The organism is Zobellia uliginosa (assembly GCF_018860745.1).
Taxonomy (GTDB): domain Bacteria; phylum Bacteroidota; class Bacteroidia; order Flavobacteriales; family Flavobacteriaceae; genus Zobellia; species Zobellia uliginosa_B.
The window spans coordinates 57,672-519,044 of record NZ_JAHKPY010000003.1; the positions used below are offsets into that span (position 1 = coordinate 57,672).

A 461,373-nucleotide genomic window follows, 5' to 3' on the forward strand; every position below is an offset into this window, starting at 1 on the left:
TGTAGATGTATTCATATCCTCTTGTGATACAAAGAAAATTGAATATGATACAGTGGGATTCTCGAATTTTACCCTAGAGTAACATTATTTTATCCGAGTTGATTTGGGGTTAGAGTTGTGTTATGTAATATAAAGCCAACACAAGGAGCCCTCCACTAAGAGCAACAACCCCGGATAGTAGACTAAAAGATTTTAATAGGCGAGATACGGATACATCGTGTACTTCTTTAAATAACCAAAAGAAACTACTGTTTACATGGATTATACCTAAAGAACCCGCTCCAATTGCCGCAGCGGTAAAGGTTGGATGTAGAGTTCCGTTTGAGACTAATGGGGCAACAATAGATGCGGTAGTGATGAGTGATACCGTAATGGAGCCAGTAACCGTAGTAAAAAGGAAGCTCAGGATAAAAGGAATAACGATACCCATAGCAGCAATATCTCCTACATCCGAAAACATGGAGCCTACTATTTCCGTGTCTTTTATTACTTGTCCAAATGCACCTCCTGTACCGGTGATTAGAATTACGATAGCCGATTTCTCGCCAGAAGTCTTGAAAAATGTATTCAATCGGGTAGAAAAGTCTTTTGTAGGTAATAATGGCAGGGCAAAAAGTACACCTATGAGCAGTGCCCATACAGGATTTTTTATAAACTCGATAAAACCATTTTCTGAAGGGAAAATAGTGCCTATGGACATTAGGAAAAGAGGAACCAACAATGCCGCAAAAGGTAAAATCTTTTTAATCCCTTTTAATTCTTCTATTTGCGATACCGTATCAATAGTAGGCTCTGGTAAATTTAAGCTGAGGTTTTTCTTATTCCATCTAATCCACAGCAAACCTCCGGCTATAGCGGCTAAAGCAACCACAATATTCACCGGAATCATACCACCTATATTAATTTCCAGAATAGCCGCTACCGCCAGAGGCCCAGGGGTAGGCGGTATGAGCGCATGAGCAACTGTAAGGCTAATAGCTAAAGAAAGCCCGAGTGTTAAAACGGAATGACCTGATTTTTTGGACAAAACGAATATAGTGGGTAGTAGCGTTAAATAAGCGACATCCATAAAAACAGGTATACCTATCAAAAAACCAATGACGGCCATACTCAACGGAAGGTATTTTGTCCCAAATAAGTTAATGATAGTATTCGCAATAACATCAGCACCTCCGGTTTGTGCAAGTATTTCACCTAATAAGGTACCGAAAAGAATAATGAGACCTATCCATTTTAAGGTATTCCCAAAACCACTTAATAAACTTTCCGTAACGAGTTCTACAGAACTGCCGGTGGTTAATCCTAAAATAAGACCGGATATTAATAGCGCGGGTATGGGGTGTATTTTAAAAACTGTTACAGCCACAATGAGCAATACAATACAGAGAAGTAAGAACAGAAGGCTGGTCACGAGATTAAATTTAGGTTAGGTCAGTGTCAGTAATGGTATCCAAACAAAAATAATAGAAATCTAGGCTCGCATAAAAGCGTACATTAACCAGTATTGGCACTATTGTAACCTTGGAGACAGTATTACAAGTAACTTGGTTGTGTAAGAGATTTTAAATTCAGGTTACACCAGCTCTTTTTTCTCATTGTATTTTTGCATGTATTCGGTTGGGGTAATATCCATAAGTGCTTTAAATTGTCTGTTGAAATTTGTAAGCGTATTAAAACCCGATTGATAGCAAACGGTTGAAATCTGCATTTCACCTTCAATTAAAAGTTTACATGCATTTCGTAAACGAATTTCATTTAAGTATTGCGTAAAAGATTTTCGCGTTTTCTTTTTAAAGTATCTACAGAAAGCATTTGGGGTCATGTGTGCAATAGAAGCAATCTGTTCTAATTCTATTTTCTTCTCAAAATTTTCAGTCAAGAAATTTATGATTTTACGCATTCTATCTTTCTCGTTACTATTATAGGTATTTGCAATTACCTCAGAACATAGTAACTCATAATTTTCACTAATAGATAAGGTATCTAAAATTTTCAAAAGCCCTACAATGCTGGAAAGGCCTTGGTCGCCAACTAGTCCGGATATAAGATTATGAACCATATACGTTGCAGATTCTGAAAATTTGATTCCTCTATCTGCCCGTTGCATAAGACTTTTTAATCTTTTTGATTCGGTAAGGTCAAGAAAGTCGCTCCCTAAAAAGTGAGGTTCAAACTTTATGACAATGAGGTTCACAGCTTCAGTTTCCTGCTGGTCGTTGTAATACTCTTTATGGTTTCTGAATAGATGGGGAATATTACTTCCAATAAGATAAAGTTCTCCAGGTTCAAAACTTCCTATAGAATTACCAACGTAGCGCGTACCACTACTCTTAATAAAATAAATAAGTTCAAGTTCTTTATGAAAATGCCAATTCTGTTCAATACATGGTAGTCTATCTTGTCTCGCTAAAAATGAATTTTCAGGGCGTTTTTCGGTTTGTTTATACGTCAGCTTCATAGTCTCTTTCAATTTTATTATCCAGATTTTCCAAGTGCACGTTTCGACTTGAAAAATTTAGATATTCGTTGTTTTGTCAAGATAAGATTCCTATAAAGATATAAAATTACCTGAAATAATATCAATTATTAATTTTTGGAGATAGAATAGTGTAGGTGTCAGCATGCTAGTTTTATCAATTAGATATGGTAAATAGTACTTGATAATCTTTGCTTAATTTTCAGCTTAGTTGCAGGAAATTTGCGCATTTTATTTTGTCATCTATTTGTTTAAAGTTTTTTATTATGAAAAAAAAGAAATTTCTAATTATTCATGCCGATGATGCTGGTCTCTGTCATTCTGAAAATAGAGCAACAATTGAGGCACTCCAAAAGGGCTTAGTGAATTCATGTAGTATAATGACAAACTGTCCTTGGTTCAATGAAATGGCAGAATTCGCTAAAGAGAATCCAATCTACGATTATGGAATTCACCTTACTCTAACTTGCGAATGGGAAAAATACAAATTTGGACCGGTCTTACCGGTTTCGGAGGTTCCAAGTTTGGTTGATGACAATGGTTATTTCTTTAGAAATAGAGATTTGTTATGTAAAAATGCTATTGTATCCGAAGTAAAAAAGGAACTGATTGCACAAATTGAAAAAGGTTTGAAACATGGTATAAACCCTAGTCATCTTGATTCTCACATGTATAGTCTAGGAGCTAGGGAGGACTTATTTGAGGTCTACAAGGATTTAGGAAAGAAGTTTAAGATACCCGTTTTGTTAAATCGAGAACTTATGGAAATGGTTGGATTAAACTATGGAGAAAATATAAATAAAGAGGACTTTATAATAGACAAAGCACATTATGGGACATTTCATTATTTTGAGAAGGGTAAGCTAGCAAATTATTACACTAGTGTTTTTGATAGTTTGGTAGAAGGTGTAAATATAATATTGATTCACCCAGCTTTTGATGATGCAGAAATGAAAGCTATAACTATTAACCATCCAAATTTTGGTTCTGAATGGAGGCAAATCGATTTTGACTATTTTACAAGTCAAGAGTGTAGGTCAATTTTGGATGAGAGGAATATTACTCTTATAAGTTGGAAAGATTTGAATAAATAAAATGGTATTTGTTTTTATACTTACAACTTTTTATATCCTCTGATTTTATGATTTTTAGCTATTTCCATGACACTCAGTTTTATAAGAGCAATTTTTCGTTTATAATCGTAATTGGGCAGTACACTACAGGATAGTAAAGAAAAAATGCTTCATTAGTTTTAGAGACTTAGAAACATGAAATAGCCTTAAGCCAATAGACGTGTTTTTAAGAAAGCCAACTCAACATGATAGGATTATCGGGTTTTTAATGAACTTCTATACTATTTAAACAAAACTAAAAATGACTATAAAATTATTGAGGATCAATCAGCTTTTTCTTCTTCTTTCTGGTGTTTTGATTTTTGCAATCTCTTGTACTTCGGATAAAAAAACAAATGAATCGGTTGAATCCGATAACCCTAAAATAACAAAGCCGAAACTCCAGTCCGGTTTTAATGCGGAACATTTGTACAGTCCGGGAGATAACGAAATGGGTTTATGGGTTGCTATGACCTTTGATAATAAAGAAAGACTTATTACTTCGGATCAATATGGTGCATTGTATCGGATGGAAGTGGCTCCAATAGACTCGGATAATCTTGTACCGGAAATGGACAAGCCTAAAATTCAATCAGGTAAGCAAATAGCTGATTCGGTAATTGAAATGGGCTAAGCTCATGGGTTATTGTACGCTTTTAAAAGCCTCTATGTTATTGTAAATCATAGAGATAGTGATGAGTAAAAAAACCGGGAGTTTGTAGCTTTAAAATTAGAGACCGCTTTGATTTGGATGTCAATGGAAGTGAGTCATATCTTGGTCTATAGAGCGGTACCTGGGAATGCTTTGGAGCCGGCAACAAATCTAGCCATAGGCTAGAAAAAAGCAAGAAAGGCCATAGTAATTCATAGTGACACGGAACTTATTGTTACATTAAAACATTTTGATATAAAAAATCTGACTAAAAATTATAAATAAACCGTATTTTAGAGCAAGTGTATTTTTTACATTTTTTAAAAATGTACTATAGTTAAAATTCGACACCTTTGATTTAAATGAACAGCAGTATGAAAGACAACACTTATCCAAAACTCCACAATGCCTCATGGCCAGGTATTGTTGGTAAAGGATTAGATTCACAGCCTCCTATTTCCTTTGATAAAATGCTTAAAATGACTGCGGATGCAGAAGTAAATGGCGTTAAGTTTGATGGAATAGATATTGGGCTGTTTGATCCACACGTTGATATTAATAGTTCTGATGATGACATAAAAAGATTGGCCGATAAGATTGCCGGGCATAATCTAAAGATAGGAACCATGGTAGCACCTATTTGGGGAGGGCCAACTTTAGGTTCTGACGAGAACCGAAAAACTTTTGTGTCAATGGTGCAACGTGCATGTCATTTCGGCAAAATATTTAGGGAACATGGGGTAAGGCAATATGGAGTCATAAGGATTGACTCCGCATCAGCACCGGAAGTATGGTACAAAGACCCGATAAATAGTACCAAAATAATAGCTAAAACCTTTCGGGAAGCAAGTGATGTAGCTGCTGATTATGACGAAAAATTGGCTGCGGAAGGTGAAATTTGTTGGGCGGGAATGCATAGCTGGAAAGCCATGGTAGAAACTTTGGAAGCTGTAGATAGACCTAATATTGGTTTTCAGGCAGATATGTCCCACACTCTATTGTATTTATTAGGGTATAACGCTCCTGAACATCGTATTTTGCCTGAGAATTTTGATTGGTCAGATCGGAAAACTTTGGAAGCTGGACTAAAAACAGTTACAGACGTCTTAAGACCATGGACAATAGATTTTCACGTTGCCCAAAATGATGGAACGGTACACGGAACGGGATCTCATGATAAGACCGGACGCCATTGCTTGGCCACGGATCCAAACGGTAAATTAGATGTTGCGAAGGATGCAGGCTATTGGTTACGAGATGGAAATGGAGAGTTGACCAAAGTTTTTCAACATATTTGTTGGGACGGGTGCATGTTTGACAATGATGTGATGTTGAAACAACAAACTTGGAACGATATTTTAGCAACCCTTATTGAGGTGCGTACATTACATGGATGGAATTAACTAACAGATAAAAAAAGAGAGATTATGTCATTTGTTACTGTTAACGGAATACAAGTATACTACGAAACTAGAGGTCCGGTTGATGGAAAACCTCTGTTGTTAATTATGGGAATTACCGCTGCTAGTGCAGTATGGGAAAAACACGTTTCGTGTTGGGAGAAAGAATATTACTGCATACTTTTTGATAACCGTGGAGTTGGTTTATCGGATAAACCGGAAGGACCTTATACAACGGCTCTGATGGCCGATGATAGTGCAGCATTGTTGGATGTATTGAATATACCTAATGCAGGAGTAGTAGGTGTTTCTATGGGAGGTGCTATAGCTTTAGAAATAGCTATAAGGCATCCGGAAAAGGTTTCCGCTATGGTGGCTATGTGTCCTTGGGCAAGTTGCGATAAAAAAGGAGAAGCTATTTTTAGACATATTACACATATTAAGGCACATCTAAGACCGGAGCAGTTTGCACATTTTATGCAATTGCTCATTTTTGACAAATCTACGTTTAATGATGATGCCGAATATGAAGAATTATTGGAAGGACAGAAAGGGGCGGCTTTAGAAGCCATTCAGCAACCTTTGCACGGATTGGAAGCTCAAGCGGAAGCATGCATCAACCATAATGTGGTAGCACAGTTGCCTGAAATTAAGTCACCTACATTAGTCATAGGGGGTAAGCAGGATATGTTCGTTCCAGAATGGATGGTTCGCCAAGTATCAGAGGGAATTTCCAATAGTGAGCTACATTTATATGATAATGCCGGTCATGCTTTCCATTGGGAAAAATTGGAAGATTTTAATCCAAGGGTATTGAATTGGTTAAAAACCAACTATTGAGCCAAGCTATTTACGCGAAACGGGTGATCTGTTTCAACTGGGAAGTTAATGACAAATCCAATCCTAATTAAAAACAAAAATAACGATGTCAAAAATAAAAATTGGTTGTGAGACCTATACTTGGGCAATGTCCGGTGAAAAATATAAAAACAAATTAGATCATATAATAGAAGTGACCTCAAAAGCAGGATTTAAAGGTATTGAGCCTGATACTGGTTTTATGAACGGGTTTACAGATCCCAAAGTTTTCAAGGAGACTTTGGATGAAAATAATATTGAATTGTCCGTCCTGTGTCATGTCGAAGATTGGAGAAATCCAAAGGAAACTGATGCGGAGAAAAGAAATGCCGATCAATGGATCGAGTTTATGAAGCATTTTCCTGAAGCAATATTATTGCTGGTGCAAATGCCAGGACAAGATCGTGAACATTTAAAGGAAAGGCAACATAATCTATTGACCTGCGTAAATGAAATTGCCACAAGGGCCGCTGGTGAAGGAGTGATATGCTCATATCACCCTAACTCTCCCATGGGTTCTATATACAGAACCGAGGAGGACTATAAAATTCTGTTGAACGGTCTGGATAGTAATGTAATTAAATACACTCCAGATGTGGGGCATATGGCCAAGGGTGGTATGGATCCATTACCTATAATAAAACAGTACCGGGAGTTGGTGAACTGCGTGCATTATAAAGATATGTACGATAACGGTAAGTGGGCGGCAATGGGAGATGGCATTATCGATTTTAAAGGAATAACATCGTATTTAAAGGAAACGGATTATGAAGGTTGGATAATTGTGGAAGATGAATGTGATGCTGCAATTACAAATCCAGACGGAATAACTATTAAAGATGGTATTTACATAGAAGAGGTTTTGAGGCCTTTGATATAAATAGATATGAACATTTGTACACCAGTAGCGGATTTCTTGAAGAGCCTGGAAACCGGAAAACCTTGTGAGCCTTCTTTTGAAAATGCTTTAATGACACAAAAAGTTTGCGAGGCGGTTATCAATTCGGCAAATAGCAAAAGCTGGAAAGATACAGGCTTGGTTTAGAGTTTATACTCCTATATTTTTTTACAATAAAAATCCCGCTAAACACAAAGTTTAGCGGGATTTTGATATATCTGTTTTTCAATGACTATACTGATTGATACCAGCTGTACATTTTTTCAATACCTTCTTGAAGGTCTATAGAGTGTTTCCATCCTAATCCATGAAGTTTAGAGACGTCTGTCAATTTTTTCATTGTGCCATCCGGTTTGTCTGCGTTGAAATTTAAATCACCTTCAAAACCAACCATATCTTTAATAGCTTCGGCTAATTCACGAATAGAAAGGTCTTTACCGGTACCAATATTGATATGGGTATTTCTGATTTCTTTCTCTCCGGAAGAATAAGTGTCTTCAAAATTTCTACTTTTCATGATGAAAATACAGGCATCGGCCATATCTTCAGACCATAGGAATTCGCGCATTGGTTTTCCACTGCCCCAAATCTCTACACTTATTTTGTCATCGGTCTTTTTAACACCATATTTTTCAAGAATCGTATAAATATCAGATTCACTGGATTTTCCATCAACACCTTCAATTGGACGTTCGTTCAAATCTTTTCGAACGTTATCCCAATCTTGAGCTTCTAATGCCCTGCCTAAGTGCATTTTTCTGATTAAGGCAGGCAACACGTGCGATTTCTCTAAATCAAAATTATCATTAGGGCCATAAAGGTTTGTAGGCATCACGGAAATAAAATTTGTTCCGTATTGTAAATTATAGCTTTCGCATAATTTAATACCCGCAATCTTCGCAATCGCATAAGGCTCATTAGTATACTCTAAGGTGTCCGTAAGAAGATAATCTTCTTTCATGGGTTGCGGACACTCTTTTGGGTAAATACATGTGCTACCTAAAAACAAAAGTTTTTTTACATTGTTCACATAACTATGGTGAACAACGTTGTTCTGAATCATAAGGTTTGCATAAATGAAATCTGCCCTGTACGTATTATTGGCCACGATACCACCCACTTTAGCCGCAGCAAGAAAAACATATTCTGGCTTTTCTTCGGCAAAGAATGAAGCAACTGCATTAGCATCAGTCAAATCCAGTTCAGAATGGGTTTTCAAGACAAAATTTGAAAACCCATCTGCTTTTAACTTCTTTAGAATGGCGCTACCAACAAGTCCTCTATGACCTGCAATATAAATTTTTGCGTCCTTGTTCATGCTATTCGAAGTAGTTCATGATTCTGTAGCCACCTTCTTTTAAATAGGTGTCTTTCTTCATCAATTTTAAATCGCTTTGCATCATATCTTCAACCAAGTCCTTCAAATCATATTTAGGAATCCATCCTAATTTATTATTTGCCTTACTTGGGTCACCAATAAGTAAATCTACTTCTGTTGGTCTAAAGTAACGTGGATCAACAGAAACAACTTCTGTTCCTATTTCTACTTGGTAATCAGGGTTGCTACAAGAAACTACGGTTCCTTTTTCGTCAACACCTTCACCTTTAAATTCTATTTCAATACCTGCGTGAGCAAAACTCATTTTTACAAAATCACGAACAGTGGTAGTCTTACCGGTGGCAATTACCCAATCTTCTGCCTCATCGGCCTGAAGAATCATCCACATCATCCTAACGTAATCTTTAGCATGGCCCCAGTCTCTTTTTGCATCAAGGTTACCTAAGTAAACCTTATCCTGAAGACCTAATGCAATTCTAGAAGCAGCTCTTGTTATCTTACGAGTTACGAACGTTTCCCCACGAATAGGAGATTCATGATTAAAAAGTATACCGTTACAAGCATACATTCCGTAAGCTTCACGGTAATTTACCGTAATCCAGTACGCGTACATTTTAGCTACAGCATAAGGGCTACGAGGGTAGAACGGAGTGGTTTCCGATTGAGGTACTTCTTGTACCTTCCCGTATAGCTCAGAAGTTGAAGCTTGGTATATTCTGGTTTTTTTCTCCAAACCTAAAAGACGTACAGCATCTAGGATACGCAAAGTACCTATTCCATCTGCATTTGCAGTATATTCTGGAGTTTCAAAAGAAACAGCAACGTGGCTCATTGCAGCCAAGTTGTATATTTCGTCTGGTTGAATTTCTTGTATAAGACGAATAAGGTTGGTACTATCCGTCATATCACCATAATGTAAATGAAGGTTTCTACCTTCCACATGTGGGTCTTGATATAAGTGGTCAATACGGTCTGTATTAAAAAGAGAAGATCTCCTTTTTAGTCCGTGAACTTGATATCCTTTTTTTAATAAGAATTCTGCCAAGTATGCTCCATCTTGACCTGTAATTCCTGTAATCAAACATTTTTTCATAATGTTGAGTTCTAATGGTTTTTATTTATTGGCGACAAAGATGTAGAATTATATCCTTACATGGGTAACATCCGCCTCAAAATTATTTAAAAATAAGAATATTATCGATGTATGGGGCTTAGTTTAAGAAAGCCTTACCGTGAACATACATTTTTAGTAAAAATTATAATGAATGAAATGTAAGTTTCTGATGGCTAACTTATAATTATTTAAACATTTTAGGATGTGGATGTTCCCAACCTTCTCTGTAACTGCGTTTTAATAATTTAGTGGCTTCGGGATCATCTACCACAATCATTTGTTTTTGGTCATAAATCAATGGTCTTTCAAGCTTCATTGCCATATTTGCCAGAATACAACTAGCTGTAGAAATATGAGCTTGCTGAATATTGGCTATAGGCTGGGTCTTGTTTTCTATGGCCGATAAGAAATTTATCATATGAGCGCGTGTAGCTGGTGCAGCGTGTAATTCAATATCTTTTTCGGTAAGGTCTTCAGGATATTTCTCCCTTTCATAAAGTACGTCGCCATGTATTTTTTTTCCATCACCATGAGGAACAAAATCATATTTTTGAACACTTCCGGATAATGTACCTTTTTCACCATATAATTTAAATGACCAGGGGTATTCAGGGTCTGCTGGTGTTCCCCAGGATCTATGGTTCCAAATACAGTCCAACTCATCAAACTCAAAGATGGCGGTCTGGGTATCTGAAATGTTGGATTTACCATCCTTTTGAACATAAATACCGCCAGTAGAACTAATTTTATTTGGCCACCCCAGGTCCAACATCCATCTAACGGTATCTAACATATGAACGCACATATCTCCCATAATTCCGTTTCCGTATTCCATAAATGTACGCCACCATCTTCTGTGGGGCAGACCATCATAGGGGCGCAGTGGAGCAGGGCCTGTCCACATATCATAATCGAAAAAATCCGGAACAGGTTGTACTTGCGGATTACCATTTGCACGCATATGATAGTAGCAACAAATTTCGGCATGGGATATCTTGCCCAATAGTCCTGCATCTACAATTTTATTTTTAGCCTCCACTAAATGCGGTGTGCTCTTTCGCTGTGTTCCTACTTGAATGACTTTTCCATATTTGTTGGCTGCGGCAACCAAAGCTTCGCCTTCCACGACATCAACACTTATGGGCTTTTGAAGGTAGAGGTGTGCTCCTGATTTCAATACGTCTATTCCTTGTAAAGCGTGCCAATGGTCTGGACTTCCTACCAAAACAATATCCAAATCCTTTTCCGCAAGCATTTTTTTATAGTTGCTATAAAGACGGGGTGTTTTTTTGGATTTTTGTCTTAAGGCTATTAAATTGCCCGCTTCAGTGAGCGAATGCTTATCTACATCACACAGGGATACCACTTCAACATCTGCTACTTGCATAAGACGAAAAAGGTCGCTTTTGCCGTACCAACCCGTTCCTATAAGCCCTACTCTTAATACTTTATCCTTTGATGTGTAATCAAAACCATAGGCCCCAATAGAAGAGATCGCGATTAAACTAGAAGTACTTTTTATGAAGTTTCTTCTACTGAAAGAACTGTTTTTTGTATGCATCGGTCTTTTGTTAGGTTCGCTTTCTAAAGATATTTAAATCATTACAATTAGCATCATATTATGGAGGTACTTTAATAAAATGGTATATTTAAAACTTGATCAAAATAATATTGTTTTTATATGAAATCTAGATTTTTAATTCTTTCTTTTTTATTGACTTTGACTTGTCAATCTACATGGGCAAAAATTGAACTCCCTAATATATTTTCCGATAATATGGTACTACAGCGAAACGAAAAAGTTTTGCTTTGGGGTTGGGCAAATACTGGAGAAAAAATTACTATTCATACCAGTTGGGATAACGAAGACTATGCTATTGAAACTACAATAAATGCAAAATGGGAAATTGAAATTGACACTCCTGAAGCCGGAGGACCTTATGAAATTGAATTTAAAGGGAGTGAAAATGAAATCACATTGGAAAATATTATGATCGGAGAGGTTTGGGTGGCTTCTGGACAGTCTAATATGGAGTGGAGTGCCACTTCCAATAAAGGAATTGATAACGGAGAAGAGGAAATTAAAAATGCCAATTACCCTAACATTCGGTTTTTTACAATTGCCAGAAGAACTTCAGATAGTCCACAAGAAAATATAATAGGTTCTTGGGAAGCCTGTACCCCTGAGACAATGAAAAAATTTAGTGCTATTGCTTACTTTTTTGCACAAAGACTACAGCGAGAACTCAATGTTCCTATTGGTCTTATAGACAATGCCTGGGGTGGTTCTCCTGCTGAGGTATGGACTGCAAAATCAGTTTTTGATGAGAATGAAGATTTAAAAATTTCCGCAGAAACTATAGAAGAAGTGCCATGGAGTCCCGTTGCTCCTTCTGTTTTATACAATGGAATGGTGCATGCGATTACCCCTTTTAAAATTGCGGGAACTATCTGGTATCAGGGGGAGTCTAATGTCAGTCGTCATGAACTTTACGGTAAGCTTTTCTCAAAAATGGTGGGTTCATGGCGAAAAGCATGGGAATATGATTTCCCGTTTTACTACGTGCAGATAGCTCCGTTTAATTACAGTGGGCCGGAGCAGGGTGTACGGATTAGAGATGTACAGAGGCGAGTAATGAAAACTATACCAAATTCTGGAATGGTAGTGGTTAGCGATATTGCCACAATCAATGATATTCACCCTACAAATAAAAAAGATGTTGGCTTGCGTTTGGCAAATTTAGCTTTAAAAGAGACCTATAATAGTTACGAAGGAGAGGTGTATGGGCCGCTTTTCAAGGAGGTGAAATTACAATGGAAAAAAATTGAAGTGGTTTTTGATCACGCTGACGGACTCACATCAAAAGATAAAAATATAACTCATTTTGAGATTGCGGGATCAGATGGAATATATCATCCCGCGAAAGCGAAAATCAAAGGGAATACCGTTATTTTAACTTCCAAAAAAGTAAAGGCCCCATTACATGTAAGGTTCGCATGGGATAATGTTGCAGAGCCAAATCTCTTTAATGCTGCAGGTTTACCGGCTTCAGCTTTTATAAGTGAGTAGACGGTAAACATTTAGTTTTTAATATAAATGTGCGGTGTTATATTAGTACCGTGCAGTAATAAGAGTATTATGACCCTAAGATTTTCAAGATTGATAACCGGTTTTTCCATGCTGGCTTTTCTTTTTATAACTTCCTGCAAAGAGCAAAAAACCAAGCAAGAAATGGAAACGCATAAATATACAAACGCTCTTGCCCAAGAGACAAGTCCTTACCTGTTGCAACATGCACATAACCCTGTAAATTGGAGGGCTTGGAGCCAAGAAGCATTGGAAGATGCTAAAAAGGAAAATAAGTTGGTATTAATAAGTATTGGATATTCTTCTTGCCATTGGTGCCATGTTATGGAAGATGAAACGTTTGAAAACGAAGAGGTCGCGAAAGTTATGAACGAGAACTTTATTAATATTAAAGTAGATCGTGAAGAACGCCCGGATGTGGATCAAGTATATATGACCGCTTTGCAACTCATCTCAGGTAATGGAGGTTGGCCTTTAAATGTCATAACCTTGCCAAACGGGAAGCCGCTTTATGGTGGTACATATCACACCAAAGAACAGTGGACAAAAGTGTTGACCAAAATAAGCGAGCTCTATAAAAACGACCCCAAAAAGGCTGAGGAATATTCAGATATGGTAGCAGCTGGTATTGCGGAGGCTAATCTCGTGGAGCCGGCAAAAGGATTTGAATCTATAACCCAGGATGCCGTAAAGACCAGTGTTCTAAATTGGAGTCAGAATTGGGATTTGGAAGAAGGCGGAGAGAAAGGTGTTCAAAAATTTATGATTCCCGAAAATCTAATTTTTTTATTGAATTATGCAGATTTAACAAAGGATGATAAAGTAAAGAAGCATGTTAAAACTACACTTGATAAAATGGCCTTTGGGGGCATTTATGATCAAATAGGCGGTGGTTTTTATAGATACAGTACAGATGCCTTTTGGAAAGTACCGCATTTTGAGAAAATGCTTTATGATAACGCTCAAGTACTTAGTCTTTATTCCAAAGCATACACCGTTTTTAAAGACGATGCATATAAAAATGTAGTATGGGAAACTGTCGATTTTCTAGATAGGGAAATGAAGGATGAAAATGGTGGGTACCATGCGGCTTTGGATGCGGATAGCGAAGGCGAAGAAGGTAAATTTTATGTGTGGAAAGAAGACGAACTGAAGTCGGTTTTAGGTGATGGTTTTGAACTTTTCGCTTCCTACTACAATGTAAATAAAGAAGCGGTTTGGGAGCATGGTAATTATGTTTTACATCGAAAGATCAATGATGCTGAATTCATAAAAGAACATCAGCTGGAACAGAGCAAGTTAAATTTCATAAAGTCCGAATGGAATAAAAAGCTTCTGGAAGCCAGAGGTAAAAGGGTACGACCACGAAGTGATGACAAAATTATAACCTCTTGGAACGCTCTGTTGATTAATGGGCTAGTGGACGCCTATAAAGCCTTTGGACAGGATGAATTTTTAGAAAGGGCCAAAAGTGTATTCTCTTTCATAAAATCCAATTCTTATCAAAACGGAAAGCTTGTACACACCTTTAAAAAAGGAAGCCAGCGTAAAGAAGGTTTTATTGAAGATTATGCGTTTATGATAGATGCTTCGCTAGAATTGTATGGGGTAACTTTAAATACAAATTATCTAAAATTTGCCAAAGAATTGAACGGTATAGTTGCGTTGGAATTTGCAGATGAAACTTCGGGCATGTACCATTATAATAAAGGTAATAATCTAATTGCAAAAATTATTAAAACAGATGATGGCGTGCTCCCTTCTCCAAATGCGGTAATGGCTCATAACCTTTTTCAATTGGGCCATTTGGAATATAATACGGAATATATGGAAAAGTCTAAGCGCATGCTTTCTACAATGGTTTCGGCCATTACGGAAAATGCACCGAGCTATTCCAAATGGAATGCACTTTTATTAAATAATACCTACCCATATTTTGAGATTGCAGTAGTTGGTAAAGACGCGGACATTTTGATACAGGCTTTAAACAAAATTCAATTACCGAATGCGTTGGTAGTAGGAAGTAAAATTAAGAGTGATGCTCCTCTTTTTAAAGATCGTTATGTTGATGAGGGCACGTTTATATACGTTTGTCAGAATACCACATGTAAGCTACCTGTAAAGACAGTAAATGAAGCACTGAATCAACTAAAAAACTTTTAGTTGCGGAAATAGTAGTAAAACCCAGTGTTAAAAAAGTGGTAGACAAACACTTTTTATTTTTAAATTGTGCAAACAAACTAACAAACAACATATGCAGATTAAAGAAAACCCCGAAGAGTATGACGTGATCATCGTTGGCTCTGGGGCAGGTGGCGGTATGGCCACCAAGCAGCTGGCGGATGCCGGATTGAAGGTGGCAGTGGTTGAGGCAGGACCATTCTTTGACCCAGCGGACCCCAAAACAATGACTCAATTAAAGAACCCTTATGATTCCCCTCGTCGTGGTGCGGGTACCACGCGTGCCTTTGGGGAGTGGGATATGTCATACGGCGATTGGAGTGTGGATGGAGAACCTTATACCGTTGAAGCGGGTACCAGTTTTAAATGGTGGCGTTCACGTATGCTTGGCGGGCGTACCAACCACTGGGGAAGGATCTCTCTCCGTTTTGGACCAAAAGATTTTAAGGGGAAGACCCGTGACGGTCATGGTGAGGATTGGCCAATAGGTTATGATGACGTAAAACCATATTATGATAAAGTAGATAAACTAATTGGAGTTTTCGGAACTAATGAAGGTTTGGAGAACGACCCGGATGGCTTTTTTCTTCCGCCACCAAAACCAAGATTACACGAACTTTTTTACATAAAAGGAGCCAAGAAATCGGGGATACCTGTAATACCGGGAAGGCTTTCCATGCTTACGAAACGAATTAATAATGAACGAGGGGTTTGTTTCTATTGTGGTCAGTGTTCCCGATCATGTTCTGTATATGCGGATTTCTCCGCAGGAAGTTGTTTGATCTTCCCGGCTCAGAAAAGCGGAGGGCAAGTCAAGTTGTATGTCAATGCCATGGTACGTGAGGTTACTACCAATGCAGAAGGTAAGGCCACTGGCGTATCTTACATTAACAAAGAGGACAGAAAAGAATATAAATTAAAGGCAAAGGTGGTAGTATTGGCAGCTTCGGCATGTAGTTCTGCACGTATCCTTTTGAATAGTAAAAGTAAGCAGCATCCTAACGGATTGGGTAACAGTAGTGATCTAGTAGGTAAATATTTGCATGATTCAACGGGTAGTAGTGGTATGGCTTTTGTTCCGGATTTAATGGATCGTGATGTTTCTTATAATGAAGATGGTGTAGGAGGTATGCATGTTTATAGTCCTTGGTGGGGAGATAATAAGAGTTTGGATTTCCCAAGGGGATATCACATTGAAGTTTGGGGAGGAATGGGGCAACCCAACTACGGTTTCGGTTTTGACCAAGACAGTTTTAATAAACTGGTGGGGCAGCCTACTGGCGGGTATGGAGATAAACTGCGCGATGATGTTAAGAGATACTACGGAGCTATTATAGGTTTTGGTGGTAGAGGAGAGGGTCTTGCGGTAAAGGAAAACTACTGCGAGATAGACCCTACTACGGTAGATGATTACGGAATACCGGTTCTAAAGTTCAATTATAAATGGTCCGATATAGAAGTGCGTCAGGCAAAACACATGCAGGATACTTTCGAGGAGATTTCGCATAATATGGGCGGAATCTATTTGAACAAACCTGGCAAGGACAAGGACTACGGCCTTCATGCGCCAGGCGAGATTATCCATGAGGTGGGAACCACCCGAATGGGTAACGACCCAAAGACTTCGGTAACTAACAAATTCAATCAACTCCATGATGTAGACAATGTTTTCATAGTTGATGCAGGACCTTTCGTTTCTCAAGCGGATAAGAACTGTACTTGGACCATATTGGCCTTGTCATGGAGAGCTTCGGATTACATTATTGAACAACTCAAACAACAAAATATCTAAAGGCAATGGACAGAAGAAAGAGTATACAGACCATGATATTGGGGGCCGGAGCAAGTGCAATCGCTTTTCATGGATGCAAGACCGAAGGCGGAGAACCTGCAGTACCGGAAACAGCCGTTACCACGGATACCAATTATTTTGGAAGGACGCCCAAAGAATTGGAGCGCATAGAGAAATTGAATGCGGAAGAATTGTTCAATGCGCATGAAATGGAAACTATTGCTGTTCTGAGTACGGTAATTCTTCCTCCTAAAGAACCACATGGAGGCCCATTGGAGGCTAATGTTCCCGAATTCATAGAATTTATAGGAAAGGATATGCCCGATATGCAGAATACATTATTGGGTGGTCTGATGTGGTTAGATCACAAGTCGAATACGGATAACGGAATAGAATTCAAAGGTGCTACTTTAGAGCAACAGAAGCAGATTCTAGACCAGATTTGCAACCAGGATTTGGAGGTGCCATTGGATAATCAACCGCTGGAAATTCAATTTTTTGCCTTGATGCGTAATTTGGTAGTTACCGGTTACTATACCTCTAAAGTGGGCTTAGCAGATTTAGGCTACAAGGGCAATTCACCAAACGTTTGGGACGGTGTTCCTGATGATGTTCTCAAGAAACACGGAGTTGCTTATGATCCAGAGTGGATAGCAAAATGTGTAGACCAAAGTAAACGTAACGACATTGCCGAATGGGATGAGAAAGGCAATTTACTAACATAAGCGAGTCTGGCTCAGAATGGCTATCGACTTTTAATTAATACATACGAAAATGAAAAAAATCAATGTTTTTATCGCAGCAGCTTTTTTTACGGTATCGCTATCGGCACAGGAAGTTGGTTTGCAACTTTACAGTTTACGTAATCAGTTTAAAACCGATGTACCAGGAACACTGGAGACCATAAAAGGTTGGGGAATTACAAAAATTGAAGGTGGGGAAACTTACGGTTTATCCTTAGAGGATTTTAAGAATCTTCTGAAAACCAATAGTCTTGATGTGGTGAGTGTTGGAGCTAAATTTGGTGATTTAGAAAACAACGCACAACAGGTTGTGGAAAATGCAAAAGCATATGGAGCAAAGTATGTAATGTGTGCATGGGTTCCTCATGACAACAATAAGTGGGATTTAGAAGAGACCAAGCATGCTTCCGTAGTATTCAATAAAGCTGGCAAACTTCTAAAAGAGAACGGTATTACATTGGCGTATCACCCTCATGGATATGAATTTCGCCCGTATGAAGATGGAACTTTGTTCGACTATATGATCAAAAATGCCACGGATTACACTTTTGAATTGGATGTGTTTTGGGCACAACACGGTGGAGCGGACCCATTGGCGTTGATGAAGAAGTACAAATCTAAATTCACTTTACTTCACTTAAAGGATATGGAAAAAGGGGTTGAAGGAAATAATACAGGTCAAGAAGACCATGAAACCAATGTGGTTTTAGGTCAGGGGCAAGTAGATATTGCCGGTATTGTTGCTGAAGCCAAAGAATTGGGTATAGAGTACATGTTTATTGAAGATGAATCTTCTAGTGTTGTAGAGCAAGTGCCTCAAAGTTTAAGTTATTTAAAGAGTTTGGAATAATATCTTATAGTAGTATTTCATAGAAGGCCCCTTACCTGAAAAGATAGGGGGCTTTGTTTTTTGAAAAAACTACAAATAATTTAAAAATCATAAAAGTTAGACTTTTTGTATTCCGGGTATTTAAGAGTGGTTTAGTTATCCATTAGTACTGAATATTACTAGAGCATTTATATAACCGATACTAAAAAATACTTACCTTATGGTCGCTTAAATCAAACAGCTACTTATGTGTTCCCACAGACCAATAAAGTTTTTTGTGCTTATCAGCGCACTTGTTTTTATGCTGAGTTCGTGTGCAAAAAAAGAAAACAACAGAAATTATCTACTTGAGGGTACCCTAAAAAAATGGCATCCAATAACCTTAACATTTGAAGGGCCGGAAGTATCGGAAACGGACTCTCTAAATCCTTTTTTAGATTATTCATTACTTGTTAATTTTTCTAATAAAGACACCACATACAATGTTCATGGTTATTTTGCTGCAGATGGAGATGCAGCAAATTCAAGTGCAACATCGGGAAATAAATGGCGAGTTAAATTTTCCCCTGGTAAAACGGGGAAATGGGATTTTAATGCTTATCTGATGGAAGGTGAAAACATAGCCGTTAAACAATTCACTTTACCTAAGAAAAATAAAAGTATTTGGAATGTAAATGGAAGTTTTGAAGTTGCGCCTATAGATTCTACCGCAAGCGGATTTTATAGCAACGGCTTGCTCGTTTACAATGGCACTCATTATCTCAAGCAAAGTGAAACGGGAAAACCTTTCTTAAAAAATGGAGTTGGTAGTCCAGAGAACTTTTTGGCCTTTTCCGAATTTGATGGTACGTATGATAATGGAGGCCCTGCAACACCAACCCTAGAGGAGGGCTTACATGAATATGCCGCCCATGTAGATGACTGGAAAGACTCAGATCCGGTTTGGGGATTTTATAATGGAAAAGGTATTATAGGTGCACTTAATTATCTATCCGGGAAAGGTATGAATAGCCTTTACTTCCTGGTCATGAACGAGAACGGAGATGGCAATGATGTCTGGCCGTGGATAGCGCACAATAAGCAAACGCGATATGATGTAAGCAAATTGGACCAATGGGAAATGGTTTTTACCCATATGGATAGGCTGGGTATGGCCATGAACGTATTTACACAAGAAACGGAAAACGATACCATACTAAACAAAGGGGAACTAGGATTGGAAAGAAAACTTTTTTATAAAGAATTAGTAGCTCGTTTTGGTCATCATTTAGGTGTAGTCTGGAATTTAGGAGAAGAAACCAACCGAAGCCCGGAACAGTTAAAGACTTATGCGGACTACATTCGTAAAATAGACCCTTATAAGCATCCAATTGCAGTTCATAATCATGTAAGGGTTACCGGAGAGCGTAGAGAAGGTAGGCCATTGGACCCCATTAAAGAAACGTTTACTCCTATGTTGGGCTATAAAACATTTGAAATTCCCTCTTTACAGATGTATGATACCACGGAGGTACATAAAGAAGTGAAAAAATGGTTGGATTTATCCGTTAAAAAGAAGAGGCCATGGGTAGTGTATTTAGATGAAATTGGCCATTGGGATATTGGTGTTACAACGGATACGGCAACGAATAATAATCATGATATGGTTATGCGCAGCAGCCTTTGGGGCAGCTTAATGTCTGGCGCGGCGGGAACTTCCTGGTATTTTGGTGGTACAGACGTTCCAAATAATGATATTTCGGCAGAGGATTTTAGGGCTCGTGATGCGTGGTGGGATATTAGTAATAATGCCAGAAAATTTTTTGAAGACCATTTGCCGTTCGAAACAATGCAAAATCATGACGAGTTGTTGAGCAATGATAAAGCATACTGTTTTGCTACAAAAGATGAGATCTACGTAGTGTATTTGCCTAAAAATGAAACTACGGATTTGGCTATAGGGGATGGCGCTTTTACTATTGCTTTTTATGACCCCAAGGCAGGAGGAATGCTCTTTGATAAACAAAACGAAGGATGGAAAATCACCAAACCCAATAGTGTAGAATTATCCGCATATAATGGGCAAAAAGAGAAAGATTGGGTAATTGTTATTGCAAGAAAGTAATAACTTGCACAAAACTTGAAAACCAGGTTGGTTTAATTTTTTTTCAGAGATAGATGTAACAATGATACACTATCGATAAACTATTTTTATGAGGAAATTTTTTAGTACCATTTTCCTATTGATGCTTTTTGTTTCGTGTGGTGAAAACCCTAAGGGTAAAAATGAAATAGAACAAAAGGAAGAAGTAGCTGTTGAGCAACAAGATACCGTTATTAAAGAGAAAAAAACACCCAAAAATATTTTTCGAACATTTGAAAAATTGAAGGATACCACATTCGTTCGCTTGGCCGATTTTAGTGATGGCTTTGCATATGAGATGAGGTATGCCACCAAGAATAATTTTCTAAAAGAACAAGTCTATGAATGTGCAGAATGCTATACCCGTGTCATAACGGCAAAGGCATTGTTGAAAGCGAATGAAGATTTCAAACAGAGCGGTGTACGAATTAAATTTTTTGACTGCTACAGACCTAATTCCGTTCAATATAAAATGTGGAAAATAGTCCCAAATCCTCAGTATGTCGCAAATCCTAAAAAAGGATCTATTCATAACAAAGGTGGCGCGGTAGACATTACTTTGGAGTCATTGGATGGAGAAGAACTAGATATGGGAACCGATTTTGATTTCTTCGGAAAACGGGCGTATCATGATAATTTTGATTTACCAAAAGAGGTGTTGGATAATAGAAAACTCTTAAAAGAAACAATGGAAAAGCATGGTTTTTGGTCTACCAGAACAGAATGGTGGCATTATAATTTAAATGGAGCGCATAAGTACCCGATTGCTAACTTTAAGTGGGATTGTAATTAACGAATATTTGCCATGAACAAATTCATATTCCTAACCGTATTCGCAATGAGTGTAAATGTATTTTCACAAGATACGATAATGCCGTTATGGCCAAAAGATAAGATACCTAATCATGTTGTTTCTGATGAAAAGGAAGTTCACGAGATAAAAGATATTTTAAGAATAAGTAAGGTTCAAGAGCCAACCATTGAAGTGTATTTACCTTCAAAAAAGAATGCCACAGGAGAAGCGATTGTTATTTTTCCCGGAGGAGGATATCGCATATTGGCATATGATTGGGAAGGCACCGATATTGCAAAGTTTTTAAACAGTAAAGGTATTGCGGGCATTGTAGTTAAGTACAGGCTACCATCGGCAATTTCTCAGACTAAACAAGAAGATGTTCCTTTAATAGATGCGCAACGTGCTTTGCGAATGGTTAGGAGCAAAGCTGAGGATTTTAATATTGATCCAAATAAAATTGGGGCTATGGGTTTTTCGGCTGGCGGACATTTAGCCTCTACCTTAGGAACTCATTTTAATGAAAATGTTTATTCACCAATTGATGAAGCGGATAATTTAAGTGCAAGGCCAGATTTCATGGTACTTTGTTATCCTGTAATTACGTTTAACGAAACATCAACTCATCAAGGTTCTCAGAACAATCTGTTGACAAAAAAACCTAAGTCGGGGGCAGTTGAACGTTTTAGCAATGAGAAACAAATAACGGCCAATACACCGCCTACCTTTTTGTTGCATGCCACTGATGATAAATCTGTTCCTGTAGAAAATAGCTTGGTTTTTTACAAAAAACTGGTAGAGAACAATGTTTCTGCAAGCCTACACATTTTTCCCAAAGGAGGCCATGGCTTTGGTTTGGGGTTAAAAGACAACTATTTGCGAACCTGGCCCGAGCTATTGTTTGGTTGGATGGAGAGTCTAGACTAGTTGGCTCTAGTATTTTTCAAAAAAGATTGCTGAATATCTACCTAACTTTTATATTTTTGCAAACCAATTTCGGGATGTAGCGCAGCCCGGTAGCGCGCTCGGCTGGGGGTCGAGAGGTCGCAAGTTCGAATCTTGTCATCCCGACAAAATCTTTAAAAACCTCGTAAATCATATGATTTACGAGGTTTTTTTTGTTCGTCACTATTGTTCAACCTCTTTATTTCAGCAAGTTTAAAACGTTTTATGGAGTACTATACTTAATCTATAGCATTATGAATTCTTAGAAGAAAAAATTCAAATGCTAAAAAGAACATAAAATTTAGGAACCTGACTCAAATCAGTTCATCAACAATTAAAACAGCATAGTTTTGATTATTGAATTTCAAAAATCATAAGTTATGAAAAGGGTATGTATTGCATTAGATTACAATCCATCGGCTGAGAAAGTAGGGGAAACCGGTTATGATTATGCCAAGGCCTTGGGTGCGGACGTTTTTTTGGTTCATGTTATTGCTGACGCCTCTTACTACGCAATGGATTATTCTCCTTTTATGGGCTACAACAGTCCGTTCATTACTGGTTCTTTGAAAGTGGTAAACGCGTTAAAAGATGGTGCTTCTAGATTTTTAGAGGATTCGGCGACCCACTTGGGAGGTGAAAATATAAAGACGGCGGTTTTAACAGGTGATGCCCACACAGCAATTTTGGACTATGTGAAAGAGAACAATATTAATTTATTGGTAGTAGGTACGCATAGCCATAGTTCATTAGAAAATGGGTTGTTGGGTAATACGGCCGTTAAAATAGTTAAGCATACTAAAATTCCATTATTGGTTGTGCCCACAAAAGGCGAAAAATAAAGACTAAAACGCAATAAGGATTTTGTCTTCTTAGTATGCAATTAATACTGGAGACATTTGGTTTTGAGTCTAGTGTTACAATTTTTATATAACAATGCGATGATCAAAAGAAGACTAGTTTTATTTTTTTCAGTTTTACTTATAGCAGTTAGTTGTAGTAGACCTTTAACCGATACAGATAATGGGTCTACAATTGAATTAACGGAAGATGATGGTTTTCAACTTGTTTTGCAAGGCGAAGGTTTTCCCGAATATAACTGGCAAATTGTATCAGCCAACAATCACATTAAACTTTCGGAACCGATAACCGCAGAATCCAATGGGTCAATTACAGATTTTGAATTTAATTTTGAAACAGTAGGAACCGGAGAAGATAAACTTAGGTTAGCATATACGAATGGGAAGGATACCAAAAAAACATTTGAGTTGACCGTAATTGTTGGGACTATGGGGCGTATAGAATCGTACTAGTTACTTATAAAATTAGGTGTAGCCATCCTATTAATTAAAAGAGAATTATTATAAACTTAAATTATTGAAAATGAAACTAATTACGATGGTACTCATGTTAAGTATAACGTTTGCGGCATCTGCCCAAACTAGGAGGGATAAAAAAATTATTAAAGATGCGGTTGAGGCGAAAAAAGAATTGGTAAAAGCAGACAATGCTATAAGTACTTTTTTTGAAAATTCAGCGGGTTATGTCATCTTTCCTAATGTTGGTGAAGGTGGTTTTGTAGTAGGGGCTGCATCTGGCAATGGAGTGCTGTATGAAAAAGGATTAGAAAAAGGAATGGTAAATCTTAAAAAAATAGATGTAGGATTTCAAGCAGGAGGTCAAGCAGTAATTGAAGTTATCTTTTTTGAGAATGAGAATGATGTGGCGGAATTTAAAGAAGATAATTTTGAATTTTCAGCTCAAATTTCTGCAGTAGCTTTAAAGTCTGGTGTAGCTGCCAATGCTAAATATAAAAATGGTGTTGCCGTTTTTACATTACCAAAATCTGGATTAATGGCAAAGGTTTCTGTAGGAGGGCAAAAATTTAAATACCATTCTTTTTAAAAAATACGGTCTATTGATTAGTGAATTATAACTCAATTTATATAAATCATGAAAGTATTTTTATTATGTATAGTGTTGTTTGTTTATGCACCAAGGGTACATGCTCAAAATCCTTATGAAATCATTGAACAAAATATGCCTTTCAACAAAATGGCAACTAGTTTCACGGCCAATATTATCGGGCAGAATGAAGCTAATGTTTACTATCAATGGCAAAAATTTATTGAGGCACATAAAGGTAAGACCTATTTGGTTTCCGCTAAGGAAGGTAATATAGAGTTTGAGAGTGAGCATGTAGAATTACCTATATTAGAAGAGAAATCTATAATGTTACACACGCGTTTTGCCCCTAATTATTCTGAAAATGGAGTTTTATTGACGCTTTGGATCGAGCTTCCTGACGGCAGCTATTACTCTTCCAAGAATCATGAAGACTCCGCCAAAAAAATAAAAGAATGGTTATTAAAGTATGACCAAAGATTAACGAATATTAAGTTTAGAGATTAAGACAAAATTATCCCTTCTTACTCTTGATTATTATTTGTAAGTTTTGTTACAAGAACCCCAGCAAGAATATATGTCCTGTTTTCAGTATATGTTTTGCTGGGTTTTTTGTGACTACTCAATTCGGGGCAACGAACTTAGTAGTTGTACAAAGTTTAGGCGTGCAAAAGTAATATGACTTTCAGTTATTTAAACTGTTTGGAGTTTTAAATAATTGAATCTCCCTCCAAATGAACTTTTTTGTTAAAACTATTTCTGATGAAGTTAACATTGAGCTTGTATTTTTGTTTTATTGATATAATAGTTGCGGTAATGTAATTGTTAATAGCTTAATTTACGACATGGATTTATTTACTATAATTAGTATACTTATGGTGTTGGTGGCGATTTTCGCTTACCTAAATTTCCGGTTCTTAAAATTACAGACGACTATAGGAACCATGATTATCTCCATCGTTTTTTCCTTAATAATACTTGGGCTGTCCAAACTATTTCCCGAGCTAATAAAATTTGAAAAAGTAATTGTCGGCTCCATCGATTTTAAAAAACTGTTGATGGATGGGTTATTGAGTTTTATGCTTTTTGCAGGAGCAGTCCATGTAAACATTAATGAACTAAAATCCCAGAAATGGAAAATTGTAGCTTTTGCCAGTCTAGGTGTCTTGATTTCCACTGCGTTTGTAGGAGGTATATTTTTTTGGGTTTTGCAGCAAATAGGTATGCCTTTGCCGCTGGTACATTGTCTTTTGTTCGGTGCTCTTATATCACCCACAGACCCTATCTCTGTATTGGGGATTTTAAAGAAAGTAGGTATTAAAAAATCAATGGAAACCACCATAGTAGGGGAGAGCTTGTTTAATGATGGCGTAGGAGTTGTAATATTCTTGACCTTATTGCAGTTTGCCAATGCCGGAAATTTGGATGGAATTGAACCGTTGGGTATCGCAGAGAATTTTTTGGTAGAAATTGGGGGAGGTCTGCTATTCGGATACGCTTTAGGACGTATTGCACATAAGGCTATTTCAAAGATTAATTCTTACGAAACAGAAGTGCTCATTACCTTAGGTATGGTAATGGGCGGTTATGCTTTGGCGGGAAAAATTGGGGTTTCAGGTCCTATCAGTATGGTGGTTGCCGGACTTTTTATTGGGAACAAAACATATCGTCAGGAGAAAAAAGAGACCACTGTAGATTATGTAGATAAATTTTGGGAGTTAATAGATATTTTGACGAACGCAGTTCTGTTTGTCCTCATAGGTTTGGAAATTGTTTTAATTCCATTTACACAACAACTAATACTGGTTGGGGTTTTAGCGGCTATTGTAGTAGTGGTGTCTCGATACTTATCTGTTAGTGCATTAATTATGCTATTAAGAAAATGGTTGTCTTTTGATTCTAAAACATCATTATTGATGACCTGGGGCGGACTTAGAGGAGGTATTTCAATAGCTATGGCATTATCCTTGCCGGCAGATGTTTCATGGTATTATATTGTGCCCGTAACTTATTTAGTGGTAATTTGTTCTATAATTGTACAGGGCTTGACCCTAGAAAAAGTAATTGTTCGTATAACAAAGTAATCCAATCTCCTTAAAGTAAATTATGTCCGCAAATTTTTTTGTTGTTCTTCCCCTTGTGCTATTAGTAGCACTACTCGTTTGGCGCATATGGTTCTACGAAAAGAAGGTTGATTTAAAGAGTTTTACTCAAAAATGGCGGGATATATTGAATAAAAAAGTATCTTTTTATGCCGATTTGTCTCCAAGGGATAAACTTCGTTTTGAGGAGGAAATATTATATTTTTTTGATGATGTCACTATTACCGGAGTGAAGATTAAAATCAGTGATACTGACCGATTATTGGTGGCGTCTAGTGCGGTTATTCCGTTGTTTGGTTTTCCGGAATTGCGCTACCGTAACATTAATGAGGTATTGCTTTACGAAGGAAGTTTTAATGAGGACAATCAGACCCAGGGTAAGGGCCGAAATATTTTAGGCAAGGTAGGGTCGGGAAATATGAATCGACTAATGATTTTGTCACTTCCCGCGCTTCATGCCGGCTTTGCAAATGAAAACTCCAAATCCAATGTTGGCATTCATGAGTTTGTTCATTTAATAGATATGGCAGATGGAGCAGTAGATGGCATTCCTGAAAGTTTTATGCAGAAACAGTATGTGGCTCCTTGGCTAAAATTAATGCACCAAGAGATTGATAATATTAGGGAAAGAGACTCAGATATCAATCCTTATGGTGCTACCAGTCAAGTAGAGTTTTTAAGTGTAGCAAGCGAGTATTTTTTCAATAAGCCAGATATTTTTCAAAGGAAGCATCCAGAACTTTATGATGTAATGAAGAAGATGTATAGGTACTCATCTTAACTTATAAACTTTATCACCATTAGAGAGTGTAGCAGTGCTCGTAATTAGGAGTCGTTACGCTTTTGCAATACGTAATTACCTATAACCAGATAATCCAGTCCTGTAGAATAGAAACACCGTAGCGCATCTTTTGGTGATTCTACAACAGGTTCTCCTTGAATATTAAAACTTGTATTTAGTACAATGGGAATTCCCGTTATTTCCCCCAATTTTTTAATGACTTCGTGATATCTTGGATGCAGTTCTTTCCTCACGGTTTGTAACCTAGCACTACCATCAACATGTGTAATGGCAGGAATAAGATGTTGTTTGTCCTCTAAAACATTGCAAACTTTCAGCATAAAAGGAGCCTCTACTTTCAAATCAAAAAAGTCTTTATATGATTCTACAAGCGCAGAGGGAGCAAAAGGCCTGTAGGCCTCTCTAAACTTCACTTCGGCATTAATTTTATCTTTCATTTGGGGAAAGGCCGGGTTTGCTAAAATACTTCGGCTGCCTAATGCTCTTGGACCAATTTCCATAGGACCTTGATACCACCCTATTATATTTCCTTTAGCTAATAAATTGGCTGCTTTCTGACAAATATCATCTATATACTCAGCTTCTAGTTTAGCGCCATCAATAATTTTTTTAATTTCTTCATTGGTATAACTTGATCCTACGTAAGGATTATCGTGTACAAAGTTTCGGGCATTGCCCATAATGCCATTGTATAAATAATAGGCGGCTCCAATGGCAGTTCCATTATCTCCTGCAGCTGGCATTACGTAGATATCCTCAAATGGACTTTCTCTGACGATTCTTCCATTTACAACGCTGTTTAAGGATACGCCGCCCGAGAGCACTAAAAATTTAGCTTTTGTTTTTTGGTAAAGGATATCACATATTTCTAGAATACGCTCTTCCAATACTTTTTGAAAAGCTGCGGCGACGTCCTTATGGTGTTGTTCAAATTCCTCCCCATGTGCGCGTGGCCTGCCAAAAGTTTTATAGAATTTATCAGAACATCTTTTGCCAACAATATGCTGATAATTAAAATAACTCAGGTCAATATTAATTTTTCCACTTTTATCTACGGTAACAAGTTTTCTTACTTCACTGATAAAAGTATCCGGGTTGCCCAAAGGAGCCAATCCCATTGTTTTTCCCTCATCGTAATTAGGTCTAAAACCACAAAATTCCGTCACAGCTTCATAAAACGAGCCCAAGGAATGCGGAAAGTAGCTCTGTTCAAAACGGATTACCGTGTTGTCTTTTCCAAAACCCAGCCAAGAGGTGGCCCATTCACCAGAGCCATCAATACCCAAAAGAGCTGCCTCCTCGTAAGGAGATACAAAAAATGAACCCGCCACGTGAGTAAGATGGTGTTCTATGAAATGTACCTTTGGACCTTTTTCCTTTGATTTAAAATGTTGTCCGTACCAAATCCAAAAACGACGTTGTTTTGCGTAGGCATTTACAAGATAATGACCTATAAAAGGCATGAAACTACTTAGGTGCTTGAAGAGAAATACTAATTTTTGTTTCCAATTGGTAGATGGTTTTATGGAAACCGCAATATGGTCAATATCTTCATATGACATATGGGCCAACTTTAAACAACGTTCAATGGCCATTACAGGAAAGGCTTGGGTGTGTTTATCTCTGTTTAATCGTTCTTCTTCAATAGCGGCTATTAATTTTCCGTCTTTTATTATACAAGCCGTTGAATCATGAAAATAATAGTTAAGACCCAATATGATCATTTGTTGTGTGGTATTGGTTGATTTAAGTTTAAAAATAAATCTTTCTTAAGAGAAATTACATGATAAAAGTCTCTTTTTAATTGCATAGAAAGATTTTTCCCCACTTGTTTTATTTTACATTATCCAATATAAAACAGCCTATGAACTATTTATAACGATTTCTTTTAATCTACGGAATTTAATACAATTTAAAACTGAAGAGAAACGACTACGGCATAGTACAGGACAGGTAAAACGGCTGGAGAAGTTATATTTGGTTGTGGAAGGTTATTTATTAAATAGTTTATTGGTTATATTCAGTGAACAATTAAAATGTAAGAAGCAATTACCACTTTTACGTCTTAAAGAGACAAGCGTTAAAATAAAATCTTAAAGATGAACAATTATATCGCATTCCTGCGGACTTTACTGTCCTTTAGTGTTGTTTTTATATTTATAATTGGATGCCAAACAAAAAATAAAAAAGCCGGAAAAGAAATTGCCGTTTCTTCAGAAACGCAATTGCCCGAGAGGCCTAATATCTTGTGGTTGGTTACAGAAGATATGGGTCCGTATATACCTTCTTTTGGAGACTCAACAATTGTAACCCCTAATCTAAGCCGTTTAGCTAAAGAAGGAGTTGTATATCCTAATATGTATTCAACTTCTGGGGTTTGTGCCCCAAGTAGAGCAGCTATTACTACAGGAATGTATCCGTCTAGTATTGGAGCTAATCATATGCGGACTACATCCTATACAGTGGAGACAGGTTTGCCATCTTACGGGGCGGCTCCTCCAGCAGAGGTTCGGATGGTTAGCGAGCTACTTCGTATAAATGGATACTACTGTACTAATAATGATAAAGAAGATTATCAGTTTACACCACCCAAAACGGCATGGGATGAAAGTAGTTCTTATGCACATTGGAGAAATAGAAACGGAAACCAACCTTTCTTTTCTGTTTTCAACTTTACGGATACACATGAGTCTGGACTCTTTGAACCTTATGGGTTTAGAAACTCGGAAACGAGACATTATCATTCAGGAGATAGAAACTATGAATGGAAAAAAGGCCGCATGACGGAAGAGGAAACACCTGTTCATCTTTTAAAAGACACCAAATTTTACATTCCTCCTTATTTGCCGGACACGCCCAAGGTGCGTCGCGATATGTGGAAGATGTACAACAACATTGCTGAAATGGATAAGCAAGTTGGTGCTGTGTTAAAACAATTGGAGGAAGATGGACTTTTAGAAAGTACCATTATCTTTTTCTATGGAGATCACGGAGGGCCATTGCCAAGGGAAAAACGGTTGATATACGATTCTGGATTAAACACACCTCTAATCATTAGGTTTCCTAATAAACAGCATGCGGGAACTATAGATAACCAACTGCTAAGTTTTGTGGATTTTGCACCTACTTTACTCTCTTTAACAGGAATTGAACTGCCAAGTTATTTACAAGGCCAGGCTTTTTTAGGAGAACATAAGGTAGAAAAAGAACGCGAATATATCCATGGTGCAGCAGACCGTTTTGATGGATTTACGGATGCAATTCGAGCTGTACGCGATGATCAATTTAAATATATTAGAAACTATAGACCTAATCAAGGTTATTATTTGCCTGTTGAATACCGGGAAAGGATTCCTACCATGCAAGAATTATTGCGACTACGGGATGAAGGAAGTCTAGATAGTATTCAAGCCCTTTGGTTTAGAGAGCAAAAGGATGCGGAAGAATTATATGATTGTAATACCGATCCGTACGAAGTGAACAATTTGGCAAAAGACCCTATTTATAAAGGTAAGCTTGAAGAATTACGAATAGAAATGGACCGATGGCTCTATGCTATAGGAGATCAACCTAACCTACCGGAAAGGGAGCTGATCACCAAATTATGGAGGGGAGAAGATAATCAACCAGTAGCTTTAGAACCGAAAATTACCATTGAAAATAATTTGATAAAACTTACTTGTTCAACGGAGGGAGCTTCTTTAGGATACAAAATTATAGACAAAGAAGGAAGTATTTCTAAATTATGGGAAGTCTATGAAGAACCTTTTGAAATACTAGAAGGTAGTAAGGTTATGGCACAAGCTTATAGAATCGGGTTTGAGCCTAGTAAAGTGGTGGAGTAGGGAGAATATGGTACTGGTAATATTTAGTCCTGAACGTATTAAGCTATCCATAACAATTTCTATCTTGCCGCTATTTTTTGTAACTAATAGTGAATCTGATTTGATAAAGCTTGAACATCAGATTCGTAATCAAGAATTTCAATTAGGGGATGTTACAGGTGTATATGCTAGAATGAAGGCCTTAAAAAATTACTGTAAATCACCTGTATTTCAATAGATGGTCAGGTTGTAATTGAAACCGCGGCCCGCAGGATTATGGATAAGAAAAAAGGGAAAGTAAAAAAAACCATTTCATTTTATAGATAGAAATTCTATTTAATGAAATGGGTCTTAGCTGCTTGAAATAAGGTATGTAGATTGATATTTACCGGTATCCTAGGTACTCTATTTTATCTAAATTTTTGTGTGTTTTCTGTTCGTAAAGCTCATAGATAAGTCCGTCTTTCAATCCTACTTTGGGCACAAGAATTTGATCGCTTGCCATCTCTTTTAATACCCTCAAATAAATTTCCGAAGCAGGAATAATAACATCCGCACGATCAGGATTCATTTTTAGAATAGACATGCGTTGTTCATAACTAAATTCGTTTACATAGGCCCTTAACGCTTTTAATTCGGCAAAGGATATGGCCATGTTCGAAGCTTTATTGGCCAATCCGTAAAGTTTATTGATATTTCCTCCGGTGCCAATACCTACAATGTTTTTTGACTTATAAAAGCTAGTAGAATGTATCCATTCTTTCATAGAAAGAAAAACTGCCGTTCGTTCTTTAGTAGACAGCTGGCGTACCGATCCTATTTTAAAGGATTTGCTTTGTAAAAGTTTCCCGTTTTCAAGTAAGTTTAGTTCGGTGCTACCGCCACCCACATCAATATGCACGTACTTTCTATCTTGCAAAGTCGGTTTTATGGCCTTATTCAGAATAGTAGCTTCCTTTTTGCCCGTAATGATATTTATCTTCATCCCAACCTCTTTCATAATATAACTACTAACTTCTTTTCCATTACTGGCCTCTCTCATGGCAGATGTAGCTACCGCATAGTAATCCTCAACCTCATATAAATCAATGAGGTGTTTAAAAGTTCTCATGAGCTTGATAAACTTCTCTTTTGTGGGTTCGGATATTTTTCCTTGAGAAAATACATCATGGCCCAAACGCAAAGGAAAACGTAATAATTGTAGGTTCTTGAAGCTAATCAAATCTGCTTCTTCATATACTTTGACTACTTGCAGTCGTATTGCGTTAGACCCAATGTCTATTGATGCTAATTTCATATAATGATATTTTTATAATCATCCCTATTAGTGAACCTTTAGGACTAAACAGCATACCACAGGATGGTCTCTTAACCGCACTTGATTAGATTAGACATAATTTAATAATTACAAATATGCAGAATCTAAAACATCCGTTTCTAAATTGTTATACACTTTTTTATAAGTAATCAAGATATTTATGAGTATAAAACGTGGATTAGCATTAAACTTTACTTAAAGCGCAGCAGTGGTTTTAATGTTCTTTTTTTTGGTTTAAATGCCGTAGGTAGAATAAGATTGAAATTGCTCTTGAGCAAGAACTCAGGTTCATGAAAAGGTTATTTAGGCGTTCAAATGCATGTAAGGCCACCAATAAAAGTAGAGTTTTGTTATATTCGATCAAGGAGATTATAGGTCGCTTATTCTATAATTGAAAATAGTTGATGAAGAAGACTTTTTAGTTAATAGGAGAAACAACTAGCTAAATTTGGCCGTCAGCTCAGAAACTACTTCGTCTATTACTTTATTTTTTTTGATTTTCTCTAAGATTTTTGGAGCTACCACTCGCTCCTTACAGTCCATTATAGAACAACGTTCGCAAGTGTTGCCAACTATTTGTGTATCTATTTTTGGGTCATCAATAAAAGCCATTTTCTTTTTTAATTGCTTATTAATAAGCAGTCCAATACTTATGCTTCTATATTGATCCTTTTTAAATGGATCTTTTGTGGCAGAGGAAAAGACCAGATAAGAGACATTATCATCAGGATATTTAGAAATTTGAATATCAAAAGAGTGGTCTTCTTTACTTTTATCTATGTCTTCTAGTACCTTTAATGAAACCCACCTCCTACAATAATGCTCATTGGTTTCGTTACTGTGAGGAGATTGTTGGTTGGGTAAATGTAATTCTTTAGTCAAGTAATAATTCTTACTTCCAACGGTATGGGTAAAACGTAAAAAGAATAGCGTCTGAATATTAAAATCTTTAGGCAAAAGGTTAGTCAAGCGCTGATAAAAAGTCTCTGGTGAGGCTGCAAAAAAGGAGAAGATCTTTATAAACGCCACCTTGTCGAAGGTGTCTTTTTTAATGAGTGTAGAAAATTCACTAACTAGGGCTGCTCTAGGCAGCAAAAGTGCGCCAGCAAAATAGGACGCGTAAAAATTATTCAAAACTTGATCAAAATTTTCAAACTTGATCCATGGAAACGTGTATAGCCGTTGCTCAAAATCCAAATAGTTGTAGCCTATTTCTTTGGCGTAGATAAAGGAGCGTTGCGCCTCATCTATATCACTTGCCAGTAATAATGTTTTAGTTTTTGGCACAAAAACGGAACGTAGGTCGTAAAGTTCTTTGTGTTTTTTTAAATCCTTGTTATTTATAGTATAGCCGTATTCCTCAACGAGAACCTCTTCTAGTTCTTTAGATGATACCGGAGACTTCAGATCAATTTGATATGCCTTACAAAACTTAACTACTTTCTGTTCCAAATCATCAAAATAATTGTAGTTGGATTGTTGGTAGGAGCGTAAAGAGGAAAGGTAAAAACTCTCCCTGTTAAAGTTGTAATGTTTTGCAACTTCAATTATTGTAGTTATAAAGGCATTGACCTTATCAGGCGCATTTGCTATAATATCAATTAAGTTACTCTCTTTTATCCCAAAAAGTTCCAACGGAATTTCTTTCAAAACTTTGGATTGTAAAATTTCACCGATTGGGGCTAGGTTTTTATCCAGTTTTAAAGAAACCAAGTCATCATAAGGAATATCTAATTTTTCTGATAGTATGATAATCTTATCGGTTTTCGGGTATTTCTTGCCTTTCTCAATTTCGTTCAGATACGATTTTGAGAGTTTGGCAAGTTTTGATAGGCCAAAAAGAGATAGATTTCTTTCGGTTCGGATTTGCTTTAATTTCAATCCAAAAATCAGCTTAACGTATTCTTCTTCCATAGTTCGGGCACAAAGATAATCAATTATGCGAACATGTTTAATTATGTTAAAATTTAATATTTAGCGAACGTTCGCTAGATTATGTGAAAACTTTATTATAATATTGTTTCATAAAACAATCGAGATATGGAAAATAGAACGACAACATTTACTAAATGGCAGTTTAATACGGAAGTGGCAAATTACTATCCTAAGGTATTAACAGAAGAAGCTATGACTTTTTTAACCGTCCTCCATGAGCGTTTTAATGATGAAAGATTAGCGCTTTTGGATAGAAGAACTGCGCAACAGGCTCATTTTGACAAAGGTGAATTCCCTGAGTTTCCTTTAGAAACAAAAAGTATCAGGGAGTCTAATTGGAAGGCTGCACCAATACCGCATGATTTACAAGATAGGCGAGTAGAAATTACGGGCCCTGTAGATCGGAAAATGGTGATTAATGCGCTTAATTCTGGTGCTAAAACCTTTATGGCAGATTTTGAGGATAGCAATTCGCCTACCTGGTCTAATTGTGTAGAGGGGCAGCAGAACTTAATTGATGCCAATAGAAAATTAATTGATTTTTACAATCGGCAAAAGGATAAGTCTTACACTTTAAATACGGAAACAGCTGTTTTATTGGTGCGCCCAAGAGGTCTCCATTTAAACGAACGTCATATTCAGATTAAGGAAGCCGAAATTTCTGCTAGTTTGTTTGATTTTGGACTTTATGTATTTCATAATACTAAAACTATGATGGCGAATAATACTGCGCCATATTTTTATCTGCCAAAATTAGAACACTATCTAGAGGCGCGCTGGTGGAACGAGGTTTTCGAATTTGCCCAAGAGTACCTTAATGTGCCAAAGGGGACTTTTAAGACTACGGTATTAGTAGAAACCATTACGGCAAGTCATCAATTAGATGAGATTATCTATGAACTTAAAGACCATATTGTAGGGTTGAACTGTGGCAGGTGGGATTATATATTTTCTTATATCAAAAAGTTTAGAAACCATTCTAACTTTTTGGTTCCCAATCGTGATCAAGTGACTATGACGTCTCCTTTTATGGATGCCTATTCAAAATTGGTGATTCAGCGTTGTCATAAAAGAGGTATTTTGGCAATAGGAGGTATGGCGGCTCAAATTCCTATAAAGAATAATCCGAAGGCTAATTCAGCTGCTTTAGAAAAAGTTCGGTTAGATAAAGAGCGAGAGGTCCAAAATGGACATGACGGTACTTGGGTAGCACATCCAGATTTAGTAGAGGTGGCTATGAGCGAGTTCAATAAGCACATGCCAATCCCAAATCAATTGCATGTTAAACGCAATGATATATCTGTTACCGCTGCAGATTTGGTAGCGCTTCCTAAAGGAACGGTAACGGAAGAAGGAGTACGCAAAAACATTAATGTTGGTACCTTGTATTTAGAGGCTTGGTTACGTGGTAACGGTGCCGTTGCATTATATAATCTGATGGAGGATGCCGCTACTGCCGAAATTTCAAGAACACAAATTTGGCATTGGTTGAATAAGGAAGTCGTTCTTGAAGATGGTAGAACCTTCAATAGTGCTCTTTTTAATTCCATTTTTGATGAGGAAATAGAAAAAATACTTACCGAAGTAGGGCCAGCTAAGATAAAAGATACGCAGTTCGAAAAAGCTTTTGATCTATTCAAAGAATTGATTTTAGCAGACGGTTTTGAGGAGTTTCTAACCATACCTGCCTATAAATATATTTAAAAAAAGAACCCTGCAGATGCGCGAACATCGAGTACAGGGTCCAATTATCAATAAATAATAATGTAAAACAAAAGTATGAAAACTTTAAAAAAATCTAAAGCTTTAGTTACCCAATGGTCAATAAGCAACACGTTGCAGTACAGCGGGTCAGGAAATAGAAATGGACATTCGTCATTAATCAATCAAAACTCTTAAAACTAGACTATTATGACAAATTATAATTCAGCTATTGACGTTGTACGTAACTTAAAGGCTAGACACGGAAATACATGGGGTGCCATAAGTCCGGAGAATACGGCTAGAATGGCTCTTCAAAACAAGTTTAAAACAGGATTGGATATTGCTAAATACACGGCATCTATCATGCGTAAAGACATGGCGGACTATGATGCTGATCCAATGAACTACACGCGATCTTTAGGTTGCTGGCATGGTTTTGTTGCACAACAAAAGATGATAGCGGTTAAGAAACACCACGGCACTACAGATAAATCATACTTGTACCTATCTGGGTGGATGGTAGCCGCTCTACGTTCCGAATTTGGACCATTACCCGATCAGTCTATGCACGAAAAAACATCGGTTCCCAAATTGATTGAAGAGATTTATCAGTTTTTAAAGCAGGCGGATGCGGTAGAATTGAATGATCTGTACCACCGTCTCGATGCGGGTGAAGATGTACAAGATGAAATCGATAATTTTCAAACGCACATTGTACCTATTATAGCAGATATCGATGCCGGTTTCGGAAATGAGGAAGCCACTTATTTATTGGCAAAGAAAATGATTGAAGCCGGTGCATGCGCACTGCAGATTGAAAATCAGGTGTCAGACGCTAAACAATGTGGTCACCAAGATGGTAAGGTTACCGTGCCTCACGAAGATTTTATAGCAAAATTAAATGCGCTGCGTTATGCGTTTTTAGAGTTGGGTGTAGAAGAAGGCGTTATCGTAGCTCGTACCGATTCTGAAGGTGCCGGTTTGACTCAAAAACTACCCGTTTCTAAAGAACAGGGAGATTTGGCGTCAAAATATATCGATTTTATAGAGGCGGAAGAAATCGCTATGGATGAGGTAAAAGAAAACGATGTATTGATTAAGAGAAACGGTAAATTGGTTCGTCCTGTTCGTATGCCTAACGGACTATATAAATTTAAGCCTAACTCTAATATAGATAGGGTTGTTCTGGATTGTATTACTAGTTTGCAGAACGGTGCGGATCTGCTTTGGATAGAAACTCCGACACCGCATGTGGGTCAAATTGCAAATATGGTAAACAGGGTAAAAGAGCAAATACCAAATGCCAAGTTGGTGTATAATAACTCACCATCTTTTAACTGGACACTTAATTTTAGGCAGCAGGCATATGACTTTATGAAGGAAGCTGGGGATAATATATTAGGATATGATAGGGCTGATCTTATGGATATTAAATATGATGAAACGGAACTATCGCAACGTGCAGACGAAATGATTAGAACGTTTCAAGAAGATGCTGCATTAAATGCAGGTGTTTTTCATCACTTAATTACTTTACCAACATATCACACAACTGCATTACATATGAACGATCTTGTGGAAGGGTATTTTGGTGAGATGGGCATGTTGGCCTACGTAGATAATGTTCAGCGCCAAGAAATACGAAAAGGAGTGTCTTGTGTTAAGCACCAACGTATGGCAGGTTCTGATTTGGGAGATGATCACAAAACCTATTTTGCAGGCGACAGAGCTTTAAAGGCAGGTGGTGAAAAGAATACTAGCAATCAGTTTTCTACCAATAAAAAGGAGAAAAAGGAAGTTGTATTATCTAGATAAATGTAAAAATGTTTAATGGTAAAGGTGATGTATCTGTACTTCACCTTTACCATTAATTTTATTTAGATGGAATACAACATTAAATCTTAACTAAAATTTAGTCTTATGTGCGTTACCGCAGACCTTTGGGATGAAAACCCTAACCTTTTTGAATGTGTAAAACCCATTTTTCAATCCTTTGGGAATAAAAAAATGTTTTTCGGAAAGATTTCTACCTTAAAGCTTTTCGAGGATAACTCTCTTGTACGCAGAAAATTGGAAACTAACGGAGACGGAAATGTACTGGTTGTAGATGGTGGAGGTTCTTTAAATTGCGCCTTGGTCGGTGATCGACTTGCAGCATTGGCTATCAAGAATAATTGGTCTGGAATTATTGTTAACGGTTGCATTCGCGATAGTGCTCTGATAAATACTATGGAAGTTGGAATAAGGGCTTTAAACTCCAGCCCCGTTAAAAGTGTTAAACGTAATGAAGGTGAACAAGATATTCCCGTAAAGTTTGGCGAGGTTACTTTCGTTCCTAATCATTATGTTTATGTGGATTTAGATGGAATACTATTGAGTAAAGAAGCTATTTCTTAATTTTTTAATCCTTTATCAACGCTACTAGAGATATGAAAAACAGGAAATTATTAATGATACCGGGCCCTATAGAGTTTGAGCCGGAAGTTTTACGTGCTATGGGTATGGCTACTACTAGTCATGTAGCTCCAAATTTTATAGAGACATTTGGAAAGAGTCTTGAAATGATGAGAGATATATGGATGGCACCAAACGGACAACCATTTATTGTAGCGGGAACTGGCACTTTAGCGATGGATATGGCGGCAGCTAATCTTATCGAAAGAGGAGATAATGCCCTTGTGATTTCTACGGGGTATTTTGGGAAAAGGTTTAAAGATATTTTGGATAGATATGGAGCCAATACAACAATCTTAGAATCTAATGTTGGTGAAATTGTTCCAATTGATGCTATTGAAAAAGAATTGAGCTCTAAACAATTTAAAGTATTAACGATTACCCATGTAGATACCTCTACGGGAGTTTTGGTAGACCCGAAGCCTATAGCGGAATTAGCAAGGAAATACAATGTTTTATGTATTCTAGACGGAGTCTGTTCCGTTGCGGGTGAAGAAATCAAACAAGAAGAATGGGGTATTGATGTGGTCTTGACCGGTTCTCAAAAGGCAATAGGCGTACCTCCTGGGCTAGCACTTTTGGTTGCCTCCCAAAAAGCAATGGAGGTTTGGGAAAATCGAAGGACACCGGTGTCTAGCTACTATTCTGACTGGAACAATTGGCTGCCAATTATGAGAGCCTATGAAGAAAGGCGCTCGTCTTATTTTGGGACACCTGCCGTAAATTTAATCGTAGCCTTGGAAACCAGTTTAAAAATAATAGGTGCAGAAAAGATTGCAAACAGGGTAGAAAAAAACAAAAAATTAGCTGAAGCTTTTAGAGCGGGAATAAAAGCCCTTAACCTAGAAATTTTACCTAAAACTGAAGAGATAGCGGCCAACACTTTATCGGCAATATATTATCCAAAAGATATTGATGGGGCTGAATTACGTTCAAGAATCGCTCATTATAATATTATTGTAGCAGGCGGATTGCTTTCGGAGATAAAAGCATCCTATTTTAGAATTGGGCATATGGGTTCTGTATCTTCCAATGATTTAATATCCGTTTTGAGTGCTCTAGAAATGGCGTTGTTGGAGTTAGGCCATTCTTTTGAATCTGGAAAAGGCCTGCAAGCTTTTCAAGATAACTTATTGGCGTCTAACGAGAAACTCTCTACAGTTTAGTTGAAGATAAAAATAAATGGAAAATTAGTTATGAAAACGATCTAAAAGGTTTTTTAAAGAAGAATATTTTAGCCCGTTCAATGTATTTAAAAATATAGTCGCAACTAAACTCCAGAAATATAATCCTCAAGATTCCTGGAACGCTCTAGTCCCATTTTTTTACGAATTCTAGAACGGGAAACATGAACACTATGAGGTTCTATGTTCAGAATTCTCGCCATTTCCTTGGTGCTAAGATTTAACTTTATAAGGGCGCAGTGCTTCTGTTCAGTACTACTGAGTTTGGGGTGGAGTTCTTTGAGTTTGTCATAAAAAGCTGAGTTTACTTGGGTAAATTGTAGATTAAATTCGTTCCAAAGGTCTTTAGACCCTTTTTTGTATTTACTGAAAAGCGATTTGTATTTAGGTGAAGCTTCCGTTTTTAGCAGCTCTAAAAGCTCATCAATAGCACTGTCTTTATCTATTAATTGAAGCGCATAAGAAGTTAATTCCCTACTTTTTAGCTCTATTTGATTTTCGCTTCGTTCTTTTATGAGTTTGGAATTTAATTCTGCTTCTTTTTTATGGAGCATTGTCTTTTTTAATTTGAGTCGCATTTGGAATATTACGGCGACCACGAGCCCCAAAAGCACCAGTAAGAATAAGATAACCTTTAGACGGAATTGAATAATATTATTCTTTTCTATAATTAAGTTTTTCTGTCCTAACTGCTCATTTTTTTCTGAAATCGACTTTAGATAAGTGTCTTTTATTTGAAAAAGTTCACTGTTTGTTCTGTTTTTTGCCTGCAGTACACGGTTGGCGGTATTTGTAGATTCCACCAGATAATTATAAGCGCGTTTTGTTTGTCCGTTTGTAGCGTACACTTCGGATATTTTGCCAAGAACTTCTGCTTCCAAATCATTCCGAAGTCCGTGTTCACGGCTCAAGACCAAACTTTCATTGTAAAAATAGAGAGCACTATCATTTTGTTTTAAGTCCTTTTTTAAATCGCCCAAATACATAGATATATTGGGTCGGTAACTTATTTCTTTATGTAAAGTATGGGTGCGGGCAAGGTGCAAGTAGGTACTAGCTTCTTTAAATTCATTCAATTCTTGCATTATTTTTCCCTTTTCTGCATCCCAAAATGGCATTTCTACACTTTTCTCAATGTGAACCGATGGGTTTACAAAGCATGAGTCTAAGTATTGGAGGGCTTTTTCATAATTTCCGGATTTACGTTGTCTCACCGCCATATACATATAACCGGAAATGAGGTTTTGCACGCGGGTAGAATCCTGAAGGTATATTTTTTTCGATATTTTTAGGGCTTCCGTTAAATGTAGTACAGATTGTTCGGTCATATTAAACTCATCGTACAAACGTGCCAAAGCAATACGGGTTTGCACTTTTTGAGTTTTGTTGGAAAAGTAATCGCCTAGATATTTTGCCTGCCAGAGATGGTCAAAGGAAGTACTGAACCTCCCTTTTTTCTTTTCAATTTCTGCCATGCCCAACAGACAATTTACTATTTTATTGGTGTCCTTTTTTCTTTCAAAAAAGGCTTTGGAACGTTCAAAAATTAGATAAGACTCATTGGGGAATTGATTAGAACCGGCCACCGCATTGCTTATTTCACTTGTATAATAGCTTGTGCTATCTTGTATATCTTTTTTACCTGATCGTGGTTGCCCAAATGACGATGAGGAACATAGTATAAGTATAATTGATATATGTAAATAATTGTAATACAGTAGTTTATTTCTTTTAGTGATTCTGTCATTCAAGATATTAAAATATAGGATGAATATAAGGCTAATGACCTAAAATTTCATGTTTGTATAATGTTTGTAAAGTGTCGTTTTGGTATTTTGTAGGTTTCAATACTTAGTTTTGAGGATGAGTGTGGTTAAAAGTCTCTCATGTAAAAATTGAGTAACTAATTATATAAATATGTTATCTAATAAAGTGTTTAAAAGTGTATTGAAAAGTATGCTTTTTATTTGGGTAGGGCTATTTGCTTTGGACGCATTTTCTCAAGAGCAAAAACCAAATGTTATTTTGATTATGACCGATGATCAAGGAATTGGCGATTTGGCATGCCATGGTAATCCATGGATTAAGACTCCTAACATAGATAAGTTCTATAAGCAAGCGGTGCGTATGACAGATTTCCATGTCAGTCCTATGTGTACACCAACACGTGCAGCTTTAATGACGGGAAGATATCCCATAAATAATGGAACTTGGGCTACATACAAAGGACGTGATGCTTTGGCTGAAGGCGCTCGTACCATGGCCGATGTTTTCAAACAAAACGGTTATAAAACTGCTATGTTCGGCAAGTGGCATTTGGGAGATAATTATCCTTCACGACCTACCGATAGTGGTTTTGATGTTGCCGTACATCATAAAGCGGGCGGTGTTGGGGAGCTATCTGATTATTGGGGAAATAGTTACAATGATGATGTATACTATGTAAACAATGAACCGAAAAAGTTTTCAGGGTATTGTACGGATGTCTGGTTTCAAGAGGCGATGCGCTTTATGGATAAGAACAAGGATGCTCCTTTCTTTTTGTATCTCCCTACAAATGCGCCTCATAGTCCGTTTATTGTTGATGAAAAGTATGCCGCTCCCTACCAACATTTGGTAGGTAATAAAATTGTGGGAGCCGAATTTTATGGAATGATTACCAATATTGATGAAAATTTCGGGAAGTTGGAGGCCTACCTTAAGGAGAAAAAATTAGCGGACAATACTATATTAATCTACATGACCGACAACGGTTCTGGCGGCGGTGTGAGTCCAGATGGTAAATTAGGTTTCAATAAAGGATTCAGAGGCAAAAAAGGGCAACGAACAGAAGGTGGTCACAGAGTACCATTTTTCATTCGATGGAAAGATGGAAAGATTAAAGGAGGAAAGGACCTGAACGAATTAACGGCACATGTAGATTTGATTCCAACGCTAGCCGGACTCTGTAATCTCAATATTCCTAAAGAGATGAAATTGGATGGAATCGATTTTTCTCCCGTGTTGAAGAAAGAAGGAAAGCTTGAAGATGATAGAACCGTTTTTGTACATAACAGACAAGATTGGCGTACACCATACGATACGGATGAAATGGCCATACTTACCGAAAAATGGAGGTTAGTAAATGGTAAAGAATTGTATGATATTGTAGTTGATAAACATCAAGATACAGATGTTGCTTCTCAAAATAAAGATGTTGTAGAAGGTCTTTTATTGAAAAACAAGATGTTTCTAGATGTGGCAAAAGCTGGTTTTGAATATCAAGAGTTTCCGGTGAGTATTGTGGGGAATGAGAACCAAAAAGAAATAAAATTAACCATCCAGCATGCTATTGGGGAAGACGGTGGTATTTGGAAACCGGAGCAAGTTGCAGCGGGTATGAAAAACAGAAATAATACACATGCTATTAAAGTTGAAACAGCGGGTAAGTATAAGATTTCATGTATGCGTTGGCCTAAAGAATGTTCCGGCCCTATTTTAGGAATTCCAGGAGAGAACCCTAAAAATCAGTATGAATATAAAACCATGCATCCCGAGAAAGTACGTATTCAGATAGCCAATCAAATTAAAGAACAAACCATTATTGGTGATATTGAAAGTGCAGATTTTATAGTGAATCTACAAAAAGGAAAGACCATGTTGGTTACTGATTTTATTGAGAAAGGAGAAGCCTTTGGCGTGTATTACACTTACATTGAATATTTAGGAAACTAGGAAAATTATAACCATAACAATTATGAGAAATATAGCAACAATAGTACTGTTACTTTTTGTGATAGGGGCGTGCAAATCGCAATCTCAAAAGGATGCAGTTTTAGAATCTAGTGAAGACCAAGGAGGTTTCCCTTTTGTTTTACCAAAGGAAAAACCAAATAGAAAGATGAGTGCAGCTATGGAACGTATCTATACGGACTATGAAGCGCCGCAACCACAGCACAATGAACTTTTTAGTCAGTTTAAATATACAGAGCTGAAGGGATTTGATTATAATGGAGGAGATGGGACAATCACTAGAAGAGATCCTTCAAAAACCATTATCCATAACGGAAAGTATTACGTATGGTACACTTATAGAAATACTTCTACACCACCAAGGGGAGCAGATAAAAGTAGTGACACGGTGCCGTCATCAGATTGGGACCTTTCTGAAATTTGGTATGCTACTTCTGTGGATGGGTTTACATGGGAAGAGCAAGGAGTTGCCATAAAAAGGCCAGAAAAACCTACGGTAGGCTGGCGGTCAGTAACTACAACAGATATTTTAGAGTGGGAGGGAAAATATTATCTCTATTACCAAGGATTTATGGAGGCAAGTGGAAAAAGAGGAGACGACTGTCCTGTAGCGGTTTCTTATGCAGAATCTCCAGAAGGTCCTTGGACGCCATATAATAAAATTGTTATTCCAAATGGTGGAGAAGGGGAGTGGGACCAATATTCCATACATGATCCGTACCCGTTAGTTCACGACGGTAAAGTTTATATTTATTATAAATCTGATTTTGGAGAAAAGCCCGATAAGGTACGTATGCAAGGGCTAGCTATTGCAGATAATCCGTTGGGCCCATTTACAAAACATCCGCTGAACCCCGTAATTACTTCTGGGCATGAAACTTCTTTATTCCCATTTCGGAAAGGAGTTGCAGCCTTGGTCTATAAAGACGGACCAGAGCATAATACAATTCAATATGCAGAAGACTGGGTTAATTTTGAGATTGCAAGCATAACAGAATTGATGCCGTATGCGGCAGCACCTCATGTGCCGGATGCTTTTACGAATACTAAAGACGGACGCGGAATTACCTGGGGACTTGCCCATTTTATCAGTTTGGGAGGGAAGGACCAATTTCACTCCAAGCTAGTACGTTTTGACTGTGATTTAAGCTTGGACCTTGACGACCCTGAAATGAAAAATCACCGTGTAAATCATAAACCTGATGTTTATTATAGCCAAGGGCTGAGCAAGAAACAAATGCAGCGTTTAGAATCTGGAAGCTTAGAAAAGTAGTTTTTTTAGAATATTGATTTGATAAAGAGCATCTTACGGTGCTCTTTTTTTATAGTATAAAATGAAAAAAGTTTTACTTGCAAGAGTAGATTTTTAATGGAGTTTAAATGGAATTAAATGACGAAAAATTCTGTAATTACCGTTCGTCTATAGGTAATTTCTTTTCAAGTGTAGATAAACGGTATTCACCGAAAAATGAAATTATTTACAAGCAAGATGAAGTAATTTTGGGATAAGGAAAAATAGTATTTGGATTAAAAAGTTAGAATTTAATTCCTCAAAATGCGGACGATTTATGTCTGATAGGCGGTTTGAAAAGGCTATTTACTGTTCTCTTGATGATAGAATGATATTAAATGTTCCCCCCTTTTATGAAAGACAGTAAGTAACCAAGATGAAAAAATCGTTCGCATTTTTTATTTCCCTCTTCAACGGTAACGTGTTAAGTTATTAAGTTATGCACCACGGTTGCTAACAATTGTTTTGATCTACATTTTTTTAAGTCCATCCTTAATGATAAATTTGTTATTGGTTTAAATCAATAATCACAGCAAATAAAATGTCATTCTATAGTAGTTTAGCAGATTTTGGTTCTCGTTTTGTGGGTAGGCATAAGATATTTAAGCATGGTTTTAATCTTTCGCCCATGTACCGGCGTAGTACCGCTAAAATAAAAAGTGTTTCCACGGACTTGAAGAAAGTTACCGTAAAACTGCCCATTAGTTATAAAAATAAGAATTACGTAAATTCTATCTTTGGTGGAAGCCTCTTTTCTGCGGTAGATCCTATACCCATGGTTCAACTTATTAATATTCTTGGTGACGATTTTGTGGTATGGGATAAATCTGCTGAAATCTCTTTCAAAAGACCTGCTAAAGAAGATGTTTATGCAGATTTTGAATACAGCTCGGAAGAAATTGAAATCATAAAATCAAGAGTACAACAGGAAGCTGAGATAGATATCGTTAAAACTACATTCTTAATGAATGCAGAAAGAAGTACTATTTTCTGTGAAGTAAAGAAAACCATCTACATAGCAGATAAGGAACATTACAAACGTAAACGCGCGTTGGCAAAGGCTAAGAAAGAAGAGAAGATATAGTTTACTTTATAGATAGAAACTTTAAAATAATTAAGCAGTTTTTTAGCTCTATTAATCTAATAGTTCAAAATGAACACTACCTTTCCAGCCTAAAGGTTCTTCAATTTGGTAATTAGTAATTGATTGCCCTTTAACAAGAGGTTTTGTGCCGTCAGCATTTTTCCAAGAAATGTCTCTAATCTGAAGATTTTTTACATCATCAACTATAATTGGGTATCTTGAATCCGTTTTATTTGTTCCAATAATCATATTATCTATAGATATACCTTCTGCATGCCGTATAAAAAACGTATGACTAGGTAAGTTACCGTATGTAATTGCGTGAGGATATCCCTTTTCGTCTTCTTCAACAGTTGTTTTAAAATCACCTCTTTTAAGACCACCTTTTGAGAAAATTTGAATATTATTTAAAGATATGTTTTTAATTGGGAAACCTTCCAAGCCTGTAATAGAAGAACCCCATGTTCCGGCATTATGTGCTATTACGTTACTAATAGATATGTTTTTTACCTCTCCAATTTGGTTGACTACCGCGCCAGGTGTATGAGGTCTGGCTCTATTTCCAAGCCGGATGTAGATTGGGGATTCAGTACCATGTATAGTTATATTATTTACCGTAAAACCTTCTAGTATACCACCATCAACTATCATAAGTGAAATTCCTGAAACGCCTATACGTGGTGTATCCCAAATGGGCTTACCTTTTTCTTTTGAGGGCTTTATTACGCAATTACTTATGGAAACATTTTTAAAGCCGCCCGTGGTTTCGGTACCAGCTTTTATGGCATTACAAAAACTACTGACTACGCAATTTGTAATAGCAATATCTTCGCAAGCAGCTGCCCCTGTACTCTTTAAAACAATACCGTCATCATCAGAATCAATAATACTATTAGAGAGAACAACTCGGCGGCATCCGTCAATATCGATACCATCATTATTTCGACTTCCATGACTGTATACGTAAATGTTAGAGATAAATAAGTCTTCACAATCAAGATAATGTTGATTCCAAATGGATGCATTGAGCATCCGTAGACCGTCTATTTTAATATTCTTGCAGGAAATTAAAAGTATATTTCTAGGTCTACCGTCAACATCACCTGCATAAGGGTTGGGCATAGGAGTATGAAGCGCGCCTTGTCCGTCAATAGTTCCGTTGCCCGTTATAGCTATATTTTCTTGGCTTTCGGCATAAATGAGTGCATTGAATCCGCCAAGTTGGTCTTTATGCGATCGATATTTTGGCATGGGTTGTAAAGGGAAATCGGTAACGTCAATACTTGAAAGTAAAACGGAGTTATGTTCAAAATGTAGTTCAACATTACTTTTTAAAATAATCGTGCCCGATTTGAAAATTCCAGAAGGTATAATCACTTTTCCTCCTCCATTTGCAACGCATGCATCAATTGCTTTTTGTATAAACTCAGTATTTAAAACTTTACCGTCACCAATCGCACCGTAGTCGGTAATATTGAAATTACCATTTTGGTGTTTACAATCTAATTTTATGGAATAAAGAATGTAACCAACAAAAACCAATAGTAAAACAAATAGACTAACCCGTATTATTTTCATTCTTTTATATAATCATCAAAGTTTATATATATTTCAATATGCTTTTGTTTTATATTCCGAGCCAAAGGTTATTGAACGGAAAATTGCAATGTTTTTTTGTTAATTGCAAATAAATGGTTGTTCAGTTTTTAATCTTATTTTTAGGTGTCGGGATAAATTACCCAATCCCATAAACTAATAATCGGAATTATTTAGTCAGTCTCATTTGATGAAGGATAAAAAAAAAAAGGGTATACTTGGTCTAATAGGTCCGGGCTTTATTACTGCAGCTTTAGTTTTGGGACCAGGTAGTTTAGCAATAGGTTCTAAAATTGGGGCTAACTATGAATTTAGGTTACTTTGGGTAGTGCCTATTTGTATTCTTTTTATGGCGGCTTTCACCATAGTTTCTACTCGAATAGGGTTAAGCTCAAAACAAACACTTATTGAACTGATACGTGAAAAATATGGTAATACAATTTGTATTGTTATTGGCGTAGGTCTTTTTATAGTAGCAGCTTCTTTTCAGGCAGGTAACTCAATAGGCGCTGGTATGGTGTTTGGTGAAATGTTTAATGTATCGCCTGTGCCATGGATAATTGCATTTTCCGTTATTGCTATTATTTTACTGTTTTTTAAATCTTTTTTTAAGATTCTAGAGAAAATTATGATTGGCATGGTTGTTTTAATGCTGGTTTCATTTGTACTAACCCTAATAATTTCAAAGCCTAATATTTCACTTTTAATACAGCAATTTGATTTTGAATTACCAAGTGGCTCGGAATTTTTAGCTCTGGCTTTAGTGGCTTCCAGTTTTTCAATTGCAGGAGCATTCTATCAGTCGTATCTCGTCCAAGAAAAAGGATGGGATAAGAGTGATTCTAAATCACATGAAAGAGAAAGTTTATCCGGCGTATTTATTCTGGGAATAATAACGGCAACAGTTATGTTAGTGGCTGCTTCAGTACTTTATCCGCAGGGAATTCAGGTTAATTCTGCTGCCGAAATGGGTAAGGCATTAGAACCTGTATTCGGTAGTTATGCCACGGTAATATTTATGTTCGGTTTGTTTGCAGCTTCTTTTTCTTCCTTAATCGGGAACGCAACTTTGGGCGGTGTTTTATTATCCGATGCTCTAAATATTGGCAGAAAGTTAGAATCCCAAAAAGTACGGTATGTGATAATGTCAGTCATATTGATCGGTGCAGCTGTTGCTATAATTTTTGGGAATTTACCCATACAGCTTATAATTATGGCTCAAGGTTTTACTATCATAGTTGTTCCTGTAATAGGGTTTATGATTTTTATGATTGCGCGGGATAGAGCGGCTAAACACCTTTTTAAATTAAGTACAACATTGAATGTTATTATGATTTTAGGATTGGCAATGCTAGTGCTTTTAGCAGGGGCGAATACCTATAATATATTTATTAAATAAACTAGAAATCTATGATAGCTACAATAGCCGAATTAGAGGAACAACTCTCTAAACCTTCCAAACGATTAATAGAAGATATCAGTAAAATTGAAGGAGACATAATGATTTTAGGTTTGGGGGGAAAGATGGGGCCTACCTTGGCAAAGCTTGCTAAAAGAGCAATTGATGCTGCAGGAAGCACTAAAAAAGTAATTGGCGCTTCTCGCTTTTCAAATCAAAATCTATTTCAAGAATTGACAGATTTTGGTATTGAATGCATCAAGGTAGATTTATTGGATGATGAAGCCTTGATGAAGCTCCCAAAGGTTAAAAACGTTATTTATATGGCGGGTAATAAATTTGGTACATCTGGTAATGAGCATTTTACATGGGCAATGAACGCTTACCTTCCTGGTAGAGTTTCGGAAAGATATAAGGAATCAAAAATAGTTGTTTTTTCTACCGGTAATATATATCCGTTTGTGCCTATTGACAGTGGAGGAGCTAAAGAAGAAGTGAAACCTTCACCAATTGGTGAATATGCCCAATCTTGTTTAGGTCGTGAACGTGTTTTTGAACATTTTTCCGTTAAAAACGGAACAGAAATGCTATTGTATCGGTTAAATTATGCACTTGATCTTAGGTACGGGGTTTTGTTAGAAGTTGCAAAGGCGGTGATTGAACAAAAAACAATAAATTTAAGTATGGGATTTGCCAATGTTATTTGGCAAGGCGATGCCAATGAGTATGCTATACGTTCCCTTTTACATTGTGAATCACCGGCTAGAAAATTAAACGTGACTGGCCCGGAAACCATATCCATACAATGGTTGGCAGAAGAATTTGGTAAATTACTCAAGATAGAACCCATTTTTGAAAATAAGCCTGCAGAGACAGCATTGCTAAATAATTCAAACGGGGCTTATAGTTTATTTGGAAAACCTAGGACCTCACTGCAAGACATGATAAAGTGGACAGCTAATTGGGTCAAAATTGGAGGGGAACAACTAGGTAAACCTACGCATTTCCAAGAACGAAAAGGAGATTTTTAAATCAAATTAGTACAAAGTTAATATGAATACTTTAGACCCCGTATTAAAAAAATTGTTGCATCAAGGTACTGTAATTCCTGCTCATCCCTTGGCATTGACAGAAGGTCGTGAGCTAGACGAGAAACGTCAACGATTGTTAACAAGATATTATATGGCTTCAGGTGCAGGAGGTATTGCAATTGGGGTACATACAACACAGTTCCAAATACGAGACCCAAAAATCAATCTATATAAAAAGGTATTACAACTGGCGATAGAGGAAATTGAAATAGCCAATTTAGACAGACCATTTATAAAAGTAGCCGGTGTTAGCGGGAATACGGAACAAGCCGTAACCGAAGCTAAAATCTGTGCAGAATTAGGTTATGATATTGTTTTGGTAAGTACAAATGGCTTAGGAGATTGGTCAGAAGAGGCACTATTGGAACGAGCAGCTAAAATTGCCCAAGTTATACCGGTATTTGGATTTTATCTGCAACCAGCTGTAGGAGGACGAGTTTTGAGTTATAATTTTTGGAAAGCTTTTGCTGAAATCAAGAATGTAGAAGCTATAAAAATGGCACCGTTTAATAGGTATCAAACTTTAGAAGTGGTACGTGCCGTTTGCGCTTCATCACGTTGTGATGAAATTGTATTATACACGGGTAATGATGACAATATAGTAGCTGACCTTTTAACGACTTATAATGTGACTATTGAAGGCAAAGTCATCAAAAAAGATATTGTAGGGGGATTACTGGGGCATTGGGCCGTTTGGACTAATAAAGCTGTTACGCTTTTGGAGGAAATTCATAAAGTAAAACAATCCGGCGGAACGATATCTAAAGAATTAATGTCATTGAATATTGCAGTAACGGACACTAATGCAGCATTTTTTGATGCGACCAATAATTTTGAAGGGTGTATAGCAGGTCTTCATGAAGTATTGAGAAGACAAGGTCTTCTAAAAGGAATTTGGTGTTTAGATGAAGCAGAAAAATTATCTACAGGTCAGAATGAAGAGATAAGTAGAGTTTATAATGATTATCCGCATTTAAATGATGATGATTTTGTTAGAGATAATATAGAAAATTGGTTGAAAGGCCTTTAAGTAAGAAAGCAGTTTCAAACAATAATTTAATATTTTTAGAATAGTAAATAAGGAAGCATATGAAAACTAATCCACGGAGAAAATTTTTAAAACAAACTTCTAAAACAGTAGCAGCCGGTATGGTGTTTAGTCATCTTCCCGTTTTTTCAAATGTTAATGTCTTGGGGCAGCAAAAAATAAAATTGGGTTTAGTGGGTTGTGGAGGTCGTGGTACTGGGGCAATATTTCAAGCTTTAACGGCGTCAAAATCTGTAGAATTAGTAGCAATGGGGGACGTTTTTCAACATGAGTTGGATAATAGTTTTGAAAGAGTTTCTATAGATTTTCCCGAACAAGTCAATGTACCGCGAGAACGTAAATTTTTGGGATTAGAAGCGTACAAAAATGTTATTGATGAGTGTGATGCGGTAATTTTGGCTACACCACCTGGTTTTAGACCTGATCATTTTGAATATGCCATAGCATCTGGCAAACATGTTTTTCTAGAAAAACCATTAGCTGTTGATGGTCCTGGATATAGAAAAGTGATAGAAACCGGAAAATTGGCAACGGAGAAGAAGTTAAACGTTGTAGTTGGGTTACAATTCCGTTATGAAATTGCACTAAATAAATTGGTGGAAAAAATTCATGCAGGTGATATTGGAGACGTTCTTTCTATGAATGTTTATTATAACGTTGGTATGGCTACCGTACATCCACGAAAACCAGGTCAAACAGAATTGGAATATCAAATTAGTAATTGGCATTATTTTAATTGGTTATGGGGCGGTCAACTTGCCGGTCAGGCCATTCACCAAATTGATGTAGTTAATTGGATTAAAAAAGATTACCCCATTAAAGCAAGTGGAATGGGAGGTAGGGCAATGCTTAAAGGGCCGGACCATGGAGAGATATTTGACCATCATTATGTAGAATATGAGTATGCCGATGGTACAAAACTACATGTACAGTGTAGACAAATGGATAATTGTGCCAATAGACTGGGCTTTAATATTCAGGGTTCTAAAGGTAAGGCAGATGAACGTTTTCAGATGGTTGATTTAGAAGGAAATTCGCTTTGGAGATATAGAGACAAAGATGATCCATCATCTTCACAGATTGAACAGGATGAATTTATAGGAGCAATTTTAGGAAACAAACCCTATGTGAACAATACTAAGTACGGAGCAGAAAGTTCAATGACGACTATCATGGGTAGAATGGCAATTGAATCTGGTAAAATTATTGATTTGGAAAAGGCGAAAGGGTCTAATTTAAGTATAGTGCCTTCCGAATTATCTTGGGATATGAAAATGCCTAATGCACCATTAGAAGATGGTAATTATGCGATTCCAAAGCCGGGAATTCCTGTATTGTAAATGAATTAATCTGAGCATGAAAAATTTAATTAATTGCGTTGTCTTTGTTTTATTGATTTCAGGTTGTTCTACGTCGGAGAAGATGCCTGTTGTTATTGTTTCTGAAACTGTGGGCTTAGACCGTCCTTTAGAATATGTAAACCCAACGATTAGTTTGGATAGTGAATTGCTGGAGAATGAGATGTTAGTAGCTATTGACCCAGAAGATGGAACTGCTATACCGGTTGATGATACAGCATTTGTTAAAAATGAAAATCGGTTTGAATATTCTATAATTTTTCCGATTACGCTTACGGCAAATCAAACCAAAAAAATCAATATCAGTATTCAAGAAAAGAGTAAGATTGGATTACCTATTCAGCAAATGCTCTCCGAAGATAATCTAGCTGTAGAGAACAAATATTACAAAGCTACTTTTAGCACGGAAGATGATAAACGCGGCGGACAAGTAAAGGGAATAGAGTTGAAAAACTTTAAAAATCAGCTGCTGAAAAGAAGCCATATTGCAATGCATTGGGCTCCCAATTTTTCTAAAAGTAATTCAGAGTTTTATTTTAATTTAGAAGATTTACGACCGGATTCCAAAAATCACATAGAAGTAGAAAAGTACCGTGTAGTCAAGGAACGTTCAGGTAGTACGGATAGCGTGCCCGAGATTCTAATTGAAGGACGTTACGAGTTTTATGATAATCTGCCTTATTTTTTGTTTGAGTCTATTATTTCGGTTCAAAAAAAGGTGGAACTAAATCTCTTGCGTAATGATGAAATGACTATGGATAGTCTTTTTACCCATCTTGCGTATGCTAAAAAAGATGGTACCATTAAACGGTTAAATTTATACTCCGATGAACTAGATTTTTTAGAAGAATGTCATATTACTGATGATGCAGCTTGGTTGGCTTTTTATAATTTAGAAAAAGGTTATGGTTTTGGTTCAATACGTCTTCAGTACGATAATGCAAATACAAAAGGCGAGCCCTCACCAACGCACAATCCATACACCAAGATTACCAAATCTTCAAATAATGGTAGATATTGGAACAGAGTTTTATCCGATACTATTCAGACCTTTCCGGTTGGAAGCCGCTACTACGAGAAAAACGCGTATCTAATTTTTTCGGTAGATATAGAAAATCCTGACAAGGAAATTAAGAATTATGCGAAGCGCTTAAAGCATCCATTATCGATAAAACTAGATTAGAATTTAGTTGTAATCAAGGTGAGATTTTTCAATAATTTTTAAATAACATAAGCGGTATATCATAGTCTTACATAATCTTTTGGGGCCATATTTCCTTTCCATCCTTTGTTGAATTGGAGCAATAATTCTTTTACAAGTTCAGGATTGTCTTTTGCAATATTTATAGTTTCTGCAGGGTCTTTAGCATGATCGTAAAGCTCAATAAAAACGGGTTCTGCATTTTTATCAGTATAGTCTTTCCAAACAATAAACCGATAATTTTTGGTACGCATAGAATAACCCATTAGTCGGTTTTCAAATAAATCACGGTCCCATTTTTCGCCCTGTTGTTTCTTTATCCGCGTTTCAACTTCTTCTATTAAAGGTCCAAAAGAAGTTTCGCGCATTCCTTTTGACAATGGATTTGCAGCCCATTCCCTAAGCGCAGGAGTAGGAAATTGAGAAAAGACCGCTGTTTTCCATTCCTGTTCGGGATTAGATAGTAGGGGAGTAAAGCTCTGACCCTCCAAAGTAGCCGGTTTGGATATACCTGCCAATTCGCACAGTGTTGGATACATATCTACTAATTCAACCAAAGCATCGGTAGATTTACCTCTGTTTTCTTTTGCCATGTTTGGAGTCCAAATAATTAAAGGAACTCGGGTAGCTATTTCATAATTGGTAGCTTTTCCCCAAATACCCATATCGCCTAAATGCCACCCGTGGTCACTCCACAAAATAACAATGGTATTATCTCTTATTCCAGCATCATCAAGAGCATTCAACATTCTACCTATTTGGGCATCAACATAACTTACACAGGCCAGATAAGCATGTTTTAGTTTTATAGCTTGTTCAGGGCTTATATCTCCTTGTTTGGGAATATCCGCTCTGGCTCGTAATTCAAAGGATGCATGTAGTCCCATAGTGGCGCCATCTTTTGGAGCTTGTTCATGCTCAGCAAGTTTAATATCCGATTCACTGTACAGGTCCCAATACTTTTTGGGTGCAATCCAATCTAGGTGTGGTTTTTTCATTCCCATACCCAAGAAAAAAGGTTTGTCAGGATTTTTCTGCAACATATCTTTCATGGTAGCGATGGCCATGTCTGTATTGAAACCGTCTTCGTAAGCATTGTCCGGAAAATCGGCAAATTCATAGGCAGGACCTTTTCCAAGTCCATTTCTCAGCGCATTTTCTCCGTATTTAGCTATCATAGCAGCGCTATTTTCCTTTTGCATTTTAATATTTTCCGGTAATTTAAAACCGAATTTTACATCCTTTTTACCCAGCTGAACAGGAGTTCTACTCCAAGAAAGTTCTGGGTCATTATATTTCCCATGGTAAATTTTACCCGTGTATACGGACTCATAGCCATTGGCTTTAAAGTGCTGTGGTAGTGTTGCTATATCGGGATTTTTATCTCTGAAATAGGTGAAGTTTTCAATTACTTGAATAGTTTCAGGTCTAGCGCCAGTCATTAGACTAGCTCTAGAAGGGCTACAAATGGCTTGTTGGCAATAAGCATTGTTAAAGCGTAAACCGTCATTCGCTAAAGCATCAATGTTTGGTGTAATCGCAATATCAGAACCGTACACACCTAACTCAGGCCTTAAATCGTCTATGGCTAAAAACAAGATATTGGGTTGCTTGGCTTTTTCTTCTACAACGGCTTTGGGTTCGTTCTTACAGCTGGCAAGTATTCCAAAAATGATAAGAGCGAAAATTCGAAGATTCATATTTTTATATTTGATGACTAATTGATGGTAAATACATCTAGTTTACAAAATAACCTTAAAATTCGGATTTTAAGTTTCTTGATTTTATCATGCGTCGGCACTATTTTAACTCTAACCATATTGTTGTGGTAGTGGATAGCTATATCATTTTTGGCTAGGCCCGTTAAAATTAAGTGTAAATAATACATCAAAAATAATTTATCGTTTAATAGAATTATTCTATATTCAAAACATGGGTAAAGTTTCTTGCTTATATTTCTATGTCGTGACGATTTTAGCTTTGGGCTTTTCGGTCGTGATTCATGCTCAAGAGAATACTAATGATTTTGAAATCACCCATTTTCAATTACCAATAGAGACCAGCACATCTCATATTCTGGAAGATCGCTATGGCTTTATTTGGATAGCTTCTACTAACGGTTTATGGCGTTTTGATGGGGGTAATTTTAAGAATTATAGTAAAAATGAGAATGAACAGACCAGTATAACAGATAATCATGTTTCATATCTCTATGAGGACAGCATGGGCACGTTATGGATTGGAACCTACGGCGGAGGGCTTCTTAAATATGACCGTGAATATGACCGCTTTCAACGATTTATTCATGATGATAACAATCCGGAAAGTCTTAGCTTTAATGAGGTACGGGTTATTTATGAAACATCAGACCACTCCTTCTATATAGGAACGGATGGCGGTGGACTCAACCTAATGGATAGAGAAACCGGTACTTTCAAAAGGTATCAGCATAAGGCGAAAGATGTTAGCAGTATCAGTCATAACAATGTACTGGATATTGAGGAAGATGATGATGGCCGACTTTTTATTGGAACTTGGATCGGTTTAAATATTTTTGATTCTGATACTGGTAGTTTTACCCGTCTTTCTCAAAATACACCTAATGCTTCTCATTCGTATCCACTATTGGAATTTTATGAAGAACTCCTGATATCAAATACCAAGTTATATACTTTAGATAAAGTGAACCGGTTTCATGACCTTGATTTTATTTTTAAAAATGCTAGCCATATAGAACCGGATTATGAGGATAATTGCTGGTTCGTAAAAAATGATGAAATAATAATAGTTGGGCGTGATTTTAAAGTAAAAAAGCACATCTCATTAAACGAGAGATTTACGGATAGGTCATTTTTTTTAAGTGATATTTTTCATAACCCTTCAAAAGAAGACTCTTGGGTATTGGACCATGGGGGTCATTTTTTTCATATTAAGAAATCCCCTAAAATATTTCGTCATTTTGTAGACAATAGAGGAGGTAGCCAAATTCTCAATACTACTACTAATTATTGGGTTTTGCGGAAGGGTACTGTAAAAATTTATTCAAAAAAGGATTTGAGTTTTGTAAACGAACTTACAGGATTCGTTAATAGAACTTATATGAGTTCCTATGGTAAGGAAATGGTGTGGGTGGCGGATACAAATACGATTAAACAATTTACCCAAGCCGGTGAACTGGTAAATATTATTCCACGAAAACGTGCAGAACTTTTTGGACTTTTAGAAACAAGTGAAGGCCTTATCTGGACCGGAGAAGTTTTGGGAGCACGGATTTATAATCCTAAAACAGGGGTAACCGTTTATTTTGACTGTGACCCGAACGACCCTAATGGTATTGGTTACTTTCATAGGGCTAACGAACTTTTTGAAGACTATAAAAATCAAATTTGGCTTGGAACCAATGGTGACGGGGTCAAGCGATATGTTCCTGAGAAGAATATATTTGTGCATTACAGGCATGAAATCGGTAACACGGCTACAGTGAACAACAATTTCATAAATGTAATTTTTGAGGATGCAGACAGGACCCTTTGGGTAGGTACCAATTCGGGACTTTGCAGTTATGATGTTGACAAAGACGCTTTTATTCAATATGATAATAGCCTGTTGAAGGATAGAATTATCAATAGAATTGAGCAAGATGCCGAGGGGAATTTGTGGTTAGGTACAAGTAACGGACTGATAAAACTTGATGTTAAGAATGATGTAGTCCGTATTTTGAATGAACAAGATGGCCTCATATCTCAAAAAATAGGTATCTCAAGTTTGGTTACAGATGAAGGCCATATGGTATTTGGTACCAATAAGGGTTTAATGACTTTTAACCCAAAAGAGGTTGTGCCAAGCACCAAGACACCATCGGTCTATATTTCAAAATTATGGGTGAATAATGAATTGGTTTCACCCAATAGTAGTTACATAAAAAAGAGTATTGAAGTAGAAGACCATTTACAGCTGTCTTACAAAGATCAAAAGATAGAACTCGGTTTTCAAGCTATTCAGTATGAGAATGCGCAGCGTTGTCAGTACGCCTATAAACTAGAAGGTTTTGAAGAGGATTGGACCATTGCTAACGGTACAAGGGCCACGTATACCAACCTGCCTTCAGGGAATTATAAATTTTTGCTAAAGGTATCCAACGAGGACGGTATTTGGACGGACAAATTGAAAAGTATAAGTATTGGCGTAACGCCTCCATTTTGGGAACGCTCATGGGTACAAATTCTTGCGGCCCTATTCGTTTTATCAATTGCATTTTGGGGTTTTAGGTTTTTCTTGTTGCGGGAAAGAACCAAAAATATGTTTGAAATCGAGAAACAACGGGTGTATCAATTTGAAGAATTGGCCCAGATGAAACTTCGGTTTTTTACCAATATATCGCATGAATTGAGAACTCCTTTAACACTAATCACTTCTCCGCTAGATAAATTTATTAGGAAAGGGGTAAGACCGGATACTAAGGTTTTACAGATGATGCATAGGAACAGTAATCGTCTGTTGGAGCTGATAAATCAGATTTTGGATTTTAGAAAACTTGAAGGGAACCAGCAATTAAGAATTAAACCACATGATGAACTTTTGGTCTGTACCAATATGAGTACGGCCTATGAATATTGGGCAAAAGAGAAAAACATAAACTTTACTTGTGAAACATCCGAGACGGATTGTACGTTGTATTTTGATGAGGATATCATTAAGAAGATTGTCTCTAATTTGGTATCTAATGCATTCAAGTTTACATCAAGAAATGGAAAAATAAGCCTAAAAGCCACTTATGATATTCTTGAAATTGATAAGGATGAAAAAGTTAAAAAAGGAAATCTTCTGATAGAAGTAATAGATAATGGTTTGGGCATCCCAAAAAAATATCAAAAGAAAGTTTTTGAGCGGTTTTATCAGATGGATGAAACCCCAAATAAGGGCTATAGTAGTGGTATTGGACTTTCCTTAACATCGGAATTGGTAAAATTGCATAAAGGTGATATACACTTAGAAAGTGAAGAAGGGAATGGTTCACATTTTATGATTACACTCCCGATAGGGTATGCTATTTATGAAACAAATATAGAGGAAACGCCAGCTCCATCCGCTGAAAGTATATCTGGAGAAACGGTTGTTTTAATAATTGAAGACAATGAAGATATTCGAAATTATTTGACATCAGAGCTATCTGATGATTATGTTATTCTACAAGCAGATAATGGTAAGGATGGTTTTCATCTGGCGTTGGAACATGTTCCTGATATTGTTATTAGTGATATAATGATGCCTATGTTTGATGGAATTCAGGTGGCCAACCAATTAAAGGCAAATGAACTTACGGCTCATATTCCATTAATGTTCCTAACTGCAAAAACCGGATTGGAAAATAAATTGAAAGGTCTGGAAACAGGTGCCGAGGATTATATTGAGAAGCCTTTTAATGTTTCGGAAATTAAGATGAAAATCCAAAACCGATTAGAAAGCAGACATCGACTTATCAAAAAATATCAGAAAGAAGAATTGTTTGAAGAACCGGTAATTACGGTAGACCAATATCTGATAAAAGTTAATGAAGTGATTGATAATAATCTTGATAACGCAGATTTTTCAATCGATTTTTTATGTGATGAATTGGCCATAGGACGTTCGCAACTGTACCGTAAAATCCAGGCACTAACCGGTAAGACGATCATAGAGTATATCAACACCTATAAACTATCTAAAGCTATGCCCATGTTGCAAGAAGGGCGTTTAAGTATAAAAGAGATTGCGTTTAGCGTGGGGTATAATGACAATAGGTATTTCAGCCGGATCTTCAAAAAGGAATTCGGACACCCACCGTCATACTATGTGCCTAATAAATAGGTTAAATGTATGTAATAGACAAAAATTACACCTCTTTGTATAATTCGTCTACACTATAAAATACTTAGTTAGGTATTTTTGAAAAGCACAAATTCTGCTGCAACTTAAATATACTTTAATGATGAACTCTAGACGAAATTTCATAAAACAATCCGCTTTTGCCGGTGCCGCATTGACTGTTCCTTCTTACAGTTTTGGAATCATAAATAAACCGAAATTATCTGAGCGAATAATTGGGCATGGTGATTTTAAATATCGTGTACATAAGGAGTGGGGTAATCTTAATCCTGCGACTACGCCCATAAAAAATTGTCATGAGATGGTAATGGATTCCAAAGGCAGATTGATTATGGTTACGGACGAAGTCAAAAATAATATCATTGTGTATGATAAATCCGGTAAGCTGTTAAAGACTTGGACGCACGATTTAAAATCTGGCCATGGTCTAACGCTTTTTAAGGAAGGCGAAGAAGATATGCTTTTCATTACCGATAATGACGGGCCTATTCTAAAAACCACTGTAGATGGTAGAGTGCTTATGCGGCTCCCAGACCCAAGAGACACGGGCGTTTATCAAAAAGACCAGAAATATAGACCTACAGAAACAGCTGTAGCGCCCAACGGAGATATTTATGTAGCTGACGGGTATGGTTCTGATTTTATTCTGCAATATAGCAAAGACGGAGAATTTATTAGAAAATTTGGAGGTCATGGACTTGAGGACCATTTGTTTTCAACCGCGCATGGTGTGACTATAGATGATAGAGATCCCAATAATATAACCTTGTTATGTACGTCTAGAAAGCATAATTCATTTAAGCGTTACACCTTGGACGGGAAGTATTTATCCACTATTTTTCTGCCGGGAGCTTTTGTTTGTAGACCTGTCATAGATGATGAAAATCTATATTCTGGAGTTTGTTGGTCCAGATTAAAATATTTAGAGCAAACTCCAAATTCCGGTTTTGTAACTATTTTGGATGCGGATAATAAAGTGCTTTCCAACCCGGGAGGTACGGCACCGGTTTATGAAAATGGTCAATTACAGCTCATGGTTCAGGACATACCGCTTTTTAATCATTGTCATGATGTGTGTATTGATGAAGATAAGAATATCTATGTCTGCCAATGGAACGCCAACAAAACATACCCTATAAAACTTGAAAGAGTATAATGATAACAAACTTTGTTTTAGGTTGATAGTAGTTTCGTAGATTCTCTTTCAATCATGGTTGTTTTAATAACCTCGGTTTTAAAAGTCTTTTCACTGCCGTTTTGCTCTATTCTTTCAACAAGTTGTTTGGCTGCTCTTTCTCCCATATAGTAACCGTGCTGGCTTATAGAGGTTAAGCTTGGTCTGACATATTTAGGAAGAATTCCGTTGGTAAAACAAATTATGGAGAGCTCCTCGGGAATTTTAATTCCTAAAGAATTTGCCGTTAATAAGGAGGTGACACCGGCTTCTTCTTCCAAGCCTAAAATTGCATCTACCTTTCCGCTAGAAAGCAATTTTTTGATTTCAACTTCCATGAGTGACTTTTCTAGCTTTTCAAAAATTAAGCTTTGTTCCAAGTCAATACCATGGTTTTTAAGACACTGACTGTATCCATTTATTCTAAGTCGAGAAATTTCAAGATCACCCAATAAAGAAACTACGGCTATACGTTTACATCCAGATTTTATAAGATGTTCGGTAGCATTATAGGCTGTTTTTGTATCGTCTATGGTTACTTTATCGCATTGTAATTTTGTGGATACGCGGTCAAACATCACTACAGGTATGCCTATATTAAAAAAGGGCTCAAAATGTTCAATTTTATCTAATCGACCCGTCTCCTCGGCAAGAGATACTAATAGTCCGGATATGGCCCCTTTACGCAGCATTTGGGTTATAGCAACTTCCTTTTTATAGGATTCATTGGAGATACAGGCTATCATATTGTAGCCGTTGTCATTCAATATTTTTTCAACACCACTAATGACTTGGGCAAAGAAATAATTAAGAATATTTGGAATAATAACACCTACGGATAGCGAAGGTTCCTTTCTAAGGTTTATAGCATTTAGATTAGGTCTGTATTTGTGCTCTTTAGCATAAGCAACGATTTTCTCCTTGGTACGGCGGCTAATTTCATGGCTGTCGTTTAGAGCCTTGGATACGGTAGATTTGGATACCTTAAAATGCTTGGCAATATCGTCTAAACTAAGTTTTCGCTTCATAACCGTTTCAAGATACTAAATATCATCAAATAGTTCTTTACCTCTTTTTTCTACCTTCTTGATCGCTAAAATAGCATTTTGGAACTAAGCTTTTTACGAAACCCATTTCGAAAAACACATAAAATTATAAATATCTGATTTTAAACAGGTTGTAGTTGTTAAATTTTGAATTTAAAAATGTTACTATTTCGTATTTTAGTTGAGAATGTAATTATCTATAGTTTGTTTTAAGTTATAGTTTAAATTTGACAAAAGGGCTTGGTTTTGAACTGAATAGGACCTGTTCTAAAGAGATTCGTTCTAACAATTAAAGCACTTACAAACATCAAGAAATATGTATAGTATAGGATATGATATAGGGAGTTCATCTATTAAAGCGGCCTTGGTTGAGGTAAGTACAGGTAGACCTGTTGCCGTAGTGAGTGAACCCAAAAAAGAAATGGATATTCTTGCCATTAATAATGGTTGGGCAGAACAGGACCCTGATACTTGGTGGAAGCATGTTTGTACCGCTACTAAAACCTTGTTGTCTGAGAACAATATTAAGCCGGAAGAAGTTACTGGAGTAGGTATATCTTACCAAATGCACGGTTTGGTAGTTGTGGATAAAGACCTTAAACCATTGCGCGATTCCATAATTTGGTGCGATAGTAGAGCGGTTGAAATTGGCCAAAAGGCATTTGATGCACTGGGCAATGACCGTTGCAGTGAGAACTTATTGAACTCGCCTTCTAACTTTACCGCCTCTAAATTAAAATGGGTAAAAGATAACGAGCCTGAGGTTTTTGAACGTATCCATAAGTTCATGCTTCCTGGCGATTATATAGCTTCAAGATTAAGCGGTATTGCAAATACAACCTTATCGGGACTATCGGAAGGTATCTTTTGGGATTTTAAGACGAATAGCCTGGCCACATGGTTGCTGGATTATTACGGGTTGAACGAATCTCACGTGCCAGAAATAGTAGATACCTTTTCTGTACAAAGTAAAGTTTCGGAACAAGGCGCAAAAGAATCAGGTTTAAATGTGGGAACTCCTATTTTATATAGAGCGGGAGACCAGCCCAATAATGCCTTGTCTTTGAATGTTTTCAACCCAGGAGAAGTTGCGGCTACAGGAGGTACATCTGGAGTAATTTATGCGGTAACCGATAATCTTTCAGTAAAGGAAAGCTCACGAGTCAACAACTTTGCACACGTAAATTATAACCAGGATAATCGTTTTGTAGGGAAGCTACTTTGTATAAATGGTGCTGGTATTCAGTACCGTTGGATGTTAAATAACTTGGACGTTGCTTCGTATGATGAGATGAACGAATTAGCCAATTCGGTCCCTCAAGGTTCCGATGGCGTTAAAATATTACCTTTTGGAAACGGTGCCGAGCGTATGCTGAACAATGTGGATTTAGGTACCAATATCTTTGGTATCAACTTAAACAATCATACCAAAGCACATTTGTGTAGAGCGTCGTTGGAAGGGATAGCTTTTTCATTTGTTTACGGAATGGAAATCCTACGGTCGGACGGAATTACCGCTACTAAAATACGGGCGGGTAACGATAACCTCTTCCGTTCGAAAATTTTCTCAAATACTATAGCGACCCTTATTGATAGGGAAATTGAAATATACAATACCACAGGTGCCATTGGAGCGGCAAGGGCCTGTATTTTAAGCAATGGTGATTTTACCGGTTTCGGTGATCAGATTATGGACAATGATTATGTGATGAGCTATAAGCCATCCGAAGAAAAAGAAGCATTGCAAACTGCATATGCGGCATGGAAAAAAGAATTGGAACACGTATTAAAAAACAAATAATATGGCATTTTTAGGAGACAAAGAGTATTTTAAAGGAATTGGCGACATTAAGTTTGAAGGGAAAGAATCAGATAACCCTTTAGCGTTTAAATATTACAATCCGGACCAGGTTGTTGCAGGTAAAACTATGAGGGAGCATTTTAAATTTGCTATCGCATACTGGCATACGTTCTGCGGACAAGGTTCTGACCCGTTTGGTCCAGGTACGCAGAGTTTTCCTTGGGATGCATCTTCAGATGCTGTTCAAGCGGCAAAGGATAAAGCGGATGCAGCCTTTGAATTTATTAGTAAAATAGGTTTTGATTATTTCTGTTTCCATGATTTTGATTTGATTCAAGAAGCTTCAACTTTCGCTGAATCAGAAAAAAGATTGGCAACCATTACCGAGTATATCAAAGAAAAGAAATCGGCTTCCGGTATTAAATTATTATGGGGTACCGCCAACTGTTTTTCTAACCCAAGATATATGAACGGTGCAGCTACGAATCCTGATTTTGACGTGGTTGCCAGAGCTGGCGGGCAAGTAAAATTGGCCTTGGACGCAACTATTGCTTTAGATGGTGAAAATTATGTTTTTTGGGGTGGTCGTGAAGGATATATGTCTCTTTTGAACACCAATATGGGTCGTGAGCTAGACCATATGGCGCAGTTCTTAACTATGGCCAGAGATTATGCTCGTAAGCAAGGTTTTAAAGGTAATTTCTTTATTGAGCCAAAACCAATGGAGCCAACTAAGCACCAGTATGATTTTGACTCGGCTACGGCAATTGGATTTTTAAGGGAGTACGGTCTAGACAAAGATTTTAAAATTAACATAGAGGTGAACCATGCTACTTTGGCTCAGCATACTTTCCAGCATGAAATGGAAGTTGCAGCTAAAGCAGGAATGTTAGGTAGTTTAGATGCTAACCGTGGTGATTACCAAAACGGTTGGGATACCGATCAGTTCCCGAATAACATTCAAGAGACTACAGAGGCTATGCTGGTCTTTTTACAAGCTGGCGGTCTACAAGGCGGTGGTGTAAATTTTGATGCCAAAATCAGAAGAAATTCAACTGACCTAGAAGATATCTTCTTAGCGCACATTGGGGGTGCGGATACCTTTGCCAGAGCGTTGATTACTGCAGATAAGATAATGACTTCTTCAGATTACACCAAGCTACGTGAAAACCGTTACAATTCTTTTGATTCTGGTAAGGGGCAGGAATTTGAATCTGGTAAATTAAGTCTTGAAAACTTATATGATTTAGCCACTAAGAACGGTGAGTTGGAACTTAGAAGCGGTAAACAAGAATTGTTCGAAAATATAATTAACCAATATATTTAGGTTAGAATAGTACTTAAGTAAATTAGTCGTTTATTGAAGTCTAAGCTTTGTTGCCGGTGGTAAAACTACCGGCAATTTAGTTTAAGCTTATTTTTTGTTTTGTACACTTGATGAAAGTAATTACCTATTTGCATGAATTGAACAATTGACCTATCTTCCAACGGCCTCAAAAATCAATTGCTTTCTATCGTAGAAAAAAATAAGTCTAAATACACCTGATTAAGTGGTGTTATATATGAAGTGGATAAAGATATTTTTGATTTCTATGTTTTGTGTGTTTTCTACACAAGGTTTTCTACATGCCCAAAATTCAAAACCTGAATACACTTTCGTAAACATTGAGCAGAACAATACGCAGAGAGCAGTTTCTACTATAATTCAAGATAGCATGGGGCTCATTTGGATGGGTACCAATGGAGTAGGGTTAAAGAAGTATAATGGTATTGATATAACTACTTACACACAGGATGTTAACGATTCAAAATCGTTAAGTAATTCAATAATATTCACTTCCTACGTTGATAGTTCAAATAGATTGTGGGTGGGTACAGAAACAGGTTTGGATTTATATGATAGAGACCTTGATATTTTCATTGCAGTGCAGTTGCAGAATAAAACCGTATTGCAGAGAGGTGTTTTAATTAATGCCATACAAGAAGGTATAAACGGAGAGCTTTTAGTAGGTTCTTACTATAATGGAGTATTTAGGGTTAATCCAAAAACCTTACAAAGTGAATCTATTCCTTTTCAATCTACACTATCAAAATCAGATATTCAAGTAACAAATATATTAAAAAGTGTTTCTGGTAAAATATTTGTAGCCACTAATCACGGTCTGTTTGAGTATGATGGTGTAAGGATTATACCCTCTCAGATTTTAAACGATCATGATAAAAAAAATATTGACCTAGACATTAGTATCCTAACAATGTTTCAAGATAAAGAAGGTGCCGTTTGGTTGGGCACTTTTTCTGATGGTTTAATTAAGATAAAACAGCAATCTTCTGGCGAGTATGAAATAAATAATTATTCTATCTCCGAACAGCGGATTTTATCAATAGCCCAAGCAAGCGATGGAAACATCCTATGTGGTACAGAAAATGATGGGCTTTACGTTTTAGATACTGATGGAACTTTAATAAAGAACTATCGCTATGATAAGTCGGATATTCATAGTATAAAATCAAATTCCATATGGTCTGTTTATGTAGATAAACAGGAACGTATTTGGATTGGGTACTACAATAAAGGAGTTGGTGTGCATGATAGGTTGTATAATAAATTCAATGATAATATAAACCTATATCAAATTAACAATGCCCTTATTTTAACATCGGTAACAGCTATTGTGAGTGATAAAAAAGACAGATTATGGTTTGGTTTAGACGGAGGAGGCGTTGATGTATATGACGCTAAAAAGAAAAAAATCATTCATTTAAAAGATGACCAAAACCCTATAGCAAAGAATCTTGATGCGGCGGCGGTTACAGCAATGTTCTTTGATAGTCAAAACAATCTATGGGTAGGTACGTGGGATTCTGGTATTTATTTTCTTCAAGAAAATACATCAGAATTTATAAACTATACATCATCAAACACAAATGGAGGGTTGACCAATAACCGTATAATGACGTTTGATGAAGATAAAAATGGAATAATTTGGATTGGTTCATATGAAGAGGGGATACATTCCTATGAGCCTAAAACTAAAAAATTCACTGCTCATAACGCTCAAATTTTTAATGATAGAATTCCTAGCCAGGGAGAAGTTCGTAAGGTTTTAGTAGATAGTAATGACTTTCTTTGGATAGGTACAACGGGAGGTCTGTATAAAATCCCTACAAATTTTTCTGCAGGGGAGAAGGTAGTTTCTTTAGTAGAATGTATGTACGCAACTAATCGTCAAAATTTAATCGTAGATAGGGTTGTATCATTATTTGAGGATAGCCGCAATATGATATGGATAGGCACAACTGGTGGTGGCCTCTGTCAATACAATCCTCAAGAGGATTCATTTACTTGGTATAGCCAAAAAGAAGGTCTAGGCCAAGAGAATATTGCTTCAATTCAGGAAGACGATAAAGGCGATATTTGGTTAAGCGGAAACAATGGTATTTCTAGACTGAATGTGGGAGAAAGTGAGTTTAAGAATTTTGATGTACATGACGGCTTGTTCGCTAATGATTTTAATTATAACTCTGCATACAAAGATGAATCTGGCACTTTATATTTTGGTAGTTACGAGGGCGTAAATTCTATAGATCCCGAAAACTTGAATTTCAACCAAAACATGCCACAAGTTTACTTTACGGACTTTAAACTTTTTAATAAGTCGGTCGTTCCAAACGTGAAAGATTCTCCTTTAAGCAAGGTAATTGGGCGTACGGAAAAGATTACGCTAAAGCATAATCAATCTGTTTTTAGTATAGACTATGCGGGAATTAACTTTACGAGACCCCAGAAGAATCAATATGCTTATTTTCTACAAGGTTTTGATAACCGTTGGAATTATGTTGGGGAAACTAGAAGCGCTACCTACACGAATCTACCTGTGGGCGATTATGTTTTTAAGGTAAAAGCAGCTAATAATGACGGTTTTTGGAGCGAGACTCCAAAAACACTACGATTAACAATTTTAGCACCTTGGTGGAGTACAAATACTGCCATTACACTATATATATTGGCAGCTTTTCTTATCTCATACTTTTTGGCCAAGTTTGCAAATCAGCGAGTTCAGGAAAAAAGAATGGTTCAATTTGAACGCGAAAAGCGGTTACAGGAAGAAGTTTTGAACGATAGAAAAATTCAATTTTTCACTAATATCTCCCATGAATTTAGGACTCCGCTTACGCTTATCTTAAATCCGTTAGAAGATATTATTAGAGATCCAGGAACTAGTTTTTCTCAAAAAATGAAAGAAAAGTTGGGGATTATCCACAAGAACACCAGCAGACTAAAACGGTTAATAGATGAGTTAATGGATTTTAGAAAGCTAGATATTAATAAGCTTAACGTAAAGGTGTCAGAATTAGAGGCGGTTTCATTTGTAAATGAAATCACAGGACATTTTGAAGAGGAAGCAATCTTAAAGGATATTCATTTTTTAATAGAATCAGAAGAAACTGCAATTACACTTTGGAGCGACCCTTCCATGTTGGAAAAAGTTATATTTAACATTCTTTCAAATGCCTTTAAAATTACACCCGATAGAGGAATCATAACGGTTTCCATTTTTAGATGTGCTAATGAAATTATATTTCCTCTGATAAATGAAACGGAATCTTTTCAAGCCTTGGAAATAAGTATTGAGGATACTGGTACCGGTATTGGAAAAAAAGATTTAGAAAAAGTTTTTGAACGCTTTTACCAAGTAGAAAAGATGAATAGCCAGTACTATGGGGGTACGGGTATTGGCTTGGAAGTGGTAAAAAGTTTTCTGGATCTTTTAAAAGGAAAAATAATTGTTGAGAGTGAAGAGGGGTTAGGTACCAAGTTTAGAATATTTTTACCGCTTGGTAATGCCCACTTTATGCCTGGTGAGCTGTTCTTAAAACCGTCGGTTGGAATCAATGAGGTATATTCCGTTGAGGCAGGTGAAGATATCGTAAATCAATTTTCGGAGAATGGAGCAGTAACGACCCTACTAATAGTAGAAGATAACGCAGAATTAAGGGCATATTTAAAAAGTGAATTAATAGGAAATTACAAGGTTGTAGAAGCAGTAAATGGTAATGAAGCATTAAAAGCTGCCGAAAAAATAATCCCAGATATAATTCTTTCTGATGTGGTTATGCCAGAAATGGATGGCTTAGAGTTTTGCAGAAATATTAGAGAAAATCTAAAGACGAGTCATATTCCTATTCTTATGTTGACCGCAAAAACAATGACGGATGATTGGGTTAAAGGAATTGATAGTGGTGCGGATATTTATTTGACCAAGCCATTTGAAATGACAGTATTAAAGGCACAATTAAAACAGATATTGAGCAGTAGGCAGGTCTTGTTCAATAAGTATTTGAATGATTCAAATAATGTAAAAGTACCGGAGAATACTTCAGAACTTGACAAAAATTTTATCGCTAAGGTGTTGAAGTACATTACTGTTAATCTCTCTGATGAAAATCTAAATGTAGAACAATTGGCAGAAGAGGTAAATCTTAGCAGAAGTCAATTATATAGAAAAATAAAGGCACTTACCGGGTATTCGGCAATTGAATTCTTAAGGAATATTAGACTTGAAAAAGCAAAGCAGATGATAGAAACGGGGAACGAGTCTATTAGTGAAGTATGTTTTAAAGTCGGTTTTTCTTCACCTTCTTACTTCACAAAGTGTTTCAAGGCTCATTTTGGTTTTCTTCCTACGGAATTAAAATAGTAACTAAGAGTTTCACACTTCATTTTTTGGTTTGAAATACAACTGTTTTTACTAGATATATATTATGAATAATATAGTACGGAGTTTGTCCTCTACAAAGGTATAAGCTTGCAATATAGGGCCTTGTTCGATTTGTTTTTTAAGCAAAAAAATTTAAATCGATTTCCAAATAGTTGAAAAAATATCATTTCGTTAATTCAGTTATTGAATAACGTTACTTATTCTATCATAGTTGAAGCTATACAAAGGCTACTAACTCCATTTGGTATTTGTACACCATCCTGTAATCAACTACAATAATAGCAGAACTCTAGATTTTAATTATAAATAACTTTATTGGTATTTATAGTTGAACGGCCCACAATAAACATAGTCGTACTTATTGTTTTATTTTGATGAGCAACATCACCATAATTTTATATAAGGTGTAAAAACTAGTCTAGTAGAAGTAAGGGAACAAACAGCTTATAATATCTGTTCAGAGTTAATTAGAAATCTGCCAATATTAAAAAAAAGAGTGTCAGATTAAATTAGGTTCTAGCCGATATGAAGCAGAAAAAAAGCCCAATATAAAATCGGGCTTTTTTTATAATTTTTAATATTTGAGGTTATACAACTTCAACTTCCGGGTTCTCTTTTCTTTTTTTCATCCAGAAATAAAGTACGGTAAAAAGGACAATTAAAATACCGGGAAAGATGGTCATTGTAAGTAAGGTAGCTTGCCCGGATACCAATTCTAATTCATCACCGGTGAAACCTTCAGCAGCAGCTATAGCTTTGTCAGAGTCAATCCATCCACCAATAATCGGTTGAAATATAGAGCTAGAGAACATACCCACAGCACCAACAATAGAAAGTCCTAGAGCACCACTTTTTGGGATTTTATCTGCAACAAAACCAATCATATTAGGCCAGAAGTAAGCAACTCCTAATGCAAAAAAGATAGCAGCAACGTAAGCCATTGTTCCAGTTTGCGTGCTGAAAAGGTATATGCCTAACGTAGCAAGAACTGCCGAGCCTAAAAGAACCCCGGTTTGGTTGAACTTAGCAACCATGTTACCTCCAAAGAATCTAGCTACTGCCATTAAACCTGCAGTTAGCGCCAAAATTATCATAGGGTTGGCTCCACTTTTAGATAAGATAAGCCCTACCCATTGGTTGGGACCAAATTCTGAAATAGCGGTCAACGCCATACAAACAAGCATGAATATAAAAAGAGGAGAAAACATTGCTTTAAAGTTTCCGCTTATAGTAGCTGCTTCTGCTTCTTTTGCTTTTGGCCATGATTGGCCAAAGAAAAGATAGGCATAAATCAATGTAGGTATAAGAATCAACCAAATTTGACTTTCCCAGCTAAAAGACATATCGGTCATAAAACCAGAAACAAGGCTTCCAATAGCAATGCCGCCAGGAAACCACATATGAAAGCGGTTCAGCATGGTACTCATTTTGTTTCCTTGATATGCATCTGCGATCATAGGATTACAGGCCGCTTCGGTACAACCGTTCCCTAAACCTATGAGAAGGGTAGAAATGAGAAGACCCACATAACTTCCTGAATAAATAGTTAATATAATACCAATGGCATGAGCAAAGAATGCAAATTGCATAATGGCTTTTCCGCCTACTTTATGATAAATTAATCCGCCTACGACCATAGACAAAGGAAATCCTAAAAACCACATAGAGTTTATGAAGCCCAGTTGCTCAGCACTTAAACTTAGTTCTTCTCCTAGTTGAGGAAGAATTCCTGCCCTGATACTAAAAGAAAATGCAGTTGTAATCAATGCAAAGCAGCTTGCATAAAAAAGTCTATTGGCGTTTGAGGCCATTCCATTTGTTGTTTCCATAAAAAATTGGTTTGTTGTTTAAGCTGAAATTCGTAAAAGTAACTTTTGATAAATATTTATTGCGAAAATCGAAACGAAAGATAAATCAAAAATATGTAATTGATAAAAAAAATCAGAATTTAACAACTATGTTTAATGCCGTCCAAGGCTTGATAATTAGTACTTAAATCCTATTTTTAAGCAAAAGATGTGTTAAATATACACTTGTTTGACCAAGGTGTACTATCTTCAAGGTGCCAGAACTCAGGGAATTATCTTTAAAAAGTGAAGAGTCTCATTTAAGGAGGTGCGTTAAACAAAGAATAGTAACCGTAAAATAAGACCCGAGGATTTAGATAGGTAAAATTAACATTATTACTATTTTTTGATAATTTGACCTTTACAAAATTGAGAAAAACGCAAGGCTAAGCTTAAAAAAATGCTGCATTATTTTTATATTCACACTTGCGCTGTAACTGGCTCACATACTACATTTAATTTAGAAAAATCGAGAAAATGAAAGAAGACAAGACCAAAACCAGTACGAACAAAAAATCTAGAAGAGATTTTGTTAAGAACACTGCTCTATTTACCGGCGGAGCTATCTTATTGCCAAACCTGCATATGAGTGGTATGGCAAATGTAGCAGGAAACAAGAAACTAAAATTAGCATTGGTAGGTTGTGGTGGCCGTGGAACGGGTGCCGCTGTACAAGCTTTGACCGCAGATGAGAATGTAGAACTTGTTGCTATGGCAGATGCTTTCGAAGATCGCTTAAAGGGTAGTTTGGCAAATATTTCTAAAGCGATGGGCGAAACCAAAAAAATCAATGTAAAAGAGAAGAATCAATTTGTTGGTTTTGATGCAGCAACCAAGGCTATGGATTTAGCCGATGTGGTCATTCTCGCAACCCCACCAGGTTTCCGTCCGCAACATTTTGAGTATGCCGTAAATAACGGTAAACATGTGTTTATGGAAAAACCGGTAGCAACAGACGTTCCAGGAGTACGTAAGGTATTAGCAGCTGCAAAAAAAGCAAAAGAAAATAAATTGAACGTAGTGGTGGGTCTTCAAAGACACTATCAAGACAGTTATCTGGCCGCTATAGACCAGATTAAAAAAGACTCCATAGGTAAGATAGTTTCTGGGCAGGTATATTGGAACAGTGGAGGAGTATGGGTTCGTGAAAGACAACCACAACAGAGTGAGCTTGAATATCAAATGAGAAATTGGTATTACTTTAATTGGCTGTGTGGAGATCATATTTTGGAACAGCACATCCATAATATAGATGTTGCCAATTGGTTTGTTGGTGAGTATCCTATTTCGGCACAAGGAATGGGGGGTAGACAAGTAAGAAAAGGTAAAGATCACGGAGAAATATTCGATCATCATTTTGTAGAGTATACGTATCCAAGTGGAGCTGTAATTGCTAGTCAATGTCGTCATCAGCCGGAAACGATGAGCAAGGTTTCGGAATTCTTCCAAGGAACAAAAGGTACTGTTTACACTAAAGGAGATAATGCAACTTTGACGGATTGGAACGGTAATTCCATATTTGAACACAGAGGAAAAGAAGATCCTAATCCCTATCAGGTAGAACATATTAAACTTTTTGAATCCATAAGAAACGGAGGCGTAATTGCCGATGCAGAAAATGGTGCTAAAAGTACTATGAGTGCTATAATCGGTAGAATGGCTACGTATTCTGGTAAGGTCATAAAATGGGATGAGGCTATGCAATCTAATATAGACTTGGCACCAGATGAATTAACGTGGGATTCTCCTGCGCCTGTACAACCCAATGCAGATGGTACATATAAAATACCAACACCGGGGGAAACAGTTGTTATTTAATTCATAAACATCAGAGAATAACAGTGTCCCCTTGCTTTTTGGGGACATTTTTTTGTTTTTTTATAAAGAAAGAGACAGCTTTTAATATAATGGTTAACCAAAAAATAGGGTTAACTTTGTTTTCCATTTTTGACATATAGTTATGTATAATACAATTAAAATTTTCGCTTCAGTTGCGGTTATTTGCTTTTTTATTAGTTGTAAGGAAGAGAAATCCCAAAAGGCAGAAGTACTAAAAACTGCCGAAAAGGTAGAAAAGTCAAAATCCATTACAGTTGATACCACGGTTGTAAAAGAAAAACCAGAAGATGTGGCAACTCCAAAAGGAATGGTTTGGATTCCGGGAACTGTTTTTTCACAGGGTGCGGTCCCACAAGATAAAGCAGCAATGGAGCATGAAAAGCCCGCGCATAAAGTTGCGATTGATGGTTTTTTTATGGATATCACGGAAGTTACTAATAACGACTTCAAAAAATTTGTAAAAGAAACAGGTTATGAAACTGTAGCAGAACGAGAAATTAATTGGGAAGAAATGAAAAAACAACTTCCTGAAGGCACCCCTAAACCCCATGATAGCATTATGCAGCCTGGTTCGCTGACTTTTAAACAAGCTAAAAGTTCGGTGCCTAATCTTTATGATTTTTCGCAATGGTGGAGTTGGACCATAGGTGCTGATTGGCAGCATCCAAATGGCCCTGGCAGTTCTATTAAAGGAAAAGGTAACTACCCGGTAGTACATATTGCTTATGAAGATGCTTTGGCGTATTGCCAATGGGCCAATAGGCGTTTGCCTACAGAAGCGGAGTGGGAACGCGCTGCCCGTGGCAACCATTTAACAACAACTTATTTCTGGGGAGATGAGGATACCAAATTATCCGAAAAAGCCAATACGTGGGAAGGGGAATTTCCTGTAACCAATGTTGAGACGGATGGTTTTGGGCTTCGAGCTCCGGTAAAGACTTATCCTGCTAATGATTTTGGGTTGTATGATATGGCAGGTAATGTTTGGGAATGGACTAATGATTGGTATAATACCAATTACTATAATGAATTGAATTCCGCATATCCAATAGCTAAAAACCCATTAGGAGCGGACCAGGCTTATAATGAAAGAGACCCTTACGCAAAGGAAAAAGTCATGAAAGGCGGGTCGTTTTTGTGTAATGCAAGTTATTGTGCCAGTTATAGAGTATCATCTCGTATGGCTACTAGTTTAGATTCATCATTAGAACATTTAGGTTTTAGGACTGTTGCTACACCAGAAATGGTGCGCAATTCAAAATAAATTATTTCTCTTATGCAGTTTTTAGAAAATTTTAAGCCAGAATTGGTTATTTCATCACCAGGTAGAATTAACTTGATCGGTGAACACACTGATTATAATATGGGATATGTGCTTCCAACGGCCATAGAAAAGAATATTACATTCGGTTTTAAGAAGAACGGTTCTGATAATCAATGTCATGTGTACAGTAAAACGTATGATACAGGTTTTGAAATCGATTTAAATAAAATAGCGGTCAGTAAAGTTGAGTGGGAGAATTATATTCTTGGTGTACTAAATGAAATTTCAAAACGAACGGATAAAGTTCGAGGTTTTGATTGTATCGTAGAAAGTAACTTGCCTACTGGTTCTGGTCTTAGCTCGTCTGCTGCTTTGGAATGTGGTTTGGCTTTTGGGTTGAACGAGATTTTTGACTTGGGGCTTTCAAAAATAGAAATTGTTCAACTTTCACAAACTGCAGAGCACACCTATGTGGGAACGCAATGCGGTATAATGGATCAATTTGCTTCGGTTATGAGTGAACCGGGAAAAGTGATTCTATTGGATTGTCGTTCATTAGATTACAAGCATATTCCTATTGATTTAAATCCATATAAAATTATCTTGTTGAATACCAAAGTATCTCACAACCTGGCTTCTAGCGAGTATAATACAAGAAAACAAGAATGCGAACAAGGTGTTGCCGTTATTCAAAAGGAATATCCAAACGTAAAATCTTTAAGGGATGTTGACAAAGAAATGCTTTTAGCATCTAAAGAAAACATGAGTCCTATAGTTTACAATAGATGTTCTTTTATAGTGAAAGAAAACGATAGAGTATTAGAAATGGTTGAGGCTCTAAAGCAAAACGATTTAAAAGCGGTAGGGCAAATTCTGTACAAGGCCCACGATGGTATTAGTAAAGAATACGAGGTTAGTTGCCCTGAATCTGATTTTTTGGTAGATTTTTCCAAGGATAATAATCGGGTTTTAGGAGCTAGACAGACCGGTGGCGGTTTTGGTGGCTGTACTTTAAATATCGTACATGAAAGTGCGGTAGGAGATTTTGTAAGTGAAGCAACAAAAGCATACAAAGATAAATTCGATATTACTTTAGAAGCGTTTGAAGTGCGGCCAAGTGGTGGTACATCTGCTATATAGTGTTAAAAGGCCAATCTTAAAATTGGCCTTTAATTTTTTAGAAAAAGCAATTATTCAGCCTGAGAGTTCATTAAGGCATCCTCCAGTGCAAGTTTCTTATGCCTACTTAGGGGAATGGCCTGTCCGCAAACTTCAACTTGTGATCCATTGAATTTATCAACTTTATCCAAGTTTATAATGTATGATTTATGAACACGTAAAAATCTGTCTTCAGGAAGCTTCTCAGCAAAAGATTTCATGGTAGAAAGGATTAGAACGTTCTTTTCATCCGTTACTATTTTAATATAGTCTCCAAGACCTTCAATCCATTTTATCTCACTAAGAGATAGCTTTACTTTTTTAAGTTTACTGTTCACATAAATATAATCTTCCTCTTTTTCCTCAGTTTCAATACTGTTCAGTAACGCCCTTTTTATAGCGATATTAAAGCGGTTTTGACCAATTGGTTTAAGTAGATAATCGGTTACATCGTAATCGAAAGCCTGCATGGCATATTCTTCCTTTGCGGAAATAAGGATAATCTGAGGCCGGTTTTTTAAAGAGTCTATAAACTGAAAACCATTGATCAGGGGCATTTCAATATCAAGAAAAACAAGATCTACATCATCTTTTTCCATATTTTTTTGCGCTTCTATTGCATTCTTGTAATCAGCAAGAAAACGAAGATTAATATGGTTTTTTATTAGTTTGGTAACCGCAGTACGTTGCGTTTTAGAGTCATCTATAACTACACACGTTAATTTTACAGAGTTCATAGTAAGAGGATTGTTTAAAAAGTATATAACTTCTTAAAGAGGTTAAATATTCATTAATTAATCACCTTCTTTTTACAGTTGTGGGGCCAGATAAAAATATAGGTCAGCTATTGCAAATATATAGTTTATAAATTTATTGATCCTTGGACAGTTTCATAATAGGTTCTGAAATCCTAATTTTTCAATCATAAGCCGAAAAACTGATGGATGTCATATTTTTACCTCTTAGAAGGTTATAGTTTTATTAAAACAAATCAAAAGTCATGCTAAAAGTACTTCTCCCGACAGATTTTTCAGAAAATTCTAGAAATGCAATAGATTATGCTCTGCATTTTTATAAGGATATAGAGTGTACTTTTTATCTTTTACATACATACACGCCAACAGCGTTACGAATTGATTATATTCTTGGTTCTCCCGCACAGGTAGGTTTAGGAGATAATTGGCAGGTGGAAACTGAGGTTCAAATTAATGAATTTCGTGATGAGTTAAATCGTACGAACCATAATTCAAAACACCAATTTATAACTCACATTGCATTAGAATCTTTATTGGAAGAAGTTCTAAAAGTAACTACCAAAGAGGGTATAGATATTATAGTTATGGGTACACAGGGTGCATCTGGCGTCAAATCCGTTTTTTTAGGCACTAAAACCATGAATATTTTAAAAATAGCGGCATGTCCTGTGCTTGTGGTACCAAATGGATGTTTATATAAAGAACCAACTAATGTGGCCTTGGCAACTAATTTTAAGCGTAATTTCTCTGCAGAGGTAATGATGCCCATAAGACGAATACTTTCTCGTTTTAAGGCAGCCATGCGTATTATGCATATAAATGAGGAAGAACGGTTAGATTCTATCCAGGAGTCCAATAGAAATACTTTGGATGCCTACTTGGGTGATTTTAACCCTACCTATCATTGGATGCCTAATTTTTCTAATAAAACTAAAAGTATTCAGGTTTTTCTAAAGGAATTGGAAATTGATATCTTGACGATGATACAATACGATCATGATTTTTTTGAAGGTTTAATGCGTGAGCCTATTATTAAAAAAGTGAGTTTCTGTATAGAAATCCCATTCTTGGTGATACCGGTAGTAGACTAGCTATAGATATTAAGAAGTTTGAATGGCGTTCATAAACGAGTCTCTTCTACTTCGGCTTAAGGTTATTCTTTTGCCTTCAACTTCAACCGTAGTATTGGTGAAATTTTCTATTCTTTTTAAGTTAATGATGTATGATTTGTGTATCCGTAGGAACTGTGAGTTCGGTAGTTTTTTTTCAAAAGCTTTCATTGAGGACAAAACAATGTGGTTAGATTTCTCAGTAACCAATTTTACATAATCTCCTAAAGCTTCTATCCATTTAATATCTCCATAGTTCACTTTCACTTTTCTAGAATTACTTTTTACGAAAAAATGCTTTTTATCCTGTGGGTCACGTAAAAGTTGTGCGTTATATACGGCTCTATTTATAGCCTTGTCAAATCTTGTAGGGGAGAGGGGCTTTAATAAATAGTCCGTTATATTATAATTAAAAGCTCTAAAGGCATTATCCGGAGTAGTACTGAGCAATATTATTTGTGGACATTCTTTAAAAGTTTCAAGTAAGTCAAAGCCATTTATAAAAGGTAGTTCTATGGTAAGGAAAAGAAGGTCTACATTTTTATTAGCTCGGTTATTTTTGGCTTCTATTCCATTCCTATATGTCTTTTCAAGTTTTAAATTGGGATGACGGTAGATTGACTGCGATAGTTTGTGGCTATGCACGGGCGAATTTTCAATGATTGTACAAGATAGTTTTAGATTGTCCATATTACTTTATTTTTTTTCAACAAGTATTTACGAGAGTGGGATGGTCAAGGTTTGGTTTTTCAACAAATTTTTGTGAACATGGGTATAAAAAATGATTAGGTTTACTCGTGAATGGTAATATTTACAGTCTACTTGAAGGTTTGTAAGAACTTGAATTGAAAACGACCAATACATAAAACTTTTAATAACTTTTATAATGGTCTTTTTACAAAAAGGCTATTTTTGTTTATTAACTATTTTAAAATGAGTATTTGATTATGTCTGAGAAAATAGAAAGGCTAAAAACGTTGATTATAGGATCGGGACCTGCGGGTTATACCGCTGCAATTTATGCGGCCCGAGCGGATTTAAAACCGGTTGTGTATACGGGAATGGAGCCCGGAGGGCAGTTGACCACTACAACTGAGGTCGATAATTTTCCTGGATATCCAGAAGGTATAGATGGCCCAAGTATGATGGTGCAATTACAGCAACAAGCAGAGCGCTTTGGAACAGAGGTCCGAATAGGAATGGCAACTGCTGTTGAGTTGAGTGATACCGTTGGTGGCATTCATAAAGTCACTATAGATGATAATAAGACAATAGAAGCGGAATCCATAATTATTTCCACAGGCGCTTCTGCAAAATATTTAAATATTCCTAGTGAACAACGTTTGCGTGGTGGTGGTGTTTCGGCATGCGCCGTCTGTGATGGATTTTTCTATAAAGGTCAAGATGTAGCCATTGTAGGCGCGGGAGATACTGCTGCCGAAGAGGCTTCTTATTTGGCTAACATCTGTAATAAGGTAACTATGTTAGTCCGGAAGGACTATATGCGTGCTTCTAAAGCTATGCAGCATCGTGTACAGAACATTAAAAATATAGAAATTCGCTACAACACAGAAGTAGACGAAGTTTTGGGAGAGCAAGTAGTTGAAGGCTTACGTATGGTCAACAACCAAACAGGAGCCAAGGAAGATATTGCTATTACAGGTCTTTTTATTGCTATTGGTCATAAACCCAGTACGGATATATTTAAAGGTCAGTTAGATATGGACGAAACAGGATATATCATTACCAAAGGAAAATCTACAAAAACTAACAAGCCTGGTGTTTTTGCAAGTGGCGATGCTCAAGATAGAGAATATCGTCAAGCAGTAACAGCGGCAGGTACAGGTTGCATGGCTGCATTGGATGCTGAGCGTTATTTAGCAACTGTGGAAACTCCTCAGGAAACGGTATAAAAGAATCGCTACATAAAACAAAAAAAGGCTGCTAATTGCAGCCTTTTTTTGTTTGTTACAATCGCATTAATCCAGACGTTTATAATTTTCCGAATTAATTTTATTTCCTTCCTCATCAGTAAAAATCTGACTGAAACTATTTTTTTCTAATTTCAGTTCCATACTCCATATCATATCAGGATTGGTAATCTTATGCATAGAGGCAGACATATACTCTAGCTTTTCAGTAAGGGTGCTGTCCGTAGTTTCATATGAACCATATCCAAACCACTCTACAGAATCGTTGGGCACATAACGCGTCCACATTACTTTGCCATTATAATACATTTTAATTTGGCGGTATCCATCGGCTACCAATAAAGTATCGGTAGGAATACCATCTTCATAATTATAATGGCTTACCAATTCCCAAGTTCCTTCTATACTTGGATGGTATGGGGCGTTAGGTGTTTCAAGGGTTGTTGCAGAAACAAGTAAAAATGAAATACAGATTACAGTAATTATTTTTTTCATGGCCAAGTGTTTTAAGGTTTATGTATAAGAGTATATAAACCAGTCTGCAAAATGTGCAGACCGTAAGGAGCCGTTTTAATCTATACGGTGATAATTTTCAGAAGCAATACGCCCACCGTCCTCGTCTAACGAAATTTGCGTGAAACTGTTATTGTCCAATAGTAGTTCCATACGCCACTGCATATCTTCGTTCGCGATTTTACGCATTGAAGCAGACATATATTCTAATTTTTCAACCAGAGTATGGTCTGTAGCTTCATAAGAGCCGTAACCGAACCATTCTACGGTTTTGTTGGGCGTATACCTTGTCCACATTACTTTACCGTTATAAAACATTTTAATTTGGTTGTAACCTTTTACAGGGGTAAGTGTGTCGGTAACGTTTTCGCCATCATAATTGTAACGGCTAACGAGTTCCCATGTGCCTTCAATAGAAGGGTGTAGTTCAGTGTCAACAGATTTTGTGCCTGTTGCCGAGATGAGCAAAAGCATTAATAAAGCCAATCCTAATAGTTTTTTCATAATAGTGTAGTTTAAATGGATAAGCGGTTTGTACCAATAAGTTACAACAAAATTTATGAATATCGTATTTTTTGAAACAAAAAAGTACGATATTCTCAGTGTAGGTAAAATCTTCAGTTTTGGTGATTTGAAATCTAAATCGATAAAAATCGACATATCTATAATTAGAGGGCTTTATTATGTTAAACTGTTATTTCGGCAGGGTTCAGCGATGTTTTTACTTTACTATTTGCTAAATTTATAATATAAACTAACTCCAAATAAATATATATGAAGAATATTACACTCGCAATGTTTGCGCTCTTGTGTTCGTACACGTCTTTTGGGCAAACAATTTCAGGAAATGTCACCGACGCAAAAAATCTTCCGCTTCCGGGCGTATCAATTGTGGTCGAAAGAACAAACAAAGGGGCCACTACGGATTTTGACGGTAATTATACCATATCAGCTTCAGAAGGTGATGTACTTAACTTTTCGTACATAGGTATGAAGAGCAAAAGTATGACCATTGGTACCGACCAAACTATAAATATAGTCCTAGAAGAAGACGCCCAACAGTTAAACGAGGTGGTCGTAACAGCATTAGGTATTAAAAAAGAAAAGCGCTCAGTGGGTTACGCTATTCAGGAAATTGGTTCGGAAGAACTTAACCGTGATAATAATGGCGATGTATTAAGTGGTATACAAGGTAAGGTAGCCGGTGTTAATATCAATTCCAGTAGTGGTGCTGCTGGAGCTGGGTCTAGCATTATAATAAGGGGTATAACTTCTTTAAATCCGTCAGCGAACAATCAGCCCCTATTTGTTGTTGATGGCATTCCTATTAGTAATGAGGCTTCAACGGGAAGTCTTTTGCCAAGTACGGGGTCTAACGCGCCATCATCTTCAGAGCAGTTTTCCTTTACCAATAGGGGAGCGGATTTAAATCCTAATGATATAGAAAGTGTTTCTATTTTAAAAGGCCCCGCGGCTACGGCACTATATGGGGTAAGAGCTGCAAATGGTGTTGTTGTAATTACAACAAAGAAAGGTAAGAACGGAGAAACAAAATTCAATCTTAAGACAAGCATAGGCTGGCAAGAGGTGAATAAAACTCCTGATGTTCAGACCAAATGGAGAGAAGGTAGAGGGGGCGAAAGTATTTCAACTTCAAATAACAACGCTCCGGATGGTTATGATTTTGCTGATGACAATAGCTTTGGGTTTTGGACATTGGGACCAGAATACGGACCTAATGATAAAAACTATGATAATTTTAAAAACTTTTTTAATAGAGCTTTTACCACCAATAACTCTTTGAACATTAGTGGTGGTGGCGAGAGCTATACTTATTTTGGTTCTATTTCCCGTTCCGATGATGAAGGCTTAGTACCTAATACGTATTTTGATAGAACCTCTCTAAAGTTATCGGGAACTATCAATATTACGGATAAGTTTACTGTTGAACCTTCTTTATCGTACATTGTTTCTGACGGAAGGTTGCCAAATGGAGGTGATAAATCCGTTATGAGTTCTCTGTCCTATTGGTCACCGACTATAGATGTAAATGATTACGTTTTACCTAATGGGGATGAGAAAAACTATACGGCCGGAATTGTGGATAACCCTCGGTATTTTGCTGAAGTAAGTTATTTGGATAGTAAGGTGAATAGAATTTTAGCGAACACCAAGTTTAATTATAAGTTTAATGATTGGGCGTCCGTTCAGTACCAATTAGGGGTGGATAATTATCATGATTCACGCCTTCGTTTTGTACCGCCGGATATTGACCCGGGTTCTGCTACTGGTGGCTTTATTGTTGATGAAGGTTTAAATTACAATGAATTAACTTCTAATCTATTTGTAACGCTTTCCAAAGACTTTAATGAGGATTTAACGGGTTCATTACTTGTAGGTAATCAAATTTCCGATACTAAAAGTAGGCGGTTAACAACCCGTGCAGAGGGTCTAGACCCAGATAATATGACAGCGTTTGGTCAGGCCAATAACTTTTTTGAGGATATAGGTGGTGCAGAGCGTAAGATTGTGGGGCTTTTTGGAGATTTTAGATTGGAGTACAAAAACACCTTGTTCTTAAATGTAACAGGAAGAAATGATTGGTCTTCTACCTTGCCCAAAGAAAATAGAAGTTTCTTTTATCCGTCTTTTAACTTAAGTTATGTTCTTTCACAAACACTACAAGATGCAGGAAGCTTACCGGATTTCTTAACATATGCCAAGTTTAGGGCGTCTTATGCGGAAGTGGGTAAGGATGCATCGGCGTATGTTGGTATCTACTATGACCAACCATCTAATTTTCCATTTGGTACCGTAGACGGTTTGTCAAGAGATACTTCTGGAGGTTCAAGCACCTTAAAACCAGAAAGAACGGCTTCTGTTGAATTTGGTGGTGAGTTTAAGTTTTTCAATAATCGCTTCGGAATAGATTTCACCTATTATAAGCAGAACAGTAAAGACCAAATTCTACCAGTTCCGGTTGCTCAATCTTCAGGATACGATACTTTCGTTTTAAATGCTGGGGAAATTGAGAATACGGGTCTTGAAGCACTGGTAAACATTGTACCGGTCAAAACGGATGATTTTAGGTGGGATGTTACCTTAAACTGGTCTAAAGTAGATGCTGAGGTTATTTCATTGCCAACTGGCGTAGATGAGATTATTTTTGCGGATAGTGGTTTTCCAGGAGTTATTTCAAAATTAGAAGTAGGTGGTGCACCTGGTGATCTTTTTGGTTATGTCTGGGCGCAGCATGAAAATGGAGGTAGATTAATTGGAGACGATGGTTTTCCTTCTATTGTAGCCAATAATCCTTCTGATAGGGTAAAAGTAGGGAGTGCTTTGCCAGACTGGTTAGGTAGTATTAGCAGTACCGTAAAATATAAAGGATTGGCACTGTCCTTTCTGTTAGAACGAAAAGAAGGTGGTGAGTTGTATGATTCTGGACAAAGAAATGGAATTAGGAACGGTGTGTTGCAGATTACGGAATTTAGGGATGCTACCACGGTTCTAGATGGTGTCTTGGCCGATGGGTCTCCAAATAATATACCTGTTTTTATAGATGAAAATTATTATAGAAGCTCTGCGGTATACAATCGTGCATCTGAAATTTTGGTACAAGACGCTTCATGGTGGCGATTACGAAATGTTACTTTGTCTTACGACCTTCCTTCCAAGCTTATAAAGAACACGCCGTTTACCACAATGGGATTCAGTTTTACGGGAACCAACCTATGGCTGGATACGCCATTTAGAGGGTATGATCCAGAAGGCAGTCAGTTTAGTGCTGGTACAAACGCTTATGGTTTTACTGGTCTTAACATACCTAATACAAAGTCGTTCATATTTGGTCTAAACCTTAATTTCTAGAAAGATGAAAGTTTTAAAATATTTATATATAATTACGGTAACGACTACCCTTTTGGTAAGTTGTGAAGATTATTTGGGCGATAACGTAGACCCAAATAAAGAGCTTCCAGAGAATGTTACGGAAGCAGATTTGTTGCCTACGGCAATTTATAGGTCTTCTTCTGCACAATATAGTATAGCTTTAAGTATCTGTCAATATTCGCAACAATTGGCTTCTTATTTTGAGCCTGGTGCAGATACTCAGGAAGAAGTTCAATTAAGTGGAGGATGGAGCAATATTTATTTGCAAGCATTAGCAGATTTAGGTCAGGTGGTTACTATTGCCGAGAATAACGGCGCCAGTAATTATATTGGTGTTGCAAAGATTTTGCAAGCGTTCAATTTAGGACTTGCCACAGACCAATGGGGAGATGTTCCTTTTTCAACCGCTTTACAAGGTGAGGCAGATTTTAGACCATCTTATGACACCCAAGAAAGTGTATATGAGCAAATTAATACATTATTGAATGAAGCTATAACCTCATTAGAAGCTGCTGATAGTTCCGGATTTACAATTGGCGAGGATGATTTAATTTATGGAGGTGATATTTCAAAATGGATTAAAACGGCCCATTTTCTAAAAGCAAAATATGCGCTGCATCTTTCTGAAGTAGACCAAAATCTTGCGATTGAAGGCGTTTTAAATAATGTAGACAATAGTTTTTCTAGCAATGAAGACGATTTTCAGTTGGTATACAATGAAAGGAATTTTAATCCATGGAATTCCGGAGTCGTATTACCGAACAACACCGGTAACTTCTCTGTATTATTATCGGACCAATTGGTTAGCCTAATGGATGGTACATCAATTCCATTTGCTATAATAGAACTGGACCCACGGTTACCTTTAATCACCACCATAGGAGAGGGCGACACGGAATACAGAGGAGCCATAAACGGTACTGCCGGAAGTCATGAACTTGCGGAAACAGAGGGAGAAGATAATATTAGTGCCAATACAGATTTGGGGGCGGATAATTTTTATTCTTCCCAGAGCGCTCCCATTATAATGGGAAGTTATTCTGAGCTAAAATTTATGGAGTCTGAAGCCTTATTTCTTCAAAACGGAGGCGATGCTACATCAGTTGGCACCTCTGCAGATGCTTATAATGCTTATTTGGAAGGAATAGAAGCAAACATGGATAAACTTGGTGTTCTACCAACAGATAAAGCGGCTTATTTAAGTGATGCTTCAATTGCTGTAGGGGAAGCTAATTTAACAATGGCCTTGATTATGAGAGAAAAGTTCATTGCTACTTTTCTAAACCCCGAGTCGTTTGTAGACTTAAGAAGATATGATTTTGATCCTGCTGTTTTCATAGGATTGGAATTACCTGTTGGGCACAACGAAATTCTTAATGGACAATGGGTTAGAAGAGCTCAATACCCAACCTCTGAGCAAACCAGAAACGGAGAGCAAGTAGAAGCAGTAACTAAAGAGATAGGAGATCCGGTCTGGTGGGATAGAGATTAGCAAACGTTAATTGATTTTAAGGAAGGATATTGATACAATGTAAAACATGTTCAATATCCTTTTTTTTATGAGATGCACTCAATACAATACGGCTCATGAGCGGAGCATTTTTATCAGGATACGGAAAACTGGTCACTATAATACGGTTTGCTTCTAGATATTCCGTCAATTGTACATCGGAAAATGTATAGGCGGGGTGGCCTTTCATAAAATGAAATGCCTTACGCTTTTTAAGCTTATTGAAGAACAAATCCATATTACGTTTCAATCGTTTCCTTTTGATTTCATAAATAGCATCGGCTTCTATAAGAGTGGCCATAGCTGCCGGTATTGCGGGGCTAGCACCACCAAAAAAAGAAGATTCGGTTAAAAGATCAATACGCTCTTTGGAGCCTAAAATGGCACCTGCCTGTATTCCAAAACCTTTTCCCAGTGAACCACAGACTATTAGTTCCTTGATTTTTAATTGGTTTAGTATAGCGTACACACCACCTCCATTTTTGCCAACAATTCCTAACCCATGAGAATCATCCACAACCAAAATTATTTCTTCCAAAGGAAGAATTTTTAAAGCTTCAAAATCGGGAAAATTACAACCGGAAAAATCAATACTATCCAAAAAAACAATAGGTGTAGATTTACTTGATTCTAAATGTTCACGTACAGCAATGTTCAACGCGGCAAAGGTGGTGTAGGGTTTTGTTTTTGTTTGATAAAGAGCAGAATGTGTATTGGGTGCATAAAAAAATTGATGAGCTTTGGTTTTCAAGGCCTGAGCTATAAACTGACCGGCAAGATAACCGGATGATAATGTGATGCATGCTTCACTGCCTGCTAAACGGGCCAAGTATATTTCAGCTTCATCAAATACAGATAACCGTATATTAGATTTTCTCGAGGCGCCGTAATTTGTACCGTATTTTTTAATATTGCTAACGAATAACTTCTGAAAATCACCATCGGTTTGGAGGCCTAAATATGAAGTGCCACCAAAATAAAGGTGTGAAACCCCGCTTAAGGTGATTTTTCTTCCAGGGAATGTATCAATATAATGGCTCATTATCTTAGCGTAACACCGGTTCCGTTCAATTTTGAAAAAATTAGTTTTCCGTCCGGTAATATTCTTACACCATCTGCAATATCGTCTTTTAGTAGTAGAGGTCCATCCATATCTACAAAATCTAGTTGTGGTACCAATTGAGCAATAGCGGAAATACCAACTGTAGATTCTGTCATACAACCTATCATCACTTTAATTCCCATTTCCTTTGCCTCGGTAATCATACGTAGAGCAGGGGTAATACCCCCACACTTGGTGAGTTTTATATTGATACCGCTATAATGCAGCGCACATTTTTGAACATCACTCTCTACAATACAACTTTCATCTGCAATTACAGGAAGCACACTATGGTGCATAACTTTTTCCATACCTTCCCAGTCATCCGCTTTTAAGGGCTGTTCCAAAAATTCAACTCCTAATTCTTTAAGCAACGGAGCATTGGTAATTGTTTCTTCTGCAGACCAAGCACAGTTAGCATCAATTCTAAAGATAGAATCTGTATGTTCGCGCAGAGCCCTTACGATAGCAACATCATCTTCGGTACCCAGCTTTATTTTATAAATGGGCCATGGCATTTCTTTCATTTTCTCTACCATTTTTTCTATGGGCGCAATGCCTATGGTATAATTTGTAATGGGGTAAATAGTATTACCGGTTCCCCATAGGTCGTAAAGAGGTTTCCCCTTTAGTCGTCCAAAAAGGTCCCATGCGGCTAGGTCTAGTGCACAGATAGAAAAATTCGATAGCTTTTTTGAAGTTAAAAAAGCATGAAAATTTTCTGGGTGGTCTAGGTTAAAAGCTTCGATTTCTGCTCTAATATTTTCTATTTCAGCCATCATACTTTCTACCGTTATGTTGTAGTATGGGTTTGATGTAGTTTCTCCATATCCGGTTTCCCCATTCAAGGAAAGACTAACAATAAGGGTGTTTTGAAAATCGTGGGATTCACGGGAAATACTGAAAGTATGCTTTAAGGCTAAAACGTATTTTTTTAAATCTAACTGCATGTTCCAATTGTTTCTACTAATATAAAAAGACAAATAGGCTTTGCGCTTATCTAATCGTATTTTTTTGGAAAGCAGAAAAGATTAACAGTAATACCTATTTAAACCAAAAACAAGCTGCCGAAAATTCGACAGCCTGCATTTAGGATTGTTCGTTTTTTGATTTTAATATTTATGCACGTTACCTGAAACGGATTTTTTAGTTTTTACGGTAGCATTTCCAGAATAGGCAACATTACCACCACTACTAGCATCTGCCTCAAGATTTTCGGAAACAAGAACTTTTACGTTCCCCCCGCTACTGGCATCTGCGGTACATGTTTTAAGAGAAAGGGTTTTAGCATTTATGTTTCCACCACTACTGGCATCTATATCACCACGGTTTGCTTTTCCGGATACATTTATGCCTGCGCCACTACTTACATCTATGTCAATTACATCTGCAACTACATCTACATTAATTTGGCCCCCGCTACTGCCATCCAATTCCAGGTCATCACTTTTAATTGTGTTTTCAACACGAACTTGTGATCCACTGGAAGCACTTAAATTGGAAATAACCGGAAGTGAAACGTAGACTGTCTTTGTAGCCCTGCCAATATTTTGCTTGGCATGAATCCGTAATTTTCCATTATTGATATCTGTAGCAATAAGGTCTATAATATTCTCATCTGCCTCAACTTTAATATCAAATTTGTTGGACTGGGTTACATAAACCGTTAATCCTTCCGAAGCTGATATGTTTGTGAATTCTTCGGTAACTTCTCTTTTGGCCGTTACTACGGTGCCATTACCTTTTTCACCGGTGCCAAAATCACCTATATTAACGTCAAATCCACAGGAAGATAAAAACAGTGTTACTAAAAATGCAATTGCAATACGAATTAAAGTTGTCATGATTGTTGTTTTAAGATTGATGTTTTATGCTTGGTGTAAAATTGAGCTATTAGTTACTTTCCTACCAGATTTTCAGACTCAAACGTCATATTTTGATACTGAATTGATTACACTGGTTACCAGTATTGAAAATTACTTTTTTTATATACTATCTTCTGGTTCTGGGCGGTTATCGTCTACATCTATATTAATACCGTTTTCATCTATATTGATTCGGTTTTTACCGTCCACACCACCGTCGTTAGAATTTATATGCACTCCGTCTTCACCTATTTTCATTTTAAAAGATTCCCCATCATCTTGAATGTCAATGTCAATACCGTCTTCATTGATTCTGATTTTGTTTCTTCCATTGTTGTCATCATCAAAATCATCCTCATCTTCATCAATTAGTTCTGGACATTCTTGACATTTAAATTCACCATCAGAACCCATTTTCCAAATATAATTACCCATCTCGCAGGCATCTAGGTTTCTATCATTTTCAATGTGAAAACGATGGCAACGATAATCACTATCAGTAGTGTATTTTACTACCGTACCTTCTGGAATATAGAGATTTACGCGCACCCCTTGGTTCATCATCTTATTTTTACGTGCGGTGGTTATAAAATCTTGGAGATAGAGTATGTTGTTATCAACCTTATAATCATAGTTTATAGCTTCTGCATATTTCTCGGCAACTTCAAAAGAAGAACCGTCAGATTCTTTTATGATTTCTATTTTGGTTAAACTATCCCTAGATTTTTCAATATATATACTTACTTCATCCATTACCATTACTTCTTCGCCAGAGGCATTTCTGGTAATTGTAAGTCCGTTGCGCATTTCTACTTTACGCTTGTTACGGAATTTACGGTCGTAAGATTCCAAATTGATTTCTAAAGTATCTGTTGCTGGCGGAAAATAAAGGTGCTCAGTACTTACAGTAGACTCAGAAAACGCCCTTGCCGAAGCTTGTTTAATTCCAAAAACAATAAGCATAATGATGGAAATCAACCAAAGACCTAATAATGAAAATTTAGCTATGCTTCCAATAGATTTGAGGTTGTTGACCAAGATTTTAAGTCCTAAATAAAGAAGGAAGAAAAACGGAATACCTATGGCAAAAAAACCAAGTAGTGAAATTACCCATATAGACATATCACTAGCATCTACTATATGATACATATTAATACCGGGTACATGAACCATATCTGCAATACCCACGGTTATCATGCCTATAAAAAGCCCAATAATAGTAGCCGCACCAATAATGACCAGAAGAACACCAATAAATTTTCCAAAGATTTTAAAGCAGAACATAATTATATCACCTAGGGTGTCAAAAAACGATTTACCTCCACTTTTAACTTTGTTCCCTACATCTTCGTAATCTACACTTTTAATTTTTTGGGCAACATCATCAAAGCCTTCCTTGACCTTACGTTCTATATTGCTGATGTTGATATCCTCCCCCCGCATATCCAATTTTTGGGAAGTAGTTACGGCTTCGGGAATCAATAACCAAAGTAGTCCATAGATCAAGATAAAACCACCGGAAGAACCAATAGTTAATAATACCCAAATAAGGCGTACCCAAAGTGGGTCTATATTAAAATAATGTGCTAAACCAGATGAAACACCGGCCACATATTTCTGATCTGTATCTCTATATAGTTTTTTGGATTTTCTTGGTTCCGCCTGTGCTTTCTGGGTATGGGGTTCATCCTCAAAAATGTCTTCATCAACCATATAATCTTCTGGCTGGCCCATAATAGCTATGACCTCGTCTACCTGTTTTTGAGTAATCACCTGGCGCTCATTGTCCAATTTCTCATGAAAAAGTTCTGCTATACGCGCCTCAATATCTGCTAGTATTTCATCACTGCCAGGTGTGTTGGCAAAGGATCGCTTTACAGACTCTAGATAGCGCTGCATTTTGTTATATGCATCCTCATCCATATGGAAGAGCATATTTGCTAGATTAATATTTATAGTTTTGTTCATTTTAGTTGTTTTAAAACTGTAAACACATACTGATTATGGAATTACAGGATAGATTTTTAGGTTTATTTATTGTTGGTTACCAAATTAGTTGCTGTTCTTAGCTCATCCCAAGTACTGTCCAGTTCTTTTAAAAACAGTTTGCCGGTTTCTGTTAGTGCATAGTATTTTCTTGGGGGGCCAGATGTTGATTCTTCCCAGCGGTAGCTGAGTAGGCCCGCATTTTTCAAACGGGTCAGTAAAGGGTAAATGGTGCCCTCTACTACAAGCATTTTCGCATCTTTTAGCGTTGCGAGAATTTCAGAGGCGTATTTGTCTTTTCCGTTTAAGATAGACAGGATACAATACTCCAAAACGCCCTTGCGCATTTGTGCTTTTGTATTTTCTACATTCATAATTTCTTTCTTCTTTTTATGCAGTTCCTTTAAATTGGGGGAACGTGTCTGTTTATAAATGGTACGCTGCATAGTGTGATTGTTCGTTTTTTTCTATTCAGAGTTTGTTTTGGTTATTGCCACGTGATTAATGAAGCCCTTATGCAAACCCGGAATAAATTGATTGATGAATAAACTCCTTTTTGACTGAGGTGTGATGAGTACCTTTTTTTATTTTAAAAATTTTATAGTAATAGGATAAGAAAATTCTTGTCCTTCATTAGTCCTAATAATCGCTAGGATGGTATAAACTACGTTTACAACAAACAAAGCTCCATGGGCCAAACCGGCAATACCAATAGGAAACAGCCATGAACTTAACCTGAAACTTTCTGCAAAATCAATATTTAAATTATTGTAATCGTTCAAATGATTTAAACCGAATAAACTACTATCTAATAAATCTGGAACGAAGCCGATAAATACAGGTATACTAACAATGCCTAAAACAATAGAGTAGAGTAGTAGGCTGATTTGAAAATTTAAAACCTGCTTTCCTGCGTTATCTACAATTGAATAATCCTTCTTATTGGCAGTCCATAAAACTAACGGAATAATAAAATTGCCGAAAGGAATAAAGAATTTTGAAAAGGAAGAAGCATGCACCATTGCAGCTAAATTTCGTTCGTGTTTTGATATTGTACTTTCCATGACTTAGTAATTTCTTATGCAAATATATGTCTAAAAAAAGGTACTATGCAAAACAAAGTACTAAAAATTAACATGAAATTAACAATTGTAAAAAGAAAAAATTTCAATACATTTAGAAAAATTATATAAGACAATGGCAGTATCTGCGGGGAAATTCAACACATTTACGTTCTTTAAATTACCATCTGCTTGGTGGAGTGGAGTACGATTACGTTCAATAGATGAAAACAGGGCAGTGGTAACGGTAAGGCATAAATGGTTTAATCAAAATCCGTTTAAAAGCATGTTTTGGGCAGTTCAAGGAATGGCAGCTGAGTTAAGTACAGGTGCAATGGTTATTGTTCAAATTAAGGACAGTGGTAAAAAAATATCTATGCTTGTAGCTAATAACACTGCCAACTTTTCTAAGAAAGCTACGGGGAAAATTACTTTTACCTGCGAAGATGGTCATTTAATAAAGGAGGCTATAGATAAAACTATTGAAACAGGTGAAGGACAAGCATTTTGGATGAAATCCACTGGTGTAAATGAGGATGGAGTAGTGGTGTCTACCTTTAATTTTGAGTGGACGGTTCGGTTAAAAAAATAATTATTTATTGGTTATTCTTGTAACATTTTAGTCCTAAGTTCCAACTAACAGGCATCAACAAAAAACAAAAAGAAATGAATGCACACGAAATAGATTATCACATTTATGGTGAAGAAATGCAATATGTAGAAATAGAACTAGACCCGCAAGAAGCTGTGGTGGCAGAAGCAGGAAGTTTTATGATGATGGAGTCCGATATTAAAATGGACACTATATTTGGTGATGGGTCTAATCAGGAAACTGGAGTTTTAGGAAAGATTTTTTCCGCAGGAAAACGCATACTTACCGGAGAAAGCCTGTTCATGACGGCTTTCCTTAATATAGGACAAGGAAAAAAGCTTGTCAGTTTTGCTTCGCCTTACCCAGGAAAAATACTTCCTATTGATTTATCTGAAAAGCAGGGTAAGTTCATATGTCAAAAAGATGCTTTCCTATGTGCGGCCCAAGGTGTATCTGTTGGAATTGAGTTTTCAAAAAAATTGGGACGTGGACTGTTTGGCGGTGAAGGTTTCATTATGCAAAAGTTGGAAGGCGACGGTATGGCCTTTGTGCATGCGGGTGGTACGTTGGCAAAGAAAGAACTTGCCGCTGGTGAGGTACTTAAAGTAGATACAGGTTGTATTGTTGGTTTCTCACAGACGGTAGATTATGATATTGAATTTGTAGGCGGAATTAAAAATACGGTTTTTGGTGGTGAAGGTCTATTCTTTGCAACACTAAGAGGTCCAGGAACAGTTTATATTCAATCATTACCATTTAGTAGACTTGCAGGAAGGGTTTTAGCTTCAATTCCCAGAGGAGGCAAGGATAAGGGAGAAGGAAGTATTCTAGGTACTTTAGGTGATATTGTAGGCGGTGATAATCGCTTTTAGAATAACATCTGTATAGAGCAATTGCCCGTATAATAGAATACACACGGATTACGATATCTAAATGGATTTCAAAAATCAGATAGAATTTTTAAAAGCACTCAATTCAAATAATTCCAAAGAGTGGATGGATACCAACCGTAAATGGTACAAAAACGTTCGTAATGATTTCATAAGATGGTTAGACCATATGAATGATACTATGGCGGCTATAGACGATACGTATTATGATACTCCCGGCAAGAAGGGAATTAACCGGATTAATAATAATCTGATGTTTCATCCCAATAAGCCGGTATACAAAGACCATTTTGGAGCCGGATTGGACAAAAGACCTTCAACCGCGGATTTTTATATTGAAATAGGGATTGAGAGGTGTATTATGGCAGGTGGCTTTTGGCGTCCGGACTCGACAAAATTAAGAAGTATTCGTGATGCTATAGATTATGACGGAGATATATTTCAGAAAATAATCAACAGAAAATCTTTCAAGACTATTTTTGGTGGACTTTATGAGGATTCTAAGCTTGTAAAAGCCCCAAAAGGATTCTCAAATACTCATGTGCATATTGAACTTTTAAAAAATAAAACGTTTGCGGTAGCACACGAATTTCCTACAAGTGAGGTATTTACGAATCATTTTGAAGAAAAAATCATCAATGTGTACAAAGAAATGCTCCCTTTCAGGAAATATCTCAATAAAGCGGTATCAGTGGCTTAAAAAGGTTAAAGTAAGATTTTTTATATAAATTTATTTTAAGTTTTGGTTATTTTTTTTGTAAATGAAAGTTTTTTCTTACTATATTTCAGGGAACTATGGAATTTGAGGACGTAACCCCCTTAACGATTTGGATTATAGATGACGATCTTGTTTCGTTGTTTGCGGCACGCTATGGTATTGAGCAATTGAACAAGCCTTATATCGTTGTTGATTTTGATAGTGCCGAAGTTGCTCTAAAAGTACTTTCCGATAGTATGGAGGGAGCGGAAGAATTACCCGATGTTATACTTTTAGATTTGGTAATGCCAAAAATGGACGGCTGGGAGTTTCTAGAAAAATTGGAAAAAATGCCTGATTACGTAAAAACCTCCGATATTTATATTCTATCTGCATTTTTAAGTACAAAAGAAAGACAGCGTGCATCTCAGCACCCCGTAGTAAAGGGTTATTTTGATAAACCTATTTCAAAACGGGCGCTTAGTCGTATTTTTGGAGAAAAAGAAGGAGCTAAATAGTTTTTTTTTGAAAACGAACAGCTTTGAATAATGTAAACCTACCAACGAACATTTTATAGTGAAGAACGGTAAAATAAAAAACATTAAAAAAGAGGTCTTATCGGATAATTGGTACACTTTAAACAAATACGTTTACGAATACCAAAAAGAAGATGGTTCATGGGAAACTCAAGAACGTGAAGCTTATGACCGTGGCAATGGTGCGGCAATCCTATTATACAATCAGAATAAGGGAACGGTAGTATTAACGCAACAATTTCGTATGCCCACTTATATAAACGGGAATGCCAATGGTATGATGATAGAAGTTTGTGCGGGTCTTTTAGATGGCGATAATCCCGAGGATTGTATTAAAAAAGAAGTGGAAGAAGAAACGGGTTATAAAATAGAAAATGTCAAAAAAGTCTTTGAATCGTATATGTCCCCTGGTTCGGTTACGGAGATACTTCACTTTTTTGTTGGGGCATACGAGGAGAAAATGAAAATTGGCGATGGAGGCGGTGCCGATGATGAAACAGAAAATATAGAGGTTCTTGAATATCCGTTTGATGTGGCCATGAGTATGATCGCTTCTGGTGAAATCAAAGATGCAAAGACCATTTTATTGTTGCAGTATGCTGCTGTCAACAATTTATTGGTTTAAATAACTCAAAATGTTATTATACCAGTATTCTTAATATAGGTCTGCTATTTGCCTCAGCACCTGTTGCATCTTCTTTTTTACTTCAGAAGTAGATTGTTGGTAATGGTTGTTCATAAAGCTGAAAACCAATATTTTCCCTGTACTTGTAATCAGATATCCGCTCAAGCAATAATTATTGCTTAAACTTCCTGATTTGGCGTACATTTTTGGGTATCCTCCGTTATAGTCCCATGATTTTAAAGTCCCTGAAACCGCATTTTCAGGAAAGATGGTGAATAAACGCTGCTTTGGTACAGTTTGGTACATCTTGTTTAACACCGCAACCATAGACTCTGGACTAAAAAGATTATAACGCGATAACCCAGAACCATCAACCCATCTAGGCGGTTGCTCAAGGTCAGCTAATTGATTCTTGAGAATATATTCTCTAGTTTTTTTACCGCTAAGGGTATCGGATAGAGTTGACGAGGATAAAATCAATAACTGCTCTGCAATGAAATTATCGCTTTCGTGCATCATTCTAATATAAAGGGAATCTGAGGGCTGTCCATAAAGTATTTGTTTATCCCCCTCTATGGGTTGTTTTGTTAGAGTTACTTCTTTGTTCAATGCAGATTCTAATAGTTTTTTGGTCAAAAGAGTATCAGTTCTGTAAGGTATTTCAATGGTGTCTTTGCGGGATTTGGAAAAATAAAATGTATTGTGATCCAATTCGCGGTTCTTCTTGTACCAAGTACGCACAACATCGTCTTTAAAAAAATCGGGCGTTACATCTAAACCGTTTGTATTGAAAATGGTAGTTACGTTTCCATAGAGGGGTAGAGGGGTCATTTCTGGTTGATAGTAATATTGATAATCATCCCAAGCCCATCCTTGTCCTAACTTTTCTCCTTCAAAATTGGTTAGGTCAAAAACTATGTTGTTAAATTTTTTTAAAAAATGAAAGGAAGTACTGTCTTGAAAATGCGGATGCAAAAAGGAAGGGTCTCCCGTTCCTTGAATATAGAGTGTATTTTTATCTACGGCATACTTTAATGCCGGAACATTTTCGGGTAATAATTGCAGTGAAGAATACAGGGTAAAAATTTTTGTGTTGCTAGCGGGAGTAAAGTATTTCTTACTTTGATGGGCATATAGGGTATCATTTGTTTCCGGGTCTAAAACCAATAGTCCCGCAAATTGATTTTTATAAAAATCGGAAATAAGAACGTTGTCCGTAGTTTTACGAATAGCCTTTTGGTATGAGCTACAGCTAGTTGCAAAAACGATAATAATAAGGACAAATAAATTTTTTTTCATTTTTTTTGGTCTGTGACCTCCCATGTCATGGATATTTAACAAGAATTTAGCTAACATTTAACTATACCAATGCAATATAGTAAATGCATTATTGTTTAACTTTATGAAGAGATAATATCTCTTGGACAACTAATAACTTAAACATTTTGAAATATGGCTAGAGCTATGCTTGAATACTCTAAAACAGTATTGAAAAAAGTTAGTTTTGACACAAGATTATTTATTAAAGAATTACAAAAAGCAGTATCAATGTTACTTCCAGAAGAAGTAGATGAATTAAAACTCTGGTTACAACAATATATTACAGATAAGCCAGAGCTAGAACAAACACTTATTTATATTAAGTCATAGTAAAAAGCCCTCCATTAGGAGGGCTTTTTTAATATTAGAACTTTATCACACACTAGTATAGCATAACCATTTATTATATAAATGGAATATATCCTTATTTATTGATAGGGCTAATAATCTGCACATCCTGAAATGCGATAGCTCCTCTAACAATGCTAGAGATTACGTCTCTTAACGCATCTGTAATTTGAATCTTCAATTCACTTTTATGGTAAATCAAGCTTATCTCACGAGCGGGTGAGGGGGCTTCAAAATACTTCAGTTTACTTTTCTTTTTCTCGTCCAATACTAAAGTGTTCAAATAGGGCAGAAGTGTCATCCCTAAATTCTCATCGGCTAAATTTATTAGGGTCTCAAAACTGCCGCTTTCCAGACGAAACTGCTTGGTATCTAAATTTCTTGGTGCTTTACAGAGATTAATTACATTATCCCTAAAGCAATGACCATCCTGTAATAGCAGTACATCGCTAATATCTAAATCTTCAGGCTTTAGTTTTTCAGCTTTACCCAGTCTATGCTCTTTAGGAACATAACCAACGAATGGTTCATAATACAAAGGTCTTTCTTTAATAAACTCAATACCTAACGGAGTAGCTGCTATTGCAGCATCTATATGTCCGTCTTGAATATTTCTAATGAGAGTCTCTGTGCTCTGCTCTTTTATAATCAAGTTTACCTTTGGATATTTATTGATAAAAGTCTTTAAAAACATAGGGAGTAAGGTAGGCATAATGGTGGGTATGATGCCTAACGTAAAATCACCTCCTATAAATCCTTTTTCCTGATCTACAACATCTTTTATTCTACTGGCTTCATTTACGATGTTCTTTGCCTGGGCTACTATTTTTTCTCCCACCTCAGTAATGGAAATAGGTTTTTTGCTTCGGTCAAAAATTAGCACATCTAACTCGTCTTCCAATTTTTGCACTTGCATACTAAGTGTAGGTTGGGTGACGAAGCTTTTTTCTGCGGCTAACGTAAAGTTTTTATACTCGGCAACGGCCAGTACGTACTGTAATTGAGTAATTGTCATTTGCTATAAGTTCGAGTGATAAAAATATAAAAACTATCAATGATATCAATCATGAAATAGGGTCTATTATGAAGTACCTTTATACCATAGTAAAAACAACAAGAACCATGAAACTAAATAGTATAGGATTAAGCGAAAAAGATTCAAAATCATTAAGTCAAGATTTAAATGAGCTTTTGGCAAATTTTCAACGTTATTATCAGAACCTAAGGGGTATTCACTGGAATATAAAAGGAAAACGTTTTTTTGAATTGCACCCTAAATTTGAAGAGTTATATACCGAAGCAAATTTAAATGTCGATGAGATTGCGGAACGTATACTTACCTTAGGTGGCGTACCATTGCATACTTTTGAAGATTACATTAAAAATGCAAAAGTGCCGGTAGGCAAGAATGTTACCAAAGATGAAGAAGCTATTCGTTTAATAGTCGATTCATTAAAAGAACTGCTGGTTATAGAAAGACGCATTTTAGATGCTTCTGATAAGTCAGGAGATGAAGGAACGAATTCTATGATGAGTGATTTCATCACTGGCCAAGAAAAAACGGTTTGGATGATGAAGGCTTGGTTGGCAGAAGAGATATAGTTTAAGTGTTTAGGAATTAAGAATCCTTGTTGGACATTGATGTCTATCAGGGATTTTTTTATTTTTTATTTTTCTTTTTGCTTTTTTTGGCTAAAGGATTGAAGTCTAAACAAAGTTGAATCCAGCCTTCAAGTTCTTCGTCCGTATCCATTCCATCGGCATACACATAAACATAGCTTTTCATCTTCCGTCCGGTTAAATCCATAGGTCCGCAATAGGGCTGTTCAAGTGCTTTTTCGTAATTATCCATTCCCACTCTTGCCATCATACGAGACTGCTCATTGTCTTTGTCTATATTAATGGCAAAACACATTTTTTCATCTACCATGAAACAAAGGCTGCCCATCATTTTTTTTTCTTCAAAGAATATATGTTTCTGCTTTAAAATCTGTCTAGACCGGTCAGCAAGGTATTCGTCGTAAGCCATTTATTTTGATGAAAGTTTTAATAGTGGAAGATTGCCCATCTTTCAAAAGTAAAGTTTTGTTGCGTGCTATTTAAAACATCTCCTAAAATGACGAGATATTTTGCCTATTTCGTCACTGAACTCTTATAGAATTACCGTTGCTTATGTTTATATTCGAACAACAAATAATCAATTGCGCAATGAAGGTTTTATTTATAGGGGGAACAGGAAATATTAGTACAGCATCTAGTCGTTTGGCAGTAGAAAGAGGAATTGATCTGTATCACCTTAATAGAGGTACGAATAAAGCGGGAATGGAAGGAGTTAATACAATTTTTGGTGATATAAACAAACCAGAAGAACTTTCTGAACTGCAAAAACATTCTTGGGACGTAGTAGTAAATTGGATTGCTTTTACACCAGAGGATATAGAACGAGATATTGCTTTATTTCAAGGAAAAACGAAGCAGTACATTTTTATCAGTTCCGCGTCATGTTACCAAACGCCATTGCAATACCCTGTTATAACGGAATCTACACCGCTTTGTAATAATTTATGGGATTATTCTCAAGAGAAAATCAAGAGCGAAGATCGTTTAATGAAAGCGTACAGAGAATCTGGCTTTCCTATAACCATCGTGCGTCCTTCATTAACGTATGACACGGTGATTCCTATTGCCATTGGGGGTTTTAGGGAGTACACCACCGCTGACCGTATTTTAAAGGGAAAAGAAATTATCGTTCATGGAGATGGTACTTCTTTATGGACCGTTACGCATGCAGATGATTTTGCCAAGGGCTTTGTTGGGTTATTGGGTCTTACTACAGCTATTGGGCATGCTTTCCATATTACTTCAGATGAAATTCTAAGCTGGAATATGATTTACACCATTCTGGCAGATGCCCTTGGGAAAGAGGCTAAAATGGTGCACATAGCTTCAGACTTTATTTGTAAAATTGAACCTTCGTTTACAGGTACATTATTAGCGGACAAAGCTGAAAGTGTAATTTTTGATAATTCAAAAATCAAAACCTTTGTACCCGGTTTTAAAGCTACGATTCCTTTTTCCGAAGGAATTAGAAGAACTTTAAAATGGTTGGATAAAAATCCGCAGTACAAGATTATCAATAGGCAAAAAGATGAGCAGATAGAGCGTATTCTAAAAGCTTATAAATCTCTATAAAATAGAACTATTCATTTTTCATGGCTTTTGCAATTTCCTTACTCATAGGGTTTTTGGTGTCTTCAAGTTCTTCAATGATTTTTGGGTGATCTTGTTCTCGATTTTGAGATAGTTTATATTTTGCCTGAATGTCAGTTATTTCAATCTGAAAACCGACGACACCTTTAATTTGCTTCAAAGTTTGAGGCGACATATCGTTCAGCGAGATAGGATTTTTGGAATTTGCTTCGTACTTATCTACCAATCGGTGCATATGTGCCATAACTTCTTCTTCGCTCAAGATTTTTAGTTTTCCATAAACGTGTACGGCAATATAGTTCCAAGTGGGTACTTCTTCCTCTTTGTACCAAGAGGAGGATATGTAGGAATGCGGACCATTAAAAATGCAAAGCACTTCTTCGTTTTGCTCAAACTCGTGCCATTGTGGGTTGGCCTTTGCAATATGAGCGGTAAGCACTTCTTTTCCTTCTTTATTAATTTCCAATTCAAGCGGAATATGTGTAGCCCAGGGTTTACCTTGGTATTGGCTTACGAGAACACCAAAGCTGTTAGCCATTATAAACTCTTTGATTTCTGATAGATTATCATTGCGTTGGTGGGCCGGAATAAACATAACTTTAAATTGGATTGATGTTTTTTAAAGTTTCTGTTTAAAGAAAAGGTAAAAAACGAGTATTGGGCAAATTTAAACTCGAATAAAGCCATAATCATTGCTGATATTCTCGTAAATTTAAATTCAATTAAAAAATAAATATATGCCATTTATAACGAACAAAAAAGGAAAAGAAACGGTAGACATTTTTTATGAAGATTATGGTTCTGGGCAGCCCGTTATACTTATACATGGGTGGCCGTTGAGCCATAAAGCATGGGAACAACAAGTCTGGAAGATAGTTGAAGAAGGTTACCGTTGCATAGCTTATGACAGAAGAGGTTTTGGAGCATCTTCTGCCCCTTGGGAGGATTATGATTATTCTGCCTTGGCAAGTGATTTAAATGCTATTATAGAAGATTTGAATTTAGAGAATGCGATAATCGTTGGTTTCTCTATGGGTGGGGGCGAGGTTGTGCGTTATCTCACGGATTATGGAGCTGATAAAATTGCGAAAGCCGTGCTCATAAGCTCTATTATTCCTTTGGTAAAAAAGAAAGAAGACAACCCGGATGGTGTACCGGAAGAAACTTTGGATTGGATTAAAGGAGCCTTGCAGAATGATAGGGTAGGCTTTTTGAAAGAAAAATTCTTAACGGGATTCTATAATTACGAGGATAATAAGGATAAGGTTAGCGAGGCGCAGCTAGACTATGATTTTAGCATCGCTTCTAACGCTTCTCCTCGCGCAACTATTCAAGCGGCATTAGCTTGGATGCATACCGATTTTAGACCCGAGTTGAAAAATGTTACCGTGCCAACATTAATTGTTCACGGCGATGCAGATGCTACGGTGCCTCAGGCTACGTCTGCAGATCAGGCAGCAAAAGGTATTGCTGACAATCAATACGAAGTTATTAAAGGTGGGCCTCATGGTTTGAACGTTACGCATGCAGATGAACTTAACGAACTTCTGATTTCGTTTTTGAAGAAGTAATAATCTAGAATTAAAGCAAAAACCCGGATCTTATGAGATTCGGGTTTTTTTATGGATGGAAAAGAATGCTTTATTTTTTGAGGGTTGCCATTATAGGAAGGTGATCAGAAATGTGTTTGTTGTTTTCCATGCGATCATCAATATGAATGTATGCTTCAACCCTAAGTCCTTCAACGAAAATATAGTCGATACGATGGTCTAAAACTCTAGAATGGTCAAAACCACTAAAGGTTCCCGTGGGTCCGTAGAATGGAGTTGTAGAGGCTTTTTGTGCGTCTATCATTTCCTTCTTTAAAAACTGAATAGGTTTTGTTTCCGGTGATAAATTAAAATCCCCCGTAAGAACAACGGGTATTGCATCTGTATTAATCTCCCTTATCTTCTCAATAATCAATGCAGCCGATTTCTTACGTGCTTCAACCCCTATGTGGTCAAAATGGGTGTTGAAGACCCAAAGCTTTTGTTTACTTTCTTTATTTTCAAATAAACCGTAGGTGCAAATACGCTCCATGGCGGCATCCCAACCTACACTGATTTTATCAGGAGAAGGAGACAGCCAAAACGTATTTGACTGCAAAATCTTAAACTTTTTGCTATTATAAAGAATAGGGGAGAACTCGCCTTTTTGCTTTCCATCGTCTCTGCCAACACCAATATACTTGTATTCTTTAAGGGCATCATCTAAGTAAGTGAGTTGGTTGTACACCACCTCTTGCATACCGATAAATTCAGGAGCATAATGCTTTACTAAGTTGACCATGGCGGCTTTGCGGTCGTTCCAATTATTGACCGTGTCGTTTACATTATCATACTTAATATTATAGCTCATGACCTTAAAATCTTGAGCATGTATGGTGTTAAACACAGATAAAATGAATGAAAAGAGTAGGGTTCTAAAAGCCATTTGATGTTCTGTATATAAGTTAGAAAGCCAATTTAAATATTTTACATTTTAGTTCTGCGGATGGAAAATTATCAAATTATTATTTTAAGTGAAATAGAGAGAAGTACATAAACAAAAACCGCAAAAAGAAAAGAAACCTATTTGTATTAGGATTCAAAATCTTCTTGCGGTTTTTTAATAGTTCAAAAACAGATTGAACAGTAATTGCTTAGTCGTCTCTTCGCGAAGGTCTATTTGAACTACCACGATTACGGTTGCTAGAACTTCTGCTATTAGAATTCCCAGATTTATTATTGTTGCGATTTCTGTTTCGGTTCCGGTTTCTATTGTTATTTCTAGAATTGTTAGAAGGTCGTCTTTGCTGAGGTTTTTGCTCTTCTTGAGCGTTCTCGCCTTCATCACCATCAACAAACTGATGTTCTGGCATGCGAGGCACCTGTTGCTTTATCAATTTTTCAATATCCTTTAAATAAGCGCGTTCTTCCTTATCACAAAAAGAAAGTGCAATACCACTGGCACTGGCACGACCTGTTCTTCCGATACGGTGTACATAGGTTTCCGGTACATTGGGCAAATCGTAATTAACAACTAACGAAAGGTCTTCTACGTCAATTCCCCTTGCGGCAATATCAGTTGCTACCAAGACACGGAGTTTTCCATCTTTAAATTCTCCTAGTGCCTTTTGTCTAGCAGTTTGGGATTTATTACCGTGTATAGCGGCAGATTTAATATCGGCCTGGGCTAATTTCTTAACTATTTTGTTCGCACCGTGTTTGGTACGTGAAAACACTAAAACAGAATCCGTAGGTCGCTCGTTGATAAGGTGAATCAACAATTTTGGCTTGTTTGGTTTACTTACAAAATACACACCTTGTTCAACTCTTTCGGCCGTTGCCTGTTGCGGTTTTATAGTTACCCTTTCAAAATCACCTAATAATGTTTTTGAAAGCTCCACAATGCTAGAAGGCATCGTAGCCGAAAAGAAAAGCGATTGTCTTTGCTTCGGTAATTTCGCAATGATTTTTTTGATATCGTGAATGAACCCCATATCAAGCATCTGGTCGGCTTCATCTAAAACCACAAACTCAATATCCCGTAAAGAGATGATATTTTGGTTCATCAAGTCTAACAACCTTCCTGGCGTGGCAATAAGTGCATCAACCCCATTGCGCAGTGCATTTACTTGTCGAGACTGTTTTACACCGCCAAAAATCACTGTATTTCTAATGCTTGTATGTTTGCTATACGCAGTAAAATTATCTGCAATTTGTATAGCAAGTTCCCTTGTGGGGGTTACAATCAGCGTTTTAATACGTCGCTTACCTCTAGTTTGCTCTTGATCGGTATGTAAATGATGTATAATAGGAATACTAAAAGCAGCCGTTTTACCGGTTCCTGTCTGGGCAACTCCTAATAAATCTTTTTTGTTAAGTAAAATCGGAATGGCTTGTTCCTGAATGGGAGTGGGATTTGTATATCCTTGTTCCTCAATAGCTTTGAGTATAGGCAAAGCAATACCTAAATCTTTAAATGTCATGTATATTTAATATGCTGTAAAGATACGGCGAATGTTTGGATAACCGCATAGTTAACGGCTATAGCCCGGCAATGGCAGCCTCGGCGCAGCGTTCACCATCCATAGCAGCGGAAACTATTCCGCCTGCATACCCGCCACCTTCTCCGCAAGGAAAAAGACCTTCAATTTCGGGGTGTTCCAATTTTTCGGTTCTGGGGATGTTTACCGGTGATGAGGTACGGGATTCAACCCCCACAATATTTGCTTCGGCCGTATAATAGCCTTTCATTTTATCACCAAAAGCTTTAAAACCTTGGCGTAACCTTCCGCCAATTAATTTTGGTAGTAAGGAGTGTAGGGGAGACGATTTTAATCCGGGTTGATAGGAAGTAGGGTTGAGGTCGGCCGAAAGTTTTCCTTCTACAAAATCGGTCAAACGTTGGGCGGGTGCGGTCTGCGTTCTTCCGCCTGCGGTAAAAGCCAACCGTTCTAAATCTTTTTGGTATTCCAATCCTTTTAAAACGCCAAAACGCTCGTATTTGTACAAATCTTCATCGGCATTGATTTCTACAACGATACCTGAATTGGCAAATTTGTTATTTCTTTTGGAAGGAGACATACCGTTTACAACCACTTCGCCAGGTGCAGTTGCTGCAGGTACGATAAAACCACCAGGACACATACAAAAAGAGTACACACCGCGATTCTTTACTTGTTCTACCAAACTATAGGCAGCGGCAGGGAGCAATTCGTTTCGCTCTCCCGAACAATGGTATTGAATGGAATCGATAATATGCTGAGGATGTTCCACCCGAACCCCCATGGCAAAAGATTTTGCTTTTAAGCTGATTTTCTTATCGTTCAGTAAATAATAAATATCACGTGCCGAATGCCCCGTAGCTAGAATAACTCGGTTTACCTTCATTTCAGTGCCGTTCTGCAATTGAAGGCTTTCAATTTTGTTGTTTTTAATTGTAAAGTTGGTCAGGCGTGTATTAAAATGGACTTCACCGCCGTGTTCAATAATCGTTTCCCGAATGTTCTGAACAATTTTAGGTAGTTTGTTCGTTCCGATATGTGGGTGCGCATCTACCAATATCTCTTCCGTTGCACCATGATGCACCAAACTTTCAAATATTCTACGAACATCTCCTCTTTTTAAGCTTCGGGTGTAAAGTTTTCCGTCGGAATAGGTTCCTGCACCGCCTTCGCCAAAACAGTAATTGGAATCTTCGTTTACGGTATGGTCTTGATTAATGGCCTTCAAATCTCGTCTTCTATTCTTTACATTGTTGCCACGCTCTAAGACAATGGGCTTGAACCCTAATTCTAAACAACGTAATGCAGCCCACATTCCCGCAGGGCCAAAACCGACGATGTGAACTTCCTTCGCTCTTGAAACATCTTGGTAATTGAAAACGTAGTCGGCTTTTTTAGAAGGTTCTTCATTAATGTAGACCTCCATCTTGTAATTAAAGTAAATAGAGGGTTTGCGTGCGTCAATAGACTTTCGCAGCACTTTAATAGTGATGTTATTCTCGTCTTCGCTCAAATATTTAGCGGTTTTTTTTAAAAGGATGTTAGGCTGACTTTCCTCTTTTAACGAAACCCGTAATTGAATTCTTCTTACCATAGTGCAAAGCTACTGCGCTTTATGGTATAAAAAAATGCATCCTACGAATTGTGGGATGCATTTTTTAAAACGGGTATGAAGTTTATTAAGCTAAAACAGCATGGTTTTGACGGCATTCTCTAGCAGCAGCTACCATTTCTATAAGTGCCTCACGAGTTTCTGGCCAATGTCTGGTCTTTAAACCACAATCAGGATTAATCCAAAGTTGATTAACTGGAATCTGTTTTGCAGCTTTTTCCATCAAAGCGACCATTTCGGCTCTTTCCGGAACTCGTGGTGAGTGAATATCATAAACACCAGGTCCAATTTCGTTGGGATATTTAAACGTCGCGAAAACGTCTAAAAGTTCCATTTGAGACCGTGAACATTCAATGGTGATGACATCGGCATCCATATCGGCTATGTTCGAGATAATATCATTGAACTCTGAGTAGCACATATGGGTATGAATCTGCGTTTCATCTTTAACCCCACTAGCTGAAATTCTAAAAGCTTTTATAGCCCAATTCAAATAGGTGTTCCACTCTTCTTTCCGTAAAGGGAGTCCTTCGCGAATAGCAGGCTCATCAATTTGAATAACCTGTAATCCGGCTGTTTCTAAGTCTACCACTTCGTCTCTTATGGCTAATGCAATCTGTGTGCAGGTTTCAGAACGTGGTTGGTCATTTCTGACATAAGACCATTGTAGAATAGTTACAGGGCCGGTAAGCATACCTTTTACGGGCTTTTTGGTCAATGATTGTGCAAAAAAAGACCATTTAACCGTCATAGGTGCCTCTCTGGAAACATCACCAAAAATAATAGGTGGCTTTACACAGCGACTACCATAACTCTGTACCCAGCCAAAACTGGTAAAAACGAATCCGTTTAATTGCTCTCCAAAGTACTCAACCATGTCATTTCTTTCGAACTCCCCATGTACAAGTACGTCAAGACCGGTGCGCTCTTGAAATTCAATAGTATCCTTGGTTTCTTTCTCTAGAAGCACATTGTAGTCGTCTGCAGATAGATTCCCTTTTTTGAAATTTGCTCTCCAACTTCTCACCTCTTTGGTCTGAGGAAAGGAGCCAATAGTGGTGGTCGGGAATAATGGAAGGTTCAATGCCTCTTTCTGAAGTTTTTGACGGGTTGCAAAAATGTGTAGTCTTTGGTCGTCTTTTGAAGTAAGTGCGTCAACACGTTCTTTTACCTTTTGATCGTGAATTAAGGTTGAGGTTACTCTATTGGTATGTGCCTCTGTATTCTTTCTGAGTTTCTCTAAATTAGTAGAAAGGTCTTCTTTGCTGGCTAATTTTTTAAGAGTAGCTACTTCGTCTAATTTTTGTTTTGCAAAGGCTAACCATTGTTTAATTTCTGAGCTCAGGTTCTCTTCGTTATTTTCTAAGCCTAAATCACATGGCGAGTGTAATAGGGAGCATGAAGGTGCAATTAAAATACGCTCAGAACCCACATAATCGATTGCTTTTTGAATCAGCTTTAAAGACTGCTCAAAGTTATTTTTCCAAATGTTACGACCATCAACTACTCCTAAAGATAAATGTATATAACTATTTAGTTTATTAGACGCTATGATGTCATCTAATTGTGAAGAGCAACGTACCAAATCTAAGTGCAACGTATGTACGGGCAGGCTTAAGGCGGTCTCAATATTATCTCCAAAACAATCAAAATAATTGGCTACCGTAATTTTTAGATTCGGAAATTTCGCAGCGAAATAGGCGTAAGTCTGGTGTATGGCACGCTGTTCTTTTTCGGTAAGGTTGAGGGCTAGATACGGCTCATCAAACTGAATGTGTTCAGCATCAATATCTACTAATTGCTGAAGGATGTTTTCGTAAGCTGGAAGCAGTCGTTCTAGCAATTCTATTCTATGGAAACCATCTTCTTTTTCTTTTCCTAATAACAGGTAAGAGACAGGGCCTATTAATACCGGTTTGGTTTTGATACCTAGCTCTAAAGCTTCTTTAAATTCATTGATGATTTTGTCAGAAAAAACAGTGAATACCTGATTTTTAGTAAATTCAGGAACTATATAATGGTAGTTGGTATCAAACCACTTGGTCATTTCCATAGCAGTAATATCTACTCCGTCTTGTTGAATACCTCTTGCCATGGCAAAATATAAATCGTGGCTTGAGAAAGATGGGTTGTTAGCTAGGGCAGCGTAACGCTCAGGAATGCATCCCAAAGTTGTAGATAAGTCTAACACTTGGTCGTAAAGGGAGAAATCATTACTTGGAATAAGGTCTATGCCTTGTTCTTTCTGTAATAGCCAATTCTCTTTACGAATTGTTTTAGCCGTATTCAATAGCGTATCTATGTCGGCTTTGCCTGACCAATATTGTTCTAAGGCTCTTTTCAATTCTCTTTTACTTCCAATTCTGGGATAGCCAAGGTTGGTAGTTTTCATACTGTAATTTTTGAATTAATATCTATGCAAAGCTATTGTAAAGGTTATTTTATCCATAATTAGAAATATAATTAAGAGTATTTAACTGTAAATAGGTATTTTTAAGGTGTAAATACAAAGTTAGTGCTTCGTGATAGGCATTTTAAAGACGATTTATCTATGGAAAATTTGGATTTGACCGATTTAGAGTTGTTAAAACAGCTTCAAAAAAACTCGAATATTACTACAAAAGAACTGGCAGCTACAGTTAATCTTTCACCAACACCGGTGTATGAACGTGTTCGGAAATTGGAGAAAGAAGGTTATATTAAGGGGTATTCCGCTCTGTTGGATGCCGAAAAAATGGGGCTTGAGCTTATTGTCTTTTGTGACATTACCTTAAAGCAGCATACAAAAGACATCGGAAACCAGTTTGTAAGAGATATTTGTGCCGTAAGAGAGGTGACGGAATGCTACAATATATCTGGAGATTATGATTTTAGGCTAAAGGTATTGGTACGCGATATGAAGCATTATCAAGATTTTGTAATCAATACATTAGGAGCAGTAAATAATATTGGCAGTGCACACAGTACTTTTGTGATCGGAACAATAAAACAGAGTTACGGTATTCCGTTTTAGTTCATGAAGAATACAGTTTGGAGTATTTTATCTACAATTGAGTCGTATTGATTTTAGAAATGAAGTGTTGTATAGCATCTTTGTGTTAATACGCGCAGTAATCCGCACATTTTAAACAGTACAAATGGAAGGTAATAAAATTTTAAAAGAGCTTTTGTGGGGCTTTATCATTGGTAACTTGGTCTTCTTTGGGTTTATTACCTATAGTTATTTTTTAGATGAGCAGCGGTTTGAATTGATTTATGAAGATATCTGGCGAGAGTATTTTACGAACATTGTGTTTTCGATTATACTGTACCTTGTTAACATGTCTTGGTTCTATTTTCTTTTGAAAAAATATGAAAGAAACATATATACGGTTAAACGTATGGCTCTTGCTGTCTTTGGCAACGTTGTGATAACTTGTATGGGTGTTTTTGTGGCGATATCTATTATTGCTACAACCCTTTATGATATACCTTTTGAAGAGGTTATGGGTGTTCATACGGTAGAGAATTACGTACGTTCGGTTTTTATTTCCCTAGGGGTTTCATTAATTTTTTATGCTATCTTTTATTATAGATATCGGCAGGAAAATAAGGTTAAAGAACAAAAAATTATAGCCAATACGGCATCAGCAAAATTCGATGCTTTAAAAAATCAATTGGATCCACATTTTCTGTTCAACAGTTTAAATGTGTTGTCTAGTCTTATTGAAGAAGACCCATATCAAGCACAGAAGTTTACTTCTTCATTATCAAAGGTTTATAGGTATGTACTTGAACAAAAAAGTAAAGATTTGGTACTTGTTGATGAAGAGCTTCAATTTGCTAAAACATATGTGCGGCTTTTAAAAATGCGCTTTGAGGATAGTATCGTTTTCGATATCATAGAAAAGAGTGCAGACCCAGAGGCTAAAATAGTTCCATTATCACTTCAATTATTAATTGAAAATGCGGTAAAACACAATGTAGTAACTTCTAGTAAACCTTTAAAACTACAGGTTTATGAACAGGGAGGTGAGTTGGTTGTGGTGAATAATCTACAGGAAAAACAAGTGGTCAAAAAAAGTAGTGGCGTAGGACTGTATAATATTCGCGAGCGCTACGCACTTCTAACCCATAGAAAAGTTCAAATAGATAAAACGGCTACTGATTTTAGTGTTCGGTTGCCTATACTTTTAAAACAAATATCAGCTATGGAAATACAACATGAATATATAGAGGACAAGCGCTATAAAAAGGCGAAAGAGAAAGTAGAAGCCATTAAAGGTTTTTATGGCAATCTATTGGCGTACTGTATTGTAATACCGTGCCTTGCTTTCTTAAATTACAGAACCACAAGTTTCCCTTGGGTGATATTTCCTATTTTAGGTTGGGGTTTTGGTATTTTGATGCACGCTATGGAGGCTTTTGGAACAAATCCGCTTTGGGGAAGACGATGGGAGGAAAAGAAGATGCAGGAATATATGGATGATGAAAATTTCTGAGTCGAATTTTTTCAAATCAATTAGTAGTTTGAATTGAGAGTTACAATTCAGTCGTAAAATAGTACAATTCAGAAAGTAACATTTAGAAAGACAATCACTTTTAGCGAAATTTGACCCTGTAGTCAATAACCAACAAAATAACAATTACTATGGAAAGAGAAAGTAAATACCTTAGAGCAAAAGAAAGAGTTGAGAACGAGAAAAAATTCTATAACGGGCTTATCGCCTATATAGTAACTATAAGTTTCTTGGCGGCTATTAATTATTACACAAATGGTTTTGCATATGCTTGGTTTCTGTGGGCAGCATTTGGTTGGGGCATAGGTGTTGTTGTTGGTGCGATAAAAACATTTGGTGTCAGTCCGTTTTTTGGTCGTGGCTGGGAAGAGCGTAAGATAAAGCAATTCATGCAGGAGGATGAGCAAAGAACCAGGTGGGAATAAGTTGATTTTAACATAAGTAATTATAAAAATATAGAAATGGAAACATCGTCATTAGATAGAAGAAGTAAGCAGTTGAGGGCTAAAAAAAGGATAGAGCGGTTAAAAGGGTTTTATATTCATTTAGCGGTTTTTGTAATAGTGAACATTATGGTCATGACGGGTGCTGTTGTAGGTAATATGAACAATGGTGAAAGTTTCACGGAGGCATTCTTTAATTTCGGCACTTTTTCAACATTTATTTTTTGGGGCATTGGTGTATTGTTTCATGGGGCTAAAGTGTTTTCTTACAGTCCTTTCTTCAGTAAAGCTTGGGAAGAGCGTCAAATTCAGAAATATATGGATTCAGACAAGACTGATATGAAAAAATACTTGTAGTTTATCAACCAACAATCCAACTATGAAGACCATTATTATAGAAGACGAGAAGCCTTCAGCAAGGCGATTAGCGCGTTTATTGTCAAATTTAGGTGTGGAAGTGTCAGAAATGCTGCATTCCGTAGAGGAGGCTGTAGCTTGGTTTTCAGGCAACCCGCACCCAGACCTTATATTTTTGGATATTCAGCTTTCAGACGGACTCTCATTTGAAATTTTTGATACCGTAGAGGTGAAAAGTGCTATCATTTTTACAACGGCTTTTGATGAATATGCATTGCAGGCGTTCAAATTGAATAGTATTGACTATTTATTAAAGCCGATTGATGACGAAGAGTTGGAAGCCGCGGTAAATAAATATCGGTCATTTAAGCCTGAGAAGCAAAACATGACGCTCAATTTTGATGACATAAAAAACCTTTTGGTGAATCCGTTGGAGCGGGAATATAAAAAACGATTTACCGCTAGAGTCGGGCAGCATCTAAAAATTATAAATGCAGATGAAGTGGAAAGTTTCTATAGTGAAAACAAGGGAACGTATGCGGCAACTTCAGACGGCAGAAATTACCTTTTGGATACCACTTTGGAAAATCTGGAAACTGACTTGGAACCGCAAACTTTCTTTAGGGTGAGTCGCAAATTTTACATCAACATCAATCATATAAAAGATATTGTTTCTTATACCAATTCTAGGCTTCAAATCAAGTTAAATCACTTTAATGAGCAAGAAATAATCGTAAGTAGAGAGCGTGTAAAAGACTTTAAGTTATGGTTAGAGTAAAATACTCTATTTAATTGATTTAAAATTTTTTAAACACTATCATAGATTTTTCTTATACTGCCTTTTTTGCAGTAAAAAGCATTATTTTTCTATTCTGTTTTCGTCAAAAGAGGATGGGAGTAATTTTGGAATCAATTTTATGAAAATAGGTAGTAAAACGGCTCCTCCTGGAAGAATAAAAATTGCCAAAGAGGGGATGCTTTTAAAAATATCTATCAGCTGATTTTGCACCTTTTTCTTTTCTTCCGGAGTAAGGTCTCTTAAGGTAGATTTGGAAATCAGATAAACTAATTCTTTGCTTTCGGCTAGTTCTTTTTGTAATCGCTTACTATTCCTTAAAATTAGTTTATTTACCATTTTGGACATGTTCTCATAAAACTGAACCGCCAGATTATTGTCTTTTAAAAATGGAATAGTACTGGAATTTTTCATGAAGAAAACCTGAACGTTTTCAAGAGAATCTTTAATGTAATCTTCCTTCAGTCCTAGGTCTTTTCCAAGGCCAAAAATGAATTCGGATTCTTGGTATTCTAAAGACTTATCTTCCCATACCGCTAGACATGCAACATCTAGAAAATATCTGTTTTCCATTTCGGACCGGTCTTCAAGCAGCTGTTGGCGATACGAACCGTCAAAATCTTGGGCATCACTTTTTATAAAGGTTAAGGAAGAGCCGAATAGTAGAGCTAAGCGTTCGTCATTCTTATTCTTTTCTTTGGAACTCAGTGCGTGGTAAGTAATGTTTATGGTTAAATATTCTAATAGTTGTGCTTGAGCTTTTATATCCTTCGGGTCGCTCAAATAACACTTAAATAACAGGACATCTATAAACAATAAGGAGTTGGTGATAACACTATTGAATGTTTTGTTAAGGAGAGTGTCACCTAATGAAACCCTGGTTTCAATTAATTTTTCTAATTGTGCGGATGTTTTGGAACCTGTGAGAATTTTGCTTAAAAGTGAGAAATGGGCTATTTCCAGAACTTTATAGAATTCAAATATCTTTTCGAGGAAAGTCTCAAATTCATTGTCGTTGGTTTCCAAGGTATATGTGCCGTACAAGGCATGAAGCAAGTTTATTTTTGCCTTCTCGTCTTCGGAGAGCTTGTATTCGGGAGAAATAAAACCAGGTATCTCCATATTCATACCATATACAAACCCCGTATTTCGTAAATCGCGGTAATGCGAAGTGAAATCGGTATAGAGGGCCTGCTCTTTTTCTACAAGCGAACCAAATTTATTAATCCAACCAGAGGCCGAAGGGTTCATGTCACTATAGTTTTGAAAGTGCCAAATTACGTTAAAATGAGCAAACGAAAACCTCATTTACAGGAGAATTCTACTATATGGCTAATTTTTATAAAAGTGAGATTTTAATCGTTTTTTATTGGTTTATACTTAATAATCAGGGTTTTAATTCTTGTATAGCTGTAATAAGGATATCTACCTGCTGTACGATTTGCCTGTTATTTCCTTTTAACATTGTTTTAACATTTAAAACCAAACCCTACCATCAATACCTCGTAAGTAGGGGTGAATTAATAATCATTTAAAACTTAAAAATGAAAAAGACAAAACTTTTATTCGGCATGGGAATCCTTGCTGTAGTTGGTGCGGTTTTAGTGGCAGCAGATCATATTGATGCGCCAGGCACTACAGGTAATACAGCGGATATTGCTGATTTTTACGGATTTGAATCGCCTTCCAATTCAGATAATACCGTGTTTATTGTAGACCTACAAACAAATGTGCTTCCAGATTTAGCTTACGGTACGTTTGATGAGAATGTATTGACCGAAATTAATATTGACACCAATAATGATTTAATTGAAGATTTGGTAATACAGGCCATTCCAAGAAAAGATACCATGTATTTCTTTGGTCCAGTAATTCCGGCAGAGACAGGTAAGATCAGTGAAGTAATGGTAGATTCTCCGTTAGGACAAGTTGCCATATCTGGGGAAAATGCTCTGACTACAACTACTGAGGATGGTATTTCTCTTTTTGCCGGGCCAAGACAAGATGCTTTCTTTTTTGATTTTGGACAGTTCAATAAGGTAATTGGTGGTACTGCACCAGAAGGCTTCTTGCCCGCAGGCGAAGCTGTAGATACTTTTGACGGAGCCAATACTATGGCGCTGGTATTAGAGATTCCCAATAGCATTTTGGGAGAAACTACTGGCACGAATGTTTTAGGTTTAAAAGTGTACAAGACTTGGGTAACTACCAATAGAAAACAATAATAATAACTAATCTTAAAAATAAAATATAATGAAATTATATACTTTAAAATATATGGCACTCTCAATTTGCGCAGCTACTATGTTTGTTGCCTGTGATGATGATGATGATGCTTTAGAAATGGTAGAAACCAGTTGTACGGATGGTATCATGAATGGTACGGAAACTGGAGTTGATTGTGGTGGTACTTCTTGCGCTCCCTGTGAAGATGGCGGTGGTGAAATGATGGTAACGCCTCTAGATTTTTCAGGTACTTACGCTCAGGTAGATTTTATGGGTAGACCAGGTATAAATACGGTATTGAGCATTCCTGACTTTAAAGATCCTTACAACCAAGCGGTGCCGTCTACTATAGCAGAATTTTATCAGAAAGATTTTGAAGATAGATTAGAAAGTTTGCATGATGTGTATGCAGAATTATTAGGTCTTAATCCAGATGACGTTAACTATCAGCCAAATATTTTAGGCGATATCCTTAACGGTCCTGAAAAGGATGGGTTTACGGACAATATTGTTAGCGCAGAGGTTTTGACTACTGTTTTAGCAAATGATGTTTTAGAAGTAGCTCCGGATTTACCCACAACCTATTTTAATCCAGGTACCGGTGCTCCTAATTTTGAAGGTGCAATAGGGCTTACAGGTAGAACCCCGCAGGATGATGTTATTGATGTTTCCTTAACCCTTCTTTTTGGAGGTGGGGACGGCACACGTTTTAACGGTCAAGAAGTTGAAGGTGTGGGTACATTCCCAAGATTGGTTTCTGATGGAGTATCTATTACTGCAGAGCCTACAAATACATTTCCATACTTGGGAGCTCCTGAGTAAGATGTAAGTCTTTGAAAAAGAAGAGGGGGGAGGATGGTGTTTCCGTCCTCTCTTTTTCTAACTCAAAACCAATTTCCAAACCTAAATAAAAGAAGATGAAATATTTTACCATTTGCATTACTTTACTTTTTCTTTTCTCATGCCAAACAGAACCTAAAAGTTCGTTAACGGATGCTCGGGATTATAATAAATACTTGGTTTCAAATCCGTCCCGGACAACTTCAAAATATTTTGAACTCTGGAATTCAAAGATTAAACCGGATAGTTCTCAATTAATGAGTTTTGGAATCGTAGGAGGGGAGTACAATCGCTATTTTCAGAATACTGGTGATATACAATATTTAAAAAAATCAGAACAGGTATTAAAGAAAGCGGTAGCTATTGCTGCTATGGATGAAGCGGGTTACTACAGGGCTTTGGCAAGAAATTATATCTCTCAACATCGTTTTAGGGAAGCTGCGCAACTTGCAGATTCTGCTCGTGCAATACGGAGTGGAATAGACCAGACTTTGGGTCTTATGTTTGATGTGAATATGGAATTGGGTAACTATGATATTGCTCAAAAGTATTTAGACAGCTTAAAGAATATGAATGATTTTGCATATTTAATTCGAGTTTCCAAATGGAATGATTATAAAGGTGATTTGGATACCACCATTCGCTTTATGGAAAAGGCAAAACTAAAGGCCGAGGATTCTAAAAATAAAGAATTAAGATTATGGGCATATACTAATCTAGCTGATTATTACGGACATGCAGGAAGAATTGAAGATTCTTATAAGCATTATCTAAAGACTTTGGAACTAGATCCTGAGAATGCCTATGCAAAAAAAGGGATTGCTTGGATAGTCTTTTCTTATGAAAAGAAAGCAGCGGAAGCTATGCGAATCCTTGATTCTGTCACTAAAAATTACAAAGCACCTGACTATTATTTATTAAAGGCTGAAATCGCTGATTTTATGGGGGATGATTTAAAAAGCCTTTCCAATTTTGACACCTATTTTGAAATGGTTCAAAATCCAGCGTATGGAGATATGTATAACGCTTATAACGTTTCACTTTATTTAGACAGAACAGACCAGTTTGATAAGGCGTTAAAATTATCTAGAAAAGAAGTGGGTAATAGGCCCACTCCAGAATCGTATAGTTTATTGGCATATAGCCACTTCAAAAAAGGAGATAAAGAGAAGGCGCTAGAAATCGTCCAAAAGTATATTGAGGGAAAAACATTTGAACCGGGTATACTACTCTATGCTGCTGAGATTTATAGCGCAAATGGTCTGTTTGAAAAGGCAAAAGAGATAAAAATAGAGCTAGCAGAGGCAATTTACGAATTAGGACCATCATCAGAAGTCGCTATTTCCAATCTGTAGTTTGAAATTTTGGTTTAAGCTCTTATGTGTAACCGTCTGATAATGATTTAGGTTGAATTTTATGTGGTTTTATTAGGGTGGCTAGACGCGAGTTTGGCTACCCTGATATTTTTAAAAAACAAATTATTTGTGTTTTTTTTAACTTTGATGTAGGAAAATACAAAAGTAATTATTATGTTTACCTTCCAAATGACACATATGCTATTCTATGGTAGTTAGATTTACTGTAGAAAAAATGAAATTTAACCTAATAGTCCCCAAACCAATTTCGTTATGGAGTACATTCTTTTCTTCGCTTGGCTTTCATTCATGTCTATTTTAGTTTACAGAGTTATTACGGCTCGTAAAGAACTCAGAAAAACGCTCAGAACTGAGGATTAGTCCGTTCAAATTTTAGGGTTTAGTGCTTGTCATCTTGCAATAGTGAAACTTATTTGTTACCTATTATAATCTTCTCATGAGATATAAGTAATATTTAAATGTGGTTCCTGTTATTTTAACCAAGCTCTTATTAGCACTGGTAATAGAAGCAGATCTAGTACTAAAGCTGTCAGGAGGGTTACACTTACTAGTAAACCTATGGTTACACTAGGGGCGTGAGCAGAGAATAATAATATCAAGAACCCGAAGAACAATGTTAGGGTAGTAATAATAAGAGCTCTGCCGGTCTCGGCAAAGGTAATTTCTAGCGCAATCTCTTTGTGCAAGCCTTTATCCCTGCACAATTTATACCTTCCCAAAAAATGAATGGTATCATCTACCGCAATACCAAAAACAATTGCGAACACAACGGAGATGGTAGATTCTAACGGAATATTCAAGTAACCTAATAAAGCTCCGGCAAATAAAAGCGGGACTAAGTTGGGAAGTAATGAGATCAGGAGTAGTTTAAAGTTTTTAAAAAGTAAAGCCATGATAAGAGCTACCATTAATAAACCTGCTAAAAGACCGGTTACAAGGCTTTCTTGAATATAAAAGGAATTTTTGTCCAGTAGTACGCCACTACCGGTTAGTTTAAATTTCACTTGTGTGGAGTCTGTTTGTGCTGCGGCAAATTTATCGAACCTTTTATATAATAAGTTTAGTGTATCTGTCCCAACATCTAACACTCGTGCTCTAATACGAGATTTTGTTTCGTTCTCATTTACGAATTTAGCGTACTGTTTACCCGCCATATTTTTAATATCGTCTTTATATTTTTCAAAGGTCTTAGCATCATTCGGAAGGGAGAAAAATTCCGTTTTATTCAGGTTATGCGCCTTGTTTAGAGCTTTGTATAAAGTAGAAACAGATTGTATATTTCGTATAGGGGACTCACTTTTGAGTTGTTGCTCCATAAGTTCTATTTGTTGTATCACATTAAAATCGGATATTCTACTATTGCCTTGCGTCATAACGGCAACTTCCAAAGGCCTAAATCCGGAATAATTCTCTTGAAAGTATTTAAAATCGGTTGCGATAGGGCTGTTTGTGGGTAGACTCTCCTTAATCTGGTAGTTAGTGTCTATTTTGGTGGTTCCGTACATACAGGCAAGGGTAAATAGCAAGCTGAAGTATAATATAGGACGATGTGTTTTTTTTGTAAAATCGTTTATTCGCGCCAGAAGCTTTGGCCATCCGGTAGTAGCTTCTTTCTTTGGTAATAAATGTTCTTTCTTAGGGAGTAATATAAGGGCACTGGTCAAGAAAACAACAGTAATGAAAGCAGTTAATACGCCCAATGCGGCATTCATGCCAAAATCACTTATACTACTTGATTTTGAAGTTAAAAGAGAGGCAAAACCAATTGCAGTAGTAGCGGAAGTCAATAAGGTAGAAGTACCTACTTCTTTTAAAGCGGACATTAGTGCATTCTCTTTTGTTAGCCCGGTCTTGAGCTTATTTAGATAGTCATCTACAATATGTATAACATCAGAGGTGCCAACAATAAGCATGAGAATGGGATAGAAAGCTGCCATTGCATTTAGTTCTATTTCCAGTACGGATAGTAATCCTAAAAATAATAGAAGAGCTATTGTAATAGAAAAAAGAGCGATTAATACTATTAGTATTCTACGGTATATTAAGAATAAAACTATAAAAATCAGAAGGATAGAGGCAATACTGCTAACTATGACCTCATGTTTTTGCATAGCTACTATCGCTTCATAGAAATAAACACGACCTAGTAGATGGTGATTTTTAAAATCATACTTTTTCAATAAGGCTCGCACTTCCGTTAATAGGATAATACTCTGCTCATAATCTAACTTATTCTCGGTCTCTAGAGCTAATACTAATGAGCTAGCCTTTTCATCTATTAACGCATTTACATATAAGTTGTCTTTTGTTATTTTGTTGAGGTCCGAAGTATATTTAGTGGTATCCTGTAAATGTATAATTGGCAATTTTGTATAGCCAAAAGATGTCTTTAAGGGGTAAAAGAGAGTCGTTAGTGATTGCGATTCGGTAACGAAAGAAAGCTTTCGGGCTTCTTTTGAAAGTGCATCAAATCGTTCAAGAAAATCTTGCTCGAAAACGGTTGGATTATTCTCTACGGCAATTAGTAGAAAATTGTCGTCTGTACCAAATTCTTCAATAAAATCATTATAAAAAACAAGGTCGGGATCTCCTTCGGGGAAAAATTGACTAAAATCAAAAGAGAACTTCAAGTCCTCCAGAGATAAGGCGGCCAATACGCTTAAGGCTCCAAAAATAAGTAGTATGGTTTTCTTTACTGCAAATAATTTATACATATGAAATATCCGTTCTTCAAGTATGCAGCTAAATTACCCCATCATAATCGATTATCAATTACTTTATTAAAACATAAAGTATCCTAAAAGAAATAATGACCCATACTTATGAAATTTAGCCATTAATAGTGCTAAGCTGTTGTATGCATTTTATCATGGCACAGAAGAAAGAAATAGCTAACCAAGACTCAATTGTTACGCATTTAAAACAAAAAAACATTCTTCTTCAGTTATAAATGGAACGGTGTTCGTATTCGTGCAGACTATGGCATCTCTAGTGAGGGCGGAAATTTTTATTTTACGATAAAAGAGACATTTTAAAAGAAGTCGCTAAAGGTCTATACAGTTATCTAAGTCAGAAGTCCGGTCATCGTTTTTATACTTTACATACATATATACTTAGAGGGTGAAAACTAAAAGAGCTTTACAGTAATGTAAAGCTCTTTCAGTTTCTACTTATTGGCATCTACGAAGATGCAACTGCACCTAAAGTATATAGTTGCTCTAAGTTGGGTCCTTCACTACCACCTGCTGGTTCTAGTGTTATACCAAAAGCTTCGGTTTCATTTGGATTATCCAAAGTGAAAATCTTGTTTTCGTCCTGGGCGAAGTCATCCAAAAGCCCCATACTTGTTGGAGTTAAAGGTTCTAGTTTAAGAGACCATACTTGGTAGACCATACCATCCGGTGGTTCTGGTAATCCTTGGGCATCTATATAAACCTTGTTTTCTTTTTTGTTCCAATACGCTTTTGCATATGAGGTAGGGGAGACTTCTTGGCCGCCTAGTGGAGTTAAGATTACATCCTTATCCCTTAAACTGTTCAGTAATTGATTAGTGTTCGCCAATGAACCGCGAGCTTCAAAAATCTGCTGTTCTAAAATTTGCTTCTCCTGCTCAACTACATTCATGTTAGACTTAAGTTGGCTATTCTCATTATAGAACCACGCGACACCAATACCCAATAAAATAGCTGCAGCCCAACCTGTATAAGTACTCCAATTAGACTTCTCTTCAGGGAACTGAACAACTTGAGGATCTTTTCTTTCTCCTATACGTACTTTGACGTCATCAAATCCTTTTCTTTTGGAAAGTTTTGGAGAAACGGATTTTGTTAATTCCAATATAGATGATTCTATAGCCAAAATCTCATCACGTATTTCTGGATACTCACGAGCATATTGAAATACTTCCACATTCTGCTCTTCCGTGAGCGATCCCGCTACGTAAAGTTCCAAAATTCCCGATGCTATGTATTTGTCTACTTCCATTCTAATGTAACATTTTCCCGTAACTGAGAAATACAACTTCTATTTCTGGTCTTAACAGTACCTAAGGGAATATCTAGTTCTTTGGACGCTTCTGTTTGGGTATACCCTTTAAAATATAGCATTTCTATAATTTCCAGACACTTTTCCTTTAAATTCAACACTAATTTTTTGAGGGCGGAGGTATCTATTTCTGCTTTACTTTCATCTGTATTATCCGCTCTGTTCAAAATACCTACGAAGTAATCTGCGGATAGGTTCTTTTTTTGGTCTTTAAAGGATTTTGAGCGCACTTTATCGATAGCGGCATTACGGGCAATGTTCAAAATCCAAGTAAAAAAGCGACCCTTGGAAGCATTGTAGCTATCTGAGTTGTTCCAGACTTTGGCAAACACATCTTGAGTGATTTCTTCGGCCAAGCCTTTATCCTTTACTATGGTATGAACAACGCCACATATATTTACCCAATACATATCGTAGAGTTTCTCAAAAGCCAGAATGTCCTTTTTTTGGAAGCGAACGACCAAAGTATCTAAATCCATATTTATTTTAATTCAGTTAAAGATAGAAAAAACCGCTTTGGAAAGCGGCTCTTAATGTTAAAGTAAATAGGAATATTTATTTGGTAATTCCTGCACAACCAACCCTAGAACCTGCATCTCCACTGGGCTGAGATGTAAAATCATCCGTTCCTTGGTGTACGATAACCGATCTCCCAACAATGTTCATGGCATCATCACCACAACCTATACACCATTGGTCTGTAGAAAAGTCTACTGTAGCGTTCCCATCCGCATCGGCTTCAAAATTACCTATATCTCCTTTATGGTATCCTTTTTCATCGCCCCATTTACCGTGGCGTTCATCTACCGGGTTCCAATGTCCACCAGCGGATTTTCCATCTTCAGAAGAGCAATCGGCATTTTCATGAAGGTGAATCGCATGTGTACCTTCTTCTAAACCCGTGAATTCTGCTTTCATAACAACTTCGTCTTCCTCTTGAGTAAAGGTTATTTCACCTTTCATTTTACTGTTGTTCTTTGCGTTCATCATTATGGTAAGCGATTCCCCCATGCCATCTTCTGTCATTTCCGGGCTTCTTGTTTCCATCTGGTTTACGCTTTTATCAAGCCCTTCACTTGACGAATCTGCTGCATTTTTCTTTGTTTCCTTACAATTTACCATTGTCATGGCCAATATGGCTATGACACTTATTTTAATATATTTCATTGCTCTGATTTTTATATTTTGATGAAATTTAAAAAGAAATCCGTCTGCTTTCAACCTCCAAAATCATATGCGGCACGATTTTTAGGTATTGAATCAATAATGATTTCGCATAAAAAAATCCGCTTATCAAATGAAATGATAAGCGGATTTACTATTTGTGATTTTCAAAGCGACTTTAACGCCTAATTGAAAGTAATTTTAGTTTTTCTGAAGCAATACTTCGGCATGAACCGCTACATCGCTCCATGTTTTACTAACACCATCAGGACCAGTATGTAGGGCTTCACACGCTTTATTAATAGAAGCAACCGCATCTAGGGCATCCCAATCTTCAAGATTCATAACACCATCAAAAGTAAGGGCGTTATCCGATACCATTTTACGGGTAAGCGCAATATTTTCTGTCTTGCCGTTTAGAGTAACATCTATAGAGCATGAGTTATCTTCCGCAACATTGAATACTCCAGAAATAAGTTCTGTATTTTCCATTACACCAAAGAAGAATTCCAAGATTTTTGGATCTCTTGTACCCGTAGCATCATTGGTAAATAAACTACTTACGGGAATACTGAATTCAGTTCCGTTTAAAGCTTCAATTGCAGAAGCCCCTTCTCCGGCTTTCGTAATATTTATGGTTTTGAACTGGCCACCAACCGGTTTTTTCTCAGTGGTCTTATATGCTGTGAAGCTAACTTTCGTAGAATCTTGTACCAAGCTATAAGCTTCTGTTGAGGCTTGCGCCTCTGTGCTTTGTTCAGTGTTTTCTTTTTTGGCGTCTTTACAGCTAAAAGCACCAACTAACAGTAGCCCAAGGGCTATAAGTTTGATTTTTTTCATATTCACTGTGAATTTTTAGGTTTGGCATCAAAGTTAAACATTCTTACATCCAAATCAAGTTTGCTGTAAGATGATTTTAACACATAAAAACCTAATTACTAAGTGATACAAATTGGAATATTGGAATTACCTAGTCAATTAATTTAGTAATTACCTGTGTTTCATTGTGTAAAGTCTTGTGAACAGGGCATTTGTCGGCAATTTGAAGAATTCGTTTTTTCTGTTTTTCATCTAAATCCGCTGAAAGCTTTATATCTCTGTCAAAAGTGTCTATTTTGGCCGCATCGGACTCACAATTCGTACAATCTACAGCATGGCTTCTACTGTACGATGTATGAACCTCTATATTATCTATTTCCCAACCCTTTCTTTTGGCATACATCTGTACGGTCATTGCCGTACATGCAGAAAGCCCTGCAGAAACCAATTCATAGGGCGAAGGCCCAAAATCATTACCACCAATAGCAGTAGGTTCGTCCGCAGTTAAAAAATGATTGCCAACTTTCATCTGTGTCGTGAATCCATCTGAGTCATCTAAGCTAGCAACTACATGGTGTTTTGTTTTTGGTTCTTTTGGTGCTTCGTTTTCAAGTGACAAATATCTTTTGGCCCAACCAGATATGATTTCGCCGGCATAATGGGAATCTCTCTTATTAGATAATAAATGATCCGCACCATCTAAAGAAACAAAACTCTTTGGGTGATGGGCCGCCACGTATATTTCTTCTGCATTCTTTATTTCTACCGTATTGTCTTGAGGGGAATGTAGAATTAATATGGGTTTACGAAGTTTACGTAATACTTGTGCAAGCGGCTTATGCTGTAAATCGTCTAAAAATTGTTTTTTAATTGTAAAATCTCTTCCACTAAGATTTATGACGGCTTTACCATTTTCCTCAATTTCATGGATTCCACTTTTTAAAAGGTGTTCTATATGTATTGGGTTGGATGGCGCACCAATGGTCGTTATGGCTTTTACAGACGAAATTTTTTCGGCGGCAAAGATAACGGCGGCGCCACCTAAAGAATGGCCAACCAATAACGTAGGAGCCTTATAGTCCTCTTTCAGATAATCTGCGGCGGCCACCAAATCTTCTACGTTTCCTGAGAAATTAGTATCTGCAAAATCCCCTTCGCTTTCACCTAAACCTGTAAAATCAAAACGTAATACTCCAAAACCATTTGCGGTCAACGCTTTACTAATGTTCCTGACCGCTGTCAAATTTTTAGTACATGTAAAGCAATGGGCGAAAATGGCAAAATTATGCGGATGTCTATTAGCAGGTAATTCTAACCTACCCACTAAATCTTGTCCGCTTTTGTTTTTGAAGCTTACTTTTTGAAGGTTCATATGTTGCTGGTTTTTGTTTCATTAAGTAAGCAGTTCTTTCTAACTACCACTATCATTCTTTTTGAATATACCTCTTAGGTCGGGATTATAGATAACACCTATCTGCAAACGGTCAAAATTTGCCGATGGAAAATGGTTTTTTAAATATCCCGCCTGTACACTTAGGTTATAGGTAACATTGGCGCCAACAGCTGCATAAAGGCGGTTTTGCCCAAAAACATCATCTTGTAAGTTCAGAAAAATCTCGTCATAAAAATTAAGGAAGAAAATATCGGTTAACGGTAACGTTACTTGTAATCTATATCTGGCCCTGTGCTGTGTATCAGTAGTTTCACCAAAATCAATAAAACGTTGTTCAAGTCTGTAGCGATGTTCAAATAAAAATTCCCATACTTTGTTTTTAAGGATGAGCTGTTCAAAAATGCGGTGTTCTCTTGAATTGGTCTCACCGGGAAATTCTTCAAAGGTACCATCTGTAGTTATGTAACCGTAGCCCATGGTGACTATAGCGTCTGGATTGATATGATAATTGAGGCCTGTACGTAGCAAAAGCTGATTAAAATTATCGGCTTGTTCATAATAACGTAGCTGACCTTCCGTATGGATACTGAATTTATCCGAAACTTTATTGGTACCAAAATACATATGCCAAGTACCAAGGCTGCTTTCGCCAGAATCTTGGGCATAGGATAAGATAGAACATAAAAATATTAGACCTAGTAGAATACGCTTCATTAAAATTTAGAGATTTAGTTTTCGTATGAAAACAAGTTGGGTTTTTCTTGAGTAAGTTCTAAATATACCAAAACTTTGAATTACAATTCATAAAAAGTTATCACGTGGCTAAAGAGAAGAACTTATGAATTAGTTTTCAATAATATAGGACATGAACTTTGCATTTATATCTCATGTATAGAAATAAAAAATCCTGCTCCCAATGACTATCAAACATTGAAAACAGGACTTTCGTAAAAAGCGGTATGCTATAAATTTATATTCACGTAGACTGATAGTCTATTACGGAGTTCTACTTTATCGCTATTTAAATTTTGACTAATCGGAAGCATTCCGGTCAAACCTAATGCGTACCTATTATAACTTGCCTCTACACTTAATTTTCCTAGGAAAATATCACCTTTGGTATCTGCTACTTCAAAACCTAATTCTTTATTGGTGCCATAAATTTCTTCCGCAATTCCAACGATAGGGGTTAATGAAACATCGCCTAAAAAATAGGTTTTAAATGCATTGATTCCCAAGTTCAATTGGTTTCCAAATTGATAATTTTTTGGATTTTTAGTTTTGATAGTATAATTTACCATAGAGCTAATCCCCCAGTTTCTATAGGTAAATCCATAATTCATGGCAAGAACATAGTCCCAACTACCATTGCCTAATTGGAAACTTGGGTTTACACTTCCTTCGTTGTTATCCTTGTCATATTTACCCGTTGGCATTTTAATTCCCCCTCCTAATTGCAGAAAATGTTGAGGTTTTATGGTTACAACGCTATCTGGTCTAGCTTTGATTAAATTATAGTAACCAAGTACACTAATATCACCAATACCATTAATGTTCTGTTCTGTATTATCCGGTAATATTCTGTTGTGAAATTGATAAGGAACTATAACATTTAGAATAACTCTTTTAGTAACAGGTATATTGGCCCAAGCCTGTACGGTATTGAAGTTTTCGGTAATCCAAGGAGAGTCTGCAAAAATTCCATCACGAGAACGATACTCTTGACCAATATAACGTACGCCTATAAAATTATTATTTAATCCGGTGCCATACCCCATGCTACCGCCACTACTTCCACAACCACACGTATCGCAAAAATCAAAATATTCACTATTGTAATACAGTAATTTTGTACAATCAATTGGGTCTGGTAAAGACGCTTTTGCTTTGTCATTTCCATAAGAAAGCGCGGTGTTGAGACTTATACCTAGTATGGCTATAAGCCTAAATAGCATTCTAATATTCTGCAAATCTTTCGTCATTTATATAAGTTTCATCTGTTAATGTGCCCAAAAAGGCCAGTAACGTAGTTTTTTCATTATCACTTAGGGAAATTCCTAATTCACCATCTTCATTTAAAATGGGGTCCAAAGTAGGGGAGTCCGTAACTGAATTGCTATAAAAATCAAGTACGGCCTCTAAAGTGCCAAACCTACCATCGTGCATGTAAGGAGCGGTAAGCTCAACATTTCTTAAACTGGGTACTTTGAACTTGTGGCGGTCAGCAGCATCTCCACTTACTTCTTCTCTACCTATATCATTAAGAGAAGGGTTTGGAGCTAGACCATTATTTCTAAAAGCGTCATCGCTAAAAAGATCTGAGGTATGACAAGAGGCGCATTTGTTTGTAAAAACAGCAAAGCCTTCTTTTTCTTCATCGGTAAATGTTCCACCTACTTCCTGACGCACGTATTTGTCATATTTAGAATCTGCGGAAACCATCATTACCATAAATTGAGCAAGGGCTTTTAAGAAATTCTCATTGTTGACTTCGCCATCTTCAAAGGCAGAAGCAAACAACTTTTGATATTCCTCATCACTTTTAATTTTAGCAAGTACACCGCTTACCGTTTCGCCCATTTCTACCTCGTTGGTAATGGGAATAATAGGAAAGAGGTCCAAATGATTTGTAGCACCATCCCACGCAAATTCTTTCATGAATGCTGCGTTCTGAATGGCAGGTGTATTTCTAACCCCTTCCAAATCATCAATACCATGGCTAAATTGGTGACCGTGATGTGTAAATGCAGTGCGTTGTTCATGACAAAAACCACAAGAAATAAATCCATTACTAGAAAGGCGACCGTCGTAAAAAAGCTTTTTACCAAGCTCAAAACCTATAGTTGTTGGCGGATTTGCCTCTAGGTTATAAACAGCATCTGGGAAATTAGAAGGCACAGAAAATTCTAAAGGTTCATTTATGGTTTCATATGTATCATCAGAAGAATTACAGGACCAAAAAACCAGCGATAGAAGTGCCGTATATAGGGTTGCTTTAAGCATTTTAATCTAATTATGACAACCGACTTTTGTGAAGCCGGTCGTCAATTATTGTAGATGTATGGCAATTGTAATTAGTGACCGTTACCATTATGAACGTGGTCTACTACAAACATCTCAGAAGTATTAACCGCAATCTGAGGAGATTTTTCGGCGTCTACCATGATTACCGACTTTTCGGTAAGTTCAATATCAGTAGTAGCTCCTGCTAATATTTTAGAAGCATCGATTTTTAAGTGAATGTTAGAATCAATACCATCTCCAACAACAACGTTTTCTGGTAATTCCAAAGTAACTTCTTTGTAATTGTCAAGACTTGACCCGTGGCTGCCCATGTGAATTTTGAACTCCGTAGCTTCCGTTATGGTTGCAGATGTAAATGTACCCTCAAAGTTTAAAAACTTGTAACCTGCTTGCCATGCCCACATCATGTTGTTTTCTTCTGCAAGCGTTAAGAAATCACCTTGGCCTTCAGCACCTTGTAGGTATTTTTCTTGATCAACACCAACTCCGAACTTTAATGTAGTATACTCACCGGCAGGAACATCTGCAAGAGCTACTTGGTCTTCCTCATTTTCTTGATTGATGATGAAATAGCTATCATCTTTAGCATAAACAAATTCTTCACCATCTTTATTAACAAGTCTAATGTTACTTATGATATAATTAAAACGGTTTATAGTTATTGTTTCACCATTGGCATTAGCTGCGTTTGCAGTTCCTAAAACCAAGTCGTTACCATTAAAGCCATTATCATAGGTTAGGGAAATTTCTCCACTTCCAGTTAGGGTTTCTTCGCTAGTTGCATCATCATCGTTTGAGCAAGAGGTCATAAAAAGTGCGAATACAGCGGAAAGAGCTAATAAAGAATTTTTCATCAGTAAATATTTTATTCTCAGATCACGAACCTAAAAGCATTTGTTTTATTGCTGTTCAGGTATACAAGATCCAATTGTTTTTTGGATATTATTTATGCGATAAGTGCTTACCTAATTAAAAGATAAGATTATCATAGTTTTTAAGGGAAATTTGCCTGTCAGGTACCATAAAAGGAACAATATAGACAAGCTAACATAGAGAAGTACTATGCTAATTCAGGCGGATGGGAAATGTCTGCTGTAAGTAGAAGCGAGGATAAGTTTTGTGGTATTTTGTAATTTCCTTTATGGACGTCAATATTTTCAACATTGAAATCTAATTGCAAAAGGGACTGGAAAAATACAGTTGTCTGCATTTCTATTTTAGAACTCTTTTCTCCAAAAGGGTTTTTACTGTTCTCCTCTGATTCTTTGGCAAGTTGCTTGGCAAGGTAGCATTTACCGTCGCAGTTAAGCATCGGTTTATCTCTATTCTCACATAATACATTTTTGATATAGGTATAGTTGGCGATATACTCCGCCACTGGCCAAAGAGGTTTGACCATCATTATAAATGCTACAAAAAGTATTACGCATTGCTTCACATCGCAAAAATACTTTCTTTTTTCTTTTGAAGAAATATATTGCGACCAAAATGATAATATTTAGTTAATAAACACCTGTGGATAAGAAACTAGAATACTTTCTATTTCTTGAGAAAAATTCCAAAAAATTCGTTGTCTTTGCGTGGTGGAATAGAATTATAGGAACTTGAAAAAGTGGTTGTACTAAAATGCGGATTTAGATAATTAAGATATAATTCCTTAGAACCTCCAAAAGGACGTTTTACCATATCATCCGTTAGTGGAATATTAAACCAAAGACCTACAAGCTTGCCGCCAGGCTTTAGTAGATTTGCCATTTGTTGGGCATATGTGCTTCGATTTTTGGCAGTGGGTACGAAAGAGCAGAAAAAGGTTTGCTCAAAAATAAGGTCGTATTGGTTATTGTGCTCAAAGAAATTTTCCTGTAATAATTGTTCTTTAGGAAAATCTGGAATTCTCTTTTGAAAGTGTTGTAATGGGATTTCTGAAATATCCATAACATGAACATTTTTAAATCCTTTGTTCCATAAATACTCTGCCTCGTAGGCGTTACCAGCACCCGGTATTAAAATAGAAATATTCTTGTCCGTAAGCTGATCTATGTATTCTTTGATTGGAGTAGAAGGGTAGCCAATATCCCAACCCGTTTTGTTTTCTTTATAACGTTCCGTCCAATATGCATGCTCGTCGTTCATCGATAATTTGTATTTGAAAGTCTTCTGAATTTTCAAGTTATGATAAATTCATGGTCAAAGTATATTAATATTTTCCCAAAATGGTATTTCTGACGCTACATTTTGGGCGATTCGATAGCTAATCATTACATTTAAAACTTGTTTTCAAACTAAACCAAATAAGTCAAGCATTTCATTTATGAAAAAAATAGTATCGATACTTGTCCTAGTATTAGGGCTGATTGTTGCCAGTTGTGGCGATAGTAATCACAAGAGAGAAGGTAAGCCTAAAGTTTTGGTTTTTTCAAAAACCGTAGGTTGGCAACACAAATCTATTCCGGCAGGTATTGCTGCCATACAGAAACTTGGCGTTGAGCAGGGCTTTGAGGTAGATAGCACAAAAAACTCCGAGCTTTTTAATGAAGAGAATCTAAAACAATATTCTGCCATCATCTTTTTGAGCACCACATTAAATGTTTTGGACGCTAAACAAGAGGCTGCTTTTGAAAGATACATTCAAGCTGGAGGGGGTTTCGTTGGCGTACACGCTGCGGCAGACACAGAATATGATTGGGGTTGGTACACAAAATTAGTGGGAGCTCAATTCAGAAGTCACCCTAAAGGTACGCCAGAAGCGGACTTTATTGTAACCGATAAAAACTTTGGTGCAACGGAATTTTTTACCGACTCTGTTTGGCATAGAAGTGATGAAATCTACAATTACAATAAGTTGAACCCAGACGTTCACGTGGTGATGACGGTAGATGAGTCTACTTATGAAGGAGGAACCAATGGAGATTACCACCCATTTGCATGGTACCATGAGTTTGATGGTGGTAGAGCATTCTATACAGGAGCTGGTCATACAGATGAAACTTTTTCAGAAGACCTTTTCTTAAAACATTTGCTAGGTGGTATTAATTATGCCATTGGTAAGAATGAGGTTTTAGATTATTCCAAAGCTACTACACAAATACCACCAGATGTTGACCGCTTTACAAAGAAGCAGTTAAGCGTAGGTGAGTTTTTTGAGCCTACGGAAATGGCCGTTTTACCTAATAATGATGTGTTAATAGCACAGCGTCGCGGTCAGATTGCCTTATATAGTGATGCTACCCAAGAGCTAAAAGAGATAGCGTCTTTAGATGTGTATTACAAAACTTTGAATACCAAGGGTGTAAATGCAGAGGAAGGTTTAATGGGCCTTCAGAAAGACCCTGATTTCGCTACCAATAACTGGATCTATCTTTATTACTCCCCTACAGGTGATAAATGGGTAAACCGTTTATCTCGTTTTCAATATAAGGATGGGGTTTTTGATTTGGCTTCTGAGCAGGTCATTTTAGATGTGGATTCACAAAGAGAAATTTGTTGTCATACTGGTGGTTCTATTGCGTTTGGGCCAGACAAGTTGTTATACCTTTCTACAGGAGATAATTCTACACCTTTCAACGAAAAAGGAGTGAAGTATGTTAGTAATGGTTTTGCGCCGTTAAACGATATTCCGGGCCATGAGCAGTATGATGTGCGTAGAGCTTCTGGAAACACCAATGATCTGAGAGGGAAAATTATCCGATTAAAAATAAATGAAGACGGTAGTTATGATATTCCAGCAGGCAATTTGTTTGCTGAAGGAACAGAAAAAACGCGTCCAGAGATTTATACTATGGGACATAGAAACCCATACCGTATTTCAGTTGATCAAAAGAACAGCGCGTTGTATTGGGGAGAAGTAGGACCAGATGCGCGCGAAGACAAGTTGGATACACGTGGACCAAGAGGTTACGATGAAATGAACCGCGCTACGGAAGCCGGTAACTTTGGTTGGCCATTATTCATTGCGGATAACAAACCGTATGTAGATTACGACTATGAAACAGGTGAAAGCGGTATTACTTTTGATCCGGAAAAGCCAATCAACGATTCTAAGAACAATACAGGACTTCGCGAGCTTCCACCTGCAAAAGGAGCTTATATCTATTATCCTTATGTAGATTCAAAAGAATTTCCAGAAGTAGGTTCAGGTGGTAGGAATGCTATGGCAGGACCAACGTATTATTCAGATTTATACCCTAATGGAGGTGGGTTGCCTTCGTATTTTGATGGTAAGACTATTATTTACGATTGGATGCGCGGATGGATGAAAGCCGTAACCTTCTTTGATGACGGTACATTCAATAAAATGGAACCTTTTGCTTCGGATATTAAAGTGAATAGTTTAATTGATATGGAAATGGGCCCGAATGGAAGAGTCTATTTATTAGAGTATGGTAGTGGTTGGTTTACCCAAAATGAGAATTCAGCTTTAAGTTATATCGAATATAATGGAGGCAATCGTCCACCGGTTATAGATGATATGATTGTAGACCATACTTCTGGTAAATTACCGCTTACGGTTAACGCTAAAGTAGATGCAAAAGACCGTGAAGATGATGCCATTTCTTATGTATGGAATTTAGGTGATGGAGAAACCAAAGAAACCTCTGAACCACAAATTAGCCATACGTTTGCTACTGCGGGTGAGTATAGAATTTCAGTTGAGGTTAAAGATGCTCAAGGTGATGCTACAATGAGTGATGTGATTTCTGTAGTTGCAGGAAACTCAAGACCAGAAGTGGCTATTAGTCTAAACGAAGGAACCGCTATTTTTGAAAAAGGAGTTCCTGTAAAGTATGAAGTAAAAGCTACTGATGCCGATGGTGATGTTATTGATCCAGAGAACATTTTTGTATCCGTAGATTATTTAGAAAGCTTTGACGAACAGAACATGTCTTTAGGTCATCAGCAGGTTTCTGCTGCCGTTATGGGCAAAGCACTAACGCAAGGCATGGATTGTAAAACTTGTCACAAAGAGGCAAGCCCATCTATAGGTCCAAATTATAAGGCTGTAGCAGATAAATACAAAAACGATAAGAAAGCTAAGTCCTACTTGCAGAAGAAGATTGTTGCCGGGGGTGGCGGTGTTTGGGGAGAGGTAGTAATGCCTGCTCATCCAAATATCACACAAGATGAAACCAGACAGGTTGTTGAGTATATTATGTCATTGGCCGATACTGGAGAGAAGGTGAAATCACTTCCCGCTTCAGGTAGTATTGTGCCTAAACCAACTAAAGATGATAAGGTGATGGTAATTACCGCAAGCTATACGGACAAAGGACAAGAAGGAACCATTCCGCTTACTGGAATGAAGACTGTTGTTCTTAAAGAAAAAGGAGCAGATAAACCTGAGTAAAACGTTTCTTTAAAATAAAAAAGCGGCCCACATGAAAATGTGGACCGCTTTTTTTATGGAGTATACTCAATTATTTCATCTGTTTGTGGTCTACATAATAATTGCGATCTACTTCTAAAGTAGAAAGGTCTCCATTTAGCTCTTGGGTTTTCCAATCTGACGTAGGGGAGAGGGTTTGTGACTTACCGTCAATTAATATTTTAAGTGGCATGTGAAAACCTTCAACAATATTTGAGTATCGGTATTTTACCTTATTTCCATCAATCTTAAATTCAAAAAGTGGAATCATTGTAGTTCGCAAATATTGGTCAAATACTTTTGAAAGATCTATTTCTGATTTTTTTGAAATATAATCTTCAATCTGTTTTGTAGTTACCGTTTGGTGATAGAACTCACTATTTAGTCCACGTAGCACTTGTCGCCATTTTTCGTCATCGTTTACCAATTGCCTTATGGTGTGGAGCATATTGGCACCTTTGTAATACATGTCTTTTGAGCCTTCGGTATTTACATTGTACGGACCAATAATAGGCTTGTCATTTTGAATGTTTGTTCGTGTGCCGATTACATAGTCTGCGGAAGCCTCTTTACCTAAATGATAGTCTAAAAATATATTCTCGGAGTAGGCGGTAAAGCTTTCGTGAATCCACATGTCCGCAATATCTTTATAGGTAATGTTGTTTGCGAACCACTCGTGACCAGATTCGTGAATGATAATAAAATCGAATTTTAAACCTAAACCAGTTCCGGATAGGTCTCTACCCAAATAACCTTTCATATATTGATTTCCGTAGGTAACGGAACTTTGGTGTTCCATGCCTAAATAAGGCACTTCTACCAGCTTAAAACTGTCTTCGTAAAAAGGGTAGGGGCCAAACCAATGTTCAAAAGCCTTCATCATTTTTGGAGCATCCTTAAAGTGCTCTTTGGCTTTTTCAAGATTATCCCTAAGCACATAGTAATCCATGTCTAAAGTACCTTTTTCACCTTCGTACTTTTCTCCAAAATGTACATAGTCACCAATATTAATATTTACGCCGTAATTGTTAATAGGGTTAGAAACAAACCAGTGGTAGGTATTAGTATCCTCGTCTACTTTTCTTAGCCTACCGTTGGAGACATCCATAAGTCCCTTTGGAGATTTTACGCTTATCAGCATACTATCTACTTCGTCATACATATGATCTTTGTTAGGCCACCAAACACTAGCACCCAGTCCTTGGTTAGAAGTCGCTACAAAGTCATTGCCATTAGGGTCTTTTTTCCATGAAAACCCACCATCCCAGGGAGCGCGAACGGCTTCTTTAGGGTGGCCAGAGTAGTATACTTTAATCTCATTAAAGTCGCCTTCTTTTTGTTTTTTCTTCAACTGAACAAAATGAGCATTTCCATTGTTTACTACTTCCAGTTTTTTACCGTCTTGCGTCACTTTTTCTATGGTCAAGGGAGGCTGAAGGTCAACCTGCATCACTTGATTTTTCTTAAGCACTTTATAGCGGATGGTATTGCTTCCAGAAATGAACTTTTTGTCTGGGTCTACTGCCACATCTAGATGGTAATAGTTTAGGTCCCACCATTCGCGTTCTGGGGTAATACTTCCACGTAGAGTATCTTGTTCCGTAAATTCTTGTGCAAAGGTTGTGGTGGCAACCATGAAGAGTACTAGTGCTATTATCCGTTTCATTGTAATTGGGTATATAAAAATGAAAATAGGCTCAATATAATGGTTTAAACTAGTTTGAGTAATCTATTTTAGAATAATTTAGGAAACAGTATGTAGGAGATGTATAGAGGATTAAATAACTATAGTATTTAACTTTATTCTGAAAAAAGTAGCACGCAGACAGGCAGTCTATTTACCACACTTCAGAGCATTTTTATTGAGAATATCCGTTTTGATATAAGTACTTTTTAAAATGGGGTTCCAATTAAAATCACTGATTTCTGTTACAATAAAGTTCTTTTTAGGGTCAGTAGAAAGTAAGGTTTCGGTGAAGTCGTCTTCCAAGTTTTTCAACTTGTCTAAATCGCATGCGGGTAATTCTCCTTTTACGGCAATAGCACCAAGTTGGTCTATTTCTTTTGGCTTTAGACCATTTTTCATTTTAACCTCCACTGTCTTTTTGGTGTCTAAGCGTTGTACCACAAACAAGCCATCTATAGCATCAGATACAAAGAATGAATTGAATTGGTACCGGCCTCCTGTGTCATAAATTGCAGCATCTGTCAAACATGGGGAAGCTTTGCTTACCACTCGTGTATTGGTACGGTCAATAAGCCCATCCGGATATAGTTGCTCCATAGCTTGTTGTAAAGCAAGGTGACCTACAACGAGCCCATCACAAAGATGACCGTGGAATTTTACTAGGTCGTCCAAATCTATAGTTTGAATATTTCCCAAACGGCCTTTTGAAAAATCGGTGTCATTAACCTTCATTCCTGTTTCCACTGGAGCTTGTTTTTTGGGTAAGTAGAGTTTAAGTGATCTGTTACCTGTTGTAATTTTATCTAGATGCCCCATAAAAGTCTGGTCATCTCTTAAGTAGTGGACGTGAATAAAGCTTTTAGAACCCGTGAATACACCTTGATGTTGTTCTGAATAAAAACCTAAGATTTCCCCTTTTTCATTTTCTAGGGTAAAATTTTGAGATTTTATGTCCGGCCTATACCCTTCTATATCTGGACTTCTAGGCGTAACAATATGTGCGGTCATTTGATCAAACTCTCCCCCAATTCTGAAAGCAAAAGGTTCTTTTAAATCATAGCCTTTATTCTTGGCTATTGCGGCTACGTTTTCCTCTATTTGCTGAACACTATTTAATGGCCCGGGTAAGTTGAATTCTTCCCAATCCTTTACATTGCTATACACAAAGAATGGAGAACGGATATCCCAACTTTGACTAACCACAGCTTTACCTTCTTCAAATGCCGAAGCAAAGAACGGTTTGCCATCAAAAACGGTAATTTCCCCTTTCATTTTATCATAAGGCCCCATTGCAAATAGATTGGATTTATCAGGGAGGGTATCTAGCCAAACCTTAATGTCATAATTAGGTCCCATATTGTTCATTGCTCCTTTGGTAAATACCTGTGGCGTGCTTTGCCCTAAAATCGCTTGTGAAAGTAGAATGCTTAATAGCGCGATTGAAATTAATTTTTTCATAGGTTGATACTAGTGGTTATAAGAGAAAGTTAAATAAATAGCCTGAAATGATGATGCAAAGCGTGACTACGGCAAAGAAGATAGCAATTAGTTTTAGGGTCATTACCTTCTTAAGTAGCATAGCTTCCGGCAAGGAAAGACCAACCACGCCCATCATAAATGCAATGGCAGTACCCAAAGGGATACCTTTTACCACCAGTACTTGAACTACAGGAAGTATGCCCGATGCATTTGAGTACATGGGAACGGCTAAAATAGTAGCGATAGGAACGGCAAAAAGATTGTCCTTGGCCATATATTGTTCAAAAAATCCTTCAGGAATATAACCGTGCATCAATCCGCCAATAGCGATACCTACTATCACATAAGGGATAATGCCTTTAAGAATTTTTAGTACTTCATCCCATATAATGGGTAATCGTTGTTGTAAAGTCTGTTTTTCCGCAATAAAGGTATCTTGGTCTCTTTGGGCAGTGGCCAAAACTTCCTTTACCCAAGGTGTCAAAAATCTTTCTAGTTTTAATTGCTGAAGAATTACACCAGATACAGTACCTAATAAAACCCCACTTATCACGTAAATAATGGTAGTTTCTATTCCGAATAAACCTACAAAAAGTCCAATAGCAACTTCATTTACAAGGGGTGAGGTAATGAGAAAAGCAAAGGTTACTCCTAAAGGTATACCACCTCTTACGAACCCAATAAATAAAGGAACGGACGAACAAGAACAAAAAGGTGTTACAACGCCAAAGAGACTTGCCATGAGGTATTCTAATCCGTATAATTTATTCCGCGATAAATAACTTTTTACCTTGTCTATAGGGAAGTAACTGTTTACGATACCCATTAAAAAGATAACGACAAAAAGGAGAATTAGAATCTTTGTAGTGTCATAAATAAAGAAGTTTAGGGCTTCAGCTAAATGTTGCCCTTTGTCTAAATTTAAGACATCATAAACGAACCAATCTGCACTGTTTTGAATCCAATCGAACATGATGACAAGTTGTTATTTGACGAGCGCCAACACTTCTTCTTTTGAAGGTACACGTCCTTTTATTGTAATTACATCATCTACAACTAATGCAGGAGTAGACATTACGTTGTACTTCATGATTTCCATAATATCCTCAACTTTTTCAATAGTGGCATCAATGTTATTTTCTGAAATAACATCCTTAACAACACCTGTCATAGATTGACATTTGGGACACCCAGTTCCTAGTATTTTAATTGTTTTAGACATAGCTATTTAATTTGTCTATCGCAAATAAGCGATAGGATTATTAAAAAATATCAACTAAAAAAATCTTGAAATAATGATTTTGCAATAGTCCAGTTTTCTTGATTGATACAGTATTTTATTTTAGGTGGTTTTAATTCTCCTTGAATAAGACCCACATTTTTTAATTCTTTTAAATGTTGTGAAACCGTTGACTGTGCCAAAGGAAAGACCTCTACCAAATCTCCAGTAAAACAGCAAGATTGTTTTTCAAGATGCTTTAAAATAGCAATACGTGTAGGATGTCCTAAGGCTTTAGCAAATTTTGCCAATGCCTCTGTATCTTTCTTGTATTCTATGTGCTCTAGATTTCGTTTCATATTAACTATCGTAAATTTACGATGGATTTTTTAGGACTAATGTGACTTAAGTCACATTAGTGGATTTTTTTATTTTTTAAGATGACATAAGAAAGCCGCTTATGGTATAGGCGGCTTTCTAAAACTAACATCAACTCAATACTATAATTTAATACCCTGGATTTTCCACAAACTTCGGGTTATCAGAAATCTTATCAAAGGTCAAAGGATAATAATAATTTTCAGGCAAGAACACTCTAGGGTTACTAAGGGCGTTTTTAACTTCGATTTTAAATTTACCCGTGTCGTGATTGTACACGAATTTAAGACCCATCATCATTTTATCGTTCAACACATCTACAGCTATTCGCCACCTGCGGATATCCCAAAAACGATGTTCCTCAAAAACAAGTTCCACAGCACGTTCATTACGTATAGTTTCTTCATCTATTACTAACTTAGGCGGCATTCCCGCACGTTGGCGAATTCTATTGACCAATGTTAGAGCCTCGTCTGTTTTACCCAAGTAAAAAGCAGCTTCCGCCATATTTAAATAGGTTTCCCCTAATCTAAAAATATGAAAATCTTCACTAGATTGATCATCATCTAATTGAGAGCCCGTGCTTTCATCTAAAAACTTACGTAGTAAAAAGCCATGACGTAACGGCTTAGGTCTAGCTTCAAACGTTCTATTTGCTACTTTTGCAGCCATCCCATCTGGCAATACGCCAGAAGTTACAACTTCGCCATTTACTAAACTGCTTTCATGAAAGTAGGCTTTTCTATCCCAGAAGTCAGTACCGTTATAAAAGAACGCGGCTTTGAATCTTGGGTCACGATTATTGAAAAGTTCGTCCATATCCCACTCCTGAGCTGCATATTGATCCCGCGGAATTGCGCCTGTAGTACCATCCTCAAATTCAAATTTCTCGGCTATATCCAGAAAAACCCTAAAATTTGAATTCCATCCTGTGGCAAATTCCGCAGGAACTGCTAGAAGAGCATGACTCTGACCAAGACCCGAACCTGCATCATAACGTTCGGTAAAAATCACTTCAGGATTATCTTCGATCTCATCTATAAAAAGCTGGTGATGGTTTGTTACAGGGTCATCAAATTTTTCGTACAAGCTCAATGGGCTGTTCTCGATTAATTCTTTAGAAGCATCATAAGATTTTTGCCAATAGGTCGTTTCTGATGCTTCGGGCATACCTACTATACCGTCTAATTGAACTGTTCCAAAACGTGCGATACTGGCCGCGAATAACATAGCTCTACTTTGCAGGGCCTTAACAGCCCACTTGTTCACACGACCGCCCTCGGTGTCTCCTTTGTTCGGTAAATCATTGAAAATGGCATTCATTTCAGCATCAACAAAATCATAGATTTCTTGCTCCGTATTTCTAGGTATAAATATGGTTTCTGGGTCATCGGTTAAGTTTTGAACACCTGTAATTAAAGGTATTCCTCCCCAACGTTTCACCATTTCAAAATATAGGTAGGCTCTTATCCATCTTGCCTCGGCAATTCTTTTTTTCTTGAAGTCTTCGTCCAATTCAGAATTTCCTACTTCTTCTATAAAGATATTAGCCTTTCTAATCACATCGTATTTCCAATAATTGAGTGGTTCATAAAGGGTCTGTGAATTCATAGGGGTTGCTATGGCAATATTCGGTTCCTGCCACGGAGCAAATTGCGTAAGCTCATCAGACATACCAGAGATTAAACCAAAACCTACATGGTTTCCGCTATTGCCGGCACTTAGTCTTTTGAAGACCACATTAGAATAAACATCGGTCAGGTAGGCATCGGTCAAGTTTTGATCTAGCCATACACTATTCTCCGGTATTCTATCCAGAGGTTCTTTATCAAGTACATCTTCGCATGATGCGAGAAGCATCAAAAACGAAATCAAAATAAAATTAAGTTTTTTCATGATTTTTTTTTAAAGTGAAATATTTACTCCTAAAGAAATTGTTTTCAGCAAAGGATATCTGGCTCCATTTTGCGTTGTAGGACCCTCTGAATCAAAAGAATCTTTATAGATCCCTAATTTGTTCCATGTCACTAAATTAGAGGCAGATACAAATAAGCGTAGCTGTTGCATTCCCATTTTATTGAGTACATCTCTTGGTATATCATAACCTATGTTTAGATTTTTTAGTCGCAGATACGTACCGTCTTGTAACCAAAAATCAGAGGTTTTATCGTTATTCTGGGTTAACCCAGAATCAGTACTTGCAGGTAATATAGCGTTTGGATTAATATTTACATCAGGATTATTGGGGTCGGGCGCCCATCTATAGTCATATTGATATTCAAAAGGAATACTATTATTGATAAGGATATTTCTTGCTCCGCCAGTGATATTAAAGTTGAACCCAGTTGCACCTTGAAAAAGTGTGGAAATAGAGAAATTGCCATAGGACATGTTCATATTTAAACCGTATACAATATCTGGTAATCCGCCTTTGCCTATTTCGTCTAAATCCCTAAAATCAATCTTGTCATCACCGTTAAGATCTACATAGCGTATATCACCAGGATTAAGTCTATCATTACCGGTACCACCGGCTAATAAGGACTGGTCTACGGTATGAGCATCTATTTCAGCCTGATTCATAAAAATACCATCCGTTCGGTAACCAATATTTCTATTTACCCAATTTCCATTTCGTTGCTGTGTTAAATTGAAACGATTAATAAACTCTGGGTCGTTCAATTCTTCTGGAGATTCAGCAAATGCCTCAATTACCTCTTCAACTGGCCAATTTTTATATTTTTCGCGAGCTAGACCAAAAGAGAAACCCATATCATATTTGAATTTCTTGCCAATGGTATTTCTGTGCGTTACTACCAAATCAAAACCACGGTTGTTAGTTGAGTTTTGGTTTACCTGGGGCAACTCAGCTCCAAAAGTACTAGGGAATTGATCTAAGGGAGTAGCAAAGATACCCTCTTGCAATCTGTAGAACACATCAAGCTCTAAGCCTAATAATCCGTTCCAAAAACTGGCGTCTAGACCTATGTTATAAGTGGTAAGATCTCTCCACGTAACAAAAGGGTTTGCCAAACCACTAGTGGCAATGGCGGTAGAAAGGCCGGTAGGTCTAAAAAGATATGAACTTAAAACCCCTGTTTGAATTTCATTAGCAGATAAATATCTAAAATAATCAGGTGTACCATCATCTTTAAAAATTCTATCATTCCCCGTTTTACTATAAGACACCCGTAACTTGAGATTATCAACAAAAGTTGCATTATCCTTTATAAAGCTCTCTTCCGAAATTCGCCATGCTGCTGAAGCACTGGGGAAGAATCCCCACCTGCTATCCGCTGCAAAATTACTGGTAGCATCATACCTGAAAGATCCTTCTAAGAAATATTTGTTCTTATACCCATAATTCAATCGACCAACAACACTAGATCTACCAAATTCTATAGCATTACCCGAGTTGGTTATTCCTAATTCTGAACCAAAATCTAAATAGGGAAGATCGGTAGTCAAAAGATTGAGACGACCCGATTCCTGGTTCAGGATTTTTTCATCAATGGTTTCTGTTCACAGTAAGCCCTTAACGGAATGATTACCATATTCACGATCAAAGTTTAAAGAGATACTAGGATAAAAACTTTTGAATTGGTAAAGCTCTTCATTTAAATCATTTGTGTTTCTTGCACCCACCGCAACAGGTTCTTGGGTTTCTCTATCATATTCATATACAATAATACGTTTGTCCAAATCTTTGGTCTGTCTAGTTTGTGAATTATAATTGATTACACCTTTAGCAGACAATCCTTTTAAGAAAGGAAATTCGTAGTTTAATTGAATTCTACCGGTGAGAACTTCATTGTTTTTATCAATAAAGCCAGATAACTCACGGGAAGCGTTACCGGTAGCAGTTCTATTATTAAACCCGCCCCCGCTATTCGCGGCCAACTCTGGATATCCTGGAATAAACGGAGGTAAAATTGGCTCAGAAACGGTAATGGAATTGTATACCGTAGCCAAATCTGCACCTGGCTCAGATGTTTTGTCCCTTCTGTAGCTGATATCAATACCAAAAGACAAGCTCTCATTAATTTTTGCATCAACGTTGGAACGGACGTTTATTCTGGAATAATTTAAATCTCCTGATTTAAATTGCCCATCTTGCTTTAAGGTTCCCAGTGAAGTAAAGAAACGCACAGCTTCGGACCCACCCCTTACACTTAAGTTGTGTTGGTTCATAGGAGCCCAAGACCTAAAAACAGCACGTTCCCAATCATAACTTTCATAGCCGGGAGCCTCTGCTTTATATAATGCAATTTCTTCTGGGGTATAACTGGCCGCACCACCTTCATTCTGCATTTCAACGAATTGACCTCCGTTTACACTGTTTCTCCAAGTAGTAGGTTGTTGAAAACTTGTGATGCCAGAGTAGGAAATAACAGGCTTGCCAACCCTTCCTCTTTTGGTAGTCACCAAGATTACACCGTTACCGGCCCTGGCACCATAGATTGCTGCTGATGCATCTTTTAGGACGTTGATTGATTCAATTTCGTTGGGGTCTATACGGTCTAAACTCATTTCCATTCCGTCTACCAGTACTAGTGGAGTACCAAAGCCACGAATATTTAAAGTGGTTGCGTCATCACCTGGCACACCGGAAGTTTGCTTTGTTATAACCCCAGCTACACGACCACCAATGAGCTCGGTTGTATTTGCTACCGAGACCTTTGTAAGGTCTTTGGCGTCAATTTTTACCACCGAACCAGTAATCGCAGATTTTTTCTGGGTACCATACCCAACCACAACTACTTCATCCAATTTGGCAGCATCTTCTTTTAAGACAACATTTAACGTAGTTTGATTGTTTACTGGTACGTCTAAAGAATTAAAACCAACATAGCTAAAGAGCAATGTTGCATTGCCTTCTACGTCGTTTAAGGTGTAAAGACCGTCAAAATCTGTCTGTGTACCGTTTGTTGTGCCTTGTACGACAATACTGGCTCCTGGCAGTGGAGCTCCTGTTTCGTCTGTGACTGTTCCTGTTACTTTTTGCTGAGCTTCCAAACTTTGAAGCCCAATAATTAAGAGAAACAGTCCGAAAAGCGGAAATTTCCTTAAAAAATAAGTTAGTTGATTTTTCATACTTGGTTTATTTAGTTGATAATTTTGAGTTGCCTATGAATATTTCAGCAGAACTTTGATACCATATGGCCGGTAAAGCATCAATGAAATAGTACGAATTATTATTCATGAGACTTTTTGAATGTAAATACAAATAGATGCTCCAAACGTTTTAAGTGTACTTTTAACACAAATAAACGAATTGATTTCTGATAATTTAACACTTTTGTAACTGTTTGGTTGACAAATATTTAATTTTGACTTTTGGAGATTCACTTCAGTTTTGACAAAAAAATATTGAAACTAGAGAGATTAAGGGAGTTGGGTAGTGCTAAAATTGTTGGAAAATTTTCACCTCTTTTTCAAGAATTTATAAACAAACTAGCTTAAAAGAAATCCTAGAAAAACATAGATTTTTTTCTACCATATAGCAAAACTAGAATTCAGTCTTAGCTAAGCCTTTTATTGTCAAAATTGCGGCAGTTCTAATATTAAAAACTAAAAGGAGTAGGGTGAAATTTAATAGTGAAACTTTTACTGCGAATTAAAATGGTTGGATTTTTCATGAGCGATTTTTGTTGAGTTGATAGTTTTGAGTACAAATTGAAAGTAGCTGTTCTTACTACTATTATAGTTGAAAAGACTAAGATGACTAGCCATTTAGAAATAATCAACTGGTGTTAAAACTCTAATACTATGGTTACTTCATATTATGCATGAAGTTTTAAAATTAGAGTATGCGTGTATGCTCTTTGATTGGGTTGGTTATAAAGTGTAAGTGTAACTGAGTAATTAATTGAATTTCGCCATTTTAAATAAGAAAATGGCAATTAAAATTTAATTTAAGTAAAATAAATGTAATTTTTGTATGTATAATATGCGAAAATTACCTTTTATTAGTAGTATGATACCCTTTTTAAGATTTCATTATACAAAATGTTGTATAGACATTGAAGATTTTAATTCGGCTTACACTTCAGTAAGATATAGTGAAATCAGTATTTATTTACTATATTTATTTTAATTGTTTGATAATTAGTTAATTAAATTGTTTTAGATGGTCGTCTATAATTTAAAGCATTATAATTATAAAGATTGTGACCACCTGGAGCATGTTATTTTGGTTAGAGCACTTAACTTCCTTCTTCAAAAAGCCTCTTCTTTAACTTAGGTATCTCAAAAACTATAAATTCTCTAGTTTGTTCTCACTATATTCTAGGACAAAGCCATTTTCAAAACCTAGAAAATATTGGAGGTCTTCTAATCGTTTTTAGTAAAATAACCTTCATTAGATACAGACGCATCACTTACTTGAATACTTCCTGTTTTAAACCAAACTTCGGCATAGTTTCCGTCTGCATATTGTTTTTGAATATCACCACCATGCGTTTCGGCACCAGAACACCAGTTCATATTCACTTCGGGAGATTTTCCATTTGTTTGGTTATAGGCACCAAGTTTAAAGAAACAACCTTCGCCAGCATATGCTTCTTTACGTTCTACACCATCTTGACCAATTGGCACAAATAATTTCTGTGTTTGCTCTGGTATGTCTGCCTTTGTTGTGAACTCTGATTCGATTAAGTTTTTTGTAAAGGTTTTGGTTTCGTGTCCGTTACTAGTAAATGTTAAGTTCATTATCCCATCCTTAACTTCTATTTCATAACTAAACTCTTCCCCTAATGCAATACCATCCTCAGGTTCTTCTGGGTAAGTGTTTGTATCACTACCAACAACAGAAAAGTCATTTCCCCAAACAGCTGAGGAATAATCCCATCTTTTAGAATTATCATCACCTGCCGTATTGATTTCATAATGCCAAAAAACAGAACCTTTGGTATGACCAGGAAATTTCTTGTAAAATATTTTAAGCGGTTCATTCTCAAATTCATCCGCACTATGGATTTGTCCTACCACTACGGCGTAAGTAGCAGCTACGCGAGCATCACCGGTAGCAGATACATTCATTACTTTAAGTGTAGCTGTTAATTTATCATTAGCGGTTTTTGGATACCATTTTTTTATTTGCGCCAATTCAGTTCTTGTATTATTTGAGGTCCCGTGGGTATTTCCTCCATTGGGAGCCTTAAATACAATCCAATCACTATTGCCATCATTTTTTGTGTAAAAGAAATCTTTGTTCTCAAAATTGTTTGCGATACCTACATTTGAGCCATCACCTAAAATCAATTTCCAATGATCAAAAAACGGAATAACGTCACTTGCGTAAACGGTTTTTACAATTTCTTTATCATCTGCATCAGTCGTTGAAGTATTTGTTTTTTTTCCGGTATCACCGCAGCTATGAAGTGCAAGGAAAATTCCAAGGGTTAATAACGTTGCTAAAGATGTGCTAATTTTTTTATTCATTTTGTTAGTGTTTGATTTTAAATACTTCTGTTTTTAAATCACTATATATCTCGTGAAATGTACTACTTTAAAATTTAGTGCTATTATGTAGAATAAGCTATTTGTCTTAATACCAAGTACTGGTTGTATTCCATTTTCTAGTCAAAAACATGCTCCTTTATTGCTTTAGAGCCATTCCAAGGTCTAAAGTATATTAAGCTATCTGTTTGCTTTATCATTGTAAATAAATCATCTATGGCTTCAGCGGTGTATTGAGATGTATGGCAACTAGATGCTTCATGTCCCAATTTTAAATCTTCTTCGCTAAAGGGTAACCTATAGGTTAGAAATCTCTTTTGAGTAGTTTTTAAATTTTCATTGAACCACTTCACCAAATCTGTTTTTAAACTTAGTTCCTTGTTTTTAGATTCGTTAGGAAAGCCATAATAAAGTAGTTGTTGCGTCTCTGATGCTTCCCTCTGAAAAACTTCTGTAACGATATTGCTGACCATACGATGGTCAGAATGACCATATTCTCCACCAGGGCCAAAGGTAATGACCACTTCAGGTTGGTGTTTTATGAATAAACTGTCAATTTTATCATCTAATGAAAATAGGTTTTCATTCAATGCTAAATCACCATCGGTATAATTTAAAAAAATAGGAGGGTTGATACCCAGTACTTTTGTAACACACAAAGCTTCTTGAGCGCGTATGCTAGCAAGTGAATCTCCAGCAGGGATATTAGCATGCGGCGTAACTCCTTTAGAGCCATCGGTAACAATTACTAAATGAATAGAAGCACCTTCCTTGGCATATTTGGAGAGGATGGGAGAAATTACAATCTCATCATCCGGATGAGCAAATATTGCCATTAAGGTCTTATCAGTATTGGTCGGTTGTTTGTTCTCCTTTTTTGTTTGCTTTTGACTGTGGCATGAAAACAACGTAAGTATGAGACAAAGGGTTGGTAGTAGTGTTTTCAAACTATTAGGTTTAGGACACTAATATATTGTTTTAAATGTGAGTTCTGGTAGATAGTTAACAAAGTTGTAGCGTCTCAGTTTATAACATATTTCTGCTAGTGGGATTCTAAGCTTATTTTCATGTGGTAATAACTAATGAAGTGAAATGCACTTCACCTTCATATTTCAATTACAACATTGCCTTTTTTGTGTCCCTGATCTACATATTTATGAGCAGTAACTATTTCTTCTAATGGATAAGTTTTGTCAATGAAAGGAATCAGTTTTCCCTCCTCAGCAAGTGTTTTGATTTTTGAAAGGTGTTCGGGTTTTTCTTTGGTCAGCATTTTTACTGAAACAAATCTTCCGCCTTTAGTCAGAACCTTTTTGGCTTTTGATTTACTTGTTTTACCAACTGCATCAAAAACAATATCGAACTTTTCTAATAGTAGTGAATAGTCTTCTTTTTTATAATCTATTAAATTGTCCGCACCCAGAGATTTGACCATTTCAAAATTTGGAGCGCTACATACTGCTGTTACGGAAGTACTGTGATACTTTACAAGTTGAACAGCATAGCTTCCTACGCTACCAGAGGCGCCATAAATCAATACATTTTGAGCCTTACTTACATTTGCTTTTTCTAATAAATACATAGCCGTCATAGCTCCAATAGGCAAGGCGGCAGCTTCATTGAAATTGAGGTTTTTCGGTTTAATATCAACCACTCCATGTTTCCACTCTTGTGGTAAACAAATATATTCCGCGTAAGAACCAGTATTAAGCATTGTTGAAGTTCCAAAAACGTGGTCACCAATAGCAAATTTGGTTACATTTTTTCCTTTGTTTTCAATTACTCCGGATAATTCATGACCCAAGATGCTCTTTTTTGGTTTAAAAAGACCGAATATTAGTCTTGCGGGTAACCAGAAAAGTGCCGGAAAATCTGAGTTTCGAAGGCGCACATCGCCAGAAGTAACGGTTGCTGCATGAATCTTGACTAGAATTTCATTGTCTTTTGGATGTGGTTTATTCACTTCTCTTAACTTAAGAACTTCTGGAGGACCATATGCAGTATAAACTATAGCTTTCATAAATAATCATGTTTATGTTTAAATGGGGAAGCTTTTGGAACTCAACAAAAGAAGGTAATTTTTAATATAATCAAGAGGAAATGTGAGGCCTCTAGATTTGGATTAGTATAAAAATACGCAAATGGATTGATTTGGTTTTTATACTTCTTTAAGTGTATCAATACGAGTAAGGGGTATAAGAATAGATGTGGTTAAACTAAATAAAAGGGATTTTAAACCGTTACATCTATTCTAAACTTTAAAAAAAAATAAATGAAACGTAAGTTTATTATCCCAAGTCTTTTATTGGCATGTAGTACCTTTTTTATTTCCTGTTCCACAGATGATGGAGAGGAAGAAGGTTCTAAAGAAGCTGAAATTAGTACAGCAGCCGTATCGGGTTTTTTAAATTCTGAAGCCTTTACACCTGCAACTACACATTTTACAAAAGGAGAAAGTTTTGGAGATGCAGGTTATGAATTCAAACTTTTTAGTGAAACGGAAGAATGTGATGAGTTTCAATCTATAGGAGATATTTCTTTTTTCGTAGCATCTGACACAGAATTAACACCTGGAGAATATGACGGAAAAGGCCCTTATTTCTTTTATAAAGATGGAGAAGATTCAGGAACGGCTTCCTTTTTTGGAGCAGAGGTAATTATTACCGAAGTTACGGAAACAAGTATTTCAGGAAGAGTAAGAGGAGGCGACTCTGAAGCAGAAAATGATATTGAAGGTGCATTTACAGCAACACTTTGTCAAAAATAAATAGTTTCTGTAGCATAGTATTAAGGTGAAGCTAAATACTTCACCTTTTTTTATACAAGATATTTCATTCCACTTTAATTTTCATCATTCTATAGTGTTCTAGCTTGTTTGTGTCTATAATCTTATTTGTGTTACCGTCTAAATTATCTATTTGAGTATTGGTGATAAAATAGATGTGACCGTCGCAAATGTCAAAGGTGGTAGGAATTCTGAAATCCTTCGTAAATGCGGTTAATTTTTTGCTCTTTAAAACTTCCGTACCAGTAGGATTCAGCTTAAATTTAAACAGTCCGTTTTGGGATTGTTCATCCCAACCGTTTACTATTCCGTATAAATTATTTTTATGATATTTTAAACCATCTATACTGGAATACTCCTCTCTAGGTTTATTCATTAGTTCTTTGGACGACAGATCAACAATAGCAATTCCATTATTTGATGCCAAGTATAGATGTTTCTCATTAGGGGAAATAGTAATCCCGTTGCAGTTTGGAATAGCTTTATTATCTAAAAAAACCGCTATGCTTTTATCAGGTCTTTTTATTTTATAGATTTTATTACTTTCAGAATCCGTTATAAAAATCTCATTAGTAGAACTAACGGCTAAATCGTTCCAATAATGAAAATCTGAATCGTTGAGAGTGTAGGAATCAATAAGTTCTCCTGTAGAAAGTTGTAAAAGCAAAAGAATAGAACTGTTTTCATCTTCTGGTAATGTATTGCCAAGAGCATATAAGGTATCTCCTTTTATTGTCATTCCAAAGCCAGACAGATAATTATATTCGTTAGTTTCTAGAAATGTCTTAGGATTACTTCCATCAATAGAGCTACTGACTATTTTGTTATTTTTAAGACTGTTCAGATATACTGTTTTAGTTCTGCTATCTAATGTAATTCCTTCGGGAAATAGATCTTGTTCAAAAGGGAGTTCAATCAATTCCATTTTTTGACCTGAACAGGAGTTTAACCAGATTAAGGCTAAAAAGAAAAAAAGTGATTTAATATTCAGCATTCTTGTTCTTGTTTGGCAAGCTGCTCGTTTGCAGTTTACTTCTGCAATATAATATTTATGTACTTAGATTCTTACAGAATAGCATAATATACATTAAAGGGTGTTGTTTGCTTATGCCATGGCCAAAGCTTGTGCCATTCTCGCTAAAGAATTCAGTTTAAATTAGAACTGCGTAGTATAAAATAATGGCTCCGAGTAAACTCTACTGTTCGTCTTCAAAAATAGTCTCGGCAAAGCCGGTGTTCATTTTTACATCCTTGAATTGGCCTCTAGAAAGTTGGAATTCCGCTCTGCGGTTTTTTTTCTTGCCTTCGGGTTGCGAGTTGTCGGCAATAGGTTTTTCTCCACCATGACCAAGAAAATCCAAACGTTCTTTGTCTGCACCCAATAGAACTAAATATTGTGTTATGGCCAATGCTCGTTTTGTAGAAAGTGATTTGTTATATTGGTCTGATCCGTCAGTATCCGTATGTGTATGAACCGTTAAGTGTAATGATGGATCATTTTTCAATTTTTCGGCCAACGTTTTAAGACTATTCTTGGCCTTCTCGTCCAAAGAATACTCGTTAGTTTTAAAAAGAACATCATTCAGCACATAGTTTGTATCTAGCTGCAAATCTCTATCAAAAGGATCATTCATAACCGGTTTAATAGATACCATGTCCAAATAATAATAGCCAGCACTTTTAATTCCTTTAGTAGTACTCTTTACCGTAGATAGGTTGTTTCTAAAGTTGCCGATCGTAAAAAAAAGTTCACCTCCCCTTGCCTTTGTTTTAAAGGATATGTACATCCATTCCTCTTTGTCCGCAAAGTATTTGGGATTTCCAATTTCTGTAAAATTGATCACTCCCGACTCTGGCTTTATATATTTTATTAAAGATTTGGAATTTGACTTGGTTAGCTCGTTCTCAGAGAATAGAACTCCTATATATTTTAGACCATATTTAGATTTTTCGGCCAGACTAATATAGAAACTGACTATATATTCAGTATCCTTTACAAGAGGTTCCATTAATTGACCCTGCGCAAATTCTCGATAATCATTGGCAGCAAACAAGTAAAAGCCCAAATATCCCACCCCGTTCTTTGGTTGTTGATTTCCATTAAAGTTATAGGGCACGCCCATGGCAACGCTACAGGTATTAAAATAGTCCGTAGTTCCGTTTGTGGGTACGGACCATCCTACTATGTTATCCTTTGCAATACCCAAATTATCAGGGCAGGCAATAAATTCCTCGAAGCTGGGGTTTACTACTAGATTTTGTGAATGGCACAATACTGTGCATGTTAGTAGAAAAATGACAACTATATTTTTGTTAGAAATGGGGAATGTGTAGTTTATTACCATATACTTGTATAGGTTTATTCTTACATAGTATTTAACGTTTAATATAGTCTATTATTGTTAAAACCAGTACTTTAGGTGATATTTCCGTTGGTTTTATATAGTAGTTTTCCGTGCTGATCTCTGCTAGTTTAACTGGCTAATCGACAAAAGGCCAACAACCTTAATTCTTCATACAATTGATGGTTTAGATGCGAAATTTTAATGCAAATTAGATATACATTTAAAGTGCTTATAACCTATAAATGTAGTTTGAATTGTTTAATCTAGGCTTTATCCTGTTTCTGGCCAAGTAGTCCAAAAAGCCCAATGGCAGGGCCTAAAGCCAATACAGTAAATAGGTAGGTGACATTAATTGTCTCCGCTAGGGCAGAAAGTAACTGTATGCTGAAGATGCTCACGGCAAAGCCAATACAGTTTACGAGCGTCAAGGCCGTACCTTTTAGTTCTGGTGGTACTGAGCCAGCTACTAAGTTTGAGAATTGTGGAGAATCTGCCGTGACCGCCATACCCCAAAATCCCCATCCTATTAAAAATAATGAAGTAGGAAGAACAAAGAGTAGGGGAGAAAGCAAGCAGAAAAGACCGGAAAGGAGTAATGATATCACCGCCACTTTACGGCTGCCATTCCTCAAGGATATTAATCCACCTAAAACACATGAGAGGCCGCCTAAGGCAATAATAATACCTGTAGATAGGGCGACGGAGAGTTCGGAACTGCTTATATCGTTATAGGTTTGTATGGCCAGTGGTGTAAAGGCCCAAAAGGCATAAAGTTCCCACATATGGCCAAAGTAACCAAAGGCAGCCTGTCTAAAACTATGGAGTTTAAAAAGCAAGGGTCCGGCACCTAGGGATAATTTAGAGCTAGGCTTCCTAAAAGGGCCGTTGGGTACAAACATCCATAATACCAAACCGCCTATTATTGCGAGTGCCGAGGTTATTTTTATGACCAAAGTAAAATCGCTTCCCAAACTAGTACCACTTACAAAATACGGAAATGCAGTTCCCAAAACTAGTGCTCCTACTAAATACCCCAAAGCTTTACCTAGTACTTTTTGATAATAATCTGCTGCTATTTTCATTCCTACGGGATAAATACCGGCAAGAAAAAAACCTGTGCCAAAACGGGCAAAGAGGAGTGTCCACTTAGATAGTACTTCGGAAAGCAATAGAAAATTGCAGAGCGCTGCTAAAACAGAGCAAATCATAAATACTCGTGAAGGTGAAAACCTATCGGCAATCATAAAAAGGCCAAAAACCAAAGTGCCAATGATAAAACCCAATTGTACGGAAGATAGTACGTAACCAATAATTTCTGGCCCTAATCCCGTTTTTAGAGTCAGCTCATCTACAATGGCATTGCCGGCAAACCATAAAGAGGTGCAGGCAAATTGCGAGAGGATGATTATGGGGAGTATATGAGCGCGTGGTTTCAATAGTTTACCGAACAAAAGTGACCTTGGCAATCTTGCCGTTTTCCACTTCATAAATGGCAACTGCCCAATGGGTTTCTCCGTTTATGGTAATCTTTTCTTTATCTATTATTTTGTTTCCAATGATAATGCGGTTCTTTATTTTACAATGTAAATCCGGAGTGGATTCAAAAAACGATTTATATCGATCTGTTAGGGCATCTTTGCCTTCATAGCTAAGCTGGTTTGGAAAATTATATACTTTTATGTCTTTTGAATATGTATTGACAAAGGCTTTTAAATTTCTGGCGTTATAGGCGTCCAACTGGTTTTGGACAATAGCTTCGGGAGTTTGCTCAACAACAAGAGCTAAGTGGCTTCCGTTAGGACTTACCGCGATACGGCTAATGTTATTCAGCCCTTTTTTATCCAGTCGTAAAAAACGTTTCCATTCTTTGCTATCTTCGGGAGCGATCTCCATTAAGGTCTTATTATCGGCAGCAATAATATGTCCGTTATGTAACCAGCACACATCGTCAGTATTTTTGAACATAGTAGTAATGGTTTTAATCTTTCCGGTTTTTGGATCCAAAGATTTTACCTCCCATGACTCATTAGTTTTACTAATAAAACTAATGAGGTTTTTTCCTGGAATTTTATGTAAAGAACGGCCTATGTTTTTATAAATAGTATCGTGACTTCCGTTTTTAATATTGGAAATTACAAGGTTAAGACCCTCGTTTCCTAAGGCGGCCGAAACAATTATTTCTTCATTAAACCAAACGTGATAGCCAATTTTCAGGTCTTTGAGAATTTCCGTTGAAGTCCCGTCCCAGACGCTATATTCATACAGTCGTTGTAGACCGGTAGTGTCTAGGCGAATTGCCGAAACTGAATTTTTGCCAGGAATTTTTAAAGGTGAATATTCACTTCCCTCAGGCGTATTGGAAACATAAGTTAGTGTGCCGGATTTAACATCGTACTTGGCAATGTCTGTCTGTCCCTTCCTAGTGGATGAGAATAAAATAGTGTTTTCATTATAGAATGAAGGTTGGTTGTCGTAACCTTCATTGTTACTTATATTTCTTGGGTTGATAATTTCGGTCTTACCGTTTACCGTCTTAATGTCCAATAAGTACACTTCTGTATTTTGTTGGGCAAAAAGGTGTGGTAAAGAAAATAGCAAAGCTAGTAATGGAACGTATTTTATTCTCATCTGGTTGGGCTGGCATTTACAGTTTAGAAAATTTCTGCAAAAGATCTCTAACTTTTAAAGTGTTCTCTACGTAATATTTGGCTGAGGTCTTTTGGCGTCCCACCTTTACGGTAACTGTACTTTCCGGTAGTTCTTGAAACATGAACTCATCCGTCCAGTCATCGCCTATCGCAAAAACAAAATCATATTGCCCTTCGCCAAGAATACGCGTAGAAGCACGCCCTTTGTTTACATTGCTACTTTTTACTTCAACAACTTTGTTCCCGTTTAGTAAGCTTAGGTCGTCCGTACCAATAAGGCTGGTAAGGGTTTCCGAAAGCTCCATAGCCCTTTTACTTCCAAAATCAGGATCGGTCTTTCTGTAGTGCCATGCTAGGCTATAGTTTTTCTCTTCTATAAAGCTTCCTGGTGTACGATCAACAAACGATTCCAATACGGGGCGCACATGCTCCATCCAATCGTTCTTTACATTTTCCAACATTCTAAAAGGTTCTCCTTCTTGAGATATCCAAACACCATGTTCAACAATCATGTTATATTTTTTAGGAAGGAACCATTTGGTGAAAGTGTCTTTGTCCCTTCCGCTTATCAAATAAAGAACTGTATTAGGTTGATTGTTCAAAACATCCAATAGTTCATAAAGTTGCTCATCAGGGCTTGCCTTTTGGGGGTCGTTATGGAAACCGGCAAGGGTGCCATCATAATCCAAGAATAACAACCTTTTGTTAGCATCTGTATATTCCTTTAAAACAGAATCTAATCTTTTGTCCGTTAATCTATGGGAAACATTAGCGGCATCGCGTTCGTTTTGAGATTTTAGTGAAGTCATAAAATCATTCGCCCACTTTTCAACATTGTAACGCGCTAATCTTTTTTGAAGGACGGTGTTTCTCATTTTTTGTTCTTCAACAGGCATGTTTATAGCCTCGTGCAAAGCATCTGCGGTCTGTTCAAAATTATTAGGGTTAATGAGCAGTGATTCATTCATTTCGTTTGCAGACCCGGCCATTTCACTTAAAATCAAAACCCCGGTCTTATCAGTTCGGGTCGCTATATATTCTTTGGCAACAAGGTTCATACCATCACGGAGTGGTGTAAGCCAGGCAATATCACTGGAAGTATATAAATCTATAAGATTTTCAAAGGGCATAGAACGATAAAAATACCAAATGGGGGTCCAGCTAACTGTTGAGAACTCACCATTTATACGACCTACCAACTCATCAATTTCTCTTTTTAATAATTGGTATTGTGGTACGTTGGAACGAGAAGGAACGGCTAAGATAATTAGTCTTACCTTTTCTTTATACTGCGGGTATTTGTTCAAGAAGTACTCAAAAGCATTTAATCTTTTGGCAATACCTTTACTATAATCTAAACGGTCAATAGAAAGGAAAAACTTGGCATCCGGGTCTGTTTTTTTATGTGTGTTCAACCGCTGCTGTAGTTCTGACTGTTCGCTTTCGGCTTTGTTATAGTGTGTTTTGGCAGCATCACTGAACTTTTTGTAATCAATTCCCATGGGGAAAGAATCTACTTTAATAAGATGGTCTCCCATGGTAATATCATTAAAGCTAACCTCTAGCCCTAATAAACGCCTTACCGAACTAAGAAAGTGTCTTTCATAATCATAAGTATGGAAACCTATAAGGTCAGAACCTAGTACACCTTCTAAAAGTTCTTCACGCCACGGAAGGGTTCTGAAAATTTCAAAAGAGGGAAAAGGGATATGTAAAAAGAACCCTATAGAGACATTGGGTCTTTCCTTGCGTACCATTTGTGGTACTAACATTAGTTGGTAATCATGAACCCATATGGTATCTCCATCCTCGGCATTTGCCAAAATAGCATCTGCGAATTTCTGATTCACCTTTTTATACGTGTTCCAATAATCTAATTGAAATTCTGAATATTCTAAAAAGTAATGAAACAAAGGCCAGATGGTTCTGTTACTAAAACCATAGTAAAAACCATCTACTTCTTCCTCGGTTAGCTTTACTTTGGAGGACCCGTGCGCGGAAAGGGCCGCATCAATTTTAGGTTCTAGTTCCTCAGGTATCTCCTCTTCGGTTAGTCCGCTCCAGCCAATCCAAAGGCTATCGCCACCCGAATGGACCGACTTCATACCTGTTGCCAAACCACCTACACTTGGTATGGCCGTTATGTCTCCGTTGCTAATTTGTAATTGAACGGGTAGTCTATTTGAGATTATGATAGTTTTGCCCATAAATTGGATATTTTGCTGTGTTTTATATTTAATTTCTCTAAATTTCGTGAAAAAGAAGGGTAATTACAATACGTTACCCCTATTGAATTAACAATTTTATTGAATGGATAATTTAGACTACGGAATAATAGGAAATTGCCGAAGCGCAGCGTTAATATCTAAAACAGGGAGCGTAGATTGGTGCTGTTTGCCAGAATTTGACTCTCCTTCTGTGTTTGCAAAACTTTTGGATGAGGAGATAGGAGGCAGTTTTGAAATATTGGTAGACGATAACTATACTATTGAACAGGCCTATGAACCCCGCACTTGTATTTTAATTACCAAGTTCAATGATGGTGATAACTGTTTTGAAATTCATGATTTTATGCCTCGGTACCATAAAGAAGATGGTACTTATGTATCACCACCTGAATTTGTAAGGTATATAAAACTTGTAGAGGGCGAGCCTAAATTCAAGGTGCTTTATAATCCAAAATTGGAATATGCGGCCGGTGAAACAAAAAGCTATATAAAAAGTGATTTTATAGCCAGTTTAACGCATGACGGTAAATTTGATACTGTTTTTCTATATACATCTTTTAATAAGGAAGCTGTTCTAGAAGGAAAAGAACTGACGCTTGCAGAAGATGGCTTTTTCTTGATGGGGTATAACGAAAAAATATTCCCAACTACTACGGCCAAGGCTTATCTTGAGTTACAAAGTACAAAGGTATATTGGTTGAACTGGTCAACTAAAACACCAACGTATAGCAAGTTCAATGAAGAAATTTCAAGAAGTGCATTAACCTTGAAACTTTTGAGTTACGACAAAACCGGTGCTGTATTGGCCGCTGCTACCACATCTTTACCAGAAACTATTGGTGAGGTAAGGAATTGGGATTATCGGTTTTGTTGGATTCGTGATGCCTCTATGGTTATAAAAGTAGTTTCAGAATTGGGTCATAAGAACGTTGCCAGGCGCTATTTAAAATTCATCATAGATTTGATTCCTGACAAGGCGGAGAAGCTACAAATTATGTACGGAATCAATAAAGAGAAAAAATTAACCGAAGAAACTCTTGAACACCTAAGTGGCTATAAAGGTTCAAAACCGGTTCGTATTGGTAATGCCGCTTATCATCAGAAACAGAATGATATCTATGGTATTTTAATGGATGTTATTTACGAACAGATGGTGAAATTTAGCGTAGATATAGAAAACGGTGAAGATTTATGGTCTATTACCAAGGGAATTGTATGGATTGTTGGCAATAATTGGCATGAAGCCGATAAAGGTATATGGGAATTCCGAACAGAGGATAGACACTTTACTTTCTCAAAAGTATTATGTTGGACGGCCTTGGATAGAGCTATCAAGGTTGCGGAAATGCTAGGAAAGACACATAAAATCAAGAAATGGGAACCACTTCGTGAGGAAATCTGGGATGATATTTATAAAAATGCGTGGAACGAAGAAGTTGGTGCTTATACCCAATCTTACGGATCTAAAGATTTAGATGCTTCCGTTTTGTTAATGGAGTCATATGGTTGCGTAAAGGCATCAGATGAGCGTTATAAAAGTACTGTACTTGCAATTGGAAAAGATTTGAGCAACGATGGGCTTCTATACCGTTATAAGAATGAAGACGATTTTGGTCTACCTTCATCTTCCTTTACGGTATGCACATTTTGGTACGTAAACAGTCTTTTTAAGATAGGAGAGCACGATAAGGCGCTCAAACAATTTGAAAAACTGTTGAGTTATAGTAACCACTTAGGTCTATTTAGTGAAGACCTTGATTTTAAAACAAAACGGTTGTTGGGTAACTTTCCGCAAGCTTATTCTCATTTAGCGTTGATTGAATGTGCTGTAAACTTCGCGAAAAAAGAAAGTACGGAAGATATTAAAGAATCTATGCGTAGCTAAATTTTAGCTCAAAATGTAATATAAAAAAGCACCCCAATGGGGTGCTTTTTATTAATAACAACAAACACTTGAGTTATATACTAATCAAAAGTATATGCATTATCAGCGGCAACTTTAGCCGCTATTTCCGTGCGTAGTGCTACTACATTAGGATTGTTCGTGTATTTGGTAAAACGTTTTAAACCCATTAACATCATACGTTGCTCGTCTCCCTCGGCAAAAGAGATAATAGCCTCTTTTCCTTTTTGGATGATGGTCTCCGTAGCATTGTATAAATACAATTTAGACATTGCAATCTGAGTTTTCTGAGAATCTTCACCAGAACGTTTGGCATTTTTCTCCGTTCTCAAAATAGTACTTTCCGCCATGTATACTTCAATAAGGATATCAGAAGCGGCAAGCATCAATTGCTGATGTTTTTCTAGTTCAGGACCATATTTCTGAACGGCGCTTCCAGCAACCATTAAGAACACTTTTTTTAATCTCTTGATCAAATCTTTTTCTTCTGCAAAAAGCTCTGAAAAGTCAGGCGTATCAAAAGAGGGAATTCCCATTAATTCTTCTCCAACGGCGGTTGCAGGACCCAAAAGGTCTACGTGTCCTTTCATTGCCTTTTTGACCAACATACCTACTGCCAGCATTCGGTTGATTTCATTGGTGCCTTCATATATTCTGGCAATACGAGCATCTCTCCATGCTTTCTCCATAGGAGCATCAGCACTAAAGCCCATTCCTCCAAATATCTGAACACCTTCATCTGTCGTGTTCTGAACATGCTCAGAAACAGCAACCTTTAAAATTGAACATTCTATGGCGTATTCTTCAACACCTTTAAGTTCCGCCTCTTGGTGTGTATTACCTTCCGCTTCGCGAATAGCAATACGGTCTTCGATATTTTTGGCAGCACGGTAACTCGCAGATTCTCCAGCATATGCATTAGTGGCCATATTAGCGATTTTCGCTTTAATAGCACCAAAATTTATAATAGGAGTCTTAAACTGAATACGCTCATTGGCATAAACCACCGCTTCTTTAATTACCCTTCTTTGTGCATCTAAACAAGCCGCCGCCAATTTTATACGGCCCACGTTTAAAGCGTTCATGGCAATTTTAAATCCGTTACCACGCTCAGAAAGCATGTTTTCAACAGGAACCTTTGTATCGCTAAAAAATACTTGACGGGTAGAGGAGGAGTGTATACCTAATTTCTTCTCTTCATCGCCAAATGAAATCCCATTGTCTGATTTGTTTTCAACAATAAAACCAGTGATGTTTTTATCATCTTCAATTCTTGCGAAAACAATAAACATGCTACAGAATCCAGCATTTGAAATCCACATTTTTTGACCTGTAATGCTATAGTGTTTTCCATCTTCGGAAAGTACCGCTTTAGTCTTACCGGAATTTGCATCCGAACCTGCTCCTGGCTCCGTTAGGCAATAGGCACCAAACCACTCACCAGAAGCTAGTTTAGGTACATATTTTTGCTTTTGTTCTTCAGTTCCGTACAATGTAATTGGCATGGTACCAATACCGGTGTGCGCACCAAATGCGGTACTGAAAGAACCGGTAGCTCCTGAAATATAATCACAAACTAGCATAGTAGAAACAAAGCCCATGCCCATTCCACCATAAGCCTCAGGAACGGCAACTCCTAAAAGTCCAAGTTCCCCCGCCTTGCGCATACACTCTTCTGTATAAGCGTAATCTTTCTTTTCAAAACGCTCCCAGTGTGCCCAAAGTTCGCGATCAACGAATTCTTTAGTACTGTCGCGCATCATCTTTTGCTCTTCACTTAAATCTTCTAAAGTGAAGATGTCTTCGCAATTGGTCTCTTTTACCAAAAACTGACCACCACGTAGAATTTCTTTGCTCATAGTTTAATACTTAATGTTAGTTGTTGTCTTGTTTAGTTTAAAAATTCAAATATACCTGCAGCACCTTGCCCTGTACCAACGCACATAGTAACCATGCCATATTTTCCCTGCATGTCTCGTTTGCGCATTTCATCAAACAACTGAACCGATAGTTTTGCTCCAGTACATCCCAGTGGGTGACCAAGAGCAATAGCTCCGCCATTTACGTTTACAATTTCCTTATTAAGGCTAAGTTCCCGGATTACCGCAAGCGATTGAGAAGCGAAAGCTTCGTTCAGCTCAATTAATTCAATATTGTTTTGTTTTAGTCCTGCTTGTTTTAGTGCTTTTGGAATAGCGGCAACAGGCCCGATACCCATAATTCTAGGAGGAACACCTGCTGCGGCATAATTTACCAAACGAGCAATAGGCTCTATGTTCAGTTCTTTTACCAAATCTTCGCTCATGATTAAAACAAAAGCGGCACCGTCACTCATCTGAGAAGAATTACCTGCGGTAACACTACCTCCTGCCGCGAAAACAGGACGAAGTTTGTTCAGTACTTCAACAGAAGTTCCTTTTCTAGGCCCTTCATCTTTAGTTACCGTATATTTTCTTTCTGCTTTTTTTCCATTAGCATCCAAATATGTTTCATCTACTTCAATAGGTGCAATTTGGCTTTGAAAACGGTCTTCAGACTGAGCCTTCAATGCTTTCATATGAGAATCGTAAGCAAATTTATCTTGATCTTCTCTGGAAATTTTGTACTCATTGGCAACGGCTTCTGCCGTATTTCCCATTCCCCAGTAGTAATCTTCATGTCCTGAATTTACTAAATCATAATTCAGTTCAGGCTTGTTTCCGGTCATAGGTACGGCACTCATACTTTCGGCACCACCAGCAATGATGCAATCGGCCATACCGGCTTGTACCTTTGCGGTTGCCATACCAATAGTTTCCAATCCTGAAGCACAAAAACGATTTACGGTCACTCCGGGTACATCAATAATATCTAGTCCCATCAATGAAATTAAACGTGCCATGTTCATGCCTTGTGCCCCTTCCGGCATGGCATTTCCAACAATAACATCGTCAATTCGCTTCTTGTCAAAATTTGGCAATTCCTTCATCATATATTCGATGGTTTCGGCTGCCAACTCATCCGTTCTTTTGAAGCGAAATACTCCTTTTGGAGCTTTTCCAACGGCGGTTCTATATCCTTTTACTATATAAGCTGTTTTCATTTTTTATGCTTTTAGCTATTAGCTTTTGGCTATTAGCATTTAATTATTGTTTTAGAGTAGACCATTAGCTAGTAGCTAAAAGCCAGTAGCTTCGTAATTTTAATTACGCAATGGTTTCCCTGTCTTCAACATATGCTGAATACGTTCTAAAGTCTTTTTCTCGGTACATAAGGAAAGAAAAGCTTCTCGTTCAATATCCAAAAGATACTGTTCGGACACTCGTGTTGGTTCTGAAAGATCGCCACCAGCCATTACGTAGGCTAATTTATTGGCAATTTTTTTGTCATGCTCGCTTATGTAATGACTTGCTTCCATAGAATCAGTTCCTACCAAGAACATTCCTAGGGCTTGTTTACCGAGAACTTTAACATCTTTTCTCCTAACAGGTTGCGTATAACCTGATTCCGCCATTAATTTTGCATGTGCTTTTGCGGTTGCAATTTGGCGGTCTTTGTTCACCACCACGATATCTTTTCCTTTTTGAAGTAAGCCTAAATCAAAGGCTTCGTAAGCAGAGGTAGATACTTTTGCCATACCTATAGTCAAGAAATATTCTTGCAATACGTTCAGTTCAACATCTCCTTTAGAGAAGGTATCTTGTGCACGTAATGCCATTTCCTTAGAACCACCGCCACCTGGAATCACGCCGACTCCAAATTCTACTAATCCCATATAGGTTTCAGCAGCGGCAACAACCTTATCTGCATGTAAGGATATTTCACAACCACCACCCAAAGCCATTCCATGAGGCGCTGAAATTGTTGGAATTGAAGAATAACGCATACGCATCATTGAGTCTTGGAACATTTTAATGGCCATGTTAAGCTCATCATACTCCTGCTCAACGGCCATCATGAATATCATACCAATGTTGGCTCCAACAGAGAAGTTGGCTGCTTGGTTACCAACCACCAAACCTTGAAAATCTTTTTCAGCTATATCAATAGCTTTATTAAGGCCGGCAAGAACATCACCACCAATAGTGTTCATTTTTGATTGGAATTCAACATTTAAAATGCCATCTCCCAAATCTTCAACTACAACGCCACTATTTTTAAACACTTCTTTGGTCTTTCTAATGTTATCTAGAATGATAAAAGAATCTTGACCAGGTATTTTTTCTGCTGATTTTTTAGGAATATCATAGAAATAAGTAGCCCCGTCTTTAACGGAGTAGAAGGTGTCATTTCCGGAGGCTTTCATGTCAGTTACCCAAGAGGCGGCTTCTAAACCTTCTGCTTTGATGAGTTCTAATCCTTTATCTAAACCTACAGCATCCCATATTTGAAAAGGACCGTGTTCCCAGCCAAAACCAGCTTTCATGGCATCATCGATTTTATAAAGCTCATCGGTTATTTCAGGAATTCTATGTGATACGTAAGCGAATAACTGACCGAAGCTCTTTCTGTAGAAATCTCCAGCTTTATCTTTTCCGCCCACTAAAACGGCAAACCTATCAACCACATTATCTATGGTTTTGGTAAGTTCTAATGTCGCAAACTTGGCACTTTTCTTTGAACGATAGTCCATTGTGTCCAAATCCAAGGTTAAGATTTCCGTTTTACCGCTTTTGTCTTTTGATTTTTTATAGAACCCTTGACCGGTCTTACTTCCCAACCATTTATTTTCCATCATGGTGTTGATGAAACCCGGTAATTTAAAAAGTTCTAATCGCTCATCGTCTTTACAATTTTCATAAATACCGTTGGCAACATGAACCAGAGTGTCCAGACCAACCACATCAACGGTTCTAAATGTGGCGGATTTAGGTCTGCCAATAACAGGTCCTGTAAGTTTGTCCACTTCTTCAACCGTCATTCCTAAATCTTTTACGGTATGAAAGAGGCTTTGAATACTGAAAATACCAATACGGTTACCTATAAATGCAGGTGTATCTTTTGCTACAACCGAGGTCTTCCCTAAGAACTGCTCTCCGTATCCATTTAAAAAACCAAGTACTTCTTCTGAAGTTTTCGGACCAGGAATGATTTCGAATAATTTTAAGTAACGTGCCGGATTAAAGAAATGCGTTCCACAGAAATGTTTTTGGAAGTCATCACTTCTTCCTTCTGACATAAATTTAATTGGAATACCAGAAGTATTGGAAGTAATCAACGTACCAGGAGTACGGTGTTTTTCGATATTTTCGAAAACCATTTTTTTGATATCGAGACGTTCAACCACAACTTCAATAATCCAGTCTACCTTACTCACTTTTGCAATATCATCTTCAAGATTTCCTGTTGAGATACGCGAAGCGAATTTTTGATGATAGATAGGTGAAGGTTTAGATTTTAAGGCCGTCGTCAATGAATCGTTTACCAACCTATTGCGTACTGCCTTATCTTCTAAGGTTAATCCTTTTGCTTTTTCTTTATCGTTCAATTCTCTTGGAACGATATCGAGCAACAACACTTCTACTCCGATATTAGCGAAATGGCATGCAATGCCGCTACCCATAATTCCGGATCCTATAACTGCTACTTTTTTAATATGTTTGTTCACGATGTAGTTATTGGGTTTTAATTAATCTATTTAGAATCAAGATTGTCTTGATTATTTTCAAGATTGTCGTTAGTGTAAATATTCTTTTCTGTAATAAGCTCGTTTATGGTCTCCATAACCTCAAAAAAGCTATTTATTTTATCTTCTGAAATGTTCTTTTTAACCGATTCGTCAAACCGCAAGACTACATTTTTTGAATCGTTTCTTTTCTCTAATCCAAATTCCGTCAGATAAATTAGAACACCGCGCCCATCATTAGGGTTTGGCTTACGTTCAATAAGACCTTGTTGTTCCATCCTTTTTAGAATACGTGATAAGCTAGTAGCTTCCATTCCCATTTTTGGCCCTAGAGCTGTAGAGGGCGTACCAGTTTTAGGATCTACACTTAACAAGGTAAAACCCACGGCCATGGTAGAATCAAATTTTTTAGCTTCTTCGTTGTACATACGAGCTACCGCTTGCCATGTGGCTCGCAAAGCATAATCTATTGTAATATCTTTCATACATAAGTTGGGTTGACGGAATCCAAATATACAAAAAATATATTATGCATGCATAATATATTTTTGAATTTTTAAACCAGAAAACCAACTTAGACAAGAATAAATTACCTTATTCGTAAGGGGTGAGAGCTTTTTTTATGAAAAGATTATTTTTATGTTAAAATGTAATTAACAAACCCTTGGTGTTATGAACGCTCATAAATGTCGTTATAGAGTGCCATATATTTTTCCTTAATTATCTTTCTGCGAAGTTTAAGAGTAGGGGTAAGGTGTCCGTCATTTATATTCCAGACATCTGGGGTTAAACGAAACTGTTTTACTTTTTCCCATTTAGCAAATTTTTCATTGGCTTCATCAACTTCTTGTTGATAACGTGCTAAAACCTGTTCGTTATGAATGATGTCCGAATTTGCTCCAACGGTTATGTTATGCATCCTTGCCCATTCATGTAAAAAGTCAAAATCTGGCTGTATCAGAGCCGCAGGCATTTTTTCGCCTTCGCCTACAACCATAATCTGTTCTATGAAACGAGATTGCTTAAATCTGTTTTCTAAAAGTTGGGGCGCTACATACTTGCCGCCTGAGGTTTTGAACATTTCTTTTTTACGATCGGTAATCCTCAAGAAACCATCGCTATCCAATTCTCCAATATCTCCTGTGTGGAAGTATCCATCTATAATTACTTCTTCAGTTTTTTTCGGGTCCTTATAGTAGCCCAACATTACTTGCGGACCTTTTATACAAATTTCCCCATCTGCTGCAATTTTAACTTCTGTTCTGTTTATGGGTTTACCAACCGTACCAATACGGAAACCTTCGTTACGCATATCATTTACGGAAATTACAGGTGATGTCTCGGATAGTCCGTAACCTTCCATAAGTCCAAATTCTGCGGCATTGAAAATACGGGCCAGTCTGTGCTGCAAAGCTGCACTTCCTGAGGCAATAATCCCAAGGTTGCCACCAAGACCCTCTTTCCATTTACTAAATATGAGTTTTCTGGCTATGGCCAATTGTTGGTCGTACCACCAGCCGTTTTTTCCATACGGTTCATATCTAAGACCTACATTAACGGCCCAGAAGAACAACATCTTTTTGATACCTGTAAGGTCAGAACCTTTGGCAATTATCTTATCGTAAACTTTTTCTAAAAGCCTAGGTACGGCAGTCATTACATGAGGCTGTATTTCTTTTAGATTTTCGCTTATGAGATCAAGAGACTCCGCATAGTAGATAGAAACACCTCTATACTGGTAGAGATATATTAACATGCGCTCATATACATGGCACAAAGGTAAAAAGCTTAATGCTTTGGCTTTTCCATCTTTTATAGGGAAACGATCGGAACTTTCAATAGCGTTACTTACTAAGTTGTCATGAGAAAGCATAACACCCTTTGGTCTTCCTGTAGTTCCTGAAGTATATATTAAGGTAGCCAAGTCATTAGGCTTAACTGAATCCTTTAATTTCTCAACTTCATCTTGGTTTGATGTATCCGCACCAATCTCCAGTACTTTTTCCCAACTATCACAGTCACTAATTTTGTCAAAAGAATAAACCTGTTCTAGACTTCCTACTTGGTCCTTAATACGGTGTACTTTTTGAAATACTTCTCCACAAGAAACAAAACAATATTTTGCTTCGGAATGGTTAAGTACATAGGCGTAATCTTCCTCGGATATCGTTGGATAAACAGGAACGTTTTGCGCACCGATTTGAAGAATACCAATATCCATGATATTCCATTCGGTACGATTGGTCATGGAAATTACAGCTATTTTGTCGTTGGGTTTTACACCCATTCGTAATAAAGCACGGCTAATTGTATTTGCCTTGTCTATATATTCTTTGGTCGACAAAGAAATCCACTTTCCATCTTTCTTTGAGATAAGTGATTTTTCTAAATTGAATTTCTCTAACTGATAGTAGGGAAAGTCAAAAAGTCGGGTAATCTTTTGCATATTTTGTATCTAAATGGTCCTTGCAAATTACGAAAGAACACGGAAGTTTAAAATGACTTTCACAAAATTAGTATCAATTTTATGAGAAATCACTATTGCACTTACTAAGAACGTGCCTCTTGACAATTAATTTTGTAGGGCAGCAATAAAAAGAAAATGAAATAGTTATATATTTTTACATGGTATTAAAGTAAGAAAAATCCTATTCACTAAAAATTATTCTTACTTATCCTAAATTTTACTTGCAATCTATGCCTTAAAACTACTTATCATGAAATTCTTTTTTAAAAAATTGACTTATCTGATATTTTTATCGGGCATAATAGGTCAGTCACAGGCTACACCTTTTGATTGTGACTTTAATGCCTATTTATTTCAATATAACGATATTTATGCGCTTGATTTAGCATCTGGAAGCTCATATTTAGTATCTGAAAATATTACCCCTGGTAATGTAAATGCGGTAGCCTATAATTCAACGGATGGTTTTATTTGGGGCTATTTATCTACTCCTTCCCAATCCATCGTACGAATAGGTAAAAACTTTGAAGTGGAACAATACACCATTCCAGAAATGACTACTGGAAATAAGTATGTTGGAGATATTTCTACAGAAGGCATCTATCATTTTAAGGCAGGTGGCGCTTCTTACTATAAGGTTGATTTAAATCCTGAATCCGAAAATTACCTAAAATATTTAGGCGAATTTACTTTAAGTCAAAGCCTTTCTATTGCAGACTGGGCCTTTAATGCTCAGGATAATAAGCTATATACCGTAGAACGTGGTTCCAATGTCCTTTACAGGATTTCTGCAGAAACCGGAGAGGTAGAACCGTTAGGGGAAGTACCCATTTTAGAAGGCTTAAACTATACTTTTGGCGCCGTTTACTTTGATGTGGATGGCAATTTTTATATCTCAGCCAATCAAACTGGTGCGGTTTACAAGGTAGACAATGTACAGGATATAAGCTTCGGAATCATGAAATCCAATATTTTTGCTTTCGGACCAGCGGCATCAAGCAATGATGGCGCCAGATGTCCTACCGCTCCGGTGCCTCAGGAAGATTGCATAAACGGTATTGATGATGATGGAGATGGCCTTGTGGATTGTGATGACCCTTCTTGTTCAGGAGTATCGTCTTGCCCAACCATTACTTTAACATCTGGAGCTAATGATGGAGGATTGGAGAGTAATGACCGCTTATCTTCACTAATTGGCCAACGTAATTATAACCGAGCAAAAAGTAATTATAAGTTTAATAAGCTAACGGCGAAGCAAGTAAAAAAAGGGGCTAGTTATGCCAAAGCAGGAAAATTTGCGGCAGATGAGATTCCTTTATCCCAATTGGTACCGCTTAATGTAGTGGGGGAATCCAACACTATTGAATCTTCTCCTGCAGATTTACTAAATCTTACCAATGCTTCGGATATCTATTCTGTAGATTATCTAAGGAAGGATGATAATATTGGTGCTTTAATGGTCATTAAAACAGAGAATAAAGTTTACGAGCATAGTAAGTTTATTTGCGATAGATTCCTTGGAGCGCAATTACTGTCTGTTTCTAACATTCAGTTAAGGGAAAAAGATTTTATAAAGTCGATTATAAAACAACCAGATGGAAGCACGGAATTCGCATTGACTTTTTCAGCCCGATTGGATACGGAAGGAGAGTTTATAATTGAATCCCATTGGAATATTGATGCATATGCCTCAGATACTGCATATTATAATTTTCAAATTTGGTCTAACACAGTAGATGATTTGCTTTTACTTGCAGATGAAATTTTAAACCTCCTAGAAGTATACACGCCAATTTCCGAATATAAGGGTTCTACACCGCCGCCGGTATTTGTAAAATCTGCCAAATATGCCAAAGGAGAGGTGATTTTGAATTTGGTAAACAATAATAAAACGGAGAAAATACAGCTAGAAGGCGGACTTAAAAAAACAGAAACCAGTTCTACGGAAAGTATGAGTTTATCTGCTCCTATTGATGGGTATTTAGATTCAGTAGCCTTAAGTACAGGAAACATTTTTGATTTCGGTTTTAGAGTGAGTCATGCCAATGGTACACCGGATGACCTTTTTGTAGCCGATGCTCCATGGGGTCTTGACGATTCTTCAGAAGGAACCACGGTAGATACGTATGAGATAATGCCAGTTCATGCTCCTTTTGCAGAAGACGGTTATCCCGTAGAACGTAATGTTGAATTAAGCGGAAAAACTTCTAATTACATTGGTGTATATCGCGCACTTAGTCCGCGGTTTACACCGGTTGATTTATTGGATTATGGTAAGCTTTCTTTTGACGCTAGCGGAACGGGAGTTTTAGAAGTAAAATTGTTAAAGGGCGATGGGGAATCATACACTGCAAAAGTGAATTTAAGTTCTGAGACAAAAGCCTTTACCTTATTAAATTCAGATTTTAAAAGCTCTACGAATACAAAAACTGATTTTGACAGCTTAAAAGTCATTAATTTTAATTTATTGGCCGAAGGTGGAAATGTAGAGGAAAAGCAAATGAGTTTGTCCAATGTTTTGTTTAATAACAATGAGGAAAACAAGGTTTTTATTTCCGAAGACACCACAGAATCAGTAGTATACCCTAACCCTATGCAATCTGCATCTAGCCTCTATTTTTACGAAGAAAGAGCAGGTACTTATATTTTTGAATTGTTTAATATGGCGGGTAAAAAAATCTCATCTCATGATATGAGCGGAGATTCCAAAGCAGGTCAAAATATGATTGTAGTGAAACGGAATAATTTAACCTCCGGACTGTATTTCTATAAAATCACTAGCAGCAACGATAAAACATGGAGTGGTAAATTGATGGTAAAATAAGTTTACAGACGCTTTATATCCGTTTAAATAAAGACTCCCAGTACTTTCAAGTGCCGGGAGTTTTTTATTGTATAAATGAATATATAGCGATTTACTTAGCTGTCAAAACCCATTTTCTAGCATTTATAAAAGCTTCTAACCATGGCGAAACAACATCATTGGCTCCTTCTGGGTAATACGCCCAGTTCCAAGGAAAAATAGAGCGTTCAATATGCGGCATGGTAACCAAGTGACGACCGGTGGCATCACATAACATGGCTGTATTAAAATCACTTCCGTTGGGGTTGGCAGGGTAGCCTTCATAACCATATTTGCCAACAATTTCATATTGGTCTTCATTGTGGGGCAGGCTAAATTTACCTTCACCGTGAGATATCCAAACACCAAGTGTACTTCCCGCCAAGCTAGAAAGCATTATGGAATTGTTCTCTTGAATTTTTACAGAAGTAAAATTACTCTCATGTTTATGGGAATCATTATATGTCAATCTACCGTGCGTTTCATGTTCTGGGTTGATAAGATCCAGTTCCATAAACAACTGACATCCATTACAGATACCGATAGAAAGGGTGTCAGGTCTTGCAAAGAAGTTTTTAAGGGCGGCGTTTGCTTTTTCGTTGTACTTAAATGCACCGGCCCAACCTTTGGCACTGCCTAGTACGTCTGAGTTAGAAAATCCACCTACGGCGCCGATAAACTGAATGTCTTCAAGCGTTTCACGACCCGAAATCAAATCGGTCATATGCACGTCTTTTACATCAAAACCGGCCAAGTACATAGCGTTTGCCATTTCCCGTTCAGAATTACTTCCTTTTTCACGCAGAATGGCAGCTTTTGGTCTGTTTCCGGTATTTGATGGAATACTGCTCAAATCAACGTTTTCAGGGAAACTGTACTGAAGCGGTTGATTTTTATAGTTATCAAAACGGTCTTTAGCCAAATTATTGGCTGTTTGTTTGTTATCTAATAAATAGGATGTTTTAAACCAAGTATCTCTTAATGAGTCTATATTGAGACCCATTTCCATTCCGCTGTTTTTGATTTTTAAAACGGTACCTGAAACCACATTTCCTATGTTCTTGAAATCAATGTTGAGGTCCGCTAATTTTTGCTCAACAGAATCATCTTTTGATTGAAAAACGATTCCCGAATTTTCAGAGAAAAGTAATTTAATGGTATCAGCTTCACCTAAATCGGACAAATCCAATTCAGCGGATAAATTGATATCGGCAAAACACATTTCTAACAAGGTAGTTATCAATCCACCGGAAGCTACATCATGTCCGGCAACGATATCACCCTCCTTTATCAAGTTTTGAATGGCGTTGAAAACATTTTTAAAATAAGCTGCATCTTTAATGCTTGGCGTTTCGCTACCAATAGTATTACGGATCTGGGCAAAGGAAGAACCACCTAATTTATGGCTATCTTTTGATAGGTTGATGTAGTAAATAGAACCTCCTTTTTTCTTAAAAACAGGTTCAACTACTTTAGTAATATCATCACAATTTCCTGCTGCGGAAATAACAACCGTACCAGGGGCGATAACATCGCCATCTTTATATTTCTGTTTCATGGAAAGGGAATCCTTTCCAGTGGGCACATTTATTCCAAGAGCAATAGAAAAGTCGGAAACAGCTTCTACCGCTTCATACAAACGGGCATCTTCTCCTTCATTTTTACAAGGCCACATCCAATTGGCAGAAAGTGAAACCGATTTTAAATTTTCTTTTAGTGGAGCCCAGATAAGGTTGGTCAAAGATTCGGCAATACTGTTCAAACTACCGGCAGCAGGGTCAATTAGCCCGGAAATAGGAGAGTGTCCAATACTGGTGGCAATACCTTCTTTTCCCTTAAAATCCAATGCCATAACACCACAATTGTTCAAAGGAAGTTGTAATGGTCCTACACATTGCTGTTTAGCGACACGTCCGCCAACACAACGGTCAACTTTATTAGTCAACCAGTCTTTGGAGCCAACGGCTTCCAGTTGAAGTAATTGCTCTAAATAATCATGGAAAAACTCTAAAGAGTACTCCGGGTTTTTATAATTTCTTTGAACCGTAGTATCGGTCATTATGGTCTTAGGAGAACTGCCGAACATATCCTCTAAATTCAAATCCATTGGTTTTTCACCAGTTGTAGCAGATTCAAATGTGAATTTATGGTCTCCGGTTACATCACCCACTTCATACATAGGAGAACGCTCACGATCGGCAATACGGTGTAACAGATCAACATCTCCTTTACCGATAACCAAGCCCATACGTTCTTGGGATTCGTTACCGATAATTTCCTTGGCCGATAGGGTAGGGTCTCCAACAGGAAGTTTATCCAAGTCTATTTTTCCACCGGTATCTTCTACCAATTCTGAAAGACAGTTCAAATGTCCGCCAGCACCATGATCGTGAATGGAGACGATCGGGTTTACATCATTTTCTACCATACCTCTGATAGCGTTTGATGCTCTTTTCTGCATTTCTGGGTTGGATCGCTGTATGGCGTTCAGCTCAATAGCAGAACTAAAAGCACCGGTGTCAGCACTAGAAACTGCTGCGCCGCCCATACCAATACGGTAGTTGTCACCACCTAGAATTACAATTTTATTACCATCCTTAGGCGTATCTTTTAAAGCTTGCTCTGCTTTTCCGTAACCGATACCACCGGCTTGCATGATCACTTTATCAAAACCTAATTTTCTTGTATTTGTATTGTCACTGTCTTTAGACTCGTCATGCTCAAATGTCAATACAGAACCTACAATAAGTGGCTGTCCGAATTTGTTCCCGAAATCAGAAGCACCATTAGATGCTTTTATGAGGATGTCCATTGGCGTTTGGTACAACCATTCTCTTTCCGGAAATGCTTTTTCCCAAGGTCTGTCTTCTTGTAAACGAGAATATGCCGTCATGTAAACAGCGGTTCCGGCCAAAGGCAATGAACCTTTTCCACCGGCTAAACGGTCACGAATTTCACCACCGGAACCTGTTGCAGCGCCATTAAAAGGTTCTACAGTTGTTGGGAAATTGTGTGTTTCCGCTTTTAAGGAAATTACCGAATTAAACTCCGTTTCTTGATAAAAATCGGGTTTATCGGCACTTTTTGGGGCAAATTGGGTCACTTTTGGTCCTTTTACGAAAGCTACATTATCTTTATATGCAGAAACGATATCGTTAGGAAACTCTTGCGATGTTCTCTTTATCAGTTTGAAGAGCGAAGACGGTTTTTCAACGCCATCAATTACAAAAGTACCGTTGAATATTTTATGGCGGCAATGTTCTGAATTCACTTGGCTAAAACCAAAAACTTCCGAATCTGTTAGTTTTCTGCCTAATTTAGTGGCAAGATTTTCTAAGTACGTTACCTCTTCATCGCTTAAGGCCAAACCTTCTTTTTGATTGTATTCGCCTATATTTTCTATGCTTTGAACAGCGACAGGCTTTACATCAATTTTAAAGATAGATTGAGTTAAACCGTTGAATTTTTCAGAAAGCATGGGGTCAAAATCGGTAAATTCTTCGCTTGATGCTTTGAACTCTTCTATTCTAATGATGCCTTCAACACCCATGTTTTGAGTAATTTCTGTGGCGTTGGTACTCCATGGTGTAATCATTGCCGCCCTAGGGCCAACAAAAAAGGCGTCTATAGACGCCGTATTTATTTTTGGTAGGTTGCCGAACAACCACGTTAATTTATTTATGTTTTCCTGCGAAAGTTCATCCACCGTTTGAACGGCATAAACTTTATTGGCTGCATCCCCGAAGAAGTGAATCATCTAGCTTGTAAATTGATAGGTTTGAGAAAGCGCAAATTTAGCCTTTAAAAGGCTCTTTTTAAAGGAGTATCGTAAATTTTTCTAACGAGAAGTTAACAGGTTGTTGATTACTTTGCAGATTGAGTTTACCCTCCTAGGAAGAAGGGTAAAATGAGTTGAAAAAAGTGTGTACATTATTTCCTCTCTAACAGGGCCATGTAAAACCCGTCAAATCCACTTTTAGATGCGTAAATCTTATTCTCTTTAACCAAACTGAAGTCTTTCCCTTCTTCTGAAGCTAAAAAAGAGACCACTTGGTCATTATTTTCCTGCGGAAGAATTGAGCAAGTCGCATAAACCATTTTTCCGCCTGGTTTCACTATTTTGCTATAACTACGAATGATATCATGCTGCGTTTTCGTAATTTTTTCAAGAAACTCGGGTTGCATTTTCCATTTGCTGTCCGGGTTTCTACGCAGAACCCCAAGACCAGTACAGGGGGCATCTATCAATACACGGTCTGCACTACCATAAAGTTTCTTAAAGACTTTCGTAGACTCAATTTCTCGAGTTTCAATATTATGGGCATTATTTCTTCTGGCTCGTCTTTTTAACTCTTTTAGTTTGCTACCATAGATGTCCATGGAAATAAGCTGACCTTTATTTTCCATAAGCGCAGCAAGGTGAAGTGATTTCCCACCGGCTCCGGCACAGGTATCCACTACACGTTGCCCTGGTTTAACGTCCAAGTATTCGGAAACTAATTGTGAAGAGGCATCTTGAACTTCAAAAAATCCTTTTTTAAATGATTCGGTCACAAAAACATTGGCACGTTCAGGTAATCTAAGCGCACTTGCGTATCCTTTGATGGGTTCAACAACAATACCTTCATCCAATAGGGCTTTCCGAAGCGTTTCTTTATTAGTTTTTAAGGTATTGGTTCTTAAAATAACTTCCGCCTGAACATTAAGCGCAGCACTTTCGGCGTTCCATAGCTTCTCTCCTAATGCTTTCAAGCATATTTCATCAATCCAATCAGGTAAGGATTCTCTATACTTTCTGATATTAGAAAGTTCGTCAAAACGTCCTTTGATACGGCGTTCCGGCGTAGGCTCAATTTGTTTCCAGTCTGGAAGCTTTATACCCTTTAAAACAGCCCAAACGGCCCACATTCTAAAAAGATCAGGTCTGCTAAATGGCGCCTTTACATCTGCGATTTCAGTATATAACCTTTTGTAACGAACCATTTCATAGGTAGTCTCTGCAATAAAACCGCGGTCACGAGATCCCCAGCGTTTATCGTATTTTAGTACTTTTTGTACCACCTTATCGGCATATTCTCCTTCGTTAAAAATCAAGTTCAAGGCATCGATTACTGCAAACACCAAGTTTCTATGTAGCTTCATTACAAAAAATTAAGGCTGCAAAGGTATTGTTTTGCCATTGGATTACCTTTATTTTTGAGAAACTTTGTACATATGCGTGTGCTATTGACTTTTTTGATTGTAGTTCTGTTTGTTTCGTGCTCGGAAAAGCATAATAATGAAGCCTTTTCTTCTGTTGAAATTAAAACCATATACGAAGATTCTGTGAGTATTAGGGCCATAGAGATTATGGGCGATAATCTTGGATATGCCGGTAGTAATGGCGTATTTGGAAGTGTGGAGCTAGCAACAGGTGAAATTATGGAAAGTATTGAGAAATATCATACCATTATTCCTGAATTTCGCGCTATTGCGCATACTACAAAGGATTTTTTTATGCTGTCAGTAGCCAATCCTGCGTTACTTTATAAAACAGGAGATAACGGACGAATGGAACTGGTCTATATGGAAGAAGATGAAAACGTTTTTTACGATGCTATGATTTTTTGGAATGACAATGAAGGTATTGCGGTTGGAGATAGTATGAATGGATGTTTAAGTATTATAATTACCAGAGATGGCGGTGTTTCTTGGAAGAAAATTTCTTGTTCTGAATTGCCTGAGGCTTTAGAAGGCGAAGGTGCTTTTGCCGCTAGTAATACAAATATTGCCAACATAAACGGCAAGACATGGATAGCTACCAATAAAAGCAGGGTTTATTTTACAGGTGATAAAGGTAAAACATGGGAAATTCAAAATACTCCGGTGTCCAGTAATGTAGAGACACAGGGCATTTTTTCAATTGATTTTTATGATGAAAATATAGGTTTTGCCATAGGGGGTGATTTTACGAAGCCCGAAGTCAATACGGCTAATAAGGCCGTAACTGTTGATGGAGGTAATACTTGGCAACTAATAGCGGATGGTCAAAATCCGCAATATAAAAGTTGTGTCCAGTTCGTGCCGGGTTCTAATGGTAATGGCCTTGTAGCTGTTGGTTTTACCGGTGTTTCTTACTCTAATGACAGGGGTGAAACCTGGAAACAATTATCTGAAGAATCATTTTACACCATTCGGTTTCAGAACGAAAAGATAGCCTATGCCTCAGGTAAGAATAGAATAGCACGACTAATTTTTAATTGAGACCTTGATTTAAGGTATGTTTTTGCCACTTTCACCACGTTTTTGGTGATATTTTTTTATAAGCTGCCTTTTAAATTCCTCTTCTGACCGTAAGAGTAAAAGTGTTTTTTTAGCGGTTATGACTTCGGCAGCTTTTTTTATAAAGTCTTTCCGTATATCTTCTTCTTCTTGCTCAAATTCTAGAAACAGTTCCACAATGGCCTTTGCTTCTTTCTCAGAAAGATTATGGGATTCTTTTACCTTGCTTCGGATTTGACTGTGTTCTTTTTCCCTAAGCGATGCACGATTACTCTCATATTCATTATAAATGGGCCAAAAATCCTGCGCTTCTTTACTGCTCAAATCCAATCGCTCCGTTATAAAAGCTATTTTAAGGGTCTTTATTTTATCGTGATCATGTGGTCTCTGTGCGTAGAATTGCACAGATGCTAGTAGAAGCACCATGGTTACGATTATTTTTTTTAATCTATTCATTGTCCTCAAGATTTAATTCGTCTAAATACTCTGTGTTCTCATTAAGATAATCTAGCACATTTTCTTCGCTAAAATTACTCTCGAACATGTCTGTCATTTCAAGCTCGCCTATAGGCATTACCTCTGCTAATTCATAGCTGGTAAGGTCTAGCTCATTTTTGTCAAAATAGTTTTCAATATCTGCTTGTGCCAAATCATCAAAGCCAATTTTCTCCGTTTTATTTAAATTTACAATTAGCGCTACAACTAGTACTGCAGCGGCGGCCGCTAAGGCATAGTAGTATTTTTTATATGATTTTAAGGGAACGACCTTGTTGGTTTGTTCCGCATTTAATTTCTCTTGCAACTTGTCATTTAAAGAATCAAAATAACCATTAGGAAGCTTAAAGCCTTCTTTTTTTGGTATAGCCAAATCTTTACTAGAGAGCTTTTTAAAAAGGTTTTCATCAAACTTTTTAAAATACCCTTCAGGGGCTTTAAACGGATTATTTTTATCGAATGGCTTCATAAGTTATGTTGCTAAAGATATTCGGTTTGTTCTTTTAAATGTGCTTCTATTTTCTTGGTTGCTATATGATAAGAGGCCTTTAGTCCTCCAATGGATGTTTCAAGAATCTCTGAAATTTCTTCGTATTTAAGCTCTTCAAAGTATTTCATATTAAAGACCAACTTTTGTTTTTCCGGAAGGGTTGCTATGGCCTGCTGTAGCTTAAGTTGTATTTCCTCACCTTCAAAATAAACGTCCGCCGTTAAGTTTTCAACTAAACGCTCTTGCAATTCGCTATCGCTAACCCCCATCATCCTAGATTTGGTTTTCAAAAAAGAAAGCGCCTCGTTAGTGGCTATCCTATATATCCAAGAATATAACTTGCTATTGCCCTTAAAATTTGAAATGTTCTTGTAAATCTTAATAAATGTATTCTGCAACACGTCATCCGCATCGTCATGATTTAACACAATTCTACGAATATGCCAGTACAGACGCTCTTTGTAGGTGTCTACCAACACTCCAAAAGCGCTGGCTTGCGTTTCTGTCTGTTGTAACTGATTTACTAAGGTTTCCTCTGCAATCAAATGAATTGGACTTAAATTCTTGTAGTTAAGACTATAAATTTAAGAAAAGGTTTAATTGCTTATCCCAAAGATTGCATTTGCACCAATTTTTTATAGGCGCCGTCCTTTGCGATGAGTTCATCGTGAGAACCTTGTTCCACTATCTCGCCTTTTTGAAGTACAACAATGGTATTGGCATTCTGAATGGTGGAAAGTCTATGGGCAATAACGATGGAAGTTCTATTGCGCATCATTTTTTCAAGAGCATCTTGCACCAAGCGCTCACTCTCCGTATCTAAAGCGGAGGTAGCTTCATCCAGTATCATGATAGGAGGATTCTTTAGTACTGCTCTTGCAATAGATAGGCGTTGTTTTTGACCGCCACTAAGTTTGTTTCCGCTATCACCAATATTGGTATCATAGCCATTTGGTAATTCTGCTATAAAGTCGTGGGCATTGGCAATTTTAGCAGCTTCTATAATTTCTTCTTTGGAGGCATTTTCTTTGCCTAAGGAAATATTATTCGCTACCGTATCATTAAATAAAATGGAATCTTGGGTTACAAGGCCTAACAGACCTCGTAATGATTTTTTTGAGATATCTTTAATGTTATGTCCATCTATTGATATTTTGCCTTCGTTTACATCGTAAAAACGAGTAACAAGGTTGGCAATAGTACTTTTACCACTACCGGACTGACCAACAAGAGCTACAGTTTCTCCTTTGGGAACTTTTAAATTGAAATTCTTAAGTACATATTCATCTTCATACTTAAAAGAGATGTCTTGTAAATCTACTCCACTATCAAAAGTATCCTTGATTAAGGCATCCGGCTTATCCACAATTGGATTTTCTGTCTCAAGAATTTCCATAACTCGTTCTGCAGCGGCATTTCCTTTTTTAACACTGTACGAGGCTTTACTAATAGCTTTTGCAGGTGTTAAAATCTGATACGAAAGTGTCATATAGGTAATAAAGAGTTCTGGTTCTAGTGTTTTTTCAACCAGTACCATTTGTCCCCCATACCAAAGTATAACACCAATAGCAGCAATACCAAAAAATTCGCTTGTTGGCGAGGCAAGGTTTTGCCTATTTAATAAACTGTTAGAGAAATTGTAGAAACGTTTTGTGGATGCTTGAAAAGTTCTACCAAATCTAGATTCCGCATTGAACGCTTTTATAACACGGAGACCCCCTAAGGTTTCTTCTAAAATGGATAAAAAATGACCTTGTTCTTTTTGAACCTTATCTGATTTGCGTTTTAAAGACTTGCCTATCAACGAAATCAAAAATCCCGAAAGAGGAAGAAATAAAAACACAAATAAAGTCAGTTTTGGACTTATAGATAACATGAATACAATCGTGAAGATTATAGTCAAAGGTTCTCTAACTATGAGCTCTAATATAGATAAAAAGGAATGTTGGATTTCCAAAACATCCGATGTAATGCGGGCTATGGTGTCACCTTTTCGCTTTTCGGAATAATAAGATATAGGTAGTTCAACTGTTTTGTTGTACAGTTCGTTACGTAAATCTTTAAGTACGCCATTTCTTAAATAGGTAATAAAATACATGGCAAGATAATTGAAGATGTTTTTCATAAAAAACATAACAATAATCAAGGCTACCATCAGCATTAAAACATCTCCTGCACCGTCCTGTTGACTTCTTTCGGTAACGAAAAAATTCAGGTATTGCATAATATAATCCTTCGCATCGGAAAGCCCCCGCCAAACAGGTTTTTTGTAAACAGCTTTGGTATTATCAAACAAAACTGATAACATCGGAAACAATGAAATCATTGCCAATGTTGAAAACAAGGCATAAAGAATGTTTGAAATAATATTTAAAATCGCAAATAATTTATACGGCTTTGCGAACCGAAGGATTTTTTTGAAATACTCCATTAACCGAGATTAAGTTCTCTAAGTATATCCTGAATTTTATTATCCAATTCTTTAGAGACTTTTTTGAAATCTTCTGCTTTATCCAATGTCGTATTTGTACTGATATAAAATTTCACCTTAGGCTCGGTTCCACTTGGCCTTGCAGCTATTCGGGTTCCATCTTCGGTTTCGTATATCAATACATTGGATTTTGGAATATCGATATTTTTTTCTTCGCCGGTAAGTACATTTTTGGCGATAGAAGTGTTGTAATCTTCAATCCATTTAACTTTTGAACCAGCAACAGAGGAAACAGGGTTCTCTTTAAAGTCCTTCAACATCTGTTTAATTTCTTCTGCACCGCTCATTCCCTTTTTAGTGATGGAAATAAGTTTTTCTTTGTAGAAGCCATAATCAACATAACAATCAATTAGTTGCTTATAAAAAGAGCTTCCGTTGGCTTTGGCTTGAGAAGCAATTTCACATGCCAATAGGGTAGAGGTAACGGCATCTTTGTCACGAACAAAATCGCCCACCATATAACCGAAGCTTTCCTCACCACCACCAATAAAGTTGGATTCAGGAAAATCTTTAATCATCTTACCGATCCATTTAAAACCGGTAAGTGCAGTTTTGAACTCAACCCCGTATGCTTTGGCCATAGCTTCCATCATAGGGGTAGAAACGATGGTAGTAGCTATAAATTCATTGCCTTTAAAGCCTTTTTGTTTTTGTTGTTCCAAAAGAAATTTGGTCATTAAAATCATGGCTTGGTTACCATTAACGATTTCCATTTCACCATCAAGATTACGAACGGCTATACCTAAACGGTCACTATCAGGATCCGTGCCAACAACCATATCAGCACCTATTTCTTCAGCTTTTGTAACAGCCATAGAAAGTGCTTCCGGCTCTTCCGGGTTTGGCGATTTTACCGTTGGAAAATCTCCGTTAGGTTTGGCCTGCTCTTCTATGATGGTAACATTTTTATAATCGGCTCTTTTTAATACTTCGGGAATTGCGGTTATGGATGTACCATGAAGTGATGTAAAAACGATTTTAAAATCATCTTTACCGGCAGCGTTGAAATTTCCTTTTGCAACAGATTCTTCAATGAAAGCTTCATCTACTTCTTTATCTATTGTTTCTATTAAACTATCGTTAGCTGTAAAATTGATATCCTCAAAAGAAAGTGAATTGATTTCTGAAATAATCTCTCCATCCTGCGGAGGAACAATTTGTCCACCATCTGTCCAATACACTTTGTAACCATTATACTCTGGTGGATTGTGAGAAGCTGTCAACACGATACCTGCATGACATTCTAGATGCCTAACGGCAAAAGAAAGTTCTGGTGTGGTACGCAATTCTGAAAATAAATAAACTTTGATTCCGTTTGCGGATAGTACTTCTGCCACCGTTCTGGCCAAAGTATCACTATTGTGGCGACAGTCAAAAGCTATGACTACCTTTAGCCCTTTTTTACCGTATGTTTTTACAAGGTAGTTGCTAAGCCCTTGCGTACTTTTACCTAACGTATATTTATTGATTCTATTAGTGCCTACTCCCATTACCCCGCGCATACCACCAGTTCCAAATTCCATTTGTTTGTAAAAACGGTCTTTTAGTTCATCTGTATCATTGTCAATTAGATGTTGAACTTCCTTTCTTACTTCTGGGTCAAAAAAATCGGTTAACCAAGATTTGGCGGTATTTAGAATGGCATCCATAATAGTGTCTTTATTATATGTGTTTATTAGCGCTTAAAATTACGAAGAATATTGCTTTGCTTTTGTGTCATCACTTATTTCTTCGGAAATAGTATAACGTGTTTCGTTTTTTCGTGATCTTATTAAAATTTCGCCTAAAAATCCAGCTAAAAATAATTGTGTACCTAAAATCATTGCAGTAAGCGCAATGAAAAATTGTGGGCGATCCGTAATTAATCTTCCGTAGGGGTTTATAAAAAGCTTGTCAATACCCAAATAAATGGCAAAACCAAAGCCTATTATGAACATGAGAACCCCTAGAGCTCCAAATAAATGCATAGGTTGCCGACCAAATTTGGATACAAACCAAATGGTAAGCAAATCTAGGAAACCATTTATAAAACGTTCCATTCCAAATTTGGTCTTCCCGTATTTACGAGCCTGATGTTTTACGATTTTTTCGCCAATATTACTGTAACCGGCGTTTTTAGCTAAAACAGGAATGTACCGGTGCATTTCACCAGAAACCTCTATACTTTTAATTACATTTTGATCAAAAGCTTTTAGACCACAGTTAAAATCATGCAGTTTTACACCGGAAGTTTGTCTGGCTGCCCAGTTGAACAGTTTAGAGGGCATGTTCTTAAAGAGAACGGAATCAAATCGTTTTTTCTTCCAGCCGGAAACCAAATCGAATTTGTCCTCCTTTATCAACCGGTATAGTTCGGGAATTTCTTCTGGGTCGTCCTGAAGGTCGGCATCCATTGTAATTACTACATTACCTTTTGCAGCTTTGAAACCTGCATGCAGGGCTTGCGATTTACCAAAGTTCTTTTTAAACCGTAAACCTTTAACGCTTGGGTTTGTTTGTGATAGCTCTGTAATTATCTTCCAAGAATCATCTGTACTGCCGTCATCTATAAAAAGAATCTCATAGCTGAAATTATTGGAACGCATAACATTTACGATCCAATCGTGAAGTTCTTTTAAAGATTCCTCTTCGTTAAGTAAGGGTATAATTATGGACAGATCCATTCACAGTTTCTATAAGTCTCACCAAAAATACAATTTTGATACTGAAGTCATTTAAACTTTTCTGCTATAACGGGTAATTCCTTATTTCTAACTACTTGTTAGTTTTTAAAGATAATTAGAAAAACAGGGTTAAAATTATGATAATCAATAAATTAAAAATTTTCACCGAAACTAAAATGGGAATATAAAAATGAGATTTAGTAGGCAGGTCTATCTTTTTTAAGAATTAAACCTGTAATAACGCCAACAACCAGCCCAATAAGAATGTTCATAATTAAAATTATAGGGTAAGACATCCAAGAGAACGACTTTTGCATTTCAATACCTTTGTCTATTTCTTCCTCTGTTAATTTAGGGTTGTCAATCAGAGCCTGTTGTTTTGCAATTTCGTATATCTTGTCCATATATTCTGGCTCTATAAAATTGGAAAATATATAAAAGTAAAGAATACCTAATATACCTGCTATAAGGGCAACTCCAGCACCAACTTTTAAGGCTTCGGAGAGGGTCATGAAATTTAAATTTGCTTTTTTAAATTGGTAAATTCCCAAAACAATACCAACAACCAAAATGAGGGTTTGCGTACCTTGAACGGCAAGGCCACGTTCATAATGCATATCCATAGTATAAAGCATAACACCAAATGCTATGCCTACAGCACCTACAATAAGGCCGTAATTAAGAGCAAACTTTCCTGTTTCAGCTTGACTGTTTTCCATCTTCTCGTTTTTTAGTGGTTGTTTTCAAAGTTAGTGGTTGTTTTTGTTTCTTTGTTACAGCTAAAATATATTTTTTTGTTTCTTTTTTAGTTTTAGATTGTAGGTTACAGAAAATTAATTAAATTTGCAGCCTTAAAATGAGTGCCTGTTGGAATGGGTGCGTAAAATTTTATTTATAATGAAGAAAGATATACACCCAGAAAATTATAGATTAGTTGCTTTTAAAGACATGTCTAACGACGAGGTTTTTTTGACTAAATCTACAGCAGTTACTAAAGAAACCATAGAAGTTGATGGCGTTGAATACCCAGTTGTAAAATTGGAAATCTCTAGAACATCTCACCCTTTCTATACTGGTAAAGCTAAATTCTTGGATACTGCCGGACGTATTGATAAGTTCAAAAGCAAATACGACAAATTCAAGAAAAAACCTGCAGCGCCAGCAGCTACAGAAGGAAAAGCTGATAAAGAAGAAAAATAGATTCTTATATAAGATTTTATAAAAGCCTCCACAATTGTCGGAGGCTTTTTTAGTTTATAACCTGGTGAACATTTCTAATGTTCACTAGATGGTTTAGATAAACAGAATACTTATTTTAGTAAAAAATAAATTGCCATGAACTATATACTTTTTGACGGTACAGTAAGAGATAACCTGCTGCCTTTTACATTTACCAGACCTGTTGCAGATATACGAGTAGGTATATTGACCATAAGGGAGAAATGGGAAAAGTATTTAGGATATACCACTACCACCATAACCGAAGAGTATCTCTCTGAGAAGTTCCCGATGGTTGAAATGGAGGAAAATGTGTTGATAAACGCTTCTTTTTTACCTAATCAGAAGTTGATAGATTTAGTTCAGGATTTAAAGGTCAATGAAGCTATCTTTCAAGGTGATGAAGTAATAGCTTTTTTTACCAATGAAAGTCAAGAGGAAGTAGATTTCTCAACATACAAGCAAATAGAGTTTGATGATGACCTAATTCAAATAGTCCATACTTGGGATATTTTTTCCAGAAACGGAGAGGCTTTGCAAGCAGACTTTGATTTTATTACTGAGGGAAGAAAAAGTGCGCCCATTCCTAAAAACAATACGTTAATTCATCCGGAGCGGATTTTTATGGAAGAAGGAGCACAGGTAGAGCATAGTATTTTGAACGCTACGGATGGTCCTATTTATCTAGGTAAGAATTCTCAAATTTGGGAAGGTAACCTTATTCGTGGTGCTTTTGCACTTTGCGAAAATGCAGTGGTGAAAATGGGAGCCAAAATTTATGGAGCTACTACCATTGGCCCTTACGGGAAGGTCTGTGGAGAAATAAGTAACTCTGTCATTTTTGGTTATTCAAGTAAAGGTCATGAAGGTTATTTAGGTAATGCGGTTTTAGGGGAGTGGTGTAATATTGGGGCAGATTCCAATAATTCTAACCTTAAGAATAATTATGCCAAAGTGCGTTTATGGAATTATGCCAGCGAGAGTTTTGAGCAGACTGGTTTGCAATTCTGTGGTCTAATGATGGGGGATCACAGTAAAACAGCAATTAACACAATGTTTAACACGGGTACGGTAATTGGGGTGAACTGTAATATTTATGTACCTGGTTTTCCACGTAATTTTGTACCAAGTTTTAGTTGGGGCGGAGCTTCGGGTTTTTCAACATATGGTACTTCAAAAGCTTTTGACGCAGCCAAAATTATGATGGCCAGAAGGGATGTTGAATTTGATGATAAGGAAGCTCGTATTTTGGAACATGTTTTTGAATTGACTAAAAGATGGCGTAATTACTAGCCTTAACAGGCTATAATTTACTTTTGGATGCAGCCAATTTTTTTAAGGTAGCAACAATTTCTTTAGCGTTTTCAGGGTCCAAAGCTTCAATTTCAATTTTATTCCCATAATTTTGGACTTGCCCGTCTTTATAAACCTTGACCAATTTTTCATCAGATTTTACTCCGATTTCTGCCCAGACCCTTTTTCCTGATACGATTATTTTACTGCTTTTTTGACTTAAATCCTTTGCGCTGAATTCATAAATATTCTCAAGGGTTCTTTTGTCGCTTAATTCCGTTTTTGTGAATCTAAAGGTGCTGGTTTCAGTTTCTAATAATTCAATTTCTTGCTCGTAACTAAGGTTGCCTTCCTGTACAGGTTTTATTTCGCTTCTAAGTTGTCTTAAGGCATCTTCTAAGCCAATTTCAAAAGATTCGTCAGTTACCTCGGTTGTCCGGTCTTTATAATGTACTATTAAAAACTGCAATGCTTCTTTGCCAACGTATGCCTCATCAAAGGAGTTAAAGTATAACAGAATTTCTTTCTCATAATTCTCGGTTTCTCCATTTAGGGAGTGACCAATATATTTTTCTCCTTTGTTTGTGCTTAGTATAAGATAAAACCTTGTTTTTTTATTTTTGAAACTAATTCCGTTTTGATTGATATCCGTTAGGTTAAAAGAATAAAGATGTTCTTCGTTTTTATCGGATATCTCTTCTTTGGTCGATAGAAAGGCTATATCTTCTTCTAATGCTAGCTTTTGCATAGTTATACGCCCATCGGATTTAACAGCATTCGTATGTGTGTTAAGATATTCTAAAGCAGTATCTAACGTGTTGATTTCTTGTTTGTAAGTCTCGAATTCGGTTTGTGCTAATGGGATTATTTCTTTAAGAACTGTATAAATATGCTTGCCGTTGGCTAATGAATTGGCGTACAAAAAAACTTTGTCTGTATACCCTTTAAATATATCATCGTTATAAAATTTTATACCTGAAACACCTTTTGCAGAGCTAACTTCAATGATAAATTCATCTCCGGAAATCTTATAATTTACGGAATTAGGATTCATTAGGGCAAGATTGAATTCAAAACGCTCGTTCTTTGAGCCAACGGTCTGGTTTAGAGTTACAAATCCGGTTTTTTCCGCATTTTTACTAAATAGTTGTGCTATTTGGTGTTTGGGTAAATCTATATCTGTTATATTTTTTTTCAACCAATTTAAATGCTCTTCATAAGAACTCAAAACAAGTGAGCTCTTGTCAACCTCAATAGCTTCGGGTATTCCATCTTCAATAGCAGATTCTAGGTCACGGCCGTTATCGGCATTTAGGCCGTACATGGTAAAGCTGGGTATATAATTTATTTTACTACCTTCATCAGTAGTTCTTCTAATAAGTTTTTGCTTTCCTTTAATAGATAGTTCAATAAGAATTACATCTTTTTTTGTAAAATACCGTACTGAGTTTTTGTCGATGTCGGCAAGAGCAAAAGTGTAGGTGGTTTCCACTTCATTTCCTTTATTATTTATTTCGGTCACGGTATAATCGTAATAGCCGGGCGAAACGGTCTTTAGTTCCTGATTAAAGGTTAATTTGTTTGCGTCTACCGATGTCAAAAGCTCTTGAATAACTTTTATTTTTTGCTTTAGAATAGCTTCTTGTGCAAGACTAATATTAAATGAAAATAGTATAAAACCAAGAAAAAAGAATGGGTGGCAAGAAGGAATGCGTTTAGAAATTAAAATCACAGAAATTAGTTTTCAGGAGTTAGTGGTATTTAAATTGTAAGTAGCTTACATGCTAGTGTTACTAATGGTCAAATATAGAATATTTGAGTAAGAGCTACAGGACAATACACGTTTTTACTCGGTTGATAAATTGATGACCTCCATATTTGTAATCTGCTTGTTACAAGTTCGTATATTTGCATTTCCTTAAAAAAAAATACAGTATCAATTGAATACGAAAGCAAAAAGAGGTAAGGGTATGAAAAAGAGAGTTGCCTTCTATACATTGGGTTGTAAACTCAATTATTCAGAAACATCTACTATAGCTAGAGGTTTTCAAGATGACGGTTTTGATCGTGTGGATTTTTCCGAACACGCAGATATGTATGTGATAAACACCTGTTCCGTAACAGAGAATGCAGATAAGAGGTTTAAAACTATAGTAAAGCAGGCCCAGAAAATTAACCCTGAGGCTTTTGTTGCGGCAATTGGATGCTATGCACAACTAAAACCAGAGGAATTGGCGGCCGTAGACGGAGTAGATTTGGTATTGGGCGCTACAGAGAAATTCAAAATTACAGATTACATAAACGACCTTACCAAGAATGATCTTGGCGAGGTGCACTCCTGTGAAATAGAAGATGCCGACTTTTACGTAGGTAGCTACGCTATTGGTGATCGGACTCGTGCGTTTTTAAAGGTCCAAGATGGATGTGATTATAAGTGCACGTATTGCACCATTCCTTTGGCAAGAGGTATTTCTAGGAGTGATACTTTACAAAATGTTCTAGATAATGCTGCGGAAATATCTGCAAAAGGTATTAAGGAAATTGTGTTGACCGGCGTAAATATTGGAGACTATGGTAAAGGCGAGTTTGGAAACAAGATCCATAAGCATACTTTTTTGGATTTAGTAAAAGCGTTGGATAGGGTAGAGGGAATTCATCGTTTAAGAATATCATCTATTGAACCAAATCTATTGAAAAATGAAACTATAGATTTCGTCTCTAAGAGTAATTCATTTGTACCACATTTTCATATACCGTTACAAAGCGGAAGCGATACTATTTTAAAGCTAATGAGACGTAGGTATATGAGTGATCTGTATATAGACCGGGTTAACAAGATAAAGGAAGTAATGCCAGATGCCTGTATCGGTGTTGATGTTATAGTAGGTTTTCCAGGTGAAACGGATGAACACTTTCTGGAGACGTATCATTTTCTGAATGAATTGGATATTTCTTACTTACATGTATTTACCTATTCCGAGCGCGATAATACGGCTGCAGCTAAAATGGATGGTGTGGTCACCAAGCAAGTACGCAATAAGAGGAGTAAGATGTTACGGGGTCTTTCGGTTAAAAAAAGGAGGGCTTTTTATGAAAGCCAATTAGGTAAAATGCATCAGGTTCTTTTTGAGGGAGAAAATAAAGAGGGCTACATTCACGGGTTTACCAGTAATTACGTTAAAGTAAAATCTCCTTGGAATCCAGAATTGGTGAATACTTTACATTCTGTAGTGCTAACAGAGATAGATGAGGATGGGCTAGTTCGTTTTGAGTTTCAAAAAACAACCATAGAAGTTTAAACATAAAAAAATCCCGCTACTTGCGGGATTCATCTTCAAAAAAACTTTGAATACGACTAGATTCTAATGCCTACTGGCAACATTTCCTTATATTGTCTGTTTTTGCGTAAAAAACCGGCAATTTGTGGACTCGTAGGGACGACTCTAAGATTTTTCTCCTGAATGTGGTGAAGAACCGATTTGATAAAATCTTCTTTGAAATCTTCTTTAGTGATTTCTTCAGGCACTACTAATTTTGTTAGAAATACTTTGCGTTCTTGCGAAGAATACTCGATCTTGGCCAATGTGCCTTCAACCGTAGTTTCGAATTGACGCAAGAAACTGTTGTCAATAATTTCTACTTCATTCATATAGTTTGATTTTAGATGACGGCAAGAGGTAAGAAAATCACGGTGTTCTCAAATCGTAATTTTGTATACTTTTGCTCAAATTTGTATAAACTATGGAATTCCCCCAAAGTCGATAACAAAAGTAGTGAAATTAATGTTAATTTCCTAACAATAACTATGTGTTGTGATAATGAGCGATTCTAAAATCCATGTATATTTTATGCCAGGTATGGCAGCCAGCCCCTCCATATTTCAACATATTGCACTACCTGAGCATAAATTTGAACAACATTTTTTAGAGTGGTTTGTACCCGAAAAAAACATGTCCTTAACATCGTATGCTAAGAAAATGAACCAAAATATTCATCATGAACAAGCGGTTTTAGTGGGTGTTTCCTTTGGAGGTATGCTAGTTCAGGAGATGGCCAGGTTCAAAGCGTTTAAAAAAGTAGTGGTTATTTCAAGTGTTAAAGATGCGGCAGAGTTACCCAAGCGAATGATATTTGCAAAATACACTAAAATTCATAAGTTATTACCTACAGGTTTAGTAAATAATATGGAGCTTTTGGCTAAGTACGCTTTTGGGGAAACAGTAAATAAACGTTTGTCGCTTTATGAAGAGTACTTATCAATTAGAGATAAATATTATATAGATTGGTCTATTGATCAAATCGTTAATTGGAAACAAATTGAGCCAATTCACGGTCTCGTTCATATTCATGGCGAAAAAGATGTAGTTTTTCCCATAGATAAAATTAAAGATTGTATCACTGTCAAAAACGGGACACACACCATGATTATTCATAGAGCTAGGTGGTTTAACGAACATCTACCCACAATTATTCTGCAATAAATGAGTTGTTATACTAGGCTCTTTTTATATCCATTATTCTAACTTTAAGAGATGGGTGTATTTCTATATAAACGTAATCGTGGTTGACTCCAAAAAATAATTGGATCAATGCTGAATATGAGTACGTTTGGGATGGAAAAATTAGAAAAGAGTTTATTAACTTTGAATAAACCGTACAATACCAAAAAATGAAGATTTTAAAGAATGTATTGATGCTTCTAGGCGTCTTTTTTGTTGTAAGCACTTTGATATTTGCCGTACAGAGCGATGCAGAACCTGCTAAAGGTGATGCAGATGTTTTGGAGAATGAAGTTGATTTAGATAAAAACGTAGCAGACGGATACCGCATTTCTGCTATTGAGATACCTGAAGATTTAAGTTTTGCAGGAGAACCAGTGCCGCAGGATGATCCTGAGGTTTTGGAGCGTATTGATCGGGAGTTTTTGGTTAATACGTATTGGCAGTCCAATGCCGTGCTTTTGATTAAAAGAGCTAATATGTACTTTCCTATTATAGAACCAATTTTAGCCAAAAATGGTATTCCGGATGATTTTAAATATTTGGCGGTTGCAGAAAGCGGTCTTCAAAACGTTAAGTCTCATGCCGGCGCAGCTGGTTTTTGGCAGATTATGAAAGCTACAGGGCAAGAGCACGGTTTAGAAGTGAATAGAAATGTAGATGAGCGTTATAATTTAGAGAAGTCAACAGAAGTAGCCTGTGAGTATTTAAACAGAAATTACAAAAAATATGGCAGTTGGACTTTAACAGCAGCCTCTTATAATGCAGGTGCTGGAGCTATTAACAAGTACTTGGGCATTCAGCAAGTTAGTGACTACTATGATCTTTTGTTAGGGCAGGAAACCGGTAGATATGTATTTCGGATCATGGCCATAAAAGAAATTTTGAGTCATCCGGAAAAATATGGTTTTGATATTGATAAGGAAGATATGTATCAGGCAGTACCGACTTTTAAAGTGGAGTTGGACGAACCTGTTCTTAGTTTTGCGGATTTTGCACAACAATACGAAATCAATTACAAAATACTAAAGAGACATAATCCATGGTTAAGGGAAGCACATTTAAACAATAGCTCTCGTAAAAAATATACCATTGAAATACCTAATAAGGGGTATTACAGAATTGGAAAGTAACAATACTAAATGCCTCAATGGATTATATTTAAAATCTATTGAGGCCTTTTTTCTCTACTTTATTTCTCATCTTTAATTGCTGCTAAATGTTCAGACTTTCCGTTAAGTCTGTTATGTGAAAGGAAAGATGGATATACTATTAAATTTATTTAACGACAATATATGGTTCATCCTTCTAACAGTTAACTATTGTCTTGTTATTATCCTTTCCTTTTTTATTCTCCTAAAGAATAAAAATCCGGTAAAGACCCTTTCATTTTTATTTGCACTTGCGGTTCTACCATTCTTGGGGCTTATCGTTTACTATCTTTTTGGTCAGGATTATAGGAAGTCTAAAATTTTTGAGAAAAAATATTTTTTGGATAATCAGAAAATAAAGGAATGGCGAAACAATTTTAAGTTGGATTGTAGTGAGCGTGAAGATTTTGAAGAAACTTATGGCGAGGATATTTTTAAAGTGTACAAGTTGCTCAAAAATAATGAAAAGGCGGTTCTTACCTTTGATAATAATGTAGGTATCCTAAGGAATGGCGAAGAAAAGTTTAAGCGGTTATTTGAAGATCTTGATAATGCGGAAATCCATATTCATATAGAATACTTTGTTTTATTTGATGACGAACTTGGTCTCAAAATAATCAACGTCTTAATGGACAAAGCCAAGGCAGGTTTAAAAGTTAGATTAATCTATGACGATGTAGGAAGTAAAATTTCTAATAGTGTAAAAAGGAAAATGACCAAAGCAGGTATTGAGCACTATGCTTTTATGCCGGTACTATTTTCAAACTCAACCGGAAAACTTAATTACAGAGATCACAGAAAGATTGTTGTTATTGATGGAAAAGTAGGTTACGTTGGAGGTATTAATATGGCTCAGCGATACGATAATTCATATGATAATGATCGTTATTGGCGAGATACCCACTTACGATTACAAGGTGGTGCAGTGGGATCACTGCAATCCTCATTTCTGCTTAATTGGAACTTTGCTTCTAACAACGAAGTAGAAATAGAACAGTCGTTTTTTCCAAAGAGCAAACCAGAATCTGAAAAACCGGTAGCCGTTCAAATCGCTGCTAGTGGTCCGGATACAGATTGGGCAAATATTATGGAGGCAGTCTTCTGTGCAATTAGTTCAGCAAAGGAACGTATTTACATTACATCGCCATATTTTATGCCAAACGATGCTATTTTGACGGCTTTAGCTACCGCTGCCAGAAGTGGAATTGACGTTAGGGTAATTGTTCCTTATGAATCAGATTCGTGGGCTGCTCAGTATGCCGGAGACTCTTATATAGAATACTGTCTGGAATCAGGTATAAAAATCTATAGATATTGTAAAGGATTTATTCATGCCAAGACTTTGGTAATAGATAGTTTGTTTTCTACAGTGGGCACTGCTAATCTAGATTATAGAAGTTTTTCCATCAACTTTGAAATCAATGCTATGATCTATAATGATGGAATCAACAGTCAGCTTGCTGAAATGTTCCTGGATGATTTAAAGGAATGTGAAGAAGTTGAATTAGAAAGGTGGAAAAATCGCGGTATCTCACGAAAGTTGAAGGAGTCTTTCAGTAGACTTTGGGCTCCACTTTTGTAATATGAGAACAAAATGCTAAGAGGTAGAATTATTTTTTCTCCTAATTCCTAACTTCTAACTCAGTTAGATTTTCTTCATCTGTTGTTGCATCATTTTAATCTGATCGGTAAGCATATTGCTTTTATCCAATTTTTTAGCTTCACGAAGAAGGGTTGTAGCTTCTCTTTTCCTCCTTTTTTGCATAGCTATTCCGGCAAGGCTTAATTTGGCCATGGCAATATCATAGTCCATAGTAAGGCCTAATTTTAAAGCTTTTTTGAAATACTTCTCAGCTTGGGTAAGATTTTTTTGCGATAAGATAATACCATGCAAATAGTTAAAGTATCCCTGTTGCTTGGTTACTAATGCTGCTTCGGGATTTTTAATTTTGTCTAGCCACTTTTGTGTGCCTTCCAGGTCTTGCTTTCGCATACGTAGAAAAGCCAATAGAATAATCTCATTTCTAAAATATAGAAATATGAAGATCAGGGATAGGAGGATTAAAAAGATTCCGTTTCCGATATTACCTTCAATAAATTGATATACGGCGCAGGCTATAATCAGTCCTGCAATGACTAGTTTAAGATTTTTGTTGAACATGTGTATTAATTATTGATCGGTTCGTTTAAATTAGGAATGAGTTCGTAAGTGATAGAAGACTGTATTGTAGTCGGTATTTCTTGGTCGCCCATTTGGGTCATGGTAGACGATCCTTTGGAAACACCTTCTACGTTCATCTCTTTTATAAAGCCGGTAATGGCGTTTGTAGTAATATCGGATTTTTGTGTTCCGGTAAGTTTCATGGTGGTTCCGGCCTCAACTACGTTCATTGTAACAGCAGCAGTTCCGGTAATGTTAGCGGAATTGGCAGTAATGGCCTTTAGCGTCCATATATTATCTGCCTGTAGCTTTCCTGAATATTGATTTTTCCATGTATTTCCTACTTGTACTTTCTTTTTAGGATAAATGAAGGTCATTTGCTTGTAACTATTGGAAAGAGCTTCTGAACCAAATTCTTTTTGCAATGATTTTTTCATCATATTCAAAGAAAATTCGTCTTCAAGACCAGAGGCTTCGGCCATTTTTACCACCAGACTATCACCTCCTTTTACTTCCAGTATATCTCCCGTTTTGTTTAAAATGATTTCCACCGGGCGGTTTAAGAGACTATTGAAAATTTTAGATTGCATATTACTTTCGTCCACCTCTTGCGCATGAATATCCATCAATTCACCTTGTATGCTAGATGTCATATTTAAATTAAGGTCCTTGAATTTTAATGCGATCATATAGGTGGTATCCCTTACTTCTAGTACTTTAAACTCTAGAACGCCATTGATTTTATTGGTCAGAATATGCGAAGCTCCATCCAATTCCTGTGTAATGATCTGTTCGGCATTTTGCTTTACGGTGAAGACGGCATTTTTCTTCAATTTGTATTCTAACTGTGTCTGTGCGAAAGAAACAGTACTTGAAAGAACAATGAAAATAACGCCCAAAAAGTTTCTCATAGATTGATTTCGTTGATAAAATCGAATTTTGGCAAAAGTAATAAAAACCTATCTTTGGGTGGTAGGCATTCAATAAAAATATTTTTCTAAATCTGTTTGGGAAAGAGAAAAGTCTTTGTATATTTGCGCCCAGTTTTAGCGAAAGGATTCGCAAACTTGTATCACACAAAGAAAAGGATAATACAATGCCCGGACAGAAAAGAACATATCAGCCTTCAAAGAGAAAGAGAAGAAATAAACATGGATTTAGGGAGCGTATGGCGTCCGTAAATGGAAGAAAAGTTTTAGCTCGTAGAAGAGCTAAAGGAAGAAAAAAACTTTCTGTATCCTCTGAACCGAGACATAAAAAATAATGATATTATTTTTTAAGAAATATATAGGTGTTACTTTTTATAAGTAGCACCTTTTTTTATGTCAGATTTGTACTGATATTTGTAACAAAAAATAGCCAAAGTTTTAAAGAATACAACGAATGCCAAAAAGAAAAGATTTAAAATCCATACTACTGATCGGCTCCGGTCCCATTGTAATAGGTCAAGCTTGTGAGTTTGATTATGCAGGTTCTCAATCCTTACGTTCATTACGTGAAGATGGTATAGAGACTATATTGATAAATAGTAATCCGGCTACTATTATGACGGATCCATCAATGGCTGATCATGTGTATTTGAAACCGTTGACTACCAAGTCAATAATCGAGATACTAAAGGAACATCCTCAAATAGATGCTGTTTTGCCTACCATGGGAGGACAGACTGCTCTTAATTTATGTATAGAAGCAGATGAGAAAGGCATATGGAAAGATTTTGGAGTTGATCTTATTGGGGTTGATATTGATGCGATAAATATTACGGAAGATCGTGAACAGTTTCGTGAATTAATGCTTAAGATAGGTGTGGGCATGGCACCGCAAGCTACAGCTACATCTTTCTTAAAAGGAAAAGAAATAGCACAGGAATTTGGCTTTCCGTTGGTAATTAGAGCATCTTATACCTTGGGAGGTGCTGGAGCGGCAATTGTTTATAAACCAGAAGATTTTGATGAATTATTGAGTCGTGGTTTGGAGATTTCTCCTATTCACGAAGTCATGATAGACAAAGCCTTAATGGGCTGGAAAGAATACGAACTAGAGTTATTACGTGATAATAACGATAATGTTGTAATTATCTGTGCCATAGAAAATATGGATCCAATGGGTATTCACACCGGAGATTCTATTACGGTGGCGCCTGCAATGACCTTGTCAGACAGAACGTATCAAAAAATGCGTGATATGGCAATCCATATGATGCGTAGCATTGGTGATTTTGCAGGTGGGTGTAACGTTCAGTTTGCAGTAAGCCCTGACGATGAAGAGGAAATTATTGCCATTGAAATTAACCCCAGAGTATCTCGTTCTTCTGCATTGGCTTCAAAAGCAACGGGGTATCCTATCGCAAAAATAGCTACAAAGTTGGCAATAGGGTATCATCTAAATGAACTCGATAATCAAATTACAAAATCAACTTCTGCGTTATTTGAGCCGACTTTGGATTATGTGATTGTTAAAATACCAAGATGGAACTTTGATAAATTTGAAGGTTCTGATCGTACCTTAGGTCTACAGATGAAATCTGTTGGAGAGGTTATGGGTATTGGACGTTCGTTCCAAGAAGCCCTTCACAAAGCAACACAATCTTTAGAGATCAAAAGAAATGGGCTAGGGGCAGATGGTAAAGGTTATAGTAACTATGACCAAATCATCAAGAAACTGACCATTCCAAGTTGGGATAGGGTTTTTGTCATATATGATGCTATCCAATTGGGTATTCCATTGAGTAGAATCCATGAGATAACCAAAATAGACATGTGGTTCTTAAAACAGTATGAAGAACTTCATTTATTAGAGAAAGAGATTTCTACGTATACGATTGCAACGCTTACCAAAGATTTGATGTTGGAAGCAAAGCAAAAAGGTTTCGCAGATAGACAGATAGCGCATATGCTAGATTGTTATGAGAGTGAAGTACATAGTAAACGTACGGATGAAATGAACATAAACAGGGTCTATAAATTAGTAGATACCTGTGCGGCCGAATTTAAGGCGATGACTCCATATTACTATTCTACTTTTGAAGCGGAAATTGAAAAACCGGATGGTACACGTTACGTTGAGAATGACAGTATTGTTACGGACCGTAAGAAAATAGTAGTTCTAGGTTCTGGTCCAAACAGGATCGGTCAAGGAATTGAGTTTGATTATTGTTGTGTACATGGTGTACTTGCAGCAGCAGAATGTGGTTATGAGACCATCATGATCAACTGTAATCCAGAAACGGTTTCAACTGATTTTGACACTGCGGATAAACTGTATTTTGAGCCGGTTTTCTGGGAGCATATCTACGATATTATTCGTCATGAGAAACCAGAAGGCGTTATTGTTCAATTAGGTGGGCAAACTGCTTTAAAATTAGCGGAAAAACTATCTAAATACGGTATCAAAATTATAGGCACTAGCTTTGAAGCATTAGATTTAGCGGAAGACAGAGGAAGTTTCTCTGAAATGCTTAAACAGAACAATATTCCTTTTCCGCAATACGGTATTGCTGAAACGGCAGATGAGGCTTTGGCCCTTGCCGATGAATTGGATTTTCCTTTGTTAGTAAGACCTTCTTATGTATTAGGTGGGCAGGGAATGAAAATAGTTATCAATAAGGAAGAACTAGAATCTCATGTAGTTGACCTTTTAAGAAAAATACCGAATAATAAATTGTTATTAGATCATTATCTAGATGGTGCTATTGAGGCTGAAGCCGATGCTATTTGCGATGGTGAAGACGTGTATATTATTGGTATAATGGAACATATTGAGCCTTGTGGAATTCACTCAGGAGATTCTAATGCAACTTTGCCACCTTTTAACCTTGGTGAGTTTGTAATGCAACAGATAAAAGATCATACTAAGAAAATTGCTTTAGCATTGAATACGGTAGGTCTTATAAATATTCAGTTTGCTATAAAAGATGATATGGTATATATCATTGAAGCCAACCCTAGGGCTTCTAGAACGGTTCCGTTTATTGCGAAGGCTTACAAAGAGCCTTATGTGAACTACGCAACTAAAGTTATGTTAGGGGATAAGAAAGTAAAGGACTTTAACTTTAAACCAGAGCTTAAAGGCTTTGCTATTAAGCAACCGGTCTTTTCTTTTAACAAATTTCCCAATGTAAATAAGAACCTAGGACCTGAAATGAAGAGTACGGGAGAGAGCATTCTTTTTATAGATAGCTTAAAAGATGATGATTTTTATAATCTTTATGCTAGAAGAAAAATGTATCTGAGCAAATAATTAGCCGTAGGTTAGTAATTTAAAAAAGCTCGTGACAATACTATTTGTCACGAGCTTTTTTTACAATAATTGCTGTTATTTGTAAAATAACCTTAATCGGTGTTTTTTGGAACGATATCATTTTCTATCATAGCCGTTATTTTTTGACCCACAACGTTTGGAAGGGTTACCTTAAAAGTAGTTCCTTTTCCTTTTCCATCAGATATTGCATTAATAGTACCATCGTGAGATTCAACAATTTGTTTGATCATATAAAGGCCTAATCCTGTACCTTTAACATCAGAATGAAACCTCTCAAAAGGAGAAAAAAGTTTTTTTAAAGATTTCTCATCCATTCCTGAACCATTATCAGAAACGAAGAATTGTATTTTTTCGCCATCTTCTTCGGCTTTGATATGAACTGTAGGTCGTTTCTGGTCTCCCATATACTTTATGGCGTTATCCAGAAGGTTACCAAAAACCTGAATAATTCTATTTCTATCACCATAGATGTTAGGTAGGTTTTCTTCCACGATCAGTTTTACCTTGGATACTTTTAATTTCCCTTTAACTAGGGTGGTGGATAATGAGACGATTTCATTAGTGTCTAGCACTTCATTTTTATTTTCGACTTTACCTATTTTTGCGATTTTAGTAATATCGGCGATAAGATTATTCATAGTATCACATGAAATATTGATCATTTCTAGATATTGCTCTAACTCGGGAAAATCCTTCATTACAAACTCCATCGGGATTAGGCTTGCAATGCCCTTAATACCGCTTAGCGGACTTTTGAGATCATGTGAAACGGCAAAAGTAAAACGTTGAATTTCTTGATTCTTTACTGTTAATTCATCCGCGGCCTTTTCTAATTCTTTCTTTTGCTGTTGCAACTGTCGCGTTCTCTCGTCTATCTTTTTTTCCAGCGTTAATTGGTATTTTTTTATATTTCTAATCCTAAGATATAGTCCTAGATAAATACAAGAAATTAACAAACCTATCATAAGTAGGAGAAACCACCAGGTTAGCCAAAAGGGTGGGGTAATGGTTATATTTAAGGTGGTTTCATTGTTGTTCCAAATGCCGTCAGAATTACTGGATTTTATTCTAAACGTATATTCCCCAGGTTCTAAATTTGTGTAATTGGCTGTTTTTTTGCTCCCAACGTAATTCCAATTTGTTTCAAAACCATCTAGGAAATAAGCATAATTTACTTTGTCTGGATGGCGAAAAGTCAACGCGTTATATTCAAAATTAATAACACTGTTATCATACGATAAGATAATAGAATCTGATTGCGAGATATGTTTTTTTAAAATTTTGGATTCATCGCCAGGATTAACGGGTTTGTTGAAAATTTTTAAACTTGTAATATTTACCCTTGGTTTATCCTCTCTTTTTATTATATCCTTCGCTTGGAAAATATTGAAACCATTGCTACCTCCAAAAATCAAATCGTAAGTTTTGGTTTTATAGAAGGAATTGGAGTTGAATTCGCTGCCTTGCAAACCATCACTAATATCATAATTTATAGAGGTTTCAGTCTTAGGGTCAAAATGAATAATTCCATCTCCTGTACTAAGCCATAACCAATGGTTGCTATCTTCTATAATTCCTTTTATCGCATCATTTTTCAATCCACTTTTATGTGTGATTGATTGGAAAGAATCGGTTTTGGAATTGTATTTGTTTAAGCCGGCTTGTGTACCAACCCACAAAACGCCTTTGCTATCTTCTACAATTGCATTAATGAAGTCATTACTTATGTTTTGTTCATTTTCTGGGCTATTATAACTTGTATACCACCATTTCTCATTTGTTTCAACAAGTTTGTAAAGTCCTGAAATCTGTGTTCCCACCCAAACATTTCCGTTTTTATCTTCCGTTACGGTAGTAATAGTAGTGACCTTAGTCTTATTGATATTGTTTTTAAGGTCTATATTTTTATGTGTTTTTGTTTTAGGGTCATATACTTGTAATCCACCGTGAAAAGTTGAAATCCATATACGCTCTTTGCTGTCCATCATTAGATTAAAGACATTATTTGACAGCAAGAATGAATTTTCTTTCGTTAAAACATCATAGTTTTTACTTTTCAGATTAAATACAGTAATACCCCCGCCCCATGAACCCAGCCACAATTGATCTTCCTTGGTTTGCAGTATGCTTAACACTACATTGGTGTTTAGTTTTTTATTATCTAAATTGTATTTTATAAAAGAATTAGAAGTTCTGTCCCAATAATTTAAACCACCACCGTCAGTTCCTATCCAGAGGTGGTCATTGGTATTATTTCTGTCTTGAATAAAACAATTTATGTTATTATTGTTTATCGACTGAGAATTAAATGGTTCGTTTTCAACATGCTTAAATTTATGATAAATAGGATCATAGAAACTTAGACCTTTTTTATAAGGCCCCAACCACATAATTCCTTTGTTGTTATAAATGAACCATATGGAGTTACTGGAAATTGATTCTATATTTTTATTGTCATACTTTAGGTTTGATAACTGTCCGGTACTTTTGGAGTATATATAAAGTCCATCATTTTCACTACCTATCCAAAAATCGCCATTAGATGCAATTGATAAGGATAAAATAGGGAAGCCATTACTTATTGTTTTTCTGTTTATGTTTAATGAATTGTCATTTTCGACTTTTAATTCAATTAATTCCCCATTATGTAAACCGATTAAAAATCTAAATTCGTTTTGTTGTAGAAAACTGCGTATTCTTTGATTTTCGTGAAGGGTTGATAAAATTTGCAATTCATTGTTCAATACCCATATATCATTATCGATTATAACCGCGGTTCTTTCGTTATTTAGTTTTGCGATTTTTACAAAAAAGTTATCTGTGGCCCCTGGATACTTGAACTCTTTGGTTTCCCCCGTGTTAATTTCGTATCGGAAGAGACTAGTAGTTGTACCTAACCAAAGAAAACCTGAGCATTTAAAAACAGAATAAAAATGCTGTAAAGCTAATTTTTTGCCTTCACCAATAAACGGGTAGGATTTTAGAACATCCATTTCCCGGTGATAAATATTTAAACCTTGAACTGTGCCAATATATAATTGTCTATTGTCATCTTCGTAAATATCTTCTATATAACCATTGGTAAGGCCTGTTTTGCTATCTAGAGTCTGTTCGTAAATTTGAAAATTTTGACCATCGTATTTATTAAGGCCATTTCTAGTCCCAATCCATAAGTAACCATAACTATCTTCAAACATAACATTGGCAGAGCTTTGAGATAAGCCACCAGGTAGGTGTTGAAACGATATGTTGTTTTGATTTTCCTGTGCAAATGAAAACCTACAACATAGCAGTAGTAATGCCGACCATAACAGTAGTGTAGCTGATTGCTTGGATGAAATCATAATAACGTTGCGCGTAAACAATAAGTAGGTTAAAACCTACAAATTATAGTTTTTATTCACACGTCGCCCATTTTTGTTGCCTGAGTGCACTATGTTGTTGTGAAAAGCTTATTTAAAGATAATCATAGCTTTAGGTCGTCATTTTTAATATATCTAATTAAACCAAACGGCATACCCCTGTCGTCTAAGCTCCAATGCCAAGGCCTCTTCCATTTTTAAGGCTTTGGCTCTAGTTGGTATTGGGGCGATATGATGAAAAAGGCTCCCGCGTAAATATAGACCGTATTTTTCAACAAGGTTAGCAGATAATTTATGTCCTTTTTTGTTGATATATCCTGTTTTGTGTTGTTCAAATCGTTCTGTTGGAGTCTTACTGGTCATGCCTACATAAAGGCACTGTAGAACACCATTAAACTGAGGGTTTGCTTCTCTAAAACGTCTATTCTCTGTAAAAACCTTTTTGGAAAGTTCTACAACATAAATATGGTAGACAGTTCTGGCCATTAGTATAGGGGTGTTGTTTAGTGCGTATTTTCAACTTCTTCTTTTGGCAAGTATTTGAAGATAGTATCTAAGAATTCTGGAAGGTTATAGGGTTTATGAATAATATCGTTCATTCCGGAATTCAATATCTCCTTCCTTCCTTCGTCCAATTCAACGGCAGTCAAGGCTATAATTGGAATTTCTTTATCGTATTCACGAATCATCCTAGTAGCCTCCATGCCATTAATATTGGGCATATTGATATCCATTAATATTAAGTCGTAATCATTGGCTCTACTCATTATAACGGCCTGTTCACCATCATCTGCCAAACTGGATTTAATATTGTATTTATCTAAGGTTTTTTGTGTTACTTTTTGATTTATCTTATTGTCATCCACTACGAGAACATGTCTAACAACACTGTTCTTAATTGAGTTAGAGATGTTGGTATTTCCATTTAACAAGGATGATTCTTTATCCTGTTTGGTCTGTTTCTTAAGCGTTAGTTGAAAACTGAATTCAGCGCCCTTATTAGGTTCACTTTTTAGATGAATCTCACTTTTGTAAAGGTCCAGAATCTTCTTAACTATAGTGAGGCCAAGACCTGTTCCGGTGTAGCTATAGTTTTTATTTTCAATCTGGGTAAATTCTTTAAAAATCTCTTCCTGCATGTTTTCAGGAATGCCCAGACCATCATCCTTTACCGTAAATTTCACCTTGCAGGTATTGCCATTAACAGGTTCAACTAAAACCAATTTTAACCAAATGTTTCCCTTCTCTGTAAATTTAATGGCGTTACCCATTAAATTTATAAGTATTTGAGAAAACCGAATGGGGTCTCCAACAAGGTTATTCGGTATGTTTTTATCTACTTGTAAGTGTAATTTATTACTATTTTCATGCAATGAAAATTCAAAAGAGCGAACAATATTCTGGATGAGTACATCTAGTTCGTAAGGAATTTTGGAAAGGGTAATGGCCTCTGCATCCATCTTGCTAAGTAATAGGACATCATTAATGAGTGCCAATAAATAATCTGCAGAGAATTTTAGAGAACTTAAATCGTCTGCATAGGCTTTCAGGTTTTTATCTTCTTTTAATAAAGTGGAAATGCCAATAACACCATAAAGAGGTGTTCGAAGTTCATGACTTACGGTGGAAAGGAACTTGGTCTTAACCTTGGAAAGCTTTTCAGCTTTTGCGTTGGCCAAGCTAAGCTGTCTATTTTTAGCCCTTAGGTTATTGATGTATGTTTTTCTTGTTTTAAAGAATACGATGATGCCAAAAAGGGCTAAAACAAGAATTACAATGGCTCCAATGAGTACTGTTGTAAGGGATTGCGATTTAGAAATAAGTTCTTCTGAATATGCATGTTCTTTTAAAGCGGTTTTTAAATCTTTTTGCGCTTGCTCCAAATCAAACTTTACCCGTGCTTTTTCAGTTTCTTCTAATTTCTTAAGAGTATATGCTTTTTGTTTAAATTGATTGTATTTATCCAGATTGGCGAAAGCCTTTTGATAGTCATCAGTTTCACTGTATAGTTTGGCTAAATCGTCATAGGCTTCTATGGCTAAATCGGTATTTTCAATTTTATCCGCTGTCTGTGCAATTTTTTCCAGTTTTAAAGCCGCCGTATTGTATTTTTTCTTTGCCAAGTAATATTTACCATATAAGAGGTCCATATATAACTTGTCTAATGAATCTACTTCTTTTGTTGATAGCGCTTCCGCTTTTTGAAGAAACGTATAGGCTTCATCAAATTGATTATTTTCCAAATAGGTCCAGATAAGGTTTACATAGGTTAAATAGACCTCGTCATAATCCTTGTTTTGTTCATTGATTTCAATACTTTCCTTAAAAAACTGAATTGCCTTTTTGTAGGTGTTTTCGTTGTCGGAATATAAAATACCTAGATTTAAAGCGCCCCATGCCACAAGACTATCCACTTGGATAGACCTTGCAAGCTCCAAAGCTTTTTCAGAATAAATCTTACCTTTTATGGTGTCTTCCGTTTCGGAATAAATTCCACCTAAAATATCGTATCCTAAAAACTCGTAATAATCGTAATTATACTCCTGACCCTTTTTTACTAGGGTAGAGGCGTATTTAATAGCTTCTTTATAATTGTATTGATCGTAGGCTTCATTTGATCTGTTCACGTAGGATTCCAAAGTATCGCGTTGCCATTCTGTTGTATTCTGAGCCAGTACATTTGTTAAATGGGAGAAGAGAAAGAAAACGAAAACGAGTGGTCTTAATATACTCATGAGAACTATGGGGGCCAGTATGTAATTTAGGGAGAATGACCGTTACGACAAGCTAATATAAGAATTTACTTCACAATTTATTGCGAAGAAATGCATTCCTCGACGAATGGCAGGTCTATTTACGGTTATATCTGCTTTTTGTTAGGGTTGCCCAACTTCTACGTCTATGCCTTCCGTTGTAAAAGAAAAGGCCTGAGCACCTAATCCACCAACCATTACAGCTTGAAATAGAGGATTGAGCGGGCGTTTGGAATACCAATCAATTATAAAGTTGGCTCCGCTACCTCCAGACGTGTCCTGTTGTTCTATAACATAGTCTATAGATTCCATAGGGCGCAGGTAAATTGCCTGGTCAATGTAGCTCCTTACCAAGTCACCACCTGTGTTGTAGTAATCTATAGTAGTAATGAATAGGCTGTCTTTTAAGCTCGTATTCCTTATACTTAAAGTGGCGGTCAATAATGTTCTTGTATCTCTGGTCTGGTTATAGATATCAGAGTAAATGGGTACATATACTTGTTTAATAAGAGGGTCAACGGTAGTACCATCAACCCTTCTATTTAATGTATGTTCATCAAGTACCTTCACCGGTTTTTCTTCGGTAGGTCGTTTGCAAGAAGCGACAATGGTAACAAGCAAAATGATGCTGGCAATAACCCGAACAGATTTCTCAATAAAAAAATTTCCTTTATCGTATGTATTCATTGCCTTTATTCTTCTGATACTATTACACAAAGGTATCGTTAAAGTAGTTGCCTATTCCCATTCTGTATGGAAAATACCTTCTTTGTCCAATCTTTCATATGTATGCGAACCAAAGAAATCACGTTGAGCCTGTATAAGGTTCAAAGGCAGCCTACTAGTGGTGTACGCATCAAAATAAGTTAGCGAATTTGAAAGTCCAGGTAAAGGAATTCCATTCGCCGCTGCATGTGCAACAAGTTTTCTTGTGGAGTCAACCGTACTTTTAATTTTATCAACAAACTGGTCGGAAAGTAAGAGGTTAGGCAAGTCTTTGTTTGCTTCAAAGGCTTCGGTAATATCGGCTAATAATCCAGCTCTAATAATACAGCCAGCACGCCAGATTTTTGCAATGATAGCAATGTCTAGATTATAGTTGTATTCTTTAGAGGCATCAGCTAATTGGTGCAACCCTTGTGCATAGGTTACTATAAAAGAGAAGTAGAGTGCTTCTTCGGCCATTTTCGCCAATTCTTCTTTATCCAATAGCTTAACATCTGGACGGTCATATAATTTATCGGCTTCAATTCTTTCTTCTTTTAAAGCAGAAATCTCGCGCATGCTTACCGCAATATCTATAGAAGGAACAGGTATACCCAAGTCCATAGCGTTTTGGCTTGTCCATTTTCCAGTACCTTTCTGTTTTGCTTTGTCCAAAATCTGATCAACTAGGTGACCTTTGCCAAGTTCGTCTTTTTGCTCTAGAATCTTAGAAGTAATTTCAACTAGAAAAGATTGCAAACGACCCTGGTTCCATTTAGAGAAGGTATCGTGTATTTCTTCATTGGAAAAATTACCTGCTTTTTTAAGTAGGTCATACACTTCAGAGGTAAGTTGCATTAGGCCGTATTCAATGCCGTTGTGCACCATTTTTACATAATTGCCAGATGATTTCGGTCCCAAATAAGCAACACAAGGTTCTCCTTTGTACTTGGCGGAAACCGCCTCAAAAATCGGTTTTATATGTTGGTATGCAGATTTAGAACCGCCGGGCATTATACTAGGGCCCAAACGAGCGCCTTTTGCACCACCGGAAACACCGGCACCAAAAAAGTTAATGGCTTTATCATGAAGGTAAGCTTCACGACGATCGGTATCCGTGAAAAATGAATTTCCCCCATCTATTAATATATCACCTTTGTCTATATGTGGTAATAGGCTTTCTATGACAGCATCCACAATTTTACCTGCAGGAACCAAAAGCATGATTTTTCTTGGTTCTTTCAGGGCATTTACAAATGTCTTTATGTTGGTAGAGGCATTTACTTTTGCCTCGTGGCCGCCTTCTTCTTTTAAAGCAGCTACTTTTTCCGCATCTAAATCATATCCGTAAGCAGAAAAACCATTATCGGCTACGTTCAATATAAAATTACGTCCCATAACACCGAGACCTATCAATCCAAAATCATATTTTTCTTCCATTTCCTAATTTTAAAATTACATGGGCGACCATAAAATCGATATTATTGGTCGATACAATCAAAATTAAACGAAATTATTGAAATGTAAGATTATCTTAGGGTAAACTCGTTGGTATTGCTGCATCTTTTCGATACTTTTAACCATTCAAATAGTATATGGATACCATCGCATTATGAATAAAACAGAAAATCAGATTCTTGTGATATTTGGCGCTTCTGGCGACTTAACAGCAAGAAAACTTGTACCAGCACTTTTTAATCTTTATCAGGCAGATCAGCTTCCAGATAATTTTGTGGTTCTAGGAACAAGTAGAAGTGATATGACAGACAGCGCTTTTAGAAATAAAGTGGTGTTAGAGAGTAAATATTTAGAAAGTAAGATAGAAGATTCATCGGAGGAATTCATAGCCAACTTTGCCAATAAGTTCTTTTACGAGGATTTGGGGGGGAGTTATGATACGGATTATGGGCGTTTACGAAAGAGGGTAGAAGACCTTAAGAACAAATACCAGACTTCCGGTAACATTATATATTATCTTTCTACGCCTCCTACTTTATATGAAACAATAGCTCATAACTTGTCTGAGGCAGGTATGAACACGCAAAACAATGGTTGGAAGCGTTTAATTGTTGAGAAACCTTTTGGTTATAGCCTAGATACGGCAAAACAACTGAACAATGGTCTGCAGAAATTTTTTAAAGAAGACCAGATTTACAGAATTGATCACTACTTGGGTAAAGAAACAGTGCAGAACCTTCTTATAACCCGTTTTGCCAACAGCATTTTTGAACCCCTTTGGAATCGTAATTATATTCATCATGTAGAAATTACCAATGCAGAAAGTGTTGGTGTGGAAAAAAGAGGTGGTTATTATGATACTTCCGGGGCGTTAAGGGATATGTTCCAAAACCATTTACTACAGATTGTTTCTTTAATTGTAATGGAACCACCTATTAGTGATGCACCGGAAGATATACGTAATGAAAAGGTAAAAGCGTTAAAATCACTTAGGGTGATGAAAACGGACAAGGAACTTTTTAATAATACGATAAGGGCACAATACACTAAATCCGTTATTGATGGGCAAGAAGTAAAAGGCTATCGAGAAGAAGATGGTGTTGATAAAAATTCAACTACTGAAACCTTTGCGGCCATCAAATTTTTTGTAGATAACTGGAGGTGGAAAGACACTCCGTTTTATGTGCGCACTGCCAAAAGAATGCCTACAAAGGCAACCGAAGTGGTAATTCATTTCAAAACACCCCATCATCAAATATTTCAAGAATCAGGATTGGATAGTAAGGACAATAAATTGGTCATTCGTATTCAACCCGATGAAGGTATACTACTTAAGTTCGGAGTGAAAGTACCAGGGCAAGGTTTTAAAGTGGAGCGTGCTAATTTGGATTTCTATTATTCTAGTTTGGCCGAAACCCATGTTATGGACGCTTATGAGCGTTTGCTATTGGATGCAATGCAGGGCGATGCTACTTTATATGCCAGAGCAGATGAAGTTGAAGCTGCATGGGAGTTTGTAGACCCAATATTAAAGTATTGGTCTAGTGGTAAGGACGTAAGAATGTACGGTTATGCTGCTGGTGTTTGGGGACCTGAAAATTCTCACGATTTAATTGAAGGTATTGGCGAATGGAGAAACCCGGGACCTAGCTTAACAGATGACCCGGGCTTCTGCGTTATTTGTTAATATTGAGTTTTTGGGGTGGTGTTTTGATACCACCTTTTTATGAATACAAATATAATTATGGAGTTAAAGATATATCAAGATAAAGACCAAGTAGCCCAAGAGTTTTCAAAATATTTTGCTGAAAAAGCAAAAGGGGAAGCATCTTTTCATGTAGCACTTTCTGGAGGAAGTACACCAAAAATTGTTTTTGATGTTCTTGCAAAGGAATTTGGAGCAAGCATAGATTGGAAATCAGTTCACTTTTACTGGGGAGACGAGCGTTGCGTTCTCCCTACCGATGATGAAAGTAACTATAAAATGACGGTAGAGCACCTATTGTCTAAAATTGATATACCAGAAGAGAATATTCATAGAATTAAAGGAGAGGAAGACCCAGAAGCGGAAGCAGTGCGCTATGCTCAAGTTCTTAAGAATGAACTTCCTTCTAAAAATGGATTTCCTCAGTTTGATTTGGTAATCCTAGGTATGGGAGATGACGGTCATACCGCCTCTATATTTCCTCATGAAATAGAATTATGGCAATCAGAGAATCTTTGTGCGGTAGCTGTACACCCGGATTCGGGTCAAAAAAGAATTACTATAACCGGTAATGTTATTAACCACTCAAAAACGGTTGCTTTTTTAGTGACAGGTGCTACTAAAGAAGAGAAAGTTGGCGAAATTATAAATTGCGATGGGGCATGTGAAACATACCCTGCCAATTTAGTAGCTCCAACCTCTGGTGATCTACTGTGGTTTTTAGATAAGGCAGCTGCCGCAAAAATTAAGGAAGGTCAAGTTTAACGTTCTCGTTGCTTAAACTTTCCAAATGCATTTCTAATTTAAATTGACTAGAATCGAACTGGGTGTCTCTGGAGAAAGCCTCTTCTTTTCGTTGCTTACTTCTGGCAAAACGCCTAACACCTTGTTCATTTTCTAAAAGTAGACCTGGAATAGGTACACCTTTCCCTTTCTCATCTTTGGCCACCATTGTAAAATAAGATGAATTACAATGGCGCTTTGTACCTGATTTAATATCTTGTGACTCTACACGTACCCCAACAACCATAGATGTTCTTCCGGTGTAATTGATAGAAGCACGTAGGGTTAATAATTCGCCCACTTCTACGGGATGTAAAAAATCTACTCGATTTACAGAGGCCGTTACGCAATACATTTGAGAATGTTTAGAGGCACAGGCAAAAGCTATCTGATCCATAAGACTAAGAATGTGGCCCCCGTGAACTTTACCGCCAAAATTAGAGTGGGAGGGTAGCATTAGTTCTGTAATCGATACCCTAGATTCGCTTGCAGTTTTATATTTTTCCATTATTTTCTGAAATGAGGTGATTCTTCTAGCTCTACTTGAGTAACAAAATATTTACTATCGCCTAACCAAAGAAAGGTGGCAAAACGTTCTACATAGTGCAATTTCACATACTGTCCTTGGTATTCTTGCAATTGCTCAATAACCTCTTTGTCCTTGTCCAAAACGGAAAAGGCAAAAATCTGAGCACCGGAAATACCTTGGCTTATTTCTCCTTCCCAAGTTTTTATCATTACTCCTTTGTGACTTATTTTAATAAGCTCCCCGGAGCGTATACCATCACTGTAGGTAACAAAGTATATAAACGCATAAACAATGCCGAATAGGGCAACAATAATCCCTAGGGTAACAAAAAGCGACTTTTTCATAATTCTAAATTTAGTTCGCTTTCAAAATCATCATCTTGAGCGCGTTTTAATATGGGTTCGGGAAGCGATTTTTTAGCTTTAGCTCCCATTTTTTTCAATTTTTCTATACTAATAACTATGTTGCCACGACCTGCAACAAGCTTGTTCATGGCTCCCTTGTATTCAGATTTGGCCTCGTCCATCTTCTTGCCCACTTTGGTGAGGTCGTTTACGAAACCTTCAAACTTATCGTAAAGCGCCCCGGCCTGTCTAGCAATTTCAATGGCATTGCGTTGTTGTTTTTCATTGTTCCACATACTATCTATCGTACGTAATGTAGCTAATAAAGTAGATGGTGTAACAATTACTATATTCTGTTCAAAGGCTTTATTGTAAAGTGTACTGTCATTATTTATGGCAATGGCAAAAGCAGGTTCTATAGGAACGAACATCAGAACAAAATCCGGACTCTCCATAACATAGAGATCTTCGTATTTCTTAGCTGATAGCTGGTCTACGTGCCTTTTTAAAGAGTTGATATGGTCTTTTAAGAATTTGTCTCGCAACCCATCCTCCGCATTTACAAAGCGCTCATAATCGGTTAGAGAGACCTTGGAATCTACCACCATTTTCTTACCATCGGGAAGATTTATGATAACATCCGGAAGCACCCGGGAACCATCCTCTCTTGTAAAACTCTGTTGTACGGTATACTCACGGTCTTTTTCCAGTCCGGATTTTTCCAGTACTCGTTCTAGTACCAATTCCCCCCAGTTTCCTTGCATTTTACTGTCACCTTTTAAGGCTTTGGTAAGGTTTTCGGCCTCTTGCGTAATCTTCAGGTTTTGGCTCTGTAGATTTATAAGTTGTTCTTTTAAAGCGGAATGTATACTGATGTTTTCCTTCTGACTTTCTTCAACTTTCTTTTCAAAAAGTTGAATTTTTTCATTTAGTGGGGATAGGATGTCCTTTATGTTCTTCTCGTTACGCTCGGTAAATTTCAGGCTTTTCTCTTCTAAAATCTTATTGGCAAGGTTTTCAAACTCTTTGGTGAATTTCTCTTGAAGCTTTTCAACTTCGTTTTTCTGCTCTCTATTCTTAAGTTGAAGGTTCTCTAAATCTGCCTGATAGCGAACAATTTGGTTACCCATATGCTCTTTTTCGTTCTGTAGATTGGCTTTATGTAATTCGCTATCTTTTAAGCGCTGCTCCAATACCCTAAGATTGGTATGTAGTTGCTGCTCCCGTTCTTCTAATGCGCCCTGGCTAGACTTTGTTTTTAAGTTTTGAATGTAGTTCCCTAGGAAGTATCCCACGGCAAGGCAAATCAATCCTATTAACAAATATATGAGGTAAATGTTCATATGTAAAGTAAAGCGTTCGGGGGTAAAGATACAAGATTGGTATGAAAACCAAACACTACTCCCACGTTACTTTTTTATTCGAAAAGAACCTGTTTTAGGGTCGAACGAGACGGTATCCGAAGGAAATAACGACTCAAAGGCTTTTTGTTCAATTAATTCACAAGGCTTACCAAAATAATTGTTTTTTCCGTCTAATAATACCATTTTATCACACAGTTGAATAGCCATTTCTATCTCATGAGAGGTAAAAAGAACGGTCTTTTTGGTAGTGTGGGCTATATTGCGAAGAAGCTTTAAAATCTGCACCTTGTGATATAGGTCTAAATGTGTGGTTGGCTCATCAAGAAGTATAATGGAAGTGTCTTGAGCCAGCGCTCTGGCGATCATAACACGCTGTAGTTGCCCATCACTGAGTTCAAAACATTTTTTATGTTGTAAATCTTCTAGCTCCAAGGAAATGATGGCCTCTTTTATTTTTTCTTTATCATTAGCAGATAAAGTGCCTAGCCAATTCGTATAGGGCTGCCTGCCTAAAGCGATTAATTCTTGAACGGATAAATTTTTAGAAGCAACGGGTTCCGTTAAGACTAGACTTATCTCTGCCGATAGTTCTAGAGGAGAATAAGATACAATTGGTTTATCCTTTACTACAAGACAACCACTTAAAACGGGTTGAGTGCTACCAAGCGTACGTAATAAGGTAGATTTTCCAATTCCGTTTATACCTACAATGGCTGCAAGTTCACCCGGTTCTATACCAAAATTGATATTTTTGGCAATCACTTTTTCTCCATACCCTATAGAAAGGTTGACCGCAGAAATGGTACTATATTTTTTATGAAGACCGACGATGAATTTTTTTAAAGTTGTTTTTTGATATTTTCAGGCAATTTACTGATGTTCTTTATTTTAATGTTTTTGTAATACACTTCACAAGCCTCAGATTGGAATTGAATTTTTCCTTTGGTCAGTGATTTGGCAATTCCCTCTTTTGTGTATTCCTTGGCATTTTCAAGTACCATAACTACTTTTTCGTTTACAATATGATAGGCTTTGTCATTAATACAGATAAGTTCCAAACGGGTCCACTTCCCATGCGCCTTTTCAAAATTAGCCATTCTTCTGCAACGACCATCACCACCTGTCTTAAAAGTTCTCATTTCTCCCTTTGGATCATAGAACCAAAATTCTTTTCCGTTCTCGTTCTTTTTAGAAGCTTTGATATCCATGCTTACACCTGCCAATGGAAAAAAGTCGCCACAGTCTGTTTCTTGAACTTGCATTTCTGGGGCACGCATCCAAACGTTCCAAAATTGTCCGTGCGGTTCTTGAGCATGATAAAGTACACCGCTATCCCTTTTGTCATTTAAACGAGGCTCGTATTTTTTGGTTCCCCATTTGATATCAAAAACCAAATGATAGTTCTCATATTCTTTTTTGGTACTTAATCCTCCATAGATTTTACCGCTAACGTTTAAAACAGTTTCACCGTTTTCTTGAGAGGTGGAGAAAACATTTAAAGGGTCGTTATTCAGACCAATTGGTGTTCCGTGCATTCCGTCTCCCTTTTCGTGACCTTCTAGGTCCAAGGAGGTGTGGGGAACACCAATAAAAATATCCCAATTGGTAAGGTCTTTGTCCAGTAAGTTTTCCCAGTCTTTGTCATTATTTTGAGCAGTACTAGCTACACAAGTGAGAAGAAGCAAAAGACAGTTTAATTTGGTTAGCATAAATGTTATTATTGGTTCTTTTGATAGTCAAAATAGAGGTTTGAGAAGCGGGAGTTTCCTGTGTATAAAACTACACTATTAGATTTTGGAAGTGTATAACATATGATTTTATATGTATAAATTAATAGCTCTTTTACGAAGATTTAATTAAAATACCATTTTCTTTTTTCTCACTAATAACCAGATGACCACAGGAGCACCTAGTATACTGGTTATGGCATTTATGGGTAGGACTTCTGCACTGTTTGGTAATTGTGCGATCGTGTCGCAAATAAGCATTAGAATAGCGCCATAGATTACCACTGCAGGAAGTAAAATACGATGCTCCGTTGTATTGAATATTTGGCGAGTAAGATGAGGAACGGCCAAACCAATAAATGCTATGGGACCGGCAAAAGCTGTAATACCACCCGCTAAAAGACCGGTTGCTATTATAATTTGATAACGGGAGTGTACTAAATTCACGCCTAAACTTTTTGCATAGTTTTCCCCTAAAAGTAGCGCGTTAAGAGGCTTTATTGAAAGAACACTTAGAACTAGGCCTATAAGGACAACAATACTCAATATTCCTAGTTGCTGCCATGATAGATTGCCAACACTGCCAAAGGACCAATATACGAACTGTTGTAGTTTTTCAGCATCACTAAAATAGGATAGGACACTAACAATGGCGGCGCTAATACTCCCGAACATAAGACCAATGATTAAAAGAGTCATAGTATCCTTTACTTTGGCCGCAATGGTTATAACTGCCAGAAGCACTAAAAAACTGCCTATACTAGAAACAATGGCGAGTGATACATCTGTTATTAAACTAAAACCGAATAGGGAAGTAAGGGTTGCAGACCCCATAATTAGAAATGCAGCACCTAAACTTGCCCCAGAGCTGATACCCAGCACAAATGGACCTGCCAGCGGGTTCCTGAACAAAGTTTGCATTAAAAGTCCGCTTAAGGCAAGACCAGAACCAACAAGAACAGCGGTAAAGGCTTTTGGAATTCTATAATTCCAAATTATATATTCCCAAGCTGTGTTTTCTAAAGTACCTCCTAAAACAGAGTGTAATATCTCTGAAAAAGGAATGGATACGGAACCCAAACAAATATTCATACCCCAAATAACTACTAAAACCAATAGTAAGATGATAAAGGAATTACGGTATGTTTTTGGCTTATCCAATTATTCTAGTGGCTTAAAGAAATAAAGTTCATGATCAGGTAACAATTCAGGATGAAAAATATGAATGAGGTCTTTTAGTACCAAATCCGGTCGCATAGGTCCCAATTCATAATATAACAATCCTCCTGTAGCTCCTTTGGTAATAGTATTAGAGAAGACAGTTTTGTTTTTGTATGCATCAAATTGGGTGTAATGTTTATTGGATTCTCCAATATCTTCATATGAAGTAAGCATAGAAGGGTTTAGCCAATAATCCGCATGTTGCGCTGTGGCAAGAACGGTCTCTAAACTTTGGCTAATACCCCCGGTTTCTTGCGTTTCTTTCCAAAGATAATCCGTTTTGGCATCTTTTAGAAATTGCGCCATCCAGCTTTTTCCTCCGGCAACATGCCACACATCTTTATATAATCCTCCGGTAAGTACCGTTGGTTTTTTGGTAACGTTCTCTACAATACTTTTTGTTTGAAAATATGATTGTTCTATCGACTTAAAAATACTATCTGCTTTAGTTTCGAGTCCGAAAAAAGGTGCGAAAAATTTAACCCACTCCGCTTTTCCTAAAGGAGATTCTTCCGTCCAATCGCCATTATATACAATAGGAATATTAGAACGTATTACAGTTTCGTATGCCTTGTTCTGGTTGTTCATTCCAAACCCAACCACAACATCTGGTCTTAGGCTAATAGCTATTTCCGTATTTAAAGTTTCATTATTGCCCAATTCTTTAATGTCCCCATTGTCAATCAGTTTACGTGCGTTTTCAGAAGAGATTAATTCAGTTTTTGGAAAGCCAACTAATTTATCAAGAACTCCCAAAGCTTCAAGAGAAGGTATGTGTGTAGTAGAAGTTACTATTAGACGCTCTATAGGTGTGGCAATAATAGCATCGTACTCATCTTTGTTGAGGGTCATTGATGCCATTTTATCTTTTGGAATCAGTGCGTACTTAAAAGAAGTATTAGCTCCTGGCCATGCAGATGAAACTTCAATTATAGTAAGTCCGTTGTTGGACTTTTCAATTGTAAAACCCTTTGCATGGCTTATTTCAATTTCCTGGGGATGATTATTTTCTGGAGGAAATCCATTTTTTTTATCCGTTTTACAAGCGATAAAGAGACAGAGTACAAATAGTAATATATTGTTTTTCAATGTGTTTTGTTCGTGTTTGTTCCAGATATAAAAAGTTCTTACGTTGCTAAAGGTAATGTGTTTATCCGCTAAGAGAAAAGACGGTAAGTAATTATTTTAAAAAGATCGGATACTTGGTTATTTTGTTAGCATAGTTCTAATTCGTTTATACCTATGTCTAGTAAAATTGTTTAAGGGCTGTCATTAGTTCATTATATTTGACGCTTAAAAATAATTATGATGAAGAAAGTTTTATTTGTTTTGGCCTTGGTTGTATTTGCTTCTTGTGGAGATGATGATGTAGATTACGCGGTTAAGAATGAACAGGATATAAAAGCATATGTTGAAGCAAACGGTTTGGATGCTACTAGAAGTGAGTCCGGTCTTTACTATGTTGTTGAGGAAGAAGGTACAGGCGAAAGACCCACTATTAACTCTAGTGTTACTGTAGCTTATAAGGGTTATTTTTTAGATGGAGATGTTTTTGATGAAAGCAGTTCAGAAGGTGCTACTTTTCCTCTTCAGAGGGTGATTGCTGGTTGGACAGAAGGTATTAGGTACTTTAAAGAAGGCGGAAACGGTATTTTACTTGTACCAGCGGCTTTGGCTTATGGTGACGCTGGTGTTTCTGGTATTCCTGGTGGTTCAGCACTTGTTTTTGAGGTTAACCTCTTGGAAGTAAATTAAATTATAATGCTTTATGATAAAAACACCCTTCATGCGAAGGGTGTTTTTTTTAGGTTGTATTTGTCAATGAATTTACTACCTTCGCCGCGAATTTTGGTTCGATTAAGTAACATATACTTTGTCGATTAAAAGGGAATCCGGTTAAAATCCGGAACTGTTCCCGCAACTGTAAGTTTACACCAAGCTATGCTTGGTGCCTCTTAGGAGGGTGTTATTTTCTTCAACACCACTGTCTAAGTAATAGATGGGAAGGTAAGATAACATTGAGCAAGTCAGGAGACCTGCCATTTTCATAACCTTAAACAAGACTTTCGGGTAAAAGGTCTTTAACGGTATGAGAGATAATAAACCATTTTTGATTATTCTTGTTTTCTTATGCACTTTGTTTGGCAATGCCCAACAGGATAGCATAACAGTTTTGGACGAAGTGATTCTTACTGATGTTCGACTTTTGCATTTTTCGAATGGAAAGGTAGACGTTCTAAAAGATTCTTTAGTTGACCGTAATGGCAGCTCTTTGACTGACCTTCTGCAATTTAACTCTAGTATTTATTTAAAGGAAAATGGATTAGGAATGCTTTCTTCTCCATCTTTCCGAGGAACTAATGCTTCACAAACAGCCGTCATCTGGAATGGCATCAATATTAATTCACAACTTACAGGTCAGGTTGATTTTAATACAATTGTGCCAAGAAATTACGGCTCTATAAGTATTAGAAGTGGGGGAGGAAGTGTGCAATTTGGTAGTGGAGCGATTGGTGGTAGTGTGCATTTGAATGACCTATTTCGATTCGGCAAACATTCAGAACATGAGTTACTCTTTAGTTATGGGAGTTTTGATACAAAGAATTTTAATTACCGTACTTCTATTGGGTCAAAGAAAACCACAGTAGGTTTAGGAATAAACTATCTTGAATCGGAAAACGACTATAAATATTTGGGAACAAACCAAAGGAATGAAAATGGCGCCTTTAATAATGTTAATGTCAATGCTAATATAGGACATGAAATAAACGATAGTCAATTACTAAAATTCTATCATAACACTTTTATTGGTGACCGTGATTTTTCAGGAACTATTACTGCACCTTCCAATTCTAATTATCGTGATTATAATTCCCGTAACCTTTTGGAATGGAGTCATTTTAATGAAAAACAAATTCATCGGGTTAAATTAGGTTACTTATACGAAAAGTACAAATACTATGATAATAAAGAGCGTGCAGATTTTTCCTTTGGAAATACAAATACATTTTTGATCAATTATGATTACAAAATTAATTTCAAGGATATTGTTCTCAATGGCATTGCCGATTACAGTTATATTGAAGCTAAAGGAACTTCTCTTGAAAATGGTACCAGAAAAACACTAGCCACAACCCTTTTATTCAAACATAATTTAAGTGAGAAGGTTACCTACGGAGCCAACCTTAGAAAAGAGTTTATAAATGATTACAAAAGCCCGTTTGTTTATTCTTTAAACGGCAGATATTCTTTTAACTCCCACCACACTATTTATTTGAATGCTTCAAAAAACTACAGGGTTCCCACGTTCAATGAAGTCTATTGGATTTTAGGTGGAGGATCAGGTGGTAACCCTGATATTAGACCTGAATCTTCACTACAGGCAGAAATAGGGCAGACCTTTAAAAAAGAGAAGTATACTTTTCAATGGGCTGCTTTTTATATTGATTCTGAGGATCTTATTCAGTGGAGGCCAAACGATATGGGAATTTGGACTCCCATCAATATTAATAACGCGTCAAATTATGGTCTTGAAGTTTCGTTAGAGTTAGCGGAAAAATGGGGAAACCATAATCTTACTTGGAAAAATAGCTATGCACTGACTAAGGCGGTAGATTCTGAAACTAATAAATCGTTAATGTATGTGCCAGAACATAAGGTAACATCTATTCTAACATATGCCTATTTAGACTGGCGATTATTTTATCAATTATTCGTTAATAGCAGCGTTTTTATCACTTCAGATAATTCTGAGTCTTTGTTGGGGTATGCCGTATCGAACTTAGGCTTGAGTAGAAGTTTTAAAATAAAGGAAAAAATGAATATTGAGACTTCGCTGCAAGTCAATAATCTATTCAATAAAAATTATCAAAATGTTGCCTTCAGGCCTATGCCAAATAGGAATGTACAATTAAAGTTAAAGTTTAAAATTTAAAAAAAGAACAAAATGAAAATGAAACAAGTATCAATTTTAGTAGCCATGGCGGCCTTATTTACAGTTAGTTGTTCAAATGATGACGATGGAGTTGTAATTGAAGAGGTGAAGGGAGATTACCAAAATGGAATTTTAATAGCAAATGAAGGTCCCTTTAACAACGGTAGCGGAACGGTAACTTATATATCTAACGATTCATTACTAGTAAAAGATGCTATTTTTAAATTAGAAAATAATGAAGATGTAGGTAACATTCTACAGTCTATCGCCTTTAATGAAGAACTGGCTTATATTGTGGTCAATAATTCACATAAAATTCATGTGGTCAATCGGTATACTTTTAAAAGCGAGGGAGTAATAGATGATGGCCTTTTAAACCCTAGATATATGACTGTTTCAAATGGGAAGGGTTATGTTACCAATTGGGGAGATACTGCAGATGAAACTGATGATTATATTGCCGTTATTGATTTAATTTCCAATACGGTTTCAGAATCTATTCCTGTTGAGTTAGGGCCGGAAGCTATCACTTCCAATGCTAATTTTGTCTATGTAGCCCATAAAGGAGCATTCGGTCAGAATAATAAGGTTTCAATAATTGATTCTTCTTCGGACTTAATTACATCTACGCTAACCGTTGGAGATTTTCCTAATTCCATGCAATGGGATACTGCCGGAAACTTATGGGTATTAAGCAGCGGTGCTCCAGAATATACTGGGGAAGAAACCAATGGAACACTTACGGAAATTAACACATCAGACAATACTATTTCACAGACTTTAGATTTTGATACTACAGAGCATCCAAGTGCTTTGAGTGTAGAAGATGATACATTTTATTATGGGATGTCTAATGCCGTTTATACATTTGAACCTGGATTGGATGCTTTGCCAACTGAAGCTTTTATAAATGATGTATCGTTTTATACTATGACTGTTAATGACGGTAAACTTTATGGAACAGATGCTAAAGATTATGTTAGTAAAGGAGATTTGTATATTTATGATTTGAATACGAAGACATTAACCAATACTATTTCTGTAGGTATTATTCCAGGAGGTATATACTTTAATTAAAACTGATGCTTAAAGCCTGTTCTTTTATGCCTGCTGTAACACAAATGCTCTATGATATGGGTTTGCAAGAACATTTGTATGGTGTTACGTTTGAATGTCCCCCACAGGCCCTGAAAGAGAAAAAACCAGTAGTGCGGTGTATCTTAGAAGGTAAGAATTATACAAGTAAACAGATAGATGTCTTTTTCTCTGAAAGTAAACAAGAAGGGAAGAAACTCTACTATGTAGATGAGGAAGCATTGGCGGAAATAGCGCCAGACATCATATTTACTCAAGATATGTGTGATGTTTGCCAGATTGATACGGAATGTACAGCAGCAGCCGTTGCAAATCTTGACAAACAGCCAGAACTCATTTCTATTAGTCCTATGGGTTTTGATGATGTTTTTCAGAATGCCGTTACCATAGCAAAAGCATTGGATAAAGAAGAGGTTGCCTATGCATATTTAATAAAGTTAAATGACCGTGTTAATCATGTAATAGATACTATAATAGCATCCAAGGCTCCTAAAAAGAAGGTGTTGTTGTTAGAATGGTTGGAACCTATTTATAATTGTGGACATTGGATTCCTCATCAGATAGATTTTGCCGGTGGTGTAGATATGTTATCTAACCCATCTGGGAATAGCGGGGTTATTTCTTGGGAAGATATTTTAGCGTACAATCCAGAAGTGATTGTGATAGCCCCATGCGGATTTAGTATGAAAAGAACATTGTCAGAAATGCACTTATTACTTTTAAAAGACGGATGGAATTCACTGGAGGCAGTACAGAAACAACAGGTATTTATAACAGATTTTGATTTGTTTACGCAATCATCTGCAGGAACGTTGGTAGATGGCATAGAATTATTGGCAGGATTGTTTCATCCGGAAGCAATTTCTATTCCTTCGCGCTTAAAAGGTAAGTATCAAAAGTTTTACGAGTATTAAAAAATTAAAAGTGTCTAGTCCTAAATATGGGAGGAGATCACTGAAAATTTGTTATTTTATTAGATTAAAAATAAATGGAATACTTGGTAAAATAATTATAATAATAAAAGGATATGTATATCCGCAAAAAATAAGCAAATTAGAAGTAATATATTCATAAAATGGGATTTTATGTTTTTTACGGTTTCTACTTTCTATTCTCAGAAATATTAAATAAATCCAAAAAGAAAAGAAAAAGAAAATATAAAACTTTAAGTAAGAAAACCCTTTTGCGCCTAATCGCTCATTAAGACCTAAGTCAAATATTTTAACAATAATTTCAGGCAATGAAAGTAATAATATAAGACTTAACCCTAAAAAGTTAATCCATCTAATAAATATCAAATAAGGACTATTCGGGGCAATCATCTTCGTTAAATTCATGGTGTTTTCCATATTCATTTTCCGTATTAAATGGTTTTGTTTCCCCATTCGATTTTTCAATTTCATTTTTTAATTTTGTCTGTGGATAGTGTCCAATAACCTTAAGGTTATCGGAACTACCTATTGAATAGTATTTCATAAAGTTAGTTTATATTCTATTAGCTGGGTTAAGAACATTTCTAAAGTAATTACGATTTGTAGTAGTTTAACAAGTTTAAACATTAAACCATAGTGCTGGTTTAATAATGGAATAAAAGATAGGATTTTTTAATCCTAAATTAGGGAAGGTCTACATTTTGAATATTAGTCTAATCAAATATTTGTTAAGGAATATTACCAGATTATAGGTGAATCGGTAACATATATATATTGTTTTTTAGAGGTGTAAACATTTTGGAGCTTGCCATAGTTTCAATAGGTAGCACTACCTTCTGCTCACCTTTAGCACAAGAACCTGTTATTAATTTTATGGCTTCCGCAAGGTAGGGTTCTTCTAAATCGCCCAAAACTCCCATTTTTGTAACGTCTTCTTGTAATGGTTCATCAGGAAAAAGCCCACTGGTGAAATTCTTAAACCCTCATATGTTATAATTCATTTTGTAATTCTGCTTTAAACTCTTTATCAAGCATAAGTACTTGTTCTAAAATATTTTTAAAATCATTATCTGATGCAGAAATTGGAAGATTGCATTTAACCAAGTCTTCAAACTTATAATTATTCAATACTGCCAAAGAATCAAATCGGGAAGCAAACGTTGCGAATTCTTCCTCTATATTTTTAATAGAATAAATACATTCTATTAAACCTTTATTAAAAGATATACTTAAATAAATAATGAGATCATTGATTATCTCTTCCATGTAAAAACACTTATCCCTGTTACTATATGACATACATGGATATAAGATATTTGATTCTCTAATAACATTAATTGACGGGGTTTTGCCATCTTTGAAATTACCAAAATTATTACATAGGGCTATGTATATATCGGAAAAGCCTATTTTACTTAAGGTGGGTATTAAAATTTCATTATCCATTAGCAAGCATAATATTTTGCTAAAAATATAATTTCTATTCTATATTCTCTCACTCTTTTTTCATACAAGGGTTACCAAATTATAGGTGGATCGGCAATGTACATATTATCTTTTAATGGCATAAACATTTTTGAGTTGGTCATAGTAGTAATTGGAAGTTCAACTTTATGTTTAGTGCCCTTGGCAGATGTACCCGTTATTAACTCTATGGCTCTTGCTAAGTACGGTTCCTCCAAATCACCTAAAATTCCTAAATTGGTAACATCTTCTTGCAAATCTATATCAGGAAAGAGACCGTCAGTGAATTCTGAAAACCCTTCTGCATTTTCATTTCTTCCCAATAAAGGCTGAATGGCCCATTTGTTGTTAGATTTAATTTTGCTTGTTCTTTCGGCACTGTAGATATATTTATTATCTCTATCATCTACCATGGTTACAGAAAATTCGTTTTTTCCTCGTGTGGTTTCTCCTATTTGAACAATATCCATATAAGGTCTTAGTCCATTTATTACCAATTCACTCGCGGAAGCTGTACCTGAAGTAGTTAAGATATAAACTTTTTTAAGATTCAAGGTATTAATAGCGGTTCCTTTTGAAGTTTTATCAGCAAAAAAACGTCTTAGTTCCGTATCGTTATCGTCTAGTATTTTTTGATATTTATCATTATAAAGCGCTTTTAAGAAGACATCTTTTGAATTGGTACCATATATCATACTAGACAAAAGAACTGCCGTATTAACAGAGCCGCCAGGGTTGTACCTTAAATCCAAAACCAACTCGTTTACACCACTTGATTTAAACCGTCCAAAAACGGAATTTAATTGTTCGTCATATTCGTTCGTAAATCCGTTATATACCAAATACCCTATTTTACTGTTTTGTATTTCTATAATTTCATCCAAGAAAATAGGGTTTTCGCTTAGTCCTACTTCTTTGGTTAGTTCTACATCTTTGTCATTCGGTTCAGCATTATCACCCACAATATCGGCCATATTAAGGGTGTAGGAATCATTGTCTCCAAATAGAAGAGATATATAATTTTGGTCCGTTAACGTTGTGCCATTTACACCGGTAAAAAGGTCTCCGCGGTTTATTTGTTTAGTTGCGGCATTGGAATTCGGTACAATGTATTGTACATAGCCATAAAGTTGGCTATTATCCTTTTGTTGGCGAACCAAGCCAAACATAAGGCCGTTGCTTTTAGAAATACCGGCCAAAGATTGTGTTAGTTCTACGTAATCATCAGAAAAAAAACTAAATCTGTCTTCTGAGAAAAGCAGTTTGTTATCAAAAAATTTTCCCGGATCGGATTCAGAAGCAAGAAATTCAGTGTAGACGGCTGATCCTTCTTTAGTGTTAGGAAATTTAGCATCGGACAAATTTTCTACGTCTAATTGCCAAAAATACCAGAAATTCATGGCTTTCCACATAAAATCTTGCACTTCTACCCCTGCGTCAGGGTCAGGGTCTACCGTATCGGGAATAGTAAAATCATCGTTTTCAGAACAAGAAAAAGTTATAAAAAGAAAAAGAAACAATCCGGTTATTGTGCTTTTGTTCATAGCCGCTTACATAAATTATAGAGATGGTAAGGGATTGCCCTACTAGAATATCACAACGTAAAAATGTTTATCTTATTTTTAATTTTCTGATTTTAACGGATTAATGAGACCGTCCATTAGCATAGTGTTAGCTCCAGGTTTAAACATTTTGGAATTTGAAATATAATTGACAGGTAAAACCGGTTCTAAACTTCTTTTTGCGGTTTGGCCGGAAATAACGGATAGTGCAAGAGCTAGTAGTGGTTCTCCAGTGTCTCCCAAAACCCCTAATGTGGCAGCATCTTCTCTAAGCTCATAGTCTGGATTTAAACCATCTGTATAATTAGAAAAACCATCGGCATTTTCATTACGACCTAATAAAGGTTGAAGCCCCCATTGATTCTCTGGGTTAATTTGGTCTTCACGGTCCGGATTATAGAAGTAATTATTGTCAGGGTCATCCACAAAAGTATTGGAGAACTCGTTTTTTCCTACAGTTGTTGTGCCTACATGAACAACTTTCACATAGGGTTCAAGTCCGTTTATTACCAATTCACTAGCAGAAGCGGTGGCTCCTGTCGCGATTACAAATAAACGTTTTAAATTCAAGGTAGTTAAAGGAGTTTCACTGTCATAAGTTTTGTCAGTGAAATTATCTTCTCCATCACCCGCATCAAAAGTTGACATAATTTTATCGTTATAACGCGCTTTAAGAAAAAGCTGATCAGTTTCTGTGCCATATACGGCGCTTGCAATTTGTATTGCTGATGTAACTCTTCCCCCACCATTATATCTAAAGTCAAGTACTAGTTCGTCAATATTTTCTGCTTTTAAATCAGCAAAAACTTGGTTTAATTCATCATCATAGCTAGCTACAAAAGAATTGTACATAATATACCCTACTTTGGTTCCATTTTCCTCAATTACTTTTGAAAGTAAAATTGGGTTTTCAGCCAGACCTTCCTCTTTTGTTAGAATTACCGTTTTGTCATTGGGGGTTATTGTTAAGTCAACAATATCGGCCATACCTAAAGTATAGCTGTCTTTGGAAAATAAATCAAAATTGTTATCGTCCTCTGAGTTATAATAAAGTTGTTCTCCATCTACGGTTGTAAAAATATCACCTCTGTTTACACCTTTACTTGCGGCATCAGAACCAGCTACAATATATTGAACATAACCAAAAACGTCATTCCCATCCCCAAAGTATGAAAGTCCAAATTCCATTCCATTACTGGTAGATACTCCTTGTTGAGAATTAACAAGATCTCTATAATCTTCTCTTAGATAACTAAATCTATCCTCTGTAAAGAGCAGGTTATCGTAAAATATGTTTGGGTCTGATTCTGAGGCTAAAAATGAAATATAATCAGGGTCAACAGTATCAGTGAATTTATTGTCTACTAAATTAGGTACATCAGCTTGCCAAAAATAGAAAGCATTCATTACCTGGTACATGAAATCTTGTGTAGGGTAATCACTGGCGGTTTTTAATTCTTCCTCAACAATTTCCTCCTGTTCTTCAGGAAATATATTATCGTCATTTTTACAACTAATAAATAAAAATCCTGCTGCAAGGAACAATAAGAGATACTTTTTCATAGTTTTTCATTAAACGGTAAAACAACCAAATCAATTACCGTTCCAAAAGAAAGAAGATAATATAACGGGGGAGTTTAAATTAAAGGTTCTAAGTTAGTATACGTATATACTTAGTAAAAGGTTGTGCTAATTACTTACACAATTGAAATATAAAAAAAAATTGTAACATAAGTAAGAGATGTTCGTCTTCCTTATGTAACACCTTCTTGAGGAGTTTAAAATAACCAGATCATTAGAATGCAACAGGCAGATTTTTTAAAGATTGTGGGACCATTTCAGGATAAGCTGTTCCGTTTGGCAAAACGGTTGTTAGTGTCCAGGGAAGAAGCTGAGGATGCTACGCAAGAGATTCTGTTAAAGCTATGGGCTAAGAATAAGAGTATAGAACAGTATAAGAGTGTAGAGGCTTTTGCAATGACCATGACCAAAAATTTTTGTTTAGACCGGTTAAAATCAAAACAAGCAGGGAATTTAAAACTTGTTCATACCAATTACGAGGAGAAAGGGAGTTTGCTACAGAAAAAAATTGAAGCAAATGATAGTGTTAAGTGGGTACAAAAAATAATGGAAGATTTACCCGAACAACAAAAAATGGTTTTGCAGTTGCGCGACGTAGAAGAATATGACTATGATGAGATTGCCAATATGTTAGAAATGAAGCCTACGGCAGTTAGGGTGGCCTTATCTCGGGCTAGAAAAACGGTGAGAGATAAATTAATAAAAAAACACAGTTATGGAATTGGATAAAATAGAAAGATTGCTTGAAAAGTACTTTGAAGCAGATACCACGGTTGCAGAAGAAAAGCTGCTGCAAAGGTATTTTTCTAAAGATGATATACCTGAAAATCTGCAACAATATGTTGCACTGTTCAAATTTATGGACAATGCCAAAGAAGAACGGTTTTCTAAGGAAGTTGTATTGGAGCCTGAAACTAGAGGCGCCGGAAATAGTTTATATAAATGGATGTCTATTGCAGCAGCAGTCATGCTAATGTTCGGAGTGTATTTAGGAAAAAATTATTATGATGAAAAGGAATTAGAGCAACAACAAGCTTTATATGCTTATAATGAAACCAAAAAGGCATTAGATATGCTTAGTCACAATATGGAAAGAGGTACAGAAAAAATAGGGTATCTAAATGAGTTTGTAGTGGCGAAAGAAAAAATATATAACAAAAAATAAAATTAAAACCCGAAAAATGAAACAGATATTAATTGTACTAATAGTAGCGGTGTTGCCAATTATGGGCTTTTCACAGTCCCTATTTGATAAATATGAAGATTTAGATGATGTTAGTGCCGTAGTAGTGAACCGCAGTATGTTCAATCTTTTGAGTAAAATAGACGTTGAGGTAGATGATCCTGAGGCCAAAGACTTTATGGATATAGCCAAGAGTTTAAATAACCTTAAAGTTTTTATAACGGAAGACAAGTCTATTTCTACGGACATGAAATTATCGGTAGAGAAGTATCTTAAATCTGCTAAGCTGGAAGAACTAATGCGTGTAAAAGATAAGGATGCAAATGTTAAGTTTTATATCCGTGCTGGTAAAGATGACGATCATGTGAGTGAGCTTTTAATGTTTGTGACAGGTATTAACAACGCAGACCTTGATGTAAACGGTAGAAAGTTTGAAACGGTACTTTTGTCGTTAACAGGAGATATAGATCTAAACAAGATAGGTTCTTTGACCAAAAAAATGAATTTGCCAGAAGAGTTGAACGAAGCTGGTAAGAATAGAAAGTAAATTAATCATCATCAATCAATAATCAAAAACAATCATTAATCTTAAAACGAACAGTCATGAAAAAATTAAGTGTATTTCTAGTAATAACGTTGTTACCCTTCCTTGGTATTTCGCAATCTATATTTGACAAGTATGATAACATGAACAATGTAGGTTCTGTTACCGTAAACAAAAGTATGATCAGACTAGCAGGTAACATAGCTGCTTTTGATGAGAGCGACCGGGATTCTCAGGATTTTGCAGAACTTGCCCAAGGCTTAGACAATATTAAGGTATTTATTACCGAAGATGCAGGAATATCCGAAGACATGGGTAAAACAGTTAAAAAATATCTGAAATCTTCTAATCTAGAAGAGTTGATGAAAGTGAAGGACAAGGATGCTACCGTAAAGTTCTATATTAAAGAAGGTAGAGATGAAGATCATGTTAGTGAGCTTTTATTATTCGTGTCGGATATTAATAGTGATGAGCTAGATATGGGCAATAGAAAATTTGAAAGTGTTTTGGTATCGCTAACAGGAGATATCGATTTAAATAAAATTGGTGCTCTGACCCGAAAAATGAATCTGCCCGAAGAATTGAATGAAGTAGGAGGAAGGTAATATCTATCAAAGCTAATTTTTAGGCATAAAAGACATCTATATGAAAAAAGCAAAAATTGTTATAGCTGCACTACTTTTAGTTATTGTAAGTGCTTGTAATTCCACCCCCAGCCTACAGGAGTATTATGTGGCAAATTCTGAGAACCCTAATTTTATGACTTTGGATTTACCTGTAGGATTATTAAATATACAGCAAGCAAAATTGTCTAAAGAAGAAAAAGAGAGTATCGGGACATTAAAGAAATTAAATGTTCTGGCTTTTAAGAAGACCGATACAAATAATGCTGATTTTCTAAAGGAACAAACCATCATTAAGTCAATTCTTAAAAACAAGGATTTTACGGAACTTATGAAAATGAATACGGATTTTGGTAAGGCCACTATTAAGTATTTAGGTAATGAAGATGCCATTGATGAGGTTGTTATTTATGGAGATAATGAAGAAAAAGGCTTTTTAGTAGTTCGAGTTTTAGGAAATAACATGAATCCTGCAAAAATGATTCAGTTTGTTCAAACTCTGGAAAAATCAGAGGTAAACGGAAGTGAACTTTCTAAGGTTCTGGACTTTATGAAGTAATCAATGCATATTGTTTCGTATTAAAAAACAAACCAAATTTATTGGTTTGTTTTTTTTTGGATAAAATTTAAAGTTTTTAGTGACCTTTTGATAAATCGGGTGTCTTACACATTGAAGCATTAATCTAAAAACGAGAAACTAGCATGGAACAAGCAGAAGTATGGATGAATAAAGGCATTGATTTTGCCGTGGAATACGGACCTAAAGTTATTGGGGCAATAATAATTTATATTATTGGTTCTTGGGTTATTAAAAAAATAGTGAACCTCGTTCGAAAAGGAATGACTAGCCAGGAATACGATGTATCACTTCAGAAATTTTTACTGAGTTTGGTAAAATGGGCTCTGACGATTTTTTTGATAATTACCGTAATTTCAACCTTAGGAGTAGACACTACTAGTTTTGCTGCTATAATTGCAGCTGCAGGTTTAGCTATTGGTCTTGCACTGCAAGGTTCCTTATCAAATTTTGCAGGCGGGGTTTTGATTATCATTTTCAAGCCTTATAAAATCGGTGACTTGGTAGAAGCCCAAGGCGCTCTAGGTGTTGTTAAGGAGATTGAAATCTTTACAACAAAACTTGTTACTCCAGATAATAAATTGGCAATTATTCCTAACGGAGCCATGTCAAATGGTAATATAGTTAATTATACTGCTGAAGGTAAAATGAGAGTAGATACCACTATAGGAGTTGGGTACGGAGAAGATATTAAAACGGCAAAGGATGTTTTATTAAACGTTCTTATGGCAGACCCAAAAGTTTTAAAAGACCCTGCTCCATCTGTAAATGTTTCTGAACTGGCAGATAGTTCTGTGAACTTTGCAGTACGTCCATTCTGTAAGCCAGAGCATTACTGGGATGTATATTTTGGAACGTTGGAAAACTGTAAGTTAGCACTTGATAAAGCTGGAATTGAAATTCCTTACCCACATCAAGTTGAGATACAAAAGAAAGGATAAGATTACCTAAACACTAACCATTATCCCCCGAAGAAGGCCGCAATTGCGGCCTTTTTTTTGTTTAGGAAATATGGTGATTTTTAGATACCAGTGTAGTTACTTGGCGTAATTACTTTTAACTCTTGTTTAATTGCATCTGAAACCTCAAGCGTATCAATAAACTCAGCAATTGAATTCTGGTTTATTTTTGTATTGGTGCGTGTAAGTCCTTTTAGAGCTTCATACGGATTAGGGTAGCCTTCTCTTCTTAATATAGTCTGAATAGCTTCGGCCACTACCGCCCAGTTATTTTCTAAGTCTTGTTCAAATTTTTCTTTATTCAATAAAAGCTTGTTCAAACCTTTTAAAGTAGATTGAAAAGCGATAATAGTATGAGCAAATGGCATACCGGCATTTCTAAGAACTGTACTGTCCGTAAGGTCTCGTTGTAATCTTGATACGGGAAGTTTTGCAGAAAGATGCTCAAACAATGCATTTGCAATACCTAAGTTTCCTTCCGAGTTTTCAAAATCTATTGGATTTACTTTATGTGGCATTGCCGAAGAACCAACTTCTCCTTTTTTAATTTTTTGCTTGAAATAATCCATGGAAACATAGGTCCAAAAATCCCTGTCCAAATCCAAAATAATTGTATTGATACGCTTAAGATTATCGAACAATGCGGCCATATGGTCATAATGTTCAATTTGCGTAGTAGGGAAGGAGTGGTGCAATCCCAGTTTTTCTTGAACGAATTTAGTTCCAAAAGCTTTCCAGTCAATAGAAGGATAGGCTACTTTATGCGCATTGTAGTTTCCTGTTGCACCACCAAATTTAGCGGCACTCGGAATATCGTTCAATAAGTTGAATTGTTCTTTTAATCGAACTACAAAAACTCCTATTTCTTTTCCAAGACGGGTAGGAGAGGCAGGCTGGCCATGTGTTCTGGCCAACATTGGAATATCTGCCCATTCAGTTGCCAATTCTTGAATTTTGTTCAATAAAGTGGTGTATTCGGGTACATATACTTCGTTAGTAGCTTCTTTGATAGATAGTGGTATTGCCGTGTTGTTTATATCCTGAGAAGTCAGTCCAAAATGAATGAATTCTTTATGAGCGGACAATCCCAACTTATCAAAAGCTGCTTTTATAAAATATTCAACCGCTTTTACATCGTGATTGGTCGTTTTCTCAATTTCCTTTATTTCTTGCGCATCTTCCGTATCAAAATTAATATAGATTTCCCGTAACGCCTTAAATTTAGATTGGTCAAAATCTGATAGCTGAGGTAGCGGAATTTCGCACAGCGCTATAAAATATTCGATTTCTACCCGAACCCTGTGTTTGATTAGGGCTTCTTCCGAGAAAAATGGTGCCAATGGTTCAGTTTTACTTCTGTAGCGCCCATCTATAGGCGAAATAGCGTTCAAAGCGTTTAGAGACATAACGTTATATAAGGTTGATTTTTGAAAAAAAGCAAAGATACCGTAAGATGGGTAGTTTTAAAAGGTTTTTAAATTTCTTGTGAAAAAAGTTGTGACTAAAAAGTTAATAACTTGGATTTTACGAGTAAAGCTTCTTTAACTTGGCAAATGCATGGCGGGCTCTCGCTTTGTATGCCGCACTACCTTCGGCATAATTCTTCTCCAAAATCATTTGTAATTCTGGGTGAACCCAATCGTATTTGTGTCCTAATTGGAACAGAGAAGTTATTGAATATGCTTTTGCTGCAACTTTATGGTCGCCAATCAACCAATCAAAACAAGCTGATGTAATTCGCTCCAATTGCTTTTCTGTCATAATATTTTTAAGTCCGATATTATTTTTGGAGAAATACGTTTCAGTCAAAAATTCACAAATTTTGGCTACGGGTCGTATTGCAGATTCAAAATGCACTCGGTGTAAATTGGTTGTAAAATTTTCCAAATGGGGATATATAAAAGATAGATTTTCTTTGGCGGTAAATTCAAGTACCCAGCATGCTCTATTGGATATGGGGTCGTCTATCGCAAAAGCTATTTCCATTAATGGAGCTACAAGTTTTGGGTTTTGAGAAATTAAGGTAGCCATTTCCGAACGCTTTTCACGAGAATGATTTACGTAATCCAATGATTTATAAAGCTCTTCCTTGGTCATAACAGCTTGTTAGTTTTCTTGAATAGTTGCAATTAACTCAGTCACCAGTTTAGGTATGCCTTGTACGGCGGTTTTAGCTATGACGGTAAGGTTATCATAATTGTTTTTGGACACGTTGGGTTTGGGGTCTATAAAATAAATGGGAATATCGCTTTGGGCATAATCAATAAGGCTGGCGGCAGGGTATACTTGCATTGATGTACCAATAATAATCACAACATCTGCATTTTGAGTAGCAATTGCCGCTTGCTCCAAAAGGGGTACAGCTTCACCAAACCAAACAATGTGCGGCCTTAATTGATGTCCTTTATTACAGCAATCACCTAAATTAAGGTCATTGGACCATGGTATCACTTCATTTTCGTATTTGGTACTCCGTACTTTTAAAAGTTCACCGTGAATATGTATTACATTAGAGCTTCCTGCCCTTTCGTGAAGGTCATCTACATTTTGGGTAACGATGGTGACTTCAAAAAAATCTTCGAGTTCTACCAAAGCTTTATGTGCTATGTTAGGAGATACCTCGTGTAATTGTTTTCTTCTTTGATTATAAAAATTAAGGACTAATTCCGGGTTTTTTGCGAAACCTTGGGGAGAGGCAACTTCCATAACATCATGCCCTTCCCATAAACCACCTGCATCCCTAAAGGTGTTTATGCCACTTTCCGCGCTTATTCCGGCTCCCGTTAATACAGTAATTTTTTTCTTCATCGTTATAAAAATAGAGTTTTTATTATATTCGGTATATGGTAGATGAGCAACTTCTTGAATATCTTGAAAATTTTATATCCGAAGAAAGAAAACAACGTTTTTTAGAAATACTGGAAGAGCGCACAAGATTGCTTACAGTAGCGATTGAAGATTTGTACCAAATGCATAACACAAGTGCTGTTATCCGCAGTTGTGAAGTATTCGGTATTCAAGACGCACATGTAATTGAATCGCGGTATGGTAAAAAATTAGATGACGAAATTGCGATGGGAGCGCAAAAATGGGTGGATACACATAGGCACAAGAGTACTACGGATTGTATTAAAGTATTAAAGAAAAGTGGGTATAAAATTATTGCAACAACCCCACATAACGATTCAACTTTTTTAGAGGATTTTGAAATTGAAGGTAAGACAGCCTTGTTATTTGGAACAGAGCGGACGGGGCTGAGTAAGGAGGCGCTAGATATGAGCGATGGGTTTCTAAAAATTCCTATGTTCGGTTTTACTGAGAGTCTAAATATCTCTGTTTCTGCCGCAATAATATTGCAAAAACTTGCGCATAAAATAAGAAATCCAGAATTGGACTGGAAATTGACTGATGAGGAAAAACTAGAAAAAAGACTGGATTGGACCAAAAAATCAGTGAGGAGTATTGATGATATACTCAAAAGATTTGATACGGATACAAAGAATAATGAAGGCTGAATTTTAGTGCTAGTTTATTCTTTTAATTCTAAAAGCGCAATATTAAAATCGTTCTCTAAGATTACTTTCCCATTTGCTACTGTAACTTCTGTTTCTGAATAAGTGTCATATAGTTTAGTTCCGTCCCCAAAAAAACCTTTTACCCAGAGAGATTTTTTGCCTTTTGGTAAATCTAGTCCTATAGCCACCTTGTCCTTATAGTTCCCCTCTACATAGGTTCTGCTAAAAACATAAGGTTTCTTGCCAAGTCTTCTGTGTTTTCCTGCTCCAACCGCCAAATGGTCTCTTCTGAATGTACCTAGTTTTTTCCAGTGTTTTAATATTTCTTGAGTGCTAGAAAGACTATCTAATTCTTTCCAATTCATAAATGAGCGTAGTGACGCATCACCTTGAACAGGATTTTGTACGCTACCTTCAATAGTTATATCCCGAGCAGTTTCATCTCCGTAATAAATTTGAGAAGCCCCTGGAGTGAGTAATAGAACGTTGGCCGCTTTAAAGGGGTCTGTCCTTTCGGCATCATAAGGATTACCATCATCATGGGAGGTTAAATAGTTTACTACGCTTTTACCGATAAGGTCCGTGTTTAAAATTTTATTGTATTTGCGAAAAATGGACTCATAGTCCTTCTTGGCATCCTCTTTAAGTTCAAAATTGATAAGACTTTTAAATCCGTTGGCAAAATAATCTACTTTTTTATCTGTAAAATCATATGTCCTTCCAGAAGAAACCCCATAATTATAAACTTCACCTACCATATAAAACGGTTGCTCATCCAAGACTTTGTCCGGATGCATTTTTTTCCAGTTTTCAAAAGCATAGGAAGCTTCTTTGTAAAGTTCGGCCCAAGTGTTTTCATTTACATGTTTTACGGTATCAACTCTAAAACCATCTACGCCCAAGTTGTTTACGTAGTCGGTTAGCCATTTAATAATGTAGAACCTAGGAGCTCTTGGATATCCTGTTCGTTCAAAAAATAGTTGAAGTTCATCAAGCTCTTGACTTAAGCGTCCTTCATCTTTCCATTTAGCCAATAAGGCATCTGGCAGTTCAACAGGCTCATTAGATTCGGTTTTAATATCGGGTAAATTATCGACTAACGTACACTCAACCGTAGTTTCGTAATTAGCAAAATCACAGGTAGGTTCTGTTCTAATCCAATCTTCGGGCCAAGCCTGGTCAATATCTGTAATTGGGCCTGTATGATTAATAACTACATCCATCAATACCCGAATACCATGCTGGTGTGCTGTTTTAACCATGGTCTCTAAATCTTTTCGGGTACCAAAATTGGGGTCAAGGTCCGTCCAATCTTTTGTCCAATAACCATGATAGCCATAAGTGTTACCTGTGCCTTCATCCGTGCTGCCGTGAATCTGTTCAACAACTGGAGTAAACCAAATAGCGTTAATTCCTAGGTCTGAAAAATAGCCTTCTTCGATTTTCTGGGTTATACCTTGAATGTCACCTCCCATGAAACTCCTTAAAGGTCCGGTTGGTTCTGTTCTTTCAAAATTTAAGTCGTTTTCTTTATTGCCATTATTGAATCTATCGGTCAATAAAAAGTAAATATTAGCTCCTTCCCATGCGAAAGGGATATCTTTTGCAGGTTTAATTGTTTTGGAAATAGTATCGGTCTTTACCGCTACTTCTTTTACAATATCTTTTTGCTCTTGTTTGCAAGCAATAAGAAGGGACAATATAATAACCGCGGAGAGCAGTCTTTTCATAAGAGTTCTATTTTCCCTAAAGCTATAAAATGCAATGGGAAATAGAAAATTTATTTTTTACGATTTAATACTTTGAAATCTTCGTAGCAACTGCTGATTGCATCTAGAATTTGTAGGTCATTGGCAGTTCTTATAAAAGATTTGGAGTAATTACAATTATTTAAAATATCTTGAATGTCCAGCTTTTCAATCTGAAGTAGTTCCATTAATACCTCACGATCAAATTTTGATGCCAAAAGATCCCTTATTTGGTCATCTTCTTTAATTTTACGCAATTTCTTCATCTGATTGGGCTGTTTTCCAAAAAGATTTCGCAGTAGATCTGCGGGATTTAATATAGCGCCCAAAACTTTTGTAACAGCACTTGGGTTTTTGTTACCTCCTTCGTAACCTACTGAAAGCCCTGATATACTGTACTGATATGCATTGTTGATAGGTGCATTTTTTACATCTATTTCAAGATATCCCGTAAGCTGATAAGGTTTGACAATTACCTCTTCTAAGGCATAAGCAAGTTCAGTTAAGGCAATTTTTGTATCCTTAAATTTGAACATGTCATTGGTAACCCTAATTTTTTGGGACTTGAACCCTAAAAAAGAAAAGTAAAGGATGTCATCTACGGATGCTAAAATTGAAAACTCGCCATCCTTCTTTGTTATGGTTCCTCTAACCTTGTCCAAGTTTATTACGTGAACATCGCCCATAAGGGCATCGGTCTGGGCGTTTACAACTATGGCTTTTATTTCTTTTTCCTCTAAAACTTCTTCTTCTTGAGCAAACGAAAAGGCAGAGATAAAAAGAAGGATAATAACGAAAATTGGTTTCATTGCTTTATGCATACGGGTTTAAAAGTACTAAACAAAACAAAAAAATACGCCGAAGCGTATTTTTTAATATACAATTAACTTTAAATGTAAGTTATAACGGACTTAAAAGAAGTCTGTTCTGCTTTTAGAGCTTCTTCTTTTACCGGAATGGCTAGATTTACCTCTTGATGAGTTTCTGTTGTTGTCTCTGTTTCTTGAACGGCCCCCACGATCGTTGTCGCGATCTCTTCTTCCGCGACCTCCACCGCTTCTTCCACGGCCACCTCCGCCGTTTCCGCCAGGGTTTTTAGAAACTTCAACGTTTATGAATCTGCCTTCTAGTTTAAAGTCGGTAAAGAAAGAAAGAATTTTATCTGTATGTTCTGCTTCAGTATTGAAGAAAGAAAATGAATCCTTTGTATCAACTTTGTAAACATCTTCTTTTCCTAGGCTTAATGTATCGCGTAGGAAGTCTTTTAATGACATCCAATCGTAACCATCTTTCTCTCCAACATTTATAAAGTAACGAACAGAACCATTAGAAGGTGCATGTGAGTTTCTCTCACCTCTGTCTCTATCACGACCACGATCGACAGAAGTGTTCATGTCTTTAGTTTTGTTGTAGTAATTAGAGAAACGAGTGAATTCTACAGATACTATTTTTTTAATAAGTTCATCACGGTCTAAACCTTCTAGAACATCATTAATGGCAGGAAGATAGTTTTCCACATCTGTATTAATTTCTGTCTCCTTGATTTTATTGGCCAAGTGATATAACTGAATCTCGCAAATTTCAATTCCTGTTGGAATTTTCTTTGATAAGAAATCCTGTTGTAGTTTTCTCTCTATAGCATGAATCTTACGCATTTCACTTCTGGTAATAATAACCATGGAAATACCTGATTTACCAGCTCTACCCGTACGGCCACTTCTGTGGGTGTATGTTTCGATTTCATCTGGTAGTTGGTAATTAATTACGTGTGTAACATCATCAACATCAATACCACGAGCCGCTACATCTGTAGCAACCAACATCTGAATTTGTTTCTTACGAAACGAGTTCATCACCAGATCGCGCTGATTTTGGCTTAAGTCGCCATGTAAAGCACCTGCGTTATACCCATCTTCGATCAGCTTTTCAGCTACACGTTGGGTATCTCTTTTAGTTCTACAGAATACTACCGAGAAAATATCAGGATTAGCATCTGCAAGTCTTTTAAGGGCAGGATATCTATCTCTTCCGCCAACTACGTAATATTCATGTTGTACGGTAGATGTTCCTGCGTTTTTAGCTCCTACTGTAATTTCAATAGGGCTATGCATGAATTTTTTAGCAATTGTAGCTACTTCTCTTGGCATAGTTGCAGAGAATAACCAGGTAGATTTGTCTTTAGGTGTATTAGAAAGAATATCCTTAATGTCTTCAAAAAAGCCCATGTTGAGCATTTCATCAGCTTCATCAAGAATACAATAATCTATTTTAGTAATATCAACAAGACCACGGCTAATCATATCTTTCATTCGGCCAGGAGTTGCTACAACTATCTGTGCTCCGCGTTTGATCTGTCTTGCTTGGTCCGTTATGCTCGCCCCACCATAAATAGCAACGGTGTTCAAACCTTTTACGAATTTAGAATAGGCTTGCATCTCTTTGGTAATCTGTAGACACAGTTCACGAGTAGGGGATAGTATTAAACCTTGAGTGGTTCTACTATTATGGTCTACTTTCTGTATTAAAGGAAAACCAAAGGCAGCCGTTTTACCGGTTCCTGTTTGTGCAAGCGCAACTAGATCCGTTTCGCTTTCCAATAAAATTGGGATTGCTTTTTCCTGTACTTCAGATGGGCTTTCAAATCCCATGTCGTTGACAGCGTCCAATATGGACTTGTCTAGCCCTAAGGCTTCAAATTTTGTCATAAAAAAGGTATACTTAATCGCTAATAGGTGCGTTGCATAGAGCGATTATCGTATATAACCTTAGTACTCAGAGCAACACCTGCCATACCGGCGGCGTTAAAATTAAGGTGCAAAGGTACGTTTTATTATTGACATAGCGGTTATTGTAAGAAATCTAATAATTTCTTCATGGCTTTGCCTCTATGACTTATCTTGTTTTTAATGGATAGCGGAAGCTCTGCAAAGGTTTCTTTGTAGCCGTTAGGTTTAAAAATCGGGTCATACCCAAAGCCTCCTTGGCCTTTTCTTTCTGCTAGGATTTCTCCTTCTACAATGCCACTAAATAAATGTTTTTCTTCATTCAGATTTAAGGCTATTACCGTTTTGAAGTATGCTGTTCGACTATTCTTGTCTTCTAATTTATGTAGAAGTTTGTTCATATTGTCATCAGAATTTTTATCAAGTCCTGCATATCTGGCGGAATATACTCCTGGTTCTCCATTTAATATATCTACTATAAGACCTGTGTCATCTGCAAAACAGGCAAGACCATAATTCTTGGTGACATAGTCTGCTTTTATTTTTGCGTTTTCCTCTAAGGTTGTTCCCGTTTCGGGTATTTCGTTAAAGCAACCAATGTTTGTTAATGAAACCAACTTAATGTGGGTAGGAACAAGTTTTTTGACTTCTTCCAGTTTGTTTTTGTTGTGTGTTGCGAAAACAAGTTTCATATAAATTGATTTAAGGTTGTTTTTGGGGCTTTTGTTTTTAATGGTTCAAAAATAGTAATTTTGAAAAGCTATAAATATTCTTATTATGGAGTTGAAAATACCTCCCGCAGTGGTTTTTCTGATTTGTGCGGGTCTAATGTATCTGCTAGCTACATTTTTACCTTTTGGTTATTTCGATTTTTACGGAAGATACTATCTTGTTTATGGATTGTTGGTTTTTGCGGGTATTATTGCTGTAATTGCTCTTTTTCAATTTATGCGTTCCAGAACTACTATTGATCCGGTTCATCCTACCAAGGCTAGTAAGTTGGTGCAAAATGGTATTTTCGCTTATTCTAGAAATCCAATGTATTTGGCTTTACTTGTTCTATTATTGGCTTTTGGTGTGTGGTTGGGTAATGCGTTCAACACTTTACTAGCGGCAGGTTTTGTTGGTTATATGAATAGGTTTCAGATCATTCCTGAAGAAACGGCTCTTTTGAAGCTCTTTGGCAAGGTTTACAAACAATATTGTGTAAACGTACGAAGGTGGTTCTAATTTATAAGCAATAGTGCTTATAATGTAAAATATTAGCGTTTTAGCTTATATTTTTATATATTAGCGTTTTAGCTTATATAATTATGGTAGCAATAATTACTGGTGATATTATAAACTCAGAGAACCACAACTCGTCTGAGTGGTTGGGTATTCTTAAGGATTATTTGTCTAAACTAGGTAAGTCACCAATAGATTGGGAGGTTTATAGAGGAGACGAGTTTCAATTAAAAATAGCAAAGGAAGATGCTTTGCAGGCGGCAATACATATTAAGGCCTTAATTAAAACGGTTAAGGGGTTAGATGTTCGTATGGGTATTGGTCTAGGTAATGAAACATTTAAAGGTGTTGGCGTAAGTGAATCTAACGGCCCTGCCTATCATAGGTCTGGTAGAACTTTTGAATCGCTTAAAGAAGATAAACTTAATTTAACGATTGCTACGGGCAATGGTTTTTTTGATGATACTCTAAATCTTATGCTAAAGCTGGCGCTTCATTTTATGGATGACTGGAGCACGGTGTCTGCAGAAATAATTGTATTGGCATTGGACAATCCCAATGCCTCACAACGAGAAATCGCCGAAAGGCTCAACATTCAACAATCAGCAGTAAGTCAACGTCAAAAAAGGGCGCGTTTAGATTTAGTTCTAGAATTACTTGATTATTATTCAAAAACTTTAAAAGAATTAAGTTAGATGATTTTATTCACAAAACTTTTGCTGGCACATTTAATAGGCGATTTTCTATTACAGCCTAGTCGCTGGGTGATTCATAAGGAGGCTAATAAGGAGAAATCAAAATATCTCTATGCTCATGTTCTGCTTCATTTTGCCTTAACAATGCTTTTGGTCTGGGATCTGAAGTATTGGAAAATAGCTCTGATTATAATGGTTTCCCATTATTTTATCGATTTGGCAAAACTGTATGTAACCCCTATGTTTAGATTAAAGAGTATTCCATTTTTTATGGATCAGGTGCTTCATATTATAGTATTGTATTGTTGTGTATATTATGGTAATCTAGGGGGGCATACCATGGCTCTTTTTCAAAATTTGGATTGGCCATTGGTAACTGCTATGGTATTCGTGAGTTCTCCGGCTGCGATTATAATGGGCAAATTATTGGAAGCCATGTCCGATAAGATTGAATTGGATCATAAATCTCTGCCCAATGCAGGTAAGTACATTGGAATAATAGAGCGGCTTTTTGTTCTTATGTTCATTATTATGGGGAGGTGGGAAGCTATAGGGTTGTTGATTGGAGCAAAGTCTGTTTTCCGCTTTAATGATTTAAAAGAAAGCAACAACCGGAAACTTACTGAATATATTTTAATAGGTACGTTACTAAGTTTTGGTCTTGCCGTAATCACAGGAATTATCTATGTCAACTTATAAAAATACAATGCACCTCCTTTTTGTAGTGGTGCTATTTGTGTCGTATTCTGCTTGGGGACAAACTGAGTTTTTTAATTCTTTTGATGATGTTAAGATTGCCTATACGGACCAAGGAAAGGGAGATGTTGTACTGTTAATTCATGGCTTCATAAACACGAAGGAATCTTGGGATAGCACAAGTCTAAAAGAAGATTTATTAAAAAAAGGATTTAGGGTTGTGGCCCTTGATTTAAGAGGTAACGGAGAGTCTGATAAGCCACAAACAGAAGAGGCTTACAGTTTTGATGCAGAAGTCATGGATATTCTATTTCTTATGCAGCATTTGCGTTTAAAGAAATATATGGCAGTGGGCTATTCTAGGGGTAGTATTGTTTTAGCCAAATTATTGCTAAAGACCAAACGCTTAAAGAGAGCGGTATTGGGTGGTATGGGAATTGATTTTACGGATTATCGCTGGCCTCGAAAAATAAAGTTCATGAATGCCTTTAATGGCAAGGTTACAGAAGAAACCAAAGAAGCGGTAGACTATGCCAAATCTGTTAATGCGGATTTTAGAAGCTTGTATTTGCAACAGCGATTTCAACCTAATACCAAGAAAAGTCACTTGGCTTATGTGCAAGCCAAGGTTTTAGTCTTAGCCGGTAGTGACGACACGGATAACGGTAGTCCGGAAAAACTTCATCAAGCAATACCTAAAAGTGAGTTTGTGATTGTTGATGGAGACCATAACGGTACGTACAAAACTAAAGCATTTTCCGAGGCAATAATTGAATTTTTAGATTAAAATAAAGGTTTTATATCTGATTAAATGTGAATTTGACGTTTATTGAAAATTAAAATCCATATCAAAAAGAACTAGATTAGTTATACGGATAACTTTTAGTAAGATTAGTCCATTTTGGAGAGAAATAATCTTTATTTTTGTTCCTTAATTTTTTAGCAAAGACATGGTGGAAACAGGTAGAAAATACGTATTCGATTTTGATAGTACTTTAACGAGAGTTGAGGCTTTGGATGTACTCGCCGAAAGGACTCTGCAAGGAAATTCTAATAAGGAAGAAATTATTAGACAAATTCAAGAGATTACCAATCTAGGTATTGATGGAGATATTTCCTTTACCGAATCGCTTGAAAGACGTATAAAACTATTACATGCCCATAAAGATGATTTGGGACCGTTGGTAGAGGAGTTACGTCAAAAGATTTCCAAGTCTATTGCTGATAACAAAGAATTTTTTGAAAAATTCTCAGACGATATTTATGTTATTTCGTGTGGGTTTAAAGAGTTTATTGATCCTATAGTAAAAGAATATAATATTCCGTCAGATAGGGTTTATGCCAATACTTTTGAATTTGATAAAGATGGCAATATAGTGGGTTTTGATTCGGAAAATGTGCTTTCTCAACACAATGGTAAAATAGAGTGCCTTAAGAACATGAATCTAGAAGGTGAGGTTCAAGTTATTGGTGACGGTTATAGCGACTATGTTATGCGCGAGGCTGGTATTGCCGATAAATTCTTTGCATATACTGAAAATGTACACCGCAAAAAAGCGGCTGAGAATGCTGATTATATAGCTCCAAGTATGGATGAATTTTTATTTGTTAACGATTTGCCACGTAATATCTCATATCCAAAGAATAGAATAAAAATACTACTTCTTGAGAATGTTCACCCTGACGCTTTTAAGAATTTGTCAGATGATGGATTCTCTGTTGAGTTGGTAAAACATAGTATTGCTGAGGATGAACTTATAGAAAAAATAAAGGGAGTTCATGTGCTGGGTATCCGTTCAAAAACCCAAGTAACTCAAAAAGTATTGGATGCTGCAGATAAACTATTGGTAGTTGGTGCGTTCTGTATTGGTACTACACAAATAGATTTACTTCATGCAAAGAGAAATGGAGTTGTAGTTTTTAATGCACCATATAGTAATACGCGCTCAGTTGTTGAATTGGCTATTGGACAGATAATTATGTTAATGAGGAGTGTGTTCTCTAGAAGTAGTGAAATACACAGTGGACAATGGCAAAAGACTGCTGAAGGGTCAAGAGAGGTTCGTGGTAAGAATCTTGGTATTGTTGGTTACGGAAATATCGGTAAACAACTTTCTATCTTGGCAGAAGCTTTGGGTATGCGTGTTTATTATTATGATGTAGATGATAAACTATCACTAGGTAATGCTATAAAATGTAATACGCTAGAAGATTTATTAAATGTTTCAGATGTAGTTACGCTACATATAGATGATAATAAAGCGAATAAGGATTTCATAGGCGAGCGAGAAATTAGCCAAATGAGAAACGGAGCTATGCTTATTAATTTATCCAGAGGTTTTGTAGTTGATATTGAAGCTTTGGCAAAAGGTTTGAAATCCGGTAAAATTGGTGGTGCAGCTATTGATGTGTATCCAGAGGAACCACGCAGCAACGGTGAATTCTACACACCACTACAAGGTTTGAACAATGTAATTCTCACACCACATGTTGGCGGTAGTACGGAAGAAGCACAGCGCGATATAGCCGATTTTGTGCCTAATAAAATTATGGATTATATCAACTCGGGTAATACTGTAGATGCTGTAAACTTCCCTAATATTCGTTTACCAAAACAACAGAATGCACACCGTTTCTTGCACATACATAAAAATGTGCCCGGAATTATGGCTAAAATTAATGAGGTATGTGCTAAATATGGCTTAAATATCTCTGGACAATTCCTGTCTACGGATAGTGAAGTTGGGTATGTAATTACGGATTTGGACAAGGAATATAATAAGGATGTTATAAAAGCCCTTAGAAAGGTAGAGAATACAATTAAGTTTAGAGTATTGTATTAGAATTTAATTAAGATTTAAATAATAAAGGTCTTCTTTAAAGAAGACCTTTATTTTCTTTTTACTGATGGTGATAAGGTTCGTTCCGTAGTATGGTAAAAGCCCTATAAACCTGCTCAACCACAAAAAGGCGAACCATTTGGTGGGAAAAGGTCATTTTTGATAAACTGATTTTACCTTGTGCTTTATTGTAAACATCCGTACTGAAACCGTATGGCCCACCAATTACAAAAACGAGTTGCTTGAGTCCTGCATTCATCTTTTTCTGCAAATAACCAGAGAAATCTACTGAGGAAAATTGCTTTCCATTCTCGTCTAAGAGTACGAGAACATCAGTGTTGCTTAGATTTTTTAAAATTAGTTCGCCTTCCTTTTCTTTTTGTTGAGCTTCAGAGAGGTTTTTGGTGTTTTTGATATCAGGTATAATTTCCAATTCAAACTTTACGTAATGCTTCAATCTTTTTTGATACTCTGCAATAAGCTGTAATAATGCCTTGCTATCCGTTTTTCCTATCGCGATGAGTTTTATAGTCATACGGCAAATATAAATTGAAATAATAAATTTCAGGTATTCGAGTTTCAGCCTATGGTAATAAATTACCCATGCGGTAAGGTCTATAAACCCCGAACAATTCACTAATTTAGCTTTAAGTAAAAACCGATACATGATTTCCAAAGAACAATTTCAGGAAGAGATAGAGTACATTATAAAAAATGCCATCCGTGAAGATGTGGGCGATGGAGACCATAGTTCGTTGGCCTGCATTCCCAGTACAGCAACAGGGAAGGCTAAATTATTAGTGAAAGATGAGGGAATAATTGCCGGAATAGAGTTTGCTAAGCAAGTTTTTAAGTATGTTGATGCCAATATGGAGGTGGAAACCCTAATAGAAGATGGTTCGCCAGTGAAACACGGTGATATTGTTTTTTATGTTTCAGGAAGTTCTCAAAGTATTTTAAAAGCAGAGCGATTGGTTTTAAACGCTATGCAGCGCATGAGTGCCATTGCTACCAAAACAAATTCGTTCGTAAAGTTGTTGGAAGGTACGGATACTAAAATTTTGGACACCCGTAAAACTACACCAGGCATACGTGCTCTAGAAAAATGGGCCGTTAAAATAGGTGGCGGGGAGAATCACAGATTCGCTTTATATGATATGATTATGCTTAAAGATAATCATATAGACTTTGCTGGTGGTATAGATAAGGCCATTCAGAAAACCAAAGATTACTTAAAGGAAACGGATCGTGATCTAAAAATCATTGTAGAGGCTCGAGATTTAAATGAGATAGAACAAATTCTTAATGCTGGCGGAGTATATCGCATTCTTATAGATAACTTTAATTATGAAGATACCCGTAAGGCCGTAAAGCTTATAGGCGATACCTGTTTGACTGAGTCCTCAGGTGGGATCAATGAGAATACGCTTCGTAAATATGCTGAGTGCGGAGTTGATTATATTTCTTCTGGTGCACTTACCCATTCGGTTTACAATATGGACTTAAGCTTAAAAGCGGTATAAATGTCGCGCGAGATAGAAGAAAAAATTGATAAAATTCCCGTAATCAATTGGCTGGCACGTCTTTTAAAAGGCGTTAAACTGCCAGCTTTTGAAGGGCTGTCTCTGTACGATTTAATGGAAATGTATATTCTCGGTATTATACAAGGTGCTATTTCAACTCGGGCCAGTTCCATTGCTTTTAGTTTGTTTTTGGCTTTGTTTCCGTTGCTCATATTTCTTATAACCTTAATACCTTTTATACTGCCCTATGTAAGTGTTGGCAATGAAAATTTTGATTCGCAGTTCCTCCTTTTTCTGGAGTCTTTTTTGCCTTCTGCTACAAGTGATTATTTTGGCGAAATTTATCAACAGATAAAAGACCAGAAGCAAGGAGGATTATTGTCTTCCGCTTTTTTCTTCTCTATTTTTTTAATGGCCAATGGGGTGAACGCCATATTTGGAGGGTTTGAAAACTCTTATCATGTAGAGCTGACCCGGCATTTTTTACGTCAATATCTATATGCCCTTATGGTGGGTTTAATATTGTCTATCTTACTTATAGTAGGGGCCGTGGCCTACGGATATTTTGAATTATATATTATTGATTATTTAAGTGTGTGGGCTGCCAAAACCAGAGGGTATGATCTTACACAGAATGATATAGTAGGGGCACAAATAGGTAAAGTACTGTTTTTTATTCTTTTGTCTTATTTTACCACTGCTATCTTGTACTATTTTGGAACAACAGAAGGCAAGCATGCCAGATTTTTTTCTGCGGGTGCTTTTATGACCACTCTATTATTTATGTTAACATCGTATCTTTTTGGTGTTTATGTAGAAAAATTTGCCAGATACAATGAATTATACGGTGCTTTGGGAGGTTTATTGATACTTATGGTCTATATCTGGTTAAATTCTAATATATTGTTGCTCGGGTTTGAGCTTAATGCCTCTTTGAACTCTTTAAGAAAAACATATACTAAGAAATGAATACAAGTGCAATTTTAAGTTTTTTTGTCTTTATCGTCATGTTGGCTCCAGTAAGTCACTCACAAGGAGTTTTTGGAAAATGGAAAACGATAGATGATCGTACGGGTAAGCCAAAAGCCATTATTGAGATATATGAAGAGGATGGAATGATGCATGGTAAGGTGATTGAAATAGTTGAAGAAGGAAAGGAAAATTTCATTTGCGATAAGTGTGAAGGAGATAGGAAAGGAAAGCCTGTTTTGGGCATGACGATAATAGAGGATGCGGAACATCATGGCAATGGCGTTTACAAAGGAGATACTCTTTTTGACCCACAGCAAGCCATGACTTTTAGATGTAAAATTTGGCTAAACCCTGATAATCCTAATGAACTTAAGGTTAGGGGCTACTTGGCCTTTATTTATCGTACTCAGACTTGGGTGCGTGTGGAAGGATAGAATTCGAACCGAAGTATGCAGTATTTTATCGATGTAATTTTACCGATTCCTTTAGAGAAACTTTTTACCTATTCCGTTTCCGAAACCGAAGCTAAATTTTTACGTCCGGGCATGCGTGTGGGCGTTCCTTTTGGGAAATCAAAAATTTATACGGGTTTGGTTCATAAAGTGCATACCAATGCGCCCGAGGTTTATGAGGCAAAGGAGATTGACCGTATTCTAGACGAGCAACCTATTGTTAATGCAATTCAGTTAAAGCATTGGCAGTGGATTGCGGATTATTATATGTGCACCGTGGGTGAGGTATTTAGAAGTGCGGTTCCCGGAGCTTTTCTGTTGGAAAGTGAAACCCTGATTTTAAGGAATGATAAAGGTGAGGTAGATGAGTCTAGCTTGGAAGATGATGAATTTTTGGTATTTGAGGCATTACAGCATCAAGCACTGTTAAAAGTTCAAGAGGTAAGTGCAATTATTGATAGGAAGAACATTTTGCCTGTTTTAAATCGTCTTATAGAAAAGAACGTAATTCTTTTGAAAGAAGAAATGTATGAGCAGTACAAGCCCAAACTGGTTCGCTATGTTAAACTTGGAAAAGAATATTTGGTTGAAGAGAAGTTAGAGGTGCTTTTAAATGATCTGTCTAGAGCGCCAAAACAAAGTCAAGTGGTACTTTCTCTTTTTCAATTACAAGCAACAAATAAAAAGCCCATAAAGATAACCGAGTTGGAGAAGACCAGTGGGGGCTCTAAAGCCGTTATTAAATCGCTTGTAAAAAAAAATATTTTAGAAGAATATTTTATAAGAACCGATCGAGTTAATTATGAAGGTGAAGAAGAAAATTTCGCACTTAAGGCTCTAAACGAATATCAGCAAAAAGCGTTTGATGATGTGTCAAAAAGTTTTGAGGAAGAAAAAGTAACGTTGTTACACGGGGTCACTTCCTCTGGCAAAACAGAAGTTTATGTAAAATTAATTGAAGAATGCTTGCAAATAGGTAAGCAAGCCTTGTATTTACTTCCTGAAATTGCATTGACCACTCAACTTATTTCTCGTTTACAAGAATATTTTGGAGAAAAGGTTTCCGTTTATCATTCCAAATATAGCGTACAGGAAAGGGTAGAGGTGTGGAATAACGTTTTAAATCAAAAAGACAAGGCCCAAATAGTCATTGGGGCTCGTTCCGCTTCATTTTTACCTTATTCAAATTTAGGTCTTATTGTAGTAGATGAGGAGCATGAAAGCTCTTTTAAACAGTTTGATCCTGCGCCAAGGTACCATGCAAGAGATGCAGCTATAGTTTTGGCCAAGTTACATGGCAGTAACATACTTTTAGGTTCGGCTACTCCTAGTGTAGAAAGTTTTTACAATGCCAAAATTGGCAAATATGGTTATGCTACTATAACGAGACGTTATGGAAATGTCCTAATGCCGGATATTGAATTGGTGGATTTAAAAGAGCAAAGTAGAAAACGCCGTATGAAAGGCCATTTTTCTGAACGCTTGTTTTTGGCTATTCAAGAAGCTTTAGAAGTGGGGGAACAAGTGATTTTGTTTCAAAATAGGCGCGGGTATGCTCCTATAGTAGAATGTACCACTTGTGGCCATTCCCCACAGTGTCCCAATTGCGACGTAAGTTTAACCTATCATCAATATAAAAAACAACTACGTTGTCATTACTGTGGTTACCATATGGCTTTGCCAGAAAGTTGCCAGGCATGTGGAAGCCCCACCTTGGACACAAAAGGATTTGGTACCGAACAAGTGGAAAAGGAGCTAGAAACATTGTTTCCGGATGCAAAGACGTGGCGAATGGATTTAGATACTACACGAGGCAAGCATGGCTATGAAAAAATAATAACGGCATTTGAACAACAAGAAATGGATATTCTTGTAGGTACTCAGATGCTTACAAAAGGATTGGATTTCAGAAATGTTAGTTTAGTGGGCATTATGAATGCAGATTCTCTTTTGAATTTTCCTGATTATAGAGCACACGAACGCTGTTTTCAATTATTGACTCAAGTGGCGGGTCGTGCCGGTAGAACAAAAAAAAGAGGAAAAGTCTTGGTACAGAGTTATAATCCCTATCATCAGATATTGCAACAGGTCTCTACTCATGATTATGATACCATGTTCAATGAACAGTTATATGAACGAGAGCAGTATCAATATCCACCTAGTAACAGGATTATCAAAATCACTTTTAAACACAAGGAGTATAATCGTCTAAATGAGGCGGCAGATTGGTTTTCAAAAGCGTTAAGAACATCTTTGGGAGGGAATGTATTGGGTCCTGAATATCCACCGGTGGCACGAGTCCGAAATCAGTTCTTGAAAAATGTGGTAGTCAAAATTCCACAAGCGCAATCTGTAGTGAAAACCAAATTGGCCATCAAGAGAATTGAAAAATCATTTAATTCTGTTTCTCAATTTAGAAGTGTAAGGGTTATATATAATGTAGATCACATTTAGAAAAAGGGTAAAAAAAATCCCGAACATAATTCTATGTTCGGGATTTATATTCTAAAGTAGAAGTGCTAGACATTGGCCAATGCTTCTGCTAACTCGGTCTTTTTATTTCTGCTGAGAGGAATAGACCTTCCGCTGACTTCAACATTTTTACTGTTGAATTTTTCTATCTTCTCTAAATTCACAATGTAGGATTTGTGAATCCGTAAGAATTTTTCTTCTGGTAATTGTTGCTCAAATGATTTCATGGTAGACAAAATAACGATATTAGCTTCGTCAGTTACCAATTTAATATAATCGCCAAGAGCTTCGATCCATTTAATATCGTTTAAGATAACTTTACGTTTCTTAAGGTTGCTCTTTACAAAGATATGTTCTTCGTCTTCTTGAACTTTGTGTATTTGCTCATATTTAGCTACAGCTCTTTTTACCGAAGCATCAAATCTAGCTAGGGTAATGGGCTTGTGCAAGTAATCGGTTACATCATAATCAAAAGCCTTGAGGGCATAATCTGGCTTACCTGTAATTAAAATTACTTGAGGACTGTTTTCTAGGGATTCGAGTAGGTCAAATCCACTAATAATAGGCATTTCAACATCAAGAAAAATAAGATCGATCTCGTTGTTCTTAATGCCGTTTTTAGCTTCGATCGCATTGCTGTATTCGGCCACCATAGCAAGGTTTGGATGACTGTTTACAAGCTTCGCGACTGCCATTCGTTGCATGGACGAATCGTCTACGATAATACTTCTTAATTTCATAAATAGGTCGATTTGTGGGGTTAAGTCATCGACAAAATACTAAAAAAAGCTGTTTAAATACAATTATTATGTAAAGTTGAGCCTCTTTTATGTGTAATTTGTAATGACATAGGTTAAGATTTGGTTATGTAAGATTTTAGGATTGTCAAAGTATAACGAAGAAAATCTCATTTTCTTGTAAAGTCTCATAAATATTCTTACTTTTGCACTCCTAAAAAATATACATTTATGAACCATTACGAAACTGTTTTCATTTTGAATCCCGTGCTTTCTGATGATCAGATAGCGGAAACAGTTAAGAAATTTGAAGATTTCTTAATTAAAAATGGCGCCAAAATGGTCTCCAAAGAAAATTGGGGGCTTAAGAAATTGGCCTATGCTATCCAGCACAAAAAGAGTGGTTTTTACCACTTGTTCGAATTTACTTCTACCGGTGAAGTTATCACTCCTTATGAGCAAGAGTTCAAAAGAGATGAGCGTATTATGCGTTTCTTGACAGTAAAATTAGACAAGCACGCTATTGAGTGGGCTGAGAAAAGAAGAACAAGATTAAAAGCTAAAGCTTAAGGAATTATGGCAACATTACAACAACAAGCAAAAGGAAAAAAAGACGGTGAAATCCGTTATTTGACTCCATTGAATATTGAAACCAATACTAAGAAGAAGTATTGTCGTTTCAAGAAGTCTGGTATTAAGTATATAGATTATAAAGATGCAGACTTTTTAATGAAGTTGGTAAACGAACAAGGTAAATTGTTACCTAGAAGACTTACAGGTACTTCTTTAAAATACCAACGAAAAGTGGCTCAAGCTGTAAAAAGAGCACGTCATTTGGCCTTGATGCCATATGTAGGCGATTTATTAAAATAAATTTTAAAGCAAGATGGAACTTATACTTAAACAAGACGTAGAGCATTTAGGCTTTAAAGATGATGTCGTTAACGTAAAGAACGGTTACGGTAGAAATTACCTTATACCTAGAAACTTAGCTGCAATGGCTACTGTTTCGGCTAAAAAGGTATTGGCAGAGAACTTAAAACAAAGAGCGCACAAAGAGAAAAAAGTGGTTGATGCTGCAGGCAAAACTGCTGAAGCTCTCAAAGCTTTGGAAATGAAAATTTCTGCTAAAACTGGTACAGCGGACAAATTGTTTGGATCTGTTACTACTATTGATCTTGCTGCCGCTCTTGAAAAGGAAGGTCATAGCATAGACAAGAAGTTTATTAGCATTCAAGGTGGTGCCGTTAAGCGTACTGGTCCTTACAATGCACAAATTAGATTACACAGGGAAGTAATAGTTGATTTTCCTTTTGAGGTTGTTGCCGATAAGAAATAATGGTTAATAACCCATAATAACTTAAAAGAGCTGTGCTTGCATAGCTCTTTTTTTTTGTTCTTTTTTGCAAGACTAACTCAAACAGATGATTATGTCTTACAAACTTCATTTTAGTCTTGTGCTATTTTTTACCTTCTTTAGCGCAATTTCACAAGTAACAACCTCCAACATGAGTGGATCGGTGGTTGATGATCAAAACTTACCACTATTAGGTGCAAATGTGGTTGCAGTTCATACGCCAACAGGTACTAAATATGGGGCAATTACCAATGAAGATGGTCTATTTAGAATACTTAACCTTAGGGTGGGTGGGCCTTATACGGTTACCGTTTCTTATGTTGGTTTTAAGGAACAGACCTTAAACGACATCTACTTGTCTTTAGGAAAGACTTTTACTTTAGATGCTGTTCTAGCAACTGAGAGCCAAGCTTTGGATGAAGTAGTGGTAATCTCAGATCGCGGAGGAACATTTGGAAGTGATCGTACTGGTTCTGAAACCAGTGTTGGAAGAAGAGAACTTACCAAACTGCCAACTATTTCTAGATCTGCGGAAGATTTCACAAGACTAGAGCCTAGTGCTTCTGGAACTCCTGGTACAGGAGGTCTTTCATTTGGTGGTCGTAATGATCAATACAACAACTTTTCTTTAGATGGTTCTTTCTTTGGAAACCCTTTTGGTTTGGATGCACCTAGTCCTGGTGGTCAAACTGGATCACAGCCAATATCTTTAGATGCTATAGATCAGATTCAGGTGTCTTTGGCTCCCTATGATGTTACACAATCAGGTTTTACTGGAGCTACTGTTAATGCTGTAACCAAGAGCGGTACAAATGAGTTTCATGGTAGTGTGTACGGTTTCTTTAGAAATGAAAGCCTTACTGGTGGTAAAATTAAAGGAGAAGATGTAGTAAAGCCAGACTTGAACCAAAATCAATATGGTGTTAGCATTGGTGGACCAATAGTAAAAAACAAACTCTTTTTCTTTGCCAATTTTGAACGTGATCAACGAGATGATTTAGGTACTAGTGGTTGGGTGCCCAATACAGGTTCTGGAGCTATTAATGAATCTAGGGTTTTAGAAAGTGATTTAATGTCTGTCCAGTCTGCACTTGCTGGTTTGGGTTATGATACGGGAAGATATGATGGTTTCACTTATGGAGCTGAATCTACCAAAGGGATTTTTAAGTTGGATTGGAATGTTAATGATGATCATCGTTTAGCTGTAATTTATAATTTCTTAAAATCATCAAGAGAACAACCAGCTCACCCTACTGCATTGGGCGTAAGAGGACCTAGCTTTCAGGTTTTACAGTTTGAGAATTCCGGATACGAAATCAATAACAATATTCAATCATTTCAGGTGGAGCTAAACTCTACTTTTGGGGACAATGCAACAAATAAATTACAAGTAGGCTATTCTCATTTTGATGATTTCAGAAATGCGCTTTCTGCACCTATGCCTGCTATTACCATACAAGATGGAGCAAATAGTAATTATATCATAGCGGGGCATGAGCCTTTTTCTATTAATAATACACTTGATCAGAAAGTATTTCAGATTACGAATAACTTCAACTATTTTATGGGTAACCATACCCTTACAGTTGGTGCGTCATTTGAAAAGTTTTCGTTCGACAACTCCTTTAACTTAGGGGCTTATGGTTACGATGAAGATGGAGATTTCAATCAAGAGGTGGGTGCTTTCGCATCGTATCCTGATTTAGCAGCTTTTCAAACAGATATTGCCGATGGTACTTTAGCGGCTGCGTTGGCCAATGCTCAAAATATTTTTACGAATAGCAATGCGGCTGGTGTTGGCAATGACGGAGGTTGGGCATTAGCGGAAACCAATGTAGGACAGTTTTCTTTTTATGTGCAAGATGACTGGGCTGTAACTTCAGATTTTAAGCTGACCTATGGTGTTCGTTTTGATAAGCCTTTATATTTTGATACGGATGAAAAAATTCAGGAAAACATTGATAGAAAGCCCTTTACTTTCGACCCAACAATTCCTTATTTTAATCCACAGACCAATCAAGAAACTACATTAGATTCAAAAACGTTACCTAGTAATAAATTCCTTATTTCTCCAAGGGTAGGATTCAATTGGGATGTTAAAGGAAATCAGACTACCCAGATACGTGGTGGTAGTGGTGTTTTTACCGGTCGTTTTCCTTTTGTGTGGTTAGGAAACCAAGTACAAGGTCTGGATTTTTTCTTTTATCAAATTGTTGATCCAGATTTCAAATGGCCACAAGTATGGCGTACCAACATTGGCGCGGATCATAGATTTGATAGCGGTGTTATTTTAACTGCTGATATTTCGTATACCAAAGACCTTAATGGAGCACATGTTCAAAACTGGGGATTGAGAAATCCTTCAGGGACTTTAAATGCTCCTGGAGATAATAGACCTGTTTATACTGATGCAGATAAAGGAAATAATGGATATGTGTTTACAAATTCTGATAAAGGTAGAATTTGGAACGCATCTTTAAAAGCTCAAAAAAGTTGGGATAATGGTCTGTTTGCTAGTGTTGCTTATAATTATTTAAATGCTCAGGATGTCAATTCTATTGAAGCGGAGATTACTGGTGACGCCTTTGATTTCAACCCGAATTTGGGTGATGCTAATCAAGATGTTTTATCCTATTCAAAGTATGGCGATACCCATAGGGTTATTGGTGCTGCAGCAAAGCAGTTTAACTATGGTAGTAATAATAAGTGGTCTACTACTATCTCTACCTTCTTTGAATATGCTCAAGGCGGAAGATTTAATTATACTTATGCTGGCAATATTAATAATGATAGTTCTTTTCAGAATAATGACCTGCTGTATATTCCAACCGCGGCAGAAGTTCAGCAAATGCAGTTTTCTGGTGCCGGCCAGGCCGATGCTTTTGAGCGGTTTATTCAGCAGGATGAGTATATGAGCGATAATAGAGGTCAGTATTTTGACCGTTACGCAGCTCTTGCACCATGGAGGGGAAAATGGGATGTGAAATTTTTACAAGACTATAGATTTAATGTATCAGAAGATAAAGTACATACAATTCAGTTTAGTATTGATATTTTAAACTTCGGTAATCTATTAAATAGTGATTGGGGTGTAATTCAGCAGCCAAATAACTTAAATCCATTATCTGTAACTGTAGATGATAGTAATGTTCCTACATATACTTTTAACGAGCAGCTAACTGAATCTTTTGGTTATGATTCAAGTTTGTTCTCAAGATGGCAAGCTCAAGTTGGTCTACGATATATTTTCTAAAAACTACATCACATTTTATCAAACAAAGGCCGTACTTATCGTACGGTCTTTTTATTTTTGCAGAATGAAATATACGAGGCTTACAAAGCAGCAATTAGAAGAGTTGCAACAAGAGTTCATCAATTTTCTGGCTACACAATCTATTACTGGAGAGGAATGGGAGGAAATTAAAAAGAACCGCCCACAGGTAGCTGAAGATGAAATAGACGTTTTTAGTGATTTGGTTTGGGAAGGTGTACTCAATAAGGTAGAATATTTGGAAAATATATCTGATAAACAGATGCACTTGTTTCATTTGGCAGAAAAAGAAATGAAATTAATTTCCGTTAAGGTTATGAATCCTGCAATTGATTTGAATACTACTGTTGGATTTTCTTGGTTCAAAAAGAACTGGCAATCAGATTTTGTTGAGTATCTAACGGCCTCTAAAGTATATACGGAAGATAAGAACCTAGACAAATTTAAGCTTATTCAGCAAGGAGCGTCTATCACTAAAGGAGAATTGTACCAGTGGTTTGAAAAAGTAATTGAAGCTTAATCATAACATGTCATTTGTTTTTAAGAAAACTTACTTTTATAGGGAAAGACGTGTGATAACCTTATAAGATAAAATCGATCTATCTAAAATTTTATATTTGCACCACAATTATATCTAATGGCAAAAAAACCAAGTATACCAAAGGGAACAAGAGATTTTACTCCTTCCGAAGTCATAAAGCGGAATTATATTTTTGACATCGTAAAAAAGCATTTTCAGACCTTTGGATTTCAACCTATTGAAACCCCTTCTTTTGAAAACTCGGATACCTTGATGGGTAAATACGGTGATGAGGGTGATCGCTTGATTTTTAAGATTTTGAATTCTGGGGATTATTTGAGTAAGGTTGATGAAGCTTTATATAGTTCAAAGGATTCAAATTCACTTACCTCTAAAATATCGGAAAAAGCTTTGCGCTATGACCTAACAGTACCTTTTGCCCGATACGTGGTAATGCACCAGAATGAAATAGATTTTCCTTTTAAACGCTATCAAATACAACCCGTATGGCGTGCGGACAGGCCTCAAAAAGGACGTTTTCGCGAGTTTTATCAGTGTGATGCGGATGTGGTAGGTTCAGATTCTTTATTGCAGGAAATAGAATTCGTGCAATTGTATGATGCGGTTTTCACTGATTTAAAGTTGGACGGAGTCAACATCAAAATGAATAACCGAAAAATTCTTTCGGGTATTGCAGAAGTTATAGGTGCACAAGACCTCCTGATAGATTTTACCGTTGCTTTGGATAAGTTGGATAAAATTGGCGAAGACGGTGTAAAGAAAGAAATGGCAGAAAGAGGTCTAACTGCGGAAGCAATTGCTAAAGTAGAGCCGCTTTTCTCACTTTCTGGAAGCAACCTAGAGCAACTTGAATCGTTAAAGGAACTTTTAAAAGATTCCGAAACAGGAAGTAAAGGAGTAGAAGAACTTACTTTCATAGTTCGTACTATTCAAGAAATGGGTCTTCAGTCCGCTAAGCTTTCTATTGATGTTACCTTGGCACGTGGTCTTAATTATTATACCGGAGCTATTTTTGAAGTGGGTGCGCCAGAAGAAGTTAAAATGGGGTCTATTGGCGGAGGAGGTCGTTATGATGACCTTACGGGTATTTTTGGCCTAAAGAATGTTAGTGGTGTAGGAATCTCTTTTGGTTTAGATCGTATTTATTTAGTTTTGGAAGAGTTGAATCTATTTCCAGAAGCAATTGACCAATCCTTACAAGTGCTTTGTGTCAATTTTGGAGAGAAAGAATCCATTGCGGCTTTAAAATTGGTAAATGAACTACGGAAAGCCGGTATTAAAGCAGACGTATATCCTTCAAGTACTAAAATGCAAAAGCAAATGAAATATGCTAACAACCGTAATGTTTCTTATGTAGTTTTAATAGGGGAGCAAGAATTGGAAAGTAATAGTTTTGTAGTTAAAAACATGACGGAAGGTTCTCAGAAAGAATATAGTTTACATACAGTTGCCGATTTTGTGGCAAGTTTGTCGTAGCTTACACAAATTCATAAAAAATAAAATATACAGCTATCGCCATAGCGTCTGGAATATCACATAAACAAACTAGGAATACCATGGAAAATAATAATAAGTTAACCGGAAAAAATGTTCTTATCACTGCTGGAGCCCAAGGAATAGGGGAGTCAATTACAAGGCATTTCGTTGATAGTGGTGCCAATGTTGCCATTCATTATTTTTCCAGTGCAGATACAGCTAACCAGTTGGTTGAATACGCAACTAGTAAAGGGCAAAAAGCAGTTGCTATAAGTGGCGATTTAACAAAGGAAGCCGATGCAAATGCAATGGTAGAAAAAACCGTTGATACGTTTGGGAGCTTAGATATTCTAATTAACAATGCGGGATCATTGGTAGCCCGTAAAATGTTGAGTGAAATGGAGGCTGATTTCTGGCATAAGGTAATGGATATTAACCTTACATCTATGATGTTCGTAACACGAGCTGCAGCACCCTTTCTGGCAAAGAAGGATAATAGTAGCATCGTTAATTTAGCCTCCCTTGCCGGTCGTAAAGGTGGGCATCCAGGATCACTCGTATACTCCACAAGTAAAGGCGCTATCTTAACATTTACCAGGGCACTTTCTACAGAACTAGGTGAGCAGGGTACGCGTGTTAATGCGGTAGCCCCTGGTCTTATTCTAGGTACTTCTTTTCATAATACACATACCACAAAAGAATCTGCTGCAGCTACAACAGCGGGTATACCAATTCAACGGGCGGGAAATGCGGCAGATGTAGCTAGGGCTGTTTTGTTTCTAGCGTCCGAGTATGATGGCTTCATAACAGGAGCTACGTTGGATATTAATGGTGGTGTTTATAATATGTAACGATTTACAGTTAATCGTTCAAATATAAATCCACTGGTGGTAAAATGCTTCTGGTGGTTTATTTCTAAAACTTGAATTATGCTAAAGACTGCAGTAATACATCCAACAATTATGGAGGCGCTTGCGCGTTCAGGTCATTTTGCTCAAGTTGTTATTGCGGATGGAAATTTACCGGTTGGGGCTATGACGGGTTCTAACTCTACTACTGTACATCTTAATTTTCGACCGGGACTTTTAGATGCACTTACAGTTTTAGAGGGTATACTGGCAGTTTGTCCTGTTCAAGGGGCAATTGTTATGGAAAAACCTGCTGAGGCAAATGCGGAAATACATGATGCATATAAAAAGTTGTTAGGTGATGTTACGTGGGATGAAATGGAACGATGGGCATTCTATGATAAAATAAGAAATCTTAATACTACATTGATTATTCAAACTGGGGAGCAGCGGCGTTTTGCAAATTTGATACTCACTGTAGGTGTGGTGAAAATGGCTGAAGAGCGCGGTTTTTAGTAGGTAATTTAAAAACCTCTAGGACTAAGAATTAGTGTAACCTACTTTTTATCGCTTTAATTATTGTTTTATAATACACCGTGCTATGAGGAACATACTTCTGTAGGTTGGCAAGACCCCAGGTTTCTTGTGAAAATTGAAGCAGTGGGACCAAAGCAAGATTTTCAACTTCACTTTCTTGTTTTTGTAATGTATGAAAAGGGACTTCTAATTTGCATAGAAAGGTGTGATGATATTCACAGTCCAAGAGTTGTTCCGAATGCTTGTGAATGGATTTAAACACTCCAATTTTCTCTAATGCTTCTGGTTTAATTGTAACTCCTATCTCTTCTTGAATTTCACGAATAGCAGATGTTTCTATATCCTCACCGCTTCCTATATGACCTGCTACTGAAACATCCCAAAGTAAGGGAAAGACATCTTTGTTCCTCGATCTCTGCTGAATTAGAATACGTCCACTCACCGTATAGAACCAAATGTGCACGGTAGGATGAAACCAACCATAGCGGTGCGCTTCAGATTTCATGGCAGTCTTGCCTGTTACGTTACCATCGGCATCTAAAATATCAATCAACTCGTCCATAGTAAAATAAAAAACCCTCCTTTTTGGGGAGGGTCAAATTTGTCTTAATCGAAATAACTAAAAGTTTCTCCGTCTTTTATGTTCAGTATGGTTTCGTAAATCAACTTGATTACATTTTCAACATCATCTCTGTGAACCGTTTCTACAGTAGTATGCATATAACGCAACGGTAAAGAGATTAATGCAGAAGCAACACCACCGTTACTATAGGCAAAAGCATCTGTATCCGTTCCGGTAGCTCTGGAAGCGGCCATACGTTGAAATGGAATCTTATGGGCTTCGGCTGTTTCAAGGATACGTTCGCGTAATTTATTTTGAACCGCTGGAGCATAACTAATTACGGGTCCGGCACCAATTTCAGTATGACCTTGAGTTTTCTGCTCTATCATAGGAGTTGTGGTATCATGGCATACATCTGTAATAATAGCAACATTTGGCTTAATGGTCTGTGTTATCATTTCCGCACCTCGCAGACCTATTTCTTCCTGCACGGAGTTGGTAATATAAAGTCCGAACGGTAATTTTTTCTTGTTCTCATGAAGCAGGCGTGCTACTTCTGCAATCATAAAACCACCAGCGCGATTATCAATTGCACGACAAACAAATTTGTCTCCGTTTAGAATTTGGAACTCATCTGGATAGGTAATGACACATCCAACATGAACGCCCATTTTCTCTACTTCGGCTTTGTCTTTTGCACCTATATCAATAAAAATGTTATCTAATTTAGGTGGTGTTTCTTTTCCCTTATCGCGCGTGTGAATGGCAGGCCAGCCAAAAACACCTTTTACTATTCCTTTTTTGGTATGAATGTTCACCCATTTAGAAGGGGCAATCTGGTGATCGCTACCACCGTTTCTAATTACGTAAAGAAGTCCGTTATCACTAACATAGTTTACGTACCAAGAAATCTCATCTGAGTGACCTTCTATAACCACTTTGAACTTAGCACCAGGATTAATTACACCAACTGCCGTTCCATAAGTATCCGTAATAAAAGTATCTACATATGGTTTTAGGTAATCCATCCATATTTTTTGACCTTCCCATTCGTAGCCTGTAGGGGCCGCGTTGTTCAAATATTTTTCAAAAAAATCAAGTGATTTTTTGGTAAGAATTTTCTTTGTAGCCATTAAGTTTATATTTAGATACGAATTTACTAATATTCACTTTTATTTAATAATAAGCAGACCTATTTATCGTTAATTTGGCAAGGCTTTTGTATAATGTCCGTTATGAAAAAAACAATTCTGTTTTTATTTTTAGTAAACCTTGCGTTTTTGGGGCGTACCCAAATAGAGGAGCAACCATTGGATTCCATTACGGAAAAGATGATTATTATAGAGGGAGACTCCATTTTCAGGAATTCAATTGACTTGGATGAAGTGTACCTCTTTGGGAAATTGAAATTTACTTCATATAAAGATAAATTGCGGTACTATGTCCTTCGCAGGAAAACGCTTAAAGTTTATCCGTATGCCAAATTGGCGGCAGAACGTCTGGAAGAGCTCAATGATAGTATTACAAAAATTAAAAGAAAAAGGCACCAAAAGAAATACACTAAAGAGATTCAGCAGTTTATAGAAGAAGAATTTTCTGAAGAACTCAAAAAGTTAACCCGAACAGAAGGCCAGATTCTTGTAAAGCTTATTTATAGACAAACAGGTGAAACCGCATTTGAACTGGTCAGGGAGCTTCGTAGCGGCTGGCGTGCGTTTTGGTATAATACAACGGCCAGTATGTTTAAAATAAGCTTAAAAGAGAAATTCCAGCCAGACAAAGTGCATGAAGATTATTTGATAGAAGATATATTACAGCGAGCTTTTTCAGACTTTAAATTGGAGCGCCAAGAATCGGTTTTAGATTACGATTATGCCCAGTTAAGTGATAAATGGGGCGATGTAGGTAAAAAACATTAGAATGATTTTTAATTCGTTTTTCTTCTTCCAAATATAGATTCCATGATGAGCCTTAGGCTGTAAAAAGCCAAAAGAATAGCGGCTATTGCAAAAATAAATCCTAAAATCAGCACGGGCCAATACAATGGATGGCCTTCATTTTTAAATGCTTGATATATAACCCCAGGGGCTAAGAACATTAAGGCAATAGTGTATGCTATATGCTTTATGCCTTTCACTAGCAGGTCTTTATCCGTTCTCTTCTGAGACATAATTGAGGAGTGCTTTTAAAAAATTAAGTTACAAAATTACTGAATTGTAATGGACTTGGTATAGGTTTGGCAAACTGCAAAATAGCCCAAAGCAAAATTTTCTTGATCTATGGATGCGGCAAGATCATCTAAATCCGAGATATCATCAATATTAGTAATATTAAGTATATTGCCCCTAACGGTGGCTGATGGGGTTTGAAAAGGCCCTTGGTCACCACCGGACTGTACTATAAGTTGGTTCATATAGTTGTAGAAAGATCGGTCTACGCCAAGAATGCTAACATCTATGCTCATGCCGTCTTTTACATTGTCATCATAAAAATAGGAAAATTCAAAAGTGCGGCCCGGGTAAAAAGTGTCTTCCGTCACCAAGTATTCATTAAAATCAAAATCAAAAAGATAAAAATCCGTTTGATTGGGTTGATCATCAAAGGCTACTATAATTTCAGTTTCCTCGCCAGAAAAAAGAGTAGCATCACCTTGCTCCAGTTTCGTGATGGGTACAGCAGGTACGTAGGTAGTTCTGGCAGCATATCTAGAACCTTCGTATTCAATATATAGAATCAATTCGCCTGTAGTCATGAAATCTACCGTAGTTTCACGTTGATAAACCCCACTGCCAATAAAAGTCTCCAAAAGCATCAAGGTTTGTTGACTTGCGAGGTTGGTAATGCTTATCTGGTCTAGCTCTACTGGTTCTATGGATTCAAAAAAGTTACTTGTAGCACTGACTTTTACTTGGGCATAAAAGTTTGAAGAAGGTTGCGTACTATCTATGCGCATTACTGCATCAACCGTTAGGCGAGGTTTATCCGTAGGCACTTCAACTTCTACAACATCTTCGCAACTGCTAAAGAAGGGGAGTAGACAAAGTATATATATGTACTTTTTCATAGCCTTAAAATTTAAAATTATAAGTTACGGCGGGCACAACACCAAAAATAGCGGTACGAACCGCTTCATTAGTTCCTGTATCCTCATTGCGACTAAAACTTATAGATGCCGCATTCCTACGGTTATAAACATTATAGATGCTAAAAACCCATTCCGTTTGCCATTTTCTTTTCTTGTTCTTTTTGGGAGTAAGTGTAGCGGAAATATCCATACGGTTATAAGAAGGCAATCGTTCCTCATTTCTTTGTCCGTAATACGGAATAGTGAGTCCCTGAAAATTGAACTGACCAATAGGATAGTTCGTGGGTTGCCCTGTTTGAAAAACAAAATTGGAATTAAAGTTCCACTTTTCATTCAGGTCATAACTAGCATATATAGAAACATCGTGTGTCTTGTCATAAGGCGTGTTGTACCATTCTCCAGAATTGATACCCGTTTCTGCAAATGAAGTTCCGTCCGGCAGGGAAATGTTTCTTCCTGGCGTTCTTTGTTCTGATTTAGAAAGCGTATACGCCAGCCAGCCTTGAAATCTGCCTTCATTCTTACGAAGCAAAAACTCCAGCCCGTAAGCCCGTGCTTCTCCTTTTAAAACCACCTGTTCAATTGCATCATTTGCTATTAGATTGGCACCATCTATATAATCAATGCGATTTTGAATGTCCTTATAAAATAATTCGGTCTCTATGGAAAAGTCACCATTTTTAAAATTCTTGAAATAACCTGCGGCATATTGATCCAACAGTTGAGGCTTTACAAAAGGTCCGCTGGGTGTCCATACATCCAAAGGAGTAGGGGAGCTTGTGTTTGAAATAAGATGAAGGTATTGGGCAAGGCGAGTGTAACTTGCTTTAATAGAGCTGTTATCATTTAACGTGTATGCCATTGAAATGCGAGGTTCCAAATTGTTGAAGGTTGATAGGCTTCCACTTTTTTTAACACTATAGGTGTCAATTGGTATACCTTCTTGGTACACATTTAAAACGGGATCAAAAATAACGGGATTATCATTAAAATAAACATTGATTTCATCCTGTCCTAAACGAAGAAAATTACTGAAACGTAATCCGTAATTAAAACTGAGATTCTTTGTGATATCATGCTCAACATCAATATAAGCGGCAAATTCATTAGCATACTTTTGAGTAAGTTGTTCTTCAACTATACCTGAATCCTCATTACTAGGTTGAATTTTACCTGGGTTAAAGCGATAATAAATATTGTTAATGCCGTAGTTGATTTGAAACTTATCATTTAAATAATGCTTTAAATCATACTTGATATTAAAGTTTTCAATTCCTGAATTCCAGTCAAAGCCCACAAAGTCTAGTTTTAGGCCATAGTAGTAGTTGGAATAAATCAAAGATAAATTGGAAAACAGTTTATCTGAAAACAAGTGATTCCACCTAAAATTTCCCACCGCATTTCCGTAGGTGTTCACAAAACTATCGCTAACGCTAAATACATCGCGGCCAAAGTACCCAGATAGAAAAATACTATTGTTATCATTTATGTTGTAGCTTAGTTTGGTATTTAAATCATAGAAATAGGCCGTGTTGTCAACATCAAAAAGAGGTAGGAAGAGATGTGCGTAGGAAGCGCGACCTCCAACAAGAAAGGCTGCCTTATCATTCTTGATTGGCCCCTCAACCAATAACCGACTTGCAACAGCGCCAATACCACCGTTAACTTTAATTTTTTTACTGTTCCCTTCTTTTTGAAAAATATCTAGAACAGAAGAGAGTCTTCCGCCATAACGTGCGGGAATACCACCTTTGTATAGTTTAATATCCTTTATGGCATCTGGATTAAAGACAGAGAAAAAACCGAATAAATGCGAAGAATTAAAGATTATGGCCTCATCCAATAAAATTAGATTTTGGTCAACTGCGCCACCGCGCACATTAAAACCAGAAGCACCTTCACCCGCATTAGTCACCCCAGGAAGTAATAAAATAGATTTTATAACATCGGCCTCGCCTAAAATAACCGGAATTTTCTTGATGGTACCCACGGACAAAGAATTAACGCTCATCTGAGGTTTGCGGACATCCATTTTCTCTACATCTTCCGTAACCACAACTTCTTGTAATTGCTCGGCAGACTCCTCTAAAGAAAAATTCATTTTTTGGTCCGCATCAAGAGTAATCGTTTTTAAAATATCCTGAAAACCCAGATAACTGACTTGCAATTGATATTCACCTTCCGGTAAGGATATGGAATAAAACCCGTATTCATTGGTAGTTACACCAGTTTGAAGTTCAGGGAATACGATAGTTACGCCAATAAGGGTTTCGTTGCTTGAGGCCTCTGAGATAGTTCCGCTTAAGGTATATCTTTGTTGAGAGAAGCTATTGAGAAAACAGAGCAGAAAGACCGAAAGAACGATCTTGGTGAATTGGTTCATCTACAGAGCAATTTTTCATAAAAGTAACCAGAAAAACACCCTTAAGGAAAACGTTAACAGTAATTTAAAAGAAAAGCCCCTATGTTGGTAGGGGCTTTTGGAACATTTTGATTTTAAATCCTTTATAAGGTATCTAAAATAGAATTAAAAGTAGAGCTAGGTCTCATAGCCTTTGAAACAAGATCTTGCTTTGGCAAGTAGTATCCGCCAATATTTTGAGACTTACCTTGTGCATTCATTAATTCATCTACAATTGTAGATTCTTTTGCTTGAATTGCTTCAAATACTTTTTTGAAAGTAGCTTGTAATTCAGCGTCTTTAGACTGTTTGGCCATGGCCTCTGCCCAATACATAGCCAAGAAGAAATGACTACCTCTAGTGTCTATTTCTTTTACCTTTCTTGAAGGTGATTTATCATTGATCAAAAATTTCTCTGTAGCGCTATCTAGAGCATCTCCTAAAATTCTAGCTTTTTCGTTTTGGTTCTTTTCGCCATAAAAATCAAGAGAAACACCCAAAGCAAGGAATTCACCCAATGAATCCCATCTCAAGTGGCCTTCCTCTAAAAATTGTTCAACGTGTTTTGGAGCAGAACCACCTGCACCAGTTTCAAAAAGACCACCACCGTTCATTAAGGGAACAATAGAGAGCATTTTTGCACTAGTACCAACCTCCAATATAGGAAAAAGGTCAGTAAGGTAATCTCTAAGTACGTTACCGGATACGGAAATAGTGTCTTTACCTTCTTTCATTCTTGCTAACGTAAATTCAGTAGCTTTCTTGGGAGAAAGAATACGGATATCCAATCCTGTTGTGTCGTAATTAGGTAAATATGCTTTTACTTTTTTAATAAGCTCCGCATCATGAGCACGATTTTCATCTAACCAGAAAATGGTTGGGTCATTAGTGGCTTTTGCTCTTGAGACCGCTAGTTTTATCCAATCTTGAATAGGAGCGTCCTTTACTTGGCACATACGCCAGATGTCGCCCACTTTTACGGTGTGTTCATCAAGAACATTACCGGAACTTAGGTCAATAACTTTTACACTACCGGCATCCTTAATTTCAAAAGTCTTGTCATGGGAACCATATTCTTCGGCTTTTTGAGCCATAAGACCAACGTTTGGTACTGTACCCATAGTAGTTGGGTCAAAAGCACCATGTTCTTTGCAGAAATCTATTGTGGCCGAGTATATCTCAGCATAACTACTATCGGGAATAACGGCAACGGTATCCTGTAGTTCTCCTTTTGAATTCCACATTTTGCCTGAGTTACGTATCATTGCTGGCATTGAAGCATCAATAATAATATCACTAGGAACATGAAGGTTGGTAATACCTTTATCGGAATTCACCATGGCCAGGTCAGGCCCTTCATTTATAGCTTTTTGAATATCATTCTCAATAGCCTCTCTTTTGCCGGCAGGAAGCTCTTGAAGTTTGGCGAACAAGTTTTCCAACCCGTCATTAGCGCTAATACCTAATTCTTTAAAGGTATCTTTATATTTACTAAAAACATCAGCAAAGAAAACTTCAACCGCATAACCAAAAATAACCGGATCGGAAACTTTCATCATAGTAGCTTTCATATGGAGGGAGAACAAAACACCTTGCTTTTTGGCATCTTTAATCTGTTCTTTTAGAAAAGCTACAAGAGCACTTTTACTCATTACGGTAGCATCGATAATCTCACCTTCTAAAAGGCTTAGTTTATCTTTAAGAACAACAGTTTCCCCGTTATCCTTTACCAATTCTATTTTTATATCTGTAGCAGATGGTAATGTCAATGATTTCTCATTGGCTTTAAAATCTCCATGGTCCATTGTAGCTACATGGGTTTTTGAATCCGAACTCCAAGCTCCCATGGTATGTGGGTTTTTTTTAGCGTAGTTTTTTACAGCTCTAGGTGCTCTACGATCAGAGTTTCCTTCACGTAACACTGGGTTTACGGCGCTACCCTTGATTTTGTCATACCTGGACTTAATTTCCTTTTCGGCCTCGTTAGATGGTTCGTCTGGATAACTAGGAAGGTTGTAACCGTTTTCCTGTAATTCTTTAATAGCTTCCTTTAATTGAGGAATGGAAGCACTAATATTGGGAAGTTTGATTATGTTGGCCTCTGGCTTTTTGGCCAAGGCGCCCAATTCTTCTAGGTCATTTGCAATTTTTTGATCTTCTTTTAGAAAATCAGGAAATACCGCAATAATTCTTCCGGCCAAAGAAATATCTTTGGTCTCTATCGTGATATTGGCCGTTTTAGTAAATGCTTTTACAATTGGCAAAAATGACTGTGTAGCTAAAGCCGGAGCTTCATCTGTTTTTGTATAAAAAATTTTGGACATGTAAAGAAAGGTTTAATTTAAAGCGGAGTAAATATACGACTTTAAGTATTCTTGCGTAGCAAAAGATAGGGGGTAGTTATCACCTGATTGGCATTAATTACTTTTTTAACAAAAACATTGAGAATAAGGAAAAAAAACAGCAAAACAAAAGCCATATCATTGTACAAGTACATTGATATGGCTTTTTAGAAACTGCTATAGTAAACTTTCTTCCCTGTTCTTCCGACAGATCGGCAACCATTGATTGCATTTACATCACAATTTCAACGTTTGAGATAAATTGTACTTAATCATCGGACCAAGTCCCAATTGTTATCTCTTTTCATTGTTTACACATTTTTGTGCATATTTCCCAGATTTGCATCTTTTGAATATTTACAACTATGTTCACAATATCATTTCTCAAAAGGCGACAGCCCTTTGTTGATACGATTGTCTTCTAAATGGCGTACTCTGAAATACATCTTTAAACATTTATAAAACATAAACAATAATATAAAGAACGCTACCTCTATAACAATTTAAGAATTTTTCTTTATCAGATACATTCCTTAATTGTTACATAAATGTAGGAAAAATAGCTCTGGCCACCAAAATATTTAACATATTAGTAATCAACATTTTATGAACTATTGTTATGAACAATTGTTCATAACGAAAAAATCCCGCTATTGCGGGATTTTGTTACTCTATATGTATTTGGCTTAAGAACGTACTTCTTTGATACGTGCTTTCTTACCCGTAAGACCTCTAAAGTAAAAGATACGAGCTCTACGAACTTTACCTCTTTTATTAACTTCAACCTTCTGTAAGGCTGGCATGTTAATTGGGAAAATACGTTCAACACCTACGGTTCCGGACATTTTACGAATTGTAAAAGTCTCAGTAGAACCAGAACCTCTTCTTTGTATAACTACACCTCTAAAAAACTGTGTACGTGTTTTTTCACCTTCCTTAATTTCGTAGTACACAGTTATAGTGTCACCAGCTGAAAATGCAGGAAATTCTTTTTTTGGAACAAACTCGTTTTCTACGAATTTCAATAATTCTTCCATGATATTTTTTTAATGATTATGTTATGGTCAACATTCACGATTTTCGTCAGAGGTTAATTTAACAGGCTGCAAAAATACTCTATAATTTAGAAATGGCAATGTATTTTGTTGATTTTTTAGATGCTATTAAATAATCTCTATTACTCAAGTAAATCCGGTCTAAGTTCTTCTGTTCTTTTTAGAGCTTGATCTTCGCGCCATTTTTCGATTTTAGGAAAGTTACCGCTTAATAATACTTCAGGAACCTTCATTCCTTTGTATTCTGAAGGTCTTGTATAAACGGGTGGGGCAAGGAGATCATCTTGAAAGGTATCCGTTAATGCAGAAGTCTCATTATTGAGAACTCCAGGAATTAATCTAATGACCGCATCACAAAGAATGGCAGCACCTAGCTCACCTCCTGAAAGAACATAATCCCCTATTGAAATTTCGCGGGTAATAAAAGCATCTCTAACCCTTTGGTCAACTCCTTTATAATGTCCGCAAAGAATAATGATATTTTTTAGTAAGGAAATGCTGTTGGCCGTTCTCTGGTTAAGAGTTTCGCCATCTGGAGTCATATAGATTATCTCATCGTATGCTCGTTCCGCTTTTAATGCAGTTATGCATTTGTCTATCGGTTCTATCATGAGCACCATTCCAGCCCCGCCACCAAATTGATAATCGTCTACTTGGTTGTAGCTTTTATCCGTGTAATCCCTGATGTTGTGCATATGCACCTCAACCAGTTCTTTTTCTATTGCCCTTTTTAGGATGGATGCACTAAACGGACTCTCAAGTAATTCGGGTAAAACGGTAATGATGTCAATGCGCATTTTAATTTGGGCTAAGAATTAGTGGGCCAAAAGTAGTGAAATCCGTGTGAATCTTTTTGCCAGCCCAATTTTTCATAGAGCTTTTGCGCAGGATTATCGATTGCTGTTTCCAGTGCTAAGCCTTTAAAACCCTTTTTCACACAAAATTCTTGAGCAGTAGTTAATAAAGCGGAACCAATTCCTTCTTTCCTGTATGTGTCATCTACATATAAATCGTTTAATATATAGTAAGGACGCATGGAGACGGAAGAGAAAGTGGTGTAAAGTTGCGTAAAACCAACCGCTTTATCACCTATAAAAACCATGAAAACTATAGATTCTGATTTTGCAAAACGTTCTTCTAAAAAGGAGCTTGCCGCACTTATGTTGGATGTTTGCTTGTAGAATATGCGGTATTTATCAAACAAAAGAGCTAGTTGCGGAATATGGGATGCATTGGCTTGGATGATATTCATAATGCTCTAAACTAAAAAAAGCTCCGTAAGGAGCTTTTTTCGTTATTTTTGTTTCTTGTATTTGTTGATCTCATCTTGCAGTTGCCTGCTGATTTTTTGCTCCCTTTCTAAAGCCCTTCTTCTGTGGTCTTCATATTCGGTCTCAAGTTCAGACAAGTTGGTCTTGGCTTCTTGTGTTAAGATATTACTGTTTCTAAATTTATAGATAAAGAATAGCAATAACGCCAAAAGCGAAAAGATAACGGTCCAAAGGATACCATTATATGTGCTTTTTGAAACCATAATCCCCAAGAAAGACATGCTATCTTTTTCTTCGGTTACGGCCGCAAGGTTATTAGTAGTTTCTTCTAGCTTTTCATTTAGCGAGCCAATGGTTGATTCATGACCTCCTATAGTAGCTTTCAATTCACTAGCCCTTTCATTAAATCCTTTTAAGGAATCTAATACATTTTGGCGAAGTTTTTCTAAGGATATCGTACGAACTACTTCATATTTCTTACCATCTGAACGGTAATTACCAGATTTAGTGAAAATAAATTCAAATTGACTATCTATAGGACCTCTGTCAAGGGATAAAACATCTTGTGTTTCTTCGTCTTGGGCAAATTGTAGGTTGTATGCTAATAAAGCCGTTATAAGTAACAGGATTCTTAAGCCTTTCATGTTGGAGTGATTCTTTGAATTAATGTTTAAGAGCCGACTAAAGTAATTCAATAATATCAATTAATAAAAAAAATCAAGGATAAGGTTGCGTTTAGATGGAAAATACCTTCAAAAAACAGCAATCTTACCCTTGGTTGCCTATTAAAAATCAATAATACGTGTAACGTCTTACTTTTGCAATGTATTTAGCTAACCGAATTACCTGATGAGAATAACCATATTCATTATCATACCAAATGTAAAGAATAATGTTTTTGCCGCTTCCATTAACTATGGTTGCATTGCTATCATAAATAGCTGGCGCGTTGGTTCCAACAATATCCGAGGATACCATTTCTTTACTTAATGAATATTTGATTTGTTCTACCAAATCTCCTTCTAGCGCGTATTTTTTGATGATGGTATTAATACCTGCAACAGAAGTCTTATTTTTTATCTCAAGATTTAAAATGGCAAGAGACCCGTTAGGAACCGGAACTCTAATAGCATTGGAGGTAAGTTTACCTTTTAATTCGGGTAGCGCTTTGGCAACCGCTGCTCCTGCACCTGTTTCTGTTATAACCATATTTAAAGCGGCAGCTCTACCACGTCTATGCTTACTGTGCATATTATCTACCAAATTCTGATCGTTGGTATAGGCATGAATGGTTTCCAAATGTCCTTTTACAATTCCTAAAGAGTCTTCAACAACACTTAAGATCGGTGTTATGGCATTGGTGGTACAAGAGGCCGCAGAGAATATTTTTATAGCGTCTGGATCATAAGTTTTGTGATTTACCCCATGAACTATATTTGGTACTTCCTTGCCAGGTGCAGTTAACAGCACATGCGATGCACCTTCGGCCTTTAAATGCCGCTCTAATTCGGCCTTGGTTCTGAATGCTCCTGTATTATCAATGACAAGCGCATCATTTATCCCGTATTGAGTGTAATCTATTTTTTCAGGTCTATCCGCACTTATCATATGAACCGTAGTGCCGTTTATGACAAGGGCATTGTTCTTAATATCCGTTTCTACGGTACCTGAAAATTTACCATGCACGGAATCTATGCGTAATAGGTTGGCTCTTTTCTCAAGAACCTCTTGACTTTCCGCATTTCTTGTAACGATAGCCCTTAGGCGTAATTGATTGCCCTGGCCGGTTTTTGCCATGAGTTCTCTAGCAAGAAGTCTTCCTATTCTTCCAAATCCGTAAAGAACAATGTCTTTGGGTTTTAAAGGAGTTGCATCATCTGCATCCTTTAGCTTATCAAAAACAAAGGCTTTAATATCCGTGTTGTGGTTGTCTTCTGAATGGTATTCGTAAGTTAGTTTGCCAATATCCAATTTTGCAGGAGGAAGCTGAATATCATTGATAGCCCTCAGGATTTCGGTTGAGTCGAAAATAGAGATCGGCTTTTGAACGAATTCACCAGCATATTCATGAAGGTTAATAATGTCACTGACATTCTTGTCTATCACCTGATTTTTGAAAAGTACAATTTCAATGGTCTTGTCATACCAAAGATCACTTACCAGTTTAATGAATTCAGTGGTAGCTTTTCTTCTATCAGCTTGGAAGGCTAATTCTTTTTCGTAAGAAGCGTTGGATTTCATTTATTTAGTCGAGTTATATTTTGGCATAAAAGTACCATTTTAGTGTTATTTGCAACTAATTTAAATGAAAAAACACCCCATTTGGGGTGTTTGTACTATTAATACTTCATGATATTACTGAAAAATAAGACGTTCTCTTTCCCCTTTTTCATTAATCATAGTTATACTCGTTTTTCCGTATTTAGAAATACTTCCAAAAAGGCTTCTTGCTTCCTCTATATCGTTTATTTCATTATCATCTACAGATAATAAAACCTTTCCTTCTAGGCCGTAACCACGATACGTTTCTGGAACTCCAACAATTTTCACTCCTTGTTTGGTCTTAAACTTCTTGTTGTCTTCTTTGCTCAAGTTCTTTACCTCTAGGCCCATTACTGGAACTATAACCGTTTGTCTTTTCTTTAACATTACAGGTACTGTAAACTCTTCTCCGTTCCTGTCTACCGTAACCTCAACAGAATCATTGGGTCTCTTTGCGGAAAGATATCCGGTAAGATCGGCAAATTTGCGAACTTTAATATTATCAACTCTTTTGATAACGTCTCCTTCTTGTAGTTCTGCTTCTTCGGCTCCCGTGCCTTCCTCAATACCGGAAATATATACACCTTCAATTTCATTCAATCCTTTTTCGATAGCGTAAGGAGTGTTGATGTTCAAAGTTTTTATACCCAATATTCCTTTTTGAACATTTCCATATTCAAGAATATCGTCTACTACTTTCTTAGCAATATTACTAGGTACGGCAAATGAATACCCTACGTAACTGCCTGTTTGAGAGGTGATCGCCGTATTTATACCCACTAAATCTCCATTAGTATTTACCAAAGCACCACCACTATTGCCAGGGTTTACAGCGGCATCAGTTTGTATAAAAGATTGATTTTTTCCTAAATCACGGGCTTTAGCGCTTACAATTCCTGCGGTTACCGTTGATGTTAGGTTAAAAGGGTTGCCCACGGCCAAGACCCATTCTCCAATTTTCATATCATCGGAATCACCAAAAGCTAAATATGGAAGATTTCCTTCGGCATCAATTTTAATAAGCGCAATATCGGAATTTGGGTCCGTACCTATAAGTTCAGCATCATAGGTCTTATTATTGTTCAGCGTTACCTGTAATTTATTGGCTTTACTGATTACATGGTTATTGGTTACAATATATCCGTCTTGAGAAATAATAACACCAGAACCGGTTCCTACTTGAGGTCTCTCGCTACCACCGCTACCGTAGAAGAAATCCATTAAATTATGTGGTGTTCTGCTAATAGTTACGTTCTTAACGTGTACAACAGCATTTACCGTATTTTCTGCTGCCACGGTAAAATCAACTTCATTGATGCCTGCTCCCTTCGCGGAAGTAGGGGTAAAACTTGTATTAAAAACCGAGTGGCCCTCATCTTGGGTTATCACTGCGTAATTATTGTTTTCAAAAAATAATTTGTAGCTGCCCAGTGTGATTGCTCCAGCAAAAAGGGCGATAAAAAAGGTACTGGCAATTTTTTTCATGTTCTTATTTTGTTTAAATTCTTTTGATATGTTAAAATTAGGCGTTTTTTAGGTGTTAGATAATTGCTTTAACTCCGCTTTAACTGCTAAATATATCTTAATCCTTGCTTTTGTAAGTGGATAGATAACTAGTAAAGGAGGTTATTCCCGATAGGTATAAAAGCCTATATTTGCGTCTTTAAATATAGTTATGACACTAAGTTTTTACAAATATCAGGGCACCGGAAACGATTTTGTTCTAATCGATAACAGGCAATTACAATTTCCCAAAAATGATACCAAACTGGTTGCATCTTTATGTGACCGAAAGTTTGGCATAGGAGCGGATGGTTTGATACTTTTGGAAAATGACGAACTGTCAGATTTTAAAATGGTCTATTACAATGCAGACGGCCGTGAAGGCAGCTTATGTGGTAATGGAGGCCGCTGTACCGTGGCTTTTGCCAACTTTTTAGGAATCGTAGATAAAGATACGGTTTTTAATGCTGCAGATGGTAAGCACCATGCTACTATCAAGGATGGAATTGTAAGCCTGCAGATGCAGGATGTTATTGAAATAAAGGAAAAACCGGAATATGTATTCTTAGATACAGGTTCTCCCCACCATGTTCAAATGGTAAATACTGTGCAGGATTTTCCGGTATTTAAGGAAGGCAAAAAATTACGTTACGGACTTTATGGACAAACCGGTAGCAACGTAAACTTCGTTGAAGTTTTGAACGATGATACCTTTGCGGTTCGTACTTATGAAAGAGGAGTAGAGGATGAAACCTTATCCTGTGGCACTGGTGTTACAGCTGTGGCCATTGCTATGCATAATGCTGGAAAAACCAATGCTAATAGGATAAAAGTCAATACTCAAGGTGGGGAATTGCAGGTTGAATTAAATAAAAAAGATGGTGTTTACAATCAAATTCATTTGATAGGTCCTGCTACACAGGTTTTTAAAGGAGAAATCGTATGCTAAGTTTAAAAGGCAAATATATTGCACTTAGAGGCTTGGAACCAACTGATCTGGATTTTCTCTACGAATTAGAGAACAATACGGAAATTTGGGAAATAAGTGGTACTACCGCGCCTTATTCCAAACATGTTTTAGAATTGTATTTGGATAATGCGCATCGGGATATATATGATGTTAAACAATTGCGCCTTTGTATCTGTAATCCAGAGGGGAGAGCAGTGGGGCTTATAGATTTATTTGATTTCGACCCTAAGAATTTTAGAGCCGGAATAGGAATTGTTATTTTGGACAAGGGAAACAGAAACCAGGGATTAGGGGCCGAGGCCATTCAATTGGTTTCCGATTATGCTTTTGAAGTTTTAAATATCCATCAACTTTACGCAAATGTAATAGAGGGTAATAGCCCAAGTATTCATTTGTTCAGAAAAATGGGTTTTGAAGAGGTTGGCTTAAAAAAAGATTGGATTTTTTCCAATGGAACGTATAAGAACGAAATTTTGTTTCAAAAAATAAATACCTAATGTATATAAAACGCATTCTACTTTTTATTGTAATTGCCGGCCTTATTGGTGGTGGAATTTTTGCTTACACAGTTTACAATGCCATTTTTGCTCCTAATACAAGTTTTGAAAACAAGGAGGCTTACCTTTTTATTCCTTCGGATGCTGATTTTGGTGAAGTACGGGAATTGGTGACTCCGTTACTAAAGGATATGGGCTCTTTTGAGAAAGTAGCAGAACGTAAAGGATATGTCTCTAATGTAAGAGGGGGTAAGTATGCTATTAAGAAAGGAGCGAACAATAATGATATTATAAACTCCTTACGTAGTCAGAATATACCTGTAAAAGTGGCTTTTAATAACCAAGAAACCATAGCGGACCTTGCCGGAAGAATAGCTATGCAGATAGAGCCGGATAGTTTAGCTTTACTCCAAGCCTTTACGGACGATGCGTTTTTAAAAGCAAACGGATTTAATGAGAATACGGAGCTCGCAATGTACATACCTAATAGCTATGAGTTTTTCTGGAATACTTCGGCTAAGGAATTTCGGGAGCGTATGTTAAAGGAGTACAAGCGTTTTTGGACAGATGCGCGTCTTGAGAAAGCAAAGGCATTAAATCTTTCCCCGGCGGAAGTAATCACTTTAGCATCTGTAGTTCATAAAGAAACGGCCAAGGTAGATGAGAGGCCAAGAGTCGCAGGTGTTTACCTAAATCGTTTGCGAAAAGGAATTCTGCTTCAGGCAGATCCAACAGTAATCTATGCTATAAAAAAGCATTCGGGTAATTTTAATACGGTTATCAAGCGGGTGCTTTATAAAGATCTGGAGCTAGATTCCCCTTACAATACTTATAAGTATGGGGGCCTTCCTCCAGGGCCTATAGCCATGCCGGATATTACAGCAATAGATGCCGTATTGAATCCGGAAAAGCATGATTACATCTATTTTGTTGCTAATGTGGAGAACTTCGGATATCATAAATTTGCTAAAACCTTAGCCCAGCACAACCGTAATAAGGAGCAGTATGTCCGGTGGATAAACGCTCAAAAAATAAATAGATAGGCATTTTATCCAGTCTTTGGTGCGCATTAACTAAAATGAAGCTTTTTTAACAAAGCCTTTTAATTTACAAGTGTAATACGCCCTTATCTTTGCCCCTCGAAATCTAAGCAGGCTAAATTTACGTAAGTCTTAGGTAAATATAACATATGAGAAAGTGGCTAGGATTATCAAGCCCCCTGATCATTACCTTTATTTTGTTGAGTTTTGGATTTGAATCCAAAGAGGTGAAAGTTCCAGAAACTCTTAAAGTAAAACAACCTACTGAAGTTTTGTTTCCCAAAAACAAAACTGTACATGCTACGATGTTAATGACTCCTCCTTTTATAGGGAGTTCGTATATCGGTTTTAAAGAAGCTCTAGCGTTTAAAGAGTCGCAGGGCAACTATTTTACGACAAATACGCTCGGGTATTTGGGAAAATACCAATTTGGTATTGGAACCTTACAGCTCATGGGTGTTTATAATGCAACACGTTTCCTTAACGATCCTGTATTACAAGAAAGAGCTTTTAATACCAACATAGCTCGTAATAAATGGATTTTACGCAGAGATATTGCCCGTTTTGTTGGAAAACGAATTGGCGGAGTTGAAATTACCGAATCCGGAATGATGGCCGCAGCCCACTTGGCTGGCGCCGGAAACGTTAAAAAGTATTTGCGTTCATGGGGAGCTTTCGATGTATCGGATAGCTACGGTACAACAATTGCAAAATACATGAAGAAGTTTTCAGGATATGATATCTCATACGTTTCGCCTAAACGAAACCCTAAAGTCTAAGTATCTTCTGTTTAAGATTTAATTTACATATGAAAGTGGACAAGCCCCAATAGAAATATTGGGGTTTGTTTTTTTATGGATTTTGGTGTGAGAATGGAGTTAGGTTGTTCAGGTATTTAAAAACAAATCGCCTTGAAATGTATAGGGGGCTTTGTACTAGGTACTATGGGTTTTGCAACAGTTACCATTATCATTATTTAAATTCTCAATAATTAAAAGCAGAGTAGAAGGCGGAATTACTACTTATAAAATCTTGTCTTAAACTTAAACAGAAATTTATAAGAGTTACTAATAGTATGAAACGTATTAATGTATTACAGTGTTTCTTCATTTATTTGCTGTATAATAATATATTATGAATTTAATTACTAACCTATTATTGGGTTTTTGCATTGCTTCCTTAGGCAGTATTACACCTAGTTTTTTAAATCTAACAGTTGTAAAGTATAGCTTAAGAAATGGTAAGAAATCAACATTTTACTTAATTGCAGGCTATGCAACTGTCTTGTTTTTTCAAGCAAGTTTAGGGGCTTATTTAGCTAATGTTTTGATGAAAAATTCAGAATACATTACCCTGATCCAAAAAATAGGAACAGGTATTCTATTTCTTTTATCAATCAATTTTTTTAGAATTTATTTTGTGTCGAAAAAGAAAATACAGGGTAAAGAAATTCCTAAATCCAAATCTTACTTCTATGGGATTTTAATGTCTTTATTAAATATGATGGCAATTCCCTTTTATTTTACATTCATTTCCCTGTTGATAGGTTTTGAATATTTTGAATACAGTTTATCCAACGCACTGTATTTTTCAATTGGTTCTACAATAGGTTCTTTTGTATTGTACACGCTTTATGCGATCGTTGCTAAAAACATAGAACATAGACTGAATTTTATAGCCGCTAAAATGGATTTTATTCTAGGGTGTTTAACAAGTGTTGTTGCTATAGGTAATTTAACTTATTTGGCAAGTAGCTTTTAAGTTTTTGAGTTGTGAAAGATTCTCTTATTTAATTCTTCAATACAATGTTCTATATTTTGTTTTAAATGGATAAGAAAAGGTATTCGAAAAAGTACCGTAATAATATTTTGGGCACGTTCAAAATAGTAGACATTTACGAATTGAACATAACAAGATAATTGCAGAAGTTTAGAGGATACATTATTTAATACGTTTGACCAAAACGAAATCTAAAGTTTAAGCACCCTCCTTAATAATAATTTATTTACATATAAGAAAGACAAGCCCTAAAAGAGATGTTAGAGATTATTTTTTGTAATTGTCCGCTTATTTATGAAATAAAATGAAAATCAGTAATCCTGTAAAGCAACTAGTAATCCATTATCCTATTCTTTTTATAAAAAGAGAAAGGAAAATGAGAAGCAAATTCTAATTCAAAAAACAGGAAAACGAGATTTTTAGTAAATAATAAGTAATGAACCTACCCGTGAATAATAAAAATAGCGGGCCTTTTATGAAGTGACTCTACTTTGGTGCGCTTCCAGTCCGAAATAGTTTTAGTTAAAATATATTCTGAGGGGAGGGTAACATCACAAGCCACACAAAGTCTTGTGTTGGGGCTTAAGGTTTTCGTAAGTTCAGCAAGAAGCTTATCGTTTCTATATGGGGTTTCAATGAACAATTGAGATTGGTCATAGTCTCGTGATAGTTTTTCCAATCTTTTAACTGCGCTTTTGCGTTCTGAAGCATCTATGGGCAAGTAACCGTTAAAAGCGAAACTCTGACCATTCATACCGCTTGCCATTAATGCCAATAGAATAGAAGAAGGACCTACAAGGGGTACGACTTGAATATTCTTATCGTGAGCGATTTTCACAACATCCGCACCTGGATCCGCAATTCCTGGGCAACCGGCTTCAGAAAGTATGCCAGTATTGAACCCGTCTAGGCATGATTGTAAAAAAGTCGGAATTTCTTCAGGTTCCGTATATTTATTTAGTACGGATAAATGAAGGCTTGGCTGTGATTTTCTTGGACTTATCTTCTTAATGAAGCGTCTTGCTGTTTTTTCGTTTTCAACGATGTAGTGGTCAATCTGCTCAATAGCCTTTTTTATTGAAATAGGTAAAACCTCTAAGGGTTCATTATCGCCTAGAGTGGTAGGTATAAGGTATAATTTTCCCTGATTTTCATTTCTGTTGGCCATAATAATCGAATTAGAGTTTTTTGGCAATTGCTGTACACGCGGTATCTATGAGTTGATATACCTTTTCAAAACCATTGTCATCGTAATAAGGGTCTGGTACTTCAATGACAGGTAAATCAACTTCCGTAAGTAGCAATTTTACTTTGTTTTCATCCTCTGGAGTCTCTGCTAATTTCAAAATATTATTGAAATTACTAAGGTCCATAGCATAAATTACATCAAATTTTTGAAAATCCGATTTTTGAAATTGACGACATTGCTGATTTTCGATGTGTAACCCATATTTGCGAGCAACGGCAATAGATCTAGGGTCTGGTGCTTTGCCAATATGGTAGCCTCCCGTTCCTGCAGAGTCTACAAAGACCTGTTCGGGATTTACTTTGCGTTGTAGAATACCTTCCGCTAATGGTGACCGACAAATATTGCCAAGGCAGACCATTAAAACATTGGTTTTCATATAGTTTTAAGAAAATTTCTTGGTAAGGTCTTCTATGTATTTTCTGAACTGCTTATCAGTTTCGGCTAAGTTATCTACCGTTTTACAGGCATGTAGCACGGTTGCATGGTCTCTTTTTCCTATTTGTGACCCAATACTTGCCAATGATGCTTTAGTGAATTTCTTGGCAAAAAACATCGCTAACTGTCTAGCTTGAACAATATGTCTTTTCCTTGTTTTGGATTGAAGTGTGGCAACATCCATTTCAAAGTAATCTGAAACCACTTTTTGTATGTAGTCTATGGAAACCTCTCTTTTGGTGTTCTTAACGAATTTCTCAACAACTTGCTGGGCAAGTTCTATGGTCACTTCTTTTTTGTTGAAAGAAGACTGCGCAATCAAGGATATAATGGCGCCTTCTAATTCTCTTATGTTACTTTTAATGTGTTTTGCCACATATTCGATAATATCATCGGGCATTTCCACACCGTCTCTATATAATTTGTTCTTGAGAATAGAGATTCGTGTTTCATAATCAGGATTTTGAAGCTCTGCTGATAATCCCCATTTAAAGCGGGACAATAAGCGTTGCTCAATATCTTGCATGTCTACAGGAGCTTTGTCCGAAGTTAAAATAACCTGTTTCCCGTTTTGATGTAAATGGTTAAAAATATGGAAGAAAACATCCTGCGTTCCAGATTTACCACTTAAGAACTGAACATCATCAATAATAAGCACATCTATCAATTGGTAGAAATGAATAAAATCGTTTCTGGTATTCTTCTTGACGGACTCTATGTATTGTTGTGTGAATTTTTCAGCCGAAATATAAAGAACGGTACGTTCAGGATATTTGTCTTTAATCTCAACACCAATGGCATGGGCTAAATGCGTTTTTCCCAAACCTACACCACCAAACACCAACAATGGGTTAAAAGAAGTTCCACCAGGTTTGTTGGCTACGGCCATACCTGCGGATCTGGCCAAACGGTTAGAATCTCCTTCTAAGAAATTATCAAAATTATAATTGGGGTTAAGCTGAGATTCAATTTTAATATTTCTGATTCCGGGAATCACAAAAGGATTCTTGAGTTCAGGATTTTTTGATTTTATGGGAACATCCATTTCTTGAGGACTCATAGTAGCTCTGTTGGAACTTGGAATCTTTTCTGTAAATGGTTCTTTGTTGCCGTACGTATTTTCCATTCGAATGATGTACACCAACTTTGCGGTTTCACCCAACTCTTTGGTGAGCGCAACTTTTAATAATTTTACGTAGTGTTCTTCTAACCACTCATAAAAGAATTTACTGGGTACTTGAATACTCAAAGCATTGTCAGATAACTTAATTGGTTTAATAGGCTCAAACCAAGTTTTGAATGCCTGCGGTTGAATATTGTCTTTGATAAAAGTTAAACAATTGCTCCATACGGAAATAGCAGTGACACCCATGTGAAAGTTTATCTTATTTTTGTTGGTTAGTGATTTCGTAAGTCGGTCGAAAGTGTCTGGTATTATACATACTTTCTCGGGAGGCAAATATGTGAACAAAAAAACTAAAAAAAAAATCAAACTCTATTGAATTTACCCTTTTTTTTTTGCATGTTGACCGAACAGAAAACGAAATCTTTTAAAGATATAATTTTTACACGATAATAAATGAGTTTTAACAATATTTCTTTTAGGGTACGATATTCCGAAACAGATCAGATGGGAGTAGTCTACCATGGTAACTACGCGCAATACTTAGAGATAGGGCGGGTTGAGTGGTTAAGGGCTAGAGGTATTTCTTACAAAGAGTTGGAAAAAAGAGGTGTTATGCTGCCAGTTATTTCCTTGTCTTTGAACTACAAGAAATCGGCCTTTTACGATGACTTGATTACGGTTAAAACGAGGCTCAAAAAGACGCCCTCCGTGAGGATAGAATTTGACTTTGTAATCTACAATGAAGAACAGGAAATTCTTGTGGAAGCAAATACAGTTTTGGTATTCATGAACATGGAAAATAAAAAACCAATACGATGTCCAAAATACCTATTGGATCTGATAGAAAAAAGTCCTGAAAAATGATTTTCGATTTAATTTTTTGAGGAAATTATAGTCAACTTTTCTAATTGTGAAATAAGTGTTGTGCCTGTCAAAAAACAGGACTAGGAAGTTAAGCCACATGCACTCCGTAAATTCCTACAAAAATGTCCTTAATTTGTGCTGCTTCACTTTTTCTTACCCCAACAATCAGTTCGCAATTCATCTCCATTTTTTGAAAAATAATCTGTAGATTTTTTTGTTTTATTATGCGCATCACTACATCTATTTGAGCGTATTCAAAGGTTATTTTAAACTGATTTTGGACTATTTTTTCAATTATTTTTGAGTTTTCTAAAGCCATTTTAGCAGCCATTTTATAGGAGGTAATTAATCCGCCTACACCCAATTTTGTGCCTCCAAAAATACGGGGAACCGCCACAAGAGTATTTGTTACATTAAAAGATTGAATCTGTCCGTAAATGGGCATTCCTGCGGAATTATTGGGTTCTCCATCATCATTTGCACGATAACTAGGTTCCTCAACACCTATTTGCCATGCATAGCAGACATGGTTGGCGCTGGAATGCTTGTTTTTTAGCGCATCAATGATGATTTTTACTTCGTCTTCAGTTTCAACGGGAAAGGCATAGCCATAAAATTTACTTTTCTTTTCTTTAAAAAGAATTTCCTCAGAAGGTTTGGCAAGTGTTCTATAGGTGTCTTTTATATTCTCCATTACCCAAAGGCTACTAGTATTATGCTGGTAACGGCCAAAGCAATACCACCCCAGTTCTTAGTGCTAATCTTTTCTTCAAACAAAAGGATTCCCAAAAGAGTGGTAAACATTACTATAGCCACATTATTTATAGTAAATACGGATGAACTGTTAAGTGTTTCGTTCTGTAAAGCTTTCAGAAGGAAAAAAATAGAAAAGTAATTTACGACTCCTAGGGTTAAACCGCCTATTAGAGTATTTAGGTTGTATGATGAGCGAAGATCACTTATTTTAAAAAGAGTAATTAAAAAGCCAATACAGGCTGCAGATGCAAAAACGGTGGCGGAGAAAATGGGATATTCTTCTTCTGCAATGTATATTTCCTGAATATATTTTAGACTGGCATCAATAATTCCCGAGCCTAAAAATACTAATGCAGGAAGTAGTAATGCAGATTTTTTAAATTTTATAGAGGATTCTTTAAGAGAGGCAAAATATACTGCTGCCAAAGCCAAGAGTATTCCAATTACTTTTACAATACTAAGTTGTTCGTTATATAGTAATAGCCCAAAAATTACAGGAATAACAAAAGACATTTTGGTAGCTACCGATGTTACTGCAACACCTACTTTTTGAGATGCTTTTGCCATAAGGTTAAATACCACTATAAAAAGGATGCCCAATAAAAATGTCCCAAAAAACCAAGGTTTTCCAGGTACTTCCGTTATACTGGTTTCACCCTGGTAACGCAAAAGTCCAACACAAGACGCCACGTAATAATTAGTGACAATAGCAAAAAGTGTATTGACTTTAAAACGGGTGTAAAGCTTAAAAATGATAAAAATTAGGCTGGAAGCCAATATACTCAATGCAAGTGAAGCCATTCTATAATTTAGATTTCAATTGAATGATGTCTTCTTTCCCCACCTGAATATTCCAACAAGTAATGCCTAGCTTTTCGGCAGCATCGGTATTTTCTTTTGTGTCATCTATAAAGAAGGTTTCTTCTGCTTTAAGTCCGTTTTCGTCCAAAACGAACTGATATATGTCTGCATTTGGTTTTCTTAGATTGATTTCATGTGAAAGGTAAAATTTCTCAAAAGGCTTTTTAAAACGAGCATAACGATCAGCACCCATTTTTTGTTCCACATGGGAAATATGCAGTTCATTAGTGTTGCTTAATAGAAAAAGACGATACTCATCTTCTTTAGCTAGATTTTCAATGAATTCTAATCGTTCTTCGGGGAAATCCAGTAACATGGAATTCCAAATACGCGCTATTTCGGTCGCATTTGCATTAGGATATTGATTTTGAAGCTGGGCAATGAAATCCTCAGAAGTCATTCCGCCTACCTCATATGTATTATTTAGCGCTACCATTTCTGGCGTTAAATCTATTGATCCACCAAATTTTTCCATTTCTCGGAAGATGATTGCCTTATCCAGATTGATGAATACATCGCCAAAATCAAAAATAATGTTCTTAATCATTTGTATATACATTTAAAGTGTCTCCACCAATGGATTTAGTTTCGTTGATTTTTCCTTTAAATTTGGGTGCGGATACTCCGTTATTAAAATAGGTGCTACCTGTGAAAACTCTAGCTTCGTCCCATAAACCGGAATCGATAAAAGTCTGTAAGGTCTTGCTGCCACCTTCCACAAAAACGCTAGTTATGTTTTTTTGATGGAGTTTACCACAGATTTGTTTAGCAAGATCTATATTAAAACTGATCACCCCGTATTCAATAGCATCTTTTTGGAGCTGTTTATTTACTGTTTCCGTTAATATCAGGGTGGGTATACTGCCATCCAGCATATGGTAATCGGTAGTGATTTTTAATTTTCTGTCCAGTATAATGCGAATAGGATTTTTTCCTGTGAATAAACGAACATCTAATTTAGGATTGTCTTCTAAAACTGTATTGGTACCCACTAAAATACTTTGTTCCTCGCTGCGCCATTTATGTACAAGCTGGCGAGAGTAAGCATTGGTAATCCAATACGGTTCCGGAATTTCTACCCGTTCATCTTTGGTTGGCGCAATAAAACCATCTGCGGTTTGTGCCCATTTTAAAATTATATAGGGTCGTTTCTTTTCCTGAAATGTCAAAAACCGCCGATGGTGGGCTTGGCATTGTGCTTCTAAAACTCCTGTCACTACTTCGCTTCCCGCATTTTTTAACTTCGCTATGCCTTTACCCGCAACTTTTGTGTGTGGGTCCATAAGTCCTATAACCACTCTTGGAATACCGTGTTTGGCAATCAAATCTGCGCAAGGTGGTGTTTTTCCGTGGTGAGAACAAGGTTCTAAAGTTACATATATAGTTGCTTTTTTAAGGAGGGCTTTATCGGTAACAGAATTTATGGCGTTGACCTCTGCATGCGAACCACCGTAGGGACTTGTAAATCCTTCGCCTATAATTTTGTTATTATAAACAATTACTGCACCTACCATTGGGTTTGGGGCAGTAGTGCCTAGACCGTTTTTTGCGATTTCCAAACAACGTAGCATGTAGCCTTCATCTTCGGATAGCATAGGTTTAGATTGAAGTTTGTTGCTGAGCATAAGCTTTGTTCGCGGTATTTTTGAAAGGTAACATACGCGTATTTCTACGTATCTTCACACCGTAAAAATATAATTTTATTTATTGGAAATGGGTGCAGTGAACATTCGTAACATAAGAAAGGAAGATAATAAGCAGGTTGCTGCATTGATTCGTAAGGTCTTAGTTGATTTGGGTGCACCTAAAGTAGGCACTGCTTATGCCGATGTTACACTTGATAACATGTTCGAGAATTATGATAAACCGCGAGCAACTTATTTAGTTTTGGAAGAGAATGACGTTATCTTGGGATGCGCGGGGGTAGCACAACTGGATAATTGCAAGGATAATATTTGCGAACTTCAGAAAATGTATTTTTTGGAGGAAGCTAGGGGGAAAGGAATGGGGTCCGAAATGTTGAAGCAATGTCTAGAATTGGCCAAAGAATTCAATTTTGATAAAATCTATTTAGAAACAATGCCGTATATGAAAGCTGCACAAAAACTATACTCCAAAATGGGTTTTATATATATAGATAAGCCTTTGGGGGACACAGGTCATTATTCTTGTCCTGTTTATATGGTTGCCCAATTGTAATGAATATTGCTTGTATACCATGATTTTAAAGGAAATAAAGAATATTTATCATAAAGAGTTGGATGCCTTGTACGCAAAGGAGGAGGTTGAAAGCTTCTTTTACTTACTTATAGACCACTACCTTCAGTTAGAACGCTTCGTTTTGGTAATACAACCTAATTTAACATTGACAAAAGAAGAGGAACAGCCGCTGTTTGAAGCCTTGTCCGAGCTTAAGTTGCAACGGCCCGTTCAATATATAATGGGCAAGACTACTTTTATGGACCTAGATTTTGAAGTTAATGAAAGCGTGCTTATTCCAAGACCTGAAACAGAGGATTTGGTTCGTTGGATTTTGGATGAAGCAGATGGCAGGTTTGCGAACAAAAAGATTAAAATCCTGGATATTGGTACAGGAAGTGGTTGTATAGCTATTTCGTTGGCCAAACATTTACAAGATGCCCAAATTTCAGCTATGGATATTTCCGAAAATGCCCTGAAAACCGCTAAGAAAAACGCAGAGTCAAATTCGGTAAAAGTTGATTTTTCAGAGGTGGATATTTTAAAAAGTGATGGATTTGTTTCAGGTTTTGACATCATTGTTTCCAACCCACCTTATGTACGAGAGCTTGAAAAGAAAGAGATGCATAAGAATGTTTTGGAGCATGAACCAGATTTGGCCCTTTTTGTTTCAGACGAAAATCCGCTTATATTTTACGATGCGATTACGAAATTCGCAAAACAAAATCTTTCAAAAAACGGAATGCTGTTTTTTGAAATCAATCAGTATTTAGCAAAAGAAACCGAAGCACTTTTGCTTCAACATCATTTTTTAGAAATTGAAGTCCGAAAAGATATGTTCGGTAACGACCGCATGACTAAGGCTCTTTTAGGTTGATTATTTATAATAAAATCTACGAAAGCACAATTAAGTTTACAGATACACTCAATTAGAAAATGCAGATAAAAGAACAAATAGAGTCCCTTCGCCAAGAATTACGTGAGCACAATCATAATTATTATGTTTTGGATAATGCCACTATATCAGATTATGAATTCGATATTAAATTAAAGGAACTGCAGGCACTTGAGGCAAAGCATCCAGAGTTTTACGATGCCAGTTCGCCAACATTACGTGTTGGAGGTACGGTTACCAAAAATTTTGATACCGTTGTTCATAATGAGCGCATGTATTCCTTGGATAATTCCTATTCAAAAGAAGATTTGGAAGATTGGGAGAAGCGTATGCAACGTATTCTAGGTGATGCCCAAGTGGAGTTTGTTTGTGAGTTAAAATATGATGGCGCTTCCATTAGTATTACCTATGAGAATGGACAACTGGTAAGAGCTGTAACTAGAGGAGATGGTTTTCAAGGTGATGATGTGACGACCAATGTAAAAACAATCAAGTCAGTGCCTCTACAATTGAAAGGTGATTACCCGCCAAAATTCGACATTCGTGGGGAAATTGTTTTGCCTTTTGAGGGTTTTGCCCAAATGAATGCAGAACGTATAGAGAATGGGGAAGACCCGTATATGAATCCGAGAAATACGGCATCTGGAAGTTTAAAGCTGCAAGATAGTGCTGCTGTTGCACAACGGCCTTTAGATTGTCTTCTGTATAGTATTGTAGGTCAGAATACTGGAATAACTTCGCAATGGCAAATGCTGGAAAAAGCCCGAGAATGGGGTTTTAAAGTGCCTGAGGTTGCCAAACTTTGCCATTCTACGGATGAAGTAATGGATTTTGTAAATCAATGGGATTCAGGACGTCATACGTTGCCGTATGAAACGGATGGGGTAGTGGTGAAAGTGAATAATATACAACATCAAGATGAGTTGGGTTTTACATCAAAATCTCCTCGTTGGGCCATGGCCTATAAGTTTAAGGCGGAGCAGGTTTCTACGCTTTTAAATGAAATCACATATCAAGTGGGGCGCACAGGGTCTATCACACCTGTGGCTAATTTAGAACCTGTGCTTTTGGCCGGAACTACCGTAAAAAGGGCATCGTTGCATAATGCCGATCAGATTGCAAAATTTGATATTCGTGAGGGCGATACTGTTTTTGTTGAAAAAGGAGGGGAAATTATACCTAAGATTGTCGGCGTGGACTTCACGAAACGCCCTCAAGATTCAAAGCCTACGGAATATATAACCCATTGCCCGGAATGTCATGAACCTTTGGTGAGAACGGAGGGTGATGCCAAACATTATTGCGTAAATTATTATGGCTGTCCCCCGCAGATTACAGGAAGAATACAGCACTTTATTTCCAGAAAAGCAATGGATATTGAAGGGTTGGGAAGCGAAACCGTAGAGCTTCTTTATAAAGAGGATTTGATACAGAATTATGCCGATTTATATACACTCACCAAAGAACAGGTGCTGCCTTTGGAGCGCATGGCAGAAAAGTCCGCCGAAAACTTGGTGAAAGGGGTTGCGGAGTCCGTGAAAATTCCTTTTGAGCGCGTGTTGTTTGCTTTGGGTATTCGTTTTGTGGGGGAAACGGTAGCTAAAAAATTAGCCAGAGCATATAAGAATATTGATGCTTTAATGATGGCAAATGAGGAAAGTCTGATTGCCGTAGATGAAATAGGTAGTCGTATTGCCAGTTCTGTGGTTGAATTTTTTAACAATGAAACCAATAAGGAAATAATTTCTAGGTTAAAGTCCTACGGATTACAGTTCACCCTTTCGGAAGAGCAATTGGAAAATCAAACGGATAAGCTAAAAGGGCTCACTATTGTAGTTTCTGGGGTATTCGAAACAGTTAGCCGTACAGAGCTAAAAAAAATAATCGAGACCAATGGAGGAAAGGTTGGTTCGAGTATATCGTCAAAAACCGCATATTTAGTGGCCGGTGATAAAATGGGACCTAGCAAACGTACCAAAGCGGAATCATTAAATATACCCATAGTTACAGAAGCCGAGTTTTTGGAAATGATTAATTAAAATCAAGTTCAGGGTTTATACTTTTGATGATTGAATAAGGTTTTGCAGGCACAATAGTGGAGGGAAAGAATAAAGCAAACACTAAAAATGTACCCTGCAAAAAAAGTGTTCTCGCCTAGTCCAAGGCTGGGATAGTAGATAAAACAGAATAGAAAACTCGCTAAAACGAAACATCCGAACAGGACTATTATTTTTGGGTACTCCAACAATCCTTGGTAGGTTGATTTCAATGATAATGGCTCTAAAAAACTTTTAAAAAGCTGCATAAATACAGGCCACAAAAAGAGAAGTGGCAAAGCGAACAACCTTGATTCCCGTGCAAATGCGGTCATGAAAACTAGAGGTGTGTTAAGGAGTGCCGTGAATAAGAAAGCATAGACAAAACTAGTTTTCCATGATTCATTTTCTTTCTGTTTCAGGTAGAAATAGGTTAAATACAGAAACGGTCCCAAAGTAATGAAAATGGATACTATGGATTCAACTAGGTTCTTTGTGCTTTCAATATTTTCTAAAAAGCAGGAGTATCTGCTGGTAATCTCTGTATGAGTGGCATGTAATAGCCTTTGGTGGTAAATGAAAAAGACGATATAACATCCATAGACCAAAATAGGGGATAGAATACAAATTCCGTTTTTTTTCAAGTTAGGTCCTAATTTTTCTCGTGGATGGTTTTGTGTTCCCGGAAGCAATAAAATAAGAGCGGGAAGTAAAAGAACACTGGTTTCGCGTGCTACCATTGCCAAAGAGAATAGAATTACGTACCAAAACCATTTTCGTTTTACAAAAGCAATAAACGCCATAAGTAACGAACAATACTGCAAAGGCTCGTCATAGGTGAATACCGGAGGAAAAAATGCGAACAAAACCGAAAATGAGGTAAAGAATACCATCATGTTAATAATGCCTTGCAGTTTGGTTGCCTTAAGTAAAAGGGATAACCAATATATTAAGACACCGCTAAAGCCTAGTAGTAAGAAGTTAACTAGAATAAACGCATAGCCCGCTTTAAACCCAAACAGTTGTTGTGAGCCTTCAATTAGTAAAGTAGTCAGAGGTCTTCTGGCAAAAGGAGCGATTTCCTTATGATAATTGATTTGAGACCTCAGGAAAACATGGGAAATCTGTGTGTTGTTTTCGTTGAGCATGCTATCTACGCTGGGCAGCATATGAATGCATAGAATGACCGTTGTGGTGAGTAGTGCCAACACATAGGGTAGCGGTCTCCAGTGGAGTAAGCTTCGTGATAGTTGAACCATAAAAGCATACGGTTAATTTCAATCGAAATTAGGTATTTTTGTATAGCTATAAACAAATGACACTACAAATTCATGGCAAAGCCAAAGAGTTACGAAGATTTTAAACAAACATTAGATAGTCCAAACCCTCCTACGGATTGGCCTGAAGCCTTAAAAGCTTTATGGTTTGCGGCTAGCGATAATTGGGAGGCATCCCATGATATTGCCCAAGATATGTTCAATACAATGGGGAGTTGGATTCATGCCTACTTACATAGGGTTGAGGGGGATAAGTTTAATGCTGGGTATTGGTACCGAAAAGCTGGAAAATCTTACCCAAGTGTTTCCTTGGAGCAAGAGCATCAGGAAATAACCGAATATGTGTTGGATAATTAGGGAGTCAGTTCTTTTTTGAAACAGACGCTATTTTCCATGCCTTTGTACTGCCCGTAATTGGGAATCACTTTATACTTGTTTTTGGTATAAAGGGCAATAGCTTCGGGTTGGCGTTTGCCTGTTTCTAAAATGCAATTTTTAAAATTTAGTTCGGAAGTCCATTTTTCCAATTCTCTTAAAAGTAGGGAAGCTATTCCTTGGCCCCGGGTTTCCGGAGAAACGTACATTCGCTTTACTTCCACGGAATTAGAATCGAATTCTTTTATAGCTCCACAGCCTACGGCAACTTCATCTAGATAAGCAATAACTACATGATTCAAGTTTTCTATGCCATTGTATTGGTGGTAGAAATCGTGCTCTTCACCATCAGTTTCACTTAAATAATCGTCTAATTTAGCAACTAAACCAGGGAAATTTTTATTTTGATATGTGGTGCGTTCAATTCGTATCATGCTTAAACATTGATTGAAATACCTGAAGCATTACTGTTCTTTGAGCCGTCAAAGTAAAAATCTATTCGCCCTAAATTAATACCAAAACAACCTACTTGGTTGACCAATACGTTACGGCCCAATTTATTTTCTACAATGGTAGGCTTGTCAAGGAAAGTATGCGTGTGGCCGCCAATGATTAAATCTGTGTATTCTAGCCTTGCGGCCATGGCAAGGTCATGGGGCTTCTGTTTGTTTTTGTATTCGTACCCTAAATGAGAAAGGCAAACGATAAGGTCGCAATTCTCTTCATTTTTTAAAGTGCGTTCCGTATCCTGTGCAATTTCAATGGGTTCTAGATACTGGGTTTCTTTGTACAGTTTTTTGGTCACCAGGCCGTTAAGTTCAATGCCAAGTCCGTAAACCCCTATTTTAATTCCATCAACGGTATACACTTTATAAGGTTTTACCTGCCCGTCCATGACGGTATTTTTAAAGTCGTAGTTGGCATTTATCATCTCAAAATCCGCATTGGGCATTTGAGCTAGTAAACCATCTATACCATTATCAAAATCATGGTTTCCAATAGTGGCCGCATCATATTTTAACTTGCTCATGAGTTTAAATTCCAACTCTCCACCATAAAAATTGAAATAGGGCGTACCCTGAAAAATATCACCGGCATCAAAAAGTAACGTATTTGGATTTTCTTTTCTGATACTTTCCACCAAGGTTGCTCTCCTAGCTAAACCGCCAAGATTGGGAAACTCTGAGTGGTCCGTTGGGAAAGGGTCTATATGACTGTGGACATCGTTGGTATGTAGAATGGTGATGTGTTTTTTTACATCGCCAAAACAAGAACTCAAGGATAGCCCGCCTAGTCCAACAAGTGCACTAGAGGCTGTGGTGTTTTTAATGAATTTTCTTCTATTCATACAACCTTTATTTTTATTTGCTGCAGTGGTCTTATGGTTACAGCGTATTTTAGAGTTATTTTAGTTTTATAAATCGATTATCAATAATGGGCCTTAATGTGTCTGTTTTCTTGAAGTAATCGATCATGGCATTTCTAATAAGGTAATCCGTATTTGTTACGGCAACAGCGTCTTTAAAAAATACCATACTATCACCTCCGTTTACGAGATAATTAGAGGTTGCTACATAATAAGTTTTGTTCTCATCCAAAGGTTGTCCTTGGATTATTAAGGACTGTATCTCATTTTTAGCATCTAAGGTGAGTTGCATTCCAGCAATAGGATGTGCCCTACCGGAATCTCTTAAGTAGGAAGCCATTTTTAAAATAGAACTTCCTTTGAGGTCTGCAACGACAATGGAGTTTTCAAAAGGCATCACTTCAAAGGCGGTTCTTGAAGAAACATTTCCTTTGGAAATCAAGGAACGAATACCTCCGTGGTTCAACAAAACCAAATCAATTGTATGTCCGGTTCTTGATTTAAAAATGGGGTTGGCTTCAGACAATACAATATCTGCCATTAAGTTGCCGGCTGTAGTATTTAGAACTCCATCTGTTTTGGAAATAGGGTAGGGGGCGTAGGTAAGTGTACTGTCCAAGATATGATTGATCCTTTCTCTGAAGGGTTTTACAAAGTCTTCAATTGCTTCTTTAGAAGCCAATGAGCTATCTATGGTAATTTGTTTTGCATCTATCTTTATTAGGTCTGGCTTTTGCTCTGCACAGGAATACAAAAAAGTAATTGTTACAAATATAACAAAGTGTTTTATTTTTAAAACCATATTTCGTTTTATCTTAGCGGCATATTATGCGTGGAGATTCTTTACATTTGTAGAACCCATTCCAAATTTTGCATACCAGAATGGTTCAAAATGTAAAAGTACATGTTTAAGGGAATAAAAGATAAGTTCAAATACAAATCGGGCGTTAAATTTTTGAAACAAGAGTTGGCTAAAGATCCGCCAATAATTGAAAGAACTAAAGGTATAACCTCTATTGGTTGTATTGTTGATTTAGATGGCTTTGATGATGCAAACCAATTTTATGGGTTTGTTGAAGATTATAATTTACGACCGAATGCGGTAAAGATTATTGGTTATAAAAGTTATTACGATAAGAATTCACCGTATTCAACTCCAGTTTTTTCAGATAAGGACCTTGGGTGGAACGGAGCAATAGAGAACAGCTATGCACTGGAGTTTTTAAGTAGGGAGTATGATTTGCTAGTGAACTACTACACCAGTGATAATTTATTACTACAGTTAATGAGCGTTAAGACTAGAGCCCGATTTCGTGTAGGTTTTAAAGATGTTGATCTCATATATAATGATTTGATAATGGATTCGCCATTAAGTGACTTTAAAATTTTTAAAGCAGAACTTAAAAAATACCTTGGCGTTTTAAACGAAATTGAGCAATGAAGCAAATTATTGGTACAGGTGTGGCGTTGGTTACCCCGTTCAAAGAGGATCTTACCATAGATGTAGATGCATTACACCGTATAGTAAACTATAATGTGGATGGCGGAATAGATTATTTGGTAGTTTTGGGTACTACCGGCGAATCCGTAACACTTACCAAAGCAGAAAAACAATTGGTTATAGATACCGTAACTATTGCTAATGCAGGCAGATTGCCTTTAGTAGTAGGTGTTGGAGGGAATAACACGGTTGCTGTAATTGATGAATTACAAAATTTGGATTTAACTAATTTTGATGCTGTTCTTTCGGTATCTCCTTATTATAACAGACCTACTCAAGAAGGTATTTATCAGCATTTTAAAGCTATTGCTAAAGTATCTGCAAAACCCATAATTCTCTACAATGTGCCGGGTAGAACAGGAAGCAATATGCTACCGGAAACAGTTATACGTTTGGCCGAGCTTGATAATATTGTAGCTATTAAGGAAGCATCGGGCAATATGGTTCAGATACAGGAATTGATAAAAGGATGCCCAAAAGACTTCCATGTCATTTCGGGCGATGACTTTACAGCTTTAGTTACGGTTCTGGCAGGAGGTTCTGGAGTTATTTCCGTATTAGGTCAAGGCCTTCCGTCTGAGTTTTCAGGTATGATCCGTTCTGGGTTAGAACGCAATGTAGATGAAGCATATAGACAACATTACGAGCTTCAGGAAGGTATGGGTCTGATTTTTGAAGAGGGCAACCCCGCCGGTATCAAAACCATTTTTGAAGTGTTAGGTATTGCCGGTGCAGCTGTAAGACTTCCACTTATAGAAGCATCCGATAGTTTAAAAAATAACATAGCCGACTTCGTAAAACCATTTAAGGTTTTTGCGTAACGGTGTTAAATCTTCCCCAAAAGCATTGGTATAAGGGTTCTAGAATACTATTTTAGCTACTTTATTTTTTGTTTTTTATATCCATTCGGAATCCGTAATTTTGCAAAATGCTTTTTAAAATGAGGTTATTAGTCCCTATCGTACTGCTTGCTTTGATGACACAATCATGTAGCGAGTATCAAAAGGTACTTAAAAATGAAGAAGTTAAGCCTAAATATGACCTAGCTCAGAAATTCTATGAGGAAGGAGATATGAAAAGGGCAAATCGTCTTTTTGAACAAATAGCGCCTAAATATGTAGGCAAACCTCAAGGTGAGCGTGTGATGTTTTTTTTGGCTGACACTTATTTTCAGAGAAAAGATTACAATATGGCAGGCTATCAGTTTGAGCGTTTTGTAAAGTCCTATCCAAAAAGTGATAAAGTGGCCGAAGCTTCTTTCTTGGGAGCAAAGAGCTACTTTAAACTTTCGCCAGCATATTCATTGGATCAAACAGATACAGATAAGGCATTGGCCAAGTTGCAGCTTTTTATCAACTCGTATCCGGATTCAGAATATTTTGCCGAAGCTAACGTTATGGCAAAAGAGTTAACGACCAAAAAAGAACATAAAGCATACGAAGTAGCAAAGCAGTTCAATAAATTAGGTCAGTTTGATTATACGTTCCTTACGCCGGCGGTAGCTGCGTTCGATAACTTTATATCGGATTTTCCTGGATCTATTTACAGAGAGGATGCGATGTATTACAGATTTGAATCGGCTTCCCGATTTGCCTTGAATAGCTTTAAAAGATTGCAAGAAGAACGTTTAAATGAAGCCATAGCTGATTATAACGCTCTAAAAAAGCAATTTCCGGAAACGAAATATGCCGGAGATGCAGATAAAATACTTGAAAAAGTAAATTTAGAATTACAGAATTTTACCCAAGAGAAAGAAGCAAAATAAATTAGTTTGACTATGAATATGAACGATCTTAAGAATTCGAATGCTGCAGTTTCTACAGTAACGATCAACAAAAATGAGTTTGATCGACCAACGGATAATATTTACGAGGCAATTTCTATTGCAGCTAAAAGAGCAGTGCAGATCAATTCTGAAATTAAAAAAGAACTTCTAGAAAAATTAGAGGAGTTTGCTACTTATAGCGACAGCCTAGAGGAAGTTTTTGAGAATAAAGAACAGATAGAAGTTTCTAAATTCTATGAAAAATTACCTAAACCACATGCTTTGGCAGTAGAAGAGTGGTTGAATGATAAAATATATCACAGAAATACGGAAAAAGACCAGTAGTATATGGTAGGCGGTAAGAATATCCTTTTAGGCATTACCGGAGGGATTGCCGCTTATAAAACTACATTTCTTGTACGTTTACTGATTAAAGCTGGCGCTAATGTCAAAGTTGTTTTGACGGATAGCGCCAGCTCTTTTGTTTCCCCACTTACCTTAGCTACACTTTCCAAAAACCCTGTAATTTCCTCTTTTGTTAATGAGGGTGAAGGCGCAACAGAATGGAACAATCATGTAGAATTGGGTTTATGGGCAGATGTGATGCTCATAGCTCCCGCTACGGCGAATACCTTGTCTAAAATGGCAAATGGTACTTGTGATAATTTATTGCTTGCCACATATTTATCTGCTAAATGTCCGGTGTTTTTTGCTCCGGCAATGGATTTGGATATGTATAAACATCCTTCGTCAAAGGCATCATTTAAAAAGCTGAAGTCGTTTGGCGATATAATGATTCCTGCCACGGCCGGAGAATTGGCTAGTGGTCTTCATGGTGAAGGGCGTATGGCGGAACCGGAGGATATTTTAGAATTCATAAAGGCTTATTTGAAAAAGGGCCTTCCGCTTAGCGGTAAGAGAGTACTGATTACCGCTGGTCCCACTTATGAGGCTATTGATCCTGTGCGTTTTATTGGTAATCATGCCTCTGGTCAAATGGGGTATGAATTGGCTAAGGTTGCGGCAAACTTGGGGGCAGAGGTTATTTTGGTTTCTGGTCCCTCTCATTTTGTGGTTTCTCATGATTCAATCGATTTGAGGAAGGTTACTTCTGCCGAAGAAATGTATAATGAAGTCCATTCGCATTATAAAAATATTGATATTGCTATTTGTGCTGCAGCGGTGGCTGATTACAGGCCTAAAACGGTTGCAAATCAAAAAATCAAGAAAAAAGAACCTGAATTTTCTATTGAATTGGTAAAGACTAGAGATATTTTACTGTCTTTGGGTGAAAAGAAAAAAGAGCAGTTTTTAGTAGGTTTTGCATTAGAGACAGAAAATGAGCTAGAGAATGCTAAAATCAAGCTTAAAAAGAAAAATTTAGATGCTATTGTTCTTAACTCTCTGAACGATAAAGGGGCTGGTTTTGGAAAACCGACCAACAAAATCACTTTTATAGATAAGAATTCTGTGATTACACCGTTTGAACTAAAGACCAAGGCAGAGGTGGCCAAGGACATTTTTGATGAAATCTTGAAAAGATACCATGCGTAACTTCATTTTTATACTTATTTGTTCATTTTTTATGTTGTCGGTTTCGGCACAAGAAATGAATTGTGTAGTTACCATAAATGCAGATCAGGTCTCTCAAACCAATCAGCAGATATTTAAAACTTTAGAACGTTCTTTAAATGATTTTATTAATAAGAACAAATGGACTAACCGTACTTACAAGGAAAACGAACGTATAAATACCCAAATGTTTATTACCATTACCAATTACGAGTCCAACCGTTTTGAGGGTAATATTCAAATACAATCATCACGCCCCGTTTTTAATACCTCTTACGAAACACCTGTCTTTAACTACAAAGACAATCAGCTTAATTTTGAGTACATAGAATTTCAACCTCTAGTCTTTAATGAAAACGTATTTGAATCTAATCTGATCAGTGTTGTCTCGTACTATGTGTACATTATATTAGGACTTGATGCAGATACATTTTCTTTGGAAGGCGGGACTGAGTATTTTAGAAAAGCACAGCAGATTACCACACAAGCACAAGGTAGCAATTACGCCGGTTGGGATCAGAACAGCGATCGCAGTCGTTTTGAGTTGGTAGATAACTTATTATCCAACACCTATCGTGAATACCGCATTGCTATGTATAATTACCACCGTAAGGGCCTTGATATTCTAGGTGATAATAATAGTACGGGCAAACAAGTTATTGCAGGAACTATGAAACTTTTTGAAACGATGATAAAACGCAGGCCTAATGCGTTTTTGATTCAGACTTTCTTTGATGCGAAGTCAGATGAGATACAAAATATCTTTTCAGACGGGCCAAAAGTAGATATTGTTCAGCTAAAAGAGACATTGAACAATATTGCTCCTTTATATTCCAGTACTTGGAACGATATTAAGTACTAGTTCTTTCGGTACGAAATTATCATTTATCTTTACGGCACAAATCGAATAGAAAACTGTGCTAGTACAACTTTCCATAAAAAATTACGCATTAATAGACAATCTAAATGTAGCGTTTACAAACGGTTTTACCTGTATTACTGGTGAGACAGGTGCTGGTAAGTCTATTTTATTGGGTGGTTTGTCCCTGGTTTTGGGAAAACGTGCCGATTTATCTTCTTTACGGGATAAAAATAAAAAATGTGTTATAGAAGCTGAATTTCAGATTGATAAGTATAACTTGAAATCCTTTTTTAAAGATGAGGATTTAGATTATGAAGAAAGGACTATAATCCGAAGGGAGATTCAACCTAGCGGCAAATCCCGAGCTTTTGTAAATGATTCTCCGGTTAGATTGGATATTCTTACCCGTTTAGGAAGTAGTCTTATAGATGTACATTCCCAACACCAGACTTTACAGCTCACAGAAAATGATTTTCAGTTGAAAGTTATAGATGCTTTGGCTGATAATAAAAAGGTGTTAACGGATTATGGTGAGAAACTTGATCAGTATAGAAAGGCTTCAAAAGAATTAGAAGACCTAATTAATTTTGAGAAAGAAGCGAATAAAGAACACGATTATAATAGTTTTCTTTTAGAGGAACTACGGGCGGCGCCCTTAAAGATAGGCATTCAAGAAGAGCTTGAAGAGCAGTATGAACAATTAGAAAATGTAGAGAATATCCTCGATTTGATTTCGTCCGGACACCAACTTTTGAATGATGAGCAGGTGGGTATTGTCAGTTTACTTACGGAGCTTAAACAAGTGGCCAATAAATTATCAGGTTTTGGAACTCAGTATGCTGATTTAAACCAGCGTGTACAATCTGTTTTTATTGAGGTAGATGATATTGCTTCTGAGCTTCAGAATTACCAGGAAGAAACAGAAGTTAATCCAGAACTATTAGAAGAAACGAACTCAAAGTTGCAGCAGCTTTATGATTTACAGAAAAAACATGGGGTTCAGGAGGTTTCCGAATTATTGAAGATCAGAGAAGAACTTTTAGAAAAAGTAAGTGTTACGGAAAATCTTGAGTCAGATATAGCAAAGAAGATAAAAGAACTGGAAAGTCAAAAAGCAGCTTTACAAAAGACGGTAGATGTGTTAACCGGAAAACGTAAAAAAGTCGTTCCCGAACTTAAAAAGCAATTAGAAAATTCGCTAAAAACATTGGGAATGCCAAGCGCAACTTTTAAAATTGAAATTTCAAAGGCCGATGATTTTAAGTCGAACGGAGCAGATGGTCTATCTTTTTTGTTTTCGGCTAACAAAGGTGGTGATTACGGCGAGTTGAAAAAAGTGGCCTCAGGAGGTGAGCTCTCTAGAATTATGCTTACCATAAAATCTATTTTAGCAAAATACGAAAATCTGCCTACCATTATGTTTGATGAAATTGATACTGGAGTCTCTGGGGAAATTTCAGGTAAAATGGGAGATATCATGCAGGCTATGAGTAAAAGTATGCAAGTATTTTCTATTACCCATTTACCTCAGGTAGCTTCAAAAGGAGACCACCACTTTAAAGTTTATAAATTAGAAGAGGGTGCTGTTACCAAAACCAACATGAAAGAATTGACCAATGAGGAAAGAGTAGTGGAGTTAGCTGAAATGTTGGGGGGTAAGGAGCTTTCTGAATCTGCTATGGCTCACGCTAGGCAGCTTTTGAACTAGAATACCTAACTGCTTGCGCTTTTATGCGCTAGATTTGGTTTTTAAGTCCATTTTTGGACTTTTAAATGTGTTTTTATTCATATGGCAACAATTTGTTGCCAACTTTTTAAATATCTTTGGCGCTTAAAGAACAACCAACAGAATCTATCACAATGTCGTATAATTTATTAAAAGGTAAGAGAGGAATAATTTTTGGAGCTTTGGATGAAAATTCAATAGCATGGAAAACAGCAGAGCGTATTCATGAAGAAGGAGGAACTTTTGTTTTGACCAATGCACCCGTAGCTATGCGTTTAGGGCAAATTAAAGATTTAGCCGAAAAAACCGGCTCTGAGGTTATTCCTGCCGATGCAACTAGTGAAGAGGATCTTGCGAACTTGGTAGCCAAGTCAGTTGAAATTCTTGGTGGAAAAATAGATTTTGTACTACACGCTATCGGTATGTCCGTGAACGTTAGAAAAGGTCGTTCTTATACAGATGAAAAATATGACTTTACTAATAAAGGATGGGATGTTTCAGCACTCTCTTTTCATAAAGTTATGCAAAGCTTGTACAAAGCAGATGCAATGGCAGAATGGGGAAGTATTGTTGCTTTGACCTATATGGCGGCACAACGTGTATTTCCAGATTACAATGATATGGCAGATAATAAAGCGTATTTAGAATCTGTAGCACGTAGTTTTGGTTACTTCTTTGGTAAGGAGAAAAACGTTCGTGTAAATACTATTTCTCAATCTCCTACACCCACTACCGCCGGACAAGGTGTAAAAGGCTTTGGAGGTTTCATTAGCTATGCTGAGAAAATGTCCCCATTAGGGAATGCTACTGCATTAGAATGTGCTGATTATACCGTTACCCTTTTCTCTGATCTTACCAGAAAAGTAACCATGCAAAATTTGTTTCATGATGGCGGCTTCTCTAACACAGGCGTTAGTCAAGAGGTGATAGAACATTTTACCGAAGAGTAGAAATATAGTAGATATCAATAGATTTAATTCTGACGAAACATTAGTTTTCGGCATATATTCGGGCATTTTACATTATCAATTTGGCAATGTAAAATGCCTTTGAAATTTCCGTATAAGAGGTTATGGATTTATATTTTTCTTTTATAGTTCCGGTTTACAATAGACCCGAAGAAATTACGGAGCTATTGGAGAGTCTTACACATCAGACCTATTCAAAGGATTTTGAAGTTTTGATTGTGGAAGATGGCTCTACATTTTCCTCTCAGGACGTAGTTGAGAAATATAAAAACAGTCTTTCTATTTCTTATTACCAGAAACCGAATTCAGGACCTGGCGACTCAAGAAACTACGGAATGACTCGCGCTAAGGGTAATTACTTTCTAATCGTAGATTCGGATTGTTTGATTCCACCGCATTACTTAGAGGCGGTTCATAGTGCTTTGGATAAAGATTTTGTTCATTGTTTTGGCGGTCCGGATGCGGCCCATGAATCCTTTGGGCTTTTGCAAAAGGCAATCAATTATGCAATGACATCGGTTTTGACTACCGGTGGGATTCGTGGTAACAAAAAGGCTTTGGATAAATTTCAGCCGCGCAGTTTTAACATGGGCATATCTAAAAAAGCATTTGAAACCGTAGGCGGATTTGGAAAAATTCATCCGGGAGAGGACCCGGATTTTACTTTTCGTATTTGGGATAAAGGATTTGACACTAAGTTGATACCAGAGGCTTTTGTATATCATAAACGTAGAATTGATTGGAACAAGTTTTTTATTCAGGTTAAGAAATTCGGTAGTGTTCGTCCTATCTTGAATAAATGGCACCCTAAAACCTCCAAAATGACGTATTGGTTTCCAACATTATTTTGTTTAGGTTTTTTAGTTTCACTTATTTTCTTCGCAGTAGGTATTAGTTTACTTCTATATTTATATCTGATTTATTTTACGCTCATTTTTATAGATTCACTTTTAAAGAATAGAAATTTGGCGGTAGCCTTACTGTCGTTGGTTGCTGTGAGCATTCAATTCATGGGATACGGATATGGTTTTTTAAAATCCACTATCTTCCTTAACTTTAGCAAAAAGCAACCGGAAACTTTGTTTCCAAACTTATTTTTCAAATAATTGGTAAACTGGATAACAGATAAGGTCAAGAAGGCTCTGAAGAAGAGAAAAGTAAAAATATTCTTAGTGTTTTTATTTTTTTCAACTTTGATATGGCTCATTAATAATCTTTCGGAAAGTTATGTGAGTACGTCCAATTTTGATTTGGAATACGTGAATGTTCCAGAAGGTTATTTGTTTAAGGGGGCTATGGATAATGAGCTCAAGGTAAAAATAAAAGCTGGTGGATTCCAGCTAATGGGGTTTAACTTTAAACATGCCAAGGTATTTATAGACTTGGCGGATGCACAGCAAAAAGATTCAATATTTTATATTCCTCAAAGCGTATATCGTAAACAGGTAGAAAGACAACTTAGCAGTTCTATGACTTTGATCGATATTGAAACCGATACTCTTTTTGTGGGGATGTTAGCCGTTGTCTCTAAAAAGGTTCCTGTAAAACCTAATGTGGAGGTTAATATGGCCAGGAATTATCTGTTAGATGGAAAAATGGAGGTTCAACCAGATTCAGTAACGATTACCGGACCTTCAGAAGAGATAGATAGTATCGGCGTAGTTCGCACAAAAAAGTTGACTCTCCCTGATTTAAATGCCGATTTCTCGGAAACGGTTCAAATAGAAAGACCTAAAGAACTTAGAAATACCAATTATTCCATCAGCAAAGTTGAACTTACCGCTAAAATTGCCCGTTTTTCAGAAAAAGTTTTCGAGGTACCTATAATAACGGTTCATTTTCCAAGCGATATAAATGTAAAAACATTTCCGGACAAGATTTCTGTTTTGTGCAAAGCGAAGTTAAAACGTTTAAAAAAATTGGAAGCATCCGATTTTGAAGTTATTGCGGATTATAATCAATTAAAAGATGGTAATACGGACGAGCTTAAACTGGAATTACGTAAAAAGCCTAGTGGGCTGCATAGTGTAAAACTAGAAAAAAACAGCGTAGAATATATACTGAATAAAAAATGACCATTGTAGGCTTAACAGGTGGCATAGGAAGTGGTAAGACCACTGTTGCAAAAATGTTTGCGGATTTGGGCGTACCTATCTACAATTCGGATGAGCGTGCCAAAACTTTAATGCAGAAATCACCAGAACTTATTTCCGCTATAAAGGTACTCCTAGGAGAAGAAGCATATCAGGATGGTAAGTTAGACCGTGGTTACGTTTCAAAACAGATTTTCAATACTAAAGAACTTCTTGAAGGACTTAATGCAATAGTACATCCCGCAGTTAGAAAAGATTTTACGCGATGGGCGGACGAGCAGACCTCGGATTATGTAATTCAGGAAGCTGCTATTATATTCGAAATTGGGTCTCAGGATTTTTATGACTTTATCATTTTGGTTACTGCTCCAAAGGAAACTAGAATCAACCGAGTTATGCTCCGAGACGAGTCCAGTACAGTAGATAGCATAAGGGCACGAATGAAAAACCAATGGGATGACGATAAGAAAATAGAGTCTTCTGACTATGTCATCCAAAACGAGAATATAGATCAAACAAAGGTTAAGGTCTTAGATGTTCATCACGATATACTTAATAAAATATAGGTCTCACGCCATTTTAACATTTTTGTTAAGGTTTGGTTAAACGTACTACCTGCTATATGTTAAATCTTTAATTTTGTTTTTAAATGAATAAGAGGTTATTTGTCCTTTTGGTGGCGTTGATGAGTCTCTCCCTGATAGGAATAATATCTGTTCAGTTCTTGTGGATAAAACAATCTGTTGAGGATAAGGAAGAACAGTTTTCTAATACAGTATCTGAAGTCTTAAATGAGGTTTCCGATAAAATAGAGGAGAGGGAAACAAAGGACTATTTTGAGCGTTACATCAATATAAAGGATAGTGTAGGTGAGCCTAAAAGCTCTCACTTAAGAAATATTTTTTTTATAGATCGTGATTTAAACTCTAATGAGATACGGTTTTATTCCCATGGTATTTTAGAGGAAGATTATAATATAGCATCTACGTTCTTTGATAATGGTAATGGTAGTGATACTACCACGATTAAGGGGTATACCAGTAAGCGTACCAAAACAATCTTTAAGGAAGATTTTGGTTTGGACGGTAAGGAGTATAAATTGAATGCCGTTCAAAAACTTGAGAAAATAGGAGGCTTATCGGCCATAGAAAAAGCTCAGTTTGAAGACGTTTTTAGTGAGTACGCAAAAAAAGTACCTATTCATAAAAGAGTTTCCAATCAGGAAATTAAGCTCCTTCTTAATCGAGAATTGAAAAATAGAAACCTGAATATTGATTATGAATATGGGGTGTACAGTAGAGGGCTTCCTACGAAAGTAAAGTCTAGGAAATTCAAATTTGAAAAGGACATGCTCTATGAAACACCTATCTTTAAGGATAGTGAAGGAGCAAGTAATTTCTCCTTATTGATTTCCTTTCCCAAGAAAAAGAAGTTTTTGATCGGTTCAATCATCAGAATGGCTCTTTTATCGCTTCTTTTTACATTGGTTATTGTAATTGCTTATTCTGGGGCTATTTATCAACTTATACGTCAAAAGCAGATATCAGAAATTAAATCTGATTTCATCAATAATATGACGCATGAATTTAAAACACCTATTGCAACAATAAACCTGGCAGTAGAAGCTATACGGAATCCTAAAATTATAGGAGACCCAGAAAAGGTAGATAGGTATTTGACCATGATTCGCGAAGAGAATAAGCGGATGCACGCACAGGTGGAAAATGTATTGCGTATATCCAAGTTGGAAAAGAATCAATTGGATATAAGTAAGGATAGGGTAGATGTACACGACATTATAGAAGATGCAATTGCTCATGTGGAGTTAATAGTTGCCGATAGAGGAGGATACATAGAAACACATTTAAATGCAGAAAGAACGGAGGTTCTGGCCAGTGAAATGCATTTTACGAATGTAATCGTAAATATTCTTGATAACGCCATTAAGTATTCAACAAAAGCACCTAGGATAGACGTCTATACAGAGGTTGCAAAGAATTATATTGTAATTGAAATAAAAGATCAAGGTGCAGGAATGAGTAAAGCCGTGGTTAAAAAAGTATTTGAAAAATTCTACCGTGAGCATACGGGAGATTTGCATAATGTTAAAGGGCATGGGCTCGGTTTGGCATATGTGAAAAAAATAGTAGACGATCACCAAGGTGAAGTTTACGCAGAAAGTGAAAAAGGAAAGGGAAGTACTTTCTATATAAAATTGCCTTTAATCTAACTCAACAAGTTATGGAAACAGTAAATAAAAAAATACTCTTAGTAGAGGATGATCCTAATTTTGGAATTGTTCTAAAAGATTATTTATCTATGAACGATTTTGATGTAACTCTGGCCAAGAATGGTATGGAGGGATTCGAAAAGTTTAAAAAGGATAATTATGACATCTGTATTTTAGATGTAATGATGCCTTACAAAGATGGTTTTACCTTGGCAAAGGAAATCCGTGAAAAGAACGAAAATGTTCCTATCGTATTTCTTACCGCAAAAACCATGAAGGAAGATGTATTAAAAGGTTATAAAGCAGGAGCGGATGATTATCTAAATAAACCATTTGATTCAGAAGTTCTTTTGATGAAACTGAGAGCTATTCTTCAAAGAAAAGCGTCTAATACATTGGCAGACAGTAAGAAATTTGAATTTAAAATCGGTAATTTTCATTTAAACTCTAAGCTTAGATTCTTGAAGTACAAAGAAGAAGAAGCTATAAAATTATCTCCTAAAGAGAATGAGTTATTGAGACTTTTGGCGCTTCATGAAAATGATTTAATGCCAAGAGAATTAGCGTTGACAAAAATATGGAGAGACGATAACTACTTTACGTCTAGAAGTATGGATGTTTATATTGCTAAACTTAGAAAGTATCTTAAATTGGACGATACGGTAGAAATCTTGAACATTCACGGAGAAGGTTTCCGTTTGGTTGTTAAAGAAGACGTATAAGACCATTAATAAATTAACGAAAAGCTCTGCTATAGAAATGGCAGAGCTTTTTGTTTTTATAGAGCTTTTAGAATATGCGCTACAATTTCATTGGGAGTTTGCATTATAGATACCGTAATAGCGTCTTCGGGTACTTCTAAGGTATTAAATTGGGATTGTAATAATTCTGGCGGCATAAAATGATTTTCACGAAGCTTAAGGCGTGCCATGATTTCGTCAAAAGTGCCTTTTAGGTAAACAAAAAATAGTTTTTGGTCAATTCCGTTTTGCAGCGTAGAACGATATTTAGTCTTAAGGGCAGAGCAGGCAATAATAGCACCGGTTTCTCGGTTTTCAATAGCTAAAAGGTTCAATCTTTCTAACCAGCCTTGGCGATCATTATCGTCTAGAGGAAACCCCTCAGCCATTTTTTTTACGTTGACTTCAGGATGGTAATCATCTCCATCGTAAAAATCCAAATCCAATTTCTCGGCTAAAAGCTTGCCGATTGTACTTTTTCCAGAGCCAGAGACACCCATTACGAATACTACGGGTCTTTTATTTTCCATTCGGTAAGATATTATTTAACCTAATTAGCAATTCTTGAAAATCTGCATCATTAGAAACCCAAATTGTTTCTTTGTTTTTTTTAAACCAAGTAAGTTGTCTTTTAGCAAATCTGCGGGTATTTTTCTTTATTTCCTCTAATGCAAAGTTTAGCTCTTTATCCGCACTGTTTACTTCTGACTTTTCATTATTTTCAAAATAAGTAAAAAGTTCCCGATAGCCAACTGTTTGTAGAGCGTTTAACTCTTTGTATCTTTCTAATAATTTAGCTTCTTCAACAAGACCTTCTTCAACCATTAAATCAACACGCTGGTTGATGCGATCATAAATGAGTGCGCGATCAGCTTCTATGCCAATGGTAATAGTCTTGAACGGTCGTTTTTTCTTGTTTTTTGATAGGAAAGAAGAGTAAGGAGCATTGGTTTCTCTACAGACTTCCAACGCTCTAATAAGTCTATGCGGATTGTTTAAGTCTACAGAGCTATAATAATCCGGATCTCTTTTTTTAAGCTCATTTTGTAAACTTTCAATGCCTTTTTCTTTAAACTCTTGATTAAGTTGTTCACGTATTTTAGGGTCTACTTTTGGAAAATCATCTAGACCTTGGGTTACGGCTTTGGTGTAAAGTCCGCTGCCACCTACCATTACCACTATATTTTTTTCTTTAAAAAGTTGGTCAAGTAAAAGAAGCGCATCGCGTTCAAAATCGCCTACGGAATAGGAATCGAATATGCCTATGTGTTGTATAAAGTGATGTTTAGCTTGTTTTAACTCTTCAGCAGTGGGCACGGCTGTACCAATTCTCATTTCTTTAAAAAACTGCCTGGAATCCGCCGAGATTATTTCGGTCTTAAAATGTTGGGCAAGAGATATGGCAAGTTTGGTTTTGCCAATTGCGGTAGGTCCTACAACGGATAAAAGTATTTTCTCCATTATAATTCGCTTCCACAATTATAGCAATGGGTGGCATCATCTCTATGACCCTCTTTTGAACAATTCCTGCAAGCTTGTGTATTGACATGAACAAAATGTTTGTCGCCAATTGATTTTTGTCCTTGTGATTTTTTCCCGAATTCTACAGTTACGATACCTGTTGGAACGGCAATTACACCATAACCTACGAGCATGATCAAGGTTGCTATGAACTGCCCTTGTGGTGTTATTGGAGCAATGTCTCCATAGCCTACCGTGGTCAAGGTTACAATAGTCCAATAGATGCTGGTAGGTATGCTGGTAAAGCCAGCTTCATCTCCTTCGATCAAATACATTAACGTACCTAGGATTACGGAAAGGATAAGAACTGCAAAAAGAAAAACGGTAATTTTTGCCCTGCTCGCCTTTAGTGCATTTTTTAGTTGAGACGCCTCCCCTAAAAATCTAACCAATTTTAATATCCGGAAAACCCTTAAGAGACGTAGGGATCTAATAGCCAATAAAACTTGAGATCCGGCAAAAATATAAGAGAGGTACAGCGGAATTGTAGAGAGTAAATCTATTACGCCATAAAAGCTAAAAATATAGTTCTTAGGCTGTTTTATGCTAACGATTCTAGCTATGTATTCAATGGTGAAAAGGATAGTAACAATCCACTCTAGAATAAAAAGTGTGTTGTGGTATTCGGCATCTATCCACTTTACACTTTCCAGCATTACCAAAAGAACGCTAATGATAATCAGAATGAACAGTAAAATATCAAACCATTTACCCAAAGGAGTATCCGCTTCATAAATTATTTCATGAACCTTGTATTTCCAGCCTTTGTCGGGTTTATGTGCTTTCAAATTTTATTGATTGCTTAATTCAAGAATCTTTAGACTGCGCTTCTTACGTATGTAGCCCTCTATGATATGTGTGGTATTTTCATTCCCTCTCATGGGTACGATAATAGATTCTAAGATATGAATATTATTGATTTGATGGTTAAGGTTATAATAGCCAGTGCCTTTAAAATCACCATTTTTAATCAATATAGCGCTGTATTCACCAATTTCTCTCCCTTTGTCTACAATTACCACATTTTTATTGTTCAAGGAGTATTTATGAACAGCTTCTGCAACTCTTTGATTATATTCTTCTGCAGGCTCCTTGGCAATACAAGCACCTAAACAATCTCCTTCGTCGTATTTTGAACAGTTCTTTTTAGCTTCTGAGATACCATTAAGCTTATCGCAAAGATTAAACTCACGTGTTAATTTAAAAATAAAATTAGAGGCACCTACTTCACTATTAAATGTCACGAAAGCGCCATTTCTTTTAGTTGCTTTTTTCACTGTTAAAGTATCATAACCAGCCTGATTTTTTTCAACATACACGGCATGGCTAAAACTAACAGCTTTTGGTCTATGGTTATACTTAGGCCGATTTCTTTTAAGCTCTTCGTTCTCTTTCAAAAGCGCTATTAATTCATTACCAGTTTTTTCAAAGGTCACCTTTTTTGTAGCTTTTTGCAATTGCCTTGCCCTGCCACCATCTTTTGTAAAATGTTGATTGACCCTTTTTTTGATATTCGTACTTTTTCCTAAATATAGTATCTCTCCATCTTTATCATGCATGTAATATACACCTGTTTCAGAGGGTAAAGAATCTACAATGTCTAATTGCCGGTCAGAGAGTTCGCCTTCGGTTTCCTTTCGGATAACCTCTTTTATAATGGTCTTATCAAGGTCTTTAGCCAATAATATTTTAAAAAGTTGCAGGGTTGCAAGTGCATCGCCGTTAGCTCTGTGGCGATCACTTACTGCGATGCCTAAGGACCTAACTAGTTTTCCTAGGCTATGAGATTCTGCTTCGGGGATCAACTTTTTAGAGAGTTCTACCGTACACAGGGTTTTTCGTTCAAAATTATAGCCTAGTCTTCTAAATTCGGTACGTAATATTCTATAATCAAATTGTGCGTTATGGGCAATTAGAACTGTGCCTTCGGTAATCTCAACAATACGTTTGGCTATCTCATGAAATTTTGGAGCGGTAGTCAACATTTTATTATTGATACCTGTAAGCTTTACAACAAAAGGCTGAATATCCTTTTCAGGATTCACTAAACTAATAAACTGGTCTACCACTTTGTGTCCGTCAAATTTATGAATTGCAATTTCCGTAATGCCTTCTTCATTAAATTTGCCTCCTGTGGTTTCTATATCTAAAATGGAATACATCTATGCTTTTTTGTACTGTGGTGTTGGTCTGTTGGGGTTGTATGTAAAGGGGAATACTATTAGTTTCGTTTTCCAAAGATACTACTTCCAATGCGTACCATGGTACTTCCTTCTTCAATGGCTATTTGATAATCGCCACTCATTCCCATGGATAAGGTTTTTATCTGTGGATTTTCTGGTTGAATGGAGTCGAAGATTGTTTTTAGCTGGTTAAATTCTCTTCTAACTTGTGTTGCATTATCGGTAAAGGTGGCCATAGCCATTAATCCCACTACATTTATATTTTTAAGTTGATGGTACTCATCAGACTTTAAAATTAAATTTAATTCTTCTTTATCTAAACCAAATTTGGTGTCTTCTTCTGCAATATGAATCTGAAGAAGACAATTAATGCTTCGGTTGTTTTGTTCGGCTCGTTTATTAATTTCTTTTAATAATCTAAAACTGTCTACCCCGTGCACTAGGTCTACAAACTCCGCCATATACTTTACTTTGTTGCGTTGTAAGTGACCTATCATATGCCATTTAATGTCTTTTGGTAAACGTTCCCATTTCCCTACCATTTCCTGTACTTTGTTTTCTCCAAAAATGCGTTGGCCGGCGGCATAGGCTTCCATTAAATCCTTATCTGGTTTCGTTTTGGAAACGGCAACAAGGGTTACATGTTCAGGAAGCGCATTTTTTATTTCTAATAGGTTGTCCTTTATCATCTTTAAACTTGTGGATTGGAACTTTATAAAAACTGCTTGGAAATTTTCTCCGCTTTTCTAGAGTCATTGTAATCGTAAAAACCTTCTCCTGATTTTACCCCTAATTTTTGAGCCATAACCATATTCACCAATAAGGGGCAGGGAGCATATTTAGGGTTCTTAAAACCATCGTACATTACGTTAAGGATGGATAAACATACATCAAGACCAATAAAATCAGCTAGTTGCAAAGGGCCCATGGGGTGGGCCATTCCTAGCTTCATAACCGTATCAATTTCAGATACACCTGCCACACCATTATACAATGTTTCTATAGCCTCGTTGATCATAGGCATTAAAATTCTATTAGCTACAAAACCAGGGTAATCATTAACCTCTGTTGGTGTTTTTCCTAAATTGCTAGACAACTGCATGATTTGATCGGTAGTTTCATCTGAAGTACTATAACCCCTAATAATCTCTACCAATTGCATAATAGGGACCGGATTCATAAAGTGCATGCCAATTACTTTTTCCGGTCTATTGGTAGCAGCGGCAATTTGGGTAATAGAAATAGAGGATGTATTGGTCGCTAAAATAGTCTGCTCTCCACAAATGGCATCCAATTCCTTAAAAATACCCAGCTTTACATTTAAATTTTCCGAAGCCGCTTCAACTACCAAATCAACATTGCATACGGCGTCTTTAAGTACGGTAAAGCTTGAGATGTTGTTTAATGTGGCTGTTTTGTCAATCTCGGTGATTTTTTCTTTGGCCAGCATCCTATCTAAATTTTTCGTAATTGTCGCCAATCCTTTGGTAAGCGATTCTTCTGAAAGATCTATTAAGTTTACTTTATGGCCGTTTTGAGCAAAAACGTGAGCAATTCCATTGCCCATAGTGCCTGCGCCTATTACCGCTATATGTTGCATATGTGGTGTTTTATAATTCTAAAATGAAGCAATAATCTGTAAAGCAACTTTTAATGCTTGTGTGCCTTGTTTTAAGCTTACTATAGGTGTGGTGTCTTTAGCAATAGCATCTGCAAAACTTTCTAGTTCGTCTAGAATAGCATTGTTTGTCCCTACTTCGGGATTTTCAAAATAGATTTGTTTCTTTTCGCCTTCCGCATTTTGAAGTACCATGTCAAAATCACCTACTTTTTCCGGGGCGTCCTTCATCTTCACTACCTCAACTTTCTTTTCCAAAAAATCAACGGATATGTAAGCGTCTTTTTGAAAAAAACGTGATTTACGCATATTCTTTAAAGAAATTCTACTGGCCGTTAAGTTGGCCACGCATCCGTTTTTGAACTCTATTCTAGCATTTGCTATATCTGGAGATTTACTGATTACCGATACGCCACTTGCATTAATTTGTTTCACTTCTGAATTTACAACGCTAAGAATGGCATCAATATCATGAATCATAAGATCAAGAACAACGGGCACATCCGTACCACGAGGATTGAATTCTGCCAAACGATGGCTTTCAATAAACATAGGGGTGTTAATCTGATGTTTTACTGCGGAAAAAGCGGGATTAAATCTTTCTACGTGCCCAACTTGGCCTTTTACGTTATATTTTTTTTCTAGATCAAGAAGTTCGGTAGCTTCTTCATAAGTGTTGGTAATGGGCTTTTCAATAAATATATGTTTTCCTTTTTCCATGGCCTTTTTGGCACATTCAAAATGAGAAAGGGTTGGGGTGACAATATCAACTACATCTACCGCATCTATAAGTTTATTAATATTGTCATGGTAATGGTATCCAAACTCATCTGCTACTTTTTTTCCGTTTATGGCATCTGCATCATAAAAACCGACTAATTCATATTTCTTCGATTCGTTCAACAGACGTAAATGTATTTTTCCTAAATGACCTGCGCCCAATACGCCAACTCTAAGCATAAATTTCAATTTATATCAAAAATAAGGATACTTTAGGAGTTTTCGGGTTTGATTTATGAACATTCAAGTTTGAAAAAAAAATTAAAATCAACGCTTACATTTAGGCGGTATACTTGTGAATTGAAGTTTTACAAGTTAACTTTACCTTTCAAAACCAAACCATTGAGAGATACTTTAAAACATAGGGGAATGCGTAATAAGCTGGCCGAGATATTGGTAGCTAAAGGCATTACCGATAAAAATGTGCTAGTGGCGGTACGCACAATTCCTAGACACTTATTTATGGACAGTAGTTTTGAGGGGCATGCCTATCAAGACAAGGCATTCCCCATAGGAGCAGACCAGACCATCTCTCAACCTTATACCGTAGCTTTTCAGTCTCAATTGTTAGAGGTAAAGCCTAATCATAAAATTTTGGAAATAGGTACGGGTAGTGGATACCAGACTGCGGTTTTATTACTCCTACGAGCAAAAGTGTTTACTATAGAGCGGCAATCGGAACTTTTTAAAAAGACTAAAATTTTCTTTAGAAAAATGGGATATCGTCCCAAAAAACTCATTTTTGGTGATGGTTACAAAGGTTTACCGGAGCAGGCTCCTTATGACGGAATTATAGTTACCGCAGGAGCTCCGGAAGTGCCAAAGACACTTATGAGTCAATTGAAAATTGGCGGAAGATTGGTTATACCCGTCGGAACGGATGACCAGGTAATGACATTATTTATCCGTAAATCCGAAAAGGAGTTTGAAAAAAAAGAATATGGTTCTTTCCGTTTTGTGCCACTTCTGGAGAATAAAAACTAGTAGGTTGATTTAGTTATTGAAACTTTTCTTTATTCTTGATAGGTCACGTTTATTGTCGCGATCTTTCAAGGTTTCACGCTTATCATATAGTTTTTTACCCTTGGCCAAGGCTATTTTTAGTTTGGCTAACCCTCTGTCGTTTATAAAAAGGTTTATAGGCACAATGGTAAAACCAGAGGTAGTTACTTCCTTGCGTAATTTGGTAAGCTCCCGTTTGTTCATAAGTAACTTACGCTCAGCTTTTGGTTTGTGGTTAAAGTGAGAGGCGTGAGAGTACTCATCTATCTGCATGTTGATTACAAAAAGCTCACCACGCTCATTAAATTCACAAAAACTTTGAGTTATAGAGGCTTTGCCTTCACGAACGGATTTAATTTCGGTACCTGCCAAAACAATACCAGTTACATAGGTATCTATGAACTCGTATTCAAAACGGGCCTTTTTATTCTTTATGTTGATGTTCTTTTGAACCATGGCACAAAAATAGTGAAGTTCCCGAAATTAAAGGCTAATTCTTGATCAGAGAAAATGATAAGCGTATTTTTAAAATGAATACCGCTTCGTTGGACTTAATCTGAAAACTTATTTACGCTCTTTGGGACAATTGCAATCCATATGAATTAATTGTGATGTAGCTTGTTGGCCAATAATTTGAACAATAAAAAGACTTCCATTGTCATTATCCTCCATTTCGTAATACAAATCAAGGTCTATCATTTTATTTACAAAATCAGGTGTAGTATTACTGTGTCCAACAACAAGAACGTTTTTACCTAGGTTATCGGCCTTAAATCGCTCTATATCTACCTCTTGTGGCTCGTAGTACTTAACGTCAAGTTCTTTTTTAACCGCAGTAGGTGCTGCTGTCATAGAGGTGCGTTCGTAATCCGTGGTGTAGATAACATCTAAATCCACGTCTTTCAGGATTTCCGCCCAATGCATTGCTCTTCCCAAACCACGTTGATTTAATTCTGGATCTGTGTTCTCTGCGTCTGAACGGTCTTTCTCCGCGTGCCGAATAAAATAGAAAGTAGAAACAACACCATTGGCATCTTGGTTACTTTTTTGGTCGTCTTTGCAGCTTGAAAAAATTAACGTGACAATAAGAATAATATAAAAGGATTTGATCCGTTGCATAATAGGTGATAGTTTTTGGTTGAAAACTCTTGCATAATTGTTAACTAAATTTAGACAAAAAAAGTATGTAAGAATACTGGTTTTTGTTTTTTTGTAATCATGCTCAGAACTATAAATACATTTCTTTTTCTATTGTTTGTTTTGGTTCTGCGGAGTCAAGAATCTCGTTTACCAGCAGATTTACGGCAACATAATCTAACTACATATAATGCCAGTTTGTTTAACCCCGCTTTTTCCGTAGATAGGAACAATGCCAATTCTTTAGCATATTGGGTACGGTGGCAATGGCAGACCATTGATGGTAACCCTACCACCCAATTTATAAATTACACTAGAAAATTAAATAATAAGTCTACCATTGGTGCAGCGTTCTTTCAACAGAATACAGGTATTTATTTTGATACAGGGGGTGTAATTAATTACGCTCATAGCTTTGTTTTAAATGAGAGTGTGAAATTATCCTTGGGGGCCAATATTTTTGGTTTTAACCAATCGTTAGCAGATGATCGTTTTACCGTTGATCCGGATTTTCCGTTGCCTCAATTATCATCTTCAGGTGATGATTTCATTTTACAGATGGCTCCCGGTGTCAGTTTGAGTGTGGAGAGACTTACTTTGGGTTTTGCCTCAGAGAATCTAATAGATTTTAATTTTACGGAAAAGGAAGCCAACACGGAAAAAGAAGATAAAGTTTTTATGGGCATCGTTTCCTATGATTTTCCAGTAACGCTTGGTGCGGCAATGAACGCTTTTGTTCGCCCTTCTATGTACTTAAGGACCATTCCTGGTGAGGCTAATCAAATTGGTTTTAACGCATTGTTGAATACGAATAAGTATTGGGGACAGTTAGGATTCAATAATTTCTATGGATATGGAGTAGGCGTTGGAGGAACATTCTTTAACCACTTATCCTTAGGGGCATTGGTAGAGTTTGGAGCTGATTCCTCAGTGAGTACGGAATCTTCTTTTGAATTGATGGCGGCCTATTTTTTCGGGAAACCGGAAGAGCGCCATAAGATGGTAGGTACTATAGTATCAGAAGAAAATGAGTTAGAGCAAATAGAATCTGCTGCTCTAGCTGAAGCCGAAGCAAATGAGGAAAAGAAAAAAGAAGCTACTGCTAAAGAACTAGAAAAAGAAAACGAATTAGCGGAAGTATCTAAAACTGAAGGTAAGCTTGTAAAGAAAGAAAATAAAGAACGCCGTAAGCAGGAAAAAATGATGCAGGATTCTGTGGCCAAGGCAGAGAAAGAATCGGCATTGGCACTGAAGAAAGAAGAGAAGCGTCTCAAAAAAGTGGCGGAAGAACAGTTAAAAGAACAGAAAGCTCTTGCTAAGGCAGCTACAAAAGAACAAGAAGATGTATTGGCGGAGAAAGCCAAAGCAACTGAAATAGCCAAAATCGCAAAAGAAGAACAGAGAAAGAAACAGGAAGCTATTGATGCTGTAAAAGAACAAGAGGCTATTGCTGTGGCGGAAAAATTAGAAAAAGAAAAACGTATTGCCGAAGCGGCAGCTGCAAAAACTGCCCAAGTAACAGCAGCACAAGAAAAGTTGAAGCAGAAAAAAGCTGCCGAGGAAGATAAACCTGCGCAACAGAAAGAAGTGATTGCTCCTAGAAAAGGAGAGAAATATGAAGAAGTACAATCCGAAGACGGACTTGAACCCGGCTACTACCTGATTGCGAATGTATTTGGTACGAAAAAGTACTTTGATGCTTTTATGGCGGATTTACAGCGAAAGGGACTTCAGCCAGATTCTTTTATTCGAAGCAAGAATAAATTTCATTATGTGTACTTAAACCGTTTTGATACTATGGGGCAAGCTAGAGAGGCCAGAGATAGTAATTTTGATGGTAAGTTTAGCGGAAAGACGTGGATTTTTAGAGTGATAGGAAAATAGATTAGCTAATTCTTTTGAAGTCTTTAACTGCGTTTGCGCTATGGTTTTCTGTAAATTATGAATTATTAGGTAAGATTTTTTGATACCTACATATATTTACAAACGTAAGGATAGAAACGATAATAGGTCTACTTATTTTTTAAGTTCCTTTTTAATCAAAACCTCTAAATAAGCTATGGTATTGGTAAGGTACTTTTTATCACTGGTCATAGTTGCCATAGCAATTGCACCTTGAACCATGGTAAAAAGTTGTTTAGCGAATTGCAAAGGAGTTACCGGAAGATGTAATTCGTTCCTTTTAACTCCATTTTCTAATACTAGGGCTATTTTACCTTCTACCTCTTTAATAACTTCTTTATTTGCTGCAACAAGTAATCTATTGTTATTTTGTGCATCTACACCCGTATTTAAAATAGGACAACCTCCCATGCTAAGGGTGAAGCTATCGTAATTTCTATAAAAATCCGTTAGTTTAAAAAGTTTGGCAAGAGCATTGTTTTCCTCCGATAAAACCTCGTCTAATTTTGTTAAAAGAAGATTGCTACTATATTGATAGGCAGATAGTGCTAACGCTTCTTTATTTTCGAAATTACCATATATAGCCCCTTTTGTAAGTCCAGTAGCTTCGGTAAGGTCGCTCATGCTAGTACCTATGTAGCCATGCTTAATAAAAACGGAGGCAACAGTTTCTGTTATAAAGGCTGTAGTTCTTTCGGCTTTTGTAGACATAGAGGTGGTATTTTATACGAAGATAAAAAAATTATATACTGTATGGTATATACTACATAAAAAAAAGCATCCCTTTTATGGGATGCTTTAAAATTCTAACGTTATTTAAAGTTAATGAATTTATTCTACTAATTCATCTTGATTTCTAAATACTAGTTCATTATTAAAGGAATCAATAAGAACAATACTGTCTGCTTTAATAGTGCCACTCAAAAGTTCTTTGGAAAGGCTGTTTAGAACATCTTTCTGAATAACTCTCTTAATAGGGCGAGCTCCATATTGAGGATCATACCCCTTATTTGCCAGATAATTAATGGCCTCATCCGTAGCATCCATCGTAATATGTTGTTTTGCAATGTTTTTCTTTAAACTATCTAATTGCAGTCTAACAATTTTATTGATGTCCTCGCGACTAAGCGGTGTAAACATAATGATGTCATCTATTCGGTTTAAAAATTCCGGTCGTATTGTTTTTCGTAACAATCCTAAAATTTCAACCCGTGCAGCTTCAGTAGCGCTATAAGGATCTTTACTGTTCTCGAATTTTTCTTGAATAATACTACTTCCCATATTACTGGTCATGATAATAATAGTATTCTTGAAATCTGCAACGCGGCCTTTGTTATCAGTTAGTCTGCCTTCATCCAATACCTGTAATAAAACATTAAACGTATCCGGATGCGCTTTTTCAATCTCATCAAGCAATACCACAGAGTATGGTCTTCTACGAACCGCTTCTGTAAGCTGACCGCCCTCATCATAACCCACATACCCCGGAGGTGCCCCTAATAATCTACTTACGGAATGGCGCTCTTGGTATTCACTCATGTCAATACGGGTCATTGCACTTTCATCATCAAATAGATATGAGGCCAAGGTTTTTGCCAATTCGGTTTTACCTACACCTGTTGTCCCCAAGAATAAGAAGGAACCAATGGGCCTGTTGGCATCTTGTAACCCGGCTCGGCTTCTTCTAATAGCATCTGACACGGCTTCAATAGCTTCATTTTGGCCAACCACTCTTTTGTGAAGTACATCTTCTAGCTTCAAAAGTTTTTCGCGTTCGCTCTGAAGCATTTTAGTAACTGGAATTCCGGTCCATTTTGCTACAACCTCCGCAATATCTTCATTAGTGACTTCTTCTTTAATTAGAGTATCTCCCATTTGCTGCTGATCCAAAACTTTTTGAAGTTCTTCCAGTTTTTCATGAGATTCCTTTATTTTACCATATCTAAGCTCAGCTACCTTACCGTAATCTCCGTTACGCTCTGCTCGCTCTGCTTCAATTTTGAATTCTTCAATGTCCTGTTTGGTCTTTTGTATATCATCTACAACGGATTTTTCACTTTCCCATTTCGCAAAAAGTTCATTACGGTCTTCTTTGAGATTTGCTAAATCAATATTCAGCAATTTTAACTTCGCCTTGTCATTTTCACGTTTTATAGCTTCAATTTCAATTTCTAGCTGCATTATTTTACGATCAAGAACATCTAATTCTTCTGGTTTTGAATTTATTTCCATCCGTAATTTAGCAGCAGCCTCATCCATCAAGTCAATTGCCTTGTCCGGTAAAAACCGATTGGTAATATAACGTTGTGATAATTCTACCGCTGCAATTACCGCATTATCCTTAATTCGTACTTTGTGGTGAGCTTCATATTTCTCTTTAATACCTCTAAGTATGGATATAGCGCTCTCCGTATCCGGTTCGTTTACTATAACTTTTTGGAAACGTCTTTCTAGCGCTTTATCTTTTTCAAAATATTTCTGGTATTCATCTAGCGTAGTAGCACCAATTGCTCTGAGCTCTCCCCGAGCCAGCGCTGGCTTCAAGATATTTGCAGCATCCATGGCGCCTTGGCCTCCGCCCGCACCAACAAGCGTATGAATTTCATCAATGAACAAAACAATATCACCATCAGAAGAGGTAACTTCCTTAATAACCGATTTTAATCGCTCTTCAAACTCCCCTTTATATTTGGCACCCGCAATAAGCGCGCCCATATCTAGTGAATAGATAATTTTATCTTTTAGATTCTCAGGAACATCACCTTGAATAATACGATGCGCCAAGCCCTCTGCAATTGCGGTTTTACCAGTACCTGGCTCACCTACCAGCATGGGGTTGTTCTTGGTTCTACGTGATAATATTTGAAGTATTCTTCTAATTTCCTCATCACGTCCAATAACGGGATCTAGTTTGCCGCTATCAGCTAGCTGATTTAAGTTTCGAGCATATTTATCAAGTGAATTATAGGTGTCTTCCGCGCTTTGTGAAGTTACTTTACCACCTTTGCGCAATTCATCAATTGCTACTTTTAAATCTTTCTCGGTTGCCCCCTGATCTTTTAATATCTGTGCAATTTTGCTTTTGGATTTAAGAATCGCCAATAAAAGATGCTCAATGGAAACAAATTCATCCTCCATCTTTTTGGCAATTATACTAGCTTCGTTCAACGTTTTGCCCGCTTCTCTAGATAGAATAATATCCCCACCGGAAACTTTTGGAAAGCTTTGTAGTTCTTTTTCTAATATCTGCTGAATTAACGGTGCGTTTATATTTAATTTTTTCAAAATAAACGGAAGAACATTCTCGTCTACTTCCCAAATTGCCTTGAACAAATGTTCGTTCTCTATCTGCTGGTGGCCCAAACCCTGTGCTAACTGCTGGGCTTGTTGAATGGCCTCCTGAGATTTTGTGGTGTAATTATTAAAGTTCATATGTGTATAGTTTTCTAGTGTTATTGTTTATTTTTGATTGAAATAAGTCAACAATCTTACCAAACCAAACCGCAGGACAAAATGGCGCTAAATGCTTTAAAATGTAAGACATTTAGTCAGGTGTAAGTTTTTTAAGAACTATAGACTATTACTATAAAAATACGAAATGGGTCTCTTTAATAATATATTTGGAAGTAAAAATGAAGGTGAAAATAAGAAGGAAAATAAAATACCTTGGATAGCACTTACTTCTGTAGATCAATTGAATGAAATTGAAAGAAAATCGTTGACTAAACCTCAAGTGATATTTAAGCATTCTACCACATGTGGTATTAGTAGAATGGTCTTGAATATGTTTACACAAAATTATGCTTTTGAGGAGGGCCAGATGGATTTCTATTTTCTGGATTTACATAGTTTTAGACAGGTTTCTGATGAAACCGGGTATAAATTTCAGGTAATGCACCAATCACCCCAATTATTGGTCATTAAAAATGGGGGAGTGGTAGCTCATGATTCCCATGGTTCCATTACCGATATTAATTTGGAAAAATACCTTTAACCCGTTTCATGTGTTAGAAACGGGTTAAAGGTATTACAATTAATTTTCAGATATTCTAAGCTTTTTTATTAAGCTTAAAAGGAGGGAGGAGTGTAGTTCTTACTTCACCAAAACCTATTCTTACATCTTTATTTGAGCTATACCCTTTCATAATAACGGTATCGTTATCCTGAATAAATTTGCGTTCGGTACCATCATTGAGTTTAACGGGTTTTGTACCTTGCCAGGATAGTTCCAGCATTGACCCATAAGAATCCGGTGTGGGACCGGATATAGTGCCACTACCCATCATATCTCCACTGTTTACCTTACAGCCATTTATGGTGTGGTGCGCCAATTGTTGCGCCATAGTCCAATACATATATTTGAAGTTGGAATTGGAGATGGTAGTTTCGTTACCGTCTTTAGTTGCTATGTTCACTTGTAAGTTAATATCGTAACTATGTCTTTCTTTCTGCTGTAAATACGGCAATGGTTTAGGGGATTGCTCAGGGCTTTTAACTTTAAAAGGTTTAAGAGCATCTAGAGTTACGATCCATGGTGAGATGGAGGATGCAAAATTTTTGGCTAAAAAGGGGCCTAGGGGTACATACTCCCATTTTTGAATATCACGGGCGCTCCAATCATTAAAAAGTACCATTCCAAAAATATATTCTTCGGCTTCATCTACCGCGATAGGCTCTCCTAAAGCATTGGCATCAGTAGTAATGAATGCCATCTCCAATTCAAAATCTACCAAACGGGAAGGGCCAAAGACGGGAGTATCTTCCCCTTTTGGCAGAGTTTGCCCCATGGGTCTATGAATAGGTGTGCCGCTGGGAATTATAGTAGAGCTTCTACCGTGGTATCCAACGGGAATATGAAGCCAGTTAGGGAGCAAAGCATTATTTGGATCACGAAACATAGTTCCAACATTTGTTGCGTGTTCCTTGCTAGAATAGAAATCAGTGTAATCACCTACTTGGACCGGTAATTGCATTTCAATTTCATCCATAGCAAATAGGACTACATCCTTATGTGCTTCATTATTTTTTAGTGTTTTATTGGATACTTCAAAAATATCACTGATACGGTTACGTACCAAACGCCAAGTTTTTTGGCCATCAGAGATAAAGTCGTTTAAAGAATCTTGAAGGAAAATATCATCAGTAAGGGGGATGCCTTCAAAGTAGCCAAGTTGATGTAAAGCTCCAAGGTCAATAGCATAATCACCAATACGGGTTCCTATGGTTATTATATCATCACGGGTTAGGAAGACGCCAAAAGGAATATTTTGGATTGGAAAATCTGTTTTATCGGACACGGGAAGCCATGTTTTTCTTGAAGGGTCGTTCGCGTATATAGGCATAGTAAGATTGTTAATTTGTATTTGATAAATTCTTGATCAAATATATTGTTTTATGAGTTTTAACAATGAGCAATTCGTATTTTTGCAGCTCAATTTAACAGAAAATTTGCTTATGCAACGAGACAATCGAATTTTTGAACTAATAGCAGAGGAAAAAGAACGCCAAATAAGTGGTATAGAGCTTATTGCCTCTGAAAACTTTACTAGCCCCCAAGTTATGGAGGCTGCGGGATCAGTACTGACCAATAAATATGCAGAGGGATATCCTGGGAAGCGATATTATGGAGGTTGTGAAGTAGTTGATAAAATAGAGCAACTTGCCATTGATAGAGCAAAAGAATTGTTCGGGGCTGCTTATGCAAATGTTCAACCGCATTCTGGTTCTCAGGCAAATGCATCAGTTTACCACGCTTGTTTAAAGCCGGGAGACACTATTTTAGGATTTGACCTTTCCCATGGTGGGCATTTGACTCACGGTTCTCCTGTAAATTTTTCTGGAAGATTGTACAACCCTGTTTTTTATGGTGTTGACAAAAAAACCGGTACGCTAGATTATGATGTTATTCAGGAAATAGCAACAAAGGAAAAACCGAAAATGATTATTGCTGGGGCTTCTGCATACTCTAGAGATATTGATTTTGCAAAGTTCAGAGCAATTGCCGATAGCGTTGGTGCGCTTTTATTAGCTGACATTTCTCACCCGGCAGGTCTTATTGCAAAGGGTATTTTGAATGATCCAATTCCGCATTGCCATATTGTAACCACTACTACCCATAAAACATTAAGAGGCCCCCGTGGTGGACTTATATTGATGGGAGAAGATTTTGACAATCCGTTTGGCATCAAATTAAAAAACGGAAATCTTCGTAAGATGTCCGCTTTATTGGATTTGGCTGTTTTTCCAGGAAACCAAGGTGGTCCTTTGGAACACATTATAGCTGCTAAAGCTATTGCTTTTGGAGAAGCACTTTCTGATGATTTTCTTACGTATATGATTCAGGTTAAGAAAAACGCTGCTGCTATGGCTGCTGCTTTTGTTGCTAAAGGTTACAATATTATTTCAGGAGGGACTGATAATCACATGATGCTTATTGATCTCAGAAATAAGGATATTACCGGTAAAGATGCAGAAAAAGTCCTGGTTCAAGCAGATATTACAGCAAACAAAAATATGGTTCCTTTTGATGATAAATCACCATTTGTTACTTCCGGAATTAGATTTGGTACCGCAGCTATAACCACGAGAGGTCTAAAAGAGTCTGATATGTCCGTAATAGTGGATTTGGTAGACGAAGTTCTAACAAATGCAGAAGATGAAGCTAAAATAGAAGCTGTTAAAGATAAAGTTAATGCCTTGATGAAAGGTAGAGAACTTTTTAACGCTTAATATATAATCAATATAATCCCATCCCCCATACACTCAATATTATTGAGTATAAATGGGGGAATTGATTATTTTGGGGAATGGGCAGTTATATTACTGTCAAACACCTCAAAAATTGTCTTGATTTAATGATTAAGCATAAATAGGTCACCGTATTCAATGGTAGAGCTCTTTAAATCATAGATGACCGCATCATCTTCTGACTCAAAATAAAGACCCCAATACTGAAAATAATCTTTCTTGGTATTATTATCAGCTTCTATATTTCTTATAAGAATTTCGTTTTCTTCATTACTTTCTTCTTCAAAAACGGGAACATAGATTTCGTAAGGAGTTTCCGTTAAGCCCTTGCTAAAATGTACATAATGTTCGCATATTTCCGCAATTATATGGTCTAACTGCTCTACTATACTATTATCGTATATTTTATTAACGATTATGGCGGTGTCCTTTAAGAAAAAAGTAAACTCTTCAATATCTACGCTAAACCCACTTGTTTTTACAAGCTTGTTCAGTAATTTTATAAAAGAAGTTCTACCTGGCTTGAAGTTTCCCCAAGTACCTTTATTAAAATGAAATAACATTTCAACAAGAGTTATATTACAATTTAGCTCAATAGATAAATTGGTCTTATTATCCTTGTTCATGCAATTTAGAATGGTCGCTTCTGCGAAAAACAACTTCTCTAAGCTGTTGGCAAAAGAATCCAGCCCAACAATTTGTGAATTGGGAGTATAACCGTTTGACGGGTCATTATTAAAACTATCTGAATATAGTGGCATATGTCGGTAGTTATACACTTAATTCCAAAGATAGTTTTCGCTTATGTCAGGGCTATAAAGAAAAACCCCATAAAAACTGGGGTTTTTCTAGGGTTTAAATAATACTTAAATTTAACAATCTGTAAATCAGATTCTTAAACGCCATTAATTAGATAAATCCACGCTTTCTAGCCTCTTCTATTAGCGCAAAATCATTTCCACTTTCAACATTGAAAATAACTTTCAACTGCCTTTTTCGGTTTTCAACGGTTGTGCTGGATGCAGCAACTAAAGAAGAGATGTCTTTTGTCTTGGTTCCAATAGATAATTGATAAAGTATTTTTTTATCTCTTTCATCTATTTGGTCCTCATTTGCCATTTTTCTTCGGATAGCCTGTAAAGCCGCTGCTGTATAGTAAGGAGGATTCTCTATTACGGTCCTAACCATATCCTGCAAGGTCTTTTCATCAACTTCGGACTTGACCATATAACCGTCTGGGTTTACGGTTTTAAGAACATTGTTTATATGGTAACTATCGCTAAAAGAAGAGAGAAAAACGACTTTGGACGTGGGAGATATTTTTTTTACCAAAACGCCAAGGTCAACACCGCCTCTTTCTTCCTTGGAGTTATCAGGAAACATCTGAATGTCTAATAATATAATATCATATGGCATGCGTGTTGCAGAGCTTTCTATCTCTGCTTTACCTTCATGGTAACTGGGAGCAATATTAACAGTAACCTTATATTTGTCAAAATCGCATCCTTCAATAGTATATTTATAGCCGAGAACAATCATTTCATGATCATCTACAGCTAGAATTCTAATTAAATTATCCATAATTTTTGATGGGTCCTAGATTTGAAGTTTATAAGTATTATCTAATCAGAAATGTACTCTTTCTGGGGTATTAACGGAACCTCTAGGGAAATGGTCGTTCCTTTTCCAGGAGCACTATCTATAGCATATCTGCCATTAATTTTTTCAATTCTAGAAGAAATGTTTCGCAGTCCTATTCCTTTTTTTCTTGAATTTGTTTTAAAGCCTTTACCGTCATCCGTGATTTTTACCATAAAACCTATGTCGGTTTTACTAAGTTCTACAATTACATTTTTACAATCGGCATGTTTAACACAATTTTGTAAACTTTCTTGAATCATACGGTAAACGTTAATCTTAATATTCGCATCAAGCGAATCCCAGTCAAAGGTTTCGTTATAAACAAAGTTATACTCAAATTTACCTGTTTTTTGTACAGTAATTAATAAATCCTTCACAGAGTGTATGAAATTAGGAATGTTCTGATAAGCTGCATGACTAAGTTCATGTGAAATAGAACGAACCTCTTTTTCAACTTCTTGTAATGCATCTATAGCTTTCTTTCTTTCTACGGTAGCTTCCTCTCCAGTTCTTTTGTTGAGCCCGGTGAGTACCATACGGGCACCTAGCATTTTACCTAAAACGCCATCATGAAGTTCTTCGGAAATTCTCTTCTGTTCTATTTTTTTACCTTCCTCTAGTTTTTGTTTTTGGGCTAGCATTAGGTTGAAGATTTCTTGATTTGCCGCTTGCTGTTCCTGTTGAAATCGAAGTTTTTGGTTTTTTGACCGTTGGTCCAAAATTATGTAAGACATAAGCCCTAATAATAATATAGATATAGCAACACCTGTCCACAATTGTTTTTCGCGCTCCAACAATTGGTTTTCGGCTATAAACTCATCAGTTTCAAAGCGTATACGGGCAAATTTATTTCTTGACTTCCGCTCTACTTGTTGAAGACTATCGTTCAGTGCTATATACTGTTGATTATAATAGGATGAGTTTGATGGGTCTATTTTGGATAACATTTGGAGACTCTTCAAAAAACGGTCATTATTACTAGAAATTTTAGAATAACCAAGCGCCATTTTAATTTGTGCTATGGCTTGTACGGAATCTTTCTTACTTAAGTAATAATCTGCAAAACAATAATGGGTTCTAGAGAGGTGTTGTACTTCGCCTAGACTATCCTGAATCTGTATTACTTTTTCAAAAGATGATGAAAAATCCGATTCTGAAAAAATTTTGGATTTACCATAAGTAAGGTTATTCAATGCCAGTGCATAAAGCTTTGGTTGTTTTTTTAGAATATCCTTATTATCTAATACCTGTTGAAAATAAGGAACTGCTTTTTGATAATTGCCCTGATTCAAATAAACAACACCAATATTATTTAAAAGACTTAAGTCCAAAGAGTTATTCTCTTGTATTTTCTTTTGATATTCTAGGGCTTTATTATAGTATTCCAGTGCGCGATCATAATCTTTTAATTCTTTTGTAATCGAGCCAAGATTATTATAACAATTATAAAGTCGCCTATATTTGTTTAAGGGTTTAAGTATTTCAATAGCCTTAATAGTATTTATTTCGCTACCTGTGTAATCCTTAATATCTGCTTGTGCAACTGCCATGTTGTATAGCATTCTAGCAGATTCATATGATTTGTTTAAACTTTCATATATTTTTTGTGCTTCAAAAAAATAGTAATAAGCATTATCTGATTTTGATTTAGCTCGGTAGAAAGCTGCCATATCCCAATTAGATTCGGCAATGGTAACACTATCATTCAGGGCTTTGGCAAGCTGAACAGTTTGTTGGTTTGTCTTAATAAAATTAATTGAATCATTGAGTTGTAAAAACCTTAAGGAAATTTTTGATAACAATTTAATTTTTAAAGAGTCATTTATTATTTCATTGGTTCCTACTAATGCTTTATTTAAATATTCGGTACGGATTTTGGATGAAAGCTCATTATTAGAAGCGCTATCTATTATAGAGAAGATGGAATCTACCTGAATATTGCCTTTATCTGTGTTCTGTTTATTTTTTTGATTGCATGCAATTAAAGCGATAACTGTAATCAAGCAAAAGCTCAGAAATTTAATACTTCTAGAAGTTATGTGTTTTACAGGAAGCATTTGATAAAAATTCAGGTTAAAAAAAAAGCCTTAAAACTTAATTTAAGGCTAATATAATGTATTCTGATTTTATACTAAGAATCTCGGGTATCTGTTGGAACATGGTCACCATCAGTAGAAGAGTCACGGGTATCCGTTGGAACATGGTCTCCATCCGTAGAGGAGTCTCGGGTATCCGTTGGAACATGGTCGCCATCCGTAGAGGAGTCTCGGGTATCCGTTGGAACGTGGTCACCGTCCGTAGATGAATCTCGGGTATCCGTAGGAACGTGGTCGCCATCCGTAGATGAATCTCGGGTATCCGTAGGAACGTGGTCACCATCTGTAGAGGCATCTGTATTTACATCATACAAAGCATCTGCTTTACTTTCAGACTCACAAGAAGTCATTACTCCAATACTCATTGCTGCTACTGCGAAAATACTTGCTATTTTTTTCATGCTAAAGTTAAGTTAAGGGGTTATTTGTTACACTGCTAAACTAGTATCATCATGAAACAGATGCCTTAAATGTAAATTTGTAGTAGTAAACGTACGTTATTTGTGAGTATAACTATGTGGTTTGAGAGAATTACTTCAATTAAGGGAGGAAATAGTGTTTTTTGAAAGTAATTTTTTTAAACCATCAATATTTTCCCGATAAGTTTTAGAGAACGGTAATTGCATTTTATTCTGTTTTAACATGCAGTAGGATTTACCATAACTTATACGAGAAACAAAATTGGTATTTACAATGTAGCTTTGATGGATTCTTACAAAGTTTTTGGGCAATTGATTTTCGAAGGTCTTTAACGTCTTATAAGCATTATTTATTGTCCCGTCCTTCATGATGAATTCCGTAGAATTATTATCTGCTTGTAGATACAGAATGTCATCTGTATTAATATATTGAAAATCACGGTAAGACTTTAGGCAAAGTGTTTGCGGCTCTGTTTTTGCAGGTATATGCTTTTTTAGGCGTAGTATGGATTTTCTAATATCAAACTCATTATAGGGCTTTAACCAATAGTCAAAAAAACCATTTTTAATTGCTTGGTATGCGAATTCCTTTCCATTTGAAATACCAATTATAATAGGGAGGTCGTTAATATATTGGTGTAGTTCCATTACCATATGAAAGTGTTCATATGCTTTCTCATTAAGACTAATGAATACTACATCTGGAGAGTACTTTAAAATTAGGTTGGTACTGTCTGAACTGTTCTGTGCTAGACCGGAGCATACAAAATCACCATATTCCTCTAGATAGTGCTGTAGTTGCAAATTAGAGGTTGCATCCGAATCTAATATGGTGTAAGTATATTCCAAGACACGTGATTTTGATGCAAATTAATGACAGTAAGTTACATAGGTATAAAGATATTCCCCACAATAACTGGGGTTTTTATCCATAAAATAAGGATTTTTATCAAATTGGAAGGAAAAAACCTACTTTGTTATGATTTTATTAACAATTTTATAATTTAATATTGAATTTGTAGTCTGATAATCAGTAGTTTGATGTCTACGAAGATAAAGATGGCTGGGAAGGGATGTTTTGATATTTTTTTTCGGAAAAGCTGATAAAATAGCATATAATCCTTTTACTCCTGAGAAGTAAACTCATAGGCTCCTATATCCGGCAGTTCGGTGCGATCCACTCCAAGAATATCTTCCGGCACTTGTATCAAGAAGGACTGGTCTCCCGAGTCTTTGGCTGGGGAATTTGGTTTTAGTCTAAAGTTATCTCGGGATGTATTGATAAAATCCGGATTTTCATTCAGTATGGTATTGTTATACTTCTTGCTATTTTCAAAATCATATAATTCTATAAATTCTGAAGGGATACTTTCGGTGTTTGCGGTAATTAGACAGGAGCTGAAAAGAAAATCATAGGTATTTAGTCCATCTGAACTATGGGAAAGTTCTAAGGCATTATTACCATCAATGATACAATTGTTGAAATCTGCCTTTATTAAATCAACACCAGCAGAGCCATCTGAGTTGGTCGAATCAAAATTATTGATAGTGAGTGCCGCATTTGGCCGATAACCCTCTGTCCAGTAATTGGCAATTGTGGTGTGTGTAAAAGAATAGCTTCCTCCTAAATTGCAGTACAATGAACTATTTCCAGCACTACCTAAAACTAAATTTTCTCCGGTAATCACTGCAGTTTTTCCCCACAAATTGATTCTGGAGCTATTATATATCTGTGAATTTTTTATAGTTAGGGTAGGGGTAACGAAAGGAGGTCCTCCTTGGGCGAAGATGGCTACAGTAGCATTTCTAAGGGTAAGGTGATTTATGGTGTTGTTAATACTGCCGTTGGCAATACGGATACCTTCCCATTGGCCAGATACGTCACTATATTCTGGTTCTAAGCGATCACCTTCAAAAATCACTTCGTTTTCCAATATTCTACTATCTGTACTAAGAGTTCCATTTATGGATAAGGAAGCTTTAGCTTGGACGTAGATACCCGAGTTTTCATGAAAATAAACTCGTGCACCGGCATCTATATTGAGTCTTTGCTGCTCAGGAATTACTGCGAACCCATAGATTACATAAGGCTTATCATTAGTAAATTGTAATTGCTCTGGTTTAAGTTCAAATCCAGGAACTATAATTTCGTTACCATTAGCGTCAGAACCTATTAGAACACATTCTTTTTGGTCGTCTACACTATTTTTAGGATAGAGAAATATAGCATCTTTTACTAAGGTAACTAAAGGAACTTGCTGGATAGAACTTCCTTTTCCAAACTCTAAAATATCAGTATATAAAAGCTCATTCAGATTTTTATCTAGAATATTCGTTGTAGTCTCTATAAAGATGTAGAGACTATCCTTGGCCATAAGTGGAATATCTGCAAAAGTTTTGCCGGCTACCCCATCTACGTTTAATCTATAAGAACTGGTTTCACCTTGCGCTAAACCTACATATGGAATTGAAATATCTTCTTTACTACGATTATAAACTTTTAAACTATATGTACTACTTCCAATATTTGCAAATACGGTATCTAAAAAAACGGTATCTCTTGAAAATTCCAAGTTTCCATTACTAGGGGTATACTCAAAATCTTTACGACATGAGCCCGCGCAGATGAGTAGAATAAGTAGCGTTATCAAAATTAAGTATAGCCTCATTTAAATAATATAAATATCTACTCTTCTAATCCTATCCAAAATTTGCATTAATTTTTGTGAAGGACGCAATATTTAGTTTACTGTTGGGTAAAAAATTCCGTGATTTCTTTTGAAATCCTAGTAGGTCTGTAGGTTTCCGAATTTAAAAGGCACCACTCTGTGCTTGACTTTAATAACAGCTCGTTGGTCTTCTTATTGTGCATTTCTACGATACGAGTACAAACAGCACCTCTACTTTTTTCAATATACGTTCGCATTTCTATAACATCGTTTAACACCGCTGCGTTTTTATAGGTGATATGATGGGTCATAACCACCCAGATAATTCCATCACGCATTTCTTCCGAGGCGGCATTCATCCAGTGTTCTTTGGAAATATCTTGCATCCACTGCACGTAGCGGACGTTGTTTACGTGGTCAAGCTCATCTAGATCATCTTTTTGAACGGTAATAGTTTTCTGGTAGCTCTGCATTTATTTTTTTCGGATTTTAACCTCGAACATTTTGTCCCATTCTTTTCCAGTAACAAAAAACGTTTTTCTTTCTGGGTGATAAGCAATACCATTGAGTACGTTATCTGTATCGCTCCATGTATCATGATGAGTAACCTTACTGCTCAACCCCCCAAAATTAATTACACCTTCTATGGCTCCGCTATTGGCATCAATAATCATTACACTGGGTTTTTGATAAACATTGGCGTAGATTTTTCCATCAACATATTCCAGTTCGTTGGCACTATCATTAATAGATTTGTTGGTAACCGTTTCTATATGGCCTTCTTCAACTAAAGTCTCTGGGTTTAAAAGCCATATTTTTTCGGTACCATCACTTTTAAATAGTTTTTTACCGTCGTTGGTAAGTCCCCAACCTTCCTTGCTTTCTCCAAATTGAAAATTATCAATTTTATTCATAGTGTCTAGGTCGTAGATAAATCCAACACCACTTCGCCATGTAAGCATGTATATTCTGTTGTTCAGAATAGTGATTCCTTCGCCAAAATATGTCTTATCCAAATCTACCTGATGTAGAACTTCACCGGATTTAAAATCTACCTTTCTTAGTGAAGACCTTCCTTTTTTACCTGTACTTTCATAAAGCGTATCATTATGGAATTCTAGCCCCTGAGTGTATGCCTTATTATCATGTGGGTATTCTTTAATAATCTCATAAGTATAGATTTCTGGAGGATTGGGAGCCAATAACTTTAAGTGTTTGGTAACTTCAACCGAAGCATCTTCGTAAGCCACCTTAGCCTTTAGGGTTTTGTCTCCTAAATGTGGCATATTAAGGGATATTTTTCCATTGTTTACCGGCACCTCTTTACCATCTATACTGTAGGTGACACTTTGTATGGTTTTATCCTTTTTGTTTTTAACTGAAACTGCTACATTTTGATTTTGCTGAAAGCTCTTACTGTTTCCTTCTAATTGGATTTCGAATAAAGAAGAAGGTGCATTTTCGCCTCCACAGGCCATAAATAGCATTAAAAAAAGACAGATAGGGAAAAACTTTAAAATTGTCATTGCAGAATCACTTTTGGTTATGCCTGATTTACAGGTGTTTTTAGATGCACAAAAATAACGAACTCAAAACAAATTGTTGATATAAAAATTAGAATGTAAAACGATTGTGAAAGAAACAAAAGATTGTATATTTGCAGTCGGCAAGTCCTACACGACCAGCTCCTGTAGAATCCCCCAGGGTGGGAACGCAGCAAGGGTATATGGTTGTAGCGGTGCGATGTAGGTAGCTTGCCGATTTTTTTTAACCTTCGATTCTTCAACAAGAGGGCATTTTTCTTTCAATCATTCTTCAGTGTTTAATTTCTTTTCTACTACACTATATTATTGTTATTTTGCAATCTTATGGAACAAAAGGTAGTATTGATCACCGGCGGGTCTTCGGGCATAGGAAAATCTATTGGATTGTACCTTAAATCTAAAGGATTCAAGGTATATGGAACCACAAGAAATTTAGATAAACATCAATATTTTGAAGTTTTTGATTTATTACAACTCAACGTTTCCGATAATGAAAGTATTGTTTCTGCTGTTGATCAAATCATAGCAAAAGAAGGAAAGCTGGATGTGCTGGTAAACAACGCGGGAGTGGGTATTACTGGTCCTATAGAAGAAACACCTACCGAAGAAGTTCATAAAGCTTTTGATACCAATGTGTATGGACCTCTTAGGGTAGCACAGGCCGTATTGCCGCAAATGCGAAAGCAGAATGGGGGAGTGATTATCAATATTACCTCTATAGCCGGTTATATGGGACTTCCATATAGGGGAGTGTATTCCGCAACTAAGGGTGCACTTTCTATTCTTACCGAAGCTTTGCGTATGGAAACCAAAAGTTTTGGAATAAAAATAACAACTCTGGCTCCAGGAGATTTTGCAACAAATATTGCGGCAGGACGCTATCATTCACCTGTTTTGGAAAATTCGCCCTATGAAGCACCCTATGGTAATACTTTAAGGATGATGAATGAAGACGTGTCCAATGGAGAAGATCCAATATCTGTAGCTAAGCAGGTTTTTAATATCATAGAGCACTCAAATCCTAAAGTGCATTATAAGGTAGGTTCGCCCTTACAGAAATTTTCAGTTGTACTTAAGAGCATTTTGCCTGATAAAGTCTATGAGAAACTCTTGCTAAACCATTATAAGTTGTAATTTCGTTATTTGGAATATTTTATTCCATGAACTGAAGTAATTATCTAATTTTAAACCTAATAAACTCTAAAAAATGAAATTTTTTATAGACACTGCTAATTTAGATCAGATACGGGAAGCACAAGAACTAGGTGTTCTTGATGGTGTAACCACCAACCCGTCTTTAATGGCTAAAGAAGGTATTTCAGGAAGAAACAATATATTAAAGCACTATGTAGACATCTGTAACATCGTTGACGGGGATGTTTCTGCAGAAGTTATTGCCACCACTTTTGACGAAATGGTTAAAGAAGGTGAGGAATTAGCCGAACTTCATGATCAAATTGTTGTTAAAATACCAATGATCAAGGATGGTGTAAAGGCACTAAAATATTTTTCGGATAAAGGCATCAAAACCAACTGTACGTTAGTTTTCTCTGCTGGGCAGGCATTATTGGCCGCTAAAGCTGGAGCTACTTACGTTTCTCCGTTTATAGGCAGATTGGATGATATTTCTACGGATGGTCTTAATTTGATTGCAGAAATCAGACATATTTATGATAACTATGCGTTTGAAACTCAGATTTTGGCGGCATCTATTCGTCACACCATGCACGTTATTGACTGTGCCAAAGTTGGTGCGGATGTTATGACCAGTGGGTTATCTTCCATTACAGGTCTTCTTAAGCACCCATTAACGGATAGTGGTTTAGAGAAGTTCTTGGCAGATTACGCTAAAGGAAATTAGTATTATTTAACTATTGCGATTTAATCGCCTAGCTATAAATAGAAAAGGGATGCTTTTAGCATCCCTTTTTTAATTTCCTATATCAAAAAATATCCTTAAAAAGAAGAATAGACGTTAGCAAAAGCATCTACGATTACTTTATCATCTGTTATAATACATTTATTAAGCGGATAAATAATAAGTGATTTGGTAAGCTCCTCAAAATCAGATGATCGGTATTGTTTTGTTTGATCCAAACCGGACATTTCCATCATTGCTTTCCAGTTGAGTTCATTAGTTTTAATATTAATACCAATGTAAGAGTATTCAGGTTTTTTAGAAGATAATTGTGCGATTCTTCTATTGATATTATCAAAATGCTTTCTGTCTGTTGCAGACCAAAAATAGAAGACCGTCTTACGGTTCTTGGCAGCAATTTCCTTTAGGGTCATAATATCTCCGTTGGTCGTACTAACAGAAACATTAGGTATTTCTTTTTTAGGTTGAATATTTTTGATGCCATCATATAATGCATCAATTTCTCCCATATGTTTGTTGTTGACGCTCAACTCTCTAAAACCTTTAATGAACTCTTCATTATTTTCTTCGGTGTCATGAACTTTTAATAAATAATCAAAAGCTACATATCTAAAAAGGTTGTCTTTCAATTCTTTTTCTTTGACCAGGCTATCTATAATATGTAGTTTATGTTTGTTGAAATGTAGCTGATTGCGAACAACGTTATTTTTTATACTACAGGCATGCGAACACGTCATGAAAGACATATTCCCTACATGATTGATCATAAAATTATAATAAGGTCTTAGATAGGTCAAGTCCTTATCGTTAAAAATTAAATCTTTTCTATAATCGTAAAAATCATCGGGTAATTTGTCTATTATTTTTTCACCTGTAAGTCTCTTGTGTTTAAAAGGATATTCCTCTTTATACGTATTGTAGTTATAATTAACGCTGGCATTTGCAATCTTAAGTTCTTTTTTTGATAGTTTATCTTCGGAAACAATTTCGTTCAATACATCTAACTTAAGTTGCTTTAGTGAGTCTATACTACGTTCAAAATCGGTAGGATTTAGACTGTACAAAGAGCGAACAAAATTTGATTCTTCTTCATGTGCCAAGAAAACCTCCAAGAGAAAATTATTGAGTTCTTCCCCATCTCCTGAAAATACCAAGGATTCGTCAAAATCAGAAGTATTCAAACGTACAACAAGACTATCGCCCTTTTCAAGGTAGACATACTGTAATTCCGGATCGTGATTAAAATGGTAGAGTCCTTCAGAAATAGAATCAAGGGTAAATGCAAACCGGTTATCCTCATCCAATTCAGCTGAGTCAATAACTATATCTCCCTTAAGAAGTACAATGTGATCACTAGTAGGATTGACAATTTCTCCGGAAAAAAAAACACTGGGGGATTTTTTTTCAGCAGCACAACTTCCAAGAAAAATAAAAAATAGATAGAGTAGATTTCTATTCATATAAACAAAAGCTTACTGTGTAGCATTCAAAATTAATCAACCCTTTGTCGGTTTGCTGTTAATGGCGAGTTAAAAATAAGTGGGCTGCGTTAAGGTTTTAGCCCAAGTGAATGCTTTTTAAGATTATTGGTCTAGGCCATTAAAATTCTGTATTTTTGCACGAAATTTAAAAAGAAAGCTATGCTATCGGTATCAAATCTGTCCGTACAATTCGGAAAAAGAGTACTTTTCGATGAAGTAAACGTGTCCTTTACTCAAGGTAACTGTTATGGGGTAATTGGGGCAAATGGGGCTGGAAAATCTACATTTCTGAAAATATTGTCCGGACAAATAGACCCTACTTCTGGGCATGTTCATCTTGAGCCAGGAAAGCGTATGTCTATCTTGGAACAGAATCATAATGCTTATGATGAGTCTACCGTTCTTGAGACAGTTGTAATGGGCAATAAACCTCTTTTCTCAATAAAGCAGGAAATTGATGCGCTTTACGCGGATTATACAGATGAAAATGCTGATAAAATCGGAGAGCTTCAGGTACAATTTGAAGAAATGAACGGTTGGAACGCAGATAGCAACGCTGCAGCTTTATTATCTAATTTAGGTATAACGGAGGAGTTTCATTATACCTTGATGGCAGATATAGACTCTAAGCTAAAAGTTCGTGTGTTATTAGCGCAGGCTCTTTTTGGTAATCCAGATGTTTTAATCATGGATGAGCCTACCAATGACCTGGATTATGAAACAATAAACTGGCTGGAGAATTTCCTTGCTGATTATGAAAATACGGTAATCGTTGTTTCTCACGATAGACACTTTTTAGATTCAATTTGTACCAGTATAGCAGATATTGATTATGGTAAGATGAATTTATATTCCGGTAACTATACTTTTTGGTATGAGAGTAGCCAATTGGCTTCGCGTCAGAGAGCACAACAGAATAAAAAGGCCGAAGAAAAAGCAAAAGAATTACAAGAATTTATTGCTCGTTTTAGTGCTAACGTTGCAAAAAGTAAGCAGGCTACTTCAAGAAAGAAAATGCTGTCCAAGCTTAAAGTAGAGGATATAAAGCCTTCTAGTAGAAGGTACCCGGCCATTATTTTTGAAAGAGAACGTGAAGCAGGTGATCAGATATTGAATGTAGAAGGTCTTTCCGCAAAATCAGAAGATGGCGATTTACTTTTTGAAAATGTAAACTTAAACCTTGCAAAAGGTGATAAGGTTGCAATTATCTCACGCGATTCTAGAGCAACTACCGCTTTTTATGAAATCATAAACGGATTAAAGAAAGCTGAAAAAGGGGATTACCAATGGGGTATTACCACTACACAGTCCTATTTGCCTGCAGATAACTCAGATTTCTTTAAAGAAGACATTAGTTTGGTAGATTGGTTAAGACAATGGGCTAAGACCGAAGAAGAAAGAGAAGAAGTTTATATTCGTGGCTTTTTAGGGAAAATGCTTTTTAGTGGAGAGGAAGCGTTAAAGAAATGTACGGTCCTTTCAGGTGGTGAAAAAGTACGTTGTATGTTAAGTAGAATGATGATGCTTAGAGCCAATGTAGTAATGTTGGATGAACCTACCAACCACTTGGATTTAGAGAGTATTACTGCTTTTAACAATAGCCTTAATAATTTTAAAGGTACGGTCATGTTCACAACTCATGATCACCACTTCGCACAGACGGTTGCCGATAGAATCGTTGAGTTGACCCCTAAAGGCAACATAGATAGATATTTGGCGTTTGATGAATATATGTCTGACAAGACATTACGGGAGCAACGTAATAAAATGTACGACGTTGCAACGGTATAGCTTTTGTTAAACCTGTATTCTAAAAATGTTGTAATGGGTGTTTTTTAAATTCAAGAGCCCAAACTTGAATTTAAAAAAGGCCCATTCTGTTCGGTAGCCCCAACGGTTTATTAGAACCATTTTAGAATCGCTAAATAGCAACAAATGAAAACCTACAATCTATTTTATGCCTGTATGGCATTACTCGTCCTTATTGGTTGCAGTAAAACCGAAAGTGGTGATTCCGGTAACAACGGAGGTGAAAAAACTGTTCAAGCCAATTACACTTTAATCGTCAATAACCAAGGAAATCTTAGTGGTACGCTCTTTAATGTGGAAGACGAGGCTCTAACCATTAAGACTGAGGAAAGTAAATTTACTTCTATGTCCACACCAGACCTATCTTTTGATGAGAATAGCGTTTTAACAACATATACTACGAAAACCAATTGTAGCGGAACGCTTACCGTTCATGATTTTAATGATAACAGTAATGTTAGTTTTGATGTATTTTCGGATTTAGGTGCTTGTAACCTTACTGTCAAATCAATTGCCCGTAAGGGTAATAAGCTCTATTTGGCATACGAGCTGCATATTACTTCAACGTTAGATGAGTTTTACGTACGTGCTTTAGATGTATCAGTAGCTGTTCCTACATTTGTAGATGTAGAATTAGAGCAAAGGCCCATTGAACTGGCTTATGCAAATAACAGATTGTTTGTATTAGGCCTAGATGAGGCACTAACAGATGAGAATTCTATTACTGCAATAGATGCTAGTGCCAATAGCGTAATTCATACACAACTTATTGGTTTTGATGTTAGACGAATTTTTACAAATCCAGCTAATAATATTATAATTAGTTATGACAATTTGCACAGTACGTTAAATAGCGTAACTATGGCTCTCTCTTACACGAGTTATGGTGAAGGAAAAGAGCCAAACTTTACAGAATCTTCTACTCTGCATTTTGATAGTGCAGGTAAAATGTATTACCAAATGTCACCAACCGCATATAGTGAATTTCCAGTAATACCGGCAATTTACGATTTCAGTAAGAATTTAACAGTTCTATATGCCTACGAAAATTTCATGACAGAAACTCAGCTAAATTTTGAATTTAATATTGAAAAAACAACAATGGTGAGTTATGACGAAGAAAATGATTTGTTATTGATCGGGTATAAAAAAACAAGTGGAGCTAATAAAGGTGGGCTTATGCTAATTAAGCCTGCACCGGATCCGGAACTATTGAATAGTATTGATGTAGTAGGTATACCAACCGCTATTTTTGTAAACTAATTTCACTATAATTTAAAAAAAGTAAAAAGGCATTCCACAATTTGTTGAATGCCTTTTTTTTGCTACGTATATAGTTTATGGTCAGGCGTTAAAGTATTTACTATTCCAAATGGCATGACTAAAATTTTTACCCAAAGAAAAGCCGTAAAAGATCACTATGGAAGCAGAACATTTGAATATGAAGAAGAATATAATAAAGAATTGAGCATTGGAACTGTTTTTTGAAAATAGACCATCAGGAACTAAAAGAGCAACTAAGTAACTTAACGCTAAGACCAGACAAGTTAAGTTTACTATATTTTTAAAGGGCCACATCAGTAATTTCCTTAGCGGGTGAAGATCACCTCCCCATTTATGTATCAGGTAATAATAGTTGTTGCCTATAGGGGCAAATAGAATAGGGTCATCCTTGTCCTCTAATTTAAAAAGCTTTGAAGGGGCCAGAATTTTAAAACCTTGTAGCTCTGTGGCATGAGATTTTTCAATTCTTTTTATTTCTGCAATGGCTTCTGCAGGTATTTCACCCTTAAAATAGTTGGATGCCAAAAACCGGAGCCTGTAATCCACGCAGATTTTCTTAATTTCAGCTACATGATATATTCTATTGGTTTCTAAAAGATTTAAACTAAAAGAATTCTCCACAGAGGAGTTCTTGCTTTTTAATGTTTCACCAATTTTTTCACGGCTTTTAGAATCTTCGTCTAGTATTTTATAAAGTTCACTCAGGTATCGCGTCTGGTCTTCTTCCTTGATGATTTTACTGAGTTTTTCTTTTATATTTACTTTCTTTAATAGCATATATTTCAGGGTATATCTCAAATTTAGAGAATATAAGATTGCAATTGAGATTAAAAATCACAAGCATTTGTTAATAATTTGTTAAAAATTAACATTTGACACGTACTTATCTTCATGATAAATGTCATATGTTGTAACTTGTCGAGGTAATTTTACCGTTAATCGACCGTTTTCACAATTCCCTGCTTGTTTATATGAAAAACCTTACTAAAGTATTTTCTTGTGCTCTTTTCTTTACTTTTTGTTTACTTACCGCTCAAGAGCATTTAACAACAACCACTTCACCCCTTACCCAGTTAGATTCTAAAAAATCCATTGTAAATTCTACGGCAACCTCTAAAAACCATCAAACACTATTGGCGGTAATGAAAGCAACGGACTTAGAAGAGTTGTTAGACCATGCAGGGCCTTTTACGATTTTTGCTCCATCCGATATGGCTTTTCAAAAAATTTCTGGAAAATCTGTAGAGTATTTATTAGACCCTGAAAATAGAAAAGAACTAAAGGATTTACTAACTTACCACATTGTAGCAGGATCTATTACGGCTTCGAAAATTTTAAAAGCAATGTGCAGAGGTGAGGGCAAAGCAACCTTTACCACAGTTCAAGGAGATATTATTACGGCTACTATGAAAGGTATAGACATTATTCTTAATGACAGCTTTGGAAATACAGCAACTATTGTAGTTGCAGATTCCAAGCAGCGTAATGGTGTTATCCACGAAATTGATAGTGTAATTCTCCCAGGGAAAATTTAAGATTTTCTAAAATTCTTCTCTTTATTCCGATTATCTTAATTCAGCTCCCAGCTCAGTTTGGTACGTTTTTTCAAGTTTGCCCATAATGCGATCTATTTGCTTATCCGTTAGTGTGCGTTGGCTGTCTTGTAATGTAAAGCTTACAGCATAGGATTTTTTACCCTTAGGTAATTTATCTCCTTTATAAACATCAAATAGGTTGATGTTCTTTAAAAGCTTCTTTTCTGTTTTTCTCCCTAGTTCGTAAACTCTTTGAAAGCTGACCGAATCATCCAATAATAGGGCAAAATCTCTCTTAACCTCTGGGTATTTAGGTATTTCACGATATGTAATGCTGTTCTTCTCTGCGTAAGATGTGACGTTACTCCAGTTAAAATCAGCATAAAGAACCTCTTGCTTTATACCCAATTTTTTAAGAATAGGTTTTTTGACCACTCCAAAAGAAACCAATTCCTTTGCACCAATTTTTAAACTTAAACCTTCTGAAAATTCAATATTGGCGGTTGGTGCAGGGGTAAAATCAGATACACCTAGCCTGTAAAGGATGTTGGTAACTATAGATTTTAAGTAGTAAAAGTCATTTGCCTTTTCAATACCTGCCCAACCACCTTCATTTCGATTTCCGGTCAAATAAAGGCAAAGGTGCTTATGTTCTAAATATTTAGTTTTTTTCTGCTCGTAGGTTTTACCAAATTCAAATAACTTAAGATCTAGTTTCTTCCGGTTATTATTGTACAGAATGGTTTCAAGACCAGTGAACAACATAGACCTACGTAAAACCGAAAGGTCATTACTCAATGGGTTCAACATTTTAACGCTCTCTTCTTGGGGACTATCATCTAACAAGTCAGCATTACCAGGAGCGGTCAAACTATTGGTCATAATTTCATAAAAACCTTGAGACGCTAAAAAGTCTCCGGTTATGCTTTGAAGTTTATAATCCGCAAACTTGGAAACTAATGCTGTGGAAGCATTCAATTTTGTTCCAAAGTTGATATTATTATAACCGTAAACACGTAAAATTTCTTCAATGACATCAACCTCGCGCTGCACATCCACTCTATAACTCGGAATAGAAAGACCTAGGCCAGCCTCGGTAACACTTTTCACTTTGATGTCCAGTGATGCCAAAATAGATTTAATAGTGTCTTGTGGAATTTCTTGCCCAACAAGGGAGTAGGTTTTTTTGAAAGATAGAAAAACCTGATGTTCATCTAGTCGCTTTGGATAAAAGTCGATTATATCGGAAGTAATATCTCCACCGGCTATTTCTTTTATTAGTAATGCCGCACGTTTAAGTGCATATTCTACGTTTTCAATATCAATACCTCGCTCAAAGCGGAAAGAAGCATCGGTATTCAATCCATGTCTTTTAGCTGTTTTCCTTATTGCTACAGGGTTAAAATACGCGCTCTCAAGGAAGATGGAGGTAGTTTTTTCGGTAACTCCTGTATTTATGCCTCCAAAAACACCTGCAATACACATTGGCTTTTCGGAATCACAAATCATCAAATCATCTTCGTGCAATTTACGTTCCTCACCGTCTAAAGTCATGAATTTAGTGCCTGCAGGAAGTGTTTTAACAATCACTTTTTTACCATGAATACGGTCAGCGTCAAAGGCATGCAAGGGTTGCCCTAAATCATGTAAAACATAATTGGTAGCATCTACAAGATTGTTCATTGGGTTAATACCAATGGCGCGCAATCTGTTCTGTAACCATGTTGGAGATGGTTTAACCGTTAGATTGCTAAGAGTAATACCCGCATAACGGGGTACTAGCTTACTGTCCTCAACTTGAACCTGAAGTTTAAGTGAACGGTTGTCTATATTAAAATGACTGATGGAAGGCGTAATCAGCTCTTTTGTAATTTCTTTTTGTTTTAAACCGGCTTTTAGATCTCTTGCTACACCAAAATGGCTCATGGCATCTGCGCGGTTGGGCGTAAGACCAATTTCAAAAACTTCATCCAATTCTACATCAAAAATTTCAGCACATGGTGTGCCCGGTTTTAATTTAGAATCCAGTACTAGAATACCGTCATGATCAGAACCAAGCCCCAGTTCATCTTCGGCACATATCATACCATGGCTTTCTTCACCGCGAATTTTACCTTTTCCTATTTTCCAAGCTTTTCCCTCTGGGGTATAAAGAATAGTTCCAACAGTGGCTACAGGAACCTTTTGTCCTTTTTCAACGTTAGGGGCGCCACACACAATTTTAATGGGGGTAGCGGCACCTATATCAACAGTGGTGATTTTTAGTTTATCGGCATTCGGGTGCTTTTCGCAAGTAAGAACATGGCCTACTACAATACCTTTTAGCCCTCCTTTTATGGATTCAAAAGGAGTGACCCCTTCTACTTCAAGACCTAAATCGGTTAAAAGTTCACCTGTTTTTTGGGAATCCCAATCAAGTTTAAGAAAATCTTTCAACCAGTTGTATGAAATCTGCATCGGTAAGTTTTAGTGGCGGTAAAGATAAAACAATGCTTTAAGACATTCAATACGCAGCACTACTGAATTACTCATTTTTTTGTTGTAAGTTTTTGGGCTTTTTAACGATTCATAAGAGAAAGTAGTGAATATGAATAAATGGTTTTATTTCTGGGTGATAACAATACTAATGCTTTCCTGTAAAGAAGAAATGAAAGAAGAGCCCAATCAAGGGGCTTGGTTGGGGCAATTGGAGGTATTGGATGGTCACAAACTCCCCTTCAATTTTAATCTTTCAAAAAATGAAAACGGAAGGTATGAAATTGAAATATATAATGCAGGTGAAGTTATAACAGTAGATGAAATTGAGATTGTCCAAGATTCAATTAAAATCCAAATGCCCGTTTTTGAGGGTTATATTTTAGGAATATTTAGTAAGAACAGTATAAAGGGCAATTTCGTAAAAGAAAGTTTGGATAGGGTAGTGCCCTTTGAAGCGCTCTATGGTGAGAAAAAACGTTTTTCAACTAATGAGCGGGGCAATGTAAATGTTTCCGGTATTTGGGAGACAGAATTTAGCCATGGCACTCCCGATTATTATATGGCAAAGGGAATTTTTGCGGAAACGGAAGGTAAGGTTACCGGTACGTTTAGAACCCCCACGGGTGATTATAGATTTTTGGAGGGTGTTTCTACAGGAGATTCCTTAAAACTTTCAGCTTTTGACGGGGCACATGCTTTTTTGTTTTTGGCCAAAGTGACCGACAGTACTTTAAACGGTACATTTTATTCCGATAAACATTTCAAAGAGCCCTTTGTAGCTAGGCGAAATGAGAGTTTTGAACTGCCTGAAGCAGATTCCCTAACATTTTTGAATAAAGGCTATGATAAATTTGATTTTGCATTTCCGGATACCAATGGAAATACAGTTTCCTTAACGGACAAAAAATTTGAAAATAAGGTGGTGCTGGTCCAAATTATGGGCTCTTGGTGTCCTAATTGTTTGGATGAGACCAAATTCTATGTCAATTATTTAGAAGAAAATAAAGATGAAGATATAGAGGTGGTAGCGCTCGCTTTTGAATCTGCAAAAACTAAGGAATCGGCTTTTAAAAACATAGAACGCTTAAAGAAGAGAATAGGGGTTGCGTATCCTATTTTATTGGCACAATACGGAACTTATGATAAGGTAAAGGCACAAGAGAAATTACCTATGTTAAATCACGTACTATCTTATCCAACAACTTTATTTATAGATAAGAGAGGTAAGGTAAGAAAGATTCATACTGGATTCAACGGTCCTGCTACGGGTGAAAAATACATTGCTTTTAAAAAGGAATTTAATGCTTTTGTGAAGCTGCTTTTAAATGAATAATTCTAAATAATTGTAGACTTACCTAGGCCAATGTTTTCGTCATTGATACTTGGGTTCTCATCGGACTCAACAATATTTTCGGAAATAAAATCGCCAACATAATCCGTACCGTATTTACTGCTCCCTAAAACATCTGTGGTCACTACTTTTTTCACAAATGATTTATGAACTGCCGCTACGATGGCATTTGCCTCTTCATTTAGATTAAAATGCTGTAGCAACATTGCTGTACTTAAAATGGAGGCAACAGGATTTGCTATATTCTTACCCTTTGCTTGGGGGTAAGATCCATGAAAGGGTTCGAACATGGCGTTTTCAGCACCTACGGAAGCAGAGGGTAGTAGCCCTACGGAGCCAAGGATAACACTGCCTTGGTCAGATAAAATATCACCGAACATATTATCGGTCAAAACCACATCAAATTGGCGTGGATTCAACATCATCTGAACAGCGGCATTGTCTATAAAAAGGCATTCAAATTCTACATCAGGATAACTTTTGGCAATTTCCGTCACGGTCTTACGCCAAAGCCTAGAAGATTCCAGAACATTGGCCTTATCAACTAAAGTAAGTTTTTTTCTCCTTTTTTTAGCAGATTTGAAAGCAAGGTGGGTAATACGGCTAATTTCACTTTCGGAATAGCTACAAAGGTCCGAAGCAGTAGTGCCATCTTCACTAAGTGTCTTTTTGCCAAAATAGATGCCACCTGTTAGTTCTCTAAAAATAACGAGATCTGTATTTTCTACGATGTTTCTTTTTAAAGGAGAGTTGCCGATAAACGCGGGAAACATTTTTATAGGCCTGATACTGGCAAAAAGACCAAGCTCTTTACGTAATCTCAAAAGGCCTTGCTCAGGTCTTACCTTGGCTTCAGGATTATTATCGTATTCTAAGGAACCTATGGCACCAGAAAGAATAGCATCAGATGCTCTACACAATTCCAAGGTCTTGTCCGGTAAGGGCTTTCCGGAACCAGAAATGGCTATGGCTCCAAAAGGAGCTTCAACAAGTTCAAATCTGTGGTTGAACGTTTCTTCGATCGCTTTAAGGCATTTTACAGATTGGGCCAATACTTCCGGGCCAATACCATCACCGCCAAGGAGGGCAATTTTTAGATGCATCTAGAGAATTTTTAAGGGTGCTCTATGATCAAAACACACTTAAAAGCGATTTCAATCGTTTGGAGCTAAGATTAAAAATTTTAATGACATAATAGCCAAAAAAATACTAAAATATAATCTCTAGAGTGTTCGCTACTAAATACTTTCGATGGTAATATTGCTAGCTTCAATGATCTTTGGAATGTCCTCATCGGAAATTTCCTTGTTTTCATCAGCGAATTTCAAAAATTCCTCATACACTTCATCAAGCTGAAGTTTGGTCAATTCAAACCCAACTAATTTGGCTCTGTAGGCCAATGCAGCTCTTCCGCTTCTAGCCGTAAGAACTATAGAAGATTCATTTACGCCAACATCTGCGGGATCAATGATTTCATAAGTTTCCCTGTTCTTGATAACACCATCTTGGTGAATTCCCGAACTATGGGCAAAAGCGTTTGCTCCAACAATAGCTTTATTCGGCTGTACCATCATTCCCATTTTCCGAGAAACCATTTGGCTGGTATCAAACAGTAACTTACTGTTAATATTAGTATCCAAATTTAAGCTTGGGTGTTGTCTTAAGATCATGACCACTTCCTCTAAAGATGTATTTCCTGCTCGTTCACCAATACCATTAATGGTACATTCTATTTGGCGTGCACCGTTTATAACACCGGCAATTGAGTTTGCTGTTGCCAATCCCAGATCATTATGACAGTGACAAGAAAGTACGGCGTTATGAATGCCATTTACATTTTCTTTTAAGTATTTTATTTTTGCTCCATACTCATCTGGCAAACAGTATCCAGTAGTATCAGGAATATTTAAGACCGTAGCACCTGCTTTTACTACAGCTTCACAGACTCTAGCCAAGAATTCGTTATCTGTACGGCCAGCGTCTTCAGCATAGAATTCTACATCTTCTACAAAGCTCTTGGCATAACTAACGGCGTCAACAGCACGTTCTATGATAGCGTCTTTGTTAGAGTTGAACTTGAATTTTATATGTGAATCGGAAGTTCCTATCCCCGTATGTATACGAGCTCTTTTAGCAGATTTAAGGGCTTCGGCAGCAACCTCAATATCTTTTCTCACCGCGCGGGTAAGACCACAAACAGTAGCATTTTTAACGAGTTCAGAAATTTGGGTAACAGATTTGAAATCACCAGGACTGGATACGGGAAAACCGGCCTCAATAATATCTACTCCTAAATAATCCAGTCGTTCAGCGATGACCAATTTTTGCTTTGCATCTAATTTACAACCGGGCACTTGCTCACCATCGCGAAGTGTCGTATCAAAAATTTGTACCTTATCTTTACTCATTATATCTTGTTGTTTTGCTAACTTAGGAACTGCTTTCAACTTTTTCTTTGTCTACAAATATCATATTTTGTACTGTTATATCAACATTTTTAATAACCTTAGCCTTGTATTTTTCTAATAAAGGATTGGATTACTGTACAACCACCTATATGTTAGGTTCTAAACAAAAAACAGCAATAAAGTTCAATACGAATATATAACCTATAGATCGAACCACCTAGTACCTGTATAAAATAGTACAACGTTAAGTGAGTTTTTAGATTATTTAAAGTACTGGTATTAAGATAATTAAATAATATTTTTTACGATGACAAATGCACATAGAGATGCTTTGTTTGTGCTGGTGAAATCCCTTTCAAAATCGGAAAAGCGCCAATTCAAATTATACGTAGGGCGTTTAGGGGTAAATACCGATGCTAAATTTCTAGCATTGTTTAACTTGATGGACAAACTTAGGAAGTATGATGAGAAGGTGATTTTAGAAAGCGGTATTGTCAAAAAAGCACAATTATCAAACCTTAAAGCACATCTTTACAAGCAGATTTTAGTTAGTTTAAGGCTAAATCCTGTGAATCAAAATATTCGTGTTCAGATCAGGGAACAATTAGATTTTGCTACCATTCTTTATCAAAAAGGACTCTATAAACAAAGCTTGAAAATTCTGGATAAAGCAAAATCTACAGCTATAGAAAATGAAGAAAAAAACATAGCTTATGAAATTGTAGAATTAGAAAAAATAATTGAAACACAGTATATTACCCGTAGTATTCCCGATAGGGCAGATGAGTTGGCCATACAGGCTAAGGAACTTTCCGCCCAGAATGTTATGACCAGTAAATTATCTAATCTATCCTTACAGCTTTACGGCATAATGCTTAAAGTAGGTTACGTTAGAAGTGATGAAGATTATAATAGGGTAAAAAACTATTTTGAAACCCATTTACCTAAATACAAGTTGAAGGATTTGGGGTTCAGAGAAAAGTTATGGTTGTACAAAGCACACCTTTGGTACAGTTTTTTAACACAAGATTTTCTTTCATCATACAAATACGCCAGTAAATGGGTAGACCTTTTTTATGAGCATGAAGAACAGATACACTTAAATCCTGTTTTTTTCTTAAAGGGGAATCATTACTTATTGGAGTCCATTTTTTATGTGAAGTACAGTTCTCACTTTAGAGAAGTTTTAGAGCGACTTGAAACCGTTGTTGAAAGTAAAGATTTTCCTAAGAACGATAATATAGCTTCATTGGCATTTTTATATATAAATGCCAATAAGTTGAACCTTCATTTTTTAGAAGGTACTTTTAACAAAGGACTCTATTTGGTTAAGATAATTGAGTACGGGATCAATAAACACAAAGACAGGATTGATGCGCACCATATTATGGTGCTGTATTATAAAATTGCTTGTTTGTATTTTGGAATTGGAGATAATAAAACATGTATTCAGTACTTAAAAAAAATCATAAACAACAAGAACCTTAAAATGCGTGAAGACCTTATGTGTTTTGCTAGGGTTTTAAGCCTGGTAGCCCATTACGAGGCTGGAATGGATTATCATCTTGAAATTCAATTGAAGAGTACATACAAGTTTCTTTTAAAGATGAATGATCTTCATGCGGTTCAAAAGGAAATGATAAAGTTTTTGAGAAACTTAGGAAATATATTTCCGAACGAGCTTAAAAACGAATTTCAGAAATTGCATACAGAGCTTAAAAAATATGAAGATCATCCTTATGAAAAAAGAGCTTTCTTGTATCTGGATATCATTTCTTGGTTAGAAAGTCACTTGGAAAATAGACCTGTAGCAGATATTATTCGTGAAAAGGCTATGGCCGTAAAAAGATAAGCTTTGGCTTCAGGTACACCTTTTAATATCAAGAATTTTCTGGAAATCAATTTGGCAATGGTCCTGTTGAGTACTTCCGGTCCTTTGGGTAGGTTTATAGAACTCCCCGTAGCGGTAACCATTGGCATACGTTCTTTTATAGCATTAGTTTTATTGCTGCTTTATTGCCGCTATAAAGGTATATCCTTTGAGTTGAGCAGTAAGGATAGAGGTCCAATAATCTTAAGTGGTTTTCTCATGGGTATACATTGGCTGGCCTATTTTGTAGCGTTACAAAAGTCCAATGTGGCCATAGGCATGCTTTCTTTGTTTACCTATCCCGTAATTACGGCTTTTTTAGAACCTTTGTTTTTAAAAACGAAGTTTCAGAAAATGCATCTACTTTTAGGTTTTTTGGTTCTTTTCGGGATATACTTCCTTGTTCCCGATTTCAGTTTTGAGAATAGCTATACTATAGCTATTGGTTTTGGAGTTTTCTCAGCTCTTTGCTATGCAGTGCGTAATATTATTCTTAAAAAGCAGGTTAACAAGTATCAAGGTTCTGTTTTAATGGCATATCAAATGGCGATTATTTGCTGTATGCTAATTCCAGCTTTCTTTTATTATGATTTAGAGACAGTGCCGAGCCAGTGGCAGGGTTTGTTAGGACTGGCGGTCGTAACCACGGTTTTTGGTCATACCATGTTCGTAAACTGTTTTAAGTATTTTTCCATTACCACAATCAGTATTTTGAGCAGCATACAGCCCGTTTACGGTATTTTAATTGGTGCTTTTTTTCTCTCTGAAATTCCAACTTGGTCTACCGTTATAGGGGGCTGTTTAATCTTGACATCGGTAATCGTGGAGAGTGTCAGGTCATATAGGTGAGATAGAAAATTTATTTTACCCATATAACAAGTAGCACAGAGAGCAAATTAACTTTGATAATTGTTCCGATAAAACTAAACTTTCAACAAAAGAGTATATTTATTCCTCCTCACTTCCACTATTGATTCCCGGAGTAAAACTCCCGCCTTGGTATTGGTTGATCAACCCATCACCTAACTTTTGAAATTCTTGATTTTGGGCCATTTGGCGGACTTTTACCGGGTCAAAATTTCCGTTAAAGTATAGGAAGGAGCCGTTCTGATTGTTGTTGTTGTAAATCAGTATTTCTTTTACGGCATCTTTCTTTTCCCTTATGCTTACAACGTTGCGTTTAAGATTGTCATTTTTGCGATATACTTCTATAAATGAGCTTCCGGTAATTCCGTTCATCTGTTTGTTCAGGAATTCTGTTTTGTCGGCCGTGGTACTAGGGAAGGACATATAGCGCAAATCTCTGGTATTCCCTACAAGGGATTTCATTTCCGGCGATATGCCACTAATGAGCGAAAGCATAAAACGAGGTACGCGTACCGCGGTTACGTGATTATCTTCTTTGTGTGCATTGTAAAAAGTGTCTATTGAATTGTAGGTGCTGCAAGACGCAAGCAGTACAAGGCTGCAAATGAATAGTGTTCTCTTGATCATGGTTGTGTATTTATACAGTTAAATATACTGTTTTTAACAACAAGCGTTCCAAACTGGGTCTTCCGGTGGTTTGGCCACAATTTCTAGAGGTTCTTTTCTTACGGGATGCACAAAGGAAAGTTTGCGTGCGTGCAGGTGTATACTAGCATTGGCATTGCTTCGGTCAAAGCCATATTTTAAATCCCCTTTTATGGGACAACCAATAGCCGATAATTGTGCCCTTATCTGATGATGGCGCCCCGTATGCAAATCAATTTCAAGAAGGTAATAACGATCCAGTTTTTTAATCACCCTATAATCTAAAATCGCTTTTTTACTATCGGATACTTCTTTGGTATGTGCGTATGATTTATTTTGTTTACTGTTACGTTTTAGCCAATGTGTTAGGGTATCTTCGTTTTTTCTAGGCTTATTTTTTACAATGGCCCAATACGTCTTTCTTGCCTCTTTTTCGGCAAACAATTTATTAAGACGGGGCAGGGCTTTAGAAGTCTTGGCAAAAACCACAATTCCGGAAGTGGGACGGTCCAGCCTATGGGCCACACCCAAATAAACATTACCGGGTTTGTTGTATTTTTCCTTAATATAGAGTTTAACTACCTCACTTAAAGGCATGTCTCCTGTTTTATCGCCTTGCACAATATCTCCTGGTCGCTTATTTATGGCGATGATATGATTGTCCTCGAACAATACCAATAGATTTTTTTGGTGGGAAATAACTTTATTGGCCACGAAAGCAAAAATTAAATTTGAGAAAATGGAGTTTAATATTGCTCTTCGTCGTTCGGGAAATCTTGGCTCTTTACGTCCGTAACATACTGGGAAATAGCATTGCCCATTTCTTCGTACAGATTCATATAACGGCGTAAGAATCTTGGATTGAACTCATGGGTCATTCCTAATAGATCATGAATAACAAGTACTTGCCCATCTGCATGTTTTCCTCCACCTATACCAATAGTGGGGATAGAAACGCTTTCGGAAACTTTTTTGGTAAGGGCAGCTGGTATTTTTTCCAAAACTATGGCAAAACAACCCAGTCTTTCAAGAAGTTGAGCATCTGCTATTAATTTCTCAGCTTCTTCTTCCTCTTTGGCACGAACGGTATACGTTCCAAATTTATAGATAGATTGTGGGGTAAGTCCCAAGTGACCCATTACAGGAATACCCGCTTTTAAAATCTTTTTGACCGATTCTTTAATTTCCTCACCGCCTTCTAATTTTACGGCATGGCCACCACTTTCTTTCATGATACGAATAGCAGAGCGCAAAGCTTCCTTAGAATCACTCTGGTAACTACCAAAAGGTAAATCTACAACCACCAAAGCTCTTTCTACGGCACGAATAACAGATGTGGCGTGGTAAATCATTTGATCTAGTGTAATGGGTAGGGTGGTCTCATGACCGGCCATGACATTACTGGCTGAATCACCCACAAGAATAACATCAACATTTGCAGAATCTACAATCTTGGCCATAGAATAATCATATGCAGTGAGCATAGATATCTTTTCGCCGTGTTTCTTCATGTCTACTAGAGACTTTACTGTTACTCTTTTGTATTCTTTCTTTGCCGTTGACATATTGTTTTTATTTTGATGTTATAAATGTAAGGAAAATGTTGGGTTTAAAGGCGAGACATATGCCGCTTCTAAATTGTTGCCGTCCAAACTTTTTTAATGTGCTCGTTCTAAACGGAATATTAGTTAAGTTTACTAAAATTGAAACCGATGAAAACCCTTTCTACAGTAATTTTCTGTCTCATATCACTTACCATTTCAGCTTAAAAAACGGAAGAAATTGCAATTCAGAAGACAATTGAAGCTTTTTTCAAAGGGTTTCATGAGCAAGATTCACTTAAGATAAAACAAACGGTTATGCCAGATGTACTCATGCAAACTATTGCTAAGGATGAGGCGGGTAAACCGTTAGTGAAGACAGAAGAATTTTCAAAATTTTTAAAGTCTATTGTTAGTATACCAGAAACCACAAAGTTTGAAGAACTAATTAATGACTACTCCATTCAAATAGACGGACCAATGGCCAATGCTTGGACGCCCTATACTTTTAACATAAATAATGCTTTTCATCACTGCGGTGTAAACTCTTTTCAATTGGTAAAAGATGACCTAAAAGGTTGGCAAATTATTTATATTATAGATACTAGAAGAACCGAAGGTTGTAATTAGGTACGGTATACCTGGTGAAAAAACATCTTGCAAGTGATTTAATGTTAATCTATAGTGTACTATTTTTTATATTTAGCAATTCGTAAAATTTAAGAACATGAATATGAGAATGAAATCAAGATTATTTTTGGCTCTCACCGGGGCTTTCCTATTGGCGGTTGGGTTTGGTAATGCACAAGAAGCTAATCCATTAGAGGGCAAATGGGATTTAACTATAGAAAAAGACGGTAAAGAATTGCCTTCTTGGTTAGAGATCACCCACTCTGGAACAAATACTTTGGTAGGACGTTTTGTATACGCCTTTGGTAGTGCTAGACCTATAGCGGAGGTAAAAATGAAAAATGATGTTTTTAGTTTTGTTATCCCCAAACAATGGGAGCCAGAAGGAACGGATATGACTTTTACAGGCTCATTAGACGAGGACGGACTTAAAGGAACCATGATTTACACAGATGGGCAGCCTTATAGTTGGACGGCCGTTAGAGCTCCAAAATTAGAGTACATTGAAAAATCAAAATGGGGAAAATCCGAAAATCTTTTCAATGGTAAGAATTTAGACGGATGGAAAGCCATGGGTAAAAACCAATGGATAGTTGAAGACGGCATTCTTTCTAGTCCAAAGTCCGGTGCTAATCTGGTTTCCAATTCAAAGTATAAAGATTTTAAATTGCACGCAGAGTTTAAGGTGCCACCAGGAAGCAATAGTGGTATTTATCTTAGAGGGCGTTATGAAGTGCAGATTACGGACGATAAAGGTTCGGATCCGTCTAGCGTTTTATTTGGCGGCATCTATGGATTTCTGACGCCAAATGAAATGGCGGCTAACGACGCTAGCGAGTGGCAGGAGTATGACATTACATTGGTTGGCCGTCGTGTGACTATTATAGCTAACGGAAAGACCATTATCAATGACCAAAATATACCGGGAATTACTGGAGGCGCTTTAGACAGCAAAGAAGGTGAGCCAGGTGCGTTTTTGATTCAAGGTGATCACGGGCCCATTAAGTTCAGAAAGTTTGAAGTTACGCCAAGAGTGGAGTAGAGGTAGCTTTTAAATAAATAGAAAACGCCCATTGTTCTTCAATAATGGACGTTTCCTATTTATTACCATATAAGATCGGAAGATTGCATTAAAGGTTTTCGTTCGGTCTGGATAAAGGAATTTAAATCAAACTCATTTGCTTGGTGAATGGCCTCATCAAAAGTAAAGTTGCATTTAGCCTCTATTTCAGAAGGGGCTACTTCATAAGTTTTGAAAGCCTCTAAATCTAAAAAGGACAAGCGGGTTAAATCTTGGGTAAGGATAAAAGATTTTGTTTTGAGCGCACCTTTTTCTTCGTAGAGAACTGTTTTATAAAATTCAGTTGGAATTTTGTATCCTCTATATTCTCTGTCATTTTCATTAAAGATACAACCACCTATAATACTTACTCGGGATTTGTCCATTTCTGTTTGATCGTAAAGTGAGTTTTCCAACTCCCCCCATATACCACCTTTTCCGCTTTGATTAAAACTGTCCATTTGTGGCGCTATATTGGTAAAAACGAATGAATCTGAATTTGCTTTTTTAGCTTCGGCGTAAGTACCCCAATTCAAATCTACTCGTCTTGCCAGATGTCCACGATCTAAGGGATTACTTTTGTACAATTGATTACCGGCCTGACTTACGGATGGGATTCTGGAATCTTCAAAAAAACCGACACCCTTTCTGGGAATTCGTTTCAAATTCATTCCGTCTATATTCCAAGCCACCCAAATAGCAAATTTTGTTTGACTGCTAAGTGCTATGGAAAAGTGGGTATAATCTATAATTTCTGAGCCTTCTAATTGAAAGGCATCATCTATGTTATTTAAGGTGGGAGGTTGTATAGAAGTGCTTAAAAAATCGCTATTGAATGCCATAAAAGAGTATTGGAAATTGATAATTTTTATACATCAAAATTGCAAAACATTATTCACACGGAAGTTGAATATTTTCAAAATAAAATTATTTCTTTAACTGAAAGGTTAAGACAAAACGAACAAAATCTGCACTCCTTCAATGAGAAACATACTTTAATCCAACAACGGAACTAATTAATGTTATGATGAAGAATACCCTCCAGAAGTTAGCAGGATCTTTGAAAACCAATATTCCAAGTAGCACGGTTCCAACAGCGCCTATCCCTGTCCATACCGCATAAGCAGTACCTATGGGTAAGGTCTGTACGGCCTTTATCAATAGAAGAAAGCTTATGCTAGAGCATATTAGAAATTTACCGTACCACAGATACATGTCCGTTCCTGTTGTCTCTTTTGCCTTTGCCAAGCAAAAAGCAAAAGCAACTTCAAATAAACCTGCGATAATAAGAATGATCCAATTCATTGAATGTTTGCTTTGTCATAAGGGGTTCGAATAAGTCGTTTTTGCTTAGATATGGGCAGTCGCTTTTAATATTTCAGATGTAATTATATCAATATCTGCAGCATTCGTACGCCAGTTTACAAAGGAGGCCCTTATGCCAAAACTGTTTTGGTACTTTGTAGGTGTCATGTATACCAACTTGGATTTATTCAAAGTATCTAAGAAAGCGTAAACTCTAGCTTGACTTGCATCTGATTTTAAAGTGAAGCAGACATTGTTTAACCGCGTTGGTGCCAGAAGTTCTAAGGCTTCCGTCTCTTCTATGAAATTGCTGAAGAGTTGAGCCATGTCTACTGCATTTTCCACAATATATCTATACCCTTTTTTACCATACGCTGTAAGAGAGAACCAAGCTGGTAAAGCTCTTAACCGTCTTGAGTTTTCGGGTAAAAAGTTTAGATAGTTAAAGTTTTCCGATGGGTCTCCTAGATATGGGGCATTGGAGTTTTGAAAAGTTTCCATCTGTAATTTACTATGTTGTTTCCTAACAAAGAAAACTGCACTGTCATAAGGAACATTTAGCCATTTATGGCAGTCCACAGTAATACTATCTGCTTTGTCCCAACCTTCCGTTAGGTGATCATATTTTGGCGAGCATGCGGCAAACCCTCCAAAGGCACCATCAATATGCCACCAAAAATTATGATTTACTTTGAGCTCGGCTATGGCTTTGAAATCGTCAAAATCTGCAGTATTGACTGTGCCGGCACTAGAGATTAGAATAAACGGTGCTCCGTTAAGGGATTCAATTTTTCGGCGAAGGTCTTGTATGTCTATTGCTTCACGATTCTCTTTTATGGTTTCTATTAAAGTATAGTTTTTACTCCCGATACCTAACATGGAAAGACATTTTAACGCAGACGAATGTGGAACAGCAGATAGAATATTTAGGTCGCCCTGTATTCCGTCTTTAGCAAAATCCAAACCTCTTTCTTTTCCTATCCACTGGCGAGCTACTCCCAAGCAAGTAAAATTTGACATGGTTGCACCAGAAACGAATCCACCTAAAAAATCATTGGGTAATTGAAATAAATCTAACATTAATTGAATGGTAGCATGCTCAATTTGTACTGAGACATCTCCTTGCGAACTTACAGTTTGTGGATTTTGGTCATAGATTGAAGCAAGCCAATCACCCATTATGGAGGCTGGCGTGGTGCCGCCCACAACATACCCTAAATATCTAGGACCGGAAGCGCCTACAATTTGGCTTTCCCACTTTTCTTTGAATTGAGCCAGGGTTTCAAGTCCACCAATACCTTCTTCATTAAGATTTGCATTCGTAATGGATTGAACCACAGTAGAAGTTTTTCTTTTAGGCAGATGCTGTAGGTAATCTAAACCCTGAAGTTTTGCTTTTTCAAGTAAAGCTTCAAAATTGATTAGGTCTTCTTTTAACAAATGCTCCATTTTAGAAATATAATTTAGATATCAAAAATACGTGGACTAATTTTATTTTGTCCTACAGAATGCAAGAAAATACTTGATAACTAACAATCGCTCATATTAATACCAATGGCTAGTCCGCCTTCTGAGGTCTCCTTATACTTAGAGCTCATGTCCTTTGCCGTATTCCACATAGTTTCTACAACCTTGTCCAGAGGCACCTTGGCATCCTTGGGGTCTGAGCCTAAAGCCAGCTCCGCTGCATTAATTGCCTTAATTGCCCCCATACTGTTACGTTCTATGCAGGGAATCTGTACAAGTCCGCCAATGGGGTCGCAAGTAAGCCCTAAATGATGTTCCATAGCAATTTCCGCAGCCATTAAAACTTGGTCTGGAGTACCACCAAGCAACTCAGTGAGGGCACCAGCTGCCATAGCACTAGATACGCCAATTTCAGCTTGGCAACCACCCATAGCAGCGGAAATGGTAGCACCTTTCTTAAAGATGCTTCCTATTTCACCGGCTACGAACAGAAATTTTTTGATTTCCTCGAAACCGGTTTCATGATTTTCAATGACAAGATAATACATGAGTACGGCAGGAATAACTCCTGCACTTCCATTGGTGGGTGCAGTTACCACGCGCCCCAAAGAGGCATTCACTTCATTAACTGCCAAAGCAAAGCAACTAACCCATTTTAGAATCTGTCGAAATTTAACCTCTGTATTTCTTATGGTTGTCAGCCAAGTCTGTGGAGAATCATAAGTACTAGAATCTCCTAGTAAATTTTTGTTAAGGTCATAAGCGCGACGAGTCACATTTAAACCACCCGGGAGTTTGCCCTGGGTATGACAACCAATGTACATACACTCTAACATGGTATCCCAGACATGACGTAGTTTTTCGTTTATTTCAGGATCGGTGCGTAAAGAGCGTTCATTCTCAAGGACTATCTCGGAAATACTTTTATTTTCTTTCTCACAATACGCCAGTAGTTCCGTTCCTTTTTGAATAGGAAAAGGAAAACTGTCAAAAGTGGCTATATTACGTTTGGCATTTTTTCGCTCTTTAACAACAACAAACCCACCGCCAATAGAGTAGTAGGTGTTTTTTTTTGTTTTACCGGATTTTAAGGTGGCTTCAAATTGAAGTCCGTTAGCATGGAATTCTAAAAATTTCTTATGAAAGAGAATATCGCTATCTGGATTAAATGGAACCGGTAGACCATTTCCAAAATTCAGAATATGAGTTTTTTGAATTTTCGTTACTAAAGCATGTATATCCTTCACAGGAATTTCCACAGGGTCTGTACCAGATAGGCCAAGCATTACTGCATAATCAGTGGCATGGCCTTTTCCTGTTAGGGAGAGTGAACCGTACATATGAACTTTAATTCCAACAACTTCATCAAAAAGGCTCGCGCTTCTAAGTTCGGCAATCCATCGTTCGGCAGCACGCCACGGTCCTAAGGTATGAGAACTAGAAGGGCCTATCCCAATCTTAAGCATATCAAAAATACTAATAGACTCCATCATAAGCTATAAACTGATTTTACGGTATAAAGATAGATAAAGGATGTTTCTGGCAAAGCAAAAAAAAGTTGTCGATAAAGGCGGTATTTAGATACTGGTGTGCCAAGTGTTTCTGTCACTACTATAAATTGGTTTGTTCAATTAACTAGGTAATTACACCAAGTTGTCGCTTTTTCTTGGAAAAAGGACTACTTCTGGCGTGATCCTAGTGTTATAGAAAAGTAAAAATGACATCATGTCAGGTTGCTGGCTGTTGGCATATTGTTTGACAATCAGTAATCGATTATAAAACTGAGCACTAATATTTTAAAACATATAACATGAGTAAAATTATAGGTATTGACTTGGGTACTACCAACTCCTGTGTTTCCGTTATGGAAGGTAACGAACCGGTAGTAATCCCTAATGCAGAAGGAAAGAGAACTACGCCTTCTGTGATTGCATTTGTAGAAGGTGGTGAGATTAAAGTTGGTGATCCGGCAAAGAGACAGGCCGTGACCAACCCTCACAACACTATTTATTCAATTAAACGTTTTATGGGTAACAAATTTTCGGAATCTAGTAAAGAAGCTGAAAGAGTACCTTATAAAGTAGTAAAAGGAGACAATGATACGCCACGTGTAGATATTGATGGACGTATGTACTCTCCACAAGAACTTTCTGCTATGATTCTTCAAAAAATGAAGAAAACGGCAGAAGACTATTTAGGACAGGATGTTACACGTGCGGTAATTACCGTTCCTGCTTATTTTAATGATGCACAGCGTCAAGCAACAAAAGAAGCAGGTGAGATAGCAGGTCTTACTGTAGAAAGAATTATAAACGAACCTACCTCGGCTTCATTGGCTTACGGTATGGATAAAAAAGATACTGATCAAAAAATAGTTGTTTTTGACTTTGGTGGAGGTACACATGATGTATCTATCCTAGAGTTGGGTGACGGTGTTTTTGAAGTTTTGGCAACAGATGGTGATACACATTTAGGTGGTGATGACGTTGACCAAAAAATCATAGATTGGTTGGCTGATGAGTTCAATAAGGACGAAAGCATTGACTTACGTAAAGATGCCATGGCATTGCAACGTTTGCGTGAAGCTGCCGAGAAAGCAAAAATTGAATTGTCTTCTTCTGCACAAACTGAAATTAACTTGCCATATGTAACGGCTACCGCTTCTGGACCTAAGCATTTGGTACGTACACTAACAAGAGCCAAGTTTGAGCAGTTGATCGAGGATTTGGTAAAAAGAACTATAGAGCCATGTCAGACAGCATTGAAAGCTGCAGGACTTTCTAAAAGTGATATAGATGAAATTATCTTAGTAGGTGGTTCAACAAGAATACCAGCTGTTGTTGAAGCTGTTGAGAAATTCTTTGGTAAAAAACCTTCAAAAGGTGTGAACCCAGATGAGGTTGTAGCAATTGGTGCGGCCATTCAAGGTGGTGTTCTTACCGGTGATGTTAAAGATGTATTGTTATTGGATGTTACACCATTATCTCTAGGTATTGAGACTATGGGTAGTGTAATGACTAAGTTGATTGAAGCGAATACAACGATTCCTACTAAGAAATCTCAAGTATTCTCTACGGCAGCGGACAATCAGCCTTCAGTTGAGATTCATGTACTGCAAGGTGAGCGCCCAATGGCATCCGATAATAAGACAATCGGTCGTTTTCACTTAGACGGTATCCCACCAGCACAGAGAGGAACACCTCAAATTGAAGTTACTTTTGACATTGATGCTAACGGTATCATTAAAGTTTCTGCAACGGATAAGGCAACGAACAAAACGCAGGATATCAGAATTGAGGCTTCTTCAGGATTAACGGAAGAAGAAATCAAAAAAATGAAAGCTGAAGCAGAAGCTAACGCTGAATCTGATAAAAAAGCAAAAGAAACTGCTGATAAGTTAAACGAAGCTGACGGAATGATTTTCCAAACGGAAAAGCAACTAAAAGAATTTGGCGATAAATTATCGGATGATAAGAAAAAGCCGGTTGAAGAAGCCTTGACCGAATTGAAAGCAGCGTATGAATCTAAAGACTTGGCGGTAATTTCACCAGCTTTGGATAAGATTAACGAAGCTTGGAAAGTTGCCTCAGAAGAAATGTACAAGGCACAGGCCGAAGCACAACAGAACGGTGCGGCTCCTGAAGGTGATACTGCTTCTGCAGAAGAGCCAACAGAAGGCGATAACGTAGAGGACGTAGATTTCGAAGAAGTAAAATAAGTATAAGCGCTTAGCGCAATGAATATAGGACCCGCCCAGTTGTAATACTGGGCGGGTCTTTTCGTTTTGTAGATTTGGTACGCCTTTTGTTTTCTGTTGGGAGAATATCAAGTAGTTTTGTAGTATGATAAAAAAATTCTTGTTTGTATGTGTGGTATGGGGAATATCTTCAATGGTATTTGCTCAGGACATCGAGATTTTTAAAGTATCCGACTTTAACCTGAAAGGAAATGTAAAATCGTGTTTCGTAATTACCGATTACGGTAAAGAGGAATATTATTTTGACATCAATGGATTATTGGAAAAGTCCATAACCCGTTTTAACGATACGGATTATGAGACCACGTCTTATAAATACTTAAACGGATATTTAAAGGAACGTAGGGTAGAAAACTATATGGACGGTGCTTTTGACTATGCTACATCTATTGCCAGTTTTTACGAAATAGATACTACGGATACCAAAACAATCACAGAGGAAATAGTTTCATATGAGAAGAAACTAATTGAGAAGAACATTTATTCGTATGATAAGGATGGTAAGCTAGTGAAGCTTATACGTTCCAATACCAGCGGTATAGATGAGAGTAATTTTGAGTATATAACGAATGACAGTATAGCTAGAGTTAAAAAAACCGCAAATGGATTACTATCCAAACTAACAACTACTTCTACAGTGGTTAAAAATGAACAAAATTTAAAAAAAGTAGTTTCTGAAAGTTATATGGAAGGTAACCTTACGTCTAAAATTGTTGAGGTTTTTAATATGGATGCCAGGCTAACCGTTCATAAAGAACTAATGTACGATAGCTCAACTGAAAAATGGATACCACAGACAGAGGAACATTTCATATATGATGAAAATGGATTTTTAGCGACTACAAAAACTAAAAAACGCTTTGGAGATTTAACCCAGCAATACATTTATCAATTTGATGGTACTCCTGCAAATAACTGGGTAAAGGAAATAATTACACCTGATAATACATATACTACCCGGCAAATTGAATATTACCCTTCCGATGATAAAATTGAAACTTTAATAGAAGATGATGAAAACTAGTAAAGTATGACTAGTTTTAGAAAAAAATAGGTTAACAAGAAGAATCCGCTATAATTTTCCATTCACCGTTTATCTTCTTAAAGATAATCATAAAAGTTCCATGGGCATCGCCAACTTCCCGTTGTAAAAAGTATTGTCCCATTACGTAATAAGACTCTTCGTTGATTTTAGTGATTTCATCAATCTGAAAATTTAAAACTCCCGTAGCCTCTTTGTTAGGATAACCTTTTTTGTAATTATCTAAAGTGGTTTGCCAGCCTTTTGTTATTTTGCCACCACTGTAATAGGTAAGTTCATCAGACTTCCAATAACCCTGCATAAATCCCTCTAAATCGTGATTGGACCATGATTCTGCTTGAGATTCTAGAATATTTTCGATAGCTTCAGTATCATTATTTTGAGCGGATAATGAGCTAAAAATCATTAAAAACCCTATAACCAATAGCAAGTTGTTATTTTTCATAATGTCCTTTATTTGATGATAGGATGAAGATAAAAAAAAGCCTTAATACTTGTATCAAGGCTTATCGATTAATATATAAACCCTAAAAATTAGTCGCTTGTATGAATATTTAGAATATACCAGAATAGTAACATAAGGCTTGCAAAAAGCCCTAAAGAGGCTGCTACATATTGATGGGTTTTATATTTGTGGACAAGGTTGGAGGTTTGGTATAAAATTGAGCCAGACGCCAAAATAACCATAACTCCGCTAAATAATAGCCCTAAGTCAAACCCAAATAAGATACCTGCAACTATAAGGCCAAGTGCAATTGCGAATCCAACGGCTAAAATAGATTTTAAAAATGAAAAATCTTTCCTTGTCAATAAAACTATGGCAGAAAGTCCTGTAAATAAAGAAAGCGTCATAATAGCCGCTTGATTTAATATATCAAAGGAGCCTCCATCGGTGTATGATAACACGATAAAAATCAGAGGGATAAAAATAAAGGCTTCTGCAATTACATAAATAAGAAGCGCCAAGTAATGCATCTTACTGCTCGTGCTCTTTAAGGCAATACGTTCTGCATAGTTGGTTATGAATAAAAAGCCACCTAACATAATTAGCCAACTATAACCATCTGTTAAGGATAGGGCAAAATTCAGTAGGGGAGGAATTTGAAAAAATAAGGTTTCTATAAGAATAAATAACAGTACCGCACCTGCTAAATGCGCATATGTTTTTCTGTAAAAGACAGCTCGTTCGGTTTCGGTAAGTGTGCTTTCCACTTGGTTGGTGGTAGTGTTCTGGTAGTCCTTCATGTTAATGGTTTAGGTGGTAATACAAATAAAAAAATAATCCGCTAAATGTTGCTAATTATTTGTTGAACTACGGTTTTAATCGTTTTTGGTCTAACATTCTTGTTTTCAATGTGTAATGGGTGTTGAATAGAGCTACAAAAACAGCAGAACTTACATTTTATCTCAAGAAAATACAACAGTTATTTTACTATGTAATAAAAGTACTTTAGCTGATGATTTGTAATATGTAATTGGGCGTCAAAGGGTAGAATAGAGAAGTAATAAATGGCCACAATTTATTTGTAACCTTAATTTTGAAAACAATAGATAAAATTTTCTAGGCCAGCAAAATTGTTGTTAGCCTAGAAAACTAGATATAGATAGGTTTCACTTAAATTGAAAAGCATTATTCAAAGAATGCTCTCCGGATGCCTAATTCCAATCCGCGTAATTCTGCCAATCCTCTTAGGCGACCAATAGCAGAATATCCTGGGTTTGTTTTTTTGTGGAGGTCATCTAACATTTGGTGGCCATGATCAGGCCGCATAGGTATAACTGCATCCTTCCGGCCTTCGTTTTTTCTTCGTTTTTCTTCTTCTAAAATCAATTTTACCATATCGTACATGGGCACATCGCCTTCTAGGTGATTGGCTTCATAGAAATTTCCATTCTCATCACGTTTTGTACTTCGTAAATGTAAAAAGTGAATCCGGTCAGCAAAACGTTTTAACATTTTAGGAAGGTCATTATCTGCCCTAGCGCCCAAAGAACCTGTACAAAAGGTCATCCCGTTATTTATGGACTTCACCTGATCAAAAATATAAGCGTAATCCGCTTCGTTTGTCATAATTCTAGGCAATCCTAAAATAGAAAACGGTGGGTCATCTGGATGTATGCACATCAACATTCCATTTTCTTCTGCGGTGGCCATAATCGCATTCAAAAAATAGACCAGATTGCTGCGCATATCATCTTCGTCCATGCCATTATAAGTGTCTAGAGTGGCCTGAAACGGACTAAGGTCTATGCCAGTTTTAGGTATATTATAAGTTTCTGAAGATCCTGGTAGACCAGCTATTATTGTTTTAACCAATTGATAGATGTCATCATCGGACATACTGTTGAAGTGTGCTTGGGCAGCTTCAATTTGAGTTTTGGTAAAGCTTTTATCGGCATTCGGTCTTTTTAAAATAAAAAGGTCAAAAGCAGCAAGAGCCGTGGCATTAAAGAAAAGAGCCTTTGAACCGTCTTCAACTTCATGATATAGGTTAGTACGCGTCCAATCAAGAACAGGCATAAAATTATAACAAACTACGTTTACGTTACATTTAGCCAGATTTTCTAAACTAATCTTATAATTTTCTATAAGTTGTTCAAAACCATCTTGCTGAGTCTTTATACTTTCATGAATAGGTAACGATTCTACTACGGACCATACCAAACCATTTTCTTCTAAAATATTCTTACGTTTCTCTATTTCTGATATAGGCCAAATTTCTCCATTGGGTATATGATGTAATGCAGTAACGATACCTGTGGCACCGGCCTGTCTAATATCTTGTAGGCTTACCGGGTCATTGGGCCCATACCATCTCCATGTTTGTTCCATATTTAGGCACTTCTTAATTAGTTGATAATTGATTAAATCAGCAAGGAAACTCTATACTCCGCTAAAAGCACTGAAACCGCCATCTACAGGAAGTACGATTCCTGTAATAAATTTTGAGGCATCACTACATAAAAACTGAATAGCACCGTTAAGTTCCTCAACTTCTCCAAAACGGCCCATAGGTGTATTTCTTATTATAGTCTCACCCCGTTGGGTGAAAGAACCGTCTTCATTGGTAAGTAGTGCTTTGTTCTGTTTTCCGATAAAGAAACCTGGAGCTATAGCGTTTACTCGAATACCGCTACCGAATTTGGTAGCCATTTCCACAGACATCCATCTGGTGAAGTTTTCCATAGCAGCTTTAGAAGCAGAATACCCTGCTACTCTTGTAATAACACGGTCTGCAGCCATAGAAGAATAGTTAATGATAACACCTTCTTTTTGCTCGGACATCACCTTACCGAAGATCAAAGAGGGAATAAGTGTTCCGTTGAGGTTAAGTTCCGTAACCTTATTGAAGTCATCAATCTTAATATCAAAAATAGATTGGTCAGGAGCAACCGTTGCTCCTGGTAGGTTTCCGCCCGCAATATTTAAAAGAATATCAATTCTCCCATAATCGGACAGAATTTGATTTTTAGCACTTTCTAAGGAGTTCTCACTTAGAATATCAGCTTCATATGCTTTGGCGTGTCCGCCCACGGTTTTAATTTCATCTAAAAGTGCTTCAACAGAATTTTTTTTACGGGTAAGCAAGGCCAATTTTGCTCCAGAATTAGCTAAACTTTTTGCTACACTACTTGCTAAAGCTCCACTCGCTCCAGTTATTACTGCAATCTTATTTTCTATGTTAAACATGGTTTGTGTTTTATGAGTGCCCAAGATAAAACAATCTAATCGATTACCCAGACATGAATATGTCATATTCTTTTATCAAGTAAAATATGATATGATTTTCCATATCAATGGATTTAAGAACAGTTTTCAGTCAAATAAAAATCAATTGCTCAGCCATTTAAATTATGATTTTTCAATGTTTAATTGGGTTACAGACCTATTTTTGTGTAACAAATACACTTATAAATGATGATATGATCATTTGTTGCATTTATATGATCATTTGTTCTTAAATAATTGTTAAATAAAAGTCATTTTTGAGAAACTTAAATAAATGTTAACAGCTCAATTAAACTCAGGCACTTATGAATCAAACTAAAATTAAAATTAAAAAATGGCAACCCAACAGATATTTGTCGGGATTGTTATGGCTTCTGGCAATAGCTTTTGGTCATGCCCAAGACATCACCATAAACGGTACGGTTGCAGATAATTTAGGCCAGCCTTTACCTGGCGCCAATGTTCTGGTAAAAGGTACTACGAGTGGTACACAAACAGACTTTGATGGTAAATTTACACTTAAAGCCCCTGGTAATGGAACCATTTCTATAAGCTATATAGGTTTTGTTACCAAAGAAGTAGCTATTAACAACCAAACTAGTATTAAAGTATCTCTTGTGGAAGATGCAGAGTCTTTAGATGAGGTTGTAGTAGTGGGTTATGGAACACAGAAGAAATCAGATTTAACGGGTGCTGTGGCAACTGTAGGGTCAAAGGATATTGAAAAGTATACTTATAATGATGCCTCGCAAGCCTTACAGGGTAGAATGGCTGGTGTAAATGTTCAAGCTCAAGGTGGTGCACCAGGAGCTAGCTCTGTAATTACTATTAGAGGTACGGGAACATTTAGTAACGCTGGACCTTTATTTGTAATTGACGGTATGATTACCGGAAATATGAATACGGTAAATCCAGGTGATATTGCTTCGGTTTCCGTTTTAAAAGATGCCTCAGCAACTGCTATTTACGGTTCTAGGGCGGCAAACGGTGTAGTTATTATAACTACGAAACAAGGTAAGAAAGGAAAAGTCAGTATTGATTTAGATACAAACTTTGGTTATCAAAAAGTAATTAATCAGGTAGATTGGGCCGATGCTACACAATATGCTGGTATTGTTAATCGTGCTAATGATGCGGATGGTGTTCCAAGGTATCCCGCTAATGATACGGAATTCGACCCTAATTACAGTAGTAATTTATATGACGATTCTTTTAGAACTGCATCTGTGAGTAATACCAATCTTAGAGTTTCGGGCGGTGGTGAGAACAGTGTTTACAGTCTTTCCTTAAATCAGTTTGATCAGGACGGGGTTATTAAATTCTCAGATTTCAAGAGAACAACTGTAAGAGCTAATTTTGGATTGGACAAAGGTAAGTTTAAACTTCAAAGCACTATTGGTCTTACTAGAACAGTAGATAATCCTAATCCTTATTTTAATAAAGAAAGAAATTTGCTGCCTACAATTAGATTGAGAAATGATGCTGGAGAATGGAGCGCAGATGATAGAGCGGACAGAGGAATAACAACAGCTTACGGAGCTTTTTATGGTCCAGGTACAATTGCGAATGAATTAGGTATCGCGGATACAGAAGACAGAACTAATACCTTAAATACTGTTATTGGTAATGTTTCAGGTACCTATGAAATATTTGATGGCTTAAGCTATAAGTTAAACTTAGGGATGGAGTCCTCTTCAAGAAATAACTACACTTTTAGTCCTGATGCACAAGTTATTTATAGCGGAACGAATAAGGCTACATCAGAATTAAGCGAAACCAATACTAATCGTCTAAATACCTTAGTAGAACATACGCTTAACTATAAAAAAGCTTTTAATAAGCATAGTGTAGATGTATTAGCTGGTTATACCGATCAAAAAAATAATTCTAGATCTTTAGGTATAGTAGCGCTAAATGCTATAAATGACATTAGTGTTGCAGGTGCTTTCAGTTCAGAAAATTTGCAAAGAGCCCCTTCACAAGATATCACAACAACTATTCAATCTTATTTTGGAAGGTTAAACTATACTTTTGATGATCGATACTTGCTAACGGCTAGTTTACGTCGTGATGGATCATCTCTATTTAAGGAAGATCTTAGATGGGGTACTTTTCCTTCTATGGCAATTGGATGGAACTTAAGTAATGAGCCGTTTTTATCTAGTTTTGATGCGGTCTCTAATATTAAATTAAGAGCTGGTTATGGAGAAATAGGTTCTAATAATGTTGATGCATATGCAATTAATCCTTCTATAAATCTATTTAGCACTTATATTCTTGGTGATACGCAGTCCAGAGAATCTGGATATGCAGTTACAAGAGGTGTAAATAGTAATATCTTTTGGGAAACTACAAAAACTACAAACTTCGGATTAGAGTTTTCTACATTGAATAATAAGATAAATGTAACCATGGATTATTTTATTAAAAAATCCGAAGATATTTTAGTTGATATTCAATTACCTCTTTACACAGGGTTTTCTAATCAGATTCCTTTCAATAGAGGAAACATAGAAAACAAAGGTTTTGAATTCTTGGTGACTTATGCAGATCAAATTGGCGATCTAAACTTTAATTTAACCGCTAATTTTTCTACCTTGGATAATGTGGTAACCTCTTTAGGTGGGCAAGCGCCAATCGTTGGTGGAGGATTTACTTCTAATGGATTACAGGGGACAAGAACAGAGGTAGGTGAATCTATCGGTTCGTTCTATGGATATGTAACCGATGGAATTTACCAAACAGACGCAGAAGCTGCTGCTGCTAACGATCAAGAGGGTAACCCAATAGCAGGTGATCTTAAATTTAAAGATTTTAATGGTGATGGAGTTGATCCCGACGATAGAAAGTACCTAGGTAGTTCAATTCCTAATTTTGAGTACGGATTTAATCTAACCGCAGATTATAAAGGGCTAGATTTAAGCTTGTTCTTTAATGGTGTGTCAGGAAACAAAATTTTGAACTCTACGAAATATAGAGGATATTTTGATTTTAATGGCAATTATTTAGCGGATGCGGCAAATGCCTGGACACCTACTAATACAAATACCAATATACCAAGAAACACACAAGTAGACCCAGGGTTTAACCGTAGAATGTCTGATTTTTACTTAGAAAATGGTGCTTATTTTCGTTTAAGAAATGCGCAATTAGGATATACACTTCCGGATGATGTATTAGAAAAAATAAAGATACCCAAAATCAGACTATACGTTTCAGCCACTAACCTTTTTACAATAAGTGATTATTCTGGTTATTATCCAGAAATTGGCAGAAATAGTAGAGGAGGTACTAGCCAATTTAATAACGGTGTTGATGAAGGTAATTATCCTACTCCGAGAAGTTATCAATTAGGTTTGCAAGTTTCTTTTTAATAAAAAAATGAGAAAAATGAAAAATAATAAAATCACAATAAAGGGTGTAGTGGCAATATTTGCTCTTTTAACCCTTAATATAAATTGTTCCGATGATGCTTTAAATCAGGACAATCCAAACATCCTGGTACCGTCATCGTTTTGGGGTACAGCAGAAGATGCAAATAAAGCTATTTTGGGAGCGTATAGCCCATTTATTGCCATAACGTATTACTCTAGATTTGAAGTGTTCCTTTCTGATTATAGGGATGATGTTGTAAATGGATTTAACTCTTCTGACCGAACGGCAGCTGGTGCATTCAATGCCACTGCAGACCGTAATGCACCCAAATGGATGTGGGAAGCTCAATTCAGAGGTGTTTCAAGAGCTAATGATGTTCTGTTCAATGTTCCCAATATAGAAATGGGAGCAGCAGAGAAAGAAAACATATTAGGAGAAGCTTATTTTATTAGAGGTTTCAACTATTTTAATCTAATAAACAACTTTCTAAATGTTCCTATAATAACAATTCCAGTAGATCAGATGGAAGCTCCGGATTTGTTACCGCAAGCACCTCCTGCAGAAGTATGGGCGCTAATTGAAGAAGATTTAAAGAAGGCACAAACCATGTTGCCAGATTCGTGGCCAGCAGATCAAACAGGTAGAGCTAGGGCCAAAGCTGCTACAGGTTTATTAGGTAAGGTGTATTTATATCAAGGTAAATATGCCGAAGCTAAAGCGGAATTCATTAAAATTATGGATGGAAGCTTTGAATTAATGGAGGATTACGCGGATAATTTCACTGAGGAATTTGAGAATAATAAAGAATCCTTATTTGAAATTCAGTTAATTGCCGATGGAAACCAAGGATGGGGCGCAGATGCTTCAAATAGTGGTTCTGGGTCAGCGTTTCAAGCAGATTTAGCTCCAGTAGGGTATACCAATCAGAATACCATGAGGGTTAATCAATGGGCTTTGGATTTATTCTTGGATGAGCAAACGGTAAACGGAGAAAACGATCCAAGAACGTACACCACTTTCTTTTGGAATACTGAGGATATTACAATATACCAAGGAGATACATTACGCTCAAGAACTTATCTTAACACATCTTATGCAGATGCCTATGATGCCGCGGGTACAAATATATTTGGAAACAAATATGCAGATTGGAAGTTTAATGGTAAAAAAGAATCTAGAGATGGCGGATGGCACAGTTCTGGAAATAACCTAAGAATATTAAGATATGCAGATGTACTTTTAATGTTTGCTGAAGCAGAATTTAATCTTAACGGGTCCACCCAAGCTGCTTTAGACGCTATCAATGAGGTAAGAGCAAGAGTTGATATGCCGGCTTTTGCAAGCATTACATTGCAAGACATTGAAGACGAACGTGTAAAAGAGTTGACTTTTGAACGTACTAGATATTTTGACTTACTACGTTGGGATAGGGTGAAATCTAGAATTGTTGACAATCCAGATTTAAAATCTGAAAGTGGTGGTACAAGCTCTTACAAACCAGGAAGAGAGTACCTTGCAATTCCTCTTTCAGAATTAGATGGTAATAATAATGACGAAGGGTTTAAACAAAATCCAGGTTACTAATAATCAATAGTCAGGAAATTTAAAGGGAACCGTTAACAAACGGTTCCCTTTTATATTATTTATATTTAACTATGAAAAAGATAGTTCTTCCTTTAATTATTCTATTTATAGTTTTTTCTTGCGCGAAGAAAAACAGGGTAGATAAAAATTTTATAGAGATAGGTCCTAGTATATCTGGTGTAGACTTTTCTAATACTATTATTGAAAATGACACTTTAAATTACTTTTCATTTCCTTATTTATATTTAGGGGCAGGTGTGTCTACAGGAGATATAAATAATGACGGGTTATCTGATATCTATTTTACAGGTAACCTAACTCCTAACAAATTATATCTTAATAAAGGGAATTTACAATTTGAAGATATTACGGAAAAAGCTGGTATTGCAGGTGATAATAGATGGTATTCCGGTACCACAATGGCCGATGTAAATAATGACGGCTATCTAGATATTTATTTAAGCGTATCTGGTAAGTTTAGTACTACTGCAAACCAATTGTTTATCAATAACGGGGACAATACTTTTACTGAAAAAGCAGCTTCTTATGGAATTGCAGATGAAAGTATTTCTATACAATCTACATTCTTTGATTATGATAATGACGGATTTTTAGACTTATTTGTTGCTAATTACCCCAATGTTTTAGTAAGCATGGGCAATCATTATTATAAAAACAAAATGGACCTTAATGCTCATGAGGATTCTGGGCACTTATATAAAAACAACGGAGACGGAACATTCTCTGATATCACTGAAAAATCTGGAGTACAAAATTTTGGATTAACGTTAGGTTTGGTTGCTTCTGATTTTAATAATGATGGCTTTAAAGATTTATATGTAAGTAATGATTTTAATGTTCCGGATTATTTATACCAAAACAATGGCGATGGGACCTTTACAGAAATCTCAAAGGATGTGGCTAAGCATACTTCTATGTTCGGTATGGGATTGGATGTAAATGATTTTAACAATGATGGTTTAGCAGATATTCTTCAAGTAGATATGACAGCGGCAGACTATAAGCGCTCAAAAACTAATATGGCCAGTATGAGCCCAGAAACTTTTTACGAGTCAGTAGACTTAGGTTTCAACTACCAGTACATGCAAAACTCTTTACAGTTGAATAACGGTATCTCTCATGATAATAAACCCGTTTTTAGTGAGATATCAAGATTTTCGAACATGTCTACTACAGATTGGAGCTGGGGAGCACAATTTGCAGATTTTAATAATGACGGATGGAAAGATGCATTTATATCAAATGGTGTAAAAAGAGATGTAAACAATAATGATGTAAATGCAAAATACAAATCTGAAAATTTCTTTGGAGAAAATAAAGATAAAGATTACAGATTAATGCCTAGTACGCCAATTTCAAATTATGCCTTTGCGAACAACCAAGACCTTTCTTTTTCTAACGTAAGCAAAGAGTGGGGGTTGGATAAAGCTGGTTTTTCCAATGGGTTTGCATATGCCGATTTGGATTTGGACGGTGATTTAGATTTAGTGATTAATAATTTAGATTCACCGGCATCAATTTATGAAAACAAAAACATAGAAAATAATAACTACCTGAGAGTAAAACTTCAAGGAGAAAAAAACAATCCTTTTGCCTTAGGTGCTAAGGTTGTTATTAACGAGAAGACCAACAAACAAACTCAGGAGCTAACATTAACCAGAGGATACCAGTCTAGTGTAGAACCAATTGTTCATTTTGGGCTAGGACAAGCTGAAACGGATAATTCCGTAAAAGTAATTTGGCCAAATGGGCAGATGCAGCAGATAGAGGATGTAAGTTCAAATCAGCTTCTTATCGTAAAGTACGATGCTTTAAAAACAACTAGCAATCATATAGATGAGACAGATTATGGCTTTACAGAAGTTTCAAATATAATTAAGCCAACCTTTAAGCACACAGAGGACGTTTATGACGATTTTGAGATAGAACCTTTATTACCGCATAGATATTCTCAATTAGGGGCTAAAGTAGCAACAGGTGATATTAATTCAGATGGATTGGAAGACTTTTTTATAGGTAATGCAAAGGGGAGTTCCGGTGCTATGTATATTCAAGATAAAGATGGAGAATTTACATTAAAAACGGGTCCTTGGGAGAAAGATTTACAGTATGAAGACACAGGTGTTTTACTTTTTGATGCGGATAACGATAAAGATTTAGATTTGTACGTAGTAAATGGTGGTAACCATACCTCGGTACACAAAGATTATTATCAAGATAGATTATATATAAATACGCCACAAGGTTTTATGAAAAGTGCAAAAGTACTTCCTGAAATTACGGCTAGCGGACAGGAAGTTGTTACTGCGGATTATGATAATGATGGTGATTTAGATTTGTTTGTTGGTGGTAGAATAGTTCCCGGAAAATACCCGTTCCCCGCTCAAAGTTATATTCTAAGAAACGATGGCGGAAAAGATTTAGATTTAAAATTTACTAATGTAACGGAAAAAATAGCTCCCGAACTGTCTAAAGCGGGTATGGTGACTTCTGCTGTTTGGGATGATTTTGATAATGATAACAAAATGGACTTGATAGTCACAGGAGAATGGATGCCTATTAGCTTCTTTAAGAATAACGGTCAAAAATTTACCGATGTAACAGATGATTTGGGATTCACGAATTCCATAGGATGGTGGTATTCTTTAGAAAAAGCAGATGTTGACGCAGATGGTGATATGGATTATCTTGTAGGAAACTTAGGCCTCAATTATAAGTATAAAGCTAGCGAAGAAACCCCGTTTGAAGTATATGCCAATGATTTTGATGAAAATGGCAGTATGGATATAGTACTTAGTTACAAAAAAAAGGGAACGATACTGCCTTTACGCGGCAGAGAATGTTCATCTCAGCAGGTACCCGCAATAAAGAAAAGATTTGAAACTTTTGAATCTTTTGCTAACGCAGATTTAAATGATATTTACGGCGAAAAAATGTTGAAAAAAGCATTGCATTATAAAGCTAATACATTTGCTAATTCTTGGGTCGAAAACAATAACGGAGAATTTATTGTTCATAAGTTACCTACACGGGCCCAGTTTACGTCAATAAATAAATTTGAAATTTTTGATTATAACGGAGATAATTTTCCGGATATACTTATTGGTGGCAATCTATACGAAGCAGAGGTTGAAACACCTCGTAATGATTCGGGAATAGGCTTGGTCTTGGTCGGAAATTCAAAGGGCCATTTTGAGGTTTTGGATATGAATGAAAGTGGTTTCTACGTACCAGGTGAAATAAGGGATATAAAGTCAATAAAAATAGGTAATCAACAAAAACCCGCATTTATTTTTGCTCGAAACAATGACTCTCTTTTATTGATTGAACAGAAAAAGTGATTTTTTTTTAATAGTACACTTATGTATAGTATCTTTTATGCTCATTAAAATAATAGATGAAATTATTAATAGAAAATAGACTGATTTTAAAAACCATATGGCTGCTTTCAGTCGTTTTAGTTCCTTTTGTATTTTGTAATGCCCAAGATAACATCAACTTCAAACATATTACCACGAGTGACGGTCTCTCCCAAAGTGACATCAATACTATTTATCAAGATAAACAGGGGTTCATGTGGTTTGGTACTTTTGATGGGCTAAATAAATATGATGGTTATAAATTTACGATTCATAATCCAAGTGTTAACGAGCCAAATCGGATAAGTAGCAATCTTATTTCCGCCATAACGGGTGATGACCAAGGTAATCTTTGGGTGGGGTCAACCGGTAAGGGCCTTAATTTTTATGATGCGTCTACGGGTAGTTTCAAAACATTTGTTCATAATGAAGAAAATCCATCCAGTATCATAGGAGACCACATTACGGCCCTATTTAAAGATAGTAAGAATAGATTGTGGATCGGTGAGCGAGATGGTCTTGATATGGTAGACCTGTCAGCATCTCAGCAAAATATTGAATTCCAGCATATAAATTCAGAACAAGATATTTTTGTTATGGGTTGGGAAGGCAGTTCTATTTATACTATTTATGAAGATAAAAACGGCCAACTTCTGGTTGGTGGCGCAACGGGCTTATTTATATTAAAAAAAGACCCTAAAGGGAATAATTATTTTGGTAATATCAATAAATCCCTGGGCCTGCCAGATTGTATTGTTAGAAGTATTGCAGAAGATAATTTGGGTAGATTGGTGGTAGCTACAAATGTTGGTCTTTTTTGCCAAATTAAAGGAAAAGGACGGAAACTCGTTAATATTTACGAAAGTAATGTGAATAAATTGCTGGTAGATCATAACAATAGGCTATGGGTGGGTTCTAATGACGGGCTTCTTTATTTTGAAAACACTTCTACAGAGAAACCTCCAAAACTTGCCAAGCGTTTTACTTATGACTCTAGAGACGCAAGTAGCATCAGCAAGAATATTATCAAATCTTTATACTTGGATAAAACGGGTATTATTTGGGTAGGTACAAATGGTGGCGGTTTAAACACTTTTGATCCAGGTAGAAAACAATTTACCCACATAAGAAACACACCAAGCCCTAGCAGTTTAAGTTATGACAAGATTAGGGCTATGTACGAAGATAGCAATGGTACGTTATGGATTGGTACAGAAGGGGGAGGCCTAAACATGTTACTCAAAGAGGATGACGACGGTAATTATGATAAGTTCAAACGCTTTAATTCAATATCAAAAACATTTGCAATTACAGAAACAACACTGAACAATAAAAAAACTCTATTAATTGGAGCGGAAAGTACTCCCGGTTTTTATCTATTGGATATTGATGATCCTGAAAGTATAAAAGAATCTAATTTCATTCCGCAAAAGCTTATGAATGGTGTGTTTAGCCTTATGAGCGATTCTAATGATAACCTGTGGATAGGAACATATATATCAGGCGTACATAGGTGGACTAAAAATAAAGACGGTGATGGGTATGACAAAATGAATTTTAAGAGCTATCCCAAGCAGTCTAATGCATTAGCAAGTAATATCGTAAGAAATATTCTTGAGGATAAAGATGGTAATGTTTGGTTTGCAACGGGTGACGGGCTTTCTAAATTGGATAAGATAGAGCGATATAAAAAAAATCCTAAGTTCCAGACTTTTAAAAATGACCCAAACGACCCAAAATCTATTAGCCATGATTACATTCTTTCGTTGTACCAAAGTACATCGGGAGTTTTATGGGTGGGTACCTTTGGCGGCGGACTAAATAAATTCATACCCGGTAAAGACGGCGCGGAAGATAGTTTCGTTTCTTATTCTGGCAGTGATGGGCTTCCCAATAATGTCATTAAAGGTATTTTAGAAGATAGTAAGAGCAATTTATGGCTATCTACCAATATGGGTTTATCAAAATTTAACCCCAAGAAGGAGACCTTTAAAAACTACAATGAGAACGATGGTCTTCAGGATAATGAATTCCAAGAATTAGCATGTGTAAAACGTGCGGATGGTGAAATGCTATTTGGAGGAATAAACGGGTTTAATGCCTTCTACCCTGAAGAAATTAGAGATAATGAGGAGGTACCGGAAACGGTAATAACTGATATGCTCATTTCAAATAAATCGGTACAAGTTGGATCTGAGGTTAATGGTAAAGTAGTCCTCAATAAAAGTGTAGATAAAACCAAGAATATTGAGCTGGGTTATAAACAGAACAATTTTTCTTTTGAGTTTGCGGCCCTGCACTATGCCGCACCTTCTAAAAATCAGTTTGCTTACATGCTTAAAGGTTTTGATAATGACTGGATACAAACGAATTCTACAAAACGTTTTGCTACTTACACTAATTTAAGTCCGGGAAAATATGTATTCAAAGTAAAAGCTTCTAATAATGATGGCTTATGGGATGAATCTCCAACGGAAATAAATATAAAAATCACCCCACCAATTTGGCAGACTTCCGCAGCTTATTTGTTTTATGGTCTATTGGTAATGGGGGTTTTATGGCTGTTTTGGAGATATACCTTTATTAGAACGAGTGAAAAACATCAATTAGAACTAGATCATCTAGAAAAGAAGAAGTCAGAAGAAATGCAACGTGTTAAATTGGAATTTTTCACGAACATTTCACATGAGTTCAGAACACCGCTTACTTTGATTAAAGGTCCCTTGGAGTATTTACGAAAAGATGGTTCAAAAGTAAGCCAGACCAAGGTTCAGGAACAGTACAACATCATGTACAAGAATACCAACTATCTACTTAAATTGGTAAATCAGTTATTGGATTTCAGAAAGATAGATCAAGGTAAAATGCACTTGGTAGTACGGAACAGTAATATAGTAGACTTTATTAAAGAAGTTGGCCAACCTTTTCAGTTTTTAGCTCATAAACAGAATGTAGATTTCAATATTTCCGCAACGGAAGATGCAATAATCTCTTGGTTTGACCATGATGCTTTGGAAAAGGTCATGAATAATCTTTTATCAAACGCATTTAAATATACGCCAGATGGGGGTCACATAACCATAGAAATCTCGGTGGGTAAAAAAGCTAGTTCTGATGATATACCGAAGAATGTAGTTATAAAAGTTAGGGATTCAGGATTTGGAATCGCAAAGAATAGAGTGAGTACTATTTTTGAGAGATTCAATACTCAAGATAAAAAAGACACAAGAAATCTACAAGGTGCAGGTATAGGCTTGTCCTTTACTAAGAACTTAATTGAATTACACCAGGGTTCCATTATAGTTAAAAGCAAACCAAATAAAGGAACTGATTTTATTGTGACGTTGCCTATGGAGAAAGAGTCGTTCATGAACATTCCGGAGGTAAGCATTAAAGAGGTCTCCGAGAGTGATTTTCTAGTCCGCTCATCGGAAACGGAATCCTTCGCAATAGGTATAAATGATGAAATCCTTGATGAGGATGTTTCAAAATCACGGCCTAAACTGCCTATTTTGTTAATTGTAGATGATAATACGGATATCCGTACTTTGGTAAAGCAGGCTTTGGACAGTGAGTATGTGATTTATGAAGCTGAAAATGGTAAACAGGCATTGCAGATGGCAAAAAGCTTGATGCCCAATATTATCTTAACAGACATTTTGATGCCTGTAATGAACGGTACTGAATTCTGTGAAAAGCTAAAGGCGAATAAAGAAACAAGTCATATTCCCGTGGTCATGTTAACGGCGAAGGCTTCTGAAGAAAGTGAGATAGAAAACTTAAAGCTAGGTGTGGAAGGCTACATCAGAAAACCTTTTGAAATGGAACTTCTTCAGCTCACCTTAGCAAATATATTGAAACAAAGAGACGAACTGCGTAAGCAGTTTACACGTAACATAACGCTACAGCCAACAGAAATAGCGGTAACATCCGTAGATGAATCTTTTCTGCAAACAGCAATTGAAATTGTGGAAAAACATATGATGAATACTGATTTTAATGTGGAGATGTTGGTAAAAGAAATGGGGTATAGTCGCAGTAATCTATACATGAAATTTAAAGAGATTACCGGGCTTTCGTCAAGTGAATTCATTAGAAATATTCGACTTAAAAGAGCTGTTCAGCTTTTTGAGCAAAGTGATCTTTCCGTAAAGGAGATTATGTACAAAACAGGATTCAATACGGCATCTTATTTTTCTAAATGTTTTAAAAAACAATTTGGGGTAATCCCTAGTGAATATGTTGCTAAACTTAAAGTAAAAAAGACAACCTCATAGATTATTATCATGAAAGTATATCTGCATATCAAATTTTGTTTGCTAGTCTGTTTTATAGTATTCGTCTCATGTGGACAGCAAAAAAAAACAGAAACAGAGAAAGTGCCAGTGCTAATACCGGACGATAAAAAACCAAATATTATCATTGTTTTTACGGATGATCAAGGGTATGGAGATTTGGCTTCCCATGGCAATAAATACATTAAAACGCCCAACTTAACTTCCTTTAGTAAAGAAGCTTTGGAGCTTACCAATTTTCATGTGGGTACCACTTGTGCTCCAAGTCGTGCTGGTCTTATGACCGGGCGTAATGGTAATAGAAATAACACTTGGCATACTATTGCCGGTTGTTCCATTTTGTTGGAGGATGAAAGGACAATGGCACAGGTCTTTAATGAAAATGGTTATAGTACGGCTATGTTTGGAAAATGGCATTTAGGGGATAATTATCCATATAGGCCTTTTAATAGAGGGTTTAAAGAAACCTTGTATCATGGTGGTGGCGGGGCACAACAAACACCTGATTATTGGAACAATACTTATTTTAACGACACCTATTTTAGAAATGGAGAGCCGGAAAAAGTTGAGGGTTATGCTACGGATGTCTGGTTTAATGAAGCTATTAAGTACGTTCAAAAAACTAAAGAGCAACCATTTTTCTTGTATTTGCCGTTGAATGCAGCACACAGTCCATTTAACGTGCCGGAATCATACGCTAAGATGTATGAGGATGCTCCGTTGACCGATGCACAGAAACGTTTTTATGGCATGATTACCAATATTGATGAGAACTTTGGAAAGTTGGTGACTTTTTTAAAGGACGAAAAGTTATTTGATAATACTATAATCATCTTCACCACAGATAACGGAACTGCTGCTGGTATATCCAAAGGAAAAGATGGAAGTATTTTAGGTTATAATGCGGGTTTGAGAGGTACAAAGGGAAGTCACTATGATGGGGGACATAAAGTACCTTTTTTCATCAGTTGGCCAGATGGAAAAATTGAAAAAGGTTCAAAAAGTAATGAACTGGTGGCAAATGTAGATTTACTTCCAACATTGAGCAAAATGGCAGGAATTGAATTCAATTCTGAAAAACCTTTGGATGGAAGTGATATGACATCCGTTTTATTGGAGGAGGCAATAGACAGTACACGTATGTTGGTCATTGATACGCAACGAGGCCAATGGCCCGAAAAAGGCAAAAATAGCTGTGTAATGACTACGGAATGGCGGCTTATAGATGGTAAAGAGTTGTATAATATAGTTGATGACCCTGGACAAAAAAATGATGTTGCTGAACAACACTCGGATAAGGTAAAAAAAATGCAACAGTTTTATGATCAGTGGTGGTCCAGTATAGAACCGGAAATGAGATATGCGGAAATTCCTCTAGGCCACGAGAAGGCTAATCCGGTGACGATAACAGTTCATGATTTGCATACAGATGAAAGTATTCCATGGAACCAAGTGCAAATCCGCCAAGGAAAATCTTCTCCAACTGGTTATTATAGTATTAATGTTGTTGAAGATGGTAATTATCAATTCAAATTATATAGGTATCCTCCAGAGTCTGGTTTGGCCCTCAACGCTGCCGCGGACCAAATTACGGGTACATCAACCATTGATGCATTGCCGGTGGGCAGGAGTATTGACTACAACAGTGCAGAAGTAGAATTAGGTGATACTTTGATTAAAGCAAGTGTTGACCCTGCTAAACCATATGCCCTTTTAGAAGGTAAATTGAAGAAAGGAAGTTATGAACTTCGTACCGACTTTTTTACGGTAGACGGAGCAAAAATACCTGCATATTATATTGTTATTGATAAAAAGGACAACGTATGAAAAAGACCAAAATAACTGTAGCCAAAAATTTAAATCAAAAAGTTGTACTATCCCGAAGATCGTTTATTTCCAAGACAGCGCTTGCAGCGGGTGCAATCAGTATAGTTCCGAGACACGTTTTGGGAAAAGGTTTCATTGCACCAAGTGATAAAGTAAACCTAGGTTATATCGGTTTGGGTAAGCAGAGTATTACCCTTTCCAATGCCTTTTTGGCGAATACGGATGAAGCTCAAATCGTTGCGGGATCTGATGTGTGGACTACCAAAAACGAATGGTTTAAGGCACATGTAAACAAACTATATGCGGATAAAAGAAATCAAAAAGAGTATAATGGTTTAACCGTTACGGGCAATTATCTTGAAATTTTAGATAGGGATGATATTGATGCTGTTATTGTTGCCACACCTGACCATTGGCATGCCATTCAGGCTATTGGAGCAATGGAAGCGGGTAAACACGTGTATTGTGAAAAACCTTTGACTCTCAAAATTCAAGAGGGAATTGATATGGTGAAGACCGTTAAAAAAACGGGTAAGGTTCTTCAGACCGGAAGCATGCAACGTTCGTGGGCAACTTTTCAAAAGGCTACCGCAATGGTGCGGAACGGACATTTAGGCGATATCAAAAAAGTGCTTGTTAATGTAGGTGATCCTGCAGTTCCATTTAATATGAAATCGGAACCTGTGCCGTCTCAGGTAGATTGGGATCAATGGTGTGGTCCAGCTCCTTTGTTACCTTATAATGAAAGATTATCACCACCTAACAGTGCAGCATTTTTTCCTGACTGGAGACTTTTTAGCGAAACTGGAGGAGGTATTCTGACTGACTGGGGTGCCCACATGTTCGATATTGCGCAATGGGGGTTAGGCATGGACCGTTCTGGTCCTGTGAAGTTTGTACCTCCCACAGATAAGAATGCTGTACGCGGAATGCAAATGTTTTATGAAAACGGAATTGAAATGGTCCATGAAGATTTTGGTAGGGGATGGGGTGTTCGCTTTATCGGAACTAAAGGTAATCTTGATATCAGTAGGAGATATCTTGAAACAGACCCACCTGGTATTTTAAAATCTCAGGTAACGGATAAAGAGGGCCTAAAATCTAGAGGTAATCATTATCAGAATTGGATAGATGCCATTAAGAACGATACTCCGCTTATCTCAGATGTAGAAATTGGTCATCGTTCTGCTACGGTCGGTAATATTTGTAATATAGGCTATAAATTAGGACGTACTTTAGAGTGGGATCCTAAAAAAGAAAAATTTATTGGTGATAGTGAAGCTAATAAAATGAAAAGTAGAAAAAATAGAAAATACTAAAAATTATCCTCCGGGCCTTCTTTTCCTGAAGGTACCGGGGGTTACTCCATTTTTTAATTTAAACATTCGAGAAAGATAGGAAACTGTGCCCATACCGGTTTTCCCCGCTATTTGTGCCAAAGTATTATTAGTAGTAAGCAGTAAGGTTTCTGATCTTTCCAAACGAACGGTCTGTATGTATTTACTGGGGCGTATGCCAAATTTTTGTTGAAACACCCTCGAAAAATGGTCTGAACTTAAGTTACTATGTGCAGCCAAATCGGCTACCGTCAGGGGCTCATGTAAATGCTCTTTTATGTAATTGAGCACTTCATGAAAACCATTTCTAATATTTAATTTAAAGCTCTTGCTGTTCTGTACAAATGGAGAGAAAAGAAGTTGTAACAGGGCATGGGTCTTAATATAAGATTTAGCAGATAAAAGTTCATTTTTCTTTTCGGTCTCTACCATAAATTTTCGGTTATCATATATACTCGGGTCCTTTTCCATTAAGTTGCGGGTGGGGTGTAGATGTATAAGCTGTTTAAAATATTCAAAAACTTGCACATCCGCTTTTAGGTCGTAATTAAAATCTTTCATGTCGTAAATGGAAAGGTGGTCACCAACTTCTTCGGAAAAGTGAATATAGTAGAGCTCTAAATGGTCTTGACATTGATAACGGCTATAGGTAAAGCTAGGAATGAGGTAAAGATGCCCCGGTTCTAGATCAAATTGTTCGTAGCTATGGTAAATCCGTGCGGTTCCCTTGGTTACTAGATATAGTCGCGAGTATGGGCTAATTACATTGTCATAATCCCAAGAGGAGTCCAGTTTAGAATAGCCGCAATGCAAAAAAGTTAGCTTTAATGACTGAAGTACCTTGTTCATGCAAAGAGTTCGTTTATCGGATTTTAAATACTTTTTATCGTTTGGTAAATATATAAATAAAGCTTGTGTTTACTTGTTAATTGGCCATTTATAGATAGATTATTTCATTCTGTTCCAAGAATTACCGTTTTTAAAAATATCGGATTTGTACAATTCATAGCCTGATTTCTGCAAGAAATCGACAAAACAAATGATTTAATTTTGTGGAAAACATAAATTTTCTCATAAATAATGTTCAAATTATCAAACTATTTCCTTTTTTCTTTCGCATTAGTGTTGTTTTCATGTGGTGGTCCAGACCTTCCTGAAGACGTGGAAATCGCCTATGGGAAACTTCCGGAAAAAGTAGATTTCAATCAGCATGTAAAACCTATTTTATCCGATAAATGTTTTATTTGTCACGGACCTGATAAAGCAAAAATCAAAGGTGGGCTTCAGTTGCATGACCCGGAATTGGCCTATGCAGAATCTCCAAATACACCTGGCCTATATTCCATAGATCCTGGTAATCCAGGTAATAGTGAAGTAGTAAAAAGAATCTTGACGGATAACCCGGATATTATTATGCCTGCACCGTCATCGCATTTAACTCTATCGCCAACTGAAAAGGCTATGTTGATCAAATGGATAGACCAAGGAGCGGAATATAAGGATCACTGGGCTTTTTTAAAACCCGTAAAACATGAGGTTCCAAAAGTAAAACAGGCGGAATTTGTCCAGAGCCCGATAGATAATTTTGTTTTGGCCACTTTGGAAGAGAAGGGTTTTGAACCATCAAAAAGAGCAGAAAAGGAATTGTTGTTAAGAAGAGCTTCCATAGATTTAACAGGACTTCCTCCAACTTTAGAAGAAATGGATGCCTTTGTGAACGACACATCCGAAAATGCTTTTGAGAAGCAAATAGACCGGTTATTGGCGTCCACTCATTATGGCGAACAAATGACTTTAGACTGGATGGATGTTTCTCGTTATGCAGACACCCATGGTTACAGTAATGATAGATATAGAGACACATCACCATGGAGAGATTGGGTCATAAAGTCCTTTAATAAAAATATGCCTTATGATGAATTTATTACATGGCAATTGGCGGGAGACCTTTTTGAAAATGCAACAAAAGAACAAGTTTTAGCAACCACTTTTAATAGATTGCATCCTCAAAACTTAGAAGGTGGTATTATAGATGAAGAATTTAGATCGGAATATGTAGCAGATAGAACGGCAACGGTTAGTCAAGGTATGTTAGGATTATCCTATGCTTGTGCCAAATGCCATGATCATAAGTACGACCCTATATCTCAGAAAAACTATTTTGAGATGTATGGCTTTTTTAACAATGTAGATGAGACCGGACTGATTCCTTGGGACTTGGCAACTCCTGTTCCCGCAATGTTATTGCCAACTAAAGAGCAAGAAGATGTATTGGCCTATCTAGAAAAGATTGTAGATGAATCTGAAGAGAAGTTAGAAACTACGGCCAAGACAGAGCGCGATAATTTTGAAAAATGGATAGCTAGTAATTCGTTTAAAGATATTCCGGTAAAAACACGTCCTAAAGGGTTGATCGCATCTTTTGATTTTGATAATCAAAACCTGGTGAACGCTGTTGGTGGAAACGGAAAAAATAACATCAGGATGCGTCAGCATTTTGTTGATAATGAAAAAGCCGTTTATAAAGAAGGAGCTAGCGGTAAAGGCCTTTATATGGACGGGGATACATGGTTAGATCTGGACAAAATTGGTATTTATAAGCGTAATGAACCTTTTAGTATTTCTATTAAAGTTTTTATTCCTAAAGACTTAGAAGATGGGGTAATTTACCATAAGATGCAAGGACCTGAACTTCATAGCTTTAGAGGGTATCACTTAAAAGTAAAGGAGAATAGGCTAGAAGCCTTATTTGCGCATGTATGGCCAGATAATTCAATGGTAGTAGAGTCTTTAAAAGAAATTCCAAAAGAGAAGTGGTTTCAAGTAACTCTTACCTATGATGGTTCTAGTAAAGCAAACGGTATAGGCATCTATTTGGATGGAGAAAAGCTGCGGACCAAAACCACTTTTGACAACCTGTATAAAGATATTGTCTTTAATAATATGAGCAATTATATTTATAAAGGAACCGTAGAACCTGGTCTTAGAATAGGGGCTATTTGGAGAGGAAAAGGTATAGGAAAGGCAACGGTAGATGACCTTATGGTTTTTGATAGAGAGATAGGTGATGTTGAAGTAATGCAAATAAGCACTACGGATAAACTAAACAACTTGGTTGCAAAATCCAGTGATGCACTCAATGAAAAAGAGAAGGCGCAACTGGCCCAGTATTATTTGTTCAATAACTCACCAAAATATAAGGAAGCAATTGCTACGTTGAAGAAAGACCGGGAGGTTTTGGTAGATAGTATAGAACCGGTAAAGCAAATTATGGTTATGAAAGAGCGTAGCACACCCAGACAGACCTATATCTTAGATAGGGGTAATTATGACTCTCCAACCGATTCTGTATTTCCGAATGTTCCAAAAGAAATCTTCCCTATGGCAGATAGCCTTCCAAAAAATAGGTTAGGTTTGGCTAAATGGATAACGAACAAAGACAATCCATTAACGGCAAGAGTAGCGGTAAACAGATATTGGCAAAATCTTTTTGGAAGAGGGTTGGTTAAGACCTCAGAAGATTTCGGTAATCAAGGAGAGCTACCCAGTCATCCAAAATTACTGGATTGGTTGGCAATTCAATTCGTAGAATCTGGTTGGGATGTAAAGGCCTTACATAAAACCATCATGATGTCTAGCACCTATCAACAAAGTTCTGTCATAAGTGAAGAGCTTCTTAAAGTAGACGGAGAAAACAAATGGTTGGCAAGAGGGCCTTCAACCAGACTTTCCGGTGAAATGTTAAGGGATAATGCCCTTTATGCTTCAGGTTTATTGAATGAAACGGTAGGTGGTAAGAGTGTGAAACCCTATCAACCGGATGGATTGTGGAAAGTAAATGGAGATACCTATGTTCAAGATGGAGAAGAAGGTTTGTATAGACGTAGTATGTATACCATCTGGAAGCGTACCGTGCCTAATCCAACGATTTCAACTTTTGATGCGCCTACAAGGGATTTATGTACCAGTAGAAGACAAAAAACAAATACGCCATTACAGGCACTGGTAGTATTGAACGATCCTACATATATAGAGGCCTCTAGAGTTTTAGGGAAACAAATGACGGAGGCAGAGGACGTACGGAAAGGTATAGCACAAACCTTCAAAAAGCTTGCAGGTAGAAATATTACCGATCAAGAATTGGATGTTTTGGCCAAGCTTCAAAATAAGGAATACAAAAAGTTCAGTACTAATTTGGATAAAGCAAAAGGTTGGTTACAAACCGGGGCTTTTAAAGTTTCAGAAACGGATGATAAAGCATCTATAGCTGCCAATGCAGTGGTAGCAAGTACCATTATGAACGCAGATGCCACTATCACCAAAAGATAATAGTTAACAGCTAACAAAAGAAAGTATGTGTAATAATCACCACCATAGCAAATTGACTTCTAACAATAACGATTTTAAAAAAATAGAGAAACAGTTAGATAGAAGACATTTCTTAAAACAGACCTCGCTTGGTATTGGAGCCATGGCACTGGGCAGTTTATTAGGTGCTGAAAAAGCATTTGCCGGTATTGGCATGAACAGTACGGAAGAAGAGATTTTAAAGGTCTATAATAAGAACCGATTGGGTTTACCGCACCATGCACCAAAGGCCAAAAGAATAATCTATCTTTTTCAGAGTGGTGGACCTTCCCAAATGGATTTGTTCGATTATAAGCCTAAGCTATCGGATATGTTTGGTCAAGAATTACCGGATTCGGTCATAAGTGGTCAAAGACTTACAGGAATGAGCGGTAGTCAAAGTACGTTGCCCATAGCACCATCAACCTTTAAATTTAAACAATACGGAGAATCACGGGCATGGGTAAGTGATGCTATGCCTTATTTGTCCGAGGTTGTAGATGATTTATGTTTCATTAAAAGTATGCAAACAGATCAAATCAACCATACGCCTGCCATTACGTTTATGCAAACGGGAAATCAATTGCCTGGAAGACCCGCAATAGGCTCATGGTTAAGTTATGGTTTAGGTTCGGATAATGAAAACCTGCCTACATTCATTGCTTTGGTTTCAAAAAATGGAAAAGGACAACCTCTAAAAGCTAGTTTATGGGGTAACGGATTTTTACCAACAGAACATCAAGGAGTGCAATTTAGATCGGGAAAAGACCCGGTACTTTATTTGAGCGACCCTGAAAATTACGATGGTAATGATAGAAGGGATATGTTGGATTATTTAAAACATTTGAATGAATTACAGACGGATGCTTACGGTGATCCAGAAATTCAATCGCGTATGTCTCAGTACGAAATGGCTTTTAAAATGCAGACCTCCATTCCGGAAGTAACTGATTTGACCAATGAGCCTGAATATATCTTTGATATGTACGGAGAAGATAGTCGTGACCCTGGTACTTACGCTGCAAACTGTTTAATGGCAAGAAAACTGCTAGAAAAAGGAGTGAAGTTTGTGCAATTATATCACCAAGGATGGGATCAACATAATTACTGCCCAGGAGGAGTAAAAAGTCAATCTAAAAAGACTGATCAAGCTACCGCTGCTTTGATTAAAGATTTAAAACAACGTGGCATGTTTGAAGATACGCTTGTTGTTTGGGGTGGGGAATTTGGTCGTACGGTGTATTCTCAAGGTCAACTAACAAGTGAAAATTACGGTCGCGATCATCACCCGAAAGCATTTACTATGTGGATGGCCGGAGCAGGTGTAAAACCTGGGTTTTCATATGGTGCCACGGATGATTTTAGTTACAATGTAACCAAAGACCCGGTACATGTACACGATTTTCATGCTACGCTAATGCATTTATTCGGTATTGATCATGAACGGTTAACATTTAAACATCAAGGTAGAAGATACCGTCTCACGGATGTACACGGTCATGTAGTAAAGGATTTATTGACCTAGATTTACCTGCTTTTAGTTAACTTTCATAGTAAATTACCACCACAATAAAACCACTAGTATTATATGAGCAATAGAAGAAGCTTTCTTAAGAAATCGGCATTGGGCGCCACCGCTTTAACTACCACAACATCTTTTGGATTTAATATCTTAAAGAAAACCGCATTGGAAGATCAAATCATAGGTCACGGCGATTATAAGTACAAAGTAGTTAAGGATTGGGCACAAATGTCTGTTGCTCACAACCCGATACTGAACTGTCATGAAATGCAAATGGACAGTAAGGGAAGGCTTATCATGTTAGGAGACCATACGGATAATAATATTTTGATTTTTGATAAATCGGGAAAGCTTCTGGATTATTGGGGAACACGTTACCCTGGCGGACACGGGCTTACGCTTCATGATGAAGGAGGTGAGGACATGTTGTATATTGTGGATTGTGGGTGGTTTGTAAATCGAACCGGTAAATGGAGTAAACAGGCAGGAACTGTAAGTAAAACCACTGTTGATGGCCGTCTTTTGTTTAATCTTCCTGATCCACATACGATTGGTGTCTATACGCAAGAACAAGAATATTTGCCTACGGAGACCGCTATAGGTCCAAATGGGGATATTTACGTAGCGGATGGTTACGGCTCTGACTTTATTCTTCAGTTTAGCGGTAAAGGTGAATTCATCCGCAAATGGGGTGGTCATGATAATAGCGATAAAAATTATAATCTTCATAACGCTCACGGTGTTGCCATAGATTATAGGGACAAGCAAAATCCAGTGCTTGTGGTTACTTCTCGCTCTGATAAAAGTTTTAAGTTTTTCACTTTAGAAGGAAAATTTATTAAAACAGTTGAGTTACCGGGAGCGTATGTCTGTCGTCCCGTTCTTGATGATGAAAATATCTACGCTGGCGTATGTTGGTCCGAAAATAAGCAAGGGCATAGGTTTAGCAATTCTGGCTTTGTAACCATTATGGATGGTGAAAACAAGGTAGTTTCCAATCCTGGAGGCGATGCACCTGAATATAAAAATGGCAAACTGCAACAAATGTATCAATCGGAAAAAGCGGTTTTTAATCATGGACACGATGTTTTTGTAGATGAAGACAAGAACCTTTACGTATGTCAATGGAACGCCAACAGAACGCCTCCGGTTAAATTAGAACGGGTATAGGGTCTGTCAGCTTACTTACGTTTAATTACAAATAAGTTACACAAAGACATTTGTGGCTAATAATTGATCATTTCTTTTATAGCTCTGTCTCAAATATGCGTAATTTTCGGGTTAAGGTCTCAAGACTTTAATCAAACTCATATTAACAAAATTTCAAATTTAAATGCGCTGCAAAAAGAACAATCTACTGTATGCTCTTTTGTTGCTTATTGTATTTTCTTCTTGTAAAGAAGAAAAGGCTGTAATCACAGAAAAAAAACCGAATATTATCTACATTATGGCTGATGACCATACTACCCAGGGTTTTGGGATTTATGGTAGCCGGTTGGCAAAATTAAACCCTACACCAACATTGGATAAGATTGCCAAGGAAGGTATCATCTTTGACAATTGCTTCGTAAGTAATTCAATCTGTACGCCAAGTCGTGCAGCCATTATTACGGGTCAGAACTCTCAGTTAAACGGAGTTTTAGATTTGGATGGTCGTATTGAACCAGCTCGCCAGTTTCTTCCAATTGAAATGAAAAAATTAGGTTACCAAACCGCTGTTGTTGGTAAATGGCACTTAAAAGAAGAGCCTGCAGCGTTTGACTATTATAAGGTTTTACCTGGTCAAGGTAAATATTTTGATCCTGAGTTCAGGGTTCGTGGTGATAAGCCGTGGCCTAAAAATACTGTTCAGACTAAGGGGCATTCTTCTGACATGGTTACCGATATTTCTTTGGATTGGTTAAAGAACGAAAGAGACCCTAACAAACCTTTCTTTTTAGTGCATCAGTTTAAAGCACCTCATGATGATTTTGAAAATGCTCCTCGTTACGAAGAGTATTTGGCGGATACCTTTATTCCAGAGCCTGAAAGCCTGTACGAAAGAGGAAATAACGGTTCTATTGCTACACGTGGTAAGAATGATTCGTTGACTAGAATTATTGGATCTTCTGTATCGCACAGAAACTTGATTCGTAACCAGGCTATGAACATTTATGTAGATAGCTCTATTCACCGTTCATATCGTGATGCGGATAAAATCCGTCCAGAAGAATATGTAAAATGGGAAATGGATGATGAAGAGAAGAAATATACGAGTAAGGTTTATCAGGACTACGTAAAAAAGTATTTGCGTTGCGTAAAAGGAGTTGATGATAACGTAAAACGTTTAATGGATTATTTAGAGGCTGAAGGTCTTATGGACAATACTATAATCGTTTATACCGGAGATCAAGGTTTTATGCTTGGTGAACATGATTTTATTGATAAAAGATGGATGTATGAAGAATCTATGCGAATGCCTTTCTTTGTGCGTTACCCTGAAAAAATAAAAGCAGGAACTCGCACGGATGCAATTATCAATAATACAGATTTTGCACCTACGATTATTGAATTGGCTGGCGGAAGCACACCTGATTACATGCAAGGAAAAAGCTTTAAAACAATTTTGGAAACAGGGGAGGAGCCTGAAGATTGGCAAAAGTCTACCTATTACAGGTATTGGATGCATATGGCACACCGTCACCAAAACCCCGCACATTTTGGCGTTCGTACCAAGGATCATAAATTGATATTTTTCTACGGAAAATATTATGTGGATACCAGCGACCCAAATGCAGAATGGGACAAAGAGAATTGGGGTAACGATTTTTCTACGGATACACCTGCAGCGTGGGAGTTTTATGATTTAAAGGAAGACCCTAAGGAAATGAACAATGCCTATGCCGACCCTGCGTATGCAGAAACTATAGCAGATTTAAAGAAAGAATTGTTGAGGCTTCGTAAAGACTTGAATGAAACCGATGAGAAATATCCCCAGATTCAAAAAGTTATAGACGAGCATTGGGATGATTAAGTAATTAACGTAACCAAAAAAAAAGAGCCTAGTTAAAAACTTTAATTAGGCTCTTTTCAATTATATAAGAATGGTATTAGAGTTTAAAAATCCGCTCTAATTTAATCCATTTTTCACCATTTTTGGCCCAAGGCAAGCCTTGTTGATATTTCCACATCAATTGTTCCCATTCCTGTACGGCAGGGTTATTGGCATCCATTTCAGCCTTTCTCTTGGCATCAAAAGTTTCATCGACCTCCATAATCATAAACATGCGGTTTCCGGTTAGGAAAATCTGCATGTCTAAAATACCCGCATCTTTAATACTTTTTGTTATTGCGGGACGGGCGTTACCAGGAGCATGATATTCTTTGTATTCTGCAATGAGTTTTGGGTCATCTTTAAGATCACAGGAATAGCAGTATCTTTTCGTTTTCATGTTAAGCTGTTTTCAATTTGGTTACTTTATAGGCGTACATACCGTAGAATGCAACAAATAAAAGACAAATCATAGGTAATAGGAAAGAAAAGTGAATTTCAGTTATGTTTCCAGCTATCTTATCACCAAATACTTCTTGTCCGTTTACGGTATCGCCAAAATCCATTATACTTGCTTGCAACTTCGGTAAAAATGCACCACCTACAATCGCCATAATAAGTCCAGATGAAGCCAGTTTTGCTTCTTCACCCATATCTTTAAGAGCGAGGCCATAAATGGTCGGGAACATAATAGACATAAATACGGAAACAAATACCAAAAATACCAGGCTTAGAATGCCTGAGGTCATTATGATACCAGCACACATGAGTGCAGCCGCTAAACCAAAATAAGCTAACATTTTAGCAGGATTTATTTTTTTCATCAATGCCGTTCCAATAAAGCGGGTGACAACAAATGATACCATGGCGGTAATATTCCACCATGTAGCATCAACACCTAAGTTTTGAGATTCGTTTAAATATTCTACCAACTGAAAAATAGCTGTCCAGCACATAATCTGGGCACCTACGTAGAACATTTGGGCAACAACACCCAAGAGAAAGGTCTTACTCTTAAAAATACGGTCAACAGATTCTTTTATAGATAGATGATCACCCATTACCATTGCAGGAATTTTTGTCCTCCAAATTACCAGAAAAACCAAAGCGACAAATATGCCAACAGCAATGTACGGACCACTGATAATATTCAGGTCAAAAGCTTTGATTTCAGCAGCTTTTTCAGCTCCTTGGGCTATAATTTCAGAGCTATCTGCATAATCGGCAGATAGAATTCTATCTAATACCACAAACTTGGCAATCAACATACCTGTTAGCGAACCAATAGGGTTAAAGGATTGTGCCAAGTTCAATCTTTGCGTAGCCGTTTCTTTATCCCCCATGGAAAGAATCAATGGGTTAGAGGTGGTTTCCAAGAATCCTAATCCGCAAGTAATTACAAAGAGCGAAATCAAGAAATAGGTATAAGAACCATTTTCGGCTGCAGGATAAAAGAGAATGGCACCTAAAGCATAAAGCGCCAAACCGAGTAATAACCCTGATTTATAACTGAATTTACGTATGAATAAAGCGGCAGGAATAGCCATAACACCATAACCAAAATAGAATGCAAATTGCACATTGTATGCTTCTTCATTAGAAAGAATCATTACTTTTTTAAAGGCAGCAACCATAGGGTTTGTCAAATCGTTGGCAAATCCCCAAAGGGCAAAAATAGACGTCGCCGCAATAAATGGAACGAGCAAATGCTTAGGTACTACAGGTATTTTGGTGTTTTTTGTCATGGGTTTGAATTTAAGTTGGTTGCGATTAATCTTCGGTCAGTAACGAACGGTCTAAATGTACATAGCCGCCGTCCACAAAAATAAATTGTCCTGTAGTGTGCGATGATCTATTTGAGATTGTAAATAAGCAAGTGTCTGCTATCTCATTAGTGCTGGTCATTCTATTTTCTAAAGGAATTTTCTTTACAATGGATTTTAATTTTTGTTCCCCATCAGGTAATGTTCTGATCCAAGTATCATATGATGGCGTCCAGCTTTCTGCAATAATAATCGCATTGGAACGGATGTCGTGCTTTATTAAATCTACAGCCCATTCACGCGTAAGGCCTAAAACACCTCCTTTGGAAGCAGCATAGCCCGAAGTTCTTCCTTGCCCTGTCAAAGCCACTTTAGAACCAATGTTCAAAATGTTGCCCTTTGATTCAATGAGAAAGGGAAGCGCATGTTTTACGATAAGAAAATAGCTCACCATGTTCAGCTTAAGCGAATCCATAAACTCTTCATAACTGGCATCTAGACCAACTCCGTCATTTACACCAACGTTATTGATGACCACATCAATACGACCGTATTTTTTGGTAATTTTATTTACGGCATTTTCAATCTGAACGGGGTCAGTTACATCAGTTTGACAGAAAATAGCATCTATTCCTTTCTCTTGAATTTTCTCAACATACCCAAAACCCCGGGCATTACGATCAATGACAGCAGGTATTGCACCTTCTTCCGCCAAACGCTGTAAAATAGTTTCTCCAATACTACCTTCTTTTCCAGCAGCTCCGCTAATAACGACTACTTTTCCTTTTAAGTTTAAATCCATTGCGTTCTGTTATTTTGGTGTTGTCCTTTTTTCCAGGAGAGCAACTATTGCTCAAATGAGATAGACAATCGTAATTATAAATTATAGAATTCTTGTGCGTTTCCGCCCATGATCATCTCTTGGTCTTGACTACTAAGCGTTGCAATAAAATGGGTTACAATGCTTTTAACCTGGCCGTAATTGCCTGCTACGAGACAAACGGGCCAATCAGAACCGAACATAATCCGTTCACTGCCAAAAGCTTCTAGAACCAAGTGCATGTACGGTTGTAGTTGCTCTGCTGTCCATGTATTGTAATCCGCTTCGGTAATCATACCGGAGAGCTTACAATACACATTTTCATGTTTGCCTATTTCTTTCATCAATGCGGCCCAGCCTTCATAAAAACCATCTTTTATATAAGGTTTTGCGATATGGTCTATGACAAATTTTTGATTAGGAAACTTCTTGATAAACTCCAAAACAGCTCCCAGCTGATGCGGGAAAACTAAAATATCATAGGTGTGATTGTATTTTTCAAGTAAACCTATGCCCCTTAAAAAGTTAGGGCGGAGTAAAAAGTTATGATCATCCTCGCCTTGCACCACATGACGCCAGCCTTTTAAGTTTTTATCCGTGCTGTACTTTTCTAAAACCGATTCAATATTTTCAGCTCTTAAATCGGCCCAGCCCACAACGCCTTTTATGAAATTGTGCTCCTTTGCCAAATTCAATAAAAAATCGGTTTCCTTTAGAGTTTGGTCTGCTTGCACGGCAATACAACCATCAACTTGATTTTCTTGATAGACCTTCTTCAAATCTTGGGGAAGAAAATCTCTCCGGATAACTGACATGTCATCATCGATCCAAGAATGTTTAACCGGTTCGTATTTCCAAAAATGTTGGTGACTATCTATCGTCATTTTTCAATTTTTAAAGATTGAATATGGATTATAAGTTTTTTAAACAGGAATTGATTCCGTTGGCTTCAATGTTTTCGATATTCTTAGCTACGGTTTCCGAAAGACCTTCTATTTGAGTTAAATCTTCGCCCCAAATAGCAGTGTTACTCAATACATTTTTTGTAAAATCCTGTAAGCTTGAACCATTGTCTACTTTCTCCCATTCCGATTTAAAGAAACTTAAAACAGCCTTATCATCATTAAGAGCAATGTTCTCACCGTTAAACTCGCCCTTATAAAACCGGAGCATAGCTGAAAGTCCAAAAACAATGCGTTTTGGTAACTTGTCTTGAGCATTGTAATAATCTTTTAGGGTAGGCAATAAACGAGCAACGAACTTAGAAGTACTATTTAAGGAGATGCTTATAAGTTGATGTTTTAAAAGTGGGTTGCGAAAACGGTCAAGAACGTCTGCAACGAATTTGTTTTTTACATCATCCGGAAAATCAAGTGTAGTTGCGGATTCCTCCAAAAGAAGACTTTCTACAAAGTTGCTTACCGTTTCATTTTCCATAGCTTCTTTTACAAAGCGGATGCCGGCCAAATAACCAACGGGAACCATAGAGGTATGTGCGCCGTTCAGAATGCGGACTTTCATTTCGCGATAGGGGGCAAGATCATTTACGAATTCTACGTTTAGGTCAGTTTCTGAAAAAGGAAGTTCTTTTTGAACTGTTTCATTCGCTTGGATTACCCAGCTGTGGTAATATTCACCAGCAACTAAAAGTTCATCTTTGTACTCTAATTTTTGTTCTATTTCTTCCGCACGGTCGGATGGGTAACCAGAAACGATACGATCTACCAAGGTGCTGCAAAAGTGATTTGCAGTATCTACCCAATCTTTAAATTCAGCCTCTAAGCTCCAGTGATCGGCGTATTGCAAAACCGTTTTTTTGAGAGCGTCGCCATTATCCTCGATCAATTCGCAGGGAAGTAAAATACATCCTTTTGAAGCATCTGCATTAAAGTGTTTAAAACGGTGGTACAGCCAAATCGTTAATTTAGCGGGGAATTCTTTTGGAGGTACTCCATTAAATTCATCTTTCTCATTAAATTTAATTCCGGCCTCAGTTGTATTTGAAACGATAAAACGTAGGTCTTCATTTTCGGCCAGTTTTAGATAAGCAGCCCATTCATTATAGGAGTGAATTATTTGCTGAACCTCGGTAACCAATGTTTTTTCGGCAACCAGTTCTCCGTTTTTAATTCCGTCAAGAACAACCGTAAAAAGTCCGTCTTGAGCTTTCAATTCCGCATAATCTCCTCCCGCAGTGGGTTTGATTATGGCAATATCTCCATTAAAATCGGTTTTCTGGTTGAGTACGTGAACCATCCAGTCCACAAAAGCGCGTAAAAAATTCCCGCCACCAAACTGCATTACCTTTATTGGTCGTTGTGTTATATTGGCTACGTTAGTATGATTTAAAATTTGCATTAATTAGCTGTTTGTCAAGTTAAAATTCAGTTGAGATACTTAAAGCGATATGCCTCTTTTCCAAGGAATAAAGTCTTCTTGCCCTAAGCGTACTGCTGCGGGAATCACCTCACCACTGGCGACTTTAATAATATATTCCAATAGCTCTTCACCTTTTGTTTCAATGGTATCTTCTCCCGTAATTACCGTTCCGGTATTAAAATCTATAATGTCTTTCATACGAGAACTAAGCGCGTTGTTACTTGATAATTTTATGACCGGAGCAATAGGGTTTCCCGTAGGTGTACCTAATCCAGTAGTAAAACAGATTACGTTACAACCGGATCCTGCAAGACCTGTAGTGCTTTCTACATCATTACCAGGTGTACACAAAAGATTCAGGCCTTTTTTTCTAATGGGCTCCGTGTAATCCAGTACATCGGTAACGGGACTTGTTCCCCCTTTTTTGGCTGCACCGGCAGACTTCATGGCGTCTGTAATGAGCCCGTCTTTTATGTTTCCCGGGGATGGATTATTCTCAAACCCAGACCCCACGGATACGGCCTTATCCGAATAAGCACGCATCAGTTTTGCAAATTTTTCGGCATTTTCTTCTGTTTCACAACGGTTGATGAGTTCTTGTTCCACACCGTTCAATTCAGGGAATTCCGAAAGAACAGTTGTGGCTCCTAAGCCTACCAATAGATCCGAGGCATAACCCAAAGAAGGGTTTGCAGATATTCCTGAAAAACCATCAGAACCTCCGCATTCCAAACCTAAAACGAGTTTGGTTAGCGGTGCTGGTTTTCTTTCCGTTTTATTGGCTTCAATTAAACCTAAGAATGTTTTTTTGACCGCTTCTTCTATAAATTGACGCTCTCCGGCACTTTTCTGTTGTTCTAGAACATACAGTGGTTTTTCAAAACTGGGATCGAGTTTAGCAATGGCTGCCTCCAACAATTTGAATTGCGCATTCTGACAACCTAAACTTAGAATGGTAGCACCTGCCGTATTGGGGTGGGTAATGTATCCCGCTAAAAGGTTACATAGTGTTTCCGAATCTTGGCGAATACCCCCACAACCGCCGTCATGGTTCAAGAACTTAATCCCGTCTACATTCGGAAAGGTCCTATTTTGCTTTATGTCTTCTGGAGTTTTAATGATATCCGAAGAAAGAAGGTCGTTCTCAGACGCTCCATTTTTATATTGGTTCACAAGCACCTCGGTGTCCACTACAAAATCAGTAGTGGTATGGTAGCCCAATGATTTTAGTAATGCCGATTTCATTACATCAACATTTCTATTCTCACAGAATACCAAAGGAATCACTAGCCAATGATTGGCCGTACCTACTTTACCGTCTGCTCTGTGATATCCATTGAAAGTAATATCTTTCCATTTACTGACATCAGGAGCGGTCCAGCTCAGTTTTTCTTGACCAACGGCATATTCAGAAGAAGCATGCACAACATTTTCAGTGGTTATGGTCTCACCTTTGGCAATAGGTTTTGTAGCCTTGCCTACTAGAGAACCGTACATGATAATGGAATCACCAATATTAAGATTTGTGATTGTAAACTTATGCTTGGCTTTCACGTCTGCCGTTAACTGAAAACGGTCGTTGTTATGAAAAATCTCAGAACCTTTAGAAATATCTGTAAGGGCTGCCAGAACATTATCTTCAGGATGTATTTGTAAAAATTGCTTTGACATAGTGTTCTTTACTTTTGTCTGTGCTTAATTGTAGGGTTGATGAACGCTTATTTACTCAAAATCAACAGTAGCCTTAATAACTCCGTTTGCTGGATCTAACCAACCATCAAAATTGGCTATCATTTCAGTATAGGGAACATTATGTGTGATGAAAGAATCTATTGGAAAACCGCCTTTTTCCAAAACGGAAATCACATGTTCAAAATCTTCCAAGGTCGCATTTCTACTGCACATAATAGTTGTTTCCTTAGCGTGAATTTTTGGATGTGTAAATACCAATTCTCCTTTGGAAAGACCAACCAATACGTATCTTCCACCATGTGACATATAATCAGGACCTGCTTCAAGTGCTCCTTTGTGACCTGTGGCATCAAAAACAGCTGTAGCTAAATCTCCATTGGTAATTTTTTCAACTTGTTCTACGGCATCTTTTCCACCTAAAACCACATAGTCCACACCGATATCATTTTTGGCATAATCCAAACGCTGTTGGTTCATATCAATAGCTATTACTTTAGCTCCTGCAATCTGGGCCAATTTCATAATGCCAATTCCAATGGGGCCACAGCCAACTACAACAATAGTTTCACCCGGTTTTATATCTGCACGGCGAATAGCGTGTGCACCAATGGCCAAAGGTTCAACAACCGCCATTTGGTCATCCGTTAATTGTTGTGCTGGGATAAGTAAATTGGTCGGAACCGTAATTTTTTCTTGCATTCCACCATCTGTGTGAACACCTAAAACTTTAATGTTCGTACAACAGTTGGTTTTCCCATTTCTACAGGCTATACAAGTACCACAGCTTACATAAGGCATAACTACCACATTATCTCCTGGTTTAATACCTTGAGGATTCTCGTCTATTTCAACTACTTGGGTAGCTAATTCGTGACCGAGAATTCTAGGGTAGGTAAAAAAAGCCTGGTTACCCGCATAAGCGTGTAAATCCGTACCGCAAATACCTACTTTTTTTACTTTTAATATGGCTTCGCCGGATTTTCTTGTGGGTTCTTCCCTTTCTTTAAGAATGAACTCTCCCGGTTTTTCGCATACAATATATTTCATGTGTTTCATCTGTTTTTAGTCACATTCATATTAAAACGAGCTGTTTCTTTTAACACTATCAGGGACTGAGTTAACACTCCTATAGCTAGTAGTGCAGTACTGAAAAAGAGCGCACCTTAACGGTGCGCTCCTAAATTAAAAAAAACTAACTCAACTAACTTCTTTAATAGGGTTCTATAATGATATCTCAAGCACATGTGCAAAATCTCCAGACTTGTTGCCCAAGTCAGAAATTGAAAGCGCATCGTCTTTTACATCAAATGTAATTTTAGCATTGCTGCCTAATAATGTTACACTTTTGATATTTAGGTCTTTACCATATTCACTGGCTTTTCCTAAAGATTTAATATCTACTTTGTTTCCTTCTGGCCATTCCATCATAATAGCATAAAGTTTATCGCCTTTTTTAGTAAAGCGAATATCTTGACCGGTAAAGCCTTTGTTCTGACCTTCACTATGATGTCCTTTTTTAACTTCTGTAGGGCCTTCGCCAAAAGTGCTCCAGTATTCGGTATCATAAATAGCTTCACCATTGGTGTTAAGCCAATCACCGATTTGAAATAAAATTTCTTTTTGGTCTTCTGGAATTGTTCCATCTGCCTTTGGACCTACATTTAGTAAAAGGTTTCCGTTTTTAGATACAATATCAACTAAATCATCAACCAAACTATTAGCAGTTCTGGATTCCCAGTTCATAACATAGCACCATGAATTTTTTCCGATAGAAGTATCCGTTTGCCAAGGCAGTTTGCGAATTCCAGGAAGCTTACCACGTTCCAAATCATAAATAACAGTGCCTTCTGGGAAAGCTTCGTGGTCAAAATTCTTATCGTTTATAACCACTTCTTTACCCCATTCTATACCTTTATTATAGTAGTAAGCGGCAATTTTAGGACGGTATTCTTTGTAATCAGGGATATCTAAATAGAAATCAAACCAAAGAATATCCGGCTGGTAATTATCAATAAGGTCTACCGTTCTATCCCACCACATTTTTTTAAACTCTTCGGAAACAGGTTCCGTTAGGTCTTTTCCTTTTGGAGAGTATAAATCTGCATACTCAGGGTCTGTGGTGTCAAATTTTTCTTTTTTATTGTAGAAAGACCAGTTAAAAGCATAGTGGGAGGACGCCCCCATAATCATACCTTGTGCGCGACCTTCTTTAAAAAGTTCACCTAAAACATCACGTTTAGGCCCCATATCTACAGAGTTCCAACGTGTGGTGTTGGACTTGTACATGGCAAAACCATCATGGTGATCCGCAACGGGAATTACATATTTTGCACCTGATTTCTTAAAAATGTCTATCCATTCTTTGGCATCAAATTTTTCGGCCTTGAACATAGGAATGAAATCTTTGTATCCAAATTTCTTTTGGTCTCCATATGTTTTTTTATGATGAAGGTACGTGGCGTTCGGCCCTTTTTGACCTGATTTTAGCTGAGCGCTAAAAGTGGCCGTATCCATATACATTTGGCGTGGATACCACTCAGAACCAAAAGCAGGAACAGCATATGCACCCCAATGAATGAAAATACCAAACTTACTATCGTTAAACCATTCTGGATCTTTATAATTTTCTTTTATGGATTCCCAATTCGCCTCGTATTTCACTACAGTTTCTTTGACGGTAGTTTCTTCTTTTTTATCCGTTTTTGAGCCGCAAGAAGCAAGGACTGCACCGGTCAGTAAAAGTGTTAAAACTCTATTAGTTAAAATCATTTAAAAAGGATTGGTTAGTAAGGCCAATAAGAGGCGCTATTAATGAGTTGCTAAGATGCAATATAATAAGACAAGCGAAAGTGTGAATTGTTCAAATAACTATAACAAATGGTTAATTATTTGCTTTGTACAGTTTTTGAGGAGTTTGTAAAGTGCAGTTTTTTAGGCTTTTGCGTATTTTTTTTGATAAGTAAGAGGAGAAGAACCCATGAATTTCTTGAATTGCCTGTGAAAAAAAGGGAGCGATTCATAACCACAAGAAAATGCAATATGAGAGACGGAATCATGTGTATCAAGAAGCATTCTTGCCGAGATATTTATACGGAATTCATTCAAAAAAGTAAAGAAAGGACGACCCATCATTTTGGTAAAAAACCTTGAAAAGGATTGCTCGGACATATTAACCAAATCGGCTACTTCTTTAAGGTAAATTTTACGACCATAATTCAATCCTACAAAATCATGAATTTGCGCCATTCTACTCCCATATTCAGAAGGTAGGTCTTCCGTAAAGCTAGCTCCGGATAGCGTTTTACAACTACAACTGGATAATTTCACTAAAATGGTAAGTAATTCAATATATAAGTCGTGCGCTTCTAATTCCGGGCATTTTTTTAAACGTAACAAAAGAGGAGTGGTTTCTTCTTTATTGAATAAGAGCCCTCTAGAAGAGGTCCTTAGCATGTGAAATAAAGAAGCTAGTTCTGGTACTTTAGGGAAGATACCAATATTCCATTGAATCACAATGGATTTTGATAGCCCTTCTTGGTTAGTGTTGTTTTTCCAACAATGTGGAAGATTTGAACGTAACAAAACCAATTCGCCCGGTTGGTAGGGCCCTACATAATCACCCACGAATTTAGTTCCCACGCTTTCTTCTATATAAGTAAGCTCATGTTGAGGATGAAAATGCCAAGGCGTTTCAAAATCTTTTTTAGAATGATAAAAGCTTGTAATCGTACGTTGCTCGTCTAAGTGTATGGGCTCTAATACAGGTTTCATTCTAATACTAAGTTGAAAAATAAGAATATTAGGTAATAATTTATTTTGTTGTAAAATACGATAAAATTGACATGAGGGAACAGAATAAGGTACTTATTTGTTAAAAAAGGCTACTGATAGTGATTTTGAAATATTGATTTTTGTATTTCCACAGAAAGTCTATCCTATAATACATATCGCTTATATGAAAAAAAGTGAATTTCCAGATCCGTTCGAAAAAACAAGAGAAGCAAAAGGTTACGGAGAAATGAACGATCAAGATGATCCGGTAACTATGCTTTTGCGTCATAAAGACGTTCGTAAAACAGCGCATAATTATAAAACTTTTCAGTCTGGTGCAGCTCCGGGACGTATAGTTATTCCTTCAGAGGTAAATATTCGTGATACGCGTCAAATTCCTTTTGAAGTAGATCCTCCAGTTCATAAAGAGTATAGGTCAATAGTAGAGCCCTGGTTTAAAAGACCGCTACAACCGGAGTATCAAGAGAAATTATCAAAACAAATAGCAAACATAATAGAAGAAGTACTTCAGGAAGATTCAGTTGAAGTAGTAACGGGTTTGGCGCTTAAGTTACAGTCTAGAGCACTAACGTTATTGTTAAACACTCCTTTTGATGAATCTGAAAAGTGGATTTCCTGGGGAACACACGTCTTTAGAAGTGAAGGTGAAGCTCTTGATGGGGACAAGGCGAATATCCTATATGATTATATAGATGCACAAATAGACCGTGCAGCCAAAAGCCCAACGGACGATATGTACTCCGTGCTTTTGGACTCTGAATTTGAAGGTAGAAAGTTAACCAAAGAAGAAGTAAAAGGTGTCATGGTACTGACTTTTGCAGGAGGAAGAGATACGGTAATAAATGCGGTTACAAATGCCATAGCGTATTTGGCGGAAAACCCCGAGTCTTTGGAGCGCTTGCGTAATGAACCAGAAATTACAGGAAAGACCGTAGAAGAGATGATTCGGTATTTTTCTCCGCTTACCCAAATGGGGCGTGTAGTTACAGAAGATACTTTTGTTTGTGAGCATGCTGCCAAGGCAGATACTAGGGTATCCTTATGTTGGGCCTCTGCCAATAGGGATGCCGCTGTTTTTGAAAATCCCAATGAGATTGTAATGGATCGTAAAATCAACCCGCATGTTGGTTTTGGTTTTAGTCACCATAACTGTTTGGGTGCTACTCATGCAAGACAGATCATGAAAATATTACTTCAGACTTTAGCTGAAAAAATAGGCTCGTTTGAAATACTCGATTACGAAGAAAATATAGAAGATTTACATCACTTTAAACGTAAAGTGGGTTTCCACAGTATTAATATGAAATTCAATCCTTTAACAAAATAGAAGCCATGGCAAAAATCACTTTTATAACCAACGACGAAGAAACTATAACATTAGAAGGTACATCCGGTTCTGTAATGGCATTGGCTGTAGATAATGGTGTGCCCGGAATTGATGGCGATTGTGGGGGAGTTTGCTCTTGTGCTACTTGCCACGTTCATGTAGCTCCAGAAGACATGGAGAAAACAGGAAGTGCAAGCGAAATTGAGACAGATATGCTAGAGTTGGATGATAATGCAGATGAATATAGCCGTTTATGCTGCCAAATAGATATTACCGATGCTATTGATGGTGTTGTGTTGAAAGTCGCCAAATAAAACATAATGTCCGAAAGTACAACAAACAATAAAAATTGTGTAGTAATAGGTGCCAGCCATGCAGGGGTGAACTTTGCGTTTGCTTTACGCCGAGAAGGTTGGCAAGGTTCAATTACCATGGTGGATATTGATCCTACTTTGCCTTACCACAGGCCACCTTTGTCCAAGGCCTATTTAACCAGTTCCGATAGCATTGAGAAAAACCTTCTGAAGTCAGAAGAGAGTTATGTAAAAGAGAATATAAATCTTAAACTGGGTGTTTGGGTAGACGCTTTTAACCGCGAAAATAAGAAGGTTGTTTTAGCTGATGGAACATCGCTAGGATATGATAAACTCGTAATTGCCACTGGTGCTCGACCAATTATGCCTCCTATTCCGGGGTTGGATACGGCAAAGAATTCATTTGCGTTACGATCAGCTGCAGATGTGGCCAATATCCGAAAGACCGTTGTAGAAAATGTAGGTCTTAAGGTAGTAGTTATTGGAGGAGGATATATTGGACTAGAAACTGCTGCATCCCTAAAAAAAATGGGAGCAGAAGTAGTCGTTTTAGAACGAGAGTCTAGGACACTCGCCAGGGTAACAGCACCGGAAATGTCCCTATTTTTTCAAAAACTTCATGCTGAGCATGGTGTAGCCGTACTCACCGAAAAAAATGTAGTTTCTATAGAGAGTAATGGGAATAGGAATATCGTGGTCTGTTCGGATGGAACGAATTATGAGGCCGATATGATTGTGGTTGGCGTTGGTATTCATGTAAACAAAGAACTGGCAGAAAAAGCCGGTTTGACCATAGAAAATGGTATTCAGGTGAATGAAATGGCACAAACCAGTGATAAAGATATTTATGCCATTGGGGATTGTACTTTTCATCATAATCCGCATTACAAGCGTCATATCCGCTTAGAATCGGTACAAAATGCGGTGGATCAAGCAAAGATTGCCGCTGCGGCCATTATAGGTAAAGATTGCGCATATGATGCATTACCCTGGTTTTGGTCTGATCAGTATGATGTAAAATTACAGATGGTGGGACTTTCTCAAGGCTATGATGAAGTGCTGGTCAGGAAAGAAGCTGATAAAGAAAACTGTTTTTCCGTATGGTATTTTAAAGGTGATACACTTTTAGCTGTTGATGCAGTAAACAATGCAAAAGCCTATGTCTACGGAACAAAATTTATAAAAGGCGGAGAGAAGTTGGATAAATCTAAGTTGAGCGACCCTATGGCGGAGTTCAAACCAGTTAATCTAATCGCTCAATAACAATATATAAAAGCACAAATAATGTCAATTCAATCAAAAAGTGCAGTAGCAAAAGGTGACGGTACTTTTATCATTACTCACGTAACCGTTGCAGAACCAAAGGCGGACGAGCTACTTGTAAAAATAAAAGCTGCCGGTCTTTGTCATACAGATTATGATTCTCTTACTTGGGGCAAGCCTATTGTAATGGGGCATGAAGGTGCTGGAATTATTGAAAAAGTAGGCTCGGAAATCAAAGATTTGAAAGTAGGGGACCAAGTTCTTTTGAACTGGGCCACACCTTGTTTAAGCTGTTTTCAATGTCAAGAAGGAAATCAGCATATATGTGAAAACAATTCCCCGGTTGTCGCTGGTGGAAATGGGCATACTCCTGGTCATGCGCATTTGAAAGGTAGCCAATGGGAAGGTAAACCTATTGAACGTTCTTTTAATCTAGGTACGCTTAGCGAATACGCTTTGGTAAAAGAATCTGCCGTGGTTAAGGTAGAAGAGGAAAATTTAAACTTCTCTGCCGCTAGTATTATCAGTTGTGGCGTAATGACAGGCTATGGTTCGGTAGTGAATTCAGCAAAATTAGCTGCCAGTAGTTCTGCTGTAATTTTGGGATGTGGTGGTGTTGGACTCAATGTTATAAATGCCTGTGAAATTTCTGGCGCAGGTAAAATAATCGCTGTAGACATCAATCCTAATAAACTAGAGCTGGCTAAGCAATTTGGTGCTACAGATGTTATTCTTGCCGATAAGGGGGATAAGGGATTGGCAAACGTTGCAGAGCAGGTAAAAACTATGCTTGGAGGTAGAGGAGCAGATTATGCTTTTGAGTGTACCGCTATTCCTGCATTGGGAGCTGCTCCATTAGCAATGATTCGCAATGCAGGTACAGCCGTTCAGGTAAGTGGTATTGAGGAAGATATTACGATAGATATGCGTCTTTTTGAATGGGATAAAATTTACATCAATCCGCTGTATGGTAAATGCCGACCACAAATCGATTTTCCAAAACTAGTACGATTGTACAAAAAAGGAGATTTGAAATTAGACGAAATGATTACCAAAGAATACAAACTAGACGATTTACAATTGGCCTTAGATGATATGTTGGCCGGTAAAAATGCAAAAGGGGTAATAGTTTTTGATTAAATAAACATGTTCAGAACCACCGAAATTTCAGATGCCGCATACGAGAGTGCAAACCTTAGGTTCATCACCGTAAAGACTAATAAGCTAAACGGAAGAGGAGATATTTGTGTATTTGTTCCGCCAATGGCAAATCTAGAGGCTTTACCGCTTGTTATTTTGTTACACGGCGTTTATGGCAGTGCTTGGGTGTGGTCTCAAAAGGCGGGAGTTCACATTTCTGCCCTTGAGATGATGGAGAACGGGGAAATTCCGCCGATGGTGATAGCTATGCCTTCAGACGGACTTTGGGGAGATGGTTCCGGTTATCTTCCGCATAATCAAAAAGATTTTGAAAGTTGGATTGTTGATGATGTACCTAATGCCGTAATAGAGAATATTTCATCCGTTAGTAGAAAATCAGAACTGTTTATATCCGGATTGTCCATGGGTGGTTTTGGTGCTTTACGTTTAGGCGTGAAATATCATAATCGATTTAAAGCAATTTCTGGTCACTCGTCCATTACAGATGTAGAGCAGATGCACCTTTTTGTAGAAGAATCCTTGGATAATTATAAGCAGGAAGATGCTTGGGAAAATTCCGTTTGGGGATTAATAAAAAGGAATAAGAATCATTTACCCCACTTGCGTTTTGATTGTGGTAGCGAAGATCAGCTTATAGCATATAACCGGAAGCTTCACGAACAGTTAGAGGAGCATGAAATTCCTCACGTTTATGAGGAGTTTAATGGAGCTCATGAATGGACGTACTGGAGCGAACATATCAAAGATACATTACGATTTTTTGCTTCTCATAGTTAAGGCGTTTTTGACTTGGTATATATAAGGCTTACATAAATAATCAACCATAAATAAAAGAATCAAAAACCATGCAGTTAGTAAAAGATTTGGCCGACCGCCACGAATTGATTTCGGACCTTTTTAAGCAGCCAAAATCACCAGAGGAATGGGAACAGTATAAATTGAGTGATGAGCAAGTAGCCCATTTTCATGAGTATGGTTATGTTTCTGGAATAAAATTGTTGGATGAAAGTCAGATCAATGTTCTCCGAAAAGAATTGGAAGAAATACGTGACCCGAAACACCCGGCACACGAGCTTTTTTATGAATTTCATGGCAATCAATCAACGGACCCTAATACTGTGCTTTTTCATTCTCTTGGGCACTGGCGAATTACAGAAGGGTTTCATGATTTGTTATGGAATCCCGCTTTTACAATGGCCGCAAGTCAATTGTTGGGCAACAATAATGTTAGGTTTTGGCATGATCAGTTGTTCTGTAAACCCTCAAATCATGGAGGCGTAGTAGCTTGGCATCAAGATTATTCATTTTGGATAAGAACAGTGCCCATGCAACATTTAACCTGCTGGACAGGTTTGGATGATGCCACTACAGAAAATGGTTGTCTGTATTATGTGCCTGGAAGTCATAAATGGGGACTCCTACAAAAGCCGGAACTTGCAGGTAAAATGGAAGGACTTATGGAATTTATGACCGATGAACAAAAGGCGAATTTTAATCCCGTACCTATTGAGCTTAAAAAGGGGTATGGTTCTTTTCACCATCCTTTAATGATCCATGGTTCTTATGAGAATAAGTCAGAATTTAGCAGAAGGGCAATTGTTCTAAATGCTTTTTCAGATGGAACTGTAAGTGATACTGATGGAGAGATGCTTAGAGGTACACCCATTAGGGTTCCGAAAGGTGAAAAAATGGACGGTAAATTTTTCCCTCTTCTTTTTGACCGGAAATAAAATTTATGAAGTAGTACACTGCCTCTTTTAAAGAGGCAGTGTTGTTTTTTAACCTTACTGTTCTGGTTTTTGTAACCTGTTACTGAGAAGATGAAATAGTAAGAAGTGAGATTCTGGCAACACTATTATTTAGTATCTTTCCTATCGAAAAAAAATATCCATCCTAAAAAATAAGAAAGGTATGAAGCATTTTCTCTGTTCGATTTTGGCAGTAACTTGTTTGGTTCTCACCAGTTGTAAAAACGATGAAAAAAAAGTACAAGAAAAGGCCGTTAGGCCAAATGTTTTGTTCATTCTAGCGGATGATTATGGGTACCATGATTTAAGTGTCAGTGGCAGTAAATTTTACGAAACCCCAAATATTGATAGGATAGCCAATGAGGGAATGAATTTTACCAATGGGTATGCAGCCAGTAGGGTCTGTAGTCCTTCTAGGGCCAGTATTATGTTAGGTACATTCACGGCAAGGCACGGAATTACAGATTGGATTGGAGCAAAAGTAGGCGAGGACTGGCGGAAAGTTGGTCGTTTTAATAAGTTACTTCCCCCAGAATACGAACATAATCTTCCTGCCCAAGCTACTACTTTACCAGAAGCTATGAAAACCGCAGGTTATAAAACCTTTTTTGCAGGAAAATGGCATTTAGGGGAAAAAGGGTCGTGGCCCGAAGACCATGGTTTTGATATTAATAAAGGAGGGTGGGATGCTGGTAGCCCCAATGGAGGTTATTTTGCGCCTTATACCAATCCCAATCTGGAGAATCATGAGGATGGTGAGAATCTAACCATGCGTTTGGCAGAAGAAACCATTAACTTTTTAAAGAAAAATAATCCAAAAGAAACGGGTCAGCCTGTCTTTGCCTATCTTTCTTTTTATGCGGTGCACGGACCTATTCAGACCACCAAAGGCAAATGGGCCAAGTATCAGAAAAAGGCAGAGAAAAACGGAATTGCGGCCACAGGCTATAAGATGGCAAAATTCCTCCCGATACGCCAAGTGCAGGATAATCCCGTTTATGCTGGTTTGGTAGAAACTATGGATGATGCCGTGGGTAGAGTTTTGCAAACACTAGATTCTTTGGGGCTCGATAAAAATACATTGGTAGTTTTTACGTCTGATAATGGTGGTGTTTCTGCAGGAGATTCTTTTTCTACTTCAAACTTTCCGTTAAGAGGAGGGAAGGGATATCAATTTGAAGGAGGTATTCGCGAACCGTATTTTATAAGAGCACCTTGGTTGGTTAGAAGCGGGACATCTACTTCGGAGCCAGTAACTGGTGCAGATTTTTATCCAACAATTCTTGATATAGCCGGTATTGATTTAAAACCGGAACAACATTTAGATGGAAAAAGTCTACTACCAATTCTTAAGGGAGGAAATTTTGAAGAGCGTCCGTTGTTTTGGCATTATCCACATTATGGTAACCAAGGAGGAGAACCATCTTCGGTTGTTAGAAAAGGGGATTGGAAATTGATTCATTACTATGAGGATGATAGGGAAGAGCTTTATAATTTAAAAGATGATTTAGAGGAGTTGAACAATGTTGCATCGGAACATACAGATTTGCAAAAACAACTGAGCGAACAACTGTTTGCTTATTTAGATGAAGTTGGGGCTAGATATCCATCAAAAGACCCAGAGTATAGTTTACAAAAAGAGGAGGCATACCTCAAGAAGATTGTAGATAAGAAACTACCATCCCTAGAGAAAGAGAGACTCAACTTTTTGTCTCCTGATTTTGATCCTAAAAATGATTGGTGGGGGAGTAATGTGACTGTGGATTGAAGCTGTCTAAAAAGAAGGTGTAAAGACTTTAAATAGAGTGTTTTAGAAAAAGAGGGCGATTTTCGTCCTCTTTTTGTGTTTCATAAACAATTGATTCAGTTTTTAACATAAGTTTTAGATATAATAAATGTTAATATTTGTAAAACATATGTTCAAAAGTTAAAATAATGTCAGCATATGTTAATCCTAGCCTATAAGTGGTACTTGTCTAGTAGTAGATTTAAAAAGTGCAAATTTTAGGGATAATCTCAGTGCTAAAATTCCAGCGACATTCTAATATTTTTCTTTCAATATAAAGATATTCAATCATTTAATTTCATTTTTAAATAATTGAATTTCAATAATTTATAATATAAATACAGCTTTTGAAAGTAGATGCAAATTTTATAATCACAAAGTTTTTTTCTTAAAATATAATCGCTTAAAAATTGAGAGTTTACATAGTTATCTCGCTTTTGTCTAGGAAAACTTCAGTAATTCATATTAAGATATTAATAATTTTAGCACTGTATTAGTAAGGTGTTCTCAATAATTATGATAAAAAAATGCTAACTTTATTTTAAGAAATATTTAAGAATAAACCACTTTTTGATTAACTAAATAGCCAAATAATTAAACTAAACTCTTAAATTAAATCGGACCATTATGAAAAAAGAATTCAATGAATTATTAAGGAAATGTTTCGTTTCGGGACTTTTTCTTATTCTTATGGGAATACAATATTCCCATGCTCAACAAACTATTACAGGTACTATAATTGACGAAAATAACCAGCCTATACCCGGGGCAAATATTGTAGTTAAAGGAACTACAAACGGAACGCAGTCAGATTTTGACGGTAATTTCAGTATAACCGCCTCTCCAAACGATGTTTTATCTATTTCATATTTAGGTTATGCTGCGGAAACTATTACAGTTGGTAGCCAATCTGCTATAACAATTTCATTACGGGAAGATGCTAGCCTGTTGGAAGAGGTTGTTGTTATAGGGTATGGTACTGCTAAAAAAAGTGATGTAACAGGGGCTGTCGCACAGGTAACGGCAAAATCTTTTGAGGATCAACCGCTTACTAGGGTTCAAGATGCACTACAGGGTAGAGCAGCAGGTGTTACCGTAGCTGGTTCGGGACAACCGGGTGCTCCAACAAAGGTAAGAATTAGAGGTGTAAATTCTATTACAGGTAATAATGACCCTTTGGTTGTTATCGACGGAGTTTTTGGTGGTGATTTAAGTACGATTAACCCAAACAACATTCAATCTATGGAGGTCTTAAAAGATGCTTCGGCACTTGCTATTTATGGATCAAGGGGTTCCAATGGTGTAATTTTGGTTACAACTAAAAAGGGATCTGGTAAAGCGAAAGTATCGATTGATCACTTTGTATCCTTTAGCACTGTAGAAAAAAGGTTAACAACATTAAGTTCTGCACAGTTCGCACAGCTCGAAAACGATGACTTTATAGCCGACCCGGTCAATGACCCTGCCGATGTGCCTTATTCTTCAGGACAAATTGCGGCTTTTGAGGCTAACCCGATTAAATATCAGGATTTACTATTTCAGACTGGAGTCACCAATAACACCCAACTATCAATATCCGGGGCTAGTGATAATGGCTTACGTTATTTTCTTTCAGGTAATTATATAGACCAAACAGGTACACAAATAACCTCAAAATATAATCGATACTCTTTTAGGTCAAACTTAAGTAAAGAATTCAACGATAGATTTAGTCTTGCAGCAAATATAACAGCTAGTAGAGAGATCACTAAGAATGATCAAGATGCTTTTAGCAGTGGAGATGGGAGCGGAATTTTAAGATCTATTACATGGGACCCAACAGCTCCAGTACGTGACGCTAATGGTGATTATATATTAAGATCGCCTAGAGAGGTTGCCAATAATAATTATAACCCGATCAGACGTTTAGAATTGAGTGATCACGAATTGACTTCCGATCGTTTAAATTTCACCTTAAATGGCAAGTACAAGTTTACCGATAATTTCAGCTATACTTTAATTGGAGCCGTATCAACCGTTCATGATAATACAGAATCGTATCGTGTGGAAGGTGATTTTGAAGCAACTGGATTTTTGAATATTGGTTATAGAAATTTCAGAAACACATCACATCAGATAAGTAACATTTTAAATTGGAATAAGGAATTCGGTAAAAATAGTTTGGATATTACTGGGGTTTATGAATTTCAAGGAGCTCGTGGGCTAACCAATGGCTACAATGTTTCAGATTTAAATGTACCAACACTTTATTTGGCAGATGAGAGTAATTCTGAAGACTTCTTCAACTCCGGTAATCAATCAGCTATTGAATCCTACTTGGGTCGTCTGCAATATAATTATGATGGATTTGTTTATTTAACAGGTTCTATGAGGGTGGATGAGTCTTCTAGGTTTTCCGATGGAAATAGAACTGGTTATTTCCCCTCTGGAGCCATAGCCTTGAACTTTGAGAATAAATCTTTCATACAGGATAGTGGTACTTTCTCCGCGTTAAAGCTTAGAGCAGGTTGGGGTAAAGTTGGTAATCAGAACATAAATGCCTCGGCTAGATTTTCACAGAACAGTGGTACTGGGCTTTATACTTTTGATGGCGTTACATCAAATACGGGCGAAATTCAGGTTCAAGAGGGCAACCCTGATTTAACCTGGGAGACCACAACACAAACCAATGTTGGATTAGATTTCGGTTTTTTTAATAACCGCTTATCAGGTTCTATTGATTGGTTTAATAAGGATACCGAAGACTTGTTGCTACAAACCATTATACCTGGCACATCTATTAGAAATTTTATCAATGCCGGTGAAGTTAACAATACGGGTATTGATCTTTCTTTATCAGCTGCTATCGTGCAAACAGATAATTTTAGTTGGGACGCTACATTCGCTCTTTCAAAGCTTAAAAATGAAGTAACGAGCTTGTATGATGATAATGAATTTATAGTAGGTAATGCCGCTGGTATTGGTGGAGGTGGTATTAGACTTAATGTAATTAAAGTTGGTGAGCCGTTAGGCACCTTCTGGGGGTACGAATATCAAGGAACCTGGAAAACCACAGATAACATTCCAGTAGATGGCGACGGTAACCCGTTATTCCAACCGGGTGATCAGAAATTCGCTTTAGATGAAAACAACGAATTAGAATTTAGAACAATAGGCAGTGGTCTTCCAGATGTAACTTTTGGATTCAACAATACCTTTAGATATAAGAATTGGGACTTGAATATGTTCTGGAACGGGTCATTCGGCTTTGAAGTTTACAATCAAGTAACTGGTACAATTACCGGAAATGGTGGTAATAGAAGTAACCTCTCTCCAACAGTTTATGATAGTTGGACTGAAGCGAACGAAACCGATATACCTAAAAGATTTACTGCAAATACATTAAATACTTCACGCTGGGTTGAAAAAGGTGATTTTGTAAGATTAAGTAATCTTAAACTAGGGTACACCTTTGATGATGATATTATAAAAGGGGTGAGTAACCTTCAATTATATATAAGTGCTTCAAACTTAATATTGATTACTGATTATAGCGGTTATGATCCAGAAGTATCCAGTCAGGTAAGAACATATACTGGTGAGACTGCTAATGCAGATGCCGGTGCGGGTATCGATGTGGGTGCAATGCCAAACCCTAGAACGGGGACTTTAGGTATAAAGTTGACATTTTAATAATTTAAGAATAGTAGTTATCTTATTTAAAAAAAATAAACATGAAAACAATAAATAATAAAGTAAGTGTAAAAAGGACATCGCTGTTTGCTTTGTGCTTTCTATGTGTCCTAGGCTTAGTTGTTCAAGGTTGTGCAGATTTGGATCCGGACTTAAGTGAGTTCGATACCCCACCTGAATCCTTCGCAAGTTTAGATGATATGGATAAAGGCATCGGTGGTGTATATAGCCAAGTTACATTGGCTGCGCGTATGACAACTTTTTATGCTCCGGCATGGGCTGGCGATGATATGACAACACACCGCGCTTTGAATAAAGCTGATTTTAGAGAGTTTGATCAAAGAACAGTTTTATCTTCTAATAATAGATTATTGCGTAATTGGAATGCAATCTACGATGCAGTAAATGCCATTAACGGTGTATTGGATCGCTCTCAAGGTTTAATTGGATTGGATAATATAGATCAAGAGGTATTGGAGCGCCAAATTGGGGAAGCTTATTTCTTAAGAGGTCTTTTGTTTTATCAGTTAGCACGAGTCCATGGTAGAATTCCATTACCATTGACGAAGTTTCCTGATCCTGATATTTCAAGATCTTCTCTAACCGAGGTGTACAGTCAAATTGAATTAGATTTTCAAGCTGCTGTTGAAAGATTACCTGATATGTACCCCGGAGTACTGTCTGGTGCACCTAGACCTAATAAAGGTTCGGCAAAGGCTTTTTTAGCACGATTGTATATGGATTGGGCTGGTTTTCCTAATAATGATACCAGTAAGTATGCTTTAGCAGCCAGTACCGCAAAGGATGTTATTGACAATGCCGGTTCTTATGGATTTGGTTTGGTTGATGATTTAGAAACATTATGGACAGTAGCTGGGCGTTTTAGTCCAGAGTCGTTATTTACGATAGTGTATTGTAAAGGTTGTCCGAACAATAGTCTTGCCAATAGAAAATTTTCGAGATTGGGCTTACCGGCCGATTTAGGGGGGTGGAACGAGACATTCGCGGAAATCAAGTTTTTCGAAGATTTTCCTGAAGGACCAAGAAAAGAAGCTACCTATAGAACAGATTTGGATTGGACACAATTTGACGCGCAGAAAAGCCCGGTTTTCAAAAAGATCACAGGACCTGAAGGAGATTTAAATCCTGGCGATTTCTTAACCATAAGAAACGACTTTTTAATGCGCTACGCTGAGATTTTATTGATTTACGCAGAAGCATCTGGACTTTCAGGCAATGTAACCCCAGAAGCTTGGGAGGCTATGAATAAAATTAGACGTAGAGCTGCGGGCTTACCTTATGCAACTCCAGATCCTAGTGTAGACCTTTCTACAGGGGATATTGCCGATTTGGCATTTACGGAAAGTAAATGGGAATTTGCCGGGGAATATAAGAGATGGTTCGACTTAATGCGAAGAGAAAAGGTAGCAGAAGTACTTAGTGATAGAGACAACGTTAGTGGTGCTATCCCTGAACACAATCCTATAATAGGAAGTCTTGAAACAAGTACATATTTGGCGCCTATTCCGGCTGATGCAGTTGCAAGAAATCCAAATTTGGCGAATTAAAAAATTGAGTTAGTTGGTTTTTTTAAAGCGGTAAGATTTTTAAAATCTTACCGCTTTTACTGTTGTAATAGTGAATCAGCAATCATCTTTTGGACTATTCTAAAGTTGCAATTAACTAGTTCATAACCTTTCTAACAATTAGTATTGGCCGCAATTTTCTACTGCAGACTTACACACTTTTCATATATAGTTTTACAGCTGTTACTTTAATTGACGAACCGTAAAAACTAGGGAATATATTGGTTATAGAAATTAGGGATTTAAGCAAAATCACGCAAGATACTTCTACTCTTTTATTACAATCCCATTGATTTAACTCATTAACATAAAATTTAGATATAATATTTCCCAGATATGTGATTACATATGATAAAAAGATGAAATAAAGATAAGATAGTTTTATCTCTTTTTGATAAAAAGCTGTCTAGTCTTTGATATGAATAATGGAAGATAAAAATGAAAAGGAGAGTTGTTTCAATTGTCCGAATTTCTCAAGAATCAACTGGTTAACTATCTATTTATAAAATTTTATTGGTATATAGTAATGTGTTTAAATATTTGATAATTAAGAATTTGTAAATGGTAAAAGGATAATTTTATAGATTGTAATTATAATTTTTTTACAGTATAAAATTTTAAAATTGACTTGTAACATTACAGGTTTTGTCTAGTTTTTGTCTAGGTAATTTGCAATAATCTACAATGAATTATTCATAATATTACACTCTCAATATTAAGACATCTTTAATTTTTATTATAAAAAATTACGAACTTCCTTTTAAGAAATATTTAAGAAAATTTCAAGTCTCTACATTTTTTAATAACCAATTTTAAACATAAACTATTTAAACTTAAACACACAATTATGAAAGAACACATTAAAAAATTATTTAGAAAAAGTTGCCTTTTGGCACTCTTTCTTACAACAATGGGTATGCAGGGGTTGTATGCTCAAAAAACCGTAACAGGAACGGTTTTGGATGAGGTCAATCAACCCATTCCTGGGGCTAACGTTGTAGTCCAAGGAACAAGTAATGGTGTTGTAACGGATTTTGATGGTAACTTTAGCATCGAAGCTTCAGGTGAAAATACACTAAGCATATCTTATATAGGTTATGCTACGCAAACTGTAACTGTAGGGGATAAAACCACTATTACGGTTACAATGGAACCTGATGTACAACAGTTAGAAGATGTTGTTGTTATTGGATATGGTACGGTAAAAAAATCAGATGTAACGGGATCTGTATCACGTATAGATTCTAAATCTTTTGAAGATCAACCCTTAACAAGGGTGGAAGAAGCTTTACAAGGTAGAGCGGCAGGTGTTACGGTAGCAAAAGCGGGTGGTCAACCTGGCGGTGCGGTTAAGGTTCGTATTAGAGGTGTGAACTCAGTAACTGGAAATAACAGTCCATTAGTTGTAGTTGATGGTGTATTGGGTGGAGATCTGAGTACGATTAACCCAAATGATATTGCTGCTATGGATGTTCTAAAGGATGCATCTGCAACAGCTATTTACGGAGTTAGAGGGTCAAACGGGGTTATAATCATAACCACAAAGAAAGGATCGGGAAAGGGTAAAATAAATGTTGACTATTTTACCACAGTATCATCAAGTCCTAACTCAGTACCAAGATTATCTGCTTCCGATTTTGCAACTATTGAAAACCTAAGAAGAACAAACTCTGGTGGAGCAGCGGTCTACACTCCTGCTCAAATAGCAGCGCTAGAGGCAAGTGGAGGTACGGATTACGAGCAAGCGATATTAAGAACTGGTTTTAGCGAAAATTTGGCTATTTCGGCAAGCGGTTCCGAAGGTAAAATCAGATACTATTTATCCGGTAATTATAGAGATGAAGAGGGGGTTGTAATTAATACTGGCTACCAACAAATATCTGCAAGAGCTAATATAGATGCTCAAATAAATGATAAGTTTAAGATTGGTTTCAACTTGTACGGAAGTACAAGCGAGAACCAAAACAATACAGATAGATTTGGTAATGGTCAAGGAAGCTTTATTTATAAGGCTTTAACATGGGATCCAACAACGCCAATTTTCAATTCCAATGGAGAATATAATATTAGGTCTGCAGTTGCATCTTTAAACGATAACCCTGTTCGTACACTTAATGAAACAGATATTAAAGATATTGAAGAAAGATTGAATGCCACCGTAAATGCGACGTATAGCTTTACAGATAATTTCAGTTACTCCCTTATTATGGGGTCACAGACTTCTAATTTGAACATTGAACGTTATGCTGTGGAAGTTGGGGATGATCAACTGCCTCATACGTCTTTTGCAAACAATAAAAATGTGAGCTATCAGATAAGTAATATTCTTACATGGCAGAAAATTTTTAAGGAAAAGCACAATATAAAGTTAACGGGGGTTCAAGAATATTCAAATTCTAAATTCCGAGGAAATGGATGGAATTCCAATGATTTGTCCTTAAATGGCAGAGGGTTTTATTTTGCAGAGCTAGCTCCAAATTCAGGACAAACTGTGAATAATGATTTTAATGAGAGAGAGTTGTCTTCGTTTATGTTGCGCGCTGAATATATTTTCAATGACAATTTGTTTTTAACGGCAACGGGGAGGTATGATGCAAGTTCTGTTTTTAGAGAAAAAGAAAGATGGGGTATTTTTCCTTCCGTAGCTTTAGCGTATAATATGACAGATTTAATAGATCAGTCTGGAGACACAAGTTTAAAACTTAGAGCGGGTTGGGGACAAGTAGGTAATCAAAACATTGGTCCGTATTCAACTTTTAGCACATTGGGCTTTAACAGTTATGCAGCAGATGGGTCAGCGGCAACCACTGGTACTTTCATCAACAGAATAGGAAACCCTTTCGCAACATGGGAAACAACCACACAAGGAAATGTTGGTATTGATTTTGGATTTGCACAAGGTCGTGGTAGTATTAGTCTTGATGGTTATAAAAAGGTAACTGAAGACTTGTTGTTAGATGCTGCTATTCCGGATTATGATGGGGGAGAGCTTGGAGATAGAACAATTGTTAAAAATGTGGGTGAAGTTGAAAATGTAGGTGTTGATCTTACTATTGGCTATGACATTATCAATACGGAGAACTTAAACTGGAATGCCAACTTATCATTGTCTTATGTTAAAAATGAAGTAACTCAATTAAATGATGGCCTAACCGAAATTTTAGGTCAGTTTCAAGCTCCTGGTGGCCAAGGAAATATTCTTAACTTTATTGAGGTAGGTGAACCATTAGGCCAGTTTAGAGGAGCCACTTTCTTAGGAACTTGGAAAACTACAGATAATATTCCAACAAATGATGAGGGAACACCAATAGCAAAACCAGGAGAGGCTAGATATCTTCTTGATGACAATAATGAAATTCTATACGGGGCTATAGGAAATGGTACGCCAACAACGACATGGGGGTTCAATAATTCAATAAATTATAAGAATTGGGATATAAATATCTTCTTGCAAGGAGTACACGGTTTTGATGTTTATAATATTCAACAAGCAGCAATTGTTGGTGGAGCAGGAGATTCAAGAAGTTTTCTTTCTCCGGATCAAGTTAACCAGTGGACACCAACCAATGAAACAGATATACCGGCTTTCGCAGGTTTGTATGAGTCTAGCCGTTATGTAGAAAAAGGTGATTTTATTAGATTGAGCAACCTAACTATTGGGTATACCATAAAAGATATTAAAGGTTTAGGAGACACTACCATTAAGCTTTATGGCGGTGGTCAGAATTTATTTTTAATTACAGATTACTCTGGTTATGATCCAGAAGGAACTTCTAGAAGAAGTGCTCAAGGTAATGAAGATGTTGCTTCAGGTATAAATATAGGAGCGTATCCAAACCCTAGAACATACACCTTGGGGGTTAAAATCGGATTTTAATTAAAAATTGCAAATCGAAATAATAAAAAAATGAAAATATATATTAGAAATAAATCGGTAAAGACGCTAGTGGCAATTTGTGCCATGGCGGTCTGCGCAATGACTTTTCATAGTTGCGAACAATTTGAGCTGGATGAAGTTCCGGGTAGAGCAAACTTGGCTGTGGAGCCATACAATAGCATAGATGAGCTAGAACTTGCTGTGAACGGAATTTTCGGAAAGTTGAATAAAGCAGCTTGGATGACTACATTCTACGTAAATGGTTGGGCTGGTGATGATATGACTACCCATAGAGAAAGTAACAAGGCAGATTTTAGGGAGTACGACCAAAGAAATGTTGCCGCTACCAATGGTAGGTCTGCTACAAACTGGGCAGGTGTTTATGCCATGGTAAAAGCAGCAAATACGGTTATTATCAATTCGGAAGGAGTTGATTTTCCATCTGCTGCTGCTCGTCAGAAAGAATTGTTAGGACAAACCTATTTTCTAAGGGGGTTAATGTTTTATCATCTGGCTCGTGTTCATGGTAGAATTGTACTTCCATTAGATTTAGAGATTGATTTTGAAAGAGAATTAGCGACTCAAGAAGAAGTTTATCAGCAGATTGAAAGTGATATGTTAACTGCAGAAACTATGCTTCCTGCAAAAACAAATGTAGGGGCTTCTGACCCTAATTCAGGTTCGGCACGAGCAATTCTTGCCAGATTATATTTGGATTGGGCGGGTTACCCTGTTAAAGATGCGTCTAAATATGCTATGGCCGCCGCAAGTGCAAAACAAGTAATGAACAATGCGGGTACACATGGTTTTGCCTTGGTCCCTGATATGGCTACCCTATATACTGTTGAGGGAAGATTTAATACGGAATCTATTTTTACAATAGCATATTGTGCCTCTTGTGGACTTCCTAATCGTAAAAATGGAAAACTAGGTTTACCTAGTGATTATACGACTCAAGGATGGCAAGAGACTTTTGCAGAAATCAGATATTTTGAAGATATGCCTGAAGGCCCTAGAAAAGATGCCACATATCATACAGAAATTCCTTTGGATGGTCCTTTACCTGGACCTGCTGACCCAGACCAGAAGTCACGAGCTACATCTGATGTGGCAGAAGCAGTTAGCTTTTTACCATGGACAAGTTTTGTTGATCAAGCTCAACCGGTTTTCAGAAAAATTGTTGGTCCTTTTGAAGAAGGAACCTTCAGTGGTTTCCAAAGTGATCGAAATGATTACTACATGAGATATGCAGAACTACTTCTAATATATGCTGAAGCTTCTGGTGAAGCGGGAACTGCTGGGGCTGATGCATGGCAAGCGCTTAACGATGTACGTAATAGAGCTGGCCTTGCTGATGTAAGCGCTGCCGATGGAACCATCCAGGATTTAGCATATCTAGAGAGAAAATGGGAATTGGCAGGTGAGTATTTAAGATATAATGATTTGGTGCGGAAGGAGCAAGTTGAAGCTGCACTTGGCGGTACGGCAAGAGACCCAAGAGTTTCAATCAATACATTGACCGATCAGCCAATAACGAAAGAAACAAATGCAATAATAGGATCTACGGCACCTTCAAATTATTTTGCACCCAGACCACAGCCAGAGGTAGATAGAAATCCAAATTTGGCAAACTAAGAAGTTGAGTTAGTTTTAAGCATGACGGTAAGGTTTCTTTGTAAACCTTGCCGTTTTTTCTGGAATATGCATTACTACTTGATAACTATATTGACCTATTTGTACAGGTCTTACGCTAAAAATCTTTGTATTTTTAGGATGTCTATTCATTTTTTTATCATATATAGGTAACTTATGAGATATTATCTTACTGCTTTTGCCTTGTCTTTTCTATTTATTGTAAGTTCATGTAATAAATCTAAAAATGACAATAAAGTAAATCAATCATCCGAAGAAAAATCACCTAAACTCTTCAGTGAAGTTTCATCTGATCTTTCGGGAATTGATTTTGTAAACACCTTAGAAGAATCGTTAGAGTCTAATTATTATCAATATATGTACACGTATATTGGTGGAGGTGTAGCTGTTGGGGATTTGAACGATGATGGTTTTGATGATATTTATTTCACCTCCAATTCATCCGAGGATAAATTATACCTCAATACGGGAAACCTTCATTTTAAAGACATTACTAAAGCCGCCGGTATAGAGCAGCGACCTGGTTTTAACACAGGCGTCACCGTGGCCGATGTAAATGGAGATGGATTTTTGGATATCTATGTGTCAAGAGGAGGTTGGCAAGATGAGGATGGGAAATTCAAAAATTTACTATATATAAACAATGGTCCCATAGGAGAAGCTGGAGTAAGCTTTACGGAACGTGCAGAAGAAATGGGCCTTGCTGATCCCAACAGAACAATTCAGGCTACCTTTTTTGACTATGATAAAGACAATGATTTGGACGTGTATGTTTCAAACACACCGGATATCACCAGCAGATCGGAAATAATAGATTTGAACAAAACTCAAAAAGACCCTAAAAGTGAAAAGTTAAAAGGGAGTGATAAATTATATGAGAATGATGGCACTGGTCATTTTACGGATGTATCCCAAAAAGCAGGATTACTTTATGATATAGGCTTTGGGCTTAATCCGCAAGTTGGAGATTTGAATAACGACGGTTGGGATGATATCTATATCTGTAATGATTTCAACGTCCCGGATTTGGCCTATGTGAATAATGGCGATGGTACCTTTACAGAATCTTGGGACAAGCTTTTTAAGCACATGTCATTCAATAGTATGGGTAGTGATATGGCGGATATTGATAATGATGGCCTTCTGGATTTAATGACTTTGGACATGAATCCGCAAGATTATGTGCGGTCTAAAACCACTATGGCCATGACTTCCATAGCAGATTTTGAAAGCATGGTAGAGAAAGGGTATCACCATCAATACATGCACAACATGCTCCAGACTAATAATGGTAACGGAACTTTTAGTGAAATTGGGAATATGGCAGGTATAGCCAATACGGACTGGAGTTGGTCTTTACTTTCTGCAGATTTTGATTTGGATGGTTTTAATGATGTTTACGTTACGAATGGTGTGTATAGGGATGTAATTGATCGCGATAAGAATAATGAAATTCTTGAGATACTAAGAGAGAATAAGAGGAAGCCTACAGCCGAAGATTTTCTAAAGTTTGCACAGATGCTTCCACAGCAAAAACTAAAAAATTTCTTTTATAGAAATAATGGGGATTTAACTTTTGAGGACATGAGTGACTCATGGGTAGATGGTGAGCCTTCTTTTTCAAACGGAGCTGCGTATGGCGATTTTGATAATGATGGCGATTTGGATATCGTGGTGAATAATATAAATGACAAGGCCACTTTTCTAGAAAATAAAGCTATTGACAACCAGCGTAAATACTATTTAGAGCTGGATTTAATTGCTGCCGGAAAAAATACTTTTGGAGTAGGCGCAACAGTGAATTTGTACTTTGATGATGGTACAAAACAAACGCGCCAGGTAACACCAACTAGAGGCTTTTTGTCTTCAGTTCCAAATTCCCTTTATTTCGGTTTGGGAAAACATTTGTCCGTAAAACGGATGGAAATTATTTGGCCCGATGGAAAAATCCAGGAATTGGAAGATGTAGATGCCAATCAATCTTTACAATTAAATTATCGCTTTGCGGAAACCAAAGTAAAAGAAGAGAACAAGGCAGATTTACTTTTTACTAAAGTCGCTTTTGACAACCGTCACTCAGACCCTTACTTTAATGATTTTGATTTACAGATTCTACTGCCTCATAAGTTGTCACAGTTAGGGCCTTCCTTGGCAAAAGCCGATATTAATGGAGACGGGAAAGAAGATGTGTTTATAGGGGGAGGAAAAGACCAACCTGGACAATTATTAATTAGTCAGTCAAATACATTTAAAAAGATGAGCTCTTCTGTTCTGGTAGAAGATAAATCTTATGAAGATGTTGGGGCTGTCTTTTTTGATGCGGATGATGACGGAGATAATGACCTTTACGTAGTAAGCGGAAGCTATGAATTTAAGGATAACCCAAGAATGTTGGTAGATAGGTTATATCTAAACGATGGTAAGGGAAATTTTAAAAAAGCCGAAAATGCTATTCCAGAAGTAGGTATTTCAGGTTCAGTAGTAGTGCCAGCGGACTATGATGGTGATGGTGACATAGATTTATTTATTGGCGGAAGACTAATTACCGGTAAATATCCACATCCAGCAAGTAGTTTACTGCTAGTGAATGATGCAGGTAAATTTACTATCCAAAATGATAATTTAGCTCCCGAACTTGGAGGGTTGGGATTAGTAACCGATGCCAAATGGGTAGACATGAATAATGACCAAAAAGTGGATTTGGTTGTAACCGGGGAGTGGATGGGTATTTTGGTTTTTCTAAATAAAAACAATAAACTAGTACGTAGTGATTCATATCCGGAATTAGCAAATGCGGTAGGTTGGTGGAATGAACTTTTAATTGAAGACATAGATGGCGATGGTGATAAGGATATTATTGCTGGGAACATGGGGCTGAACTCTAAATTCCATGCTTCCTATGAGAAACCTTTTGACATATATACGTCAGATTTTGATATGAACGGGTCAGAAGATGTTATTCTCGCAAAAGAGTACCATGGCAAACAAGTACCCGTCAGGGGTAAAAGTTGTATGACTCAGCAATTACCGCATCTGGCACAAACTATACCAACATATACTGATTTTGCCAGCAAGGATTTAAAAGGTATTGTTGGCGAAGGACTTCAAACGGCACTTCATTACAAAGCAACAGAATTTAGGTCAGGAATATTTTTGAACAATGGTGATAAATTCAATTTTCAACCTTTTGAAAATAGAGTTCAAATTGCACCGATTAATAGTGTGCTATACCAAGATTTTGATGGGGATGGTTTTAGGGATTTGGTATTAGCGGGCAACAACTATCAGTCTGAGGTTGAGACCACACGTTCGGATGCTGGTATTGGTAATTTCCTTAAAGGAAATGGTAAAGGGGGTTTTGAGTCGATTTCTAGTTTGCAATCGGGTTTTTTTGCGGATAAAGATGTTAGAGATATGATTACGTTAAATACAAAATCGGGAAGCTTTATACTGGTTGTCAATAATAATGATGAACATGATTTATTTAAAATAAAAACAACTACCAATTAAAGAATGAAATTTCCAATGAGAAATATATTACTTTTTGGATTTGTTTTTTTGCTTTGTACGGCAATGAGCCAGTTAAGTGCGCAGCAAAACTCCGAAAACCAACACGATTCTTTAGCTAAACTATTCTTTAAAGAAACTAAAGAATTAAGGCGAGATAACCCGGATAGTGCTCTAGTTCTTTTACAGCGTAAACATGAGGAATTTTTAAAAAAAGGAGATACGGTAAATGCGGTTAAAGCCTTGCTGGAGATGCCGTACATTTATGGACAACACGTAGATTACAACAAATCTTATGACACGCTTTGGTTTGCATTATTTTTGGCAGACAAGGCTAATAATGATGAGCTAAAAGCCTCTGTGTACAATTGGTTGGGAAGATTGTATAGTTTTTTTAAGCGGAAGGACGAAGCCTTAAAATATTTGCAGACCTCTCTTGAGATTAATCGCAAATTAGTGGAAAAAGGTCAGTTGCAAAAAGCTGATTTAGTACGAAACTATTACCTACTGAGTGCAACACATAGAGTGCTGAATCAGCCAGAAATAGCAAAAATTTATCTAGATAGTTGTTTCCTTAATTATGCTCCTACCAATGGTCAATTACCCATGGCTTATCTTCATTTTGAAAAAGCGTTTCAATTATCGGTAAATGAAAAAGACGAAGAAGCATTACAATTATTAGAGGAATTAGAGCCTTGGTTTATAGAGCAAAGACCCTCCTATTTAGTTTTGGTCTATTCCGATATGGGTGACGTATATGCAAATTTATCCAACTATAAACAGAGTAAAACCTACTATAAAAAAGCTCTAGATATATCAAGAAAATATAATAGCCATGTTGATTTTTCTTCATTAGTCCATGAAAAATTAGCCAATCTATTTGAAGCCCATGGCGAGTTTGAGAAAGCTTTTGAAAATCAAAAAAAAGCAAAAGAGATCGACGCACAATTTTTTGATAGTAGAACAGCACTAAATCAAAGTCTGTTAGAGATCAAAGACGAATTTAGAATTGAAAAAGAAAATCAAGAACGGCTAGTTCGGAAACAGCGCTTGGAAAAATTAGAGCAGGCAGATGAAATCTATTTCCTTCAACGTATTATTTTGCTTGGCTCCCTTATTTTTCTGATACTCATAGGAATTGGTTTTTTTCAATACATACGGGCCAAACATCTAGCGGAAAAACAACTTTTGAATAAGAACAAGCAATTGGAAATTAAAAAGGGAAAAGAACTTTTAGCATTAAAAAATAAAGAGTTAGCGGTTACTGCTTTGCAAATGGTTGAAAAAGATGAATTTTTAAAGGATATTGCAGACAGGTTAAAAGAGTTGGAAAGCACCACAGAAAAACCGGAAATAAAGCAAGTGCTCAAATCTATTTCTCATAATAGATCCGATAATTGGAAGGAGTTTAGGCTTCGGTTTACAGCAGTAAATGAAACTTTTTATCATAAGATTACCACCATGTATCCAAAACTCAGCCAAGCTGATCAGAAAATATGCGCTCTGATAAAATTAAATTTTTCCAGTAAGGAGATGTCCAGGCTCCTTGGTATTTCTGTAGAATCTGTTCATACAACGAGGTATAGAGTACGAAAAAAGATGAAATTAGATAGAGGTGTAAATTTGGAGGAATATATTTCATCGCTCTAGCAATTAGCTAATTGTAAGTCAAATTGAAAGAACTACTTACAATTTTAGGAAAAACACTAGTAAAGGTGTTAAATTGCGGCAATATTCTGTGTAATGAAGAAAGAGAAGGTAGAGTTAAAATCAACTTATAATGTCCCAAATTTAGAAAGAGGACTATCTATTATTGAGCTATTGGCCACTCAGCCAAAAGGCCTTACTCTGGCAGAAATTATTGAAAAACTGTCCATTGCAAAGTCAAGCGCTTTTCGTATTGTCAGTACTTTGATATTTAAAAATTATCTTCAAAAGAACGAGACCACAAAAAAAATAACCCTTTCTAGAAAGATGTTAACGCTAGGCATTTCTTCTATGAACGAACAAAGTTTGGTAGAGCATTCTATAGATGTAATGCGTGCTGTACGAGACGAGCTTAAAGAATCCGTTATGCTTGGTGTGCTATTAGGCTCTACAGGAACTATTTTGGAACAAGTACCATCTTCATATCCCGTAAAACTTTTTGTTGAACCAGGTACTCAGTTTGATCTTCACAGCTCTGTTGGGGGTAAATGTATATTGGCCAATATTCCTAGTGAAGAAGCAGATGAAGCCTTAAGAGGCAAAACACTGACCAAGTATACGGAGAATACCATCACTTCTAAAAAGGAGTTTAAGGTAATGTTAAAAGAAGTCAAAAGTAAAGGCTATGCTATTGATAATAGCGAAGATATTCAGGGAATTAATTGCGTAGGGGCACCAATTTTTAATGAACACGGTTACCCCGTTGCAGCACTTTGGATTACGGCCCCTTATGGTAGATTACCAGCTTCTCAATTTGAGACTAAAGGGAAGATTATTCAGAAATATGCTATGAAAATTTCTGCAAAATTAGGGTACCTGACCCAATCGGTATAGTCATTTCATCAATTTTACAAAGTAAGTTCACTCACCCAAAGGCGTAAGTGAACTAGTTTATCATGGCCGTATTTACGTCATGAAACCGCCTATTTTAATAGGTCTACGTCCATATGAGCTCTTTTACTGGTTTGTAGGCGAAATCTCCATTTTGATTTTTTTAAGGGTGCTTGTGAAAGAAATCTTAAAAAAACACATATAAATAATATCGATATATCAATTTTTTATATATTTTTGGTTCAAATAAGAAACTAGTTTCATATTTGAATAAAAAGAACACCTTATGGAAGCAACTATTTTTAAAGAAGAGAATGCTCTTGGTACTGCGCAAAATGGCGTAGGAGTGTTTGAAAATGGAGAACTACGTATAAAAGTTGATTTTATTGATAATGGCGGAACCGATGTTTCAGTTTATAATGAAGTCTTTAGCAAAGGATTAAATATGCCCGCTATTCTATTAGGGGCGTTAAATTCATTAGGATTGAAAATTAAAGTTTTAGAAACGGAGACGGATAATAGCTTGACCAACCGTTTCAAAATTTTTAAAGACCAAGCCGAAAATAAAATGGTTTTAAAGAACGCCACGAAGAGAAAAATTTTATTTGAAAAAAAGGTTACGGAATTTTCATCACTGCATGCAAGAGATAAGGATTTTTTAAATAGAATAACTATGTACATGGAGGAAAACATGTCTGATGATACGTACTGGGTTGATGATCTTTCTTTTGATATGAATACCAGTAGATCTACCTTTTTTAGAAAATTAAAAAAGCTTACAGGACATGCTCCAAAAGATTACATGAGAAATATACGGTTACTTAGAGCGGGTGAATTGCTGGAAAAAGGGCAACTGCGCATAGCAGAGGTTAGTTATCAAGTAGGCTTTAGTGACCCTAATTATTTTAGCAAATGTTTCAGAAGGTTTTATGGTACCTCGCCATCTGATTACAGTGTGTTGAGTAGTGCTAGTTAGTAGAGAAAATATGTATATTTAATTTTAGATCAAGTAACTGATAATCATGAACAAATACTCACAATTTTTAATTCTCGCTGCGGTCCTGGTTTCGGCCTGTAACTCTCCCAAAACTACTAATGAAATGAAATCTACTTCAGATAATGATGAGAAGGTGACATTTACCCCAGAACAAATTGATCACCTTGGTATAACCGATACGAATCATTTAAGTGCTGCATCAAAAAGAGCATTGAAATGGCCAACGGATTTAGGTAATGAATGGTTTATTCAGTTTAATGAACTAGAACCTTTAAAGGGTGATTTGGCATATGAAGAAGGAGTTGTTCGTCGTGATCCCAGTGCAATTATCAAAGAGAATGGAAAGTACTATGTATGGTATACAAGAAGTACTGGCCCCACTCAAGGGTTTGGAGGAGATATAGAAACCGAAAAGGTATTTCCTTGGGACCGTTGTGATATTTGGTATGCTACTTCAGAAGATGGCTGGACGTGGAAAGAAGAAGGACCAGCTGTTACTCGTGGTGAGAAAGGTGCCTATGATGATCGTTCTGTTTTTACGGTTGAAATCATGAAATGGGAAGACAAATACTACCTGTGCTACCAAACTGTAAAATCTCCATATAACGTTCGTGTAAAAAATCAGGTTGGTTTAGCTTGGGCTGACTCTCCCAACGGACCTTGGACGAAGAGTGAAGAGCCAATTTTGAGTCCTGCGGACAATGGAATATGGAAGGGCGAAGAACAAAACCGTCACTTAGTTGAAAAGAAAGGCGACTTTGATAGTCATAAAGTACACGATCCTTGTATTCTTCCTTATAAGGGTAAGTTTTACTTGTACTACAAAGGGGAGCAAATGGGTGAGGAAATTACTTTTGGAGGCAGACAGATTCGTCATGGTGTTGCCATTGCGGACAATCCTAAAGGACCTTATGTGAAATCGCCTTATAACCCAATAAGTAATAGTGGTCATGAGATTTGTGTTTGGCCTTACGATGGCGGTATAGCCGCTTTAATTACTACAGATGGTCCTGAGAAAAATACGATTCAATGGGCTCCGGATGGTATCAATTTCGAAATTAAGTCGGTTATTCCGGGAGTTAATGCCCACGCCATTGGTTTAAATAGAACAGCGGATGCAGAAAAGGAACCAACAGAAATTTTAAGATGGGGCTTGACACACGTTTACAACAGTGGGGATTACCAAAGTATTATGAGATTTACTTCTCAGCGAAAAACATCACACACCGCAAAAGGTGAAAAAAAATAATAGAGAAACAAAGTTAATGAAAGCAACGGTTTACAAAGGAGACAAAACGTTTTCTGTAATAGAGAAGGAGATTGAACAGCCTGTAAAAGGCGATGTTAGAATTAAAGTAGCGTACTCTGGCGTATGTGGTACGGATGTACACATTTATCATGGTATGATGGATAAAAGGGTGGACATGCCCCAAACTATCGGCCATGAGATGTCAGGTGTAATTGACGCTATTGGTGAAGGCGTTGAAGGTTACAATGTTGGAGATAAGGTTGTGGTTCGTCCTTTGGATGATCGCAAAGTTAAAGCCTCTGACAAGGGATTCAACCATATCTGTGAAGAATTAAAATTCATTGGTATAGATAGTCCTGGTTCCATGCAACAATATTGGAATGTACCTTCATTCGTTCTTCATAAATTAAAAGCAGAGACTGATTTAAAATTGGCAGCTTTAATAGAACCATTATCAGTTGCAACGCATGATGTTCGCAGAAGTGGATTAGTTGCCGGTGAAACTGCCGTTGTTCTTGGTGGTGGGCCAATTGGTCTTTTGGTAGCTATGGTTGCCAAAGACGTGGGGGCAAATGTTATTATTTCAGAAGTAAATGAAAAAAGAATAGCAAAGGCAGAATCAATGGGGTTACATGCAGTGAATCCTATGAAAGTTGATTTGGTTGAATACGTAAAAGAAAAAACGGATAACCGTCGTGCGGATGTGGTATTTGAAGTGGCCGGTGTACAGCCCGCTTTGGATATTATGTGTGAGGTAGCTGGTATTCGTGGTAGAATATTAATGGTGGCCATACATGGAGAGAAAAAACCTGTTGACCTCTTTAAGTTTTTCTGGAAAGAACTGAGCTTAATTGGAGCTCGTGTATATGAGAAGGAAGATTATGAGAAGTCAATTGAGCTAATTACTGCCAACAATCTTCCATTTGAGGATATGATTACGGATGTGCAGCCATTAACCAATATTCAACAAGTATTTGAGAACATAGATAACAACCCTGATGGTATGAAAGTACTTATGGATTGTCAACAATAATAAAGAGAAACAACGCATAAGAAAATGAGTATATTAAATCAATTTAGCCTAAAAGGTAAAACAGCCTTAGTAACCGGTTGTAAAAGAGGAATTGGTAAAGCTATGGCAGTAGCTTTGGCAGAAGCAGGTGCAGACATAATAGGTGTTAGTGCTTCTTTGGAGAAGCACGGGAGTATGGTAGAGCAGGAAGTTGAAGCTACCGGCAGAAAATTTAAGGCGTACACGTGCGATTTTGGGAATAGGGAAGCGCTTTATGAATTCATCAAAGAAGTGAAAAACGACTTTCCAAAAATCGATATTTTGGTGAATAATGCAGGTACTATATTGAGGGCTCCTGCAGTAGAGCATTCGGATGAGTATTGGGATAAGGTTATTGAAATAAACCAAACAGCACAGTTTGTGTTGACTCGTGAAATTGGAAAGGAAATGGTAGCTCGTGGTGAAGGTAAAATTATTTTTACGGCTTCATTATTAACCTTCCAAGGTGGTATTACAGTACCTGGTTACGCAGCTAGTAAAGGTGCTATTGGACAAATGACTATGGCATTTGCTAATGAATGGGCTGGTAAGGGTGTAAATGTAAATGCAATTGCTCCAGGTTATATCAGCACGGACAACACTGAAGCTTTAAGAAATGACCCAGATAGATCGGCATCTATTTTATCTAGAATACCGGCCGGTAGATGGGGTAAACCTGAAGATTTTGCAGGTCCTATTGTGTTTTTGAGTTCAGAGGCGGCAGCTTACATGAGCGGCGTTACTATGTTGGTAGACGGCGGTTGGATGGGTAGATAATAACCTTAAACAGAGGAGTAAAAATTCCAATAAAAAATACTGAAAAATGAAATTGCCAAGACAGGTTTTCTTGTTCTTAGTGTCCTTTTTTGCGCTTATAAATGGCTGGGCACAAGACAAACCGAACATTGTTTTTATACTATCGGATGATGCAGGCTATGCAGATTTTGGGTTTCAAGGAAGCAAAGAATTCAAGACTCCTGAACTGGATAAATTCGCCAAAAACTCAGTGATTTTTACTCAGGCTTATGTTTCCGCAGCGGTTTGTGGCCCATCACGTGCTGGACTTTTAACTGGAAAGTATCAGCAAAAATTCGGTTTTGAAGAGAACAACGTACCTGGTCTGATGAGTAAAAACGGAATTACCGGAGATGATATGGGGCTTCCGCTGGACCAGAAGACAATGGCCGATTATCTCAAAGAACAAGGTTATAAAACGGCGATATTCGGAAAATGGCATCAAGGTAATGCGGACCGTTTTCATCCTACTAAAAGAGGTTTTGATGAGTTTTATGGTTTTCGTGGTGGAGCAAGAAGTTATATGCCTTATGGAACCAATAATGAACTCAAAAGGGATGAGGATAGGTTGGAGAGGGGCTTTGGGGATTTCAAAGAACACGATGGATATCTAACAGATGATTTGGCAGAAGAGGCCAACTCGTTTATGGAAAGAAACCAAAAGAATCCATTTTTCATTTATCTGGCTTTTAATGCGGTACATACTCCAATGGAAGCAACGGAAGAAGATTTGAAAAAAGTGCAAGGGCTTACCGGTAAAAGGAAAACCTTGGCGGCAATGGCCATCGCAATGGATAGAGCTTGTGGGAAAGTTTTTGATCATATTAAGGAACTAGGTCTGGATAAAAACACGCTTATAGTTTTTACCAATGATAATGGTGGACCGTCTGATGCAAACGAATCGTTGAACGACCCATTGAGCGGTACCAAGGCAAATCATTTAGAGGGTGGCATTCGCGTTCCGTTTTTAATGTCGTGGCCAGGAAAGTTAAAACCGAACACGGTTTATGATAATCCTATAAGCACATTAGACCTTTTACCAACTTTCTTGAACGCAGCAGGTGGTGATGTAAACGCTGTTGAAGGTTTGGATGGGGTAGACTTAATTCCATATGTACAAGGAAAAAATAATGGAAAGCCTCACGAGGTACTTTATTGGAAAAAGGAAAATAGAGGAGCCATCAGGCAAAATGATTGGAAACTGGTACGCTTTCCTGATCGGCCAGCAGAACTTTATAATATTAAGGAGGATATAGCCGAAACAAATGATTTGGCTTCCAAATACCCTGAAAAAGTACGTGAGCTTTATAAGAAGCTATTTGATTGGGAACTTACATTAGAAAGACCGCTTTGGCAATTAGAAAGAAGATTCGAAGGCAAAGCAGCTACAAGAATGGATACATATAGAAATCATAATTAAAAAAAGGAACATGTCAGCAATTAAAGAATACCAACTATTTATTGACGGAGAATGGGTGACATCTACGTCAGGAGAGACCATAGACATTGTAAATCCAACTACTGAAGAAATAGTAGCAAGAGTTCAGAATGGAACTGTCGAAGAGGCAAATCAGGCGTTGAATGCTGCTGATAGGGCTCAAAAAGAATGGAAAAAACTACCTGCTCGCTCACGTGCCGATCTTCTGTATAAACTAGCAGATGAAATAAAAGCAAACTCAGATTTCTTAGCTGAGCTTTTGGTTAAGGAGCAAGGTAAATTGCTTAAAGTTGCCAAAGGCGAAGTAGCAGTAACTGCCTCATTTATAGAATACGCATGTGAAGGTGCTAGAAGAATTGAAGGAGATATCATTCCGTCTGACAACCCGAACGAGCAAATCTGGATTCAAAAAATACCTCGTGGGGTTGTAGTTGCTATTACCGCTTGGAACTTTCCGTTGGCACTGGCCGGTCGTAAATTAGGACCTGCTTTGATTGCTGGAAATACTATCGTTATAAAACCGACTTCAGAAACGCCTTTAGCAACCTTAGAGTTGGGTAATTTGGCCAAGAAAGTAGGTATTCCAGATGGGGTTATCAATATTCTGACAGGTCCTGGTAGAGCTATGGGTAATGCACTTGTTGAGAGTCCTATTACCAAAATGGTGACCATGACAGGTTCTACGCCAGTTGGTCAATCAATTGCTAGGGCTGCGGCGCAAAATCTTACCCATGTGCAGTTAGAACTTGGAGGTAAGGCTCCTTTCATTGTTTTTGAAGACGCAGATATTGATGCCGCTGTAGACTCGGCTTTACACTCACGTTTTGATAATTGTGGACAGGTTTGTACCTGTAATGAAAGAATGTATGTACACGAAGGTATTTACGATACTTTCATGGAAAAATTCATTGCTAAAACAAAGGCTATTAAAGTAGGTGACCCAATGTTGGAAGATACAGACATGGGACCAAAAGTAAATGCAGCTGAATTAAAGCATATGGAACATTTGGTAGCTGTAAGTCTTGAAGAAGGTGCTACGTTGGCTACAGGTGGTAAAAAACCAGAAGGGAGTGCTTTTGAAAAAGGGTATTGGTTTGAACCAACGGTTTTGACCAATGTAACGCAAAACATGACTATCGTTCACGAAGAGTCTTTTGGACCTATTCTTCCAGTTTTAAAATTCAAAACTTTTGAAGAAGTGGTTGGGTATGCCAATGACTGTGAATACGGACTTGCCGCTATGATATTTACCAACGATATGAGCACTATTATGAAGTGTAACGATGAGCTGGAGTACGGAGAAATCTACGTAAACCGTGGTCATGGAGAGCAACACCAAGGTTTCCACAATGGGTATAAACTAAGTGGTTCTGGTGGTGAAGATGGTAAGTATGGTTTTGAGCAGTACATGGAGAAAAAGACGTTTTACATTAGACACAAAGCATAAATGAGTACACGTATAAAATCGGTTGATTGTAAGTTGTTCAGAGTTCCGTTGCCGGAAGTCATGAACGATGCCAAACATGGAGACCATACGCATTTTGAGCTAATTACTTCCACCATTACTTTAGAAGACGGAAGCACAGGAACAGGATATACCTATACCGGTGGCAAAGGTGGGAATTCCATTAAGGCCATGGTGGATTATGATATAGCACCCGCTTTAATTGGTAAAGATGGAACTGATGTAGAAGGTATCTATAATTTCATGGAATGGCACATGCATTATGTGGGCCGTGGTGGTATAGTTTCATTTGCCGTCTCTACTATTGATATTGCTTTGTGGGACATCCGTTGTAAAAAAGCAGAAAAGCCACTTTGGCAAATGGCCGGAGGAGCGGGTAATACCTGTAAAGCATATTGCGGTGGAATAGATTTACAATTCCCAATTCCAAAACTTTTAAAGAATATGGAAGGGTATTTAGCAGCTGGTTTTAACGCTGTGAAAATAAAAATTGGTCGTGAAAATTTAGATGAGGACATAGAGCGAATAAAAGCGGTTCGCGAATTCATTGGTCCCGATGTAACCTTCATGGTCGATGCCAACTATTCCATGACTGTTGATAAAGCCATAAAGGCGATTAACAAGTTTCGGGAGTACGATATAACTTGGTTTGAGGAACCTATCATACCGGATAATTACATGGGTTTTGCTCAAATTTCAGATGCTACGGATTTCCCGTTGGCCATGGGTGAAAACCTGCATACGATTCATGAATTTGAATATGCTATGGATCAGGCAAAATTGTCTTTTGTACAACCGGACGCTTCAAATTGTGGCGGTATTACAGGCTGGTTGGCAGCTGCGAGATTGGCAGATAAACATAACATTCCAGCTTGTTCGCACGGTATGCAGGAGCTACATGTAAGTTTAGTGTCTGCGCAACCTAATTCAGGTTGGTTAGAAGTACATAGTTTTCCTATTGACCAGTATACTACCAGACCCTTGGTTGTTGAGAACCACCTTGCTGTGGCACCAGATTCGCCAGGAGTGGGAGTGGAGTTTGATTGGGAGAAATTAGCTCCTTATCAATCCAAATAAAACATCGAATTAAAATATTTCAAAACGCTTACGATAATGAAAACAACGCAAACGGATTTCGGTGTACTTGATGGAGAAGCTATTTACCAATATACTTTGGAAAATGATAATGGGGTTAGCATAAAAATCTCAACTTTTGGAGCTACCATAACTTCAATTCTCCTACCGAATAAAAATGGGAAAATAGAAGAAATCGTTTGTGGTTTTGATACATTCGAAAGTTATTTTTCTGATGCCTACAAAGCAAATGCGCCATATTTTGGAGGGACTGTAGGCCGTTATTGTTCGCAAATAAAAGATGCTAAATTTTCTTTGAACGGAAAGGATTATGAACTGGCTAAAATTGTTGGTGAGAATAATCTTCACGGAGGGAAAGTAGGCTTTGATAAGAAAATATGGGAAGTAAGTTCGTTTTCAAAAGAAATGGCCAACATTCAAATGGAACTTAAAAGTGTTCATTTAGAAGAAGGCTTCCCGGGGAATATTACGGTTCAAGTGACCTTTACATTGACAAATGACAATGAACTTAAAATTCAATATGGTGCAATAACCGACCAAGACACACCTTTCACCATTACCAATCACTCGTATTTTAATCTTTCTGGTTTTGCTGAAAATGTTGAGGGTCACTCCGTAATGGTAAACTCGGATACCAAACAAATTTGGGATGAGACCGGGGCAGCTACAGGAGAGAATATTTCTGTTGCTGGCAAAGCCGATGATTTACGAACGGCAAAGACTATAAAAGAAGTCCATGAAGCTATGGGAGATGGTTTTGAGCATTTTTACTTATTTGAAGACAAAGGTTTTGATCTGGGTAAAGTGGCAGAAATAACAGAACCTAAAAGTGGCCGTTCACTGAAAATTTTTACCACAGAGCCTGGCATGTTATTGTATACGGGTAAATACACGTCTGACGAACTAAAACGCGAATCTGGATTGCAATACGGAAAGTACCGTGGCTTCTGTTGTGAAACTCATCGCTACCCTAACGGAATGAATATAAAGAACGCTCCTAAGAGTATTTTAAAAGCGGGAGAATCTTATGACAGTACTACTATTTTTAAATTCAACTGGTAAATCAAATAAAGTCGGGTAAACCAGTAGTGGTAAACTTGACTTCAATTAAATATTCAAGTTATGACCGAAGGAGTTTTATGGGCGATTTTCGCTGGATTGATGTTGGGACTCTATGCCCTCCCTGAAAAATTTACAAAAGGATTCAAGTATGAAAATACGTGGAGTCTCTTTTTTCTCCTGACTATGTTCGTGGTGCCCATTATAGCATCAGTGACCCTTATTCAGGGTTTTGGAGAGATTTTCGGTAACATGCCAACAGATATTTGGATTAAAATGGGTCTAACCAGTTTCCTTTGGGGAATTGGTGTAATGATGTGGAGTAAGGCAATTAACCATATAGGGCTCTCACTTGGTTTTTCAATCTTCATAGGCACCATTATTTTGGTAGGTTCGCTTTTACCGTTTATAGAAGACGGTTTGCCACCTTCCAATGTATTGACCTTTATTCTAATAGGAATCCTAGTGGTTTTATTAGGTGTTATCCTAAATGGTAAAGCTGGTCTTACCCGTGAAAAAGATGAAGCAAAAATAGCATCTGCCGAAGGTAAATCTACCAAGGGCTCTATGGTAACCGGTATTATGATTGCCGTAGTAGGAGGACTTTTAGCTACAGGTTTTAGTTATGCGAATGCAGCAGGAAGACCTTATTTACATAAGGCAAGTATTGCACAGGGAAATGCAGATTGGATAACTGCTGTAGCTGTAATGTTTCCTATATTTCTAAGTGGTGGTATTGTAATGACTGCTTATTTCTTATGGCAGCTAAATGCTAAAAAGGCTTGGGGAGATTTTAAAACGCCCGCTTTTGGCAAGAACCTATTTCTTATATTGATTATGGCAGTTTTTCATTATGCTGCCTCGGCTCTTTTTGCGTATGCTGCGTTTAAACTTGGAAAATCAGGAAATACAGTTGGTTATGCGATCTTTAATACGGCTTGTGTTGCTACGGCAATTGTGAGTGGTCTAATTACCAAAGAATGGGTAAGCGCTTCGCCAAAAGCTAGGAACTTTTTGTATGGCGGACTTAGTTGTATGATTGCAGGTATCGTAATTGTGGCCTATGCTAACGGTTTGGGGTAAAATAACTTTTTTTTAATTTTTTTTTTTAGTAGTTAGCCCAGTTGTTATTAGCTTTTCAATTGGGCTTTTTTGATTCATAAAGTAAACACTTAGCTTATGAAAAATTATCTATTATATTTCACGTTGATTGGTGCTTTGTTAACATCTTGTAATACCAAGAATCAATCTAAAACAGAATTAGCGCAAATAAAAAGAGATTTCAATTTTGATTGGCAGTTTAAGTTGATGGATACCACCGGAAAAACTGCGGAATGGAAAAATGTAAGACTCCCACATGATTGGAGCGTAGAAGCTTCTTTTGATTCTATAAATGGAGAAGGGGCCACAGGATACCTTCCGGGTGGTACAGGTTTGTATAAGAAAACATTCCCACTTCAATTAAAACCGGATGAGAAAGCATATGTTTTGTTTGATGGGGTTTATAACAACTCAGAAGTAATCTTAAACGGAGAAAAAGTAGGTTTTCATCCGTATGGATATTCTCCTTTTTACTTCGATATATCATCTTACTTAAAATCAGAAAAAGATTCCAATTTAATAGAAATAAAAGTAGATAGAACTCGCTATGCTGATAGTCGTTGGTATACGGGTTCCGGTATATATCGCGATATAAAACTTTTGGTCAAAAATAAACTACATATTCCTATTTGGGGCGTATTCGTTACCACACCTAAAATTGATGATAATAGGGCAGAGGTTTCAGTTTCCGTTGAAATTGAAAACGATTTTCCAAAGGATAAAAAAGTTGATGTACGGACTGAAATTTATAACGCTGATGGAAAAAAAGTCAGTGATAAAACAATCAATTTGGCAATTGCGGGAAATAAAAATTCCAAAGAACAACTTTCCTTAACAATTGAAAAACCTAATTTATGGAAGGTAGATAATCCATATCTGTACAAAGCCTTTACTTCTGTAGTTGAAGATGGTAAAATAATAGATCAAGAGGAAACTATTTTTGGAGTACGATCTATCCGTTTTGATGCTAACGAAGGTTTTTTTCTTAACGGGGAAAATATGAAAATAAAGGGGGTCTGTCTTCATCATGATGGTGGTTTGGTAGGAGCTGCTGTTCCCGATGATGTATGGAGAAGACGATTGACCAAGCTAAAAGTAGCGGGCTGTAATGCCATTAGAATGTCTCACAACCCCGGTTCTGAAGCGTTTTTGAACTTATGTGACGAGATGGGCTTCTTGGTACAAGATGAGTTTTTTGACGAATGGGACAATCCAAAGGACAAAAGAAAAAACATGAATGAGCAAAGTGTAGATTATGTTACTCGTGGTTATACGGAGCACTTTCAAGAATGGGCCGAAAAAGATTTGAAGAATACCATATTGGCGCATAGAAACCATCCCAGTATTATACAGTGGAGTATTGGTAATGAGATTGAATGGACTTACCCTAGAAATGCCGATGCTACGGGATTTTTCAATAATATGGGCTGGCAAGGCAATTACTTTTTCTCCGAACCACCATTTACTCCAGAACAAATTAAAGAAGAACTTAAGACCTTGCCCAAAGAAAAGTACGATATAGGGAAAACTGCGCAAAAATTGGCAAAGTGGACGAAGGAATTGGATACCACGCGTTATGTAACAGCTAATTGCATTTTACCGTCGGCTAGTCATTTGTCAGGTTACACGGATGCATTAGATGTTGTAGGTTATAGTTACCGCCGGGTAATTTATGATTACGGACACAAAAATTATCCGAACAAGGTAATCATGGGAACTGAAAATCTTCCGCAGTGGCATGAATGGAAAGCGGTTATGGAGCGCCCTTTTATTTCCGGTCTTTTTCTTTGGACGGGAATTGATTATATGGGAGAGTCTAATGGAGGATGGCCTAAAAAAGGCACGAATAGTGGATTGTTGAATTCCGCAGGTTTTGAAAAAACCTCGTATCATATGATGAAAACCCTTTGGAATGACTCTCCACATTTATATATTACCACGCAATCTTTAGATAAATCTATTTTTAAGTTGAATAGTTTGGGAGAACCTGTCGAAAAGAAGAAAGATGCTTGGAAAGAAGCATTATGGTTTTGGCATGATACCAATGAATATTGGAATTACGATGCAAATGAGCCAACCGTGGTAGAGGTATATTCTAATTGTGATGAAGTAGAACTTTTTTTAAACGATACTTCTTTAGGTCGAAAAAAGCTTGATGATTTTGCAGACCGTATTTACAAATGGTCCGTTTCATTTGCAGCTGGTGAATTACGGGCTGAAGGTTATATTGATGGCAAAAAAGTGGATGCAGCTGCGCAAATCAAAACGGCGAAAGATCCTCATGCTGTTCAGCTTTCCGTAGACAAGACTGAATTAAGGGCCAACGCCTATGATGCAGCTCACATAATTGCCCAAATTGTAGATATAGACGGTACTCCTGTGAAGCATCTAAATTCCGAAATTACTTTCACAATTGACGGCGATGTACAATTGCTAGGTGTGGATAATGGCTCGGAAAGAAATGTACAAGATTTTCAGTCCAATAAAATTGTAACCGATCAGGGTAGGGCGTTACTCATTTTACAATCAAATCTAAAAGCAGACATTGTAACGATTTCCGCGACGTCCGAAGGTTTGAAAACAGGGGAGGTGATATTGAGGGTCAATTCAAATGATTAAAGTACTAAAGTGAAATCGCAAGCCCAATTCCGTATATGGTATTGGGCTTTTTACTTAGTTTAAGTAAGGTTAGGTCAAAACTAACTTATGATCTTATTAATCTATAAGCATTTTACCATGCCAAGAGCTTTTTTCAAGATCAATACTATAGATATATACTCCAGAGGGGAGTTTTTGTCCTTGTTGAGAATGACCTGTCCATTCTAAAATATAATCTTGATCGGTTACCGTTTTTGCTTTTAAAGAATAGATGGATTTGCCTAATAATGAATATATGTTTAGAGATAAAACTCCCTCAATAGGTTTCTTTATTTCAAATGTTATAGCTCTATTTTGAATATTGTAATAGGCTTTCATGTCCATAGATTTTTTAATTTCGGGTAGAGCGTCCTTAATGGCTACAGGTTGAATATCTTCATCATTGAAAATGTTTCCTTTAACCATTCCATTTTCTTCTAAAACTTTGATTTTTTGATTTGTTGAAATGTTATAAATTGTCTCTTTGTTTCCACTGGGCCATAGAACTTCTAAACTGTCTATTTTTTGGGTTTCTCCAAGTCCAAAGTGCAGAGGTTTTATACTTTGGCCCATAACACCTACGGCAAATTTTAATCTGTGTATGGCATTGTTTTGGGTATAAGCAATGGCCGTTGCGCCCAGTGCATCCCTATTGGAAATAGTACCTTCTAGCTCTACTTGCAGCCATTTATTAGGGTTAGCGGTATTGTTTTGGTATAGATAGGGAGCATCATCTACGTTTGACACTAGGATATCTAGAAATCCATTATTATCAAAATCAAATACTTCTACCGCCATGCCATTGCCGTGACCATCTGTGGCAGATGGTGAAGACCAGTCAGTAAATTTATCAGTACCGTTGGCCTTTAAGTTTTTAAAAAATTTGTTGTCATATTTTAAATCGGCCATACCATTTACTGCATATAGGTCTTGGTCACCATCATTATCTGCATCAAAAAACCGATTTCCCCATCCAAAATGTGCGTTGCCAACTCCTTGTGTTTGCCCCACATTTTTGAAAGGACCTTCTGATGAACCGGCAAATAAAGGGTTGCTTTGTATTTCTGAAATATTGGTCACATAAATATCAAAAAAACCATCATTGTTAAAATCTCCAATGGAAGATCCCATACCATCTCCTGTATTTTTTAGATTGTATTCTTCTGTGGCATCAATAAATGACACTCCTTTTTCGCTAATGTAAAAATTACTCAACCCAAAATCGTTAATAACATATAGGTCCATCCAGCCATCTCTATTGACATCCAAGGGCTGACAGGACCACGTTCTGCCAGAGTCATTTAATCCTAGAGCATTAACTGATTCCTTAAATTTACCATTACCTAAATTAGTATAAAGACGGTTTGGCTCTCCTAAATAGGCCATATACAAATCTAGATGCCCATCATTGTTGTAATCCCACCAGACCCCACCTGTATTGTTACATGGGGCACAAGAGGTTATTCCGGCCTCAGTGGTAACTTCGGTAAAAGTTTTGTCACCGTTGTTCTTGTACAATTGTGATTTGTTTTGATGTCCTAGAAACAAGTCCGGAAACCCATCATTATTGTAATCTCCCCATGAAGCAGAAAGTTTTACTCCTCCCGTAACTTTGCCGGTATATTGTTTTGAAAAGCCAGAGGATTCCGTTACATCAATAAAAAAACCTCCTCTATTTTCCAAAAGTCTGCTCCATGAACTTTTATTTCCTGCATTAAAGGAACCCTGTGCAACCATAAAAACATCTAAATCCCCATCTTGATCAAAATCCGCGACTGCATTACCACCAGTGCCGGTCATCTCTGAAAAAAGACGAATATCTTTCTCCTGAAATGTTTGGGAATACAGGTGTCTGCTCACTAAAAGAAAAAGTAGTAGTAAAAATGATGTTCTGTACGTATTAAAATCTGTAATTATCATGTGTTCTAATGTTCTAATTGAATTCAATGAGCTGTAGGTGATGATTATTATTACCAATTAAGATGTTAGACTTATTCCCATTTTTAATAATCTTCATGTCCTTGACATCAAAAGGGGCATAGAATCCACTTTTGGCGGGCATAGTAGTGGTAAATTCCCCTTTACCGTTACCTTCTAGAAAAAGACCAATGCCCGCATCGTTTCTAGGGGTTTCAATCTCTGAAGTGAATAGGTTACCGGCAATAAGTAAATCTTTATTTCCGTCCTGATTGAAATCTTGGGCAAGTATTGTATTTATACTCGATACTTGTGCTAGCTGGGGAAGCTTGTGCATCTTAAATGATTTTCCATTTATATTTTCTACGTAGTAAGAAGCAAAGGTGTAAGCAGATAAATGGAGTGCGTTATTTAATTTATCGCCATAAATAGTTTTTAAATCAGAATCTCCAAAAGACTCAAAAGTTGGAAATTTAGTATCTAATTCTGGTATTTGATCAATGGAACAAGATCTACCTCTAAGGGGATATACCTGGCCTTCCTCAAAGTAGCTTAAAACTATATCTTGTGAACCGTTTTCATCAAAATCCGCACTATGCACCTGAAATGGTTGTTCCTTAGATGCTTTGTATTTATAATTCAGCCCTAAATTCCCCACTATGAAATCATCATCTCCATCATTATCCATATCTGCTGGGGTAACACTGTAATACCAACCTTCGGAATTTTCCAAACCTTGGAAAGAAAACCGTTCAAATGTTCCGCTTTTGGTTTGGAGAAAAGTTGTGATCGGCATCCACTCACCTACTACAACAAGATCTAATCTATCATCATTGTTTAGGTGTATCCATTGCGCAGAAGTTACCATTCCCAAGCTATGAAAGTCCTCAGCTTTTATTGCAGTGACGTCTTTTAAATATCCATTTTCATTTTTCAACAATGTGCTGTTGGCAGGAGAAGGGTACTTACCTGGTAATTGTCTACCACTGACAAATAGGTCTATATAACCATCCATATCATAATCGGCAGCTACCACCTTTGACCCACTATTTAAGTAGTTAGGTATTCTACTGTTATCTTTTTTAAAATTCCCTTTTCCATCGTTTAAATAAAGACGGTCTTGAAGATTTTTACTGTTTATTGAAAATTCATATCCACCGCTGACCACGAATAGGTCTTTATCACCGTCATTGTCAATATCAAAAAATACACTACCTAGGTCTTCAGAGATTTTATCTTTCTTAAATGCATTTTGAGAAACGGAATCATATTTTCCGGAGGTATTCTGTATGAATAACGTGCCACTGCTACCAGAAGCACCGCCAATATAAAAATCTTCCATTCCATCATTATTTACATCTGCAACAGCTATAGTTGGTCCAAATTGAGACATTTTGTGAGGAAGTAACACTTGCTTTTTATAATCATCAAATTCATTTTCTTTATGCTTGTACTGTAGGTTACTTGTAAGTGTAACATCTTTAAATATAGGATTGGTATTTGTACCGGACTTAGCTAAAAACCTTTCATTTTTTTGATAAATATCCAGAGTTTGGTTTGCGTCAATATCTTCTAGTTCGCTAATCTGCCCATTGGGCCATTGAATTTTAATTTTTTTGATACTTTCTAATGAACCAATCCCAAAATGCGCTGTGTTCTCGCTTTTGGACATATAGCCCCTAACATTTGTTATTTCAATAGTCTGCCATGGTATAGCCCCTTTAAACAGTAAAATTTTACTACCTAGACTTTCTGACATTGTAGAAGGGTAAAGATTTACTCTCAGGTAGTTCCCTTTATCTTTTTCAATCGTATGATTTTTATAAATAAATGCTTCTTCATCAATATTACTTACCACAATATCCAAATCACCGTCCTGGTCTAAATCTGCATATGCTGCACCGTTTGAAAGTGTTTCTAGTTCAAAACCCCAGTTTTTGTTTTCTTTGTTAAAAGTCAGGTCTCCATTATTTTTATAGATATAATTCTGAAGCCTATCTTCAGGAGCAATTTTTGCTAAAGCCAAAACATCTACAACATCTTGAAACTTCTTGTTTTCCTTTTTTGCGACCTTGCCAATACTATCTAATATTTGCTCATATCTTTTATTTACGTCACTATTGCGCATGTTTCGCTTAATGCCATTAGTAACAAATAGGTCTTTTAACCCGTCATTGTCAAAGTCCGCAATTAACGGTCCCCAACTCCAATCTGTATTGGATACACCTGCCATTTGTGCAATCTCACTAAAAGACCCGTTACCGTTATTGCGTTGCAAGGTGTTGAACATATACTGATAGTGCCCGCCTTCATTAACGATGTTCCAGAAGTTTTCCGGGTTCATACCGCCCATATTGGTTTTTATGCGTTTATGGTCTTCAGCAACCATATCCAGTACCATAATATCCAAATTGCCATCATTATCAATGTCAGCAATATCAGTACCCATACTAAAATTGGATATATGCCTAAAGTGATTTTCTAAGTCTTCTTTAAAACCTCCCTTTTTATTGTTTATGTAAAAAAAGTCCGGCTCATTATAGTCATTGGCAACATACATATCTTGCCATCCGTCATTGTTAATATCCCCAATTGCCACAGAAAGGCCAAAAGCCAAATTCTCAGTTTTGGTCATGGGAGAAACTTCAATAAAACCAATGTCTTTCCCGAGGTTCCTATAAAGTTTGTCACTGTATGCGGGATTGGAGCCTTTCACTCTTTTTTTTCCTCCTTGTCTATTACCGTAACCAGGAGGTTGATTTACAACATATAGGTCAATAAGTCCGTTTTTATCATAGTCCAAGAAACTGGCCTGAATAGAAAATCCATTGTCATCTAAACCATATTCTTTTGCCATCTCTTCAAAAGTGTCATGGCCTGAATTGATGTATAGTAAATTTACACTTTTACTCTTGTCCTGCTGTTCGTTCTTGCATACATAAATATCTTGAAAGCCATCATTATTAACATCGGCAAAAGTCACACCTGTAGACCAGCTATCCAGGTTTAAGATACCTGCCTTTTCAGTAATATCTTCAAATGTCATATCACCTTTATTAAGGTAAAGCCTGTCGTTTACTTGATTCCCGGAAAAATAAATATCAGGTAATCCATCATTATTAATATCTCCTATGGCAACTCCTGCTCCAGTAACAAAATTTTCATTTAACAGGTGGTTGTCTTCAGGCGTCTCGGTTAGGGTGTTTGAAAATAGTATCCCGGAATTTGTGGGCTCTACACGTGTAAATAGTGTTTTTGAATCATCAATTGGTTTTTGATTCTCTTTTTTACAAGAGAAGGTGAGAATGAATAGTAAAGCAATTAATATAAGGCGTATACCCATAGTTGTTAAAGAATGAATAGTTAAATAGAACCCTTAATGAAGAAATGAAACATAACAAGTAAAATAATTAGCTCAAAATACGGAAACACGAGTGATAGAACGGGTAAAATAGGTTCATGCTCAGGTAATTATAGGTCAAAAGGCATGCTTGACCTATAATTACCCGATTTTGACCATTTATTGCCGACTGCTAATCAATTCAAAACAGTTTCTTTGGTGAAATGATTACTGATTACTCAATAAATACAGGTTTTTAAAGTGAAAATCCTAATTATTTAAACTTTTTTTTATTGTTTGGTCAAAATACTAACTAACAAAAAACAGGCATTATTATGAAAGAATGTTTATTTAAACAACTCACAAAACGCAAACATTGGTTATTGTTTGCGCTTATGTTGTCTTGTGCATCCATGGGATTTGCACAAGATTCCAATGTAAGTGGTACAATAACCGATGAATTTAATCAACCCATGTTCGGGGCCAATGTTCTGGTGAAGGGGACCACAAATGGGGTAGTCACTGATTTTGACGGTAATTTTACCTTATCTGCAAATACTGGTGATATACTGGTTATTTCCTATACAGGTTATACCACACAAGAAATAGCTGCAGAAACAGGTACATCAATTAACGTACAATTACAGCCAGATTCTCAACTTCTGGACGAAGTTGTGGTTATTGGTTATGGTTCTAGAAAAAAGGCAGATGTTACTGGTGCTGTTAGTACCGTAAAAACGGCTTACATAGAGCAACAAGCTTCATCCGATGCAACGAGAGCGCTTCAAGGTAGTGCTGCCGGTGTTACGGTAAATGCTTCGGCCAGACCAGGACAAAGTGCACAGGTTAGAATTCGTGGTTTAGGTACGATTAATGGAAATGGCCCTTTATATGTTGTGGATGGGGTTTTTGGTGCTACGCCACCACCTACTAATCAAATTCAATCCATGCAAGTTCTTAAAGATGCTTCTTCAACAGCTATTTATGGCTCAAGAGGTGCAAATGGTGTAATTTTGATTACTACTACAACAGGTAGAAAAGCCCAACCGGCCAAAATTGATATAAATCTGAGAACAGGTATGGGTACTGCCAATTCCAGATATGATCTTGTAACTGATCCTAATTTGGTTGGTCAACAAATCTGGTTAGAACAAACAAATGATGGAATTACTCCTAATCATAAGCATTTTCAATTTGATCCAAACAATATTCGTGCAACTCAAGTAAATGATTATCTGTATCCTAATGGAGCGTCTTTTGGCGATGCATCAACTAATCCGGCATTGTACGACCAAGTAAATTACCCGATTACTAAAACCAACCAAGAGGGTACGGACTGGATGGAAGAGCTTTATCAACCAGCGCTTTTACAGGACTTTGTTATTTCGGTTTCCGGTGGTTCTGATAATACGACCTATGCATTGAGTGCTAATTATTTTAAGGAAGAAGGGGTCTTAAGAGACAATTCCTATAACCGTTATGCGATTAGATCCAATATTGATTCCGACGTAAAAGATTGGTTGAAAATTGGAGAACGTCTAGGTGTTACTTTAAATGAATCAAAAGGAAATACGGTTGGTTTCAATAGTATTGTAGAAACCAGCCCGTTAATTCCCGTAAGAGATGTTGCTGGTAATTTTGCCGGTGGTGTAGTTGGTGGAGGATTGAATGATGGCCCAAACCCCGTAGGTAATAATTTCAGAGAACGCAAGGATAAGAGAACTACTTTAAATGTAACTGGTAATGTTTTTGTAGAGATTAAACCTGCTAACAACCTAACGTTCAAATCGCTTTTAGGGTATAATATGAATTGGTATTCAAATTATGACCCTAGGTTTGCAGATTTAGAGAATACCAATGGAAACCCAGGACATACATTAACAGAGACTAGAGGAGATAACTTAACGTGGAATTTCACGAATACATTAAGTTATAATAAAACATTTAATGAGGTACATAAATTAGATGTACTATTAGGAACGGAATCAACTAGATTTAGGTATGATCAAATCTCTGCAGGAAGGGAAAGCTTTTTCTCTACTGATGATGATTTTTTTATTCTTAGCTCAGGATCAGAAAATCTAACCAATGATGCGGAAGCTGCAGTATGGGCGTTAAATTCTTATTTTGCCCGTCTTTATTATTCTTACGATGATAAATATATGGTTGAAGCAACGGTTAGACGTGATGGTTCTTCAAGATTTGGAGCTAACAATAGATGGGGTAATTTCCCAGCACTGTCCGGTGGATGGGTGGTGTCAAAAGAAAATTTTCTGGCCAACAGTAGTTGGTTGAATTACTTGAAACTTCGCGCAGGATGGGGTCAGTCAGGTAATGATCAAATAGGTAATTACAACGGATTCAAAACGTTTGGCTCAGATTTAGGTAGTTCATTCTACGGACTTGGAGGCGCAGATGGTATAATACAACAAGGTTTTCAATCTACGGCAATAGGTAATCCTGATGCTAAATGGGAAACAACTACTTCTACTAATTTTGCTGTTGATGCTACGTTGTTCAACAGGGTAAACCTTACTGTGGATTTTTGGAGAAAGGACACAAAAGACATGTTATTCCCAATTACCATACCTGCTGTAGAAGGAATTGCTAATGCTCCAAGTGTTAACATAGGTGATATGAATAACAAAGGTGTTGATATTGAATTGAGCTACAATGGAGGTGGATCTGATGAAGGAGATTTTAGATACAATGTTGGATTAGTATTTTCTACGTATAAAAACACTGTAGAAAAACTAACAGGAAATGAAGACGAAATCATTACAGGAAGAAGTCAAAGAGCTCAGACGTATTCAAGAGTTGAGCAAGGAAGAGCATTTCCTGAATTTTACGGATACGTGGTAGATGGTATTTTTCAAACTACAGCACAGGCAGAGGCACATCCTAACCACAACGAAGATGAAGCAGCGGATTATAATAAACCTGGTAACCTTATTATAAGGGATGTAAATAATGATGGAAAAATTGATGCTGATGATAGAACTTTTATTGGTAATCCTAATCCGGATTTTACAGCTGGTCTTAATATAGGTTTTGAATATAAGAGTTTTGATTTTAGAGCTAGCTTCTATACGAGCCAAGGAAATGACGCTATCAATTACTATAATCGTTTTACTAGATACGGATTGTTCCAAGGACCTAAAAGTTCTGATAGATTGTTTAAATCATGGGGCAGCCCTTATTTAGATAATAATGCAGATGCTGTTTTACCCAAAGCATCTTCTCAAACTAGTTTTGAACAGAATACACATTCAGATTTGGTTGAGGATGCATCATACTTTCGTTTACAGAATGCGCAATTAGGATTTAACGTACCTCAAAGAATTTTGGATAAGATTAATCTTTCTCAAATGAGAATCTATGTTATGGGAACAAATTTATTTACTATAACGGATTACTCTGGTCTTGATCCAGAAATTGCATTATATAATGACCCAGATTCTGGATTTTCATCAGATATTGATAGAGGTTTAGATTTGGGTACGTGGCCTTCTCCAAGACAAATCATATTTGGTCTTAATATCTCATTGTAAAATAAAAAATTGAAAAAGATGAAAAATAATTTAATTATAAAAACCGGATTGTTTGCTACGGTCATAGCCCTTTCTTGGTCATGTGGTGAGGAATTCCTGGAGGAAAAACCTAAAGGAGCGGTAAGTGAGGAAATTTTAACTACCGAAGCAGGTGTAGACCTTCTTCTTGTTGGTGCGTACTCAAGACTAGATGGCTATTCAAATGGTGAAGTTGGAGGACAGGGAGAAGCATCTGCCACGAATTGGGTATGGGGTGATGTTCCTTCGGATGACATGCACCGTGGAGACCAAACTGGTGGATGGAGTCCTATTAATCTTATAGAGAGATACGAAACAGATGCTACCAACCCATGGGTAGAAGGTCTTTGGGCTGCTAATTATGATGGAGTGGCTAGAGCAAATGATGCTATCCGAGTGTTGAAAAAAGCGGGAGAGAATGTAGAGCCTGCCGTTGCTGTTCAACTTGAAGCAGAGGCACGTTGGTTAAGAGCTTGGTACCATTTTCAACTTCGTACTAAGATTGAAAAAATCTCATATATAACTGATGATGTAGTTGCAAGTGAAGTGACTAATGATACTGAGGTTTGGGACAAGATCGAGGCAGATATAAAATGGGGGATTGATAACGGTATGGCAGAAGAAGTTGAGATAGGCCGTGCATCTCGTTGGGCTGCTAAAGCACTTTTAGCTCGTGTACATATGTTTCAGCAGGAATTTACTGAAGCTAAACCTTATTTAGATGATATTATAGATAATGGGCCTTTTCAGTTAATGGATCACTACTATGATAACTTTGATGAAGAAAAGCAGAATAATGCAGAAAGTATCTTAGAAGTACAATATACTGTTAATGATGGTGCTGGTGACGCCAATAGCGGTGCAGATCACAGGACTTTATTTCCTAGAGGAGCAGACGTTGGTTCTTGTTGTGCATATAGCGCCCCTAGTTTTGATTTATTCAATGCATTTAAAACAGATGCAGATGGTCTGCCTTTGTTCGATACCTTCCAAGACGATTTATTGTTAGAAGATTATGGAGTTTTGGATACCGAACCTTTTACGCCTACTGCTGAGTCACTTGACCCTAGAGTTGATTGGACTATTGGTAGAAGAGGTATTCCATTTTTGGATTGGGGTCCAATGTCCGGTAGTGACTGGATGTTAGATCAAGCGGGTATGGGACCTTTCTTGAACAAAAAAATTATGTTCTATAAAAGAAATAAAGGAGTTATATCTATTTCTAGCCCAACATGGTCAAATGGTCTTAACGGTAATAACTGGCGTATATTTAGACTTAGCCATATAATTCTGTGGAGAGCGGAAGTTGCCATGGAGGAAAACGATTTAGGTACAGCAGTGGATTTGGTAAATGAAATTCGTGAGCGTGCTCAAGATGATTTGGTAATGGGTAAAGTAAATAACACCACTTTTGAAAGTGGGTATGAGTTAGACATAGATGAAGATCAGCCTGCTGCTAATTATAACTTAGGGCTGTATACATCATTTCCTAATCAGGACTACGCTAGAAAAGCAATTTACCATGAAATGCGCCTAGAGTTTGCCTTAGAGGGAATGCGATTTCAAGATTTGGTACGTTGGGGAATTGATGAGCCAACTATTACCAAATATTTGGCATCCGAATTAAGTGATGAGAAGCTTCCTTGGCTTCAAGGAGCAAATTATACGGGAGGTCAAGATGATCACTGGCCCGTTCCACAAACCCAGGTTGATTTGCAACCAGAAGTGTTAACACAAGATCCAGCCTATTAAAGGTTAAAACTTAACTAGTTGAGTTAGTTGTTTGTAAGCGGCAGCAGGTTATTTATTCCTGTTGCCGTTTCTTTTTATCACTAATTGCCAGAAGAATGTATTTTTAAGGACACATCCTTTACTCCAAACAATAATAATTGTTATATTGACACTTTTTAAAATTTAGAATGGTATTTTCACCCTCAATTTTATTGAAAATAGCAGAATAATAAATCGCTTTTAATTAGAAAATAATACTACTAAATAAATGACCAACTTAAATACAACTGCAAATTCTACGCGTAAACGTTATAATATATTGGCCATGGTCTTTATTACCGTGGTAATTAATTATCTAGATAGAAGTAACATTTCAGTGGCGGCTTTTGCCATGAAAGAAGATATTGGCTTAAGCAATGTACAGATGGGCTACGTATTTTCTGCCTTTGCATGGACCTATGCTTGCTTACAGATTCCTGGTGGAATAGTTGCGGACAAACTTCCTACCCGGATTCTATATTCTGTTATGATGGCCCTATGGTCCGTAGCCACACTTATACAAGGTATGGTCAGTTCCTTTGGAGCTTTATTGGGTTTAAGAGCTAGTATCGGAATATTTGAGGCCCCTTCTTATCCTATAAATAATTTAGTGGTAACTAAATGGTTTCCAGACAATGAACGTGCATCGGCAATTGCCATATACACTTCTGGACAGTTTTTAGGGCTTGCTTTTTTAACACCGGTCCTCGTAACTATTCAAACTTATTTTGGCTGGAGAGGCCTATTTATTATCTCTGGTATAATAGGTCTTCTCTGGGCGGCAATCTGGTACCTTTTCTATAGGAATCCGCAAGACCATAAATCTATAAATAAAGCCGAGCTAGAACATATTGAAAAAGGTGGAGGACTTGTTGGTAAAAACGATGTAAAGAAAGAGGACAAGAAAAAATTTGATTGGAACGACTTCAAGCAAGCTTTTATCTACAGAAAACTCTGGGGGCTTTATATAGGTCAATTCTGCTTGGGAGCTACAACTATATTTTTCCTCACCTGGTTTCCCACATATCTAGTGGAGTTTAGAGGATTAGATTTCTTGAAATCAGGTTTCTTGGCGTCCATTCCTTTCTTAGCAGCCTTTTTTGGGGTGCTTTTATCCGGTTTTACATCTGATTATTTGATAAAAAAAGGCTATTCCGTAGAAATTTCTAGAAAGACACCTATTATCGTTGGTATGTTATTATCTACATGTATTATTGGGGCAAACTATACAGATGATACATTCTTTGTAATACTATTTTTGGCCCTGGCCTTTTTTGGTAACGGGTTAGCAAGTATTGCTTGGATATTTATTTCACTTATGGCACCTAAGAAATTAATAGGACTTACTGGTGGGGCTTTTAATTTTATTGGTGGTCTAGCAGGGGTTGTTGTTCCAATCGTAATAGGTTATTTGGTAGAAGATGGAGACTTTAGTCCTGCACTTTTCTTTATTGGAGGAATTGCATTGCTGGGTTTTATATCATACACTTTTATCGTAGGTAAGGTTGAACGTATTGTTCCAAAAAATTAGTAAAACACGAAACATAGTAAATAGACATTTTATGAAAATATCAGCTATTAAAACCTTTCCTATAAATGTAGGCTTTGGAAGTCAATTAGTAGTAAAGGTCGAAACCGATTCAGGAATACATGGATGGGGTACTTCAGGTCTTTCAGGAAGGGAATTGGCAGTTATAGGTGCAATTGAGCATTTTAAAGGATTTCTAATAGGCAAAGATGCTCGGAACATAGGTGCGCTTTGGCAAGAAATGTACAGAGGGCAATATTTTGAAGGCGGCCGTGTACTTACTGCAGCCATTTCGGCCATAGATATTGCTCTTTATGATATTAAGGGAAAAGCCCTGGGAGTTCCTGTATATGAGCTTTTAGGAGGTAAACATAGGGATTACGTAGATTGCTTTGCTTCGGTACGCTTTAGGACTAAAGAAGAACTTTTTGAATATTCTAAAACCTGTATTAAAGAAGGTTGGACAATGTTGCGTTTGGCTCCTGCGGAATTTGAAGCAGAAGGAGATAAAGAACTTTTTGAACCCAGACAATCCATTGCTACGATTGCCGAGTGGTGTACAGACCTACGTAAAGAAGTGGGTACGGCCATTACCATAGGCATTGATTACCATACAAGACTTACTCCGGCACAGACGTATTCGTTTATAAAACGTATGCCTCCGGGAACATTGGATTATATTGAAGAACCTATCCGCGATGAAAATCCGGAAGCATATGAGAACCTTCGTAAAATGGTAGATATTCCTTTTACAATAGGGGAGGAGTTCTCTAGTAAATGGCAGTTTTTACCTTTTTTGGAGCGAAATTTGACTCAATATGCACGTATAGATATTTGTAATGTAGGTGGAATTACCGAGGCAATGAAGGTGGCCAGTTTGGCGGAAGCACATTATATAGATTTGATGCCCCATAACCCGTTAGGTCCTATTTGTACAGCGGCTTCCATTCATATGGCAGCAGCTTGTCCTAATTTTGGCTGGTTGGAAGAAATGAACACCCCTGCACAATATATGGGAACCGATGCTCCGGAATTCTATCCTATACGTCCTATGTTGAATGGACCTACGTATCCGGTGTTGGATACTCCTGGACTTGGTGTTGAGTTTAATGAGGAATTGGCTCTAAAACAAACGTTTAAACCAATTGAAATACCAAGATTACGACGTAAAGACGGTTCATTTACCAATTGGTAATCAAAACGTATTATTCAACAAATTCCATTAGTCCAAAACGGTTGGCTTGATGTACGTTTTTAGAAATATCATAAATAGGAAATAGCGTTGAAGTAGATCGTCGGTTGCCGTCTGCATCGTTTCGGTCTTGTCTAATAGCAAGGAAAGCCCATTTATTTCCGGGTTTAATTGCAACTACTTTACCAAGCTCACCAAAGTTAGAATAGGGGATGGCCATTTCCATGGTCCATCCCTTATCTATATCGGAATTATCATTTATTGTTCCTTCAAATGTTACCTCTACCTCAAAACTAGGATTGAAAGATTTGTAAACTACATCTTTCCCCATTGTATAATTATTGAAATAAATAAAGTCGTTTGAAGCTTTGTTTAAATTCAATTCATATCCAAAATGAGTGTCTAGGCTATCTGGTGCGGTAATGAAGAATATTTCGGCACAGTCATCAAAATAGGGTTGGCCGTCTCTTTTGGTTTCCCTAGAGGTTATGAATTGGTCTTCCATTTTAAAAAAGATAAAGAACTTTTCTTCACCCCAAAGCATTCTAAAAGTTGATTTCTGTTGGTCCAAAGGTTTATCTATATTATAGAAATTATCTAAGGTTCTAGCTTCCGTTCTGGACCAAGCCCCTTCCTTCATTTTTCCATCTATCTGCATGGGCTCACTAACTTTAGAAACTTTAAAAATAGGTTGTTCTCCCAAAGAAAGTTTCTTTTCTTGTTGTGCCCACACGGTAGCGGATAGAAAGAAGACGGTGACTAAAACCTTAGTATTTTGTAACATATGTTTAATGATGGTTATTTGTTTATCAAGATTTTGGCCCATAAATTATTAGGATAAATATCTAACGCCTGTTGTAGTTCCTTTTCCGATTCTGCAGTGTTTTTAAGTCCTAGATTACCTAGTGCTTCTAAATAATAGGAGTTGGAAGTGAACTTGTTGTTTGTAGCGGAGGCTTCTTCTACGGCAACTAACGTATTGCCGGTGCCACTCTCACGCATTGACTTCCCTTTTGCAATAAGGTCTTTATAAATGGTTTTTGCCTTTTCTGAATCTCCCAACTTTTCCAATGATTTACCTTGAAAAAATAAAAGGTCGTTCATACCTCTTCCGCTCTGGGCGTCAATGCTTTTTTGATAACTGGACTTCGCTTTTTTAGCATCACCCAATTGGTCATAAGCTTCTCCCATATAATAATAGATCATTGCATTTTTTTCGTCGTGTGTAGGCTTGCCTACTTCAAGATTTTCAGGGTAAAGTAGTGCCCGCTCCAAATGAGAAACAGCTTCTTTAGGGTTTTTATCGGCAATCAACTTTTTAGCTTTTAAGGTATGGGCATCTACATAATGCCAGTACGTTTCTCTACCACCTTCCCAAGTTCTAAAGTGATGTGTATCAAGAAATGCGATAGCTTTATCATAATCTCCGGCTAGATTCAAAAGTTCAACATACGTTTTTGGAGCATCCACATCTTCTCTTACAATATCAAGATTATTGTCTAAGATCTCTAGGTTCTTCCTAAAATCAGAATCTGATTCATCATAGTATTCGGAAAGTTCGGAATACCAAAGCGGATTGGAATTATTAAGTGAGATAGCTTTGGTCATATAATCAATCGCTTTTGAAGGGTTCTTTTGATGATAAAAAGCACCAAATGCAAGATTTCGCCATACCATAGGAATACTAGTGTCAATGCTAGCTGCTTTTTCCCAATATTTTAAGGCATCATTAGGTCTTTTATCATATAGTAAATTACCAAGCAAATACAATGTAGTAGAGTTATTAGCGTCAATTTCTAAAGCGTTCTGTAAAACGGTTTCAGTCTCCGTACGATAGGGAAAAGCATAGTCTAATGATGTTTCTTTAACTTTAGCTAAAGCTTCTGTTCTTCTTGCTGACTCACCAGATTGATTATAGAACCAAGCTTTGTAATAGTTCACAAGCGGACTAGATATATCCTCTAAATCTGATAATAGGGCTAATCCCTCATCAAGTAACCCTGCGTTCATGTAATTAGTGGCAATCTCCAAATAATTATTTTCTGGATCTTGCATATTCTTTTGCCAAGCAGTCATAGAGGTATTACCCTTACTGAGTTCCATTTCATATAGCACAGAAAAATCAAGTGGATCGTAGGCAATTTGATTTTCTAAAAGTCCGTTGGCTTCATTTTGTCGGTCTAGTTTACGAAGTAAAGCCGCGTTCAATACTACAATCCTCCCATCTCTGTTGTTTGTGGAATAGGCTTCTTGGGCATATTCCAGAGCCTTTGAATAGTTCCCCTTGGCGCTCTCTATTTGTGCTAATTTAAAGTTACCGGCAGAAAACCATTGATAGTACCAGGTGGCTCTAGCTAAGTTGGCATAGGCTTCTTCTTTATGGCCTAATGCTTGGTGTGCCAACCCTAAATAGTAGAATATTTCACCTTCTTTGGGTTGGTAGTATTTCACTTTTAATTTGTCCGCTGCGGTTTGAAGATATTTCAAAGCTTCTTCATATTTTGTTTGAGTTATTCTACGAATACCCAAAGCTAGATTGGTGCGGTAATCATTTGGCGATTTGTCCAAAGCGGCTAAATAGTAATCATCTGGTTCTATACCCGGTCTTCTAAATTGCTCAACGAAACGTCCGGTTAAATATAAATCTTCAACAGTTTTTAATTCTTCTGGTTTCTTTACCTTTTCCTGATTTTCGGGTAGTTGAGGGTTTGCAGGTTTGTAGGGCGTGTATGAAATAAGTTCATTACCGTCCGCATCCTGGATAAGAGCAGTAAGTTGATATTCATCTAAGACTTTTCTATTTTTATATGTGGATGTAAAAGGATGGGCGGGGTCAATATCTATCGTTTTTTCTTCCAAAATGGTTTGGCCATTTTTGAGAATAACCTTAGCATTTTTAAAGGTTTTGGTGGTGTTGAACCCATAAAAAAAAGTTTTTGCATTACGCTTTTGCAATGTTACGGAAGCATCGGTATTTGAATTTTTGACCACCTCTAAATCCCGAATAGGATACCAGTAATTTTTTGCATCTTTAACGGAATGGGGGAGAATCCAATTATAATCGGGTTGATTGTTAGAAAATGTACCGGTCATTAATTCTACATACGCCTTTCCGTCATCGGTTAGTTTTCGTCTTGCATTTTGTCCTTGTAATCCTGGTCCAAATTGCCATAGTTTTGAAGCATTGTTTTCAAATGGATCACCCACATGAACGGTTCCCGCATTTTGTCCATAATCATACCCACCTATAAAACCCTCTTTAATGTCCCACATAAAAAATGAAACCGGATTTGGGTGGTTTTTCCACCAAGTAAGGTCTACACGTTCTTCGTAACTGGTTCTTCCGTAATCGTCTGTTTTATTTGATAATGGCCACTTAATAAAACTACTATTGTTATGGTATACTCCAATTTCTTGACTTGGTGGCCAGAAGGTTCTAAAATCATCATTTGCTGTAATGGCCACATTTGCCCAAAAAAGAAATGTAGTCGTAACATCGCTAGTGTTATTAATGCGATAATCCACTTCAATGTAGGAGCGACCTGGTCTCAGCGTCATACCTACTACACCACGCATATCTCGGGTTTTTTCGGTCTCCCCGATCCAAACAGTGGCGCTTCCGTCTTCGTTATTTATCATTCTATAATCACTGGGTAGCATAGTGGTGGTGCGGTGATGATGTGGAAAACACCATTCGATTCCTCCGGAAACCCAAGCGCCCAGAGTTCCTATTAAATCAGGTTTAATAACACTATTGGTATGGAAAAGTTCATGACCGTTAGTTTTGTCAATAGCCGAAAAAAGGCGTCCGCCAAAAGCGGGTAAAACTTTTATACGGATATATTCGTTTTCCAAATAGACCATATCATAAGTTACATTTACCAAAGAATCACCTAACTTAGTTTGTGATGCATAAGGATATACTTTGCCTTGTGCACCTTGAACTCCACGACCGGTATAAAAGATTGGACTTACTTCATCTATACCTATCTTGTAGGTAGGTATAGTTTCTTGACCTTCGTATATCTTTACTTGAGCCTGAAATTCGAAAATGCAGAGTAAAAATAAAAATGCTGAAAGAAAACGATTTTGGTTTGGCATAATTTGTCAGTATTGTAATGTTCTTCTTAAATTTAAGAAGGATTACTAAAATACAGTAGAACAAATGGTCTACCGAGTATAATAAACTGACAAAATAACTCTTGTAGATATTTTATGTATTAATTTCCTGACTTTTACTCTTAGCCCTAGCAGTTTTAACGGCTATTTTTCTAAGCATCCATTCTGGGTAGTCTGTGGAATCTTCAGCTTCATAAATTTTAATATGCTGGTCTTCCTGTGGTTTTTTAAGTTCGTCTGGGTCACAACCCAAAATTTGTGCAGCGGTATCAACCCCAGAATGTGAAACTCCTGCTACGCCATGAGATAGAATACTAGCGCCACATAAGAATAGATTTTCTATTTCGCTTTTTGCCTTGTAGGCAAATGGCCCAATGTGTTTTAAGCTTTTCTCGGTACCATAAATGTTTCCGTCTGTAGTGTTTACGTAATATTTATTGGTCAACGGAGTACCCAAATCTTTTTGTACAATATGATTGCTGATGCCCGGTATGGCTTTTTCAAGTCCGTTTATCATTTTTTGCATTAACAATTCTTTAAAAGCTAAGTATTCCGGAGAACGCTCCTGATTTTCATTTTTGAATTTTTCAAAAGCCTTATAGTCAACTAAGGTAATAGCCTCTATACTATGATGTTTTCCGTCAAAACTAGAGGGGTCTTTTAAAGTGGTACAACTAATGAACATTCCCTCAAAGGCATCTCCTTTTGAAATATCGGATTCTAACATGCTGTCATAAAAATCATCAGTGTCCTTATTGGGCATCATCCAAATATTACCGGAGTCTAGACCCGCTTTGCGCAAGTCCATATCCACAATTAAAAACAACATCAGCGAAGTGCTGGAATATTTTGTTTTAGCGAGTTTTTGCTGGAATTTAGAACTCAGGTTTTCTCTTCCGACCAACTCATTATACGTGATACCTACATCTGCATTGGAGACAATAGTATTAGCCAATAATTTTTGTCCGTTTTCTAAAATAACCCCAACTGCCTTTTTTTGCTGTTCACCTTCTAAGATTATTTTTTTCACTGCGGTGCTTGTACGCAATTCCCCACCGTGTTTTTTAAGCGTATTGGTCATGGCTTTAATAAGTGCGCCACCGCCGCCCATAGGATAATATCCTCCTTGAAAATAATGGTACATTAATGCACTGTGTAGAACAAAAGGAACTTTTTTAGGTTGTACCCCATGATCACCGCATTGTATATTGAGAATGTTTTTTAAAAGAGGATTTTTTATGTGCCAACCAATTACTTTTCTAACACTGAACATACCGTATTTACCAAAATGCTTGGTTTTAAAGGGGATGGTAAATTTCTGCCAAAATCCTTTAAAATAGGGAAGAGAATATAATTCCTCACTTACTTTCCGTATTAAATTCAGGTATTTGTGAATCTGTTTTTTATCCTTTGGAAAGCGAGCAGAAAGTCGTTCGATAAGTAAATCGAAATTAGCGGGAAAATCAAACCGTTCTTCACCAATTCGGACATGTTCGTAGGCATCGGGATTCATCCTAAAAAATACGAGGTCGTTAGCAATGCCCAGACCTCGGTATAAATCATTGGTAGCTTCACCTTCGGCCATAAGGCCTACGTAGTGCACACCAGGCGTAAAACGGTGTCCGTTAATGTAAAAACTATGGCACCAGCCACCGGGAACGTCATGTTGCTCTAGTACTACCACTTTTTTTCCGGCTCTTGCCAAACAAATAGCGGTAGCCAAACCACCAGCCCCAGAACCGATGATTATGGAATCATAGGTTTCAATTTGGTTTTTAGTATTTTCTATTCCGGAATATTGAACTGTTTCTTGCATTCGCAGGATTATGGGTGATATATAAACTAGAATCACTATCTAAGATATGCATAAAAAACAGAAATCGTTGTTTACACTAAAGACTCGTATTATATTATTTTTTTAAAGCCTCGGTGATGGCTTTTTCCACAAGGGGTTCCATTATTTTGTAACCTTCTACTGTAGGGTGAACGCCATCTTTTGCAAATTTCTTTGGCAATCCGTTCCGCTCATCTGCCATAGCCGAAAAATAGTCAAGATAAATATGACCTTTTTCTTCTGCATAAGCTTTGATCATTTTATTGAGGTTTACAATTTTTTGGGCAGGCTCCACTCCAGGTTTCCACGGATAAGCGAAAGCGGGCAGGGTAGAAGACAAAATTACCTTAATGTCATTTGCAGCAGCTATATCCGCCATAGATTTAATATTAGCCATAATCATTTCTAAAGTGGACGGGCCCGTATTTCCAGCAATATCATTCGTACCTGCTAAAAGAATCATCACCTTTGGTTCTAAGTTGACCACGTCTTGTCTGAATCTCACTAACATCTGCGGTGTAGTTTGCCCACTAATACCGCGGTTTACATAAGATTTATTAGCAAAGAACTCCGGGCGTGAATTGATCCATCCTATAGTAATGGAATTTCCCATAAATACGACTCGGTTTTCATCTGGAGCAGGTTTCGCCAGCCTATCGTTTTCCGCTTGAAATTGATTTAAATTTGGCCAATCTTGTCCTTTTATTCCGTTGATTATTCCTAGTCCCATTAATACAGCAAGTAATGTTGGTTTGAGTTTCATTGTAATTAGTAGATTATGTATTGGTGTTCTTAAATTCTGTTTTATCTTCTATGGTCAGTGGTACTTCATTCATAAATTTTAGTTTTGTCGGCTTTTGGCTGTAGAGATAAACCACCAAGAAAATGGCAATTACCAAGAATAGAGCATTGCCATTGAAACCATAAGCGATTAAAGCTAAAAAAGCGGGGCCTTCTATAAAAACATATTTAATAATAGAAGAAGCCTGATATTTCTGAAGTTTTAAGGTTAAACTATCCGTTCTATGTATGGCTTGTAATTGTTTTTTGAACATAAACTGGCTCATGAAATAGCCAAAAGCGGCCACTACCGGTATGACATAGATAAAAACATCATTAGGGTCTGCGTTAGCCTTAAAACTACCATTGTTCATGTATTTAAATGTTCCAAAAGCAACAATTCCAACTACTAGCGCAAGATGAATTATAGATAAGGTCTTAAAAAATGAAGAAGAATTGGTAGACATTAATTTTAAAATTATGCGGCTTATAAAGGTAGCCTTTCAACCGGAAAGATAAAAATTAATTGAGTAAGTGCTATGTAAAAAATACCCAATAGATATAGAATATAATTATGAAGGTCAAAGCTAATGATAGGACATAAATCATTGTTTCAGTTTGCCTATTGTTTTTATGCTGAATTCTGATTTTTTGCTTGAGTATGGCCCATTCTCGTGCGTTTAGTTTTTTAAACTCAACCTCGGTTTTACCCGTACCATTTTGGCAAAGCTCCTTTAGGTCTTTGTAGTTGCGCTTCTTTAAAAGTGCCCTGTTTGTTCTTAAACTAGTAATTGCATGCGCCATGAATCCTTCTCCTGCCATATGATATGTTTATTTATGAGTAGTGGATTTTTGGAAAATGTTACAAGTGTTAGTAAGAATCTAGGTACTGTTCAGAATTTTAGTTGGTGCACTTCAGGAACTAATATTATCTGTATTTTAGGAGGGGAAATTCTAAAAGAAACATAAAATGAAAAATATATCAAGAAGAAATTTCAACATAAAATTATCTCAAGGGATAGCAGGGGCCACCCTATTCAGTGGCGTTGGCTCCGGATACGGATTTTCTTTAAGAAAAGATAAGAAGAAACTAGGTATAGCCCTAGTTGGATTGGGAGGTTACAGTGGCGGACAATTAGCTCCGGGATTACAAGATACAGAGCATTGTTATTTGGCGGGTATAGTTACGGGAACTCCTGCAAAAGAAAAGGTATGGATGGAGAAGTACAACATTCCCAAGAAGAACGTTTACAACTACGAGAATTTTGATTCTATTGCCAAGAATAAAGATATTGATATTGTTTACGTAGTACTTCCTAACAGCATGCATGCCGAGTTTTGTATCCGGGCGGCAAAGGCAGGTAAGCATGTAATCTGTGAAAAACCTATGGCGGTAAGCGTTAAAGAATGTGATGCTATTATTAATGCCTGTAACGAGGCCGGAGTAAAATTAAGTGTAGGCTATCGTATGCAGTCGGACCCTTATACCAATGAGATTAAGCGCATGGTAAAAGAGAAGCCTTTTGGTGGTGTACGTTACGTATCTTCTGATGCCGGTTATATTTCCGGAGGCAACCCAGACCAATGGAGGCTTAACCACGCGCTTTCAGGAGGGGGTGCATTAATGAATATGGGTGTCTATTCTATACAAAGTAACATATATGGTACAGGGCAAAACCCTATTTCCGTTGCGGCACAGGAATTTAGCTCCAGACCTGATTACTTTAAAGATACGGATGAGACCATAACTGCACAGATGGAGTTCCCAAATGGAGTAGTAGGTAATCTGTTCACTTCGCATAATGCCAATGCGAACCGATTGTTTGTTTCTTTTGAAAAAGGATGGGCAGAACTGAACCCATGTCACAGTTACGGACCATTGAGCGGACGCACATCCGAAGGAAAAGAAATAAAATTCCCGCATCAAAGCCAACAAAAGCTGCAGATGGATGATTTTGCCAAACATATAATGATGGGTACCACCAATTATGCACCGGGTGAGATGGGCAAGCGAGATATGATTATTGTAGAAGCTATTTATAAATCGATTAAAGAATCAGGAAAGACCATTCCTTTAGATTTAGGCGATATGGGAATTGTAAGGGCATAGTTAGAATTTCAAAAAACTTGAAAGGGATGGTTCTAAAACCATCTCTTTTTATTTTTCAATATCAGGATAATTCAAAATTGACAGATTTTTCATACCAAAGTGTTTTGCTATTTAGAATGAAAACAAATGGTAACGTTAAGCTAACGATTTAACATAAAATTGAACTTTAGTTTAAGGTATCACCATAATCAGTTAACGATATTAGGGAATTGCTAAGATATTTTTGTTCAAAATTAGTATAACTAATAACCAAAGAACAAAATGAAAACAGTATCTAAATTGTTATTACTAGCAGGTTTGGTAGCTACTACTTCCTGTGAAAAATTAGAAGAACATGTCGGGCATGGTGGTCCAAAAGAAGATGAAGGAACAATGTTCGAGAACAAATCGAATCTTGAGCCTTTAGTAGTAATGAATTCAAACTTTAACTTTGTAAAACCTTATTCTTTAATCAGTTCTACTGATATTTTAGAGGACGGTTTTCAATTGGTAGGTGCTCAAGATGGAGCCGGTTTCTTAAAAGAAGGTAACGGTTACATGTATATTGTAAATGCTGAAGATGATTATGCGGTTAGCCGTATCCATTTAGATGAAAATTTAAACCCAACAGGCGGTGAGTGGTTATTGAACTCAGGGGTTGCAGATTTCGCTCGTCAGTGTTCTGGTACTATGTGGGAAGCTGACATTCACGGTGGTGCAAAAGATATTTTTCTTTCTGCTTCAGAAAGCTTTCACTATGATGTTAAAGGTATAGACCCTCATGTTGCCGTACCTACGCCAACTGCAGATTTTGGTTTAGATGCTTTAGGTGAGTTTTCATGGGAAAACGCTGTTCCTTTACCAAGAGATACATATAAAGGTAAAACGGTTATTATTGGAGGTGATGATGACTCTAGCGGTTCTGAAGGTCAGATTACTCTTTATTATTCTGAAAATGGAGATGCCGATTTAAACAACGGTAAAATCTACGTTCTTAAATTAAAAGAAGTTGCTTCTGGTTCTACAGATGCAGATGGTAACCCAATCGCGCCAATGGCCGTTGAAGAAGGTGTTATCTATAACGAAGGTCAGTTGGCTTTTCAAGAAACTTATGCTTTCGAATTCGTTGAAATCGAAAACGGTGCGGCTATGACCAAAAATGAAATGGAAGATGCTTGTGTTGCTGCAGGTGCTTCTGCTTTTATGCGTGTTGAAGATGTTGATTACCAAAAAGGTTCTGTTGACAATGCAAGAAATATTTTCGTTGCCGTAACAGGTAGAGGTCCGGGAAGAGGTACTTATAACGATTGGGGTACAGCTTACAAATTGGAGCTGGATGAAGAATCTCCATTGACTGGAAAAATCACTCAGATTATTAGTGGTAATACAGATACTAATAACATGGACGGTAACCTTCCTGAGCTTCAGAGTCCTGATAACATTACGGTTACAGAGAACTTTGTATACCTTCAAGAAGATCCTAACTCTTTCGATAGAAATCACGCAGCTGCTATTTATCAAACAGATTTAAACGGGAACAATGCAAAAACAGTTTTGGAATTATTGATCAGAAACGATCTTGATCCATCAGGAAGCACTGGTTTCAGTGGTGAGTTTGGTGCATTGGTAGATATATCCGATAAGGTTGGTGAAGATGACACGTTCTTATTGAACCTTCAGCCACACTACTGGCAGAATGATGATTACAAGAGTAAAGATGGTCACGATATGGAATCTGAAAATCCTGACGCAATTGCAGCAGGTGCTAGAGAAGATAACCAAGGTGGTCAAATCATTATCTTAAAAGGTTTGCCTAGATAATACCTTACTATTTTATGGTGAAAGACCTCTATCTGTTGATGGGGGTCTTTCCCTATTTTATAATTTTTGTTTCAACTTACTTCTGTTATGAATAAATTTCTCTTCTTTTTTTTATCGATATTTTGTATTCTTTCCTGTAAAAATAAAAATGAAGAACTAGCACAAGTGGACCATGTCAAAACTACCGACTGGAGCTATGCACAAGAGTTCTATATAAAAAATATGACCAAGGCGGTAGATTTGATCGATACCTTGAGTAAAATGGATGCAGAAAGCGACGAGGCTAAAAAAATCTTCAAAGAGCTCCGCGTTGCCTTTAAAAAAGCAGAACCCTATGCATCATATCTAAACCCGGAAGTTGGGCATCGTGCCAATGGGCCCGCTTTACCCGTTTTCGCAGAAGATACAGAACGTATATTGAACCCTATTGGATTACAGAAAATAGAAGAGTCTATTTATGAAGGCGGTGAGTCACCTGCCGTTTTTAAAAAAGAAACGGTTCTGACCAAAGGTTTAATGGTCAATTTATTGAAAAATGTTACAGAACGGGATTTAAGTGCCGAGCGTTTTTTTATAGCCACTCATCAACAACTTTTACGAATCATTAGTTTAGGTGTTTCAGGTTTTGATACACCGGTAAGCGGTTTGGGACTTTCAGAAAGTGTGGTCTCGTTGCGAGGCTTGGAAGAGGTTTATGACCATACATTGCGTGATTTAATACAAGATAAAAACAGTGATTTAGATACTAATTTTCATCAAAACATAGCAAAAGCGGTCGATTTTCTTCATAAAAACACAGATTTCAACACTTTTGACCGCTACACCTTTATACGAAATTATATGAATCCTATTACGCGTAATTGGGTGAGTATAAGAAAAGAAAGTGGTCTTTGGGAGGGGGTAAATAATAAACCTTTCAATTTTGATGCGCCTACTTTCTTTGAAAAAGATGCTTTTAACCTAGAATATTTTACGCCTCCAATTAATAGAAATCCATCAGAAAAACAGATTGCACTTGGTGAAAAATTATTCTTTGACCCCAACTTGTCGCAAACAAAAAGCATGGCATGTGTTACGTGTCACATACCCGAAAAAGCATATACTGACGGTATTGCCGTAAACAACGGAAATAATGGGAGTCCGTTGCAACGAAATACGCCAACTCTGATTAATTCCGCTTTTCAAAAAAGCTTTTTTTGGGACGGTCGTGCAGAGAATATTCTTGATCAGATTTCTATGGTATTCAACAACGAACAAGAATTCAATACGGGCATTCATGAATTTTCTACCGATATTTTAAAGGATACTACCTATCACGTTTTGTTCAAAGATGCTTTTGGTAGAATCTCCAATAGAAATACAGATATTATTAAAGCCATATCTTCTTATATCTCCACTTTAAACGGGTTTGATTCTAAATTCGACAGGAATATGAGGGCAGAGGAAGATACGTTTACAGATGAGGAAAGATTGGGTATGAACCTGTTTATGGGTAAAGCGCTTTGTGCAACCTGTCACTTTATGCCATTAACGAACGGAACTGTACCACCATTTTATGCCGAAACAGAGAAAGAAGTGATTGGCGTTCCCGAAACCTCAGAAAATAAGCAATTGGATGACGATTTAGGTTTTTATTGGCGCTATAATAAGGCGGAACATTTGGGTATGTTCAAAACACCCACAGTTAGAAATTCCGAATTCACGGGACCTTATATGCACAACGGAGTTTACAATACGTTGGAAGAAGTTATGGATTTTTACAACAAAGGAGGTGGCGGAGGCATGGGCTTTGAACTAAAGCATCAGACCTTGCCTTTTGATGAACTGGAGCTGACCCCAGAAGAGCAAAAAGCTATTATTTCGTTTTTGAAAACCATGACAGATACAAATGTTGATAAAGAGGAAATACCTCAAATAGCCGAAGTTACACCTTAATAGAATGTATATTTTCCTAATAAATTTAAAGTTTAGCTAACCTAGAATTAAAGAAAAGCAGGGTTTGTATTTTTATTAAAGAACTACTTTGTAGCCCAGATAAATAACCGCTATGAAAATGATGATTACTGTAAAATTTCTAAAAAATCTAACCTCTTTAATTTTGGTTTTGGCAATGGCCATAGGGTGTTCAAATGACAGTGACCATATTGATGATGTGGATCAAGAAGAGGTGGCCCAAGAACAAACGGAAGAGGAAGAAGAAATTACCGAAGAAGAGACTGCAGAAGAGGAGAAGGAAACCTCAGAGGAAGAATCCTTATTGAATGCCGTAGAGTTTATTGATTATGAAGAGAGTTTGTCCATGTCTTCAGATGCCTTGAATGCTATTGACAATACCCTTACGGATGCTCTTTCCGACGAAAGTGGAACGGTTACATTTTTTGTACCAAGTAATGATGCTTTTGCCGATTTTTTAGAATCTTTAAAAGAGTACGCGGCTGTTCTGGATTTTGATGAGGAACTAGAGAAAGAGATTCTTGCCCAAGTATTAAAATACCATGCTGTTGTTGGTGGAGCCAATTTCTCAACTGAACTGTCTAACGGAACCATTTTGGAAACGTTGCAATCCGAAGAGATAAAAATTACGGTAGATGGTGATGTTTATATTATTGATACCACAGAGATTGACGCAAAGATTACTGAAGCGGATATTCAAGTTGCCAATGGAGTTATCCATATCATTGATAAAGTTTTGATTCCAGAGGCCGTTCTTGCCGATTTATTTCCAGAATCCCCATCTGCACTAATGGAGTTGATAAATGGGAACGAAGATCTTTCTATGTTCGCTGAGGCCATTGAAGAAGCAGATTTGCAAAGTAGATTCAATGATGGTGACTTAACTGTTTTTGCTCCAACGAACGAAGCCATTGAGGAATTGTTCAATACACTTGGTGACGATTATAATTCGTTTTCGGATTTTTCTAACATATTGGAACAGCAGGCGTTAAGAGAGATAATTTTAGGCCATGCCGTGGCAAAGGTTATTCCGCGTAGCGAGTTAAAAGTAGGCTCGCTTCCCACTTTAATTGAAGATGATGCAGTAGATGTAGTTGAAGGTTCTGGCGGACTTGCGCTACAGGATGCTTCTGAGTTTAAGGCTAATTTTGTGGAGTTTGACATTGAGGCATCAAATGGAGTTATTCATACCATAGATAAAATTCTTATTCCACAAAAAGCACTTTTGATTCTTAATTGATGCGGTAAAAAGAACTATGCTATTTTTTATAATAGACTCTTTTTCTATATATTCATGTAGGAGTAGTAATCAATATGATTTATAGAACCGCTTTTGTATATGAACACCAATACATTAAATGAAAGAAACTGTTGAATTGAGGAATAAGCCAGAACTCAAAATAATTTTGAATTCAGAAAATTTTGAAGTTATTGATGCGGCAAAACCCAGAAACAATGGAACATATGTATTCCGGCATATAAAAAAATTAGAGCTAAATGAGGAGCGTACGGATTGGTTTATCTCCGTTATGACTTTCATTGTAGGTCTATTTGTTGGAGGTCATGCTACTGGTACATACAAGAATAGAGCAAACTTGAAGATAGAAACAGATAATCAAAAACTACAAATTTGGTTGGACAATGTAGACTTTAGTAAGGCTCAAAAAGTTATGAGATTGATTAAAAGTAAAAAGGCTTTTATATAAACTTGATAACGGTTATTTATAGTTTCTTGGATTAAAATTCTTTTCCAACCCTTATCACTTTAGAGTGAGTGTTTTTTTTAGAATCTTGCTATTGCCCCTTTGTTTTACCGGCATTTTTGGTTCAAAACCATTACATTTATCGCTTGATAAATTTGAAATTATGAGTATAAATCTTCATGAAAAGATGAGCGTATGGCATTACATAAAACATCAAGAATTCCATTAATTGGGCTATTATTTTTTATAATAACCAAAGGCTTGTCTCAGGATGACTTTCAGAAAGCGTTTGAAGACAAAACGAGGGCTACGACCACAAACGTTCGCATAGATGTTACTGATGATTTGGGCAACGAAGGGTACTTGCCCGTTTCAATTGTAAAAGGAAAAACAGATGGTCCCGTTTTTACCATAGTTGCGGGCGTTCATGGGTTTGAGTATCCACCCATTGTAGCCACACAAGAGTTAATGCAAGAAATTGATGTGGATAAACTGGCTGGCACACTTATTTTTATTCCCATAGCCAATAGGGCTTCTTTCTATACGCGAACGCCCTTTATGAATCCGCAGGATAAAACAAATTTAAACGGAGCTTTTCCAGGAGATGCTTCGGGTTCTATAACTCAAAGAATGGCATATAGTATTACGGAGAAAATTATTCCTGTAAGCGATATTTTTTTGGATATCCATGGTGGAGATGCATGTGAAGACCTAATTCCATTTATTTGTTATTACAATAATGAACAGAAACCGGAACAAACCAAAAAAGCAAAAGAACTTTCTGAAAACAGTGGTTTTGAATACGTGGTTTCTTATCCCTATACATTAAAAGATGAAGATCCTGCCAAATATGTGTTTAAGCAAGCCGTACAAGACGGCAAAACCGCGTTGAGCATCGAAGCTGGTAAACTAGGGAATGTTCAAGAAGAATCGGTTATATTGATTAAGACCGGAGTTTATAATATGCTTGCTCAAATGAACATGTACGACGGGCCAAAAACTACTCCCAAACCAAATTTAATTAAATTGAATCACCAAACCTACATCAAGTCAAATGAAAAGGGCATCTTTTATAGTCCTGTAAAAGCAGGCGATTTCGTAAAAAAAGGAGATATTGTAGGGCATACTACAGACGAATTTGGAAAGACTATTACTAAATATAAGGCACCTAATTCGGGTATTATCCTTTATAAAATAGCAACACCTCCCATTAATAGAGGCGATACGGTTATGTGCATTGGCGACAGTCTATAACAGGTAAAAACGACTCTTAAATTGTAGTTTGTGAGAAAGTTATTAATACGTTTTATTTTCTAATTTACTCTACAATACCAAAATCATAAATTACCGTTTCAAAATATTTTTCGCCGGGCTTTAATAAAGTAGATGGAAAATTAAGATGGTTTACGGCATCCGGGAGATCCTGGGTTTCCAGACATAGGGCCATATGGGGCGTATAGGCTATACCATATTTTCCCGTAATATTTTCCAGACCATTACTGGCATATACGGTTATTCCGGGTTGGGTGGTAAATACCTCTAATTTTCTACCCGAATTAGGATCTATCACCTCTGCTGCCTTTTTCATTTCCCCATCCTCTTTATTCAAAACATAGCAATGATGGTAGCCGTTAAGAGGAATGTCGGGAATCTTATCGCCTAATCGGGTCATGTTAGAAAGGTCCCAAGAAGTCCCCTTTAGTGCCGGTAACTTTCCGGTCGGGGTAATGTCTTCACCAAATTCCGTATATGTATCGGCATCAACGATTAATTTATGATCATAAATTAATTCTTTGGCTCCGTTTAGGTTAAAATAACTGTGGTTGGTCATGCTTACATGAGTATCCTTATCGGTCTCGGCTTCAAAAGTTGCATAAATGGCGTTATCGTCATTTAGTAGATACGTTACATAAACATCAAGATTTCCAGGATAACCAAAAGAACCATCAGGAGATAGATAATGAAATCGCAGTCCTTTTCCATTTTCATCTGATACGATTTCGGCATCCCAAACGGCATCTCTAAACTCGTTTCCACCATGAATTGCAGTACCTTCTTCGTTGGCAGCAAGTTTGTAAACCGAATCGTTCATGACAAATTGGGCATTTTTAATTCGGTTAGCGTAGCGTCCAACCGTAGTCCCAAAACTAGGGTGGCCATTTAAGTAGTCTTCTAAATTATCGAAGCCCAAAACTACATCTTCTAATTCTCCGTTTTTGTCCGGTACGAAAAGGCTAGTAATAATGCAGCCTAAATTCATGATCTTCATTTTCATACCATTAGCGTTAGTAATGGTATAGAGCGAGATGTCTTTATCCTTTACTGTTCCCCAATGCTCCTTTTGCACAGATTGTGCGCTCATAGGCCAACTAACAAGTATTAAAAGTGCTACTATGCAAAGTATTTTCTTCAAACTATATAATTTAAAAATCGCTTTAATTTACAAAAAAGAAAAAGGGGCAAAAAGTAAAAACAGGTCAAACTATAGAAGTTTAACCTGTTTTTTAGTTATAAATAAGGCGGTCATACCGCCGTAATTATAACAATCGTCATTTACAAACTTAATATCTGTCGTACCATTTGATTGGTAAATCCCCATTCATTATCATACCATGCCAGTACTTTTAACAAATCTCCGTCTACCACTTTTGTTAAGGATAAATCAGCAATAGACCCGTAAGGACTTTTAATGATATCACTAGAAACCAAAGGGGCATAAGTAGTTTGAAGTACTTTCTTGTAACGATCTGTTTGTGCTTCTTCTTCCAATATTTTGTTAACCTCTTCTGCAGTAACCGTTTTGTCGGTTACAATTGTTATGTCAGAAATAGAACCTACGGCAACAGGTACACGAACTGCCATACCATCAAATTTTCCGCCATATTCAGGTAATGCTTTGGTAGTAGCCACTGCAGCGCCTGTAGTTGTTGGTATAAGATTATTTATACCAGAACGGCCCATTCTAAAATTACCTTTGTTTGGCGAATCCACCATGGCATTTGAGCTGGTGTCTGCGTGAATGGTAGTCATTATAGCTTTGTTAATACCAATACGTCTACCGATTATTTCTATAATTGGGCTAATATTATTTGTTGTACAACTGGCGCAAGAGAAAATACTTGTTTTACCGTCTTCAGAATTTACACCGTGAACTACCGTTGGAATTTCAGGACTTTTAGAAGGACCTGATAAAACAACCGTTTTAGCACCTGCTTTAATGTGCCTGTCCGCATCATTGTAATTAGTGAAAATACCAGTACTCTCAACAACTACATCAATATCCAATTCTTTCCAAGGAAGGTCTTCTGGACTTCTTTCATTGTAGAAGCGAATAGCCTTACCGTCAACAACAAGTTTTCCATCCTCAAATTCTACGGATTTTTCAAATTTACCGTGTACACTGTCGTACTCCAGTAAATAAGCTATATTTTCTATGGATGCTATATCGTTTACGGCAACAACTTCTAGTTCCGGGGTTTCAAGCATTACTTTTAACGTGGTACGGCCAATACGTCCCATTCCGTTTATTGCTATTTTTTTCATAGTGTGCTATGTATAAAATTTGTTTTTAGGTTTTGTGAAAATGAACTAAAATCAGTTGTTTCTCCACAACCCATTCGTCGAAATAAAACCCTAAAGCCAACATTAAGCGCGTTAAAGTGATGTTAAGAAATTAGCTTAGAGTTTTAAGTTTTACATAAGATGTCTATAACGTAATAGTTTCCTAAAAATAGAGACGGAAAAAGTTATTTTATCGCCTATGAGGTAGACTTTATTGGAAGGTGGATTTTAAAATAGACATTTATCTCGTTTTCTTGAGCGTGAAAAAATTGATACTGGCATCATATTGTGCCATAAGCCCATTTCATAAAATTCACAATTTTCATTTTTTTAGGCATGGGATGGTTGCCCGATATCTATTCTATATGATTACATAAAACGCACGGTAATGTGGCTATCTGTATGCCACCTATAGTCTATTTCAGTTTCCAGTTTTTCCTTAAGAAAAATATGAATTGTGTTACGGCCATTAATAAAAGTAGACCTCTTTAGTTATCATTATTTTTAGTGTAAGCCATAGCCATCTTTAAAGGTTCTTCCATCATTCCAAGTGTCTTCCGCCAATTATTTTTTTGTCTCGCTGTTACAGGGCAAACGAAAGGATAGAGAGTCTTTGTTGTATCGTATGGATTTTCACATATTAGTACAGACCGGTATATCTAAAGGCAAGTAAACCGTAATATATTTTCTTAAGTCTTAAATATTTTATTAAAAAAATCATTTTAGAATGAAGAGACTAAAACCAACTTTGAGGTTATCTGTCTTTCTTCCTCTTCTATGGGAAAGTCATTCATTCTTATAAACCTGTTTTTAATAAGTCCGTTATCATTGAACTCCCAGGTTTCATTGCCGCATGCCCGGTACCACATTAGATTTTCTCCACAGTATTCAGATATAAACTGTATGGCTATACTTTTATCTGTATGTGCCCAATACTGCATAATTATTTTATATTTATGTTCTTTTTTCCATTTAGCTATTAAAAAGTTTTTAATCTCTTTATGGCCATTTAGAAATATAGGTCCGCTATGCCATTCACTATCTTCCGTAAAAAATTCTAAGGCTTCATAAGGATTTTTATTGTTCCAGGCAGTTTCTACAAGTTTAATTTTTTGTTGAGCCGTTTCTAATGTGAACGGGGGAAGGTGTAGTTTTCGTTCCATAGTGTAATGCTAATACAGACAAGTCTGTTCGTTTAGGGTAAATTTATTTATTCTTTTAATAGTCTTAAACACGTTTTCTTCGCAGAAATAAGAGGCCAACTGGTTTTTTGAATTTGGGAGAGCATAATAGCTCCTTCTATAACTACCATAATTTCATTACTGATCTCTTCAATATCCATTTGTTCGGACGCATCCTTTTTGAGTTCGCTTTGGATAAATATGTGTATCTCATTCTTATGCATACGAACGGTGTCTTTAATGGACTGTTGATCCTTTGGTATATCCGTTATAATATTTTGAAAGCCGCAGCCTCTATAGTCAACATTTCCTAACCAATGAATGAGATAATCAAATATGCCAATTACCTTCTCTTTACCAGGAGTATAGGATACAATAAACTCCTGCAGGTCATAAGAAATCATTTGGTGTCTTTTTTCTAGATAGGCTACTGCAATTGCTTCTTTGGACCTAAAATGTCTGTACATACTATCTTTTGAAACCTCTGCTTTTTCAATAATTTTATTGATACCCGTTTGGTTGTATCCATCAAAATAGAATAATTCAGAAGCCGCTGTTACAATTCTATCCTTAACACTTTCTTTAATCGCCATAGGATAAATATAAAGGTTTTATATAAAACAGACAACTCTGTACGATTATAATACGTAATTGCTGAATGTTACATCCAATCTCTAATAAAAAGTAAAAAATAGTACTCCATATTTTGAATAAACGAAATATAGTAGTGCCTGATCAATGGTTAAGATTAGCAAAATGAATCTAGTAATAATTACTAGTAAGAAAAATGCTGCTTAATCGGATTTTTTAGGTTTTAAACTTAGAAATATGCAGTTTAACGATGATTTTAACATAAAAAAACCTGATTTAAGTGAAAACCTATGAATTATTGCTAAGTGTAGATGTAATAGTTTTATGGAACTTTGTCGAAGATATTAACCCCTAATCGAATTTATTATGAAAAATGCGCTAACCTACAATGTGCTTTTTGCCTGCGTCTTTTCGTGCTGCTGCAGTTCAATGACTGCTCAGTATTCAAGTGGCAGTAATGCTACGGAGATTCATCAGGCCAACAACAAAAGGATGGAAAATTATCAATACCTGAAAAAACAAGGGTATCAAGATAAAGCCATCTTTGAAGACCTGGGCAATGCCAACTTCTTAAACAAAAATTATGATACAGCTCTTTTTTGGTATGATAAATTAAAAGAGACAAATGGTTCTGGCACCTTAAGTAAGAATTATCAGAAGCGTTATGATTTCGCTATGACCAAATATCAAAATATGGGAGCAGCTACCAGTTCCGATAGTAATGATTGGGTCGCTCAAATCGAGTCTGATTACAAAATCAAAAAACAAAACTCCAATACTATTTTGGATCAACCTTTAACAGAAAGGTATAGAGAGCTGGATTTTCAGCGTAAAGACGGTCAGTTTATAGTAGACGATCAAACTATTGTTGAAAATGAGCTAAGAACTTTCTTAGGAGAGGAAAATGAAGACCATAACGGGTATAAATTACCAGTTGCCGTAACACCGGACGGGCAGACAGCCTACTTTAGTAAAAAAGTAAAGATTAAACCTTTATATGGTGTTTTCTCCAAGAGTGAAGATGTTCATAAAATTTACAAAGCAGAGAAAGTTAGAGGAGAATGGACAAATCTTAAGGAAGTAGCCGTTGCACCAAAACATGCGTCTGCAATGCACCCTTCTATATCTTCTGATGGAAAGCGTTTGTTTTTTGCATCTAATATGCCAGGAACTTTTGGTGAGTATGATATTTATGTATCCGCTATTCGTAAAGACGGTAGCATGGGTATTGCTAAAAACCTTGGTCAAAAGGTAAATACCAAGAAGGATGATCTTTATCCTAATGTAGTTGGTACCAATACATTGTTCTTTGCCTCAGCAGGTAGAGAGGGCCATGGTGGTTTGGATGTGTATATGACACAAGTGGGTCAGAAACATGTAGACCTTGCTGTTAACCTTGGAAGTCCAATAAATAGTGGTGAAGATGATTTTGCCATTTCGTTTACTTCGGACAACGGAAAAGGCTATGTAATGTCTAACCGCGGGAACGATAAAAAGGCTGTGGAAAAAGTAGCTTTTACCTATGCCAACAAAAGGAAACCTGAGGATGAAGGCCAATATAGAGCGCTTGAAGCCTTTAACATAGATTCAAAAGCAAGATATACTTCCAATTTATTTGAGGAAGATTAATTAAAATGGGGGATAAATAGAGCCGGCGATTACCGTCGCCGGTTTATAACCCAATTTTTAGGTAATGAAATGTTCTAGGAAATCATGGGCATCTACCACAAGAGTTACATGTTTCAATATAATTAGAGCACACTTTGTTACCAATAGTTTTCAATAATCCCATAATATCACTACCATGAGCCACATAAAAAAGAA

The 461,373-nt window shown here is 36.8% G+C and carries 375 protein-coding genes, 1 tRNA gene, 1 other RNA gene, 1 pseudogene and 1 riboswitch (1 of these 379 cut by a window edge); of the genes and pseudogenes, 193 read left to right on the forward strand and 185 right to left on the reverse strand.

The window, feature by feature from the left end:
• Positions 1 to 109: 109 nt before the first annotated feature.
• Positions 110 to 1,411: a GntP family permease gene (locus tag KO521_RS04045; RefSeq protein WP_215938633.1), complete on the reverse strand. Its 1,302-nt coding sequence runs from the start codon at positions 1,409 to 1,411 to the stop codon at positions 110 to 112.
• A gap of 162 nt (positions 1,412 to 1,573) precedes the next feature.
• Positions 1,574 to 2,458, reverse strand: coding sequence for an AraC family transcriptional regulator (locus tag KO521_RS04050; RefSeq protein ID WP_215938634.1), 885 nt, complete (start codon positions 2,456 to 2,458; stop codon positions 1,574 to 1,576).
• A 284-nt stretch (positions 2,459 to 2,742) separates the two neighbouring features.
• Here KO521_RS04050 and KO521_RS04055 point away from each other — a divergent pair, with 284 nt between their 5' ends.
• The 6 genes from KO521_RS04055 (at position 2,743) to KO521_RS04080 (ending at position 7,543) form a co-directional block, all read left to right on the forward strand.
• Complete coding sequence (locus KO521_RS04055; RefSeq protein ID WP_215938635.1) at positions 2,743 to 3,570, forward strand: polysaccharide deacetylase family protein; 828 nt, start codon at positions 2,743 to 2,745, stop codon at positions 3,568 to 3,570.
• Between the two features lie 280 nt (positions 3,571 to 3,850).
• Positions 3,851 to 4,222 carry a hypothetical protein gene (locus KO521_RS04060; protein WP_215938636.1) on the forward strand — a complete coding sequence of 124 codons (372 nt, stop codon included), beginning with the start codon at positions 3,851 to 3,853 and terminating at the stop codon, positions 4,220 to 4,222.
• Positions 4,223 to 4,614: 392 nt separating this feature from the next.
• Positions 4,615 to 5,643, forward strand: coding sequence for a sugar phosphate isomerase/epimerase family protein (locus tag KO521_RS04065; protein WP_215938637.1), 1,029 nt, complete (start codon positions 4,615 to 4,617; stop codon positions 5,641 to 5,643).
• Positions 5,644 to 5,667: 24 nt separating this feature from the next.
• Positions 5,668 to 6,480, forward strand: coding sequence for an alpha/beta fold hydrolase (locus tag KO521_RS04070; protein WP_215938638.1), 813 nt, complete (start codon positions 5,668 to 5,670; stop codon positions 6,478 to 6,480).
• Positions 6,481 to 6,565: 85 nt separating this feature from the next.
• On the forward strand, positions 6,566 to 7,378 hold the full coding sequence (locus tag KO521_RS04075; RefSeq protein ID WP_215938639.1) for a sugar phosphate isomerase/epimerase family protein: 813 nt from the start codon (positions 6,566 to 6,568) through the stop codon (positions 7,376 to 7,378).
• Positions 7,379 to 7,384: 6 nt separating this feature from the next.
• Complete coding sequence (locus tag KO521_RS04080; RefSeq protein ID WP_215938640.1) at positions 7,385 to 7,543, forward strand: hypothetical protein; 159 nt, start codon at positions 7,385 to 7,387, stop codon at positions 7,541 to 7,543.
• 85 nt (positions 7,544 to 7,628) lie between these two features.
• Here the strand turns inward: KO521_RS04080 and KO521_RS04085 are convergent, their stop codons facing one another.
• The 3 genes from KO521_RS04085 to KO521_RS04095 form a co-directional block, all read right to left on the reverse strand.
• Complete coding sequence (locus KO521_RS04085) at positions 7,629 to 8,714, reverse strand: GDP-L-fucose synthase family protein (RefSeq protein WP_215938641.1); 1,086 nt, start codon at positions 8,712 to 8,714, stop codon at positions 7,629 to 7,631.
• 1 nt (position 8,715) lies between these two features.
• A complete protein-coding gene (gene gmd / locus KO521_RS04090) occupies positions 8,716 to 9,828 on the reverse strand; it encodes a GDP-mannose 4,6-dehydratase (RefSeq protein ID WP_215938642.1) in 1,113 nt (370 codons plus the stop codon).
• Between the two features lie 205 nt (positions 9,829 to 10,033).
• Positions 10,034 to 11,410 (reverse strand): Gfo/Idh/MocA family protein, encoded by a 1,377-nt coding sequence (locus KO521_RS04095; RefSeq protein WP_215938643.1) that lies wholly within the window; start codon positions 11,408 to 11,410, stop codon positions 10,034 to 10,036.
• A gap of 120 nt (positions 11,411 to 11,530) precedes the next feature.
• On the opposite strand from KO521_RS04095, the gene KO521_RS04100 reads away from it, so the two are divergent.
• The 15 genes from KO521_RS04100 to KO521_RS04170 all read left to right on the forward strand — a co-directional run bounded on the left by KO521_RS04100 (position 11,531) and on the right by KO521_RS04170 (position 27,130).
• A complete protein-coding gene (locus KO521_RS04100; RefSeq protein ID WP_215938644.1) occupies positions 11,531 to 12,919 on the forward strand; it encodes a sialate O-acetylesterase in 1,389 nt (462 codons plus the stop codon).
• A 69-nt stretch (positions 12,920 to 12,988) separates the two neighbouring features.
• A complete protein-coding gene (locus tag KO521_RS04105) occupies positions 12,989 to 15,100 on the forward strand; it encodes a thioredoxin domain-containing protein (RefSeq protein WP_252729846.1) in 2,112 nt (703 codons plus the stop codon).
• A 91-nt stretch (positions 15,101 to 15,191) separates the two neighbouring features.
• Positions 15,192 to 16,910 (forward strand): GMC family oxidoreductase, encoded by a 1,719-nt coding sequence (locus KO521_RS04110; protein WP_215938645.1) that lies wholly within the window; start codon positions 15,192 to 15,194, stop codon positions 16,908 to 16,910.
• Between the two features lie 5 nt (positions 16,911 to 16,915).
• Positions 16,916 to 17,635, forward strand: a complete 720-nt coding sequence (locus KO521_RS04115) for a gluconate 2-dehydrogenase subunit 3 family protein (RefSeq protein WP_215938646.1) — start codon at positions 16,916 to 16,918, stop codon at positions 17,633 to 17,635.
• A gap of 49 nt (positions 17,636 to 17,684) precedes the next feature.
• Positions 17,685 to 18,503: a sugar phosphate isomerase/epimerase family protein gene (locus tag KO521_RS04120; RefSeq protein WP_215938647.1), complete on the forward strand. Its 819-nt coding sequence runs from the start codon at positions 17,685 to 17,687 to the stop codon at positions 18,501 to 18,503.
• Positions 18,504 to 18,729: 226 nt separating this feature from the next.
• Positions 18,730 to 20,586 (forward strand): DUF5060 domain-containing protein, encoded by a 1,857-nt coding sequence (locus KO521_RS04125; RefSeq protein WP_215938648.1) that lies wholly within the window; start codon positions 18,730 to 18,732, stop codon positions 20,584 to 20,586.
• 88 nt (positions 20,587 to 20,674) lie between these two features.
• Positions 20,675 to 21,397, forward strand: coding sequence for a M15 family metallopeptidase (locus KO521_RS04130; RefSeq protein ID WP_215938649.1), 723 nt, complete (start codon positions 20,675 to 20,677; stop codon positions 21,395 to 21,397).
• Positions 21,398 to 21,409: 12 nt separating this feature from the next.
• On the forward strand, positions 21,410 to 22,324 hold the full coding sequence (locus tag KO521_RS04135) for an alpha/beta hydrolase (RefSeq protein WP_215938650.1): 915 nt from the start codon (positions 21,410 to 21,412) through the stop codon (positions 22,322 to 22,324).
• A gap of 70 nt (positions 22,325 to 22,394) precedes the next feature.
• Positions 22,395 to 22,468: transfer RNA gene (locus KO521_RS04140), tRNA-Pro, on the forward strand.
• A gap of 254 nt (positions 22,469 to 22,722) precedes the next feature.
• Positions 22,723 to 23,184, forward strand: coding sequence for a universal stress protein (locus tag KO521_RS04145; protein ID WP_215938651.1), 462 nt, complete (start codon positions 22,723 to 22,725; stop codon positions 23,182 to 23,184).
• A 99-nt stretch (positions 23,185 to 23,283) separates the two neighbouring features.
• The gene (locus tag KO521_RS04150) at positions 23,284 to 23,655 is read left to right on the forward strand and encodes a hypothetical protein (protein ID WP_215938652.1); all 372 of its coding nucleotides are present in this window, start codon (positions 23,284 to 23,286) and stop codon (positions 23,653 to 23,655) included.
• A 70-nt stretch (positions 23,656 to 23,725) separates the two neighbouring features.
• Positions 23,726 to 24,247, forward strand: coding sequence for a YSC84-related protein (locus KO521_RS04155; protein ID WP_215938653.1), 522 nt, complete (start codon positions 23,726 to 23,728; stop codon positions 24,245 to 24,247).
• A gap of 48 nt (positions 24,248 to 24,295) precedes the next feature.
• Complete coding sequence (locus KO521_RS04160; RefSeq protein WP_215938654.1) at positions 24,296 to 24,754, forward strand: hypothetical protein; 459 nt, start codon at positions 24,296 to 24,298, stop codon at positions 24,752 to 24,754.
• A 338-nt stretch (positions 24,755 to 25,092) separates the two neighbouring features.
• Complete coding sequence (locus tag KO521_RS04165) at positions 25,093 to 26,331, forward strand: cation:proton antiporter (protein ID WP_215938655.1); 1,239 nt, start codon at positions 25,093 to 25,095, stop codon at positions 26,329 to 26,331.
• 22 nt (positions 26,332 to 26,353) lie between these two features.
• The gene (locus KO521_RS04170; protein WP_215938656.1) at positions 26,354 to 27,130 is read left to right on the forward strand and encodes a zinc-dependent peptidase; all 777 of its coding nucleotides are present in this window, start codon (positions 26,354 to 26,356) and stop codon (positions 27,128 to 27,130) included.
• A gap of 44 nt (positions 27,131 to 27,174) precedes the next feature.
• On the opposite strand, the gene KO521_RS04175 is transcribed toward KO521_RS04170, so the two are convergent.
• A complete protein-coding gene (locus KO521_RS04175) occupies positions 27,175 to 28,875 on the reverse strand; it encodes a carbamoyltransferase family protein (protein ID WP_215938657.1) in 1,701 nt (566 codons plus the stop codon).
• Positions 28,876 to 29,250: 375 nt separating this feature from the next.
• Between KO521_RS04175 and KO521_RS04180 the strand changes: the two genes are divergently transcribed.
• Entirely contained in the window at positions 29,251 to 30,996 is a 1,746-nt protein-coding gene (locus KO521_RS04180) for a sulfatase family protein (protein WP_215938658.1), read from the forward strand.
• Positions 30,997 to 31,360: 364 nt separating this feature from the next.
• Here the strand turns inward: KO521_RS04180 and KO521_RS04185 are convergent, their stop codons facing one another.
• Together KO521_RS04185 and KO521_RS04190 are read right to left on the reverse strand one after the other, a co-directional pair.
• On the reverse strand, positions 31,361 to 32,272 hold the full coding sequence (locus KO521_RS04185; protein ID WP_215938659.1) for a Ppx/GppA phosphatase family protein: 912 nt from the start codon (positions 32,270 to 32,272) through the stop codon (positions 31,361 to 31,363).
• Positions 32,273 to 32,731: 459 nt separating this feature from the next.
• The gene (locus tag KO521_RS04190; RefSeq protein WP_215938660.1) at positions 32,732 to 34,207 is read right to left on the reverse strand and encodes a helix-turn-helix domain-containing protein; all 1,476 of its coding nucleotides are present in this window, start codon (positions 34,205 to 34,207) and stop codon (positions 32,732 to 32,734) included.
• A gap of 126 nt (positions 34,208 to 34,333) precedes the next feature.
• Between KO521_RS04190 and aceB the strand changes: the two genes are divergently transcribed.
• The 4 genes from aceB (at position 34,334) to KO521_RS04210 (ending at position 39,552) form a co-directional block, all read left to right on the forward strand.
• Positions 34,334 to 35,932, forward strand: coding sequence for a malate synthase A (gene aceB / locus KO521_RS04195; RefSeq protein WP_215938661.1), 1,599 nt, complete (start codon positions 34,334 to 34,336; stop codon positions 35,930 to 35,932).
• Between the two features lie 207 nt (positions 35,933 to 36,139).
• Entirely contained in the window at positions 36,140 to 37,747 is a 1,608-nt protein-coding gene (locus KO521_RS04200; protein WP_215938662.1) for an isocitrate lyase, read from the forward strand.
• Between the two features lie 105 nt (positions 37,748 to 37,852).
• Entirely contained in the window at positions 37,853 to 38,329 is a 477-nt protein-coding gene (gene rraA / locus KO521_RS04205) for a ribonuclease E activity regulator RraA (RefSeq protein ID WP_215938663.1), read from the forward strand.
• A 32-nt stretch (positions 38,330 to 38,361) separates the two neighbouring features.
• Entirely contained in the window at positions 38,362 to 39,552 is a 1,191-nt protein-coding gene (locus KO521_RS04210) for a pyridoxal-phosphate-dependent aminotransferase family protein (RefSeq protein ID WP_215938664.1), read from the forward strand.
• A gap of 104 nt (positions 39,553 to 39,656) precedes the next feature.
• Here KO521_RS04210 and KO521_RS04215 read toward each other — a convergent pair whose 3' ends face one another.
• A complete protein-coding gene (locus KO521_RS04215; RefSeq protein ID WP_215938665.1) occupies positions 39,657 to 41,321 on the reverse strand; it encodes a hypothetical protein in 1,665 nt (554 codons plus the stop codon).
• A gap of 166 nt (positions 41,322 to 41,487) precedes the next feature.
• On the opposite strand from KO521_RS04215, the gene KO521_RS04220 reads away from it, so the two are divergent.
• The 3 genes from KO521_RS04220 (at position 41,488) to KO521_RS04230 (ending at position 45,677) form a co-directional block, all read left to right on the forward strand.
• On the forward strand, positions 41,488 to 43,284 hold the full coding sequence (locus tag KO521_RS04220; protein ID WP_252729847.1) for an arylsulfatase: 1,797 nt from the start codon (positions 41,488 to 41,490) through the stop codon (positions 43,282 to 43,284).
• A 22-nt stretch (positions 43,285 to 43,306) separates the two neighbouring features.
• The gene (locus KO521_RS04225) at positions 43,307 to 44,575 is read left to right on the forward strand and encodes a glycoside hydrolase family 117 protein (RefSeq protein WP_215938666.1); all 1,269 of its coding nucleotides are present in this window, start codon (positions 43,307 to 43,309) and stop codon (positions 44,573 to 44,575) included.
• A 559-nt stretch (positions 44,576 to 45,134) separates the two neighbouring features.
• Positions 45,135 to 45,677 (forward strand): DUF4442 domain-containing protein, encoded by a 543-nt coding sequence (locus tag KO521_RS04230; protein WP_215938667.1) that lies wholly within the window; start codon positions 45,135 to 45,137, stop codon positions 45,675 to 45,677.
• Between the two features lie 51 nt (positions 45,678 to 45,728).
• On the opposite strand, the gene KO521_RS04235 is transcribed toward KO521_RS04230, so the two are convergent.
• The gene (locus KO521_RS04235; RefSeq protein WP_215938668.1) at positions 45,729 to 47,255 is read right to left on the reverse strand and encodes a glycoside hydrolase family 28 protein; all 1,527 of its coding nucleotides are present in this window, start codon (positions 47,253 to 47,255) and stop codon (positions 45,729 to 45,731) included.
• Between the two features lie 208 nt (positions 47,256 to 47,463).
• On the opposite strand from KO521_RS04235, the gene KO521_RS04240 reads away from it, so the two are divergent.
• Genes KO521_RS04240 through KO521_RS04260 form a run of 5 tightly spaced genes read left to right on the forward strand, consistent with a single transcriptional unit; the run spans position 47,464 to position 53,352 of the window.
• On the forward strand, positions 47,464 to 48,672 hold the full coding sequence (locus KO521_RS04240; protein ID WP_215938669.1) for an Nramp family divalent metal transporter: 1,209 nt from the start codon (positions 47,464 to 47,466) through the stop codon (positions 48,670 to 48,672).
• Positions 48,673 to 48,683: 11 nt separating this feature from the next.
• Complete coding sequence (locus tag KO521_RS04245) at positions 48,684 to 49,703, forward strand: NAD-dependent epimerase/dehydratase family protein (protein WP_215938670.1); 1,020 nt, start codon at positions 48,684 to 48,686, stop codon at positions 49,701 to 49,703.
• Positions 49,704 to 49,725: 22 nt separating this feature from the next.
• Positions 49,726 to 50,793 carry a dihydrodipicolinate synthase family protein gene (locus tag KO521_RS04250; RefSeq protein WP_215938671.1) on the forward strand — a complete coding sequence of 356 codons (1,068 nt, stop codon included), beginning with the start codon at positions 49,726 to 49,728 and terminating at the stop codon, positions 50,791 to 50,793.
• Between the two features lie 59 nt (positions 50,794 to 50,852).
• The gene (locus tag KO521_RS04255) at positions 50,853 to 52,151 is read left to right on the forward strand and encodes a Gfo/Idh/MocA family protein (RefSeq protein WP_215938672.1); all 1,299 of its coding nucleotides are present in this window, start codon (positions 50,853 to 50,855) and stop codon (positions 52,149 to 52,151) included.
• A gap of 16 nt (positions 52,152 to 52,167) precedes the next feature.
• Complete coding sequence (locus KO521_RS04260) at positions 52,168 to 53,352, forward strand: hypothetical protein (RefSeq protein ID WP_215938673.1); 1,185 nt, start codon at positions 52,168 to 52,170, stop codon at positions 53,350 to 53,352.
• Positions 53,353 to 53,411: 59 nt separating this feature from the next.
• Here the strand turns inward: KO521_RS04260 and KO521_RS04265 are convergent, their stop codons facing one another.
• Positions 53,412 to 55,070: a sulfatase gene (locus tag KO521_RS04265; RefSeq protein ID WP_215938674.1), complete on the reverse strand. Its 1,659-nt coding sequence runs from the start codon at positions 55,068 to 55,070 to the stop codon at positions 53,412 to 53,414.
• A gap of 232 nt (positions 55,071 to 55,302) precedes the next feature.
• On the opposite strand from KO521_RS04265, the gene KO521_RS04270 reads away from it, so the two are divergent.
• Positions 55,303 to 59,217 carry a hybrid sensor histidine kinase/response regulator transcription factor gene (locus tag KO521_RS04270; protein WP_215938675.1) on the forward strand — a complete coding sequence of 1,305 codons (3,915 nt, stop codon included), beginning with the start codon at positions 55,303 to 55,305 and terminating at the stop codon, positions 59,215 to 59,217.
• A 118-nt stretch (positions 59,218 to 59,335) separates the two neighbouring features.
• Complete coding sequence (locus KO521_RS04275; RefSeq protein WP_215938676.1) at positions 59,336 to 60,391, forward strand: twin-arginine translocation signal domain-containing protein; 1,056 nt, start codon at positions 59,336 to 59,338, stop codon at positions 60,389 to 60,391.
• Positions 60,392 to 60,408: 17 nt separating this feature from the next.
• Here the strand turns inward: KO521_RS04275 and KO521_RS04280 are convergent, their stop codons facing one another.
• Positions 60,409 to 61,437, reverse strand: coding sequence for a LacI family DNA-binding transcriptional regulator (locus KO521_RS04280; protein WP_215938677.1), 1,029 nt, complete (start codon positions 61,435 to 61,437; stop codon positions 60,409 to 60,411).
• Between the two features lie 334 nt (positions 61,438 to 61,771).
• On the opposite strand from KO521_RS04280, the gene KO521_RS04285 reads away from it, so the two are divergent.
• The 3 genes from KO521_RS04285 (at position 61,772) to KO521_RS04295 (ending at position 68,958) form a co-directional block, all read left to right on the forward strand.
• Complete coding sequence (locus tag KO521_RS04285; protein WP_215938678.1) at positions 61,772 to 63,256, forward strand: xylulokinase; 1,485 nt, start codon at positions 61,772 to 61,774, stop codon at positions 63,254 to 63,256.
• 1 nt (position 63,257) lies between these two features.
• A complete protein-coding gene (gene xylA, locus KO521_RS04290) occupies positions 63,258 to 64,583 on the forward strand; it encodes a xylose isomerase (protein ID WP_215938679.1) in 1,326 nt (441 codons plus the stop codon).
• Positions 64,584 to 64,818: 235 nt separating this feature from the next.
• Positions 64,819 to 68,958 (forward strand): two-component regulator propeller domain-containing protein, encoded by a 4,140-nt coding sequence (locus KO521_RS04295; protein WP_215938680.1) that lies wholly within the window; start codon positions 64,819 to 64,821, stop codon positions 68,956 to 68,958.
• A 608-nt stretch (positions 68,959 to 69,566) separates the two neighbouring features.
• Here the strand turns inward: KO521_RS04295 and KO521_RS04300 are convergent.
• Positions 69,567 to 70,808, reverse strand: a complete 1,242-nt coding sequence (locus KO521_RS04300; protein WP_215938681.1) for an MFS transporter — start codon at positions 70,806 to 70,808, stop codon at positions 69,567 to 69,569.
• Between the two features lie 495 nt (positions 70,809 to 71,303).
• Here KO521_RS04300 and KO521_RS04305 point away from each other — a divergent pair, with 495 nt between their 5' ends.
• The 3 genes from KO521_RS04305 (at position 71,304) to galK (ending at position 75,069) form a co-directional block, all read left to right on the forward strand.
• Positions 71,304 to 72,644, forward strand: coding sequence for a Gfo/Idh/MocA family protein (locus KO521_RS04305; protein ID WP_215938682.1), 1,341 nt, complete (start codon positions 71,304 to 71,306; stop codon positions 72,642 to 72,644).
• A gap of 142 nt (positions 72,645 to 72,786) precedes the next feature.
• A complete protein-coding gene (locus KO521_RS04310; RefSeq protein ID WP_215938683.1) occupies positions 72,787 to 73,929 on the forward strand; it encodes a formylglycine-generating enzyme family protein in 1,143 nt (380 codons plus the stop codon).
• A 12-nt stretch (positions 73,930 to 73,941) separates the two neighbouring features.
• On the forward strand, positions 73,942 to 75,069 hold the full coding sequence (galK, locus tag KO521_RS04315; protein ID WP_215938684.1) for a galactokinase: 1,128 nt from the start codon (positions 73,942 to 73,944) through the stop codon (positions 75,067 to 75,069).
• Positions 75,070 to 75,119: 50 nt separating this feature from the next.
• On the opposite strand, the gene KO521_RS04320 is transcribed toward galK, so the two are convergent.
• Positions 75,120 to 75,824, reverse strand: coding sequence for a LytR/AlgR family response regulator transcription factor (locus KO521_RS04320; RefSeq protein ID WP_215938685.1), 705 nt, complete (start codon positions 75,822 to 75,824; stop codon positions 75,120 to 75,122).
• 263 nt (positions 75,825 to 76,087) lie between these two features.
• Here KO521_RS04320 and KO521_RS04325 point away from each other — a divergent pair, with 263 nt between their 5' ends.
• Positions 76,088 to 76,933 (forward strand): universal stress protein, encoded by an 846-nt coding sequence (locus KO521_RS04325; protein ID WP_215938686.1) that lies wholly within the window; start codon positions 76,088 to 76,090, stop codon positions 76,931 to 76,933.
• A gap of 9 nt (positions 76,934 to 76,942) precedes the next feature.
• On the opposite strand, the gene KO521_RS04330 is transcribed toward KO521_RS04325, so the two are convergent.
• Entirely contained in the window at positions 76,943 to 77,641 is a 699-nt protein-coding gene (locus KO521_RS04330) for a LytR/AlgR family response regulator transcription factor (protein WP_215938687.1), read from the reverse strand.
• Between the two features lie 257 nt (positions 77,642 to 77,898).
• On the opposite strand from KO521_RS04330, the gene trxB reads away from it, so the two are divergent.
• Complete coding sequence (gene trxB, locus KO521_RS04335) at positions 77,899 to 78,864, forward strand: thioredoxin-disulfide reductase (protein WP_215938688.1); 966 nt, start codon at positions 77,899 to 77,901, stop codon at positions 78,862 to 78,864.
• A 66-nt stretch (positions 78,865 to 78,930) separates the two neighbouring features.
• Here the strand turns inward: trxB and KO521_RS04340 are convergent, their stop codons facing one another.
• A complete protein-coding gene (locus KO521_RS04340; RefSeq protein WP_215938689.1) occupies positions 78,931 to 79,377 on the reverse strand; it encodes a hypothetical protein in 447 nt (148 codons plus the stop codon).
• 75 nt (positions 79,378 to 79,452) lie between these two features.
• Positions 79,453 to 79,899 (reverse strand): hypothetical protein, encoded by a 447-nt coding sequence (locus KO521_RS04345; RefSeq protein ID WP_215938690.1) that lies wholly within the window; start codon positions 79,897 to 79,899, stop codon positions 79,453 to 79,455.
• A 270-nt stretch (positions 79,900 to 80,169) separates the two neighbouring features.
• Here KO521_RS04345 and KO521_RS04350 point away from each other — a divergent pair, with 270 nt between their 5' ends.
• Both KO521_RS04350 and KO521_RS04355 read left to right on the forward strand, forming a co-directional pair.
• Complete coding sequence (locus tag KO521_RS04350) at positions 80,170 to 83,265, forward strand: SusC/RagA family TonB-linked outer membrane protein (RefSeq protein ID WP_215938691.1); 3,096 nt, start codon at positions 80,170 to 80,172, stop codon at positions 83,263 to 83,265.
• A 4-nt stretch (positions 83,266 to 83,269) separates the two neighbouring features.
• A complete protein-coding gene (locus tag KO521_RS04355; protein ID WP_215938692.1) occupies positions 83,270 to 84,778 on the forward strand; it encodes a SusD/RagB family nutrient-binding outer membrane lipoprotein in 1,509 nt (502 codons plus the stop codon).
• Between the two features lie 16 nt (positions 84,779 to 84,794).
• On the opposite strand, the gene KO521_RS04360 is transcribed toward KO521_RS04355, so the two are convergent.
• From KO521_RS04360 to KO521_RS04385, 6 genes are all read right to left on the reverse strand, one after another.
• Entirely contained in the window at positions 84,795 to 85,838 is a 1,044-nt protein-coding gene (locus tag KO521_RS04360; protein WP_215938693.1) for an aminotransferase class I/II-fold pyridoxal phosphate-dependent enzyme, read from the reverse strand.
• The gene (locus KO521_RS04365) at positions 85,838 to 86,848 is read right to left on the reverse strand and encodes a dipeptide epimerase (RefSeq protein ID WP_215938694.1); all 1,011 of its coding nucleotides are present in this window, start codon (positions 86,846 to 86,848) and stop codon (positions 85,838 to 85,840) included. The genes KO521_RS04360 and KO521_RS04365 overlap by 1 nt, the downstream gene beginning before the upstream one ends.
• Positions 86,849 to 87,010: 162 nt before the next feature.
• Positions 87,011 to 87,742: a head GIN domain-containing protein gene (locus KO521_RS04370; protein WP_215938695.1), complete on the reverse strand. Its 732-nt coding sequence runs from the start codon at positions 87,740 to 87,742 to the stop codon at positions 87,011 to 87,013.
• Positions 87,743 to 87,883: 141 nt separating this feature from the next.
• On the reverse strand, positions 87,884 to 89,731 hold the full coding sequence (locus KO521_RS04375; protein WP_215938696.1) for a PspC domain-containing protein: 1,848 nt from the start codon (positions 89,729 to 89,731) through the stop codon (positions 87,884 to 87,886).
• Between the two features lie 62 nt (positions 89,732 to 89,793).
• Complete coding sequence (locus tag KO521_RS04380) at positions 89,794 to 90,123, reverse strand: PadR family transcriptional regulator (RefSeq protein WP_155596681.1); 330 nt, start codon at positions 90,121 to 90,123, stop codon at positions 89,794 to 89,796.
• A 210-nt stretch (positions 90,124 to 90,333) separates the two neighbouring features.
• Positions 90,334 to 90,813 carry a DUF4870 domain-containing protein gene (locus KO521_RS04385; RefSeq protein ID WP_215938697.1) on the reverse strand — a complete coding sequence of 160 codons (480 nt, stop codon included), beginning with the start codon at positions 90,811 to 90,813 and terminating at the stop codon, positions 90,334 to 90,336.
• Between the two features lie 133 nt (positions 90,814 to 90,946).
• Here KO521_RS04385 and KO521_RS04390 point away from each other — a divergent pair, with 133 nt between their 5' ends.
• From KO521_RS04390 to nudK, 5 genes are all read left to right on the forward strand, one after another.
• Positions 90,947 to 91,402 carry a DUF4442 domain-containing protein gene (locus KO521_RS04390; RefSeq protein WP_215938698.1) on the forward strand — a complete coding sequence of 152 codons (456 nt, stop codon included), beginning with the start codon at positions 90,947 to 90,949 and terminating at the stop codon, positions 91,400 to 91,402.
• 74 nt (positions 91,403 to 91,476) lie between these two features.
• On the forward strand, positions 91,477 to 92,274 hold the full coding sequence (locus KO521_RS04395; protein WP_215938699.1) for a TIGR00266 family protein: 798 nt from the start codon (positions 91,477 to 91,479) through the stop codon (positions 92,272 to 92,274).
• Between the two features lie 61 nt (positions 92,275 to 92,335).
• Positions 92,336 to 92,992 (forward strand): DUF2461 domain-containing protein, encoded by a 657-nt coding sequence (locus KO521_RS04400; protein WP_215938700.1) that lies wholly within the window; start codon positions 92,336 to 92,338, stop codon positions 92,990 to 92,992.
• Positions 92,993 to 93,087: 95 nt separating this feature from the next.
• On the forward strand, positions 93,088 to 93,507 hold the full coding sequence (locus KO521_RS04405) for a response regulator (RefSeq protein ID WP_215938701.1): 420 nt from the start codon (positions 93,088 to 93,090) through the stop codon (positions 93,505 to 93,507).
• Between the two features lie 58 nt (positions 93,508 to 93,565).
• The gene (gene nudK / locus KO521_RS04410) at positions 93,566 to 94,150 is read left to right on the forward strand and encodes a GDP-mannose pyrophosphatase NudK (protein WP_215938702.1); all 585 of its coding nucleotides are present in this window, start codon (positions 93,566 to 93,568) and stop codon (positions 94,148 to 94,150) included.
• Between the two features lie 30 nt (positions 94,151 to 94,180).
• Here the strand turns inward: nudK and KO521_RS04415 are convergent, their stop codons facing one another.
• The gene (locus tag KO521_RS04415) at positions 94,181 to 95,449 is read right to left on the reverse strand and encodes a D-alanyl-D-alanine carboxypeptidase/D-alanyl-D-alanine-endopeptidase (RefSeq protein ID WP_215938703.1); all 1,269 of its coding nucleotides are present in this window, start codon (positions 95,447 to 95,449) and stop codon (positions 94,181 to 94,183) included.
• 153 nt (positions 95,450 to 95,602) lie between these two features.
• On the opposite strand from KO521_RS04415, the gene KO521_RS04420 reads away from it, so the two are divergent.
• Positions 95,603 to 95,800 carry a hypothetical protein gene (locus KO521_RS04420; RefSeq protein ID WP_215938704.1) on the forward strand — a complete coding sequence of 66 codons (198 nt, stop codon included), beginning with the start codon at positions 95,603 to 95,605 and terminating at the stop codon, positions 95,798 to 95,800.
• A gap of 94 nt (positions 95,801 to 95,894) precedes the next feature.
• Here KO521_RS04420 and KO521_RS04425 read toward each other — a convergent pair whose 3' ends face one another.
• Positions 95,895 to 96,833 carry a LysR substrate-binding domain-containing protein gene (locus KO521_RS04425; RefSeq protein WP_215938705.1) on the reverse strand — a complete coding sequence of 313 codons (939 nt, stop codon included), beginning with the start codon at positions 96,831 to 96,833 and terminating at the stop codon, positions 95,895 to 95,897.
• A 107-nt stretch (positions 96,834 to 96,940) separates the two neighbouring features.
• Here KO521_RS04425 and KO521_RS04430 point away from each other — a divergent pair, with 107 nt between their 5' ends.
• A complete protein-coding gene (locus tag KO521_RS04430; RefSeq protein WP_215938706.1) occupies positions 96,941 to 97,420 on the forward strand; it encodes a Dps family protein in 480 nt (159 codons plus the stop codon).
• Positions 97,421 to 97,478: 58 nt separating this feature from the next.
• Here KO521_RS04430 and KO521_RS04435 read toward each other — a convergent pair whose 3' ends face one another.
• Positions 97,479 to 97,847, reverse strand: a complete 369-nt coding sequence (locus tag KO521_RS04435) for a TfoX/Sxy family protein (RefSeq protein ID WP_215938707.1) — start codon at positions 97,845 to 97,847, stop codon at positions 97,479 to 97,481.
• A gap of 179 nt (positions 97,848 to 98,026) precedes the next feature.
• On the opposite strand from KO521_RS04435, the gene KO521_RS04440 reads away from it, so the two are divergent.
• The gene (locus tag KO521_RS04440; RefSeq protein ID WP_215938708.1) at positions 98,027 to 99,010 is read left to right on the forward strand and encodes an SDR family oxidoreductase; all 984 of its coding nucleotides are present in this window, start codon (positions 98,027 to 98,029) and stop codon (positions 99,008 to 99,010) included.
• A gap of 7 nt (positions 99,011 to 99,017) precedes the next feature.
• Here KO521_RS04440 and KO521_RS04445 read toward each other — a convergent pair whose 3' ends face one another.
• Positions 99,018 to 99,623 carry an FMN-binding negative transcriptional regulator gene (locus KO521_RS04445; RefSeq protein WP_215938709.1) on the reverse strand — a complete coding sequence of 202 codons (606 nt, stop codon included), beginning with the start codon at positions 99,621 to 99,623 and terminating at the stop codon, positions 99,018 to 99,020.
• A gap of 142 nt (positions 99,624 to 99,765) precedes the next feature.
• Here KO521_RS04445 and KO521_RS04450 point away from each other — a divergent pair, with 142 nt between their 5' ends.
• Positions 99,766 to 100,599, forward strand: a complete 834-nt coding sequence (locus tag KO521_RS04450; RefSeq protein WP_215938710.1) for an alpha/beta fold hydrolase — start codon at positions 99,766 to 99,768, stop codon at positions 100,597 to 100,599.
• A gap of 70 nt (positions 100,600 to 100,669) precedes the next feature.
• On the opposite strand, the gene KO521_RS04455 is transcribed toward KO521_RS04450, so the two are convergent.
• From KO521_RS04455 to metE, 4 genes are all read right to left on the reverse strand, one after another.
• The gene (locus tag KO521_RS04455; RefSeq protein ID WP_215938711.1) at positions 100,670 to 101,428 is read right to left on the reverse strand and encodes an endonuclease/exonuclease/phosphatase family protein; all 759 of its coding nucleotides are present in this window, start codon (positions 101,426 to 101,428) and stop codon (positions 100,670 to 100,672) included.
• Positions 101,429 to 101,711: 283 nt separating this feature from the next.
• Positions 101,712 to 103,040, reverse strand: coding sequence for a DEAD/DEAH box helicase (locus KO521_RS04460; RefSeq protein ID WP_215938712.1), 1,329 nt, complete (start codon positions 103,038 to 103,040; stop codon positions 101,712 to 101,714).
• 58 nt (positions 103,041 to 103,098) lie between these two features.
• On the reverse strand, positions 103,099 to 104,652 hold the full coding sequence (locus KO521_RS04465) for an NAD(P)/FAD-dependent oxidoreductase (protein WP_215938713.1): 1,554 nt from the start codon (positions 104,650 to 104,652) through the stop codon (positions 103,099 to 103,101).
• 85 nt (positions 104,653 to 104,737) lie between these two features.
• Positions 104,738 to 107,062, reverse strand: coding sequence for a 5-methyltetrahydropteroyltriglutamate--homocysteine S-methyltransferase (gene metE, locus KO521_RS04470; RefSeq protein WP_215938714.1), 2,325 nt, complete (start codon positions 107,060 to 107,062; stop codon positions 104,738 to 104,740).
• 159 nt (positions 107,063 to 107,221) lie between these two features.
• Here metE and KO521_RS04475 point away from each other — a divergent pair, with 159 nt between their 5' ends.
• From KO521_RS04475 to KO521_RS04495, 5 genes are all read left to right on the forward strand, one after another.
• The gene (locus KO521_RS04475; protein WP_215938715.1) at positions 107,222 to 107,683 is read left to right on the forward strand and encodes an Lrp/AsnC family transcriptional regulator; all 462 of its coding nucleotides are present in this window, start codon (positions 107,222 to 107,224) and stop codon (positions 107,681 to 107,683) included.
• 124 nt (positions 107,684 to 107,807) lie between these two features.
• Positions 107,808 to 109,151 carry a 2TM domain-containing protein gene (locus tag KO521_RS04480; RefSeq protein WP_215938716.1) on the forward strand — a complete coding sequence of 448 codons (1,344 nt, stop codon included), beginning with the start codon at positions 107,808 to 107,810 and terminating at the stop codon, positions 109,149 to 109,151.
• A 149-nt stretch (positions 109,152 to 109,300) separates the two neighbouring features.
• Positions 109,301 to 109,594 (forward strand): 2TM domain-containing protein, encoded by a 294-nt coding sequence (locus KO521_RS04485; RefSeq protein WP_215938717.1) that lies wholly within the window; start codon positions 109,301 to 109,303, stop codon positions 109,592 to 109,594.
• 36 nt (positions 109,595 to 109,630) lie between these two features.
• Positions 109,631 to 109,969 (forward strand): 2TM domain-containing protein, encoded by a 339-nt coding sequence (locus KO521_RS04490; RefSeq protein WP_215938718.1) that lies wholly within the window; start codon positions 109,631 to 109,633, stop codon positions 109,967 to 109,969.
• Positions 109,970 to 109,991: 22 nt separating this feature from the next.
• Entirely contained in the window at positions 109,992 to 110,747 is a 756-nt protein-coding gene (locus KO521_RS04495; RefSeq protein ID WP_215938719.1) for a LytR/AlgR family response regulator transcription factor, read from the forward strand.
• Between the two features lie 81 nt (positions 110,748 to 110,828).
• On the opposite strand, the gene KO521_RS04500 is transcribed toward KO521_RS04495, so the two are convergent.
• Entirely contained in the window at positions 110,829 to 112,016 is a 1,188-nt protein-coding gene (locus tag KO521_RS04500; RefSeq protein ID WP_215938720.1) for an LETM1-related biofilm-associated protein, read from the reverse strand.
• Positions 112,017 to 112,309: 293 nt separating this feature from the next.
• On the opposite strand from KO521_RS04500, the gene KO521_RS04505 reads away from it, so the two are divergent.
• From KO521_RS04505 to KO521_RS04515, 3 genes are all read left to right on the forward strand, one after another.
• A complete protein-coding gene (locus KO521_RS04505) occupies positions 112,310 to 112,990 on the forward strand; it encodes a DUF4331 family protein (RefSeq protein WP_215938721.1) in 681 nt (226 codons plus the stop codon).
• 28 nt (positions 112,991 to 113,018) lie between these two features.
• Positions 113,019 to 113,813 (forward strand): DUF4331 family protein, encoded by a 795-nt coding sequence (locus KO521_RS04510; RefSeq protein WP_252729848.1) that lies wholly within the window; start codon positions 113,019 to 113,021, stop codon positions 113,811 to 113,813.
• A gap of 95 nt (positions 113,814 to 113,908) precedes the next feature.
• Positions 113,909 to 115,186: a tetratricopeptide repeat protein gene (locus KO521_RS04515; protein WP_215938722.1), complete on the forward strand. Its 1,278-nt coding sequence runs from the start codon at positions 113,909 to 113,911 to the stop codon at positions 115,184 to 115,186.
• A 491-nt stretch (positions 115,187 to 115,677) separates the two neighbouring features.
• On the opposite strand, the gene KO521_RS04520 is transcribed toward KO521_RS04515, so the two are convergent.
• The 12 genes from KO521_RS04520 to KO521_RS04575 all read right to left on the reverse strand — a co-directional run bounded on the left by KO521_RS04520 (position 115,678) and on the right by KO521_RS04575 (position 127,784).
• Positions 115,678 to 117,921: an efflux RND transporter permease subunit gene (locus tag KO521_RS04520; RefSeq protein ID WP_215938723.1), complete on the reverse strand. Its 2,244-nt coding sequence runs from the start codon at positions 117,919 to 117,921 to the stop codon at positions 115,678 to 115,680.
• 466 nt (positions 117,922 to 118,387) lie between these two features.
• On the reverse strand, positions 118,388 to 119,191 hold the full coding sequence (locus tag KO521_RS04525) for an anti-sigma factor (RefSeq protein ID WP_215938724.1): 804 nt from the start codon (positions 119,189 to 119,191) through the stop codon (positions 118,388 to 118,390).
• Complete coding sequence (locus KO521_RS04530) at positions 119,182 to 119,730, reverse strand: RNA polymerase sigma factor (RefSeq protein WP_215938725.1); 549 nt, start codon at positions 119,728 to 119,730, stop codon at positions 119,182 to 119,184. Before KO521_RS04530 ends, KO521_RS04525 begins: the two co-directional genes overlap by 10 nt.
• A 76-nt stretch (positions 119,731 to 119,806) precedes the next feature.
• Positions 119,807 to 120,418 (reverse strand): superoxide dismutase family protein, encoded by a 612-nt coding sequence (locus KO521_RS04535; RefSeq protein WP_215938726.1) that lies wholly within the window; start codon positions 120,416 to 120,418, stop codon positions 119,807 to 119,809.
• Between the two features lie 198 nt (positions 120,419 to 120,616).
• A complete protein-coding gene (locus KO521_RS04540; protein WP_215938727.1) occupies positions 120,617 to 121,255 on the reverse strand; it encodes a hypothetical protein in 639 nt (212 codons plus the stop codon).
• A gap of 130 nt (positions 121,256 to 121,385) precedes the next feature.
• Positions 121,386 to 122,606 (reverse strand): bifunctional alpha/beta hydrolase/OsmC family protein, encoded by a 1,221-nt coding sequence (locus KO521_RS04545; protein WP_215938728.1) that lies wholly within the window; start codon positions 122,604 to 122,606, stop codon positions 121,386 to 121,388.
• A gap of 39 nt (positions 122,607 to 122,645) precedes the next feature.
• Positions 122,646 to 123,341 carry a DUF2490 domain-containing protein gene (locus KO521_RS04550; RefSeq protein WP_215938729.1) on the reverse strand — a complete coding sequence of 232 codons (696 nt, stop codon included), beginning with the start codon at positions 123,339 to 123,341 and terminating at the stop codon, positions 122,646 to 122,648.
• Between the two features lie 248 nt (positions 123,342 to 123,589).
• Entirely contained in the window at positions 123,590 to 124,609 is a 1,020-nt protein-coding gene (locus tag KO521_RS04555; RefSeq protein ID WP_215938730.1) for a transporter, read from the reverse strand.
• Positions 124,584 to 125,630: a cytochrome-c peroxidase gene (locus KO521_RS04560; protein ID WP_215938731.1), complete on the reverse strand. Its 1,047-nt coding sequence runs from the start codon at positions 125,628 to 125,630 to the stop codon at positions 124,584 to 124,586. The genes KO521_RS04555 and KO521_RS04560 overlap by 26 nt, the downstream gene beginning before the upstream one ends.
• A gap of 71 nt (positions 125,631 to 125,701) precedes the next feature.
• The gene (locus KO521_RS04565) at positions 125,702 to 126,505 is read right to left on the reverse strand and encodes an MbnP family protein (RefSeq protein WP_215938732.1); all 804 of its coding nucleotides are present in this window, start codon (positions 126,503 to 126,505) and stop codon (positions 125,702 to 125,704) included.
• Positions 126,506 to 126,711: 206 nt separating this feature from the next.
• On the reverse strand, positions 126,712 to 127,053 hold the full coding sequence (locus tag KO521_RS04570) for a hypothetical protein (RefSeq protein WP_215938733.1): 342 nt from the start codon (positions 127,051 to 127,053) through the stop codon (positions 126,712 to 126,714).
• A gap of 137 nt (positions 127,054 to 127,190) precedes the next feature.
• A complete protein-coding gene (locus tag KO521_RS04575) occupies positions 127,191 to 127,784 on the reverse strand; it encodes a methyltransferase domain-containing protein (protein ID WP_215938734.1) in 594 nt (197 codons plus the stop codon).
• Between the two features lie 178 nt (positions 127,785 to 127,962).
• Between KO521_RS04575 and KO521_RS04580 the strand changes: the two genes are divergently transcribed.
• Complete coding sequence (locus KO521_RS04580; protein WP_215938735.1) at positions 127,963 to 130,995, forward strand: ThuA domain-containing protein; 3,033 nt, start codon at positions 127,963 to 127,965, stop codon at positions 130,993 to 130,995.
• 70 nt (positions 130,996 to 131,065) lie between these two features.
• Here the strand turns inward: KO521_RS04580 and KO521_RS04585 are convergent, their stop codons facing one another.
• From KO521_RS04585 to KO521_RS04635, 10 genes and pseudogenes are all read right to left on the reverse strand, one after another.
• Positions 131,066 to 132,679 carry a M1 family metallopeptidase gene (locus tag KO521_RS04585; RefSeq protein WP_215938736.1) on the reverse strand — a complete coding sequence of 538 codons (1,614 nt, stop codon included), beginning with the start codon at positions 132,677 to 132,679 and terminating at the stop codon, positions 131,066 to 131,068.
• 168 nt (positions 132,680 to 132,847) lie between these two features.
• Complete coding sequence (locus KO521_RS04590; RefSeq protein ID WP_215938737.1) at positions 132,848 to 134,158, reverse strand: FmdE family protein; 1,311 nt, start codon at positions 134,156 to 134,158, stop codon at positions 132,848 to 132,850.
• A gap of 16 nt (positions 134,159 to 134,174) precedes the next feature.
• Positions 134,175 to 135,152 (reverse strand): permease, encoded by a 978-nt coding sequence (locus KO521_RS04595; protein WP_215938738.1) that lies wholly within the window; start codon positions 135,150 to 135,152, stop codon positions 134,175 to 134,177.
• A gap of 12 nt (positions 135,153 to 135,164) precedes the next feature.
• Positions 135,165 to 135,401: a thioredoxin family protein gene (locus tag KO521_RS04600; protein WP_194535583.1), complete on the reverse strand. Its 237-nt coding sequence runs from the start codon at positions 135,399 to 135,401 to the stop codon at positions 135,165 to 135,167.
• A 50-nt stretch (positions 135,402 to 135,451) separates the two neighbouring features.
• A complete protein-coding gene (locus KO521_RS04605) occupies positions 135,452 to 135,757 on the reverse strand; it encodes an ArsR/SmtB family transcription factor (protein ID WP_194535582.1) in 306 nt (101 codons plus the stop codon).
• Positions 135,758 to 135,905: 148 nt separating this feature from the next.
• Entirely contained in the window at positions 135,906 to 137,672 is a 1,767-nt protein-coding gene (locus KO521_RS04610) for a RagB/SusD family nutrient uptake outer membrane protein (RefSeq protein WP_215938739.1), read from the reverse strand.
• Between the two features lie 9 nt (positions 137,673 to 137,681).
• Positions 137,682 to 140,870: pseudogene (locus KO521_RS20400) on the reverse strand (SusC/RagA family TonB-linked outer membrane protein).
• Positions 140,871 to 142,109: 1,239 nt separating this feature from the next.
• Positions 142,110 to 143,219: a polysaccharide lyase family 7 protein gene (locus KO521_RS04625; RefSeq protein ID WP_215938742.1), complete on the reverse strand. Its 1,110-nt coding sequence runs from the start codon at positions 143,217 to 143,219 to the stop codon at positions 142,110 to 142,112.
• A 137-nt stretch (positions 143,220 to 143,356) separates the two neighbouring features.
• The gene (locus KO521_RS04630; RefSeq protein WP_215938743.1) at positions 143,357 to 144,184 is read right to left on the reverse strand and encodes a PIG-L deacetylase family protein; all 828 of its coding nucleotides are present in this window, start codon (positions 144,182 to 144,184) and stop codon (positions 143,357 to 143,359) included.
• 158 nt (positions 144,185 to 144,342) lie between these two features.
• Entirely contained in the window at positions 144,343 to 145,257 is a 915-nt protein-coding gene (locus tag KO521_RS04635) for an NAD(P)-dependent alcohol dehydrogenase (protein WP_215938744.1), read from the reverse strand.
• A 252-nt stretch (positions 145,258 to 145,509) separates the two neighbouring features.
• On the opposite strand from KO521_RS04635, the gene KO521_RS04640 reads away from it, so the two are divergent.
• Positions 145,510 to 146,004, forward strand: a complete 495-nt coding sequence (locus KO521_RS04640) for a hypothetical protein (protein ID WP_215938745.1) — start codon at positions 145,510 to 145,512, stop codon at positions 146,002 to 146,004.
• 64 nt (positions 146,005 to 146,068) lie between these two features.
• Here KO521_RS04640 and KO521_RS04645 read toward each other — a convergent pair whose 3' ends face one another.
• From KO521_RS04645 to KO521_RS04665, 5 genes are all read right to left on the reverse strand, one after another.
• Positions 146,069 to 147,016: an SMP-30/gluconolactonase/LRE family protein gene (locus tag KO521_RS04645; protein WP_215938746.1), complete on the reverse strand. Its 948-nt coding sequence runs from the start codon at positions 147,014 to 147,016 to the stop codon at positions 146,069 to 146,071.
• Between the two features lie 202 nt (positions 147,017 to 147,218).
• Positions 147,219 to 148,295: an OmpA family protein gene (locus KO521_RS04650; RefSeq protein ID WP_215938747.1), complete on the reverse strand. Its 1,077-nt coding sequence runs from the start codon at positions 148,293 to 148,295 to the stop codon at positions 147,219 to 147,221.
• Positions 148,296 to 148,630: 335 nt separating this feature from the next.
• A complete protein-coding gene (locus KO521_RS04655; RefSeq protein WP_215938748.1) occupies positions 148,631 to 149,854 on the reverse strand; it encodes an MFS transporter in 1,224 nt (407 codons plus the stop codon).
• Positions 149,808 to 150,995, reverse strand: a complete 1,188-nt coding sequence (locus tag KO521_RS04660; protein WP_215938749.1) for a nuclear transport factor 2 family protein — start codon at positions 150,993 to 150,995, stop codon at positions 149,808 to 149,810. The genes KO521_RS04655 and KO521_RS04660 overlap by 47 nt, the downstream gene beginning before the upstream one ends.
• Before the next feature lie 16 nt (positions 150,996 to 151,011).
• Positions 151,012 to 153,222, reverse strand: a complete 2,211-nt coding sequence (locus KO521_RS04665; protein ID WP_215938750.1) for a bifunctional alpha,alpha-trehalose-phosphate synthase (UDP-forming)/trehalose-phosphatase — start codon at positions 153,220 to 153,222, stop codon at positions 151,012 to 151,014.
• Between the two features lie 103 nt (positions 153,223 to 153,325).
• Between KO521_RS04665 and KO521_RS04670 the strand changes: the two genes are divergently transcribed.
• Positions 153,326 to 155,128: a glycoside hydrolase family 15 protein gene (locus KO521_RS04670; protein WP_215938751.1), complete on the forward strand. Its 1,803-nt coding sequence runs from the start codon at positions 153,326 to 153,328 to the stop codon at positions 155,126 to 155,128.
• 80 nt (positions 155,129 to 155,208) lie between these two features.
• Here the strand turns inward: KO521_RS04670 and KO521_RS04675 are convergent, their stop codons facing one another.
• From KO521_RS04675 to KO521_RS04695, 5 genes are all read right to left on the reverse strand, one after another.
• Complete coding sequence (locus KO521_RS04675; protein ID WP_215938752.1) at positions 155,209 to 157,005, reverse strand: acyl-CoA dehydrogenase family protein; 1,797 nt, start codon at positions 157,003 to 157,005, stop codon at positions 155,209 to 155,211.
• A 32-nt stretch (positions 157,006 to 157,037) separates the two neighbouring features.
• Positions 157,038 to 158,228 carry an acetyl-CoA C-acyltransferase gene (locus KO521_RS04680; RefSeq protein ID WP_215938753.1) on the reverse strand — a complete coding sequence of 397 codons (1,191 nt, stop codon included), beginning with the start codon at positions 158,226 to 158,228 and terminating at the stop codon, positions 157,038 to 157,040.
• A gap of 99 nt (positions 158,229 to 158,327) precedes the next feature.
• On the reverse strand, positions 158,328 to 160,733 hold the full coding sequence (locus tag KO521_RS04685; protein ID WP_215938754.1) for a 3-hydroxyacyl-CoA dehydrogenase/enoyl-CoA hydratase family protein: 2,406 nt from the start codon (positions 160,731 to 160,733) through the stop codon (positions 158,328 to 158,330).
• Positions 160,734 to 160,759: 26 nt separating this feature from the next.
• Positions 160,760 to 161,236, reverse strand: coding sequence for a MarR family winged helix-turn-helix transcriptional regulator (locus KO521_RS04690; RefSeq protein WP_215938755.1), 477 nt, complete (start codon positions 161,234 to 161,236; stop codon positions 160,760 to 160,762).
• Positions 161,237 to 161,421: 185 nt separating this feature from the next.
• On the reverse strand, positions 161,422 to 163,197 hold the full coding sequence (locus tag KO521_RS04695; RefSeq protein ID WP_215938756.1) for an AMP-dependent synthetase/ligase: 1,776 nt from the start codon (positions 163,195 to 163,197) through the stop codon (positions 161,422 to 161,424).
• A 271-nt stretch (positions 163,198 to 163,468) separates the two neighbouring features.
• Here KO521_RS04695 and KO521_RS04700 point away from each other — a divergent pair, with 271 nt between their 5' ends.
• Entirely contained in the window at positions 163,469 to 166,042 is a 2,574-nt protein-coding gene (locus KO521_RS04700) for a DUF6923 family protein (RefSeq protein ID WP_215938757.1), read from the forward strand.
• Positions 166,043 to 166,133: 91 nt separating this feature from the next.
• On the opposite strand, the gene purL is transcribed toward KO521_RS04700, so the two are convergent.
• Positions 166,134 to 169,817: a phosphoribosylformylglycinamidine synthase gene (purL, locus tag KO521_RS04705; RefSeq protein ID WP_215938758.1), complete on the reverse strand. Its 3,684-nt coding sequence runs from the start codon at positions 169,815 to 169,817 to the stop codon at positions 166,134 to 166,136.
• Positions 169,818 to 169,990: 173 nt separating this feature from the next.
• Complete coding sequence (locus KO521_RS04710; protein ID WP_215938759.1) at positions 169,991 to 171,202, reverse strand: RsmB/NOP family class I SAM-dependent RNA methyltransferase; 1,212 nt, start codon at positions 171,200 to 171,202, stop codon at positions 169,991 to 169,993.
• Between the two features lie 72 nt (positions 171,203 to 171,274).
• Here KO521_RS04710 and KO521_RS04715 point away from each other — a divergent pair, with 72 nt between their 5' ends.
• Positions 171,275 to 172,303 carry a WD40/YVTN/BNR-like repeat-containing protein gene (locus KO521_RS04715; protein WP_215938760.1) on the forward strand — a complete coding sequence of 343 codons (1,029 nt, stop codon included), beginning with the start codon at positions 171,275 to 171,277 and terminating at the stop codon, positions 172,301 to 172,303.
• A gap of 9 nt (positions 172,304 to 172,312) precedes the next feature.
• Here the strand turns inward: KO521_RS04715 and KO521_RS04720 are convergent, their stop codons facing one another.
• The 7 genes from KO521_RS04720 to KO521_RS04750 form a co-directional block, all read right to left on the reverse strand.
• The gene (locus KO521_RS04720; RefSeq protein WP_215938761.1) at positions 172,313 to 172,777 is read right to left on the reverse strand and encodes a hypothetical protein; all 465 of its coding nucleotides are present in this window, start codon (positions 172,775 to 172,777) and stop codon (positions 172,313 to 172,315) included.
• On the reverse strand, positions 172,770 to 173,285 hold the full coding sequence (locus KO521_RS04725; protein WP_215938762.1) for a hypothetical protein: 516 nt from the start codon (positions 173,283 to 173,285) through the stop codon (positions 172,770 to 172,772). Before KO521_RS04725 ends, KO521_RS04720 begins: the two co-directional genes overlap by 8 nt.
• A gap of 11 nt (positions 173,286 to 173,296) precedes the next feature.
• Positions 173,297 to 173,851 carry an RNA polymerase sigma factor gene (locus KO521_RS04730; protein ID WP_215938763.1) on the reverse strand — a complete coding sequence of 185 codons (555 nt, stop codon included), beginning with the start codon at positions 173,849 to 173,851 and terminating at the stop codon, positions 173,297 to 173,299.
• A gap of 59 nt (positions 173,852 to 173,910) precedes the next feature.
• Positions 173,911 to 175,737 (reverse strand): ABC transporter ATP-binding protein, encoded by a 1,827-nt coding sequence (locus KO521_RS04735; RefSeq protein ID WP_215938764.1) that lies wholly within the window; start codon positions 175,735 to 175,737, stop codon positions 173,911 to 173,913.
• A complete protein-coding gene (locus tag KO521_RS04740) occupies positions 175,737 to 177,446 on the reverse strand; it encodes a phospho-sugar mutase (protein ID WP_215938765.1) in 1,710 nt (569 codons plus the stop codon). Before KO521_RS04740 ends, KO521_RS04735 begins: the two co-directional genes overlap by 1 nt.
• Before the next feature lie 39 nt (positions 177,447 to 177,485).
• Entirely contained in the window at positions 177,486 to 178,460 is a 975-nt protein-coding gene (locus KO521_RS04745; RefSeq protein WP_215938766.1) for a glycosyltransferase family 2 protein, read from the reverse strand.
• Positions 178,461 to 178,657: 197 nt separating this feature from the next.
• Positions 178,658 to 179,179 (reverse strand): DUF4199 domain-containing protein, encoded by a 522-nt coding sequence (locus tag KO521_RS04750; RefSeq protein WP_215938767.1) that lies wholly within the window; start codon positions 179,177 to 179,179, stop codon positions 178,658 to 178,660.
• 178 nt (positions 179,180 to 179,357) lie between these two features.
• Between KO521_RS04750 and KO521_RS04755 the strand changes: the two genes are divergently transcribed.
• Complete coding sequence (locus KO521_RS04755) at positions 179,358 to 179,660, forward strand: type B 50S ribosomal protein L31 (RefSeq protein WP_215938768.1); 303 nt, start codon at positions 179,358 to 179,360, stop codon at positions 179,658 to 179,660.
• Positions 179,661 to 179,795: 135 nt separating this feature from the next.
• Entirely contained in the window at positions 179,796 to 180,971 is a 1,176-nt protein-coding gene (locus KO521_RS04760; protein ID WP_215938769.1) for a GlmU family protein, read from the forward strand.
• Between the two features lie 10 nt (positions 180,972 to 180,981).
• Here KO521_RS04760 and KO521_RS04765 read toward each other — a convergent pair whose 3' ends face one another.
• Positions 180,982 to 182,703, reverse strand: a complete 1,722-nt coding sequence (locus tag KO521_RS04765; protein WP_215938770.1) for a hypothetical protein — start codon at positions 182,701 to 182,703, stop codon at positions 180,982 to 180,984.
• Positions 182,704 to 182,941: 238 nt separating this feature from the next.
• Here KO521_RS04765 and mtaB point away from each other — a divergent pair, with 238 nt between their 5' ends.
• Positions 182,942 to 184,270: a tRNA (N(6)-L-threonylcarbamoyladenosine(37)-C(2))-methylthiotransferase MtaB gene (gene mtaB, locus KO521_RS04770; protein WP_215938771.1), complete on the forward strand. Its 1,329-nt coding sequence runs from the start codon at positions 182,942 to 182,944 to the stop codon at positions 184,268 to 184,270.
• A gap of 56 nt (positions 184,271 to 184,326) precedes the next feature.
• On the opposite strand, the gene KO521_RS04775 is transcribed toward mtaB, so the two are convergent.
• Entirely contained in the window at positions 184,327 to 184,620 is a 294-nt protein-coding gene (locus KO521_RS04775; RefSeq protein WP_215938772.1) for a GNAT family N-acetyltransferase, read from the reverse strand.
• Positions 184,621 to 184,789: 169 nt separating this feature from the next.
• Between KO521_RS04775 and KO521_RS04780 the strand changes: the two genes are divergently transcribed.
• The 3 genes from KO521_RS04780 to cls all read left to right on the forward strand — a co-directional run bounded on the left by KO521_RS04780 (position 184,790) and on the right by cls (position 188,203).
• The gene (locus KO521_RS04780) at positions 184,790 to 185,452 is read left to right on the forward strand and encodes an alpha/beta fold hydrolase (RefSeq protein WP_215938773.1); all 663 of its coding nucleotides are present in this window, start codon (positions 184,790 to 184,792) and stop codon (positions 185,450 to 185,452) included.
• A gap of 188 nt (positions 185,453 to 185,640) precedes the next feature.
• Entirely contained in the window at positions 185,641 to 186,603 is a 963-nt protein-coding gene (locus tag KO521_RS04785) for a lytic transglycosylase domain-containing protein (RefSeq protein WP_215938774.1), read from the forward strand.
• Positions 186,604 to 186,730: 127 nt separating this feature from the next.
• Positions 186,731 to 188,203, forward strand: a complete 1,473-nt coding sequence (gene cls / locus KO521_RS04790) for a cardiolipin synthase (RefSeq protein ID WP_215938775.1) — start codon at positions 186,731 to 186,733, stop codon at positions 188,201 to 188,203.
• Between the two features lie 63 nt (positions 188,204 to 188,266).
• Here the strand turns inward: cls and KO521_RS04795 are convergent, their stop codons facing one another.
• Both KO521_RS04795 and KO521_RS04800 read right to left on the reverse strand, forming a co-directional pair.
• A complete protein-coding gene (locus KO521_RS04795) occupies positions 188,267 to 188,782 on the reverse strand; it encodes a DUF2892 domain-containing protein (protein WP_215938776.1) in 516 nt (171 codons plus the stop codon).
• A gap of 5 nt (positions 188,783 to 188,787) precedes the next feature.
• Positions 188,788 to 189,693 carry a DUF6263 family protein gene (locus KO521_RS04800; protein WP_215938777.1) on the reverse strand — a complete coding sequence of 302 codons (906 nt, stop codon included), beginning with the start codon at positions 189,691 to 189,693 and terminating at the stop codon, positions 188,788 to 188,790.
• A gap of 185 nt (positions 189,694 to 189,878) precedes the next feature.
• On the opposite strand from KO521_RS04800, the gene rpmH reads away from it, so the two are divergent.
• Positions 189,879 to 190,046, forward strand: a complete 168-nt coding sequence (gene rpmH, locus KO521_RS04805) for a 50S ribosomal protein L34 (RefSeq protein WP_072991142.1) — start codon at positions 189,879 to 189,881, stop codon at positions 190,044 to 190,046.
• 119 nt (positions 190,047 to 190,165) lie between these two features.
• On the forward strand, positions 190,166 to 193,021 hold the full coding sequence (gene carB, locus KO521_RS04810) for a carbamoyl-phosphate synthase large subunit (protein ID WP_215938778.1): 2,856 nt from the start codon (positions 190,166 to 190,168) through the stop codon (positions 193,019 to 193,021).
• Positions 193,022 to 193,113: 92 nt separating this feature from the next.
• Here the strand turns inward: carB and KO521_RS04815 are convergent, their stop codons facing one another.
• From KO521_RS04815 to gndA, 5 genes are all read right to left on the reverse strand, one after another.
• The gene (locus KO521_RS04815) at positions 193,114 to 196,386 is read right to left on the reverse strand and encodes a ligand-binding sensor domain-containing protein (RefSeq protein ID WP_215938779.1); all 3,273 of its coding nucleotides are present in this window, start codon (positions 196,384 to 196,386) and stop codon (positions 193,114 to 193,116) included.
• Positions 196,387 to 196,539: 153 nt separating this feature from the next.
• Positions 196,540 to 196,890, reverse strand: coding sequence for a ribose-5-phosphate isomerase (locus tag KO521_RS04820; RefSeq protein ID WP_215938780.1), 351 nt, complete (start codon positions 196,888 to 196,890; stop codon positions 196,540 to 196,542).
• Between the two features lie 17 nt (positions 196,891 to 196,907).
• Positions 196,908 to 199,139 carry a tetratricopeptide repeat-containing hybrid sensor histidine kinase/response regulator gene (locus KO521_RS04825; protein WP_215938781.1) on the reverse strand — a complete coding sequence of 744 codons (2,232 nt, stop codon included), beginning with the start codon at positions 199,137 to 199,139 and terminating at the stop codon, positions 196,908 to 196,910.
• Positions 199,140 to 199,280: 141 nt separating this feature from the next.
• Complete coding sequence (locus KO521_RS04830; protein WP_215938782.1) at positions 199,281 to 199,844, reverse strand: DUF3124 domain-containing protein; 564 nt, start codon at positions 199,842 to 199,844, stop codon at positions 199,281 to 199,283.
• Between the two features lie 51 nt (positions 199,845 to 199,895).
• Positions 199,896 to 201,302, reverse strand: coding sequence for an NADP-dependent phosphogluconate dehydrogenase (gndA, locus tag KO521_RS04835; protein WP_215938783.1), 1,407 nt, complete (start codon positions 201,300 to 201,302; stop codon positions 199,896 to 199,898).
• A 172-nt stretch (positions 201,303 to 201,474) separates the two neighbouring features.
• Here gndA and zwf point away from each other — a divergent pair, with 172 nt between their 5' ends.
• Positions 201,475 to 203,007: a glucose-6-phosphate dehydrogenase gene (gene zwf, locus KO521_RS04840; RefSeq protein ID WP_215938784.1), complete on the forward strand. Its 1,533-nt coding sequence runs from the start codon at positions 201,475 to 201,477 to the stop codon at positions 203,005 to 203,007.
• A gap of 57 nt (positions 203,008 to 203,064) precedes the next feature.
• Positions 203,065 to 203,790, forward strand: coding sequence for a 6-phosphogluconolactonase (gene pgl, locus KO521_RS04845; RefSeq protein WP_215939557.1), 726 nt, complete (start codon positions 203,065 to 203,067; stop codon positions 203,788 to 203,790).
• Here the strand turns inward: pgl and KO521_RS04850 are convergent.
• The 7 genes from KO521_RS04850 to KO521_RS04880 form a co-directional block, all read right to left on the reverse strand.
• Positions 203,771 to 204,316: an acyl-CoA thioesterase gene (locus KO521_RS04850; RefSeq protein ID WP_215938785.1), complete on the reverse strand. Its 546-nt coding sequence runs from the start codon at positions 204,314 to 204,316 to the stop codon at positions 203,771 to 203,773. The two genes, pgl and KO521_RS04850, sit on opposite strands and share 20 nt — an antisense overlap.
• A complete protein-coding gene (locus KO521_RS04855; protein WP_215938786.1) occupies positions 204,316 to 204,681 on the reverse strand; it encodes a 6-phosphogluconate dehydrogenase in 366 nt (121 codons plus the stop codon). The genes KO521_RS04850 and KO521_RS04855 overlap by 1 nt, the downstream gene beginning before the upstream one ends.
• Positions 204,678 to 206,024 carry a DNA recombination protein RmuC gene (rmuC, locus tag KO521_RS04860; RefSeq protein ID WP_215938787.1) on the reverse strand — a complete coding sequence of 449 codons (1,347 nt, stop codon included), beginning with the start codon at positions 206,022 to 206,024 and terminating at the stop codon, positions 204,678 to 204,680. Before rmuC ends, KO521_RS04855 begins: the two co-directional genes overlap by 4 nt.
• Before the next feature lie 66 nt (positions 206,025 to 206,090).
• Positions 206,091 to 206,807 carry an ABC transporter ATP-binding protein gene (locus KO521_RS04865; protein WP_354668193.1) on the reverse strand — a complete coding sequence of 239 codons (717 nt, stop codon included), beginning with the start codon at positions 206,805 to 206,807 and terminating at the stop codon, positions 206,091 to 206,093.
• A 77-nt stretch (positions 206,808 to 206,884) separates the two neighbouring features.
• Positions 206,885 to 207,754: a 3-keto-disaccharide hydrolase gene (locus tag KO521_RS04870; protein ID WP_215938788.1), complete on the reverse strand. Its 870-nt coding sequence runs from the start codon at positions 207,752 to 207,754 to the stop codon at positions 206,885 to 206,887.
• A gap of 147 nt (positions 207,755 to 207,901) precedes the next feature.
• On the reverse strand, positions 207,902 to 208,933 hold the full coding sequence (locus KO521_RS04875; protein WP_215938789.1) for a FecCD family ABC transporter permease: 1,032 nt from the start codon (positions 208,931 to 208,933) through the stop codon (positions 207,902 to 207,904).
• A complete protein-coding gene (locus KO521_RS04880; protein WP_215938790.1) occupies positions 208,934 to 210,082 on the reverse strand; it encodes an ABC transporter substrate-binding protein in 1,149 nt (382 codons plus the stop codon). It lies immediately after the preceding gene.
• A 216-nt stretch (positions 210,083 to 210,298) separates the two neighbouring features.
• Between KO521_RS04880 and KO521_RS04885 the strand changes: the two genes are divergently transcribed.
• From KO521_RS04885 to KO521_RS04900, 4 genes are all read left to right on the forward strand, one after another.
• Positions 210,299 to 210,748 carry an FKBP-type peptidyl-prolyl cis-trans isomerase gene (locus tag KO521_RS04885; protein WP_354668194.1) on the forward strand — a complete coding sequence of 150 codons (450 nt, stop codon included), beginning with the start codon at positions 210,299 to 210,301 and terminating at the stop codon, positions 210,746 to 210,748.
• Positions 210,749 to 210,825: 77 nt separating this feature from the next.
• Positions 210,826 to 211,051, forward strand: a riboswitch (cobalamin riboswitch).
• A 31-nt stretch (positions 211,052 to 211,082) separates the two neighbouring features.
• Positions 211,083 to 212,927, forward strand: a complete 1,845-nt coding sequence (locus KO521_RS04890; RefSeq protein WP_215938791.1) for a TonB-dependent receptor plug domain-containing protein — start codon at positions 211,083 to 211,085, stop codon at positions 212,925 to 212,927.
• 18 nt (positions 212,928 to 212,945) lie between these two features.
• Positions 212,946 to 214,004: a YncE family protein gene (locus KO521_RS04895; protein WP_252729849.1), complete on the forward strand. Its 1,059-nt coding sequence runs from the start codon at positions 212,946 to 212,948 to the stop codon at positions 214,002 to 214,004.
• Between the two features lie 26 nt (positions 214,005 to 214,030).
• The gene (locus KO521_RS04900; protein WP_215938793.1) at positions 214,031 to 214,936 is read left to right on the forward strand and encodes an ABC transporter substrate-binding protein; all 906 of its coding nucleotides are present in this window, start codon (positions 214,031 to 214,033) and stop codon (positions 214,934 to 214,936) included.
• Between the two features lie 391 nt (positions 214,937 to 215,327).
• Here KO521_RS04900 and KO521_RS04905 read toward each other — a convergent pair whose 3' ends face one another.
• From KO521_RS04905 to KO521_RS04925, 5 genes are all read right to left on the reverse strand, one after another.
• Positions 215,328 to 215,498, reverse strand: coding sequence for a hypothetical protein (locus KO521_RS04905; RefSeq protein ID WP_215938794.1), 171 nt, complete (start codon positions 215,496 to 215,498; stop codon positions 215,328 to 215,330).
• Positions 215,499 to 215,700: 202 nt separating this feature from the next.
• A complete protein-coding gene (locus KO521_RS04910; protein WP_215938795.1) occupies positions 215,701 to 215,865 on the reverse strand; it encodes a hypothetical protein in 165 nt (54 codons plus the stop codon).
• Between the two features lie 79 nt (positions 215,866 to 215,944).
• The gene (locus tag KO521_RS04915; protein ID WP_215938796.1) at positions 215,945 to 216,400 is read right to left on the reverse strand and encodes a hypothetical protein; all 456 of its coding nucleotides are present in this window, start codon (positions 216,398 to 216,400) and stop codon (positions 215,945 to 215,947) included.
• A gap of 71 nt (positions 216,401 to 216,471) precedes the next feature.
• Positions 216,472 to 217,962, reverse strand: coding sequence for a S41 family peptidase (locus tag KO521_RS04920; protein WP_215938797.1), 1,491 nt, complete (start codon positions 217,960 to 217,962; stop codon positions 216,472 to 216,474).
• 78 nt (positions 217,963 to 218,040) lie between these two features.
• Entirely contained in the window at positions 218,041 to 219,543 is a 1,503-nt protein-coding gene (locus KO521_RS04925; protein ID WP_215938798.1) for a S41 family peptidase, read from the reverse strand.
• Between the two features lie 237 nt (positions 219,544 to 219,780).
• On the opposite strand from KO521_RS04925, the gene KO521_RS04930 reads away from it, so the two are divergent.
• From KO521_RS04930 to KO521_RS04955, 6 genes are all read left to right on the forward strand, one after another.
• On the forward strand, positions 219,781 to 220,290 hold the full coding sequence (locus KO521_RS04930; protein WP_215938799.1) for an RNA polymerase sigma factor: 510 nt from the start codon (positions 219,781 to 219,783) through the stop codon (positions 220,288 to 220,290).
• Positions 220,277 to 220,726, forward strand: coding sequence for a hypothetical protein (locus KO521_RS04935; RefSeq protein ID WP_215938800.1), 450 nt, complete (start codon positions 220,277 to 220,279; stop codon positions 220,724 to 220,726). The genes KO521_RS04930 and KO521_RS04935 overlap by 14 nt, the downstream gene beginning before the upstream one ends.
• A 16-nt stretch (positions 220,727 to 220,742) precedes the next feature.
• The gene (locus KO521_RS04940) at positions 220,743 to 221,291 is read left to right on the forward strand and encodes a DUF4252 domain-containing protein (RefSeq protein ID WP_215938801.1); all 549 of its coding nucleotides are present in this window, start codon (positions 220,743 to 220,745) and stop codon (positions 221,289 to 221,291) included.
• Positions 221,292 to 221,347: 56 nt separating this feature from the next.
• On the forward strand, positions 221,348 to 221,893 hold the full coding sequence (locus tag KO521_RS04945; protein ID WP_215938802.1) for a DUF4252 domain-containing protein: 546 nt from the start codon (positions 221,348 to 221,350) through the stop codon (positions 221,891 to 221,893).
• A 40-nt stretch (positions 221,894 to 221,933) separates the two neighbouring features.
• Complete coding sequence (locus KO521_RS04950; RefSeq protein ID WP_215938803.1) at positions 221,934 to 222,470, forward strand: DUF4252 domain-containing protein; 537 nt, start codon at positions 221,934 to 221,936, stop codon at positions 222,468 to 222,470.
• Positions 222,471 to 222,613: 143 nt separating this feature from the next.
• A complete protein-coding gene (locus KO521_RS04955; RefSeq protein ID WP_215938804.1) occupies positions 222,614 to 223,429 on the forward strand; it encodes a mechanosensitive ion channel family protein in 816 nt (271 codons plus the stop codon).
• 80 nt (positions 223,430 to 223,509) lie between these two features.
• Here the strand turns inward: KO521_RS04955 and purB are convergent, their stop codons facing one another.
• The 3 genes from purB to KO521_RS04970 all read right to left on the reverse strand — a co-directional run bounded on the left by purB (position 223,510) and on the right by KO521_RS04970 (position 226,255).
• The gene (gene purB, locus KO521_RS04960; protein WP_215938805.1) at positions 223,510 to 224,853 is read right to left on the reverse strand and encodes an adenylosuccinate lyase; all 1,344 of its coding nucleotides are present in this window, start codon (positions 224,851 to 224,853) and stop codon (positions 223,510 to 223,512) included.
• A gap of 118 nt (positions 224,854 to 224,971) precedes the next feature.
• The gene (locus tag KO521_RS04965; RefSeq protein ID WP_215938806.1) at positions 224,972 to 225,544 is read right to left on the reverse strand and encodes an adenylosuccinate lyase; all 573 of its coding nucleotides are present in this window, start codon (positions 225,542 to 225,544) and stop codon (positions 224,972 to 224,974) included.
• A gap of 9 nt (positions 225,545 to 225,553) precedes the next feature.
• Positions 225,554 to 226,255: an SIR2 family NAD-dependent protein deacylase gene (locus KO521_RS04970; RefSeq protein ID WP_215938807.1), complete on the reverse strand. Its 702-nt coding sequence runs from the start codon at positions 226,253 to 226,255 to the stop codon at positions 225,554 to 225,556.
• Between the two features lie 35 nt (positions 226,256 to 226,290).
• Here KO521_RS04970 and KO521_RS04975 point away from each other — a divergent pair, with 35 nt between their 5' ends.
• A complete protein-coding gene (locus KO521_RS04975; protein WP_215938808.1) occupies positions 226,291 to 226,962 on the forward strand; it encodes a TrmH family RNA methyltransferase in 672 nt (223 codons plus the stop codon).
• Positions 226,963 to 226,976: 14 nt separating this feature from the next.
• Here the strand turns inward: KO521_RS04975 and KO521_RS04980 are convergent, their stop codons facing one another.
• The 4 genes from KO521_RS04980 to KO521_RS04995 all read right to left on the reverse strand — a co-directional run bounded on the left by KO521_RS04980 (position 226,977) and on the right by KO521_RS04995 (position 232,125).
• On the reverse strand, positions 226,977 to 228,692 hold the full coding sequence (locus KO521_RS04980) for an alpha-amylase family glycosyl hydrolase (protein WP_215938809.1): 1,716 nt from the start codon (positions 228,690 to 228,692) through the stop codon (positions 226,977 to 226,979).
• 50 nt (positions 228,693 to 228,742) lie between these two features.
• Entirely contained in the window at positions 228,743 to 229,519 is a 777-nt protein-coding gene (locus tag KO521_RS04985; protein ID WP_215938810.1) for a carboxypeptidase-like regulatory domain-containing protein, read from the reverse strand.
• Between the two features lie 102 nt (positions 229,520 to 229,621).
• Positions 229,622 to 231,415: a DEAD/DEAH box helicase gene (locus KO521_RS04990; protein ID WP_215938811.1), complete on the reverse strand. Its 1,794-nt coding sequence runs from the start codon at positions 231,413 to 231,415 to the stop codon at positions 229,622 to 229,624.
• Positions 231,416 to 231,555: 140 nt separating this feature from the next.
• Positions 231,556 to 232,125, reverse strand: a complete 570-nt coding sequence (locus KO521_RS04995; protein WP_215938812.1) for a non-canonical purine NTP diphosphatase — start codon at positions 232,123 to 232,125, stop codon at positions 231,556 to 231,558.
• An 85-nt stretch (positions 232,126 to 232,210) separates the two neighbouring features.
• Between KO521_RS04995 and KO521_RS05000 the strand changes: the two genes are divergently transcribed.
• From KO521_RS05000 to serA, 5 genes are all read left to right on the forward strand, one after another.
• Complete coding sequence (locus KO521_RS05000; protein ID WP_215938813.1) at positions 232,211 to 232,663, forward strand: methyltransferase family protein; 453 nt, start codon at positions 232,211 to 232,213, stop codon at positions 232,661 to 232,663.
• An 83-nt stretch (positions 232,664 to 232,746) separates the two neighbouring features.
• Positions 232,747 to 233,355, forward strand: a complete 609-nt coding sequence (locus KO521_RS05005) for a SatD family protein (RefSeq protein ID WP_215938814.1) — start codon at positions 232,747 to 232,749, stop codon at positions 233,353 to 233,355.
• Entirely contained in the window at positions 233,356 to 234,054 is a 699-nt protein-coding gene (locus KO521_RS05010) for a DUF3307 domain-containing protein (RefSeq protein ID WP_215938815.1), read from the forward strand. It begins immediately after the preceding gene.
• Positions 234,041 to 234,838: an alpha/beta fold hydrolase gene (locus KO521_RS05015; protein ID WP_252729850.1), complete on the forward strand. Its 798-nt coding sequence runs from the start codon at positions 234,041 to 234,043 to the stop codon at positions 234,836 to 234,838. The genes KO521_RS05010 and KO521_RS05015 overlap by 14 nt, the downstream gene beginning before the upstream one ends.
• A 163-nt stretch (positions 234,839 to 235,001) precedes the next feature.
• A complete protein-coding gene (serA, locus tag KO521_RS05020; RefSeq protein WP_215938816.1) occupies positions 235,002 to 236,894 on the forward strand; it encodes a phosphoglycerate dehydrogenase in 1,893 nt (630 codons plus the stop codon).
• A 58-nt stretch (positions 236,895 to 236,952) separates the two neighbouring features.
• Here serA and rlmH read toward each other — a convergent pair whose 3' ends face one another.
• Positions 236,953 to 237,426: a 23S rRNA (pseudouridine(1915)-N(3))-methyltransferase RlmH gene (gene rlmH / locus KO521_RS05025; protein WP_215938817.1), complete on the reverse strand. Its 474-nt coding sequence runs from the start codon at positions 237,424 to 237,426 to the stop codon at positions 236,953 to 236,955.
• Between the two features lie 130 nt (positions 237,427 to 237,556).
• Here rlmH and nadC point away from each other — a divergent pair, with 130 nt between their 5' ends.
• From nadC to priA, 4 genes are read left to right on the forward strand one after another with little or no spacing between them, the layout of a single operon-like run.
• Positions 237,557 to 238,414 carry a carboxylating nicotinate-nucleotide diphosphorylase gene (gene nadC / locus KO521_RS05030; RefSeq protein ID WP_215938818.1) on the forward strand — a complete coding sequence of 286 codons (858 nt, stop codon included), beginning with the start codon at positions 237,557 to 237,559 and terminating at the stop codon, positions 238,412 to 238,414.
• Complete coding sequence (locus tag KO521_RS05035) at positions 238,415 to 239,383, forward strand: YihY/virulence factor BrkB family protein (RefSeq protein ID WP_215938819.1); 969 nt, start codon at positions 238,415 to 238,417, stop codon at positions 239,381 to 239,383.
• A complete protein-coding gene (locus KO521_RS05040) occupies positions 239,380 to 239,820 on the forward strand; it encodes a DUF2147 domain-containing protein (RefSeq protein ID WP_215938820.1) in 441 nt (146 codons plus the stop codon). Before KO521_RS05035 ends, KO521_RS05040 begins: the two co-directional genes overlap by 4 nt.
• 15 nt (positions 239,821 to 239,835) lie before the next feature.
• Positions 239,836 to 242,292 carry a replication restart helicase PriA gene (priA, locus tag KO521_RS05045; protein ID WP_215938821.1) on the forward strand — a complete coding sequence of 819 codons (2,457 nt, stop codon included), beginning with the start codon at positions 239,836 to 239,838 and terminating at the stop codon, positions 242,290 to 242,292.
• Between the two features lie 65 nt (positions 242,293 to 242,357).
• Here the strand turns inward: priA and KO521_RS05050 are convergent, their stop codons facing one another.
• The gene (locus KO521_RS05050) at positions 242,358 to 243,050 is read right to left on the reverse strand and encodes a LytR/AlgR family response regulator transcription factor (protein ID WP_215938822.1); all 693 of its coding nucleotides are present in this window, start codon (positions 243,048 to 243,050) and stop codon (positions 242,358 to 242,360) included.
• Positions 243,051 to 243,278: 228 nt separating this feature from the next.
• Between KO521_RS05050 and rpsF the strand changes: the two genes are divergently transcribed.
• The 8 genes from rpsF (at position 243,279) to KO521_RS05090 (ending at position 251,056) form a co-directional block, all read left to right on the forward strand.
• The gene (rpsF, locus tag KO521_RS05055; RefSeq protein ID WP_215938823.1) at positions 243,279 to 243,617 is read left to right on the forward strand and encodes a 30S ribosomal protein S6; all 339 of its coding nucleotides are present in this window, start codon (positions 243,279 to 243,281) and stop codon (positions 243,615 to 243,617) included.
• A 6-nt stretch (positions 243,618 to 243,623) separates the two neighbouring features.
• Positions 243,624 to 243,920: a 30S ribosomal protein S18 gene (gene rpsR / locus KO521_RS05060; protein ID WP_013991412.1), complete on the forward strand. Its 297-nt coding sequence runs from the start codon at positions 243,624 to 243,626 to the stop codon at positions 243,918 to 243,920.
• A 13-nt stretch (positions 243,921 to 243,933) separates the two neighbouring features.
• Positions 243,934 to 244,386 (forward strand): 50S ribosomal protein L9, encoded by a 453-nt coding sequence (gene rplI, locus KO521_RS05065; protein WP_215938824.1) that lies wholly within the window; start codon positions 243,934 to 243,936, stop codon positions 244,384 to 244,386.
• A gap of 91 nt (positions 244,387 to 244,477) precedes the next feature.
• Positions 244,478 to 247,657, forward strand: a complete 3,180-nt coding sequence (locus KO521_RS05070) for a TonB-dependent receptor (RefSeq protein WP_215938825.1) — start codon at positions 244,478 to 244,480, stop codon at positions 247,655 to 247,657.
• A 64-nt stretch (positions 247,658 to 247,721) separates the two neighbouring features.
• On the forward strand, positions 247,722 to 248,195 hold the full coding sequence (locus KO521_RS05075) for a DUF6495 family protein (protein WP_215938826.1): 474 nt from the start codon (positions 247,722 to 247,724) through the stop codon (positions 248,193 to 248,195).
• Positions 248,196 to 248,312: 117 nt separating this feature from the next.
• Positions 248,313 to 249,692, forward strand: coding sequence for a histidine--tRNA ligase (hisS, locus tag KO521_RS05080; protein WP_215938827.1), 1,380 nt, complete (start codon positions 248,313 to 248,315; stop codon positions 249,690 to 249,692).
• Positions 249,693 to 249,772: 80 nt separating this feature from the next.
• Positions 249,773 to 250,543 carry an SDR family NAD(P)-dependent oxidoreductase gene (locus tag KO521_RS05085; RefSeq protein ID WP_215938828.1) on the forward strand — a complete coding sequence of 257 codons (771 nt, stop codon included), beginning with the start codon at positions 249,773 to 249,775 and terminating at the stop codon, positions 250,541 to 250,543.
• Between the two features lie 78 nt (positions 250,544 to 250,621).
• Positions 250,622 to 251,056, forward strand: a complete 435-nt coding sequence (locus tag KO521_RS05090) for an RbsD/FucU family protein (protein WP_215938829.1) — start codon at positions 250,622 to 250,624, stop codon at positions 251,054 to 251,056.
• Positions 251,057 to 251,087: 31 nt separating this feature from the next.
• Here KO521_RS05090 and KO521_RS05095 read toward each other — a convergent pair whose 3' ends face one another.
• On the reverse strand, positions 251,088 to 251,639 hold the full coding sequence (locus KO521_RS05095; RefSeq protein ID WP_215938830.1) for an NUDIX hydrolase: 552 nt from the start codon (positions 251,637 to 251,639) through the stop codon (positions 251,088 to 251,090).
• A 44-nt stretch (positions 251,640 to 251,683) separates the two neighbouring features.
• The gene (locus KO521_RS05100; protein WP_215938831.1) at positions 251,684 to 252,772 is read right to left on the reverse strand and encodes a M42 family metallopeptidase; all 1,089 of its coding nucleotides are present in this window, start codon (positions 252,770 to 252,772) and stop codon (positions 251,684 to 251,686) included.
• A gap of 102 nt (positions 252,773 to 252,874) precedes the next feature.
• On the opposite strand from KO521_RS05100, the gene KO521_RS05105 reads away from it, so the two are divergent.
• Positions 252,875 to 253,558: a DUF4294 domain-containing protein gene (locus KO521_RS05105; RefSeq protein WP_215938832.1), complete on the forward strand. Its 684-nt coding sequence runs from the start codon at positions 252,875 to 252,877 to the stop codon at positions 253,556 to 253,558.
• A gap of 8 nt (positions 253,559 to 253,566) precedes the next feature.
• On the opposite strand, the gene KO521_RS05110 is transcribed toward KO521_RS05105, so the two are convergent.
• The 10 genes from KO521_RS05110 to KO521_RS05155 all read right to left on the reverse strand — a co-directional run bounded on the left by KO521_RS05110 (position 253,567) and on the right by KO521_RS05155 (position 265,540).
• Positions 253,567 to 253,809, reverse strand: a complete 243-nt coding sequence (locus KO521_RS05110) for a DUF6095 family protein (RefSeq protein ID WP_215938833.1) — start codon at positions 253,807 to 253,809, stop codon at positions 253,567 to 253,569.
• A gap of 36 nt (positions 253,810 to 253,845) precedes the next feature.
• Entirely contained in the window at positions 253,846 to 254,703 is an 858-nt protein-coding gene (locus KO521_RS05115) for a DUF4249 family protein (RefSeq protein WP_215938834.1), read from the reverse strand.
• Between the two features lie 4 nt (positions 254,704 to 254,707).
• Positions 254,708 to 257,107, reverse strand: coding sequence for a TonB-dependent receptor (locus KO521_RS05120; protein ID WP_215938835.1), 2,400 nt, complete (start codon positions 257,105 to 257,107; stop codon positions 254,708 to 254,710).
• 122 nt (positions 257,108 to 257,229) lie between these two features.
• Entirely contained in the window at positions 257,230 to 259,449 is a 2,220-nt protein-coding gene (locus KO521_RS05125) for an NADP-dependent isocitrate dehydrogenase (protein ID WP_215938836.1), read from the reverse strand.
• Positions 259,450 to 260,153: 704 nt separating this feature from the next.
• The gene (gene rplS / locus KO521_RS05130; RefSeq protein ID WP_215938837.1) at positions 260,154 to 260,504 is read right to left on the reverse strand and encodes a 50S ribosomal protein L19; all 351 of its coding nucleotides are present in this window, start codon (positions 260,502 to 260,504) and stop codon (positions 260,154 to 260,156) included.
• Positions 260,505 to 260,644: 140 nt separating this feature from the next.
• Positions 260,645 to 261,319: a tRNA (guanosine(37)-N1)-methyltransferase TrmD gene (gene trmD / locus KO521_RS05135; protein ID WP_215938838.1), complete on the reverse strand. Its 675-nt coding sequence runs from the start codon at positions 261,317 to 261,319 to the stop codon at positions 260,645 to 260,647.
• 11 nt (positions 261,320 to 261,330) lie between these two features.
• On the reverse strand, positions 261,331 to 261,774 hold the full coding sequence (locus KO521_RS05140) for a GNAT family N-acetyltransferase (protein WP_215938839.1): 444 nt from the start codon (positions 261,772 to 261,774) through the stop codon (positions 261,331 to 261,333).
• A 42-nt stretch (positions 261,775 to 261,816) separates the two neighbouring features.
• Complete coding sequence (locus KO521_RS05145; protein ID WP_215938840.1) at positions 261,817 to 262,437, reverse strand: tRNA (guanine-N1)-methyltransferase; 621 nt, start codon at positions 262,435 to 262,437, stop codon at positions 261,817 to 261,819.
• Between the two features lie 148 nt (positions 262,438 to 262,585).
• The gene (locus tag KO521_RS05150; protein WP_215938841.1) at positions 262,586 to 264,034 is read right to left on the reverse strand and encodes a glyceraldehyde-3-phosphate dehydrogenase; all 1,449 of its coding nucleotides are present in this window, start codon (positions 264,032 to 264,034) and stop codon (positions 262,586 to 262,588) included.
• 114 nt (positions 264,035 to 264,148) lie between these two features.
• Complete coding sequence (locus KO521_RS05155; protein ID WP_215938842.1) at positions 264,149 to 265,540, reverse strand: trypsin-like peptidase domain-containing protein; 1,392 nt, start codon at positions 265,538 to 265,540, stop codon at positions 264,149 to 264,151.
• Between the two features lie 190 nt (positions 265,541 to 265,730).
• Between KO521_RS05155 and dapF the strand changes: the two genes are divergently transcribed.
• The 5 genes from dapF to KO521_RS05180 all read left to right on the forward strand — a co-directional run bounded on the left by dapF (position 265,731) and on the right by KO521_RS05180 (position 269,826).
• Positions 265,731 to 266,507 (forward strand): diaminopimelate epimerase, encoded by a 777-nt coding sequence (gene dapF / locus KO521_RS05160; RefSeq protein WP_215938843.1) that lies wholly within the window; start codon positions 265,731 to 265,733, stop codon positions 266,505 to 266,507.
• Positions 266,501 to 267,025 carry a GNAT family N-acetyltransferase gene (locus KO521_RS05165; protein WP_215938844.1) on the forward strand — a complete coding sequence of 175 codons (525 nt, stop codon included), beginning with the start codon at positions 266,501 to 266,503 and terminating at the stop codon, positions 267,023 to 267,025. Before dapF ends, KO521_RS05165 begins: the two co-directional genes overlap by 7 nt.
• Positions 267,025 to 268,068 (forward strand): endolytic transglycosylase MltG, encoded by a 1,044-nt coding sequence (gene mltG, locus KO521_RS05170; RefSeq protein WP_215938845.1) that lies wholly within the window; start codon positions 267,025 to 267,027, stop codon positions 268,066 to 268,068. The genes KO521_RS05165 and mltG overlap by 1 nt, the downstream gene beginning before the upstream one ends.
• A 146-nt stretch (positions 268,069 to 268,214) precedes the next feature.
• Positions 268,215 to 268,844, forward strand: coding sequence for a hypothetical protein (locus KO521_RS05175; protein WP_215938846.1), 630 nt, complete (start codon positions 268,215 to 268,217; stop codon positions 268,842 to 268,844).
• 355 nt (positions 268,845 to 269,199) lie between these two features.
• A complete protein-coding gene (locus tag KO521_RS05180) occupies positions 269,200 to 269,826 on the forward strand; it encodes a LysE family translocator (RefSeq protein WP_215938847.1) in 627 nt (208 codons plus the stop codon).
• Positions 269,827 to 270,286: 460 nt separating this feature from the next.
• Here the strand turns inward: KO521_RS05180 and KO521_RS05185 are convergent, their stop codons facing one another.
• The 3 genes from KO521_RS05185 to dnaA are packed head-to-tail and all read right to left on the reverse strand — an operon-like array spanning position 270,287 to position 272,900.
• Positions 270,287 to 271,012 carry an SAM-dependent methyltransferase gene (locus KO521_RS05185; protein WP_215938848.1) on the reverse strand — a complete coding sequence of 242 codons (726 nt, stop codon included), beginning with the start codon at positions 271,010 to 271,012 and terminating at the stop codon, positions 270,287 to 270,289.
• A gap of 10 nt (positions 271,013 to 271,022) precedes the next feature.
• Positions 271,023 to 271,469 (reverse strand): low molecular weight protein-tyrosine-phosphatase, encoded by a 447-nt coding sequence (locus KO521_RS05190; RefSeq protein ID WP_215938849.1) that lies wholly within the window; start codon positions 271,467 to 271,469, stop codon positions 271,023 to 271,025.
• A 6-nt stretch (positions 271,470 to 271,475) separates the two neighbouring features.
• On the reverse strand, positions 271,476 to 272,900 hold the full coding sequence (gene dnaA / locus KO521_RS05195; RefSeq protein WP_215938850.1) for a chromosomal replication initiator protein DnaA: 1,425 nt from the start codon (positions 272,898 to 272,900) through the stop codon (positions 271,476 to 271,478).
• A 207-nt stretch (positions 272,901 to 273,107) separates the two neighbouring features.
• On the opposite strand from dnaA, the gene KO521_RS05200 reads away from it, so the two are divergent.
• Positions 273,108 to 273,518, forward strand: a complete 411-nt coding sequence (locus KO521_RS05200) for an acyl-CoA thioesterase (protein WP_215938851.1) — start codon at positions 273,108 to 273,110, stop codon at positions 273,516 to 273,518.
• Positions 273,519 to 273,606: 88 nt separating this feature from the next.
• On the opposite strand, the gene KO521_RS05205 is transcribed toward KO521_RS05200, so the two are convergent.
• Genes KO521_RS05205 through ribD form a run of 4 tightly spaced genes read right to left on the reverse strand, consistent with a single transcriptional unit; the run spans position 273,607 to position 276,760 of the window.
• The gene (locus tag KO521_RS05205; protein WP_215938852.1) at positions 273,607 to 274,212 is read right to left on the reverse strand and encodes an IMPACT family protein; all 606 of its coding nucleotides are present in this window, start codon (positions 274,210 to 274,212) and stop codon (positions 273,607 to 273,609) included.
• Positions 274,212 to 275,075 (reverse strand): DMT family transporter, encoded by an 864-nt coding sequence (locus tag KO521_RS05210; protein ID WP_215938853.1) that lies wholly within the window; start codon positions 275,073 to 275,075, stop codon positions 274,212 to 274,214. The genes KO521_RS05205 and KO521_RS05210 overlap by 1 nt, the downstream gene beginning before the upstream one ends.
• Before the next feature lies 1 nt (position 275,076).
• Positions 275,077 to 275,682: an HAD family hydrolase gene (locus tag KO521_RS05215; RefSeq protein ID WP_215938854.1), complete on the reverse strand. Its 606-nt coding sequence runs from the start codon at positions 275,680 to 275,682 to the stop codon at positions 275,077 to 275,079.
• Positions 275,675 to 276,760, reverse strand: coding sequence for a bifunctional diaminohydroxyphosphoribosylaminopyrimidine deaminase/5-amino-6-(5-phosphoribosylamino)uracil reductase RibD (ribD, locus tag KO521_RS05220; RefSeq protein WP_252729851.1), 1,086 nt, complete (start codon positions 276,758 to 276,760; stop codon positions 275,675 to 275,677). Before ribD ends, KO521_RS05215 begins: the two co-directional genes overlap by 8 nt.
• Before the next feature lie 88 nt (positions 276,761 to 276,848).
• On the opposite strand from ribD, the gene KO521_RS05225 reads away from it, so the two are divergent.
• Genes KO521_RS05225 through ligA form a run of 3 tightly spaced genes read left to right on the forward strand, consistent with a single transcriptional unit; the run spans position 276,849 to position 280,268 of the window.
• Positions 276,849 to 277,334, forward strand: a complete 486-nt coding sequence (locus tag KO521_RS05225; protein ID WP_215938855.1) for a GNAT family N-acetyltransferase — start codon at positions 276,849 to 276,851, stop codon at positions 277,332 to 277,334.
• A gap of 19 nt (positions 277,335 to 277,353) precedes the next feature.
• Complete coding sequence (prmC, locus tag KO521_RS05230; protein WP_215938856.1) at positions 277,354 to 278,211, forward strand: peptide chain release factor N(5)-glutamine methyltransferase; 858 nt, start codon at positions 277,354 to 277,356, stop codon at positions 278,209 to 278,211.
• A 59-nt stretch (positions 278,212 to 278,270) separates the two neighbouring features.
• Positions 278,271 to 280,268, forward strand: coding sequence for an NAD-dependent DNA ligase LigA (gene ligA / locus KO521_RS05235; RefSeq protein WP_215938857.1), 1,998 nt, complete (start codon positions 278,271 to 278,273; stop codon positions 280,266 to 280,268).
• A gap of 8 nt (positions 280,269 to 280,276) precedes the next feature.
• Here ligA and KO521_RS05240 read toward each other — a convergent pair whose 3' ends face one another.
• The gene (locus tag KO521_RS05240; protein WP_215938858.1) at positions 280,277 to 281,524 is read right to left on the reverse strand and encodes a hypothetical protein; all 1,248 of its coding nucleotides are present in this window, start codon (positions 281,522 to 281,524) and stop codon (positions 280,277 to 280,279) included.
• Between the two features lie 72 nt (positions 281,525 to 281,596).
• Here KO521_RS05240 and KO521_RS05245 point away from each other — a divergent pair, with 72 nt between their 5' ends.
• Entirely contained in the window at positions 281,597 to 281,899 is a 303-nt protein-coding gene (locus tag KO521_RS05245) for a hypothetical protein (RefSeq protein ID WP_215938859.1), read from the forward strand.
• Here KO521_RS05245 and KO521_RS05250 read toward each other — a convergent pair.
• Genes KO521_RS05250 through KO521_RS05260 form a run of 3 tightly spaced genes read right to left on the reverse strand, consistent with a single transcriptional unit; the run spans position 281,896 to position 284,037 of the window.
• Positions 281,896 to 282,351, reverse strand: coding sequence for a GNAT family N-acetyltransferase (locus tag KO521_RS05250; protein WP_215938860.1), 456 nt, complete (start codon positions 282,349 to 282,351; stop codon positions 281,896 to 281,898). The two genes, KO521_RS05245 and KO521_RS05250, sit on opposite strands and share 4 nt — an antisense overlap.
• A gap of 2 nt (positions 282,352 to 282,353) precedes the next feature.
• Entirely contained in the window at positions 282,354 to 283,265 is a 912-nt protein-coding gene (locus tag KO521_RS05255; protein WP_215938861.1) for a metallophosphatase, read from the reverse strand.
• Between the two features lie 55 nt (positions 283,266 to 283,320).
• A complete protein-coding gene (locus KO521_RS05260; protein WP_252729852.1) occupies positions 283,321 to 284,037 on the reverse strand; it encodes a 5'-nucleotidase C-terminal domain-containing protein in 717 nt (238 codons plus the stop codon).
• A gap of 150 nt (positions 284,038 to 284,187) precedes the next feature.
• Between KO521_RS05260 and KO521_RS05265 the strand changes: the two genes are divergently transcribed.
• The 13 genes from KO521_RS05265 (at position 284,188) to KO521_RS05325 (ending at position 296,722) form a co-directional block, all read left to right on the forward strand.
• Complete coding sequence (locus tag KO521_RS05265; RefSeq protein WP_215938863.1) at positions 284,188 to 284,724, forward strand: DUF6913 domain-containing protein; 537 nt, start codon at positions 284,188 to 284,190, stop codon at positions 284,722 to 284,724.
• Positions 284,721 to 285,605, forward strand: coding sequence for a 4-hydroxy-tetrahydrodipicolinate synthase (gene dapA / locus KO521_RS05270; protein ID WP_215938864.1), 885 nt, complete (start codon positions 284,721 to 284,723; stop codon positions 285,603 to 285,605). The genes KO521_RS05265 and dapA overlap by 4 nt, the downstream gene beginning before the upstream one ends.
• A 119-nt stretch (positions 285,606 to 285,724) precedes the next feature.
• Positions 285,725 to 286,549: an outer membrane protein assembly factor BamD gene (locus KO521_RS05275; protein WP_252729859.1), complete on the forward strand. Its 825-nt coding sequence runs from the start codon at positions 285,725 to 285,727 to the stop codon at positions 286,547 to 286,549.
• Positions 286,550 to 286,561: 12 nt separating this feature from the next.
• The gene (locus KO521_RS05280; RefSeq protein WP_215938866.1) at positions 286,562 to 286,894 is read left to right on the forward strand and encodes a DNA-directed RNA polymerase subunit omega; all 333 of its coding nucleotides are present in this window, start codon (positions 286,562 to 286,564) and stop codon (positions 286,892 to 286,894) included.
• 3 nt (positions 286,895 to 286,897) lie between these two features.
• The gene (coaBC, locus tag KO521_RS05285) at positions 286,898 to 288,103 is read left to right on the forward strand and encodes a bifunctional phosphopantothenoylcysteine decarboxylase/phosphopantothenate--cysteine ligase CoaBC (RefSeq protein ID WP_215938867.1); all 1,206 of its coding nucleotides are present in this window, start codon (positions 286,898 to 286,900) and stop codon (positions 288,101 to 288,103) included.
• Positions 288,096 to 288,983, forward strand: coding sequence for a DUF4835 family protein (locus KO521_RS05290; protein WP_215938868.1), 888 nt, complete (start codon positions 288,096 to 288,098; stop codon positions 288,981 to 288,983). The genes coaBC and KO521_RS05290 overlap by 8 nt, the downstream gene beginning before the upstream one ends.
• Before the next feature lie 55 nt (positions 288,984 to 289,038).
• Positions 289,039 to 290,691, forward strand: coding sequence for a DNA repair protein RecN (gene recN / locus KO521_RS05295; RefSeq protein WP_215938869.1), 1,653 nt, complete (start codon positions 289,039 to 289,041; stop codon positions 290,689 to 290,691).
• 152 nt (positions 290,692 to 290,843) lie between these two features.
• Positions 290,844 to 291,659, forward strand: coding sequence for an enoyl-ACP reductase FabI (locus KO521_RS05300; RefSeq protein WP_215938870.1), 816 nt, complete (start codon positions 290,844 to 290,846; stop codon positions 291,657 to 291,659).
• Between the two features lie 122 nt (positions 291,660 to 291,781).
• Positions 291,782 to 292,783, forward strand: coding sequence for a glycosyltransferase (locus KO521_RS05305; protein ID WP_215938871.1), 1,002 nt, complete (start codon positions 291,782 to 291,784; stop codon positions 292,781 to 292,783).
• A gap of 66 nt (positions 292,784 to 292,849) precedes the next feature.
• On the forward strand, positions 292,850 to 293,752 hold the full coding sequence (locus tag KO521_RS20605) for a CdaR family protein (protein ID WP_215938872.1): 903 nt from the start codon (positions 292,850 to 292,852) through the stop codon (positions 293,750 to 293,752).
• Positions 293,749 to 294,336 (forward strand): dephospho-CoA kinase, encoded by a 588-nt coding sequence (coaE, locus tag KO521_RS05315; protein WP_215938873.1) that lies wholly within the window; start codon positions 293,749 to 293,751, stop codon positions 294,334 to 294,336. The genes KO521_RS20605 and coaE overlap by 4 nt, the downstream gene beginning before the upstream one ends.
• Positions 294,337 to 294,419: 83 nt before the next feature.
• Positions 294,420 to 296,000, forward strand: a complete 1,581-nt coding sequence (locus tag KO521_RS05320) for a sensor histidine kinase (RefSeq protein ID WP_215938874.1) — start codon at positions 294,420 to 294,422, stop codon at positions 295,998 to 296,000.
• An 11-nt stretch (positions 296,001 to 296,011) separates the two neighbouring features.
• A complete protein-coding gene (locus KO521_RS05325; protein ID WP_215938875.1) occupies positions 296,012 to 296,722 on the forward strand; it encodes a response regulator transcription factor in 711 nt (236 codons plus the stop codon).
• 56 nt (positions 296,723 to 296,778) lie between these two features.
• Here the strand turns inward: KO521_RS05325 and KO521_RS05330 are convergent, their stop codons facing one another.
• From KO521_RS05330 to KO521_RS05360, 7 genes are read right to left on the reverse strand one after another with little or no spacing between them, the layout of a single operon-like run.
• On the reverse strand, positions 296,779 to 297,270 hold the full coding sequence (locus tag KO521_RS05330; protein ID WP_215938876.1) for a gluconokinase: 492 nt from the start codon (positions 297,268 to 297,270) through the stop codon (positions 296,779 to 296,781).
• On the reverse strand, positions 297,260 to 298,201 hold the full coding sequence (gene miaA / locus KO521_RS05335) for a tRNA (adenosine(37)-N6)-dimethylallyltransferase MiaA (protein ID WP_215938877.1): 942 nt from the start codon (positions 298,199 to 298,201) through the stop codon (positions 297,260 to 297,262). The genes KO521_RS05330 and miaA overlap by 11 nt, the downstream gene beginning before the upstream one ends.
• Positions 298,201 to 299,049 carry an ion transporter gene (locus KO521_RS05340; RefSeq protein WP_215938878.1) on the reverse strand — a complete coding sequence of 283 codons (849 nt, stop codon included), beginning with the start codon at positions 299,047 to 299,049 and terminating at the stop codon, positions 298,201 to 298,203. The genes miaA and KO521_RS05340 overlap by 1 nt, the downstream gene beginning before the upstream one ends.
• A gap of 3 nt (positions 299,050 to 299,052) precedes the next feature.
• Positions 299,053 to 300,423: an exonuclease domain-containing protein gene (locus KO521_RS05345; RefSeq protein ID WP_215938879.1), complete on the reverse strand. Its 1,371-nt coding sequence runs from the start codon at positions 300,421 to 300,423 to the stop codon at positions 299,053 to 299,055.
• 59 nt (positions 300,424 to 300,482) lie between these two features.
• Positions 300,483 to 301,133, reverse strand: coding sequence for a YggS family pyridoxal phosphate-dependent enzyme (locus KO521_RS05350; protein WP_215938880.1), 651 nt, complete (start codon positions 301,131 to 301,133; stop codon positions 300,483 to 300,485).
• 23 nt (positions 301,134 to 301,156) lie between these two features.
• Complete coding sequence (locus tag KO521_RS05355) at positions 301,157 to 302,044, reverse strand: 3-hydroxyacyl-CoA dehydrogenase family protein (protein ID WP_215938881.1); 888 nt, start codon at positions 302,042 to 302,044, stop codon at positions 301,157 to 301,159.
• An 18-nt stretch (positions 302,045 to 302,062) separates the two neighbouring features.
• Positions 302,063 to 303,022 (reverse strand): Gfo/Idh/MocA family protein, encoded by a 960-nt coding sequence (locus KO521_RS05360; RefSeq protein ID WP_215938882.1) that lies wholly within the window; start codon positions 303,020 to 303,022, stop codon positions 302,063 to 302,065.
• 162 nt (positions 303,023 to 303,184) lie between these two features.
• Here KO521_RS05360 and KO521_RS05365 point away from each other — a divergent pair, with 162 nt between their 5' ends.
• Complete coding sequence (locus tag KO521_RS05365) at positions 303,185 to 303,826, forward strand: protein-L-isoaspartate(D-aspartate) O-methyltransferase (RefSeq protein ID WP_215938883.1); 642 nt, start codon at positions 303,185 to 303,187, stop codon at positions 303,824 to 303,826.
• A 9-nt stretch (positions 303,827 to 303,835) separates the two neighbouring features.
• On the opposite strand, the gene smpB is transcribed toward KO521_RS05365, so the two are convergent.
• Both smpB and KO521_RS05375 read right to left on the reverse strand, forming a co-directional pair.
• Complete coding sequence (gene smpB, locus KO521_RS05370) at positions 303,836 to 304,300, reverse strand: SsrA-binding protein SmpB (RefSeq protein WP_215938884.1); 465 nt, start codon at positions 304,298 to 304,300, stop codon at positions 303,836 to 303,838.
• Between the two features lie 108 nt (positions 304,301 to 304,408).
• Positions 304,409 to 304,963 carry a SixA phosphatase family protein gene (locus KO521_RS05375; RefSeq protein ID WP_215938885.1) on the reverse strand — a complete coding sequence of 185 codons (555 nt, stop codon included), beginning with the start codon at positions 304,961 to 304,963 and terminating at the stop codon, positions 304,409 to 304,411.
• Positions 304,964 to 305,062: 99 nt separating this feature from the next.
• Here KO521_RS05375 and KO521_RS05380 point away from each other — a divergent pair, with 99 nt between their 5' ends.
• Entirely contained in the window at positions 305,063 to 306,865 is a 1,803-nt protein-coding gene (locus tag KO521_RS05380) for a PorP/SprF family type IX secretion system membrane protein (protein WP_215938886.1), read from the forward strand.
• Positions 306,866 to 306,997: 132 nt separating this feature from the next.
• On the opposite strand, the gene KO521_RS05385 is transcribed toward KO521_RS05380, so the two are convergent.
• Positions 306,998 to 307,594, reverse strand: coding sequence for a TetR/AcrR family transcriptional regulator (locus tag KO521_RS05385; RefSeq protein WP_215938887.1), 597 nt, complete (start codon positions 307,592 to 307,594; stop codon positions 306,998 to 307,000).
• 120 nt (positions 307,595 to 307,714) lie between these two features.
• The gene (gene clpB, locus KO521_RS05390; protein WP_215938888.1) at positions 307,715 to 310,315 is read right to left on the reverse strand and encodes an ATP-dependent chaperone ClpB; all 2,601 of its coding nucleotides are present in this window, start codon (positions 310,313 to 310,315) and stop codon (positions 307,715 to 307,717) included.
• A gap of 166 nt (positions 310,316 to 310,481) precedes the next feature.
• On the opposite strand from clpB, the gene ytxJ reads away from it, so the two are divergent.
• On the forward strand, positions 310,482 to 310,877 hold the full coding sequence (gene ytxJ / locus KO521_RS05395; RefSeq protein WP_215938889.1) for a bacillithiol system redox-active protein YtxJ: 396 nt from the start codon (positions 310,482 to 310,484) through the stop codon (positions 310,875 to 310,877).
• 55 nt (positions 310,878 to 310,932) lie between these two features.
• Here the strand turns inward: ytxJ and fahA are convergent, their stop codons facing one another.
• Entirely contained in the window at positions 310,933 to 312,225 is a 1,293-nt protein-coding gene (gene fahA / locus KO521_RS05400; RefSeq protein ID WP_215938890.1) for a fumarylacetoacetase, read from the reverse strand.
• A gap of 112 nt (positions 312,226 to 312,337) precedes the next feature.
• On the opposite strand from fahA, the gene glyA reads away from it, so the two are divergent.
• A complete protein-coding gene (gene glyA / locus KO521_RS05405; RefSeq protein ID WP_215938891.1) occupies positions 312,338 to 313,612 on the forward strand; it encodes a serine hydroxymethyltransferase in 1,275 nt (424 codons plus the stop codon).
• Between the two features lie 122 nt (positions 313,613 to 313,734).
• Here the strand turns inward: glyA and KO521_RS05410 are convergent, their stop codons facing one another.
• The 8 genes from KO521_RS05410 to KO521_RS05445 form a co-directional block, all read right to left on the reverse strand.
• Complete coding sequence (locus KO521_RS05410; RefSeq protein ID WP_215938892.1) at positions 313,735 to 314,391, reverse strand: hypothetical protein; 657 nt, start codon at positions 314,389 to 314,391, stop codon at positions 313,735 to 313,737.
• Positions 314,392 to 314,539: 148 nt separating this feature from the next.
• Entirely contained in the window at positions 314,540 to 315,211 is a 672-nt protein-coding gene (locus KO521_RS05415) for a response regulator (RefSeq protein WP_215938893.1), read from the reverse strand.
• Between the two features lie 41 nt (positions 315,212 to 315,252).
• A complete protein-coding gene (locus tag KO521_RS05420; RefSeq protein ID WP_215938894.1) occupies positions 315,253 to 317,274 on the reverse strand; it encodes an ATP-binding protein in 2,022 nt (673 codons plus the stop codon).
• Positions 317,275 to 317,402: 128 nt separating this feature from the next.
• The gene (locus KO521_RS05425) at positions 317,403 to 317,768 is read right to left on the reverse strand and encodes a hypothetical protein (protein WP_215938895.1); all 366 of its coding nucleotides are present in this window, start codon (positions 317,766 to 317,768) and stop codon (positions 317,403 to 317,405) included.
• 135 nt (positions 317,769 to 317,903) lie between these two features.
• Positions 317,904 to 318,635, reverse strand: a complete 732-nt coding sequence (locus KO521_RS05430) for a LytR/AlgR family response regulator transcription factor (RefSeq protein ID WP_215938896.1) — start codon at positions 318,633 to 318,635, stop codon at positions 317,904 to 317,906.
• A 275-nt stretch (positions 318,636 to 318,910) separates the two neighbouring features.
• Positions 318,911 to 320,455: a choice-of-anchor Q domain-containing protein gene (locus tag KO521_RS05435; protein ID WP_215938897.1), complete on the reverse strand. Its 1,545-nt coding sequence runs from the start codon at positions 320,453 to 320,455 to the stop codon at positions 318,911 to 318,913.
• Between the two features lie 77 nt (positions 320,456 to 320,532).
• Positions 320,533 to 320,928, reverse strand: a complete 396-nt coding sequence (locus KO521_RS05440; protein WP_215938898.1) for an acyl-CoA thioesterase — start codon at positions 320,926 to 320,928, stop codon at positions 320,533 to 320,535.
• Positions 320,929 to 321,981: a glutaminyl-peptide cyclotransferase gene (locus KO521_RS05445; protein ID WP_215938899.1), complete on the reverse strand. Its 1,053-nt coding sequence runs from the start codon at positions 321,979 to 321,981 to the stop codon at positions 320,929 to 320,931.
• Between the two features lie 138 nt (positions 321,982 to 322,119).
• Here KO521_RS05445 and ffs point away from each other — a divergent pair.
• From ffs to fsa, 3 genes are all read left to right on the forward strand, one after another.
• Positions 322,120 to 322,218, forward strand: an RNA gene (gene ffs, locus KO521_RS05450) — signal recognition particle sRNA small type.
• Between the two features lie 105 nt (positions 322,219 to 322,323).
• Complete coding sequence (locus KO521_RS05455) at positions 322,324 to 323,133, forward strand: SDR family oxidoreductase (RefSeq protein WP_215938900.1); 810 nt, start codon at positions 322,324 to 322,326, stop codon at positions 323,131 to 323,133.
• A 73-nt stretch (positions 323,134 to 323,206) separates the two neighbouring features.
• Positions 323,207 to 323,860: a fructose-6-phosphate aldolase gene (fsa, locus tag KO521_RS05460; protein WP_194527652.1), complete on the forward strand. Its 654-nt coding sequence runs from the start codon at positions 323,207 to 323,209 to the stop codon at positions 323,858 to 323,860.
• Positions 323,861 to 323,955: 95 nt separating this feature from the next.
• Here fsa and KO521_RS05465 read toward each other — a convergent pair whose 3' ends face one another.
• Positions 323,956 to 325,338 carry a transaldolase gene (locus KO521_RS05465; protein WP_215938901.1) on the reverse strand — a complete coding sequence of 461 codons (1,383 nt, stop codon included), beginning with the start codon at positions 325,336 to 325,338 and terminating at the stop codon, positions 323,956 to 323,958.
• Positions 325,339 to 325,518: 180 nt separating this feature from the next.
• Between KO521_RS05465 and KO521_RS05470 the strand changes: the two genes are divergently transcribed.
• On the forward strand, positions 325,519 to 327,150 hold the full coding sequence (locus tag KO521_RS05470; protein WP_215938902.1) for an ABC-F family ATP-binding cassette domain-containing protein: 1,632 nt from the start codon (positions 325,519 to 325,521) through the stop codon (positions 327,148 to 327,150).
• A 144-nt stretch (positions 327,151 to 327,294) separates the two neighbouring features.
• Positions 327,295 to 328,431 (forward strand): hypothetical protein, encoded by a 1,137-nt coding sequence (locus KO521_RS05475; RefSeq protein WP_215938903.1) that lies wholly within the window; start codon positions 327,295 to 327,297, stop codon positions 328,429 to 328,431.
• A gap of 81 nt (positions 328,432 to 328,512) precedes the next feature.
• Here the strand turns inward: KO521_RS05475 and KO521_RS05480 are convergent, their stop codons facing one another.
• A complete protein-coding gene (locus tag KO521_RS05480) occupies positions 328,513 to 329,229 on the reverse strand; it encodes a hypothetical protein (protein WP_215938904.1) in 717 nt (238 codons plus the stop codon).
• A 194-nt stretch (positions 329,230 to 329,423) separates the two neighbouring features.
• Here KO521_RS05480 and KO521_RS05485 point away from each other — a divergent pair, with 194 nt between their 5' ends.
• On the forward strand, positions 329,424 to 329,987 hold the full coding sequence (locus tag KO521_RS05485) for a fasciclin domain-containing protein (protein WP_215938905.1): 564 nt from the start codon (positions 329,424 to 329,426) through the stop codon (positions 329,985 to 329,987).
• A gap of 30 nt (positions 329,988 to 330,017) precedes the next feature.
• Here KO521_RS05485 and pheT read toward each other — a convergent pair whose 3' ends face one another.
• Positions 330,018 to 332,444: a phenylalanine--tRNA ligase subunit beta gene (gene pheT / locus KO521_RS05490; RefSeq protein ID WP_215938906.1), complete on the reverse strand. Its 2,427-nt coding sequence runs from the start codon at positions 332,442 to 332,444 to the stop codon at positions 330,018 to 330,020.
• A 169-nt stretch (positions 332,445 to 332,613) separates the two neighbouring features.
• On the opposite strand from pheT, the gene KO521_RS05495 reads away from it, so the two are divergent.
• Positions 332,614 to 333,798, forward strand: coding sequence for a peroxiredoxin family protein (locus KO521_RS05495; protein WP_252729861.1), 1,185 nt, complete (start codon positions 332,614 to 332,616; stop codon positions 333,796 to 333,798).
• A 2-nt stretch (positions 333,799 to 333,800) separates the two neighbouring features.
• Here the strand turns inward: KO521_RS05495 and leuB are convergent, their stop codons facing one another.
• Together leuB and KO521_RS05505 are read right to left on the reverse strand one after the other, a co-directional pair.
• Entirely contained in the window at positions 333,801 to 334,919 is a 1,119-nt protein-coding gene (leuB, locus tag KO521_RS05500) for a 3-isopropylmalate dehydrogenase (protein ID WP_215938908.1), read from the reverse strand.
• A 135-nt stretch (positions 334,920 to 335,054) separates the two neighbouring features.
• On the reverse strand, positions 335,055 to 336,224 hold the full coding sequence (locus tag KO521_RS05505) for a 2-isopropylmalate synthase (protein ID WP_215938909.1): 1,170 nt from the start codon (positions 336,222 to 336,224) through the stop codon (positions 335,055 to 335,057).
• Positions 336,225 to 336,531: 307 nt separating this feature from the next.
• On the opposite strand from KO521_RS05505, the gene KO521_RS05510 reads away from it, so the two are divergent.
• Positions 336,532 to 338,076, forward strand: coding sequence for a hypothetical protein (locus tag KO521_RS05510; protein ID WP_215938910.1), 1,545 nt, complete (start codon positions 336,532 to 336,534; stop codon positions 338,074 to 338,076).
• A 3-nt stretch (positions 338,077 to 338,079) separates the two neighbouring features.
• On the forward strand, positions 338,080 to 338,943 hold the full coding sequence (locus tag KO521_RS05515) for a DMT family transporter (RefSeq protein ID WP_252729863.1): 864 nt from the start codon (positions 338,080 to 338,082) through the stop codon (positions 338,941 to 338,943).
• Between the two features lie 99 nt (positions 338,944 to 339,042).
• Here the strand turns inward: KO521_RS05515 and KO521_RS05520 are convergent, their stop codons facing one another.
• From KO521_RS05520 to panB, 3 genes are read right to left on the reverse strand one after another with little or no spacing between them, the layout of a single operon-like run.
• Entirely contained in the window at positions 339,043 to 339,588 is a 546-nt protein-coding gene (locus KO521_RS05520; protein ID WP_215938911.1) for a DUF4252 domain-containing protein, read from the reverse strand.
• Between the two features lie 33 nt (positions 339,589 to 339,621).
• A complete protein-coding gene (locus KO521_RS05525; protein WP_215938912.1) occupies positions 339,622 to 340,320 on the reverse strand; it encodes an RluA family pseudouridine synthase in 699 nt (232 codons plus the stop codon).
• A 32-nt stretch (positions 340,321 to 340,352) separates the two neighbouring features.
• Entirely contained in the window at positions 340,353 to 341,171 is an 819-nt protein-coding gene (gene panB / locus KO521_RS05530) for a 3-methyl-2-oxobutanoate hydroxymethyltransferase (protein WP_215938913.1), read from the reverse strand.
• Positions 341,172 to 341,465: 294 nt separating this feature from the next.
• On the opposite strand from panB, the gene KO521_RS05535 reads away from it, so the two are divergent.
• Complete coding sequence (locus KO521_RS05535; protein WP_252729864.1) at positions 341,466 to 341,777, forward strand: hypothetical protein; 312 nt, start codon at positions 341,466 to 341,468, stop codon at positions 341,775 to 341,777.
• A 97-nt stretch (positions 341,778 to 341,874) separates the two neighbouring features.
• Positions 341,875 to 342,819 carry a 3-keto-disaccharide hydrolase gene (locus KO521_RS05540; RefSeq protein WP_252729866.1) on the forward strand — a complete coding sequence of 315 codons (945 nt, stop codon included), beginning with the start codon at positions 341,875 to 341,877 and terminating at the stop codon, positions 342,817 to 342,819.
• Between the two features lie 62 nt (positions 342,820 to 342,881).
• Here the strand turns inward: KO521_RS05540 and KO521_RS05545 are convergent, their stop codons facing one another.
• The 4 genes from KO521_RS05545 to KO521_RS05560 form a co-directional block, all read right to left on the reverse strand.
• Positions 342,882 to 343,679 carry a DNA/RNA non-specific endonuclease gene (locus KO521_RS05545; protein WP_215938914.1) on the reverse strand — a complete coding sequence of 266 codons (798 nt, stop codon included), beginning with the start codon at positions 343,677 to 343,679 and terminating at the stop codon, positions 342,882 to 342,884.
• A gap of 136 nt (positions 343,680 to 343,815) precedes the next feature.
• Positions 343,816 to 344,142: a DMT family transporter gene (locus KO521_RS05550; RefSeq protein WP_215938915.1), complete on the reverse strand. Its 327-nt coding sequence runs from the start codon at positions 344,140 to 344,142 to the stop codon at positions 343,816 to 343,818.
• 45 nt (positions 344,143 to 344,187) lie between these two features.
• Positions 344,188 to 345,591, reverse strand: coding sequence for a pyridoxal phosphate-dependent decarboxylase family protein (locus KO521_RS05555; RefSeq protein ID WP_215938916.1), 1,404 nt, complete (start codon positions 345,589 to 345,591; stop codon positions 344,188 to 344,190).
• An 80-nt stretch (positions 345,592 to 345,671) separates the two neighbouring features.
• Positions 345,672 to 347,099 carry an L-serine ammonia-lyase gene (locus KO521_RS05560; protein ID WP_215939564.1) on the reverse strand — a complete coding sequence of 476 codons (1,428 nt, stop codon included), beginning with the start codon at positions 347,097 to 347,099 and terminating at the stop codon, positions 345,672 to 345,674.
• A gap of 320 nt (positions 347,100 to 347,419) precedes the next feature.
• Between KO521_RS05560 and dnaK the strand changes: the two genes are divergently transcribed.
• Positions 347,420 to 349,327, forward strand: coding sequence for a molecular chaperone DnaK (gene dnaK / locus KO521_RS05565; RefSeq protein ID WP_215938917.1), 1,908 nt, complete (start codon positions 347,420 to 347,422; stop codon positions 349,325 to 349,327).
• A gap of 124 nt (positions 349,328 to 349,451) precedes the next feature.
• Positions 349,452 to 350,390 carry a hypothetical protein gene (locus tag KO521_RS05570; RefSeq protein WP_215938918.1) on the forward strand — a complete coding sequence of 313 codons (939 nt, stop codon included), beginning with the start codon at positions 349,452 to 349,454 and terminating at the stop codon, positions 350,388 to 350,390.
• A 31-nt stretch (positions 350,391 to 350,421) separates the two neighbouring features.
• Here KO521_RS05570 and KO521_RS05575 read toward each other — a convergent pair whose 3' ends face one another.
• The 4 genes from KO521_RS05575 to KO521_RS05590 form a co-directional block, all read right to left on the reverse strand.
• A complete protein-coding gene (locus KO521_RS05575) occupies positions 350,422 to 350,853 on the reverse strand; it encodes a YybH family protein (RefSeq protein WP_215938919.1) in 432 nt (143 codons plus the stop codon).
• Positions 350,854 to 350,942: 89 nt separating this feature from the next.
• The gene (locus KO521_RS05580) at positions 350,943 to 351,653 is read right to left on the reverse strand and encodes a Bax inhibitor-1/YccA family protein (RefSeq protein ID WP_215938920.1); all 711 of its coding nucleotides are present in this window, start codon (positions 351,651 to 351,653) and stop codon (positions 350,943 to 350,945) included.
• A 385-nt stretch (positions 351,654 to 352,038) separates the two neighbouring features.
• A complete protein-coding gene (gene uxuA / locus KO521_RS05585; protein ID WP_215938921.1) occupies positions 352,039 to 353,241 on the reverse strand; it encodes a mannonate dehydratase in 1,203 nt (400 codons plus the stop codon).
• Between the two features lie 51 nt (positions 353,242 to 353,292).
• Positions 353,293 to 354,099 (reverse strand): SDR family oxidoreductase, encoded by an 807-nt coding sequence (locus KO521_RS05590; protein ID WP_215938922.1) that lies wholly within the window; start codon positions 354,097 to 354,099, stop codon positions 353,293 to 353,295.
• Between the two features lie 344 nt (positions 354,100 to 354,443).
• Between KO521_RS05590 and KO521_RS05595 the strand changes: the two genes are divergently transcribed.
• The 6 genes from KO521_RS05595 (at position 354,444) to KO521_RS05620 (ending at position 369,918) form a co-directional block, all read left to right on the forward strand.
• A complete protein-coding gene (locus KO521_RS05595; protein WP_215938923.1) occupies positions 354,444 to 357,512 on the forward strand; it encodes a SusC/RagA family TonB-linked outer membrane protein in 3,069 nt (1,022 codons plus the stop codon).
• A gap of 16 nt (positions 357,513 to 357,528) precedes the next feature.
• Positions 357,529 to 359,097, forward strand: coding sequence for a RagB/SusD family nutrient uptake outer membrane protein (locus tag KO521_RS05600; protein ID WP_215938924.1), 1,569 nt, complete (start codon positions 357,529 to 357,531; stop codon positions 359,095 to 359,097).
• A gap of 71 nt (positions 359,098 to 359,168) precedes the next feature.
• Complete coding sequence (locus KO521_RS05605) at positions 359,169 to 362,459, forward strand: VCBS repeat-containing protein (protein WP_215938925.1); 3,291 nt, start codon at positions 359,169 to 359,171, stop codon at positions 362,457 to 362,459.
• Between the two features lie 56 nt (positions 362,460 to 362,515).
• Positions 362,516 to 366,754, forward strand: a complete 4,239-nt coding sequence (locus tag KO521_RS05610; protein ID WP_215938926.1) for a two-component regulator propeller domain-containing protein — start codon at positions 362,516 to 362,518, stop codon at positions 366,752 to 366,754.
• A gap of 102 nt (positions 366,755 to 366,856) precedes the next feature.
• Positions 366,857 to 368,599 carry an arylsulfatase gene (locus KO521_RS05615; protein ID WP_354668195.1) on the forward strand — a complete coding sequence of 581 codons (1,743 nt, stop codon included), beginning with the start codon at positions 366,857 to 366,859 and terminating at the stop codon, positions 368,597 to 368,599.
• Positions 368,596 to 369,918 (forward strand): Gfo/Idh/MocA family protein, encoded by a 1,323-nt coding sequence (locus tag KO521_RS05620; protein ID WP_215938928.1) that lies wholly within the window; start codon positions 368,596 to 368,598, stop codon positions 369,916 to 369,918. Before KO521_RS05615 ends, KO521_RS05620 begins: the two co-directional genes overlap by 4 nt.
• 3 nt (positions 369,919 to 369,921) lie before the next feature.
• Here the strand turns inward: KO521_RS05620 and KO521_RS05625 are convergent, their stop codons facing one another.
• A complete protein-coding gene (locus KO521_RS05625) occupies positions 369,922 to 370,785 on the reverse strand; it encodes an AraC family transcriptional regulator (RefSeq protein WP_215938929.1) in 864 nt (287 codons plus the stop codon).
• Positions 370,786 to 371,016: 231 nt separating this feature from the next.
• On the opposite strand from KO521_RS05625, the gene KO521_RS05630 reads away from it, so the two are divergent.
• From KO521_RS05630 to KO521_RS05645, 4 genes are all read left to right on the forward strand, one after another.
• On the forward strand, positions 371,017 to 374,265 hold the full coding sequence (locus KO521_RS05630) for a DUF1553 domain-containing protein (protein WP_215938930.1): 3,249 nt from the start codon (positions 371,017 to 371,019) through the stop codon (positions 374,263 to 374,265).
• A 25-nt stretch (positions 374,266 to 374,290) separates the two neighbouring features.
• Positions 374,291 to 375,808 carry a DUF1501 domain-containing protein gene (locus KO521_RS05635; RefSeq protein WP_215938931.1) on the forward strand — a complete coding sequence of 506 codons (1,518 nt, stop codon included), beginning with the start codon at positions 374,291 to 374,293 and terminating at the stop codon, positions 375,806 to 375,808.
• A gap of 63 nt (positions 375,809 to 375,871) precedes the next feature.
• Positions 375,872 to 376,975, forward strand: a complete 1,104-nt coding sequence (locus KO521_RS05640) for a twin-arginine translocation signal domain-containing protein (protein WP_215938932.1) — start codon at positions 375,872 to 375,874, stop codon at positions 376,973 to 376,975.
• Between the two features lie 163 nt (positions 376,976 to 377,138).
• Entirely contained in the window at positions 377,139 to 378,818 is a 1,680-nt protein-coding gene (locus tag KO521_RS05645) for a sulfatase family protein (RefSeq protein ID WP_215938933.1), read from the forward strand.
• A 76-nt stretch (positions 378,819 to 378,894) separates the two neighbouring features.
• Here KO521_RS05645 and KO521_RS05650 read toward each other — a convergent pair whose 3' ends face one another.
• The 9 genes from KO521_RS05650 to KO521_RS05690 all read right to left on the reverse strand — a co-directional run bounded on the left by KO521_RS05650 (position 378,895) and on the right by KO521_RS05690 (position 389,261).
• A complete protein-coding gene (locus KO521_RS05650) occupies positions 378,895 to 379,236 on the reverse strand; it encodes an L-rhamnose mutarotase (protein ID WP_215938934.1) in 342 nt (113 codons plus the stop codon).
• A gap of 1 nt (position 379,237) precedes the next feature.
• A complete protein-coding gene (gene fucP / locus KO521_RS05655; protein WP_215938935.1) occupies positions 379,238 to 380,581 on the reverse strand; it encodes an L-fucose:H+ symporter permease in 1,344 nt (447 codons plus the stop codon).
• 25 nt (positions 380,582 to 380,606) lie between these two features.
• Positions 380,607 to 381,401, reverse strand: coding sequence for an SDR family oxidoreductase (locus tag KO521_RS05660; protein WP_215938936.1), 795 nt, complete (start codon positions 381,399 to 381,401; stop codon positions 380,607 to 380,609).
• A 74-nt stretch (positions 381,402 to 381,475) separates the two neighbouring features.
• A complete protein-coding gene (locus KO521_RS05665) occupies positions 381,476 to 382,303 on the reverse strand; it encodes an amidohydrolase family protein (protein ID WP_215938937.1) in 828 nt (275 codons plus the stop codon).
• A 28-nt stretch (positions 382,304 to 382,331) separates the two neighbouring features.
• Positions 382,332 to 383,777 (reverse strand): tagaturonate reductase, encoded by a 1,446-nt coding sequence (locus KO521_RS05670; protein ID WP_215938938.1) that lies wholly within the window; start codon positions 383,775 to 383,777, stop codon positions 382,332 to 382,334.
• Between the two features lie 39 nt (positions 383,778 to 383,816).
• Positions 383,817 to 385,469 carry a UxaA family hydrolase gene (locus tag KO521_RS05675; protein WP_215938939.1) on the reverse strand — a complete coding sequence of 551 codons (1,653 nt, stop codon included), beginning with the start codon at positions 385,467 to 385,469 and terminating at the stop codon, positions 383,817 to 383,819.
• Positions 385,470 to 385,520: 51 nt separating this feature from the next.
• Entirely contained in the window at positions 385,521 to 386,537 is a 1,017-nt protein-coding gene (locus KO521_RS05680; RefSeq protein WP_215938940.1) for a zinc-binding alcohol dehydrogenase family protein, read from the reverse strand.
• Between the two features lie 174 nt (positions 386,538 to 386,711).
• Entirely contained in the window at positions 386,712 to 388,259 is a 1,548-nt protein-coding gene (locus tag KO521_RS05685) for an alpha-L-fucosidase (protein ID WP_215938941.1), read from the reverse strand.
• Positions 388,260 to 388,421: 162 nt separating this feature from the next.
• On the reverse strand, positions 388,422 to 389,261 hold the full coding sequence (locus tag KO521_RS05690) for an AraC family transcriptional regulator (protein ID WP_215938942.1): 840 nt from the start codon (positions 389,259 to 389,261) through the stop codon (positions 388,422 to 388,424).
• A gap of 184 nt (positions 389,262 to 389,445) precedes the next feature.
• Between KO521_RS05690 and KO521_RS05695 the strand changes: the two genes are divergently transcribed.
• The 24 genes from KO521_RS05695 to KO521_RS05810 all read left to right on the forward strand — a co-directional run bounded on the left by KO521_RS05695 (position 389,446) and on the right by KO521_RS05810 (position 426,583).
• A complete protein-coding gene (locus tag KO521_RS05695) occupies positions 389,446 to 390,609 on the forward strand; it encodes a cytochrome P450 (RefSeq protein ID WP_215938943.1) in 1,164 nt (387 codons plus the stop codon).
• Positions 390,610 to 390,614: 5 nt separating this feature from the next.
• On the forward strand, positions 390,615 to 390,923 hold the full coding sequence (locus tag KO521_RS05700; protein ID WP_194527603.1) for a 2Fe-2S iron-sulfur cluster-binding protein: 309 nt from the start codon (positions 390,615 to 390,617) through the stop codon (positions 390,921 to 390,923).
• A gap of 6 nt (positions 390,924 to 390,929) precedes the next feature.
• Positions 390,930 to 392,186: an NAD(P)/FAD-dependent oxidoreductase gene (locus KO521_RS05705; RefSeq protein WP_215938944.1), complete on the forward strand. Its 1,257-nt coding sequence runs from the start codon at positions 390,930 to 390,932 to the stop codon at positions 392,184 to 392,186.
• A gap of 21 nt (positions 392,187 to 392,207) precedes the next feature.
• Positions 392,208 to 393,326, forward strand: a complete 1,119-nt coding sequence (locus KO521_RS05710) for an alcohol dehydrogenase catalytic domain-containing protein (protein WP_215938945.1) — start codon at positions 392,208 to 392,210, stop codon at positions 393,324 to 393,326.
• Positions 393,327 to 393,332: 6 nt separating this feature from the next.
• Entirely contained in the window at positions 393,333 to 394,124 is a 792-nt protein-coding gene (locus KO521_RS05715; protein ID WP_215938946.1) for an alpha/beta hydrolase, read from the forward strand.
• Between the two features lie 68 nt (positions 394,125 to 394,192).
• Entirely contained in the window at positions 394,193 to 395,077 is an 885-nt protein-coding gene (locus KO521_RS05720; protein WP_215938947.1) for a phytanoyl-CoA dioxygenase family protein, read from the forward strand.
• A gap of 181 nt (positions 395,078 to 395,258) precedes the next feature.
• Positions 395,259 to 396,863: a sulfatase gene (locus tag KO521_RS05725; protein ID WP_215938948.1), complete on the forward strand. Its 1,605-nt coding sequence runs from the start codon at positions 395,259 to 395,261 to the stop codon at positions 396,861 to 396,863.
• Positions 396,864 to 397,508: 645 nt separating this feature from the next.
• Positions 397,509 to 400,553 (forward strand): SusC/RagA family TonB-linked outer membrane protein, encoded by a 3,045-nt coding sequence (locus KO521_RS05730; RefSeq protein ID WP_215938949.1) that lies wholly within the window; start codon positions 397,509 to 397,511, stop codon positions 400,551 to 400,553.
• 41 nt (positions 400,554 to 400,594) lie between these two features.
• Positions 400,595 to 402,121 carry a RagB/SusD family nutrient uptake outer membrane protein gene (locus KO521_RS05735; protein WP_215938950.1) on the forward strand — a complete coding sequence of 509 codons (1,527 nt, stop codon included), beginning with the start codon at positions 400,595 to 400,597 and terminating at the stop codon, positions 402,119 to 402,121.
• A gap of 865 nt (positions 402,122 to 402,986) precedes the next feature.
• Positions 402,987 to 406,016, forward strand: a complete 3,030-nt coding sequence (locus tag KO521_RS05740) for a SusC/RagA family TonB-linked outer membrane protein (protein ID WP_215938951.1) — start codon at positions 402,987 to 402,989, stop codon at positions 406,014 to 406,016.
• A gap of 30 nt (positions 406,017 to 406,046) precedes the next feature.
• Positions 406,047 to 407,651, forward strand: a complete 1,605-nt coding sequence (locus KO521_RS05745) for a RagB/SusD family nutrient uptake outer membrane protein (protein ID WP_215938952.1) — start codon at positions 406,047 to 406,049, stop codon at positions 407,649 to 407,651.
• 174 nt (positions 407,652 to 407,825) lie between these two features.
• The gene (locus tag KO521_RS05750; protein WP_215938953.1) at positions 407,826 to 411,179 is read left to right on the forward strand and encodes a VCBS repeat-containing protein; all 3,354 of its coding nucleotides are present in this window, start codon (positions 407,826 to 407,828) and stop codon (positions 411,177 to 411,179) included.
• 15 nt (positions 411,180 to 411,194) lie between these two features.
• On the forward strand, positions 411,195 to 412,826 hold the full coding sequence (locus tag KO521_RS05755; protein ID WP_215938954.1) for a tetratricopeptide repeat protein: 1,632 nt from the start codon (positions 411,195 to 411,197) through the stop codon (positions 412,824 to 412,826).
• A 93-nt stretch (positions 412,827 to 412,919) separates the two neighbouring features.
• Complete coding sequence (locus KO521_RS05760; RefSeq protein WP_194535374.1) at positions 412,920 to 413,717, forward strand: IclR family transcriptional regulator; 798 nt, start codon at positions 412,920 to 412,922, stop codon at positions 413,715 to 413,717.
• 283 nt (positions 413,718 to 414,000) lie between these two features.
• Positions 414,001 to 414,690: a helix-turn-helix domain-containing protein gene (locus KO521_RS05765; protein ID WP_194535373.1), complete on the forward strand. Its 690-nt coding sequence runs from the start codon at positions 414,001 to 414,003 to the stop codon at positions 414,688 to 414,690.
• Between the two features lie 124 nt (positions 414,691 to 414,814).
• Positions 414,815 to 415,960: a glycoside hydrolase family 117 protein gene (locus tag KO521_RS05770; protein WP_252729874.1), complete on the forward strand. Its 1,146-nt coding sequence runs from the start codon at positions 414,815 to 414,817 to the stop codon at positions 415,958 to 415,960.
• A gap of 16 nt (positions 415,961 to 415,976) precedes the next feature.
• A complete protein-coding gene (locus tag KO521_RS05775) occupies positions 415,977 to 416,993 on the forward strand; it encodes a zinc-dependent alcohol dehydrogenase (RefSeq protein ID WP_215938956.1) in 1,017 nt (338 codons plus the stop codon).
• 30 nt (positions 416,994 to 417,023) lie between these two features.
• Positions 417,024 to 417,788, forward strand: coding sequence for an SDR family NAD(P)-dependent oxidoreductase (locus KO521_RS05780; protein ID WP_215939565.1), 765 nt, complete (start codon positions 417,024 to 417,026; stop codon positions 417,786 to 417,788).
• A 46-nt stretch (positions 417,789 to 417,834) separates the two neighbouring features.
• Positions 417,835 to 419,226, forward strand: coding sequence for a sulfatase (locus KO521_RS05785; protein WP_215938957.1), 1,392 nt, complete (start codon positions 417,835 to 417,837; stop codon positions 419,224 to 419,226).
• 10 nt (positions 419,227 to 419,236) lie between these two features.
• Complete coding sequence (aldA, locus tag KO521_RS05790; protein ID WP_252729880.1) at positions 419,237 to 420,691, forward strand: aldehyde dehydrogenase; 1,455 nt, start codon at positions 419,237 to 419,239, stop codon at positions 420,689 to 420,691.
• Positions 420,692 to 421,786, forward strand: coding sequence for a mandelate racemase/muconate lactonizing enzyme family protein (locus tag KO521_RS05795; protein WP_215938958.1), 1,095 nt, complete (start codon positions 420,692 to 420,694; stop codon positions 421,784 to 421,786). It abuts the gene before it with no gap.
• 36 nt (positions 421,787 to 421,822) lie between these two features.
• Entirely contained in the window at positions 421,823 to 422,866 is a 1,044-nt protein-coding gene (locus KO521_RS05800; RefSeq protein ID WP_215938959.1) for an aldose epimerase family protein, read from the forward strand.
• Positions 422,867 to 422,926: 60 nt separating this feature from the next.
• Positions 422,927 to 423,946: an L-rhamnose/proton symporter RhaT gene (locus KO521_RS05805; RefSeq protein ID WP_215938960.1), complete on the forward strand. Its 1,020-nt coding sequence runs from the start codon at positions 422,927 to 422,929 to the stop codon at positions 423,944 to 423,946.
• A gap of 96 nt (positions 423,947 to 424,042) precedes the next feature.
• On the forward strand, positions 424,043 to 426,583 hold the full coding sequence (locus tag KO521_RS05810) for a glycoside hydrolase family 2 TIM barrel-domain containing protein (protein ID WP_215938961.1): 2,541 nt from the start codon (positions 424,043 to 424,045) through the stop codon (positions 426,581 to 426,583).
• 96 nt (positions 426,584 to 426,679) lie between these two features.
• On the opposite strand, the gene KO521_RS05815 is transcribed toward KO521_RS05810, so the two are convergent.
• The gene (locus KO521_RS05815; protein WP_215938962.1) at positions 426,680 to 428,521 is read right to left on the reverse strand and encodes a CRTAC1 family protein; all 1,842 of its coding nucleotides are present in this window, start codon (positions 428,519 to 428,521) and stop codon (positions 426,680 to 426,682) included.
• Positions 428,522 to 428,534: 13 nt separating this feature from the next.
• Positions 428,535 to 431,861, reverse strand: a complete 3,327-nt coding sequence (locus KO521_RS05820) for a VCBS repeat-containing protein (RefSeq protein WP_215938963.1) — start codon at positions 431,859 to 431,861, stop codon at positions 428,535 to 428,537.
• Positions 431,862 to 432,193: 332 nt separating this feature from the next.
• Between KO521_RS05820 and KO521_RS05825 the strand changes: the two genes are divergently transcribed.
• The 4 genes from KO521_RS05825 to KO521_RS05840 all read left to right on the forward strand — a co-directional run bounded on the left by KO521_RS05825 (position 432,194) and on the right by KO521_RS05840 (position 439,920).
• Positions 432,194 to 435,409: a SusC/RagA family TonB-linked outer membrane protein gene (locus KO521_RS05825; RefSeq protein ID WP_252729882.1), complete on the forward strand. Its 3,216-nt coding sequence runs from the start codon at positions 432,194 to 432,196 to the stop codon at positions 435,407 to 435,409.
• Between the two features lie 18 nt (positions 435,410 to 435,427).
• Positions 435,428 to 437,179 (forward strand): RagB/SusD family nutrient uptake outer membrane protein, encoded by a 1,752-nt coding sequence (locus tag KO521_RS05830; protein ID WP_215938964.1) that lies wholly within the window; start codon positions 435,428 to 435,430, stop codon positions 437,177 to 437,179.
• 247 nt (positions 437,180 to 437,426) lie between these two features.
• On the forward strand, positions 437,427 to 438,728 hold the full coding sequence (locus KO521_RS05835) for an MFS transporter (RefSeq protein WP_215938965.1): 1,302 nt from the start codon (positions 437,427 to 437,429) through the stop codon (positions 438,726 to 438,728).
• Positions 438,729 to 438,759: 31 nt separating this feature from the next.
• On the forward strand, positions 438,760 to 439,920 hold the full coding sequence (locus tag KO521_RS05840; RefSeq protein WP_215938966.1) for a mandelate racemase/muconate lactonizing enzyme family protein: 1,161 nt from the start codon (positions 438,760 to 438,762) through the stop codon (positions 439,918 to 439,920).
• 10 nt (positions 439,921 to 439,930) lie between these two features.
• Here the strand turns inward: KO521_RS05840 and KO521_RS05845 are convergent, their stop codons facing one another.
• The 6 genes from KO521_RS05845 to KO521_RS05870 form a co-directional block, all read right to left on the reverse strand.
• Positions 439,931 to 440,701 (reverse strand): carbohydrate-binding family 9-like protein, encoded by a 771-nt coding sequence (locus KO521_RS05845; RefSeq protein WP_215938967.1) that lies wholly within the window; start codon positions 440,699 to 440,701, stop codon positions 439,931 to 439,933.
• Between the two features lie 14 nt (positions 440,702 to 440,715).
• Complete coding sequence (locus KO521_RS05850) at positions 440,716 to 444,018, reverse strand: DUF5107 domain-containing protein (protein WP_215938968.1); 3,303 nt, start codon at positions 444,016 to 444,018, stop codon at positions 440,716 to 440,718.
• A gap of 112 nt (positions 444,019 to 444,130) precedes the next feature.
• The gene (locus KO521_RS05855; protein ID WP_215938969.1) at positions 444,131 to 445,852 is read right to left on the reverse strand and encodes a phytoene desaturase family protein; all 1,722 of its coding nucleotides are present in this window, start codon (positions 445,850 to 445,852) and stop codon (positions 444,131 to 444,133) included.
• A gap of 94 nt (positions 445,853 to 445,946) precedes the next feature.
• Positions 445,947 to 446,633 carry an SGNH/GDSL hydrolase family protein gene (locus KO521_RS05860; RefSeq protein ID WP_215938970.1) on the reverse strand — a complete coding sequence of 229 codons (687 nt, stop codon included), beginning with the start codon at positions 446,631 to 446,633 and terminating at the stop codon, positions 445,947 to 445,949.
• Between the two features lie 13 nt (positions 446,634 to 446,646).
• On the reverse strand, positions 446,647 to 447,117 hold the full coding sequence (locus KO521_RS05865) for a hypothetical protein (RefSeq protein WP_215938971.1): 471 nt from the start codon (positions 447,115 to 447,117) through the stop codon (positions 446,647 to 446,649).
• A 70-nt stretch (positions 447,118 to 447,187) separates the two neighbouring features.
• Positions 447,188 to 447,472, reverse strand: coding sequence for a hypothetical protein (locus KO521_RS05870; RefSeq protein ID WP_215938972.1), 285 nt, complete (start codon positions 447,470 to 447,472; stop codon positions 447,188 to 447,190).
• Between the two features lie 148 nt (positions 447,473 to 447,620).
• Between KO521_RS05870 and KO521_RS05875 the strand changes: the two genes are divergently transcribed.
• From KO521_RS05875 to KO521_RS05900, 6 genes are all read left to right on the forward strand, one after another.
• Complete coding sequence (locus KO521_RS05875; RefSeq protein WP_215938973.1) at positions 447,621 to 448,760, forward strand: Gfo/Idh/MocA family protein; 1,140 nt, start codon at positions 447,621 to 447,623, stop codon at positions 448,758 to 448,760.
• A 261-nt stretch (positions 448,761 to 449,021) separates the two neighbouring features.
• The gene (locus KO521_RS05880) at positions 449,022 to 450,560 is read left to right on the forward strand and encodes a hypothetical protein (protein WP_194527573.1); all 1,539 of its coding nucleotides are present in this window, start codon (positions 449,022 to 449,024) and stop codon (positions 450,558 to 450,560) included.
• An 87-nt stretch (positions 450,561 to 450,647) separates the two neighbouring features.
• Positions 450,648 to 452,495, forward strand: coding sequence for a cytochrome-c peroxidase (locus tag KO521_RS05885; protein ID WP_215938974.1), 1,848 nt, complete (start codon positions 450,648 to 450,650; stop codon positions 452,493 to 452,495).
• Positions 452,496 to 452,613: 118 nt separating this feature from the next.
• The gene (locus KO521_RS05890) at positions 452,614 to 453,753 is read left to right on the forward strand and encodes a fasciclin domain-containing protein (RefSeq protein WP_215938975.1); all 1,140 of its coding nucleotides are present in this window, start codon (positions 452,614 to 452,616) and stop codon (positions 453,751 to 453,753) included.
• Positions 453,754 to 453,871: 118 nt separating this feature from the next.
• Entirely contained in the window at positions 453,872 to 454,219 is a 348-nt protein-coding gene (locus KO521_RS05895) for a hypothetical protein (RefSeq protein WP_215938976.1), read from the forward strand.
• Between the two features lie 192 nt (positions 454,220 to 454,411).
• Positions 454,412 to 455,470, forward strand: coding sequence for a succinylglutamate desuccinylase/aspartoacylase family protein (locus KO521_RS05900; protein ID WP_215938977.1), 1,059 nt, complete (start codon positions 454,412 to 454,414; stop codon positions 455,468 to 455,470).
• 64 nt (positions 455,471 to 455,534) lie between these two features.
• On the opposite strand, the gene KO521_RS05905 is transcribed toward KO521_RS05900, so the two are convergent.
• From KO521_RS05905 to KO521_RS05925, 5 genes are all read right to left on the reverse strand, one after another.
• Complete coding sequence (locus tag KO521_RS05905; RefSeq protein ID WP_215938978.1) at positions 455,535 to 456,629, reverse strand: aldose epimerase family protein; 1,095 nt, start codon at positions 456,627 to 456,629, stop codon at positions 455,535 to 455,537.
• Between the two features lie 140 nt (positions 456,630 to 456,769).
• The gene (gap, locus tag KO521_RS05910; protein ID WP_215938979.1) at positions 456,770 to 457,759 is read right to left on the reverse strand and encodes a type I glyceraldehyde-3-phosphate dehydrogenase; all 990 of its coding nucleotides are present in this window, start codon (positions 457,757 to 457,759) and stop codon (positions 456,770 to 456,772) included.
• A gap of 387 nt (positions 457,760 to 458,146) precedes the next feature.
• Positions 458,147 to 458,251 carry a hypothetical protein gene (locus KO521_RS20610; RefSeq protein ID WP_215939568.1) on the reverse strand — a complete coding sequence of 35 codons (105 nt, stop codon included), beginning with the start codon at positions 458,249 to 458,251 and terminating at the stop codon, positions 458,147 to 458,149.
• 248 nt (positions 458,252 to 458,499) lie between these two features.
• On the reverse strand, positions 458,500 to 458,940 hold the full coding sequence (locus tag KO521_RS05920) for a DUF1348 family protein (protein WP_215938980.1): 441 nt from the start codon (positions 458,938 to 458,940) through the stop codon (positions 458,500 to 458,502).
• Positions 458,941 to 458,987: 47 nt separating this feature from the next.
• Entirely contained in the window at positions 458,988 to 459,551 is a 564-nt protein-coding gene (locus KO521_RS05925; protein WP_215938981.1) for a TetR/AcrR family transcriptional regulator, read from the reverse strand.
• Positions 459,552 to 459,915: 364 nt separating this feature from the next.
• Here KO521_RS05925 and KO521_RS05930 point away from each other — a divergent pair, with 364 nt between their 5' ends.
• Together KO521_RS05930 and KO521_RS05935 are read left to right on the forward strand one after the other, a co-directional pair.
• Complete coding sequence (locus KO521_RS05930; protein WP_215938982.1) at positions 459,916 to 461,178, forward strand: cell envelope biogenesis protein OmpA; 1,263 nt, start codon at positions 459,916 to 459,918, stop codon at positions 461,176 to 461,178.
• Positions 461,179 to 461,353: 175 nt separating this feature from the next.
• Positions 461,354 to 461,373 carry the 5' portion of a PorP/SprF family type IX secretion system membrane protein gene (locus KO521_RS05935; protein ID WP_215938983.1) on the forward strand. The gene runs 1,843 nt beyond the window's last position, so 20 of the gene's 1,863 nt are visible here — the first part of the coding sequence; its start codon is at positions 461,354 to 461,356; its stop codon lies off the right edge, out of view.

What these genes read in the sequence shown, in the direction of transcription:
- KO521_RS04750 (WP_215938767.1), bottom strand. Translation starts at nt 179,179, where the DNA reads ATGGAAAACAGTCAAGCTGAAACAGGAAAGTTTGCTCTTAATTACGGC.
- KO521_RS05870 (WP_215938972.1), bottom strand. Translation starts at nt 447,472, where the DNA reads ATGGCAGGAGAAGGATTCATGGCGCATGCAATTACTAGTTTAAGAACA.
- KO521_RS04820 (WP_215938780.1), bottom strand. Translation starts at nt 196,890, where the DNA reads ATGGCCAGAACTGTCTACCATATTTATGTTGTAGAACTTTCCAAAAAG.
- KO521_RS05115 (WP_215938834.1), bottom strand. Translation starts at nt 254,703, where the DNA reads ATGAAAAAGTACATATATATACTTTGTCTACTCCCCTTCTTTAGCAGT.
- KO521_RS04065 (WP_215938637.1), top strand. Translation starts at nt 4,615, where the DNA reads ATGAAAGACAACACTTATCCAAAACTCCACAATGCCTCATGGCCAGGT.
- KO521_RS04815 (WP_215938779.1), bottom strand. Translation starts at nt 196,386, where the DNA reads ATGATTTCATCCAAGCAATCAGCTACACTACTGTTATGGTCGGCATTA.
- KO521_RS05485 (WP_215938905.1), top strand. Translation starts at nt 329,424, where the DNA reads ATGAAAAACCTTACTAAAGTATTTTCTTGTGCTCTTTTCTTTACTTTT.
- KO521_RS05900 (WP_215938977.1), top strand. Translation starts at nt 454,412, where the DNA reads ATGGCATTACATAAAACATCAAGAATTCCATTAATTGGGCTATTATTT.
- KO521_RS05645 (WP_215938933.1), top strand. Translation starts at nt 377,139, where the DNA reads ATGCGCTGCAAAAAGAACAATCTACTGTATGCTCTTTTGTTGCTTATT.
- KO521_RS04110 (WP_215938645.1), top strand. Translation starts at nt 15,192, where the DNA reads ATGCAGATTAAAGAAAACCCCGAAGAGTATGACGTGATCATCGTTGGC.
- gndA (WP_215938783.1), bottom strand. Translation starts at nt 201,302, where the DNA reads ATGGAAGAAAAATATGATTTTGGATTGATAGGTCTCGGTGTTATGGGA.
- KO521_RS04490 (WP_215938718.1), top strand. Translation starts at nt 109,631, where the DNA reads ATGGAAACATCGTCATTAGATAGAAGAAGTAAGCAGTTGAGGGCTAAA.
- KO521_RS05685 (WP_215938941.1), bottom strand. Translation starts at nt 388,259, where the DNA reads ATGATTTTAACTAATAGAGTTTTAACACTTTTACTGACCGGTGCAGTC.
- KO521_RS04170 (WP_215938656.1), top strand. Translation starts at nt 26,354, where the DNA reads ATGTCCGCAAATTTTTTTGTTGTTCTTCCCCTTGTGCTATTAGTAGCA.
- KO521_RS05355 (WP_215938881.1), bottom strand. Translation starts at nt 302,044, where the DNA reads ATGCAACATATAGCGGTAATAGGCGCAGGCACTATGGGCAATGGAATT.
- KO521_RS05040 (WP_215938820.1), top strand. Translation starts at nt 239,380, where the DNA reads ATGAATACAAGTGCAATTTTAAGTTTTTTTGTCTTTATCGTCATGTTG.
- nadC (WP_215938818.1), top strand. Translation starts at nt 237,557, where the DNA reads ATGATTTCCAAAGAACAATTTCAGGAAGAGATAGAGTACATTATAAAA.
- KO521_RS04505 (WP_215938721.1), top strand. Translation starts at nt 112,310, where the DNA reads ATGAAAAAGACAAAACTTTTATTCGGCATGGGAATCCTTGCTGTAGTT.
- KO521_RS04230 (WP_215938667.1), top strand. Translation starts at nt 45,135, where the DNA reads ATGTCATTCTATAGTAGTTTAGCAGATTTTGGTTCTCGTTTTGTGGGT.
- KO521_RS04445 (WP_215938709.1), bottom strand. Translation starts at nt 99,623, where the DNA reads ATGTTTATTCCGGCCCACCAACGCAATGATAATCTATCAGAAATCAAA.
- KO521_RS04125 (WP_215938648.1), top strand. Translation starts at nt 18,730, where the DNA reads ATGTGTTCCCACAGACCAATAAAGTTTTTTGTGCTTATCAGCGCACTT.
- KO521_RS04780 (WP_215938773.1), top strand. Translation starts at nt 184,790, where the DNA reads ATGAGCGATTCTAAAATCCATGTATATTTTATGCCAGGTATGGCAGCC.
- KO521_RS04425 (WP_215938705.1), bottom strand. Translation starts at nt 96,833, where the DNA reads ATGACAATTACTCAATTACAGTACGTACTGGCCGTTGCCGAGTATAAA.
- KO521_RS05770 (WP_252729874.1), top strand. Translation starts at nt 414,815, where the DNA reads ATGAAATCTACTTCAGATAATGATGAGAAGGTGACATTTACCCCAGAA.
- KO521_RS04745 (WP_215938766.1), bottom strand. Translation starts at nt 178,460, where the DNA reads ATGGATCTGTCCATAATTATACCCTTACTTAACGAAGAGGAATCTTTA.
- KO521_RS04570 (WP_215938733.1), bottom strand. Translation starts at nt 127,053, where the DNA reads ATGATGGTCAAACCTCTTTGGCCAGTGGCGGAGTATATCGCCAACTAT.
- cls (WP_215938775.1), top strand. Translation starts at nt 186,731, where the DNA reads ATGGATATACTATTAAATTTATTTAACGACAATATATGGTTCATCCTT.
- KO521_RS05360 (WP_215938882.1), bottom strand. Translation starts at nt 303,022, where the DNA reads ATGCTTAGAGTTGGCGTATTGGGCGCAGGTCATTTAGGAAAAATACAT.
- KO521_RS04950 (WP_215938803.1), top strand. Translation starts at nt 221,934, where the DNA reads ATGAAAAAAGCAAAAATTGTTATAGCTGCACTACTTTTAGTTATTGTA.
- KO521_RS04130 (WP_215938649.1), top strand. Translation starts at nt 20,675, where the DNA reads ATGAGGAAATTTTTTAGTACCATTTTCCTATTGATGCTTTTTGTTTCG.
- KO521_RS05570 (WP_215938918.1), top strand. Translation starts at nt 349,452, where the DNA reads ATGATAAAAAAATTCTTGTTTGTATGTGTGGTATGGGGAATATCTTCA.
- KO521_RS04190 (WP_215938660.1), bottom strand. Translation starts at nt 34,207, where the DNA reads ATGGAAGAAGAATACGTTAAGCTGATTTTTGGATTGAAATTAAAGCAA.
- KO521_RS04775 (WP_215938772.1), bottom strand. Translation starts at nt 184,620, where the DNA reads ATGAATGAAGTAGAAATTATTGACAACAGTTTCTTGCGTCAATTCGAA.
- KO521_RS04330 (WP_215938687.1), bottom strand. Translation starts at nt 77,641, where the DNA reads ATGGACAATCTAAAACTATCTTGTACAATCATTGAAAATTCGCCCGTG.
- KO521_RS05470 (WP_215938902.1), top strand. Translation starts at nt 325,519, where the DNA reads ATGCTATCGGTATCAAATCTGTCCGTACAATTCGGAAAAAGAGTACTT.
- KO521_RS04560 (WP_215938731.1), bottom strand. Translation starts at nt 125,630, where the DNA reads ATGCTTAAAGCAACCCTATATACGGCACTTCTATCGCTGGTTTTTTGG.
- KO521_RS04355 (WP_215938692.1), top strand. Translation starts at nt 83,270, where the DNA reads ATGAAAGTTTTAAAATATTTATATATAATTACGGTAACGACTACCCTT.
- metE (WP_215938714.1), bottom strand. Translation starts at nt 107,062, where the DNA reads ATGAAAACTACCAACCTTGGCTATCCCAGAATTGGAAGTAAAAGAGAA.
- KO521_RS04895 (WP_252729849.1), top strand. Translation starts at nt 212,946, where the DNA reads ATGAAACAAGTATCAATTTTAGTAGCCATGGCGGCCTTATTTACAGTT.
- KO521_RS05590 (WP_215938922.1), bottom strand. Translation starts at nt 354,099, where the DNA reads ATGTTTAACATAGAAAATAAGATTGCAGTAATAACTGGAGCGAGTGGA.
- KO521_RS04760 (WP_215938769.1), top strand. Translation starts at nt 179,796, where the DNA reads ATGAACTATATACTTTTTGACGGTACAGTAAGAGATAACCTGCTGCCT.
- aceB (WP_215938661.1), top strand. Translation starts at nt 34,334, where the DNA reads ATGGAAAATAGAACGACAACATTTACTAAATGGCAGTTTAATACGGAA.
- KO521_RS04610 (WP_215938739.1), bottom strand. Translation starts at nt 137,672, where the DNA reads ATGAAAAAACTTAATTTTATTTTGATTTCGTTTTTGATGCTTCTCGCA.
- KO521_RS04460 (WP_215938712.1), bottom strand. Translation starts at nt 103,040, where the DNA reads ATGACATTTAAAGATTTAGGTATTGCTTTGCCTATACTCAAAGCTATT.
- KO521_RS05050 (WP_215938822.1), bottom strand. Translation starts at nt 243,050, where the DNA reads ATGAAATTAAGAAGTATTATCGTAGACGATTCGTCCATGCAACGAATG.
- KO521_RS05125 (WP_215938836.1), bottom strand. Translation starts at nt 259,449, where the DNA reads ATGTCCAAAATTTTTTATACAAAAACAGATGAAGCTCCGGCTTTAGCT.
- KO521_RS05480 (WP_215938904.1), bottom strand. Translation starts at nt 329,229, where the DNA reads ATGCTATTAAAGAAAGTAAATATAAAAGAAAAACTCAGTAAAATCATC.
- KO521_RS05305 (WP_215938871.1), top strand. Translation starts at nt 291,782, where the DNA reads ATGGATTTATATTTTTCTTTTATAGTTCCGGTTTACAATAGACCCGAA.
- KO521_RS05185 (WP_215938848.1), bottom strand. Translation starts at nt 271,012, where the DNA reads ATGGCCAACAGAAATGAAAATCAGGGAAAATTATACCTTATACCTACC.
- KO521_RS05465 (WP_215938901.1), bottom strand. Translation starts at nt 325,338, where the DNA reads ATGAATAGAAATCTACTCTATCTATTTTTTATTTTTCTTGGAAGTTGT.
- KO521_RS05325 (WP_215938875.1), top strand. Translation starts at nt 296,012, where the DNA reads ATGGAAACAGTAAATAAAAAAATACTCTTAGTAGAGGATGATCCTAAT.
- KO521_RS05575 (WP_215938919.1), bottom strand. Translation starts at nt 350,853, where the DNA reads ATGAAAAATAACAACTTGCTATTGGTTATAGGGTTTTTAATGATTTTT.
- uxuA (WP_215938921.1), bottom strand. Translation starts at nt 353,241, where the DNA reads ATGGAACAAACATGGAGATGGTATGGGCCCAATGACCCGGTAAGCCTA.
- gmd (WP_215938642.1), bottom strand. Translation starts at nt 9,828, where the DNA reads ATGAAAAAATGTTTGATTACAGGAATTACAGGTCAAGATGGAGCATAC.
- rplI (WP_215938824.1), top strand. Translation starts at nt 243,934, where the DNA reads ATGGAACTTATACTTAAACAAGACGTAGAGCATTTAGGCTTTAAAGAT.
- KO521_RS04520 (WP_215938723.1), bottom strand. Translation starts at nt 117,921, where the DNA reads ATGTATAAATTATTTGCAGTAAAGAAAACCATACTACTTATTTTTGGA.
- glyA (WP_215938891.1), top strand. Translation starts at nt 312,338, where the DNA reads ATGCAACGAGACAATCGAATTTTTGAACTAATAGCAGAGGAAAAAGAA.
- KO521_RS05330 (WP_215938876.1), bottom strand. Translation starts at nt 297,270, where the DNA reads ATGGAAAATAAAAGACCCGTAGTATTCGTAATGGGTGTCTCTGGCTCT.
- aldA (WP_252729880.1), top strand. Translation starts at nt 419,237, where the DNA reads ATGTCAGCAATTAAAGAATACCAACTATTTATTGACGGAGAATGGGTG.
- KO521_RS04310 (WP_215938683.1), top strand. Translation starts at nt 72,787, where the DNA reads ATGTATAATACAATTAAAATTTTCGCTTCAGTTGCGGTTATTTGCTTT.
- KO521_RS05350 (WP_215938880.1), bottom strand. Translation starts at nt 301,133, where the DNA reads ATGATAAAGGACAACCTATTAGAAATAAAAAATGCGCTTCCTGAACAT.
- KO521_RS04830 (WP_215938782.1), bottom strand. Translation starts at nt 199,844, where the DNA reads ATGAATACATACGATAAAGGAAATTTTTTTATTGAGAAATCTGTTCGG.
- KO521_RS04920 (WP_215938797.1), bottom strand. Translation starts at nt 217,962, where the DNA reads ATGAACAAAAGCACAATAACCGGATTGTTTCTTTTTCTTTTTATAACT.
- KO521_RS05880 (WP_194527573.1), top strand. Translation starts at nt 449,022, where the DNA reads ATGAAAACAGTATCTAAATTGTTATTACTAGCAGGTTTGGTAGCTACT.
- mtaB (WP_215938771.1), top strand. Translation starts at nt 182,942, where the DNA reads ATGAAAAAGAGAGTTGCCTTCTATACATTGGGTTGTAAACTCAATTAT.
- KO521_RS04175 (WP_215938657.1), bottom strand. Translation starts at nt 28,875, where the DNA reads ATGATCATATTGGGTCTTAACTATTATTTTCATGATTCAACGGCTTGT.
- KO521_RS04210 (WP_215938664.1), top strand. Translation starts at nt 38,362, where the DNA reads ATGAAAAACAGGAAATTATTAATGATACCGGGCCCTATAGAGTTTGAG.
- KO521_RS05290 (WP_215938868.1), top strand. Translation starts at nt 288,096, where the DNA reads ATGCGTAACTTCATTTTTATACTTATTTGTTCATTTTTTATGTTGTCG.
- KO521_RS05640 (WP_215938932.1), top strand. Translation starts at nt 375,872, where the DNA reads ATGAGCAATAGAAGAAGCTTTCTTAAGAAATCGGCATTGGGCGCCACC.
- rmuC (WP_215938787.1), bottom strand. Translation starts at nt 206,024, where the DNA reads ATGAACATTTACCTCATATATTTGTTAATAGGATTGATTTGCCTTGCC.
- KO521_RS04965 (WP_215938806.1), bottom strand. Translation starts at nt 225,544, where the DNA reads ATGACCAAGGAAGAGCTTTATAAATCATTGGATTACGTAAATCATTCT.
- carB (WP_215938778.1), top strand. Translation starts at nt 190,166, where the DNA reads ATGCCAAAAAGAAAAGATTTAAAATCCATACTACTGATCGGCTCCGGT.
- KO521_RS05710 (WP_215938945.1), top strand. Translation starts at nt 392,208, where the DNA reads ATGTCAATTCAATCAAAAAGTGCAGTAGCAAAAGGTGACGGTACTTTT.
- ribD (WP_252729851.1), bottom strand. Translation starts at nt 276,760, where the DNA reads ATGCTCAGCAACAAACTTCAATCTAAACCTATGCTATCCGAAGATGAA.
- purB (WP_215938805.1), bottom strand. Translation starts at nt 224,853, where the DNA reads ATGTCTCTAAACGCTTTGAACGCTATTTCGCCTATAGATGGGCGCTAC.
- KO521_RS04345 (WP_215938690.1), bottom strand. Translation starts at nt 79,899, where the DNA reads ATGAAAAAACTATTAGGATTGGCTTTATTAATGCTTTTGCTCATCTCG.
- KO521_RS04380 (WP_155596681.1), bottom strand. Translation starts at nt 90,123, where the DNA reads ATGAATGTAGAAAATACAAAAGCACAAATGCGCAAGGGCGTTTTGGAG.
- KO521_RS04500 (WP_215938720.1), bottom strand. Translation starts at nt 112,016, where the DNA reads ATGAACCCTTCGGCCTCTGGTTGGATTAATAAATTTGGTTCGCTTGTA.
- KO521_RS04180 (WP_215938658.1), top strand. Translation starts at nt 29,251, where the DNA reads ATGAACAATTATATCGCATTCCTGCGGACTTTACTGTCCTTTAGTGTT.
- KO521_RS04645 (WP_215938746.1), bottom strand. Translation starts at nt 147,016, where the DNA reads ATGCTGAATATTAAATCACTTTTTTTCTTTTTAGCCTTAATCTGGTTA.
- KO521_RS04975 (WP_215938808.1), top strand. Translation starts at nt 226,291, where the DNA reads ATGGTAGATGAGCAACTTCTTGAATATCTTGAAAATTTTATATCCGAA.
- KO521_RS04260 (WP_215938673.1), top strand. Translation starts at nt 52,168, where the DNA reads ATGAAAAATTTAATTAATTGCGTTGTCTTTGTTTTATTGATTTCAGGT.
- KO521_RS05690 (WP_215938942.1), bottom strand. Translation starts at nt 389,261, where the DNA reads ATGAAACCTGTATTAGAGCCCATACACTTAGACGAGCAACGTACGATT.
- coaE (WP_215938873.1), top strand. Translation starts at nt 293,749, where the DNA reads ATGACCATTGTAGGCTTAACAGGTGGCATAGGAAGTGGTAAGACCACT.
- KO521_RS05630 (WP_215938930.1), top strand. Translation starts at nt 371,017, where the DNA reads ATGTTCAAATTATCAAACTATTTCCTTTTTTCTTTCGCATTAGTGTTG.
- KO521_RS05635 (WP_215938931.1), top strand. Translation starts at nt 374,291, where the DNA reads ATGTGTAATAATCACCACCATAGCAAATTGACTTCTAACAATAACGAT.
- ligA (WP_215938857.1), top strand. Translation starts at nt 278,271, where the DNA reads ATGCAGATAAAAGAACAAATAGAGTCCCTTCGCCAAGAATTACGTGAG.
- ytxJ (WP_215938889.1), top strand. Translation starts at nt 310,482, where the DNA reads ATGGGTCTCTTTAATAATATATTTGGAAGTAAAAATGAAGGTGAAAAT.
- KO521_RS04405 (WP_215938701.1), top strand. Translation starts at nt 93,088, where the DNA reads ATGGAATTTGAGGACGTAACCCCCTTAACGATTTGGATTATAGATGAC.
- KO521_RS05555 (WP_215938916.1), bottom strand. Translation starts at nt 345,591, where the DNA reads ATGGAGCATTTGTTAAAAGAAGACCTAATCAATTTTGAAGCTTTACTT.
- KO521_RS04940 (WP_215938801.1), top strand. Translation starts at nt 220,743, where the DNA reads ATGAAACAGATATTAATTGTACTAATAGTAGCGGTGTTGCCAATTATG.
- KO521_RS04890 (WP_215938791.1), top strand. Translation starts at nt 211,083, where the DNA reads ATGAGAGATAATAAACCATTTTTGATTATTCTTGTTTTCTTATGCACT.
- KO521_RS04915 (WP_215938796.1), bottom strand. Translation starts at nt 216,400, where the DNA reads ATGGATAATGAAATTTTAATACCCACCTTAAGTAAAATAGGCTTTTCC.
- KO521_RS04100 (WP_215938644.1), top strand. Translation starts at nt 11,531, where the DNA reads ATGAAATCTAGATTTTTAATTCTTTCTTTTTTATTGACTTTGACTTGT.
- KO521_RS04850 (WP_215938785.1), bottom strand. Translation starts at nt 204,316, where the DNA reads ATGGAAAAATATAAAACTGCAAGCGAATCTAGGGTATCGATTACAGAA.
- KO521_RS05715 (WP_215938946.1), top strand. Translation starts at nt 393,333, where the DNA reads ATGTTCAGAACCACCGAAATTTCAGATGCCGCATACGAGAGTGCAAAC.
- KO521_RS05735 (WP_215938950.1), top strand. Translation starts at nt 400,595, where the DNA reads ATGAAAACAATAAATAATAAAGTAAGTGTAAAAAGGACATCGCTGTTT.
- KO521_RS04735 (WP_215938764.1), bottom strand. Translation starts at nt 175,737, where the DNA reads ATGGAGTATTTCAAAAAAATCCTTCGGTTCGCAAAGCCGTATAAATTA.
- KO521_RS05250 (WP_215938860.1), bottom strand. Translation starts at nt 282,351, where the DNA reads ATGATACGAATTGAACGCACCACATATCAAAATAAAAATTTCCCTGGT.
- KO521_RS05545 (WP_215938914.1), bottom strand. Translation starts at nt 343,679, where the DNA reads ATGGCATTCAATAGCGATTTTTTAAGCACTTCTATACAACCTCCCACC.
- KO521_RS04085 (WP_215938641.1), bottom strand. Translation starts at nt 8,714, where the DNA reads ATGAACAAGGACGCAAAAATTTATATTGCAGGTCATAGAGGACTTGTT.
- KO521_RS05190 (WP_215938849.1), bottom strand. Translation starts at nt 271,469, where the DNA reads ATGAAAACCAATGTTTTAATGGTCTGCCTTGGCAATATTTGTCGGTCA.
- coaBC (WP_215938867.1), top strand. Translation starts at nt 286,898, where the DNA reads ATGGTAGGCGGTAAGAATATCCTTTTAGGCATTACCGGAGGGATTGCC.
- KO521_RS04300 (WP_215938681.1), bottom strand. Translation starts at nt 70,808, where the DNA reads ATGGAAACAACAAATGGAATGGCCTCAAACGCCAATAGACTTTTTTAT.
- rpsR (WP_013991412.1), top strand. Translation starts at nt 243,624, where the DNA reads ATGGCAACATTACAACAACAAGCAAAAGGAAAAAAAGACGGTGAAATC.
- KO521_RS05925 (WP_215938981.1), bottom strand. Translation starts at nt 459,551, where the DNA reads ATGGCGATTAAAGAAAGTGTTAAGGATAGAATTGTAACAGCGGCTTCT.
- KO521_RS05745 (WP_215938952.1), top strand. Translation starts at nt 406,047, where the DNA reads ATGAAAATATATATTAGAAATAAATCGGTAAAGACGCTAGTGGCAATT.
- KO521_RS05835 (WP_215938965.1), top strand. Translation starts at nt 437,427, where the DNA reads ATGACCAACTTAAATACAACTGCAAATTCTACGCGTAAACGTTATAAT.
- KO521_RS05700 (WP_194527603.1), top strand. Translation starts at nt 390,615, where the DNA reads ATGGCAAAAATCACTTTTATAACCAACGACGAAGAAACTATAACATTA.
- KO521_RS04220 (WP_252729847.1), top strand. Translation starts at nt 41,488, where the DNA reads ATGTTATCTAATAAAGTGTTTAAAAGTGTATTGAAAAGTATGCTTTTT.
- KO521_RS05725 (WP_215938948.1), top strand. Translation starts at nt 395,259, where the DNA reads ATGAAGCATTTTCTCTGTTCGATTTTGGCAGTAACTTGTTTGGTTCTC.
- trmD (WP_215938838.1), bottom strand. Translation starts at nt 261,319, where the DNA reads ATGCGCATTGACATCATTACCGTTTTACCCGAATTACTTGAGAGTCCG.
- KO521_RS05415 (WP_215938893.1), bottom strand. Translation starts at nt 315,211, where the DNA reads ATGGATAATTTAATTAGAATTCTAGCTGTAGATGATCATGAAATGATT.
- KO521_RS04055 (WP_215938635.1), top strand. Translation starts at nt 2,743, where the DNA reads ATGAAAAAAAAGAAATTTCTAATTATTCATGCCGATGATGCTGGTCTC.
- KO521_RS04580 (WP_215938735.1), top strand. Translation starts at nt 127,963, where the DNA reads ATGAAAAAAATAGTATCGATACTTGTCCTAGTATTAGGGCTGATTGTT.
- KO521_RS04540 (WP_215938727.1), bottom strand. Translation starts at nt 121,255, where the DNA reads ATGAAAAAAATCAAACTTATAGCCCTTGGGCTACTGTTAGTTGGTGCT.
- KO521_RS04165 (WP_215938655.1), top strand. Translation starts at nt 25,093, where the DNA reads ATGGATTTATTTACTATAATTAGTATACTTATGGTGTTGGTGGCGATT.
- xylA (WP_215938679.1), top strand. Translation starts at nt 63,258, where the DNA reads ATGGCATTTTTAGGAGACAAAGAGTATTTTAAAGGAATTGGCGACATT.
- KO521_RS04995 (WP_215938812.1), bottom strand. Translation starts at nt 232,125, where the DNA reads ATGAAACTTGTTTTCGCAACACACAACAAAAACAAACTGGAAGAAGTC.
- KO521_RS05920 (WP_215938980.1), bottom strand. Translation starts at nt 458,940, where the DNA reads ATGGAACGAAAACTACACCTTCCCCCGTTCACATTAGAAACGGCTCAA.
- KO521_RS04420 (WP_215938704.1), top strand. Translation starts at nt 95,603, where the DNA reads ATGGCTAGAGCTATGCTTGAATACTCTAAAACAGTATTGAAAAAAGTT.
- fahA (WP_215938890.1), bottom strand. Translation starts at nt 312,225, where the DNA reads ATGCCTATATACGCGAACGACCCTTCAAGAAAAACATGGCTTCCCGTG.
- KO521_RS05240 (WP_215938858.1), bottom strand. Translation starts at nt 281,524, where the DNA reads ATGGTTCAACTATCACGAAGCTTACTCCACTGGAGACCGCTACCCTAT.
- KO521_RS04550 (WP_215938729.1), bottom strand. Translation starts at nt 123,341, where the DNA reads ATGAAGCGTATTCTACTAGGTCTAATATTTTTATGTTCTATCTTATCC.
- KO521_RS04250 (WP_215938671.1), top strand. Translation starts at nt 49,726, where the DNA reads ATGAATACTTTAGACCCCGTATTAAAAAAATTGTTGCATCAAGGTACT.
- KO521_RS05205 (WP_215938852.1), bottom strand. Translation starts at nt 274,212, where the DNA reads ATGGAGAATATAAAAGACACCTATAGAACACTTGCCAAACCTTCTGAG.
- KO521_RS05535 (WP_252729864.1), top strand. Translation starts at nt 341,466, where the DNA reads ATGCCAGATGTACTCATGCAAACTATTGCTAAGGATGAGGCGGGTAAA.
- KO521_RS04485 (WP_215938717.1), top strand. Translation starts at nt 109,301, where the DNA reads ATGGAAAGAGAAAGTAAATACCTTAGAGCAAAAGAAAGAGTTGAGAAC.
- KO521_RS04155 (WP_215938653.1), top strand. Translation starts at nt 23,726, where the DNA reads ATGAAACTAATTACGATGGTACTCATGTTAAGTATAACGTTTGCGGCA.
- KO521_RS05200 (WP_215938851.1), top strand. Translation starts at nt 273,108, where the DNA reads ATGAGTTTTAACAATATTTCTTTTAGGGTACGATATTCCGAAACAGAT.
- KO521_RS04070 (WP_215938638.1), top strand. Translation starts at nt 5,668, where the DNA reads ATGTCATTTGTTACTGTTAACGGAATACAAGTATACTACGAAACTAGA.
- pheT (WP_215938906.1), bottom strand. Translation starts at nt 332,444, where the DNA reads ATGCAGATTTCATACAACTGGTTGAAAGATTTTCTTAAACTTGATTGG.
- KO521_RS04670 (WP_215938751.1), top strand. Translation starts at nt 153,326, where the DNA reads ATGGATAATTTAGACTACGGAATAATAGGAAATTGCCGAAGCGCAGCG.
- KO521_RS05885 (WP_215938974.1), top strand. Translation starts at nt 450,648, where the DNA reads ATGAATAAATTTCTCTTCTTTTTTTTATCGATATTTTGTATTCTTTCC.
- KO521_RS04870 (WP_215938788.1), bottom strand. Translation starts at nt 207,754, where the DNA reads ATGCTAACCAAATTAAACTGTCTTTTGCTTCTTCTCACTTGTGTAGCT.
- rlmH (WP_215938817.1), bottom strand. Translation starts at nt 237,426, where the DNA reads ATGACTATAAAACTCATCGCGATAGGAAAAACGGATAGCAAGGCATTA.
- KO521_RS05005 (WP_215938814.1), top strand. Translation starts at nt 232,747, where the DNA reads ATGGTAGCAATAATTACTGGTGATATTATAAACTCAGAGAACCACAAC.
- KO521_RS05010 (WP_215938815.1), top strand. Translation starts at nt 233,356, where the DNA reads ATGATTTTATTCACAAAACTTTTGCTGGCACATTTAATAGGCGATTTT.
- KO521_RS05095 (WP_215938830.1), bottom strand. Translation starts at nt 251,639, where the DNA reads ATGGACGAGTTGATTGATATTTTAGATGCCGATGGTAACGTAACAGGC.
- KO521_RS05755 (WP_215938954.1), top strand. Translation starts at nt 411,195, where the DNA reads ATGAGAAATATATTACTTTTTGGATTTGTTTTTTTGCTTTGTACGGCA.
- KO521_RS04855 (WP_215938786.1), bottom strand. Translation starts at nt 204,681, where the DNA reads ATGAAAAAGTCGCTTTTTGTTACCCTAGGGATTATTGTTGCCCTATTC.
- KO521_RS05695 (WP_215938943.1), top strand. Translation starts at nt 389,446, where the DNA reads ATGAAAAAAAGTGAATTTCCAGATCCGTTCGAAAAAACAAGAGAAGCA.
- leuB (WP_215938908.1), bottom strand. Translation starts at nt 334,919, where the DNA reads ATGCATCTAAAAATTGCCCTCCTTGGCGGTGATGGTATTGGCCCGGAA.
- KO521_RS05855 (WP_215938969.1), bottom strand. Translation starts at nt 445,852, where the DNA reads ATGCAAGAAACAGTTCAATATTCCGGAATAGAAAATACTAAAAACCAA.
- KO521_RS04235 (WP_215938668.1), bottom strand. Translation starts at nt 47,255, where the DNA reads ATGAAAATAATACGGGTTAGTCTATTTGTTTTACTATTGGTTTTTGTT.
- KO521_RS05090 (WP_215938829.1), top strand. Translation starts at nt 250,622, where the DNA reads ATGCTAAAGACTGCAGTAATACATCCAACAATTATGGAGGCGCTTGCG.
- KO521_RS04340 (WP_215938689.1), bottom strand. Translation starts at nt 79,377, where the DNA reads ATGAAAAAAATAATTACTGTAATCTGTATTTCATTTTTACTTGTTTCT.
- KO521_RS04450 (WP_215938710.1), top strand. Translation starts at nt 99,766, where the DNA reads ATGCCATTTATAACGAACAAAAAAGGAAAAGAAACGGTAGACATTTTT.
- prmC (WP_215938856.1), top strand. Translation starts at nt 277,354, where the DNA reads ATGATTTTAAAGGAAATAAAGAATATTTATCATAAAGAGTTGGATGCC.
- KO521_RS05625 (WP_215938929.1), bottom strand. Translation starts at nt 370,785, where the DNA reads ATGAACAAGGTACTTCAGTCATTAAAGCTAACTTTTTTGCATTGCGGC.
- KO521_RS04305 (WP_215938682.1), top strand. Translation starts at nt 71,304, where the DNA reads ATGAAAGAAGACAAGACCAAAACCAGTACGAACAAAAAATCTAGAAGA.
- KO521_RS05720 (WP_215938947.1), top strand. Translation starts at nt 394,193, where the DNA reads ATGCAGTTAGTAAAAGATTTGGCCGACCGCCACGAATTGATTTCGGAC.
- KO521_RS05440 (WP_215938898.1), bottom strand. Translation starts at nt 320,928, where the DNA reads ATGCAGAGCTACCAGAAAACTATTACCGTTCAAAAAGATGATCTAGAT.
- KO521_RS04795 (WP_215938776.1), bottom strand. Translation starts at nt 188,782, where the DNA reads ATGTTCAACAAAAATCTTAAACTAGTCATTGCAGGACTGATTATAGCC.
- clpB (WP_215938888.1), bottom strand. Translation starts at nt 310,315, where the DNA reads ATGAACTTTAATAATTACACCACAAAATCTCAGGAGGCCATTCAACAA.
- panB (WP_215938913.1), bottom strand. Translation starts at nt 341,171, where the DNA reads ATGTCAACGGCAAAGAAAGAATACAAAAGAGTAACAGTAAAGTCTCTA.
- KO521_RS04535 (WP_215938726.1), bottom strand. Translation starts at nt 120,418, where the DNA reads ATGAAATATATTAAAATAAGTGTCATAGCCATATTGGCCATGACAATG.
- zwf (WP_215938784.1), top strand. Translation starts at nt 201,475, where the DNA reads ATGAATAAAACAGAAAATCAGATTCTTGTGATATTTGGCGCTTCTGGC.
- KO521_RS05740 (WP_215938951.1), top strand. Translation starts at nt 402,987, where the DNA reads ATGAAAGAACACATTAAAAAATTATTTAGAAAAAGTTGCCTTTTGGCA.
- KO521_RS04265 (WP_215938674.1), bottom strand. Translation starts at nt 55,070, where the DNA reads ATGAATCTTCGAATTTTCGCTCTTATCATTTTTGGAATACTTGCCAGC.
- KO521_RS05155 (WP_215938842.1), bottom strand. Translation starts at nt 265,540, where the DNA reads ATGAAAAAAATTGCCAGTACCTTTTTTATCGCCCTTTTTGCTGGAGCA.
- KO521_RS05890 (WP_215938975.1), top strand. Translation starts at nt 452,614, where the DNA reads ATGATGATTACTGTAAAATTTCTAAAAAATCTAACCTCTTTAATTTTG.
- KO521_RS04295 (WP_215938680.1), top strand. Translation starts at nt 64,819, where the DNA reads ATGAAGTGGATAAAGATATTTTTGATTTCTATGTTTTGTGTGTTTTCT.
- KO521_RS05580 (WP_215938920.1), bottom strand. Translation starts at nt 351,653, where the DNA reads ATGAAGGACTACCAGAACACTACCACCAACCAAGTGGAAAGCACACTT.
- KO521_RS04280 (WP_215938677.1), bottom strand. Translation starts at nt 61,437, where the DNA reads ATGAAGCGAAAACTTAGTTTAGACGATATTGCCAAGCATTTTAAGGTA.
- KO521_RS05730 (WP_215938949.1), top strand. Translation starts at nt 397,509, where the DNA reads ATGAAAAAAGAATTCAATGAATTATTAAGGAAATGTTTCGTTTCGGGA.
- KO521_RS05000 (WP_215938813.1), top strand. Translation starts at nt 232,211, where the DNA reads ATGGAGTTGAAAATACCTCCCGCAGTGGTTTTTCTGATTTGTGCGGGT.
- KO521_RS05375 (WP_215938885.1), bottom strand. Translation starts at nt 304,963, where the DNA reads ATGCAACGGATCAAATCCTTTTATATTATTCTTATTGTCACGTTAATT.
- KO521_RS04925 (WP_215938798.1), bottom strand. Translation starts at nt 219,543, where the DNA reads ATGAAAAAGTATCTCTTATTGTTCCTTGCAGCAGGATTTTTATTTATT.
- KO521_RS05850 (WP_215938968.1), bottom strand. Translation starts at nt 444,018, where the DNA reads ATGCCAAACCAAAATCGTTTTCTTTCAGCATTTTTATTTTTACTCTGC.
- KO521_RS05760 (WP_194535374.1), top strand. Translation starts at nt 412,920, where the DNA reads ATGAAGAAAGAGAAGGTAGAGTTAAAATCAACTTATAATGTCCCAAAT.
- KO521_RS05520 (WP_215938911.1), bottom strand. Translation starts at nt 339,588, where the DNA reads ATGATCAAGAGAACACTATTCATTTGCAGCCTTGTACTGCTTGCGTCT.
- KO521_RS04530 (WP_215938725.1), bottom strand. Translation starts at nt 119,730, where the DNA reads ATGGATTTAGATACTTTGGTCGTTCGCTTCCAAAAAAAGGACATTCTG.
- KO521_RS04740 (WP_215938765.1), bottom strand. Translation starts at nt 177,446, where the DNA reads ATGGATGCCATTCTAAATACCGCCAAATCTTGGTTAACCGATTTTTTT.
- KO521_RS05670 (WP_215938938.1), bottom strand. Translation starts at nt 383,777, where the DNA reads ATGCAAATTTTAAATCATACTAACGTAGCCAATATAACACAACGACCA.
- KO521_RS05475 (WP_215938903.1), top strand. Translation starts at nt 327,295, where the DNA reads ATGAAAACCTACAATCTATTTTATGCCTGTATGGCATTACTCGTCCTT.
- KO521_RS04640 (WP_215938745.1), top strand. Translation starts at nt 145,510, where the DNA reads ATGAAACGTAAGTTTATTATCCCAAGTCTTTTATTGGCATGTAGTACC.
- KO521_RS04825 (WP_215938781.1), bottom strand. Translation starts at nt 199,139, where the DNA reads ATGAGTATATTAAGACCACTCGTTTTCGTTTTCTTTCTCTTCTCCCAT.
- KO521_RS04370 (WP_215938695.1), bottom strand. Translation starts at nt 87,742, where the DNA reads ATGACAACTTTAATTCGTATTGCAATTGCATTTTTAGTAACACTGTTT.
- KO521_RS04275 (WP_215938676.1), top strand. Translation starts at nt 59,336, where the DNA reads ATGATGAACTCTAGACGAAATTTCATAAAACAATCCGCTTTTGCCGGT.
- KO521_RS04495 (WP_215938719.1), top strand. Translation starts at nt 109,992, where the DNA reads ATGAAGACCATTATTATAGAAGACGAGAAGCCTTCAGCAAGGCGATTA.
- dapF (WP_215938843.1), top strand. Translation starts at nt 265,731, where the DNA reads ATGACACTAAGTTTTTACAAATATCAGGGCACCGGAAACGATTTTGTT.
- KO521_RS05255 (WP_215938861.1), bottom strand. Translation starts at nt 283,265, where the DNA reads ATGAATAGAAGAAAATTCATTAAAAACACCACAGCCTCTAGTGCACTT.
- KO521_RS05265 (WP_215938863.1), top strand. Translation starts at nt 284,188, where the DNA reads ATGTTTAAGGGAATAAAAGATAAGTTCAAATACAAATCGGGCGTTAAA.
- KO521_RS05280 (WP_215938866.1), top strand. Translation starts at nt 286,562, where the DNA reads ATGAATATGAACGATCTTAAGAATTCGAATGCTGCAGTTTCTACAGTA.
- KO521_RS05895 (WP_215938976.1), top strand. Translation starts at nt 453,872, where the DNA reads ATGAAAGAAACTGTTGAATTGAGGAATAAGCCAGAACTCAAAATAATT.
- KO521_RS05665 (WP_215938937.1), bottom strand. Translation starts at nt 382,303, where the DNA reads ATGACGATAGATAGTCACCAACATTTTTGGAAATACGAACCGGTTAAA.
- KO521_RS05595 (WP_215938923.1), top strand. Translation starts at nt 354,444, where the DNA reads ATGAATCAAACTAAAATTAAAATTAAAAAATGGCAACCCAACAGATAT.
- serA (WP_215938816.1), top strand. Translation starts at nt 235,002, where the DNA reads ATGGTGGAAACAGGTAGAAAATACGTATTCGATTTTGATAGTACTTTA.
- KO521_RS04565 (WP_215938732.1), bottom strand. Translation starts at nt 126,505, where the DNA reads ATGAAAAATTCTTTATTAGCTCTTTCCGCTGTATTCGCACTTTTTATG.
- KO521_RS04695 (WP_215938756.1), bottom strand. Translation starts at nt 163,197, where the DNA reads ATGCAAAAGATTACCCGACTTTTTGACTTTCCCTACTATCAGTTAGAG.
- KO521_RS05275 (WP_252729859.1), top strand. Translation starts at nt 285,725, where the DNA reads ATGAGGTTATTAGTCCCTATCGTACTGCTTGCTTTGATGACACAATCA.
- KO521_RS05540 (WP_252729866.1), top strand. Translation starts at nt 341,875, where the DNA reads ATGAATATGAGAATGAAATCAAGATTATTTTTGGCTCTCACCGGGGCT.
- KO521_RS05210 (WP_215938853.1), bottom strand. Translation starts at nt 275,075, where the DNA reads ATGGCTTCACTTGCATTGAGTATATTGGCTTCCAGCCTAATTTTTATC.
- KO521_RS04115 (WP_215938646.1), top strand. Translation starts at nt 16,916, where the DNA reads ATGGACAGAAGAAAGAGTATACAGACCATGATATTGGGGGCCGGAGCA.
- KO521_RS04350 (WP_215938691.1), top strand. Translation starts at nt 80,170, where the DNA reads ATGAAGAATATTACACTCGCAATGTTTGCGCTCTTGTGTTCGTACACG.
- KO521_RS05775 (WP_215938956.1), top strand. Translation starts at nt 415,977, where the DNA reads ATGAAAGCAACGGTTTACAAAGGAGACAAAACGTTTTCTGTAATAGAG.
- KO521_RS04970 (WP_215938807.1), bottom strand. Translation starts at nt 226,255, where the DNA reads ATGAAGAAAAAAATTACTGTATTAACGGGAGCCGGAATAAGCGCGGAA.
- KO521_RS04185 (WP_215938659.1), bottom strand. Translation starts at nt 32,272, where the DNA reads ATGAAATTAGCATCAATAGACATTGGGTCTAACGCAATACGACTGCAA.
- KO521_RS05825 (WP_252729882.1), top strand. Translation starts at nt 432,194, where the DNA reads ATGAAAGAATGTTTATTTAAACAACTCACAAAACGCAAACATTGGTTA.
- KO521_RS04385 (WP_215938697.1), bottom strand. Translation starts at nt 90,813, where the DNA reads ATGGAAAGTACAATATCAAAACACGAACGAAATTTAGCTGCAATGGTG.
- KO521_RS05840 (WP_215938966.1), top strand. Translation starts at nt 438,760, where the DNA reads ATGAAAATATCAGCTATTAAAACCTTTCCTATAAATGTAGGCTTTGGA.
- mltG (WP_215938845.1), top strand. Translation starts at nt 267,025, where the DNA reads ATGTATATAAAACGCATTCTACTTTTTATTGTAATTGCCGGCCTTATT.
- KO521_RS05860 (WP_215938970.1), bottom strand. Translation starts at nt 446,633, where the DNA reads ATGAAACTCAAACCAACATTACTTGCTGTATTAATGGGACTAGGAATA.
- dnaA (WP_215938850.1), bottom strand. Translation starts at nt 272,900, where the DNA reads ATGGGTGTCACTGCTATTTCCGTATGGAGCAATTGTTTAACTTTTATC.
- KO521_RS04430 (WP_215938706.1), top strand. Translation starts at nt 96,941, where the DNA reads ATGAAACTAAATAGTATAGGATTAAGCGAAAAAGATTCAAAATCATTA.
- KO521_RS04625 (WP_215938742.1), bottom strand. Translation starts at nt 143,219, where the DNA reads ATGAATAAAAAAATTAGCACATCTTTAGCAACGTTATTAACCCTTGGA.
- KO521_RS05865 (WP_215938971.1), bottom strand. Translation starts at nt 447,117, where the DNA reads ATGTCTACCAATTCTTCTTCATTTTTTAAGACCTTATCTATAATTCAT.
- purL (WP_215938758.1), bottom strand. Translation starts at nt 169,817, where the DNA reads ATGATTCACTTCTTCGGGGATGCAGCCAATAAAGTTTATGCCGTTCAA.
- KO521_RS05805 (WP_215938960.1), top strand. Translation starts at nt 422,927, where the DNA reads ATGACCGAAGGAGTTTTATGGGCGATTTTCGCTGGATTGATGTTGGGA.
- KO521_RS04515 (WP_215938722.1), top strand. Translation starts at nt 113,909, where the DNA reads ATGAAATATTTTACCATTTGCATTACTTTACTTTTTCTTTTCTCATGC.
- KO521_RS04900 (WP_215938793.1), top strand. Translation starts at nt 214,031, where the DNA reads ATGCCTGCTGTAACACAAATGCTCTATGATATGGGTTTGCAAGAACAT.
- KO521_RS05830 (WP_215938964.1), top strand. Translation starts at nt 435,428, where the DNA reads ATGAAAAATAATTTAATTATAAAAACCGGATTGTTTGCTACGGTCATA.
- KO521_RS04320 (WP_215938685.1), bottom strand. Translation starts at nt 75,824, where the DNA reads ATGAACTCTGTAAAATTAACGTGTGTAGTTATAGATGACTCTAAAACG.
- KO521_RS05380 (WP_215938886.1), top strand. Translation starts at nt 305,063, where the DNA reads ATGCTCAGAACTATAAATACATTTCTTTTTCTATTGTTTGTTTTGGTT.
- KO521_RS04655 (WP_215938748.1), bottom strand. Translation starts at nt 149,854, where the DNA reads ATGAAGTGGAAAACGGCAAGATTGCCAAGGTCACTTTTGTTCGGTAAA.
- KO521_RS04990 (WP_215938811.1), bottom strand. Translation starts at nt 231,415, where the DNA reads ATGACAAAATTTGAAGCCTTAGGGCTAGACAAGTCCATATTGGACGCT.
- KO521_RS05765 (WP_194535373.1), top strand. Translation starts at nt 414,001, where the DNA reads ATGGAAGCAACTATTTTTAAAGAAGAGAATGCTCTTGGTACTGCGCAA.
- KO521_RS05410 (WP_215938892.1), bottom strand. Translation starts at nt 314,391, where the DNA reads ATGCCACTATATTCAGATAGTTTTAATAATGACCCGTCAAACGGTTAT.
- KO521_RS04120 (WP_215938647.1), top strand. Translation starts at nt 17,685, where the DNA reads ATGAAAAAAATCAATGTTTTTATCGCAGCAGCTTTTTTTACGGTATCG.
- KO521_RS05560 (WP_215939564.1), bottom strand. Translation starts at nt 347,099, where the DNA reads ATGGAGTCTATTAGTATTTTTGATATGCTTAAGATTGGGATAGGCCCT.
- KO521_RS04095 (WP_215938643.1), bottom strand. Translation starts at nt 11,410, where the DNA reads ATGCATACAAAAAACAGTTCTTTCAGTAGAAGAAACTTCATAAAAAGT.
- KO521_RS04270 (WP_215938675.1), top strand. Translation starts at nt 55,303, where the DNA reads ATGGGTAAAGTTTCTTGCTTATATTTCTATGTCGTGACGATTTTAGCT.
- KO521_RS05075 (WP_215938826.1), top strand. Translation starts at nt 247,722, where the DNA reads ATGAAATATACGAGGCTTACAAAGCAGCAATTAGAAGAGTTGCAACAA.
- KO521_RS04635 (WP_215938744.1), bottom strand. Translation starts at nt 145,257, where the DNA reads ATGAAAGCTATAGTTTATACTGCATATGGTCCTCCAGAAGTTCTTAAG.
- KO521_RS05105 (WP_215938832.1), top strand. Translation starts at nt 252,875, where the DNA reads ATGAAAAAAACAATTCTGTTTTTATTTTTAGTAAACCTTGCGTTTTTG.
- KO521_RS04480 (WP_215938716.1), top strand. Translation starts at nt 107,808, where the DNA reads ATGGAAGGTAATAAAATTTTAAAAGAGCTTTTGTGGGGCTTTATCATT.
- KO521_RS05445 (WP_215938899.1), bottom strand. Translation starts at nt 321,981, where the DNA reads ATGACAATTTTAAAGTTTTTCCCTATCTGTCTTTTTTTAATGCTATTT.
- KO521_RS04725 (WP_215938762.1), bottom strand. Translation starts at nt 173,285, where the DNA reads ATGAAGCCATTCGATAAAAATAATCCGTTTAAAGCCCCTGAAGGGTAT.
- KO521_RS05795 (WP_215938958.1), top strand. Translation starts at nt 420,692, where the DNA reads ATGAGTACACGTATAAAATCGGTTGATTGTAAGTTGTTCAGAGTTCCG.
- KO521_RS04060 (WP_215938636.1), top strand. Translation starts at nt 3,851, where the DNA reads ATGACTATAAAATTATTGAGGATCAATCAGCTTTTTCTTCTTCTTTCT.
- KO521_RS05175 (WP_215938846.1), top strand. Translation starts at nt 268,215, where the DNA reads ATGAGAAAGTGGCTAGGATTATCAAGCCCCCTGATCATTACCTTTATT.
- KO521_RS04240 (WP_215938669.1), top strand. Translation starts at nt 47,464, where the DNA reads ATGAAGGATAAAAAAAAAAAGGGTATACTTGGTCTAATAGGTCCGGGC.
- KO521_RS05035 (WP_215938819.1), top strand. Translation starts at nt 238,415, where the DNA reads ATGTCGCGCGAGATAGAAGAAAAAATTGATAAAATTCCCGTAATCAAT.
- KO521_RS05705 (WP_215938944.1), top strand. Translation starts at nt 390,930, where the DNA reads ATGTCCGAAAGTACAACAAACAATAAAAATTGTGTAGTAATAGGTGCC.
- KO521_RS04660 (WP_215938749.1), bottom strand. Translation starts at nt 150,995, where the DNA reads ATGAGAATAAAATACGTTCCATTACTAGCTTTGCTATTTTCTTTACCA.
- KO521_RS04360 (WP_215938693.1), bottom strand. Translation starts at nt 85,838, where the DNA reads ATGAGCCATTATATTGATACATTCCCTGGAAGAAAAATCACCTTAAGC.
- KO521_RS05015 (WP_252729850.1), top strand. Translation starts at nt 234,041, where the DNA reads ATGTCAACTTATAAAAATACAATGCACCTCCTTTTTGTAGTGGTGCTA.
- KO521_RS04715 (WP_215938760.1), top strand. Translation starts at nt 171,275, where the DNA reads ATGCGTGTGCTATTGACTTTTTTGATTGTAGTTCTGTTTGTTTCGTGC.
- KO521_RS04395 (WP_215938699.1), top strand. Translation starts at nt 91,477, where the DNA reads ATGAATGCACACGAAATAGATTATCACATTTATGGTGAAGAAATGCAA.
- KO521_RS04600 (WP_194535583.1), bottom strand. Translation starts at nt 135,401, where the DNA reads ATGTCTAAAACAATTAAAATACTAGGAACTGGGTGTCCCAAATGTCAA.
- KO521_RS04575 (WP_215938734.1), bottom strand. Translation starts at nt 127,784, where the DNA reads ATGAACGACGAGCATGCATATTGGACGGAACGTTATAAAGAAAACAAA.
- KO521_RS04325 (WP_215938686.1), top strand. Translation starts at nt 76,088, where the DNA reads ATGCTAAAAGTACTTCTCCCGACAGATTTTTCAGAAAATTCTAGAAAT.
- KO521_RS04930 (WP_215938799.1), top strand. Translation starts at nt 219,781, where the DNA reads ATGCAACAGGCAGATTTTTTAAAGATTGTGGGACCATTTCAGGATAAG.
- KO521_RS04465 (WP_215938713.1), bottom strand. Translation starts at nt 104,652, where the DNA reads ATGGTAAGAAGAATTCAATTACGGGTTTCGTTAAAAGAGGAAAGTCAG.
- KO521_RS05085 (WP_215938828.1), top strand. Translation starts at nt 249,773, where the DNA reads ATGGAAAATAATAATAAGTTAACCGGAAAAAATGTTCTTATCACTGCT.
- KO521_RS04200 (WP_215938662.1), top strand. Translation starts at nt 36,140, where the DNA reads ATGACAAATTATAATTCAGCTATTGACGTTGTACGTAACTTAAAGGCT.
- KO521_RS05650 (WP_215938934.1), bottom strand. Translation starts at nt 379,236, where the DNA reads ATGAAAACGAAAAGATACTGCTATTCCTGTGATCTTAAAGATGACCCA.
- dnaK (WP_215938917.1), top strand. Translation starts at nt 347,420, where the DNA reads ATGAGTAAAATTATAGGTATTGACTTGGGTACTACCAACTCCTGTGTT.
- KO521_RS04675 (WP_215938752.1), bottom strand. Translation starts at nt 157,005, where the DNA reads ATGAGCAAAGAAATTCTACGTGGTGGTCAGTTTTTGGTAAAAGAGACC.
- KO521_RS04945 (WP_215938802.1), top strand. Translation starts at nt 221,348, where the DNA reads ATGAAAAAATTAAGTGTATTTCTAGTAATAACGTTGTTACCCTTCCTT.
- KO521_RS04390 (WP_215938698.1), top strand. Translation starts at nt 90,947, where the DNA reads ATGGCAGTATCTGCGGGGAAATTCAACACATTTACGTTCTTTAAATTA.
- smpB (WP_215938884.1), bottom strand. Translation starts at nt 304,300, where the DNA reads ATGGTTCAAAAGAACATCAACATAAAGAATAAAAAGGCCCGTTTTGAA.
- KO521_RS04375 (WP_215938696.1), bottom strand. Translation starts at nt 89,731, where the DNA reads ATGAACAAAACTATAAATATTAATCTAGCAAATATGCTCTTCCATATG.
- KO521_RS04245 (WP_215938670.1), top strand. Translation starts at nt 48,684, where the DNA reads ATGATAGCTACAATAGCCGAATTAGAGGAACAACTCTCTAAACCTTCC.
- KO521_RS05435 (WP_215938897.1), bottom strand. Translation starts at nt 320,455, where the DNA reads ATGAGGCTATACTTAATTTTGATAACGCTACTTATTCTACTCATCTGC.
- rraA (WP_215938663.1), top strand. Translation starts at nt 37,853, where the DNA reads ATGTGCGTTACCGCAGACCTTTGGGATGAAAACCCTAACCTTTTTGAA.
- KO521_RS05245 (WP_215938859.1), top strand. Translation starts at nt 281,597, where the DNA reads ATGGCAAAGCCAAAGAGTTACGAAGATTTTAAACAAACATTAGATAGT.
- KO521_RS05510 (WP_215938910.1), top strand. Translation starts at nt 336,532, where the DNA reads ATGACAAATGCACATAGAGATGCTTTGTTTGTGCTGGTGAAATCCCTT.
- KO521_RS05140 (WP_215938839.1), bottom strand. Translation starts at nt 261,774, where the DNA reads ATGAATATCATCCAAGCCAATGCATCCCATATTCCGCAACTAGCTCTT.
- KO521_RS05180 (WP_215938847.1), top strand. Translation starts at nt 269,200, where the DNA reads ATGAATTTAATTACTAACCTATTATTGGGTTTTTGCATTGCTTCCTTA.
- KO521_RS05505 (WP_215938909.1), bottom strand. Translation starts at nt 336,224, where the DNA reads ATGAGTAAAGATAAGGTACAAATTTTTGATACGACACTTCGCGATGGT.
- KO521_RS04150 (WP_215938652.1), top strand. Translation starts at nt 23,284, where the DNA reads ATGATCAAAAGAAGACTAGTTTTATTTTTTTCAGTTTTACTTATAGCA.
- KO521_RS05385 (WP_215938887.1), bottom strand. Translation starts at nt 307,594, where the DNA reads ATGTCTACAAAAGCCGAAAGAACTACAGCCTTTATAACAGAAACTGTT.
- KO521_RS05750 (WP_215938953.1), top strand. Translation starts at nt 407,826, where the DNA reads ATGAGATATTATCTTACTGCTTTTGCCTTGTCTTTTCTATTTATTGTA.
- KO521_RS05165 (WP_215938844.1), top strand. Translation starts at nt 266,501, where the DNA reads ATGCTAAGTTTAAAAGGCAAATATATTGCACTTAGAGGCTTGGAACCA.
- KO521_RS04680 (WP_215938753.1), bottom strand. Translation starts at nt 158,228, where the DNA reads ATGAAAACAGCTTATATAGTAAAAGGATATAGAACCGCCGTTGGAAAA.
- KO521_RS04590 (WP_215938737.1), bottom strand. Translation starts at nt 134,158, where the DNA reads ATGAAAAAATTAATTTCAATCGCGCTATTAAGCATTCTACTTTCACAA.
- KO521_RS04400 (WP_215938700.1), top strand. Translation starts at nt 92,336, where the DNA reads ATGGATTTCAAAAATCAGATAGAATTTTTAAAAGCACTCAATTCAAAT.
- KO521_RS04555 (WP_215938730.1), bottom strand. Translation starts at nt 124,609, where the DNA reads ATGACGAAAGATTTGCAGAATATTAGAATGCTATTTAGGCTTATAGCC.
- KO521_RS04525 (WP_215938724.1), bottom strand. Translation starts at nt 119,191, where the DNA reads ATGGAAGTAGACAAATACATAGCATCGGGAATTTTGGAACTTTACGTA.
- KO521_RS04665 (WP_215938750.1), bottom strand. Translation starts at nt 153,222, where the DNA reads ATGGGCAAAACTATCATAATCTCAAATAGACTACCCGTTCAATTACAA.
- galK (WP_215938684.1), top strand. Translation starts at nt 73,942, where the DNA reads ATGCAGTTTTTAGAAAATTTTAAGCCAGAATTGGTTATTTCATCACCA.
- KO521_RS05930 (WP_215938982.1), top strand. Translation starts at nt 459,916, where the DNA reads ATGAAAAATGCGCTAACCTACAATGTGCTTTTTGCCTGCGTCTTTTCG.
- KO521_RS05320 (WP_215938874.1), top strand. Translation starts at nt 294,420, where the DNA reads ATGAATAAGAGGTTATTTGTCCTTTTGGTGGCGTTGATGAGTCTCTCC.
- rpmH (WP_072991142.1), top strand. Translation starts at nt 189,879, where the DNA reads ATGCCCGGACAGAAAAGAACATATCAGCCTTCAAAGAGAAAGAGAAGA.
- KO521_RS04255 (WP_215938672.1), top strand. Translation starts at nt 50,853, where the DNA reads ATGAAAACTAATCCACGGAGAAAATTTTTAAAACAAACTTCTAAAACA.
- trxB (WP_215938688.1), top strand. Translation starts at nt 77,899, where the DNA reads ATGTCTGAGAAAATAGAAAGGCTAAAAACGTTGATTATAGGATCGGGA.
- KO521_RS04905 (WP_215938794.1), bottom strand. Translation starts at nt 215,498, where the DNA reads ATGAAATACTATTCAATAGGTAGTTCCGATAACCTTAAGGTTATTGGA.
- KO521_RS04365 (WP_215938694.1), bottom strand. Translation starts at nt 86,848, where the DNA reads ATGCAGTTAGATTTAAAAAAATACGTTTTAGCCTTAAAGCATACTTTC.
- KO521_RS04050 (WP_215938634.1), bottom strand. Translation starts at nt 2,458, where the DNA reads ATGAAGCTGACGTATAAACAAACCGAAAAACGCCCTGAAAATTCATTT.
- KO521_RS04510 (WP_252729848.1), top strand. Translation starts at nt 113,019, where the DNA reads ATGAAATTATATACTTTAAAATATATGGCACTCTCAATTTGCGCAGCT.
- KO521_RS04955 (WP_215938804.1), top strand. Translation starts at nt 222,614, where the DNA reads ATGGAACAAGCAGAAGTATGGATGAATAAAGGCATTGATTTTGCCGTG.
- KO521_RS04440 (WP_215938708.1), top strand. Translation starts at nt 98,027, where the DNA reads ATGAAGGTTTTATTTATAGGGGGAACAGGAAATATTAGTACAGCATCT.
- KO521_RS05875 (WP_215938973.1), top strand. Translation starts at nt 447,621, where the DNA reads ATGAAAAATATATCAAGAAGAAATTTCAACATAAAATTATCTCAAGGG.
- dapA (WP_215938864.1), top strand. Translation starts at nt 284,721, where the DNA reads ATGAAGCAAATTATTGGTACAGGTGTGGCGTTGGTTACCCCGTTCAAA.
- KO521_RS05150 (WP_215938841.1), bottom strand. Translation starts at nt 264,034, where the DNA reads ATGAAATCCAACGCTTCTTACGAAAAAGAATTAGCCTTCCAAGCTGAT.
- KO521_RS05600 (WP_215938924.1), top strand. Translation starts at nt 357,529, where the DNA reads ATGAAAAATAATAAAATCACAATAAAGGGTGTAGTGGCAATATTTGCT.
- KO521_RS05345 (WP_215938879.1), bottom strand. Translation starts at nt 300,423, where the DNA reads ATGTATTCCATTTTAGATATAGAAACCACAGGAGGCAAATTTAATGAA.
- KO521_RS04105 (WP_252729846.1), top strand. Translation starts at nt 12,989, where the DNA reads ATGACCCTAAGATTTTCAAGATTGATAACCGGTTTTTCCATGCTGGCT.
- KO521_RS04585 (WP_215938736.1), bottom strand. Translation starts at nt 132,679, where the DNA reads ATGAAACGGATAATAGCACTAGTACTCTTCATGGTTGCCACCACAACC.
- KO521_RS04475 (WP_215938715.1), top strand. Translation starts at nt 107,222, where the DNA reads ATGGAAAATTTGGATTTGACCGATTTAGAGTTGTTAAAACAGCTTCAA.
- KO521_RS05680 (WP_215938940.1), bottom strand. Translation starts at nt 386,537, where the DNA reads ATGAAATATATTGTATGCGAAAAACCGGGAGAGTTCATTCTTAAAGAA.
- KO521_RS04545 (WP_215938728.1), bottom strand. Translation starts at nt 122,606, where the DNA reads ATGAACCTTCAAAAAGTAAGCTTCAAAAACAAAAGCGGACAAGATTTA.
- KO521_RS04935 (WP_215938800.1), top strand. Translation starts at nt 220,277, where the DNA reads ATGGAATTGGATAAAATAGAAAGATTGCTTGAAAAGTACTTTGAAGCA.
- KO521_RS05215 (WP_215938854.1), bottom strand. Translation starts at nt 275,682, where the DNA reads ATGATTAAGAACATTATTTTTGATTTTGGCGATGTATTCATCAATCTG.
- KO521_RS04720 (WP_215938761.1), bottom strand. Translation starts at nt 172,777, where the DNA reads ATGAATAGATTAAAAAAAATAATCGTAACCATGGTGCTTCTACTAGCA.
- KO521_RS05100 (WP_215938831.1), bottom strand. Translation starts at nt 252,772, where the DNA reads ATGGCTACAAAGAAAATTCTTACCAAAAAATCACTTGATTTTTTTGAA.
- KO521_RS05785 (WP_215938957.1), top strand. Translation starts at nt 417,835, where the DNA reads ATGAAATTGCCAAGACAGGTTTTCTTGTTCTTAGTGTCCTTTTTTGCG.
- KO521_RS05110 (WP_215938833.1), bottom strand. Translation starts at nt 253,809, where the DNA reads ATGTCTCAGAAGAGAACGGATAAAGACCTGCTAGTGAAAGGCATAAAG.
- KO521_RS05300 (WP_215938870.1), top strand. Translation starts at nt 290,844, where the DNA reads ATGTCGTATAATTTATTAAAAGGTAAGAGAGGAATAATTTTTGGAGCT.
- KO521_RS05550 (WP_215938915.1), bottom strand. Translation starts at nt 344,142, where the DNA reads ATGAATTGGATCATTCTTATTATCGCAGGTTTATTTGAAGTTGCTTTT.
- KO521_RS04160 (WP_215938654.1), top strand. Translation starts at nt 24,296, where the DNA reads ATGAAAGTATTTTTATTATGTATAGTGTTGTTTGTTTATGCACCAAGG.
- KO521_RS05455 (WP_215938900.1), top strand. Translation starts at nt 322,324, where the DNA reads ATGGAACAAAAGGTAGTATTGATCACCGGCGGGTCTTCGGGCATAGGA.
- KO521_RS04415 (WP_215938703.1), bottom strand. Translation starts at nt 95,449, where the DNA reads ATGAAAAAAAATTTATTTGTCCTTATTATTATCGTTTTTGCAACTAGC.
- fucP (WP_215938935.1), bottom strand. Translation starts at nt 380,581, where the DNA reads ATGACAAAAAACACCAAAATACCTGTAGTACCTAAGCATTTGCTCGTT.
- KO521_RS04135 (WP_215938650.1), top strand. Translation starts at nt 21,410, where the DNA reads ATGAACAAATTCATATTCCTAACCGTATTCGCAATGAGTGTAAATGTA.
- KO521_RS05800 (WP_215938959.1), top strand. Translation starts at nt 421,823, where the DNA reads ATGAAAACAACGCAAACGGATTTCGGTGTACTTGATGGAGAAGCTATT.
- KO521_RS04980 (WP_215938809.1), bottom strand. Translation starts at nt 228,692, where the DNA reads ATGAAAAGACTGCTCTCCGCGGTTATTATATTGTCCCTTCTTATTGCT.
- KO521_RS05810 (WP_215938961.1), top strand. Translation starts at nt 424,043, where the DNA reads ATGAAAAATTATCTATTATATTTCACGTTGATTGGTGCTTTGTTAACA.
- KO521_RS05120 (WP_215938835.1), bottom strand. Translation starts at nt 257,107, where the DNA reads ATGAACCAATTCACCAAGATCGTTCTTTCGGTCTTTCTGCTCTGTTTT.
- KO521_RS05495 (WP_252729861.1), top strand. Translation starts at nt 332,614, where the DNA reads ATGCTTTCCTGTAAAGAAGAAATGAAAGAAGAGCCCAATCAAGGGGCT.
- KO521_RS04075 (WP_215938639.1), top strand. Translation starts at nt 6,566, where the DNA reads ATGTCAAAAATAAAAATTGGTTGTGAGACCTATACTTGGGCAATGTCC.
- KO521_RS04700 (WP_215938757.1), top strand. Translation starts at nt 163,469, where the DNA reads ATGAAATTCTTTTTTAAAAAATTGACTTATCTGATATTTTTATCGGGC.
- KO521_RS05225 (WP_215938855.1), top strand. Translation starts at nt 276,849, where the DNA reads ATGGGTGCAGTGAACATTCGTAACATAAGAAAGGAAGATAATAAGCAG.
- KO521_RS04785 (WP_215938774.1), top strand. Translation starts at nt 185,641, where the DNA reads ATGAAGATTTTAAAGAATGTATTGATGCTTCTAGGCGTCTTTTTTGTT.
- pgl (WP_215939557.1), top strand. Translation starts at nt 203,065, where the DNA reads ATGGAGTTAAAGATATATCAAGATAAAGACCAAGTAGCCCAAGAGTTT.
- KO521_RS04145 (WP_215938651.1), top strand. Translation starts at nt 22,723, where the DNA reads ATGAAAAGGGTATGTATTGCATTAGATTACAATCCATCGGCTGAGAAA.
- KO521_RS04435 (WP_215938707.1), bottom strand. Translation starts at nt 97,847, where the DNA reads ATGGCTTACGACGAATACCTTGCTGACCGGTCTAGACAGATTTTAAAG.
- KO521_RS04885 (WP_354668194.1), top strand. Translation starts at nt 210,299, where the DNA reads ATGATGAAGAAAGTTTTATTTGTTTTGGCCTTGGTTGTATTTGCTTCT.
- KO521_RS04605 (WP_194535582.1), bottom strand. Translation starts at nt 135,757, where the DNA reads ATGAAACGAAATCTAGAGCACATAGAATACAAGAAAGATACAGAGGCA.
- KO521_RS04690 (WP_215938755.1), bottom strand. Translation starts at nt 161,236, where the DNA reads ATGAAAGATATTACAATAGATTATGCTTTGCGAGCCACATGGCAAGCG.
- gap (WP_215938979.1), bottom strand. Translation starts at nt 457,759, where the DNA reads ATGAAAAAAATAGCAATAAACGGAATGGGACGTATTGGCCGTACCACG.
- rplS (WP_215938837.1), bottom strand. Translation starts at nt 260,504, where the DNA reads ATGGAAGAATTATTGAAATTCGTAGAAAACGAGTTTGTTCCAAAAAAA.
- hisS (WP_215938827.1), top strand. Translation starts at nt 248,313, where the DNA reads ATGGCAAAAAAACCAAGTATACCAAAGGGAACAAGAGATTTTACTCCT.
- KO521_RS04285 (WP_215938678.1), top strand. Translation starts at nt 61,772, where the DNA reads ATGTATAGTATAGGATATGATATAGGGAGTTCATCTATTAAAGCGGCC.
- KO521_RS05610 (WP_215938926.1), top strand. Translation starts at nt 362,516, where the DNA reads ATGAAATTATTAATAGAAAATAGACTGATTTTAAAAACCATATGGCTG.
- KO521_RS05845 (WP_215938967.1), bottom strand. Translation starts at nt 440,701, where the DNA reads ATGTTACAAAATACTAAGGTTTTAGTCACCGTCTTCTTTCTATCCGCT.
- KO521_RS04080 (WP_215938640.1), top strand. Translation starts at nt 7,385, where the DNA reads ATGAACATTTGTACACCAGTAGCGGATTTCTTGAAGAGCCTGGAAACC.
- KO521_RS04455 (WP_215938711.1), bottom strand. Translation starts at nt 101,428, where the DNA reads ATGAGCTATAATATTAAGTATGATAATGTAAACGACACGGTCAATAAT.
- KO521_RS05070 (WP_215938825.1), top strand. Translation starts at nt 244,478, where the DNA reads ATGTCTTACAAACTTCATTTTAGTCTTGTGCTATTTTTTACCTTCTTT.
- fsa (WP_194527652.1), top strand. Translation starts at nt 323,207, where the DNA reads ATGAAATTTTTTATAGACACTGCTAATTTAGATCAGATACGGGAAGCA.
- KO521_RS05815 (WP_215938962.1), bottom strand. Translation starts at nt 428,521, where the DNA reads ATGATAATTACAGATTTTAATACGTACAGAACATCATTTTTACTACTA.
- KO521_RS04710 (WP_215938759.1), bottom strand. Translation starts at nt 171,202, where the DNA reads ATGAAGCTACATAGAAACTTGGTGTTTGCAGTAATCGATGCCTTGAAC.
- KO521_RS05660 (WP_215938936.1), bottom strand. Translation starts at nt 381,401, where the DNA reads ATGGATTTAAACTTAAAAGGAAAAGTAGTCGTTATTAGCGGAGCTGCT.
- KO521_RS04225 (WP_215938666.1), top strand. Translation starts at nt 43,307, where the DNA reads ATGAGAAATATAGCAACAATAGTACTGTTACTTTTTGTGATAGGGGCG.
- priA (WP_215938821.1), top strand. Translation starts at nt 239,836, where the DNA reads ATGCAGTATTTTATCGATGTAATTTTACCGATTCCTTTAGAGAAACTT.
- KO521_RS05620 (WP_215938928.1), top strand. Translation starts at nt 368,596, where the DNA reads ATGAAAAAGACCAAAATAACTGTAGCCAAAAATTTAAATCAAAAAGTT.
- KO521_RS04755 (WP_215938768.1), top strand. Translation starts at nt 179,358, where the DNA reads ATGAAGAAAGATATACACCCAGAAAATTATAGATTAGTTGCTTTTAAA.
- KO521_RS04985 (WP_215938810.1), bottom strand. Translation starts at nt 229,519, where the DNA reads ATGAAACCAATTTTCGTTATTATCCTTCTTTTTATCTCTGCCTTTTCG.
- KO521_RS04595 (WP_215938738.1), bottom strand. Translation starts at nt 135,152, where the DNA reads ATGTTCGATTGGATTCAAAACAGTGCAGATTGGTTCGTTTATGATGTC.
- rpsF (WP_215938823.1), top strand. Translation starts at nt 243,279, where the DNA reads ATGAACCATTACGAAACTGTTTTCATTTTGAATCCCGTGCTTTCTGAT.
- KO521_RS05675 (WP_215938939.1), bottom strand. Translation starts at nt 385,469, where the DNA reads ATGTCAAAGCAATTTTTACAAATACATCCTGAAGATAATGTTCTGGCA.
- KO521_RS05605 (WP_215938925.1), top strand. Translation starts at nt 359,169, where the DNA reads ATGAAAAAGATAGTTCTTCCTTTAATTATTCTATTTATAGTTTTTTCT.
- KO521_RS04800 (WP_215938777.1), bottom strand. Translation starts at nt 189,693, where the DNA reads ATGAGAAACTTTTTGGGCGTTATTTTCATTGTTCTTTCAAGTACTGTT.
- KO521_RS05820 (WP_215938963.1), bottom strand. Translation starts at nt 431,861, where the DNA reads ATGGGTATACGCCTTATATTAATTGCTTTACTATTCATTCTCACCTTC.
- miaA (WP_215938877.1), bottom strand. Translation starts at nt 298,201, where the DNA reads ATGGAGAAAATACTTTTATCCGTTGTAGGACCTACCGCAATTGGCAAA.
- KO521_RS05425 (WP_215938895.1), bottom strand. Translation starts at nt 317,768, where the DNA reads ATGAAAAAAATAGCAAGTATTTTCGCAGTAGCAGCAATGAGTATTGGA.
- KO521_RS05145 (WP_215938840.1), bottom strand. Translation starts at nt 262,437, where the DNA reads ATGAAAGGCTTAAGAATCCTGTTACTTATAACGGCTTTATTAGCATAC.